We start from the raw sequence: 461,373 nt of genomic DNA on the forward strand, positions 1-461,373 counted from the left end.
TGAGTCCTGACCAGGTAATGCAGAAGCGTTTGGGTATCTTCATTCACCAGAGTCAGAAAGATGTGGTGCCTTTCCAGGGAACCGATCTCCGCGAATTCTGGCAGCGTGCGGAAGACCGTAACGCCAACACGGCCGACCTGTACGACCGCCTGGGCTTACAGAAGTATGCCGCCATGGAAGCATTTGTACGTTATCATTTTATGTAAATAAATCATAATTTTGGGGGACTGTGATAACCATCGCAGTCCCTTTATTTTTTTATATGAATCTGAGCAGAGCCATAGAAATAGCCACCACCGCGCATAAAGACCAGGTGGATAAATACGGACAGCCTTATATAGGGCATGTATTCCGGGTAATGCAAATGGGCCGTACCGAAGATGAAAAGATAGTGGGTGTACTGCATGATGTGGTAGAAGACACCGACTGGACCTTTGAAGCCCTCGAAAAAGAAGGACTGGCCCCTCACCTGCTGGCGGCACTTTACTGTGTGACCAAACTGGATGAAGACGAAGACTACCACCACTTCGTGGACCGTACCCTCCAGAACCGGTTGGCCTGTATGGTTAAACTCAACGACCTGACGGATAACATGGATATCAGGCGTATGACCGATGTAAAGGAAAAAGATATTGCCCGCCTGAACAAATACCTGCACGCTTACCGCCGGATAGCGGCCGCCGTTATCCAGTAGAATATTTTTTCAACGCCTTCCGATTAAACTATTAAATTACAGTAGAAAACAGAATAGCCATCAATGGAAAACGATATCCTCATTGACTTTAGGTTCGCTGCAAAAGAGAAGCCCAGGTTCGGTGAATTATTCTTAATTACAGGAGAAGAGAATCCTAAATTTCCGGCCAGGAACAAAGCATTCGCACAATTGGCCCCATTGGGTTTTGAACAACTCGATGATTTTTTTGGTATCCTTAACAGCGAAGAATCAGGCGACGATGTACTGATATGGCTTTTCCCCATGATCAACGGGGAAGAAGTATTTCATAACAGCGGTCCGTTCGACGCTATCCGGCTATCTTACAGCGCATTACGCAATGCTCCCGCAACTATCACTTTACTGCAGGATTGCTTCAATGCCCTCCAGGCCTTACCTGAGGTAGAAGTTGAATTTGAAGGATCGCCTATTGCCGACTTTAGCCCCGTGCAAAAGAAAGCAGACGAGATTGTGGCTCACTGGCGGGAAAACCATATAGAACCCGGTTCAGAACAAAGTTTACTGATTGACGATGATGATGCAGACGATGACTGGGAAGAGGATGAAGACTGGGAAGAAGACGACGAATGGGAGGAAGAAGCTGGTGATAAAAAATAAATAACCTGATTTACGCCAACGGATCATGAAAAAACAAGCCAACAAAAAAGGTACCACCGCATTATTGCTGGTGGCCTCTTTAATACTGGTATTGCTTATTTCCGGTATTCCCTCTGCCCGTAAGGCTGATAAAAAGAATTGCACGCCAACCACCGGGGTGGTAAAAGAAATCAAAGCGGGTCCTCCTGGCATTATTATTCACCTGAAGCAGAATCCCAGGATCTATTACATCTCCCGTAAAACTAATACCAGCCTATCTTTAAAAACACTGGAAAAAGAACTGACAGGTAAAAACATACAACTTTATACTGCGCAGGACTGGTCGCCGCTGGACCCGTTTTCCACCATGAAACAGGTTCACCGGCTGCAGATAGGCGACACCGTTATATTCACGGAATTCTAGGCCTAATCTTTGTGCAGATGCCATGCGGGTGGAAGCCGGAGTCCTTCCATCCGCATAAAACAGTAACTTTCATATGCATCTCAATAAATATTTATCCTGCCTCTCACTGGCAGTATTACTGGTATCGTGCAACCTGAATAACAAACCAAGTAAATACGATAACGAAGAAAACGCCGAAAAAAACAATAAAAAAACTGCTACCACCACTGCCGCCAAACCAGCACGCAGCAAGGCTCCCATTGTTGGCGAAAGAATCAACGGCGCTGCTACCATACTGAATAATCCCGGCGGAGAACCACTGGTTACCCTCGTGGATTATATCCCGTTACGTTGTGCGCCGGTGAAAAAAGATTGGTACCCTGTAAGCGTAGATTTTGATATTACGAAAGAAGAATACAGCAAACCCATTTTTCACAAAGGCCGCAAAATAAAAGTAAACGGCGTGGATGCAGGCGTACTGCAACGCGATATCAAACTGCCCGTAGCCACCAACGGGGAAAAGATGTGGGCTACCATTGACGGCTATACGCAAAAGAAAAGTATCCGCAGCGGCACTATCATTGAATCTGCTTTAAGCAGTTACCTGAAGCAACATACCGGTCGCAGTACCGCCGATATGGAGCCTTTTATCCACAATTTCAAACTGGAAGAAGAAACCACCCTCAAGCCTTACCTACTGTATTTCAATTATGAAAGCGGTATCGATGATCCCAGCCCCTTGTATCGCCTCGCCCTTGTTTTCCAGGGGAAACAGCTGATAGGCGTGCTGCACTCCCGGCCCATTCAACTGGATGGCGGCACTCCGCGCAGGTTGCAACGTGGCTTTACGGTGAACTACCTCAGTGGCATCGATAAAAGCCTGAAAGAAGATTTCGCCGTGAAGTTCAATAAGTTCATTCTTTCTGTTGATTAATCCCATAACTTTTGGTTATCACCTATCACATATAGACATTTGACTTCCGCGGCAGCGATACGGACCTTTGTATCCAATTACAAACGTTCGTGTATGCAACAAGAGAAGACAATAGCTACCTGGCTGCCGGAGAACACGCAGAAAATTATATTCCTTACCGCAGCAGCCATTACCCTGTTGCCCGTAGTAACCCCACCGGTGGCGCTGTTGCTGGGATTTGCACTGGCGCAAACCAGCGGGAACCCTTTCACTGCGGTAACGCCGCGCATCACGCACTGGTTGTTGCAGCTGTCGATTATAGGAATGGGCTTTGGCATGAATGTACACAGCGCGCTGAAAGCCGGCGGTGAAGGTTTTCTCTTTACGGTTACTGCCATTGCAGGTACCCTGTTAACAGGGGCGGTGCTGGGTAAGCTGTTGGGCATCGATAAAAAAACCGCTCATCTTATTTCCTGTGGCACCGCCATCTGCGGCGGCAGCGCTATTGCCGCCATTGCCCCGGTAATGAAAGCCGGTGAGAAACAGATATCTGTTGCGCTGGGAATCATCTTCCTGCTGAATGCACTCGCTCTTTTTATTTTTCCGGCGGTAGGCCACGGGTTACATTTATCCCAGCAACAGTTTGGCCTGTGGAGCGCCATCGCCATTCATGATACCAGCTCCGTGATAGGCGCCGCCAGCAAATACGGCGAAGAAGCACTGCAGGTAGCCACCACGGTGAAGCTGTCGCGCGCCCTCTGGATTGTTCCCGTAGCATTTATGACCACCCTGCTGTTTAAAACAGGTGCAGGCAACATAAAGATCCCGTGGTTTATTGCGGTGTTCATTGCTGCCATGCTGCTGAATACCTGGGTACCGCTATTCCAGCACGCGGGCCCCTTCCTGGTAAAAAGCGCCAAAACAGGGTTGTCGCTCACCCTTTTCCTGATAGGCACCAATCTCAGCCGCGAGGCGTTGCGGGGAATCGGGCGTAAACCATTGATTCACGGGGTAGTACTATGGGTATTGATCAGTACCGGTACCTTACTGGCCATCTGCTGCCTGGCCTGATACCGGGGAAAACCCCGTGATAACCCAATTATCATTTTTACATATATTTGATCATCGAGCATTTGTGATACTGGCAGCATTTATCATAATAACCAAGATGACTACACGTAATTTATGAGCCGGTCCCCAGCCACAAAATCCGGCACTTATATGGCTGCATTCCGGGCAATAGAAAGTACGAAACCTGAAAAAGAGCGTTTGTTGTATGATCCGTTTGCCAGTGCATTCCTGTCAAAATTCTATCAGATCTTACTGGCAGGTTGCACCATCGCCTTCATCCGGAGAATAGTGACAGCCTGCATCCAGTTCCGCTGGCCTGGCAGCTTCACCGCGGCTGTTGCCAGAACAAGGCTGATTGACGACATGATCCTGCATGCCGTAAGATCGCAGGGCATTAACCAGGTGATCATCCTCAATGCTACTTTTGATACCAGGGCGCACCGCCTCAACGTAGGAGTACCACTGCATTACGTGGAAATGGATCATCCATCGCTCCAGTATACAAAAAAGAAAATACTGTCTGACCTGGTAGGACTACCAACCATTCACGTGGATTATGTGCAGCTGGATTTAAACACGCAGCAGATCTCGGAAGTATTCCCGGAACTCTTCTACGGGGCGCATTACAAAACATTGTTTCTCTGGGAAGGAATCACCACCAAGCAGGAAGCCAAACAAGCGGAAACGATTTTCCATCATGTGAAAAATTTTAGCCCGGGTACACAGATCATCTTTACCTATGTAGAAAAAGCAGTACTGGAAAACCCCTCGGCATTCTATGGATTTGTGCGTATCAACAAGCTGCTGAGCCGCGCCGGTGAGAACTGGGACTTCGGTATCCGCCCGGAAGAATTGTATGCCTTCCTGGAATTACATCACCTGAAGCTGCACTATGATGGCGGCGGCGGGGATTACCGCGCGAAATATTTCGGAGAAAAGAGTAAGCAGATGAAAGGCTATGAATATTTAAGGGTAGTAAGAGCAGAAGTGAAATAGCAGCCGTATCTTCGGTGCATCATTTTAGCGTTCTGCATATGCATATTCACTACTTTCAACATGTGCCTTTTGAAGGATTAAGCTGCATCGCCGACTGGGCCAACCGTCATCAACACCAGGTAACCTATACCCGCTGGTATGAAAACACCGATACCAGCTCCGTTGCGGCAGCCGACTGGCTCATCATCATGGGCGGACCGATGGGCGTATACGAACAGGATCATCATCCGTGGATGACTACAGAAATAGCCCTTATCCGGGATGCTATCCAACAAAATAAAAAAGTATTGGGCATCTGCCTGGGATCACAACTGATTGCTGCGGCGCTTGGTGCTAACGTATACCCGCACACGCAGCCGGAAATCGGCTGGTTCCCGCTGGACCTGAGCTTTCAGGGCCAGGCGGCTCCACTGGAAACAGTACTGCCGCATCACTTTAACACCTTTCATTTTCACGGCGATACCTTTGATGTGCCGGTAGGCGCAACCCGCTTCGCGGCGTCCGCAGCCTGCAGTCACCAGGCATTCATTTACGGCGACCGCGTAATTGGCCTCCAGTTTCATATGGAATTAACGGCAGAAAGTTTGCAGGAAATGATCCTGTACGGCGCCGGCGCCATTGCAGCCGGTGGACCATTTGTGCAAAACGAAGAAAAAATCCGCCAGCATATGAACCTGCTGACACAAAATACTGAAAACATGTACCGCCTGCTGGATTATATGGCAGCGCTGTAAATAAAATATGATTGTATGACTGCTGCGTTTGACGTATTGATTATCGGCGGAGGACCTATTGGTCTTGCCTGCGGACTGGAAGCTAAAAAAGCGGGGCTTAGTTACATCATCCTCGAAAAAGGCTGTGTGGTGAACTCCCTCTACAACTACCCGCTGTACATGACTTTTTTCTCTACCTCCGAGCGGCTGGAAATTGGCAACGTTCCCTTTGTGTCCATCAATCCGAAGCCTACCCGGCCGGAAGCCCTGGAATATTACAGGAGGGTAGCCACTTCACATGAACTGAACATAAAACTGTTTGAAGAAGCGGAGCAGGTAATACCTAACGCCAACGAATATACGGTTATAACCAAAAAGAGTAGATATCATGCACGGCACGTAGTTATTGCTACCGGCTTTTACGACATTCCCAACCTGCTGAACATACCCGGCGAAGATCTTCCCAAAGTAACACACTATTATAAAGATCCCCACTTCTACGCCACACAGGATGTAGTAGTGATAGGCGCTCATAACTCCGCCGTAGATGCCGCCCTGGAAACTTACCGCAAAGGCGCCCGTGTAACCATGGTGATCCGCCAGGAAGACATTGGCTCCCGCGTAAAATACTGGGTACGGCCGGATATTGAAAACCGCATCAAAGAGGGATCTATTAAAGCATGGTTTAATTCTTCACTTACCGCCATCCGGGATAAGGAAGTGGATATCGCAACGCCTGACGGCCCCGTTACCATTGCCAATGATTTTGTGATCGCTATGACTGGCTACCAGCCTAATTTCAGCCTGCTGCAAAAGGCAGGCATTGCGCTGTCTGATGACAATCTCAAACTCCCAACATACAACCCTATCACCATGGAAACCAATATGCCGCGCATCTACCTGGCCGGCGTGGTTTGCGGGGGGATGAATACCCACGTGTGGTTCATCGAAAACTCGCGGGATCATGCGGAGAAGATTATGGCGCATGTGCGTGCGAACGCGTAGAGCGGAGGGCGCCTTCGGCGCTGGTAAATTGTCTTGGAGCAGGATTACGCTGATTATACTGATTGGCTTGATTTTGATTTTGTTTTGATTTTACTTTTTTGATTTTATAAAGGATGAAGGGAGATATAAGCGAATAGGTCCGCATGTATCTCCCTTAGCTATTTTAAAATCTCAAAGAAAAAATCAAAATAAAATCAAAATAAAATCAAAAAGTAAAATCAAAAAGTAAAATCAAACATAATCAAAATCAAGCCAATCAGTATAATCAGCGTAATCCTGCTCCAAGACAATTTATGAGCGCCGAAGGCGCTCCTCCGCATCAAACAATGTTCACCTCGCGCTCCAGTTCCACTCCGAACTTGTCCTTTACGCTGTCCAGTACCTGTTGGGACAGGTGGTAAATATCGGCGCCTTTGGCGTGGCCGTAATTTACGAGTACCAATGCCTGGCGGGCGTGTACGCCTGCATCGCCGTTACGGTATCCTTTCCAGCCGCATTGCTCGATAAGCCAGCCGGCGGCCAGTTTGAAATGGTTGTCCGCTACGGGGTAGGCTACCATGGCAGGAAATTCGGCGTGCAGCTTTTCGTATTCCGCTTTGGTGATGGTTGGGTTTTTAAAGAAGCTGCCTGCATTACCTATTTCTGCGGGGTTGGGCAGTTTGGAAGAACGGATGTTTATCACTGCCTGGCTGATGGCCTGGATAGACAGCTCCTGCACATTCATCCGCTGGAGTTCCTCATTGATAGCGCCATAGCTGGTATTGAAATGTGGCTGCTTGCTTAACCGGTAGGTAACAGATAAAATAGCAAACTGGTTTTTATATTCTTTTTTAAAGATGCTTTCGCGATAACCAAAATGGCAATCGGCATTGTTGAAGGTAACGATGCTGTGATCCTTCAGGTGGAGCGCTTCCAGCTCATGAAATACATCTTTTATTTCCACGCCATAAGCGCCGATATTTTGCATGGGACTGGCGCCTACGTTACCCGGTATCAGGGAAAGGTTTTCCAGGCCGGCGAGATTTTGCGCGATGCAGTGCTGCACAAACCCGTGCCAGTTCTCTCCCGCGCCTGCTTTCACATATACGTAGTCGTTATCTTCCCCGGTAACGGTGATACCTTTGATCTCGTTTTTCAGCAGCCAGCCATTGAAGTCCTGTGTGAACAGGATATTGCTGCCACCACCCAGGATCATCCGGGGCAGGCCGTCGCTCTGCGGTTGTTCTGTGAATGACTTCAGCTCTTCTGCTGAGGAAAAGGACGCGAAATAACGTGCAGTGGCGTTGATACCAAAAGTATTATATGATTTGAGCAGAACATTTTCTGATACCTGCATAATAACTTAAATTTATGGTGAGCAAAGATAGCCGCAAATCATTTAGAAATCATAAATCGAGTTTCATGAATAAAACGGCGATTGTAATAGGTGCAACAGGACTCACAGGCACCCACCTGGTGGCGGCCCTGCTGCATGACCCGGCCTTCAGCAAAGTAAAGGTGCTGGTCCGGCAGCCCTGGGCCCATGACCGGCCGAAACTGGAAAGCATTATTGCAGACTTTGAATCGGATGAGAGCCTGGCGGCAGCGCTGCAGGGAGATGTTCTTTTTTGCTGTATCGGTACCACCATCAAAAAAGCCGGCAGCCAGGAAAATTTCAGGGCGGTGGATTACGGTATTCCTGTAAAATGCGCCAGGATCGCCAAACAGCAAGGCATCACACAATTCCTGCTGATGTCGTCCATTGGCGCCAATCCGCACTCGCGCAACTTTTATCTGCGTACCAAAGGAGCAACCGAAGATGCCATTCAACAGGTGGGTTTCCACAGTGTTAATATCTTCCGTCCTTCGGTACTGATCGGGCAGCGGAAAGAATTCAGGTTAGGCGAATGGATCAGCAGATATCTTATCCAGCTTTTTTATTTTTTATTACAGGGAAGATGGAAAAAATACCGGGGCATTAAAGCGGCAACTGTTGCCAATGCCATGATCATAGCAGCAAAAGAGAATGATGAAGGTGTGAGCATCTTTGAATCAGATGCTATCCAGAGCATGGGCGAGTCATGAAAATCCGGAATTTGAGTCTTATCTTTAACCCGTATGAAAAAATGGGTCCTTCTTCTGGCTGTTGCAGTTATTGCAATACTGCCGCTATCTATGCAGGCGCAGGTAAACAGCTACTTTCCTGAAATATGGAAAGACAATCCACAGCTGCATACCACTCCAGCTACCGATGCTCCTTACACGATCGTGGATTACAGAATGGTCAGGGATTTTAATGTTAGTCCGCGTGATAAAGCACAAGCCACTTCCCACTATAAAACACTCTACAAAAATATAAAAGTCAACACCCAGCGTGCAGCCGACAGCCTCACCCGCCTGGTAATGTCGATGGAGCCCAGCGAAGCTTTGCGTGGCCTGCGCATCCGCGTAATACATCCGGGCGGCAGCGTGACCAGTCTCAACGAGCAGGTACGGATGATTGAAATGGATCGCGAGCGGAAAGCAATAGTAGCCAACAACCTCGTACTGGAAGCCGGCTGTGAAATTGAATATGAGCTGAGCCTGAAAGTGCAGTACGATTATGCAGGCACCGATTACCTGCAATCCGGTATCCCGTGCGACCAGCTTAGCTTTGTACTGATAGCGCCCAAAACTTTGGATTTTGTGGTGAAGCCCAGCGCCGGTTTGCCAGCACTGAAGGACAGTATTACGGATACCAACCACTACTATCAGCTGAATATGCAAAATATGCCGGCCCTGCCCAGCAGCGACCTGTATTTTTACCTGCCACAACTAAAGCGGATTGATTTCGGATTGAAGCAGGCAATAGAAGGAAAAGATACAGTACACATGACGTGGCAGAAGTTTGGGGAAGATAATTATATCCCTTTTGTGGCGGTATCAAAAGCAGAATATAAACAACTGGAAAAAGAATTGCAGAAATGGCCTTTCCTGAAACAACGGATTCCTGTTCCGCAGATGATCTACCTGGTAGAACAATTTATAAAATCCAATTACCGGCTGGTAGAGACTTCTGAAACCGGTGAAACGGTGGATATCATTTCCATCATCCGTAATAAGCAGGCAGAAAAAGCAGGCTTTACCCGTTTGCTGAATGCGGTGTATTATATGCTGAATATTCCCACGCAGATATTATTTACTACTTCACGCGACAGTTTGCTGATGGACAGCCAGCTGGTATACCGGCAGCTGCCAACCAATGTACTACTGTATTTCCCGGGATTGCAACAGGCGCTGGCCCCAACGGAAATGAATACACGCTTTCCGTGTTACCCGTCGTTATGGACCGGCATTCCTGCGCTGCGCTGCCGTGATACGCTGGTGGCGGGGGAGAGCAAGGTGCTGACCGATTTTATTCAAACGCCGGCGCCGCCATACACACTCAGTAACATTACCACCGAGGCCACGCTCCGGTCAGTAACAGATCCTACCTGGGAGGTGAAGCAATCTTTTGGTGGTTATCCCGCATCTAATCTGAAAACAGCTTTTGGCGGTACCGGCAGTACGCCGGATGGCAGGCTGCAGGTATATAATGCCATCCTTCCTTTTGAACCTAGTATCAGGAAACCCACGGAAGTGAAAGCAGAAAACGAAGTGTTTAATAACCGCTCCCTGGATAAACCTGTATTGCTGAACAGTACGTTGCTTACCACATCTTCCGTAGAAAATAAAAACAACAGCATTGTTATCCACGTGGGTCCTTTACTGGGTGGTAATATGCCGGTTGACATCCCGCTTCCGCCGGGCGATCTGCCTGTGCAGATCACATTTCCCTATTACCAGGAAAAACGCGTGATTGTGCCGGTGCCGGCGGGTTATAAAGTAGCGAATAAGGGAGATTTTTCGGCAGAAATAAGTGATAAAGGAGCCGATCCTGCACTGGGTTTTAAAATGCGGTGTGAACAGGACGGCAACCAGCTGCGCATTTTTGTACTGGAGTGGTACAAACAAACTGATTTCTCCGGAAGCAGTAAAGCGGTATTCGGTCAATTGCTGGAAAGGATCCATACACTCCAGCAGCAGGACCTGATACTGGTGAAAGAATAATTTTATACGCCGTCTACATCCGGTATGATCACTACCGAACGGAACTTTTTTTCCGTTTTCAGTTGAATAATAAACTCCTGTAACACCCTTTTGATATGAGTGATCAGCCTGGCTTCACGTGGCAATTTGATCAGCATTTCCTGTAAATAATTATTACGTACCCTTGCTACCAGCGGAGCTGCTGGTCCTACCAGTTGTGCACCGATATGCGGCTGCAGCCAGCTGGCCAGGATCTGTGCTGCCTGTTCAGCTGTTTGCTGGTTTTTATGCCGGATAGTAAGCTTCAGTAAACGGAAAAAGGGCGGGTAACCAAATACCTGCCGTTCAGCGATTTCTGCTTCAAACATGCCTTTATAGTCGTGCGCCATCACATAGTGCAATACCGGGTGCCGGGTGTTGCTGGCCTGGATCAATACTTTTCCCAGCCCGTTTTTACGGCCGGCACGGCCGCTTACCTGTTCCATCATCTGGAAGGCCCTTTCATTCACCCTGAAATCGGGGAAGCCCAGGAGGTTGTCGGCGCTGAGGATGCCTACCAGGTTCACGTTTTCAAAGTCCAGCCCTTTTACCACCATCTGCGTGCCTACGAGTATGTCTATACTGCGATCCTCCAGCAGCTGGATGAGTTTATTGTGGCTGTCTTTGTTCCTCACCGTATCCACGTCCATACGGGCGATGCGGGCTTCCGGGAAGGCCACCTGGAGGTCGTCTTCTATTTTCTCGGTACCAAAGCTTTTGGGTTCAATGGTTTGCGAGCCGCAGGCTGCGCAGGTATGTACGTATGGATACCTGGTGCCGCAATAGTGGCAATGCAGTTTATCCTGGTTTTTATGATAGGTGAGGGAAACATCGCATTGTTTGCAATGCGGGATCCATCCGCAGGTAGTACATAGCAGGAAAGGTGCATAACCACGGCGGTTCTGGAACAGGATCACCTGTTTGCCATCGGCTATAGTTTGTGTGATGGCTGCTTTCAGGGCGGAGGTAAAATGGCCGTCCATTGTTTTTTCCGCCATTTCCTTTTTGATATCCACTATTTCTATCGCCGGCATTTCCACGCCGCCGAAGCGTTCTTTCAGTTCAACAAGCCCATATTTTCCCTGTTGGGCGTTAAAATACGATTCCAGGGAAGGTGTGGCGGAGCCGAGGAGCACTTTGGCCTTAAAGAGGCCGGCATAATAAATAGCGGCATCCCTTGCATGGTAACGGGGAGCCGGGTCCTGTTGTTTATAGGAGGCATCGTGCTCTTCATCGAGGATAATAAGGCCCAGGTCGCGGAAAGGCAGCAACAGGCTGGAACGGGCGCCCAGTATGATTTGCAGCTCCCCTGTTTTCACCTTGTTCCATATTTCCACGCGTTCGTTGTTATTGAACCGGGAGTGATAGATACCAATGCTGGTGCCGAAATGCTTCTGCAGGCGGCGGATGATCTGCGCGGTGAGTCCTATTTCGGGCAACAGGTACAGCACCTGTTTGCCCGCAGCCAGGCATTCTTCCATCATCTTCACGTATACCTGTGTTTTACCACTGGAGGTAACGCCGTGAAGCAGGGTTACCTGTTTATCTTTGAAGTGTGTTTGTACTTCTGCGAAGGCAGCTTCCTGTGCAGGGCTCAGGTCAAAATCGATCTGTGTATCTACCTTACCGGTAGGAATCCGGTCTACCGTGCGTTTTTCTATCCAAAGGATATTTTTATCTACCAGTCCTTTTAACTGGGCGGTGGTGGCGCCGGATTTTTTCAGCAGTTCTTTCTGCAGTACCACGCCCTGTGTTTTGAGCAGGTGGAGATAAGCGAGCAGCAGTTCCATTTGCTTGGGTGCGCGGCCCATATCGTTGAACAATGCGGCCAGTTGTTTTTCTTCCTGGTAGTCCGCATGCAGCTGCACATAATTCTCCTGTTTCTCGCGGTATACTTCTTTCAGCTCTTCATATACCAGCAGTACTTTTTTCTCTATCAGGGATTTGATAACAGAGTAAACTTCTGATTTATCGAGAATCAGCTGTACTTCTTCGATGCGCAGTTCCTTGCGGATGAGGAGGGCTTCCGCGATGAGGTATTCATCATCGTTGAGGGAAGTGAAGTCGTCACCGAAGGCATCGTTGAAGAGCAGGAGTGTTTCGCTGGACAGCTTGAGATGGGCTGGCAGGGCGGCATTCAGCACTTCCCCTTCCGTGCACATATAGTAAGCGGCCACCCATGTCCAGAAGGCTAACTGTGTGGGATACACGATAGGTTCTGCATCCAGCATATCCAGCAGCGGCTTGGTTTTATACAGGGGGGCCTGTTCGTGAATGGCTTTCACGATACCGGCGTACTTCTTTTGTTTCCCTAGCTGAACGGCTACCCGGCTTCCTACCTTGAGGGTGGACATATTTTCGGGAACCGCGTAAGTATAATTTTTTGGTAACGCCAATGGCAATATTACGTCTGCGTACTTCATCCTATTGGCTGCAGGGTTGGATATTTGTGATACTTGCGTAATTCGGTGTCCATTGCATCAAACACCTGTTGTTTGAGGGTGTTGATATCATCGAGTGTCATTCCTGTTACGGGTATTGGTGGCAGGAATACCACGCGGCATTTGCCGGGGGAGATGTGCATAGGTCCTTTATGTGGTAAGCGGTGGCCTGCATCGAGGTAGAGCACCGGTTTGATTGGTTTTTGCAATTCGATGGCCATACGGAATGCACCGTTATGAAAGGGGCGTAATGGCTGATCGGTATCGTTGGTGGTGCCTTCCGGGAACACGAGGATGGAGATGCCTGCTTTGAGGGCGGTCATCATTTCCCGTACGCTGCGGGCCCTGGCGGCTGCGCTGGAACGGTCCACCGGTACTACTGAATTTTTATAGATAAAACCGAAGAAAGGAATTTTAGACATTTCTACTTTTCCCAGCGGGCGGAAAGGGAGGCGCATTACTTTTACGGCGATGGCTGCATCAAGATAAGAGCGGTGGTTTACCACATAGATGCAGGGTTCATTGTCGCGTTCGCATAAATATTTGCGGGTAACCCACATGCCTACCAGCGGGAACCAGGTATGTGCCCAGAAGCGCAGGAAATAAAATATGATGTTACCTCCTTTTTGCCGGCCCAGTAAAGAGGCCAGGAAAATGGGGGGCAGTATCAGGAACATGATGCCCAGGAAAGTAGCGGCGGCGTATATCACATAAATAACACGCAACGGTTTCAGTAAAAAATTCATAAACGCCTCGAAAGGTTTAATATGGCGGAAAACTACGAAGAAAATTACTAATTACACCGAACCGGTGGCCGATTTAATCGCAGTGGCAGACCCAGTCCTTATCCAGGTCGATGCAGGTAATTACTTTGGCGTGCTGTGAATCGCAGGGCGCAAAAACGATCCGCAGGTGCTGGCCTTCACTGGAATAACCTTCCAGGGCATACGTTGGGCAGGGGCGGTCTTCCGGGTTAGACTTTTCCGCGTTGATCTTGCCTTCCGCCAGGATCTCCTCCACTTCTGCGGTTGTCACCTGACGGCAATCCATCCGACAAATGGCATGTTTGGTATATTCAAGATGGGCATGCCTGTTAATTACCTCATTGGCGATAGCGGGACTGCTGGAGTTATTGCGAACCACTACAGGGCGGCTGCCCGGGGAAGGAGCTGCGGGCGCGCTTTTCCACCACTTCTGCTGCCAGCCGGCAAGCAGTAAGATGGACAACAGGAAGACGGGCAGGTATTTTTGCATTGATTTCATAAAACAATAGAACGCCGCGCAAAATAGTCAAAAATTCCTTACCTAACTATGACATAAAAAGTTCCTACCTTTGCCTCCCTTTATGGAACAGGTAAAAACAGTAGCATTTCATACTCTCGGCTGTAAGCTGAATTTTTCAGAAACCTCCTCAATAAGCAGGTTGCTGGAACAGGATGGGTTTGTAAAAACGGATTTTGACGGAACAGCAGATGTGTATGTAATCAACACCTGCTCTGTAACAGATAATGCTGATAAAGAGTGCCGTATGCTGGTGCGCCGCATACAGCGCCGCGCACCCGGCAGCATGGTAGTAATCACCGGCTGCTATGCCCAGCTGAAACCTGAGGAAATTGCTTCTATTGAAGGGGTGGACCTGGTACTCGGCGCCGCTGAAAAGTTCAACATCGCCGAACACCTGAAAACGCTCACCAAAGGCGACAGCGCTAAAATCTGCTCCTGCGATATTGACGAGGTGAATAGTTTTCATGCTTCCTATTCTCTTAACGACCGTACCCGCACCTTCCTGAAAGTACAGGATGGCTGTGATTATACCTGTGCCTTTTGCACCATCCCAATGGCGCGGGGCAAAAGCCGCAGCGACAGTGTTGCCAATGTAGTAAAACATGCACACGACCTGGCCGCTACCGGCGTAAAGGAAATTGTGCTCACGGGTGTAAACCTGGGCGATTTTGGAAAAGGCTTTGAAGGCGGCAAGAAAAGGGAAGAAACCTTTTTTGAACTGGCACAGGAGCTGGATAAAGTGGAAGGTATTTCCCGGTATCGCATTTCTTCTATAGAACCTAACCTGCTCACTAACGAGATCATTGAATTTGTGGCCAACAGCCGCAGGTTTATGCCTCATTTTCATATTCCACTGCAAAGCGGCAGTAATGAGATCCTTGGCCTGATGCGCCGCCGTTACCGCCGTGAGTTGTATGCAGAGAAAGTAGCGCTGATCAAACAATTTATGCCACATTGCGCCATCGGTGTAGATGTGATCGTAGGCTTCCCGTCTGAAAGCGATGCGCATTTCCGTGAAACGTACGACTTTCTGCATGAACTGGATGTATCTTATCTGCACGTATTTACCTACTCAGAACGCGCCAACACTGGTGCACTGGATATTAAACCGGTAGTACCTGTGCATATCCGGAACGAACGCAATAAAATGCTGCGTAACCTCAGCCACAAAAAACAGCAATACTTTAATGAGCAACACCTGCATCAAACCAGGAAGGTGCTGTTTGAATCGCTGGGAAAAGATGGTATGATGGAAGGTTACACCGATAATTACATCAAAGTAACGACTCCTTTCCGCCAGGAATGGCACAATCAGCTGATCGACTGGGATCTGCGCTAACCGGATTTTCTGCGGAGTAAAAATCCGCGGAAATGGTCATGCCACGAAATCAGGTTGCCGATCAGGTAATAATCTTTCAGGTTATTTTTAATACTGCTGCGCATAATGCGTACGACTATACTTTTGCCCACTTCTCCCTTTTCCTGCACCAGCAGCAGCAGTTCCAGTGATATCAACGACAGGATGGCGCTAATGAGGAACAGGAAATTCCATTGATGCAGGGCCAGCAGGTGCAGCACCTTTGATTTGTGTGGCCCCGTGAATGTTGCATCAATCTGTATATGTCTTGACTCAAAAAAGTCGGCCAGGATACCACCAACCAGCGGCGCCAGGGCGGAAAAAACGGCGGTAATGATGTTCCTGGCGGATAAGTATACCACCGCATCCTTTACCGGGGCCAGTTTAAGCCCGATATTGGTTAACGAGAGATTGATACCTGCATTGGCAATACCAGTGAAAATATGGATGAGCACCAGCAGGATTATATTGGCATACATCTCCGAATAAATTCCAACAAAACACCACCCGATTACGCAAAAAATGTATAACGGACCGCTGATGGCCAGAATGGTTTTATTGCTGTACCTGTCTGCAAACACGCCCCACATCCGGAATGTAAATACTCCTGTGAGCTGGCTTACCATCAGCAATATAGTGATAACAGACAGGGACAAATGCATTCCCTGCATCATGAATACCGTAAAAAAAGGTGTGGCAATATTCAGGGCAAACACCCAGGCTGAATTGAAAACGAGCAGCCGGAGAAAATTATTGTCGCGCAACGGGCGCAGCAATAATTTGAAAAAATTTTCCTTGTCCATATACGACTGTGGTTCCGGCGCTCCGGCCAGTATAAAAGCCCCCGCTATGCCGGCAACACCGGCAGCAATAAACATACAGTAATAGGTAGTAAGTTCATATGCGGGGTAATGCCTGCGGATATAATCCACGCCAAAAGCGGCTGCCAGGCTCAGTACTACGTTTAGTCCCTGCGTATAGCTGCTTCGTTTGGCAAAATAGGTGCCCATGATCTGTTCCGGGATAAGGTCTTTTATCCAGGCGTTCCAGCTGGGGCCGGCGATAGAGCCAAAGAAGTAGAAAAAGAAAAGAAAGAAGATGAGGAAATTGATATTGCCTGTTTGCGGGAACATCAGAGGAATAGCGCCTATCAGCAACAGCGGTATCCTGGCCAGCAGGGAACACAGCACTGTTACCATTCTCCGGTTGTTGGTGCGCCGCACCAGCCAAATGGATATTAATTGAAACACGTTGGTGAAAGTGGGTAAGGCAGACAACAATCCTATCTGCAGATTATTGGCGCCCATGAGCAGTGCCATTGCAATCAGGAAGGCGCCGCCGGTGAGTGTGATCATGGCTTCCGCCGCCAGCCCGTCGCCTATGATCAGCCTCATCCCAATTTTCCTTTCGGGTTCAGTAATGTCGGTGCGCGGTCTCAGATTCATACTTTTGTATTTCAGTATAAACAGATACACGTGCACCGGCAATGATTATACCATGCCAACAGCAGGGATGGCTATATTACTTCGGAAAACCGGGATCAGCTTTTACTTCTTCCAGCTGTTGCGTGTGCCGGTTAGTATGCGCCGCATCCAGCAATAGTAACTGGTAAGCATCTACTGGTCCCAGTGCCGGGTGATCCATAATATGATCCCGCAACGCATCTTTTGTGTTGGTGACATATTCAATCAGTTTATCCCGCTGGTCTGTAAAAGCTTTTATAGTTTCTGCATTAGAGGAATAAGTGTGTTTTGGAACACCATATTCGGGCGCCTTTACTTTATGGCTGCGGTCTTCCACATTCTTAATAATCTGTTCGTCGGTGGCTTTAATATCCTTTTTTCTTTCAGGATTGGCAGGTTGTTGTATGAGGTGTTGTTCCCCTTCCATAATTGCTTTTTCAATCAGGGTAATATGCTCCACGCACTCAATCACTGACCAGCGATCGGCGGCGGGCTTATATTCCAGCTGTGCATCAGTAAGTCCCTGCACATCTTTGAGGAGCTGTTCCTTTGTTTGTTGCAGTTGATTGAGCAGAAGGGACCTGTCTTCCCTGGCGCTGGTTACAGGCTGGAATGCGGTAACAGCAGAAAAGACTGCAATAGCAAACAGCAGCGATAGCTTTTTCATCGTGGATTACATTTAGGAGTTAAAAAGAAGATAGGTAAGTTACGAAAAACCAATGATCTCCAGAAATTCCTCGCGGGTAATAAAACCTGCGCCCAGCGAGGCCAGGTGGTCGGTATGCACCTGGCAGTCGATCATTTCCAGTTCGTGTGCATAAGTTTGCACAAAGGTGATAAAAGCTGCTTTGGAGGCGTTGCTCACAGTGGCAAACATCGACTCGCCAAAAAAGAAGGGACCTGTTTTAACACCATAAAGACCGCCCACCAGTTCGTCGTTTTGCCAGCACTCCACCGACATCGCGTAGCCGGCGTGGTGCAGCCGGATGTAGGCTTCCTGCATTTCGGGCGTGATCCAGGTACCGGTTTGCCCCTCCCTGGGAATGCTGCTGCACCGGGCAATTACGCCTGCAAAATCTTCATTGAAGGTAATCCGGAACTGTTTTTTGCGCAGTACCTGTTTCATGCTGGCGGATATCTTTAATTCATCCGGAAATAATACGAAGCGGGGATCAGGGCTCCACCATTGGATAGGCGGTTCATCGTACCACGGAAAGATCCCGGAACGGTAAGCGAGCAGCAATCTTTCTACCGACAGATCACCGCCCACGGCGAGTAGTCCGTCCGGCTCCGAAAGCTGAACAGGGGGGAAAATCAGTTGTTTGTTAAGACGGAAAACGGACATATCAGGAATCAGCTGCCTGCCATTTCTTCAATAGTAACGCTTAGTCCCCGCTCCTGCAGGGCTTCACACAGGGGACGCAGTTTCAGGTATTCTCCCTGTTTTACGGCATACTTTCCATTAAAATGAATGATCAGCGCGCACTGCTCTGCCTGTTCATGCGTGTGACCACATACCTCCATCAGTGAAGCAATGACCCAGTCGAATGTATTCACCTCGTCATTCCAGACTACCAGGCTGAACGGAAACTGTTCATCTTCCGCCACCAGCACATCTACCTCTTCCTCCGGTAATCCTTTTGTACTTGTACGATCGCTCATCTTTAATAAAAGCTTTATGCAAAATTACATGGATTATTCGTTAATTTATCCATATTTAGCAGAGATCTGTTGATTTCAGGATACTTCCGAATTTAAAAAATGGTTATGATGAACGGACTGGTTTTATTGATGAATACAAATTTACCGCTGAAAGATCCGGTGCCTATCTTTTCGCTGGTGTTGTTTATAATATTGCTGGCGCCCATCCTGTTACGTAAACTGCGGATACCGAGTATCATAGGGCTGATTATTGCCGGTATGCTGATCGGCGATCATGGTTTTAAAATTATACAGAAAGACAGTATTGACCTCTTTGCCAAAGCCGGGCTATTGTATATTATGTTTCTCGCGGGGTTGGAGCTGGACATGACAGAATTCCGTAAGAACCGCTACCGCAGCATGGTTTTCGGCGCTTTTACCTTCTTTATTCCCCTTACAATGGGGTTTGTGGTATGCACCTATGTGCTGCAATTTAACTTCATGGCTACCCTGCTGGTATCCAGCATGTTTGCTACTCATACGCTGGTGGCATATCCGCTGGCAAGCCGGCTGGGTATTACAAAAAACGAGGCCGTTACCGTAGCCGTGGGTGGTACCATTATCACCGACACTGCGGTGTTGCTGATACTGGCCGTGATCACCGGTGCGCAGGCCGGTAACCTGAATACTTATTTCTGGGTGCGGCTTGGCATTTCACTGGCCATTTTTGCCGCCATCATCCTCTGGCTGATGCCCATGCTTGGCCGGTGGTTTTTTAAGAAGATTAAAGACGATAAAACTTCACATTTCATTTTTGTGCTGGCGCTGGTATTTGCATCCGCATTCCTGGCCGAGCTGGCCGGCGTAGAAGGTATTATCGGCGCCTTCCTGGCGGGGCTTGCGCTTAACCAGCTGATCCCGCATACTTCCCCGCTGATGAACCGGATTGAGTTTGTGGGCAACGCTATTTTCATCCCGTTTTTCCTCATCAGCGTGGGTATGCTGGTAGATTTGCGGGTATTACTGAAAGGCCCTGAAGCCCTGATCATTGCCGGCGCGCTTACCCTGATGGCGCTTAGCAGCAAATGGCTGGCCGCCCTGTTTACACAACTGGTTTTCAAGTACAGCGCCAACCAGCGCAAAGTGATCTTTGGGCTCAGCAGCGCACACGCCGCGGCTACTATTGCGGTAATACTGATTGGGTACAATATGCATATTGTAGATGAGCATGTGCTGAATGGCACCGTGATACTCATTCTCATTACCTGCCTGGTGGGCTCTTTTGTAACCGAAAATGCCGGCCGCCGGCTGGCCATACAGGAAGCTGAAGGCAAACCGGAAGTGGACGATCAGCCAGAGCGCATACTGGTGCCGGTTTCCAACCCCGACCGTATTGAGGCCCTGCTTGACTTTGCAGTAATGATCAAAGACAGTAACGCCCCTACTCCCATTTACCCGCTGGCGGTAGTTCAGGATAATGAAGAGGCGAAAGAGAAGATCCATCTCACCAACAAGATGCTGGAAAAAGCGGTAATACATGCCGCTGCCACGGAAAGTGACGTGCAGGTGGTAACCCGCATAGACCTCAACGTTTCCGATGGCATTACGCGTGCCACCAAGGAGCTGCTGATCAGCGATGTGATATTGGGCTGGACGGATAAAACAAGTACCACCGACCGCTGGCTGGGCAACATTTTTGGTACCACTCTCGATAACGTGTTACAGCGGGTATGGGAAACCGTGTATGTGTGCAACTTCCATTCACCGCTGAATACCACCAAAAAAATGGTGCTGGTAATGCCGCCCAACGCCGAATACGAGCTGGGCTTCCTGCATTACATGCAGAAAATGTTTATGCTGGCCAAGCAGGCAGGCGCCAGGTTACTGGTTTTTTGTAATGAGAAAACACAAACGATCACCACCGCTTTTGCAGAGCAAACGAAGATGAGCGTGGACCTGGGTTTCCGCCAGTTTGATACCATCGAGGACTTCCTGGTTCTTTCCAGGGAAATTACCCGGGACGACCTGGTAGTGGTGGTTACCGCGCGTAAAAGCACGCTCTCCTATCATGCATATATGGATGGTATTCCTGCTAAATTAGAGCGGCATTTTAAGGACAATAATGTAATCCTGCTGTACCCGGAGCAAAGAGAGTTTGATTCACTGGAAGCGGGCCTTCAATCGGAAGATCTGACGCTGGCGCCTATACAGGAACAAATTGCCAACCTGAATAAACTGGGTAAAGCGGTAAAACGGATATTTAAGAAATAACTATTACAGTCCTTAGTGGCTAAACGCAAAAAGGTCCCGCATTGCTGCAGGACCTTTTTATTTGTGTGTAGTGTGGGAGCTACTGGATTCGAACCAGTGACCCTCTGCTTGTAAGGCAGATGCTCTGAACCAGCTGAGCTAAGCTCCCGTAAAGATCTTTTGGAGGTAGGTGTAGTGTGGGAGCTACTGGATTCGAACCAGTGACCCTCTGCTTGTAAGGCAGATGCTCTGAACCAGCTGAGCTAAGCTCCCTCTTTAAGATCTTTGGAAATATGTCAAATTACTATTGTGTGGGAGCTACTGGATTCGAACCAGTGACCCTCTGCTTGTAAGGCAGATGCTCTGAACCAGCTGAGCTAAGCTCCCTCTTTTGTTTCTTTCCTATCGTCCCTTTCGTTCGATTGGATCGCAAAGGTATAAACTATTTTTATTCTACCAAATATTTTTTAAAAAAACGCGGGGATCGCCTTCGGCGATGCGGAGTTTGTCTTGAGCGCTGATTACGCTGATTATACTGATTAGCTTGATTTTTGTTCATTGGATTTTTTGGATTTTTTTAAATGATTCTTAAAAAATTAAGAGAGATACAAGCGAATCTTATCTGCTTATATCTCTCTTAATCTTTAGAAATCAAAAATGATCAAATCCAAAAAATCAGTATAATCAGCGTAATCCTGCTCCAAGACAATTTACAATCGCCGAAGGCGATCCTACTTCTTCTTTTTCTTCTCCGCCTTCTTCGCGAAGCCGCCTTCAAAGAAGCATTTGATGCCGCGATAAGCGCCGCAGCCGCCTATTTCGCGGATACTCACCCGGTTGCCGGTGAACTGGAAGGCGATACCACAGGAAGATTCCTTGTCTTTGTATTCGCCCCGGTTGCCACCAATATAATGTCCCCGGCCGCTCAGTTCTCCCTTGCAGTTACCGTTATCTTTTGAGAAGGTGATGAAGAACTGGAAGGATTTTGGATCATCACCATCCCTGATGGATACAATGCTCATGTCGCCGGCTGTATAATCGCCGGAAAATTTGTGTTTGCGGGGTAATGTATCAATCGGGTTGAAGATCTGGCCGGCGTTCGTAGGTCCGTTGGAGTTAGTCATGATAAGTGTTACCGATCCATCAGGATTCACCATGTAAAAATCTTCTTTCAATGCGCTCCGGCTGCCCGACAATTTTGTTTCGCTGCTGATCTTCACTACATTTTTACTGTCTATCAGCAGGGAGGTAACCGTACCGTCCGCACTACCTGTGTTGGCTACACGGATCCGGTTGAGATACTTGCCTTTTTTATCCAGGAAGCAGAGATAACCTACCGATTGTGACCTGCCGGCAGCTTTTATAGTCATATAGTTCACAGTGTTGCCGGGAATCCGCTGCAGCGGGAAATATTTCACCGGTTCGTTTTTACCGAAATCACCTTTCGTCAGCGTATCTGTTAAAAACCGCATGGCGGCTGTATCCAGTCGCAGTGAATCCGGTTGTTTCAGTTGGAGCGTATCCGGTGTAAGCCGGTATGGCAGGGTACCAGGTGTAAACAATGCCTGGAAGTCTTCAAATGTCATGGGCTCAGTGCCGCTGCCTGATTTCTTCTTCGATTTGCAGGCTGCTAAAACTCCGATTGCCAGTAATAATAAAAGGAAACGCTTCATTAGAAAAGTTAATTCTGGGCGAAAAGTTAGATATAATTTTTATATGTGCGCGTTAAAAATCAAAAAACATACCGGATAGAGAAATGTTCAGAATTATTATTTAGATTTGTCTAAATAATATTTTAGATAGCATGAATTTATCTATCGCAGAGGAAAACCATATTAAGTCGATATATAAGCTGCAGGAAGGCGACGCTGTTGTAACCACCAACGCGCTGGCTTATGAACTGGAAACCAAGCCTGCATCGGTAACAGACATGGCCAAGAAGCTGAAAGAGAAAAAGCTGATTGAATATGAAAAGTACAAAGGCATCACGCTGTCGGCAGACGGCAGGAAAGCAGCCCTGCAAATTGTGCGGCGACACCGCCTGTGGGAGTGTTTCCTGGTAGATAAGCTCTCCTTCAGCTGGGAAGAAGTGCACGAGCTGGCGGAAGAACTGGAACATGTGCGCAGTGAAAAGCTCACCAACCGGCTCAGCGAATTCCTGGGCAATCCCGTGATAGACCCGCACGGCGACCCGATTCCCGACGCCAATGGCAAACTGGCAAAACCTCGCCCCCAAACTTCGCTGGATCAGGCCAACGCCAAACGGCTGGTGGTAACAGCCGTATCAGATCAATCGACCGCGCTGCTGGCCTTTCTCAACGCCAAAGGGATTAAGCTGGGTACTCAGCTGGAAATAGTGGCGCATTACGAGTACGACAATTCTATTGAAATAAAAGTAAAAGGACAACCGGCCATCACCATCAGTGAACAGGTTGCAAAAAACATTATGGTCAGACCCGTTTAATTATCAGCAATATACTATGAGCATCGAGCATACACATTCATCAGCATCGTTAAGTGAGGTACATCAGAGTGTAGAAACGAGTGGAAAATCCAGGTGGAAAAAGATCTTCGCCTTCTTCGGCCCCGCCTATCTCGTAAGCGTTGGTTATATGGACCCTGGCAACTGGGCCACCGATCTGGCCGGCGGCAGCCAATACGGCTACAAATTATTGTGGGTATTACTCATGAGTAACCTCATGGCCCTGCTGCTGCAAAGCCTGAGTGCCCGGCTGGGCATTGTGCGCGGCCGCGACCTGGCACAGGCTAACCGGGAAACCTATCCGCCGGTAGTGAATTTCATCTTATATGTGCTGGCGGAAATCGCCATAGCAGCTACCGACCTGGCAGAAGTACTGGGGATGGCCATTGGTATTCAACTGCTGACGGGGCTGCCGCTTGTATGGGGCGTAAGCTTAACCGTACTCGACACCTTTCTGCTCCTCATATTGCAACGTTATGGCATCCGCAAAATGGAAGGATTTATTATCAGTCTCGTTGCCATTGTGGGCGCTTCTTTCCTCGTGGAGCTGATCCTCGTGAAGCCGCAAATGCATGAAGTAATACGGGGCTTTATCCCCGGCATCCCCGATAACACCGCGTTGTATATTGCCATCGGTATTATCGGCGCCACCGTAATGCCGCACAACTTGTACCTCCATTCGGCATTGGTACAAACACGGAAAATAAAAAGGGATGATGCGGGTATCAGGCAGGCCATTAAAATGAACTTTATCGACAGCACCATTGCACTGAACCTGGCGTTCCTGGTAAATGCTGCTATCCTGATCCTTGCTGCCGCCGTATTTTTCAAAAGTGGCAGAACAGATGTGGCGGAGATCCAGGATGCACACCGCCTGCTGGATCAGCTGCTGGGAAGCAAACTGGCTCCCATCCTGTTTGCCGTGGCATTGATTGCTGCCGGTCAGAGTTCCACTGTAACCGGCACCCTGGCCGGGCAAATTGTAATGGAAGGCTATCTCCGCCTGCGTATCAACCCCTGGCTGCGGCGATTGATCACCCGGCTGCTGGCCATCATCCCTGCCCTGCTGGTAATCCTTATTGCCGGCGACGAAGAGGTAGGTGCGCTCCTGGTGTTCAGCCAGGTATTGCTCAGCCTGCAACTGGGCTTTGCCATCATCCCCCTTATCCATTTTGTAAGCGATAAAAAAACGATGGGCACGTTTGCCATTAAACCTGTTACCAAAATTTTCAGCTGGCTGGTCACCAGTTTATTGGTGTACCTTAATATGCGGATGGTATTATCAGAAGCCTTTGATTATATGTCCGGTACCGGGAATATTTTTGTAGACGGATTAATTATGGCCGGCTGCCTCGGCTTCGTGGTGTTGCTACTTATCACCATTGTATACCCGCTGCGCCGCCGTTACCGCGAAGATGCTGCGGCAGGCATCCATACCACCCAGGTTACACTGGGAGAAATGGAAAAGCCCACCTATCAGTGTATTGCCATGGCCCTCGATTTTTCGCAACGCGATAAAGATATTGTAACCAACGCTATCGCTCACGGTAACGAACACACGCAATATATCCTCATTCATATCGTGGAAAGCGCTTCCGCCAAATACTTTGGAAAAGAGTCGGACGACCTGGAAACACGCCGCGACCAGGAACAGCTGGACACCTACATTGCGCTGCTGAAAAGCCGCAACATCAGCGCCAGAGGCGTGCTCGGCTTCCGCAGGCGCGCACGTGAAATTGCCCGCATCGTACACGAAGAAAAAGCAGACTTCCTGGTATTGGGCGGCCACGGCCACAGGGGCTTTAAAGACTGGCTGTATGGTGAAACAGCTAACCAGGTAAGACACCAGGTAAGGATCCCGGTACTGGTAGTGCAATAAAATTTAAAAAGTATGCTTCCGTTATTCAAACCCGGTGATACCAAACATTTCAGCCGCACCGTGCGGCAGGAAGACTGTGCCTCTTTTGACAGCGGCCAGGTTCATCCCGTATACGCCACCTTCGCACTGGCGCGGGATGCAGAATGGTGTTGCCGCCTGTTTGTGATGGAAATGAAGGAAGCACAAGAAGAAGGCATTGGCACCCGCCTTACCGTGGAACACCTCTCCCCCGCTTTAGCCGGCAGCCAGGTGGACTTCACCGCAGTGATCACCGGAATACAACACCACGAAATCACCTGCAGCTACGAGGCCGTTTGCAATGGCCGCGTGATTGCTACAGGCATACAGGTGCAGAAAATTCTTCCCAAAGCAAAGCTGGATCGGTTGTTTGCTGGATTGTAGCGAGTTTTGTCTTGGCTCAGGATTACGCTGATTATACTGATTAGCTGGATTTTTACTTTTTTGATTTATAAAGGATTAAGGGAGATATAAGCGGATATATTCGCTTTTATCTCCCTTAAATATTATTAATCCAAAAATCTAAAAAAATCCAAAAGTAAAAATCCAGCTAATCAGTATAATCAACGTAATCCTGAGCCAAGACAAAATTCGCTACAATCCCAGCGCTGCCTTCAGGCGCGGATAACCGGTTTTGCTCACCAATACCCTCGCGCCACTGCGGAGAATGGCCAGGTGGTTTTCTTTCTCGTAGGGATCTATACGGGTTACCTGGTTTACGTTGAGTATGTAAGAGCGGTGTACCCGTGTGAATTGTTGCGGGTCCAGCATTTTTTCGAAGAACGACATGGTTTTATTTTTCAGGAAGCTGCCTTCCTGAGTTACTATTTTTACGTAGTCGTCTGCTGCTTCCAGGTAGTGGATATCCTGTACCGGGATAATTTTAATTTTACCATTGAGCTTTATTACCACGCGGTTGCTTTGCAAAGGGGTGGTGGCGGCGGTTTCCAGCAGGGCTTCTGTGTTGGTGGCGGCGGGTGTTTGAAAATGATCCAGCCATTTTTGTACGGCCTTATCAAAGCGATCACTGGAAAAAGGTTTCAGCAGATAGTCGACCGCATGTACTTCAAAGGCCCTGATGGCATGTTCTTCAAAGGCCGTGGTAAAGATCACTGCGGGCATATTTTCCACGAGTTCCAGCATTTCAAAACCGGTGATCTTTGGCATCTGTATATCCAGGAAGATGATATCCGGCTGATGCTGTTGTATGGCCTTTAGTCCTTCAAACCCATCATTGCATTCCTGCACCACTTCTATTTGCGGGAAGCTTAACAGGTATTCCTTCACCACTTCACGGGCCAATGGTTCATCATCAATTAATACTGCTTTTATCATGCGATTGTGGTACTTTAATAATGGTAGTAAAAATATTGTCAATGGCGGTGGTTTCCAGCAGGTCTTGCCGTGCAAACAGCAGGTACAGCCTGCGTTGTATGGAAGTTAAGCCGAAACCGGTTCCTTTGTTTGGCTGTTGCAGTTCGTTGTCGAACGGATTTTGTATGGCGATATACAACATGTTATCCTGCAACCATGACCTTATGCTGATGGTGATATCACCGGTGGTATCGTATAGTCCGAATTTAATTGCATTTTCTACTACGGGCTGCAGCAGCATTGGTGGCATCATCATTTTATCCGCTTCTTCGTAAGGGATAACGTTGGTGGTTAAACGATGCCCGAAACGCACTTTCTCTATATCCAGGTACAGCTGCAAATAGTTTAGTTCGTCGGCGAGTGTGATCCATTGATCATCCTCGCGCTTCAATGACCCTCTTAAAAAATCGGAGAGCTTCAATACCATCTCGCGGGCCTCTTTTGGCCGCAGCATGATGAGCGCGTTGATGGAGTTGAGGCTGTTAAACAGGAAATGCGGCTGCAGTTGCTGCCGCAGTTTAAAGAGCTCTGCTTCTCTCACTATCTTTTCCGTAGCCTCCTGGCGCTGGCGGTATTCCTGTTGTTCTTCCGCATCGTACCACATCTGGCTTCTGAAGCCGATACCTGCAATCAGCATGCACCCTACGATGGCGTGAACGGGGATGGCGTTGTTCAGCCAATTGAGATACAGCGGATCAGCGGGAAATGCGGATACCAGTATCCAGCGGCTCAGGCATACCCACAAAACAGACAGGGCAAAGCTTACTATGGCTACGTAGCCAAACTTCATGGTGCCGTCTGCCGGGCGGTAGTAAGCCACGTTATGGCTTATTACAATACCGGCGGCCCCCAGGAGTATAACGTGCACTGCACTGTCTGTGGCCGATAGCCAGATGGGAAGGTCGAACCAGTACCACAGCAGCCCGCCATAAAGGAACATCCAGATGGCGAAGGATGCGAGGAAAGCCCACCAGGCGTTACCTTTAATCATTTGTTTTACCAAAGAAGGTGATTTATCAGTTATACGTTAAGCTCAAAGTATTGTTGTCCCTGTAACTGGGCAGATTTCATCTGCAACCAGGCGATGTAGGAATTGGGGTCTCCCGGTTCTTCAATGCGGGAGTACAGTTCCATGCCGTCTGTCAGCTGATCCAGGGTATATACTTCCGGTACGTTGATGAACTTCCATTGTACCAGTTCCTGTTGTTGATTTTTAAAAGCATATTGTTCCTGCATACCAATTTCGCGGGCTTTATCGCAGGCGTCTTTCTTGGTAACAGCGCTGATTAATCTTAATTGTTCATCAAATTGCGGGGTATGATTGCCTTCACCGCAGATGATCTGGTATACAACTTTCGCAACAAACCAATGCATAAAATTAAAATTTAAAAGTTGGAGAAGATAGAATACAGGTTGAGAGATATGGATGTTTTATGATCAGTAACTTTTTATTTCTACACCACCGAATACACAGGATCCTTTCAGGACCAGCAGTTTCTCAATGGATCCGTTAGACATCATGCCGGTGTGACGTTTGTCTTCCACCCCGCCGAGCACAACATCAATATCCACCTGAACTTTCCAGTGGGCCGGTACAATGATTTCACAACCACCGAAAACGGCTGAAACATCCATCACAGCGGTGCCATTGATATCTGCATTCATGAAGTTGATAACGGCGCCTCCAAAGACAGCGCTTACATCGCCTCCTTTAAAGTTTTTAGACATCACCATTTTATTCACACTGCCAAAGATAGCGTTGGCACTCAGCGTATCCTCGCCACTGGCAAATTCCTGGCTGGAGCCGAAGGCGTGTTTTTTGAATGTCCAGTCCGTACCCTGATAACTCTTTTTAAAGATCAGCACCACACCTACCAGGATCAGCACTACCGGCCATATAAACTGGGCGGTGGCGTATGGCAGCTCGAGTATTTCGTTTGCCATGAAAATTCCGCCTACCAGGACCATCACAATCCATCCCCCGAACCTGAATTTATGTTTTGCCCCTACAACGATACCGATAGCGATCAGGATCATTTGCCAGGAGAACAGCCAGTGGGGCAGATTAAGATCCAGGCGTTGCAATAACAGGCAGGCACCAACGATGATGAAAACTGCACCGCCTATAAAGCGGCCTTTTCTTTTTGATGCTTCGATATCCTCGTTTTTCATTTGTTTTACTATTTATGATACAAATGTAGAACGGCGCACTGTTATTGGAAACAGGGTTTAGGCTAATAAAGTACCCTTACCGGTAAAAAGCAGGAAATCGCCGGTGAAAACGGCGGGCTATATTTCTACCGTTACCAGTGCATCGTTTCCGGCCAGTTTTACCAGGATGGCTTTCAACTGCTGTACCATAGGATCGGGGCCACAGATATAGAAATGCTGGTTGAAATCACTGATCTTCTCTTTCAGGTAACTTTCATCGATGGTGTGGTGGTCGTAGCCCGGCACTTCCTGTGCTGTCAGCGTATTAATAAAGCGGTTGCCCAGCATGGCTTCAAATTCATCTTTCAGAATAATATCCGACAGGGTTTTATTAGAGCAGATCAGCTGGTTGCTGCCCAGTTGGCCTTTGTGCTGCAGGTCACGCAGGATGGCGATGAAAGGGGTAACGCCTGCGCCGCCGGCGATAAAGGTGCCTTCTCCTTTATACTGAATGGTCCCCCATACATCGTGCAGGATAAGTTGATCGCCGGCTTTCAGGTGCCCGAGTTCGCGGGTAACGCTGTTATGGTCGTCGTAGCTCTTGATCGTGAATTCCAGGTGATCCCATTCGGTGAGACTGGTAAAGGTAAAGGGGCGTCTTTCTTCTTCCCATCCGGGTTTATTAACGGCTACTTCTGTAGCCTGACCGGGTACAAAGGTATATCCGGCGGGCTTTTCCACGGTGAATTGACGGACGTTGTGTGTTACGGGGGTAACGGCCAGGATTTTTACAATATGGCTTTCCATTGGTTCAGGTTTTCTTTAAGATGAATGTAGGATATTTTTTTTCTCAGTGCAACGCTTGTAGCAACAAAGGCAGCAGGGCTTTGGCCCAGCGGCTGTAGTCCTTTCCGGAAGGGTGCAATCCGTCGCCTGCCAGCAGTTCGGGATCCTGAGCGGCTTCCCTGGTAAAGTGCGTGATATCCAGGTAAGGCACCAGCCACTCTTCCGCAATGGCTTTATTGACCGCGTTATACGCATCAATTTCCCGGTGAATCAGTTCCCGGTCGCCGCCGGTGGCAAATGGCGTTACGCCCCAGTCGGGAATAGACAGCACTACCACATGTGAAGGATTGTTGCCGGCAAAAACGATGGCCTTTTGCAAAAGGGCGGTAAATGCTGTTTCATACTCTTCCTCGGAACGGCCACGGTATTGGTTATTTACACCTATCAACAGTGTTACTATATCGTAGGTTTTACTTATATGTGCTGCGGCAATGCCGGCTTCCAGTTCGTCGGTGGTCCACCCGGTGGTGGCGATGATCTGCGGATCTGATACGTCAAAGCCTTGTTCCCGCAACAAAGCGGCCGCCTGCACAGGAAAACGTTCGGAGGGGGAAACTTGTTCACCTATAGTATAACTATCGCCGAGGGCGAGGTACGTAACAGGAATCATGATGGTATGTAAGATTTTGTTGCTGCGAAAAATGACCAGCAAAATAACATTAATCCTAACATAAGCAAAAAGTTATATGTAGGTGTTAAATTTGGGGAATAAAGGGCAAATGTTCCCCTGCGTAAACGGAAAAGCCTTACCTTTGCCCGCGATTACAACAATTACGTAACGCATAAGAAACCGTTTTATGCCGGCAGAAAAAATATCGATGAACAATGGCCTGTTACAGGTCCCTGCACACCCCATCATTCCATTTATAGAAGGCGACGGAATAGGTCCGGACATCTGGAGAGCCAGTGTACGCGTATTCGACGCAGCTGTAGAAAAGGCTTATGGCGGTGACAGGAAAATTGAATGGAAAGAAGTACTGGCAGGTGAGAAAGCCTTCCAGCAAACAGGTGAATGGCTGCCAAAGGCTACACTGGATGCGCTGAAAGAATACCTGGTATCTATCAAAGGTCCCCTGTCTACTCCCGTTGGTGGTGGTATCCGCTCCCTGAACGTTGCCATGCGCCAGGAGCTCGACCTCTACGCCTGTGTAAGGCCTGTACGCTGGTTCAACAAAGTACCTTCCCCGGTGAAACACCCGGAGAAAGTGGACATGGTGATTTTCCGCGAAAATACGGAAGACATCTATGCCGGCATTGAATATATGACGGGTACGCCGGAAGCAAAGAAACTGCTCGATTTCCTGCAAAATGAAATGGGCGTTAAAAAGATCCGGTTCCCGGAAACCTCTTCCCTGGGTATTAAACCGGTATCTATTGAAGGTACGGAAAGACTGGTACGCGCCGCTATCAGCTATGCGCTGGAGCACAAACGTCCGTCGCTCACCCTGGTGCACAAAGGCAACATCATGAAATTCACCGAAGGTGGTTTCAAAAACTGGGGCTATGCACTGGCAGAAAGAGAATTCGGTGATAAAGTATATACCTGGGAACATTGGGAAAAAACCAAGAAAGACCTGGGCGAAGAAGAAGCCAACAAAGAACTGAAAGTAGCCCTGGCAAAAGGAAAGCTGCTGATCAAGGATGTAATTGCGGATAACTTCCTGCAACAGATCCTGCTGGCGCCACAGGATTATTCTGTAGTAGCCACACTGAACCTGAACGGCGACTACATTTCTGATGCACTGGCAGCTGCGGTAGGCGGTATTGGTATTGCCCCAGGCGCCAACATCAACTACCTGACCGGCTATGCTGTATTTGAAGCCACACACGGTACTGCACCCCGCTTCGCCAACACCAACACCATGAACCCATCCTCCGTGATCCTGAGCGGCGTAATGATGCTGGAATACATGGGCTGGAAAGAAGCGGCTGAAATCATTGTTCACGGCCTCAGCACCGCCATCATGCGCAAACGTGTTACCATCGACTTCTACAACCTGATGGACGATGCCACCCTGGTGAAAACCAGCGAATTTGCGGATGAAGTGATCAAGCAGATGCTGCACTAAGCGCGAATTTTGTCTTTCGCGAATTTTGTCTTTTTCAGGATTACGCTGATTTTACTGATTACCCGGATTTTTACTTTTTGGATTTTAAAAAGGATTTGGGGAGATATCAGCGAGTGGATTTAAAATAATTCCGGGATATAAGCGATAAACTTTTTGGGGAGATGTAAACGGATATATCCGCTTATATCTCCCCAAATCATTTTAAATCTAAAATGATCAAATCCGGGTAATCAGTAAAATCAGCGTAATCCTGAAAAAGACAAAATTCGCGAAATTTTGTTTTTTTCACAGCTATTCGTATTTTTCGTGATTATCCCAATTGGGACTCGCTTGAATAATTGTTGTGAAATGCTTTTAATTTAATTTTAAAAAACCCGAAATGGCAGAAAAAATTAAAGTTGCTAATCCGGTAGTTGAACTGGATGGTGATGAAATGACACGAATCATCTGGAAATTCATCAAGGATAAACTGATACTTCCATACCTGGATGTTGAAATTAAATATTACGACCTTGGCATGGAGCACCGCGATGCTACCAACGACCAGGTTACCATTGATGCCGCCAATGCTATCAGGGAAGTAGGCGTAGGTATCAAATGCGCTACCATTACACCCGATGAAGATCGCGTAAAGGAATTCAACCTGAAGCAGATGTGGAAGTCCCCCAACGGCACCATCCGTAATATCCTGGATGGCACTGTATTCCGTGAACCAATTGTAATGAGCAATGTTCCCCGCCTGGTGCCTAACTGGACTGCCCCGATCTGTATTGGTCGTCATGCTTTCGGTGATCAGTACCGCGCTACCGATTTCGTTACAAAAGGAAAGGGTAAACTTACTATTAAGTTTGAAGGTGAAAATGGCGAAGTGATCGAACACGAAGTATACAACTTCAAAGGCGATGGCGTTGCATTAGCCATGTATAACACCGACGAATCTATCAAAGGCTTTGCCCGTGCATGTTTCAACCAGGCACTGATGAAAAAATGGCCTTTATACCTGAGCACCAAGAACACCATCCTGAAAAAATATGATGGCCGTTTCAAAGATATCTTCGAAGAAATCTATCAACAGGAGTTTAAAGCTGAATTCCAGGCAAACGGCTTAACTTATGAACATCGTTTAATCGATGACATGGTGGCCAGCGCACTGAAATGGCATGGTAACTTTGTATGGGCCTGTAAAAACTACGATGGCGACGTACAATCTGATACCGTTGCACAAGGCTTTGGCTCTCTCGGCCTGATGACTTCTACCCTCATTACCCCCGATGGTAAAACAATGGAAGCAGAAGCCGCACATGGTACTGTAACCCGTCACTACCGCGATCACCAGGCAGGTAAACCTACCTCCACCAATCCCATCGCTTCCATCTTTGCATGGACCCGCGGTCTGGAATTCCGTGGTAAACTGGACAACAACGAGCAACTGATCAAATTCTGCCAGGCACTGGAACAGGTTTGTATTGAAACCGTTGAAAGTGGTAAAATGACCAAAGATCTGGCTGTTTGTATCCACGGTAACAAAGTAGAACATGGTAAACACTACCTGTATACAGAAGAATTCCTGGAAGCACTGGATACTGCGCTGAAAGCAAAACTGGCGTAAATTCATAAAGACAATAAAAAAAGCAGCGGATAAAGTATCCGCTGCTTTTTTATTTAACCAGATGGGTTGCTTACAACTTCATCCTCTTTCTTAATATTTTATCTTCTCCATAAATATCATCGTAAAAAACAAGATTACCATTTTGTCCTTCTGCAGTAAAATACCGCAGGTAAATAGGAATATGTTTAGGCAGATCTACCTGTTTCTTTTCCTCTCTCGCCAGCCATACGCGAACACTGTCTCCAACATGCCGTAAGCTATCCGCCCGCACCAGGTACTGCGCCAGGCTATCCCATTGCTGCACCCGCACACAACCATGACTCATGGCGCGCATGGAATTTTTAAACAGTCCGCGGTTATTGGTATCATGCAGGTATACACTGTACTTATTCCTGAAGTTAAATTTCATGATGCCCAGTGAATTATCTATTCCATCCATCTGGCGTAACACATAAGGAAAATGCCCTTTACCGAGTTTCGACCAGTCGATGGTATAAGGATCAACTGCATTGCCATCTCTATCTATTACTTCCAGGTTCTTAGCCGCAAGATAGCCGACATTCTTTTTAATAGCCGGCAGCATTTCCTTAAATACAATACTGTAAGGTACCCGCCAGTAAGGGAACATCATGAAGTTGGTCATATAGGAATTGAGCAACGGCGTGCGGGTACGGGGTGTACCCACAATTACGCGCGATTCCAGCACCACTTCTCCGCTATCCACTACCTTCAGATTGTAGCCGGGCAAGTTTACCATGATATACCGGGACGGCAATGTATCGGGCAGCTTACGCCATCGGTCGAGGTTTACAGCGGCCTGCATAATCCAGTCGTGCATAGAGCGGTTCATTGCCATCACTGTTCTCTTTCCTGCTACGCCATCGGCATAAATATTAAATTCTTTCTGGAAAGCTTTTACGCCGGTTTTCAGTAAGGCTGAATCCAGCTCCCGGCCCGTGGTATCGAGATGACCGCTTTGTACCAGCCGGTTGATCACCAGTTGCCGGAATCCAAGCGTGTCGGTATAATTGAGCGGTAAGGTATCCCAGTGATAGTTTTCGTATTTGGCTTTGAAAGACTGGATCCCTTCTTTCAGGGCGATATACCCTTCATGCGTAGGCTCCAGTGAATGCAGGATGTTTGCTACATTTTTTTCGTTCAATGCCTGCCGCAATTGTGTGATCAGTTGTTCGTCGGTAAACGCTGAATCCTTTTTAAGGGTGATGCTGTCACGCGGAGCAACGCCGTAGCGGAGATCGGACGCCATTTTCATGAAGGCGTCTGTCATCAGCACATCGACTTTTGCCCACAGGGCGGCATCTTTTTTTGCGGTAGCATCGTTGGTAATCTGTTCCCAGGCAGCTGTTAGCGCGGGCTCATGATATTGCGCAGGCAACAGCCCCACGTCTTCCGCGTGCTGGATCATATACAGCATGGAATCGGCTGCGGGATTGGTAATCCCGTTCTTTGACCATTGGCTGGACGGTTTATCGGCTCCGTAAAAATCCTGTATGGCTGAAGCACGGAAAGACTGCAAACTGTCTTCCAGTTCGCCATCATTATCTTTCAGGGCCGACAATCGTTCGGTGATACTCTCCGTGATCACTTCATCCAATTGTTTGATGTTTGCTACAATCTGTTTTTGTTTGGGGGCGGTATGCTTTTTTTTATTTACACAGGCTAACAACAAGCACATTCCAGATCCGCATAACAAACTGATAATAAAAATTTTGTTCTTCATCTGCAGTAAATCGCTATGGTAAAGATAGGAATTTACAAATACTGTGCTGAAAATTTTTGGAGAACGGGAAATGGAAGCGGTTAGCCTTCTACTACGGCTGCCACTATAGAAAATGAATGTTTTCCGGTTTACAACTATGAATCATGAAGCATGTTACATAAAAAATTGCAGTGAGGAATATGACGTTGAAGGGTTTGCTGGTGTATGAGTATTGGATTCTTCTGCATAAAGTGAGAAAACCAACTTTTACCGGAAATGGTAATCCGGATCAAAGTTTTACACTATAATCTTATATTTTAATCATGAGTAAAGAAAGAAAAGAAATGGTTTTACATGATGAGGTATTAATCAATAAAATCTATTATATCAAGGGACATAAAGTAATGTTGGACCGCGATCTTGCGGAGTTATATGATGTAAAACCAATACGGTTAAGGGAACAGGTAAAACGTAATATAAACAGGTTCCCGGAAAATTTCATGTTCCAGTTGACAGAGGAGGAAGTGGAAAGCATGGTATCGCAAAATGCGATACCATCCAAAAAACACCTTGGTGGCTATCTTCCATATGTTTTTACTGAACATGGTGTGTTAATGCTGGCAAATGTATTACGCAGCGAAAGGGCTATACAGGTGAGCATCCGTATAAACGGCATGATGAAGCAGGAGGATAGTCTCCCACAAAACCCTTTCTGCAACAATCCTTCTTCACAAAAAGCGACCGGGTTGGTATTCTACTAGTATATTTAGCTGACTTTGCTTTATCCTCCCTTTTATTTTGCTTGCATTCGCTACCAGTAAATCATAATGCCCGCTTTAATTTACCTACGCAGACAACACACATACCATTTATTCGCCATCTGAAACGGGACATAGTGTATTGGGAGTGCATGGAGAGTGCATGGGGAGTGCATGGGGAGTGCATGAGGAGTGCATGAAGAGTCCATGGATTCCCCATAACATACGCATGTCTGAAGCATGGCTGAGGCATCTGCGAAATAACAACGCGCCAAAATACAAAAGCCGCAGACACTACATCTGCGGCTTTAAAAATCATTCCCCCTGCTATCTATCTGCAACAATCCTTCTTCACAAAAAGCGACTGAACAAATTTCAATATGCTTATAACAACTTTCTTCATGTCCGGATTTTTTAAAAAGAGAAGCCACGATGTGCAGCAGCTTCTCTTTAAACTAAAACTAAAACAACTAACTTCTATATCTTATCTAATGGTATACGCTCAGGCGCTTTCAATTGTTTGAATTTACTTGGCGTGAGACCCGTTACTTTTTTGAACTGTGCTGAAAGATGGGCCACGCTGCTGTATCCCAGCTTGTAACTAATTTCACTTAAGCTTAATTCATTGTATACCAGCAACTCTTTTACCCGTTCTATTTTCTGCTGAATAATATACTGTTCAATGGTAGTGCCTTCCGTTTCAGAGAAAAGATTACTCAGATAGTGATAGTCCTTCTGCAACTTTCCTGCCAGTAAGGTGGAAAAGTTTTCTTTCATTTCATCCAGCTCTGAATGATGCACCGCCTGTACAATAATACTTTTTATGCCGGCAATCAGCTGCTGTTTTTTATCATCTATCAGTAAAAATCCTTCCTGCTGAAGCGCTTCGGACAACTGCTGCAGCTGTTTCTCTGAAACAGTACCTGCAACGGTTACCTTGCCCAATTGTATATCCTCAACGTCCAGTTGCTGCGCGGCAATGGTGGTAGTAACCACTTTGATGCAGCGCGGACAAACCATATTCTTTATAAACAGATCTGTTGTTGCCATCGGTTACTTTTTGATATTAAAAATGTTATGCTCCACCCTGATTAAAAAAGAGTTGGAGGTATTCCTAGCCATATCTCCGGTTAACTGGGTGCGGTAAGACAAGTCCAGCCTGGTGGTGCTGTTAAAAATAAACTGCACTGCGGGCGCTATGTCCAGATAGGAACCTCTGCCCACCGCGTCTGTATTGGTTTTGCCCAACAGTTCCACGTAAAGGTTTAAATTGGTTTGCTGGAAGCTTTTATACTTCACCGGCAAAACCAGGCACCCTGCAGAGAGACTATAATTTACGGAACTCCGGGAGAAGTCGTCCGGGATTTCATCCTTCACATTGTTCATATAACGGGAGTAGCCCAACGTTGTGGACAACGCCAGTTTATGTAACAGTTGCGTAGCAATAATACCCCCGTTTACACCCGAAGTAGCTCCTTCCAGATCCAGCTCCTTATTGTCGTACGGTCGCATGGCATGTGAGCCGTCGGGCATTTCCGGGTAATATGGATTGTTGATCACGGCGCCTCTTACATAGGCAGCCATGCGGAAATGCGCGTGCTGCTGGTCCAGCGACAGGAAACGGTATTTGGCGTATACACCACCACCTTCGAGTTTTACAGAGTTCTGCATCATATTGGACGCATATCCCAGCACATGCAGCATGAGCTTTTTATTAGCGCCCCACATCACTTCCGGCTCAAAGCGCATTCCATTGTCGCCGGAATGCTTCATGTTGAAAAACTTATTGGTGAGCCTGATCCCCAGTGAGTTGGCGGGCATATTGCTCGCCGGTTCTGTATTTACATACAATTCCTGGGCAGCTGCTATGCCGTTACCAGCCATGACGATCGTGGCTATTATTAAAATTCTTTTCATATACCGGCCAGCTATTAAATGGTGACGTGATAAATTCTTTTGGAAGCAGCAGCGCCATCAGTCTTACAGCAGTCGCCCATCATACCTGTTTTATAACAGGGCATAGTGGTTTCAGTACTGAATTTTTTAAATTGTTTGGAAGAAATAAAGTCTTTGTCAATTACGGTGATGTCCTTATCCCCGGATAATACCTGGTTCTTTACATCCATAAAATGGAGGGTGCTGCCGGCAAATGCTACGTGCGCATCGTTTTGCACGCTTACAGCATCGAAATTGGCAGTCATCACCAGCTTACCTACAGAAAAACCGGCATCTTCCACTTTACCTTTAATAGCATCAATGCTCACCGGTGCACCGGTTTTGAAGGTAAGAATGAAAGTGGTGTTATCGAGGTCGGTATCAATTTTTTCAACAAAAGGAAGTGATTCCAGGGCCTCGTAAGTAGCTTTTGAACACATAGCGCAGGTAAGGCCGGTGGCGTGTACGCTGGCTTTTTTAAATTGCGCGTTTGCGCCGAAAGACATGCCCAGTGCGAGCAATATAATGGATACTATTTTCATGATCTGATGAAATAAAATTGAATAATAAGATGAATAACAGTCAAAGCAATAGCGGTGCTGCCTTACAGCAACCAACACTACATTAAAAACTGCATCAGATCAGGAAAGTACAATTGCGGAGGAAAATAGGCGCAGACGGAATGTCTGGCGGATCGTGGGGGCGGCTCACGAAAAATAGTTCCTGCGCCGGCAAAGCGGAAACAGGTAAAATCGTTACGGGCAGCTGCATATCTGTGGCAGGGCTGAAACCGGCTTGCAGCGCTTTGGCGGCCTGGTGCGATTCAGTAACCTTACAGAACTTAAACTCATCTTTACAGCAATCCATGCCTTTTGAAGGCTTTCCGCATTTTCCGCAGTGGTCAGCCGGAGCTTCCTGCAGATCTACAGAGGCCAGTTTGCCCATGCAATAATGCACGTTTACTGCAAACCCGCTGGTAAGCGTGATATACAGTACTGCAAATAATATGGCGAAAAATTGCTTCATGATGAATTACAAAGATAAGAAAAAAAATGACCGGGATTGCGTCGCCACAATACCGGTCATCATATAGTTATATGTAATAGCTAGTTAATAAACCACCACCTGAGCGCCAACCTGAAGGCGAAGTTATTATACGGGTATAATGGTCCGGCATAATTGTTATCCCCCAGGAAGGTATTCAGGTTTTCTGCGCGCACATATGCGGAGAAAGATTTGATCCGGAAGTTGGCGAATGCTGCAATATCCGGTAAAGCGTTACTGATCTTGGTGGCATTCTGGTAAATAAACTGACCGGTGAGCGGGGAATAATCATCTGCATAATAACCGGTGTTATAGCGCAGTTCAATCCCCGTCATGAGGTTCAGGTTTGTATACAGTCTTTTTTCGAAGGCAAACCGGTTACGGGTCCAGAAGGTGGGCACGTTCAACGGGCCGTTGCCATGCAGCTGCTGGAAGGCGATATCTACATACCAGGCAAACGGCTTGATGTTAAACTTCTTGCTAAACGTTATTTGTAACAGGTTAAACAGCGAGTTATACTGCTCGCTGTGATAATAATCTTTAAAATAGGTGTAATTGGTAAACAGGAAATAATTGGCTGCCAGGCTATAATTCAGCTTTTTGTTTTCGGTGGCAAACTGCAGCTGGGTAATATTTTCCTTCGACAGGCTCGTATTATACCAGGCATCATTTGTACTGTTAAAATATTTGAAGACGTAAGAGGGTTCCTTATTTACGTTGCTGACCGACAGGCGGACATCCCCAAGGAAGTCGTTAATATGTCTCCTTAACATTCCATAAAAACCATAATCCCCGATATTCTGTCCTACTACATAAAACTCACCTCTTGCAGAGAAATCCCATTTCTGGTTGCGCGTTTTATTGCGGTATTCTCCATGCACGGCCAGGTTGGTAAAATTAATATCTGCGTCCAGGAAGGTACCGGTGAGACTTTCGAAACGAGCGCCAATGTTAATAAAGTGTCCCTGGTTACCGAGTACAGGGAACTGGATCAGCGACAGGTCGTTGGAAATCATTTTCCACTGGTGCTTGGATGCTACCGTATCGCCGGGTAAAAAGTTATAGTGACCCGAATAAAAAGCGGTATCAGGGCTGCTATCCAGGAATTCGTAGTTATTACTCTGATAATTGAACGTGTATTGTACACGGAATATCGGATCATACTTATAATAATCGGTGGTATCGTTTACGTGGATACTGTCGCCGCGGCCCCAGTCGTACTGCTGCTGGATCAGGAACCCTGTTTCGCGGTAGTTGGATTTCACCGGTATGCTGCCTCCAAAGAAAGCATATGTTGTTGACGCATCATTACCCAGGTTTACCGGGATGGTTTTGCGTTGTTTGTAAGTGCTGATGTTCATGAAGGAATCGTTCCTGATCCCCCCGTTCTCCCCGCCGTTGATCTTATTAAAGTAAAAGCTCAGGTAGGTATGGGCACGTTTATTCTTGCTCTGGTACCGGGCCGTAAAGCGGTAGATATCGTGATTGGTATTTTGTGAGCGAAAATAGCCGGGGGCGTTTATTTTGCGGTAGTCGAATGCAAAGTTGAAGCGCTCCGTCCGGTTTTGGGTATGGGAAAGCCCGATAATCTGTTCCTGTTTGCTGCCTACCAGGTACTGCAGCTCTGTGTAAGGGCGTGTAGTATAGTAAAAGCGGGCATCCTTATGGGAATTGGAATATACATCGTACGCGTGAAAGCCGGCGTCAAAACCGGGTTTCATGCGTGGTGTATAAATCATGTTATAAGCTGCGCTGCCGGTGTTACCGAGCGTGGTGTACGAGGAAGGTACTTTCAGATAATTGGTCTGAAAATCGGCCACGGAGGAGTCGAGCTTATAATCGGTGGGTTCACCGAGGATACGGTAGGTTAATGTCAGCGTATCCGGCTCGTGTTCATGTTTCCCTGTATCCCGCTGCATTTTGCTGGTGCCGCCGCCACCGCCCATATTGTTGATGCGTCCCGAGTTAAACTGGGCCATTAATTGATTCCCGCACAATAACAGCAGGGCTATGAAAATGAAAATTTGCCTCATCCGAAAGTAACAAAAGCGTTTATAGTTGCCGGATTAATTCACTAAATATCAGCGTAAGCTTAGGTTCTGCTGCTTTTGCAGCTGCCAGTACTTCTTCGTGGGTGATCACATTTTCTTCTTCACGGATACCGATATCGGTGATCACACTCATGGCAAATACTTTCAAACCGGCATGTGCCGCTACAATTACTTCGGGTACGGTACTCATCCCAACGGCATCGCCGCCGATAATGTGCATATATTTGTACTCTGCCCGTGTTTCAAAGGTAGGCCCCTGAACGCCTACATATACGCCGCTATGTAAAGATATATTGTTGGCCGCAGCAATTTTATTCGCTGCATCGATCAGTGTTCTGGCATAGGGTTCACTCATATCCGGGAAACGTGGACCCAGCGTGTCCTCATTTTTGCCCCGCAGCGGGTGTTCCGGCTGCAGGTTGATATGATCCCGGATGATCATCAGATCGCCTACCTGGAAAGATGGGTTCATCCCCCCGGCGGCGTTGGAAATAAATAAAGTATGGATTCCCAAGGCTTTCATGACCCGTACAGGAAAAGTTACCTGCTGCATGGAAAATCCTTCATAAAAGTGAAAACGCCCTGCCATAGCCACTACCGGCTTACCCTGCATGAATCCGAGGATCAATTTGCCGGAATGCCCTTCCACCGTAGATTCGGGGAAATGGGGTATGTCGCTGTATGGAATTTCAATGCTATCCTCAATTTCCCCTGTCAGGTTACCCAGGCCGCTGCCCAGGATAATGCCCGCCACTGGCTTGTTTTGCCAGAATTTGCTGATATACTCCCCCGCTGCCGTGATCTTTGCTGTTAATTCACTCATCTGTTTATACATTAATAAAAGCCGGATTTAAAAAACAAACCCGCGCAAAGTTATTTTTTAATTCACAAATGACTGCAGTTTTATATTTAAATCATAATGACCTATTTTAGCGGCAAATTTTATTCCGATGAACTTACACGAGTACCAGGCTAAAGAACTGTTGAAAAAATATAATGTACCGGTACAGGAAGGTATCCCGGTGGATACCCCTGAAGCGGCTGCGGAAGCATACAAGCAGCTGAAAGTGCAATTTGGTAATGAATTTGCCGTTGTAAAAGCCCAGATTCATGCGGGCGGACGTGGAAAAGGTAAGATCCGTGGTACGGAACAGAGAGGTGTGGCAGTAGGAAAAAATGCAGAAGATATTAAAAATATAGCAGGAAATATCCTGGGAGGCACCCTGGTTACCATTCAAACCGGCGATGCTGGTAAACTGGTAAATAAAGTACTGGTAGCACAGGATGTTTATTATCCGGGCGCTAACCCTGTAAAGGAATTCTACCTGTCCATCCTGCTGGACCGTGCTAAAAGCCAGAACGTTATCATGTATTCCACTGAAGGTGGTATGGATATCGAAGAGGTAGCACACAGCACTCCTGAAAAAATATACAAAGAGTGGGTAAAACCAAATATGACCCTGCAGCCGTTCCAGGCGCGTAACATCGCTTTCAACTTCGGTTTGAGCGGCGAAGCGTTCAAAAACATGGTGAAATTTGTAACCAACCTCTATAACGCATACGTAGGACTGGATTGCAGCATGCTGGAAATTAACCCGCTGTTCAAAACCAGTGATGAGAAGATCATTGCTGTGGATGCCAAAGTAAACCTGGACGACAACTCCCTGATGCGTCATCCGGACCTGGAAGCCCTGCGTGATATTTCTGAAGAAGATCCTACCGAAGTAGAAGCCAGCAAATACAACCTGAACTTCGTGAAACTGGACGGTAACGTAGGCTGTATGGTAAATGGCGCCGGTTTGGCCATGGCTACTATGGATATGATCAAACTGAGCGGCGGTGAACCCGCTAACTTCCTGGACGTAGGCGGTACCGCCAACGCACAAACCGTGGAAGCAGGTTTCCGTATCATCCTGAAAGATCCTAAGGTAAAAGCTATCCTGATCAATATCTTTGGTGGTATTGTTCGTTGCGACAGGGTTGCCCAGGGTGTTATTGATGCTTACAAATCTATCGGCAACATCACCGTGCCTATCATTGTACGTTTACAGGGTACCAATGCTGCTGAAGCAAAAGTACTGATAGAAGAAAGCGGTCTGAAAGTACAGTCAGCCATCCTGCTCAGCGAAGCAGCTGCGCTGGTAAATAAAGCCGTTAGCTGATAATAATTGTCAGAAGATATAAAAAAAGGAGCACAGGTCATCTGTGCTCCTTTTTTATGTTATCTCCCGGAGATCAGCTTCCCAGCTTTTCCAGTTCTTTCCTGTAATTGTCTGCCGGCTGTCCCATAGCAGTAGCTTTGGATACCGCCCAGGTAAAGTATTTCTTTGCCTGCTCCTTATACCCTTCCCTGCACATATACGCCATCATGGAGATGGCTTCCAGGCTGGAGTTTTCTGTAAGAGCCGGCGCCGCCCAACGCACATATAAATCTTTCAGTTCCGGTTGTTTTTCCAGCTCCCCCGCCATATAAAAGCGCATGTAACGCACCCGGTTATCGTTCAGATCCTTATGGGCGATGGCAAACTCCAGAAATGCCTTTGCGTTTTTGCAGGTTTTTAAAAGATAATTTTCTGCGTAGTACATCTCTATTTCGTGCCAGTCGGCCGCACTGTATACCTGCTGCTGTTTTGCCAGGAATGCCTCAAATGCCGTCGTATCCAGTTGTTTGGGCAGGGCAGCCAGGTCCTGCCTGAGCAGGCCGTTTAATATGTTCTTATTCAGCTCCACGCCAAAACGATCCTGGTAAGCAGTCCTGTTTTTTATATAGAACTCCCTGTAGTTAGCTGGCAGGTTGCGGCATACCAGCATTACCTTGAATACGGATTCCTTAAACAGGTCTTTTTGTTTTAACAGGTATTCCTTTACCACGGCGCTATCCGGATACTTCCTGTCCTTTGCAAAAAAGAAGGTTCGATAAAATTCCGGGTCATCGGTTTTCAGGCTGTTGCCAAAACCGCCCAGGTACTCACCCGCTTTATATCTGGCAATATTATTTTCCAGGAATTGCAGGAACTGCGGTGGTTCCTGGTAACCCATACCGGTATTGATCAGCTTTCCTTCCCCGGAAATGATCAGGTAAGTAGGAAATCCGGTCATGAAGTACTTGGCGCAGAGTTCCTTCCCAAACTCCTCTTTAAATACATCATAGCCGGTGCAAATGAAGTGCTCGTTCATGTACTTCTTTACTTCCGGTCGTGGAAATACTTTTACTTCCATGTCTTTACAGGCATGGCATCCTTCAAAATACGTGTCGATGAAAATGGGTTTGTGTTCCTTTTTTGCTTTGGCGGTGAGTTCTTTCCAGCTTCCCTTGATAAACTGGGTGCTGTCCTGCGCAGCCGATGCCAATGGCAACAGGCCTGCCAGCAGCAGTGCTTTGATTGCATTTTTCATTGTACTGTTTTTTTAATGGTTTGGTGGGGCGAAGCTAATAAATAAGTGCGGATTTTGTCTTTCTCAGGATTACACTGATTTTATTGATTTTAAGGATTTGATCATTTTGGATTTTAAATGATTTGGGGAGATATAAGCGGATATTTTCGCTTGTATCTCCCCAAATCATTTATAAAATCCAAAAAAGTAAATCAATAAAATCAGTGTAATCCTGAGAAAGACAACCTTCGCTTACTCGCCTTTCTTGGGCGCGGGCGGCATGGTAGCTTTCGGCTTGTTTTCTTTATTGTCTTTGTGTTCTTCTTTTGGCTTTGCGGGCGCGGGTTCCTGGCTGTCGGCGCCAGGGGTGGCGTAATCGCTGGCATCGCCGGAGCCGTAATCGTCGGCTGAACCGTTGCCTACGTTTTCAGATTCAGCGCCCGGTTTTACATTGGAATCGTAATTCATGTAAATATCGTCTTCGCTCATATTGGGCGGTACCGGGAAATGATCGTTGGAGCTTACTTTCAGGGTTGGATCGGCATACACTTTCTGCATGAAATACGCCCAGATGGGTAAGCCGGTATTGGCGCCCTGACCAATGGCGGTGGTGCTGAAGTGGATAAAGTTGTTTTCGCAACCTACCCATGCGCCGGCCAGTATTTTAGGCGTATAGCCCATGAACCAACCATCGGTGTTATCGTTGGTGGTACCGGTTTTACCGGCTATTTCACCCTGAATGTTAAAGCGGGAACGGACACGGGCGCCGGTACCACCTGGTGCTACCACGCCTTCCATCATTTTCACCATGGTATAAGATTCCCTTTCGCTGATCACCTCGCGTTTCACCGGCGCGAAGGTTTCCAGGATGTTACCATTCCTGTCTTCTATGCGGGTGATGTAAATAGGTTTGGTATTAATACCCCTGGCGGGGAACATGGTGTACCCCTGCAGGAGTTCATACAGCGACAGCTCCACGGCGCCCAGCGCAATGGCTGGATAGGCAGGGATATCGCTGGTAAAGCCTACTTTATTTTTAGCGAAATCAGCAAACGGCTTGGCCCCTATCTGTTTGATTAGGTAGGCGGCCACCAGGTTCAGTGATTTTGCCAGTGCGCCCGCCATCGTAATGCTGCCACCGGTGCTGCCTTCCGAATTATGCGGCGTCCAGCCGTTGATGGTAATCGGTTCGTTTGGCAAAATAGTATTTGGCGACATGCCATTCATAATGGCGAAGCAGTACAGGAAGGGTTTAAATGTAGAACCCACCTGGCGGCGTGTTTTTGCCACGTGATCATTTTTGAAGTAGCGGAAATCCGGTCCGCCTACCCAGGCCTTTACTTCACCACTTTCAGGGTCCATTGCCATAAAGCCTGCCTGTAAAATGGCACGCATATATTTAATGGAATCCAGCGGGGTCATGGTGGTATCTATTTCATTCAGGTCTGGTTCGGTAGAACTTCTCCAGCCAAATACCTTCATGCGTACCGGCGTATTAAATGCCCTGGCAATGGTAGAATCGTCTGCTTCGTCCTCTTTCATGGATTTATACCTGTCAGATTCCTTCATGTACTGATCCAGGAATTTGGGCCATTTCTTCCAAACATTGCCAGTTTTGATATCGTTTTGTGCAGAGAGTGATTTTTGCAGCACCGCAAGGTGCTTGGCCACCGCTTCTTCTGCATACAACTGCATTCTCGGGTTGATGGTCGTATATATTTTGAGCCCGTCGCGGTAGAGGTTATACTCTGATCCATCGGCTTTCTTATGCACTTTGCACCAGCTCTTCAGTTCATCGCGCAGCACTTCCCTGAAATAAGGGGCCAATCCTTTGTTGTGATCAATTTTATTATAGTGCAGTACAATCGGTTTGCTTTTCGCGGATGCGGCCTCCGCTGGCGTAATAAAGCCGGCTTCCTGCATATTGCTGATCACGGTGTTACGGCGCTGGAGGGCGTTTTGCGGATTCCGGCGCGGGTTATACAGGGTGTTGCCTTTAAGCATTCCCACAAGGATAGCAGCTTCTTCGATAGATAAATGGCCGGCATCTTTGCTGAAGAATGTTCTGGCCCCGTTTTCAATACCATATACGTTATCGCCGAAGGCAACGGTGTTCAGGTAGAGGGTAAGGATTTCCTGTTTGGTGAAGTTCCTTTCCAGTTTTACGGCAATGATCCACTCCTGCACTTTCTGAAACGCCCTGCCAATCGGGTTACCGGAGCGTTGTTTTCCCAGGTTATCCGTTTGCAGGTTCAGAGCCAGCTGCTGGGTGATGGTACTGGAACCACGTTTTTTACCGATGAGCAGGTAAAAAGGGATAGCCAGTGTGCCCTTGGGGTCGATACCGGAGTTATCATAAAAACGGGTTTCTTCTGTTGCTATCAGCGCGTTGATCACGTTTTTGGAGATCTCATTATAATCACTGCTGGAACGATCCACCTGGTAGTACTTACCGAGAATGGTACCGTCGTCGGCAATTACCTCTGCGGCCAGTGCTGCCCGCGGATTTTCCAGTTCTTCCATCGACGGCATGCTGCCAATGATCCGGAAGTTAATGAGTAAAACTAAGAGAACAATTAATGCTAAGATACCAAAAGCCACCCGCCACAATATTTTCACCGATTTTTTCATGCGCTTATTTAATTTGTTTTATGGCCAGATTTTGCCCGATTTCTTTATATGAAAGACAATTTATCACTATCTGTTGGCTATATATATAATTTTTTCAATAAAGTTTATATGCAATAAACAAGCCTGTTTATGGCGGCCCGACCGACAAAGCTATTTAAAATTCCAAAAATACTTACTGGGTCACATAATTATCTGTAAAAAACTTACGGTAACCGGCCAGGTCTTTGGTGCTGTTTAATAAGATGAAATTATCCCTGGAAATCACAAAGAAATTGTACTCTGTGGGTCTTATCCGGGGAATGATATTCGCAGCAGCCTCATCTCGGATCTCATCGAAGTAGGCCAGGGCTTTGTCTTCGTTGGGGAAAAGCCGGAAAATCAGCATCACGTCGTTAGGGGTGAGCACAAAACTGCCGACTTCAATTTTATCAGTGGCATGTTTGGCGGCGTTATAACGTGTAAACTGGTTAAGGCCCTCATCCATGAGCTCCTTAGACACGCGCTGGAAGGAAAGCACTACAAAAAACGGGTTGTCGGGCGATATTTTATAGGGCGTTACCGGTTTTGGCGGTGCGATAGGCACTATGGGCGCAGGCAGTGTGCCAGCCATACCGGCGGCTATTTTAGCCGAATCGGCCGGTGTTTTGGCGCCGTTGATCCTGTCGGCCAGTACCGGTTGTGGATTTTGCCAGGGGTATCGCATAGAAACATCTTCATCCAGCAATACGCCGTTGGCGTCTTTCTTCCTTACTTCCAGCTTGGCGAGATAGTCGGAAAGCTCTGCGCGGTGGTTCAGGGCATCCATAAGAGCCTGTGCCTGAGCGCGTACCGGCTCATCCGCGGCGTACTTGGTAAGTACTGCCTGTACTGCTTTACGCGACAACTGCAGAGTATCGGTGGCGTACAGGGTATCTGTTTTCACGATCAGCATTGCTTCCAGCAGATCGAATTTGGACTGGAGGAAGTTAACGCCGAAGGTGCTGTCGGCCTGTTTTTTCATAGCCATCGATTCCGCATAGTTACCGTGGCGGAAGGCTTCATAAGCGGCGTCGTAAGCGGCGCTGATCTCTTTCTTTTTCTGGCTGTCGATATCCCTTAATCCGCCTGAGCGGATGATGTCCGCAAAATTGGTATTACCGTACTGGTTCAGCACCATTGATTTATAGTGATTAGCCTGGGCGGTATGATTGAGTTTGCTATGCCATACATACAGGGAATACAATACCTCCGGTTTCTTTGGATGATCCGGGTAGAGGATCAGCAGGGAGTCGTAGGTTTCTATGCCCAGTGAATAGTTCTCCAGTTTATCGTGATATAATTTGCCGAGATCGAACCAGGCTTCGTGTACTGCTTTTTGTGAGGCGGCCAGTTTTTCCGGTGTCAGCGGCAAGCCTGCGGCAAGGGATGCCGTGCTGATCGTGTCTGCCGGCACGTCGCCCAGGATGACGGACTTTGTTTCCTCTGTAATTTCTATCGGGCCGGCGCTGTTGGTAGCATTTACCACGCCGTTCTGGCTGCGGCGCCAGTTGTCTACCGGCTGCCGGCTGCCCCATCTGCGTTTGAATTCGGAATAGCCGGCTGATTTACTGCCTGCATTATAAAAATACCAGTCGCCTTTTTCTTCTTTTGGTGAATAGGCGGTGCCTGCTCCGGTCATGCTGAAGGAAGACGCACTTTCCTGCGGATTGGCGGCGGCCAGTTTATCTTTCTTTCTCTTTTCGGCGGCTTCACTTTCCATGACGGCCACCATTTTCGATAACACAATGTTCCGGTCGGACGGGGACATGGCGGCTAATTTCTGGAGACTGTCTTCCCGGTGAATGGTTTCCAGCCGCGCCACCACTTCCGTGAGCACTTCTTTGCGGGTTTCCACGGTAGGGGCGTCTGCAAAATCCTTTGTCATTACGCCCGCGGTGCTGTCGTAATATTTTTTTGCATCGGTATAATTGCGCTGGTCGTAGTAAATATCCGCCATGCCTTTGTAGGTGATGGTGCGCTGCATGAGGTTGTCACTGGGTATTTTCAGTGATTGTTTCATATAGTTAAGCGCCGCTTCCGGGTGATCGGGATATTCGAGCACGCCCATGGTATAATAGATCCCGTCGCGGAACCGTTCGAACCGTTGCTTTTTGAGCATGCGGCGGAGGCCTGCTATGCTGCCGGCTATGTTACCGGTGGTTTCCGCGTTGGTTCTGGCAATCTGTAACCGGGCCTGGAAATCCATCATAGGATCGGGTTTCATGCTGATCACGTTGCGGAACTGGTCGAGGGCGGAATCCGGGTGCTGCTGCTGCAGGTAGAGCTGGCCGAGGATGTACGACATCCTGGCTTTGGCCACTTTATCATGACTTTTATCGATGGCCACTTTCAGCGGTTCTATTGTTTCGGGGTACCTTTTCTGGATATAGTGGCTGTAGGCACGTACTTCCGCCAGGTCGCCGTCGAGGCGGTGGGGGAAGTTAGGATCATTGTTCAGGATATTGAGCAGCGCCTGTACTTCATCGTATTCCTGTTGTTCCAGCAGGGTACGGGCCCTCCACAGGAAAGCGTCGTTACGTGCTTTGGTATGTTTGAGGCGGCCGAAGACACCTTTTCTTTTTTCTTTTGTGGCGATGGAGATCTGGTCATTTTCATGCGCTCCCACTACTGTTTTGTATTCCGACTTCGTTTTGGGTGCGAAGGCAATATTGATGTACTGGAATGTTTTATTGGCATTTTCGAGGTCGCCTTCATAAAAGTAGGCGCGTCCCATGAGCAGGAAGCAATCGTCGATCCATTTACCGCGGGGGTCGTGGAGCTGGATGGCCATGTTTGTTTTATCGATCACGGAGTCCAGTTCACCTTTGCTGAAGCCCTGGCTCTGAAGACTGAAGGGATAAAACGGCAGGAGGATATTATAATTATCCTGGCCGTCGCGGTTAGCGGTTTTCACTACCCGGTCGAGTTTAACCCTGGCATGAAAGTAATAGTTGAAGCGGGTAGCCATGTTCTGGAAGAATTGTCTTTTCCAGGTCCATTTCTTTTTCTCCAGCATTACTTCAGAAGGGGGACGGCGGTCCTGCACGCGTTGTTCGCGCGGTTTAAAAAGGGGCTTGACGGCAGGCTTTTGCTGCTGTTGCTGTTTACCGGGGGCCTGGCCCTGGGAATTTGTTTGCGGAGGCTGATTTTGAGGGTTATTTTGTGCCCGGGCAGCCTGCAAAACCAGGCAACATGACAAAATTATTATTCCCGAATATTTTGGTAGCAGTTTGATGATGCAATTCATGGATGCCAGGGTGTATAGGCTAAATATATATAACTTACAGTTTGAAAAAATATTTTAAAGATAGGATAAAATAGTTGATTGAATATGCGTCTGGAAGAAGTGATGCAGACTTTTTCCGGTAGCAGATACATTTTAATCGGCTGGTTTTCAGATAAAAAGACTTCTTTCTGCCGGCAATCCTCAAAACACTGTTTCCTATTTTACAATAATGATTAACTTTAGCCCGCCTTAAAAGAAATAGCATTCTTTAAGAAGTACCGCAAAACATGGCCAAGAAGGGGAATAAAAACAGCAGACGAAACCTGGAAAAACTAAGTCATAAATACCGTCTGGTAATTATGAATGACGATACCTATGAAGAAGTGACCTCGTTCAAACTCTCCCGGATGAGCGTGTACATTGCCTTCAGCACCCTTTTTGTATTACTGGTAGCCATTACAGTAGCTACGGTGGTATTTACGCCGCTGCGTTATTACATCCCAGGTTATGGAGATCTGAAACAACGAAAAGAGTTTATCCATCTGAAAATGAGGGCTGATTCGCTGGAAACGGCTATCAATGCCCGCGACCAGTATCTGAACAATATCAAAAAGGTAATTAACGGCGATTTTACCGGGAAAGTGGACACCACGATGTTAAAAGTGCCTGCCGTAGATAACAGCACCTATTAATATATAAATACAAAAATTTTATATATATTTATTTATATTACACACTAAACTTGAAAAACCTAACTCCCTATGTTTAATAGCAATCAAAAATCGAAAGGTGACAGCAAGTCCATGTTGCCAACATCAACGGTTAATATTATAGGCAATGGCACTTCTATCCAGGGCGACATTGTATGTGAAGGCGATATCAGAATTGACGGACAGGTGAATGGCCTGGTATCTACCAAAGCTAAGATAGTGGTAGGACCTGAGGGTGAAATCACCGGTGACCTGGTATGCCAGAGCGCTGACATCCTGGGCAGGGTAACAGGAATTATCAAGGTAGAAGAATTATTATTTCTGAAAGGGAATGCATTAGTAAAGGGCGATGTATACACCGCTCATTTTGAAATGGAGCCTTCTGCTAAGTTCAATGGCCGTTGCTACATGGACGATCAGCAGCCGGCTGATAACCAGAAACATGGAAAAACCGTCCTCCAGGAAGCCGAATAACCGAAATCTCCTCTTACGATATGCCGGATTAGCCTTCCAGATGATGGCTACACTGGGTTTGGGAGTATTTGCGGGATATAAACTAGACCAATGGATTGGCTGGCGGTTCCCGGTATTCCTGATCATTTTTTCTTTACTTGCTTTAGCCATACTTTTGTGGCAAATTATAAAAGACACCCGACGGCATGAGTGATAGATTTTTTATACGGTTATTCGCAGTTTTTGGAATTCTAAACGGACTTGTTATCATATTCAAACCCAGGTTGCTGGACCTTGGCACACATGTGAATGTGCTGATGGCCGGTAACCTGATCATGGCTATTATCTCCCTGGTGTCTTATATTATGAGCCGCCGGGGACTCGCTTCTTCCAACCACAATGCATTTATCAGGGCCGTTTATGGCTCTACGCTCAGCAAACTTTTTCTTTGCGTCATTGGTATAGCTGCTTACGTGCTTATTTATAAGCCCAATGTGAGTAAGCTCACCATTTTCATGCTGTTGTTCCTGTACCTGGTGTATACTGTATTTGAAACAATCAGCCTTTTCCGGCTGACAAGGCTAAAAAAATAATCTATTTGAAAAAAGAGGCGCCCTTAAATGCACTAGCGTCCTACTTACCGGAAGGAACTTTCGGACAGGTAATGGATTTTCTGAGTACCTATAAGGTACACCTGACGGTTACACGCGAACGGTCGAGTATACTCGGCGACTACCGTCATCCCGATGGGCAGGGCAAAGGACACCGGATCAGTGTAAATGGCTCCCTGAATAAATACGCTTTCCTGCTCACCCTGCTGCATGAAATTGCACATCTCACCACCTTTAATAAATACGCCAACCGCGTGGCGTCGCATGGCAAGGAATGGAAGCAGGAGTTCTCCTTTATTTTGCGCGACTTTGTAGGTAAAAGCCTGTTGCCACCCGATGTGGAAACTGCGGTGCGCCAGAGCATGGCCAATCCCGCTGCCAGCTCCTGCGCAGATGAAAACCTGATGCGGGTATTGAAAAACTACGACCTGCAGAAAGAAAACCATTTCTTCGTGGAACAGGTTCCCTTAAACGGACTGTTTAAAACCAAAGACGGACGCGTATTCCGCAGAGGGGATAAAATAAGAAAACGCTACCGCTGTGAAGAGGTAGCGTCTAATAAATGGTTTCTTTTTAGCCCGGTATACGAAGTAGAACTTATTTCCTAACTCTTCTCCCCTACATAATGCAATACCGGGAAAGCCATGGCACGGTTGATCAGCTGAATTTCCAGCTGCACGATGCCGGCTTCTGCTTTGGCCTGTAACTTAGGCGCATCATCGGTAGGTTTATGATAATCGTCGTGACCACCGGTATGGAAAAACATCACCGGTACCCCGCTTATATAGAAATTATGATGATCAGAAGCGCCTTTCCCCGCTGCATCTGTAAAGTATTTAATGCCCGGTTGCTGTACATCTTTGAACACCGCAGGCCACTCTTCTGCGCTGCCATAGCCACCAATCCCGATGCCCCTTTCCGGGTTGTAGCGGCCAATCATATCCATATTGAGCATGAAATGCACTTTATCCAGCGGCATCAGCGGATGTGCCGTGTAATATTTTGAACCCTGCAACCCCATCTCTTCCCCACCGAAAGCGATAAAGAGGAAGTTAAAGGGCTCGCGGCCCTGGTTCTTTACATAGTGCCGCGCCAGTTCCAGCAGGCCTGCCACGCCGGAAGCATTATCATCTGCACCGTTGTGGATTTCACCGATGGGATACTTTCCATCGAATAAAGCGGCCGTTCCGAGGTGATCATAATGGGCGCCAATGATAATCGTACGTGCGGCGCCGTTATCAAGATACCCGATTACGTTCCTGCTGGGAATATCCTTATGTTCTTTCCGGGTGAATATAAAATCCTGGAAGAAGCTGTTGCCATTTACCGGCTTCAGTCCCAGTTTTTTAAACTGTTTTGCCACGTAGTGGCTGGCTGTTTTCCCGCCCTTTTCTGCGGTGCCCCTGCCTTTCAGTTTGTCTGACGCCAGGTAATTCACTATTCCCTGAATGCGTGCGGCATCAGGAATAGTGTCCTGTGCCTGTGCGGCGGTGATTGTACCGGCGGCGCACATCAATAAAAACCATCTCTTTATCATATCCGTTCAAAAATAGAGAAGGCTTCCTTAACGGGAAGCCTTCTGCGAAAAAATATTATTGAAATGTTCAGATTGTATTAATCCTACTTTTTCTTCTGTATGTCCTGCTGGCGTTTCTGGACTTCTTCCAGTTTCTCCTGCCATTTGGATTTGCTCTTTGGTTTCTTTTTATTTTCCTGGATCTGTGCGTGAATTTTATCATGGTTGATGATAAACTTCTGGATCACAAACTGTAACAGAATACTGATCACGTTAGACAGGAAGTAGTAGAAGGTAAGTGCCGCAGCAAGGCGGTTGAAGATACCCAGCAACATTACCGGCATTACGTAAGGCATGTATTTCATTACCGGGTTGCTCTGGTCGGTCATTCCACGATTGTAGAACGCCAGGATCAAGCTGGTGATGGTCATGAGGATGGTGAACAAGCTCACGTGGTTGCCATAGAACGGTATGTTGAAGCCAAGGTTCAGGATAGAATCATAAGTAGACAAATCCTTTGCCCATAGGAAGCTTTCCTGGCGCAGCTCAATGGAAGACGGGAAGAAGCTGTACATCGCCACCAGGATAGGCAGCTGCAGCAATGCGGGTAAACATCCGCCCAGCGGGTTTACGCCTGCACTCTTGAACAGTTTCATTTGTTCCACACCGAATGCCTGCTGGTCGTCGCCATGTTTTGCTTTCAGCTCATCAATTTCAGGTTTCAGCACTTTCATTTTAGCCTGGGAAACATAGCTCTGGTAGGTAAAAGGAGCTATCAACAGGCGAATGAAGAGGGTGAGCAGGATAATGATGATACCGTAGTTGCTGATAAATCCGCTGAGGAAGTTAAACACCGGGATAATGATAAAGATGTTCACATACTTCACAAAAGCAAAGATACCGGTACCCAGCGGAATGATCTTCTGCAGGCCGATATCAAAAGATTTCAGTGTTTTATAGTGGTTGGGACCATAATAGATCTCAACCGGGAAGGAGAAATCATTGGTGCGGCTATACGGAATCTGTATAGTGCTGAATGTTTGTCCTACGATATTAGGGCTTACCGGCACTTTCGTGTTTACATCCACGTTAGTGAACAGTTCCTTTTTAGCAATCAGGGTGGTATTGAAGAACTGCTGTTTTACGCTCACCCATTTCAGTTTGTTTTCCAGTTTTTCATGACTGGTGCGGCTGAGGGTGAAGTAATCATGTTTATCATTTTCCAGCATATAATGCACCTGGTTGTTCAGGCGCTCATTTTCAAGATCGTGTTCCTGTTTATCTTCCTGGCTGTTCCACTGGAGGCTCAGATAATTCTGGTTGCCTGGCAGTAAGCCTTGCATACCAACCGCGTGAATGGTATAATCCACTACATAGCTGCCTGGTTTCAGGGAATAGATAAATTCCAGGTAAGAAGCAGGGTTATTGGTATTAAGACGGTATGCGATTGTTTTTACGCCACCAGCGCCTTCCTGGGGTTGGCCGGCGGTGAAGAACAGATCCGCGCTGTTCAGCATTTTTGTTAAGCTGGCAGGCACTTCTACTGAAAGGCGGTTAAAAGAGCCTTCCACGAGCATCAGCGGACCACCATCATAAGTTTTGTATTTTTTCAGTTGTACACTTGCCGGTTGGCCACCTTTATTGGAAAAAGTGATCTTTACCACATCGTTTTCCAGTACTGTGTTCTGCATGTTGCCGGTGGCAGCAGCGGCAAATACGCCAAATTCGCCGTTTAACAGCGCCTGGTGGGCTGAATCCAGCTGGCCTCCTGCGGCGGCTGCAGCAAGGCTGACAGTATCTGCTAAAGGTGTTTTAGGCTTGTTAAGCTCTGCGATGGAATCTTGCCTGGCTTTTTCCCTTGCGGCTCCTGCCTGTTGTTTCTGGTTGAAGAATATATATCCTACCAACAAAACGCCCAACAGTAAAAACCCAATGACCGAATTTCTATCCATGAAATGCAATTAAAATTTAGGCAGCAAAGGTAAGCAGGATTTTATGAATTGACCATGCTTTTTAGGTGAAACCCCTGTTAAATGCGGTTAAAATAATAAATAAGTAAAGAAAATGCGTATTATGTTGAGGATCAGAGCGGATTTTGTCTTTCTCGCTGATTACGCTGATTATACTGATTAAGGGATTTGAACACTTTTGATTTTAAAAGATTTGGGGAGATATAAGCGGATATGCTTATGTCTCCCCAAATCTTTTAAAATCACCGGTAAGTATAAGGGAGATAAGAGCGATGTATCCGCTTCTATCTCCCTTAATCCTTTATAAAATCCAAAAAGTAAAAATCCGGTTAATCAGTATAATCAGCGTAATCAGCGGGAAAGACAACCTCCGCGCAGGTTACTTCGCGATGGTTTCTTCCATTTTGGCTTTGCCGTTTTTGGCTTCTGCGTACTGTTTGGCGGCCTTAATAAAAGACACGAAAACAGGCGCCGGGCTTTCCACGGTACTTTTCAGTTCCGGGTGGAATTGTACGCCCACGAAGAACGGATGGGTAGGCAGTTCGATGATTTCAACAAGACCGCTTTCCGGGTTTTTACCGGAAAGAACGAGGCCGGCGTCTTCAAACTGCTGGAGGAAGTCGTTATTAAACTCGTAGCGATGGCGGTGTCTTTCACTGATGTTGGTGCCACCGTATATTTCGGCTGCTTTGCTGCCTGGTGTGAGTTCACAGGCATAAGCGCCCAGACGCATGGTACCGCCTTTAGCTGTCACTTTCTTCTGCTCTTCCATGAGGTTGATCACCGGGTGAGCGGTGTCAGGATTCATTTCCACGGAGTGTGCATCTTTCCAGCCGAGTACGTTACGGGCATATTCCACTACGCTCATCTGCATTCCCAGGCAGATACCAAAGAAAGGCAGCTGATTTTCACGGGCATACTGGATGGCGATGATCTTTCCTTCAATGCCGCGATGACCGAAGCCCGGAGCTACCAGGAGCCCGTCGAGGTTCTTCAGCTTTTCACATACATTTTCAGGTGTAATATGTTCTGAGTGGATATTTTGTACCACTACTTTGCATTCGTTCAGGGAGCCGGCATGTATAAATGACTCCAGGATAGATTTGTAAGCATCCTGTAATTCCACGTATTTACCGATCAAACCGATGGTAACTTTGGATTTAGGATATTTCAGTTTATCCAGGAATTCACGCCATTTAACCAGTTCCGGTTCTTTTTCCACAGGTAATCCCAGTCTTTTCAGTACAGAAACATCGAGTTTCTCGCGCATCATTTCCAGCGGTACTTCATAGATGGTAGGAACGTCGTTTGCTTCGATCACGGCATCTACCTGTACATTACAGAACAGGGCGATTTTCTTTTTCAGATCGCGGTACAATGGTTCTTCTGTACGGCAAACGATAATATCCGGGTGCACGCCATATTCGCTCAGCAGGCGTACAGAGTGTTGCGTAGGTTTGGTTTTCAGCTCTTTAGCTGCACGCAGGTACGGGATCAGTGTAAGATGCACTACCAGGCAATCTTCTTCACCCAGCTCCCATTGCAACTGGCGAACCGCCTCAATGTAAGGGAGTGATTCAATATCACCCACGGTACCACCAAGTTCTGTAATAACGATATCGAATTTGCCATCCTTACCAAGCAGGAGGATACGGCGTTTGATTTCGTCCGTAATGTGAGGGATTACCTGTACGGTTTTACCGAGATAAGCTCCTTCCCTTTCCTTATTAATTACTGTCTGGTAAATACGGCCGGTGGTAACATTATTGGCCTGAGACGTGGGCGTATTCAAAAAACGTTCGTAGTGTCCGAGATCCAGATCGGTTTCTGCGCCATCTTCCGTTACATAACATTCACCATGTTCATAAGGGTTTAATGTACCCGGATCCACATTGATATATGGATCAAATTTCTGAATAGTCACTCTAAAGCCGCGTGCCTGCAATAATTTTGCAAGGGAAGCTGCTATAATTCCTTTACCCAAAGAAGATGTAACACCTCCTGTAACGAAGATATATTTTGCCATAAAACTAAAATTCTGCTAAGAATACTTGACCTATAAACGGGGAAGTGCCGGACTGCGTTTGGTGTAAAACCGATCAAGTAAACTACTTCCGAAGGTCATGCAAAGTTACACAAATTTGCGTCGCTCCCAAGTTTTTTACGGCAGCGCTTTATTTGTTTGTTAATTTTTTGGAGATAATATTCAGCTCTCATCACTTATCTACAGGGCGTTTTAAAGAATTTTCAAGTACCGGAAATTATTTGTTAAAAACCTTTATCTGCCAACGCTGTTCTGTAAATGCGTACGCGACTATAAATATATAAACAGTAAATTTGCGTCCGAAATACATAAAAGATGACTTTAACGCCAAAGAGAGCCCAAGACTCGCTGATACAGATGACCGAACTGGTTTTACCGAATGATACCAATACATTCGGTAACCTCATGGGAGGCCGTTTGATGTACTGGATGGACATTGCCGCGGCACTGGCCTGCATGAAACACTGCAGCGCACCCGTAGTAACCGCTTCTGTAGATAATATATCTTTCGAAAATCCCATTAAACTGGGAAACGTGGTACATATTGAATCTAAAGTAAGCCGGGCCTTCAATACTTCCATGGAAGTACACATGAGAGTTTGGGGAGAAGACCCGGTACAACAGTACCGCTATAAATCCAACGAAGCTTTCATGACCTTTGTAGCCCTGGACCCCAACGGCAACTCCCGGCCGGTACCTGGCATCCTGACCGACACAGAAGAAGAAAAAAAGTTATATGAAGGCGCTTTACGCCGCCGTCAGCTGCGCCTGATCCTGGGAGGCAAAATGAAACCCGAAGATGCGGATGAGCTGAAAGCACTGTTCTTCGAGAAGATATAGCGCGTAGGTTGTCTTACTCAGGATTACACTGATTTTATTGATTTAAAGGATTTGAACACTTTGGATTTTAAATGATTTGGGGAGATATAAGCGTAGGTTGTCTTACTCAGGATTACACTGATTTTATTGATTAAGTTGATTTTATTTTTTTTTAGATTTTTAAAAAGGATTGGGGAGATATAGGCGAAAATATCCGCTTATATCTCCCCAAATCATTTAAAATCCAAAGTATTCAAATCCTTTAAATCAATAAAATCAGTGTAATCCTGAGTAAGACAACCTACGCTTCCCCCTCCCACTCTTTGTAAAACCGCTCCAGGAATGCTTCCATAAATGCGTGTCTTTCTTCGGCCAGTTTTTTACCGGTAGCGGTATTCATCCGGTCTTTCAGCAGCAGTAATTTCTCGTAGAAATGTGTGATGGTAGGAGCGCTGCTGTTTTTATATTCCTCTTTTGTCATTTGCATATTGGGCTTTATGGCAGGATCGTAGAGCGACCTGTTTTTGAAACCGCCGTAATTAAAAGCCCTGGCGATGCCGATGGCGCCGATAGCGTCGAGCCGGTCGGCGTCCTGTACCACGGCTAACTCTGCAGAGAAAAATGTTTTTTCCTGGTTGCCTCCTTTAAAAGAAATGTGACGGATAATATTCTCCACCTGTGTGATGATACCGGCCGGCACTTCCAATGATTGCAGGAAAGCCACTGCTTTTGCCGGGCCTATATTTTCATCGCCGTTATGAAATTTTGAGTCTGCAATATCGTGTAGCAAGGCGCCCAGTTCTACTACCAGCATATCGGCTGTTTCGGTGGCGGCAATATGTTTTGCCTGTTGCCATACCCTGTAAATATGCCACCAGTCGTGGCCCCCTTCTGCTCCTGCTAATTCCGTTTTTACAAAATCCACCGTTGCGGTGATGATCTGACCGTGAGTTATCATAGGTGCAATGATATTAATTTTTGGGAAGACGATGGAGGAAAACAATACGGTTCCTGTGAACGTTATGTAAATATGTTACAGGTTAAACGGATATACGAAGATTATGCAGATACCGATGGCTACCGCATCCTGGTAGACCGCCTCTGGCCGAGGGGTATTTCAAAAGAGCGGGCCCATGTTGATGAATGGGCAAAAGAAATCGCTCCCAGCAACGAACTGCGCGAATGGTTTAACCATGACCCGGCGCGGTTTGCTGAGTTCAAAACAAAATATAAACATGAATTACAGGAGAAAAAAGAGTTGCTGGCCGGTATTAAAAAGAAGGCGCAACATCAGCGGGTAACATTGCTGTACGGGGCTAAAGACGAAACACACAACCAGGCACAGGTGCTGCTGGAGTTGTTGAAAAAATAATTACACACCTTCACTTTCGGGCTTCACCAGTACCTCTGTGATGCTGTTCAGCTTTTTTACTTTGCTGGCAAAATCACCGGTCAGTTTTTCGCGGATCAGCGATAATTTGTTCAATACTTCATCGAGGGTATCCGGGATGGCTTCCTGCAGCACCTGTTTCAGGCGTTTGGCAATGGTGGGTGATTTACCATTGGTAGAAATAGCGATCTTCAGATTTCCCTTTTTTACGATAGAGCCCAGGTAAAAATCACAAAGCTCAGGGGTATCAGCTACATTGATCAGCACTTTGCTGCCTTTGGCTTTTTCCCACACATAATAATTAAAGTCCTTGTTGTTGGTGGCTGCTATTACCAGGTCTTTCCCCAGCAGGTCGCCACATGAAAATGATTTCTGAACAAGGGTAATATTGGGATACTGGTGTGTTAACGCCTCCAGTTCAGGCAAAAAATCCAATGACACTACTGTAATGGTTGCATCTGCGCAATTGTCCAGCATGGCATTGGCTTTTTCCAGTCCGATATTACCACCACCCACAACGAGTACATGCAGGCGGTGTAATTTGAAAAACACCGGGAATAAATGATTTTCTTCCATTATACGGCAATTTTTAGTTCCTCTGACACCTTGTTCTTCAAGGCCTGGAAAGCTTCATGGAAGCTCACCACTTCGCCTATCACCAGAACGGCAGGATTATGCAGATCGTGCGTAGCGGCTATTTCCAGCAGATCGGCCACGTTGCCCACTCCCATTTTCTGGGTTGGCAAAGTACCATTCTGGATGATAGCGGCGGGGGTTTCCCCTTTTCCTGCTGCGCTGTAGATCCCTGCAATTTCTGCGAGTTTGCTCATCCCCATCAGTATGATGACCGTGGTATTGGCCCTGATGGCGTGATCCAGATCGCGGGATAAATTCCCGTTCTGTGTGTTACCGGTGATCACCCAAAACCCTTCACTTACGTTTCGTGCAGTGACCGGAATTTTGTTGACGCCTGGTACAGAGATCGCGCTGGAAATACCGGGAATCACTTCCGCGGTAATTCCAAACTGCTGAGCAAAGGCAATTTCCTCCTGGCCACGGCCGAAAACAAAGGAGTCGCCTCCTTTTAAGCGGACAACGCTGCCATAAGTTAATGCATATTTTACAATCATCCTGTTTATTTCGTCCTGTGAATATACATGCATTCCTGCACGTTTACCCACAAAACGACGGAGGCAGTTAGCCGGCGCATGGTCCAGCAGTTCATTGCTGGACAATGCGTCATAAAGGATTACCCTGGCGTTTTGAATAGCCTTTAACCCTTTAACAGTGATCAATTCCGGATCACCTGGGCCTGCACCTATCAATGTGAGTTTGGGTTGTATCTTTTGCATGAGTGGTCGTGTTTTTGATAAATAAATAATTAAGCCTGCACCAGTTCGCTGGCTCTCTGACGGTATACCTGTGCAGCATTATAAAATGACTGCGCCTGCTGGAAATAAGTTTTTGCAAAACTTTCCGTAGGCTCGTTACCGTTAATCTGCAGCACTACTGTTTTAAAATCAGGCTCAAAGCTGAATTTACCGGTAGCCACAAAATGTTTATCGAAATCGTTCATGATACCGATCTGCGTATTACCGCTGATGGCTTCGCCGAGTAACAGTGCTTTTGCGCCCTGCACAAAGGAAGAATAAGCGTGATAAATTCCATCTGAATAGGCGCCTTTAATAATGGCGGCACTGCTCAGTTCCAGTTTTTCTTCTGCTTCCAGCAGCAGCGTAGCCACCAGGTCGATGATTACACCGGCGCACTCGCCCACACCGATCGCTGTAGCGTAGTCCTGTGCCTGTCCCCAGTCGATAAAGTCGCCCGCGGTGAGGGAACTGAGATCTGCCAATGGTTTCAGCAATTCGTAGAAATACTTTTCACCTTTACGGTCGTAGTACTCGTTGAACAGTTCATTTTCCTGGGCATTGATTTCATAGTCGTGCAGCAGGCTGCGTAATACATCCGGGCCGCGGCGACTTGGTACCTTAATTACTTTATCGGCAACGCGGCCTGCGCCATCGCCTACAATACCGCCACCGAGTAGTACCTGCAGGGCGGGAAGTACTTTACCGGCGCTCTTCATGGAGCTGCCGTGGAAACCGATGCTGGCAATACCGTGCTGACCGCAGGAGTTCATACATCCGCTGATCTTTATTTTGATGTCTTTGTTATAAACGAGATCCGGGAATTCATCGGTGATCACATCTTCCAGTACTTTGGCGATGCCGGTGCTGCTGGAGATGCCGAGGTTGCAGGTATCGGTACCGGGGCATGCCGTGATATCTGCGATGCTGTCGAATCCGGGATCTGCAAAGCCTGCTTCTTCCAGTACGCTGAAAACATACGGGAGATTTGCCGGCAGGATGTATTTCAGTAACAGGCCCTGGTTGGCGGTTACACGTACATCGTCGGCTATTACGGGGCGCAGCGCTTCGATAAGTTTGCGGCTGATCGCTGAACCGATGTTACCCAGTGTTATTTTAACGTAAGCCGCGAAGTATCCTTTTTGTTTTTGCTCAAAGGTGTTGGTAGCTTTCCAGGCTTCGTATTTCTTTGGATCTTTTATGCTGTAAGCCGGTGTTGGCGCTGCGGGAGGCGGTGTTGTTGCCTGCCATGCGTCTGCATCTACCGGTACGCTTTTTACTTTTATGGCTTTGTATTCTTCTTTAATGAGGCGCTCAAATTCTTCCATTCCAATTTTCTGGATGAGGAATTTCATGCGGGCTTTGTTCCTGCTGGTTCTTTCACCGTAGCGGTCGAACACGCGCAGTACGTTTTCGATATATGGAATAAGCTGATCTGTTTCGAGGAACTCGTATACTACTTTAGCGAGAAAGGGTTGTGCGCCCAAACCGCCGCCTACCAATACTTTGAAGCCACGTACTTCTTTACCATCGATGATCTTTACTTTGGGGATCATGCCAAAGTCGTGCATAAATGACCAGGCTGTATCTTTTTCAGAAGAGGAGAAAGAGATCTTTATTTTGCGGCCCATTTCCTGGCTCACCGGGTTACGCAGGAAGTAGCGGAAGGTGGCATCGGCGTATGGCGTAACGTCAAATGGTTCATCCGGATCGATACCGGCGCGGTCTGATGCGGTGACGTTGCGAACGGTGTTACCGCAGGCTTCGCGGATGGTGATGCCATCCTGTTCCAGTTTAGACCATAATTCGGGGGTTCTGTCGAGGCTCACGTAGTGGATCTGTACGTCCTGGCGGGTAGTCAGGTGCAGATTACTGGTGGCATATTCATCTGAAATTTCGGTAATGCGGTGCCATTGTTTCAGGGTCATTTTACCGTATGGCAATTTGATGCGGATCATTTGCACACCGGGCTGACGCTGACCGTAAATACCTCTGGCCAGGCGGAGGCTGCGGAACTTTTCGTCTGACACGGCGCCTTCGCGGAACAGGCGGATCTTCTTCTCCAGGTCTATAATATCTTGTTCAACGATTGGATTTTCTAGTTCTGTTCTGAAGCTTTGCATAAAAAGTATTTTCAGTGGTGGTAAAGCAATTATTTAATTCTGGTTTGGGGGTGTTGGTCGTTTTTTAAATAAAAAAGCCCCCGGATTGTTAGCGGAGGCCTCGTATAATGTTGATTTACAGCAAGATGATCACTGATTTTCCATATTACACGCGCCTCATGGGTGTTGATGAACAACAACTGTTTCTACGACAATTCCTTCTATCATTACCCATATTCCCTATAATTTTAGTAGAGTAATACAAAGATATAAATGCAGGGCATCTTTCCAAAACTTTTTTCAACATTCAATAAGGCTCCAAAAAGGGGGGAAATTAGCAGAGGCCGCAGGTCTGCAGCGGGCAGGCGGCCTAAACGCCGGTCTGGGACGGATTGGCGGAGAACAGCCTGCCTGGTTACCGCAGCAGTGCGATAACCAAAGTTTATGGCGTATAACTTATTGTTATGGGATAAGGAGTACCGGCACCCTGGTACGGGTTAAACCGGAAGTATACCGGAAGCAAAGGTGGACTTGAAGCCCAAATGCAGGCTGGCAAACAGTTGCCGGTGTACTGCGATCTCCCCGCATAACTTCTTATCTTTGCCGCGCATAAATGGAAAACATATGATAGATACGGTAATATTTGATATGGATGGCCTGTTGATCGATTCAGAACCTTTGTGGGGCATCGCCATGCGGGAGGTGTTTGCAACGGTGGGAGTAAACCTTTCGCCGGAGCTGACGCATCTGACCACGGGGCTTCGCACCAAGGAAGTGGTGAGTTACTGGCATAATTACTATAAATGGGAAGGGAAGAGTGCAGAGCAGGTAGTAAATGAAATTATTGACAGCGTAATACAAAAAATTATAGCGGAGGGCCATCCTATGGAGGGGTTATCATATATCCTTCAATATTTCCGGGAGAAAGGGTTCAAAATGGGGCTGGCATCTTCTTCCCCGCTGCGCCTGATTAATGCGGCACTGGAGCATTTGCAGATAAAAGACGCTTTCCAGGCGGTGTATTCTGCTGAGTTTGAGGATTATGGGAAGCCGCATCCGGCTGTGTACCTGGCCTGCGCCAAAGCATTGGGCAGTGATCCGTTGAATTGCATCGCTTTTGAGGATTCTGTAACGGGTATGACTGCTGCCAAGGCGGCGCGGATGACTACCGTGGTGGTACCGGAGGCGCATAACCGGCATGATCCGCGGTATGCGTTGGCTAATATGAAACTGGACAGTTTGCTGGAATTCAATGATGCGAAGCTGTCCTTGCTGATGAAGTAAAGACCGGTAACTATTATAAAAAAAATCCCGCTCCGATGTTACTCGAAGCGGGATTTATTATTTAATGAAACCGGATCTTATTGCGCGCTTTTTTCTTCGCCGCCTTCAGATTGTTTCAGTTTTTCTCTCAGTTCAGCTAAAGCGCCGAGATCACCTAAAGTGGCTTTCTCAACTTTACCCTGGATGTTTTTCACAGCCTTACGGGTTTTATCAGCTTCTTCTCTCTTCTCTTTCACTACAGCCTGTTTTTCTTCCGCCTGTGCTTTTTCCCAAACCCTGGTATGAGAAACCAGGATACGTTTTTCGCTGCGATCGAATTCGATGATCATGAATTCTTTCACATCTTCCACGTTGATTGGTTTTTCATCTTCAGTTCTGAGGTGACGTGCAGGAGCGTAAGCTTCCAGACCGTACTGCAGTTGAACCGTAGCACCTTTATCATCTTTCTTCACAACGGTACCTTCGTGTACGGAGTTGATCGGGAAGATAGTTTCAAAAGTGTTCCATGGATCTTCTTCGATCTGTTTGTGACCGAGGCTCAGTTTACGGTTGTCTTTATCAATACCCAGGATTACTACATCTATTTCGTTACCTACTTTAGTGTATTCAGATGGGTGGTTGAAACGTTTGATCCAGCTCAGGTCAGAGATGTGGATCATTCCACCGATACCAGTTTCCAGTTCAACGAATACGCCATAAGGAGTGATGTTTTTCACGATACCTTTGTGACGGCTTTCAACCGGGAATTTAGTTTCGATAGTAGACCATGGATCTTCTGTCAGTTGCTTGATAGACAGGCTCATTTTGCGTTCTTCCTTGCTCAGGGTAACTACAACGGCTTCGTATTCTTCTCCTAATTTGAAGAATTCTTTAGCGTTGATTGGCGTAGAAGCCCATGAGATTTCAGATACGTGAACCAGACCTTCCACACCTGGCATGATTTCCAGGAATGCACCGTAGTCTTCAATGTTTACAACTTTACCTTTTACTTTAGCACCTTCGGTGATAGTAGCTGGCAAAGTATCCCACGGATGCGGGGTCAATTGTTTGTAGCCGAGGCTTATGCGACGTTTTTCGTCATCGAAGTCAAGCACAACAACGTTGATTTTCTGATCCATCTGCAGTACTTCGCTCGGATGGGAGATACGGCCCCAGCTGATATCTGTGATATACAGCAAGCCGTCCAGACCACCCAGGTCGATGAACGCACCGAAGTCGGTGATATTTTTGATGGTACCTTCCAGCACCTGGCCTTTTTCCAGTTTGCTGATGATATCCACTCTCTGTTGTTCGATATCGCTTTCGATGAGCGCTTTGTGGGAAACAACGGCGTTGCGGATGGTTTCGTTTACTTTCACCACCTTGAATTCCATTGTTTTGCCTACAAACTGGTCGTAATCTGTAACTGGTTTCACATCGATCTGAGAACCCGGCAGGAATGTTTCCATACCATATACATCTACGATCAGGCCGCCTTTGGTTTTGCTGGTAACGGTACCAGTAACCACTTCGCCTGTTTTGTAAACTTCCACGATTTTTTCCCATGCACGTTTCTGGCGAGCCTGTTTACGGCTCAGGTGCAGGTTACCATCGCGGTCTTCTTTTTCTACTACCAGCACTTCCACTTCATCACCGATCTTCAGACCTGGTAAATCACGGAATTCGTTCAGAGAAATCAAACCATCAGATTTGAATCCGATGTTGATCACTACATCTGTGTTGGTTAAACCTACAACAGTACCTGTCAGCAGGCTGTTTTCTTCAAACACCTTGAAAGTGCTGTCGTAAGTAACATCGTACTTTTCTTTTTCCTCTTTGCTGTAAGAAGAAACGTTACGTTTGTCAACGCTCCAGTCAAAATCGTCGTGTGCCGTTTCAACTTTTGCTACAGGTGCCTTTGGTGTCGCTGTTTCAACCACAGCAGCTTCTGCTTGTGGAGCCTGTTGTTCAGCGTTTTGTTCGTTAGAAATGTTGTTTTCGCTCATAAAAAATTAAAATTTTACCCGGAATACCCGGATACCCTGTTTTATGGGACGGCAAAAATACGAAAAAATACCCGTTTATACGTATTTTTATTGAAGAAAATCACCTTCCGCTGCGGTATTGGCTGGTCTTCTCAGATATTTTTTAATTGCATTATTAATAATCTTACTACGACAAAAAATTAAACTGCGTAAACGGCATTTTTTTTGCCGCAGGAAGAACCAGTATCCGGATTAATTGTTGTTAACAGGTGCAGGAGAGATGATATTCATTAGCAGTGAACAGGCTTACTTTTCGTGCTTTCAAAATGTTAATTACTATTATTTAATCCCGGATTTTATTTTAATTTGTGTATATGAACGGGACCTCATTTCAATCGGATATTCGCTACTGGCTCAGGCAGGGAAACACAGTTAACTATTTGCTTTTCTGGAATATCGTCATCTTCCTGGGATTAAATATACTGCGTCTTATTGCGTTTCTGACCAAGCAGCCCACTCCTTTTGAATGGACCTATGACCAGCTGGCCATGAATGTTCCGCTCAGCGCATTTATCCTAAAGCCCTGGGGGCTGATCACTTACATGTTTACACATGTTGGCATCTTCCACGCCCTCTTCAATATGATCAATCTTTACTGGTTTGGTAACCTGTTCCGGGATTTCCTGGGAAATAAGCGGGTACTCCCCCTTTATTTGCTGGGAGGTATTGCGGGCGGTTTATTGTACCTGCTGAGTGCCAGTCTTTTTCCGGGCTTCGTAGGTACCACTATGGTGGGCGCTTCAGCTGCCATCATGTGTATCCTGGTGGCAGCGGCAACCCTGATGCCCAATTTTGAAATTGGCCTGATGTTCCTGGGCAGCGTGAAACTGAAATGGCTGGCGATGGCCCTGGTGATACTGGGATTGATCTCTATCCCGGATGGTAACATCGGCGGCCTGATTTCCCACATGGGCGGTTCCCTGCTGGGCTTCCTCTATATACGCACCCTGCAGGCAGGGACTGACCTCTGCCAGCCCCTGATATGGTTATTTGATTTCAACAACCGCCGCCAGCAACGGCCGACCCGTAAATTCAAACCCAAGAAGTCGCCGCTGAAAGTGGTGAAAAAAGCCGAAGACAGGGACCCTTCCAGGTTAGACCAGCTCTTGGATAAAATCAATGAAAAAGGTTATAATAGCCTCAGCGCCGAAGAAAAAGCATGGCTGGACAAAGTGAGCAAAGAAAACTGATTAACTTTGTCCTTCAATTTTCTGCCATTTAACACATGAAAACATTTAACGTTCCGGTTATATATCGCAGTCCGCTGATCAGCGCCATTAAAAACCAGCGCAAGCAGCAGGACCGCATGAAAAAGGACTTCACGCCTACCGAGCTGGATTTTGGTCCGCTCCGGATTTTACTGGCCCGGCACTTCGGGTTCTGTTATGGTGTGGAAAACGCCATTGAAATTGCCTTCAAAACCGTGGACGAAAACCCGGGCAAACGGATCTTCCTGCTCAGTGAAATGATTCACAACCCGCATGTAAACAACGACCTGCTTGACCGCGGCGTGCAGTTTATTATGGATACCGCCGGCCATCAGCTGGTTCCCTGGGAAAGCCTGCAAACAGATGATATTGTGATCATCCCTGCATTTGGCACTACCCTGGAAACCGAGCGGCAGCTGGCCACCCTGGGCATTGAACCACTGAAATACAATACCACCTGTCCTTTTGTGGAACGCGTATGGAACAAGGCGGAACAGATTGGTAAGAAAAACTATACGGTAATTGTACACGGCAAGCCAAAGCACGAAGAAACCAGGGCTACCTTTTCCCATAGCGCCTCCGGCACGCCTACCGTGGTAGTAAAAGATATTAAGGAAGCGGAGCTGCTGGCAGAGTTTATTACCGGCCGGCGTACTCCGGAGGAATTTAACACCTTGTTCAAAGGACAATATTCACCCGGTTTTAACCCGGCTACCGATCTTCAACGGGTAGGCGTAGTGAACCAAACCACGATGCTGGCTACCGAAACGCAGGCCATTGCCGATTACATCCGGCAGGTGATGATCACTCATTTCGGGCTTACAGAGGCTACCGCCGGCGAAAGGTTTGCCGATACCCGCGATACGCTCTGTTACGCCACCAATGATAACCAGACGGCCGTTACCGGCATGCTGCAGGAACCTGCTGACCTGGCCATTGTAGTGGGAGGCTATAACAGCTCTAATACTTCGCACCTCGTGGAACTGTGTGAAGAAAAGCTGCCTACCTATTTTATCTCATCTCCCGAAAAAATACTATCCGCAAAGGCGATTAACCACTGGGACTTTCACCATAAAGAAGAGATTATTGCTGACAGCTTTTTACCGGAAAAGGAAAAAGTAACCATCCTGCTTACCAGCGGCGCTTCCTGTCCGGATGCCCTTGTGGAAGGCGTGATACGCCGGCTGCTTTCGTTTTACCAGCTGGAGCACAAGGCAGATGAAATGGCTATAATTGATTAAAAGTATCTATCTGTACAAAACTGATTAAAATGTCATAAAAGCAAAAAAGACACCACGTGGTGTCTTTTTTCTTTGGGGCTAATCACGCTAGTAATGCAGAGTATAAAATCTTTATATTGCGTTTATATTGAAATCGTAATTCAAAAGTAGTTTATCTCCAATATGCCTGCAATAGCCATTTATTATATGGTAGGTAATTAATTATAACTGGCATAAAAACGAATAAAATCGGAATACGCACTTCTGCAAATACGCTGTACATCCTCATTTAGAACTGCATCGCCTTTTTCAGGAACTCTGCTTTGCGTCTTCTGGACACTTCTACCTGTGTACCATCGCTCATCAGTGCAAAGCCTCCTTCTCCCTGGATATACGATTGCATTTGCTGCATATTTATCAGGTGGGAATTATGTACCCGGAAGAAATCCACGTCAGACAACAGCTCCTCAAACTCTTTCAGGGGGCGGGATACCATGAGATTTTTCTTATCCGTAAAAAAGATGCGGGTATAGTTACCGGTAGATTCGCAACGGACAATGTTCTGCACGGGCATAAACACCAGGCCGTTGATAGTGGGTAATGCAATTTTCTTGTGTGTTTGCTGTATTGTTTTCATGTTCTGCAAAAACACTTCCATCGGAGAAATGCCCTGGTCCTTTGGCCGGTTCAATTTCTTCTCCCTGCATTTTTCCAGAGCATCCTGTAATTCCTTTACACTAAAGGGTTTCAGCAGGTAGTCGAGCGCATTGAACTTAATTGCTTTTAAAGCATACTGTTCGTAGGCTGTTGTGAAGATGACGTCGAAGTACACCTTTTCAAATAGCTTCAACAGCTCAAAGCCGTTCTGGTACGGCATTTCCACGTCGAGAAATACCAGATCCGGCTGCAGTTCATCAATCATTTCCTTCGCTTCCCTTACACTTTTAGCCCAACCAATCACCTGTACACCGGGACATTTTTTTTGCAGCATCGTTTGTAGTGCATCAATGCAGTGTTGCTCATCATCAACGATGATAGCTTTTATTTCGCTCATACAAGTAGCTTTTGTTAGCTGTTAGCTATCAGCTGTTTTTATGGTTTATCAGTGAGTAAGCTAAAATATAAATTCCGCAGGTAAAATTATAGTCACCTTTGTTCCGGTGGCCTTTCCGGCTTCATCTTCCAGGTCTGTTACCGTTACTTTTGCTTCCTTGTTATTAATCTTACGGATCAGGTCTATCCTGCCTTCCGTTACTTTCATGCCTACAGAATTATGTAGCCGTCCTTTCTTTTCTTTTATTTCCATTGCTTTTTTTCTGCCTATGCCGTTATCGGTGATCGTACATACCAGGCTTCTTTTTTCCAGTACAATTTCAATATCAAGGATTCCTTTTTCATCCGGGTGTTTATGCACGAGTCCATGCCAGATAGCGTTTTCCACATATGGTTGTAATATCATGGGGGGTATCAGTACTTCATCATCATTAATCTCCGCATCGATGAGGAACCGGTATTCAAAGATGCCGTTACAGCGTAATGATTCCAGGTCAAGATACAACCTTAATGATTCCAGTTCTTTATTCAGGGTAACAAAAGTGTGTTGGGTGTTATCGAGGATGAGGCGCATGAGCCGGGAAAACTTGGTCAGATAGTCGGATGCCTCTTCCTGGTTATTGCTCCAGATGTACCGGTGAATGGAGCTGAGGGAGTTAAAGATAAAGTGCGGATTCATCTGGGAGCGGAGCGACCGCAGTTCCAGCTGTAAGGTTCGTTTATTTGCCTTCAGGTTACGGTGACGGATATAGAACAAACCGCCCACGATGGCCATTAACAGGAATGCCGCCAGGAAAAAGGTGACCACCACATTGCGTTTGGTGCGTAGGGCCGCTATCACTTTATCATGTTCCAGGTTACGGATCTGGTTATCTTTCCGGTCTACTTCGTAAATGGTTTGCATCTGGGCGAGGGCCATTGCCGACTTCTCATCCAGGATACTGTCTTTATACAACAGTGATTTATCGGTCGCTTCCAGTGATTTTTTAAAGTCCCCGCTTTCTTTAAAGTCTGCTGCGAGTGCTTTATATGCGTCCATCAGCATGGCTTTGAAGCCCCAGAAGGTGCTGATCTCGATCGATTGCAGCATATTTTTCCTCGCTTCCTCGTGTTTCCCTTGTGCGCCCAGCAGTTTACCGATACTGAGATAGCTTTCCGCCACATGTACCTTATCGTCTACCCGGTCGTTTACTTCCAGTGCTTTTTTCAGGTAGTCCATGGCGGCCGTATAATCTTTCTTTTCCTTATAGGCGGCGCCGAGGGCATTATAACATATTGCCATACCGATGGGGCGGTCCATTTTCTGGTTGATGGCCAGGGAACGTTTATAGTATTGGATGGCCAGGTCCAGTTTATTCTGGCCCTGGTATGCGTAACCGAGATTGCCGAGGTTAATGGCTACGCCCAGTTGGTTATCACTTTTCTCTTCGAGTTCGAGGGCGTGGTTAAAGTGGGTGATGGCATCCGCATATTTTTCTGTAGTGAGCTGTATATTCCCGATACTGTTGGTGGCCACGCAAACATTGCGGATGTCGTTGATCTTTTCGGCCAGTATGAGGGCTTTTACGTGGTAGTCGAATCCCTTCTGCAGTTTATCCTGCCGCCGGCAATCTACCCCGGCATTATTCAGGGAAAATACGATGAGGGAAGTGTCTTTCGCTTCCTCCGCAGCTTTGAGTGCTTTTTCGTGATAATCTTCCGCAACGATATACTGCGACTTATTTCTTTTGGCGGTTCCTAATTCGTTGTATGCCTGCGATACTCCTTTGGGATATTTGAGCTGTAGCGATAAAGTGAGCGCTTCCTGCCAGAAGGGATTTTCTATTTTATGCGATTCAAAAAAGCGGTTGTTTACTCCGCCCTTTTTCAGCAGTAAAGACACTTTCCCGGTATCGGAGGGGAGCCGGCGAACAGAGTCGAGCAGGTTGTATATCCGCAGGGAGTCCTGGGCTATCGCCTCAAAACAGGCCCCCAGCAGGAGCAAGCATAAAAAACATACACCTTTTATAGACATTGGCTGGTCTGTGTGACTACACAATTTAAAAAAGAATTACGAATAACGCATAGCGATCTAAAGATATCCGGTTAAACGGGATAGCGTTACCCTTTCACTGACAATCAAAGTGTTTAAAAAAGCGAAAGGGCGAAAGAATTCGCCCCTTCTTCCTATTAACCGAATACACCTACTGAAAACATGGAACGGCCATGGCGTACCACGCCATCCCACATTACCTTTAAATGCCTGCTGGCAGCGGTTATGCTCACGCAGACCAAATTTTATATTATAGCAACATTATAATCGGTTAATAGCAAAGGGTCCTTGTGGATATAGCTAGGATAAGACCTTTCCGGGAGCACGATATATGATAACGCGTCTTACGCACTTGTTCTTAATGTCTTATACAGTCGACAGCACTACATCAACAGCACGGACTTTTCCATACAAAAATTACCTAAGCAGTATTTTTCAGGGAGGATCAGGTTGGCTATGCAGAAATGGTCAATAAAAGTTGACATCATTTGGGCATGAAAATAAAATTCTACTGGAAATTCGGGAGGATGTGGAAAAATTATCGGGTTGGTGACCAACAGGCCACATAACAAATGTATAAAAGAGTTTTAATAAAAGGAAATAATATTTTATGAGGAGTGCGCCATAATAGCATCTTCCACCCATTGCATCACCAGTTGAAGCTGGTCATCGAGGTTCAAGTAGCTGTTATCCAGGATGATAGCATCTTCTGCTTTGCGCAGCGGGCTTATTTCCCGGTTGGCATCAATATAATCTCTCAGTTCGAGGTTTTGTTTTACTTCTTCGAGGGTGATGTTCTTATTTTTCTCATACAGTTCCTTAAACCGGCGCTGCACGCGGATCGCGATGTCGGCGGTCATGAAGATTTTGAGTTCCGCATGGGGAAATACTACGGTACCGATGTCGCGGCCATCCATCACGATGCCTTTACGGGCGCCCATCTTCTTTTGCTGGGCTACGGCCAGATCACGGACTTCCTTTACAGCGGCTACCTCGCTCACTTTTTCAGCTACGATCATTTCGCGGATCAGGTGTTCCACGTTTTCATTGTTGAGATACATTTCGCTGATGCCGGTGAGTGAGTTAGGAACAAAATCCAGGTGTACATCTTCCAGTGCAGTGGCCACGGCTTCATGCGACGTCCAGTCGATCCGGTTTTGAATAAAGTAAAGGGTAATCGCACGATACATGGCACCACTGTCTATATAGGTATAGTTCAGCTTTTTAGCCAGTTGCTTGGCCAAAGTGCTTTTGCCACATGAAGAGTAGCCATCTATCGTGATGATTATTTTTTTCAAAACTATCTGTTTAAATGAATCGCCTATAGGGAAGAACCCTACAAAATTGGGGCAAATCTCTGAGAAAATCAAAACAAAAGGCTGGAATTTCCGGTAGGGGGAAATTCCGGCCTTTTATTGGGCTACTACTACCTTGCAGGTATAAGCCACTTTCATGGTGTCTTTATGGTAGATCACGAGGAAGTAAACGCCTGACGGCAGATCTGAGATATTCACTTCGGCGTCCCTTCTTACCTCGTACTGGCGCATTACCTGGCTCCAGGTATCGTGCAGCTGCATCAGCATATCGCCGCGGATACCGCGGATAGTGACCTTGAAGTTACCGTTATTCGGATTCGGGAATACCTTGATCTGTACAAATGGAGGCACCGCCCGTATTTCAGAATAGGTGATTTTGCCGTTCCTGCCTATTGCCTTGATGCGGTAATAGGTCCAGTCGTCGTAATCATTCACATCCGGGAAGGTATAGCTCAAAGGTACGCTGCTATTGCCATTGACGGCTTTTGTTGGCAGCACGCCGATTTTCACGAATGCTTCCTGTCTTTCGTAGCGGCGTTCCACTTCAAATGTGGCATTATAAATTTCACGGCTGGTAGTCCAGTTCAGCTGCACCAATAACGGGGCAATCCTGTAGGCTTCAAAGCTGAGGAACATGGCTGGTTTGGCGGAGCCGATCAATGCTGTTTTTGTAAAGTATTCGCTGGCGCCTAATGCGTCGAAATGCCGGAGGTGCATGGTTGACGGTTGTACCATCGTCGTGGTGGTTAGTGTACCAGGCAGCGGCCTGTTGGTGATTACCGGTACGGCGTCCCATACGCCGCCAACGAAGCGGGTAATGAAGCTGCTGTCGCGCGATGTAGCATAGGCCGGCAGTTCGCTGACGTCCATGTGTTGCAGGATCACATATACTTCTCCCCCGCTGTTATCTACCCGGCGGATATTCCAGGATTTGTTCACGAAGCTGTCGGGGTAAGCCCTGCCACCAGCCGCCACGGTAAATACGCTGTCGTATACACGTGCGCCTATCATATCTTTTGCGCCGGTAATGAGCACAGCGGCGGGTGAATAGCTATCATCATCCGTTCCTACGGGGAACACCACTTTTCCACTTGCGTTGGTGATAGCGGCACGGTACAGTAATCCGCCTGCTATTCCTTTCCCGGTAACCACATAGCGGTAGTCGCTGTAGCCGGTAATGGTACCGGGTGTTTTATCGCCTACCTGGAGGTTCCAGCCGTTCAGATAAATGCGTCCGCCCGCAAAATGAAGGTTATTCCTGATCTTCAGATCGCTGAAGTCTTCCAGCAGTAAGCCCGCCGGGTTATTGAGCTGCAGGTTGGGAAAGCTGGCGCCTGTTCCGGCAATAAAGCTGTAAGCGCCAAATATCCTTTGCTGACCGGCGCCGGAAAAGAGGAAGGTGCCGCCGGTACCGGAAGTACCGTCTGCACTTTCATCGGGCAGCGTAGCACCGTTTCCGTTAGTCCATAATTTGCTGAGGAAATAAAAGGTGGCATTGGGATTAGAGCCGAGGACACCGTTGTTTGTCATATCAGCGAAGATACCTACGTTGGTATTGCCGGCGAGCCATACGGTAGCGCCGGCGGGGATGTAAACGCCTTGCTGGGCGGATGTGAAACCCACCAAAAACAAAAGGGATAATATCAGCAATAGTTTCTTCACCAATGTTTTTATTGGATTACAGTAATATCGAAAAGCCTGGTGGTTCCTGACAAAGAGTAGGCAGCAACACCAGTATTGACAAAAACTGCTGTTACGGTGTTATCAGCGGATACCCTTGAAGAAATTAAGCGTAAAGTAAAGGGAAAATCAAACCTCGGATTGATGATAACATTGCCGCCCAGCGCAAGCCTAGCACCCGTTACGGCGAATGTTACGGTGGCAGTTGCTGTTGTGCTGTTAGGAATGCTGGTTGCACCGGTAACACCGTTTACACCAGTACAATTCACATTTGACACCCTGTATACACCGTTTAGCACCGTACCGTCAGCGCCAAGTATGGCCGTACCATTTACATCCAGCAGAGCGCCGGGAGCGCTGGTTCCTATACCCACGTTTCCGCCGTTCTGCAGGAACAAACGGTAATCCTGCACGTTGGTTTCCACAAAGTTCAATCCGTTGCTTAACAGATTCCAGTGCCATTTTGGGGTACCCGCGGCATCTTCAAATGCCAGCACATCATTTCCATTTGCACGTACAATTAACGGGTGCCCGTTAAATTTCACGGCGCCGTTGAACAAGGTTAAAGTAGAGGCGGAAAAATCAACGCCGCCGCTTTCGGCAGCGGTTTGTCCCCTGCTTCCCCTGAAAAGTTCTTTATTGTTATACTTCACCACCATATCAATGGCATTGGTGGTTCCGAGGAATTGCGTGGCAGTGGCTGCGTTACCGCCGGTAAGCCAATTGGTGGTAGCAGGGTTATCTGTTAAAATAACGTCGCCGGTACTGTTTATTGAAAGCACTTTAGAAGTAGCTGCTGCCGGCGTAGCAGTGGCCAGGTTTGTTAAGCGCAACCCGGAAGTATTTGCTGAGAAAGGAGCTGAAGTAGACGGTGGCCCTGCTATTTCCACTTTATTCACGGGAGCGCTGGTGCCTATTCCTAACAACAACTTTGTAGCATCCCAGAATAGCTGTCCGTTATTTTCAGTAATAACATTTCCAGTGCCCACATAGGGAATGGAACCGGGTGTTAACCCTTTCACGGTAAGCGTTGTGCCGATCACACCACTTCCGGATATATTAAAATTTGAAGATGCCTGTGTAGTAGTGGTATTCTGAATAAAAGTAGCTGCACCCGCTTTAGCCATCCACTGCGTTCCATTAAAAGTAAGTACATCGTTATTAACAGGGGTGGTACCAAACAATACATCATAGTCAGCTATTTTATTAGCGTTCCATAATTTGATACCGTTTTTCACCGTCAGCTGTCCGGCTGTGATGGATAAGTTATTATCGATGGTCATGGAAGCAACATCTCCGCTGGCATCCTTTCCTAATATTTTTATGGGTGTACTAACGTCGTTGGTTACACGCAGTAAGTAGGTTTGCAGTCCTTCTGTAAAGTTCTTTAATCCTTTAAACGACTGGGCGCTGTAATTAACAAATCCAGGCGCTGTGAGAGAAGCGTCCGGAATGGTAAGGTTATGAATACCGCCGGCAGAGGCAAAGCCAAAAGTGCCGCCTGGCGTGTACGTGGCTTTAATTTGCTGTGCGGGGGAAAAGTCGTTGTTAATGGATTTGATGGCGGCGCCATCTGCTATCAGTTTTGTCCAGTAGTTATTGGCCCGGACGCGGAAAGTATTATCAGATTCCAGGTAGATGATCATCCCGTTTACCGGGGTAACGATCTGATTGGTATCTGCAATGCGGGTAAGGAGGAGTGCCTGCTTTTTGCTTTCCAGTTCAAGTAAAGCAGATTGTTTTATCAGAGAAGGATTAGTTCCCAGCTTTAATTGTTGTGCCGTCAGCTGTTGATTGCCCAGGCAAAACAGCATTGCAGCACATACTTTTATAAGCCCTTGCAGCTTCATACATCAACATTTAAGGAATGTACCCAAAGGAATAGAACGGCTATGATTTGCACATAGCCGTTCCTATTATTTTCTCAGCTTATTTCTTAATTACGTACCAGTTTGTTCCATTAGACTGGAGTGTGTAGAAGGTCCAGTCGTTGTAGATGGTCAGTTTAGCTCCACCTTCCAGCGTGCCGCCGGCGGAGGTTATCTGTACATCATTATCAATTTTGGTATCGTCCGGTGCGGAGGCAGCGGGTATCTTTTTAACTGTATAGATACGTCCGGTACAGGTGGTAGCATCTGGTAATACCACGCTGCAAACAGCGTTTGCGCTTACGAGGATGGTATTATCTGTTGCAGCTACCGTGTAAGTGCCGCCGGCAGTAACGGTGGTAATAGACATGGATACAGAACCGGTTACCTGCAAGGTAGAGTTGCCGATGTTATTGGTATCGCCGATGTGTACATTTTTCTTTATGGAAACTTCATCGCCAAATTTCTTGGCCCCTGCGAAGCTTTGTGCAGCGTTGCTTACCAGGCCACCGGTGGTAGCGGGTGAGGCTACGGGAATGCTCACGGTCACTTCATCTGCCACCTGGGCTACTGCCAGATCGAGACCGGCGTGACTTGATTTGAAGGTCAGGTCTTTAAATGCGCTGGCGGAAAGTTTTCTTTTCACCACATTGCCTGAAGTACCGTCACGGAGTAATACTACATCCTGCGTGGTTCCGTCTGCGATATTGGTGAGCACCACGTTATTGTCGAGCTGTGTATTTCCTTTTACCTGGAGATCGTTATCCAGGGTAGCTTTACCAGTAACACCGAGGGTGCCGGCCAGTGCAGTGGCGCCGGTTACATTCAGGGTACCGCTCAGGGTGGAATTTCCTCCTACAGAGAGATTGCTGGCAGCGCCAGGTAATGTTAAGTTACCGGTGATAGTAGAGTTGCCGGTGATAGTGGCGCCATTAGCCAATACGGTTAATCCTGTTCCGAACTGACCTTTCTTGAGGATGGTCAGATCTTCATTGCCTGTAACAGATTGCAGGAAGGTTTTTAAACCGTCGAACGACTGCGCGCCCGTAGAAACCGCACCGGGATGGGTGGCATCCGCGGCGTGCAGGATCAGTTTAGGCGCTACCGCCGGGTTGGTGTTGTCGATAGTTAAACCGTCGTTCACCGGTGTGGCATCGAATGCGCCGATGATCATTGCCAGTGTGGCTTTATCAAAGCGCTTGTAGTCGGCCAGGCTCAGTAAACCTGCGGTTACTTCACCGGCGCCGGTTACACCTTTTTGTGTGGCGATAGTGAGTACGTGTGTATCTGTTCCGGTAGTAGTGAAAGCGTAATCATTGGGTGTGGCCGTAGGCGCGGCAGTGGTCAGTTTCTGATCGGCTGCGGTTAAACCGTTGATCTTATTGATCGCTGTGGTAAAGGCTGTTTCCGAGATGGTGCGTTTGTTGATTTTGCCGGTAACGGGATCAATCAGTAGCACATCCACGCCGGCGGTTACCAGGTCCAGCTTTTTCAGGAAGGCATAACCGTTGTCGATCACAAAACCTTCCACATTGTTTCCTTTGAGGGAAAACGGTACGTTGGTGGTGGTTCCGATAAAATCGCCGGTGGTGCCGGGGTTACCCCTGAGGCCCCAGGTGTTGGCTACATCGCCTGTGTTAGCCATTCTTTGCCAGTAGCCGTGATTTCTTACATAGAAGCCTTCTTCACCGGCTTTTTTGAGGTAGATGACCATCCCATCCGGTGGAGTTAAGCCTGTGATGCCCACTGTGTCGGTTAAACGTGGGAGTAATAAGCCTTGTTTGTCTGCGTCCAGATCCAGGATAGCGGATTTTTCTATCGTAGTTGGATTTTTACCGACTTTCAGCTGTGCATTTGCCTTTGAGGCGATCATGCCCACACCGCCAACCAGCATCACCCGTACTACAATGCGTAGAGATTTTCTCATAGATATAGGGATAAATATTAAATGTCAAGCCCATCTCCGGCATTTGGTCTTTGCCGGTATGACAGTAATAAGGATAAATAGATTCAATTATCGTGGTATAAGGGATTCATGTTTCTATATAATCTAAATAATAGTAAAAATATTAAACTGTTATAGTTTGACATAATTTGGATTACATAGATCATATAAAAAACTATGCTGCAAATGTGACATATTAAATCTTTTTAAAAAATGACATGATCATACCATTTTAGTTCCGATAATTATTCACTGACGGGGTAAGGACTCACTATATGTGGGTCGTAAAATATGGTATCGGAAGAAATATATGCTGTTATGGGATGGGGGTGCTTAAAATAATCTAGTGCGGGCAGGGAGGTTAACATGTTCATGTTATAAAAAAAGCAGCCCATCATTTCTGATGGGCTGCTTTGGTTATGTTTTGCGTGTTATTACGCTTCTGATTTCTCTGATTTACTCTTGGAAGAGTTGTTTTTCAGGGTAAAGATCAGCTTTTGATTTTCCTTATCCAGGTCAGCTACGAGGATATCTCCATCATGAATGTTCATGTTGAGGATTTCTTCTGCCAGCGGATCTTCCAGGTATTTCTGGATGGCTCTGTGGAGCGGTCTGGCGCCGAACTGCTGGTCGTAACCTTTATCTGCCAGGAAGCCTTTGGCTTCGTCTGTCAGTTCCAGGCTGAATCCGAGGTTGTTCAGGCGTTTCAGTACACTTTTCATTGTGATATCAATGATGGTGTAGATGTGCTCTTTCGCCAGGGAGTTAAAGATGATCACGTCATCGATCCTGTTCAGGAATTCGGGAGAGAAGGTACGTTTCAGTGCTTTTTCGATCACTGACTTGGTATTCTCTTCTTCATTTACGGCTCTAGCGCTGGTGGTAAAACCTACGCCGGCGCCGAAATCTTTCAGCTGACGGGCTCCGATGTTGGAGGTCATGATGATGAGGGTATTTTTGAAATCCACTTTACGGCCGAGACCATCGGTGAGGATACCATCATCCAGTACCTGCAGCAGGAGGTTATAAATATCCGGATGTGCTTTTTCAATTTCATCCAGGAGGATTACGGAGTAAGGTTTGCGGCGAACTTTTTCAGTCAGCTGACCACCTTCTTCGTATCCAACATATCCCGGAGGGGCGCCAATGAGGCGGCTAACAGAGAATTTCTCCATGTATTCGCTCATGTCGATGCGGATAAGCGCTTCGTCGGAGTCGAACATATAGCGGGCCAGTGATTTGGCGAGCTCTGTTTTACCTACCCCGGTAGGACCGAGGAATATGAAGGTACCTATTGGTTTTTTCGGATCTTTCAGACCTACGCGGTTACGCTGAATGGCTTTGGTAACTTTGCTGATGGCTTCGTCCTGTCCAACCACGGCGCCTTTAAGGTCTTCACCCATGCGGCGGAGTTTTTCAGTTTCGGCCTGTACCATCCTTTTAACGGGGATACCGGTCATCATGCTTACCACTTCTGCGATAGCTTCCTCGTCGATCGGGTAGCGTTTATGCTTCACTTCTTCTTCCCACATTGCTTTTGCGCGTTCCAGGTCTTCACCCAGTTTCTTTTCAGTATCGCGTAAAGCAGCTGCTTCTTCGAAGCGTTGGCTTTTCACTACCTTATTCTTTTCCTGTTTGATATCTTCTATCTGTTTTTCCAGGTCGAGGATATTCTGAGGAACATTGATGTTTTTCAGGTGAACGCGGGCGCCTACTTCATCGAGTACGTCAATTGCCTTGTCGGGCAGGAGGCGGTCGGTCATGTAGCGGTCGCTCAGTTTCACGCAGGCATCAATGGCTGCATCTGTATAGCTTACGTTATGGTATTCTTCATAACGCGGCTTGATGTTATTGAGGATCATGATGGTTTCATCCACGCTTGGTGGTTCAACCATTACTTTCTGGAACCTGCGGTCGAGTGCGCCATCTTTTTCGATGTACATGCGGTACTCATCGAGGGTGGAAGCGCCAATGCATTGGAGTTCGCCCCTTGCGAGTGCCGGTTTAAATATGTTGGAAGCGTCCAGTGAACCGGAAGCGCCACCAGCGCCCACGATTGTATGAATTTCATCGATAAACAGGATTACGTCCCTGTTTTTCTCGAGTTCATTCATGATGGCCTTCATCCTTTCCTCAAACTGGCCGCGGTATTTGGTACCGGCCACCAGTGCGGCGAGGTCGAGGCTTACCACGCGCTTATCGAAAAGCACGCGGGAAACTTTACGCTGCACGATACGCAGCGCCAAACCTTCCACGATGGCGGTTTTACCCACACCGGGTTCACCAATAAGGATCGGATTGTTCTTTTTACGGCGGGAAAGTATCTGGGATACCCTTTCAATTTCCTGCTCGCGGCCAACAATCGGGTCTAAGCTGCCACTCTCGGCCAGCTTGGTAATATCTCTACCAAAGTTATCCAGTACGGGCGTCTTGGATTTGGTATTTGTCTGTTTGGCTTTGCTTGCGTAACTCTTTCTTTCGTCCTCAAACTCTTCTTCGCCCGGATCGTCGAATTCAGATTTAGGGTCCGCAGATTTTACAAAGCCCAGTTCGTTTTTAAAAGTATCGTAGTCCACGTCAAATTGTTGTAAGATTTGTGTACAAACGTTTTCCTTATTCTTGAGTATAGAAAGCATGAGGTGTTCCGTTTCCACCGTAGCGCTTTTCAGTGCTTTGGCTTCCAGTACGGTAACCCGTATAACTTTCTCTGCCTGTCTGGTAAGCGGGAGACTATTGATGTTAGCGATATTCTTTCCTGTCTTATCTTTAACAGCCAGCTCTACTTCCTTGCGTAACTCATACAGATCTACGTTCAAAGCCTGCAGAATCTTTACGGCCGTGCCCTCGCCTTCTCGAATAATACCTAACAGCAGGTGTTCAGTACCTATGAAGTCATTGCCCAGGCGTAAAGCTTCCTCTCTGCTGAACGAAATGATCTCCTTAACTTGCGGTGAAAAATTCTGGTCCATTGTGAGATTATTAAATTATCAAAAACCCTTACGGGGGCTTGCTTATACAATAATAACGAATAATTCTGACTTAAGATTATCACGCTTTATGCGGAAATGAAGTTATTCCTTTTTAAACTTAAACAACTTACACTTTAATAGTATAAGATTATTTTTGTGGTGATGCGGGTACGTTCGTTTAAAAATATCTACGAAGAAAAAGAGGTTTTTGTTTTCAATCTCTTGCGGTTATATTTTATAGGCGGGTCCCTCTGTTCAAAATTTATTTTTACTAAAAGTATAAAACAACGTCCAACGCATGAAATTCAAAATTGATACCAAAGAAAAAATAGTCGTTTTTTGTCCGGAAGAAGCAGCATTGGATGCTAATTTGTCAGACGACTTTGTGGCTACTGCAACAGGATTGCCGGAGCTGGAAGGACGCAATCTCATACTGGATATGACATTGGTACAAAAAATTGATGCAAAGGGCGTTGAAGCCATTTTAACAGTTTATCAGCGTATGTATGACACTAATTTTTCCTGCGCAATCACCGGTCTTAACAACACTTTAACAGCTGAGTTGAAATCTGCGGGAGATGATATGCTCAATCTGGCGCCCACCATGGCAGAGGCAATAGACCTCGTAATGATGGAAGAGCTGGAAAGAGAATTACTGAATGGATTGGAATAAGGATGGATTGCAGCTCTTTTTTACTCCCACGTAAGGGTGATTTAAAAAAAGAGGCAATTGAACGATTAAAGCTATTTACATGTTCGCAGTCACGATATTAGGTAACAATTCTGCTATCCCCACCCTGGACAGGCACCCCACTGCCCAGGTAGTTACCTGCAATGAGCAGCTCCTGCTGGTAGATTGCGGAGAAGGCACACAATTACAGATCGCGCGGTACCGGATCAGGCGCAGTAAGCTGAGATATATTTTCATCAGCCATCTTCACGGCGATCATTACTTCGGGCTGATCGGCCTGTTGAATACGCTCAGCCTTATGGGCCGTACCGACCCGATCAGCGTATATGCGCCACCGGAGCTGGAACAAATTATCCAGCTACAGCTGGATTGCTCTGGCACTGTGCTGAAGTTTGAACTGACCTTTGTGCCGCTTCAACCGGGATACAGCGGTATTATCCTGGAGGATAAGGACCTTACGGTAAGCTGTTTTCCTACCCAGCACCGGATCACCTGTTTTGGTTTTTCTTTTGAGATGCAGAAACGCAAGCGCAAGCTGATCCCCGAACAGGCCAGGGCTTATGAGATTCCGGCTGCTTATTTCAGCAAATTGCAGGATGGCGCCGATTATCAGCGGAAAGACGGCACCGTGGTAAAAAATGACTGGGTAACTTTACCCCCGCCTCCCGGCAAGCGGTATGTGTATTGTGCCGACACCCTGTATGATGTAAACTTGTTGCCGGTGCTGAAGGATGCGGACCTCATGTATCATGAAACCACCTACCTGCACGATTTAGAGCAGCGGGCGGCAGAGCGCTTTCACAGCACTTCTGTGCAGGCGGCCTCCCTCGCAGCTGCAGCGGCGGTAAAACGGCTGCTGATCGGCCATTTTTCTTCCAAATACACCGAATTACAACCTTTCCTGGATGAATCCAGGCCAGTTTTCCTGAATACGGAGATTGCGGAAGAGGGCGTAACCTATATTATCTAGGTTTATAAAATGAAAGCAGCAGCCATCCCTGGTGGATGGCTGCTGCTTTTTTTATTTACATTTTACTGTTAGTAGTTCTTCAGATAGGCTGCTATCTTGCTATACAGTCCGTCGGTAACGGGCAGCACAGGCAGGCGGAAAGTATTTTCCATAATCCCTGCGTAATGCAGGAATGCCTTGATACCGGCAGGATTATTTTCGGAGAACATCAGTTCAAATCCTTCCAGCATTTTGTAATTGAGCGTCCGTGCAGCGGGATAATCGTTTAACAGGGCCGCGTGTACCATGCTGGAAAAATCGGTCGCAAAATAGTTGGCTGCTACCGAAATAACGCCGTCCATGCCGCAGGCCAGCTGACCCAGTGCCAGTGCGTCGTCGCCGCTGATAACGAGGAAATCCTTTGGTTTATCGCGAATAATCTGCATGCACTGCATGATATCGCCGGAAGCTTCCTTCATGGCCACGATGTTTTCCACCTCATGCGCCAGGCGCAGGGTGGTTTCTGCAGTCATATTCCGGCCGGTACGGGCGGGAACATTGTACAGGATCACCGGTTTGGGAGAGGCTTCAGCAATGGTTTTATAGTGCTGGAAGATCCCTTCCTGGGTAGGTTTACTGTAGTAAGGCGCCACGCTGAGAATGGCAGCCGCTTCATCGAGCGGGCATTTCTCCAGCCGTTTTACCACATCCCTTGTGTTATAATCGCCAACGCCAATCACTACAGGCACCCGCTTCGACACCTTTTCGAAAGTGAATTTTATCAAATCCAGCTTTTCATCTGCAGAAAGAGTAGGTGTTTCGCCAGTTGTGCCTAAAGACACAACATAGTTCACGCCGCCATCGATCACGTAGTTGATCAACTTTTCCAAAGCATTCCAATCTATGCTTTCATCTGCTTTAAAGGGTGTTACCAATGCCACCCCGGTGCCTTTTAGTTGTTCCATATTGCGTTTACGGGAAAATAAAAATTTCGAACTTCGAAGGCCGAAATTCGAAATTTTTATTGTTATCTCTAAATATTTTTTATTTCTCTTCGTAGAAACCCATGCGGGAGAACTTATCGATCCTTTGTTCGATGCGGGTATCCGGATCAATTTTCTTTAATTCTGCGAGTGTTTCCTTGATGCGGACCTTCAGCAGGTGGGCCATTTCATCGGGATTTACGTGAGCGCCGCCGAGTGGTTCACGTACGATGCCGTCTACCAGGCCAAACTGGCTCATATAATCCGAGGTCAGCTTCAGCTCTTCTGCCGCTTTTTCCTTGAAATTCCAGCTACGCCAGAGGATTGTGGAGCAGTTTTCGGGAGAAATTACCGTGTACCAGCTGTTTTCAAGCATAAATACGCGGTCGCCGATACCGATGCCGAGTGCACCACCGGAAGCGCCTTCCCCGATTACGATACAGATGACGGGGACGCGGAGTTTTACCATTTCAAAGAGGTTGCGGGCAATGGCTTCTGCCTGGCCTCTTTCTTCCGCTTCCAGGCCGGGATAAGCGCCGGGGGTATCGATGAGGGTAACAATGGGCTTATTGAATCTTTCGGCCAGTTTCATCAGGCGCAGGGCCTTGCGGTACCCTTCGGGGTTGGCCATACCAAAGTTCCTGAGCTGGCGCATTTTGGTGTTTACGCCTTTCTGCTGACCAATAAACATGACAGTTTCGCCATCCAGGTCGGCGAAACCGCCTACCATGGCTTTATCGTCTTTTACATTCCGGTCGCCATGCAGTTCCGTAAAATTGGTGGACATTTTTTCGATGTACGCCAGTGTATAGGGCCTATCCGGATGACGGCTCAGCTGTACGCGCTGGAATGCGGTGAGGTGGTCGTAGATATTCTGGCGGGTATCAGCAATTTTTTGCTCATACTCGCTAACAGTAGCAGAAACATCCACACCTGATTTTTCACCATTTTCCTTCAGCTTCTCCAGCTGATCGTATAAGTCAGCGATAGGTTTCTCGAAATCCAGGAATTGCATAATTTGATTAAATTGGTTAAAGATCGGATGTAAAGATAATGCTGAAAATATTTTTTAAAAAAGATTTGCTTAATTGGGAACTTTGTTGCTATCTTTGCAATCCCAAAACGGAGGAACACAACGGATTGGGACACAAGTTCTTAGGACAAAAAAGGAATGGATCGGTAGTTCAGTTGGTTAGAATGCCGCCCTGTCACGGCGGAGGTCGCGGGTTCGAGTCCCGTCCGGTCCGCAAAATCTCGAAGGAACCCGCGCTAGTCGCGGGTTTTTCTTTTATGGTCGATTAGTTAGTCGATTTCCCTTTAATTTCCTTAAATAAAATACTTCTTATTTATTTCTTAGTGATTCACCCAATGGCATATGTTAATCGAATGCCAGGCAATTTTTTGGGGGAGGGCATTTGACGAGTCAATAATAGTGAGAGAAAGTGATAAAAACGGTGCTGCCATCCGGTACATAGAAAAGTAAAAGCAAAGCTACAAACTACTTAACGTATTCTGTGGCTTTGCTCTTTTGTTCTCCTAACAGATAAAGGTAACCGACGTTTTAAAACATCCAACTATTAGTATCTGGGTTTAAATCCAGGGCGTGGGCCAGATCTGGAGAAACGATTATTTTCTCGTCCTTCAGGTTTTGGCCGAGCCTCATACACTACTATTGTCTGGCCAGCAACTACTGAATTATTTAATTGCTTAATTGCCTGTACTGCATTAGAATCGTCTGGCATTTCAACGAATGCAAAGCCTTTAGAACGGCCACTGTACTTATCATAAGCTACATTAATACTATATACAACTCCAAACGGGTCAAATAAAGACCAAATCTCATCTTCAGTTGTTCTATCACTTATATTACCTACAAAAATATTCACAAATATAATTTTAATTAAATATACATATTACTGAAAAATAGGGACTAAAAAAGAAAAAGAAGCCCAAGCTAAATCAGAAGAAGCCAATGCAACTTTGCTAAAGTTAGAGCAATAAATTGGGTATTACAGGATTACTCTATGGGGATATTACAAATGCGTCAAAAATTAGCTCCCTGCAACTCTAACGCCCGTTAAACTAAAAATGGTTGTTGGTGATTAGCTAACAACCATTTTTAGTTTACAGGTAAAGAATAAAAGAGTGGGGTTTAAATATTTTTACCAACTCTCAATATTCACTTCACGGGTGCCACTATAGAATTTAACAGACAAATTTTCAAGACCGCTTAAAGCTAATATTAAATACCTTATTCTTCTGCGGATCGCTTGATAATTGAAACCATGAGCTGCTCCATCTTTCATAACAATTAGCCTTATTTCTCAATCAATACAACGTCTGCAAATCCTATCCGCATTGTTAAAACACCCATTAAGAAGGAGGCAAATCACGAACATTCTGTTTGGATAGCTAATAATAATTTTTTATTTCTAACACTCTCCTTATTTTCATACAGATATTCTCTTACACTGCACTTTCCTGCTCTTTTTATCAGATCTTTAGGCAGTATATTTTTATAATTCTTAATCGATAATTCCATTGTACATGTCTATATAAAGTCAGAAAAGGCAGGTAACCTATTACTCAATAAACTATAGAAGATCTCCTGATAGAAGTACGTGCAAAAGACAACCGACAATTATTTAATTACGGCTTGTATGTTGAAGTAGTTCTAATAACCGATAATTTAAATATAACTTTTCTTTCCCAACTTGCTCGCTCTTCAGAAATCCGTTTTCTTCTAATACCTTTAAATAACCACCAACTGTTTTTAGATTCCCAAGCCCAGCTAATTCCAATTGAGAACGTTTAGTATATGGTAATTTGAAAAGGACTTCAATGAGATCTTTAGAATATATCCTCGGTAACTTTTCCTGAATTTCAACGCTCATCTGTTCCATTAGCCTTTCAATTTCAATAATCTGATGACGTCCTTTTGAGGATGTCTGCTCAATCATATCCAGCATATATAAAATCCACGAAGCCCAATCTTTCTCTTCCGTTACTCTCCTTAAATTTGCATAATATTCATTTTTATGCCGGATGATATAATCACTTAAATACAATGCAGGTAGGTCTAATAACCCTGTCAGCTGGAGATACAGTAATATGATAATTCTTCCCGTACGGCCATTGCCATCAAAAAATGGATGTATAGCTTCGAACTGGTAATGAATAACAGCCATTTTTATCAACGGATCTATTCCGTCTTCAGCATGGATAAAATCTTCAAGATTCTTTAATTTTTCCCGAATTATAGATTCTCCTTCCGGGGGCGTATAGATGATCTTTTCTGTTGCCGGGTTTTTCAATTGTGTTCCAGGTACATTGCGAATACCCGAATTATTCTCTTTTATAATCTGCATGATGGAAATAAAGAGATTAGTAGTCAGAACGGGCTTTTTCTGAATTTGCTTTATCCCATACCAAAGTGCATCTTTATAATGTATTACTTCTTTAGTAGCAGAGGAACCTCTTCCTTTTTCATTAATTGACGCTCTGAATAACTCATCCTGTGTTGTGATAATATTCTCAATAGCAGAACTTGCCTGAGCTTCCTGCAAATTTATAGTATCAATAAATAAAGTAGGATTAGGGAGATTGGTAATTGCACCTTTTAGCTCTGATAAAGACCGACTAGCTGCGATGGTCTTTTTAAGGATAGTAGTATCCTCTATTACTGCGGTCGGAGGTAACAAAGGCAGATCATTATAAGGAATAGATGAATTATATGGCATATTTTTCCATTTAAAAACGCGAGTAAATTTTGTCCTCAAAAGAAGAACAAGGGCAAATATACGTAATTTTCGCCCTCGTTAAATAAACAGAGGTAATTTTCGCCCTCGTTCATATTTCAAGGGGAAATCATATATTAATGACGGGGATCTCCTCCACCCCGCAAAGCCACTCTTTAAGAGTGGCTTTTTTGTTGAAACCATGTCAGTAATCAGACCTGCCTACCCTACTCTTTTAAAGGTGAGTTGCGGAAATTATTAAGTCTGCAACCTCTTTGGGATGGCTTATATAGACACTATGGCTTGCACCTTCTACTTCAACTATTTTCTTACTATTAGCCCTTTTTGCATACATCCGTTCTAAATCAGGGTTAATAATCCTATCGGATTTTGCTACCATATACCAAACCGGTTTCGTTTTCCAGGCCGGATTTTGAATGATGGCATGGAATACCACGTCAGCAGTAGGCGTTTGCGAATTTGCCATAAACTCTGCTTTTGATTTTTGCAGGTCACCTGAGAAATCAGCGGCAAACATCTTTGGGTTGATGTAGTCCCAGCCGCCATTTCCCTTGATCAGTGATTTATAGGCAGCCGGGAAAATTTTGCCGTTGTCAGCTTCAGATTCACCATGATCCGGTGCATGCGCAGCAATATATACCAGTCCGCTAACGAGGGAATCATTACCCGCCGTTGTTATTACGGCGCCTCCGTAGCTATGCCCTACCAAAATACAAGGCCCGTCCTGCAGGTCAATTACCCGTTTTACCGCAGCTACATCGCCGTCGAAGGTAGTCAGTGTAGGCTGGGCAATGCTGACCTTATAACCTTTTTTGGTGAGGATTTCATAGACCTGTTCCCACCCCGAGCCATCTACAAATGCGCCATGAACAAGCACAATGTTTTGGACCTTTGGGGAAACCTGGGCTTGTAACTTTGCGACGAAAATCGTCATAATACAAATAACCAGCATTTTAAATGTGCGAATGCCACGATTGGAATGTAGGTTCATAGTATACTTTTTTAAAAATTTGTTTATAAAATGACAGAGTGCCGTCAGTTTTCAATTCTGTTGCCGGAAATCCGACGGTGATTTACCGGTTTTGTTTTTAAATATCTTTGTAAAATGAGAGGGGTGTTCAAAGCCCAGTTCAAATGCAATTTCACTGATGTTTTTCTCTGTGCTCCACAGCAGGGATTTCGCTTTGTCCACCAGTTGCAGGTGAATATGTTCCAGGGTGGTTTTACCGGTATACCTGTTCAGCAGATCCGAAAGATAATCAGCAGAGAGGTTCAGCCGGGATGCGAAGTATTTTACATCGGGAAGTCCGTCATCGATCAGCGAATCCTTTGAAAAATAGTCCAGCAGCAAGCTTTCAAACTGCTGAACCAGGTCCTGACTGGGTTTGGAACGTGTGAGGAACTGCCGGTCGTAAAAACGGCTACAGTAGTTGAGCAGCAATTCAAGGTTATTTACGATCAATTCCTGTGAATGTTTGTCTATGTTTTGCGAATACTCCTGCGTCACGTTATCCGCGCAGTTACGCAACGTCTTCTTTTCATCACCTGACACATGCAGCGCTTCATTGGCATCGTACTGAAAAAATGAGTATCCATGGATCTTTTTGCCCAGTGCGGTCCGGTACAGCAAATCAGGGTGGAAGAATAATCCCCAGCCATCATCATAAGAAATGTAACGCTGTGTAGAAACAGCCTGCCCTGGTGCGGTAAATACCAATGTGCCCTGATCAAAATCATAATGGGAACGCCCATAGCCCATTGATCCTTTTAACTGTTTAAGATACACCGCATAAAACCCCAGGCGGAACACGGTTTCCTTTTCCGGAAAGTTATTCCTGCTGACCTGCTGCAACGGAAGGAAGGAAACTAATGGATGCTTCGGTGGAGGGCAGCTGTAGAGCTTATGCAGCTCATGTATGGTATTGATATCGACGAATGATTTTTGCATGCAGTAACAGATTAGGGAGCCAAGTAAATTTACTAAAAAGTGCTGACCATTTTCAAGGCTGCCACCTGTACCGCCAGGCTTCTGTAACGATGATTGTACGTTTCATAATTGTATTTCTTATAATGATTTTTTTATTGTCAGGTGTTAAACAATGAAGCAGAGGTAATTTTCTCCTTCAGGCGATAGCACCTCCACTGACCAGAAGCTGCTGGCCGCTTACAAATCCAGACAGTTCACCAGCGAAAAATTCTGCAACATTTGCAACATCCTCCGGTGTGCCCATCCTTCCCATGGGATAAAATGTTGGTACGATGGCCCTGATAGGCGCTTCTGCGTCAACAACAGTATGGATTCCTGCACCTTCGGTTGCCGTGGGCAGTATGGCGTTTACAGTTATGCCCCTTTTACCTAACTCTTTGGCCAATACCTGCACCAGGTACAAAGCAGCGGTTTTGCTTCCACCATGCAGCGCATAGCCGGCGTTGGGCAGTCCGGTAGTGCTGGAACCGATATAAATAATCCGGCCATTGTCGGCAACATGCCTGGCTGCCGCCTGCATAGTGAAGAATGCGCCCTTTGTATTGGTGTCAAACAGGCTATCAAATTGCTCTTCGCTAAACGCAGTAACCGGCACGCCTACCAATTCCAATCCTGCATTTACCACAACAATGTCAATTTTCCCAAATTCCTGGATGGCAACTTCAAATAGCCGGTTTATTTCAGCGGGCTTTGAAACATCCGCTTTCACTGCAATAGCTTTTACCTGGTAACTTTCAATCTGTTTAACTACTGCATCGGCGGCCACGCTGTTACTTGCATAGTTAACTACGATATGTGCGCCCAGTTGGGCATACCTCAAAGCAATTGCTTTACCGATGCCTCTTGAAGCGCCAGTAACCAGTGCCACTTTATTTTTTAACGGATTCATAAATATGTTTTTGAGTTTGAAAAATTGAGGAACAAACGCAAAGCATGTTCCTCCCGGGAGCTAAATAAACATCCCACCCGATATCTCGATGCGTTGGGCATTTACAAAGCGGCTGTCTTCGGATAGCATTGATGCGACAAACATGCCCACATCGTCCGCATTTCCAAGACGTCCAAGCGCGGTCATGCCGGCAATTTGCTCGCGATGGCTGTCATCACCTTTTCCACCACCAAATTCTGTATCAATTGCCCCTGGTGCAACACTATTTACACGGATCTTCCTTCCGGCATATTCTTTGGCAAAATACCGTGTCAAGCCTTCTATCGCGGACTTAAGAGCACCATATACGGCAACACCAGGAAAGGCGAAGCGGGCAAGCCCGGAGGAAATATTAATAACCTGGCCACCATCAACGATCAATGGAATCAGTTTTTGCGTAAGGAAAAACACGCCTTTAAAATTTACGTCCACAAGTTCGTCGAACTGTTCTTCGGTTGTATCCTTGATGAGGGTTCGCTGGGATATCCCTGCGTTGTTTACAAGATAATCGAAGTTCTCCCGGTTCCATTCCTGCTTTAGCACCTGCGAAATCTGATTGGCAAAGCCATTAAAGGAGCTGGTTTTGGATGTGTCTAATTGCAAGGCAACGGCCTTACCTCCGCTGCTGTTGATGGTATCAGCAACAGCTTTCCCCTGATCGGAGTTGCTGTTGTAAGTGAGGATAACGTCAATACCACGTTGAGCGGCATTTAACGCAATACTTTTTCCTATTCCACGGCTTCCGCCAGTTACAAGGACAATTTTTGATGCTGTTGTTTTCATCTTTTTAAAGTTTTAATTTATATAGCAAAGTTCAACAGCGCGGCGTAAGGCTACTTATACATTTCCGGACAGGTTTTATACATTTCGGAGATGCTGGGAATAATGTAGATATTTCAGTGAAAATCTTTACTAACAATTCAACACAAAACGCCTCCCATCAGCGTGGCTATGCAGACTGGTAATTGTATGAATAAGTCACTGCATTCCCTGCAGGAATGGCAGAACGAAGTAGTGATTGTACGACTTAAATTCCGGCTGTAAGATTTAGAAATGAAGAGAATTAACAAAGCTCCGGAGTACCGGAAGGGTAGGCGCCTCTGACGATTCCAATTAGTTTAGTTGAACACGCTGAATTAAACAGCTGTAAAATAAATGACAGCATCCACGAATCGATTATCGGGTTTTTACCTGATCCTGTTTGATGTAATTTATATCTTCACATTAAGTTCTTTTAAAGAAAAACTCAAAGATTCAGCGCTATAGCAAGCCCTTTTACTGGTGCCGGAAAATCGCCCACTGCCGTTGCGGCGCCTGTTTCCAGGTTAATCATATAGAGCTTTGTTGTGCCACCCTCTGTAAATAACGCGTATGCTTTATTTGAAGCGCCGCTGATGTCAAAACCATTGGCTTCACTCGCTCCTATACCAAGTCGCCCTAGTAAAATAACAGCTCCTCCGTTTGGTGGATCCTGCCTGTAAAGTGAGTTGCTCGCGTAGCCTATGTCGTACAATACAGTGCTTGCCGATCCGGCGGTATTATTGCTATAAGCCACAGCAGATATACCACTGCCAGGAGGATTAATATCAGTGTCTTTAGCGACTAATGTGCCGTTTTCCGGATGTATGCGCAGGTTCTGGCCTGTGTTGCTGACGATTCTTAACCGGTCTACGGATGGATTGAAGTCCACTCCAAAAGCAGTACCACTTAGTACTTCGGCGAAGGGGCTCGCGTTCACCGGAGTAGCCGCTCCGGTGGAAGTATTAATCCGGTAAAGACGGCTGGTGCTTCCTACTGCATACAGCTGGTTGTTGGCAGGGCGGATATCCATGCCAACGATTGTTTCTCCAGGCAGAAGCCCGGTGATTGGCATGGCAGAAGCGGTACCAGGTGAATGCAGGTTAAATGACAGCAGGTTGTTTCCGCTTGTTGCGAAGGCGTTGATAACAGGCTTATCTTCCTTTTTACTTTTTTTGCAGGCAATGTTGGTAGTGAGGCTAAATAATCCTAATGCTACTAAAATATAAAGTTTCATGATAGGATGTTTTATGGGGTTAATATCTACATAAAAGTAATAATTTTTGAATAAACTCTTATTTAGTCCATCAAATTGCCTCATTGCTATGGCGCCGGGGCAAATGCGCCATTCTGGATCCAGGCAAGCCAGGCTCTCTTAAATTCTTCGTGGCTAACAGGTGGCAATGTTCTTCCTTCTCCGGGATTCCATCCGGCCAGTACCAGGCCATCACTGAAAAGTTATCACCTGAAAGGTAAGCAGGTGATTCCCTTTAATACGAACGGGGGTGATGGTATCGGGAGCAGTTTTGACAAAGTGAAAGAACTTTGCCCTGATAGTAAAGTGCCCGAAGGCCTTACGATGACCAGCGGATCTGAACGCGATGGTAAGTTGCTGTTATTGCAGGCAATAAAGCAGTGGAAGCTGAAACTGAAGTGGTAAAATGGTTAAGGAAAATTAATTTCATAAAATGATAGGAGGCTAAAGTCCTTTCAGTCTCAACACATCTGGACACCTCAACTGTTCATTATTTTTATCCAGTCTTTGACTACTTTCTGAAGATTTGCCTTCTGCTTTTTCACCTCCTCCATTGACCGGAATTTGGCATATGCCTTACCTTTAGGTCCGGGTTCGAGAAGACCGGTATTATCATTTAACAACTCTCCTTTGTGAAAAATCACTGCTACAAAATCAGTTATCCTTGGATTTAGTGTTGCCATGGGCTCTTTGTAGTCGAAACTCGGGCCGCCCCATTTTACATCTTCTTCTATCCCCGGACTGACTTCGCGGATTATTTTTACTACCGATGCTATTTCAGCTTTTAAAGGATGGTTAAGCTTACTTAAAAATTCGTCAATTTTGTTTGCTTTGTTCATGATTATTAGTTTTTCGATCTGGTAAAAATGAAATAATGTGCTAAAAACAATACCTGTTATCGATGAGTTGATTAACTGGTACCACAAATATGAGGCGCTTGTTTTTTTTAAACATTTACATTTGTTGAGGAAATGAAAACGTTTTTGTGCATCCTCAACAAATGTTGAGGATGCACAAAAATCAGCGCGTTAAACTATTTTTTAGCCGAAAAGATCCTGCTCACCTGGGTTGGAGTAATTCCCAGATATGAAGCAATGTGGTGTTTTTTGATGCGCTTAGTCAGGTGGGCATATTTTTTAATGAAGTCTTCATACAGATCTTGCGACGCATGTTGCCTGAAACCAATTTCTTCCGGTTCTTTTTCGATTATCCAATGACGTTCCATATAGTGGATGTAAAATGCCGCGATATCCGGATATTTCAGCGTAAGTGCTTTAAATAATCCAAAGTCATATTCCCAAACTATTGAGTTTTCCAATGCCTGGATAGTGGTCACACTTGGGGTTTTGCTCAAAAGAGAAGTTGTTGATGCCGCAAAATAACCTTCAGAAAAGAAACGTTTGATATAAATTTTTCCATTTTCATCTGACCAGTACTGAGAAAATAAACCCCGGGAAACAAAAGAAACATTCCTTGCAATATCCCCCGCTTTCACCAGGAAACTGCCTTTTTTATATTCTTTTCGTTTAAGAATTTGCATCCATGCAAATTCTGCTTCGGGAGTTAGTTTCTGATAACTGTTTATTTTTAGAAAGAATTCTTCCATTGTATTGAAAGTAGATGTCTTGCTTAAAGATAAATTTTCTACTCAGCACTTTTACCTTTTTGGGGTATAAAGTTTAAGTTCTGAAAATCAATGCCTTAAAATAAAACCCATTGAGAAAGCAGTAAGTTTGTTACCCCCAGGTGTGGTTCCGTCCGGTCCGTAAAAATATTTCTTCATTCCGGCTACGTAGTTTGTCGCTCACAAACGTATTAGTTATTTATCAACCAATTTACTATTCTTTCACCCTTCAATTTTAATACATGCGTTGAAGCAGTATTTAGTAAGAAAAGGAAAAGGGGCAATTTTTTTTGACGAAAAATTTGTCCTCAGGGCGATTCCGCCGGGAGCTCACCGTTGTCTTTAAGATCAGCCATAGTCGCCATTATTAAAACCTGATACAATTATTTTATAGCCGCGTTTTTGAAACATGTATCGTGTCCAGCCTCCGGACAACAGGTATATCCAAACAAACAGACCAGGATAAATTTAAAACAAGCCTAATAAATTCCACTATGAACATGAGAGCGATTTACACTTTACTACTAACAATTTTTTATCTGACTGCTTCGCAGGGAGTACATGCGCAAGCGTACACCTGGAACCAGGTCCGGATAGGCGGGTCCGGTTCGTTGCCCTCTTTTGTGGCGCACCCTATGGTACCCGATCTTTATTTCATCACCACTGATGTAGGCACTCCTTACCGATGGAATAAGAACCTGCAGAAATGGGAGCATTTAATGCTGTTCAAAAAAATACCAGTCAACTACTGGAACTGGGAAGTTAACCAGCGTTGCGGCAGCATTGGCGTAGATCCCAGTGATGCCACCGGCAACATTCTTTATGCTACCGTGGAAAACGGCGCCGGTTCGGCGCCGGGCAAAGGGTCGAGCTCAATGGGTACTATCATGAAGAGTACCGACAGGGGCGACTCCTGGACTGACCTGCAGGTTCCTATTGTTGTACACCCTAACAGCACGCAGACTTACGGGGATCGTATACAGGTGGATCCCTCCAATAGCAATACGGTATGGGTTGTTACCGACCAGAATGGCGCCCTGAAAACGGATAATGCCGGCGCCAGCTGGTCGCAGGTAAGCGCCATCACCACGCCTGGTAACTGCTCCTTTATTCTTTTCGACAAAAGCGCCGGCACCGTTTCCATAAACGGCCAGAATGTTAGCAAGCGCATTTACATCGGCCGGCCTACAGGCGTTTGGGCATCAGATGACGGCGGTGTTTCTTTTACGCTGATGACAAACAGCCCCCTGTACCCTCTCCGGGCCGTTATTCACGGCGATGGCACCCTGTACGTATCTGCCGGAACCGAGAATCAAAAAAAAGGCGTCTACAAGTATAAGAGTGGCAGCTGGCAGGACGTGTCTCCTGTAACTTTAGATCCAGATCCGGTTAATAGCGACAGATACTTCTCTAAAGTGGCGGTAAACCCCGCCAATTCAAATGATATTGTTGTAAGCACCCGCGGCAGCTGGCAAAAAGATCCTTATTATATTTCAAGGCAGGGCGGCGCCCCGGGCTCCTATACCCAGGGAAAGATCACCCGCGATAATTCGGAAGCGCCGCATTCGGCAAACGACGGGTTATATTATAATTCACCCGGGCATAATGCTGCTGCTTTTACCTGGGATCCTTTTTACCCGAACCGGATATGGCTGAACGATATGCTGGACGTGCTTTCCACAGATAATATCTTTGACCCGATTTCCAACTGGAAGATCCGCGTAGTGGGCCTGGAAGAAATTGTGGTAACAGGCCCTATGGCAGCTCCTCCGAGCGGCAAGAACCTGTTGCTCACCGCTACTGCAGATGTGGGAGGCGCCCATCACCGTTCCCTTACAGAACCATTGAACCAGGGCGCTGTTTCCGGCACCGCTCTGCATTACGGCATCGGCTCAGCGTTTAACATGCAGGGAGTAACTTTCCAGTATACCGACCCTAATTTTGTTGTCCGCGTAGGCTGCGACGGCCCTGCGGCTAATAAGATTGAAGCATCACGCGCGGGTTACTCCACCGATGGTGGTGATACCTACACCCTTTTTGGGAAATCGCCCGGTTTGCGTGGGCGTGTAGCCGTATCCGCTAATCGGAGAAATATCCTCTGGCTCACCCAAATAGATGTTAATGATGCTCCCGGTAACGTTTACTGGTCGGAAGACCTGGGCACTACCTGGACCAAATCCACCGGTACTTCTTCGGGCATCTTACCCGCTGGTCCGCAGTTCAACCTGTATCCCGGGCAAAACCATCTCGTAGCGGATAAGGTAAACGGCGATTATTTCTATATCTGGGACCGCGGTTCTTTTTATGTAAGCACCAATGGCGGAAAATCATTCCAGAAAACAACTGCCACTGGTCTTACTGCAAACGCCGGCAACAACACCAATGGCTCTTCTTATGCCACTACCTCCAACATTGAAGCAACGCCAGGAAAAACAGGGGATGTATGGATCGCATTTTATGATGACGCCTATCCTCAATACGCCGCCCTTTACCATACCTCAGACACTGGTAAAACATTCAGTAAGGTAGGTGGCGAAAATTTCAAGCCCAAATGGATAGCTGCTGCCATGTCGGACACCACGGCCAATGCGCACCTGGCTTTGTACGCCACCGCCCAGATCCTTCCCATCAATGGCATTACCTACGGCGCCTTCCGCTCAGATGATACCGGCCGTACCTGGACCACCATCTTAGACCGGGTTCCAGGCGTGGTGCAGAATATTACGGCAGACAATAAAGGAAGAATGTTTCTTGCCATCAGCGGGAATGGCATCTTCTTCGGCTCCCCGGTAGCCGGTCCTGTTCAGTCGGTAGAAATAGTCAATCCCGCATCAGACACTATTGTAAGAGGATTCTCCGTGAAACTGGGTGCAAAGCTCACGCCCACCTATCCCACCAATCCTGCCATTACCTGGAGCTCCTCGGATACCGCCATCGCTAAAGTAGATCAGGTCGGGAAGGTGAGCGGCATTAATGCAGGTACCGCCACTATTACCGTTACATCGGTCGATGGAGGGAAAACGGATACAAGACAGATTGTCGTCGTTCCTCCCACTATATCCACCGGTATTACGATAGACAGTGTGACGTATGGTACTATGAATACGCCCAAGCAGCTTATCGCTACTCTTGTGCCCTCAAATACCACTAATAAAACGCTGAACTGGTCCGTAGCAGATAGCACCATTGCAAAAGTGGATGCCAACGGCGTGGTTACCGGCTTAAAGCTGGGCACTACTACCCTCACCATTTCCACAGCGGACGGAGGTGCTACTAAAACCGTACAGCTGGTCGTGAACACCATTGTAACAGCCATCAATGCAGGTACAACGGCCACCACGGGAAGCCCGGCAACGCCACTTCAGAATACGGCAGTCGGTCAATACATACCTGAAGGGCCCACCGGAACCGATAAACTATGGCATGCAGGATATACCTGGAGTGGTCGCAATACCGCAACGATGGACCTGAGCCAGGTAACATCGCCTGCTCCCCGTCCCGTATATGAGTATATGCGCATCGGCAAATATTCGTCGAGCCAGCTGCGTTACTTTTTCCGCGACCTGATTCCCAATGCCAACTATTCGGTGCGCCTGCATTTTGTTGAGCCGAGCGATGGAGACAAAGCTAACCGGGTGTTTAATGTGAAGACCAGCGGCGACAGTCTCATCAACTTCAACATTTACCAGGCGGCAGGCAATAAGCTGAATACCGTGATCACACGCACGCTTCAGGCAAAAGCTGACAACGCTGGTGTAATAACGGTGATGTTCATTCCGAAAACGGGTACCAACGATCCTTACAGTGCTTCTATATCCGCCCTTGAGGTATCTATCATCCCGCTCCAGGGAATCAGCATCAATTCAGACAGCAGTAATCTCTATGTAAGCTATAAAGACACGCTGAAGCTGACCACTACACCGGCAAATGCCACCAACCGGAACCTGGTCTACAAATCTTCCAACGACGCTATCGCTACAGTAGATCTGAACGGTGTGGTAACAGGAAAAGGCGCCGGCACGGTTACTATCACCGCTACCTCTGCGGAAAGTAAATTTACGGCTGCAAAAACCTATACTGTTATCTACATACCTGTTACATCCTTAACGCTGGATAGCACTTCGGCCAACGTATTTGTAGGATCAACTTTACAACTGAACGCCAGCATCAGCCCGGCCAAAGCCAGCAATAAAGGAGTAGTGTGGACATCCTCAGATACCACCGTGGCCAAAGTTAGTACCAATGGCACCATCAGCGGTATCAAACAAGGCGATGCAATCATCACCGCCACCTCGGCAGATAACCCGGCTATTAAAGCACAGGCCAATATTCATGTAGCCAATGTACTGGCCACCGGTCTTACGTTACAACCGGCCACCGCTACTATCGGGGAAAGGGATACACTGCGCGTGAAAGTTAATTTCGTGCCGGCTAATACCTCCATTAAAAAAGTAAGCTGGAGCAGTTCTAATACAAGCTTTGCTACAGTTGACAGTACAGGCCTTATCACCGCCATTAAACAAGGTACCGTTACCATTACCGTCAATACACAAGATGGCTCAGGGGCTTCAGCAGTTTTGCCGGTAACCGTGGTGCCGTTTGATTCCTGTGGAGGAATATCCAATTATGGTTTTGAAAGCGGTGTTATTAACTGGATAGCTTATAAAGAGTCTGTCGCTACAGTGGGCGCCGTGTACGCCGTTAGTGGTAAAGGCCATTCGGGCGACAAAGCCGCCACCCTGGGTTCCACTACAGCAAGCACCGCTTTGAACATAAAAGATTCCATACCTGTGAGAGGCGGCAGCGTCATCGTACTCAGTCAATGGGTTAAAGTAGAAAAAGATGCTACGGGTTATCCCTGGTGGTCAGGATATGGTGTTGGGTTTGTAAATAACCAGGGCGCTGCTACCGGTACCGCTTACCAAAAACAAATAGATAATGTGACCGCATACCGCGAGAACTGGGCTCAGATAAGAGATACCATTAACGTGCCTGATAGTGCCACAGGGCTTACTTATTGGGTTTCCAAGGTAGGATTCGGTACGGTATGGGTGGATGACTATTGTATAGAAGTTTTAAAAACAAATCAATCGGCTGTTTATGGCATAAACGCGGGTACTACGAACACGCCTCCCGGCCCGTATGCAAACACCACCTTTGCGCAATATGTTCCCGAAGGACCTACCGGAACCGATAAACTATGGCATGCAGGTTATACCTGGATACAAAGAGTGAGTTCTCCCGTAGATGTGTCATATGTAACCGATCCCGCTCCTCCGCAGGTATACGAGTATATACGTGTGTTCAAAAGCAATGTTTCCCAGATGCGTTATTACCTGCGTGGCCTCACCCCTAACACGGTGTATGCTATCCGGATGCACTTCGTTGAGGCACAGGACGCAGAGAAAAATAAGCGGATATTCAGCATCAGAGCCTCTAATGGACTGGACAGTCTTACAGACTTTAATATATACCAGGCCGCAGGCAACAGGTTGAATACCGCCGTAATAAAAACCATCAGGGCAACAGCCAACAGCGCAGGTTTGATAACGGTGATGTTTTACCCTAAAACAGGATTGTATGATCCTTACAGTGGTTCAATTGCCGGTATCGAAGTACGGAACTTAACAGCGGCAGATTCACTGCAAAGTGTAAATCAAAATCAAAGCATGGTCGCAGTGACTGGCAATAAATTAAGCAGCGGCGCTAAACTGGATTTTACAACGGATGTATATCCGAATCCTTCCGGTGGCGTGTTTAATGTAAAAATGACTTCTTCCTCGAAAGCGCCGACGCTACTCAGGATTGTTAATAACTCCGGCACCATCATTTATTCTACAAAAATAAATGCCGGCGTGAATTACCAGGTTGGTGAAAACCTGCAACCAGGTATTTATTATATAAATATTAGTCAGGGTACACAAAGCAAAACGATGAAGGTGGTGAAACAATAATTTTGTTTTTCTTTTAAAAAGGAGAACGCCTGTTAACAGGCGTTCTCCTTTTTTTATTCCTTTGCTCACCGGTTCAAGATTAACCGATATTCCATCTGCCGCTTTCTTATAAAAGATAATTGTTTACTGTTTGCTGTACATCGTGATTTCACTCATGTTGATGGAATTGGAATTATTCACCGTATGCAACACTCTTATGCGGATGTAACGTGCCGGCGGGGCCTGTGGGATGAAATTAAATTTCATCGCTTCATTTCCGTCGTCTCCTCTTATGGCAGTGGTTAATAATGTCCATCCTTTACTGCTCATTTCAGCAGCCCATCCGGGATCCGTGCTTTTCAGCGACGTGGCTGCGTTGGAAATATCCGCAATACCCCATACTTCAAATTCGGAAGGATTATTACAACAGTTTCTGCCCGTTTCCTCTATCTGGCCCAGGTTATATAATTTGCCCATGTCGAAAGTGAGGGTACGTGGCAGTGGGTCGTTGGAACCATTGTCGTCGCTATGGAAAATGTTGGGATATCCCTGCGGACCTACGCTGCCATCCCATAATTTGCTGACGCGGGTGTCCGACTGGTAGATGCCCATATCATTTGGCAGGTCGTGTTCCTGGAACAGGCTTTTATCGCAGGCCACCAGTTTGTAAATATCGGGGAAGGTATCGTAGCTGTTGGTATAAAAAGTATCCAGTGCGCTTTTTGAAGGGATGTAGGACGACTGGTAAGTGACCGCCTGACCCGCTTTGTAACCGGGTAAATTAACAGAATCCTGATCGCCGGCAATGGAGGCTACAGCAGCCACACCGGCGGCATTGGTATACCTGATACTGGTGCTGATATTAATAGTATCAGGTATGGAGAAGAACAACGTTACGGAGCCGTCGTCACGAACCTTATAAGGCGTAGTCGCATCAGGGAGACGGTTGTGTAATGAGCTTTTATAAATATTGCCGTATACATGCGCATTATCAATTTCCGTTACAATAGACCGGTTACCGGCGGCATCATAGGAATACAGGAAAAACGTATAGGCGTATTCGTTTAACCCGGTGATAAGGCAACGTACCGTATCTGAAGGATTATGCGAGGTAGCATTGATGGTTACGGAATCCTGCCGGTTGTTCCAGAACAACACATACTTGCTGATGCTGGGATCGGGGCTGGGCTTCCATCCTATAGCCAGGCGGCCGTTGCCGGGAAACAACGTGATCCCTGATACGGTACCAGGGTACTGCACCTCTGTATTGCCGAGGAAGTCGCGGAAGTCAGTTGCCTTCCGTGTACAGGCTATGAAGAAGAATAAACCGCAAAGTGGTAAGAGGAGTTTTGCAGTTATAGGATACTTTCTCATCTCTTTATATTTTTAATAAAATAACTTTAAACAATACCGGTAAAGGGGATCAGGTAAGATACGCTACCTGTTATCGCCCCAAATACTGAGTTCCATGATGTGAAAGAATTCATTGCTATGCGCTGCATTGGTAACACATTCAAACCGCATATACCTTACTTTAGGCAGGTTCAGCGAAAAGTTATATCCAAAGCCGGCATTCCAGAAAGCCAGATCGGCATTGTTATACGCCGGTGATACCAGTCCGGATGGTTGTGCAGGCAAATGATAAACGCCCATATTAATCCATCCGCCGGGCGTTGCCTGTCCCAATGCAGGAAGATTGGTGGTATCCGGTAATATTTCATCCACCGGTTCATCTGCCCGGCCCCACATCACCCAGGTATCCGGATTACCGTATCCCCAGAGATAATTACCATCATCCAGGCCCCTGCCCCAGAGTGTAAACCGGCTCAGTTTAGCTACCTGTCCCATGTCGAATGTTACCCATTTAGGTAATGGCGCCGTGGTAGGATAAGTAGAGTGATAGCCGGGCCGGCCGAGGTTATTATCCCACATGTAACGCAGTTCCCATCCAAAGCTCGATCCATCATCGGAATTGAGCTTGTAAACATTGAACTTCGATTTATCCATGATTGTTTCGTAGATGGGCTTGATAGTGGCATACACCGTGTCGGAGATATTCCCGAATTCATCTGCCAGGTATATTCCAAACTTCCTGGGGATGGTATCATATCCCCTGATGCTGTAGTTGATATTTTCCAGGTTGGTGTAGTTCTGGTTTTTGATCTCCATCTTCTTTGTGGTGGCATCTTCCGTGATAGTCACCACCCCGATATTATCTTTAGCGGTGTTGGTAACACTGATGTTGATGCCGCCAAAATCTGCACGCATAACCACGGTGGGCAGCGCCTGAAGATATGTGGGGGTGCCGGGATGCACCGTTACTTTTACAGGATCAGATTTCACATCCGCACGGGTAACGGTGTACAGCGTTACCGTATAATCCTGGCTTTTTGCAAAACCGCCTACTGCGATGGTATCGGAATAAAAGGAAGACTTGGTTTGCCTGCTTTTGGTATCGTTGATCATGTATTCTGCCTGCACATAGAGTACATTTTTTGAGTCGGGTAAGGTGTAGGTGATATAAGCGCCACCGTTTTTATTGATCACCCTGATATTAGAAACCGGCTGTGGTTTTGTTTTATCATCCGAAATTACATCGTTGTATCCATCATTCTTCTTGCAGGAATACTGGATCATCAGTAATGTAACCACCGGTATCAGCACGCGGAATATTTTATATATAGCATCCATATAAAAAATTAAAAACTGGTTTGAAATGATTTCGTTTACGCATGCCTGTTATCACCAATAAGGTGTTTGTACCAGGTTGGGATTGGTGAGCATGTCGTAGTCCTGGATAGGAAACAGGTAATCCCTTAGCCCGAATACCGGCTGGTATACGTTGGTGAGCTGGTAGAATCCCTGCGTGGTACGTTGTTTCGCGTTCCAACCCTGGAAAGGACCGTTGAGTACTGCCTGCAGTTCTTTCCATCTTCTCAGGTCCCATCCTGCCTGTCCTTCAAAGGCCAGTTCTATTCTTCTTTCCTGGTGGATGATCGCTCTTAATCCTTCTTTAGAACCGTATTTGGTGGGATTACGGGAGAAGTTGGACCATGCCTGCACCACTCCCGGCAAGCCGGCTCTTTCCCTTACCTTGTCGATATAGCTGTATACTTCTGCACCCGGAGCATTGGCTTCGTTCAGGCATTCTGCGTACAACAGCCACAGCGCTGGTAAACGCATGAATGGCCAGGAGTAATTGGTTTGCACGGATGTTTGTCCGAAGGCAGTTTGCCATGGCACCAGTTTCTTTGGCCAATAGCCGGTAGCGTTATAACGGGTAGGTGTATACGCAGCAAATCCATTTACCGCATTTACATAATTGGCGTTGTTATCGTCTGTGTTGGCAGAGCCAAACCAGATGCTGCCGTCGAAGGCTACGTCGGCATAGTACCGGGCTTCGCGGTAAAAGTTACCGCGGGCAGTGGTGTAGCCTTTGCGGATATAATACCGGTGCGCATCATCGCCGGTTTGCACTTTGTAACGGTTGGCATAATCCCAGGTACGGTCTTCGTTGATAGGTACGCCGTTTTGTGTATAAAACAATTCCGACTGCGCCATTGGAACGGAGAAATTGGAATACACGGCAAAACCATTGGAAGCTGCATCAGCAGTTACTCTTGGGGAAGCCATATACTGCCAGCCGAATTGCGGGTTGAGGGTCCATATCTGTTCTGTATTCCACGGATCGGTGAGTGCACCCTGCAAGGTTACCAGTTGTTTGGTAGTGTCGGACATATGCACGATACCTCCGCTGGCCCTGAACTGGTAGATGGCGGCACCCGTAGCTACAGCAGCATCAATAGCTACTTTGCAGGCGGTGGCTGCGCGTTGCCATTTAGTGGCATCATACGCCACCGGGAAAAGGTTTTGCCCTTCTTTTCCTTTGATAGATGCGTAATCAGGATTCCCGTTAAACAACGGGCTTGCCTGTGTAGCCAGCACTTCTGCCTTTACTGCTTTGGCAATTACGGCCGTAATACGGCCTGCTTCTGCACCGGCATTCTGTATTACATCCGGCAGGTTGGGAATGGCCTGATCCAGCAGGCTTACTACATAACCAAAGCAGGAGTCAACGGATTGTTGCTTCAACCTGGTTTCATCTGTAGGCGTATTCACGGGCAAGGCTACATCCGAAATAGGAATGGGGCCATACATCCTGATGAGCCAGTAGTGATAGTACGCTTTCAGGAATTTTGCTTCTGCCACCCACCTGTTGCGCTGGTATTCCGGAAGGTCCAGCGGCTGATCTACGTTATCGAGAAAGGTGTTACACATGCGGATCGACTGCCACAGGTTCAACCCCATATTATAACCATCCCAGTAATTTAATAATGGATTGGGGCTGTTCTGCAAACCGCGCATTACGTTAAATCCGTTGTCGCCGCCTGCACCACCGAGTGTGTTCTTATCCAGCAGGTCAATCGGGAAGATCACTTCGCCGGAGCTGGTAAAACCCGCGTTACGCCTCACATCCGCCAGGCCCTGCATGTTGGAATAACAACCAAACAGGTAAGCCTGTGTTTCATTTGCGTTGGCAAATGAACTGTTCAGCGTAGCGACATTGTCCGGTGTTACATCTAAGTATTTTTTACAGGATACTGATAAGATGACCGGCAATACTACCAACAATGTTCTTTTAAAAAATCTCATTGTTTTATATTTTTTATACTTAGAAATTAAGATTTACACCCAGGTTGAATACTTTCTGGATGGGATATGCGAAGCCGTTGCCAGCCTGCTCCGGATCCCACAGTTTGAATTTGCTGAAGGTGAGCAGGTTCAGGCCACTGAAGTATACCCGGAAGTTGGTTAACCGTAATGGTGCGATCCATCTTTTCGGTAATGAATAACCCATTTCAACAGACTTTAACCTTACGAAACTTCCATCGCGCAACCACCAGGTGCTGCTTTGTTCGTTGTTGGCAATATGCGAGGTGGATAACCGCGGCCAGAGGGCGTACAGGTTCTGGTTTTCCTCGGACCAGTGATTGTCGGCGTATACCTGCAGCAATTGCGCGTTATCTGCAAATGGTGCGGTGGCTTTCGGATCAATAAAGAATGATTCCCTTGCCAGTCCCTGGAAAAATGCGCTCACATCGAAACTCTTATACCCGAAGGAAAAACCAAAGCCATAAATAATCTGTGGCGTGGTAGGCAAACCGATGGGCACCTGGTCGTCCTGGTTAATTACGCCATCCCCGTTAATGTCTCTATACTTGATGTCGCCGCCTTTAGGGAACTCGCTGCCAAAGTTTTGTACAGGAGAATTAGCGGCTTCTTTATCATCTACAAAAAGCCGTTCTGCCACATATCCGAACTGCTGGTTAACGGGGTTGCCGGTGGAAAAGCGGTATGCATATTTATACTCCGGTTCTTCGTAATAGCGGACTTTATTGTCTGTTACCGTGAGATTGCCCATAACAGACAACCACATATCTTTTGAAAAATTCTGTTTGTAATCGAGATGAAGATCGAACCCTTTTGAATCTACTTTACCCAGGTTTGCCTGGAGATTGTTGGAGGCGGAACCTTCAATACCAGCAGTAACGGGGATATATCCACGTTTGATCAGGATATTGTACCGGTTCTCGTTATATACTTCTGCGGTTACATTGAGTTTGTTGGCGATCGTCATTTCCACAGCGAGGTTACCTTTTTTGGAGGTTTCCCAGGTTACGTCCGGATTGGGGTAAGCCTGTATGGTAGTACCTTTGAGTGTGAAGCTATTGTTGGTACCGAAGGTAGCGCCCGGACCATTCGCGTCATCAGGCGTTACGCTGGAGAGATAGAAGAAACGCTGGCTGCCAATATTATCATTTCCTACCAGGCCGTAGCTTCCGCGGATTTTCAGGCGGGAAACAATTTTGGCGATGCCGCCTTCCCAGAAAGATTCATTGGATACCACCCAGGCGCCGCCGATGGTGGGAAAGAAGCCCCAGCGATGTTGCGGTGCAAATCTTTCTGATCCATTGTAACCAAAGTTAAATTCAACAAAATACTTTTTATCGAATGAATAGGTAGCTCTTCCTGAAAAGCCGAGGTTCCTGTAAGGTAGTGATCCTAACAAACTACCGGCGTTACCGTAAAGCGTTTGCTGGCGGGTACCTATCACGGTACCGCTCAGGTTACTTTTTCCAAAGTCGCGGTTATAATCCACTGCGCCCTGTAAATAGATGTAGCTATAGATATTTTTAGCCCCTTCTGAATAACCGAGGAATTCCTGTGCTTGTCCGGGTGAGCTGTTCAGCCAGTTGAGCACATAAGTATTGGCATCGGGGTCATAGCTTCCCACTCCATAATAGAAGGGTTTATAGGAGCGGCTCAGGTCAAAATAGGAATAGCGGTTGGTGCTGAAAATACCTCTGAAGGTAAGTCCTTCTGTGATGAAGTTGAAGTCCTGGTTCAGCTCAAACTGTGCCGACATCCTGGATTCCGAAAAGTTTTTATACCCGTACATCAGGCTGGCATAGGGATTATTCAGCAGGGAGCCATCGTTGCCATAGGCGCTGCCGAATAAGATATGATTGGTGTTCGCATTTGCCGCATCCGGTTCGTAATAGGCAGGGAATGCCACCGGGCTGGTGTGCAGCGCCCTGGAATACAGGTCGGTGGCTAACCCGGAGGCATCGCCGGTGATAGGTCCCGTATAGTCGTTGAAGTTACCCCAGAGGCGTACCACTGCTTCGGTTGTTTTGGTAATCTTTACGTTTACATTGGAGCGCAGCTGGTAGTTTTCGAACTTCATGCCGGAGTTGAAGTTGTTCACGGGATTTACCTGTAAGATACCATTGTCGCGGGCATAGGATCCGGCGATATAATATTTGGTTACATCTGATCCGCCTTGTACGCTGAAGTTGGCGCGCTTGGTGGTCGTTTGATCTTTGAACAATGTTTTCATCCAGTCGACCGCCGGGTATACATACGGATTGCTCCCTGGCGCTTTATCGATAGTAGCTTTGGTAGCGAGTATGGCGTTGGGGGTGAAGTATGGCGTAGCCAATGGGTTCCTGGTAGTTACTGCTTCATTGTATTGATTCATGAAAGTAATCGGGTCTGCCAGTTTCAGGTTTTGCGTGGGTGTTGAAATGGCATCTTCCAGGCGTACGCTTACCCTGGCTTTACCTGGTTTGCCTTCCTTGGTAGTAACGAGGATTACGCCGTTGGCGCCCCTGGCGCCGTACAGGGCTGCAGCGCTGGCATCTTTCAGGATAGAAAAGCTGGCGATGTCATCTACCTGTAAACGGGCCAGGTCGTTGGCGCTCAGTTCCACGTTATCAACGAGGATGAGCGGGCTGGCGCTGTATCCCAGGGTAGTAACCCCGCGGATAAAGAACTGGGAGTTATCTGCTCCCGGCTGACCGCCGCGCTGGAAGGCGATTACGCCGGCCATCTGACCGGCCAGGGCGTTGGTTAAGTTACTGGTGGGGATTTTCAGGTCCTCCGGGTTGACGCTGGTGACCGAGCCAACCACGGCTTCCTTTCTTTGCTTGCGGCCGAAGGCAGTTACCACTACTTCATCTACCGAGGCGATCACACTTTTTAACCGGATGTGATAATCTTTTTGTGTGGCGCTTACCACAAACCGGTGTTCGATAAAGCCTACGAAGGTTACCTGGATGGTGGCACCGACGGGTACGTCGAGGATAAATTTACCATTCCGGTCGGTGGCGGTTCCACTGGAACTTTTGCCGTTTACCGAGATGGTGGCGCCTTCCAGGGATCTGCCGGCGGTGTCGGACACCGATCCGGTAATCGTTACCCGGGCCGGTGTTTGCGCGTGAGCGCTGCCTGCCAGTATCAATAACAGCAGGATCAAAAGGTAGCGGGGAGCGGATAATGCCGTTGGCAAAACGGCAGTAAATCTCTTCTTGTAGCAAGTAAATTTCCTGAACATATTAAGAGCAATTATTGGAAGTATAAAAAACATAACGTGTATAAAATGCATAGCGATGCTTCCGGATATCCTGCAGGACAAACGGCCATCATAGTTATACGTGGCACTCAGTAACTAATGTAAAGGGAGAAAAAAAGTTTATTTCATAACGTTTACTTCATTCATTCCGTCATAACCTGGAAACCTGTAATTCTATCGTAATTAATGATTGATGTTGGTATCTCGCGAAATAGGAATGTGATTCTGTACTATCCTATACTATCCTATAGCAAATATATATTTTTTTCATAACCGCCAAAAGAAATGGGCAATTATTTTTTGCAGTGCCGCAAAAAAGGCACAGGAGGGTTAAACCGCAATCAGGTTAGGATAAAACAATATCATAAGAAGCGTAAAGGATACGTTTAACACGTATCCTCTCGCTTAAAAACTTTATAAATAGATTATAACGATTTCCTCCTGATAAGTACAGTGGGGATTATTTCCCGGATCTTTTCGCGGGTTAAAACAAAGGCAGCAGCCTTTTCAGCCATGAGTTTGAAGTCGGTGGTATAAGTGGTAATGCCGTCGAAAATCAGTTCTTTTACAATATCATCGTTGTGCGAGAGGATGCCAATATCTTTACCGGGCTTGAGTTTCATTTGTTTGCAATCCTTGAGCATGGTCCACAGCTCGGCATTGTTGATAGTGAAATAGACCTTCCCTTTTTCGAGGGTGCCTGGCAGGTATTCCGGTTTTATTTCGCTTTTGATATTAAAATCTTTTACAAACTTCTTAAATGCCTGCAGGATCTCTATGGGGGTATCGGCTACGGGCCGGTGATAATACACCATGCCTCTATATTGCTTGATCACTCCTGCCAGGGCAGAAAAGGCTTTGTAGGACGACTGCTTAAACTCCTGCGCCACATAGGAGTAGTCACCGGGAATAGGCTCATAGCGGTCTATCATCAGGAACTTATCCATCGGCAATGCGCCGAGGATACCGGCGGTTTTATTGTGCGGGATAGGCGCCACCACGTACATGCCATACTTGCCTTTTATACTGTTAACGATACTTTGCAGTACTTCTATATTATTATGATGGAAGAAAATATCGATATGCACATCCTTGCCTAAACCAGCGCGAAAGGTTTTATAGAACATTTCCTGGAAGGCATCGAAGGCAAACAATACCAGGGCAATGCGCAGGTGCTGTTTGATATTCACATTGGCCACGAAAAAACCAACCCGGTTCCTCGGCTCTACAATTCCCCTGCTTACCAGCTCCTTATAGGCTTTCGCAATTGTTTCCCGGGCGAAACCAAACTCATTGATCAGTTCATTCACAGAAGGCAGCATATCCCCCTGTGCCAGTCCTTTATTTTGGATAGCATTTAAAATACCATTCACCAATTGTTCATGCTTGGATAATCCGCTCACTGCCTCCATTTCATAAACCTGTTCAAATACGTGGTTCATACCGGGTTAATTAAATTGTCACTGTTGAATATGTATTTCCGGAAAGCAATGCTGCTGTCCTATCCTATACCAACAAAAATAGCATTCCCTTTTTATATCTCCTGAAGAAAAAATCCGTTAAAAGCCTGGCTTTATATTCCCATCGATTTGTTATATTCGGTCAATTTCAACAAGATGGCAAAAAAACACAGTTTTGGCCCTGAAATTATAGAAGGCCATATCGACGAAAATATGCTTACCGCCAAAGTGAAGCTGGCGGCTATTCCCGAACCTGTTTCCCTGATGATAGACCCGGAAACGGTTAGTACGGAGCCGGACGACTTTACCTCCCTGGTGGAAGCAACAAAGAAACTGGTGGCCTACCTGGATGGTGGGAAGTTTGGAGAAATTGTTGACGCCGTTGCAAAGAAAATCAACGAAAGCGCCTATGGGCAGCAGGATGTACCGCCTTCGGCTGATGAGTTAACCGCCCTAATTAATGATCTCACCTTAATGGGCATTGAAGTATTTCCGGAGGGTTTCATGCTTAATTTCATCGCTGAAAAGATCTTTCCGGGGTCAGAGATCAAAGTACAGCTGGAGGAGGATTTCTCTATTGACGACGTATCCATTTATGACTAAATAAAAAATGCAGATATGCAGTTACCAGGTAACTGCATATCTGCATAACATATCCGGCAATTAGTATCCCGGGTTCTGTTCCAGGTTAGGGTTCAGATCTTTTTCCCCTACCGGGATCGGCCACAGGTAGTCGCGCAGTTTATCAAACGTGCGGGTTTCAATCTTCTTACCATTGTAGTTTTCAATAGGTGCATTCATCACGGTTTCAGCGGTTTTCCAGCGGCGGATATCGTTGTAATACAATCCTTCCCCGGCAAATTCCACGCGTCTTTCATGACGGATTTCTGCGCGCAGCGCGTCTTTGGATAAAGAAGTGGAAATATGCGGCATTTTCACCCTGTCGCGGATCTTGTCGAGCGCAGCGAAGATGGTAGCATCCGGTCCGCTTACTTCGTTTTGTGCTTCTGCGTACATCATCAGGATGTCGGCATATCTCAATACGATAAAGTTGATATCAGACTGGCCGTCTTTCAGATCCGACTTATCTTTTGGCGGTGCAATACTATCATAAAGGCTATACTTCTTCATGCCATAACCCGTAATAGCAAAACGGCTGGCAGGAATAATGGCGCCGCGGTACATATCGGTCGGATAGGTGAAGGTACCGTATAAGCGCGGATCACGGCGGAGATACGGACTATCTGCTTTATATCCTGAAGCCGGATCAGTGATGGGCAATCCATTATTCATGTAATAGGTTTTCGCCAGGTCCAGCAACGGTGCGTTGGTGTTGTATTGCGTACAGATCAGGTCGAATGAGCTGCCCTGCTGCGGGAAAATATACTGCACATCAAAAATAACTTCCTTGTTATTTTCATTGGGCTGCAAAAACAATCCGCGGTAATCGGCAAAGAGTCCATAGCCGGTGCCGGCCAGCCCCATAACGCTATAGGCGGCATCGGCTGCTGCCTTCCATTTCGTCAGGTCGTTGGATGGATTCAGCAACGGGCTGGCTTCATACAACAGCACCCTGGCTTTCAGCGCCATGGCTGCGCCTTTGGTAGCCCTGCCTACATCCGCTCCTGTGTATTTCACTGGCAGAAGCGTAGCAGCCATATCCAGGTCTTTCAACACATTGGCTACCACTTCTGCACGTGGCGTACGCGGTAACTTAGCCTGGGCGGTTCTATCCGGCGGATCGAGGATTAACGGCACTGCACCATAATAATTTTCAAGTATAAAGTAATAAAGCCCTCTCAGAAAATATGCTTCCCCTTTCATCCTCTTCCGGATGTCCGCCTCAATTGCAGTTACTTCATCTACCTTCTTCAAAAAAGTATTGCAACGGCCAATGCCGCTGTAACAATCGGAGTAACGGGCAGTAACGATACCACCGGTACTCGACATCTGGGTACCACGGGCAATGGAATTAAAGCTCATGGCATCCGTTTGGTTGTAGGCGTTGGGAGAAAGGGTTTCTTCCCAAAGCGCGGTGGCATTGTTGGAGGTTTTACCACCAAATATGCCCTGGTTGCGCAATACAGAGTAGCAGCCTACGAGGCCGGCGTTGGCTGCTTCCGGCGTTTGCCAGAATGTTGATTCCGGGTAACGGTCGTGCGGAGAAGTATCGAGCAGGCTTTTGTTGCAACCTGCAGCAAGAAGACCTGTGCAGGAAAGTAAGAGATATATCTTTTTCATACTAGTCATAATTTGGATGTTTAGAAGGTAACGTTGATACCACCATTAAAGGTTTTCAGCATTGGATAAGTATACAATGTTGTTTGATCCAGGATAGATTCCGGATCAAAATCCTTGTAACGGGAGAAGGTGAGCAGGTTTTCGGCGTTGATAAACACACTCACTTTCTGGATCCTTGCTTTCGACAACCATTGCTGTGGCAGTGCGTAACCCAGCTGAATGTTCTTCATTCTCAGGTAAGAGTTATCCCTTAACCAGAAAGTAGAGCGCTGGAAATTATCAATGCTGCCGGTGCTGGTGGTTACAATAGGCAGGCGCGCATCTCTTTTTTCCGGTGTCCAGGCATCCCTTGTCCATTCCCAGGTAGCATTGGCGCCGTTGTTAAAGGGGTAAGCCAGGTTAGCGGTAGGCAGCACTTTTACACCGCCAATTCCCTGAAATGAAGCACTCAGGCTGATGCCTTTATAGCCTACATTGAACCCGAAACCATAAGTGTACTTCGGTACGGATGAAGAGCTGTTCACAATTACACGATCGTCGCCATTGATGATGCCATCTTTATTAACATCCTTAAATTTGATATAGCCGGGTTTTGTATTGGCAGATTGTTTTGCGCTGGCATCTATTTCAGCCTGGCTCTGGAAAATGCCTTCTGCCTGTAAAATATAAAAAGACTCAATGGGCGATCCTGCCTGAGTAATGGTACCTGTACCATAAATAATTTCACCATGCAGGTCCACTACTTCATTTTTATTGTAGGCCACACTTCCATACACATTCAGATCCACTTCGCCAATATGATCACGGTATTGTGCTACTACTTCAAGACCCGTATTATCTACCGTACCTACATTCTGTTTGGCGCCGGCCAGGTTACCTACCTGGGAAGGCATACCTACTTCACGAAGGATACCATTGGTGCGTTTCTTATAAGCATCAACGGTAAGGCCAATACGATTATTCCAGAAATTTACATCAACGCCCACATTGTAAGTATTGGTGATTTCCCATCTGAGTGTAGAATCCGCATCCGCAGTTTTTGCGCCGCCGGAATTTAATATGCCGCCGAAACTATAGTCTTCACCGAGATTTACGGTTGCTTCTGTCGTGTACAATGCAATGGCCTGGCTACCTAATTTACCGGCGGAAGCACGCAGCTTCAGCACGTTGATGAAATCAGAATGAAAGAAGGCTTCTTTATCAATACGCCAGCCGGCAGATACAGAAGGGAAAAACGCCCAGCGGCTGTGTCTTCCCAGGCGGCTGGAACCATCATAACGGAAGGTAGCCTCCAGCAGGTATTTGCCGTCATAGTCGTAGTTCAAACGGCCAAAATAAGATTCCAGCACATCGCGGGTAAGATTTCCGGAGGTAGCGTTCCAGGTAGTGCCCGCGCTTAATGCATCCAGTCGTCCATCCAGGTAACCATACATACTGGTGGCCCATGAGTCGGAATCGAAATTGTCATAACTGGCGCCCAGCATGGCAGAGAGATTGTGTTTCCCTTTGAACTGGTGTTTCCAGTCGAGCGTGTTATAGAAATGGATATTCATATCATTATAATCCGTTTTGGCTGACCGGGGCGCAGTAGCGGGACTGTTCCAGTTGATAGCCGCGCCTGTTTTCGGATTAAAAGTTTGCATACGTGGTGTAAAGCCGCTGAGCAAACCATCATATTTATCCACACCAAACTTGATGTTATAGTTGATATCGAAAGGCAGTTTATATTCTGCGAAAACGGTGGTCAGGAAGCGCTGGATCTGTTTGGTCTGTAAACCATTGTATGCCAGCATACGCGGATTCTCCCAGTTGTTGCGGCCGGCTGTTCTGAGCCAGGAGTTGCCATAGCGGCCATCCGGCAGCGTATCTGTGAGGATAGGCAATGTACGGGCCAGGTAAGTCCAGGTATCTGTATAAAACGGCGTGGTGTAGGTTCTGTAGTAACCATCCATGGTGATCCCGGCGCGCAGGCGTTTGGATACTTCCATGGAAGCATTCAATCCAACGGAATATTTCTTTTCATGGTTACCAGGTCCGAAGAGGATACCGTCCCTGTCGAGGTAACCGAGTGATAAACGGTAATTATATTTTTCGCCGCTGCCGGAAATAGCCAGGTCATGTTTCTGGATCACACCGTTTTTCAGGGCAATATCATACCAATTATTTGCGGGATAGGTGAAAGGATCTGTAGCCATTCCTTTCTGGTACTCCTCTATATCCGCTTCTGCGTATTCAATGGCTTTTCCTTCATTGATGAGCGCCTGATTTTTCAGTTTCATATACGCGATAGGATCGCTGATCACATCCGGCAGGTAGGTTGCTTTTTGCTGACCGTAGTAATAGCTATAGTTAACGCGGGAACTGCCTCTTCCTTTTTTAGTGGTAACGAGGATAACGCCGTTGGAGCCGCGGGAGCCATAAATGGCGGCAGCAGCATCTTTCAGTACTGTAACGGTTTCAATATCGTTTGGATTGAGTTCATCCATGGAGTACTCGATACCGTCTACCAATACCATCGGCTCATTGGCTCTTGCATCGGTGCTGCCAAAAGTATTCAGTCCCCTGATACGGATGGTGCTGCGATCCACACCTGGCTGACTGTTGCTCAGGTTGGCGAATACGCCGGGCACGCCATGCAATGCGTTACTTACGTTGGTAAGTGGCTGGCCTTCCTTATCCACCATATTCACGGTGGTGATGGCGCCGGTGAGCGTGGCTTTTTTCTGTGTGCCGTAACCGACCACCACTACATCGTTTAGTTTCTGGATATCTTCCTGTAACACTACCAGTACATTGGAAGATTTTACTTTCACCTCTTTAGGCAGGTAACCTATGAAGGTAAATTTCAAGGTAGCGTCTTTAGGCGCGGTGAGTTTAAAAGCACCGTTTACATCGGTGGCGGCGCCGCGGCTGGTACCTGCCACCTGTACGTTCACCCCGATCAGCGGCGTGCCATTGGCGGCAGTTACCTTACCGGTAACGGGAATGTCCTGCGCCTGCAGGGATAAGCTGCCGGCGCCGATGATCCCGATACACAGCAACAGGAACGTGGCCGGTTTTAACAGGCGGAATCGTGAAAAGAATTTCATAAGTGTGTTTGTTTTTTTTTGTTAGTATACTGGTAGATAAATAATGGTCAGAGCCCTGCTTCGCGTAATCTGTTTGGGTAATCGGTAATAATACCATCAACGCCCAGTGCTTTCAGCTTTTTCATTTCGTTAACGTCGTCCACTGTCCACGGAACAATCTTAATATGTTTAGCATGGCATTTACTCACCAGTTCCGGTGTTACCAGCTTATAGTTAGGATTATAGAAAAATGGTGTGAAGCCCAGTTGCTCCAGGTGCTGATCGAACCCGTTCTTTTTATCATCTGTCAGAAATCCCAGTGCCATATCAGGATACCTGCGGTGCAGTACCTGCAGCGGGCGCATATCGAAAGACTGCACCAGCAAGCGTTTTCCAAGTGGCTGTAATTGTTTTACCGCCATTAGTTTATCCATATACTCTTCCGGCGCGGGTTGTTCTTTACCATCTGATTTTTCGGAAGATTTTATTTCCAGCAGATAGTAAGGCGCCGGCATATGATGCGCTTTCGTATAGGCTTCCACGGAGTCGATCATTTCAGAGAGCAGTGGTGCGTAAGAACGCATGCGCTGTTGTTCCGGATAGGCCGGGTATGGTTTTTCCCCGATGATAAACGGCCGGATATCGGCATAGTTCATCTGGTAAAAAATATAGTCCGTGCGCTTTTCTGCCGGGATATCTTTTCCATCCGGTGTAGTAGTGTATGATGGCGTAAACGACGCGTCGTGGTACACCATTACCTGGCCGTCTTTCGTGATATGCACATCAAACTCAATGGTATTGGCGCCTTCCGTTAACCCGCGGTACATGGCAGGAATGGTATTCTCCGGCATTAAACCTCTTGTGCCGCGATGTCCTACTTTATAAAAGGAAGGATACCCATTTTTTGCAGCAGTGGTTGTTTTAGTTGTTTTACATGCATTAAAGGTGCATACAGCGGCTACCGCCATGGCGCAGCCTATGAGACTGATATTAAACTTTGTTTTCATTGCGCGTGGTTCTAACGTGTTATTAATTGCGTATATAGGTAAACGTTATCTACTTCAGTAACAGGTACAGTGAAGCGGCGATTACAGCGCCGGCCAGTGGCCCGAAAACAGGTACCCAGGAATAACTCCAGTCGCTGTGTCCTTTTCCTTTTATGGGCAGCAGTGCGTACATGATGCGCGGACCCAGATCCCTGGCAGGGTTGATGGCGTAGCCGGTAGTGCCACCAAGCGACAACCCGATAGACCATACCAGCAACATTACCGGCATGGCGCCGAGCGAACCCAGGCCCACCGGTGTTTTCTCCGGTCCTACTTCTGCGTTGGTGAAATAGAAAATGGTAAACAGCAATACAAAAGTGCCGGTAGCTTCACAGATGAAGTTGCGCCAGGTATTTCGTATAGCCGGCTCCGTGCAAAACACGGCACGCTGCAAACCTTTGTCGGGCGTATTATTAAGATGATCTTTGTAATTGAGCCATACCAGTGAAGTACCCAGCATAGCGCCCAGCATTTGCATGGCAATAAACAAAGGCACATCTGCCCAGTTGAATTTGCCCGCGGCAGCCAGTGCAATGGTAACAGCGGGATTAAGGTGTGCGCCGCTGTAAGGGCCGGCGAACACTACGCCTATATACACCGCCAGCGCCCAACCGGTGGTGATCACGATCCAGCCGCTGTTGTTACCTTTGGTTTGATGCAGTACCACGTTGGCTACCACGCCGTTTCCCAGCAGCAGCAATAAGGCAGTACCTATGAATTCAGCTAAAAAAGGATACATAGTTTATAATTTTATTGGTGAGCCCATGCTTTTGCGGCATTTACTGCGCGGTTCCATCCATTGATCCATTGCTGGCGTTGTTCCTGTTCCAGGTTGGGAGAGAAACATTTGTCCATTTTCCACTGGCTGGCAATTTCTTCCAGGTTCTGCCAGTAGCCTGTGGCCAGTCCGGCGAGATACGCGGCGCCCAGCGCAGTTGTTTCTGTAATACCTGGCCGCACTACTTTCGTTTGCAGGATATCTGCCTGGAACTGCATCAGCAGGTTGTTACCGGTAGCACCGCCATCTACTCTCAATTCCTTTATGCTGATATTGGCATCTGCTTCCATCGCTTTCAGCACTTCCATTGTTTGATAGGCAATGCTTTCCAATGCAGCGCGTGCGATATGCGCGGCGTTGGTACCACGTGTCATGCCTACGAGTGTACCGCGTGCGTGCTGGTCCCAGTGCGGAGCGCCGAGTCCTGCAAAGGCCGGTACCAGGTATACGCCATCGTTTTGTTCCACGCTGGCAGCGAGTACTTCCACTTCAGAGGAGGCCCGGATGATACCGAGACCGTCGCGCAGCCATTGCACAATAGCGCCGGCGATAAAGATGCTGCCTTCCAGTGCGTATTGTACCTGTCCGTTTACTTTCCAGGCCACCGTGGTGAGGAGATTATTTTTACTGATGATGGGTGTGTCGCCGATGTTCATCAGCATAAAACAGCCGGTGCCGTAGGTATTTTTCACCATGCCGGGAGCGGTGCACATTTGCCCGAAGAGCGCCGCGTGCTGATCGCCTGCCACGCCTGCAATCGGGATCTGTACGGCAAAGATGCCGGGAGCGGTTTCGCCACATACTTCACTCGATTGTTTTACTTCCGGCAGCATAGATGCAGGAATATCCAGCATAGCCAGCAGTTCATTGTCCCATGCCTGGGTGTGGATATTAAACAGCATGGTGCGGGAAGCATTGGTGATATCGGTAGCATGCACTGCGCCATGGGTGAGGTTCCAGATCAGCCAGGAGTCTACTGTTCCGAAAGCCAGCTTGCCTTCGTTGGCGCGTTCCCGTGCCCCGGGTACATTGTCCAGGATCCACCTGATTTTTGTGCCGGAGAAGTAAGCGTCAATGACCAATCCTGTTTTTTCGCGTACCAGGGTTTCTTTACCTGCTGCTTTGAGATCGTCGCAGAAACCGGCCGTACGCCTGTCCTGCCATACGATGGCATTGTACACGGGCTTACCGGTTTCGCGATCCCATACCAATGTGGTTTCGCGTTGGTTGGTGATACCGATAGCGGCAATGTTACCACCTTCCAGGCCCACTTTCGCCATTGCTTCGGTGGCTACGCCGATCTGGCTGCTCCATATTTCAGCGGGATCGTGTTCCACCCATCCCGGTTGCGGGAACAGTTGTGTAAATTCTTTCTGCGCCGTGGAAATAATTGCGCCTGCTTTGTCGAAGATAATGGCCCTTGAGCTGGTCGTGCCCTGATCCATTGCCATAATGTATCTGATCATGTTTTTCTTTTTTCCCGTGGATTTTTACGTGGATGTTGATTTCGTTTAGTCTATGCCGTAACCTTCAGTTGTTTATAGGTAGTGCCATTTTTCAGGAGGTAGTGTTGTGCCACCTGTATAAAATCCTTCACTTGTTTTTGTTGCCAGTTCATATCCCTGTTCATTTCTGCGGCCATAATGGCGGCTGTTACGGGCGCCATGTCTATAGCGGCCTGCGCATCCAGGAAGAGTGCGCGCAGGCGCCTCGCCAGCACGTCTTCCACGGTTTGGGCCATTTCATGTTTCACTGCCCATATCACCTGTGCTTTGATGTATGGCAGGCGTGGATGCAGCTGTTCTTTCATATCGGGATGCAGTGAAATAAATGCCTGTATCCTGGCGGCATCGCTGCCATATATATCCAGCGGTGCGGGCGCGGATGGTTGTTGCTGATACCCGTGGATATGCAGTGATTTTGTTTTGCATCCCACCGGTACCAGTCCGCCGGTTTTGATGGCCTGGTCCACCGTATCTTCTGCCATTTTGCGGAAGGTGGTCCATTTACCGCCGGTGATGGTGATCAGTCCGGAGGGCGCTACCAGTATTTTATGGCTGCGGGAAATTTCCTTCGTACTGCCCGTTTCTTTTTGCGGTGCTGCCAGTGGCCGTAATCCGGCAAACACGCTGAGCACATCTTCCCGTGCAGGCGGACGGTCAAGATATTTACCTGCGGTATTTAAAATAAAGCTGATCTCTTCTTCCAGTGCTATGGGTTCCATACTGTGTTCATCGAGCGGTGTGTCGGTTGTTCCCAGCAGTACTTTGTTGTTCCAGGGTACGGCAAACAGTACGCGGCCATCATCCGTTTTCGGGATCATGATAGCGCTTTTACTGTTGAGGAAAGAAGGGTCCAGCACCAGGTGCACGCCCTGGCTCGGCTTTACCATATTGGGCGCCGCCGGGTTATCCAGTTGCAGTACTTCATCTACAAATACGCCGGTGGCGTTGATCACTGTTTTGGCCCGGAGCGTATAGATTTCATTGGTTTCCAGGTCCTGTGTGCGAACGCCGCTTATTTTGCCGGCGCTGTTTTTAACGAGGCCGTTTACCTTGAAATAGTTGAGCAGTACGGCGCCGTTTTCAGCAGCGGTTTGCGCGATATCAACCGCGAGACGGGCATCATCAAACTGACCGTCGTGATAAACGATTCCACCTTTCAGTCCTTCCTTCCGGATGGTAGGGAGCCTGTTGATCACTTCCGATCTGCTGATATGCCGGGAGCGTCCGAGGCTGAGTTTCCCGGACAACAAATCATAGATCTTGAGACCGATGGTATAAAAGGGGCCTTGCCACCAGTTATACTGCGGGATGATGAATTGCTGGTTGTGTGCCAGATGAGGAGCATTGTTAAGCAGCAGTCCTCTTTCGTACAGGGCTTCCCGTACGAGGGCAATATCGCCCTGCGCCAGGTATCTTACCCCGCCGTGTACCAGTTTGGTACTGCGGCTGGAAGTGCCTTTGGCAAAGTCCGCCTGCTCCAGTAATAATGTCCGGTAGTTCCTGGTAGCGGCATCCATTGCTATACCAAGACCCGTAGCTCCGCCACCTATAATGATAAGATCCCAGGGTTGTTCACCGGCTTCCTTTAATTGCCTGATTGATTCAGTTCTTTTCATTTTATTCCCCTATAACTTTTAATTTGTTTCATTTGTTTTCTTTGCAATAGTAATAAAAACAAAAAGAAATAATTTGAAACCAAAGTATAAAATAAAATGAAAAAGGTGAAAAAGTTATTGATGAATGGAAAAGAAATAAAAAGAAAAATATAATATCATATTAATCAAGTAGATAGATATAAATATAATATCACTATATATTCATTTGATTTCATATTTCAAATTTAAAAGATCAGAATGAAGGATATTAACTACTTAATACGTAATCATATTTAACCAAATGAAACAAAATTGCCGGATATTTGTAAGGAGCATCTTTTTTCAGATTATCCCGTGTCAACACACTTTAATACGTTATTTTTATCTGATATGTCTATGATCAATATTGCGGAACGTCATAAGTTTATTCTCGGCAAACTGCACGAGAAGGGATATGTTAATGTACTGGAGCTATGTAAGGAGCTGGATGTATCGGGCGTGACTATACGAAAAGATCTCAAGCTGCTGGAGGATAAGTCGCTGCTATTCCGCTCACACGGAGGCGCTACGGTGCATAATCCATATACCATGGACAAACCGGTGAATGAAAAGGAGAATATACGCCGGGAGGAAAAGCAACTGATAGGGCAGGCTGCCGCTGCACTCATCGTACCGAACGATGCGATCATCATCGCCTCGGGTACCTCTGTGCAGGCATTGGCAAAAAATATTCAACCCAAAGGGCATCTTACCGTTATCACCGGCGCGCTGAACGTAGCGCTGGAATTATTGCGCCGGCCGGAGATTGAAGTGATCCAGCTTGGCGGGCATCTCCGTAACAGCTCTACTTCTGTTACCGGGTCTTATGCAGAAAAAATACTGGAAGATTTCTCCTGTAGTAAACTATTCCTCGGGGTAGATGGTATCGACCTGGAGTTTGGTCTTACTACCACCAATATTATGGAAGCGCACCTGAACCAGAAAATGATGGCCACTGCGCAGAAAACCATTGTACTCGCGGATTCCACCAAATTCGGAAAGCGGGGCTTCGGTCGCATTTGTGCCCTCGAAGAAATAGATGAAGTGATTACCGACAGCGGTATTTCCGAACATATCGTCAGGAAAATGGAAGATATGGGTGTGAAAGTAACGGTAGTGTAAGAGGAAGACCGTTGTCTTCCTCTTTTTTTTATTTAATATTCTGCAAACGTTCCGTCTTTATAACACCATAACCACTGCTCGCCCGGCTCCGCGGACGATATCACGGGATGGTCCGTTTGATGATAATGCTGCGTCATGTGCTTTGACGGTGAATCATCGCAGCAAAGCGTAACACCACAGGTTTGACAGGTACGCAGGTGCAGCCATTTACCATGTTGTTTGATGCATTCTTCGCAAACATGCTCGGCACTAACCTTTACTTCGGTTATTGCTTCAAGGTGTGAACATAAAGCCATAAAAAATATTTTAAACTTCTGCCAGGTACTTATGCACCAGGCTAATACTCATGGAGCCCTCCCCTACGGCGGAGGCCACGCGGCTCATAGCGCCGGACCGTACGTCGCCGGCTGCAAAGATACCAGGACAGCTGGTTTCCAGCAGATACGGTTCGCGGTTGAGCTTCCAGAGCTTACCAAAATAATCAAATGATTTCATTTCCCTGCCGGTTTGCACATAGCCTTTTTCATCTTTGATGATGAGATCTCCCAGCCAATCGGTGTAGGGCCTTGCGCCGATAAAAATATATAACGCATCCGCAGGCACTTCTTTTACTTCCTGTGTTTGCAGGTTTTCTATCTTCAGCTTTTCCAGCCGGTCGGTGCCCGAAGCCTCTACTATTTCACTGTTGTTCAGAATACTGATATTGGGAATATCCCGGATCTGGTCTATCAGGTAGGACGACATAGTTGCATTCAGATTTTCTTTCCGGATAAGAATGAATACCTCCTTTGCGAACTTTGACAGGTACACCGCTGCCTGGCCGGCGGAGTTACCACCTCCCAGGATGTACACGCTCCGGTCGCGGCACGAGGCGGCTTCCGTGGTAGCAGCGCCATAATAGATGCCTGCCCCGGTGAACTTTTCTATGCCAACGGTATCCAGCTTGCGGTAATCCACGCCGGTGGTAATCACAACGGCGCGTGCATTTATTTCCGTACCATTTTCCAGGCAAACAATTTTATAATCTGCTTTGAGCTTGATTTCTTTCACCGACTGCGGCGATAAAAACTCCGTACCAAACCTGGTGGCTTGCGTAATCGCGCGCCGTGTGAGTTCTGCCCCGCTCAATCCCGAAGGAAAGCCCAGGTAGTTTTCAATACGGGAACTGGTACCTGCCTGTCCGCCGGGCGCATGACGTTCTATCAGCAGGGTTTTTAATCCTTCAGAAGCACCGTATACAGAGGCGGCCAATCCTGCCGGACCGGCGCCGATGATCACTACATCATAGATCTCATTTTTTAAGGTAGGATTCAGTCCGATTTTCGCTGCAATATCAATGATCGCAGGAGCCGTCATCACTTCTCCATGCTCCAGTATTACAACAGGTAAAGCGGATGTATCCAGGTTATTCAGCTGCAACAGCAATTTTCCTTCGTCGCTGTTAGCATCAATGGAATGATAGGGAATCAGGTTGCTGGCCAAAAATTCCTTAATGCGGTAGGCATCTGACGAAAAAGGATAACCTACTACTTTAATCCCCTGGAATTCCGGGCGGTAATTGGTTTGCCAGTCGTCGAGCAGATCATTGATAACAGGGTACAGCTTTTCTTCCGGCGGGTCCCAGGGCTTCTGGAGATAGTAATCCAGCCGCAATTCATTGATAGCTTTTATAGCAGCGTTAGTATCTGAATAAGCGGTGAGTAACACACGTTTGGCGGCAGGAAATATTTCCATCGCCTGCTGCAGAAAATCAACACCTTCCATTTCCGGCATCCGCTGATCGGAAATAAAGATGGCCACAGTATCATTCCTGTTTTTCAGTTCCACCAGGCTTTGCAGCGCTTCGTTGGCGGAAAGGGTACTCAAAATGCGGTATGATTTCCGGTAATACGATTTCAGGTCCTGCGTGATGGCGTTCAGCACCTGTCTATCATCATCTATAACAAATATTATGGGCAGACTCATATCTTCTACATTAATTATTCTCTATGGGAAATGAAATGGTAAAAATGGTTTTACCGGGTACAGAAGTTTGTTTCACTGATCCGCGATGACGCTGCACAATTTGTGATACTACATCCAGTCCCAGTCCTGTTCCTTTTCCCAAATCTTTGGTGGTAAAAAAAGGTTCAAATATGCGTGATTGTATTTCTTCGGGGATGCCCGGACCGTTATCGGTAATGGTGATATGCACACACTGGCGGTCCTTTGTGGTGGCTATTTCCAGCCGTCCTTTTTTAGCAGGCTCCATGGCATCCAGCGCATTATCCACGAGGTTGGTCCATACCTGGTTCAGCTCTCCGGGCAGCGCTTTTATTTTTGGCAGTGAGGCATCATAATTTTCTACCAGCTCCACGTTTCCTTTTCTGAACCGGTAATCCAGCATGGCCAGCGTGTTGTGGATACCGCTATGGATATCAATAAATTGTTTATCCGGCTCCTGGTCCATGTAGGTATATCTTTTCACGGCGCTTACCAGGTCGAATATTCTTTTTGAAGAGATCTGCAGGTCGCCTACCATCCGGTTGGCTTCCAGTGCGCCATGTATCCAGCTGAAGATCACATCCAGGTGCGCGGGGTCAAACAGCCGGCTGAAATCTTCCAGCACCGTGGTTTCTACCCCATACTCCGCCAGTATTTCTGCTATTTCTATCCGGGAGATATTTTTGCTGTCCATCCAGTCTTCGATAGCAGTCGTTTTATCAGACAACTCCAGCACCGTAGGTGCTTTCACCGGCTTGTTGCTCCACCATTGCTGGAGGTTATCAACAATAGCAGTGGCCTGCTCCTGTGATAAACACAGCGCTGCCATCTCTTTAAATATGGCGGGAATATGGCTGATATTCTCAAACAGTTTATCCGAGCTTCTGCAAATGGCGGCTACCGGGTTATTCAGTTCATGGGCCAGGCCAGCGGATAATTTTCCCAGCGCCATCATTTTCTCGTTCTGCTGCTGCGAGGAAGTGGTTTCCCGCACGCGGCTCGTCATGATATGCACCAGTGCTTCCGTCAGTTCGTAATGTTGTTCAATATGTGCTTTAATCTTTTCCGACGGGCAAATCAGCAGCCGGGTATCTTTCAGACACAGGCCATTTCCCATGGCATTTTTCACGCGGGAAAAAGGCAGCCAGCCAGTGATATTATCGTCGTTCAGTTCCACTATTTCCCGGTAATGCCCGTTGATGGTGGCGGAGATGCGTATCTTTCCTGAAATCACAATGATGGTGGCCACCACCGGGTCACCGGCTTTAAACATCAGTTCGCCTTCCGGCACCAGCTTTTCCTCCGACTGGGATATCAGCCACTGCAGTTGTTCCAGCGGCACTTCTTTGAGAGCAGGAATACTTTTTAGTTGTATCGCAGTGATAGGTTCCATATAATTAGCGCTAATGGTCAGTTCTCAAATATAAGCTTTCAGCATCCCAAAAGCAAAAGGCCGTCCTTCCGGGCGACCTTGCTTCTTTTAACCAGTAATAAAGATATGCGGCTTTACAATAATTCAACCGTATTTTTCAGCCTGATATCGGCGGAAGAGGCGCCAATCATGAGATCGAATGTACCCGGTTCGGCTACCCATTGCAACTGGCTGTTGAAAAACGACAGCTTCTCCTTGTTAATGGTGAAGTGAATGGTTTTGCTTTCTCCCGGCTGCAGCTTTATCTTCTGAAAATCTTTCAGTTCTTTCACGGGCCGGGTAACGGAAGCTTCCCGGTCTCTCAGGTACAACTGTACTATTTCCTCGCCGGCATAAGCGCCGGTGTTGGTGAGTTTAAACGCTACATCGATGGTCTGACTGCCATTTATTTTATTGGTGCTCAGTGTAAGTCCTTCATATTTAAAAGTGGTGTAACTGAGCCCGTATCCGAATGGAAACAGCGGGTCATTGGGCACATCGAGGTAGTTGGAATGAAATTTTTGGGTGGGGCCTTCCGGTTGCGGCCGGCCGGTATTTTTATAATTGTAGTAGATAGGGATCTGGCCTACGTTCCGGGGGAAGCTCATGGTGAGTTTTCCGGAAGGATTATAATTCCCGAAGAGTACATCCGCGATGGAGTTGCCGGCTTCGTGGCCCTGGAACCATACTTCCAGTAAGGAAGTAGCCTGTTCATTTTCGGTGGTAAGGGTTAATGGCCGTCCGCTCATTACCACTACTACCAGTGGTTTGCCGGTTTGTGCCAGTGCGGTCAGGAGTTTACGCTGACTTTCCGGGATGCCTATATCCGACCTGCTGGCGGCTTCGCCGCTCATTTCAGATGCTTCTCCCACCACGGCCACTACCACATCTGCCTTGGCAGCTGTGGTAATTGCCTCTGTGAGTAACTGCTCCGGTGTGCGGGTATCGATGTCTATTCTTTCGCCAAATACATTTACTTTTTTGGCAAAGCTGGTATCATCGCTGATGTTAGCGCCTTTGGCATAGAGGATATTCACGCTGCTGCCGGCTACCTGTTTCATGCCGTCGAGTACAGGCACTGATAATTGCGCGTCGCCACTTACGGCCCAGGTGCCGAGCATATTGCTTTTGTTATTGGCCAACGGTCCTATCAGCGCGATGGTGCCTGATTTTTTCAGCGGCAATGTTTGCCGGTCATTTTTCAGTAATACGCAGGAACGGGCGCCCAGCTCCCTAGCAGCCTGCCTTTTATCTGCGCTCAGCACTTCTTTGGCAGCGGAAGCGGTATTGCAGTAGCGGTAGGGATCTTCAAACAGGCCGAGTTTATATTTTGCTTCCAGCACCCGGCGGCAGGCATCATTGATGTCGTTCAGTGTTACTTTACGCTCTTTCAGTGATTGCTGTAGGGTGGTCACAAAACCTTCGCCTACCATGTCCATATCCACACCCGCTTTTAATGCCAGCGCCGATACCGTTTGCAGGTTGCCCAGGCCATGGGCCATCATTTCATTGATAGCGGTATAATCCGTTACCACAAAGCCGTTAAAGCCCCATTGTTTGCGGAGCAGGTCTGTCAGCAGCCATTTATTGGCCGTAGCCGGGATGCCATCAATTTCGTTGAAGGAAGTCATGACGCTGCCGGCGCCGGCATCTATGGCTGCTTTATACGGTGGCAGGTAGTATTCATACATTTTGATGCGGCTCATATCAGTGGTATTGTAATCCCTGCCTGCTTCAGCCGCGCCATATAGGGCGAAGTGTTTTACACATGCCATCACACTGTTTTTATCGTCGAGGCGGTTACCCTGGTATCCACGCACCATGGCGGCGGCGATTTTTGAACCCAGGTACGTATCTTCCCCCGAGCCTTCTGCTACGCGGCCCCATCGCGGGTCGCGGGCAATGTCCACCATCGGCGAATACACCCAGCAAAGACCATCGGCGCTGGCTTCTGTTGCCGCCAGCCGCGCGCTGTGTTCAATCAGCGGTAAATCCCAGCTGCAGGATAATCCCAGTGGAATAGGAAAAGTGGTTTTGTAGCCGTGGATTACATCGGATCCAAAAATCAACGGAATTTTAAGCCTGCTTTTAGTAACGGCCAGTTCCTGCGCCTGCCGGATCTTTTCCACACCAATTACACCAAACAAACCGCCTACATTTCCTTTGCTGATCTTTGTCTCCACATCACTGCTTACCACTGAGCCGGTAGCTACGCCACCGCCGGGTGTAAGTAAATTCAACTGCCCGATCTTTTCTTCCAGCGTCATTTTTCCCATCAGCGCACTCACGAAAGTATTCATTTTCGCGTTGGTTGTTTGCGCCTGTACCTGGCCGGCAACCAACAGTATCAGCGCCACCAGCGTACTTTTCAAAAGGGTATGTATATCTTTCATACTGTTTGTTTTATTCTGCTTTTATCACCTTTGTTCTGGTAGATACGCCGTTTTCATTAATGGCTTCTATACAAAAATAATAGGGGCGATCTTTGTCCATGCCTTTGAAGTAGTAATCATTGTTGTTATGCACCATGATGCAGCTATACAATTTATCCGGGGAGGTGCCGGTATAAATATTGTATGCGTATGCATTATTTACGGGCGACCATTTAATCCATGCACTTCGTTTATCCTTCTCCGTGCGAAGCACCAGCAGGTCTTTCACCGTATCGGGCACTGCGCCGTTGCCGTTGCCAAATACCCTTAGCCCACTGAGTGCAAATTTTCCGCCGGGCATATGGATGTTCTCCATTTTGATATAACGCGCCTGCACCGGCTTTGCTAACTCAATATAATCGTGCGGCACATCCTTGCGTTGTTTGCTTTTATCGGCCAACATCTTCCAGTGTTTTCCATCTTCCGAAAACCAAAGTATATACTGGTGATAAATAGCTGTTTGCTTACCCAGGAAAGGAGCATCCTGATCGGCATAGTTTACCTGCACTGCATTTACGCGGCTTACTTTCCCAAGGTCTGTTTGTATCCATTCGCCTTTGTTGCCGGTGGCGGCGCTCCAATAGGTTTTTATGCTTTCATCTACGGCATTATTGGGTACATAGCCACCATATGTGGAAGATACAGCAACTGGTTTGTTATAGTTCAGCAGCATCCAACCGGTAAACCCCGCGTTATCGAAAGCGCTGGTATCAGCGCCCCTTGAAATATAATGCGGATAGTCGCCGAAAGAGGTATTACAAAACATCACGTCTTCTTTATCGAATCCGGCTGGCCAGTAGCCGATACGGCGCTCGAAGCTGTTTTTTACCGCAATTACCATGGTAGATACATGCCACCAAAATCCTTTATTATCCTGGAACGTAGCGCCATGACCCGCACCACGGGCATAACCCCCGGGCTTATACGAAACGGGGTCTGACTGCGGCGTAAAAGGCCCCAGCGGATGATCGCCTACCACTACTCCATCGGCATAGCCGCTGAACTCTGTTCCCGGAGCGCCGTATTGCAGGTAATATTTCCCGTGGTGCTTTGTCATCCACGCGCCTTCAATGAAGGGGTCCAGGAAAGTATTATCCAGGTTTTCGCCAAACCGTTGCCAGCCATAGCGGTCGGGCTCCAGCAGGTACATTTCTTTCCTCGTGCCTTTCGGTTGCAGGGTGCTGCGATTCATTTCCACGCCATACAGTGGATAACGGTTGCTGCTGCCGTTGTACATATACAAACGGCCATCGTCATCTGCAAAGAAAGCAGGATCCCAACCGCCTATCTGCAGCGAGTCGATCGCTTCTTTCCATTCATTTCCTTTGGGATTAGTGCTCATCCAGATGGGGAAGTCGCTGGTATAGGTAGATCCGAATACGAGCAACGTATCGCCCATTACCCATGCTGCGGGCGCACACAGTTCATCGTACACATGATGATACGGCTTCAGGAATTTCCTTTCCACAAAATGCCAGTTGAGCAGGTCCGGGCTCCACCAATATCCCCATTGATTGGTGGAAAACAGGTAGTAGTCGCCTTTGTAATTTACAATTACCGGATCGGCGGTAGCACGGTGTTTCCCCCAGGTGGTGAAGTTGGGAATAGGACAATAGCCGTAGTCGATATTCACCGGGTTACAATAGGTAGTTTGCGCAGTTGTATCCATACTTATGAACAGGATCACCAGTGCATATATCCATCTTTTCATCATCACTATTTTTCCGTTGTTTCAAAATCAAGTTTCTTTAGTCCCTGCTTAATCTCCGGGCAACTCATGAACAACTTCCACAACAACCCGGTGCGGTAGTTTTCTATCATTACGACAATGGGTCCCTGGTCAATGGCCAGGTGCGAGGATGCATACCATTGCTTTGTTTCGTTGAAAGCGTCAGTAAAGCCATACTCCGTCCAGATTTTATCGCCCAGGTCGTAGTAAAAATGTTTCAACGCCTGCATAGAATATTCAGGCGTGTATGGGAACGCCGATAATGCCGCCGTGGGTGTGATCGTACCCAGGTCGTTTTCCGGCGAATGTGCATTATATCCGTCGTAGGTGTCGCTGGCGGTGAGTCCCCAGCAATTGGCGCCATAGCCTTTAAATCCTTTTGGATTACGAACACAGTGTTCGCGGTTGATAAGCGTATGATGCAGGTTTTGTTCCCAGTAATCGGCGTAACGGTCTTTTAAGCCGTGTGGGTTTAAGCCCAGGAAAGAATAGTGCGAGAAAAATAACGGTCCGCCGTAATCAAATCCCAGCGGGAGTTTGATCCCATAAAAGGTACGGTCGTTCCTGAAATAAATATTATTCACCCAGCCCTGGTGATATACTTCCGGGTTGATGGCATAGCTGGGAGATGAAGCGGCCAGTACATATGTGATAAGACATTCGTTCCATCCTTTGATTTCGTGGTTCATGCTCCAGCCGTTGTTGGGGCTCCAGTGCCAGTACAGTACATTGCGTCCGCCCTGCGTATACCAGTTCCATTCTGTTTCATTCCAGGTCCAGTTGATCTTATTTCGTAGCTCCGTTTCCGCTGGATTGTCGTTGCTGAAATACTGGCGGGCGCAAAGGAGTCCCTGGAACAGGAAGGATGTTTCCACCAGGTCGCCGCCATCATCTTTACGGCTGAAGGGAATCGTTTTGCCTGTGTTACCATTCAGCCAGTGTGGAAAAACACCATGGTAGCTGTCTGCCTTCCGGAGGAAGTTCACTATTTTCAGCAGCCGTTGTGCGGCAGCTTCGCGGGTGATCCATTTACGTTCAGCAGCTACAATGATCGCCATTACGCCGAAGCCGGTGCCACCGGTGGTAACCACTTCATCGCCATAGTCAAAGGATTTGTTGCTGCGTTCGCGCGCCATACCTGACACCGGGTGACCAAAATCCCAGAAGTAGCGGAACGTTTGTTTTTGTACCAGTTCCAATAATTGTTCGTCCGACATTTTTTGCCGGTTAACTTTGATCTTCTTTTGTGCCATTGCCGGCTGCAGCAGGAAAAACAAACAGCCAATAAACAGTATATACTTCATTCTTTTTCTTTTTTAGAGATGTGGGCTGGTAAAGCCGAGGTTATGCATACCCGTTTTTATTTCCGGGCAGCTCATGAACAGGTTCCACAATAATCCGCTGCGGTAATTTTCTATCATCACTATTACCGGCCCCTGATCGATGGCCAGGAATGAGTTGGCAAACCAAATGTGCTGAAGGGAGAAAGCGTCTGTAAAGCCGTATTCTTTCCAGATCTTATCGCCCAGTTTGTAATAAAAGAATTTCAGCGCCTGCATGGATTCCTGCGGCGTATACGGGAAAGACGACAACGCAGCAGTAGGAGCAATTACACCCACATCATTGGTGGGTGAACTGGCCGTATAGCCGTTGGGGATATCACTGGCGGTAAGCCCCCAGCAACTGGCGCCGTAGCCATAATTCTTTTCCGGGTTGGCAACGCAATAGGCGTAGTTAATGCGGGTATGATTCACCACCTGTTCTTCATAATCCGCATAAGTATCTTTCAATCCTTTGGGATTGATGCCCAGGAACGAGTAATGCGAGAAAAACAGCGGGCCGCCCATAGCAGGACCCAGCGGCAGTTTGATATTATAGTAAAGATTGTTGTTGCGCATGGCGCCGTTATTTGCCCAGCCGCTGTCGTAAGTAGCTTTTGGTACCGGCGTTTTTGCGGAGGCAGCGAGAATATAGGTAATAAGACATTCGTTCCATCCTTTTACCGGCAGGTTCATGTCCCATTTATACTCGTTGCTCCAGTGCCAGTACAGCGCGTTTGCATTATCTTTCCGGAACCAGTTCCATTCTACTGCATTACAAACAGCATTGATATCATTTCGTAGCTGCGTTTCCGTTACATCGGCATTTTTAAAGTATTGGCGTGCGGTTAAAAGTCCCTGGATGAGATAGGATGTTTCCACCAGGTCGGCGCCATTATCCTTTGTGCTGAAAGGAATAGCTGCGCCGGTGCTGCCGTTGAGCCAATGCGGGAAAGCGCCGTGAAAGCGTGCTGCCTTTGTGCCCAGGAAAGTGGTTATTTTCTGTATGCGTGCCAGTCCTTCGCTGCGGGTAATAAAGCCGCGTTCTATCCCGGTGATGATGGCCATGATACCGAAGCCGGAGCCGCCGGAGGTAACGGTTTCACCGCTGGTGTTTCTTTCGCGTGCGAGGCCGCTAACCGGGTGACCGAAGTCCCAGAAGTATTTGAATGTTTGTTGCTGCACCAGTGTGAGCAGGGCATCATCAGAGATGCGTGGAAACTTATCAGTGGTATCGATAGCGGTTACCAGCGACAATGAAACGGCCGATTGGAGCTTCGCATTTTTTACCGACAATAAACTTGTGCCTACACTAACCGTATAGGCGGTGAGGTTAGACAATGGCGCTACCGGTTTCAGCACAAGGGTACTGTCGCCATGCTCCCACGCTACATTGTAAGGCACGTTGCCACCGCTTTTACTGGTGAAAGAACAGGCGGCGGCCACAGCACTGCGCAATACGGCGTCTGAAAAAGAAATCCTGATGGCGGGTTGTGTACCGGTACCATAATAGGAAAACCCCGCAGACACGCTATCCACGCTCAGGGCCTGAAAGCTGAAGGAGGGCGGCGTAACGGGCGGAGGCGACGTATTGTCGCCCCCGCCCTTACTGCAACCTGCTGTTATTATCAATAATAAACAAGCTATCCATTTCATAAAAAAACTATTTACCCCGCCCTTCCAGTTTAACGAGGGCGCTGACATCCGCTTCTTCCAATGCTTTATTATAGATCCTTACTTCATCGAGACCGCCGGTGAGGTAGCTGGCCCAGTCCTGTGCGGTGGCTTCAGAAGTGAGACTGGGAACGGTCTGGAACTGTGAAGTACCAAATACCATTTTGCCGGGATTGAGGAACTGGATCGGGCCTGCCCCGCTCATCACGTGTGTGGCGATCCTTATTCCATTTACATATACCTTAAAAGAATCCACACCGTTATATGACAGGGCGAGGTTGGTCCACCTGTCCCATACATTCTGCACATCATAGTTGCCAAGCCATGCTTCGCCCTGCGCACTGGCTACGTGCATTTTCAGCACCGCCTTCGTATCGGTACTGCCATTTTCAAAAAAGATATCGATGTTGCCCCAAAAGCTTTTGGTATTGCTGAGGCTCAGCAGTCCTACAATACCTTTGGTATTCTGCGGGTTGTTTACCCATAGCGTGATCGTAAATGCTTTGAGGCCGGTGATAGCAGTTCCCGGTGTGAACAGCGCGTATGCTTTTTCTGCGCCTTTAAGGGCGCGGCCTTTGATGCCTGTTGTGAAAGAGGTACCGTTGTTGTCGCAGTTTGTTTTAGAGACGCTGTCGGTGAGGTTGTCATTAAATCCCCAGTAGGCCACCAGGTTGCCCGGCGCAATTTCAGAGGCACTGGTATAACCACCGATAGACAATGCCGGTTTATAGCTGTCGGCATCAAACTTTTTATAGCAGGACGACGTGAACAGCGTGATGGCTGCCAGCAGTGCGTATGATTGATATCTGAAGTTCATAATAGTTTTATTAGAGATTAGTAACCCGGATTTTGTGTCAGTGTTCCTGCGCTGATATCAATTTCATTCTGCGGAACAGGCCATAGCTCATTTTTCCCGGCCACGAAGCCTTTGGCGCTAAACAGGGCAGCGCCTCTTCCCTGGCGGATCACATCGAAGTAGCGATCGTTTTCCATTGCCAGTTCTACTCTTCTCTCATGCCAGATTGCATTGCGCAATGCTACTTTATCGGTAGTGGTTACATCCGGGAGAATGACGGTATTGCCGCCGCGGGCACGGGCCCTTACTGCGTTCAGCGAGCTGAGTGCCAGGGCGGTATTGCCCTGCTCATTAGCTGCTTCTGCATTCATCAGCAGCACTTCCGCGTAGCGGATTGCACGAAAGTTCTGATCGGCGCCTTCATTGTAGCCGGTTACAAACAAACGGAAAGGCACATACGCTTTCTGGTTGAACATTGGGTTATCGCCGGTAGGTGGAATGAGATCCCCCTGCGGTGTGGTTTCCCCTCTGAAAATGATGGTGGCATCTCTCCGCGGATCACCGGGTTCATACTCGCTTACGAGGCTTTGCGTAGGTACGTTGAAGCCCCATCCGCCGCCTACAACACCTTTTACGCCCTGTATTTGTGAGTACTGGGAGTTAGAGGCGTCTTTACTGTTCAGGATCAGCTGACACTGGATTTCAAAAACGGATTCTTTCGAATTTTCATTGGCGATGCGGAACAGTTGCTCATAGTTGGGATACAGGGTATAACCCAGTCCCATTACCTGGTTGGTATAGTTGAGCACATCCGGCCATTTTTTGAGATATAAAGCCACCTTTGCATGCAGGGCGAGTGCAGCGCCTTTAGTGGCACGTCCTGCATCGGAGGCGGGATATGCCGGCGGCAGCACAGCTGCAGCTTCCGTGAGGTCTTTTTCAATAGCCGCCCATACTTCTGCCTTTGGCGTTCTTGGTAAATTATACTCGCTGGCGTCAACGGGTATTTTCAGACGCAGGGGCACATCGCCAAAGGCGCGTACCAGCCGGAAATACGCATATGCACGTACGAATTTTGCTTCCGCGAGGTAGCGATTTTTCAGGGCATCGTCCATACTGATGGCAGGAATATTATCCAGTACCTGGTTACAGAAATTAATTTCCTGGTATTGCCCTTTCCAGAAATCAAGGATCTGGCCTTCTGTGGCGGTTACTGAAAAATCGTCGTACTTAGTGAGGAAGCTGGCATCGGATGCGTTACTTCCCTTTTCCGCGTCATCGGAACCCAGGCTTTCTATCGCTATCGCGGCAAATCCTAACTGTTTCCATTCCCGGAGGTTAGCATAAATGGCATTTACCGCTTTGGTGGCATCTGCTTCATTTTTCCAGAACTGCTCACTGGGTTGTTGTCCCTGTGGCGGCACATCCAGAAATGATTTTCCGCAACCTGCGATAGCCAGTACTACCGGTAATATAACACCACCGGCTAAACGTTGTATATTAAGTTGAATATTTCGTTTCATAACAAGTCTGCTTTATTATCAGAAAGTAACATTTACACCAAAATTGTAGGTTGCGTAGAGTGGGTATACGTTGTTGTCGATACCGGCTTCCCTGGGCTTACCGCCAATTTCCGGTGTGAATCCCCGGTATTGGAAGAAGTTGAACGCATTCTGTGCGTTTGCAAATACGCGCAGGTTTTTCATTCCCCATTTTTCCGTCATAGTAGCGGGGAAGTTATATCCCAGCTGGATGTTCCTGATCCTGAAGTAGCTGCCGTTTTCCACGAAGAAAGAATTGGGCAGGTAGTTATCGCGGCCGCCGATGAAAGCAGAAGGATAGGTATTGGAAGTACCTTGTCCATGCCAGCGTTTATCATAAAAATCTTTTGTGAAATTTTCATTACCAAAGCGCGCACCGAGGTTTACATTGTAAACATCTACACCTGCAACGCCCTGGAAATCGAGGGCAAGATCAAATTGTTTCCAGGTGAAGGAGGTGTTAATACCATAGCTGAAGCGAGGATTAGGGTTACCCAGCGGCACGCGGTCGTTCGCATCAATAACGCCATCGGGTACGCCTTTAGGTCCGCTTACATCCCTGTATTTAAAGTCCCCTGCTCTTGCTTTCGGTTGTGCGGAGTTCAATGCTTCCGCATCTGTCTGGAAAATTCCATCTACCATATAACCTATAAACTCACCTATGGGCCTGTCGAGCATAGTACGGGTGCTCAGTGCGCCACTGGTGAGCCCGCCGCCGCCGCCATAAATAGGATTTTTACCGGATACCACGCTTAATACTTTGTTTTCATTATAGCCGAGGTTACCTCCAACGGAGTAGGTAAAGTCTTTCTTTATCTGGCTTTTCCAGCTTACTGCAAATTCAAAACCGCGGTTCTGAAGATCGGCCTGGTTAGCGATGATAGTACCTGAATTGGTACCCACAGAACCTGGAATGTTTACATCAAAAATGGCGCGTACTGTTTTCCGGTTATAGTAACCTGCTTCCAGGTACAAGCGGTTATTAAGCATACTGGCTTCCAATCCAACATCCGTACCTACGCCTTTTTCCCAATAGGTAGTAGGCGGCACTACGGAGTTGATGCTCGCGCCGGTGTATACATTACCACCAAAAACTGCAGTGAGATAAGGATCCTGGGCTACTCTCAATACGGAGATATTGGAAGTAACAGAGGCATTGCCTATCTGGCCCCAGCTGCCACGCAGTTTCAGGTTATCGAAGAAGTGCTGTTGCTTCATAAAGCTTTCCTCGCTGATAATCCAGCCCACCCCTAAAGAAGGGAAATAACCCCAACGTTGATCGCCGTAGAACCGGGAGGCGCCGTCGGCACGCAGTGAAGCATTGAGGAGGTACCTGTTTTTAAAGGAATAGTTAATCCTTCCGAAGTAAGAAGATACCGTGTAGATGTCTCCTTCATCTGTTATTTGCCTGCCATCAGTGCTGCCCAGTTTCAGGTACATATCTCCCTCACTGTTATTCGGCACATTTGGTGCGCTGGCAGTGAGCTTATAAGTTTGATAGCGTTGCGCACCCTGGCCCAGCAGTACTCTCAGGTCGTGGTCTTTAAATTTATTCTGATAGGTCAGTGTATTTTCCACGATCCAGTTGCGGGTATCAGTATTTTCACGGGTGAGTTTACTGTTGTTGGCGCGTTGCGCAATGGTAGCCACAAACACGGGCACATAATTGCGCATCAGGTTTTCGCCATATTCGCCGCCGATGCTTGTATGAAAAGTAAAGTGTTTGGCAAACCGCAGGTCGGCATATAAACTACCTGTAACGGTTTGTTTTTTAGTGAACTGGTTGAAAAAGTCGAGGGTTGCCTGTGGGTTGAAGTTCGCGCCTTCACCGAGGTTATAATCGTTCGGATCTCCGTAAGCACCATCGGCGTAATGTACCGGCACCACCGGACCTGCACTGTACAACTGGCGCCAGATAAAGTCGGGAACGTCATTTGATTTATTGGCAGACGCAGTAATAGTATAACCAATCTTCAGGGGTTCAAATACCTGGAAGTCGTTTTGTAACCGGGCAGTGTAGCGGGTAAAGTCGTTTGTATTTACCAAACCTTGCTGGTGCAGATAACCTATGGAGAAATTATAGGTAGATTTTTCTGACCCGCCGCTTACGGACAACTGGTGATTGGTTACCATTGCATTCCGCAGGGTTTGATGGTACCAGTCGGTGCCTCTTCCAAACTGGGAAGGATCATCGAACAACGGGGCTTTATCATTACGTTCCTGCAGTTCATTTACCAGGGTGGCATACTGGCTGGCATCCGCCATTTTCACCTCGTTGGTTACTTTCTGATAGCCCACATAGCCGTTATAATTCACGACTGGTTTTCCGGATTTTCCTTTTTTAGTGGTGACGAGCACCACGCCGTTTGCTGCGCGTATCCCGTAAATAGCTTCGCTGGAAGCATCTTTCAGGATACTCATATTTTCGATATCGGCAGGGTTGAGGAAGTTGATATCATCATACCACACACCGTCTACCACATATAATGGGTTGGCGCTGCCATAGATGGTACCTGTACCACGGATCTTGATTTCCGGTGCTGCGCCGGGTTTACCCATATTGGTAATGGTTACGCCGGGCACTTTTCCCTGGAGGGCGCTTACTGCGTTATTGATAGGCTGTTTATTGATTTCTTCTCCTTTGATCTGGCTGATAGCGCCGGTAACATCTACCTTGCGTTGCACACCATAACCCACTACTACCACCTGTTCCACCATACTCACCGATTCTGCCAGGGTTACGTTGATCACAGAGCGGCTGTTGACCGGTATTTCCTGGCTGGTGAAGCCGATAAAAGACACCAGGAGCGTAGCGTTTTCCGGCACCGTAAGCGTATATGTGCCATCCGGCCCTGTAACGGTTCCGCGGGAGGTTCCCTTGATGCTGATAGTAGCGCCGGGCACCGGTGTATTGCCATCTTTACTGGTTACTTTACCGGTAATTTTGATATCCTGCAACTCCCCTGTGTTAGCCATGATGACCACCAGGTTGTTCTCTATCACTTTATATTTCAGGCCGGTATCGTTGAGTATTTCGCTCATGAGATCAGCCAGACGTGTGTTGGTCACATCCACATCCACTTTCTTCCTGATATCCTTCAATGCGTTGTTATAGAGGAACCGGTATTCGCCTTGTTTCTCAATACTACTGAGTACCTTGGCGATCTCCGTTTCTTTGAGCCGGAGGGTTATCGTTCCCTGCCCCTTCGCATTGGCAGATACCTGGAGCACACCTGCCAGCAGCAGTACGGCGGTCCAATTCATAATTAATAAGACTTTTTTGAAGGCATGGGAAGGTCGCTTCGCAGTTGTTAGCGATTTTTTCATACTTTTAGATCTAGAGGTAATAAAATGGAAGCCAGCTGTTTTTCACGATTGGCGAAGCTTCCTGTTATGCTTCAGGGGGAAATGTTGGCGCATTTCCCTTTTTAGTTACCAGCAGCTCAAGACGAATTAAATCTGTTTCCTTTTTTCATAACGGAAATATTACTGGTTAATAATAATTTCAGTACCGTGGATGGTATAATTAAATGCGGCAGTCATTTGTAATGCCTGCAACGCCTGTTGAATATTTTCCTGTGCAAATACGCCGGTGAACCGCAGCTCTTCTTTCTTTTTATCTGCAAACTGAATAGTTACCCCATACCAGCGTTCCATGCGGGCGGCCAGCGATGCAAATGACTCATCACGGAATACGAGTTTATTTTCCATCCAGGAAGTTTCTACAATGGCATCTTCTTTTTCAGCATAGTAAGTAAGATGTTTTACCGCCATCACCGGATCATTGGTTTTTACCGTGTGTAAAGAGTCATCTGATACCAGGATTTTCTCTGTGGGTTTCAGGATGATCCGTTCACCGGGGCGGCTGGCGAGGGAAGCTTCAATGCTGCCCTGCAGCAGTGTGGCTTCTGTCATTTTATCTCCCGGATAAGCCTTCAGGTTAAACCGGGTACCCAATACTCTCACATCCATGCGGGCAGTATGGATAATAAAAGGATAATCTGCGTTTTTAGCGATATCAAAAAAAGCTTCGCCGCTAAGGTTTACTTCGCGGTTGCTGTTGCCAAAATCTTTGCTGTAGGTAAGTTTACTGCCGGCGTTGAGCCATACATGTGAGCCATCGGGCAATTGTATAGAAGTGCGGGAACCGTTGCGGGTGGATACTTCGCTGATGGCCGGTGCATGTACCGCTTTTCCCGCAGGCCACCACCAGGTGGCTGCTGCAATGAGGATGCCGGCAACTGCAGCGGCAGCCAGGTAACGCAGCCATGGACTTCTTGTCCGGGTTTCCAGCTGGAAAATGGCAGACTGTTGTTCTTCTGCAGATAAACCAATAGCTATCCCCTTCTCCTGCATACGGCCAATAAGACGGGTATGCGCGTCCTCTCCTTCTGCCCTGTCGGCCGGATCAGGCGTGGTTTTCCAGATATCTGTAATGGCTTCCACGGGAAAGTGAAGATCAGGGTAGGCACGCAATAAACCTTCCAGCTCCTGCAGTTCTTCTGCAGATGCTTCTCCGGCCAGTTTTCTGCCAATCAATTCCCATACGCGCTTATTATTCATAACGTTTCGATAGCTACTCTGTATATAGGTACCATTTGAAATCAATATCTACTAAAGGAAACAAAAATATTTTCCGGGCGGGGTATCAGCGGGAGGATTTCTTCAACTGCACATTCAATACCCTGGCTATTTTAGCGAGGGCAACGGCCAGCTGGTTATCAATGGTTTTAACGGATACATTCAGGATTTCTGCTATCTCTTTATATTTCAGGCCATCTTCACGGATCAGCTTAAAAATGATCTTGCAACGGGGCGGCAGTCCTTCGATGGCGGCCTCAATGCGCGAGAGCATCTCTGCCGTCAGCAGCATTTGCTCCGGGTTCTGGTGCGGGCTTGCCAGCTCTACAGATAATTCATCAATGGTAATCGCAGACTGCTTCCTTTGTTTGAGCAGGTATTTCAGCGAGGTGTTTTTTACGCTTACATAAAGGTATACCTGCAGGTTATTCACATTTTCCAGCTGCTGGCGGCGCTCCCACAGGCTGATGAACACATCGGATACTACTTCTTCGGCTGTTTCGGCAGACTTCACAAAAGAGGTGGCAAACTTCAGCAGCGGCTTATAGAAGCGCAGGAACAGTTCCCTATACGCCACTTCGTCGTCGTATGAGCTGATACGACGCTGCCATTCCTTTATTTCGTTTGCGTGGAACATAAAGTGAAAGTGATTAGCTGCTTCTATGGACAAAGTAAAGAAAAAAAACAATGCGGCGCGGGGCAAATGGGGGCATAAAAAGGTTTTTGCGTTTATGCAAGTAGACAATAAGGAACTGATTTTTAAATTTACGAGGGCTGATACCGGGAACTGTTGAAAAAGTTTTACCAGAAAGAAATAGGGTTTTACTATATTTAAGTACTTGTTTTCCTATTTTTTGCTAGCTGATTTTTTTTAGATATGCGTCCCTATAAATTGTCTTCTTTCCTGATACATTTCAAAGAAAGGAAACCAGCTATAGAAAGTTGAATAAGAAAATAATTCCTTTTACTGTTAAATCATCATGAAAGCAATAGGATTTACTATTCTCATTGTTATTTTCTCATCCTCCAGCTGTGCTTCACAGAACTTTATAGCCAATCAAAAAAAACAAAACAAAATTGTGAAGAAAACAAAGCGGGCCGACTCTTCTCCATCACCGATATTGACCTAGGTCAATATCGGTAATTGGCTGAGCTCTGCTTTATTTCAATACCACCAAATCAAAAGGCGCCTTCCGGTCAGAAGACGCCCTCATAAAACTTTTATTCTTTATTCAGACTTTATGTATATCGCCTTCAATCTTCTATCGTGCAATAATCGCAGCAATCACACTGCTTTGTGCGAGTGTATTTTCAACGAAGAACATTGAATGTAAAGGTGTTGTGGACCTAAAATCTGTAACAACAATATCGCAGAAATTTCGCCCTTCGTTAATTGGCACTTTTATGTCTGAGCGAATAAGATCATTAATTCTAAAGTGCTCGATACTCTCTTTGAGCTTAATCCATTTCCCTCTATTGTAGTCATAAACTATAATTTTAGTTTCATTCTCATGATAATAGATTAGATAGTTCATTAGGCTTATCCTTTCTCCACTCTTCTTCACTTCAATAACCGCCCAGTCCTTATCCTTCCAATCAAAATCAGGGCTGATCTGTTCTAAAAAAAGCCACCTTAAAGATTCGTTATTAATACTGCCAGGCTTAATTTTCCAAATATCAGACATTGCATCAAGCTTACTTTGATATAAATTCCTCTCTTGGTCATTATTAGCTGATCTTGTTGTCATATCCAAAGCTGCAAGACTGGTCTTATTCCAATGATAAAATAAGTTATAAATATTTGGCTCTTGCATATTGTTAAAGACCCCTAATATAAATAAGTAAAAATTGAATAAAATAATCATAATAGTGATTTTTTTCTAATCGGACTTAATTTCAGATCAAACTTATACTCCAATGGCTTGAGCTTCGGAGGAATTGGATAAAATGGCTGCATCCTTGGTTTAGCGCCCTGCTCTCCCCGAATCCTTGAGTCCTTTTGCCTGGTTTTTACTTCTTCTCTAGACATAGGTAAATTTATTGGCAAATTAGCATTATCAGGATCAATTATCTTAGGCATTTCCGACGGATCATGTTGTCCATTTTTATTATTCTCGGCATGTATCAACTCATGAGCGAGTCCCACCTGAGGAGGTCTACCCGTTGTTCCATCTTCATTAAGTATTCTCCCTCCATTGTCTTCCGGGTTAAAACGCACTATAGATCCAGACCCTACTTTAGGATCTACAGCACCTTTAGAATCCGTCGGGTCTGTTTCATTTGATTCATCACCTTTCCCTTCAGAAATAGTCGTAATATGTTTGGATGCAATTAGCCCACTAACTAAGGCAGTTCCTTCTGGTTTTGTGCCATCACCAGCATTTGTTTCTTCTACTTTTCCATCTTCCCTCATTACCAAAGTTGCACTTGTCAGCTTTTGTAGGCTAGCTAGCGCCTTGTCCTTAAAATCCTTATCTCCTTTCAAAATGATATCTTCGGGTCCCATTCCATCCGGATCAATAAACCTTATCGGATTATCAAAAGCATAATTATATGGTGAGTGTCGACGCATCTTATCTGCTAAAGGATCTAACACGTGCCATCTTCCTATCTGTATATCATACATCCTTGCTCCATAATCATATAACTCCAACCCGAAGCCATCTCCAAACTCCCTACTCTGCAACTCCATCCCGTTATATTTCATTCGATTTTCCGGATAATTCACTCCTTTCAACGCATTGGAACTAATCCCCGCCATCGTCAACCCAAACGGATAATAATAGCGTCTCCTCCAATACCGGTCTCAAAGAACTCCTACCGCCTAAAAATAACGGATTTTATTTTTTCATATGAAAGAAAAAAATCTGATCGGTCATAAAACGCGGTCACCGTCCGGGGATGGATAATGTGTTACTGCTGCTGGTTTTATATTCTCATGTTGATCATAGATTTATCGTTCAGCCTATATTCTGCTGTCCCCCACATCATCCATCCCCGGACGGAAGCGCGATTGTACAAAAGCTGATCAGGGTACTACTGCTGATGTTCACGCAGCTTATTCTTCCGCCGCCGGGCCAGCGGTATAACGCTGATGGCTATATTCTGTCGCCCTAACAAAACGGTCTTCCGCCCCACACCGCCATTCCCCCCTGGCCGCTGCGGCGGCAGCCAGAGCGCAGGCCCTGAAGCGCAGCGGAAGGGCCTAGCGAGGGCGAGCCGCAGCAGGCCGCGCCTTCGTCCTTTATCTCGCCGGGAGCGCCAGCGGACGGCAAAATCAAAAATGGAAGGCCAGGGGGGATAGCGGGGGGCGGACAAAAATGGACAGCGAAGGGATGGCGGGCATTAAGGCAACCACGATTAAAAACAGCCCTTAGCCAGACCGGGAGCTGGACGAACGGAGGGCGAGGGAGCGCAAAAAGCGTGACAGGCCACAGCGCAGCCCCTGGAGCGCAGCGCAAGGGGCAAGCGTAGGACTGGCGCGCCTTTTTGCCGACTAAGCCCGCAGTGAGACCGCTTTTCCTTCAACATAAAGGCTTTATAATAACGGGTAGGGATATATCATTTTAGATAGAACCCGCACTATTTCAACGGATGGTACCGTTGCAAGGCATTTTGAAGATCATCCATGTTGCTGAGTTTATAACGCTGCGTACTACTCACATACCGGTGACCAGCCATATACTGCACCTGTCGCAGGTTGTATTGTTTTAACCAATTTGTTATTACACTGCTCCTGATCTGCTTTGCATCGATCACTTTAGCATTAAGCTGCCGTAACTGCCGCATCATACCACCCACCTGATTTACGATGTTATTAGCACTCGCTTTGCGTTTCTTATTTTCCTGTAGCAACGGACCGGTTTTAAACTTATTAGCTTTTATATAGGCTTGTAGTTCCAGCACCTGCGTAGCTTCCAGCCTTAGCCACCTTTCATTACTATGACTGCTGCCACTAATAAAAACCTTACCTTCCTTTAGGTAAATATCCGTTACATATAGCCGTTTCAGTTCCTCCACCGTTACTCCCTGATGGATTATCAGACCTAACATAATTTTCTTTGAGGCATCTACCAGTAATTGCAACCTGTAACATTCATATAGATGGATCATTTCATCATGGCTTAACAGGCTATTAGGCAACCGCCGGATAATGCCTTTCATAAACAAGCCTGTAGCGGGGTTATCGGTACGTTTACTTTCCGCCACCAGGTAATTAAAGTAATGTCGCACCGGGCATAAGATAGCATTTATCAGGGCTTTACTTTTATTCATGGATTGCAGATGACGGATAAAATCCAGCAGTTCCGTATAACTGATAACATCAGCTGATAACTGCTCCTGTTGTAACCACTCTGTAAGGTAGGCCAGGTACTTGTTGTAAGTGCTGATGGTAGAGCCACTGTGCCCCTTCTGCTTTAGATAATCAGTGAACATCATAGCATATCATTTACAAGGTGAGTATAAATCTGTGTGCTGTCTAATACCTCATGTCCTAAAAAATCCTGTATCTGTTCAAGGCTCATACCTGATTGTAACAAGTGGGTGGCTATGCTGTGCCGCAGCGTATGTGTGCCTATATTTTTGATTAATCCGGCCTTTTTAGCCAGTCCCTTAATACGTACATATAAACTCTGCTTCGTGAGCCCTCTGCCCTTATTTGCGCCTATAAACAGCATTTGTGAAGATGTTTGCAACAACTGAGGGCGGCCATGTTCTATGTATAACCGCAACTGTTCGTAACTGCCACCAGCCATAGGTACATACCTTTCCTTGTACCCCTTACCTTTACGTACATACAATAACCGACGATCTGTAACAACATCGCCTACCTCAAGACCGGCTCCCTCATTCAGTCGCAGCCCACAACCATAGAACACCGCCAGTATAGCTTGGTCACGCAGACCTAACACACTATCATCTGTAGCCTCATATAGTTGCTGGATTTCCTGCACGGTTAACCATACAGGTTTATTTCTGCTATCCTCCAACCATTCCAGATTAAAGCCTATCCCGCTTTTACTGGTTTCACGCAGGTAACGGCTAAACAGTTGTAAAGCCTGCACGTACTTATTAATATGTCCTGCACTATATCCACGGCCAGTACGGATACCGGTTTGCATTTTCAGGTGATCTATATAGCTGGTGGCATCGGCTGCCATTAGCTGCTGCAGCCCCATCTTACCGCGCTGCTCCTGATAATACAGGAACCCACCTACATAACGCGGCAGGTTATATACGCTACACTCCGCATAATTAACCGTTTCAAGCCACTGCTTAAAGCCTGCACATAGTAATACATGCTCATTACTGTGCAGTACGTACACTGTTTCCATAAACAATAAATTTTAATAATAAGGGAGGGACTAACGGGGTAAAAGAGAAGATAAAAATTACTACTATAGTCTTTTTCACTGTCGTAGTTGTCGCAGTGGACTAAAACCTTTACTGTGGCACCTCTTACTACGACAGTAACTCACTGTCGTAGTACTGTCGCAGTAGACGTAGTAGATTTTAACCCGGAGAGTATTACTTGTAATTGATCATCTATAAGGCGGGTAAGCTCCTTATATTCATTGCCATCTAAGATAACATATTCAAAACCCTGACGGTGTTTATAACCGCTTACTTGACGGATATAACCGTATTGATGTAACTCCCTGATGTAACGCTGTACGGTACGGGGTTGTAACCGGAACTGCTTTCTTACCTGCTGGGGAGTAAAACTATCCTCCCCTTTATTATGAAGATAATCTTTTAGCTGCTCTAAAAAGATTCTTGTAGCCTTTGCCAGTTCATCACCCTTACTAAACATCACCTCCTTTAACAACTCGAACGCTGACGCAATATCATCCGGCGTAGTTTCAATATAGGGCTGCCCGTTACTATCCCGCTTTACTTCCCGCTGATACTGATGATAAAAGGTAATCGTTTCTATAAACGATAATAACAGCGTCATAGTTCTGCGTGGCTTAAAAATTTGCTCCGGTAGCTGGATACAACCTGCATAAGGATTCACCACCCGTACCGGTTGCAGCACCTGCTGTACATTCTTAAAAAGCTGTTTAATAGCCTGTTCCTGGCTGTAGTTAACGGCTCCCGCACTCTGGCGGGTCTGGTATTCCATTATACGGCGGTCCTGTTCCTTACTAGCATCCACATATAACAGCAGGCAACGGTTGGCATTATCTTCGTATAGCTTTTCCCGCGTCGTACAACCACTCACACTTACCGGGCCGTCTACCGTAACAGTAACCGTTTTCAGGTTGCCTTTATTGTCTTTTAGTGTAACCGTTTTAGTGATACGCTTTTTACTTTGCAGCTCCCGCAAGGGATACAGGGAGGTTTCCGCCCCGTCCAGATCCTCGATCAGCAGCAGCTTATGTTTTAACTCGTCCTGCTTAAAGTAGTAAAACGCATTTTCCGTGATTTGGGTAATCTCTATTTTCTCTCCTGCAGGGATCAGGTCTGATACCCGTTCCTGCAGATAGGTTTTACCGCTGCCACTGCTGCCCAAAAACATAATATGCAGCGGGGTATGTTGTTTGCGGCTGCTGTACACCAGGTAAGCAATCATACGGTTTACTTCTTCCCCTACAAGGCCCGACCTGCCTATATCTTCACCAGTGCGTTTTAACAGATCAGGCGCTTTCAGGTAATTAATAGCTGCTTCACGCTGTGCGGGTGACAACTCCGGTTTAGCTGCTGGCTTAGGTTGCATACTTTCCATACGCTGTACCCGGTAACCTTCAAGCCCATTTGTAAGCTGCGCAATAACGGCCGTAACTACCTGCTGGCTCATGTCATAGGACACTGATACCTGGCTGATTAACCCTTGTGTATGGCTATGGTTATAAAGGTCCAGATGATGGCGTAACGGCAATAACTGTTTTTGCTTATGCTCTATTTTCAGCGTCACCCGCAACCGGTCTAAACCGGTTATTTTAATACCACCTAAAACAGTAATAAGCAATACACCACCATCATAAATTAACAACTCCGGATTAACTGTATTTAGTCTGGTATCACCCTCTACCAATACAGGTGTAGTAAGACTTTCAGCAGGTACGGTTTCTGGTACAGTATAAAAAGACACGGGCTGCCTGCCTTCGATCAGTTCTACCAGGACACGGCTATCATCATGGGATTGCAGCACGCTGTTTATATCCTCACCATCCGGAAGGTTTACTGTAGTGATCTTTACACGGGGAAGCAACTGCAATAACGTGTTACTGTGTTTTATAGTAGCTACTTTTCCTGCATCATCACCATCCAGCATAAAGATAATCTCCTGTAAACCGGTGCTGGCAATGATGGCCTGCTGATGTTCCGTAGTAAGACCATTAGTGCCATACAAGGCTAATACTTCATACGCTGTACTGATTTCCGCTTGCTGTAACAGACTGGCAGCATCTATTACACTTTCTGTAAGTATTAACCTTGTGGCAGCGGGTGTAGGGTAACAGGGATATAGGCCAGACCGTCCGGTTAAATAAAAATGCCGCTGATCTTCATTATTATTGATGCTACGACCATATAGGCATACTATCTTATTTTCATGATTACGTAAAGGGAAGATTATGCACTCCTTTGCCCATACGCTGTAACCATGTACTGCATTAGCTTTCAGCAGCCCATACTTTACCATGCTATTAACCAGGTGGTGGTTTTTACTTTCAATATGTAATCCGCCACTGTTATAACCCATATCATGCAGCCCGTAATCTATACTACGACATTGCAGGTACTGGGTGGCTTTTTTACTGGCGGGTAATGCTTTTTTAAAAGAACTGAACACCTTTGCCATTAACGCTTCCCGCTCTAACAGATCCGCTTCATTACTTAATGATGACGGGATTTCAGATACTCGCATTAGAGGTGCTACATTACCTGCACCCAACAAGGACTTAGCTTTCATAATAGCTTCATGTGTGCTACACTTTTCTATCAGCTGTATAAACCTGATTACATCACCGGTACCTGCATTACAGTTACTACTAAAGCAATGATAGGTGTCTGTTTTAGGGTAAAGCTGTAATGAAGGTGTTTTATCAGGATGGAACGGACACAATACCCGATGATGCTTATCAGGCTGTAAACCATAGTGGATAAGCACCTGACCGATAGACAACTGCTGCTTAATGTCCTTGATTTCCATGACCAGGCTTTCTTTTTATTATCAGTGTTTCTTCTCCCACTGTAATCTCCACCTGATCCCCCACATTAAAACCTGCTTTCTCTAACCATAGCCCACTGACATTGAGCCACGCAACATAGCGCCCGCCCGGATTGTAGCAATCTTTTAATTCCTGATATTTGCCATGCAGCTTTACTAGTCGGATTTGTTTTGTTGCCATGTGGAAAAATATTTTATAGTACTAATTGGTAACAAAAGTAATGGATTGGTTTCAATTAACCAATACTTATTTATTTTGACTAGCCTAAATAAGTAACTAAATTTGTTAACCCCCTGCATTTACAGGGTATTTAAAGTACCTTTTTATGACTTTTGGCGAACACATTGCTACGCAACGTAAGCAGCTTAAAATATCCCAGGACGAACTGGCTAAAAGAGTGGGAACATCAGCACCCATTATTGGACGCTATGAGCGTGGTGAGATCAAGCCTTCTATTGAGATGGCTAAAAAAATTGCAGATGAACTGGGTGTGACCGTGGACTACCTGATTGGCGGTTCTACCAGCATGGTACTGGACAAAAAATTACTTAAACGAATAGAAGATATTGAGGCCCTACCGGAAGAGGAGAAAGAAAAAATTTATTACTTCATTGATATGGCTATCACCTATAACAAAACTAAAAAAGCATACTCCCGCTAAACAGCGAAGCCGCAGGCATTGCCTGCGGCTTCGCTGTTTAGCGGATCCAGTTACGACAATAACATAAGTCTTTATGTTTCTGCTGTTTTTATCACATTTACCATAATAAGACCAGGCTTTATCCTTAAACAAAAGAACCAAACATTCTCAACTCCTTCAACTTTAGCTGGACGTTCATTATTAAGCTCAATTTGTAATTCCGATTTCCCTTTCTCACCTAAAAACTTCACCTGAGACAAATCCAAACTTTTACCCCACAAAATCATAGCAGCATTTATATTAGATCCATTAACCTGACTAATATATGTCCCGCCTCTAAATTCCATAATAAATGTATATATATCCATACCCTAATTTATTAATTACTTCCCTTAGCTTTTCTACTATGATTTTCTCCTGTATTGTCCATTTTCTTCTTTTCATGATCTACAGTTCTCTTTAATTTATCCAATGAGGCCTTGTCATCCTTTGTCTTGTTGGGCTTGCTTTTTAATGCCTCGTATTCTTTTTTTGCCGCCTCATATCTATCTTTTGCTGATTCTCTAGCTTTTTGATTAGCATGTTGCCCATTCTTACCTCCACCATGTTTTTCAGGTATTGTTATGGATTCCATTTTCTCCAGTTTATCAGCAACTTCCGGAGATACCTGAGGCTTTGATTTTTCATCAATGACTTTTTCTGGGGCTGGCAATGGAACTGCTGTCTCATCTTTAGCCGCAGGGGTCACTTCTTTCCCCTTAGGCTTAGCTCCATCTTTTCCCACTCCCTCTGATAACAAATTAATAGCTGTATTTACCGTAGCATAGGTTCGATAACTAAAAAGTGCAACTTCAATTGCCTCAATTACTATTGGAACAAGTACAATAGGGTTTCTTCCATCTGGGTCACCATATCTAACCGGATTATTAAATGCAAAATGATATGGTGTTAAATCTTCCTGATTATTCTCAATTTCAGGATCTATTTGTAAGAATCTTCCTATTTGAGCATTGTAGGTACGAGCATTAAAATCATACAAATCCAACCCTGATCCATCACTGAACTCCCCTGATTGCAACTCATTTCCGTTATATTTCTTCCTATTTTCCGCATAATTACTCCCCTTCAACGCATTCGAACTAATCCCCGCCATTGTCAACCCAAACGGATAATAATAGCGTCTCCTCCAATACCGGTCTCAAAGAACTCCTACCGCCTAAAAATAACGGATTTTATTTTTTCATATGAAAGAAAAAAATCTGATCGGTCATAAAACGCGGTCACCGTCCGGGGATGGATAATGTGTTACTGCTGCTGGTTTTATATTCTCATGTTGATCATAGATTTATCGTTCAGCCTATATTCTGCTGTCCCCCACATCATCCATCCCCGGACGGAAGCGCGATTGTACAAAAGCTGATCAGGGTACTACTGCTGATGTTCACGCAGCTTATTCTTCCGCCGCCGGGCCAGCGGTATAACGCTGATGGCTATATTCTGTCGCCCTAACAAAACGGTCTTCCGCCCCACACCGCCATTCCCCCCTGGCCGCTGCGGCGGCAGCCAGAGCGCAGGCCCTGAAGCGCAGCGGAAGGGCCTAGCGAGGGCGAGCCGCAGCAGGCCGCGCCTTCGTCCTTTATCTCGCCGGGAGCGCCAGCGGACGGCAAAATCAAAAATGGAAGGCCAGGGGGGATAGCGGGGGGCGGACAAAAATGGACAGCGAAGGGATGGCGGGCATTAAGGCAACCACGATTAAAAACAGCCCTTAGCCAGACCGGGAGCTGGACGAACGGAGGGCGAGGGAGCGCAAAAAGCGTGACAGGCCACAGCGCAGCCCCTGGAGCGCAGCGCAAGGGGCAAGCGTAGGACTGGCGCGCCTTTTTGCCGACTAAGCCCGCAGTGAGACCGCTTTTCCTTCAACATAAAGGCTTTATAATAACGGGTAGGGATATATCATTTTAGATAGAACCCGCACTATTTCAACGGATGGTACCGTTGCAAGGCATTTTGAAGATCATCCATGTTGCTGAGTTTATAACGCTGCGTACTACTCACATACCGGTGACCAGCCATATACTGCACCTGTCGCAGGTTGTATTGTTTTAACCAATTTGTTATTACACTGCTCCTGATCTGCTTTGCATCGATCACTTTAGCATTAAGCTGCCGTAACTGCCGCATCATACCACCCACCTGATTTACGATGTTATTAGCACTCGCTTTGCGTTTCTTATTTTCCTGTAGCAACGGACCGGTTTTAAACTTATTAGCTTTTATATAGGCTTGTAGTTCCAGCACCTGCGTAGCTTCCAGCCTTAGCCACCTTTCATTACTATGACTGCTGCCACTAATAAAAACCTTACCTTCCTTTAGGTAAATATCCGTTACATATAGCCGTTTCAGTTCCTCCACCGTTACTCCCTGATGGATTATCAGACCTAACATAATTTTCTTTGAGGCATCTACCAGTAATTGCAACCTGTAACATTCATATAGATGGATCATTTCATCATGGCTTAACAGGCTATTAGGCAACCGCCGGATAATGCCTTTCATAAACAAGCCTGTAGCGGGGTTATCGGTACGTTTACTTTCCGCCACCAGGTAATTAAAGTAATGTCGCACCGGGCATAAGATAGCATTTATCAGGGCTTTACTTTTATTCATGGATTGCAGATGACGGATAAAATCCAGCAGTTCCGTATAACTGATAACATCAGCTGATAACTGCTCCTGTTGTAACCACTCTGTAAGGTAGGCCAGGTACTTGTTGTAAGTGCTGATGGTAGAGCCACTGTGCCCCTTCTGCTTTAGATAATCAGTGAACATCATAGCATATCATTTACAAGGTGAGTATAAATCTGTGTGCTGTCTAATACCTCATGTCCTAAAAAATCCTGTATCTGTTCAAGGCTCATACCTGATTGTAACAAGTGGGTGGCTATGCTGTGCCGCAGCGTATGTGTGCCTATATTTTTGATTAATCCGGCCTTTTTAGCCAGTCCCTTAATACGTACATATAAACTCTGCTTCGTGAGCCCTCTGCCCTTATTTGCGCCTATAAACAGCATTTGTGAAGATGTTTGCAACAACTGAGGGCGGCCATGTTCTATGTATAACCGCAACTGTTCGTAACTGCCACCAGCCATAGGTACATACCTTTCCTTGTACCCCTTACCTTTACGTACATACAATAACCGACGATCTGTAACAACATCGCCTACCTCAAGACCGGCTCCCTCATTCAGTCGCAGCCCACAACCATAGAACACCGCCAGTATAGCTTGGTCACGCAGACCTAACACACTATCATCTGTAGCCTCATATAGTTGCTGGATTTCCTGCACGGTTAACCATACAGGTTTATTTCTGCTATCCTCCAACCATTCCAGATTAAAGCCTATCCCGCTTTTACTGGTTTCACGCAGGTAACGGCTAAACAGTTGTAAAGCCTGCACGTACTTATTAATATGTCCTGCACTATATCCACGGCCAGTACGGATACCGGTTTGCATTTTCAGGTGATCTATATAGCTGGTGGCATCGGCTGCCATTAGCTGCTGCAGCCCCATCTTACCGCGCTGCTCCTGATAATACAGGAACCCACCTACATAACGCGGCAGGTTATATACGCTACACTCCGCATAATTAACCGTTTCAAGCCACTGCTTAAAGCCTGCACATAGTAATACATGCTCATTACTGTGCAGTACGTACACTGTTTCCATAAACAATAAATTTTAATAATAAGGGAGGGACTAACGGGGTAAAAGAGAAGATAAAAATTACTACTATAGTCTTTTTCACTGTCGTAGTTGTCGCAGTGGACTAAAACCTTTACTGTGGCACCTCTTACTACGACAGTAACTCACTGTCGTAGTACTGTCGCAGTAGACGTAGTAGATTTTAACCCGGAGAGTATTACTTGTAATTGATCATCTATAAGGCGGGTAAGCTCCTTATATTCATTGCCATCTAAGATAACATATTCAAAACCCTGACGGTGTTTATAACCGCTTACTTGACGGATATAACCGTATTGATGTAACTCCCTGATGTAACGCTGTACGGTACGGGGTTGTAACCGGAACTGCTTTCTTACCTGCTGGGGAGTAAAACTATCCTCCCCTTTATTATGAAGATAATCTTTTAGCTGCTCTAAAAAGATTCTTGTAGCCTTTGCCAGTTCATCACCCTTACTAAACATCACCTCCTTTAACAACTCGAACGCTGACGCAATATCATCCGGCGTAGTTTCAATATAGGGCTGCCCGTTACTATCCCGCTTTACTTCCCGCTGATACTGATGATAAAAGGTAATCGTTTCTATAAACGATAATAACAGCGTCATAGTTCTGCGTGGCTTAAAAATTTGCTCCGGTAGCTGGATACAACCTGCATAAGGATTCACCACCCGTACCGGTTGCAGCACCTGCTGTACATTCTTAAAAAGCTGTTTAATAGCCTGTTCCTGGCTGTAGTTAACGGCTCCCGCACTCTGGCGGGTCTGGTATTCCATTATACGGCGGTCCTGTTCCTTACTAGCATCCACATATAACAGCAGGCAACGGTTGGCATTATCTTCGTATAGCTTTTCCCGCGTCGTACAACCACTCACACTTACCGGGCCGTCTACCGTAACAGTAACCGTTTTCAGGTTGCCTTTATTGTCTTTTAGTGTAACCGTTTTAGTGATACGCTTTTTACTTTGCAGCTCCCGCAAGGGATACAGGGAGGTTTCCGCCCCGTCCAGATCCTCGATCAGCAGCAGCTTATGTTTTAACTCGTCCTGCTTAAAGTAGTAAAACGCATTTTCCGTGATTTGGGTAATCTCTATTTTCTCTCCTGCAGGGATCAGGTCTGATACCCGTTCCTGCAGATAGGTTTTACCGCTGCCACTGCTGCCCAAAAACATAATATGCAGCGGGGTATGTTGTTTGCGGCTGCTGTACACCAGGTAAGCAATCATACGGTTTACTTCTTCCCCTACAAGGCCCGACCTGCCTATATCTTCACCAGTGCGTTTTAACAGATCAGGCGCTTTCAGGTAATTAATAGCTGCTTCACGCTGTGCGGGTGACAACTCCGGTTTAGCTGCTGGCTTAGGTTGCATACTTTCCATACGCTGTACCCGGTAACCTTCAAGCCCATTTGTAAGCTGCGCAATAACGGCCGTAACTACCTGCTGGCTCATGTCATAGGACACTGATACCTGGCTGATTAACCCTTGTGTATGGCTATGGTTATAAAGGTCCAGATGATGGCGTAACGGCAATAACTGTTTTTGCTTATGCTCTATTTTCAGCGTCACCCGCAACCGGTCTAAACCGGTTATTTTAATACCACCTAAAACAGTAATAAGCAATACACCACCATCATAAATTAACAACTCCGGATTAACTGTATTTAGTCTGGTATCACCCTCTACCAATACAGGTGTAGTAAGACTTTCAGCAGGTACGGTTTCTGGTACAGTATAAAAAGACACGGGCTGCCTGCCTTCGATCAGTTCTACCAGGACACGGCTATCATCATGGGATTGCAGCACGCTGTTTATATCCTCACCATCCGGAAGGTTTACTGTAGTGATCTTTACACGGGGAAGCAACTGCAATAACGTGTTACTGTGTTTTATAGTAGCTACTTTTCCTGCATCATCACCATCCAGCATAAAGATAATCTCCTGTAAACCGGTGCTGGCAATGATGGCCTGCTGATGTTCCGTAGTAAGACCATTAGTGCCATACAAGGCTAATACTTCATACGCTGTACTGATTTCCGCTTGCTGTAACAGACTGGCAGCATCTATTACACTTTCTGTAAGTATTAACCTTGTGGCAGCGGGTGTAGGGTAACAGGGATATAGGCCAGACCGTCCGGTTAAATAAAAATGCCGCTGATCTTCATTATTATTGATGCTACGACCATATAGGCATACTATCTTATTTTCATGATTACGTAAAGGGAAGATTATGCACTCCTTTGCCCATACGCTGTAACCATGTACTGCATTAGCTTTCAGCAGCCCATACTTTACCATGCTATTAACCAGGTGGTGGTTTTTACTTTCAATATGTAATCCGCCACTGTTATAACCCATATCATGCAGCCCGTAATCTATACTACGACATTGCAGGTACTGGGTGGCTTTTTTACTGGCGGGTAATGCTTTTTTAAAAGAACTGAACACCTTTGCCATTAACGCTTCCCGCTCTAACAGATCCGCTTCATTACTTAATGATGACGGGATTTCAGATACTCGCATTAGAGGTGCTACATTACCTGCACCCAACAAGGACTTAGCTTTCATAATAGCTTCATGTGTGCTACACTTTTCTATCAGCTGTATAAACCTGATTACATCACCGGTACCTGCATTACAGTTACTACTAAAGCAATGATAGGTGTCTGTTTTAGGGTAAAGCTGTAATGAAGGTGTTTTATCAGGATGGAACGGACACAATACCCGATGATGCTTATCAGGCTGTAAACCATAGTGGATAAGCACCTGACCGATAGACAACTGCTGCTTAATGTCCTTGATTTCCATGACCAGGCTTTCTTTTTATTATCAGTGTTTCTTCTCCCACTGTAATCTCCACCTGATCCCCCACATTAAAACCTGCTTTCTCTAACCATAGCCCACTGACATTGAGCCACGCAACATAGCGCCCGCCCGGATTGTAGCAATCTTTTAATTCCTGATATTTGCCATGCAGCTTTACTAGTCGGATTTGTTTTGTTGCCATGTGGAAAAATATTTTATAGTACTAATTGGTAACAAAAGTAATGGATTGGTTTCAATTAACCAATACTTATTTATTTTGACTAGCCTAAATAAGTAACTAAATTTGTTAACCCCCTGCATTTACAGGGTATTTAAAGTACCTTTTTATGACTTTTGGCGAACACATTGCTACGCAACGTAAGCAGCTTAAAATATCCCAGGACGAACTGGCTAAAAGAGTGGGAACATCAGCACCCATTATTGGACGCTATGAGCGTGGTGAGATCAAGCCTTCTATTGAGATGGCTAAAAAAATTGCAGATGAACTGGGTGTGACCGTGGACTACCTGATTGGCGGTTCTACCAGCATGGTACTGGACAAAAAATTACTTAAACGAATAGAAGATATTGAGGCCCTACCGGAAGAGGAGAAAGAAAAAATTTATTACTTCATTGATATGGCTATCACCTATAACAAAACTAAAAAAGCATACTCCCGCTAAACAGCGAAGCCGCAGGCATTGCCTGCGGCTTCGCTGTTTAGCGGATCCAGTTACGACAATAACATAAGTCTTTATGTTTCTGCTGTTTTTATCACATTTACCATAATAAGACCAGGCTTTATCCTTAAACAAAAGAACCAAACATTCTCAACTCCTTCAACTTTAGCTGGACGTTCATTATTAAGCTCAATTTGTAATTCCGATTTCCCTTTCTCACCTAAAAACTTCACCTGAGACAAATCCAAACTTTTACCCCACAAAATCATAGCAGCATTTATATTAGATCCATTAACCTGACTAATATATGTCCCGCCTCTAAATTCCATAATAAATGTATATATATCCATACCCTAATTTATTAATTACTTCCCTTAGCTTTTCTACTATGATTTTCTCCTGTATTGTCCATTTTCTTCTTTTCATGATCTACAGTTCTCTTTAATTTATCCAATGAGGCCTTGTCATCCTTTGTCTTGTTGGGCTTGCTTTTTAATGCCTCGTATTCTTTTTTTGCCGCCTCATATCTATCTTTTGCTGATTCTCTAGCTTTTTGATTAGCATGTTGCCCATTCTTACCTCCACCATGTTTTTCAGGTATTGTTATGGATTCCATTTTCTCCAGTTTATCAGCAACTTCCGGAGATACCTGAGGCTTTGATTTTTCATCAATGACTTTTTCTGGGGCTGGCAATGGAACTGCTGTCTCATCTTTAGCCGCAGGGGTCACTTCTTTCCCCTTAGGCTTAGCTCCATCTTTTCCCACTCCCTCTGATAACAAATTAATAGCTGTATTTACCGTAGCATAGGTTCGATAACTAAAAAGTGCAACTTCAATTGCCTCAATTACTATTGGAACAAGTACAATAGGGTTTCTTCCATCTGGGTCACCATATCTAACCGGATTATTAAATGCAAAATGATATGGTGTTAAATCTTCCTGATTATTCTCAATTTCAGGATCTATTTGTAAGAATCTTCCTATTTGAGCATTGTAGGTACGAGCATTAAAATCATACAAATCCAACCCTGATCCATCACTGAACTCCCCTGATTGCAACTCATTTCCGTTATATTTCTTCCTATTTTCCGCATAATTACTCCCCTTCAACGCATTCGAACTAATCCCCGCCATTGTCAACCCAAACGGATAATAATGTGTCTCCTCCAGCAGTGGTCCTGAATTAACCGCTAAAATCACATTATCAAAGAACACTTCCTGGCTACCCTCATTGCTGGTATATACGTACAGAAAGCCGGATTTATCGATCACCATCTTATCCTGGCTGAGCGTCTGCAACTCATCCGGCTCTGCCTTCATCTGCTTTACCCCACTATTCGCGTCCACTAATTTAAACTGATCATCGAATAGCACAAAATTAAGATAGGCTTTTGGCCTGTCAGTATTTGGTTGGTCGGCGTCTTTTTCTTTCAGCCGCTGGTAATCATTATTATAAAAATTGCTGTTAATTGGTGTCTGCCGGGCTGTGGCACTTATACCATGTGCACCTGCCTCTCCCGATCCTCCATTAAAGGCCTGAACCAGGTCTGCCAATATGTTTTCCGCATTGGTTGTTCCATCCTCCTTCTCCTTAGGGCCACCGGATTTATAAAACGCTTTGGCGCTGAGCTGAATAGTATCCCCTGCCATGACACGTAACACAATGGAGGGGCCTATTTTCTTGCCAACACCGGTAGCGGTGAGTTTTGCGACAGACGCATTCTTTCCGGCGCTTTCATCTACCGGATAGCCGGCAGGCTTATCGGCGCGTGTATTGTCAACATTGCTGAACAACGCTGTTTCAGTGGCAGCAGCCGGCGCTTCCATTGTGGCAGCATACATAGAAAAGTCCGTTTGCTCCGTTAACACCATGCGGGTATTTCCCAGGTGATCCTTTACAAAATAATCATACTTGAACGCCAGTGGTTGTCCAGCCGCAAAAACAGCACGTACCCGTCCTTCCTCATGACCCAAAAACTGCAAGGTGTCATTCTGATACACAAAACCATCTATATAGTCTGTGGTAGTAACTTTGGCCGGAGTAACTGTATTATCGGTAACGATTTTTTTGAGCTTGCTCCCCATAGCATCATACTGGTATTTAATCAATCCCTTTCCGGTAATAGTAATACTCTCAGGCAGGTTCAGGTGATTATAACTGATGACAGTAATATTTTTATTATTGTCTTTTGTCAGGTTACCGTTCGCATCGTAAGTATAATCTGCAGTTTCATTATTGGTAATTTCTTTAAAATCACCCAACTGGGTCTGGGTGTTATTCTTGCGGTCGGTAACAAATGATAATTTATTACTGCCGGTATTGTAACCATACTTCAGGCTATCCAGGGTGAGTATCGTCACCCCATTCATGCCCATCTGATTCATGAACTGGATATTACCATTAGCATCATACGCAAGTCCGCCTACAGAAAAATTCTTCTGGTCGCTTGTCCAACCGGTGCTGCCAGTGTTTTGCTGGGTAAAATCGGCTTTTGTTAAGCGGTTCACTTTGTCATAGCCATATCCATAAGCCCTGGCTGTTCCATCCCCACGGCTTTTCCATTTAGCACCAGCAATATTACCATTGAACTGGGAATTGGTGAACCCATAATCATAACTCAGGTCCTGCCCAAACCAATTAGCAGTGCTTCCTGCGGTTGAAATGAAATCTTTATTGATGCTCTTAAGCCAGCCACGAATATTGTATTCATAATTCAGCGTTTCCAATTGGGTGCTGATTCCTGTAACACCCAAACGCTTTTTCTTTAGCTGTCCTAACTCATCATATTCATTGGCAACAATGGTCCTTTCCGATGCGACATCATCATTTAGCCGTTTCTTTATATTGAGCAGGCGCCCGCCCGCATCATATGCTATCATGGTCAGTACAGAAGTCTGTGACGCTGTTCCACTGCGCTTATTGCGGTGACGTAGATAACTGCTCAGCAGCATACCATTAAAGTCATACAAATTAGTGATGACATCTAGTCCACCACTTATGTTATCCGATATTGACTGGATTAAACGCCCTTTATCGTTATAGTGATTGGTCGTGGTAAGCCATTGATTAGTGCCCAGTACCTTTACTTTGGTTCCTGTAACCAGTCCTTTTATCATCGAGCTGGCCACCGGCGGCAAAGCTTCTGCATATGGATTATTACCCGCTTGTGGTTTGGTGATATCCCCGCTGACATAGCTTTGCTTACCCGTGAAGCTATAATCTTCATAAAAAGCATAGGTCAATGGGGTTAGCGCGCTTACCGGGATATTTGGTAGCGGGTTGGAAACTGTAACACTGGTATTACCATTGGTAGCAGCCGCATTGATCTCAGCTGTTATTTCTGTTCCGGTTCCGGAATCGAAACCATCTTCCAAGGTAATGCTATTGGTAGCCTGGTACAGTAAACTACCATCATGAGCAGCCAACACCAAATCAGCAGTACCAGGAAAAGTATAAGGGATAGATTGTGTATTACTGATGGCGGTATTCATAGTGGCCTGAAGCCCTTCCCTGGTGCTGGCGTTGTTATACAGTGCCGTCATGGTAGGCCGGTTCAGCACATCGTAGAACGTGACAAGCCAATTTATCCCTTTCATGTTGCCATCCCGGGAAAAGGCCAGCCTGTCCCTCACATCATACACCATCTCAGTGGAATCAGCGCCGGGTACTTTCTTGACTATCATACGGCTGCGACCATCATAACGATAAATAAAACAAAGCTCTGCCGCAATGCCAGTACTAATAGTCCAGTTACTGATGATAGCTTCCACCGCTTTCGGAGGAATCACAAAACGCAGATTACCCAATTCATCATAAACATAATAAGTACATAACCAGCCCACATGCCCGGTACCAGGTGTGGCAGCTAACTGTATTTTTTTTAATACAACCCGCCCCTCCTTGTCCTTGTATTCCACAACCTGGCTGCCGGCCTCATCGGTAGTGATGGTCTTGAATAGTTGCCCTGCAGCGTATATACGGCCAGCACCACTGGTAGGAATAATGCCACCCACAGCAAAATCCCAGATACGTACAGAATCTGACAGCGCATTTATCAGGTACTGATTAGCAAGCGGGTGGTTACCACCTCTCTCCACGGTAGCCGCATCATTCTTGGCCCAACTGTTACCCGGAGCGTATGTTTTCATTACACGATTCAGCGGCGAAGCTTCATAGTCAACACGATTATAATACACACTTTCTCCTATCACACCGGGCGCCAGGGTAGCGTTCTGGTAAAAAGCTTTCTGCGCATTAAAAGGGTCTGTTTTGAATTTACCATCGCTGGTATTCCCGCTCTGCTGCACGTAGGGCAAATATTTAAACTGCTCCCGGCCAAAAGCGTCATATACAACAGGGCTCACCAGGTCTTTGCCAGAAACGCTCATACTCTTTGACACAGTTTGTAACGGACGCCCAAGTCCATCAAAATATTGTGTGGTCTGCCGTACCTCTGTTACAGGTCGACTGGGCGACACTACATATGATGTATCAGTAAGCGGCGCAGCTGGCTCCCAGATACGTACATAATTAATAGTGGTATTGGTATAGGCTCCCGGTACCGTAGCCGGGGCACCAGCTGGCCGGGCTGTGACATCCGGCTTATTCTGCTGTGCATGCAGTGTTACAGCAAAACCCAACAACACTATAATGAGATAAAATTTATGCATAATATTACTCAGTTCAATAGGGATAACAACTAATTTTTCTTCTTCATTTCCTTCTTTAACGTCTCCAATTCGGCGCGCTGCATAATACTCTCTTTCTTCATTTCAATCATATACAAGGTCAGCTCTTCGATCTTCTGCAACAGTTTCTTATTCATCTCTCCCAAATCTAACCCCTCGCTTTCTATCTCTCTGGCCGAAGGTATCTCCGGTAAATGCCTGTTGGTCTGGATAAAACGCTCTACTTCCTGTAATGCAGGTAGCTCATAGTCCGGATGAAACACAAAATCTGCCCAGCTTCCCTGGGTTACCTTCATCCTTTTTGCGCCAATAGTACCTTCCACTGCAAGCTTATAACTACCGGGAGTCGTAGTACCAATTCCAACATTACCGGCGCTATTGATAGTCATCCTGATGGTAGCGGCAGCACTCAATCGTCCTGTTTCAAAATAGAGGTTACTGCTGGCATTTGCTGCTGAAATATGCAAATCGCTGTAACTTTCAATCACGTTCTTCTTACGATATTCAATCACAGGAAATACAGTACTCGCGCTTCCGATATACAATAATGAATTCGTCACACCCTTATTTTCCAACCTGACAAAATTATCTGTAGTACTATCGGGAGTTTCCACGCTTAATCGCGCGCCTGGGGCTATTGTCCCAATCCCAACATAGCCATTGGGCTTAAAGACCATCCAGGGAGATTCATTGGCGGCAGCTGCAGATGTATTTCCCCCTATGTAAGTATAGGTAACGGTGCCATTAAGCCCCAGAACACCAAAAGAGGCGAGTTTTCCGGTACCGTTGTACGATATTCCAAATTCTCTTGCCCAGGTGCCGGTGAAGTTAACATCCACGTTGATTCCATTTGGATAACCAGTAGGATTAGTAAGCTTAATATTTCCTGCATTTACATGCAACAACGCTGATGGTGAAGAAGTACCAATCCCCACATTGCCTGTTGATGGAAATAAATTTTGGGAGGTTGCGGTTAACACACACAGGAACAACATAACAATGTTCAGAAAAAATAATTTCATAGATATATATATTTATTGCAATTACAAACAAAATTCAAACTTGTCTCTCTTGATTCGATACAGCGATATTACAGGCACCTTTAGTGTTTAGAGTTACTTCGTCTAAGTTGATCTACAATACACTATTACTAAACCACGATTGCCCTGGTTCCATTATCGAAATGTCAGTCTCATATTCCTGAACGGGATAAAAAACCATTTAGTTCGATTAGGGCCAGTGGATTACGAAGGGTTGCGTTAACAATACATTGAACATCTTCATGGGTACAGAAAGTTTACTAAAGGGCTAAAAAATTGTTTAATTCGGCGATAAAAATTCAAAATAAAAGTACATACAATTCATCATATTCTCAAACAGCAGTTGAAAAATAAAATATTTCACGATTCAAAGCAGCCAGTATACAAATTTGCAAGCGTATTAGCAAGTTACCAACGCTACACTGAATATTAAATTTATATGAACTTGGATTCTTTGAAAGGAAATAACTATTTTCACACGAATTATAATCCTAACCGTTAACCTATACTAATTATGAAATATAAATACGCGTTAACCAACATTTCCCCCCTGTTCTTTGGGCTAAATAATTAAAAGCCTTCTAAAGCATTCATGTTCTTTTCACAAACCTGAATGTTAGCACAGCAAATTTATCATGAAATAATAATATCATACTTATATATCTATGAAGAAGATTCTCACGAATTTATTTAGTTGTTTACTTTTCCCATTTTTACTGAAAGCACAATCTGAAGCTGTAACTTTACCTAAGTTGATTACTCCATCACCCGAAGCTGCTTCCATCACAAAGTACGGCATATATCCAGTCAGCCTATTCACCGGTCTTCCCTCAATCGGTATTCCCGTCTACAATATCGCAGTCCGGAATTTCACACTGCCCATCTCATTTGATTACCACGCCGCTGGTATAAAAGTAGATGACTACGCAAGCTGGGTAGGAATAGGCTGGAGTTTAAACGCTGGCGGCGCCATCACCAGAACTGTAATGGGAGTTCCGGATGATGACTCCAATGGTTCATTTTACTATCCGATTAAAAGGGAAAATGCCATTACAGGCGATGACTACAACAATCTGATTGATATCACTGATGGGAAGAGGGATAGTGAACCCGATATCTTTTATTATAACGTTGCCGGTCTGTCTGGAAAATTTGTATTTGGCCCCAATAAGGAAATAAGGTCCATACCGCACAATAATCTGAAGATTAACTACAGTGGCGGCATTTTCTCTATAGTTGATCATAATGGCACTACCTACTGGTTTGAGAAAAAAGCCATTAGCAGTTCATATCCTGAATTCGGTGGAATTAAATATTGGCCTGTTACAAGCTGGCTGTTAACCAAAATTATTCTTGATAACAAAGTAGACACCATTTCATTTGATTATGTAGGATATAGTCAGGGACGAAGGCAGACAATTGATTACAGTCTTTCATTGGGAAGAATGCCTAAACTGGTACCCAGGTCTTGTCCAGATGGGACCTCTGGCTGCCAATATGTAAGCTTTAGCTCTTCGTTTATTCCTGTAAGAAATATTAATTATCAAGAGTTTGAAGATTACTATCTCGATAAGATTACCTTCCCGGGCGGAAAGGTCAGGTTCGTTGCTGGAAAAAATGAACGCCTGGATTTCGGGGGACTAGTACTAGATTCCATTATTGTGGAAAACAATACGAAACCAGTAAAGAAAATGGCGTTGACGCACGATTATTTTTATTCAGATGAAGGCTACAATTTCTTTGCCTCCATCCGGGATAAATACCGATTAAAACTAACTGGAATAAACGAAGTGGGTAACAATCAGGATTCGATATTGCGTCATAAAATGGAGTACGAAGAACAATACAAACTACCCCCTAGAATGAATTGTGGCATTGACTGGTGGGGATATAGTAATGGTCATCCTGAAAATCAACAACTAATCTCTCTCGATGAGATGGGAAGACAGTATAGTTATTCAGATATTATAGGTTATACCACAACCTCTGTAATAAATCCGGCCGCCAATCGCGAGCCGGATGAAAATAATATGCGGGCGGGTATATTAAAAAAGATTTATTACCCGACAGGCGGATATACAGATTTCGAGTTTGAAGCCAACCGCATTCTGGCACCTAAAACAGAGAGCGATCCCGGTGGAAGCTATTTTATAGCAGCAAAGAAGGACGATCCTCCTAATGTCACTTACAGAACAGTTGAATTTATATCCTCCGCTACAATTGGCATAAACGATCCATTGCCCGCAGAATTAAGATTGATTATTCCCTTATGGACAAATGCCACGCAACCTTATGTCCTATTTGAGAATTTAACAACCGGCGCGTCTATAAGATATACCACTGTGGCTGGGGAGCAGGTTTCCCGGACAATTAGAGTCGCCTTAACAGCCGGTCAGAAATACAAAATAACAGCGAATATTTATCCTGATCCATCAGACCCCAACGATGATACTGATGACGAAGTTTTAGTGACACTTACCTGGGCTGGCAGAGGGACTCACCAAGTAACAGTAGTGCAAAAAGGGCCCGGTCTGAGAGTAAAAAGTATTAAATCATATACTGCCGAAAATAAATTAGCAAAACAAGAAGATTATAAATATGGAGAAAATGAATCGGGCAATGGCAACGTTAGTTTTATTACCTCTTTATTTCAAAGCCGTACTTATGAACAAAATTATAATTTTTGCTGGACAGCTTCAGGATCTGATCCGAAGATAAATTCCCAACCATATTCCAGGTTGGAAATACTTAGCAAACCAATCTTTTCATACTCCGACATTGGAGGTAGCAGTATATTTTACCCTGTTGTTACTAAATACGAAATAGGCGAAGGAAGCGACAATGGGAAAACGATTTATAGGTATGATTATGAATTAGACGAAAAAATCGATGCTCATTACCCGGACCCTCAGTTACTTGTCAGCGCTGGCTGGAAGAGCGGTAATCTAATATCTGAAAGTACCTATAAGAAAAAAGATGATGGATATCAATTAATATCAGAAACAAAAAACACTTACCAAACATATTTTTTTGATACTACATATGGTCTTAAAGTAAGACAGAAAATAATATACACAGCCGGAAGGAATTGCATTAATGAAGGATTGCCCGGTGGATACAGATTCAACGATGATTTTGGCTATTTTGAATATCCCGTCGTTTCCGGTGTCAAGAAATTACTGACCTCTGTCAGTAAAACTTTTACGGATAACAATGATAGTTTATCCTCGACCATCCTCTATGGCTATCAGAACTTAATACACCTGCTGCCCACCACTATCGAAACGTTAAACAGCAAGGGAGTCGCATTAAAAAGCATTTTCAAATATCCCCAGGATAAAGCGGGCATAATAGGTATGTCTGCTCAGGAATCCGTCGCAGTAGATTCATTGGTAAGCAAAAACATGATAGAGAAATTAGTCGAAAAAGAGGAATACGAAAATAATATATTGGTCCAAAAAGCACATTACGAATATAGTATTTGGGGTAGCGCCAAATACTTAGTTGCATTGAAGAAATTCAAGCTAAAGCTAGGTAGCGCCTCTTCTGAAGATCGTTTTGAAATAATTGATTATGATAAATTTGGAAATATTCTGGAACAATCTAACAGTAATAACATACATGAAGTATATCTTTGGGGTTATAATGACCTTTATCCTGTAGCTAAAGTTTTGAACAGTAGCTACCCAGTCGTAAAATCTCTAATCAATCCCTCTATAACGCAAAATCCGGTTAGTGATATTGTATTACAGGCAGAACTTGACAAGCTACGCAACAGTACCACTTTAAGTAACAGTCTCATTAGTACCTATTCTTATACTCCTTTGTTGGGATTATCAGGTACAAAAGATGAAGCCGGAAGAAACATCTATTATGAGTATGACGGATTCGGAAGATTGAAGTTAATAAAAGATCAAAATGGGAAGATTCTAAAGTTGATTGATTATCAATATCAACAAGCATTAAATAAATAATATTTAATTGCGTGACACTATCTCCAAACTATATTTTAATTAAAATATAGTTTGGAGATAGTGTCAACTTTTACGCATGTTATTTACGACATTTAATATATTAAGTCAATTCAGGGCAGGACTTAGTATTAAATCCATTCTTCTTGTCATCTATCTACTCACTTCTCAAACTCTTTACAGGATTCACAACAGCTGCTTTTACAGACTCATAACTCACCGTTATCCATGCTATCGTTAATGCCGCTAATGAAGCCATCAGGAAAATAGCCCAACCAACATTTACACGATAAGCGAAACCGCCGAGCCACTTATTGGTGGCAAACCAGGCAATGGGTATTGCAATTACAATGGCAATCAGGATAAGCTTTGTAAATCCTGTTGATAACAGATATACCACGTTGAATACGGATGCTCCTAACACTTTTCTTACACCTATTTCCTTGGTGCGTTGCTCCGCCATAAATGCCGATAAGCCATACAAACCCATACAGGAAATAAAAATGGCAATCATGGCAAATACATTAAACAGGCTACCCATTTGTTGCTCCCCTTTGTATAAATTATTAATGTCCTGGTCAACAAAACCGTAAGAGAAGGGGAAAGCAGGATTAAGCTGTTTGCTTATTTTCTCCAATGCCTGAATGGTGGCTGCTGTTTTGCCGGGTTGGGTACGCACTAACACAATTCCTCCATTCCATTTATTGAACGCAAGGATCATTGGCTCAATGGCTGTTTGTGCGGGTTTATAATTAAAATCTTTTACTACGCCTACAATAGTTCCTTTATCGCCCGAAAACGTAAGCGATTTACCAATGGCGGCTGCCGGGGTCATCCCCATAATTTTTGCTGCTTTTTCATTAATCACATAATTGCCTGAGTCAGCAAATTCGGTAGCAGACAAAGCCCTTCCGCTTACCATTTTCATTTGAAGCACATCGAAGAAATTGTCCGTTACCCATGTTTTTGAAAACCAGATGTTCTTATCCTGCAAGGCCATTCCCTCCCATTCTACCCCTGTGGTGCTGCTCGTCAGGTTAGATATCGGGTCGGTGATAGCAGTAAAATTTGCCGTAAGTGGATTTGCTTTGAGCTCCGTATTTAATACCAGTTGCTTGTCTCCCATTTCGCCGGTTATCGACATATAAAGCAGGTTCGATTTATTAAACCCAATATCCCTGTTTTTGATAAAATTTAACTGTTTATATACTACAGCTGTACCGGCGAGTAATGCGATCGAAACAACAAATTGCATAACCACTAACCCATTACGGAAATATAGATTCCCTCCTGTCATTCTCATGCTTCCCTTTAGCACCTCCACTGGCTTAAATCCGGATAGAAACAAAGCAGGATAGCTGCCGGAAACAAGCCCGGTAAACAATGCGATGCCGAGCAGCAATGCAATTAATTTTCCATCCAATAATTGTATAGAAAGTTCCTTTCCTGCCAGGTTATTAAAAGCAGGCAGCAACAGGCATACAATGCCAACAGCCATTAACATGGCCATAAAAGAAATGAATAATGACTCGCCGATGAACTGACCAATCAATTGTCTGCGACCCGCACCTACCGCCTTTCGCAAGCCCACTTCTTTTGCCCGGCGCGCAGATCTTGCGGTGGCCAGGTTCATAAAGTTGATACAAGCTACCGCCAAAATAAACAACGCGACGATAAAAAATATGTTTACATATTGGATATTGCCCTGGCCGGGCAAATTAGACTGGTAATCAGAACGCAGATGAATATCCGTTAAAGCCTGCAGTTTCATATCAGGTTGACTTTCCTTTACGTGCTCTCCAAAAATTTTATTTACCTGCCTGTTAAGGCCGGCCAGGGCGACCGGCGTAGCCTTGAAATTTTCATCGAGTTGTACATAGTCATAGAAATCATAACTAGCCCAGATGTTTCGGCGCAAACGCCAATCCGTCTGTGCAATGGCAGACAGCGGCATGATAAAATCAAATTGCAGATGTGAGTTTGCCGGAATATTTTTGAGCACACCTGTAACTTCTACATTATCTTTATTATCCCTTTTTAAAATTTTCCCAATTGGATCTTCATTGCCAAAATATTTCTTCGCCATATTTTCCGTAATTAAAACAGCATCAGGCCGTATTAATGCAGTTTCGGCATTCCCGCTTATTAAGGGAAATGAAAATACCTGCAACAGGGAAGAATCGGCATAGAAGACGGCTTTTTCTTCAAACTTTTTTGTACCCGTTTCAAAAACAGTAGTAGTGGGCTGACTAAAACGTACAAAGTTTTTTATAGCAGGAATCCTTGCTTTAAGTTCGGGAACCATGGGCCCGGAATTTGTTGCACCACCCGCAGTAAGGCGGTAGATAGTACCCGCGTTTTGATGGAATTTGTCGTAACTCAACTCATGCTGTACCCAAAGCAAAATGAAAATACTGCAAGCCATGCCAATGGCCAACCCTGCAATATTAATTGTAGCGAAGGCCTTATGCCGGACGATGTTTCTGAAAGCAATCTTGAAATAGTTCTTTAACATGGCTGTTTTATTAGGTTTCCAGACTCATTGACAGGGATGCCCAAAGAAATGCCAAATAGTAATTTATTGTTACTTGTTTTTTTATAGATATGGTATTTATTTAAACTGTCCGTTTATGAACTGGGTATGTTCACTTTCAGGAGATGATAATGCAGCTATACTTCTCCCATACTTCTCGGATACTTCTCGGATACTTCTTGGATACTTCTCGGATACTTAGGAGTCGTGTATGTGTCGTATTCCCCATATATTCCCCATATATTCCCCATATAGTCCCCATACACTTCCCATATACTCATAATACACTCACGATACACTCATGATACACTTCCAATACACTCCCAATACACTATGTCTCGTCCTGAAATAGCTATACAGGTGAAGAAATAATCCTGTTTAAAGTTTACAATATAAGTTTTAAATCCTGGAAAAAGTTTACAGTGCGGCGGCATAATCCGGCAAAAAGCGGCAAAAGCGGCGGATTTGTTTTTCTCTGGTTTCACACGTCCATAGCTTTGTATCGTATTCCGGAATATAACATTGCAGGCTCGGATGGGAAACGAATACTGGCACGGGTTTATACCCCTGTACGGAATACAAGCAGGAAAACAACGCTGAAATATCCCCACGCCAGTGAAAACAGGATATGCACCGTGGTTTCAAACCGTTTACCTCTCCATAACAACGGCGAGTAAACAAAGAACTGGAAAAGCAGCCGGCATAACCAGAATACAAATAACCCAAACGCCAGCAGATGCCCCAGGCGCGTATGCAGGATGTCGTGGGTTGCATAAATACACCCTAGTCCCATCAGCAACACCATCAGCGCAATAAAAAAAGTATGCACATACATCATCTGCCTGCTCAAAAGACTGATCGCCGTGAACTCTTTCTTCCAGTTAAAATACCGCGGAAAGAAAATGTGTGTCAGCGATAATAGCACCAGTATATAACCGGTAATTTTAAGATGCAATTCCATTCTTTTGCAATATAAAGGCCGACAAAAAAGGGGTGATCTTCTTTTCTTTTACAACGATCAGGCCTGCGTTGTTGAATGCCCGCTTCCAGGCAGCACGCGAAAAGAAATGCAGGAACCCGATCGTATATGCGATGAAGTTAGGCGCATCCCGTAAATGCTCCAGTACCACTATTCTTCCATCAGCAGCCAGGCAGCGATGCAACTCTTTGAAAAAAATAATCCTTTCCCCCGGATCCCTGATTTCATGCGCGGCCAGCAAAAGAAACACCACATCCACTGATGCAGCTTCCAGCGGAACAGCGGCCGTGCTGATGGTTTTCGTACCAGCATAAGGCGCATATCTTTTCCGGGCACGTTCAATAGATACCTCGGTATGCATCTCCGGATTATAAAAATCAAATACCTGTAAATCAGCTCCCGGGTATTTATGCGCAAGCAGCTGGCTGGTTTCATCAAACCCTGCGTGGATGTTTACTATACGCCCGTGTGGCCGAAACTTTATATCGTCCAGCCACCGTAAGGTATATAAATCTGAACGGTCGTAAATATACCAGGAAACAACTAACGACGATAAGGTAGCGATGGCAGCTCCCCACAACATCAGCCTGGTTAACGGGTATTGCGTGAATAGCAACCCTGCTACCAGTAGTAGCAAAAACAACACATAAAAGTGCCAGTTGAACCGGATAATATTTACGATGCCCTGAAACGGCGTTCTGTTTATCTTTTCCATAGGTCCACTTTTCCTTTTTTCCAGTAATAAGGAATTTGCCGGATGATAAATGCGTTCGCCAGCCGGGCGCCCTGTAAGGCAGGCGTGCTCAAAAAACCGGCTTCGCTATGCAACACCGATACCGGTACAGGCGTCCAGTTTTCCCGCACACCTTCAATAATCAGCACTTCGCCGGAATGTTCGTTACAGGTAAATGTAAAAGGCAACGGACCTGCAAACCGCCGCGCCTCTTTCCAGTCAGCAAAAGGAGATCCTGCTGGTAATGCCGCTTCATCACCCGTATTCACAGTGATATTCAACCCCGATGCCGCCGATCTAACGGTAACAATACCATCTTCTCCCGTAATACTGATATCGGTAGTGGTATAACTGTAATGGGTAAACAGGTTACCGAAAAATTCCATCTTCTTACTGTCTGTTTCTGATTTTAAAATATATAACCCGCGTAACCGCTTTCCTTCACTATTGGTATAACGCACAAACACCCGGTAGCCGGTTAACACAAAATCATTTCCCATAAATGCAGGAAAGCCTTTAGGCCGCAGGTTCCTCGTTTTCACAATGGCAATGGCTATGAAGACCCACTGATCCTGGAATATATCCAGCTCGAGTTGCGGAGGTATTAAGGGTTCCAACACCGATACCGGCAACGCATAGGTAAGCACCAGGGAGCTTTCAAAGAACGCTTCCACGGCAAAGGGATGATTTTTAAGAAAGGCTAACATGGGTGCTATATTCATTCCGGTAAATGATAAATATAAAAGCGGCAGCGATGATAATATTCATTCTCCCAAACAATAACAGGTCGGGTGCTGCTATAAACTCTATGATGTTCATAGCGGCTACCAGCAGCATTTGTAAAATAACACACCAGCGGGATTTTATCCGGGAAAGTATCCATATCGCCATTCCGGCTTCCAGGACACCGATGATACGGGTCAGTACAGGCGCATGGGTTTCGCCAAGTATTCTTGCTACAATTAACTGGTGCCGGGGAACGTAGTTCAGCACTTTACAGTACACGCCATTTATCATCCACACAAGGGCTATTCCGGTGTTAACCACATTTTTTTGCTTACTAAAGGCCATGGGACCAACTTTATCAATACAAGTTAACACAAAAAGCGCCGGTCTCAAAAAAGAGCCGGCGCCTGTCTATAAATAATTCCCCCTTACTTACCCAGGTCCCACGCTTTCAATCCATTCAACTGCACATCGCCGTTTTCTGCAAACACAGCCAGCCCCGTAGCCGCTTTATCCGGGAATATTAAAGTGGTAAGCACTTTCTCCCCGTCGTTTACAAATACCTCTACAGACGATTTATCCAGCAGCACCTGCAACCTGATTTTATTGTTGGCAGATGGAATGCTCATTTGTTGCACGTCTTTTCCATCGCGGATGTAGAGCTCATTCCGTTGTACATTATAGCCTACCACTACATCCTGTGCTATCTTAAAACCAAAATCAGCCGCGGTACCAATGGTAAATTCGGCATCCACCCAATTAGTATTGGTATTAAAACCTTTGCCGCTTAATTGCAGTTCCTTGCTGTTAAGGGTTTGTGCTTTTAGCTGCAGTTTTTTAGCCGCAGGTAATTTCCGGAGATAGGTACTGATCTCAGCAGATGGCTGCTGAAATAAACGTATACCCGCTGCCGTAGTTTTCAATTGCAGATCGCGTGGAATCGACATTTGCCCGCGCCACGGTGAAGTGGGCGTTTCAAATGGCATAAGCCAGCCGATCATCATCTGCCGGTTGTCCGGCAGATGATTGTAAGGAATGGCGGCATAAAAAGTTTTGCCGTAATCTACAAACAACTGGCTTTCCGGCTTGTTGTCATTGGTGAATGTTTTGCCGTCGAAATCGCCGGTAAAATACTGCATGCCGGTAGCGGCATCAGGGTTGCCGGACGACACCATCAGCAACCATTTCTTTTTCGCCCGGTCACCGTCTACATACAGCGGCGTTAAAGACGGGCACTCCCATATTTTACGGGTATCGCCCTGGTTGCCGAACTCACTCAGCAGCTCCCAGTTCTTCAGGTTTTCAGATGCGTAGAACTGTACTTTATGCTCGGCAGGTACCGCCACCGTCATGAGCCATTTATGCTGATCTTCCAGCCAGATCACGCTGGGATCGCGGAAATCTTTTTTCTGTATGTCTATAACGGGATTGCCGCTGTAGTTGGTGTAGGTTAAACCACCATCATTACTATAGGCAATAAACTGTGATTCCTTTTGCTGCTTCGGCTGATCTGCCGTGTAAATAGCTACAATAGGAGCCTTCCCGCTTTTACCAAAGCCGCTGCTGTTATGTTCGTCCAGCACTGCGGAGCCGGAGAAAGCCCAGGTGGTGGTATCTTTCTTTTCTATTTCCGGAATGGCAACAGGCAGGTGTTTCCAGTTAAGCAAATCCCTGCTGGTAGCATGCCCCCAACTCATATGCCCCCACTTGTTTTCAAAGGGATTATGCTGGTAGTACAAATGATACACGCCGTCTATGTAGATCAGTCCATTGGGATCGTTCAGCCAGTTTTTAGGCGCTGTAAAGTGATATACCGGTCTCCATTGCGGAGTAGGTGTGGCATTATCCTGTGCGTGCAGCCATCCGGGTAATAATCCTGCCAGTAATATGGAAAAGAGTTTTTTCTTCATAACAATGATATTTAATTTTTACCAGCCGGTGTTTTGTTTGTATAACCCTTTGCTGTAGTTAATCTGGTTTAACGGTATGGGCAGGTATTCATCCCTGCCTCTTTTGAAGGAAGCATCATTCAGGTGTGACCGGCGTGTTTTTTCCACGGCAAAATAAGCATTGAGATAATCTGCTGCAATACCCCAGCGTACCAGGTCGAAGAAACGGGAACCTTCCATGGCAAATTCCAGCCGCCGTTCCCAGCGTAATGCCTGCCGCGCAAAGTCGGTGGACCAGGTGCAGTTAACGCCCGGCTGATAAGTATTCATCTTGTAACTGGAAGTAAAGGTACCATTTGCCTGTTTTAATAAGCCGGTACTGGCAGCCGCTCTTTGCCGCACCTGGTTGATGAGTGGCAGCGCTTCGGCAGCGCGTCCAAGTTCTATCAATGCTTCTGCTTTAAATAACAGCACATCAGCATAACGGATAATCTCCCAGTTTTTGGAGCTCGACATAAAAGGCGGTACCTTCTGAAAAGTAGCATCGCCGGGCAATACCGCTTCTTTGAGGCTCAGGTAGCTGCCATATACCTCCGGCGCACGGGCCCAGGCACGCTGGTACAGAAAAGCAGGATCATATTTGTAAGGATGCCCCGGGATAGCCACGGTATGATCTAAGCGCGGATCAAAGGTGTGCGTATGAAAATCCGCTTCCGTAACGATGTTCACATTATTGAAAGTTTCAAACATCGGCAGCCCGCTGGCGCTTGTTTGAAAAGCATTCACCAGGTTACTGCTGGGCGAATGAAAACCGCAACAACCATAGGCCTGGTTCATCGGGTAATCCAGTGCATGTCCGTAATCGAGGCGGCCTTTAGGCGTGCCGTCATCCTTTGAATACTGGATAGCGAAAAGGGATTCCGGGCCGTTTTCACCTTTCGACAAAAAGTTGTTCGCATAATCAACGGCCAGCTGGTATTTGCCGGAGGCAATTACTTCATTGCACAGGGTATTTACCTGTTGCAGCAAAGCCGCATCAATACCGGTTACATGGTTATTCTCATCCTGCTTATAGGCTTCATACAATAATGTTTTGGCCAGGTAAGCTTTTGCGGCGAATTTATTGGCCCTTCCTATTTGCGGTTGTATATCGGGGAGATGGGAAGCGGCAAAAGTAAAATCATCTGCGATCTTCGTCCATAGCTCCACGTTGGAATAAGTACGGTTGGAAATGGTATCATAGGTTTCCTTTGGCGCATTTTCATCGATGTAGGGCACATACTTGAATAATGTTTTCAGCAGGAAATAATAATGTCCTCTCAGAAACTTCATCTCTGCCTGCCGCACTGTTTTTTCCGGAAATTCGCTTTCATTCACTTTATTTAACCGTGCCAGTGCATCGTTTGCGCGGCCAATGCATACATACAGGCGAAACCATACCAGGTCGGAAGAACCGTTATCCACCCTGTTCAGGGAAAAGGTTTCATAGAAGTGATAATCGCTGATATCGCCGGCGCCATCACCGCCTTTATATGCATCGCCACTGCGGATATTACCATAGGGCCACATGCTGGAATAAGGAGCGGTATAGTGATCGTTGCCCAGTGAAGCATAGGCGGCGGTCACCATTTTTTCCAGGTTGGCCGGCGAGTTCAGGTCGTCGCCTGAAATAACGCCCTGCGGCGTTTGATCCAGGAATTTGCTGCATGCGCCGAGCAACAGGCAGCTGAATAAAAGAATATATTTTGTGTACTTCATGGTGGCTGTGTTGTGTGTTTAAAAAGACAGGTTTAAACCGATCGTGCCAATCACCGGAATGGGATAGGCGTTATTAGGATTCTCAGGATCGGTGGCAGTAAAACCTTTGTTTTTTAACGTGAGCAAATTGCTGCCCTGCAGATATACCCGTGCTGTTTGTAAACGCTTGCTTAACATATGCTGGAAACTATACCCCAGTTGCAGGTTCCTGAGTTTGAGATAAGAACCTGATTCCAGGAAATAGGTGGATGTCCGGTTTTCGTTGTTACGGTCTACCAGCGTGAGCGCGGGTATGGAAGCATCTGGATGTTGCGGCGTCCATGCGTCCAGCGTACGTGCGCCCCAGTTAGTTCCCGGCCAGATGGAAGAGAAGTCGGTGTATGTTTTGTAAGTGTTATATACCTGGATGCCCTGTATTCCCTGCAGGAAGAAGGTCAGATCAAAGTGTTTATACTCCAGTGTTACATTCAGTCCGTAGGTAAAATCAGGATCTCCTTTGCCGATATAGTCGCGGTCCTTGTCATCGATCACCCCGTCGCTGTTCAGGTCTTTATAACGGATGCGGCCCACGCCCTTCCCGATTTGCGTGGCATAGTCATCTACTTCCTTTTGTGAGCGGAACAATCCATCGGCTACGTACCCGAAGGTGGAATTAATAGAGTGGCCAAGAATAGTTTTATCCTGTCCGTTGCCGGGATAGGAAGTCAGTACTTCCGGCGGCAGCCTGGTGATCTTATTGCGATAGGTGGCTACGTTACCGGTAACGGTGAGCGCCAGTCCGGGTGCAATGTTACCGTTATACGACAGCAATACTTCCAGCCCTTTATTTTGCATGGAGGCGCCATTAACGAACTTGGTACCGCCTTCGCCGATCACCGCGAGGTAAGCCGGGCTGATAAGGATATCGGATGTCTTCTTAATAAAATAATCCACCGAACCGCTAAGGTGATTATCAAACAAACCAAAATCTATCCCGGCATTAGATTCCATGGTGCTTTCCCATTTCAATGCGGGATTGCCCTGCTGGATCAGTGTATATCCCGATGGCAACTGGCCGGAGCCCGCACCACCAAGATCGTACGCACTGCCGCTGTCGAAATCCCAGGTGGGATCTATCCCATAAATAGCGGAGTATAATGTGTAGGTGGCGTTGTTGGCAATTTCCTGGTTGCCCGATCTGCCCCAGCCATAGCGGAGTTTCAGGTCCGACAGGAAAGGCAGGTTTTGTTTGATGAAATTTTCTTCACTTACGCGCCATCCGAGAGATACCGCAGGAAACATCCCGAAACGGTTTTCTTTACCAAAGCGGGAAGAGCCATCGCGGCGCAATGTCACCGAAGCGAGGTATTTATTATCGTAAGAATAGTTTGCTTTACCAAAATAAGACAACAACGTATAGCCGCTGCCGGTACCGCCGTTATCTTTATTGGAAGATCCTGCATTCAGGTAAGCATAGTCAATATTTTCGAGCGCGTATCCCTGCCTGCTGGCGTAGAAATTCTGCGCGATATATTTAATCTGTTCCCCTCCCAGCAGGAAATCGAACCGGTGCTTCTGCAGGGCCACATTGTAAGTGAGCGTGTTTTGCCATACCCAGTTACCATTATAATCCTGTGAGGTTTGGGAGAAGTTGGACGGATCAGAAAGGAACCCGGAAGTATACGACTTACGCAGGGTACGCTGATAGGTACCGTTATAATCTATACCATAGCTGCTTTTGAAATGGAGGTTTGGAATAATTTCCAGGTCGGCATATACATTACCAAATAAGCGGAGGAAATTACTTTTGTTCTGCCGGTTATCCTCAATGAGGCGCACAGGATTCTGCCGGTCGGTCATGCCGGGTGCGGGGCCACCCCAGCCACCGTCGACGGTGTGTACCGGCACTACCGGTTGTTGCACCAGCGCGGCGAAGAGAATATCCGTGGCTGGCACCAGCGCGTCCCTGATATAGGTAGCCGACAGGTTTTCACCGATCTTCAGCCTGCCTTTAAAAAAGGAATAATCCGTATTAAAGCGGGCGGTTATTTTCCGTTGCTGTGTTTCTTTTACAATGCCTTTATTGTTATACATGCCTACTGAAAAATAAGAGTTACCTCTTTCGTTACCATTGGCAATAGACACGTTATAGGTTTGCAACAGGGACGTTTGTGCGATCTGGTCGTACCAGTAAGTATCCGCCGGCTTCATGGTTTTGGCGGCATCAATAAATTCTGGCAGATTAATTTTGTTGAGCACCGGGTTGTTGAAATCGCCATTCCAGTCGTATTGGTAAATCTGGTTGTTGTTGGGATCGGTGCGGTCATTTACCGCAGCCTGCCAATAGGCGCGGCCGCGGCCTTCCGTGTTCAGCGTTTTTAACTTGGTACTGTAATCCTGCAAAGAAGCAGATACATCTGCCGTGATGCGGCTGTAGCCTTTCTTCGCTCTTTTGGTGGTAACAATGATGACGCCGTTTGCAGCGCGGGAGCCATAAATGGTGGCAGCAGAAGCATCTTTTAATACCTGGATGGATTCAATATCATTCTGGTTCAGTTCCTGCAATCCTCTTTTGGTTGGAATACCATCCACTACATACAGCGGATCGTTGTTGCCCAGCGTGCCGATACCGCGGATACGTACCGTGGCATTGCTGTTAGGGTCGCCGTTGGAAGTAATGAATACGCCGGGAACGCGGCCCTGCAGGGCTTTCACCGGGTTGCCGAGCGGAATGTCTTTTATTTCGCTCACATTTACTACTGATACGGCGCCGGTAAGATCGGCTTTTTTCTGTGTCTGGTAACCGGTTACGATCACCTGGTTTAGATCGGTGGCATTATCTTCCATTTCTACGGACATACTGCCTTCCGAAGCTTTCAGCGACATTGGCTTCATGCCGATATAGGAGAAGTTGAGCACTTCCCCCACGGCAGCCGGTAATGTAAATTGCCCGCTGCCGTTGGTAATGGTGTTCCTGTTGCCCGACTGTACGGTTACGCCGGGCAAAGGCGTTCTGTTTTGTTTACTGATAACGGTACCGGTGATGTTTCGTTGCTGTGCAATGGCGAAGAGGCCGAACAGCAACATCGGTAATAAGTAAAACAACTTTTTCATAATGGAATTTGTGAAATGGTGGTGTGGAAATGTAATAACTGGCTAAGTGTGCTGTGGTATTTTCATCAGGCTGTATATCTCGGATGGATCGTATGGCGGACAGCCACCGGGGCGGGATGCCACCAGTGCGCCCAATGCATTGGCATAGGCCAGGCTCCAGGCAGGGGAACGTTGTTGCAGCCGGCATGCGAGAAAGCCGGCAAGGAAAGCGTCGCCGCTGCCAATAGTATCTGCTACTTTCACGGTTTGTCCTTCCTGGTAGTAAAAAGCTTCATCTATATATCCCATGCAACCTTTGCTGCCCAAGGTGACAACTATTACCGGGATGTTAAACCGGGAAGACAATGCCTTTACCTGTTCTTCGTGCGTAGACCATGCGCCATACCAGGCGCTGATCAGCTCCAGTTCAGCAATATTCAGCTTTAGCAGCTGACAGCTGTCCATGAGCCATTCCAGCGTTTCGCGGGAGTACCAGGGAGTGCGCAGGTTAATGTCCAATACTTTTGTGGCGGTTGATTCCAATGCTTTACGGAGCGTATTCCTGGATACCTCATGCCGGGCCATCAAACTGCCAAAAACAATATACTGCAGGTCATCACCCGTTAATAAAGCCTCCAGGGAAGCATTCCAGCCAATATGATCCCAGGCCACCGGGTACAGGATATCATATTGCATATCGTTATGCGCATCCATCCAGGCATTTACTTTACCCGTGGCGTAAGTAGTATTCGTTTGTACGTAAGCGGTAGAGAGCTGCATGTTGTTCATCAGTTGCAGCAGTCTTTTGCCATGATCATCTGCACCTGTAGCCGATACCATGGCAACGGACTGCGACAGTTTCTGTAAATGATACGCTACGTTCATGGGAGCGCCGCCGGGCAGTTCCTGGTTTGGTAATATGTCCCACAATATTTCCCCGAGGCAGGCGATGTTATACTTTGTTGTCATAAAATGTTTGTTTAATGCACGACCATTGTCATTTCAATTTCTTCCAGGGTTTGTCCTTTTGTTTCCGGCATCCAGCGCCATACAAAGAGTAGTTGCAATACCATCATCACACAGAAGAAGGCGAAAATGTGACCACCGCCAATATGGCTGGCGAGCCAGGGAAAGGTAAAAGCAATGACGGCCGCCATGATCCAGTGGGTAAAGCTGCCCAGCGTTTGACCTTTGGCGCGTACCGCGTTTGGAAATATTTCAGAGATAAATACCCAGATCACGGCGCCCTGCGAGAAGGCAAAGAATGCCATATACACCAGCAGGTAGGAAATCACGGCAATACCGCCGGTATGCATATAAAAGGAAATAGCGGTGAGGCCCAGGGTGGCAATAAGCCCAACGGTACCTATCAGCATCAGTTGCCGGCGGCCGATGCGGTCGATAAACCGTATAGCCGTTAACGTAAAAATGAAGTTCACGATGCCCAGTCCGACCGTAGAAAGCAAAGAAGACGCCGTGCCTAAACCGGACATTTCAAAAATGCGGGGAGCATAATAAATGATAGCATTAATACCCGACACCTGGTTGAAGATGGCAAACAATACTGCCAGCACTACCGGCGTGCGGTACTTGCCGGAGAACAGCCGTTCCTTTGGCGCGCCAATGCTCTGGTGCCTCGACTGCCGGATGGTGGTGATATCGTCCTCGTAACCGGCGGGGTTGATGATTTGCAGGGTTTTGATGGCGGCAGCTTCTTTTTTACCGTGCAACAGCAGCCAGCGGGGACTTTCCGGTACCCAGCGGAGCAGTAGCAGGAACATAGCCGCGGGGAATGCCTGGATGCCCAGCATCAGGCGCCAGGAGTTTTCACCTCCATATCCGCCAATGAAATAGTTTGATAAATAAGACACGAGGATACCGAAAACCACGTTAAACTGGAATAAAGCGACCATTCGTCCGCGGTAGGAAGCAGGTGATACCTCTGAAATATATACCGGGGCCGTTACAGAAGAAGCGCCTACACCGAGACCGCCGATAAAACGGCATACCAGGAAAAAGTACCAGTTAGTAGCCATTGCTGTACCCACTGCCGACACCAGGTATACCAACGCTACCAGCAGCAGGGTGGCACGGCGTCCTAGTTTATCCGAAGGCGTGCTGCCTCCCAAGGCGCCAAACACCGTTCCTATTAATGCAATGGATACCGTAAATCCATGTTGTACTTCCGTTAAATGCCAGTATTGCTGAATATGTTGCTCCGCACCGGAGATGACAGCGGTATCAAAACCAAAAAGAAAACCGCCAAGTGCTACCACAAAAGCCCAGAAGAAAACAATCTTGTTGTTCATAACGTAGAAATAAGTTTTGATCGATAAGTCAAACCTACTTCTTTGCTAAAGGCTGCCGTTATTGTATTGCACCGCTTTCTTTCGAAATTATAACAGCGGGCATAAAATCAGTTAATATATTGACATATATATTTTTATACATTAAGATAGATATATTTCAGGCTAACGTCTTTCAATTTTGTATCATTGTTTTTCGAAATAAAACCAAAATTATTCCACTTGCCAGCAGTATTAAAACGATATCTCTGTTTAATAAGTCTTTTCCTGTTGATGTATGTCGCAGGATGCCGCCCGGAAACCGGACCGAAATACCGGATCGGTTTTTCCCAGTGTACCGGCAACGACGACTGGCGCCGGAACATGCTCACGGAAATGAAGCGGGAGCTGTTTTATCATCCGGAGATGCAGTTATTGTACCGGGATGCGGAAAGTGACAGCAAGCGGCAGGTACAGCAGATCGAGGAACTGCTGGCGGGGAAAATAGACATCCTGGTGGTATCCCCTAATGAGGCCGCGCCCCTGGCGCCGGTAATAGCCGCCGCCTATGGAAAGGGCATCCCGGTGATCATCCTGGATCGTAAGGCCGCCACGGACTCCTTCACCGCTTACATCGGGGGCGACAACTACAATATCGGCAAGCTGGCAGCAGAATATATTGCCGCCCGGCTGAATGGCCACGGGCGTATTATAGAGGTGACCGGGCTTCGTGGATCTTCCCCCACCGTGGAAAGGCACCAGGGGTTCCGTGATGCCCTCGCACACTACCCCGGCCTGAAAGTGATAGCCACCCTGGAAGGCAGCTGGGTGGCAGATAAAACGCGGGAAGCCGCCGCACGCAACGATTCCGCCGTGCAGCAGGCGGATGTAATCTTCGCACAAAACGACGTGATGGCGTATAGCATGTACCGTTATTGCCGGGAAAAGGGCCTCAAACAAACCCGGTTTATTGGTGTAGATGCTTCACCTTACCCCGATGCGGGGATAGACCTGGTATCACGCGACATCCTGAGCGCGTCGCTGCTGTACCCCAGTGGCGGCAAAGAAGCCATCAGCATGGCTGCGGATATACTCGCCGGGAAAAAGGTGCCCCGCAATACGCTGCTTCAAACCGTACTGATCGACAGCAGCAACGTAAAGTTGATGCGCCTGCAGATAGATAAGATACAGGCCCAGCACCAGGAAATAGAAAAGCAGCAATCATTGCTGCAGGAGCAGCTTTCGCTGTACCAGGACCAGCAGCACCTGCTGCGGATAGTGGTCACCACGCTGGGCATCGCCTTCCTGCTCGGTATTGTGCTGATCTTCATTTTACGCACCAACCGCCGGATCAATCAGCAACTGAAACAACAGCGCGATGAAATTCTCCAGCAACGGGACCAGCTGGTGGAAATGACCGCCCGCGCGCAGGAGGCCACAGAGGCCAAGTTCACCTTCTTCACAAACCTCTCGCATGAATTCCGTACCCCTTTAACCCTCATACAGGCGCCACTGGAAAACCTGATGGGCAGCAGGCAGCTCTCTTCCTCGCAGAAACAGCAGCTGGAACTGATGCGCAGAAATGTGACCCACCTGATGCGGCTGGTAAACCAACTACTGGAATTCCGCCGGATTGAAAGCGGCAAACTGCAACTGAAAGTATCAGAAAATGAGCTGCCCGCCTTTATGCTGGATATTATGGAAGCATATAAAGGCATTGCGGTTAAAAAGCATATCGATTTCCGGCTTATTAGCCGGCAGCCCGGCATCAAAGCCTGGTTCGACCAACACCTGTTTGACCGGGTATTATATAACCTGCTGTCCAACGCTTTCAAATTTACCAGCGACTACGGCAAAGTGCATATTTACCTGGAACAGCCTGCAGCCGGGCAGGAAGCGGTAATACGTATTGAAGATGATGGCAGCGGCATGGATGAAAACACCCTGGCACATGCCTTTGAACTGTTTTACCAGAGCCGCAACAATGAACATAAAGGAACCGGTATAGGGCTGGCGCTCACCCGCGAAATCATTTCCCTGCATCATGGCAGCATCACCGTAAAAAGCAGTAAAGGCGCCGGCACCACCTTCAGTATTACCCTGCCGGGTACTTCCGCCCCTTTTGCACCAGAGGAAATTCAGCAGGAAGATGAACATATGAATGTGATCAATCACTCGCTGCACAGCTATACGGACGACCTGGACGACACGCCGGCAGAAGAAATACCGCTCACCCTGCAGGCACATCCTCATTCGGTGCTGCTGATTGAAGACCACCCGGACCTGAATCATTTCCTGGCCGATTTTCTCAGCGGTCAATATGAAGTGTTCCACGCCGGCAACGGCGCAGATGGGTTAAAGCTGGCCTTTGAGCATGTACCGGACCTGATCCTTTGCGATATTATGATGCCGGGCATGGATGGGATCCAGGTGCTGGAGACTTTAAAAAAAGATATCCGTACCTCGCACATCCCGGTAATCCTGCTCAGCGCTAACAGCAGCGAGGAACAACGTATAAAAGGCATGCAGCACAATGCAGACGCCTATATCAGTAAACCCTTCCACCTGAAATACCTGGCGGAAAGCATCAGCAGCATGCTCAATAACCGGGCTTTGCTGAAAGATCACTATATCGCCGAGCCTGACACCCGGGTACACAGTACCCAGTCCAGCAAACCGGACCGCAAATTTGTGAATGACTTTACGGCCATCGTGGAGGCAAACCTGGGAAACGACCAGTTTGGGGTGGAAGATATCTGTCAGCAGCTGGCTATTTCAAAAATGCAGCTGTACCGTAAAGTAAAGTTGTTATTAAATTGTAATGTGAACGACTATATCCTGGATGCGCGGGTTAAAAAAGGCAGGTACCTGCTGGCGAATTCAAAGTTATCGGTAGCGGAAATAGCCTATGAGTGCGGATTTTCCTCTCCAGCCTACTTTTCCACAGTGTTTAAGGCGCGTACACAGCAAACGCCCAAAGCATTCCGTGACAAGAAAAGCGAGGGATAGTTAAGGGCATAAAAAAAGGGCTGATCTTGCTGATCAGCCCCCCAGAAAATAAGATATGTAAACTTAGATAACTTTTACGTTAACTGCATTCAGACCTTTTTTACCATTTTCAACTTCATACGTTACGGTGTCATTCTCACGAAGTTCGCCAGTAGTACCGGAAATATGAACGAAAATATCCTGTCCACCATTAGATGGAGTGATGAAACCAAATCCTTTGGATTCATTGAAAAATTTAACTGTACCTTGTTGCATTATATTGTATTTGCTCACAAGGTAGTCTAATATATCCGTATCACCTAAGAGTTTTTTTCCTGATAGTGGTCCGGCTTGCTCTAAAACAAGAGCTGACCGGGTTTTACGCGGTCAGCTTTTTTTAATAAATATAAGTGAACAGCAAATTATTGCTTAATTGCCCACCATAATGGTGTTAATACTTCGTCTCCGCCAGCTCCAAGAAAGCTGACAGCCTGGTTGTATCCGGCAGCATTGGTATTCTTCAGGGAAGAAGGATACTTCAGCCGCTGCGGGAAGAACTTCACATTGCTGGTCATATAATTGGAAGCATTGAGTGTGGGCAATGTACCCAGTGGCTCTTCCACATTTGGATTCTCGAAGAAAGGCAAACCAAGTCTGCGTTTATCATTCCATCCTTCCAGCGGCAGCCAGGGCACCTGTGCTATATATTTCTGGGTAATGATCTTTGTTAAGAGATCGTTTTTAACGGTACCATTCTTATACAGGTTATTCACGGGGTACTTGATTGCCACGGTGCCTGCCGTATTGGTATAACCATTTTTGAAATCCATGGTATGGGTAGCAGGGGGCTCTATGGTATGATCCCAGCTAACAGAAGTACCAGTCATGTTATAGCTGGTAGAGGCCAGGTAAGTACCCAGGAAACCATCCACCTGCCAGTATTCGAAACTCTGGGCGATGCCTTTTTCGTAGGCGGCTTTACCACCCAGTGGCACCGTCCATCCTCTTACCGCAGCTTCTGCCAGCAGGAAATGTGTTTCCCAGGGAGCAAAGAAGATGCGTTTGTTAGCGCTGTTCCTGAACTGCTGACCAAGACGGGGAGCAGCGCCAGGGAAAGCCCTCCACTGGTTCCTGGTTCCTTTTACGCCCCATGCGCCTGCATTGGAACCGTTCCAGGCAAATTTACCGTCCAGTGTTTTCACCACGGCGCCGGTACCGTCCAGCAGGTTACGGGCAGTTGTTTCCCAGGTGGGCCGGTCGTAAGAAGGATATTTACTAAAGTTGGGATTTGTAAAATCTCCTGCTGGGATAAATGCTTTATAAGCACGGGGGTCAACCGTTTGCGGTAACCCATCGAACCAGAAACCTGCAAACGGATCATTCGTCATGGTAGAGAAATGGTCTGTCAGCTGCAAACCGGCCCAGTTGGCTGGTCTGATGTATGATTGCAGGGAAGCATCTACCTGGTCAGCAGTTTTTACACTTCCTAAACCGGTATAGATGTTTTCCAGGGTGGTAGACAGGATCTGGGAATTCCATTCGCGGCTCATTACGCCGCTAAGTGCATCCCATCCTGGTTTTTCCTGTACCTGGAAAATATCGGTCATGTTAGTCATCAAGTCGCCCGCTGCTGCTGCCTCAAATTCTGTTTTAGCTTTACCGGGATCTACTTCAGACAAACGCATGGCCAGGCGTAAACGCATGGAGTTGGCATAACGTTTCCACTTCATGAAATCATATCCAAAAGCGGGATCGGTTTTCTTCAGTTCATCAGATGCGACAATAGTGGTGTTCAGCTTGGAGCTGGCATCCTTCAGTTCATCCAGGGCAAAGTAGTATACATCTTTCACGCTTACGAATTCGGGGTTGGTACCCTGGAATGCGTTGATGGGAATAGGACCGAAGTTATCGGACAATTCACTCAGCAAATAAGCGCGCCAGATACGGGCCACCTGTTTCAGGTTATCTGTATAAGGTTTGGTATCGCCGGCTTGTGTTTTTTCATCAGCAATCTGGATGGCTGTATTAATGCTGTTTAACCAGCCGGAGCTATAGCGATAGTATTCGGAAGACCATCCGTCATCTACTGCGCCGGAAGACAAGCCTCCGCTGAGGTGCTGCCGGCTGGCAGTTTTCCAGTATAATACAAAAGAACGTTCAGCAATATTGGGATCCATCTGTGCGCCGATAATGGAATTATTGATAAAGTATTCCACCTGTACCTGGTTAAGGCTGGCGTCTTTCGGATTTTGATTGATCTCTTCAAATTTATTACAGGCAGACATCACCATCGCGAAAGCAGCCAATGCCCAGCCTGATTTTATGAGTATCTTCTTCATTTCAGTTACAATTAAAAGTTAAAAACTAAGGCTCAGGTTCACCAGGAAAGTACGGGTGGTTGGAGGAGCACCGTTTTCAAAACCAGTGGCATTTGTACCTACCGCAAATACGGATTCCGGATCCAGGCCGCGCATACGGCTGGAAATCATCCATACGTTGTTACAGGATACACCTACTTTAGCAGACTGGATAGGTGTTCTGCCCAGTAATTTTTTTGATAGGTTATAGCTCAGCTGAACATTTCTGAGACGGATATTGGAAGCGTCGTAGATGTTCAGTTCAGACACGCCGAGATTACCTACGTTGGTATTCACTGATTCCCAATATTGCTGTGTAGTGATTGATTTGGTATTGGCAGTATAACCGCCGGCGCCATTTGATACTACCCCGGCAAGTGTCATGTCATCTCTTTTTCCACCGGGTGCAGTGATATCCGCTGTTCCGGCTCTCTGCATCATTGCCTGGGTTACAGAGAACATGTCTCCGCCAAAACGGGCATCAATCAGGAAAGCCAAGGTGAAGTTTTTGTAACCGAAGCTGTTGGTAATACCGAGTAATGCTTTGGATTGCTGGTTACCTAAACGAACATTCTGTTCGCCACGTTGTGGTCTGCCTTCTGCAGTGAGCAGCAGCTGGCCATAGTGTTCACTCTTTTCGTCTGTTACACGCAGGAATTTACTGCCGTAAATTTCACCGTACAATTGACCTGCAACTGCTACGATGGATACATCATCGAAGCCACCCAGCTGGTACCTGTTTACATTATTTGCGGCAGAGATTTCAATGATCTCATTTTTATTTTTAGACAGGTTAGCGGAGATATTCCAGATAAGTCCTTTGGCATTATCCAGAATCTTTGCATCCGCCATGATTTCAAATCCTTTGTTCTGGATATTACCAGCATTGATCTTTCTTCTCTCATAACCGCTGGCAGGGTCCATTGGCAGGTCGATTAGCTGATTAGTAGCATTGGATTTATAGTAACTGAAGTCTATACCAAATCTGTTATCTACAAAGCGAAGTTCAGCACCTACTTCATAAGATTTGATCAGCTCACTACGAACATTTGGATCAAAGAGGGTAGTTTTCCTGGAGGCAATCGGGTTGCCATTTGGATCGCGATCAATGGTATACGTATTCAATATCTGATATGGGGATAAGCCGTTGCCCACCGCTGCATAGGAACCACGGAGTTTGCCATAGCTAAGCCATTTTGGAAGACTCTTGAATTGTTCTGTAAACACATAGGAGAATCCCAACGAGGGGTAAAAGAAAGAACGATTGTCAGGACTAAGTGTAGAAGACCAATCATTACGCATGGTTGCATCCAGGAACAAGTAACCATCCCAGTTTAAACCGGCAGTACCATATACAGAATTAATACGCTGTTCTGTTACATCATCTGTAATACCTGGATTTCCCTGTGAATTTTTGATGCTAAACAAATCTGGCACCAGCAGGGAGGCTGCATTATTGCTCAGCCTGGAGGAGTGTTGCTGCATGAGGTTACCACCTACGCTAACGGAGCCGCCTAAACGGCCAAACAGGTTATCTTTCTTTGCAGTGATCAATGTACTATAGTTCAATTCAGAGAATGTAAACTTACCAACACTGTAACTACCATTGGTAGAGAGTGGACTACCTGAATATGTTTTAGCTTCCGTATTTGTTGTATAAATATCGGCACCTGCTTTTACTTCTGCATTTAACCAATCGGTGAATTGGTACTTAATGCTTCCGTTCATGATAAAGCGGTTACGTTTATCCTGATTCTGGCTATAACGGCTGGCCCAATAAGGGTTTACCTGGTTACCGGTACCATACCAGCGCATGGTGCCTAGCTCATTTAAAGGATTTTTAAACTGAGTGATGTCCATACTAACTGGCATTGTATACAGCAGGGAAGAATAGTTCCTGCTGTTTACTCCACTGGTGGGCCTGTTAGTAGCATCTGTATTTGAATATTGTACTTTGAAATCGGTAGATAACCGTTCTGCCTCTCCGTATTTGGTAGTTGCCCTGGCCATGAGATTTACTCTTGAAAGCTTCGTACCAGGAATCAGGCTGTTATCATTCATGTAGTTAAGAGAGGTGTACACAGACGTTTTATCCAATTGTTGCTGGAAAGAAATGTTTTCGTTGTGATTAACTCCCGTTTTGTAGAAATTGTCGATGTTATTAAAGTAACTAAGCTTTTCCGTTTTGCCGTTCCAGTTAGTTACATCCTGTCCTTTGATTTTTGGTCCCCAACTATTTCCACCAATAGGATCAAACGCATCTACAGAACCCTGGCCGAAACTCTTTTGCATCTCGGGGTTTGTAAACACGCTTTCAAAGCCCACTGTAGATGACACAGCAATACCCATACCGTTGGATTTCTTACCAGTTTTAGTGGTAACAAGGATGGCACCATTACCTGCACGGCTACCGTACAATGCAGCTGCAGCCGGACCTTTCAGCACAGAGATACTGGCAATGTCGTTAGCATTCAGATCTGCAAGACCATTACCCATATCCAGTGATGGATTCCAGAAATCGTTATTGCCATCAGTTACACCGACAAAGTTATCGATAGGAACACCATCTACCACAATCAGTGGCTGATTGCTACCTCCCAGTGAGTTGTTTCCACGCAAATTGATCTTCGAAGAACCTGCGGGACCTGTGCTGGAGCGAATCACTTGTAAACCCGCCACCACGCCGGTGAGCGCGTTGGTAAGGTTGGGTTCATGCGCATCGATCAGTGTGGCGCTTTTCACCTCCTGCATCGCATAGCCTAGGGACTTCTTTTGACGAGTGATGCCTAAGGCAGTTACTACCACTTCGTTTAACCCTTTGGAAGTTTCTTCCATTACCAGGTCAAAATTAATGGAAGTACCTACCGGCACTTCTTTGGTAGTAAATCCTACGCTGGAAACAACCAGTGTTGCCCCGGGGCCTACCTGGAGCTTAAATGCCCCTTTTTCATTGGTTGTTGCGCCATTGGTAGTACCTTTTTCAATGACTGTTGCATAGATTACGGGAGCGCCGGAAGCGTCTTTCAGGGTACCGGATACCCATTTTTTTTCCTGTGCGGAAACGCTTTGATAGCACGTAGCCACTAAACACGTTAGCAGCAGGAAGCCTAGCCACCTTTTCATTAGTGTGAATTTAGATGAAGATGAATAATCAAGGCATAGTTTCTCTGATGGCATGGGAAGCCCGCATGCTGCAGGTAGTTACTGCCTCATTTTTGATTGATACAAGTGAACGTTATTGCTTTGTTTTACTACAGTTGGCCTTTATCGAGGTGTTCCATAACAAGTGCTGCAGCGCCAAGTCTTTCCGCCGCATACCCCAGAGGCGAGATTATTATTTCAATATTTTCAGCGATTTTTGGTATACAATGTTCATTTAACGCATGCTGTACAGGCGCCAGCCATAACTTTCCGGCTAATGTTCCTCTCCCGCTTAAAATGATCAGGTTAGGATTCAACAAGTGAATAAGGATGGCGATGCCGCGTCCGATATGATAACCCGCCTGTGATAATAATTCCACTGCGTAATTATCGCCCTTTACCGCTGCATCCATAATTTTTCTAAACGTGTCGTCGCGGTTGTCCATCGACAAATCTTTCATAACCGTAGTTCTTCCTTCCCTGATACCAGCTACTGCTTTTTCTGCAATCACCGACAATGAGGTTTCTGTTTCCAGGCATCCCATTTTCCCACAGCTGCAGATCTTATTATTGGTAAAAAGCGGGATGTGTGAGAACTCTCCTGCAAATCCGTTTTCTCCCCTGAAAAGATCCCCGTTCAACACCATTCCCAAACCTATACCCCAGCCTATATTAATGACCAGTGCATTTTGCCTGTTCCGGGCTGCTCCAAGCTTCCATTCTGCCAGCGCAATTAAGCTGGAGTCGTTGTCAATGATCACCGGTAAACCGGTAAGTGCTTCGAGGTATCCATTGATACTGCCGTATTGCTTGTCGAAGAAAGAATAATTAATGCCCTTTGTTACATCTACAAAACCCGGCATCCCGATACCAATGCCTGCGAACTTTTCCAACGGGATTCCTGAATGATCGATAAATGCTTTCAGTTCCTGCCCCAGTTGTGCGATGGCGTCCGGATGTGCTGACAGGTCCAGCGACACCAGGCGTTCTTCTCCCACTATCCTGTTCTGCATATCCAGTATACTGATACTGGTTACAAACTGGTCCATCGCTACCGATAAAATGTACATGTAGTCCGGCTTCACAGAGTACATCTGCGGGCGCCTTCCGCCAGTGGAAATGGCATACCCCGATTCCAATACCAAACCGCTTTTCACGAGTTCATTCAAAGATTTGGTGGTATGCGGGAGACTCTTGCCAGTGAGCAGCGTGAGATCGGCACAGGATAATTCCTTGCTAAAGTACAGGTGTTTTAATAACGTTTTTTTAAATATTTCCTGGCGATCAGACACCATTTAGATGATTGTTTGCTTACAGTTTAAATCTACATCAATTTGGTACAAGTGAACAACATTATCAGTAAAATGCTGATTCAAGATAGGCAAACTTCTGTAAATTTTGCAAGAACTTTTATGAAAATTTTAATTAGTTGGCGATAATTATCCAAATTATACGATAAGTTATCTAGTAAATGTTAATTCTGCATTATAAAAAAGCAAAATAGTTCCAGATCATGGCCAAGTTGGCCCCGTGCACCGGTATGATAATTGATCCGGCACCGGTATGCCTTCATCTGTGGTAGCCCGTATGATATATGACGCAGAAACGCGTACGCTCCGGATTATATTCGTGTCGGGGATGATATATGATTACAAGGACGTGCCTGAAGCGGTATACCTGGCAATGAAGTCGTCCGGTTCAAAGGGCATCTATCTCAACAAACACATCAAAGGGCATTATGATTTTGAAAAGGTAAAATAACCATTATGCGGCGCCATGCATGGCCTGCCGCCGGATATCGCTCATCCCCTTCCGGTAAAACCGTTTCATCATTTTATTCAGGTGGCTGCTGTCCGTGAAACCAAGGTCCCAGGCAATTTCCTTAAAGGGCAGGTCGGTGTACAGCGCCTTCGCCTCCGCCAGTTTTAATTTGGAACGGAGCACAAACTCCTGGTAGGTTTCACCGGCGTTACGTTTGAAATATTCGCTGAAATAAGTAGCCGAGATATTGAACCGCTGGCATAAATAAGACAACGTAATTTTTTCTTCGTCGAGCAAATGATATTGAATGTGCAACAGTACATCTGCAAAACGTTTGCCTTCCACCCCTTGTGCACCGGGAAGCTCCATCGCCACATTGCGGGCTATCAGCTCCAGCACGGCTACCATCAGTCCCTGCATAATGCGCCGGGAATGATTATCGGAACGCTGCTGCTCATACATCAGTAACTCCAGTAAACGAACCAGGTGCTGTTTGTCGCTATCCACGGTGATCAGCTCCCCTGCCCTGCGGTTATAATTACCAATGATGAAATTGAGGCGGCAGAACCATTTCCCGAAATCTATCACACAGTCCTGTTCTCCTGAAAAAAAACTGGCGTTGAACTGGATAAACAGGAAAGTAGTGGGCTGATCTATCCGGTAGGTATGGCAGTCGGACGACGGCAACAGGAAAATACTTCCTTTGCTGTAACCGGAACGGGTATGCTCTACCTGCTGTTCCCCGCTGCCTTCGAGGATATACACCAGTTCAAAAAAGTTGTTCCTGCGGTTGCGTTTTTCCCAGCGCTCCAGGGTGGTGATGCTGATGCTAAACGGGTCGTGTACCTTTTCCATACTGCAAATGTAAGTAATAAACTGCCGCTGCATAAGGGGCATCCCATCCTGTTACTGCTGTTTCCTTTTACGGTACGGGCGTACCGGCGGGCGGCTGGTTAGCTTTGCTGTCATAAAAAATGAAGATCATATGAAAGCAATTATTTTAGAAAGACTGGATAAAAACGCCCCCCTCACCCTGTCACACACCGCCATACCGGCTATTGCTGAGGACGAAGTACTCATTGAAAACAAAGCGACAGGCATTAACCCGGTCGACTATAAAACACTGGAGGACTATACCACACCCGACGGACTACGGGCCAGCTGGGCCCCTGCCCTGGATGGTATTTCGCCGCTGATCCTGGGATCGGATATTGCCGGCGTGGTAACGGCAGTGGGCAGCGCCGTTACCAAGTTCAAAACAGGCGACGAAGTATTCGGGATGATCAGGATGCCGGGGCATGGCCGCGTATTCGCGGAGTACGTTGCGGCGCCGGCTATCCATCTTGCTAAAAAACCGGGGAATATATCCTTTACAGAAGCGGCTGCAGCAACACTGGCAGCGGTTACGGCATGGCAAAACCTGCATACGCATTACACGGTAAAAAAAGGCGACCGGGTGCTCATCACCGCACCGGCAGGCGGCGTTGGTCATTATGCCGTGCAAATGGCTAAAGCAGCAGGCGCCTATGTAATAGCCGTAACTACCGCCGCCAATGCTGGTTGGGTACTTCAGTTGGGCGCCGATGAGATCATCGACTATCATCACTTTGATTTTGAACAGGCTGATAGCCTGCAACTGAACCTGGTACTGGATTCTGGCGGAAGATACCCGGCCTCCCTGTATGAAAAACACTTCGCTCCGGGCGCCGCCCTGTTCTACCTGCCGCATGGCCTGCCGGCAGCTACCACCCAATACTACCAGTCGAAAGGATTTGATGTACGCTTCACCGGCGTTACCTCCGACGAAAAAGCGATTGACGCCATCGCCGTATTGCTGCAGTCAGGAAAAATAAAATCTTACATCGATAAAGTGTTTCCGTTCGACCAGATGCGGGCGGCCATAGATGAAATGAAAAAGGGCACTACGAAAGGAAAGATCGTAGTAACCCTTTAACAAACATGGATAACAGCCGGGGTATTTCCGGCTGTTATTAATGCGGTAGTAGCTCCGCCAGTTTTTTATCCAGGTCTTCCCCACGCAGGTTTTTGGCTACTATTTTCCCGGCAGGATCCAGCAGGAAATTTTGCGGTACTGCACGAACGCCGTACAATTTCGCTACTTCATTTTCCCAGTATTTCAGATCAGATACATGCGTCCAGGTAAGTTGATCGGTATGAATGGCTTTCAGCCATGCATCGTGCCCGTTGGCCTGATCCAAGGATACGCCCAGGATGGTGAAGGACTGGTCTTTGTATTTATTATAGGCTGCTACTACGTGCGGATTTTCTGCACGGCAGGGGCCACACCAGCTGGCCCAGAAATCCACCAGCACATATTTGCCGCGGAAATCGGTAAGGTTTACCGGCTTGCCCAATGTATCATTTTGTGTAAACACGGGCGCAGTAGCGCCAATAGCGGTTTGCTTCCAGCCATTGATCAGCGCAGCCACTTCTTTTCCCTTTTTGCTTTCCTTCACCCCGGCAGATAAAGTGTTGAAAACCGTTTCCAGCTCCGCAGGGTTTTCGGGAATGGAGCCGGCACTGCTTTGCAGGGCATCCAGGCTTACCAGGGATGCAGGATTTTCTTTTATAAACGCCTGGTAGATCTTTTTTTCTTCTTCGCGGATAGCCTTACTTTTTCCATCGTAAGTTTTCCGGAATTCCGGTGATTTACGGGCTTCTTCTGTAGCGGCAATATAATCTTCCGTGAGCTGATCTCTTTGTGCAGCCGTTGCTTTCAGCTTTGCCTGCAGGCGCTGCTGATCGTTGTTAAGACGGGAACCTTTTATGGTAGCATTATACACAGAATCTTTACCACTGAGAACAATGGTACCTTTTTCAAGGTATACCGCCAACATATCAGACTTATAAGACATCATATTGGTAGGCGGGGTATGACGCAGTACCAGCGTAGCTTTCACAGGGTCGCCCACTTTGCCTTTAAATTCAAATACGCCCTGCTGCAAGGCGGCTGAATCCCTTACGACAGTGCCGTTGGCCCGGTAAGTGAGAAACAGTTTGGCGGGAGCATCCAATGTTCCTATTTTCCCTTTCAGCACATATGTTCCGTCCTGCGCCAGGAGCGCTGCCGGCAATAACGCCAGCATTGATACTAAGATGTGTTTCATTTGGTTTTTAATTTTATGATTTAAAATGGTCTTCCATCCAGCGGTATATTCCATTGCGGGTTAAACTTCAATATCACGTTGGAGATGGTTAAAATAAAGTCTTTTGAATCCACGGTTCCTTCATGCGTTTCCGTGCCTATCTTATGTTGTATTTTAGGTTTGCACCAGGGCTTGCCGGTTTCGAGGCAAAGTCTTTTCAGGTCCAGGAAACGCTTGAATGAACCTAGCGGCAGTTCTCTTCTTCTTTCATCCAGCACCTGCTGAATCACTTCATCCTGGGACCCTACCGGAAGCGTAGGCGTTCCGGTTTTGTAACGATAGCGGCGCAGGGTATTGAGGTCGCCGATGGCGGCGGCCAGCTGGTTGGTGCGGGCATATCCTTCTGCACGCATCAGCAACAGTTCGGGATATGAGAACCCGGCGGTCATGTTGGTTTTGGAACCGCGATAATACTGGATGCGGTTACCATCATCATACACCACATTATTGTAAGTGGTTTTATACCCCGGCGCTGTTAAAAAGAAATATTTAAACCGGAGGTCATTGGCCTGGTCGTACAACGCAATCACTTCATCGGAAGGATAGCTGGAGGAAGACCTGCCGGCGCCGGCATCGAGATTGCGGTACAGCAGGTTTTCACGGCTGTTGGCAGCGCTCAGGAAATTATCCGGTCCTTTAATGGTACTGTTGATAAGGTTGGTGGGATCCGTCCACGAAAAGCTGTTGTAGTCATAAATCAGTTTATCGGTGCCCCCTTTGCTGGCCGCCGTCCACGCGAGATTGGCATAATACACCACGCTGTCGTACTTCTGGGTAAACAGGTGATAGTATGCCAGCAATGCCTGCGCTGCCACTTTATTCGGGCGGGAAGGCCAGTTGGTTACTTCCGGCACATCCGGTAAAGCGGTGAGCACATCATTCTTCACCTGTGCAAAGGCCTGTTCCTGTGTGGATAAATCCGGTAATGCTGCGCCTATATCAGCACTGGTTACATAAGGAATGGTTTTGGTATCGTTGGGTGAACCAGGCTTATACACCGGACCATATACCAGCGTAGTAATAAAGTACGACCAGGCTCTATCTACCAGCGCCTGTGCCACTACTGTTTTTGCATACTGCTGATTTTCTGCACTGAGGTTGGGAATAGCGCGTATGCCATCTATCACGTTGTTGAAATAAGCCATAGAGCGGTAAGTGCCCCAGTCCCAGAAATAATCCGATGTAGACGGATTTTTATAAGGCTGTCTGAAAACATACGCCCAGTAACGGTCGATGTTAGGATGGTTGTTGGCTTTGTAACTAATATTACCGATACCATCGGAAAGCGACAGGTTATCTGTCAGGTAGCCGAGGTTACACCCGGTGTTGTTATCAATAAACACCCACTGGGCAATATTGCTGTTATCCAGCAGGTGATCAAAGTCTGCCACCTCTGAAGGGATCAGTTTTCCTTTTGGTTTTACATCCAGGAATTTTTTGCAGGAGCTGATACTTCCCGCCATGATAATAACCAGTATGAGTATACGCTGTTTCATGATCGCCGTAGTTAATTGTTAAAGACTGAATGATAACCCTACATAAAATTCCGGCCGCAGCGACAGGGAAGAAAATCCTTGTTCTGTAAATGCGCCGGTACCACCGGACAGGTTCAGTTCTGATGTTTCAGGATCACGGTGATCGCTGTTAGCGGTGATCATGAACAGGTTCCTTGTCTGGAAATAAATCCGGGTACTGGTGAAGCCGATACGTTTCAGCAGGCGCGGGTTAATATCATAGGTTAATGTTACATCCCGGAGTTTCATGTAGCTGGCGCTTTCTATGAGAATGTCTGAATAAGGGAAATAGAACATATCCATATTCCAGCTGCTGAGTTTAGGATAAATAGTGTTGGCTTCATCGCCCGGTTGTTTCCATCTTTCCGATACATGTTTATTCAGGATATTAGATCCGCTGAAGGCATCTCTCCTCAATACATTCCCGAGCTTTGCAATAAACATAAAAGATAAATCGAAATTTTGCACACGGAAAGAGTTGGTTAAGCTGATCGCATATTTCGGGCGCAGGGTACCGCTGTAAATCAGGTCGCCTACAGCCACGTTACCACCGCCGCTTTTTTCTCCTTTGGCAGTATAGAATTGTGACACGCCATTATTATCAAGGCCGGCATACCGGTAGCTATAAAGGGCATCCAGCGGATCGCCCGCTTTTTTGATCGCACCATTGGTGACGCTGGAAGCATACTGGTAATTTACATTATAGGTGACAACCGTATTATTGTTGTAGCTGAAGTTGAGGAAGGTGTTCCAAACGAAATTACGTTTCCGTAATACATCGGCATTTATTGAAATTTCATATCCTTTGTTTCTTACTTCCCCGATATTTTTCACCAGGGAACTGAAGCCACGGGTAGGATCAATAGCATCGGATGCCAGCAGGTCACTGCTGTTACGCAGGTAATAATCGGCGGTCAAATTAATCCGCCTGTTCAGCAGGGAGATATCCACACCAAAGTTGGTGCTTTTTGTTTTTTCCCAACGGAGCGAGTTATTAGGCGGTGAAGAGATACTGTAAGATACATCTCCGGTATAATTGGAATAACTGCCAGGGGTAATGATCAGGAAAGGACCTGAGTTCAGGGAAATATTTCCGTTGATACCATAGGATGCGCGCAGATCCAGGCGATCAATCAATGGTACATGAAAGAATTTTTCCTCCGCCAGTTTGTAGGTGCCCCCGGCAGACCACAACGGTTTGTAGCGGTAGCGCGGATCGGTACCAAAGAAATTGGTTTGATCCAGCCGGATACTTCCACTGAGAATAAAGCGGTTATTATATTCATAGGAACCGTTGGCATACCAGGAAACAAAACGGTTATCCTGGTAGGCGTAACTGCCTATGCTGGCTGTAGGTCTGCTGGTGCCCAGCATATCTGCATTATAGGACCCTGCATTATAATCGGCATAGTTAAAAGTAGAAAACGTACCTGCCTGATCGTTGTATCCAAAGCGGGTTGGCAGGGCATTGTTATCTGCCGTGTTCCGGCTTATTTCATTACCGGCGATAGCGCTTACGCGGTGTTTGGTTGCAATTACCCGGTTAAAGTTCAGCTGTGTGCGGAACATATAGCTCTGGTTAAAATTGCGCGCTTCATTTACCACTGCGCCATCCGGGATATAATGTTTGGAACCGTTGGAGATGGAAGTATTATCATCGTACCATTGCCGCACCCGGTAAGACGTTTTATCGTACAGCGACCTGGTTTGTGCATCGCCGCGGCTCCAGGCACCTCCTGCCTCTATGTTCAGCCCGTCGAAGATCTTTACATTCACGCTGCCGCCCAACCGGATCTGCAATGCTTTTGTGTTGTAGGTTTCCAGACCAAGATCATCCAGCGGATTATAGTACAGTGGTTTCAACCCTGTTAACGCAGCATACCGGTCTTCTTTCTTCTGGTTTTTAGATGGCACATTCAGTGTTTCTCCTGTAGCCGGGTCTACCAGCAGGTTGTACGGTTGTATCAGCGAGGTGTTGGTGAATGCCAGCATATCCTGCCAGCCGCGTACCGGTGAAGCGGAAGTGGCATAGTTCACATTGGAGAACAGGCGGATGTTCACACCTTTGCGGGGCTGCCAGTCGTTTTTCACATCAAAGATGAGGCGGTTGTCTGAATTCCGGACGGTGTTATTCTGATTGGATACATATCTTACTGCGGCGTTGAGCATACTTTTTTCACTGCCGCCGGATAAGGAGATATTGTGTTGCTGTGTAAACTGGTTTCTGAAATAATATTTCTCCATCTGTGCCAGTCCGTCGTTTTTCTTCAGGGCATCCAGCTCCGCGGTCACATCTTTTTCGTTCATCCATCCCTGTGACTTTGCGATCAGCAGGTAGTTAACACGGGAAGTGCTGCCGTAGTTATTATAGGTAGTGAGATAGTCGTTGGGATCCTGGTTATAGAGCTCTATTTCCGCATCCACGTAATCGGCGGACGATGCCCTGTTAAGATTCGACAGATCGGGTTTCAGCGTGATGCCGGTAGATCCTTTATATTCTACCTGCAACGCACCTTTTCTGCCGGTGCGGGTAGCGATTACGATTACGCCGTTGGAGGAGCGGGCGCCGTAAATAGAGGCGGCTACTGCATCCTTGAGCACGGTGATCGATTCTATGTTATCGATATTGAGAGATTCCAGTCCTGCGCTGGAAGGGTACCCGTCGATTACCAGCAGGGGCGCGCTGGCAGCAGTGCCCAGCAAGGTAGACACGCCACGGATTTCCAGGTTACCTTCTTTGGTGAGCACCACCCCGGTGGCTTGTCCTTCAAGGGCTGATTTCACATCCGGTTTCAGTTTAGCGCGGAGGCGATAGGGATCAATGACCGAAAAAGAACCGGTGGCCCTTTCCCGGGAAATGGTCTGGTAGCCGGTGTTCACCACATCGATGCCGGTGAGCCTATTATTGGATGGTTTCAGCGTGATGCTGATAACGCCGTTTTTGCCCACTACAAGTTCCTGTTTTTCGTAGCCCACATAAGAGAACGACAGCACGGCATTTTCGTCTCTCACTGCAACGGTATACTCCCCGTTGTTATTGGTTTGTGTGCCTTTGCCGGTGCCTTTCACCACTACCGAAACGCCGGGCAGCGGAATACCATTTTCATCGGTAATACGCCCGGTAATTACGATCTGTGCCGGGACAGCGGGCAATGCCGGCGTGCGGGGCACGATGCGTGTAACCGTAATGGTTTTGTCTTCGATGGCATACTCCAGGTTCTGCCCCATGAGTGAAACGTGCAGTAGTTCCTGGATAGTGGCGTTCTTCATATCCAGCGTAACGGGGCGGGTACTTTGCAGTGCATCGTAATTATAAAAAACGATGTAGCCCGTTTGCCGGTTGATGGTGGTAAAGACCGTTGATAACGGTGTGTTTCTGACAGACAGTGTTATGCGTTGTGCAGCGCTTTTGGCGCTGACCTGCAGCATGCCTGCCATTAGTAATAAAGCAGATAACCTCATGATCCTCCAAATTTTGGTTGGCAGATTATTTTTTTTCATTGTACCGGCAAATACCGGGTTGTAAGATCTGCATTGGTGGTGATGCTTTCCGGAAGTGTTGATGTGGTGATGATCAGGCCTGCGGACAAGGGAATACGATCCCTCTTCTCTGTTTTGGAACAAAGCAGTTAAAATCATACATTTGATTTCGGTGATAAAAATGAGTTTACACGAATAATTTATTGCCTGTAACCAGTGATGTTTGCCCATCACTGGTTTTTTAATGGCGCTGGTTTTAGTTGATTTTGATTACTTCTGGTACAATAGCTGGTCAGATTTAAGTGTTAAAAAATATGGCATGCTTACGATCGTAATACGGTTATTTTTCTTCCTTCTATTTTAAACAGTACTCCATTTTTTTCTAATATTTTGAGGATGCCCGATAGGGACAGGCTGCGCTGCATACCGCCGCCAAAGCGCATTTCGGGCGGTGTACCTTCGTATACAACTTCTATATCGTACCAGCGTTCCAGCTGCCGCATCACGGTGGTAATGTCTGCCCGGTCGAAGATAAAAAAGCCATTCTTCCAGGCTACGGCTTCCTGCACATCGGTACCTGTTACTGTGATGTTGTTACTGTTGCTGATGCGTGCCTGCTGGCCGGGCAGCAGTTTTTTTATGACGCCATTGCGGCCTACGTTCACAGCGCCTTCCAGCAGGGTTACTGCCAGCGCATTTTCATTCGTATATGCCATCACATTAAAATGGGTGCCCAGTACGGTGATATCGGCGCCGTTGGCCTTTACCAGAAATGGTTTTCCGGGCGCCTTAGCTACTTCAAAATATCCTTCGCCGGTGAGTTCCACGGTTCTGTTGTTACCTGTGAAAGCTGTAGGAAAACGCAGGGAGCTGGCTGCATTGAGCCATACCTGGGTGCCGTCTGGCAGGGTAAGTTGGTATTGTCCGCCACGGGGAGTAGTTAATGTATTATAAGTAACCGCGGCGGTAGCGCCGGTGGCATGGTACAATACCTGCCCGTTTTGTAATTTGATGATGCTGGTGCTGCCTTGTTTGCCGAGCGTATCATTTTTGGCTTCATCCAGCACAATTTGGGAGCCGTCTGCCAGGGTGAGCATGGCTTTATTGCCGCCGGGGGCGATATCATTTTTATAACGCTGTGCGAGTGCAGGAACGGGTTTCATGGTGGCTACCGGCCGGAGCAGGAAATATAAACCGGTGGCTAACAGCAGGCCGGTAACTATGGCGGCAGCCCACCAGAGGCGGTGTATAAACTTCACCGGTTGCACGGTTTCCACAAAAGGAGTGGTAAGGTCTGCGCCGGTAATACTTTGCAGCAAAGCGGTGCGGGCGGCGGTATCGACGGGGGCGGTATCCGCAGGCGCCTGCCACATCAGGTCCGTCAGCGCGGCCATGAGTATTTCCATGTTGCCGTCGTCTTCCAGCAATGTGTACAACTCTTCCTGCTCTTCGACCGTTTCGTTACCGGAAAGTCGCTGTTGCAATAAATATATGACCCTTTGCTCCTGCATGCGTAAAAAGAAAACCGGGATTTAAACGGCTCCCCGGTATTAAGAATAGGCTAACGACCTAAAGGACCTATCTGTTTAAAAATATTTTTACCTGCAAATAAAAATCAGGTAAACAAGCGGGATGGCATGCCCGTTGCGACGCAGGTGCTCCCGTATGGCTTTCAGGGAAAACACCAGGGCATTTTTAACAGAGTTGGGCGACAAATCCAGCTCCGTGGCTATTTCCGGGATCTTCATACCACGATTGCGGCTCATCTGGTAAATGCGCCGGCGTTGCGGCGACAGCAACATCACGGCTTCTTCTATAACAGTATGCAATTCTTTCAGTGTGAGCCGCCGGGTAGCGGTATCGGCGTCATCGGCGGTAACCACTGCCGTTCCGCGCAGGCGGTATTCGTTGGCTTCTTTTTTCAGGTAAGTATAACACTCGTTGGCGGCCACTTTAAACAGCCAGGCTTTCGGATGGTCGATGTCCGCGAGCTTGTCGCGGCTCAGCCATACCCGCAGGAAAGTAGCCTGGATCACCTCTTTGGCGTTCTCGGGTGACTTCATCATTTTCCGGATAAATGGTTCCAGCGTTGTCAGGGAAGTATTGAAGAGGATACCAAACGCCGCTTCATCGCCCTCAGAAATGCGCTGAAACAGTGATTTGTCAATATAGATATTGTCGTGCATTATCGTTGCAGAATACGCTGATGGTTGATAAGGTTGGTGGTATCGCCACTAAAGTAATGAAAATTGAGCGGATCCTCACTGCCTCCTCATTTGAATAAATCAGATCTCATTCAGGAAGTCTGTCATCGACTGCTCCGTCAGCAGGTTCAGTTTCTTCCGGAGGCGGTACCGCTTTATTTCCACGCCCCGCACCGAAATGGCCATCAGCTGCGCAATTTCTTTGGTAGATAATTTCAGCTGCAGGTAAGCACAAACCTTCAGATCGGTATTCGTCAAGGCAGGGAATTTGCTTTTCAGCTTCTTCAGGAAGTTATTGTTGATCTCATCAAAATGAGCGGCGAACTGATCCCAGTTATCATTATTCTTTTCTACATCATTTAACAATAACAGCGCGTTCTTGATTTCCGGGTTGTTACCATTCTTTTTATATACCGATGCCAGGATATCTTTTACTTTCACCAGCGCATCGCCTCTCTCCACCAGGTGCATGGATGCATCTGCCAGCGCATTGTTTTTAAAATGTATTTCATTGGCCAGCTTTTCATTCTGCAGTTTGATGATTTCCTTTTCGTTTTTTTCCAGCTCCAGCTGGTGAATATATTTAAGACGCTGCTGCTCCTCGTCAAAGCGGCGCTGCTGGATGCGCAGGGTCCTTTCCTGCCAGCGGTTCAGGAGATATAGCACAGCGAGGAACAACAACACATAGCCAATATACGCCCAGGTGGTTTTATACCATGCGGGCAGCACTTCAAAACTGTAGGTCACCACTTCTGATTCATGTCCGAGGTTATCGTGTGCTTTTATTTTAAAAAGATATTTACCGTCCGGAAGGTTGGTGTAATCCTTCTCTGTTTTGGGCGACCAGGCGGACCAGCGCTGATCGTATCCTTCCAGCTGGTAGCTGTATTCTATATTACTTTGCAGTCCGTATGCCGGCGAGCTGTATTCAAAATGGAAGGAGTTATATCCTTTTGGTAAAGCCACCATTTCGGTGTCATCCTGTAAATAACCCGCAGCTCCGCGGTGATGGAAATAGCCGCCGAAAATAACACTGTCGGATTTACCAAAAGCCTTTACCTGCCCCAGTAAAACCTTCACCGCCTGTTTGTTGGTGGTATACTTTTCATAGTTCAGGTGAATAGTGCCTTTTTCGGAGCCAATGAAAATATTCTCTTTATTATAGGGATAAATGTTTTCAAATCCCAGTAATATCTTGCCGTTCAGCTCTGGTATCCAGGTAATGGTAAATGGTTTATCGCCGGAAGACTGGTTGAAATTCACCACCCCAATATCTTTGCCGCTGCAGAACCAGATATTGCCGTCGGCATCTTCATTCATATACCGTATTTCCATGTTGCCCAGTATGGGCGTCAGGAAGGCGGAAGGAACAAACCGGTTGGTGGCCGGATCAAATTCATACACCCCTTTACCCGTGCAGAACACCACGCGGTTCTTTATCTTAAAAACATAATTACTCAGCGCTGAAGGCAGCCCCGCACTATCCGTGAGTAGTTGGGAAGAAACGGTTTTGTTATCGGCGGACAGCTGCAGCTTATAAACGCCCCGGTACGGGTGCGACGCCCAGATGGTGTTGTTATTATCTATTTCCAGGAAGCGCAGCGACTCTCCCACTCCTTCCAGTTTTCCTTTATCGGTAAACTGGCCCGCATTGTATTCCAGCAGCTGCACGCCGGTATAACTGCCTACCAGAACGTTTTTTGCAGGATACACTGCCGATACCGGTTTATACAGCCAGGCGCCGGGTTCAGCAAATAGCGGCACGGCACTGTGATCTTTCAGTACAGCGCTGCCGGTGTGTTGTGCCAGCAGGATATGATTGTTCACCTCATCGAGGCGCCACACTTCTGCCTTGCTGTTCCTTACGCGGGTAAAATCACCTTTGGAGAAACTGAGATCGCCCGAGGCAGCCGCCAGCGGCACGTACCATGCGCCGTCCGATGTGGCAATGTACAGTTCATTATTAAAGATACGGGTGGAGTATCCCGACAGCTCATTGCTTTTACTGGGTGTAATATATTTTATGGCGGCATTGTAGGCGATAAAGCTGATACCATTATTGAGCCCGGCCCAGAGGTTATTATGTTTATCAAGGAAGACGCTGATCACGTCATTATTCTGGAGTCCTTCCGTGCGGGAAATCTTTTGCACCACTTCGCCGTTGAAGTTGAGCACCACGCAACCTTCCGTGGAGGTGCCTGCCACAAATTCCATGGCGTTGATCTGTGCGGAGATATTCACATTGCCGGTGGAAAAGGCTGCGTGTTGCTGGATGATGGAGTCGTTGCGCAGAAGGAATTGTCCTTTTGCCTGGGTTATCACCAGGAGCGTATCAGCCCCGATGCCTATAATGCCGGATATGAGGCCGTCTGTAAATTTACGGCCGGTATTAACGGGCTGCCATTCATTATTTTTAAACAGCATCAATCCATTATACTTATCCTGTGCATACAGTTTATGGCCGGCCTGTTTCAGGTACAGCCACTCGCTGGGATATACTTTAATACTGTTATTCCGGTATTCGAAGATGCGGTCGGAGGCCTGGAAGAAAACAGCTTCTTTATAAATTTCTATCCGCCAGATGTCCGCAAACTTATTATGTGAGGCAGGAACAAGGTCCCTCAGGGAGGTATAAACGAGATTACCGTTTGGCCCGGGTGCGAAGTAGCCGAGTTCTCCCTGGCCACCGGCATAGATCCGGTCGACCGTATCAATGGCCAATGCGCGCACAATAGTACGGTTTGGAAGCGGGTATGCTTTCCAGTGACTGCCATCATAGGTAAGCATTCCTTCGTTGTTGGCGAAGTACATGATGCCTTTGCTGTCCTGTTCAATATCCCAGGTTTGGATGCCTGCCTGGAAGTCGCTTTTACTATAATTGATGATCCGGGGTAACCCGATCGTATTCTGACCTGCGGCCATCCGGAAACACCCGATGCATAAAAAAAACAGCCACCATCTTTTCATAAAATATAGGATTACTTCCGGTGATGTAGTAATGATGTAGTTTAAATTTATTAATAATCAATCATTTATCCAATTGTGATGCAGTATAGATGTAGTCGGAAAATTGGCTTCGTTCTGTGGAAGGTGTAATTTTAGCCCAATCAAAACAGTATAAAAATAGTACTTAGTCAACTGAAATCATCCATCCATTTAAAAAAATGCAGAACACCACGATGCTGTAAAAAAGATCACCTGCAGCCATAAAATGAAATAAACATCAACGGGATTTCACGTTTACCGCCAGCACACCGATGCTGGTGAAAGTACCCCGCATGTAAAATCGTCAACAAAAAATTCACGTATGAAAAAACTCTTACAAAGCATTCTTATCCCGCTATTGCTATTATTTGCCTCCACATTGTGGGCGCAAAACAAAACCGTTACCGGTAAGGTAACAGATGAAACCGGGGCGCCTATACCCGGCGCTTCTGTAATCGCTAAACTTTCCAAAACTGCCGTAGCAGCAGATGCCAATGGCGCCTTTTCTATATCCGTAACACCGGAAGAGAAAGTACTGGATATCTCCGCCATCGGATATACCACCTTTCATATAGCGGTAGGAGCTTCCCCGTTAGCAGTACAGCTGGCGCTCTCCAATAAAGAACTGGGAGAAGTAGTGGTAGTGGGTTACGGCACCCAGAAGGTAACCAAAATATCCGGCGCCATCTCCACAGTGAAGGGAGCGGATATCGCCAATCTCCGGCCCGTAAGGGCAGAAGAAGCCCTGCAGGGAAGGGCTTCCGGCGTAAGCGTTATCCAGAGCGGTTCCCCCGGCGCCAAGCCTACTGTGCTGATACGCGGTATCCCCTCTTACAGCGGTTCCGACCCACTGGTGGTAATAGATGGCGTGCCTCAAACGCTGGACGATCTGAATGCCGTGAACGCAGCAGACATTGAATCCATCAACGTGCTGAAAGATGCTGCTACCACCGCTATTTATGGCGTAAAAGGCGGCAACGGCGTGATTATGGTCACCACCCGCAGCGGCAGAAGGAATCAACGGCCCGAAATTACCGTGAACGCCAATTATGGCATACAGGAAGTATTCAAAACCATAGGAGTGCTGAATGCCACTGAATACGCCGGCATCATCAATGAAGGCAGCGTAGCTTCCGGCGGCAACATCATCTTTCCAGACCTTTCCAAAATGGGCGTAGGTACCAACTGGCAGAAAGAGATTTTCCACCAGGCGCCCATGCAAAATTATAATGCCAGCGCAAGAGGCGGCGGGGACAAGATCACCTATTTCATTTCCGGCAGCTACCTCGGACAGGATGGTATTGTTGGCGGCGGCAGTAAATCCAATTTCAACCGGATCAATGGTACTGCCAATATCACCGCCGATGTCACCAATCGCCTCAAATTGATCGTGAACACCAGCTTCGCCAATATTAAAAATAAAGGAATACAGGAAAATTCGTTCAATTCCATTATCGGCAGCGCACTGAACTTTGATCCTACCCTGCCGGTATATAATGAAATACCGAATACACCCGGTAAATATAGCTTCAGTAACCTCCTTACCTCCGAAATTTTCAACCCGCTTACCAAACTGGAAAATACCTACAATACTTCCAGCGGCAACAAACTGTTCGGAAAAGTAGAACTACAGTACGACATCCTGAAGAACCTAAAAGCGACCACCCGCTTTGGCTATACCAATTACGACCAAACCGGCAAGAACTTTACGCCGCTGGTGTTTTATGGTCCGCTGAACGTGGAAAACACCATGGGTGCAGATGGCAATGCCATTCCGCTCAAAAATGAACTGGGCATGCTGGCGGGTTCCACCCACAACAGCGTGAGCGAGTTTAAGAACAGCGCAGCCAGTTTTACGTCAGAGACCTATCTGAACTATAACTTCAATATCAAAAATGATCATCACTTTGATGCGGTAGCCGGTATCTCCTTTTTTAAATCTACTAACAACGGCATGACCGTTACCCGGCAGGACGTACCTTTCAACTCGTGGCAGTTTGCAGATTACAACGCCGCCACCGGTATCAATACCGCCGCTATTCCTTATATTATAGATACGGTGATCAATAATGTACCAGTAAAGATCTATAACTCCAAAGGAGATATTCCCGCCAACCTGAACGGACAAACAGCCAGCAAATACAACGGATTCCGTAAAAATTTATCTTACTTCGGCAGGATCAACTATGATTACAAAGATAAATACCTCGCCTCCGTTACCATGCGCAGGGATGGTTCCTTTGCCTTTGGTACAGATAATAAATTCGCAGACTTCCTTTCCGGTTCACTGGGCTGGGTAGCGTCTTCAGAAAATTTCTTTCACTTTGATTTTGTCAACTATCTGAAAATAAGAGGCAGCTATGGTACTGTGGGAAATGAAAACACCAACCCGGCTTTCCCCAGGATTGTAACAGGCGGTCCTAATTACGACGACGGCAATAACAACGGATATACTTTTGGCAATACTTTCCTGTCGGGATCTACCGTAGGTTCTTATGCCAATACTACGCTGAGCTGGGAAAAACAAACCCAGTTTAATGCTGGCTTTGATGTTACCTTCTTCCATAACAAGTTTAACCTCAGCGCCGATTACTTCCAGAAAAGCGTAAAGGGTTTGCTGTTCAAACCTATTGTATCCCTTTTCCTGGGAACGGCTAAAGTGCCTGATGCCAACATCGGTTCTACCAAAAGTAGTGGTATAGATCTCAACCTCGGTTACACCGATAAAATAGGCCGCGACCTTTCCATTAATACCAACATGACTTTCACCACTTCCAAAAACGAAGTAACCGGCACCAACTCTGATAACTCCTTCATACTGTATGGTGGCAGTTATTTCAATGGTCAGTCGCAAACGGTTACTGCTTTTGAAACCGGCAAAGCGCCCGGCTATTTCTACGGATTCAAAACAGCCGGCTTATTCCAGTCGGCCGACGAAGTAAACAAAGCGCCCAAACAAAGTGGCGCGCAGCCCGGCGATATCCGCTTTGTGGATGTAAACGGCGATGGAGAAATTACGGACAAGGATAAAACAAACATCGGCAATCCCTTCCCGAAATTCACGATGGGCTGGAACCTTTCTCTGGGTTATAAAAACTTCGACCTGAACATTTTCACGTATGCTTCTGTTGGCAACGACATCTACCGGGCATACGAAAGAAATGCTACATACACCAACAAATTCCGCGATATACTCGCCCGCTGGACCGGGCCCGGAAGTACCAATGATGCCCGTCACCCACGCTACTCTTTTACGGACGCCAACAATAATGCGCGGGTATCCGACCGCTACGTGGAAGATGGTTCTTTCGTAAAACTAAAAAACATACAGCTGGGATATACCTTCCCCCGTTCTGTGCTGGACCGTGCAGGATTTAAACAGGTACGTGTGTTTGCCCAGGTTAAAAACGCGTATACGTTTACCCGTTACTCCGGCTTTGATCCTGAAATCGCCGGTGGTATAATGGAATCGGGCATCGACAGAGGCGCCTATCCACAGGCCAGGACCTGGTCTTTAGGTATTGATTTAAAACTGTAATGTTCAAAGTAAAAAGACAACAAATGAAAAACATACTGAAAATAGCAGGCATACTTTATTTCACGATTGCCATGAGCTCCTGCAAAAAGTGGGTCGATTACAAACCGAGCGACAGCTTTAACGTAACAGACCAGGATTACCTGAAAAGTGAAAGCGATTACCGGACCATGGCGGTGAGTACCTACTCTCCTATCCAGTGGCTGAACCAGACGGTACCCATTGGTGATATTGCTTCCGACAACTCCGTAAGCGGCGGTGAAAGCGCCTCCGATGTATTGGGATTACAACAGATGGATGATTATGCCATCACCACCAATAATGATTACTTAACGGAGATATGGTCTGCTTCCTATGAGGGCATTAACCGTGTAAACTACCTGACCCAGTTTAAGGATAAGAACCCCGGCGGCGGCACGGTTGATTTTCCCGGCAAAGAAGCGCTGTATGGAGAAACCTATTTCCTGCGGGCGTATTATTATTTCACGCTGGTGAAATTTTTTGGAGATGTCCCCCTGTTTGCTGATAAAAGATTAACACTGGCCGATTCCAGGACATTGCCCAGGTCTCCCAAAGCAGATGTATATAAACAGATAGAGCTGGATCTGAACAATGCCATTGCTGTATTACCTGCTACGCAGCCACAGGCCGGACGTATTACCAAATACGCCGCACAGGCATTGCTGGGGAAAGTACTGCTCTATCAGAACAAGTTCAACGAAGCCGCGGCCATGCTGGAGAATGTGGTGAATGGTCCGTTTACGCTGGTAGCTGAATTTGGAGATATTTTTCTGCAGTCAGGAGAAAATGGTATTGAGTCTGTTTTTGAAATTCAATATTCCAATCTTTCTCCCTACTACAACTGGGGCGCCGCTACCCGCGGACAGGGCAACTATGCTGTACAGCAGTGTGGAATACGGGGATTAAACGGTGGCAGTCCCTATGCCTCCGGATGGAGTACCAACTTACCTACCCAGAACCTTGCCAACGCCTACGCTGCAGGCGATCAGCGGAAAGACGTTACGGTACTGGATATAGAAGCCTACAAAAATGCACACCCGGATTTTAAAATTACTTACCAGGTAGCACCTTATAAAAATACCGGTTTATACAACCAGAAATATTTACCAAGAAAAGGAGAAACTTCCGGTCAGCTGGAACTAAACTATCTCAATAACTACAGAACTATCCGTTATGCCGATGTATTACTGATGGCCGCAGAAGCCAACAACCGTGCTACCACACCCAATGATGCCAAAGCACAAACTTACCTGAACAAAGTTCGCCGCCGTGCTTTCAGTGATAATGCGCACGATATTACCTTAACCGGCAGCGCCTTAACAGACGCCATCTGGAAAGAACGCCGGCTGGAGCTGGCCATGGAAGGCGACCGCTTCTTTGACCTCGTAAGAACAGGTAAAGCTGCTGCCACCATCACCGGTTTCAAAACAGGTAAAAATGAGTTGTTCCCACTGCCACAAAGGGAAGTGGAAATATCCAACTTACCACAGAATCCAGGGTATTAATCGCTTATCAGTAAAACAAAAAGCATGAAAAGACTTTCATATATACTACTGGCATTTGCGCTAAGCAGTTGCACCAAGTTAACAGACGACGATCTGTCGTTTTTAAATTCCATACAAGCGCCTTCCGATGAATCGCTGTTGTTTAAAATTGCGGATGATAATTCCGGGCAGGTAACCATTACGCCCAACAGCGCAGGAGGTACCAGCTATGATATTTATTTTGGAGATGGGACTACCGCACCCGTAACGGTGTTACCCGGAAAGAACACCACGCATGTATATAAAGAAGGGATATATCCCGTGAAGGTGGTGACCACCGGTTTGAGCGGGTTAAAATCGGATACCACCGCACAGCTGACCGTCACTTTCCGGGCGCCGGAAAATGTAACCGTTACTACTACGGGCAACGCGCATGAACTCACCCTATCTGCCACTGGGCTGTATGCCACCGGTGGTTTCAAAGTATCTTTCGGCGAAGTTCCAAACGAAGAACCGGTGCTGATTGCCGCCGGCGCCAATATAAAACACACTTATGCCAAAGGTGGTGTGTATACCGTTAAAGTGGAAGCATTGAGCGGGGGAAAAGCCACCACCGTTGTTACAAAAGACGTGACGATTTATGATCCGCTCACACTGCCCATGACCTTTGAGCTGCCGACCGTTAACTATGCCTGGGGCGACTTTGGCGGCAGCGCTACTTCTGTGATCGCCAATCCCGTGCGGAGCGGTATTAATACCAGTGCTACCGTTGGTAAAATTGTAAAGACAAAAGCGGAAGTATGGGCCGGCAACTTTATTGTAATGACCGATCCCATTGATTTTACGCAGCACAAAAAGTTCAGGGTAAAAGTATATTCCTGGCGCGCCGGCATGCGGGTATTACTGCAACTGGAAAGAAACGGCGATAACACTTTCCAGGAAAACGTGGAGATGACCACCACTGTAGCAAATGCCTGGGAAGAGCTCACCTTTGATTTCTCCGGAAAAATAAAAGATAACAGCAAACGCCTGCAGAACATCCTCTTTTTCCTGGACAACGGTGTAACGGGAGATGGCAGTAACAACTTCACCCTTTTGTTTGACGATATTACTTTAACTAACTAATCCACGGTTATGAGAATACATATAAAGCTATTAACACCGGTGCTGCTGTTTGTATTGATGGTGATGAACAGTTGTAATAAAGATGATTTCCGGTTCGGCGATATCATCACACCATCCAAACCGGTCTTAAATATTGAGATCACGGGTAAAGACGCCACACATCCAAATGGCGGCGGCGCAGGAACGATAGTGGTAAATGTTGCTGCCGACAATACCATCAACTATAAAGTAGATTTTGGTGATGGCAAACCCGCTAAAACATCTACCAGCTCTGTTTTTCAATACCAATATGATCATACGGGCATCAAAACGCTTACCGTAAGCGTAACCGTTTATGGAAAGGCCGGCAACTTCAGCACCAATGCACAGGAGATCACGGTATTCAGGGCATTTGAGCCGGATCCTGCTTTTGTGACCATGCTTACCAACAACGGCACAAAAAAATGGCGGGTGGATAAAGACAATCCCGGCCACCTCGGTGTATCTGATGCGGCGGTATTTACCCCAGCATGGTGGGCGGCTGGTCCGGATGAAAAAGCGGGCCTGGGTATTTATGACGACGTGTATACCTTCACTGCGAACGGCAATGCATTTACCCATGAAACCAACAATGATATTTTTGGATCTAAAGAGTACCTGAAAGATTTTGATCCGTCGCTTACCGGCGAGGGTGACTTTACCTTAACAGGTCCTAAAGCTGCCGGCTACACGGAAACATTTGGTTACGACGGCAGTGCCACCGCGGAGTATATTACTTTTTCCAGCAAAGGACACCTGGGCATGTATAAAGGCGTACATAAATACCAGGTACTTGAAAGAACGGCTACGCAGATGACCTTGCGTTGCTTACAGAGTCCCGGTGCATGGTATGTTAAAATAATAGCAATTCAATAGCGTATGAAATATATCACAGGAATGATGCTGGCATTACTGATCAGTACTGCCAGCTGCGGAAAAAATGAAAAAGCGCCACCGGCGAAAACCGCGCCCACCAATCTGACACTTCATGTGGTGGTAAATACAGACAACAGCGGGGCAGTAGCTTTTACTGCTGCTGCCAATAACGCGGTTAGTTATGATTATGATTTTGGAAATGGGATCAATAAAACCGTTGCCAATGGTATTACCAACTATACCTATCCCGGCAGCGGCACCTATACCGTAAAAGTAACAGCTAAAAGTGCAGATGGACTTACGCTGAGTAAGTCCGCCGACGTAACGGTTACTATTGCTTCCGGGCTGGTATGGTCAGATGATTTTAACACCGATGGCGCGCCCGATCCTGCCAAATGGGGCTACGACATTGGCACCGGCGATAATGGCTGGGGCAATGCGGAGTCGCAGTACTACACCGACCGGTCGAAGAATGTGAGTATTGCCAATGGTATCCTGAAAATTACCGCCATGAAGGAAAACTATTCCGGCAGTGCTTATACCTCCGCAAGAATACTCACCCGGGATAAGTTTGCCTTTACCTATGGTAAAGTAGAGGTCAGCGCCAAACTGCCTGCGGGCGGCGGCACCTGGCCTGCCATCTGGATGCTGGGCAGTAACATTACTACCGCCGGCTGGCCTGCCTGTGGGGAAATAGATATTATGGAACACAAAGGTAACGAGCCCAATAAAATATATGGTACCGTGCATCATCCCAATCATGCCGGTGCTAACGCCGACGGGGGTACGGTAATGGTGCAGAATGAAACCACCGTGTTTCATAAGTATACCGTGGATTGGTCACCTGCATTACTGAGGTTTTATGTAGATGACCAACTGTTTTATACTTTCCCTAATTCAGGCAATGTGCCGTTTAATCATGATTTCTTTGTGATCCTGAATTTCGCAATGGGAGGGCATTTCGGCGGGGCCATTGATCCGGCGTTCAACAGTGCTTCGCTGGAAATAGATTATGTAAGGGTGTATAAAAATTAAGAGCTACTAAAGAAAAAAGGCGTCCGGCCTTTGCCCTTACCAGTATAAACCAGGTACCGATGCGGGTTCCCGGTTGTCTGGTAAGGGCAAAGGCCGGCGCCTTTTTTATTAACTTATCTGGCGGGAGTATCGCTCCAGTTTTTCTTTTTCTGTTTTGGTTAGACTGTTAATCCCCTTATGATGGATTTTATCGAGAATCGCATCCAGTTCTTTCTGGCGGTTGGCTTTTTCCACATTGTACAGGTCATCGATATCTGCCAGCACATGATGCTGATTATAAAAGTAGTTATCGACCAGGATAATATGCGGCTTGTGAATAATTACATACATGAAGAATACACAGGGTACTGTGAGCGAAATAATAACAGCGATATTTTGTGTAATCGCTGCCGGTTCAATCATTAACCCGATGAGCATGCCCGCCATAGCGCCGCCCAGGTGGGCATCGTGGCCTATGTTATCGCGGCGTGACCTGATACCGTAAATAGAATACAATATGTATACGATGCCATACACCCATCCGGGTACTGGAAACAGTCCGAAGAAGCTCACCATCATACCCGGATACAGGACGATAGAAGCGAAAATGATTCCGCAGATGGCGCCGGAAGCGCCTACTGCACTATAGTCGTTCTCACGCCGGTGAATGTACAGGGATAGCAGGTTTCCGCCAATAAGGCTTCCGAGGTAAATGCAAACGTAAGCGACGGGACCCATATTAGCTTCCAGCATGACGCTGAAAAGCAGGAGGGAAATCATGTTAAAGATCAGGTGTTTCCAGCTGACATGCAGGAATCCGCAGGTGATCAAACGCCGGTATTCCTTGTACAGCAGGATTCTTTCTACTTCAAACTCATACTTATTGAACACGGTGCGGCTTTTAAATCCTCTCCAGGAAATAACCACATTAGTGAGAATGATTAACAGGGTGATGATACCGGTATAACTCATTTTATTTACGGGTCGTTTACAAACACCCCTGCAATATGTGAAATACTTTAAATATATCAAAATCCTTGTAATGGTTCTTTTCAGGAAATATAACCGTTCCCGTTAGGGTCATATGCTCCAAACCGTTTACAGTAAAGGATTATGTCGATGTATATTTCATCCACAGGTTAATAAATTTCTGATTTTATTCAAAAAAATTTGGTTGTTTGAAAATAATGTTGCTACATTTGCACTCCCCAAAGGGGGATATAGATCGGCTGAAAGGCCCGTCTGTATTAAGGATCGGTAGTTCAGTTGGTTAGAATGCCGCCCTGTCACGGCGGAGGTCGCGGGTTCGAGTCCCGTCCGGTCCGCAAAGCCACTCTTAAAGAGTGGCTTTTTTTATTAAAACCCACTAGAATTAGGGTTCAAGCAAGAAAAGCATATTAAGTAATAACAAACATTACCAAAGAGAAAGGGTACCTGTTTTATTTCCGAAATTGGTACCCTCGGTTAACCCTATGTTTTTGTGAGAAGGGTTTAGGAACGAGCGAATTTTTATTCGATCACCTAAAATGTGTGTTATGAAGGTTAATGAAAAACTTTCCATTCTATTAATTCTGGAAAAATCAAAGGCATCTAAAGACGGAAAGATGCCAATTACTATCCGCCTGACTGTAGACTCCAAAAGAGCGGAGCTATCCCTGCGTCAAAAAATACTACCCGATTTATTCATTGCTTTTTACACTGTCGTGTGTTAACAAAAAGGCAACCTTAAAAAAATCGCTGGTTAAGGCCGGCATGAGTCAGCTTTTTCATAACTTTAATCGAGTCGGGCAAAGAGAACCCGCTCCGGATCTGCTAATTGGTCGCCTAACGTTAGCGGCAACCCTAAAATAGCACTAAAAATAAGATGAAACAGGAAAATGTGCAGCCAAACAAATGGGAAATATTCAGCCCCTATTTCAAACAAATAGAGGTTCCAGCTAAATTCATCCTCTTGCAAGAAGGGAAAGTATCAAAAACGATGTACTTTATTGAAAAAGGATGTTTGCGGACTTGGGTTAACAATGACGGCAAAGAAATAACCACTCAATTCTTCTTTGAAGGTGACAGTGTATCTTCCATTGAAAGTTTTAGAACTAACCGGCCAAGTTTATACAGTATTGAAAGTTTGGAGCCCTGTGTCTTACAGACCATTTCACAAAAAGATTTTCAAGATATTATTCAAAACTCACCTGAGCTAAAAGACAATCTGGTTGAACATCTATTTATGCGGCTTATAAAAAGTCAACAGATTTTCTTTTCCTATTTAAAAAATACGCCTCAACAACGCTATGCAGAATTGTTGGAACAGCATCCAGAAATTATAAAACGCATCCCACAGCACTATATAGCTTCTTACTTAGGCATTACTTCTGTATCCCTAAGCAGGATACGTAACAGAAGATAAAAAAACTTTATTAACAATTGTTATCGTCCGGCGGTTAAATCCTTCTCAATTTTACATTGTAAATGAACAATAAAAATGAGAACAGTAATCGTATATAACCATCCTTTCGAAGGAAGCTACTGCAATGCCATACTTAGCGTGGTTACCAATGGGCTTCGAAAAGCCAACCACGAAATTGACCTGATGCACCTTGACCGGGAAGAATTTAACCCCAGAATGTCTGCGGAGGATTTAAAAGGCTTTGTAGCACATCAAGCCGTAGACCCACAGGTAATCGATTACGGTAAAAGATTGGAAAAGGCAGACCATCTGATTTTTATTTTTCCGATCTGGTGGGATATTATGCCGGCTACAACCAAAGGGTTTATAGACAGAGTATTAGCACCAGCCGTTGTGTATGATCATCACCCGCGAGGTTTCGGGCTCGTTCCCCTTTTAAAAAACCTGAAAAGTATTACGCTTATTACCACAATGAACAAACCCAAAATAATGTATTCGCTGCTCATCGGAAATTTGATTCAGAAAGTAATGCTTAGAAGCGTTTTCAAAACGATGGGATATAAGAACCTAAATTGGATTAGTTATAACAGGGTAAAATCGGTTACCCAGGAAAAGAGAGTCAAATGGTTAAATAATTTAGAAAAAAGGTTTACTGATTTTAAATAGACTTTAACAAAAAAAACGAATTCTAAAAAATGAAACCAGACAGAAAATATGTAACACCATTCATCTCCTTGCTATTTATGGTCTTGGCCATTACGGGGATTTTTATGTTATTTCATCTCTTTGACGGATATACTGAAGTTGCACATGAATTAATTGGAATCGGGTTCGTACTTGCCGCAATTTTACATATTGTACTAAATTGGAAAGGCTTAAAAGTCCATTTTATGAAACAAGTATTTATGCCAGCGGCCATTGCTGTAACAGTATTAACTTTAACTTTTGTTTATCTGGAACGAAAGCAACTTCCATTAGACATTGTTATTGTCGACAAAACATTTAAAGCTCCTTTAAAGGAATCATGCAAAATTCTGAACATAGACTATCCAATAGCCATCAGAAAGTTAGAAGAAAAGGGCTATAAAATAAGCGACATAAAAACGCTTGAGGATATTTGGAAAAAAAATGATACAGATCCGCAGGAAGTTATTGAATTACTTATGGACTAAACTTTTTGAAATCAACAGGGCGGCAGCCTGTCAGGATGATACCAATGAGGTAAGTCCAGTTTAAACTTACTTCCAGGGTTACGTTTTAACTGTATTGGGCGCGATTTAATCCGACAAATTAAAAATTTATTATCCTAACTTATTCTTACAATTAATGTATAACGCTTTGTTGAAAAAAGGCAATTAACTCTTTTGCTATTTTTTCCGGGCTGTTGTCATTGTCGGCGGCCGTATGTCCTAAACCATGGAATTCTACACGCTTTGCCTTTGGCAAAGTGGTGCTTAATGTATCAAGTGCAAGTTTAAGGTAACGTTGGCTCCTTGTCCCTCCCATCAGTAGCACTTCAGCTTTAATTTCTTTACAACCGTCTATCAGTCCGGAAGATTCACGGACCAATATGAGATCGTAATGCATCGTTGGAATTAAGGATTTAAAGCACACGTCATCGCCCGATTGTTTCTTAGCATTTGCGTTTATAGCCATATTTAGCAATGGTGCAATTAAGAAGCCGGGCAGGGCTGTAAACAATGAGGAGTCGTCGGTGCCTTTTATGGCAGTGAACATTGCTTTTCCAAGGTTTCCACGGGAGAGGGCTGATTCATAGCGACCGCTCCAGGCCGCAGGGTCGGTTCCTTTAACCGGGATCGGAGGTTCATAGAGGACCACTTTTTTAAGCGCTGGTTCCATGATGGCCGCTTGAAGTACACCTATTGCACCAGAGCTAAGCCCGAATATCTTATCAGTTGCCGTCTTATGGATTAATGCCAGCAAATCCTCGCTTTCTGATCCAATGCCATAGTTCTGGCCAAACGGGCCACTTAAACCGCGACCCCGCCTGTCTGGAATATATACAGTGAATTCAGCTGATAAGAAGCTAGCAAGTTTGATGAAATTTTTAGAAGTCATCATACCGCCATGGACAAGGATAACTCCAGGCCCGGCCCCAATTTGTCTATAACCGACTCTTGTTCCATCCTTTGACACCACATAGTCCGTAGTATAATTCTCTGGGAGGTTCATTGCCTGATCTACGTTTATAGGTAAGAAAAAGTTGTGTTACCCTGGTTCATTTCTGTCCGATTAAATATCAGCAATTACATATAAATATAACGACAATAACCAGCATTTATAACTTTCCCTATAATGGCTGAAACTTCTTTTGCTTTACAATGGTTGGATATCATTTCCAAGAATGGTCAGCATCGCTCTAAAGAACAAAATAATAAGTCGGAATAAGCTAGGTTAAATAAGGGAATTAGGCTTTCTTCCGTTCCTCTGATACCGATTTCTCCATTTCTCTTAGAATTTTATAGACAGAAGAATCGGCAGGTGCCTTTCGATATTCTAGTTTGATCCTTGTTTCTCCAAGTTTATCAATACGAAAAAAGCCTTCAGATGAATAGTCTGAAGGCTTTTTTCGTATTGTGCCAATGAAGCTATTCCGTTTTCAAACTCCGCACCGGGTTGATCATAGCGGCTCTTACTGCGTGGAAACTCACCGTAAGCACGGTGATACCGACAGTGATTATGGCCGCCAGGATGAAAACCAGTGGTCCTATGCTGATGCGATATACATATTTCTCCAGCCAGCTATTAAGAAAATAGAAGGCCAGCGGAGAGGCGATCAAACAACTGATCATCACAAGAATAACAAATTCACGGGATAATAATGCCCATAACTGCATGATAGACGCTCCCAATACTTTCCGTATGCCAATCTCTTTGGTTCGCTGTTCTGCCATATAGGAGGCCAGTCCAAACAAACCAAGACAGGAAATAAAAATTGCCAGCAGGGAGAACAGACCGGTTAATTTACCGATCAACATTTCCAGTTCAAATTTCTTTGCATAAGCTTCATCGGCAAATTTATAGATATAGGGATAAGCGGTATTATACTGTCCAAAGATCCCGGCAATCCTGTCAACCGCTTTTGTTGTACTCACCTTTGGAGACAACCGGTAGGTAATAAATCTTGCTCCATTAGGGTTGTACATAAAGACTGTCGGAGTCGGCGACGAAAAAGGAGATTCCATAATAGCATCCTTGGCCACACCTATGATCTTTAAATTATGACGGCCATTATAAGCAATAACCTGTCCTATCGGGTCTTTCAGCTTCATCCGTTTAATAGCGGCTTCATTCACGATTACATTCAACGAATCGGCGCTTGTGTTTCCGGTAAAGTCCCTGCCCGCAGCCAGATCTATATCCATCGTTTTGAAATAATTATTATCCGCAACAAACACAACTGCGGCGCCCACTTCCTCCACGGGTGTTTTTCCTGGCCAGTTTTCGATACTACTGAAGTTCCTGAGTGCAATGACTGTCTCCGAAGACATGGTTACATCCGTTACCACACCACTCTGCAGCAAATCATTTTTTAAAGCCGGATAATTTTTCTTCAGATCGCTGCTGGCGTCAGTCATCATCAACCGTTGCTGATCATAGCCTACAGGACGTTCCTGTGCATATTTTATCTGCTGATAAATAATGATGGTGCTGATGATGAGAGTTATGGAACAGGAGAATTGTATTAATACCAGCATTTTTCTCGAACGCACCGCTCCACGATCTGCTTTTAATATCTTGACAGGTCTGAAAGAAGAAAGATAAAAAGCAGGGCGGCTACCCGCCAGTAAGCCAGTGAGCAGCAGATAGCTGAACATAATGATCCAGAAGAATACATTCGTATAAGGAATGCGGATAGTTGCCTGTGTTAGTGTATTAAATGAAGGTAATGCAATCTGTACCAACAGCAGCGATACGATAAATGCGGCAAAAGTGATCACAAAAGATTCTGCCAGAAATTGTAAAATCAGTTCATATCGCTGGGAGCCCATGACTTTCCTCACGCCTACTTCCTTTGCTCTTTTTTCAGACCGCGCTGTAGAAAGATTCATAAAATTAATACAGGCAATCAGCAGCACAAGTATCCCGGTGATACTAAATACTCTTACATAGCTGATCATCCCACCCGTAGCAACCCCATTTTTAAACTCCGTATAGAGATGCCAGTCTTTCATTTCCTGCATGATTACTTCCGTATGCGAATGCTTGTATTCTTCAGGATTATATCTGGCTATGATCTTCTTCAGTGCGGGCTCCACCTGCGCATAGGATACTCCTGGCTGTAATGACACATACACATTGGATGTAATCTGGCCCCACATGTTGAGGTATTCTTTTATATCGCTGTTCTGAATAAGATATTCATAAGGGATAACGTAGTTAAATTTCAAAGTAGAATTGTCCGGAATATCTTTTAACACACCAGTCACTTTCAGATTGTTCTGATTATCGATGCGGACAATCTTATTCAGCGGATCTTCATTTCCAAATAATGATTTTGCGGTCGACTCCGTAAGTACGATCGAATAAGGATCATTTAACACCTGCTCTGCGCGGCCTTTTAACAATGGATATTGAAATATTTTCAGGAAATCATTCTCCGCTATTATTCCCGGCAGGTATATCTTCTTCTCGCCCGCCACCAGTCCGTGAGGTTTTATCCAGTCTGTCATGACCGCATGTTTGATACCCGGAACGTCCCTTCTCAACGCTTCTGCCAATGGCATAGGTGAAACAAGGTAAGCATATACCTCTCCATTATTCCCGGTACCTTTTAACCCCGCCTTGTAGATCTGCTGACTATCAGGAAGGAACCTGTCATAAGAATACTGATACCAGATCCACAAACCAATGATCAATGCCACTGCCATCCCCGTGGCAAGACCCAATATATTCAGCAGACTATATAATCTATTGTGGATAAGGTTGCGCCAGGCGAGCTTAAAATAATTTTTAAACATGGAGATAGGTTTGATATCCCGCCACTAATAAAATACCAGTTTATAATATTATAAAAATCAATGAATTAAAATTGCTGGTATTTTTCAACCTGTCCGGTTTTGTACAGTTGATGTCCGGTTTAAAGATCTATAAATCGGTCGCTTTATAATAATTGGTTTTCTTTACCGGGAAAGCACCTTGTGTCAGCATTTGTTTGTAAACATTGCCGGTGGCTACTACCGCTCCCCTGTTTCCCGGGTTACTGGGGTAGGTCATCGTGGAGCTATGTGAATAGCCGATCATATGGCCCATTTCATGTACTACAATAAAACAAACATCAGCAGTCAGGTAGTCATTCAGTATATGATTGGCTACCCCAAAAGTAGCGCCACCACCTAATCCGAAAACATTAACCACCACCCCGCAATTAAATTTAGGAATGTCTATCATTTTTTGAAACGCGGTACTTTTCTGTTCTGTTGTCATCAATACCTGCTCGTTGCTGGTAATTGGTTCGTTTATAAATACACTCCTGGTAGTATCTGCCTGGAAAAGGTAAGCCAGGTTAATAATAAAGCCGGTAAATCTTCTCACATCCTTTGCATCGATATTTTCCTTCCAGTTATTATTGGGGTCATCGGTTGGGTCAAAATCATGGTATTTAATAGTCCATTTCAATTTGGCCAGTGACTTCAGTTTTTTAATCAGGTCTGTTTCACCCGTAAAATCAAATATTACCTTGCTGGTAGCAATACCGGATGTTTTATAGGCAGAAAGGTCTACTTCTTTATTGTCAGTATCAAGGAACTTTGTGGTGGTTCCGGTAAACGGGTAGTTGATTGCCTTTATGCCATGCGCCCTTATTTTACTGATCTTAAAAAGTTTGACGGGCCTGGCCTGGCCTGCTATAGTTAACAGGATAGTGGCGTCCTGTATATCTACCGGCGCGAAGTTGGCCACTTCTATCGTTACGGAATCAATGGCTTTTACTCTTAATACTTTCCCTATTTCATACCGCCGGGATTCAGACGTCATTACCTCCATAGACTCGCCATCTTTGAACATCAGCCCGGAATTATCATCGCTGTCAAACGAATATTCAGCGGTAGCGACAGGGGCAGGTCCACCGTCTTTGGATTTGTCTTTTTTACAGCTAAAAAGTGCGGTAATAAGCACGAATACCAGAAGTTTCTTCATAGATTGATTGATATGGTCAGTGATAATGTTGATAACATAAACTCAATGCTAATTAGGCAAAAAGGAACCAACCAACAACTTCTATCCTGATAAATATCAATGTTTTTTTGACGATAGTGCTAAAAAGCCGGATACAAACATCTTTACAAAACAAAAGGGTATCAATGGTCATTCTTATAACCACTGGTACCCTTCCTCTTTGCATTATCTTACTTGCTCTTTGCCGCCTTTTTATAGTCTGCCAGGGCATCCTGGTATTCCGTAACGGTGTAATCAAGTATAGTTCCTAGCCACTGACCTTTCTCTAAAGCCTCTTTCGCACCAGCTATCGCCTTTTCTTCTGCCGCAACAGCGCCTTTAGGATCACCGGCTTTACCATAGGCTTTGGCCAGCTCGTGATAAATGAGCGGTTTAACGCCACCTTCTGCTTCCAGCGCAGTTTTGAAAAGATTTGCAGCATAGGTATAAGCCTGTTTGGAAAGATCTTCTTTTTCTAAAATAGTGCTGGCCACAAAGGTGCTTATGTGCTGATTTTCTTTTATCCACTGTTTAGCATAATTAAGTGCTGTATCTTCGCTGAAATGGCTGAGTAATGCAGAGAACTTCATATTTTTCAGAGAGATGGCCAGGATGGGATTTTCAGGAATGGCCTTATCGATCATACCAAACGCTTTCTCAAATTCCTTCGCTTTGATAGCTGAGTCAATAGGTTGTAGTACGTTATTGAACTGTTTGGAGACGGCGGCATTTTTTGCAGTTTTCCGTTCAAAATCTTTTGCAAAAGCGGCTATATCAAATTTTCCGGAGATAACCAATCCCATGATAGAGTCGAGAACAACCGGATGACCGATCCAGATAATCTTTCCTTCCTTTAGCAGGAAAGTGGTAGGAATGCCGTTCTGGCCCGATGCCTTCATCCATTTATTACCCATGTACTGATCGTTGTTGTCGGCAATCACATTGTACGCCATTTTATCGCCGATACTGTTTACGAACTTTGTAACAGCCGGAAGAGATGACTCATAGGGTTTGTCGCCCGTTTTTTCCCAGACATTCACACCAACAAACGTCGCTTTGTCTTCATATTTTTTTGCCAGCTCCGATAAATGTGGCATAGCAGCTTTACACGGACCACACCAGGTAGCCCAGAATTCAAATACATAGAGCCGGTCCTTTTGGTATTCAGTCACCGGGGTTCCCTTTATCCATTTGGCGTATTTTAATGGAGGTGCGGCATCGCCGACATGCAGGGTTACATCCTGGGCCCGGGCAATAGTTGCCAGGCAGATACATCCGGCCAATACGATGGCCTGTTTGAAAAATCGCTTACTGTGATGGAAAATATTCATATTAATGATGGGTTTACTTTTTTATTATTGTTTACCGTATCCGGGGTTTTGATCGCCAATCAAAGGATTGGTATTAAATTCATCCAATGGAATGGGAAAGTAGAACTGCTGTGTAGATGTTATGGTTGGTTTAAGCAATTTTACTTCGTCGAAAGGAAGCCGCATTAATGCCCGCCATTCAATGCCATCTTCCCCGGTCAGGTTCCTGGCTACTTCATAATAATTCTGCAGCAGGAGATCCGCCGCAGTATTGGCATTGTCGACGGCCGTAAAGTCGGTCACACCGCCCTTAGCCATCACTGTTTTAATCAGCGTTTTAGCTGTTTGCAGATTTCCTCCGGCAGACCGGATAATAGCTTCCGCCTGCAACAGGTATACTTCTGATAAGCGGATGGCATATGAAGTTTCAGAAAGCTGAGAAGTATTGCTCCCGTATGCGATATATTTCAGGAAATAATAGGTATTGGGAGAATAAGCCTGGTAAGGCGTTTTCGGCCCAATCATCCAGCTCCCCCTGGGATCGTTTTCCAACAGGTCCTTCAGTTGCTGTGTAGCGGTAAAAAGAGAAGACTGCACCGGATAATATGCGCGGCTTTGAATATAGTAAAATGCCTCCTGGTTAGGTTGTGGTTTAACGCCGAGTATTACTTCCTTGCTGGTTAATCCTTTTACATAAAAGAGATCCTTCAGGTTGTTTTCCAGGGTGTACGTGCTGTTTTGAATGATATCATTTCCCAGGGTCGCGGCGGCTATATAGTCGGCCTGCTGTCCGTGACATAGCAGCACTCTCATTTTCAGCGCCATGGCTGCCCATTTGGTAACATAGTAGCTGGGATGATCTGCCGGCGCGTTAGCAATGGCAAAGTCGAGATCTTCCAGGATAAATGAATAAGATTCTGCCACAGAGCTGCGTGCTTTAGGGATATTACTTAGTGTAGAAAACTTATCCCTGATCAGCACACCAAAGCGGCTGTCTGTTTTAAACCATTCCGCAAAATAAATGAGCAGGGTAAAGTGTCCATACGCCCGCATGAAGCGGCTCTCAGCAAGGATCTCATTTTTCCGGGTGTCTGTAAAAGCTTTGTCAGGAACTGCATTCACGCCGTCAATGACAGCGTTTGCAGCGTTGATCAACAGGTAACTTTCCGTCCAGACGGCGGGTATATAACCAGCGCCTACATTGTCATTTTTTTCTTCCGCTAACTTCCCGAATCCATAGGCGAGTAACCCGGAGAGCATTCCGCCAGGAATATGATGTTCCCGCCATAAGGTAATATTGTCGGAGGTCACATTCGCGAACCGGTAGTATACGCCGTTCAGCGCGGTTTGCGCGGTTTTCTGATCGGTGATAGCAGTGCCTTCCACGCGGGCATTGGCCGGCGGTTCACTCAATTGCTTGTTGCAGGAAAGGAATGTTCCACAGCCGGCGAGTAGTATTATATATAATGATAAACGTTTCATTTGTCTGAATTTTTACTTGCTTAAAATCCGATTCGCATCCCGAATGTGTATTGACGCATAGAAGGATAGGCTGCTGCATCCGTATAACCACTGATCAAACTATAGGGATCATTGCTTACTTCGGGGTCTGGCCCGGGATAGCCGGTGATGCAGAACAGATTGCTGCCTGAAACATATACCAGCGCGGTACGCAGATGCAGCTTGTTGAGGAGTTTGTCCGGCAGCTGATAATTAATGGAGATAGATTTCAGTTTGATATAAGAGGCATCATGTACTGTTGCACTGGAACTGCCGGTTCCGTAAGTATTGCTTTCTTTAAGAAGAAGCGAGGGCCTGTCGGCATCAGTATTTCCGGCACTGTAATGAGGAAGCAATATCCGTGTGTTCCGGTTTCCGCGGTCACCAAGACCAAGTGCATTTACATCCGGCAGGTACAGGATATCTCCTCCGCAGGAATAAGTCAGCAGGGCGATTACGCTGAATTGCTTATAGCTGAAAGTATTGGAAACACCACCGTAGAACTTAGGCTGGGCGCTGCCAATTACGTCGCGTTTAAAATATCCCTTGTATACCCCGGTATCTATAAGGCCGTACTTCGGATAACCCAGCGCCAGGTTTTGCAGCAAGCCTAATTTTGCGTAAATACTTTCTGCCTTGTATTCTTCCAGCTCTTTTTCTGTTTTAATAACGCCTTTATACTCGTATCCATAAATCAATCCTATTGGCTCGCCTTCGCGTAATACCGTATTACCAATGGAGAATACGGAGTTATAATAAGGATCGCTGTACCCGGTGCTTTGTGGATTTTGCAGATCCTGGTTGATACGCGTAACGGTAGATCTATTCCCCGAAACATTTGCCGAGACACTCCACCCCCAATCTTTTTTACGGATAATATCTGCACGAAGATCTATCTCCAGTCCTTTATTGGTGATGTCGGCGACATTTACCAATGCGGAGGTAAACCCGGAGCTGGTAGCTACATTATATGCCAGCAGCAGGTCGGTAGTTTTTTTATGGTAATAGCCAATGGCGCCCCGGAGCCTGGAATTGAACAAGGCAAAATCAACGCCGGCGTCTTTTTGAAGGGTTGTTTCCCATTTGATGTGGTCGTTCCCCAATTGCGTAGGAATCAGCGCATTGGTGGATGCGTAGGATCCTGGCGTAAACAGGGTGTAGAACAAATTATTGCCAAGATTCTGAGTACCGGTGTAACCTGCGCTGGCACGGAACTTCAGCTCATTGAGCCAGGTAGCTCCTTTGAGGAAAGGTTCTTCATTTGCTCTCCACGCTACTCCGAATGAAGGAAAATAACTTACGCGGTTGCTTTTAGGAAATTTTGAAGATTCATCAGACCTGGCAGTTACTGTAAACAGGTACCTTTCATTCAGCGCATAGTTTGCCCTTAAATAATAGCTCAGGAGCGAACTTTGTGTTTCACTGGCTTTGGGAGGAAGTGCGAGGGCAGCAGATGACAATCCGTTCAGGAACTGATCATCCGGGAATCCCTGGCCGGAGGCAGAAAATGTTTGTGTATTGGTTTTCTGCCAGGACGTTCCTACCAACAGGTTCAGGCGGTTGTTGTCGTTGAATTGTTTGTCCCAGGTAAGGGTGTTTTCATAGAACACATCCGACTGTTGTGTTTGCGCCTGTGAAGCGATGCCTCCGTCGGAGCTCACCACTCCGGATGGATCAGCAATGTTGAGCGAGGAAGGAATATAATTTAACTGGTGGTAGTTGGTATAATTAACAGATGCGGTGCTTCTGAACTTAAGCGTTTTAAAGATGTCGTATTCCAAAGCAATGGAGCCCAGCAGCAATGCATTTTTCGAGGTGTTGATCCCCTGGAGGAGCGCCATCGGGTTTTGAATACCCGAGCCGGCGGATATAGCGAAAGTAGCGGGATCAAAAACCGCTGGGGTTCCATCTGCGTTAAAAGGCGCAAAGGTAGGCGGGGCAAAAATTGCGGAGGAATAGAGCCCGTTGGTTACATTATTTTTTGTAAAGGCATAATCCAGGTTGGTGATCACCCGCAGTTTCGGGGTGATTTCATTGTCCAGGTTAATTTTACCGGCAATGCGGCTGAAATCAGTGCCGAGCAGTGTGCCGGTTTGTTTGGTATACGAAAGAGAAGTATAATACCTGGAACCGCTTCCGCCACCCCGCACGCTGATATCAGCATTGTGGGTAATGCCGGTACGGGTTACCAGGTCGAGCCAGTTGGTGTTGGCGGTACCGAGGAAATCGGGGTTATTGATAATGGATGTCGCAATGGCGTCTGCAGGTTTACTTTGCGAAGCACGGAGCGCATTCAGGTTTTGGGCGCCTTCCAGCATTACACTTTTGTACTGCGAGGCGTTCAGCAGTTTTTCTGTGATTGCCTTACTCAGGCCGGTATAATAATTAGCCTCGAGTATAGGCTTCTCATTTTTTTTCCCTTTTTTGGTAGTGATGATAACTACCCCGTTTGCCGCCCTGGAACCATAAATAGCGGTAGCAGAGGCATCTTTCAGGATATCGATCGATTCAATGTCATTGATATTCAAACCAGCCAGGGTATTTAAACCGCGGGCAAAGGAAGAACCCACCGCATTTTTTGCATAGCCGACGTCGTCTCCTAAAGTTTCAACCGGGTTCACCAGGTCTGCACCACTCTGTACATAACGGTTTTGTATGGTTACCTGAACGCCATCAATAATATACAACGGATCGTTTCCGCCAATCAGGGAAGTACCTCCGCGGATGCGGATTTTTGCCATACCACCGGGGGAGCCGTCAGCCTGTATCACCTGGACACCAGTGGCCTTCCCTGCCAGGGCCTGATCAATGCTCACAAAGGGCGTATTTTTCACTTCGTTCACATCCACCGAAGCCACCGATCCCGTGAGGTCTTTACGGCGCGTGGCGCCATATCCCACCATTACCATTTCATTCAGGGTCTTTGCCTCGGGACTTAAGCTAATGAAGATATTCCTGGTGGTGCCGTTTACTTTGTAGGTTTGTTTACCATAACCAAGAAAAGAGAATTCGAGGACGGCGTTTTCCTTTACATTCAATTTGAAATAACCGCTTTCATCGGTTTGAGTACCGGCATCCGTTCCCCTTACTATTACTGAAACGCCTTTCATTGGTTTTTTCTCCGCATCTGTAACCCGGCCTTCCACCGCCATTTGCGGGGAAATGTTTTCACCCGGATCCGCTGTACGGGAAGCGTTTTCTCCGGCAACCGGTTTGGCCGACAGTACAATGGTATTGCCTCTGAAGATAAAGTTGAGCGGCTGATCTTTCAATACCAGCTGCATAAAATCACCCAGGGGCATATTATTGGCTGATACCGACACCGCCTTCCCTTTTGCAAGGTCTTCACGGTTTACAAACAGGACATAGCCCGTTTGTTTCTTCACAACAGCAAACACCTGTTTTAGTGAAAGGTTGTTGCCCGAAATGGTTACGGATTGCGAATAGCTGGTAGCTTTTGCCTGAAGAAAGATGGCGATCGATAAATACAGTGTGAGCTTCATCACCAGTAATTTTTTACGGATGGATGGATTCATCTCCCGGTACCCTCTGAAATTTAAAAATGGTGGATTGATTTTGAAGAGGTACGGAAAGCCGTGAACCCAATAAGATTTTTTTTGCATAGATTGCACTTAATTTGGTTGATTTAAATTGCATGACAGCGTTTATTCCGATCAAGTCTCAACCGGAAGTGGGCTCAATCACTTCCGGTTTTATCTTTTTACAGAAATTTTTTATAAGGGCAGAACGATCAGTTTCCTGCCTTCCAGGCGAAAACGGACGCCGGTGGTTTGCAGGTTGGCAAGCACATCTATGAGCGGCATATTTCTTCCCATCTCCCCATAAAAATAGATATCAGGGATTCCTTTTTCATAGACAACTTCAATGTTATACCAACGCGAAAGTTGGCGCATTACCTGTTCGAGGTTCGCGTCCTCGAAATTAAAGAGACCATTTTTCCATGCCATTACCTTATTTACATCGGCGTTAGTGACTTGAATACTGTTCACTGCGGTGGAATCAGTAACAGTGTTCATTACCCGGGCCTGCTGACCAGGCTTTAATATCACGGTGTTTGTATATACTTCGTGTTGTTGGTGATTTGATGCAGAACGTACATTCACGGCTACAGATCCTTCCAGGAGCGTGGTGGCAATATGTTGCTCATCTTCATAGGCATTTACATTGAAATGCGTACCCAGCACCTGCAGCACCGCTTTGTTATTAATACTTACCAGGAAAGGCTTGTCCTGGTTATGGGCTACCTCAAAATAAGCCTCCCCTGTCAGTTCCACTTTCCTGTCGTGCCCTGTAAATGCCGTAGGATAGCGGATAGAGCTGGCCGAATTTAACCAAACCTGCGTACCATCGGGAAGTGTGATCCCAAATTGGCGGCCTTTTGGAGTGGACATCGTGTTATAAGTTGCTTCCTTTCCGGCATTGTTATATTGTAACGTGCCATTGATCACTTTTGCGGTGGCGCTGCCGTGAAGCGGTATTACACCATTTTGGATGGTATCCAGCAACACGTGGGAACCGTCTGCCAGCGTTAAAATAGCACCCGCTTTTCCTGGTTGGATACCGGCGGCATTGATGGCAACCGTAACCGGATCCGTGCTTTTCCTGGCTACCAGGAAATAACTTCCTATGCCCAGTACCAGTATAATGGAAGCAGCAATCCATCTCCACTGATGTAAGAAACGGCTGCGCAATGATACAACCGGCGTATTTTTCTCCTGTCCATCCGGCGAACCCAATATCCTATTCAATATTGGTTGTCCTGTTTCAGACGTATACCGGCCATCTGTTTGCTCCAATTGCTCCCAATAGGCAGCAATCCAATCGTTCAGCTCCTGGTCGTCTGTACCGGCAGCAATTTGCGCTAATACCTGCTGTGTTTCGTCCTCAGTGGTGTTGCCAGCGAGGTAGCGGGAAAATAGCTCTTGGAAACCAGGTTTTGCCATGTGCGTAACGGTGATTTATATAAGGACGATTCAGTATGACAAAAAGTAGGTAGCCGGATAAAAAAATCAGGAAAAAATTTTCAAAATAATGATAACAGCTACTCCCAGCCCGGCTTTTTCTTTTACATAATGGGTGATGGAATGAACGGACAACTGCATATATGATTTTACGGTAGCTACAGAGATGCCCATCATTTTGGCTATTTCGGCCTGCTTCAGGCGGTTTCGCCTGCTCAGCAGGTAAACGCGTTGCTGTTGCGGAGGGAGCCTGGCAACCGCTTCGTCGATCAGCGTATGATAGTCAGGCTCGTCGTCTGCGCTGTTTTCCCTGAGAAACTCGGACTGGTACTGGCTTTCCCGGGCATGCCTTGCGGCCGTTTTGCGTAGCGCGTCAATGGCCAGGTGTTTTGCCATGACCCAGAGAAATGGTTTAAACCGGTCCACATACACCAGCGCCTCCCTTCCCATCCAGACTTTTAAAAAAACATCCTGTACTATTTCTTCCGTTAATATTTCAGAGCGGGTTAAACGGAGAATGAGGGTGGAAAGAAGTGGATACCATTCATTAAAAAGCCTGGCAAAGGCCGTTTCATCCCCTTCCGAAACAGATTGAAGCAGTTCTTTCTCGTTATATGGTTGATTGGTTGACAATATCTGAAACTCTTTCTGCGTAAGTTGCAAACTATAATAAAAATCTGAAAAGACAGGATTTAATATCTGCTTAGTAAAGGTGATCTTCTTATGCCAGCGTTGACGACCAGGTGATTACACTATCATCTCCCCTCCCTCCAAAAAACTTTTAAACATCTGAATGAAAACAGATTATCTTTATAGCACCAACCATCGTATCTATTTTTTATGTCCCAGTATGATATATATACAGATGAGCAATTGATGTCACTGCTTAAATGCAGTGATGAAGCGGCTTTTACTGAAATTTATGATCGCTACTGGAACCAGCTTTACAGATCTGCCTGTCGTAAGAAAGCAGATAAAGAGCAGGCAAAAGAAATTGTACATGATGTATTCCTGGACATCTGGAAACGCCGGGAATCCTTAACCATCAGCCATCTGCCTGCTTACCTTGAACAGGCGGTCCGTTTCAGGCTTATTAATTATATTAATCGCAATAAGATTCCCGCTTTTTTCGATTTATTCGAAACCCTGCTGTTTTCGCCTTACGAAGCCGACCAGCTATTGAAACAGAAGGATTTTATAAAGCTGCTGGAAGGATGGACGGACGTATTGCCGGAAACCCAGCGCCGGATCTTTATACAATATTTCCTGAAAGAGCTGTCGGTAAAGGAAATAGCCGTTGAAATGAACCTTTCGACCAAAACCATACAGAATAATTTAAGTCTTTCCCTCCGTCATCTGCGTACCCGTTTTGGTACTTTATTAACTATCCTGCACTTTTTTATCTGATAAAGAAAAAAAAATAATTTTTTTCCGGGAAGATGTGTCCTTTTTTGTGACTATACTAAAAAGGCGTTTTATGCAACTTTCTGACTGGCACCAGAAATATTTACTATCCATACTTGAAAAGTATCATGCAGGGCAGGCGAGTCCGGCTGAAGTGCGTTTTGTTGAAAGTTATATGGATAGCCTGGATGACTTGGATAACGGGTCAGACAATATGGAGGACGACAGGGAGTTGCAGGAGGAAATAAAAGCAACGCTGTTGAAAAGTATTCATCAGCCCGGAACGAAAAAAGAGATGTCCTTTATAAAACCGAAGGTGGTATCGCACCGGCGACGGCTATGGGTATGGAGCGCCGCAGCCGCTATCGCTGTGCTGCTGGCGGGCGCCGGCATGCATTGGTGGATGCCATATCTGAAGGAAGCTTCCCCGGTGCTGGCCGCAAAAAAGGATATAGCCCCCGGAAGTAACGGAGCCGTGTTACATCTTTCTGACGGCAGTACAATAGTACTGGACAGTGCAGGTAATGGCACCGTGGCCGTACAGGGACAGGTGAAAGTGGTAAAGGAGAACGGGATGATAAAATACCAGGGAGCAGCAAAGGAAGAATTGTATAACGAGATTGTTACCGATAAGGGTAAACAATGGAGAATGGTGTTGCCGGATGGAAGTGGCGTGTGGCTCAATGCAGGGAGCTCTATCCGCTACCCGCTAAGCTTTAACGGCAAAGAGCGACTGGTCGATATTACCGGTGAAGTATATTTTGAAGTAGTGCACAATGAGAAACAGCCCTTTAAAGTGCGCACGGGCAAATACGTGATTGAAGATATTGGTACGGCGTTTAACGTCAATGCCTATGCCGACGAGCCGGTCATGAAAACGACCCTGATAGAGGGCTTAATACGCATCAACGGAACACTGATGAAGCCCGGAGAACAGGCACAGGCCAGCGCGGGGCAAGAGCAGGTAACCGTGAGTGAAGTGGAGAATCCGGCCGATGCTATGGCCTGGATAAACGGACAGCTTTCCCTGGAAAGTAACAACCTGCAAGCGCTGTTAAGGAAAATTGCACGATGGTATAATGTAGATATAAAAGTCGAGGGAACATTGCCGGAAACCGGCTTTATCGGTATGATTGACCGGAATGTATATTTATCTGATGTATTAAAGGCATTAACTGTTTACGGCGTTAACGCGCGCCTGGAGAACCGGACACTAATCGTTTCCGCTAAGTAGAATTTATTTATCAACCAAAAACCAATTTATATGACAACAGGATAGTTGTAAGCCACCGGTATGCCTGAAAATAAAAGCCGGAAGTGATTACGACTCACCTCCGGCGTGATATTCAGGGTACCTTATCAACCAAATCTGCTTAAAGGACCTCGTTTTTAAAGTACCGCCAAACAAACCAAATTTATGAAACTTATTGTTAATGGGAACGCCCCTGTGGGCAGGGGAGCATTATTGTCTCTTTTAATCTGGAAGATCATGCGGCTGACTATATTATTACTCGCCATCGCACTGCATCTGAGCGCTACTACCTACTCTCAGTACATTACTATCAAACAGGAGCATCTGACCATAAAAAATATTCTCAGTGAAATAAAAAATCAGACCGGTTATTCTTTTATCGCTGATAATACTTTGCTGGAGAATAATATGGTGCGTCATCTTCAACTGAAGAACGTTACCATGAAAGAGGCGCTGGATGCCTGCTTTAAGGGACTGCCCTATACCTACCGGATAGAAGATCACCTTATTATTATCAGGCATATGCCGAATAATATGTTTCCATCGATTCCGCTGCAGGTGTTAGTGGCCACTACTATCCGCGGCCGTATTACGGACGAAAACGGGAAAGCCCTGCCCGGTGTGAGCGTGCGTGTGGAAGGGAAAGCGATGGGCACTGTCACCGATGAGAACGGGGAATTTGCGCTGACAGGCGTAGATGAAGACGCGATATTAATGGTGGGCAGCGTAGGTTTTGAAACCAGGAAAATAAAACCGGACGGCAAAAAATTTCTCACCATCGTATTAAAAACAAAAACCAACCAGCTGGATGCAGTGGCGGTGGTATCAACAGGCTATCAAACCATCTCAAAGGAACGCGCCACGGGTTCATTTGACGTGATCAGTAAATCACAGCTCGACAAACCCGCTGTTAATATTGCCCAGCGCCTTATTGGTACCACTGCCGGCATGCAGGCAAAACTGGATGTTGACGGGAACCCTACCTTTGAGATCAGGGGAAAAACCAGCTTATATGCTAATGCCACCCCGCTGGTAGTAGTAGATGGCTTCCCTGTTCAGGGAGATTTCAATTCCATTAACCCTAATGATATAGAAAGCATCACTATCCTGAAAGATGCGGCAGCGGCTTCCATCTGGGGTGCGCGTTCCGCCAACGGGGTAATTGTCGTTACCAGTAAAAAATCTGCCCGCGGCATTCCGCTCCGGGTGGAGTTATCGGCGTTTACCCGTGTGGGCAGTAAAGTAGACCTGGATTATGTAAATCCGCTGGCATCGTCTGCTGAAACTGTGGATTACGAGAAACTCACTTTTAACCGGTGGGGCGCCCAGGTTAACTCCGGCGATCTTGCTTCCAACTATTGGATGCAATGGTCACAGGCAACGGTTGCCCTAAGCGAAAATTATCTCGGCTACCTGTCGGATGCCGATCGCGACGCTGCACTGACGAAACTGAAAACACAGGACAACCGTTCCCAGATCTCCAAGCACCTGCTGGCAAATCCATCGGATCAGCAGTACAACCTTACGCTTTATGGCGGCTCCCAGCGAATGAGCAATGTATTGTCGCTGATGTTCGGGAAAAAGCAGTCGAACTTTAAAGGTACCAGCGGAAACAACTACATGTTTAATTACCGCACCAATGCCAATGTATTTAAATGGCTGGACTTCAATGCCTCCGCCATGGTTCAGTACAACGATGCGCATAACAACGGTGTATCACTGGCCGACATACAGGGATTATCGCCATACGATATGCTGCTTAACACAGATGGCTCCTATACCAATATCAGCCAATACTACTGGCCTATACTCACCCGGTCTGTACCGATGAATAAATTTCCTTATGCCGACTGGACCTATAATCCGATCCAGGAGGTAGCCAACCGCGATATCACTTCCAAACAGTTAAATGCCCGCATACAGGCAGGACTAACGTTCCGGTTAATGAAAGGACTGTCTTTCGATAGCAAGATCCAGTATGAGTTGTTTAACACGTTTGACCGCGGCTTATACAACGACAAAACTTTTTATGTAAGAAACACAGTCAACACGGCTGCCAGCTGGGACCAGTCGACCGGCGCCATTACCCTGAACCTGCCAAAGGGCAGCATACTAACGCAGAGCCGGAGCAAGGGAGAGTCCTATAATTTCCGTAACCAGGTTAACTTCAACCGCGGGTTCGGAAAACAGCATGAAGTAAATGTGATCGCCGGTTCCGAAGTAACCAGTTTCGTTACACAAACTTTTGGCAATCCGACCACCTATGGTTATAATGACCAAACCCTTACCCTGGGCACGTTTCCTAACGGACCGGGAGGCACTTTTGCACCAATTAAAGACTGGATGGGCGACAACCAGTCATTCGCCTACTCCAATACTTTTTCCTATGCAACAGAAAGATACTTTTCTTTTTATGCCAATGGCGCCTATACTTTCAAAAACAAATACACCCTGTCCGGCAGCTACCGTACAGACGCTTCCAACCTGATTACCGATGATCCGCAGTACCGCTATGCTCCTTTCTGGTCTGCCGGTGCGGCGTGGCAATTACAAAAGGAACGCTTTATGGCCGGCATTTCCTGGATCGACTGGCTGAATGTGCGGGTGACCTACGGCTTTAACGGCAACGTGGATAAATCCACCGCCTTCCGTCCATTGATCTCCACCACGGCAATACCGGATCTTTATACCCAGGACTTTAAAGCATCCGTTTCCAGCTATGGCAATCCTACGCTTCGCTGGGAAAAAACAGGTATGTGGAACTTCGGGGTTGACTATACGCTTTTCAACAACCTGCTGCATGGTAAGGTAGATGTTTACAATAAAAGTGGAAGGGATCTGATTGCCATATTGTCCATTCCTGCAGTAAACGGTACCACTTCCCAGAAACTGAACAATGCAGAGATGACTAACCGCGGAATAGAACTCACTATTGGTACCACCGTTCCTATAAAAGGCAATGATATTGTATGGAGAGGAGATGTGAACTTTGCCTATAATAAAAATAAAATCACAAAGTTGTTTGTTGCCAACTATGCTGCCTATTCTCTCTTTTCCGGTGGCAGCGGCGCTTATGTAGAAGGGAAAGATGCCAATACGCTCTGGAGTTTTCAGTATGCCGGGGTGTATGATAAACAACCCTACGTAAAGGGTGCAGGAAAAGATATGTACAATTTTACCGGCTGGACTCCTGGCGATGGCCGGAATTACATGCAGGATATGGGAACATTGGTGGCGCCTTATACACTGGGTTGGATCAACTCGTTCAAAGTGTATGACTTTGATGTATCGTTTATCGTTACCGGTAAATTCGGTCATGTGTTTAACCGGATGTCGTTTAACTATCCCGTGCTCTGGGGATCGAGGGTATTGCCTAACAAGAAGCTGGGTGAAGTAATGAATGGCGATCCTATGAAGATAGTACCGCTGCCCCAGAATGATAATGAACCCAGATTTTATTTCTGGGACCGGTTTTATCCTTACATGAATTACCTGGCGGAAAACGCTTCGCATATCCGCATGCAGGAACTGAATATTACGTATCACCTGAAAAACAGGTTAGCATCCGCGATGCACATTGGCGGGCTGCAGTTATATGCACAGGGTAACGATCTTTTTACCATCCTGGCCAACAGCTCCGGGGAAGATCCGGAATACCCGCTGGGTGGGATGAAGCCGCAGCCCAAATTTACGTTCGGACTTAAATTAACGCTTTAAATCTGCCATCATGTTTATCAATAAAATATACCGCTTGTTGCCGGCTATGGCTATGCTGACTTTCATTACCTCCTGTGATAAATACCTGGATGAGCCGCCATCCAAAACATCGTCGCTGGTAGTTACCACTACTGCCCATCTAAATGCGCTCCTGAATAATTATGTCACCTTTTACAGGGAAGGGAACAGGACTGCTATTTACAGCACCGATGATGCGGATCTTCCACTGGATGTGTATAACGCCCGCCCGTCCACCTTTTCCATGGCACAGGTAGAGTTTACGCTGTGGGATATCAATAACCTGCCGGATGATGGCCGGGAATCATTCTGGAGTGGTGAATTCAGTAAAATCTTTAACGCAAACCTGGCGCTTTCTTACGTGGATAAAGTAACCGGCACAGATGAAGAGAAAGCAGTGATAAAAGCGGATGCACATTTCATCAGAGCTTACAGCTACTGGCTGCTGGCCAATACTTATTGCCTGCCTTACACAGATGCCAATAAACAGGAAGCCGGTTTACCTATAAAACTGAGTACCAGTTTTGAAGAACCCGTGGCCAGACAACCATTGGAGAAAGTATATGAGTTGATTGAATCAGACCTGGCGGAAGCGCTGAAAACGCCTGTATCCTTGTCGGCGAGCGGAACGCCCCGCCATTGGCGGGCCAGCAAAGCAGGGGTAAATGGCTTTGCAGCACGCTATTACTTAAACCGGAACAATTATGCAGAAGCGTTAAAGCACGCCGATGCAGCATTGGCAGAATACAGCCGGCTGGTGGATTATAATACAGAAATGAGATATGGTATCGACGGAAATATAACGATCAATGCGGGTACCCCCAGCGCACAAACCGTGACTATTAAATACCCGTACACGCATAACAACCAGTCCGACATGACCGATATGATAGGCTGGAAGGAATTCCTGTATTTCAGGATGCTGAACCATGAATCGTGGTGGTATATGCCCAGCAAGGCATTACTGGATCTGTACGATCATGATCATGACCTTCGCTATGAATATCATATCGTAGAAAATTATTCTTACGACCGGGGTTTGATCAAACCGGCATATAGCTATCCCGGGTATATTTTCTTTTTTAAAGACAGAATACCTTCGGGACCTACCGTTGCCGAGATGCTGCTGATCAAAGCCGAATGCCTGGCACGGACCGGCAGCATCGGCGAAGCGCTGACCGCCGTGAACACCCTGCGCGCTAAACGCATGAAACCCGGTCCCTGGGTAAATCTAACAGCTGTCGCTAAAGATGCCGCTATAAAAATAATCCTGGAAGAACGCAGGCGTGAAATGCCTTTTACTCAACGCTGGTTTGACATCCGGCGGTTGAATAACAATGACGACCCAACCGATGATGTAATACTGAGCAGAACTTTTTATCCTTACACCAATGCACAGGTGCAAACAGGACAACCTCTCCAGACTTATACACTGCCTAAAAACGGAAGACGTTTTGCAGCACCTCTCCCACAAACTGAGATTATTTCAAGTAATGGTTTAATTGAACAAAACAAATACTAAAAACACTTCTATATGAATTGCAGAAAAATGATGACTACCAGCATAGCCTTACTGCTTTCAGGACTGGCGGCCACGCCTGTTGCGGCGCAACAGGCAACCATGAGTGCAGATAAATTAAAAGCGGTGATAACAAAGTATCCTGATAGCCTGGGGGCGCATCGCCAGTTTATTGAAGTATTCCGCAAAAGCATTCCCAACGCATCTTTCCGCAACGGCGATTCCGTTGTATCGTTACTGAAAGACCAATATGCACAATGGGCAAAACGATTTCCGAAGTCGGCAACGGTGCCTTTCGCTATCGGAGAGGCTTATGCCGATGTGGAAAGCCCGAAGGCCAAACCCTACCTGTTAAAGGCAGTAGAGCTGAATCCCAAACTGGCCGCGGCGTGGAAGGACCTGTCTATTGATGCAGATCGCTGGGGCGATCAGGATGGATCGCGGGAATACATGGGGAAGGCATCGGCAGCTGACCCTTCGGATCCCGGCTATGCTTTTTATTATGCCATGGATTTTGAGCATGTTGACGGGCAAAAGTGGCGCACCATGTTGTATGATCTGGCCAAACGTTTTCCACAAAATGAACGCGGCGCCCAGGGTTTATACTGGCTCGGCGCCCGGAGCCGGGATACAGCGGAAAAAATAAAAGTATATGAGCAGCTCCGCGCCGCATACCCGCCTGCAAAATTCAGCTGGTCGGCCGGAGGAATGGAAGACCTGTTTAGCATCTACCTGAAAACAGATGCCCGGAAAGCCGCTGCATTAGCTGCCGCGTTGAAGGGCCAGGAGGGCTGGGGCACAAAAGATACACTGGCTGGAAAAATTATTGCAACCAATACGTATTTGCAGCAGCAGCAATTCAGAGAAGCAGCCGACCTGCTGGCAGGATTGAAATCGCCGCGTTATGGAAGGCAGCAGACTTTCATTACCCTGCTGAAAGCCAGGGCGGAACATGGTATGGGAAATACAAAGGATGCTTACAATGCACTGGCTGCCATTTATGCAAAGGACCCAACAGATGATGTACGGAGTGAACTGGAAGTGTACGGAAAGGCGCAGGGAAAGGATCCGCAACAGATCGATAAAGACATATGGCAGATAAAAGAGCAGACGATTAAACCCGCTCCTCCTTTTAATCTCGGGTTGTATACTTCATCCGGAACTGCTTCCCTGGAAGATTACAAAGGGAAAGTAGTACTGCTCACCTTCTGGTTTCCTGGCTGTGGACCCTGCCGCGGCGAGTTCCCTCATTTCCAGAATGTGATGGATAAGTTTAAAGGACAGGAAGTAGCTTACATCGGTATCAATGTTTCACCGGACCAGGATGATTATGTGTTGCCGTTCATGAAAGGAACAGGGTATTCCTTTATCCCGCTGCGGGCTACCGACGATTGGGCCGCCAAGGTATACAAAGTACGCGGAGAGCCTACTAATTTTCTCATCGATCAAAAGGGACAGCTGGTGTTTACAGATTTCCGGATAGACGGAAGTAATGAGCGGACACTGGAACTGATGATCCGTTCGGTGTTGGACAGAAAATAATTTTAGGAAGGCCGGGAGATATAAATTTTTCCCGGCCCTTTTTTTGTCCGGAAACCTGATTGTGTTAACAGACTTATTTGAGATACTTCTCAGCCGGCATTACTACTCCGCCTCTTTGATGCTCCACGGCTTTGTAGCTGGAAGGATCTCCCGGATCTCCTCCGGTATATTCAGGAAATTGAGGATAAGGATAAACCGGTCGTTGAAACCTGAATGATGAATCGGCGCCGCAACAACCCAAAGCAGCGGCAATAATTTTAGCCGGAGCCACCCCTTCTTCCACCCACTTCACCAGCGCCAGCAAAATATCGTGTTCACTGTCCTGTTTTACAGCGGTCCGGAGATTTTGTCCGAAATCATTGATGCCTGGTCCGCCACCACAATGTCCCATACCCGGTATCAAAAAATACCTGAAAAAATGCTGCGTTTTTTTCAAACTTCCCTGCAGATGTATAACCCGCTCATAGTAGTTAATTGCATCCGGATAGGGAACAAGGGCATCTGCTGTTCCGGTATACATAATAAGTTTACCACCGGCTTTTTTAAAGTTGCCCAGATCCGGATTGTTGGCGTTAAGCACCGGAGCGAGCATGGAGTCTACCACCGCCTGGTGTTTATCAAAATCAAAGCTGCGGTAATCAAAATCAGCGCCCAGCGCCCAGCGGTAAGGATACAACAGGCTCGCAGCTCCTTTTGCGGTTTGCTGAAGTTCCAGTCCGCCTCCGGAGCTTTCAGTTCCGGGAGGGGGCGCAGCATAGATCTGCTCCCTTGTACGTGGATTCACCGGGCCCTGATATATTTTTTTTAAGGCGGTCAACTGCGCTTCGGTCAGGCGTGGGACTTCCTCCTTTCTTCCGCGTTTAAAAAGCTCACCAGGATCGAATCTGGCAAGTCTCGGATCAGTAAGGAAGCTGTCGGATGGCGCCCCGCCATCCTTACCGGCATATGCGGAAACAATCGTTTTTGTAATATACGCCAGGTCCGCCGGTGAATACCTGTTTCCCGGAGTTTCATTGATGGCATTATAGTTTAACAGGAACCCGGTATGTAAATGCGTGCGGTTATTTGCCGGCGCTCCTGCAATGATGCCGTTATAATCGCCGGGATACCGCTGCGCCTCCATCAATGCCTGCTGCCCACCAGTTGAACAGCCCACAAAGTAGGTATGATGCGGCGCCTTACCATAATATGCTTCTACTATCTGTTTGGAAACAACCGTCATCAAATGAGTAGAACGATAACCGAAATCCGCCCATCGTTCCGGGTGATTAACAGCGGAATCCACGCCAGGTGAGGTACCCATGTCTGTATTAGCCGTTGCAAAGCCCTTTTTTATTCCGTTGGCCAGCCTGTCATAAATAATGGTGCCGCCACCTCCGCCATTGCCCGTCCCTAAAAACCTGCCGTTCCAGCTATTGCGGGGCATCCACAGTTGAATTCTTATATTGGATACAGGTGTTGGTTTAAGTGTTATTGCAACGAGGCAAAATGCCGGCAACCGGGTAAATGTTGTTGTTGAACCAACCGGCTGGTAAGGGTCCTCATTGATGTATTGAATATCCGTGATAGTTAACCCTGGTATTTTTAGTGCAAGTATTTTCTGCCGCAGGCTGTCTGTTGCGGTGACAGGATGCATGGCTTCTGCAGTTAGCAAACCCAATAAGGCCATAAGGAATATACCGGTGTGTATAATGGCTCGTAGCATAGCTTTCATAAAATTGTATAACGTGGTGGGTTGCACTATAAACACTGAAGGATGCCGGAACAATTCACGGCACCAGCGTTATTTACTGCACCCAAAATACAAATTCACGGATATTGCCGGATAATTTTTTTGTTGATGTTATTGCGGGAGTCTCTTCGACGATTCCCTTACAATCAACGTTGTTTTCAACGATTTCAGCACTGGTGAGTAGTCTTCTCCCTTTTTTATAGTGTCCAGCAATATAGCTGCTGCCGACCTGCCGATATCTGCTACCGGCTGCTGAACGGTGGTGAGCGCCGGTTCAATCACTTCTGATATAGGATCGTTACTGAAACCAACAATGCCAAGCTCGGAGGGGATATCTATTTTCCGTTTTTTGGCAACCAGCATCAGTTGAATGGCTACCGGATCGTTCACACAAAAAACAGCATCCGGCCGCTGTTTCAGGTTCAGTAACTTTTCAGCGCAATGGATGGCATCTTTTTTTGAGAGATTGCAATGGACAACCAATTCTTCTTTAAAGGGCAGGTGATATTTTTCCAGTGCATCCCGGTATCCTCTTAGCCGGTTATGCGTTATCAGTAATGCAGGCGGACCGCCTATATGTGCAATATTGCGATAGCCGTTTTTAATAAGATGCTCCACGGCTTTAAGCGCTCCCTCGTAATCATTAACAAGCACCTTGGAGGTATTCATCTCATCGCAGATCCGGTTAAAGAAAACCACGGGAATGCCATGCCGCTCAAATGCCTTAAAATGGTCGAATTTTTTGGTTTCCCTTGTCATGGAAATCAACACGCCATCAACCCGGTTTGCCAGTAGTACATTGGCATTGGCTACCTCTGTTTTATATGATTCCTGCGACTGGCAAATGATAACGTTATAGCCCGCCTCCGCAGCAACCTGTTGTGCGCCCATGATAATGGTAGGAAAAAAATACGTCAGGAACTCAGGTACGATAATACCAATGGTGTTGCTTTTACTTTTTACAAGACTTTGAGCCAGCAGGTTGGGCTGATAATCAAGCTGCCTGGCCATTTCTAATACCGCTGCTTTTGTTTGCGGATTGATATCCCCATGTTCATGCAGTGCCCTGGATACCGTAGACTTGGATATGTTCAGCGCTTTGGCAATGTCAACGATCGTGGTCATGTGCTTTTTAAGCTGCCGCATATCCACAGAATTTTCCCCGGGAAGTGTGAAATAGATATTACAATCCTTACAATAATAGCGCTGTTTCCCTCTTACAATACCAGATTTTGTGATCGTGTGTACTTGACTGCACCGGATACATTTTATCATTAAAACAGAAGAATTTTAAATTGGTCGTACTAAATAAAGTGCTTTTGCCCGTTTGTCTGCCACGCTCCCGTTACTCCGTGACTACCGGTATCGTTTGCGGTATCGTTCCCGGTAGATTCTGTTTTCCCGGAAGCTGGAAATTCTTTCATTGTTTAATATTCTTCTCTAACATTGCTTTACCACTTATGACTAATGTTTTATAAAAGTTAAAGACGCTTACGTTATGAAAAAAACAAGCTCCTTGTTTAAATCACGGGATCTTTTCAGGATCCTGCTGCTTGTACCTTTTTCCCTTTTTGCGCTGCCAACAAATGCCCAATCCGTTTTGCCAACCGTTTCAGGCAAGGTAGCGGATGAGAATGGGCAGGCATTGCCGGGCGCCACTGTTGCGGTAAAAGGTACATCAAAAGGAACGGCCACCAGCAGCACCGGCACGTTTACATTAAAAGAGGTAACCTCCAACGCCACCATTACCGTTTCGTTCCAGGGGTATGTAAATACCGCTATTGCAGTCCGCGGCCAGTCATACCTGACAGTGATCTTAAAACCTGATATTAGTAAACTAAGCGATGTAGTGGTGGTTGGCTATGGCACTCAACGCAAAGCGGCATCTACAGGGTCCATCGCATCCGTTAAAGCGGCGGATATTACGCAAACACCTGTTACGAATGTGGCCCAGGGCCTGGCTGCCCGGGTACCTGGCGTACAAATTACACAAAATAATGCGGCCCCGGGAGGTAATATCAGCGTACGTATACGCGGTACCAATTCCATCAACGGCTCCTCTGAGCCACTCTATATTGTTGACGGTATCCAGATCTCCAACAGCGGCGGCGTAAATGATGTAAGCCCTTTATCCACCATCAATCCAAATGATATTGAATCGGTGGAAATATTAAAAGATGCATCCTCCACTGCGATTTACGGCGCCAGGGGCGCCAACGGCGTAGTGCTCATCAGCACCAAACGCGGGAAGAGCGGCGTTACGCGGGTGCAGCTGGATGTTTACCAGGGCGTACAAAACATTACCAAAGAACTCTCAATGCTCAACGCAACACAGTTTGCTCAACTTGAAAATGACGTTTATAATTCCCCGATATACACCGACCCGTCTTCCCTGGGAAAAGGAACCGACTGGCAGGATGTCGTTTACCGCAAGGCCGGCATACAAAACTACCAGGCATCCGTAAGCGGTGGTTCGGAGAAAACACAGTTCTCTTTATCCGGCAACTTCTTCAATCAGGAAGGTATTATTATTTCTTCGGATTTCAAGCGCTATTCTTTAAGGGCAACGCTGGATCATAATATCAGCAAACGCTTTAAAGTGGGTACAAGCCTGGTTAGCAGCTACACCATCAACAATAACATTCCAACGGGTATAAATAATATTGACGGGGCACTTGTAACCCAAAGTATTATAGGCGCCACCCTTGGCGCACCTCCTACCCTGGTGCCATACCGGGAAGACGGCAGCCTTTATCCTTTTGCAGACCAGTTCAATAGCCGTTACCGGGAAATTGCCAACCCGGTTGGGCTGACGAATATCCTTAACCGCAATACCATTAAACGCACGCTCTCCAATGTATATGCGGAGGCTCAGATCATCGACGGGTTAAGCTACCGGGCCTCCTTCAATGCAGATATTGGCAGCACGCTGAACGATTATTATTCACCCCTTAGTATTCTTGGTAAAGCGGAAGTTAATGCCAATTCAGGTGTTGCTTCCAAAGGAAACATCAATACTACCAACTGGTTGCATGAAAGCATTCTTACCTATAATCGCCTCTTTGGAGATCATTCGCTCAAGTTCACGGGTGTGTATGCGATTCAAAGTAATTTATATAACGACAATATCATCAATGCAAACGGCTTTCCGAATGATGCCACCAGCAATGAAGCCGTTCAGCTGGCGGTAAACAGAACAGTACTCAGCAGCCGTACCAAAGAAGCACTCAATTCGTACATGGGACGTATCAACTATGGCTATGCCAATAAATACTTCCTCGACATCACTGCCCGTTATGACGGCGCCTCCAAGTTCGGAGAAAACCACAAATGGGGTTTCTTCCCGGCCATAGCCGGCGCCTGGCGGATCATTGAAGAACCTTTCCTGAAAAACAGCCATTTGTTCAGCGATCTGAAATTAAGGGCCAGCTACGGCCGTACAGGAAACGCCGGAGCCATTGCACCCTACCAGTCATTGTCACTTGAAAATTCCGGAAGTAATTACCAGTTCAATCATATCTATACAGTAGGTATCAGCCCAACAGGTATTCCCAATGCTGACCTGCGGTGGGAGAAATCAACCCAGGCCAATGCGGGTCTTGACATCGGGCTATTCCAGGACAGGCTGACCATTGTGGTGGATTATTATAATAAGGAAACAAAGGACCTGCTGTTTGTGAAGAACTTACCACTTTCTTCGGGGTATAACGCCATCACCGGCAACTTTGCCAGCATCCGGAACAAAGGTGTGGAAATTGCCGCCGATGCCAGGCTGTTTACCGGGAAATTCAAATGGAACGTCAATGCAAATGTTTCTGTAAACCGCAACCAGCTTTTAAGCCTGGAGGGTGGTACAAATGAATACGTGCTGAGTCCCTACAGTGTGCTCAAGGTAGGGCAGCCCCTTGGCATCTTCAAAACCTATGTATTTAACGGCATTTATCAAACCGGCGAAACCGTGATACCAGGCAGCGGGAGCAGAACAGGCGGTGTAAAAGTAGCGGATCTGGACAAAGACGGGCAAATTACCGGGGCGGATCAAAGGATCACCGGCGATGCAAACCCTTCCTATATTTTCGGATTTTCTTCCAACTTCAGCTATGGCCACTTCGACCTGTCGTTCTTTCTTTCAGGCGTGCAGGGCAACAAGATCTTTAACCTCAGCCGCTATACGTTTGAAAACGGTTTGGGGGGAAGAAATGTGTTGTCGGGCATGGTGGACCGGTGGTCGCCCACAAACCCCGGCAATGAATATGCGAGCGGCTTCCAGGGAGGCAGAATACCGGTATCGGACCGTTTTGTAGAAGATGGCTCCTATATACGCATGAAAAATATCACCCTTGGTTATAAACTTCCTGCTGTAAAATATATCACCAACGCAAGGCTGTATGTTAGCTGCAACAATCTTTTCACCATCACCAACTATAGTGGCTATGATCCCGAAGTAAATTCCTTTGGCGGTTCAAACACACAGATCGGGGTTGACAATCTCGTTTATCCCATGGCAAAGTCTTTCATCGTTGGCTTACAGGTTGGTCTCTAAAAAAATGATACTTATGCAAACAAAGAAGAATATACAATTCCTGCTTGCCGGTTTATTACTGATGCTTGTGCAAACATCCTGCAATAAGCTCACAGAAAGCCCTTACTCTTCCATTTTTACTGATAACTTCTATAAGACGGCATCAGATGCAGAAGCAGCGTTGACAGCAGTTTATGGGCCACTTGGCGGTATATATGGCACCGCCGGCACCGGGGCATCAGACTTCAGCGCAGACCAGATCTATCCCCGGCCCGTAGTAGGCAGGGATACCTACACGCTTTTCAGTTATGATCCAAACTATACTACTCAAAAAAGTTTTAACAGGCAGTTTGAATCTCCTCAGCAAATCTGGCAATCCTGCTATCAGGGTATTGAAAAAGCAAACTGGGTTTTGCTGCGCGTACCCGACACCAATATGGATACGGCAAGAAGATCAGTTATTCTGGGAGAAGCATATTATATGCGCGCCTTTTATTTATGGATGCTTACCAAGAACTTTCGTGATATAGTGGTTAAAACAACACCCAGCACTAATATTGATACTGCTATCATTGGCAAAACCATGCAGGCCGATGTCTTTAAACAGATATACCAGGACCTTGAGCAGGCCGTTGCCAAACTGCCTTCCTATTCTGCCAGTATCCAGAAAGGCAGGCCTTCAAAAGAAGTAGCGCTGGCACTGTACGCAAAAACAGCGTTGTATGCACAGGACTGGCCAACCGCACTGGATAAAGCAAAGCAGGTGCTGAATTCCGGCAAATACAACCTGATGCCAGACGTGTTGGATGTTTATAACGTTACCAAGGAGGACGCCGCCAGGCAGGAAAACATGTGGGCGCTTGAATGTGAAAGCACTTCGCCGGGTATTTCTACACAGATTATCAGCTTGTTTGGCCCTAAGAACAGCGACGGGCCGCAATATGCTGCCTCCACTTTTGGCTCTGCATTTGCCTACCAGTCTTTCTTTAACTCATTTAACCCGGCAGACCGCAGGCGGTTGTTGCTGGACACCAATTATATCAACAGGCAGGGAAAGGTAGTGGCACAGAAAGATATTACACCTATCACGCCACAAGGCGTACTGGTTAAAAAATATATGGACCCTAACTCTATTGGTGGAAATGGGGCCGTTAACATCCCTATTCTGCGCCTCGCAGATGTTTACCTGATTGCTGCAGAAGCATCGGCACAGCAAAACGGTCCGTCCAGTGAGGCATATGGCTATATTAATACCGTCAGGAGCAGGGCCGGCCTTCCTGGTTTAACAACCGGACTGGGCAAGGCGCCGTTTGTTGATTCTGTATTGCAGGAACGCAGCTGGGAACTCTTTGGAGAAGGCGACCGCTGGTATGACCTGACCAGGACCAATACTTTTTTACAGGTAATTCCAAAAGCTGTAAATAATGTATTCCCTGTCCGGACACCACAGGCAAAAAACCGTTACTTTCCCATCCCGCTGGATGAGATCAATGCGAACCCGAAACTCGAACAAAATCCTGATTGGAAATGAGATGGATAATAACCGCTGTTTGTTTTCTTACTTTACAGCCTGCATGGGCACAGCATAAAACGCTATTCCTGGCTGCCGGCCAAAGTAATGCCGTTGGCCAGGGAGACAGCACCGCTTCGGTACACTGCACCGCCGGAACTGCTTTTGAATATCGGTTCTCGGGAGATACCCTGCTTGCTTTAAAAGATCCTGCCGGGCATCGTGAACTACAGTTTGAAAAAGCTAACAGCGGCAGCGCCTGGCCGGCTTTCGCAAAAGCCTACCACGACCTCACAGGAAGCCAGGTGGTGATTGTGCCGGCGGCAAGGGGCGGAAGCTCCTGCCACTATAAAGCGGAATTAAATAATTACGGCACCTGGGATAACAGGGGCAGACTGCCTTTGTTCGACAGCGCCATTGTAAAGGCCAGGGCTGCTGCCCGCAAAACAGGCTTACCGGTTACCGGAATATTATGGAGCCAGGGAGAACGGGATGCCAATGCCATTAATGCACAACAGCTTTCTCCGGATGAATATGAGCAACAGCTGACATGGCTGATCAATCAATTCAAAGCGGCGCTTGGTAACCAGGTCAACTTCTATATGATACAAACCGGCCATTACCTCAACCATCCGGCTAAGGGTTTTGATATCGTACGTAAGGCACAGGAAAATGTTGCCCGAAAAATGAAGCATGTATTCATTGTGTACCCTCAAACAGACAGCTTTAAAGAAAAAGGATGGATGAAAGATGAGATACACTATAATCAAACCGCATTAAATAACATCGGAGCAGCAGTTGCAAAACAGGTTGCACTTAAAGGAAAAAAGTAAACATGAAAGGAATATTATTTTGTTTGTTACTGGTCATTCCATTCTTACTCTTTGGACAACGCCGTACTGATAACAGCTTAAACAGTGAATGGAAGTTTGCCGCGGACCCCATAAAAGTGGGGGAAAAAGAACGCTGGCAGGATACATCATTTGCAACCGGCAGCTTTGATAAAGTAAAAGTGCCGCATTGTTTTTCTACAGATACCCGGTACTTCTTTTACACCGGCACGGCATGGTATTTTAAGCAATTTGAAGCCGCTGCACCGGGCGACAATCACGTGTTCCTGAAATTTGACGCCGTTTTCTATAAAACAAAAATATGGCTGAACGGCACACTGGTGGGTACCCACGAAGGCGGCTATACGCCGTTTGAGTTTGACATCACAGCCTTGCTTAAGAGCAGGAATACGCTGGCAGTACAAGTGGATAATTCCTGGGATACCACCACCATTCCCGGCGCTAAAACCCCTGTTCCCTATTCAGCCGCCAATCACCGCCAGTTTTATCCATGGATCAATTACGGCGGCATTACCAGGCCGGTACATCTTGTTACACGGCCTGCTACATATATCAGCAACAGTAAAATCATTGCCATCCCTGATCTGAATAAGGGAGATGCAACTATCAGGATAAAAGCATTTATCAGGAACAACAGTGCAACCGCCATTACCTCCGCAGTGAATGCCGGTGTTTATCGTAATGGTGCAAAAAGCAGTATCCGTTTTAAGCCGCAGCAGGTAAAGGTGGAACCGGACAGCGTTGTTTCGGTGGAGATGACCGCCACCCTGCCCGCATCGGAAGTGGCTTTATGGAGCCCCGACGCCCCTGCATTGTATAGTGCAGCCATTGTTTCCGGTAAGGATACCGTTGAAACAACATTTGGCATCCGGAAAATAGAAGTGAGTGGCACAAAACTGCTGTTAAATGGTGAACCCATAAAAATGGGCGGGTGTAACAGGCCGCTGGATTATCCCGGCTATGGCTCCATGGATCCCAACGAAGTACTGGAAAAGGACCTGACGATGATCAAAAGCGGTGGTATGGAGCTTTCCCGTATTAGTCACTACCCGGTACCGGAAACCATGCTGGAATGGGCGGACAAACACGGCCTTCTCATTATTGTAGAAGCGGGCAACTGGCAAATGACACCCAAACAAATGAACGATCCCCTGATGCGCAATAAGTTCCGGTCACAGATGAGGGAAATGATGGAGCGCGACTGGAATCATCCCAGCGTCATCGCTTATAGTGTTGGCAACGAATTCCAGTCACAAACGGAAGAAGGCAAAGCCTGGGTACGTGATATGAGCAGTTATGTAAAATCACTGGATGACTCACGCCTTATCACCTTCGCCACTATGCTCCTGGGACGTGAGGATATCAGGAAACCCGAAGATGAAGCATCGCAATACGTTGACTTTGTGAGCGCAAATATTTATGGTAATCATTTAAAAGTGCTGCAGCATATACATGCGCTGTATCCTTCAAAACCTGTTTATGTGAGTGAATTTGGCGTAAGAACAGATGCCGTTGGATCTGAAGAAGAGCGGATTGCCTATCTCAAAAAAGCGATGCAGGATTTCCGGCAATGTGATTATTTAATAGGTGCCTCCGTGTGGACCTTCAATGATTATTTCAGCCGCTTCCCCGGCACCAATGCAAACGGATACCGGCCATGGGGGCTGGTAGCGCCAGACAGGACGCTGCGGGGCATGTACACGGCGTGGCAGGAAGAATTTTCTCCGGCAACCATTGAGCTTGTTAATAAAACCGCGGGGCGGGCAGGCATCCGTATTACTGCAAGAAAAGATTTCCCCTCATACACAATGAAAGGTTACCAGTTAAAATGTAACGGAACCTATATACCTGTAAAAACCCTGCATCCCGGCGAGAGCGTGGTGCTTAATGTTGACTTGGCCGGGGAAACAGCCGATGTTGCGCTGATAAAACCAGGCGGTTTTACCATCATCCAAAAAACCCTTAAATAATGATAAGATCAGAAAGCGCGGATAAACGTACATTCCCACTTGTAAAACTAAAGGCCGATCTGATCGTAACGGGCGGCGGACTGTCCGGTGTTTGTTGTGCTGTTACCGCTGCAAGGCATGGGCTGCAAGTAGTGCTTGTACAGGACAGGAGCGTGCTGGGTGGTAATGCAAGTAGTGAAATCCGTTTATGGATCCTGGGGGCCACCTCTCACATGGGCAACAACAATCGCTGGGCAAGGGAAGGCGGCATTGTAGACGAAATACTGGTGGAAAACCTGTACCGGAACCCGGAAGGTAACCCGGTGATCCTGGATGCGATATTACTCGACAAAGTAACCAGTGAACCCAATATAACATTGTTGCTGAATACTGCTGTTTATCATGTAGAGAAACAGGACAGTACAACTATCTCCTCATTAAAAGCTTATTGTAGTCAGAATCAAACGGAATACAATTTAATGGCGCCGCTGTTCTGCGATGCCTCCGGCGATGGTGTAGTTGGTTTCCTCTCCGGTGCGGCATTCAGGATGGGCGCAGAGCCTAAAGAAGAATTTAATGAACTGTTTGCACCAACAAAAACCTATGGCGAACTACTTGGCCATTCGCTTTATTTTTATTCAAAAGACACCGGCAAACCCGTAAACTTTATTCCTCCCTCCTTTGCCCTCAACGATATTACACAGATACCCAGGTTCCGGAGCTTTAACTCGCAGGAGTACGGCTGTAAACTATGGTGGATCGAATACGGCGGACGTATGGATACCGTACACGACACAGAGAAAATAAAATGGGAGCTCTGGAAAATAGTATATGGCGTATGGAACTACATCAAGAACTCAGGCAATTTTCCGGAAGCAGACACTTTAACCCTCGAATGGGTAGGCATGATCCCCGGCAAGAGAGAGAGCCGCAGATTTGAAGGCGATTATATTTTAAAACAGCAGGATGTTGTAGAACAACGCCTGCATGATGATGCCGTAGCTTTTGGTGGCTGGAGCCTCGACCTCCATCCCTCGGACGGTATTTACACTTCCGGACCTGGTTGCAACCAGTGGCACAGCAAAGGCATTTACCAGATACCTTTCCGCAGTCTTTATTCCAGGAATATCCACAACCTTTTGCTGGCAGGCCGTATTATCAGCGCATCGCACGTGGCATTTGGCTCAAGCCGCGTAATGGCCACCAGCGCATATGTTTCGCAGGCATCGGCCATGGCGGCAGTGCTTTGTACCTCGCTGGGATGCACGCCTGCTTCCCTCTATAATAATGGCAGCATTCCGAAACTGCAGCAATTACTGCTGCGCAGCGGACAATATATTCCGGGTGTGCTGTCAAAAGATGAAGAGGATATTGTACAACAGGCAGCTATTACAGCCAGCAGTGAACTGTTGCTTTCGGGACTGGAAGAAGATAGGGCGCCGCTACCGCTTGATGTTTCCGTAGCGCAAATGATTCCGGTAAACGCAGGAAAACTGCCGGCCTTTCAGCTGCATGCGTACAGCGATGAAACAACTACCCTGCATGCTGAAATAAGAACCTGCTCCCGCACAGGCAGTTATACGCCGGATACTTCCATTGCTGCTTTTGAGTTCGCCATTCAGCCCGGCAGGAATTGTATACAGCTGATATCCGGTGCTACTGTTGAACAAACGCAGTATGTATTTATTATGCTTCACAAAAACCCGCTGGTAAAGATCAGCAGGTCAGATAAAAGAATCACCGGTATCCTGTCTGTTTTTAATACGGTTAATCCCGCTGTCTCCAATTATGGCAAACAGGAGGCGCCTGACGGCATCGGCATAGACAGCTTTGAGTTTTGGTGCGCCCAGCGCAGACCGGCAGGACAAAATATTGCGCTCCGGTTTGACACCCCTTTGCAGTCATTTGGCCCTGCCAATATAGGCAATGGCTTTGCAAGGCCTACCACACAACCCAATGCGTGGGTGGCCGATCCTAATGACACAGATCCTACGCTGACCCTGACCTGGAAAGCGCCCAAGCATATTAAAAAATTGATCCTTTCCTTTGATACAGACTTTGATCACCCGATGGAATCTGTGCTGATGTCGCACCCGGAAAATGTGATGCCGTTTTGCGTCCGCAACTATGCCATCTTTGATGAAAATGGTCGCAAGGTGTATGAAAAAAAGGATAACTACCAGACAAGGAACGAGATTGATTTTCCCGACGCCATTGTCACTTCAAGCCTTACCATCAAAACCACGCATCCTTCGGCCAGCACGCCGGCAGCAATTTTTGAAATACGTTGCTTTGAATAAGGTGTTCTGATGTGCGGATGATTACCTGTGAGAAAAGTTCTTTTCTCACAGGTATTTTTTATATCATTTTCAATTAAAAATCTTCTCCAACTCTTTATATAACTGCTCCCCACGTAAACTCTTAGCAATAATTTTTCCACTGGGGTCAATCAGGAAATTTTCCGGAATTGACTGGATCATATATTTGCTCCCGGCTTCATTCTTCCAGCCCTTCAAATCGGAAACCTGTAACCAGGGTAACTTGTCTGCCTTCACCGCCTTCAACCACGCTGCGCGGTTCTCATCCAATGATACGGATAATATTTCAAGGCCTTTTTTATTAAAAGTGTTATAAGCTTTGAGCACATTAGGATTTTCAGCACGGCAGGGGCCACACCAGGACGCCCAGAAATCCAATAGTACATATTTGCCGGCATAATCGGACAGTTTAACGATCTTGCCATCAACACCGGGTTGATTGAACTCAATGGCCTGCTTACCGGGCCCTATTTGTAACCGCTTTCTTTGATCAGCTATTGCACTGATAATATTTTTTGCCATGAAAGATGATTGAAGTTGTTTATCGAACTGCTTCAATTCATTCTCCAGTCCCGTCAGCCCACTTTCTTCGCGGGGTATGTAGTCACTTAAAAGGTACAGATTAACAAAACTGGCAGGATGTGTACTTGTGTATGCTCTCATATAATCAGTATACTTTTCCATCGCTGTTGCTCCTTCCTTTTCGAGGGCGGCAAGTTTCGCTGTATCATTTTTTTTCATGGCTATTTCATATTGCTTTCTTATTTCAGTTCTTCCTGAAATGTTGTTCGCATTTTCAAATAACCCGGTATATTCATCCTGTACTGCAGATCCTTTTATTTGCGGATCCTTTACTGAATTTTCATCCCAACTGTATTTGCCGGTAACGGAGATATTTGAATTTTCAAGAAACATCGCCAGGATGACAGGGGAATTACGCTCTCCGGGCATACAGAAAATATAGGCCATGGAAGGTTCATCAACATTTCCCGTGAAAACAAAACGGCCATCAGTTAGTTTGGCGGAATCCGTTGTGTAGGCGCCGTTACGCACTATTCCTGAAAGGTAAATATATCCTGCTGTAAAGTTCTTCCCTTTAGCATACCCGGCCTTACTCACCAGGCCTTCAATATTACCGGTTAAGGTATACTGTGCATTCTTCACCTGCTGTCCGGATACGGTCAGAGAAAATAATATTAAACCAAGGAAAAAAAATAGTCTATTGCTGTTCATACTTCTGGTAAATAATAGTAAATAAAAAATTATTGCTTATCTCAGTTAGCTGATCTATAACTGAGATTTATAATCTCACCAAACCCGGTGAACTTCTTAACATAGGTGTGATTGATAATATCTCCCAGGTTATCCAGGTCGAAATAATATACTTCCCCCGCGGTTCCTGTGTTAGTTGCCACCACAATTCTCTTACTGGTAAGGGACAACATTTTCAGGTCTTTTATTTTTACGCCATCGGGAAACGTGTATACCATTTTCGAAGAATTCGCCAGTATATCATAGAGATAAATTTTATTATCTGCGGCATAATAAAGATGCTTTACAACACCGGAAGCAGCAAAAGCAGTAGCTTTCTCTATATCCGGACTATTGCCGATCTGCTGGTTTAATGCCGGGGTTGCCCCGTTAAGCGAGTACAGGTAACGGATACCGGCATCATCCTGCATAATAAAGTAGATTTCATCAGATGAAATGACAGACTGCGTTCCATAGCTCCAGCCAATCATCTTCTTTCCAACATCAGCCATATTGAAACCAGCACCCGGAGTCGCAGATACAGGACTTAACATTCTGCCGCCCAACGGAACAGACATAAATCGCCTGTACTTATTATCATAGAATAAAGTGACAGAAGTGGCGGAGTTTATCACAACCGGGAAAAGGGTATAATCACCTGTTAATCTTTCAGAATAAGGCTTCAACACATCCTGTGGATAAAACACAGGTCCGATGCCGGCATACAGTCCTCCGTCAGCAACAATATACTGATCGTAAGGTATTTTATTCATGGCATACGCGCATGAAGCAGTAAATTGCTTCGGCTCCGGAAAAATATCTGCTGTAGTACCATTCTGAATAAAATCGTCGGCATTAAACCTGTAAACACCCTGGTCGGTAAAAAACATCACCAGCGCAAGATTTGCATAAATACTGGTAATACCGGCACTGACCCCCACGGCCTTTCCAGGGTAAGTGGTCTTGTTCACATCTTCCGCCGGAGAAAAAAACACGGAATCGTTTGCCCGGATAAAAGACAACCGCGCCTTCCCGTCCTGGTTTGCAGCCACCAGCCACCCCTCATAAAATGCTCCGTTTACAGTAAGCGGATACAACATAAAAGAAGATATACCTGTCTTCACACTTGTTACAGTATATATCAGGTCATATGACCCTGGTGACAGTTTAACTGCCACTTTCAGGTCCTTCTTATCAGATAATATCACGGCATCTTCCCCTACCATATAGGCTTTCCACTCATAAGTATAACTATCTCCTGAAGGCATGGACTCTGTCAGTTGTGTTTGAATACTGAGTGTATCCAGTTGTGTTATCACAAATGAAGAATCAGCTGTTTTGATCGAAACCGTATTTAGTTTATCATAGACAAACCGCTGATTATCCTTCTGACAGGAAGCCCAGGCCAGCGCCAATATTGCGAGGAATGCTCTGAATATATAATTACGCATGAATTTAATTTTGAGTTGAACTAAAAGGTGACCTCGTTACCGGATTCATCTATCATTGGCCCATTGACGGCTTCATATTCAGCAAGGGCATTTTGTAATTTAACCGGCAAATTGTAGTAACCATCCACGCCGATTGCATCGTAAGAAAAATCAGAAAGGCCGGTAACCTGCACCATAAACCTGAACTTACGCTCACTGAATGCTCCGAATGCACTCTCCACGTCGTCCCAATAAGAAGGTTTAATGATCTTGTTACTCACGTCAATGATAATTTTTTCGAGGCTGGTTGTTCCTCCGATCTCACGCCCTGTAGCGCCTACCTGGAAATCTTTACCCGGTGCAACCTGGGCAACAAGCCGGAAAGTGGTGGTAGTCATCTCCGGTGAATTCAACAGTACCACAGGATACAGCACCGTTAAAGCGCCGGCCGGCAACGTAATTTCCGGTAGCTCATAGTCTTTACCCTGCCTGGCCGTTGACCCCGCGCCCGCTGTTACGGAAATAACCCGGGGATAGTCAGCTGCCGCACCTACCACACGCATTTTAAGAAAAACGGTATCCCTGTTTTTGGGAACCGGGGAATACGCAAAAGAATAATTGAGGCTGTCTACTTCATACTCATCTACATAAAATGTAATCCCGTCGGGACCTTTATAGGTTGATACATTCTCCTTTTTACAGGCTGCCATCAGAAACAATATGCTGAGAAATAACAGGTACTTCATAAAAACAGGATTTATCAGTTGTAGTTAGGATTAAATTCCAGTTCAGACGCGGGTATAGGAAGCGCATACTTACTAAGCGGAATCTCAGCAGTCATAAACAGCATTTTGGTTACCTTTTTCCGTTTATAGTAAAAGAATAGCTGCCCTTCCGCGTAAAACTCTTTCTGATATTCTTTAGTGATTTCTTTCTCCAGTGTTTGCGGGGTAATGGTACCCGCCTGAAGCTCAGGCAGCGCCCTGTTTCTCCGCACTTCATTCAGATATCCGGCGCCTTCTTCCGGTGTTACAGCCGCTTCTGCCATGATATAGTACATTTCAGATAAACGAATGGCGGGTACATGCTGATCCAATCTGTTTGAATCCAGTGTATTAAACTGATATGTCTGCCAGAATTTAGAAGGAAAGGGGACGCCTCCGTCCTGTTCAATACGGTAAAGAAATCTGAAATCAGTGGCCCCGCCTGCTGCAGTTTCATAAAGTGTATTAAAGTTGGCGGCACTTCTTGTCAGCTTTATGTTGGCGCTTCCGTTAAAGCGGAAATATTGTTGTTCTGCCCAGTTCTTTATATTGCGCACACGGATACAAAATATCTCTTCATCAATATAAAGACGATCCCGGTAACCTGCAGTGGATGAAGCGGCATAAGGGGTTACAAACGGGAATTTACCGGAGGTCACCACCACGGAAGCCGCCTGGAAAGCTCCCTGTTTGTCTCCTGCGTAAATACGGATCCTTGCCTCCAGGGCCTTTACAGCAAAATAATTCATCCTGATACGCCTGTTCTGTGAACCTGTTAAAATGGGATCAGCATCTTTCATCAGATCTGCTGCCTCGCTAAGATCTGCGAGCGCCAGTGTCACTACTTCTGATGTAATGGAAGGTATTTTTGCGTATTGGTCAGCAGTGGTTTTATAGGGGATGGCCTTAATCGCTGCGCCTGCGGTATACTCAGGACCAAACATCCGCAATACTTCAAAGTGAAGGAATGCCCTGAGTGCAAGCGCCTCTCCCCGTATAAGCGCATAGCTGCTGGCAGAGAGAACATCCTTTCTTTTTTCAGTGTTGACAATGATCTTGTTTACACCGGCGATGGCAGCATATGCCGTATCCCAGATATTGTTGGTATATCCAATTACCTCTGCAGATGCAAAGTTCAATGCCCGTGTTTGAACAAATGGGGCGCCGGCTCCGGACACTGCGTAGTTTTGTGCCAGTGCCGATACAAATCCCATTGACAGGTTATCGCCATATAACGCCCGGCTGGCCAGCTGGGAATATACGCCGGTAAGCGCCTGTTGGAAACCAATTTCAGAAGCGAACAGCTGATCTTCCGAAATAACGGATTTAGGCTTTACGTCCAGGAATTTTTTACAGCTGCTGAACCCCCAAGATGCGACCAGGCATATTATTATAGTCAAGCTCTTTTTCATATTCATAATTTTAAAAACCGGCTCTGAGTGAAAGGGAATAAGTACGGGCAAATGGATTGCTGGTACCACGTTCTATCTGAATACTACTTGCACGGAAAAAGTCATTGGTAATGGCTGTCACCTGTAAACTCCGCATACCAATTCTTTTTATAAACGGACTCCTGTAAAAGTTATATCCGAAGGAAGCCGAACTAAGCGTCAGGTTGTTATCGTTTTGAACAAAACGGGAGGTCAGGCGGGTAGGTTGGGTGGAAACACCGATACGGGTATACGGACTTACATCTCCCGGCCCGGACCAGCCGAGATCATATGCCCTCCGGTCCACGTTAAACGAGGGATCCACAGATTCAACACGGTCTATCAGCGTTTGATTATAGAGCTGGCCACCACATTGGTAATTGAAGATCAGGTTGACCTCAAAGCCCTTCAGCATAAAGTTGGTGCCGAAATTACCATTCCATTTAGGCTGACTAATGCCCACCGGTACTTTATCTGCTGCATCCCAGGTGAAAGTTCTTTTTCCGTCTTTTGTAAGATAGACTTCCGAACCGGTTGCCGGGTCTACACCCAGCGAACGAACCGCATAAATGGTATTAATAGATTCTCCTTCTTCAAACTGTACATTCGGAGTGACCTGATCACTATTAGCCACATTGAGTTTGTTATTGGAAGCCTTCAATTTATTGGATAACTCTTTCAGGATATTTTTATTGGTGAATCCATTTACATTCACTGACCATAAAAGTCCTTTAGCGCTCTTCTCCAGGATTTTATACCGTACAGAGAATTCGAGTCCTGTATTCTGTATCTGGCCTAAGTTCTCTGCATAACTGCTAAATCCTGTGGAGGGAGCAAGGGTAATCTGCGTCAGCGAGTTTTTGGTATTCTCACGATACAGGTCCAGCCGGAGATCCAGTTTCTCTCTTAATAATACCGCATCCATACCAACATTCGCCTTATACACATTCTGCCAGCTCAGGAACTCATTGCCCAACCCGATGAGGACCGCTCCCAGTTCTCCGAAATAGCTGGTGTTCACACCAAAGTTATACCGGGATTGGGCGCTGTAAGCCGGAATATTGAGTGAACCGGTAGAACCATAACTGGCCCTCAGTTTAAGCCTGTTCACCAGGCTGCTTTTATTGAAAAATGCTTCATTATGGATATTCCAGCCTATACCGGCCGACCAGAATGTTCCAAATTTCTTTTCCGTTCCATATTGTGATGATCCGTCCCGGCGGGCGGAAACATCAGCCAGGAAGCGGTTGTCATAACTATAGCTTCCACTGTACACCACACCCACTCTCCTGATGGTACTCTCATCACCGGTTGGTCGCCCGTTTGTTTCGTATTGTGCCGCAAACAACAGGTTATCCAGCTTATCAAAAGGAAAGCCCTCTGTCACCACGGAGTAATAGTTGCTGTTACTGTTGGAAACATTAAACCCAAGCATTGAAAACAACTGGTGAGGTCCCCGTGAGATATTGAGGTTAGCGGTGGTCAGACTCTCATAGCTAGAACTATTTTCATTTCTTACGGTATAACTTCCCTTTCTGCTGAGGTCCGTTATCTCTGCAAAACGGGAATCCTGGGCGGAATAAAACTGGTCTCCGGAGGCATTCTGCTTATTAAGACTCAGGCTTGTTTCCAGGTACAGGAATGGTACCGGCGTATAACGCATCTGGAAGTTATTGGAAATACCAAAGTACTGGTTGCTGTTTACAGAATGAAGACTCGCATCATACGCGGGATTCGTTTGCGTGTAATTAGTGTAATTGATCAGCAGATCCTCCAGCATTTGTTTTGGTTTCCCTTTCTCATCATAAGGCGCCCAATAGGGATTCATTGCTACATATTCACTGAAGTCGCCGTAAGGAGATTCGTTTGACTTATTCTGGAAGATGCGGACAGAGTTTTTGAACTGCAGTTTATTGACTACATAATTAAGATCAAACTGCCCGGAATAATTTTTCCGGTCTTGTCCTTTCATTACACCTGATTGCAGATCGGCGGAAAATTGTAATCCATAGCGGATTGATTGGTCTCCCCCCTGCAGATATAGTGAGCTGCGGTTACTGACGCCATCCTGAACCGGGATCCTGAGCCAATCGGTATTCACGCCGCTTTTCATGGCTTTGTACCTTTCATTGCGAAGCACATTCAGCTTGTGCTGAGCCTGCGCACTTGAGGAAGTATAAACGCCGGCGCGCTGTTCAAAATCAAGTTTTTCCGCAGCGTCTAAAAGATGATACACGGACAGGTCGGGGGTCGTAAACCGGAAATCATTGTTGAATGTTACCTGTATCCTGCCTGGTTTTGGTGTAACAGTAGTAACCACCATTACGCCGTTTGCCCCGCGGGACCCGTAAATGGCAGTAGCAGACGCATCTTTCAGCAAGGTGATACTATTGATCAGGTTCATGTCCAGGTCCACGATACGCTGAAGCGTTACTTCAAATCCATCAAGGATAAATAAAGGGGCATTAGGATTGGCAGAAAGCTGACCGGTGAGATTGGGAAATGAGTTCTGCCCGCGCATCTGGATTTCAGGAAGCTGGTTAATGTTGCCACCGGCCACATTATTGGGCACAATCCTGAGAGAAGGATCAAGTGCAGATATAGCTGCGAATACATTATTGGCGCTCACCTTTTTCAGTTCTGCACCGGAAATTGTTTTCGATGCGCCGGTAAAATTATTGCCCGAACGCTGGAAAAGTCCCGTTACCACTACGCCCTCAATGCCTTTGATCAGCCTGGCCAAACGCACATTTACCATACCGGAAGACAGCATGCGAAAATTGCTTTGGGCATTGCCTTCGGTTTGATCTGGTTGCCCGTTGCCGGTAGTAATACGGACAGGATCCGACATAATAGTATTATTGGCCGACAGTCGGAGCCCCATTGGCATATAACCAATAGATGATATGACAATGCTGGCATTGTCCGATATATTATTCAGCAGGAAACGTCCTTGTCCATCGGTGGAAGTAGCAATCGTTGTTTTCCATACCATTACTGTTGCTCCCGGCAGCGGGTTTCCGTCAATATCAGTTACCTGGCCGGAAAGAGAAGCGGCGGGGGCTGTTACCTCCTTCTTTGCCTCTAGCGGTGCCGGACCTTTCATCTGCAATGCGATGGTATTATCATCCAGCTCATAGGTGAACGGCGTTTCTTTAAGCAGCTCGTCCAGGAATTGCTTAAGCGGCATATTCTTCGCAGCAATGGTGATATTGCTGGTTTCCGTCAGCCGCTGAATTTCACGGCTCTTGAAAAAAGCGTAGAAGCCCGTCTGTTGTTCCAGCGCATTGAGTGCTTTTATCAGTGGTACTTTTTTAGCAGAAAAAGTAACCGATTGCGCCAGCCCGGATGCAGACACCTGTAGAAGAGCTCCTGTTAAAAGGAGAATGGTTAGTTTCATTACCAGCAATGTTTGGTTGATAATCTTTTTTTTCCGGACCGCCGCCATATGGCACGCGCCGAAAATGCTTAGCTGATAAGCAGTTTTTTGCATAATTTGCAGGTGTTTGGTTGATAAATTGAGCGGCACGCTCTTTAATAACTAAGCTTTATACCGGAAGTGGCTCCAATCACTTCCGGTTTTCTTTTGGTTGGCCTTTCTTTCTTACATATATACTTTTATCTGAAATTTATTTTCTTTCTGTTATTATCAGCTTACGGCCTTCTGCGAGGCGAAAACTAAGCCCTGTACCATCCATTAACCTGACTAACGTTTTCAGGCTGACCTTCCGGCTTATTTTGCCGCCAAACGGGACCTGCGAAATATGATGATCATAGGTCACCTCTATATCGTACCAGCGCTCCAGCTGTGTAGCTAATTCTTCTATAGTTACATTATTGAAATCAAAAGCACCGTTTTTCCAGGCAATAGCTTTATTGATATCTGCATGATCGGCAACGGTAATATCGCCGGCTATACTGGCTTCCTGCCCTGGTACCAGGATAGCTTCAGCCTTCCCGCTACGGATATTTACCTTACCTGTTACCAGCGTTGCTTTCACCCGTGGCTGATCGCCGTAAGCGTTGATATTAAAAGAAGTACCTAACACCAACACCTGGGTTTTATCATTCACCAATACCCTGAAGGGTTGGGATGAATTTTCCGCGACTTCAAAATAAGCCTCTCCTGTCAGCTGCACCTGGCGTTCTTTTCCCGAAAAGCGAACGGGAAAACGGAGTGAAGACTCTGCATTAATCCAAACCTTTGAACCATCCGGTAAAACAATGGAGAACTGTCTTCCCCGTGGAGTAAGAACAGTATTCAGCTCCTCTGCAACCATCTCTCCGGACGTGGCAGGTGCATAGGCCAGGCCCCCGTTGTTCAGCACTATGTCAACACCCGCCTGCGAAGCCACTGTTCCGTTGCCTGCGGTATCCAGCACTACTTTATTACCGTTTGCCAGTATCAGCACCGCGCCGGGGCGACCAGGGCTAATGTCCTGAACCGCGATCTGGTTTTCATGGACCGGCTTTGTTTTTAACCGGTTAACGGTGTACCAGCCGATAGCCAGCATAGTAAGTACGGCTGCCGCAACAGACAACCATTTCCGCCGTTCCGGCAGGAGCCTTTTCACAGGCGTTTCTGCCTCGATTTGCCGGAGTATTTCTTTCAACACCACCTGTTGCCGCGTTTCATCCCACTGCTGGGCCGTTGATTCGAGTGAGCCCTGGATGGACGCTTTCACGGTTTCATCGTAAACGCCCGTACCTATGGCTTCTGTAAATTCAGACAACTCGCCGGCGGAAATTTCGTTCTTACGGTATTTCTCAAGTAAGGATTGGAAATAAATCTCATCCATAAACGGTTTTTAAAGCGATACAATATAAAGACGACCACCAGGCTAAAAGTGGGTAGTTGAATTGAAAAAAAATGGGTGTTGACTATTATTGCATCAACAACACCAACAAAATCATTAAAATTTCAGGGTCTTCTATATGGGCCATTACATAGTGGCGAACTGCCCGGGTAGCCAATTTCAGATGGGTTCGCACAGTCTGGATGCTGATCTCCATTCTTTCTGCGATTTCGGCATGGGAAATGCCTGATTCTTTTGCCAGTTGAAATATAATACGTTGCTGCGGGGTAAGGGATTCCACCGCTTGCTTCAAAATTCCTGCGTATTCTTTGGCAGCCAGGATCTTGATAGGTGAATCGGGACCATCGTGAAGCAATTCGCCCAGCTGTAGCTGGTGATGTAGCTGGCGTGCACGCGCTTTAAATGTGTCGAAAATAATATTCCGGGCAAGTATGTACAGGTAATGTTCCGGCTTTTTTAATGTTCCCGGCTTTGTGCGGGTTTCCCACATACGCATAAAAACAAGCTGCACGATATCTTCACATAGTGACTGATCTCCTTTGGTAAAAACCATAGCGGTGTTGTATACTGCAGCACTATATTTATCATAAAAAATAGAAAACTGCCTTACATCTTCATCCGGTATCTTTTTATCACTGGCTGTATTGATATTAGAATGCTGATTGCCCAACCTTTCGCGTTTGGTCAAATTTAGAAAAAAACCGCGAATAGTGCTAATGGCTGGCGGATTGCTTTTGCATCACCATCATTGCATCAAACTTCTCTGCAATCACTTTTGGATCAATACCCTCCGCAAACTCACTGACCAGGTAATGCCGTTCATCGTTTGGCGCTAAACGCCACAAATTTGTTCCGTCTTCAAAAATGTGGTTATATCCGCGTTCTTCCAGCCTGAAATAAGGCTGGTGCCCTTTCACCGCCACATAAACCGCAATCAGGTCGGCGCTGTGGTGCCAATTCCTTTTCCAGCTTTCCAGGAACAGTTTGTAGGCATGCGCCATCGGCGTGTGTTTATATTGTTCCCTGAAAAAAATCCTCCCGGTTGGCACACTGTCAGCGAAAGCCCCGCCGCCGGTGAAATATATGCGGGTAGGCCATGCTGCAACCACATGTTGGGTGGCGTGCGGATCGGATTTGAAATTTCCCCAGGGCCTTGGGTCCTGATCTGCCGGATACCTGCCTCCCATGCATACCAGGCGCTTCACTTTCTTCTTTACCAGGTCAATACCCTTCAATTCACTAAACTGATCTGCTTCCGTTTGCAGCAGTTTGGAAAGATTGGTCAGGTCGCCCACCGTCACCACCACCACGCTTGTATCCGGTTGTGACGACAGTATCTTCCGGTACAGCAACGTAGCTTCCGGCATATCTTCTCCTAATTTAACATTGGGGTTAAATTCTTCGCAAAGCCTGCGTGCATATTTGGACTTATGATACACGCCAAATCGCTGCACAGCGCCAATAGGGATATCTGGCCTGCCGTAGTAGGTATTAATCACATCGGCTGCTCCCGGCGACCATGGATTAAGGCTGGATACCATAACCGCCAGTATCTCGGCATCCCCGAGATTGGCGAAACCATGGAGCATAGCCAGGGCGCCCACGTCATCGACGTCGGAGTCCATATCAGTATCAAAAATAATTCTTACGGGCTGCGCGAAGGCGAGATGACAGAGCAGCAGACTAAGGATCAACAATCCGAGAGGCTTTATTTGTTTCATCTATTCAACGTGGTCAATTGGGTGATCGTTTTCAGTTTACGTGGTACTTCCGTAAAACAGACGTTCAACCGGATAGTTAGGACCCATTGACAGCGAAAAAACTAGCTTAAATTTTCAACCTGGTCATGAAGCTGCTGATCCCAGATAAATTCTATATTGAACTTACCATCAGGCTCCAATCTGAAAATGGCCCTGTTCCATTTGTTCGCCCCTCCCTCAGTAGTAATACTGTGTAATTCTTTTATCCAATTCCTGATCTCCCGGGGAATTTTTCTGACAGACAGGTCAACGGCGGTACTACCAGCCTGGTAGTCGCCCGTGTAACCTACCACTCCATTGGCAACAACTTCTATATCCAATTTAGCATTTGTCCAGTTACTTTCGTCGATAGCATTAGCGATGCCTTTTGCTATGCTTAAATAAATTTCATCTGCTGTCATAATTTAATTTTAAGCTGTTCTTAAATAGTCCTGGTAATTTAACTATTTAATTAATTACTTGCTTTAATGGAAAAATTATGCTTGATAACTTATAACAAATCTCTGCTATAATACTACCTGAACTTCTAAATTTTAGTCCGCTATATCGGTAAGCATTTTATTAACAATCATCCACCGGTTATTGATTTTATGAAACGAGAGAAATTCGTCATAATTAAACTCATACATTTTAACGTGAATTTTTGCCATCGCTATAGTATTAACAACATCAATCGAGATGATGGTTCCTTTAAAAGGTTTGCCGGAATCTTTCACACTTTGTCGGTTCTTTACACCATCCAGGTACTGATCAAGGGTTTTGGCGTATGGCTGGCCCTTTACATCTCCGAACAATAGGGTACCGGGATGGTAGATATTTTTCAGGATGCTGATGTCGCCTTCGTAAATTCCTTTGAAATAATATTCTTCCAGCGCCTGGGCAATTGCCAGGGAATCCTGTTGACTGGTTTCCATTTTCATTGAATTTTGTGCTTTTAATACCAGTATGACGCCGGACAAAAAAGCGGTTAAAAAAAGTGTTTTCATGTTATTTCAGATGATGTCCTGCCGCCATTCCGCCGTCTACGTCGATGATGGCGCCTGTAATAAAGTTACTCTTAGCAACGGTATAAACCATTTCAGCAATATCTTCCACTTCTCCAATGCGGTTCAGTAAATGCAGTCCTGCGCTCTGACCGGCATTATCACCGCGCATAGGTGTGCGTATTACACCCGGGGCAATGGTGTTGACCCTGATGTTATCCTTGCCGAATTCGGCAGCCAGCTGCAGGGTGAGTGCGTGTATCGCCCCTTTTGATGCCAATGGCGCAGTAGATGGAGCGCCTCCCAACGCGTGGTTTACCAATGGCGTACCGATGTTGATGATCACGCCGTGGTGCTGCCGGAGCATTTGTGGAATAACCGCCTGGGTAGTGAAAAAAGTACCCTTCAGATTGGTATCAAGAAATTTGTCGAGATAAGCTTCATCCACTTCAAGAAATGGCTTTGTTTCATAAATACCTGCATTGTTTACCAATACGTCTGCCGAACCAAATTCCTCCATAGCTGTTGCCAGTATCTTCTCACCGGTACTTTTATGTTTCACATTACCGGCTACCATAGCCAGGTTTTCGCCCGCGCCTAACTCCTGGTAAACCTCTTCCAGTTTCCCGGCAGTTAAAGAATTAATTACTACATTATCTCCGTTTTTTAAAAAGTGCCGGGCTACCTCTTTGCCAATGCCCGATGAGGCGCCGGTAACTATTACTGTTTGCTTTTTCATGGCCTTATTTTTTTTCAGCGGTTATCCCTTTCTCTCTTAATACAGATACCTGTTCCCCGGCAACACCCCAGTCGTCCAGGTCATATTCCCGGATGACCACAAAGGTCAGTTGCGGATCTTTATTCAGGGTGTCACTGATCAGGTCAGTGACACCTTTAATCAGGATTTGCTTTTGCTCTCTTGTAACGCCTTCACGGGTTACTTCTATTTTAACGTATGGCATGACTTAGGTTTTTATGCTAAAGCCGTTTTCAGGCGGCTTTAGCGGTTACAGTTACGTTTAGTTCAAAATCGTTATAGATTAAGGTATCTCCCAGGTTTTTAAAGAAATTACCTGAGCGGAACTTTATGCCGTACCTGGTACGGTCAATCACCAGCTTGCCGGTAGCAGTTACCTGGTCGCCGTTAATATTAACCGCCACATCAAAACCGACCGGATGCGTAATACCTTTAATGGTCAGATCACCTTCAACATGATTGCCCACCACGGAGGTGATTTCCAATGTTGCCTCCGGATATTTATCGGTAGAGAAAAAATCATCCGAAGCCAGGTGACCAAAGAACTGCGCATTTGTTGCAGGGTCTGTTACATCCAGTATTTTAATGGAGGTGGTGTCGATGACGAACTTACCACCGGCAAGTTTTCCGTCATTCAAAAGAAGTTCGCCTTCTTTAACGGCGATGGTGCCGTTGTGGGCGCCGGTTACTTTTCTGCCAACCCAATCGATGTTGCTTTGGGTGCTTACGATATCAAATTTTTTTGTTTCCATGTTTTTATGTTTTTATGTTACCCCAAAGTACGGTAGCATTTTCAACACGGCTGCGTGATCTACATCACATTTGAAGGGAGGCATTACTTATGTGATCCAGGTCACTTTTCATTTAATCGAACCTTAATTGGGAAATAAAAAAAGCAGGTATTTAAATACCTGCTCCAGAAAAAGATATAGACCAGCTTATAGATTACAGCCTGCTGAGGGTTTCCCTTGATACGCCCAGATATGCGGCAATGAGGTTCTTAGGAACCATGTTATAAAGTTCCGGATATAGTTTTAACAGCTCCTCGTAACGGTATTTCACATTATTGTTCATAAAGGACAACAACCGCTTTTGAGCAGCAACATATCCCCTGTTGGTCCTCCATCTGAAAAAATGCTCTACAGTATGCAGTTCGTTACATAGCTTTTCCCTGTCGCTGCTAGTAAGCGCAAGAACATCCGCATCGGTTATACAATCTACATTGATGGTGGCTTTGGTTTGATTATATAACGCATTGTAGTCAGAAGCCCACCATGTGGGCATGGCAAACTGCAGGATGAACATTTTCAGATCATCATTGATAAAAAAAGATTTTAAGCATCCTGAAATCACGAAGTATTCACAATCTACCGTATCGCCCTCGACAATAATAGCCTGCCCTTTTTTAAAGCTCAGTGGCTTAAAATGTGAAAAGAAATAATCAAACTGCTCATCGGTTAAACTGACAAACTTCCCAATATGAGCTTTCAACGTTTCTTTAGCTTCCATAAGTGATTTTTACTAATGCTTTGACCTTTTCAAAGGTAAGCATTCTTCCAAAAAATATAAATATGGAAGAACATGACCACAGCGCTATTTCTCTAAAATCAATTGATTACTTTGGTTATCAATAGACCAGCGCCGGAATTTGTTAAGAAAAGTTTTGCCGAGCAAAAAGGTATCTGCTTCTTTAGAGGCACCAATAACGAGGTTATTAACGGTGAATTTACCCACCTGAACATTGTTGATCCTGTACACATCACACAAAATCTCCTTCCCGCTGGCAAGGGTATATGTTTGCTGCCCCAGGAAATCATTGCCGGAAACCAGTTTTAATTGAAGCAATTTATTGATCATGGTATCTGACACCAGCATGTCAGTGGCGCCGCAATCCAGCATCCACACATTTACGAGCGGTCCTATTTTTACTTTCAGCTTCGTCATGGCGCTTACGGTAATTACATCAATAGAATCGATTTTCCTGTTACTGGTTACATCCAAGCTATCGGTCGCCCTCCAGGAAGTGGTAGGGGATACTTTTTTATAGGGATACCCACCGCAACGATAGGCAATTTCATTAAATAACATGGAATTGGGATCGTTCATATCTTTAATGGTTTGCGTATTTATTTTCCGCTTTGTCATAATAGATACCGCACAATCACAATATGGATTTATCTTGCTTTCATCCAGTTTCTCCTTTTGATTCCCGCGAATATAGGCGGCCATAGAATCACGATAAGCTAAAATCTGAGCGGGTGAGAAAAAGAGATTGGTCTGGGAAATATCTTTGTAACATTGATCAATGCGAGCCTGAAGCAGGGTATCTTTTTCTATAAGTTTAGCCAGTGAAAAATTAGGATACAAGCGCTCATACTCCTTTATCTTTTTCATAGGAAAATACCCGTCGATCGCGTCTACCTGGCAATTACAGATCTGAACGGCCTCTTTATTTGAGGCATCCGCTTTCATCCCATTTATGCAACGCCAGAACAGCGTACTTTTCGACCAAACAATTTTCCACTCCCGGGAGCGGACATATTGCTCGCCATCCGTAAACTGGGCAGATACACTACCGGCGATAAAAAGTAATATTAAAGTAAGAAAACGCATAAACAGATGCTATCAGTGTGGAAGCAAGTTAATTAAAAGTGTTTAAAGCAAAGAGATTCGCACAGCCCGATGCCGGGAACAAGATAAAAAGCCCCTGCAAATTTTCATTGCAGGGGCTACACCGCTTTGGCAGGCACTTCTATTGCTGCTCCTTTCTTACATTAAAGAAGAGATAGTCTGTTCCCGGGGCATCCGTTATCCCGATACTTCTGCCGATAGTAACTATCTGTCCCCTGTGATAGGTGCCATGATTAACAAAATGTTGTATATACTCATAGCGGGATTGGTTGGCTTCAAACCAGGGACTTACCACTTTTATTTTTTCTACTAAATCATTCCGGGAGAATGATTTTATCTCATTTGCCAGCACTTGCGACCTGTTAATAAGTCCCTGAAAAACTTCGTCCGCGTTGAGGTCTTCTATGCCATAACGATTTATAAAGTCTGTTTGCTGGCAAATAATGGAATACCAATATTCTTCCATTCCCCAAATGTGATTCAAGGTTTTGAGGATGCTGGAAAAACTTGACGGCGACTCCTGGTTCAACTGTTCCGTTGTTTTATTGGACAACCAATCCACAAACTGGTGGTTTACCGACAAATTATAGCCGGCATAATTTGTAACTAAATTTTGCAAATCCATTTTTATTCATTTAATGTTTAAGCAAAATTATGTGGGGGTATTGACAGCCCTATGTCAAGGGTAGGAAGGGGTTAGTAATATTTGTCAAAATATTCCTGCAAGGTCATTTTATGAGGGGTAAACTTTTCAGACAGGGTTTCCAGTCGTTTAATCCTGTCCAGGCGAAAATACCGGAACTCTTTGCGTAAGCGGCACCACGCTACTAATAACCAGTTCTCCTTTGTGTTTAATAATGCAAAAGGCTCAATCAACCTGTTGGTCACTTTGTTGGCTTCATTGGCATATTCAATTCTTGTTACATAAAAATTGGTAAGGGCAAACTGCAGATCAGATAAGTTATTACTGTTCCTTTCCCTGTTAAGGTTCTGGTCAAACTGTGTCCGTTCTGCCAGGAGATTGGCTTTATCTTTTACATGATGTCTTAGTACCGCTTTTATTTTTTCGATGGCTGCTGAATAATCTTTAATGAAAGAAGCATCCTTGTTTTTCAGCACTAACTGTTCTGCAAGAATCAAGGCGTTGGCCTGGTTCTCCGTAAACATAACGGGCGGAATCCGGTACCCTTCCATCAGGGAATAACCTCTTCCTTCTTCTGTCAGGATTGGAACGCCTGCCTGTTCCAGTGCTTTAATATCCCGGTAAATGGTTCTGTTGCTCACCGAAAATTTACCGGCTAATTCTGCTGCCGTCAAAAGCCGCTTTGTTTGCAACTGGGTTAAGATGGCAGTGAGTCGCGACAGCCGCTTTATATCATTATCAATCATTATCGAAATTTCCCGGCATTGAATTTTGTTTATGATTTCCTGTTCAGATCTGTTATCAGCAGAGGGTTATCTTTTTTCAGTTCACTGATCAGCGTAGCCACTTCAGTAGTAGTAGGATTCCGCATCAGTCTTTCCAGTTCAGCATTTGTTATGCCCACCAGTTGCAGGAAAGACACTTCGCCGTGTGGCGTTTCTATTCTTCCCAGTTCGGGGTCGAGCGCCAGCACAAAAGCGGTTATCTCCGTTTGGGTATCGAGCCGTATAGGGCCTTTGGCTGGTATAAAATGATTTTCTTCAAACCATTTCCCACTGTTAAATACATACCGCGCAAGGTTGTTCATTACATGAACGGCCCACAGCGGGTCATCCTTATCTTCCGCAAATGGTTTCAACCGGAAGGTAAATTCAAAGCCCCATTTGCTGAACTCACCACCAGCCTTGTCCTGGTCGTAGTACAGCTCCGACATGCCATAACTGATAATATGCCTGTGGTATTCATGTTTGCTCGAATCGTAAATGCTTGCGCCATCGATGGGGTCAGTGCCTCCGGCCATAAAGTGTATGCCACAGAGCGGTCCGTAATGACGGGGTTCGGTTTTACCGTACACCGTTTCCAGGGCACTGTCTATTGAAAGCCATCCAACGGGATCATCTTCCCTGAACCTTTGTTTGTACTCTTCTGCTCTCATAAGAATAGTAGGTTAATGGCTCTAATATAAGCCAAGTTGTGAAAAAAGCCATGCCCGTATGTTGATTTTATTGTCGCAATTGCCCTGCAAATTGGCATTTTTGCACCCATCAGGATCGCGTGTTTTGATGTAGGTTTACCCTATCAAAATACATATCATATGCAACGCACATCCATTATTTTTATACTCTTATTAATCGTAACACATTTGCAGATGACTGCACAGCAAAAACAAACGGGCCACTATGCAGCGGTGAATGGCTTAAAGATGTATTATGAGATCCATGGCAGCGGGGCGCCGCTGGTACTGCTTCATGGCGGAGGTTCTACCATTAAGTCCAACTATGGTGCCATCCTTCCGGAGCTGGCAAAAACACACCAGGTAATTGCCATAGAACTGCAGGCGCATGGTCATACGGCCGACATCGACCGGCCGCTGAGCTTTGAGCAGGATGCGGATGATGTGGCCGCTCTTCTGGGGCAACTGCACATTGCCAAGGCCAGCTTTATGGGTTTCAGTAATGGAGGCACCACTGCGCTGCAAATTGCCATACGGCATCCGGAGCTGGTAAATAAACTGGTACTGGCCTCTGCCCTTTTCAGGCGCGATGGTACACCTCCCGGTTTCTTTGATGGCTTTAAAAACACTACTCTGGACAATATGCCTCCGCAGCTAAAAGAAGCGTACCTGGAAGCTAACCCTGATCCCAAAGGACTTGAAGCGATGTTTCACCGGGATGTGGCAAGGATGGAAAATTTTAAAGATATCAGCACTGAAGATATAAAAAGTATCCAGGCGCCAGCGCTGGTGATAAATGGTTACGCAGAGCCTATACTGCCGGAACATGCGCTATTATTAGCACGCGTGTTACCGCATGCGCAACTGGCGATTCTGCCGGGCGGTCATGGCGACTATATCGGAGAAATTTGTGCACCAGATAAGCAAAGTAAAATACCGCTGCTGGTTACCACCATGATTACAGCATTTCTTAAAGAATAACAGGGCCGAGAAAGAGTTACTCCGCCATACGTGCCTGCGCTGACGGTGTGAGGTAAGGATAAAACATGGCGGAGAAAATTTTACTGTAATGTTTTATCGCCTGGCTTCCCCTCAGCTTCCCGGTTAATTCATTATTCGACAACCAAAAATCTCCCATAATAAATATCTGCGTTACCAACGACTCCCAGATACTTTCCGGAAAATCGGTCCGGAAAATCCCCGCTGCTTTCAACTGGCCGAAAATAATAAAGAATTCTTTTTCCCGGCGTCGTGTGAGCGCATAATAGTCTTTCCTGATGGCAGGCACGCGCAGGCTTATCTCCACAAAATGTAAAAATATAAAACGGTATTTATATGCCAGCTCCAGCGAACGGACAGAAAAATCCTGGAGCGTATCCAGTGTAACGGGATTAATTAATTCCAGTTCCGAAACCAGGGCATCAAAACCGGCGGCCAACTGCTCATAAAGCGTCTTTATGATTTCATCTGTTTGCCTGAAATGATAATGCAGATTCCCCGGGCTGATGCCCATTTTTGCCGCAATATGCCTGCTGGTAATTGTGTTTACACCCTGGCTGTTGTAAAGTTCCAGCGCCGTTTTGAGAATATTTGTCCGCGTATCCATAATCAAATTTAGAACAATTGATCTAAAAATAATAATATTTAGTACATTTGTTCTAAATACCGATAATATGAATAATGAACCGGATGATCTGCAGGAGGAAGACCAGCCTTTACTGCAAAGATTAAGGAACAGCATTCTTCCTGTTAAATCAACAGATGCCACACCCGTAAAATTGTTGAAAGACAGTGCGTTTTACCTGTTTGCCGTAATGGCGTTACTTGTTACACTGCTGCTCGGAGGCGCTATTATGTTTGTATTGTAAAATGAAACGCTTATTTGATCCATTATTCCTAAGTTACTGCGGACTATGGAGTATCATCCACATCTTCCGGCATATGGGGCACCCGGTTCCGCTGCTCAACGGACACCTCACCGATTTCATGGCGGTACCTGCTATAGCGCATCTTGCGCTTGCTTTTACGCGTAGCTACATTGTCCGCGACGAAAGTTACAGCTATCCAATTTCTTACCTGCTGTTTATCGCACTATATATGTCGGTAGTTTTTGAATGGGTAATGCCACAGTTTTCTGCTGCCTACACCGGAGATATGTGGGATGTAGTAATGTACTTTGGAGGAGGATTATTTTATTATTATGTACATGAAAAACGGATTACATTAAAGGGGAAGATGCCTTCCTGATACTCATCTCAAGCCAATACACCCCGCCACCATCAATGCCACCGTACCTACAGCCGCCACCGTCCGCACCATATTCAACCGGTTCCATCGTTCCTCGAACGCTGCCCGCTGCTCCGCCAGCTGCCCCGCAGAAGTAGCGGTAAGATCCGCTTTGTCCAATGCATTATTGAGCGGAACATTGCCGGCCATCGTCACACCAAAAACGCCAATAAAATAAACGAATGTAGCACCTAATACACACCAGCTTCCAGGCGACACTGAATAACTGAAATATGCCCAGGTGCAAACAGGCAATAAAGCAAGGGAGCCTAAAAAAGAAGCAAAAAATACCGGATTGAGGATAGCCCGGTTGATAGATTGCATGGCCGACAAATAACCGATATCAGATAACCGGCCAAGCCCCGGGTTAACAGAACAGGAATAGGCGTAGAAAAGGCCTCCCATCAATGCAGTGGAAACAGCCGTAATTCCCAATAAAATCTGCAGGAAAGTTAGTCCCATGAACGAAAAATTTAAATGACGTGGACAATATATCTTACATGAAAATATAACATCCCCCTCATATAAACTATAACTGATTTACCAGCTGAGCTCCGTCAAACTCACTGTACCACTCATGTTTAGGTTCTTTATTAAATTGGGGCTACAATACAATGATCTGAGAGACCGTAATCCACGGATTTTCAGGGTCGACAAAAACATATTGTCATCGAGGTCCACCTTCTCCAGTTTTTTCAAAGATGTAAGATCAATGGAAGAAATATTATTATTGTTCAGATTCAGTTTTTTCACCCCCGATCCTTCCGCCACGAATTCTACCAGGCTATTATACTGCAGTTCTACATTTTCCAGGTTCGGCAGGTGACTGAAATTCACTTTAAATAAAGCGTTCCGGTACATCTTCAGGTCGTTCAGCTTATTAAGCCCGGTGAGATCCAGCGCACGGATCTTGTTATCATTGAGGTACATGGTTTCCAGGTTGGTGAGGCCCTTCACGCGTGCATACTCCATGTTGTTATTAGCGCCGTAAATGCTTCTCAGGCTGGCCATCCCTTCCAGGTCCAGTGTTTTGATCTGGTTATCATAAAAACCAAATTCCTTGAGGTTGGTAAAATTTTTAATACCGGTAAGATTGGCAATACCAGCGCCATTTACATACAGCCGGGTCACCTTCTGGGCTTCGGCTGCCTGTATCTCCCCGTCGTTGTTGGTATCAAAGCCCTGGTTGATCAGCGCCGCTTTGAAATTGGCATCCGGAATTTTGACGGTTTGTGCCTGTACTTGCAATGCCATCAAAAGAACAGCAAATAAGAATATCTTTTTCATGGCTCTGTTTAGTTACTGATAACGGTATTCACTACTTCTCCCTCTTTATTTACTTCTACAAATCCGGCTACTTCATCTTCTGCTTGATAATAATAAGAATAGGCATTATAAATAGGTTCAGACCTGACTTCATTGCCGCTGTATACGTTGTAAAAGGTACGGGTACCGGTGCGGAGGATAAGATTCTTCTTCCGCTCATACTCAATCCAGGTAACGAGATAATACTTCCCCGGTTTGAGTTCTGTAAATTCAAAGTTACCCTGGTCATCCAGGTAGCGGCCTTCTATGCGGTAAGTGAAGGCGTCGTTAGTCATGGAGGCTTGTTTCTTTCCTTTGTTGTACTTCTTCTTCAGCTCAAGAAACTCAGTAAAATAAGGGGTTACCGGAAACAGGATGATATTATGGCCTTTTGTGGCAAAATTAACTTTGCCTTTCTTTTTCAGAGAAGCATTACCCCGGATGGTAGCAGTGCCGGGCTCCAGTAACTTGTTGGTAGCCGCCTCATCGAAGGAAGCAGCAGGGAGAATATATTCCACTCCTTTTTGCGCAGATGCCGTGATGGAAGCCGATGCAAAGTATAACATACAACCGATCAGCAGTGATTTCCGGTTCATAACAAGTTCTGTTTTTAATATTCCAGCCACATGATAACCATGGGGGAAATTATACCCCAAAAGACGGAATACCACGGCAATTCAGCAATACCTGCAAACAGTCATTTAAATCTACCTGGATACAGGTATAAAAAAACCGCATGGATCCATGCGGTTATATAGCTTTCCCGAGATGACTAAGCCAGTGTTTCTGTATATTTTTTGAAATTATCCAGGATAGCCTGCCAGCCGCCCTGTTGCATTTCAACGCTATGGGTGTCTTCTGCGTCAAAGGTTTCTGTAACAGCGGTGGTGTCGCCGGCAGTGGAGAAGGTCACCCGTACTGTTCTGCCATCACCCATGGTGTAGGTAATGAGTTCGTGTTCCGTCACTTCGTCGTACACGCCACCGAAATCAAAACCAAAACTGCCGTCTTTAGCTTCCATGCGGGTTTCGAACTTACCACCCGGGCGCAGGTCATTTACAGACTTTGGAGAGTGCCAGTCCTCTGAAGCAGTATTCCACTTAACAATATGTTCGGGTGCATTCCACAACTCCCATACTTTTGCAACAGGTGCATTAATGGTTGCGCTTACCGTGATCTTCGTTGTGTTATTAGCTGTTTGCATGTTTTTAAGATTTAAATGTTAACCGTTATTGTTAATGCAAACATAGCATGAGTATTTTATTCCCGGCATGGCTGAATACGACAAAATAGTGTCGTATTTGCGACAGCCGCCGCAATACCGGTTTACTTCCAGTTTACCACCGTAAATACAATGGAAGAATAGTGGTCCTTTTCATACAGCACACCTATTTTCTTCCGGCCCAGCTGCACAATGTCAGAGTATGCCGCGTAGCCATATCCGGCTTTTTTTGAGCCATCCCCTTTATAGATGACATAGCTTTTCTTCCAGGTGCGCCCGTCGTCGAAACTGATGCGGAGTGTGAGGTTATCCCTTTCCAGTGAATCGGCGGCATTGCAAAAGGCGAGTATCTTTTTGCCTTTAGAAGTACCTATGTCCAGGATGCTGCCCTGGCATACGGCGTCTACCAGCTGCTGGTCAAAATAAGTGGTATCCCAGGTAGCGCCGCCATCACTGCTGACAGACACGATCCGCTCCTTCACATCCTTTGCCTGGTTACGGCTGTTCATCATCAGCTTATCGCCGGAGAGTTGAGCAGCCATTGATTCATTGCTACCGGGCAAATTAATACTGTTGCCTAAATGAAATGTTTTACCATGATCATCGGTGTAGTACCCATGTGCCACATAATGCCGCGCGCCGGGCAATGCTTTACCAGCAGTGTGATTGGCAGCAATAAAAATTCTTCCTTTAAATTTCCCCTCAGAAAACTGCATAACATGGCCAGGCGTATTGGCGTAATAGCGCCAGTCTTCCGCAAAATTAAACGCCGGGTCAATATCAGGTTGCTTAGGACGATGCACCTGCAACGTAATATCCACCGGCGCCGCCCACGTGCGACCGCCATCCGCAGAGGTGATATAATAGCAATGCTTTATTCCTTTGCCTTTAATAATATCTCCCTCCTTATGTGTACCCGTGTTGTAAAAAAGAAAGACCCTGCCCTGCGGATAGGCCGGATCGGTAAGATCAACCACCGGCGCGGGATTGGAGAGTTGCAGGTTATCGGCGCCTGCCACCACCTGCATGGGCGACCAGGTTTTGCCTTTATCCTTACTGCGTTTCATCACCATATCAATATCCCCGAAATCGTCCATCCCGTTTACACGGCCTTCTGCAAAAGCCAGCAAATCGCCACCGGGCAATGCAATAATTGCAGGGATGCGGAATGTTTTATAACCATCTGTTCCGGAAATAAAAACGGGTATTTCTTTTTGTTGCGCATACGCAGTGCCGAGGCATATCAGCAGCAGCACAGTCATTATCTTTTTAATCATTATTATTTATTTATCAGGTCAATATCATTGGTTTTCGGACGCAAAAAACATAGTTGAATAATAATCGCTACCAGTACAATTCCCGCCAGCATGGCAAAGCTTTGCCCGAGATTGCCCGCATCCGTGGAGCGTCCCAGCAGATCGGTGATAAAAGCGCCGGCAAATACGCCGGACATATTCAGTATCCCATAGGCAGTAGCCCGGTACCCCGATGGTACAAACTGGCAGAGGATAGGCATGTTATTGCCATCAAACATACCAAAGCCTACACCAAACAGCACAGCCGCTCCCATTATGTGCGCCAGGCTGTGTCCCAGCCCTATCAGCAGCAATGCAGGGATGGTCAGCGATAAGCCGATGGCGCTGGTGTAAATTCTTCCCTTGTTATTTTGCTGTACCCACTTGTCAGATAATATGCCTCCGAAAATTACCCCGAGGAAAGAAGAAGCCGCGATAGTAATGGTAGATAAAGGGCCTGCGGCCGACATATCTATCTGTAAACTTTCAGAAAATAAAGTCGGCAGCCAGTTTTTGATCCCCCAGCCAGGTAGACTCGGAATAGCAAAATAAAACAAGAGTATCCAGAAAGAAATATTTGTCATCAGTAATCCAAACCCTTTCAGAAAAGGCGGCCGCTCCTTTACCGTATCCGGCGGGCCTTTCACGGCTTCCCTCAAACATACGATCAACACCAGCGAGTACACAATACCAATGATACCAAACGTATGAAAGGTAGCATGCCACGAGAACCTGGCGGCAATAGTAGCGCCAAAACCGCCAAGCGCCTGTCCCATGTAAAGCCCGGTCATATGAATCCCCACAGCCAGCGACCGGGTGGCAGAGGAATGGAAATCTGCTATGAGCGACAGTCCGGCCGGTATATACAACGCCTCGCTAACGCCCATCACCGCGCGTAACCAATACAGCTGCTGAAAAGTAGTAGCATAGCCCATGGCAAATGTTACCCCCGACCACACAAACAGGCTGCCCACAATCAGCCATTTCCGGTTAAGCCTGTCCGCAATAATACCCGACAACGGACTCATAAATCCATAGATCCATAGGAAGATGGCCATCAGGTAGCCAAAATTCGTGGCCGATTGCAAAGCTGCAATATCCACCTGCATGGCGGGTTTCATGGTCGACAACATCTGCCTGTCCATGTAATTCAGCAATGCTACTACCCATAGCAATCCTACTACTACCCAGCGATAACTTCCTTTATTGGACATGATACTCAGATCAGTTGAAAAATAATTTACCCGAAATTATCACCGGCGTGCGCACTCCCGCTTTTATTTCCCCGGAAGGAATCATGATCACCCCGTTCCACAGCAACGCGGTGGTGGTAACAGGTCCTTCCATCGTTAAAGCGTTTGTTGCTTTCCATTGGCCGGTGGTGGTGTTATATAGTAATACTTCTTTTGTGAATCCCGGATGTGTATTCAGCAACGCCTTCTTTTCATTTGTCAGCGCTTCTTTCCTGATGGCATCAGTAGCCGCACTGATGGCGGCATTCAGCGCTTCCATCTTACTGAATACGGCTCCTTTGTCGCCGCTGCAATACAGGATTTCATGATCCCCCACGGCGAGCCCCGTGCCTGCGGATACAGGGTAAGGCAGCGGATTTTTCCGGGTCCATGCTTTTGTATGCAGATCATAGCGGTAAGTGGTATTAAAAATATCGCTGATGCTGTTACTGTTTTTCCGTCTGCCTCCGACCAGGTACACGCCGCCATCCTGTACCGCCATTACAGCATGGGAAACGGCCACCGGTATATCTGCCAGCGTTTGCCAGGCAGCGCCCGGCGTGGATACATCCAGCGAAAAGAATTTAGCGGAGGGACCGTTCACCGATTCGCCACCGGCTATATACAGCGTATGCTGATAACAGGCGCCCGATAAATTGGTGAGCGCCACCGGTAATGATGGCAGCGATGTGAAAGTAATTTCACCGGCAGTGTTACATGTTAGCAACGTTACTTTATCCGTGGGACCGTGATCATTTTCACCACCTGCGTAAATAAGGCCTTCCGGCATGCTCACATTGGCGCTATACGCCAGCGGTTGCGGCAATGATTGCCGGCTTACCACACCCGGCAGCACATTTCCTTTTCCATCTTGCCGGAAAATATAAATGTCCTGTTTATAATTCTTTATACCGCCGTTCCACGGCATGGCCGCCGGGAAATTGGCGCCACCGGCCACGATCATTATATCATTACTAATGCCTGCTACCGGCCCGGCTACGCCGGGTTGCACCGGTTGCCCGGCAGCAGGCGGAAGCACTGCCGCCACAGACCATTGCACATTTCTTACCTGGGCGTTGATATTGTTCACCGTTGTCATCATAAATATCGAATAAAGCAGGTATTTCATGAATGCTGTACTTTCTGAAAAAATGAAATGGCTTCCAGCTCTTTATACAATTTATCGTATTGCGCGGGAGTAAACGTGGTTAAAGGCAGCCGGCATGGCCCCAGGTCCCAGCCCAGCATTTTCATAATCGCCTTCTGCGCCGGTATAGGCGGGTATTTTGCAAAGATCCTGATCGCCTCTACCATGAATAAATGCTGTTGCTGCGCGGCTTTTATATCGCCCTTTTCAAAATACGCTTTTGTTTGCAGATACAGCGGTGCGGCAAAAGTATATGTGCTGCCGATAGCACCTTTGGCGCCTACAGCCAATGCAGGCAGCAACAACTCATCGAATCCGAACAGCACATCGAAGCGACCGTTCTGATAATTAAAACAGGATTGATATTCCTGGATGGTGGAAGAGGTGTATTTGATACCAGCAAGATTGGGGATCCTGTTGCCGGCTATTTCCAGGAACTCCATCATATCCATGCCTACACCGGTGAGCGTAGGAATATGATAATAATAAAAAGGCAGTGCAGGCGCGGCAGCGGCAATATCCGCCATGGCATCGGCGAGCACTTGTACCGAAGTAGGTTTAAAATAAAATGCGGCCACCGAGGAAAAGGCGTCTGCTCCTATGGAGGCCGCATGGGCGGCCAGCTTCCGCGATTCGGCGATGCTGCTGTGACCAACGTGCACAATGATCAGCAACCGCTTAGCGGCTGCTTTTACAAATGCTTCTGCTACCTGCATTCTTTCTTCGGTGGTCATGTTAGGACCTTCGCCATTACTGCCGCAAACAAATATTCCTTTTAAGCCGTCTTTTACCAGCTTATCGGTTAAAGCGGGTACCAGCTCCAGGTTCAGGGAGCTATCCCCGTGAAAGGGAGTAAATGCGGCTGCGATCAGTCCTTCAATATGTTCATGCTTCATGAAATGATACTTTTATATTGGGTTATTCGGGTTTCGAAGTAGCGTAACCAGGCGTTTGGTTAACGAGCAAATCGGTGGTCCATACGTTGGCATCGATCGGCCATAATATTTTATATGCCTGTGTGGCTTTATTCAGCACGCCAAAAGGATGGCCTGCATTGATAAATACCAGCGGTTCATTGCCGTATTTCATCCTGCGCAAATCGTACCAGCGTTTGCCTTCATGTACAAACTCTTTACTGCGTTCTGCGAAGATGGCAAGTTCATTGGCATCTTTAGACGAATTTACGAAAGGAGCCGGATCAATACCAGGGCCGCCGAAGGCACGGTCGCGCACGGCTTTGATATAAGGCGACGGATCGCCCCCTTCTGCATTCACTATTTCTGCCAGCATCAGCAGCCGGTCGGCCTCGCGGTAAACGGGCCAATCGTCGGAGAAATATCTCTTTTGTGTTACGGCATCAAAAGTGCCGAGGAATTTACGTAATACGGTGTTCCGCACTTTCACCACGGGGGTTCCGCTGGTTTTATCTACTTTATAAAAATCGTAAAAGGTAGCCGCTTTGCGTTGATCCAGGTTATCATAAGCCTGGAATAATTTAAAGCTGTAACGGTAACGTTGAATGATCTGTTTTGAATTTACCTGTCCGATGTTCAGCGGATCCGTGAGCTTTGGACCCGAGGCGAGTGAATCGGCGTACCAGTCCTGCGCCATACCGGGCAGGTCGTAAGTAAACAATGATACGCTGGACATTTCAGCTTCGTTTACCATGAAAGAAATCGCAAAAATGATTTCGTTATTTTTTTTGTTGGCATAAGCAAATACGTCGCTGAACTTTGGCAACAAACTGGTACCTGTTACAGCATTGAGCGCAGATTTTGCGGTGGCCAGATCCGCCGTGTTACCATACACCCTGGCTGACCATAAATATATTTCGCCTTTCAGCATTAATGCCGCCGCCGGCGACCATTGTCCTTTGGATTTTGCCGCTGCCATACCAAAATTAGTGACCGCCTTATCCACATCCGACTTCACCGACGCCAGCACTGCTGCTTCCGTAGCCCGTGGCATGCGCAGTAATACGGGATCTGTTACACCGTTAGCCACATCAGGGGTTAGCCGCAGCGGCACACCACCATAAGTACGTAACAGGTGAAAATAGTAATAGGCCCTCATGGCATATGCCTGGCCAAGCAGGTATTTCTTTTTATCATCTCCCAAAAAACTGGCTGCTTCCACTTTTTGTATAAAGAGATTTATTTGTAAGATGGGTCCGTAGAATCCGGCCCAGTTGTTCACACCGGAAACGTTTTCTTCCAACCGTTGCTCAATAAGGGGACTTTCCTGCAACGATAATGAAAAAGCTTCTTCCGTGGTAAAGCCACCACCGCGCATTTCCCCCAACCGGAAGAATTGGAACTGGTCGTTGCGAAACTCATTATGCAAGCCTGTCATAAAGCTGTTGATCTGTGCTTCGTTCTTCCAGAAGTTAACATCTCCGAAAGAATCTTCCGGCGACAACTGCAATGTTTTTTTACAGGAGCTGGCAGCCGTTACTATCAGTGCCAGCAGGAAAATATATGTTGTTTTCATGAGTGCTGATTTGATTGCGTTAGAAGGTGAGGTTAGCGGAGAATACCAGTGAGGTGGGAATCGTATATACACCATCCTGCTGCCCGGTGCGTTCCGGCAGCGCCAGCATTTTATTGCTGATGTATCCAAGGTTTTGCCCGGTGACCATCACCGTTAAGCCCGCAATATTTGCGTTATTAAGCATCTTCTTCGGCACTATGTAGCTCAGCGTTACTTCGCGGAAAGCGAGATAGCTGGAGTTTTTCCAGAACATATCACTGTGGCGGTCATAGTTCTTTTTCAGCTGCTGATCCTGGTTTACGTAGATCGGGTATTTGGCGTTGGGATTTTCCGGTGTCCAGGTATCTTTTACCAGGTCGGTGCCGTTGAATTCTCCCTGCATGCTGCCGAGCGCCCACATTTGTTTTACATCCATCTGCATAAAACCGATGGCGTAATCAAGACGGGCAAACAGCTGTAATCCTTTCCAGCCGGCAGCTACATTGAACCCGCCGGTCCAACGCGGAATGGTGTGACCTAATGATACACGGTCCCTGAAATCGATCGTATCGTTCCTGTCGAGGTCTTTCCATTTCATATCACCTAAACTGGTAGCCCAGAATCCGGTAAGCCCGTTTTTATCTATCAGCTGCTGACTGGCCACCGGGCGGCCGGCGGCATTGTTCAGCTGCACCTGGCCGGCAGCGAGATCTATTTTATTATAGGCCGCTAAATCAGCGGTTGTTCTGATGATGCCATCTGTTACATAGCCGAATACTTCGCCCGGCTCCTGCCCTTCCTGCAAACCGCCGGCCCATATAAGCCTGCCGGTAGATGGATCATAGATCTGCACCCCGTTCTGGCGGTTATTTTCATTTCCGTTGTACGGCAATTTCAACACTACATTTTTATTCCACGCCACATTAGCGCCCACGCTAACATTCCAGTTGCCCGACTGCAATACTTTATAATTCAGGTCTGCTTCAAATCCCCTGTTCCGCATGGATCCGTTGTTGGTGAGAATGCTGCCTACACCGGCGGATCCGGGCAGGTTTACGCTGGCAATTTTATCGGTGGTGATCCGGTTGTAATAAGCGATGCTTCCGTTCAGGCGGTTATTGAATAATCCGTATTCCACGGCGCCTTCAACGGTATTTGTTTTCTCCCACCGCAAGCCGGGATTGGGAATATTACCCAATGAAAATCCGATCACACTTTCATAACGGGTGGTAGCCGGGTAACCACCCTGGAGGGAATATACATCGATAGTGCCGTCGGAGCGTTTTCCCACTTCACCGATGTTACCATTCTTTCCCCAGCTGCCGCGCAATTTCAGGAAGGATAACCACTTGCTGGTGTTCACCATAAAGTTCTCCTTGTGCAGCAACCAGCCCACGGAAGCACCGGGAAACAGGCCATACTGGTTATCGCCTATCAGCCTGGAATAGCCGTCCCTTCTGGCGGTAAACGTAGCGAGGTATTTTCCTTTCCAGTCGTAGTTAATACGCCCAAAGCCAGAGAAGATACGTTCCCGGAGATGATACGAATTTTGCCCGCGGGTGTTGGCGTCGCTGGAGGTTAATCCCAACGTCGGGAAATCATCTGTAGGCGCCAGTTTCCCGCTGGCCGACAAGCCATAATTATAAGCGTCAAAAAATTCACCGCCGATCATGGCGTCGATGTTGTGATCGTCGTGAATAATTTTGTTGTAGTGAAGGGTGGCGTTATAGGTTTGACGCACCGTGCGATCAAAGGCTGCACTGCTGTTGCGGGTGCGGTCCCATCCTGCGTTGGGATCGGTTTTACTCATTACGCCGGTACGGAAATCTTTGTTGAATGATTCGTTAAAGCTTTCGTCGTACATGAGAATAGCGCCCACTCTGAAGTAAAGATCTTTGTACAGGTCAACTTTAAAAGATTGGGCGAGGGTAAATTTATCTGCCTGGTTTTTCCGGGAATATTTGTCCATGTTCACGGCGGGGTTACCATCGCCTGCATTCCTTCCCAGGAGCGGTTCCCCGTTGGTGTTGCTGCCACGCATGGTAGGCGCGGCCATCAGCAAACGCCCCCAGTAATTCACATCGCTGGTTTGTGCCTGATCCCGGGAGTTGGCGCGGGAAAAGGACACATTGCTTTCCGACTTCAGCCAGGTTCTTATTTTGTAATCGCCGTTGAGCGTAAAATTCAATCGCTTGTAAAACGATTTGCGTGCAATACCATCTTCGTTATAATAACCGAGGTTGGCATAGTAGGCGCCTTTTTCGTTACCACCAGTCATACTGATATTATAATCCTGTGTGAGTGATTTTTTATTAAAGGCATTGTCTCCATAACTGAAGCCTTTATAGATAAGGTCTGCATAGGTACCGTTGGGATCATACTGCCCGGCGGCATTGGTGGGGATAGCGTCTTTCATTACTTTCCAGCCATCGTTGGCAGAGAGCAGTTCCCTGTTCTGATCGGTGAGGCGCATGGGGCTGAATAAGGCATTGAGGTTGTAGTTGCCGTCTACAATATTTCCATCGGCATCTTTATAAACGTTGCCGGTACCACGTGGACCGGAAGCATTGATCAGGCTTTGGTTACCGTTTACCTTGTAGGTTTCCACCAGTGCTTTTCTTCCCCAGTATAAATATTCTTCCGGGGTGAGTAAGGTGTAGGGAGAATTTAAATAGTTGAATCCTGTTTTTACTTTCAGGTTAATTTCCGATGTCCCTGACTTTCCTCTTTTGGTGGTGATCATGATGACGCCGTTGCTGGCGCGGGCGCCGTAGATGGCTGTAGCCGATGCGTCTTTCAGTACTTCCATACTGGCAATATCTTCCGGGTTGATATCACTTAAAGAGGGGCGGAATTGTCCGTCGATGATGATGAGTGGACTGCCGGAGCCATCGAAGTTGGTACCACCGCGGAGGATGATGTTGGGGATAGCGCCGGGTTTACCGGAGTTGGTGGATACTCTCACCCCGGCAATGGTGCCGGCCAGCGCCTGTGCGGGGTTGGCGCGGATACCAGATTCGAGGATCCGTTTGTCCAGTCGCGCTACTGATGCGGTCAGGCTGCTCTTCTTTTGTGTACCATATCCCACTACTATTACTTCATCCATTTTAGAGGTAGCGGATACCAGGGAGATGTTTACCGTAGTGCGGTTTCCTGCTGCGATTTCCTGCGGCGTAAACCCGATATAGGAAATGCGTAGCACATCTTCGGGTGCAGCTGCTATGCTGAAGTAGCCTTCCGCGTTGGTGATGGTGGCCGTTTTCTTTCCTTTGATGACAACGCTTACACCGGGCAGTGGCTGCTGATCTTCTGAAGAGATGATCCTGCCGGTGATTTTCTTTGGTTGAGCTACAGCTATTGTACTGATGGCAATGGCAAGGAGTACCCCCATCAGTTTGTTGAGAGCAATTTTCATACGGGAATTTGTTTAGACAATTAACTTGTACTAATATTCTTAAATACTTATGTACTACATATTAAAATTGCCTAAAAAAATCCATACCGCAAAACATTTTTCAAAAAAAGAAAATGCCGGTGTATGGAAAGATGTATGAAAGCGAAGGCCATAGCCACTTTTGGAGCAATGGACTGGCGTAACTTATCGTGCTTACTTTTTCAGCTTTTTGAAATGATGTTCAAGATGTTTCCGCATGCCTTCGCGGAATTCTTCCCGGGAGCCATTCTTCAACAGGTTTACCAAATCGATATGTGATACCTTGCCTACGATCGGCACTTTTTCTTCGTTCACCAGGTGTCCGAAAATAGGAAGCAGCATCGTCTGAAAACGTTGCATGGTGCGGTTACCGGTCATCTGGTAAATTTTACCATGAAATTCTACTTCATGTTTAATCCGGAAATTTTGTTTGGTGGGTGTTGTCTTCTGACTGAGGGCAATTTTCTCCAGTTCTTCAATGTCCTTTTTTGTTTTGCGGATATATAAAATATCAGCCAGGCCCATTTCCAGGGTAAGCCGCAATTCAAAAATATCCTGCAGCGTGGTATCGTCGATGATCAGCGGATCCATCACACGTTCCATGGAGCCCAGGATATCGGGGCTGGACAGTACCATGCCTCTCCGTTTCTTTGTTTCAATCATGCCCAGCATTCTCAAGCGGCTGAGGGCCTCGCGCAATACATTACGGCTCACTCCCAGGGCTTCTGTCAACTCCATTTCTTTTGGCAGGGCATCCCCGGGTTTGAACGATTTTCGTTTGAGATATTCCAGCAGCTTCATTTCCACCTCGTCTGCCATCGTTTTATAACTCACTTTTCCAATATCGATATGTAAATTCTCAATTCCCATAAAACAAGCTGATATTTTGTTTAAATGTACTACAAATTAACAGATCACCAGGATCACATCAATAATATGCGTTTACTCATGCAGCATCACCGGCTGCTCTTGTAATTGACGGCGGGTATATTCAAGCCCGGCTGCATAAATAGCCTCCAGGTGCTTGAAGTCAAACATACCGAATTTACCCAGGTCTGTTGGTTCAATAAAATAGCTGCACAGCAACTTGTTTTTCAGTACCGGCTCACGAATGGCCAGGTGAAGGGTTCTTTCCACATTGGCCAGGAAGCCTTCTGCCGGGTTGTAAGGCGTAAGCGGATTTACATGCACCCCAATGATATCGTGGTATTCGGCCAGGAGTGGTTCTATGGGCAGGTTGCCGGAAAGGCCGCCATCTACATACTGTACACCATTTATCTCCACCGGCGGGAACAGCAGCGGCACAGAGGACGCGGCCAGGATAGCCGGGATCAAGGGACCTTCACTGAAAATACGTTGATTGCCCGTTAAAAAATCAGTGGCGGTGATATACAAAGGCGTATTCAGTTCTTCAAATGTCTGATGCCGGAGTGTTTGCTTTAGTACTTCTGCTACTTTTTTGAGAGACAGAAAACCGGCACGCCAGTTCCGCCAGTGCATCGACAGCCCAAGCTTATGCGCCCGGAATATTTCCCTCACCTCATCGGTGTTGTATCCATCACAAATAAAAGCGGCTGCTATAGAACCCGCGCTGGTAGCCGAAATTGCTTCCGGGTAAATATCCTGTTCGGAAAATGCTTTTAAAACGCCCAGGTGGGCATATCCCCTGGCGCCACCACCGGATAAAACAAACGGGCGTTTCACAGATGGGCGGGTTTGCTGATCATTCATCCGGCTAATATAAAAAAACCTTCCGCATTTTACGGGGTAGTCTGAAACATTATATAAACCGGGCTCTCCCCCACTTCTAAACGCACAGCAGTATCCCCGGTTTTCTCCCACTTCACCTGCTTTGCAGGTTCATCTGCGGTGGTCATAGCGGTAGCGCTCACCGGCAACGACGGCAGATTATCCAGTACCGCATTTACCACATGTGGCTGATAGCCTTTCTGCTGATGGGTTTTGGCGCCGGTAGGCGACCAGGCCACCCATACCAGCATCTTCGGATCATCTCCCTTTATAAATTCAAACACATACAGGGAATCTGTTTCTTTTTTTACAACACGCCGGAAACGGTAGTCTCCCAATGTCTGGTACAGTTGCTTCACCGCCCAGAACGACATCTTCGGAACAAAATTCCGCGTAAGCCCGGAAGCGGCGTGAAAAGAAGCTTCATCTTCATCATTATAGTAATACAGGTAAGCACGCCGTATGTCAAGCGTAGCGAACATCAGAAAAGATCGCACCAGGTACTGCGCCTGCTGCAGATCGCTGGCTCCCTGCCAGTTCAGTTTCAGCGCCCAGTCTTTCCGGTGCTTCATGGCCTCCGGCGTACATGCATCATACCCGAATTCCGTTACCCATACTTCTTTGTCTTTTGCATGCTGATTGCGCCATGTAATGGCATCCTCTATTACTTTGAGATATTGCAGGGAATTATCTTCAGGATAACTTCTGTTCCAGCTGTTTTCATTGCCGGCTGATTGTGCTATGGTAGGATAAGTATGCACATTGATCACATCATAAAGGGGAAGTATTTTTTTATCTATATACAAATCATTCAATCCCTGTGAATATGGATCTGCCTTTACGGCTACTGCCGGTGTAACAATTTTCATAGCCGGATCGCCGGCACGCACCCCGTCGGCCATTTTTGTAAACAGCGTTTTGAAAAGCGCCGGATCAAACCTGGTACCTGGCTCGTTATCAATTTCCAGGGAAGTACATAATTTTTCCGCTCCTGATGGCCCGTAATAAGCCGCCATTGCTTTGCCGTAATCATATGCCCACTGTTCCTTACCGGCCCATAACTGTTTGTAGTTAGGACTTCCCAATCCTACCCCCAGGAATTGCATACAGATATCTGTTTCAAATCCCGCTTCTTTCCAGGGTCCATAAGCATCGCGTTTCCAGTTAATATTATTGATGGTGTTAGGGATGGTGATGGGATCGCCGGGGGCTTTTACATCCCAGCTGATATTATGATAACTGCGCACCAGCCGGCATACCTGCTTATATAAATCCGGTTTGAAAGTAAGATGGCCGTTGACACCCATAAAATCCCTGAATAGCGGCCGGCTGGTAACCGGTATGGAATCGGTGGTGGCGAGGCTCGTTTGTGCAGGACCATGTTCTGCACAGCTTATCATAAGAGCAGTAAAGAAGAGGATGGTGGTAAACAAATACTTCCGTGGCATAATACAATGAGCATAAGGAGTGAAACAAAAACGGCGAATGGTAAGGGTGAAGATATATAAATATCTTTACTCTTACCATCCGCCTGTATCATTGTTCGCTATTCGCGGTTAGTTTCTCCAGCCCGGCACCTGTTTGTACACACCGTTGCTCTGCGCAATTACATCAGGATTCATGGGCCATGCCATATGTTTGGCCGGGTCAAAATTACGTGCCGGCCATACCTGTTTTATTTCGTAAGACGATAATGGATTCACCTTATCGCTGTGGATACGGCCATGTAAAGGCGCATTGATCTTTGCATAATCGCCCCATCTCTTGAGATCCTGCAGGCGGTCTGTCCATTCGCAGGCCAGTTCCACGCGGCGTTCATGCTTGAGATCCTCCATCGTAGGATTTGCAATACCTGCCAGTCCTACGCGGCTGCGCACTTCATTCAGCGGTGCAGCGGCTTCGCCTGCCCTGCCCAGTTTGATCAGCGCTTCTGCTTTAAAGAGCAGTATTTCCGCATAGCGCATCAGTGGTAAATTGAGTGCGGTAGTTGGATAATCCGGGCTCTGATTGATGTTGGTATTGGTGGTAATAACACCATCTTTACCGTAAGAGTAAGGCTCCATATACTTATTCATCTGGAAACCCGACAAGCTGTTGGTAGAATAGTAAGAACGCACCAGGCCAAAGAAAGTGAACTTATCACCAAATTTCAGGATGGTTACTTCCCTTCTTGGGTCATTCGCTTCGTATTCATCATACAGTTCTTCTGTAGGCTGGAAATAGCCCCAGCCATTGAAAATAGCCCAGCCGGTATTTTCCAGTACTACGCCTGGAAATTCTGAACCACCCTGCACACCGGAAGTAACAGACCACATATATTCAGAGCTCCAGTTATTGGCGATACTGAAAACAGCGCGGTAATTCTGCTGGCTGTTTTCTTTTCCTTTGATGAGGGCACGGTGGCCTTCATCCCTGATCTTATCAGCGAGTGCCGGGATCAGCGACCATTTGGAGGCATCGTACTGTGCCCAGTAAGCGTATGCTTTTACCATATAGCCCCATGCAGCAGCTCTGTGCGCGCGTCCCTGGTCGGAGGTGCTATATGTTTCAAAGAGGGGCAGCAGGGAGGCTGCCTTTTCCATATCGCTGACGATTTGTGCATAGTTGTCCGTTACAGAAGGTAGCTGAGGCGGAATACGTTTTCCGAATTCAGGATTTTCCGGTCCGTCGAAAGGAACGCCCTGGTCTTTATGCCCCCAGAGATAAGCCACCCAGAAATGTGCAAATCCGCGCATGAAATACGCTTCGCCCAATGCCTGGTTGCGTGCTGCTTCCGTGGTATTTTTTGAGGTGGGTACATTCTGGATCACCTGGTTGGCGCGGTTGATCATTTTATACAGATCCGCCCATCCGCTTTTCAGGTAACCTTCACGGCCACTTGGAATAAAGTTCTTGATATTTTCACCGTCTGCCTTCGCCCTTCCTACAATCAGGTCGTCGCTGGCATCCTGCACCCAGAAAAGGTCGCGCCCCCAGGTAGATTCATTACGCATGGCCACATACATGTCGTTGGTAGCCTTGCGGAGATCATTGTCACTTTGCCAGAAGTAAGCAGTGGTAGGTGCGCCGTTGGGTTTTGTATCTACCCATTTGTTACAGGCACTTGCACTCAACATCAGCGATCCCGCGAGAAATATATGTTTGAATGTTGTTTTCATAAAAGCGTTTGGTTTGATCAGAATTTAATATTTGCACCCAGGGAAAACACACGTGATACCGGGAACTGGCCACCATCCAGACCGATACCGCCCACTTCAGGGTCCATGCCGGTGTATTTGGTGATGGTGAGCAGGTTATCGCCGCTGAAGTATACGCGAAGCCCCTGGTTCCAGCTCATTTTCTTAAAGGTATAGCCGATCAGCAGGTTCTTTAATCTCAGGTAGTTACCATTTTCAAGATACCAGTCGGAGTTGGTCTGAAAATTTTTATTGGGATCATTTGCAGAGATACGGGGAATGTTGGATCCTTTATTTTCTGGAGACCATGCATCCAGGATTTTATCCCAACGGTTGTACCCCTGTTCGGAGCCGCTTAAGGTGGTCATCTTGAAAGCGTTGAACAGCTTTACGCCGCCTACGCCCTGCATAAACAGGCTCAGGTCAAAATTTTTCCAGGTGAAGCTGGCCGTGAATCCATAAGTGAGTTTTGGGAATGCATTGCCCATGTATACACGGTCGCCATCATTGATGGCGCCATCACCATTCTGATCTACAAATTTCAGGTCACCGGCTTTCGCACTGGGCTGGATCATCTTACCATCTTTCTGGTAGGCTTTTGCTTCGTCGTCTGATTGGAAGATACCGGCGGTTTTTATTAACCAGTAAGAATAAAACGGCTGCCCTACTTTAGAACGGAAAGGCGTGAGCACTCCTCTGAAAGCATCATTGTGTACCATTACAGAGGAGGGATCAGTATCGATATATTCCACATTGTTTTTTAATGTGGCCATATTGGCGCTCAGGCTATATCCCAGCTGTCCTACGTGATCATTCCAGGATACGGCAACTTCCACACCTTTATTGCCGATTTCCCCTTTGTTAATCAGGGGCGCATCCAGTCCAAAGGTATTGGGCCAGGCAGCGGCCTGTTGTTGGATCAGGTCGTAGGTGAGTTTATCAAAGTAATCGGCGGTAATGGACAGGCGTTGTTTCAGCAGGCTGATATCAATACCGATGTCTGTTTGCTGTGAAGTTTCCCAGGAAAGTGAAGGATTGAAGGCTGCTGTCATTGCCAGGGAATTGCTTCGTGGCGCACCATCGCCGATCTGAAAGGTATAATCCGGTGTGAGTTTAGCATAACCATAATAGTGTGCGATAGAGCCCAGGTTACCTATTCGGCCCCAGCTTCCCCTGATCTTGAGCAGATCCATCCATTTTACATTATCCATGAAAGACTCTGAGCTGATTTTCCATGCGGCGGTTACACCCGGAAATCCTTTGGAGCGGTAACCTTCTGCTAACCTGCCGGCTACGTCATTACGGTAACTGGCGGTTACAAAGTACCGGTCTGCCCAGCTATAGGATAATCTTCCTACGTAGGAAACTGTCCGGTCTTTCCATTCATCATCAGCCGGCAGATTCTGATCAAAGATGGTGGCATTGGTAAAAAACTGCGCCCAGTCTGCCTCATTTTCAAATCCTTTTGCAGCAGCGGAGAAATTGCGGTTGGATTCTTCCTGGCCGGTCATAGAGGCCATCACACCGATGTTATGCCGGTTGATGATCTTATTATAGTTAAGGGTATTTTCCCAGATCCAGTTATAACCTTTGTCTGTAGAATAAGTTAACGTATTCTGGTCATTTGGTTTTCCGGGTTCTGTTCTTCTGGGCTCAAAATTTTTCCACAGTGCATTTTGCTGACGGTAAGAAAAACGGGAAAGGTAAGTGAGGCCAGGGATAATATCAGATACTGTTAATTCTGTTACCGACTGCAGATCGTTTCTTTTGTTATAGGGTTTGTTTCTCAACAGGGTAGCTACCGGGTTGATCACATCTCCATAAATCCCGTTATACTGAGAACCCCTCGGACCCACACCGCCAAAGGTGCCATCGCTGTAATACGGCGTAGCAGAACGGGGCATATACAGGGCGGAGAGGATAGCGCCGCTGTAACCGCTGGCAGTTTCTGCGTCCCTGTTATCGTTGTTATTCCAGAAGATATCCTGGCGCAGTTTAACGTTCTTAGTAAACTGATAATTTGCATTAAATCTCAGGGAAATATTTTTATTATAGGTATTGATCAGCGTACCTTCTTCCTTCTCATAACGTGCCTGGAAGAGGGTAGAAAATTTGTCTGTTCCGGCGTTTACGCTGATATTGTGCCGTTGTACGAGACCAGTACGGAAAATTTCGTCCATCCAGTCGGTGCGGTTTACCAGGCCATCCGGGTTTTTAGCAGGATTCCATCCTTCGAGCGGGGGCAATCCGGCATTGGTTTGTGCGAGGTTGGATACCCTGCCCTGTTCTTCCGCGGTGAGCGACTGCAACGTACGCCATGGTTGCTTGGCGCCTACGAAGCCGGTATACTGCACACTGGGCAACCCTTGTGTTGCCTGGCGGGTAGTGATGAGGATAACCCCTGCCGAACCGGAGAAAGCGCCGTAAATAGCTGCGGAAGCCGCATCTTTCAGCACCGTGATCGATTCCACATCTGCAGGGTTGTAAGGGGCGCCGGGTACTCCATCCACCACATACAGCACATTTTCACTGTTGGCCGAACCCACGCCGCGAATGGTTACCTTGTTGGCATTGCTGGTATGACCACCATTACTTACCACGGTGATACCAGGTACTTTACCCTGTATCATATTGGCAACATCCAGTACCGGGCGTTCCTTGATCTGTTTCATGTCTGGCACTACTGCTACGGCAGCGGAGAGGTCACCTTTTTTTGCGGTGCCATAACCAAGTACCACCACTTCATTCAGTGCGTTGTTGCTGGTTTTCAGTGTCAGGTTCACCGTATCTGAGCTACCGGCAGGCATTTCCACGGTTTCATAGCCTACATAACTGAAGCTGAGAATTGCTTTATCGTTTTCCAGGGTGATTTCAAATTTGCCATCGGCATCTGTAACGGTTCTTGTTTTAGTGCCCTTTACCCAAACAGATACGCCGGGAATAGGTTCTTTATCTTCGGTAGTTACGCGGCCGGTAATTTTGCGGGCGACTGCCTGGCTGGTTTGTACTTCCGGATCTTTTTCCGCTTTCCTGAGCAGGATTGCTTTGTCGCTTACGCTGTACTCTATACCTGATTTACTACGGAGCATGTTGAGGGCTTCGTTCAAACTAATATTATCCGGTTTGTAATCCCTGACAATAATTTTGTCGAAGTCCTGTTTTACATAATTAAATGTAAAGCTGCTCTGGTGCCCCAGTGCGCTCAGCACCTGGGAAAGGGAGGCACGGGAAATATCCAGTTTCACTTTTTCGCTCAACCCGGTTTGCCTGGCGTATCCGAAGGTAGCTGGCAACAGGGCACATCCCATTAGCAGGAAACGTTTGATGCGGGATACAGCAGGCCCGCTGCTGCGGGTATGCTGATCAGCGGAAGTAAATGTCATTTTCATGTGTTGAAATTTTCAGGAGCGTTCACGTGTTATTTAATAGATGGTCACCTGTTTGTCGGAAATACGGAATTGTTTACGGCTGATGTAGCATAGATTCCCCAGCATTTTTACGAAGCTGTCTTTTTGGAAGAGCACAGAAACATTTTTTTCGATGCCTTGTGTGTTCTCCCATTTCACCTGATAACCGTTGCGTGTGCACAATCGCATTACGGCATCTTTGAAAGGCAGATCGGTAGCGCTGAATGCGCCTTCTTTCCAGGCGGCCACTTTGCCGGCTTCTGTAGCGGAAATATTCAGTGCTTTATCTTCATTATTATAAGCGGCGGCATAGCCAGGTTTCAGTATGGTACTGTCTTTTCCCGTATGTACTTTTACTTTACCCTGTACCAGTGATACACGGGTTAATCCTTCGCCGGCATAGGCTTCTACGTTGAACTGCGTGCCCAGTACCTGGATCGCGAGATCCCTGGTGTGGATGACGAACGGCTTGTTCCTGTTGCCCTGTACTTCGAAAAAGCCTTCACCGGTGAGTTGTACATTGCGGCTTTGTTTATTGTAGTCCTCCTTCCATTTGAGAGAAGCGGCGGTATTCAGCCAGATGCGGGAGCTATCCGGCAGTACGACCAGTTTAATATCGCCGGTTTCATTGGTGACCTGGAATGATTTGTTATCTGCGAGGCGGACAGGTGGCTGCTGTGAATAACGGAGCCACATAAATCCTGCACCGGCAAATAACAAGATGCTGGCGGCGGCAGCCCATTGGGCAGCACGTTTTTTCCACCAGGCCACCGGGGCAGCCGGCAACATGCTGTGAAAATTAGCCAGGAATTGCTGCCGGTAAAGGTTTGATTCCAGGGCAGACAAATCTGCTTCGCTGTTTAAACCGTCATACCAGTTGTCCAGTAATGCCAGTTCTTCCTGCGTACATTTTCCTGCATGAAACTTTTTCAACAGGGCTTCTGCCCTTGGATATTTTTGTATTGCCATCTGTTAATGAATACCCGCAACACAAAAAATGTTAACTCGATCTAAGGTTAAGGAATTGTAAACAGTAAAAAAGAGGAGATAAGGCTGGCAGACAAAGCCGGATTTGCTTTAATATGTGCCTTTACCTGTTTAAGGGCACGGCTGTATAAAACGCGCGCGGAGCCGGCATCTATACCCAATTGCTGGGCAATTTTCTGATAAGAATAGTGGTGGTTTACGCGAAGGATAAATAGTTGGCGCTGACTGGGAGAAAGGATTTCCAGCGCTTCAGAGATAATGGTTTCTTTTAGTCCGTGCAGTTCGTCGGAGGCTATTGCACCCGGTGACTCCAGGGTGTCGTTTAATAGTATTTCCAGCTTTTTCAGGTGTGCCTGGTAACGGCCATTGGTGCGATAATATTTAAAGATGCGCAGTTTCAGGGCATGGAGCAGGTAAAACTCCAGCGTTTCATCTTTGGGCACTTCCTCCCATTTCACCCATAGTGAAAGCAGCACATCCTGTACAATATCAAATGCGTCGTGCGGATTGGTTTTGGCCACGGCGATACCGAGTAACTTATCCCAGTAGGAAGCTACAGCCGCTTCAAAGTCGGCCTGGCCGGAAACCCCGGATGCATGATGGAAAGATATTTTCTTAAGCGCAGACATAAGTTGAAATATAACAGTCCCTACAAAAGTAATTGTCTAATATTACGTGGATATTAACGTTATGAATCCAGGCTTCTTTTCTTTTGAAAATCGATTTAGCAGATCCTCACAGGAAGAAGTGGTGTTGCTCCTGTGCTGTTCATTATAAAGTTGTTACTGTACTTTGATTGATATTTTAATGTGGACTGATTGGCCTCAATCAAATATAAATTTACTTTTTCAAACGGGAAAGAATATTTATAAAGCGTACATCTTACCTCAAAAAAAGTATCTTTCTGCCTGTTTTAAAAAGTCGCCTATGCTCACCGAAGATGCAGCTATCGCCATACAGGAAGAATTGCGCCGGCAGGTAATCACCACCGATGAATTGCCGGATACCATTAAAATTATTGCCGGCACCGACGTGGAATACGACAAAGATTCCAACCTGATTGCCGGCAGCATTGTATTGCTGGATTACACCACGCTGCAGGTACTGGCCGTGGCTACTCATTGTATGAAAGTCACCTTTCCCTATATCCCCGGATTATTTTCCTTCCGGGAAATGCCTCCCCTGCTGAAAGCCTGGGAAAAACTCCCCCTGCTTCCGGACCTCATCGTTTGTGACGGCCAGGGACTGGCCCATCAGCGCCGTTTTGGAATGGCCTGTCACTTTGGGGTAACGGTTAACAAACCCGTGATCGGCTGTGGTAAAACACGGCTATGTGGTGAATATCATCACCTCGGAGAAGAAAGAGGCAGTGTTGCCCCCTTAACAGAAGCCGGTGAGCATATCGGTAATGCACTGCGGACACAAACCGGCATTAACCCGGTATTTGTTTCCACAGGACATAAAATATCGCTGGCTACTGCCACTGACATCGTACTGAAATTATGTACACAGTACCGCTTACCGGAAACCACCCGGATATCCGATCATTATGGACGACTGGCGCTGCTTGAATACAAAAAAGAAGGGTGATAGAAATATTTGGAGAAATGATTTTATTATTTATATATTTGCAACCCCAAACGGGGAATACAGAATGGCTGAAAGGCTTGCCTGTAGGAAGGATCGGTAGTTCAGTTGGTTAGAATGCCGCCCTGTCACGGCGGAGGTCGCGGGTTCGAGTCCCGTCCGGTCCGCAAAGCCACTCTTAAAGAGTGGCTTTTTTTATTAAAACCCGCTAGAATCAGGGTTTTAGCAAGAAAAGCATATTAAGTAATAAACAAACATTACCAAAGAGAAAGGGTACCTAAAAGGGTACCTATTTTATTTCCGAAACTGGGCCCCCCGGTTAGCCCAATGTTTCACTCTTCCAGCTGACTATCTTGATTTTATTAAGAAATATAATGGGACGAAAGAGCAATCGGAAATAATCAAAATCTGAAATTGTGGGGTATTGAGGAACTTGTTAAATTAAATACGTACTATGAGGTGTATCGCTATGCATCTGATTATTTCATTTTTGGCTCTGATGTAGGAGGAACAGCATACGCTTTCAATAAGCAAAATTCGTCAATAGTATAAGCTGACCGACAGAAAAACTATCACGGAATATGAAAATTGAGCAACACTTATCTAAGAATGAGTTGACTGACAAGCAGTTTTTGGTGATTGCATTTGAAACGGTTAAATATCTTGGCTGGCGTATCAGATTTATCTCAGATGCCGGTGTCATTGCTTATACCAATAATGGCGAGCATTCCTGGAACGGAGAAATCACTGTTAAACTGGACGCATCTGGTGCTATGGTGCAATGTGTTACCATATCAAGTCTGCTAACTGACAACGGACGCAGCGAGGCCGCCGTACGTGCATTTGTTTTCTCATTTGAAAAGATAAAATCAGAGATCAACGAAGATGAAGTGCATGAAAAATATAAAACCTACAAAAAAGATTTTGTTCCCGCTTACGAAGATACTTTAAAGCCCGATGTAAGGCCGAAATTTTCTTACTTAGGTGGGTTGCTGTCTTTTTTTAAACCGGCAACAGGCTACTTTTTTACCCCTATTCTAATTGTACTCAATATTTTAATCTACCTCATCATGGTATGTTCGGGTGTAGCTGTATTCGAGCCTGATGCCGTAAGCATGACCGCATGGGGAGCGAATGCAACTATTTATACGCTCGGGGGTCAATGGTGGAGATTAATTACGAGCTGCTTTATTCACTTCGGCATAATCCACCTGCTGCTAAATATGTATGCCCTTGCTTTTGTAGGATTATTTTTAGAACCGTTTCTGGGAAGGGTAAAATTCGTCACAGCATACCTTCTGGCTGGCATTTTTGCAAGTGTGATCAGCCTTTGGTGGCATGACAATACCGTGAGTGCCGGCGCCTCAGGCGCTATCTTCGGATTATATGGGGTATTCCTTGCACTGTTAAGCACAAATCACATCGAGCGTTCCATGCGCAAAGGTTTGCTCACAAACATCGGCCTTTTTGTGGTTTACAATTTAGTATTCGGCAGTTTTAAAAGTGGAATAGATAACGCAGCACACCTGGGGGGACTGCTTGCAGGCGTGATGATCGGATACGCCTATTACCCCGCTTTGCAAAAACCCGGGAATGTCTTGTTAAAATGGCTTACACAGATATTGTCGATAACTGGTGTCATTCTTGTTTCAGCGGTAATTTACGTTAACCTTGCCAAAAGCGACAAGGTTACCTACCAGAAGCAGATCCAGGAATTTTACCAAATCGATACCAATGCATTAAAAGTGCTAAGAGGGCAGGAAAACAGTACGGGCGAAGAATTATTTCGGGCACTGCAACAAGGAAAATCAGCCTGGAGTCATGGTATTGAATTGATCACCGAATTGGATAAAATGAACCTCTCTAACCGGTTACACCTGCGCAACCAAACGCTCATCAAATATTGCAGACTAAGAATAAAAGCTTGTGAACTAATCGCCCAGGACCCGGAGCAAGGTATAAATAGCTATTCATCAGAAATGCAACAGATTAATATGCAAATAGGGGAAGTTCTTGACGATCTGAAATAAGACTAAGGGTATAAATAGACTAAGGAGCTGCACCGTGGAGTAGGATATGCACTTCCCCATCCAGGGTAACCATATTTAGCTATGCAACCTTTTTATTCAACAGATTTACGAGTTCCATATTACCTACTTTTTCCGCAAAAGATAAAGGGCTTGCACCAGCGTTGTTTTTATGGTTTGGATCCGCATGATGGTTCAAAAAAAGTTCTACAATAGCATGCTTTCTTTTGTCACCCCGAACGTAAAAAACAGCTGGCCATAGCGGTTGGTTACCAAAACTATTTGTTGCGGCAAGATTAGCATGATGATTTAGCAATAAAACTGCTATATCAAGCAAATTGTTTTCGGCTGCATGATGAAGTGTGGTATTCCCTTTATAGTCAGGGATATTTGGATCAGCTCCATTTTCAAGCAATAATTTTACCACATCATAATGATTAAGCGCCACAGCAGTTGCCAATGCTGTAAAACCTACGCTATCTTTTATATTGATATCAACTGAGGATCGGGTCAATAATTCTGCTATCTTTTCTATTTTTCCGCCTATTGCGAGTTTTATAAGATTGTTTTCCATTTAATAAAAATAACTATTTGTTGTTGAAATGTATATTTCAACGAAGATGGTTCTTCCCCCCTTTTGTTGAAATATACATTATTGGCAACCAGCAATACATGCAACCACGTGAAATCATGACTTTGCTTTTCCAGCCTGATTGCCACCAGATTGCCGGTTACCGGCTTTCTCTTTTGGTTAGGAAAAAGAAGGCTGAAGCTTTGATTATTATAGAATAGGTAAATAATAGCTAAATTGCCGACGATCTCTTCTGTTCCATGATGAACATACAGGTATCAGCAACTAATGAATTTAAAGTCTCTTACCGGAACGAATAACACAAATAACAGACATAATCCTATTCAAATGATAAAACAATATCGATTGTTACTTTTAGCAGTTTTGCTGATAGGTTGTAAAAAGGAACCAGCTATAGAACTGGAAGATTTTAACCTGGGCAGCAATTTATCGACATTTGTATCGGCCAAAAACAAGCACAAAACTTATACTAATTATTATCAAATAAAATCTGAAATAATTGGCGCAGACACCGTTTTAGACGGTGAATTTATAGGAAGTGAGCAGCCCATAAGAATTGACTATAAACAGCAAATGTTTTCCCAGAAAGATGTTATTGCAAGATTCGGTGATTTTGAGTTTAATGCGATCAATTTTGCCACAACGGTAACCGGAAAATTGATGGTTTTCAACGCGGTTGCGGGGAAGATTTCTTTGAAAGAAACCCAACGATTTGTGCAGCTATTGAATGACAAATATGGGAAGGCAGTTAAGACCAAGAGCGAGTTTATTAAACCATTTGATATTTATTCCTGGCAATTAAAAGACAGGATCATTAAATATTGTGTGGTAAGTGAGAATGATAGCAATGCTTTGAAAGTTGGTACTGATAAGGACCAGCAGACCATAAAAGAGGGGAAGAACGAAACTTATCTGAAAGCATTTATATATATTATTAAGAAGGAATATGCAGACCAGGTAATTGGTAAAATGAGTAGCGGCGACTTACTGTATTGCGAATAACATAACAATTCGTTATTTTTCCGGGGAAATGGATTCTGTTATATGAAAAAAGTCAAAGTCAGCCGCTCCTCCTATATTCTTTGTAGCATAATTAAACAAAGCAAAACGATAGCCCATGAAATGCGGGAAGGTATAGGCCATTTTTAATTGTGTGCCCAATGGTATCCACGTTTTCCCATCGAGACTATAAAAAAAATCTGCTACATCTTTTCTGTTTGTAAAATTGCATTCCGCCTTAAAGTATACTACCTTTTGGTCCAGAGGGATTTTTTGTGCTTCTACAGGTTGGCCGGTGCTGGCATTGATCATTACGACAGCTTTGTTATTCCCGGTTATTCTGACACCAGCCAATCCATAATTTTTTTGCAAAAGGCCCAAACCCGCAAAATCACCATCTTTCATATTAGAAATGTCAAGCGAAACTGTTCCGGAGCATACCGGGCCAATAGTGCGTTGTGTCAATGAATTTCGTGCCATCACAAAATCGGTGTCAATCCTGCCGGTGGTGAGTCGTAAATACCCTTTCCGATCTGTAACAGACCATAAACTATTATCCGGGTTGTGGTTCCATTGCCAAACCAGTGGTAATGCCCGTTCGCCTTTTTTACGGGTAAATTCGTCCGAAGCAACAATGCCGGGGATCAAACCTTTACCGGCCGGCAGATCGATTGTATCGGGCACTTTGCCGTTGGTGCCCAAAACGGGCCATCCATCCTTCCACTTTACAGGGACCAAATAGGGTATCCGGCCTACAGCGCCATAATCACGGAACAAATAAGAATACCAGGTTCCATTTGGCGCTTCGACCAATCCGCCTTGCGCCACGCCCAGATCCTGTAACCCAATTCGTCCTTCGTACGGGCCGGTGATTTTATCTGCCCGGTGTATTATAACAGTACGTATGCTGCCCTTTGGCCATGTAATATTGAAAAGATAATATTTGCCGTTTATCTTAAACAGCTGAGAACCCTCTGGACCGAGGCCGCCCGAAGGAGGGCTTGCATTCTCAATGATAAGCAGGTCTGTTCCGCCTGGCTTTATGCCCGACAGGTCCTCATTTAATTCAACCAACCTTAATTTCCCGCTTCCACTAATCATATAAACCTTCCCGTCATCATCAAAAAACAAAGAGTTATCACCCAGATCGGGGGCAAATGACCTTGCCTTCCACTGGCCTTTTTCGATATCTTTTGTAGAGTAGATATAAGTTTTTCCCGTGGTTTCTGCAAATGTGCTTACATAATAGGTGCCATTATGAAAACGAATAGAACTTGCCCACGAACCATGCCCATATGCGTTTTTGCCATTTGTGAGATTTAATGCATCAACATTTGCTAAAGTATCATATGCATAATTCACCAGCTTCCAGTTCACCAGGTCGTTCGACTTCATAATCGGTACACCGGGACTCATATGCATCGTTGTGCTGCTCATGTAATAGCTATTGCCTACACGTACTATTGATATGTCCGGTACATCTGCATAAATAATGGGATTAGTTGCTTTTTGTGCGTATAAACACGGTACTGCAAGGGTGATAATGAAGGCCGTCATCCATAACCTGTAAATCTCATTTCTCATATTCAGATTTTTTTTCCTGGTACGCTTACCTGATTTTAGTTAATGTATTTATTTAAAGCACGCCAACTAAATATGGGTCGAAAGTACTTCGATAGTGCTTTGAGTTCGAACATTATCCCCTTAATGATAATTCGAATACTGAAATTTACGAACAAACATCAGATCTATATAATCTGTAATCAAAGGCGCTAACTCATCAACTTTCTCCAGTAATTTTTCCTCCGCTGCAGGATCAATATCATTATCTCCTGATATCTTACTCTTAATTTCTTCTTTAAACAAACCTATATATAATGACCTGATATTTTTATAGCCCGGTAAACTGTCGACAGGATCCTGACAATAGAGATCATATTCAACATAAGCCGGTATTCTCTTGTATTGATGCCCAAAATACGTTCCTCCGTGATGTAATTCCCCGTAAATCTCATTAACATATCTATACAACCTAAGCAATCTTTCTCTTCTCAGATGCTGGTTAACATTCTTCTTTTTCCAAAAATAACCATAAAGGAGATAGAACTCATCCTGCCCTGCTTCACCACCAAAACGGGCATCTTCCGGTGTTGGATGACACCAAAGGTTTGCATAAGCTTCTGCCGGGCTGGTTGGATATTTCTCCATGAACACCGGATTTCGTTTTAAGATATCTTTTAGCTCATTTTCAGTATAGACAAGATTAGCGTCACTATCTATTGTGATTTTAGGGCTACTATCTTCTTTTTTTGCAGTATCAACTTTTGTGCGGTGATCAGGTTTGTTTGCATGACAGGCAACAAGGCAGAACAGTAGAAAAAAAAGAAATCCTTTGTGCATATAAGTAGGGCTAGTTATGGTAAAGTTACCCTTCTCTGAATTAAAAAAGTTCGAAACTTTTCCTTCCACCGCGCAAAGCCACTCTTAATGAGTGGCTTTGCGCGGTGGAGCAGCAGTTCTCAAATACATTGCTATGCTACAACAAGGATAACTTTACCGTTTACGCCGCCAGCCGTTAAGAAATCCTGGGCCTTTGCTGCTTCTTCAAGCTTAAATGTTCTGGAAACAATTGGTTTGAATTTTCCGGCTGCTACCAGGTCCAGGCCATTTTTCAATGTTTGAAACGATAAGTCGGAAGCGATAAAACGCGCTTCCACATGGAACTGTTCTGCCAGCTCCTGTGAAGGCGGCACCACGATACTCAATAGTTTACCACCCTGCTTTAATACCCGGAAAAGCCCGGCCTGGGCTTCGCCGCCAGCCGTATCTGCAACCAGGTCAACGCCTGTAACAATGCTGGTCACATCCTGCAATTTATAATCAATCACTTCGTCGGCGCCGAGGCTCTTAGCTAAGGCCACACCTTCTCCGGATGCAGTAGCAATCACATATGCACCGGCAGCTTTTGCCATTTGCACCATAGCCCCGCCAACTGCACCGCCCCCACCCTGGATTAAAACTTTCTGGCCTTTTGCTAACTTCCCTTCTGTAAAAAGAACAGATTGAGCAGTCCCGATATTAACACCTATCGATGCTGCCTCTTCGAAAGACAGGCTTTGCGGCTTTGGCACAACGAAATTTTCGTTTGCAACCACAAATTGTGCATACCCGTTTTTTAATGGGATAGCGATGACTTCATCACCTGTTTTAAATTTTGATACTTTTTCGCCGGTGGCAACAACTATTCCCGCCACTTCCCCACCTGGTATAAAGGGCATTTTCACCGGACGGATCTGCTTCATAAATCCCATGCGTATTTTCATATCTATCGGGTTTACACTTGCTGCCTTCACCTGGATTAAAACATCATTTTCATTTTGGATAGATGGTGTCGAAACCTCTACCTGTTCAATCACCTCTGAATTACCAAAGGCTTTGTATTGCATTGCTTTCATATTATTTTTATTTTTTAAAATTGTAAATAGCTTTTTTACTGAAGTGAACTGTAAATTGGATAATCAATGTAACCTGTTTCGCCGGGTGTATACAATGTGTTGAAGTCAACATCATTGAGGGGGTCGTTTTTTTCGATACGCCTCACAAAATCAGGATTAGCAAGGAATCCCCGCCCAAAGGCAACAAGGTCTGCTGAGTTGTCCTGCAGCTTTTGCTCGGCTGTCTCCATTGTCAAGCCGTTACAGTATATGATAGTATTATTAAATCCTGTACGGATTGCATGATATGTTTTCTCTGGAATTGCCGGATTGGTTGACAAATGGATATAGGCAATCCCTATCTTATCCAATTCACTGCTCAGATAGGCGTATGTTTGATGCACCTCTTCTGTATCGTAAGGCTGTTGATCGCTTAATTGGGAAAACGGGGAAAAACGAATCCCTATTTTATCCGGACCGATAGCAGCTGCGATGCCCCCGGTAATCTCTACAATGAGGCGGCTCCGGTTTTTAAGGTTACCTCCGTATTGGTCTGTCCTGTTATTTACATTTGGATTTAAGAATTGCTCCAGCAAATAACCATTTGCGCCGTGGAGCTCCACCCCATCAAAACCTGCAAGGATCGCATTTTTGGAAGCGCTTACAAATTCCGCTATCACACGCGTAATCCCCTCCAGGCTAAGAGCTTCCGGAACAGAGTGTTGCTGTAAACCAAGCGAGTCGGTAAAATCTCGCCGGCAGCCCTGATATTCGAAGGACCTACGGGCAGTTGTCCGCCCGGTATATTGGCAACATGCGCAATACGTCCGGTGTGCATGATCTGCAAAAAAATCTTTGATCCGTTTTGATGAACAGCATCCGTAACTTTTTTCCATTCCTTCACCTGTTCATCAGAATAAATACCGGGAATACGTGGATAACCAAGTCCCTGGGGGCTCGGTGCTGTACCCTCGGTTACAATCAATCCGGCGCCTGAACGTTGTGAGTAATACGTTGCCATCAGTTCATTTGGAAGATTGCCAATGGCCCTGCTGCGGGTCATGGGCGCCATTACCAAACGGTTTTTGAGTTTTAGCGGGCCCTTCTCGAAAGGCGTAAATAACTTTTTCATTTTGTATGATGATTTAATTCTGCAAACAAAATTAGAAGTTATGTTATGGGTAAAATAACCCAAAAGGGCGTAAGAATAGTCCAATACGACAAGGGTATATTTAAACTTAAAAAAGTTGTGAAGTAAAGATGGGGACTATCCTTTGTAGGAAAACTTTTTGGGGGTAATACCATATTGCCTTTCAAACAATCTGCTAAAGTGGCTCAGATTGGAGAACCCGAGCTCATAACCCACGTCAGAAACGGAGAGTTTGGCCTGTTTCAATAAAAAGGCTGCTTCTTCCATTCGTGCACGCTGATAGTAATTGTATATAGTAACGCCAAAAGTTTGTTTAAAGAGCTGCTTAAGCTTGGTTTCACTCATTGAAGCGATCGTAGCTAATTCCTTTAAAACCGGCGGAGTACTAAGATCTCGTAATATCTCGCTGCGTATTACCAGGAGTTTCTCGGCGTCGGTACTATTAATATTTTTAAATGTGGTGTTCTCCCTGAGCGACAGCTTACTAAAAAGCAAGTACAGTACTTCCTGTACCTTAATCTGCACATAGAAATTGTTCAGGGAGTTATTCATATCGACAGACACAATATTTTTAAGCAGCAATTGCATTTCAGCATCCAAACTTTCGAAAAAGAGAAAGGAAGCATTTTCTGCGGTAATGGTTTTTATTGTACTGTTAGGGTTTTCGATAGATAGAATGCTGCGCAATCTATCTGCAGCAACACCCACTACTACATACTGAATATTGCTGCCCGCTGGGAAACGGATTTCTGTGCGCAAGTCGTTTGTAGAAAGCTGTATGGCGGAATCATTCTTTTGTGAGAACGGTATGTTTTCCTCGTTATTATATTTAAGTTCAAAATCTTCTTCATTATTGTAAAAGAAAATGGTACGTATGTTATTGTATATGATGGCCGGATTACGTTTAATAACAAAATCTTCTTTTAATTTATACCGGTGGATGGTTAACCTGAAATCATCCCCAAACCCAACTTTACGTACGTAACCTTCTCCCAGTCGCGCTGGGATTTCCAATACATTATCTCTCACAGGCACATTAATCTGTTTTGAAAAAAATGTTATAAAGTCAAAATCTGGCGACGCTGTAAATTCAAAAATCATATAACCAGGTAAGTTATTACTCACTCTAAATTAACGTAAATAACCTGTAAGAAACCGAAAAAAACGACTATTTTGTTGATTCACCTTACATCACGTATGTTCAAGAAAAAGAAGCGTTATGCGGTTCCACTTATGATAACAAAGTTCCTCTTCCTATTTACGAAGACATGCATCATCATTTTGCTGATATTGTGGTACCCCTTGTCCGGAAAATCCCAGGCCAACCCCTTCGGCAATGCGCTTATCCCCGACATGATTGCTGATGCAAGTATCCAGGAAATAAACGGCACATTCTATTGCTATGCAACTACGGATGGTTACGACGATGGCCTCCGCACATCAGGACCACCGGTGGTTTGGAAATCTACAGATTTTGTTCACTGGAGCTTTTCGGGGACTTATTTTCCGTCTGCCACCAGGCAGTTATATTGGGCGCCCAGTAAGGCGATCAGCGCAAACGGGAAATACTATCTTTATCCCACTGTCAACGGATACATGTATGCAGCAGTTGCCGATTCCCCCGACGGCCCATTCCGTTTGGCTACCGGAGCCGATACTTTTATAAAGCCCTACTCACCCAATACACTGTTACAACTAAAAACGCCCAAAGGTCCCACTGGTATTGATGCGGAGATTTTTACAGACGACGACCATAAAGCTTATTTGTTCTGGCAAATGAGGCATGCAGCCCCGCTTAGTGTGGACATGGTCACTGTTGATACCAATACTGTTACCATACCAACACCCCGCAGCGGCTATTCCGAAGGGCCCATTTTTTTCAAACGGAAAGGCATTTACTATTTTCTTTACACGCTTGGCGGAGATGAAAAGTATCAATACGCTTACGTTTCAGGCAAGGCATCTCCGCTGGGACCGTTCGATGCTCCCAAAAACAACGACATCATCGCCACCACAAATCACGAGCGCCAGATCTTTGGTCCGGGGCATGGATGCGTTTTCAACGTTCCGGGTACAGATGATTACTATTTTGCGTATCTCGAATATGGAAGAGGAAGTACCAACCGGCAAACGTATGTCAACAGGTTACGTTTCAATGAAGATGGATCCATTCAGCCGGTCGACCTGACCATGACAGGTGTTGGCGCACTCCATCCGGTGAAAACGGGCGCTCCCAAAAAAGTTATGCAAGCCACCGCATCGAGCACCCGGGCTGATTTGAAAATCAAACCGGCAAAAGATTCCCTGCTTCATCGTGTTGAATATTTCGTGCCCTCCTTTGCTTTTGATGGTTCAAACGGATCTCGTTGGATGGCTTCTCCCGAAGACTCCGCAGCCTGGATCATGGCCGATTTAGGTAAAGTCACGAGCATAAAACGCAGCGAGGTTTACTTTGTCCGGCCAACAGCCGGACACGCTTACGTTTTGGAATATTCCACGGATGCCACACACTGGTCGTCGTGTGGCGGTCACAATGATGTTAAAATACAATCCCCTCATTCCGATGCTGTCAATATCAAAACGCGCTTTTTGAGAATTAAAATTACTACTGGAATAAAAGGTGTCTGGGAATGGAATATTTATTAAAAGATGGGATTATGAATAATGTCAAGCTATTGATAGCCCTCTGGACGTGCCAGCTGCTATGCATAAATGTATTTGGTCAGCAAACCGGGAAATGGGGAGATCGGGGAGATAGAACCTATATTAACCCCGTGCTGCCAGGCGACTTCAGCGACCTGGACGCGATTCGTGTGGGTAACGATTTTTATGCTATCTCATCCACCATGCAGTATTCTCCCGGAATGGTTGTTTTACATTCAAAGGATCTTGTTAATTGGGAAATTATCAGCCATGTTGTACCAGATCTTACAAACATCTCACCCAATCTCAACTGGGATAAGATGAACTGTTATGGCAAAGGCATATGGGCGGGTTCTTTACGATATTACAAAAATAAATTCCGGGTATATTTCGGTACGCCGGATGATGGTTTCTTTATGAGTACGGCAGCAAATCCTGCAGGACCATGGGAGCCGGTTCATCAATTGTGGAAAGTATCTGGTTGGGATGATTGCTGCTCCCTCTGTGATGATGATGGTCAATTGTATTTTGTTGCCACCAACTATGAAACTGATCCCCAAAACAATAAAAAATACAATATCCATGTTTTCAAAATGACACCGGATGGAAAAAAATTGATGATGGAAACTGACAGCATCATCCATCAGTCACACGGAAGCGAAGCAAATAAATTGTACAAGATAAATGGCCTTTATTACCATCTTTTCAGTGAAGTAAAATCAGAAGGCCGGGTTATCATGATGGAGCGCTCGAAGAGCATTTATGGACCATGGGAGATAAAGCAACTAAACCATGTAAATAAAACGCTGGATAAAGAACCTAACCAGGGAGGGCTTATTCAATTAACCAGCGGAGCATGGTATTTCTTTACGCATCATGGTACGGGCGATTGGGAAGGCCGTGCCGCCAGCCTGCTTCCCGTTACCTGGGTAAATGGCTGGCCAATTATTGGAAAGGTGGGGAATGATACCATTGGTTCCATGGTTTGGTCGGGTCGCAAACCGATACATCTTAAGCCACCTTTGCTTACCATACAAACCGACGATAATTTTAATTCTGCTACCCTTCTTCCACAATGGGAATGGAATTACCAGCCGAGATCAGATAAGTGGTCATTAACTGACCGTAAGGGATTCTTGCGATTGTACGCTTTCAAACCCATTACGGCTGACAATAAGAATATCCTGTTACAGGCAGGCAATACCGTTACCCAACGCAGCCTACGCACAACATCCAATGTAGTTACCATTAAGCTGGATATCGATGGAATGCGTAACGGCGAATATGCAGGACTGACACATTTTTCAACACCGGGTACGAGTTGCATTGGAATAAAGCAGGTTAACAACTCGCGGTACCTGACCTATACACATAATGACCAGGACTCTACCGGGTCAACCATTGCCGGGCGTACTATCTGGCTTCGATCTGCCTGGAACTACCGGGGGGAGAACAGGTATTTTTACAGCGTTGATGGAAAATCATTTTCACCTTTCGGAGGTGTATCCCGGTTAGCCTGGGGTAGTTACCGCGGAGACAGGATCGGTATTTTCAACTTCAATACCGAATCGGATAGCGGGTTTGTTGATATAGATTCATTCCGGTACCGGTATTCAAAGTAGATTACCTTTCCTCCTACCGTTTAAAAATATGCTGGGAAAACAGATACAGGTTACGATCCCACTCCGTGTTGTCATGCCCGTTAGTATCCACACTCCAAACATGCGGGACAGATATTTCGTTAAGATACTGATGGGCCTTTTCACTAATCCCGAAAAGGCCGTCTTTATTACCACAGGCCACCCATAGCAGTTTCAACTTTTCCTGGGCAGTTTTAATATCCGGCACAAATTTGACATCTGTATACATACCACCGAACATATTCGTATTGGGCGCCGAAGAAAATCCACCTATATAGGCAAAAGTTCCCAGGTTATACAAACCTATATTTAACGACTGTCCTCCACCCATTGACAAACCTGCTATAGCACGATGTTCACGGTCACTGATAGTGTAATAATGTGAATCGATGTAAGGAATGATATCTTTCAATAAATCCTCTTCAAATGGTTTTCTGTAACCTTCAAAACCATCGGCCCTTCCGGAACGGCTTGCTGTTGCTGTATCTGTCACTGTCAGCTTTGAATCGCAGTTGGGGAAAACCAAAATTACAGGCTGAATTTTATCATCTGCTATCAGGTTATCTACAATGTTATCTGCCTGGCACCATTCCGTCCATTGCCGATAGTCTGATCCCAAACCATGCAACAGATATAGCACCGGATATTTCTTATCTGCCGAATATCCCGGAGGCGTATATACACTCATTTCCCGGCGTTTCCCAAGCGTTTTGGAGTCGTATTGAACAACGGTTAATTTTCCGTGAGGTACATTATTACGCTGCACATTAAATCCGGCCGATGGATCAGGAAACGAGGGGACAGTGTCCGCGTTAAAAGAAACCTTGCCTGTTTGTGCCAGGCAGATATGACTGGCAACAATAAATACAATCAAAACAAATAAATACCTGTTACTCATTTTATTTTTATAATGTTATTTTTATTCGTTCCAAACCAATACGCCTGCTGGTTCCAATACTTTATTCCCGATCAATATTTTGGCTCCGGCTGGCATTTTCATTTCATAATTATCAGAAGAATAATTTACGGCCACATAAAAACCATCGCGCCAATAAACAAATACGCCGGGAGGATAATTCTCGGTGGTAGCGCCCGCGCCGGTATAGATCTCCCGCAGTATATCTGTCTCCAGTTTAGCATCATCTGTATCTACTCCGATATAGGTAACAGAGCCTTTGCCGATTTTATGCTTCACCACCGCTGCTTTTCCTTTATAAAACTGGTTATCGAATACCGCAAGGGCTGCTGCATTTTTATCAGGGGCAAGTAAGTCGGCCCAATTGTTCCAGTTGTAATGGGTTGACCCCATAAGGATATCACCTTTGGCGCTGCCAGAAAGCATATCGGTCGCTTTTACCTGCGCTCCAATCAACCCTGATATGGGAGCCGCCCATTCGCCTTCCCAGAAATGGCCCATGCGATCTTTGGTGGCCGTGCGGCAGGTAATAATCAAATGCCCGCCGTTGGCTGTATATTCCCGCCATTTATATACCAGCGCACTATCCGCCATTTCGTAGGCAGGAACAATCACAAATTTGTATTTCGACAAATCAGTGGTTTCCGGAATTACGTCTACCGGTGCGCCGAATGATTTTGCTATCTCCAGGAATTTAACCGGGTAATTCCAGGTATCCCATTGCCAGGTTTGTTTTTGCCGGTCAATCGTCCAGTAATTTTCCAGGTTCCAAAGGATTGCCGTTGAACGGGCCGCCAGTTTCTGAGGTATTGCAGTATTGGGTTTATATTGTTTTCTCAACTCTTTTATTTCCTTCATGAATTGCATGTACTCCTCGCCACCCTGCGAAGGAGTTACGCCATCTGTTTTTATTACGCCGGCATGATACTGTTCCGCGCTATAATTAATCTGGCGGAAGCGGTAGGAGCAGGCCAGCTTTCCGCCTGCTGCGAAGGTGTGATAGAGCCACATACGTACGGTACCCGGCAAAAGCAGCGGGTTGTAGCTTCCCCAGTTCACAGGTCCCGGTTGAATTTCCATCACACCGGATACACCGCCAACCGATTTATAATATTCAGCAGCAAAAAGAATTACTTTACTATTTCCCAAGCGGAAGCCCTGGTCTCCTATATTATTGGTACCACCATTCGGATAGGCGGTGTAAGTAGCAAAGTCGAGTTTACCTGTACGCCTGGGATCTGCTCCAGTAGAAACGGCTGTATAATTAGTAGTGATATATTGATCTTTTGAGATGTGGTTCCGCAGTATGCCCGCCTGAAAATCGAGAAATTCACCCTGGGCATCTGCGCAGTAACGTTTAAAGTCGAGCAACGCATGAGGATTATTTCCCCACCAACCAACGAGGTTAGTATTTGGAATGATCACCTGGTCAAAATTATTGTACCACTGGCTCCAGAAGGCGGTTCCCCAGGCGCTGTTCAGTGCTTCAATTGTTTTGTATTTTTGTTGCAGCCATTGCCTGAATGCTTCCTGCGAAGACGGGCTGTAATCGGGTTTGGCATCAGGCTCATTATCAAGCTGCCAGCCAATCACGTTTTTATTTGTTCCATACCGTTTAGCCATTTCTGTTACAATGGTGGCTACAAACTTCCTGTAAGCGGGGTTAACGATTGATCCTAATCCACGTGTGCCCTGCTCCCCACGAATGTAATGGCCATCCATCACAAAAGTTTCCGGGTAATTTGCCCTCATCCAGGCAGGTGTAGTTGCGGAAGGGGTACACATCAGCACTTTCAGGTTGTATTTGGTACAGAGGCCAATCACCTTGTCGAGCCACGAAAACTCAAATTTACCCTGTTCGGGTTCCATTTTAAACCAGGCAAATTCCGCCAGGTGCACAAATTCATAGCCCATGCCGGCAATCTTCTTTATATCCCGCTCCCATTGGTTTTCGTTCCAATGCTCGGGATAATAATAGATGCCGGTGGTGATAAGATTTTTTTCAGGAAAGAAGTGGTTCACCTCCTGCGAGGTGGCATTCAATCCCGAAATTAAGATTGTTATAATAACAAGTAGCGAGCGTTTATTCATCTGTTGATCTGTTTTACTAATTTACTGCCGAAATTTTTACCGGTTTTGAAAAATTATATTGGTTTCAACACCGCTGCAAAACCTCCGCGGCGAAGCATCTTAACCTCAACGGTACTGGATCCGTCCACCACCAAATACTGTGTTGTCAGCGCTTTATCGTGTATTCCATCCGTAATGAGTGTCAGCTTGTATTTAATTCCTTCCGGCAGGAAAGTGAAGCTGATCGTTTCCTTCTTCTCCCACTCCTCGCCATTCATGCCACCGATATACCATGCATCGTTTTTGCGGCGGGCAAGCATAATATCTTTACCAGGATAGCCACTAAGCAACCGAATATCATCCCAGGCATTCGGAACTTCCTTTAAAAATGTTCTGGCGGCATCCGGTAATTCATGATAGCCTTCCGGACGATCGGCCAGATGCTGAATCCCGGATTCAAACACAACACTGAGTGCCAGCTCATGCCCATATGAAGTAATATGCGGGTATTGGGAATTGGTGAAGGTAACCGGTGTGTAATCCATAGGACCAACCACGTTGCGGGTAAAAGGCAGCGTGGTATTATGTTCTGGCGCAGCGGGTGTAAAATCCGGGACATTGTTGTACCATTCAGCACCGCGTACTGCCTCGTATGTCATCAGGTTCGGATAGGTTCTTGTCCAGCCCCGTGGCACCAGGCAACCGTGAAAATATACCATCATTTGAAATTGAGCCGCATCTTCCAGGATGTCGAGATAATATTTGATCATGTCCTGCTTCTCGCTTTCAAAGAAGTCGACTTTGATGCCTGCAACGCCCAATTTCCTCAACTTCGTAAATTCTTCCACCCGGCTTTCATGCGTTAACAACTTGTCGCGGGGAGTTGAGGTAACGCCGGTATGAGGGCCACCAGAATTGTACCACATCAATGGCTTCACACCTTTTGAATGAATGTATTGAAGGGCATCTTCCAGGCGTCCGCCATTGCTCATTGCATCCCATTCCCAATCGAGCAACGTATAAGGCCAGTTCATCTCGGCTGCCAGGTCGGCAAATGCACAAACAATTTTATAGTCCTTTGTGCCATGGTTACTTGACCAATAATTCCAGGAGGCGATTCCTGGTTTAATCCAGCCGGTATTTTTTATGACAGACGGCGCAGACACATCGTCCACCAAAGTAGAGGCTACTATATCAGCAAGGGTACCTGTAATCATCACACGCCAGGGCGATTTCCACGGCAACGTGATCGTAGGCTGCGATGCTCCCAGTCCCTGTCCATCCCGCGGATCCGGTAAAGTAAGTTTGTATGTTGCTTCATCAGCGGCATTGCTGAGTTTAGTGCCGCAATAAGTACTGTTTACATCTGCTTCATGCAGCAGGAACCAGCAGGAATTATCCTTTAACTTAAAAAGTGCCGGGTAACACCATTCCTGTTGCTGCACTTTGTTATCGCTCATGGAAGTGTATAACCATTCATTGGCAGTATTCCATTTTTCCATCCAGCGGGTTGTTTCCTTTGGAATGGTGTAAGCAGTCAGTTCATCCTTTACAACAAACGTCCCCTGCTTCTCCGGAAATTCATAACGGAAAGCAATGCCATCGTTATACGCCCTGATAACAATATTCAATTTTGCTTTGGAAGGATTCTCAAAAGAAACCATCACTTCATTGGCAGCATTGGTACAAACGGATTTCTTACCATGCAACGCATTGTATTGCTCCTGGATCAAAATGGGTTTACCTGCTTTGAGGAATTTCAGTTCTTTTGAAAAATCCTGATCACTGCGCGACAGTCCTAAATCAATATGCGGAACAACTTCCGAAACCTTCCCGTTGTTATGGTAAGACGCTTTGATGTACCAGCTCCCAATATCACTATTTTGCACTGAAAACAGTTCAACACTGATTTTCCTATCCGGCGATTGCACCGTTGTCCTTTGTGCAAATAACGACAGTGAGCTAAGAGAAAAAAGGACAACGGAAACAACCGCAAATTTCATATTCAACATTTCTTCGTTTAAATTTTATTTACCGCCGGCAACAATGGCATCAATAGTGCGTTTATCCAGTACTGTGTTATTTCGTCTGTCCAAAGCCCCACCTGTATCCCAGAAAAAAGGTTTAATACCACTGGCAATTGCCTGTTTGGTTACATAAGTCAACCAATAATCCACGGCATCATTGTGGGTGGCCAGATCTTTGGGAACATTACTACTGCTGCCACGTCTGTAAGCGCCGTACTCGCCCATTATAACAGGGATTTGTTTGTCGACGAACTTGGTTTTCATCTTGCCAAAGGCGGTGTTTACGTCACCTTCCTCTCCCCAGGTGGAATTCCGGTCAGGTTCAATGGTAGAATGATGTCCTGCCCCCCAGTAGTAAAACATTTTACCCCAGGATGCATCGCCTTCCAATAAACAGAACTGGAACGGTGTATAATAATGTATTTCCACCATCATGCGATCTTTCACGGCGTCTGTGGGAAGTGTGTTCATCAGGGTATTGGTTTTATCAATATCCGTTGACGGCCCCTGTACCACCAACACCCTGTAGCTGTTGCGTCCACCGGTGGATCGAACGGCATTGATGAAGGTTTGATGATAGCTGGTGAGTATGTCCATCTGCTCCGCAGTTTCAGCAGGAGGCTCATTAGCGCTGGCAAACATCACGTGCTCATCAAAATCACGCATGGTGGTCGCAATTTGCTCCCAGAATGCTTTTTGTTTGGCATTGACAGAATCCTTTTTTGCACTGTTGATATTGGCATCCAGCCAACCACCGTCCCAGTGGATGTTGAGTAAAACATAGATGTCGTTATTAACACAATATTGAACCACCTCTTTTACGCGGTTCAGCCAGGCATCCTGGATCTTGGCAGTAGTTTTGTCTGAATACTGATTCCATGAAACTGGCAGGCGGATGGCAGTAAATCCCTGCTGTTTTACGGCCTGTACATAACTTTCATTGATCAACGGATTTCCCCACGCGGTTTCCCCGCCAATAGCTTCCAGGGTATTGCCAATGTTCCAGCCCAGTTTAAATTTAGCGGCTAACTGCACGGCATTACTTCCCATGCCGGTTGAATTAGCCGGGGCAGGCGAAACATTGTAGCCCGGATAAATGCCGCTGGCTTGCGTTACTTTAACCCTGCGCGTCTGGCTGGTTCCGGCATTCACCTCCAGCACCACCGACCGGGGGGCACCGGTGGTATTGGGTACAGTAGTCAACCGGATAGCAGCCTTGCTGCTACCGGTCGACTGACTTACCTGCAACCAGGAAGAAGCGGGATTATTAATATTCCAATTTACATTACTGGCAATGGTTACATCGGAAGTGCCACCATCCGGCTGAAAAGTAACTTCAGATAAAGAAACCGACAATTCCGGCGTAACCGTGCTCTTTTTACTACAGTATGTAAACATTACCGTGGAAATCATCAATCCGATAAGTCCATACAAATTTCTGGTTTTCATAATCATGATATTTGGTTAAAATTTATTGGTACTATCTTATTTTCACTACCCTGATATTATCTACCGCAGCTTGTAAACCGGAAGCAGAAGGAGAAGCAGAAAAGTTTTTGGTATGAATATTTACAGATCCCTTGGCCGAGCTGCCCAGCAAAGTGGTCAGATCGGCAGCTGCGCTACCTTTGCCTTCATTAGTCCTGAATGTGGATAACGGAATGGTGACTGTATGCCAACCCTTTGTCTTAAAGGGGACAACAGTGCCATCAGCGCCCTGCCACGGCTCATATCGGGCCATATAGTCGAATGAGTTACCTCTTAGTACATAAATAGAGGTGCCTGACCATGCGGCGGGGACATTGATCTCAAACTTAACGGCATATTGATCAATAGGAACGCTTAAACTGTCAACAGGGATCCACTGTACGTCGTTGGTATTGATACTCCGTTGCCAGTTCCACCAGCTACCCTCGCCGGCAGGCAGAACATCATTATTTAACACTGCATAACTGCCCCTGTTGCCGGGAAAATTAACACTGCTGTTATCTGTACCGGTACCCCAGCTGAAAGTATTTACATTATCAAAATTACAGAGCGCGCCGGTTGTGGGATCGTTTACATTAAAGGTGGTGGAAGCGTTACCGGATTTTGTGTTGATCACTACCGGCCCGCCTTGCGAAAGCGTTGGCAGTACAAACCCGATGGCCGTACCATCGTCGGCTGTACTATAATCGGTAATTGGTGTACCGGCAAAAGTCAGCTCACTTATAAAAAATAAATTCAGCCCATAGATATAAACGGAATCACCTGTGTTGGCATTTTCGTTGGAAATGCTGGTAATAGAAGGTGGTGGCGCCACAATGCCGAATGTAAAAGTGGTGGACCCGTGCCGGGTCACATAGCGGATCGTATTCAGACTTTCTGCCGGCACCGATGGGAATGGTATCACAGCTGGTACCAGCACGGCAGCACTGGTATCTGAAAACATGATGCTATTGATATTAGCGGGTACGCCGTTGAAAGAGATCTGCACAGCATCCTGCAGATTATGCCCCACCAGCACCACCCATTGCCCGGTAGTGAGGGAATTGACAAGCGTATCAGCAGGAGAAGCTGCATAATTTCTAACGCTGGTGATAACAGGAGCTGCTTCAGTTACATCTTTCTTGCAAGCAGATTGCATTAGTGCAAAAACAGCAGCAAGTGCAAAAAACGGTAACCTCCAATAGCGCTGGTTGAATATTATTTTATTCACGGTATAATGTTTTTAGTGGTTCTTAATAATATGACACCGGAGGTTCCAGCAATTTCGGGTTGGCGGTTACCTCAGAAGAAGGTATTGGGAATGTGAAACTTTGAATGGTGGCAGGCGTAATAATACCATATGGATCTCCGGGTGTTATAACACCATTCGAAATGGTAAATGGCGCACGCTTTTCTCCATTTAATTTGCTGATGGCCTTGACTGGGTTATAATAAGACAGTCTGACCAGGTCGATCCAATATTGTCCTTCTCCTGCCAGTTCAATTCTTCTCTCATTAATGACGGAGTCCATATCTATTCTGGGAGCAGGAGCCATCCCGGCCCTTGTACGAACCTGGTTAAAGTAGAGCAACGCGTCGCCGTCGGCACTTGAGGCACTGTTACCAAGTATTGATTCAGCGTAAATGAGGTAAACATCCGCCAGTCTTAATAACGCATTATGCTCGGTGGAGGACGTCAGCGTCATCGTTGGCGCACTGTTATCCTTGTTGGTGCCGATAATATGCTTCTTCAACCCGGAGCTACCTGTATATTTAAATCCTCCGCCTGCCGCATTCAACTCAGGGTAATAGTCGCCGTTAATCATAAAAGTGGCTTTACGCCTTACGGAATCCTTTGTTTGATAAAGCTGGTACATATCAATGGTCGGACTAATAGCAAACCAGCCTGCTGAGCCATTGGCAGATATTTCCACACCTCCCGGAGAATATACCTGCAACATATTTCCTTCCACCCAACCTCCTCCCGGCGCCCACTGCAATGCAAACAATGACTCCGGATTGTCGTTAAACTGGGTTTTGAACAGGTCGGCGTAATTTTTTACCAGCGCAAGGCCGCTCTTCTTACACACATTTCCGGCGTATTTCTTTGCACTGTCCAGGTAAGCCTGGTTCCTGGTGCCTCCCTGCTGATTTAACCCGGCTACCGTCAGATAAACCTTGCTTAACATGCCTTGTGCCGACCAGGTAGTTACCCTTCCTGCAGCATCAGCAGCGGGGAGATGGCTGGCTGCAAAAGTGAGGTCATTGATTGCGAATTTATATACGTCTTCCGTTTTTACCCGGTTGATCAACGGAGATACAATCAGTTCGCTGTTATCTTCAATAACGGGTACCGCGCCCCACAACACCGCCAGGTTATAATAGGCAAATCCACGTATAAAACGGGCCTCAGCAATAGCCGCATTTTTGTCCTTATCAGGAATGGAAGCCGGCGCCTTTTGTGTGATGGCATTGATCGTAACATTACAGTGTGCAATGACATTATACATCCCTTTCCAATTGGAAATCATGATGCCGTTTAAGCCGGTAACGGTGAAAGTATTCAACTGCACAGCATCTCCCCAGTAACCAACCGCCATATTTCCACTCAGCACTTCGCCAACAGGCAAATAACAATTGTAGTTCCAGTCAGCCCAGGGCGTACCAGCATATAATGCAGCTGTTGCCAACCTGAGATCACCAGCCGATTGATAAAAATTATCCGCACTTATCTGCGACAGGGGCGGACGATCCAAAAAACTTTTGGAGCATCCTGTTATAGCTATCGTAGCTATCAGGAAGACAATTATTTTATCCAATATTGATCTCATAACTATTTATATTAACAGATGAATATTTTATTTAGTCAGTTTAATGTTCGCACCAATGGTAAACACGCGGGGCTGCGGATAAAAACCGCCATCAACACCAGCGCTCAGCGGGTCCCACGATCCGATCTCCGGGTCCATTCCCTTATAGTTTGTAATGATAAAGGCGTTTGAAACATTGAAATAAACTCTCAGGTATTTGATGCTGGCTTTACTGATCAGCTTTTCGGGGAAGGTATATCCCAGGGAAATATTCTTACATCTCAAAAAACTTCCGTCTTCTACAAACTTGTCAGAATTCCTGTTATTATCATTGGTATTATCATTCCTGATTCCGACAATTCTTGTTTCAGGGTTAGTTACCTGTATATTATTAATATCAGTGGCGCTGCCTTTCGGGTCAATCAGGGTTAATTTCGCATAGTCGTTTAACGCCTTGAAGTAACCAAAGCTGGTACCCGGAAATTCCCCATTTACGCGAAGCTGGTTAAATACCTTATTGCCAACGTTGGCAGCAAAAAATATATTCAAATCCACATTCTTATAGGAGAAAGTATTGTTGAAACCAATCTGGTATTTAGGTATGGGGGAACCGAGGTAGGTTTGATCAGATTCATTTATAACGCCGTCACCATTAAAATCCTTGAATTTCAGATCACCGTACCAGATGCTTCCACCGGCAGCTCCTACCGACAGTGGCACACCATTTTTAGTGGGCAATGCGTGGGTTTCAAAGTCTTTTCTCGTAGCAAACACACCTCCGTCAATAACATAACCGTAAAACTCGCCGATAGATCTGCCCACTGCAGTTTTGCTGTACTGCCTGTTCAGTGAAGCGCCATCCGTATTGAGTTTAAGCACTTCATTGATATTGCGGGAAACTGTCACATCTGTTTTCCAGGTAAAATTTTTGGTTTTAATACTGGTTGAACTGATCCTGAAATCAAAGCCCTTGTTATTAACAGTACCTACATTGACATACGGAGCTTCCATGGCGCCTGGCGAGTAACCAATCGCCGTTCCGGAATACAGCGGTAAAGGGATCTGCAAAACAAGACCATCGGTTTTGCGGTTATAAAAATCAACGGAGAAATTCAATCTCCAGTTAAAAAGTGTTCCTTCCAGCCCGATGTTGGCATATTTTGTTTTTTCCCATTGTACATAAGGGTTTCCCACATTCTGGGTAAGCTGGGCGATGCCCGTTAGCCCGGTAGCCACCGTAGCCAGTGTGGAGGTATAGGCATAATCCCGGATGTTCTGGTTATTTGTTAACCCATACCCCAGGCGCAGTTTCAATTCATTAATATCTTTAACAGACTGCAGAAAATTTTCCTTATTCAATTTCCAGGCAAATGCTCCTGAGTAGGTATTCACCCAGCGGTTTTCAGGGGCAAACTTTGAAGAGCCGTCTGCCCGGAGATTGGCAGTAAACAGGTACTTATCGTTGATGCCAAAATTGATACGGCCAAAGTACGATTCCTGGGCGCTTTGCCCTTTGGAGCCGCTATTAGTGGCGGTGGTTGGATCACCGCTGCTGATTACCTGCACATTATTTGAAGGGAAATTTGTTCTTGCTGCAGAAGAACCTTCATTTGTACCGAGTTGCGCTTCATGACCCAGTAACACATTTACATTGTATTTATCTTTAAACAGATGTGAGTAGGTAAGGAAGTTCCTGATGGTGGTAAACAAATTTTGCGAAAAATTATAAGACCCGCTGTTGGTATTATTTTTTACAAGACCAAATGTATAGGTAGGATTAAACCGGTCTTCCGTCGCCATGGAAAAACTTCCTGTTGCTTCATTCCGGAGGGTGAGATCTTTGGTAAAAGCAATTTCTGCATATAAATTACCATAAAGCTGGTTTCTTTTTGCCTCGTCTTTATTAATGAGGGCGATCGCATACGGGTTCACGGTACTGTTCACCCAGCCATTGGGGTTATAGGCTCCGCCCCAGCTGCCATCCTCATTCTTTACGGCGATGTCCGGCGTTTGGCTTAATGCGGTATTAATTACATTGGAGCTGGTTGAATTTACATTTTCCTTGATATTCACCAGTTGCAGGCTGGTACCGATCTTTAACCAATTGGTTGTTTTATTATCGAGATTCAACCTTAATGAAATCCTCCGGAAATTGGATCCAAGCGCGATACCCTCCTGGTTAAAATAGGAACCCGACAGCAGGTATTGTGTTCTTGTGTCTCCCCCGCTAATGGATAAGGTATGGTTAGACATCGGGGCATTTCTGAAAAGCTCTTTCTGCCAGTTGGTCCCTTCGCCCAGGTATTTTGGATTTACAAATTCAGGCCGGGTGTCAAATCCCCATCCTAACCCTGTATTCCTCTCATTTATAAAGGTTGCATATTCCCTTAAATTCATTACAGGTAACCTTTTAGGTATTTGCTGGTAGCCTGTATACATTTCATAAGAAATGCTTGGCGGAGCGACCTGCCCCCTTTTGGTGGTGATTACTATTACGCCATTTGTTGCCTGTGAACCATAAATCGCTGTTGCAGATGCGTCTTTCAATACATCAATGGTTTCAATTTCAGAAGGATTGATACCTGCCAATGGATTCACACCTGCGCCCAATGTGGCGGTGCCGCCAATAATGATCCCATCTATTACATACATAGGCGAACCTCCTCCAAAAGAAGACAAGCCACGTATCTGTATCGATACAGCTCCGCCTGGTTGACCTGATATTTGCTGAACCACTAGTCCGGGCACCTTACCCTGCAAAGCCTGGTCAAAGGTTACCGGTTGTGTTTTACGGATCTCATCACCGGAAACAGAAGATATGGCGCCGGTAACATCCGGCCGTTTTACTTTGCCGTACCCGATTACCACCACATCCTCCAGTTGTGAAATATTCTCAGCCATTTCTACTTCAAGGGAAGCAGTTTTAGCCACCACTTCTTTTTTCTGGTAACCTATCATTGAAATTACCAATGTACTCCCCGGGGAAGCATCGATCGTAAACTTTCCCGCTCCATCAGTAATAGTGAAGTGGCTGGTGTTTTTTAAGGTAACAGTGGCGCCTGGAATGGGGGAATTACTTTTACTGATGATTCTACCACTTATTTTTATTGTTTGCGCAGAGAGGTTTAGGGTGGAAAGGAATCCCAAAAGAATACCCAATAGCGGTAGTATTCGCAAGCGAATCATTTTGGTTGAATTCATTTTTCTAATTTTAACGTGGGTAGATGATGATCCTCGCAGTTGTTTTCAGCGAGGATGATGTTTCATAAGGCCGGAACATTCGTGACAGGAGCCATGCAATCGATAAGTGCCAGTTCTTTTTCAGCAGCTTTCGTTGTTTCCAATAGTCACTTTCTACTGTAATTGGTGACGACCTCAAGTTGAAAAGCCTGAGGTGAAGGACTAAGTAAAGGGATTGAAAAGGTAGACAGGTGGTCAGGATCTGCAACGTAGGCAGAAGGACTTGCCAATAAGTCTCCATACGAGACATGGGCCGGCAAGTTAAGTGGCAGCAATTGTAGTTTCATATACGTGGATTGAATATTGTAAAGCTATTGTTATGTTCTCTGAATCAAGGGGGTCATTTGATTCAACCAGGAGGCCCAAATGTTACAATTCGTTGAATATCACTAGCAACTGTCAATAAACCAGGGAAAACCGGGGCCACTATGTTGCATTCATCCAACATCCGCATTGTCTCCCTGCCCGGTTCTCCTGATAATTAATTAGAACGGCCCTGGCTCATTACCAACCCGCGTTTTGTTTCAATACGTTATCCGATAAAGTGATTTGTGTATAAGGTATCTGCACCAGCCCCTTTGTTTCGATTACCTTCGATGCTAAAATGGTTTTGGTGGTATTCACGCCGCCATTTTGAACGGTCACCGATTCTGCAATGGCTGAGGCAGCAACATTGATGCCCTGGCGAAGAAGATCCCAGTAACGGATTCCTTCTCCCGCAAATTCAAGTCTTCTTTCATTTATAATATTTGCCTTGCTAACCGGAACCTGGACAAAGCTGGCGCCCAATGCCCTTTTGCGCACCTCATCCAGGTAATTCTGTGCCCCACCGGCGCCTAATTCAGCCGCCATTAACAAAACATCCGCGTAGCGGATAGACACATAATCCTGGTACTGGCTGATCATGAAGCTCGCGCCCCCCATTTTTTCAGCAAGACTTCTTCCTGCCTCATCCGCCATCGGGGTATATTTTTTAATGCAGTAGCCTGTATACTCCCGTTGATCCTTTATGTTCTGAAAATTGAGCCCCTCATCCACTATTGAAATGATAGAGGCGCTTCTCCGGCTGTCACCGGCAGGGAAAGCATTCCAAAGTTTCGGGTTTACAGTGGCTCCACCCCAGCCCATCCCATACGGATAAATGCTCTGAACGCGAATACCGAATAACACCATCCATTGGTTACCATCCACGTTTCCATTCCAATCGCTGGTAAAAGTGTATTTGATGGCAAACACCGTTTCCTTATTATCCTCTCCTACGTAATTGTTAAGAGAGGCAGCGGGCCATAAATTGGCAAATTTATCTACCAACCCAAATCCTCCATTACTGATAACATCCTCCAGGTAAGCAAGCGCCTGCGATTTTGAAACAGTTCCCACCAGGTCGGCTTTATTGTAATAACCGGTATAGCAAAGGAACACACGGCCAAGCAGCGATTCTGCCGCCCATTTGGTTACCCGTCCACGGCTGGAGGGATCCTGGACGCCATAGCCGCCAGCAGGAAGATTGGAAGCTGCAAATACCAGGTCGTCGGCAATAAGTTTATAAACGCTGTCGGGGCTGGCCTGAGGTACATTATCCGTAGTAGGCTTTGTAATCAACGGAATATTGCCCCATAATCTGACCATATCAAAATAACAATAGGCACGTATAAACCTTGTTTCCGCTTCATACGTTCTGCGCAAACTGTCATTGCCTTTCCAATCCACCCCGTCAAGATGCGACAGAAGCATATTGGCGCGATAGATAGCCTTGTAGTACAGGTTCCAGGTATCTCCAAACATATTCTCATCAGAAGGCGAACGGAGTTTATCAAATTCGTCCATCATCTGATAACCAAATCCGTCGGCATTACCGGTGCCTCCAAATGCTTCGTCAGACATGATGGCAGACGCAACAGGAAAAGCAACGCCGCTTGCCCACACACGCTGTAATCCATCATACACGCCTACCAATGCCTTCCAGGCATCGTTCGGTGTTTTATAAAAGTTCTGCTCGGTAGCAGACGTTACATCTTCTGAGTCCAGAAAGTCCTTGTTACAGGCCATCAACGACAACAGCGCAGTAACCAGCATATAAAATTTTAAGTTTTTCATCGCCAATTCGTTTTTAATTTAAAACCGGATGTTTGCTCCAACCATAAATGTTCTGGGCCTGGGATAATATCCTAAGTCCACTCCCGATGAAAAGCCTTCATTATATCCAACTTCGGGATCCATACCATTATATTTGGTAAACAGGAAAGCATTCAGCACGGAAGCATATAATCTTACTTTGCCCAGGTAATTTTTTTTGATCAGGTTTGAGAAATCATAACCGAGGGTAATCGTATTGATACGCAGATAATTTCCTTTATGTATGTACAGATCAGAGAACTGCGCCCAGTTGGCGCCATCTTCTGTGACCCTGGGAATTTTATTGGAAGTTCCCGGGCCATGCCAGCGGTCCAGTATTTCTGAGGTATAGTTACCAAACCCGCCCGGTCCCCTGTACGACTGAACAATTTGATTACCTGTTACGCCGGAGGCCTGTACTAAGAGATCAAACCCTTTGTAATCAAGCGTTATATTAAACCCATAGGTAAAATCAGGATTGGGATCGCCGATATTTGTTTTGTCGTTGGCGTCAATAACACCATCGTTGTTTAAATCAACATACCGGACATCGCCAGGCTTGGCGGTGGGCTGAATGGGATTACCCGTTTTGCCTTTATACGCCGTTACCTCATCGTCCGATTGGAACACGCCTGCGGTTTTAAGTCCCCAGAAATAGCCTACCGGTTCACCGTTTGCCGCCCGGTAAAATTCACCTGCATTGGCATACAGCACATTGGTATTACCATGAAGCACATGATCGTTTGTAGGAATATTCCCTATCCTGTTTTTATTATAGGCGCCGTTTACGCCCACTGAATAATGGAAATTTTTGCCGATGTTGTTTCGATAATTAAGCGCCAGTTCAACGCCGGTATTTTTCACATCACCGCCATTGATCAGCGGCGCATCTGCGCCGGCAGTAGCCAGAATAGGCACGGTAATCAACCAGTCTTTTGTTTTTTTGACATAATAATCAAAGGTTATATCCAGCCGTTGTAACACAGTAGCATCAAACCCGATGTTTGTTTGCTCCGACGTTTCCCATTTTACATCCGGATTGGCAATACGGCTTGGATAAGCTCCCTGTGTACTGGCTCCTTCCACCGGTCCGAATATATAACCCGCATTACTGAAGCTGACAGGAGACACAAACTGATATGCCGCTACATTCTGGTTACCTACCTGTCCCCAGCTGCCACGGAGCTTAAGGAAATTCAACCACTGCACACCCTCCATAAACTCCTCCATAGAAGTCACCCATCCGGCGGACACGGAAGGGAAATATCCCCAGCGATGATCCGGCGCGAATTTAGAGGAACCATCAGCCCTGAAGGTGAGGTTCAGCAGGTATTTCTCACGGAAATTATATTGCAATCGTCCGAAGTAAGACATCAACGCATTCTCAGACGGGCCACCGCCAAGACTCATATATGGCGCACCCTTGTTCACATTCTGCGCAACAGAAAGGTAGGCATGCTGCAGATCGGCAACACGCAGGTCCCAGTTGGAACCATTCATACCAACAGTTTGTGTTTTCAGCGAAGAGCTACCTGCCATTACACCAAAATGGTGATCAGCAGCAACATCAAAATCGTAGCTGAGTAAATTGTCGAACTGAATGGTACGCCCACTACCCATTGACTGGCTCACCTTCGAAGTATCATTAAAGGAATAAATAGAAAGATGATAAACGGGTGTATAACCATGACTTTGATTCGCGTAATAGTTTAAACCCAGGCTGGAACGGAATTTTAAGCCTTTAATGGGTTCCGCCTGTATGTACACATCGCCAAATAAACCCTGGTTACTGTTGCGGTTCCGCGTGGTATAGTCCATCACTGCATAAGGATTGGCCTCTGTATTGTTCCACGCCTGATCAGGTTTTCCCGGGTACCAGCCTTTTTTATCGCTGCTGAAATAACTACCGTCCGTGTCATACGTGGGCAGGAAAGGGCTTGTAGTGAAAGCAGCACGTAATGTATTATTATACTGGCCGTCTATCGCAATTCCATGATTGTTTTGATAATTGAACGTAAGATGTTCTCCCAGCTTAACAATATTCTGGTACAGGTTATGTTCGGAGTTTATTCTGAACGTGTAGCGGTCAAGGTAAGAAATGTCCGATCCTCCTATAATGCCGCCCTGGCTGGTGTATCCCAGTGACAGGGAATAGGTGGAATTGGGACTGCCTCCCTGTACGCCCAATACATAGTTTTGAGTCGGCACATTCTTTTTGAACATCTGGTCCAGCCAATCTGTGCTTACCGGCAAATTGTTAACTACCTCGTTGCTGAAATACGGCGCTTTACCGGAGTTGACAGCAGCTTCGTTTATGATGGTGGCATAATCTTTTGCATTCAACAGTTTAGCCTTGCGGGCAAGCTGCTGGGCGCCATAAAAAACATCCAGGGTAACCTGCGGTTTCTGGTTGACTTTTCCCGTTCTTGTGGTAACCAGGATAACACCGTTGGCCGCCTGTGAACCATAAATAGCAGCAGAGGCAGCATCTTTCAGAATGTCGATAGAGGCTATGTCTGCGGGGTTCAGGTATGAAATGTCGCTGGTTTGAACACCGTCAACAATATATAAAGGAGAAAAGTTACCAACAGTACCCTTACCACGAATAATCACATTCATTCCTGCGCCTGGCTGTCCTGAATAGGAAGTGATTTGTACACCCGGCGCCTGGCCTTGCAAAGCCTGCATGGCATTGGTAGTGTTCTGTTTCTGGATGTCCGCGCCTTTTACCTGGATGTTGGCTCCTGTAACGAGTTTTTTCTTCTGGGTACCATAACCGATTACTACTACATTTTCCAATTGGCTTTCAGCTTCCAGCAATTGAACTTTCAATTCGCGTGAGGTAACTTTTACCTCCTTTTCAACAAATCCAACGGATGTAATTACTATCACATCCCCCGTTGATGCCTCAATAGTAAACCGTCCTGCATCATCGGCAACGGTGGATACACGGGTGCTTTTTACGGTAACTGATGCTGCAGGAACCGGAGCGGACGTACTTTGACTGGTGATCGTTCCACTCACCTTTGACGTTTGGGCAAAGGCGTTCTGGCTAAGGGTTAAGGCCCCAAGCATGCCCCACAGCAGCAATATTCGCAAGTAAATGATTTTGAATGAATTCATAATTGTGGATTTAACTGACTACTTTTTATATCTATTTTTCTTCCATCGTAAACCACTTCCTTGTCGCATTTGGCATCAGGATCCAGGCGCCTGGGTTCTCCGGGCGAAATGATATTAATGCGAAGGGCTCTTTTCTGTAACATGCCTTTGAACGATCCTTTCCGCTCTCCGACAGTAACAGTTCCTGTTGCCTGGGTATATTTTATTGGAATGATGGAAAATGCACCTTCTTCATAATTGTAATTGGTGCCCTCATCTTCATACAGGTTGAAAGATGCGTCCGCACCAGTGTAAATGTTCAACGTAACAGTGTCGGCCTGTTTCTCCGCTGCATATTGTAACTCCGGCCCAAAAGGCAGGATAGATCCGGCTTTTACAAATAAAGGCATCCGTTCATAAGGCGCTTCAGCAGTAATTTTCTGACCACCTGCATACCACTTCCCGGAATAGAGATCATACCATCCTGCGCACTCGGGTAAATACAAGGCACGTTTTGTTTGCCGGTATTCATACACGGGGTTTACCAGCAGTGAAGGGCCAAACATATATTGATCAGCAATGTTCAGCACGGCGGTATCTTTTGCAAAGTCCATTGCAAGTCCGCGCATGATGGTATAGTCATCATGGTACGTCCACCCTGCCAGCGCATAGATATATGGCAGTAAACGGTAACGCAGTTTATCGTAATAAAGGAAACTTTTATAAGCGGGGTGATCTTCAGGAGCTGTGTTGAATACTTCCCGGTAAGGAGATTGCCCATGGGAGCGGAATAAAGGAACAAATGCGCCAAACTGCGACCACCGGGTCATCAGCTCTCTCCACTCTTCCAGGCTCTCTGCATCCGGGCTCTCAAATTTCCTTGGCACCACAAAGCCACCTATATCCATCGTCCAGTAAGGAAGCCCGGACATAGAGAAATTACTCCCTGCAGCTATTTGCGCTTTCATATCATTCCAGGTGGAACCGATATCACCACTCCATATCGCCGCCGCATAATGCTGCGAACCTGCAAAGCCGGATCGTGTCAGCAAAAAGACCCTTTTATCCGGATCCGTTGAGCGTTGTCCTTCATAAATTCCTTTTGCATTCTGCAGCGGATATGCATTCAGGAACTCTGCCGCGCTACCCAAAGCAGTGGGTGTCATTTGCAGCTTTCTTTTTTCCGGGTTTACGTTGGAAACTATATCCGGTTCGCTGGCGTCCATCCACCAGGCGTCAATTCCTTTACTATAAATTTTTTCGTTGATCAGATTCCAGAATCCTTTCCTGGCGGCGTTATTGAAAGCATCGTAAAAAGTAGAAACGTATCCTTTGCCTATCCAATCTTTTTGCTGATCGGCTATGTTTCTTTTATAAAGCCATCCGTTTTTATCAAAGTTGTTATAGGCCGGTATACCGTCATAAAATTTTGGCCATACAGATATCATAATCTGCGTATTGAATTTTTTATGCAACAAATCAATCATGCTGTCGGGAGAAGGGAAACGTTTTTCGTCAAACTCCTGGCTGCCCCATTCCGCTTCTCTCCAATAATTCCAGTCCAGCACAATGTTGTCGATAGGAATTTTTCTTTTACGGAATTCATCAACAGTATTCACTATCTCCTCCTGTGTTTTGTATCTCTCCCTGCTTTGCCAGAAACCTAACGCCCACTTTGGCACAATAGGTGCCTTACCTGTAAGCGTACGATAGCCGGAAATTACCTCGTCCATATTATTGCCATACACGAAATAGTAATCCACCTGTTTGCCGGCTTCGGAACAAAAACCAAAGCTGTTTTGCTGATCACGGCTCAATGGCTCCTGCCATTTTAAAGAAAGGTAGGACTCGCCCCCCTCCGGTAGCCATTCAATTTTCACCGGTACTTTTTCTCCTTTTTTGAAATCCCATGGAATCAATGCAGATGCGGGGTTCCAGGCCTTTCGCCAACGATCCAGCACCAATTTTCCATTCAGCCATACTTTTACCGAACCGCCATAAGTGAAGCGGAACTGATGTAACCCCGACAGGTGACTGGAAAGGCTTCCCTCCCAGGTCACCATACCGGAAGCTGGGGTAAATTCCCGGGGTAGTAGAATTTTTGAATCTCCCAAAAACTCCATATCAATATTTCCCTCTGCTCTTTCAATATTTATCTCCTGAGGTTTATGCATGTTATTGGAATAGGAGGCGGTAAGCCAGCCGGTTTCACCTTTCTTTGAAAAAAGTTGCATGGAAGAAAGCGGGTGAAGCGGCCTGATATCGCCGGCCCTGGTGAGGGAATAATTATCCCAGAGAATGCCATAGTTTTTATTGGAGATCATAAAAGGAATGGCCACTTCGGTATTGTTCTGGAAGAAGGTAACCTGTTGGCCCCGGTAATTCATTATACCGTCCTGGTGTTGTCCGAGTCCATACCATGCGTCCCCGTCGGCCGTCTGGAATGTTTGCGTAATGGCGTAATAACGTTTACCGTCGAATATGGCGGATTGAAAATCCCTGCCAAACGGCTGTTTTTCTGACAGGATTTTTTTACCTGCCAGATCCGTGAAAGTAACGGCGCCGGTTTTCCGGTCTACCGTGACGATTAATTTTTTTGTTTTGAGAGTCAGGTTTTCTTTAGAAGGAATGAAATCCCAGGTGAGCCCTGGTTTTTTATGATAAACAGTAACCAGGCTGGTACCGGCCACTATTTCTTTCCCGGGAGCTGCCATCACCCTGATAATATCGTCCGACACTACTTCAAGTTTAACAGCATACGTTGAACCCGTTAGCAGGGAATCCGTAAAAACGATCACCCCATCAGGAAGAGTAATATAGGCAGGTGGCGCCGCAAATAAGTTATTTAGTAACGCAGAAGCCAGCAGGCTAAACAGCAGTAATCGCAATTTCATATACGTGGATTAGATGCTGTAAAACTATTGCTATGCTGTCAGAAACCGGGGCGTCAAATGATTCAACAAGGGGGCACAAATGTTACAAATGACTGAATATCACTGGTATATTTTTGACAGGCGGTGCGTTAAAGACTTTTGTTTTTAAGATTTGCCACGTATTCGGAAGGGGTAGTTTTGAACTCCTCCTTAAATAACTTACGGAATACTTTCGGATTATTGAACCCGACTTGATAGGCAACTTCAGAAATGGACATCCCGCTTTTGTCCAGCAATTGAACGGCTCTTTTCAAACGGATGGAACGGATAAAATCCAACGGCGACTTACCCGTTAACGAATGTATCTTTCTATATAAAGTAACCCTGCTCATATACATCTCTTTACTGAACTCATCCACAGAAAACTCCGGGTTGTCTATTTGCTTTTCAATAATTTCCAATGCCTGTTGAAGGAATTTTTCATCTACGGGCGTTATGGTCACTTCTCCGGGGTTGACTTCAATCTGCTTCTGAAACCTCTTTTGCAATAATCTCTGCTGCGCCAGCAGATTATTGATGCGGGAAGCCAGGATCTCAAAGGTGAAGGGTTTGGTAATGTAATCGTTTGCGCCTGCTTTCAAACCTTCCAGTTGTTTTTCCTCGCTTCCCATGGCAGTAAGTAAAATAATAGGAATATGAGCAGTGAGTGTTTCGTTTTTAATTTTCCTGGCAAGTTCAACGCCGTCCATTAAAGGCATCATGATATCGCTTACCACCAGATCGGGGTTTAACAACTTTATTTTCTCCCAGCCTTCCTTTCCATTTGTGGCTTCTTCAACATGATATTGCCCTTTCAGGTTATCCTTTAAGTAAAAGCGCAGGTCCTCATTGTCTTCCACTATCATTATCGTCTTCTTCTTATCACCTTTTTTATTTTCCTCCGCCATTATTTGCTCCGTTTCGCCTGAAAATGCGGGATTAGCCAGGGTCCGGGGAGAAGAAACATAAATTTTTCTTGCGGGGAGCAATACCGTAAAACAGGTACCCTGATCCGGTTCGCTTTTTACGGTGACGATACCATTGTGCAATTTTACAAACTCTTTTGTAATGGCCAGGCCGATGCCGGTTCCCTGGTTTACCATACTTTCCGGAACATCCGTCTGAAAAAAGCGTTCAAATATCTTTTCGTGCTGATCGGCCGGAATACCAATACCGGAGTCTTTTACCTCGATAGCAAGTGTGCCATCGGACTCATTATCCGCCGGCTCCTTATAGATCAGGCCAACGCTCACCGTTCCGCTGTCATAAGTATATTTAAAAGCGTTCGACAACAAGTTGAATAAAATCTTTTCAATTTTATCTTTGTCAAAATAAATTTCGAGGCTATCCGTGTCAGATGAGAAAGAGAATTGGATCTTCTTTTTCTCTGCAATATCTGTAAAAGAATAACTGGTTTCCCTGCAAAACCGGACAATATCGCCTATGGAAGGATGCAACTTTACTTCCTGCACCTCCATCTTCCTGAAATCGAGCAGCTGGTTTACCAGGTTTAATAAGCGTTTGGCATTACGCTGTACCAGCCCCAATTGTTTTACCTGCTCTTCATCTGCCGTATTTTTAATGATCTTATCCAATGGTGCAATGATCAGGCTTAACGGCGTGCGGAACTCGTGACTTACATTGGTAAAGAATTTTGTCTTTAACTGCTCCAGCGCATGCGCTCTCTCCGCTTCCCTGCGCTGTTGCTGCACTTCAAAACGCATCCGTATCCGGTCTAATGTAATGCGCCGGATAAGCAGGAACAACGCTGCAGCGATCAACAGATATATAATGTAGGCAACAGGCGTTCTCCAAAACGGGGGTTCAATATTGATCTGCAACGTTTTTACCTCACTCCATAGGCCGGACCTGTTCAAAACTTTTACCTTGAAAACATAGTGACCGGGATTTAGATTTGTATAAGTGGCTCTCCGCTGGTTACCATCTGCATATAACCAGTCTTCATTAAACCCTTCCAGCATATATGCATATTTGTCATATGCGTTATGAGAAAAATCAAGCGCAGCAAAGTCAATGGAGAAAACATTTTCCCTATACTTCAGATCAATATGCTGAAGCTGGGATAAAGAACGTTTGAGCAGCACCCGGTTATTGACCAGCTCGCCGGGTTCAACATCTTTATTTAATATCTGAAAACCGGTGAAAACAATTTTAGGATGATAAACGGGTTTACCAATAGCAGCAGGATTGATAATATTAAAGCCCGAAGGGCCGCCAAAGATCAATTCGCCGGTCTTCGTTTTTAGCGCTGCATTATCATTGAATTCGCGGTTCTGCAGGTTGTTGGTGGCATCATAGGTAACCACAGAAATAACCATATCCTTATTTTCCTGGTGCGGAGTAACGTTACATAACCCGTTAGGTGTGGATATCCAAAGCGCGTGGTGATTATCTTCCAGGATATTCAGGATCATATTATCAGGAAGTCCGTTGGACATGGTGAATGTATGAAACTCCTTTTTTTGTTCATCAAACAAATTCAATCCCTCCCTCGTTCCTACCCAAATCCGGCCTTTACTGTCTTCCAGAAGACAGATAATCCCATTATCACTTAAACCATTTTTTTTATTTGTTACCAGGTAAAAAACACTGGTAGTTTTATTCTTTTCCATAACAGCAATACCGTAAGCTGTACCAACCCATAAATTCCCCTTTCTATCATGCATAATAGCAGAAACATAATCGGAAAGTAAAACTCCCCGCCTGGCGTTATAATGGCTAAACTGGCTTGTTCTTCTGTCGAAACGATCCAGGCCGCCACCCAAAGTGCCGATCCATAAGTTCTGATCCCTGTCTTCAAATATCTCCCAAACCTTGTCATCTGCCAGACTTGAGGAATCATTATCATGATGCCTGAACCGGGTGAACTTCTTCCCATCAAAACGATTGAGGCCACCCAGGTAAGTCCCAATCCAGAGAACATCTTCATGATCGATCCATAGGCTCACAATGACGTTGTTGCTCAGGCTGTTTTCATTTTTTGGATCGTATAAGTATTGTTTGAAAGTATTATTCTTCCTGTCAAAATAAATCAGGCCACCGCCATTGGTACCAATCCAGATGTTACCTGCCTTGTCTTCAACAAAACGGTTTACATCGTCGAATTGCGGACTGTTTTCATTTAGTTCCTGGTGATGGTAATATGGAAACTGAATGATGTTACTATTATAATAATTTATGCCCTGCTTATAAGTTCCCAGCCATATAATCCCCTGGTCATCTTTATACAAGGTGGTGATACTGTTCTGACTGATGCTCTTGGGATCATTGGGGTTGTTCAGCAGATAACTGGTTTTGAACCCGTTCTTTTTGTCGATCAGCGTTACTCCTCCGTGATCGGTTCCTATCCAGATCAAACCATTGCTATCCTGTACAACCTGGCTTACCAGTTCCGCATTCAATCTCGCCGGATAAGAATTCTTATCAAACTGTTTGATAGTATTATCTTCCGGGTGAAAAAGAAAAATTCCGAAGTTGTAACTCCAAAGCCAGATGTCATTATCATGATCTATAAAAAGATGATAGGGGTTATTAGCTTTATTCTTCTTCAGTAAAGCATTGGTAGAAAAAATTATTTTATCCAGCTTTATATCATATTCCTGCAAAAAACCTGATTGGTATACCAACCATAACTTCCCATCCGATGTTTCACTTACGGAAGTAATTTTCCCGGAAGCCGGCGGTGCTTTCTGATTAAATGGTTTTACAATTTTATCGTTTGCTGAATACAGGAACAAACCCTTATCATCATACAGGAACCAGTACCTGTTATTGTTCCCCTTCACTATATTGGTAACACCACCAGATGGCAAACCGATGGAATGCAAATAGTCATCAGCGTTGTCATTAAACTTCTCGGTATCGGGGTTATAAATACAGGGCCCACTCACGGTCGACAACCACATTTTCCTGCCCGGAAGCTCATAAAGTGACACAATATTATTGTCCCTTATTGAAGAGCTGTCATTGTGATCCTTATGAAATATCCTGCAGAAATATCCGTCATAACGATTAAGTCCATATGCAGTGGCAAACCATAAAAAACCATCCCGGTCTTTTAGCACTGCATTTACCTGGTTATGCGACAGACCTGTGTATGTATTGAGCTTCGAAAAATTATAATGCTCACTTTGCGATAAAACAACAAGGGACTGCAGTAGCAAAATAACCCCAAAAAGGTAACGCATTACTGTAGGTTTTAGATAAAAAAGTTTACGCCTCCCAGGCATTCATACACTAGCGGCTGTTGCCGCTTTCCCTGCCATCCCGCTGATCATTAAAGATGCCCGATAACGTTTTTACTTTTGCAAAAAGCAAAAGGTACTTCATTCCTGTGAGACAGACCCGATTTGGCAAAAAACGGCAATAACCACGGTAGTGATTATTGCCGTTTTTTTTCCAGGATCATGACTTACTTTCTTAACAGGCGTATTTCATACACAGGCCCTGCAATTGATCCTTTGTCCGCCAGGAATTTAATCCGCATAGATCCATCCTCTGCATAGTTAATATCCGTAGGCAATTCGTAATCGATGGTATAAAATGTATCGCTCTGCCCTTCCCGGAGATCGACCTTAGCCAGCTGCCGGTCGTTGACCCATATGGAGAACTTATGATTAAATTCTTTCCCGAAATAAGTAACACGTATTTTCTTACCCGTCTTGTTCTTATCTGTTAATTTATAACTGAACCACTCTCTCGCTGACCGCCAATGCCTGTTAAAGCTAACACCGGCAAAGGAACTCTCGTGTAAGATGGCGTGATCCGATTCGGGTTGCTGTTCCCCGGCCGCGATCACATCGATCGTATTGGCGGCGAGGCTTGCTTCCAGCGAATCTTCTTTAGCCAGTTTTGATTGTAAAGCCGCAAAACCGCTGCTGGATTCTTTTCGCCAGTATACGATATAGCGGGCATCCTGTATTTTATAGAACGGCACCAGCTTCAAATCCTTATACTTTGCAGGATAAATTATTTTTCCAGCCGTAAAAGACATGGGCGCATGCTTGTCCTCCTCAATCATAGCTGCGTCATTTGTGGCATCGCTTACAAAAACAGGCATATCGGTCATTTTGTAGAGTTCACCGCCGGCAATGTGCCCCATCCGGCTGTCGTCGGCCTCGCGTGATTTCTGGAAAAGCGTATCAATTACAGCAGCCAGCAGGATAGGCCCGTGCAAAACAGCCTCATAGGCAGATCCGTCAGGAAGCGCTTCTGTGCTGGTTTGCATAGGCGTCTCCACTGTAATAACATCTCCCTTCTTCCATTTCCGTTTTAAATTTATATAAGAGGAAGGCTTACCGTTGACGGCTACGGATGCACCATTGATCTTTACCTTCAGTGCGCCTTCTTTTACCCACGAAGGATACCTGATGTTCAGGTCAAAACTGTTCTTATTAACACCCACTATTTTCAGCGTGGTAATGCCCTGTTCAGGAAACGCAGTTTCCTGCCTGAACAGCAGTCCCTTATCTTTCCACTTGAGTTCAGATGGAATAAACAGGTTAACAAAGAGCTGGTTATCAGAATGGGTGTAAATCATCTTTCCATATTTGGCGTGATTTTCCAACCCGCTGCCAACGCAGCACCACATACTCGTTTCCGGCTGAGAGTAAACCCGGTAATGACCAGGACGCATGGGCGTAAAATAAACAAAGCCTCCCTTCCCGGGACGCTGGGTAGTTAGAATATGGTTGTACAAAGCTTTTTCGTAGTAATCAATATAAGCCACGTCCGGATCTGATAAATATAAATCCTCTGTAAGCTTGAGCATATTGTAGGTATTGCAACTTTCCGGTCCCTCTACGCTGGACATCATGGTGGAGAAATCATTAGAGGGATTAAAATGCTCCCTGACGCTATTCCCTCCTGTTGCTATAGTGCGGTGATGCACGACCGTTTGCCAGAAAAACTCCGCGGCATGGTTATAAGCGGTGTCTCCACTATAATCGGCGATCCGCTTAAACCCGATTATTTTGGGTATTTGCGTATTGGCATGTAAGTTATCCAGCTTATCCTGGTCCCTTTCCAGGGGTTGCAAAATAGCCTGGTGCGAAAAGCTGTAAGCGGCGTCCAGGTATTTTTTATTGCCCGTAATGCCGTATACATCCGCCAGCACTTCATTGACACCGCCATGTTCATTTCCAAGCAGCTCCTGCATCTGCACCCTGCTGAGTTTGGCAGTCATTTCACAAAACCAGTCTGCAAACCGGACCAGCATCTCACCGGCGGTTTTATTGCCTGCATACCAGTAAGCATCCCGGAGGCCCGCAAAAACTTTATGTATATTGTAGAAAGGCACCCATTTCCGCTTATAATCCGCGAAATTTCCTTCCAGTACTTCTTCCCAAAGTTTTCTACTGCCCGGAACGCCGCCCAGGTAACCATTGGCGTTTTTGTCCTGGCAAAGTTTCAACTCACCTATCATATAATCCAGGCGGCCGGACATTCTTTTATCACCCGTGGAGGCATACATCATGGCTAACGCAGAAAGATAATGCCCGCAGATATGACCATCCAGCCCGGAGCTTTCCCAGTTTCCATAACTTCCGGATTTTTCAGGAAGACCAGCTTCCCTGCGAAACGGCGCCAGCAGCTTGTCCGGGTTTAAGGCAAGGATATAATTAATGTCAGTCTGCTCCTGCTCTTTGAAAATACCGGGGAGCAGCCGGACATCATTTAAAGAAAAAAATTCCAGCGCTTTATGGCTTTGCGCATGTATGGACAATGGAATTATGAAAATCAATAACAATATACGTTTCATAAAAAAACACTTAAAATTTCCCGTGGACAGAATTTTAATAAGTGTCAAAATAACAATAATAATTGTTAAAACCAATGCCTGTTTTATATTAAGAGGAAATTAAATCTGTAATCACTCCAGTTCTATAATAGCTTTAATGACCCCATTAGCCGGATCCAGTAAACCTTCAAATTCATTTGTAATGTTTTCAAAAGCTATACGATGCGTGATGTAATTGGCAGGCTGCACCCATCCTTTTTTAATAGAGGCGATGACATGTTCAAAGTCTTCCCGCGTAGCATTACGGCTGCTCATTAATGTGGCTTCCCGCTTGTGGAATTCCGGGTGACTGAAACTGATCTCGCCTTTTTGCAAACCAACAAGCACATATCTGCCGCCATGCGCTATATATTGAAAGCTGTTATTGATCGCCTTCAAACTGCCCGTGGCATCTATTACTACTGCAGGCATATCGCCGTTCGTTATAGCAGCCAGTTGCTCCGATACATCTCCGGTGGATACGTTTATAACATGCTCAACGTTCAGCTTTTCTTTGCAAAATTCCAGTCTTTTTGCATTCATATCCATGGCAATTACCTTCCCGCCCGCAATGCGGGCAAACTCCATGATCCCCAATCCAATAGGGCCGGCGCCAATAACCAATACAAACTCACCTCGCTTTACCTCTGCCCGCCTGATACTATGTGCCCCGATAGCCAGCGGCTCCACCAATGCCAGGTCGTCGTAGCTCAGTCCTTCCCCATGTATTAACGAATAGACAGGCACATTCAGGTATTCCGCCATTCCTCCATCTATATGAACGCCACAAACATTAATTTTAACACAGCAATTCGGTTTTCCTGACCTGCAGGCAACGCAAACCCCACAGTTAAAATAGGGGATAAACGTTACGATCTCCCCATTTGCAAACCCTGCTGCTCCATTGGCTTCTACTAATTCTCCCGAAAGCTCATGTCCTAAAACACGCGGATAATTAAAATAAGGTTGTGTTCCTTCGAACGCATGCAAATCCGTACCGCAAACGCCAATTCTGCGGATCCTGATCTGGGCGTAGCCTTCCCCGGGCAGCGACCGGCTTTCTTCTTTAAGCGTTAATTTCCCGGGCTCATCACAAACTATTATTCGCATATCAGTATTTTAAAGTTGAAATATCTGTTCCATCATCACCCATTTCTCTTCTCCCTTTGCCCAGGGCAAAGGCTGCTGAAACTTCCACATTAACTGCTCCCATTCCTGCACTTTGGGATTGGCAGCATCTGAAGCATTTTTTGCTGTCTCATTATAGAGATCATTGGTTTCCATGATCATCATCAGGCGGTTACCTGTTCTGTAAATCTGCATGTCCACGATCCCTGCATCAAGAATGCTTTTTCTTACTTCCGGCCAACCATTTCCGGCCCTGTGCCAATAATCATATTCTGCTATCAGCTCCGGATCATCCTTTAAATCAAGGGCTAAACAATATCTTTTCATAGTGCTAATTAACTTTACAAATAGCTGGCAGCATAGGACTGGTCAATCAGTCCACACTTTTCCATTTCTTTCCAGAACCCTTCCGGGATGATGGAGTGGGGCAATGCAACATTCTGTGCTACCCTTTCTGCCTGTGTTGTATTCAAAGCGATACTCCTTACGCCGGGTGCATTCATGCCAAAAACTGCGCAGGCGGCTACCGGTTTTATTTTATAATCCTGGCACAACTGGTAAAACTGCTGTCGCCAGTGATATAAATTTTTGTCTTTTTCCGGGTCTGTTAACTGATAATTATAATAAGCAGATCCTGTTAGAAAACCTCCGTTAAAAACAGAAGAATTTATGACTGTGATGCCCTGTTGCTCAAGTTCCAGCATAAAATCCACCAACGCCGCGGGATGACTGTGAATAGTCATGCTATTCGCAATCATTACCCAGTCGAGCTTTACATCCTTAACTATCCGGGCTATTACCCGCCAGTCTTTTGCCCCCACGCCGATAGCCCTCACCCTGCCCGCGGCTTTTAATTCATGTAAAGCACGGTAAGCATCCAATATATCCTGGTAGCGTTGCTTTTGCTCCTGCTCATCCTTTGATGCGGCGAGGTATTCATCGGGATCATGTACAGATACCAGCTGCGCGTTATAGTTACCGAGCAGTTTATTTCCCTGCTCATAGCATTCCAGGATACCATCGTAGCTTATATGCTGAATGGCATCATGTTCCAGGTTTTTCCATATCCCCGGTTCAAAAGTGGGTTCGGCTGTTTTTAATTCCGTGCGCAACCAACCCAGTTTGTTGCTGATCAGCACATCCGAAGGACTGATCTTCAATTGTTCCAGGCTGCGGCCCAGCGCCTCCAGTGCCAGGCCGGCGCCATATTTACCGGCCGAATCAAATACAACCGGCTTTGGAGAGTGTTTGATGCTCTCCTTAACGATAGATAACTTCACTTCATCCGGTAGCGCCACATATAAATTTCCTAACCCGCTGGTACCAAAAATAACTTTGGGCAATATGAGTTCCTGCATATAAAAGCCACTTATTTTCAAAGAATAGTTGAAACAGATAATTGCTCCTGCTTCATTTTTACCAGATGACCTTTAAATCCGAAATAAGCCACCACAGCAAAACAGGCCAATGGCACTGCGTAACCATATTGGATATTACCGGTTACATCGCTTATATAACCGAATATCCTCGGTAACACGGCGCCTCCAACAATAGACATAATGATTAAACTACTTCCGAATTCAGTATCGCCGCGTAATTCCTTTATGCCCAGCGCAAAAATGGTAGGGAACATAATGGACATAAAAAAGCAAATGCCAATAACCGCATAAACAGTGATGATACCGGTTCCCCAGATGGCGATCAAACAAAGCAGCATACTGATAACTGCATACACCGCCAATAACCTTGCGGAACTGTAGTATTGCATTAAATAAGTACCGATAAATCTTCCAATTAAAAATGCCAGTCCGCATAACCCTAAATAATCAGCGGCCTTTACCTCCGATATACCAGCCGCCTTTGGTGCGTACAGAATAAACAAACTAAACACACATACCTGGGCGCCTACATAAAAAAATTGCGCAACAACGCTCCAGGTTAAATGACGGTGTTTAAACGCGTGAAAAATATTCTTACTGGCCACATGACCTTCATTTGTTTGAATAGCCGGCAAACGGGTAAAGGCAAAAATCACGGCGATTAATACCAGTACACTTCCGAGAATAAAATAAGGCATTTTTACGGTGGCCGCCTCGGCGGCAAGGGCCAGCTTCCGGCCTTCTTCCGTCATGGCACTTAACTGCGCCGCTGTGTAGCCTTTGGTTAGTATCACACGCGCACCAATCACGGGCGCGAGTGTAGTAGCCAGGCCATTAAATGACTGTGCGAGATTAAGCCGTTGGGTAGAGGTGGCAGGATCTCCGAGTGAGGAAGCATAAGGATTCGCCGCCGTTTCCAGGATAGTTAATCCGCAGGCGATTATAAACAGCGCTATGAGAAAAAACGCATACTGCTGCGTATTGGCGGCCGGAATAAATAAAAATGAGCCCAATGCAAACACCAGCAGACCGGTGATAATGCCCGCTTTATAGCCATATTTTTTCATGATAAAACCGGCTGGCAGCGCCATCAGGAAATAAGCGATGAACACAGCAGAATCAACGAGCGTAGCCTGAACGGTTGTCAGCGTAAATGATTTCTGCAAATGCGGGATAAGTATCGGATCCAGGTTATGTGCAAAGCCCCATAAAAAAAACAGGCTTGTAATCAATATAAACGGGAAAAGAGTATGGGACTTTGCCATATGAACGTCTTAAATTTTACAGGTAACTGGTTGGGTGAAAAAACATCTATACAATCGCTCCTTCAATTTTTAACACAAATGCCTCTTTGCACGGCGGTTGTTCCGGCAACTGCACCTTCAACCCTTCGGATGTTTGTTCAAAACTCAGTCGGTCATTTCCCAACAGGCTTACCTGGCTTACTTTTCCAACCTGACCATTCGCTAATGTTTTAACCAATGCAGTTTTATCTGCCGGCCATCCCAGCATCACCGCATAAAGCGTTTTGCCTTTCGCCGTAAAGCGAATATCTCCCGGTCCAAATGGTTTGCCCTTTCCTTCGTTAAAGCCCTGTGCGCTCAAAGCTACCACGGATTCCATGGCAGGCCCTTCGCCAAATACTTTCCAGGGACGGGTGCTGTAAATGGCTTCGCTGTTGACCTTCATCCATTCTGCCACCTGTTCCACTACAGCCTGTTCTTCACTATCGATGCTGCCGTCACTACGTACAGGCACGTTCAGCAATAGGTTCCCATTCTTACTTACCACATCGGCAAGCGTATGTATCACCGTTTTGGCGCTTTTATATCCCTTGTTATCATACAAACGGCGATCGTAGTGCCACCCGCCAATACAGGTATCCGTTTGCCAGGGCAGGGGCTCTATCTGGTTACTTTGTCCACGCTCAATATCCCAGATCATGCATTTGCGTTGCTGTTCGTCTAACATTTTACCGAACAACGCAGCCTGCAATTTTCCGTGTTTTTTGATACTGGTGTTATAAAGATGTGCTGCTACTCTTAATCCGGCATCACTCACTGGCCAAAGCGGCAGCGCATTATCATCAAAATAAACGAGTTCAGGACCATACTTATCGATGAGGTCAATAGTCCTGTTTACAAAATTATCGCAGTACGTCTTGTCAGGCACACTTGCTCCATTCCCCCAATACCAGCGGTCGCCCATACTGCCATCATTCAGGCTGTCCTTACTCAACGCATGATTTTGGGCATATAGTTCCTGCGGATCATAACCATTCCACCATTTATTGCTGCCATCGGCTTTAGTCAGTTTGCCATCATAAGGCACACCTGCATAAGGACCGGATTTGTCGGAACGCTGCGCCACCTCATACCAGGTCCACGCGTGAGAGGCATGAACCGTTACGCCAAAGGGCAGCCCCTGTTCTTTCGCTGCTTTTGCCCAGCCTCCGATAAGATCTTTTTTGGGTCCCAGTTTAGTGGAATTCCACTTGTGATATTTGCTGTCGTACAGATCAAAATTATCGTGGTGATTGGCCATGGCCATAAAATATTTGGCGCCGGCTTTTTTGTATAAGGCAACCAATTCTCCCGGGTTCCAGTTCTCCGCCTTCCAGTCGTTTATGACATCCTTAAAACCAAATTTTGAAGGGTGTCCATATTTCTGCAGATGAAATTTATACTGATCGCCACCTTCCTGGTACATACCACGGGCGTACCAATCGCCGCGTTCCGGCTGACATTGCGGCCCCCAGTGAGCCCAGATCCCAAACTTTGCATCCCTGAACCAATCCGGTACCTGGTATTTCCCCAGTGAATCCCAGGTAGGTTGAAATGGACCGGGCGCCATACGTGGAATAGACTGAGATGTTAACAACCGGTGAGCATAAAGATTAGATAGATATAAAGATGACAAACCTGTAGCCAGGCCCTTTATCAGCGTTCTTCTTTTCATGGAATTTATTTTTTATTAGCTCAACACAAGCCTTTAATGGCGAATGATATTGATAAATCAAACTTACTCCGAAATACTTATCAAACATTTGGCTTAATAGGACTTTTCTTTATACAAAACCGACTATTTGCTTATTATTGCGGTGGTGAAACCGAAATATTGGGAAAAACAGGATACCGGAAAAGTGAAAGCAGCTTTCCCCGACAGGCCATTCAACAATTAATTGCACGGTATGATTAAAAGAGCACTAAAACATACATTCACGTTATTGAACGTTGATCACGTAAAGCTCGACTCCAGGTGGAATTACAAAAATGTGATCAGCCCGTATTTCAGGCTATATTATATCGACGGCGGAGAAGGGGAAATCTGGGATGTTTCTGCGAAGATCAAACTTGAGCCCGGTTTTCTGTACATCATACCAAGCTTCACATTATGTAACCTTGTTTGCCCCCACCATCTCAGCCAGTATTTCGTCCAGTTTTTTGAGGAATCATCGGATGGCATTTCTTTGTTTGAGAATAACAGGTCCATTCTTAAAGTAAAAGCAACTGAAATCGATATACTGAATTTTGCGCGTTTGCTGGAAATAAACCCCGGCAGGGGCATTAATCGCTCTGATAATCCAAGGGTGTATGAAAAAAATATTTTCTACAAAGAATACCAGGAATTGAATAACCGGCAAAGCATGTCCACATTCGCGGAAACACACGGTATTCTGCTCCAGCTAGTTTCACGCTTTCTGACACAGGAAATACTTACACACAAAGACGGCGGTCATGTGCCGGTTAAAATTCTAAACGCCATCAGTTATATTCAATTAAACCTGAACCGCGATTTATCGGTCACCTCGCTGGCAAAAAGAGCGAACCTGCATACAGATTATTTTTCACGTCTTTTTCATCAACACACCGGAGAAAGGCCGGTAAGGTACATCCATGAAAAAAGAATTGAAAGGGCACAGTACCTGATTGTAACCACACAAATGACCTTTGCTGACATTGCTACGCAAACAGGTTTTGAGAACGTATTTTATTTCTCTAAAATTTTTAAAAAAATTACGGGAATGTCTCCGGGGAATTACAAAAAACAAATGGATATGATTGGTTTTTAGATATTGGAGAGTAAGGCAATATTCATCTTCTAACGGCAACTATATCTTTCGGATAAAAATCCATGTCCCTGAAACTGCTATCATCAATATTATACAATATAGCCACAGCAGCCGTTTCAAAACTCCAGTATCCTTCAAAACCTCCTTCACCTTTGGCTTTGTGTGCATCATAGTTAATAAAGTCCTTCTTACCCTGATACCAGCTGCTCAAATATTCTTTGATTAGAGCTACCTGTTCTCCGCCCCTGACCTGCGTAGCTTTGTAAAGCAGCTCAAAAGACTTTGGATAAATAAGTTGGTCAGTTGCGACTCTGTCTGTTAGCTTAGTTATTAACAGAGCTTCAATCAAAGCATCCTCTCCGTTGCTGTGAAGATGATTAGCTATTTGCTGAAACAGCCCAACAGGCGCATCAAAGATAATGCCCCAGCTAATAAGGGTAAGCACCCTGTAGTAATCATGTGTCAATAATAAATGCTTTTTCTTATCCCCTGTACTGATATTCCGGTTGTAGGCTACCCATGCTTCTATTAGTTGGGGGTAATCAGCTTTGATATCCTCTATTAGACTTCCGCCAGAGTATTTTAAAGTGATAAGTCTTTTACAATCATAATAGAGATTTTGGGTGATGCTATTTTTCTTCCATTTTCCCGGGAAAGGTGTCACGTTCAGCTTGCCCTGCCGTTCATGAACAGCTTCAATACAATCGTCCATCCATTTTTGCCAATAGGCGCTATCTCTTAACGGTTCTCTATGCATATTTTCATTAACTAGCTTAGTTTTTCCACCTGGTCATGTAACTGCTGATCCCAGATAAACTCCATATTGAATTTACCATCGGACTCCAATCTAAAAATAGCTTTGTTCCATTTGTTGTTTTCACCTTCGGTGGTAATACTGCGGAGTTCAAGAATATCAAATGTCAACTGGAAATCAAATTCGTCGACATCTATTTGCTTTTCCTCATGGGAAGTATTTATGTAAGTCCCGGTATTACTAACCATTCCATCCAGTACTTCCAGGTTTAATACGGCGCTTTGCCAGTCTTCTTTTATTACGCTGGAAATATTCTTTGCCATGGCCAAATAAATCTCATCTACCGTCATAATCCGTTTTTTTTGATAATTACATTTAAACCGTCAAACAGTTCTTGTAATTTAAACATTAAAAGGATTAGTACAAACAATAATCACGGAATAAAAGACCTTAAAAAACACACCTTACCACGCTAAATAATTTTATACCGCAAATTTGGAAAGCTGCTGCCAGATGAAATTGTAAGAAAATGAAAACAAGATTTAACCGTCGATAATAAAAATTGAAAAATCTGGTTTAATTACCCTATTTTATGTATGTGCTGCACCGGCACTTTGTTAACAGGAACAGGCAGGCTACCGATGCCGGGGATACCGTGAGCGTGACAGATCGCAACCAATAAACCCTTGATATTCTGATTTTTATTCTATGACCCAAATTCTATCCACGATGACCCACAAATTGAACCCTTATTTAACCCGCAGAGCGTTGCTCTTTTCTTTATTGATGCTGATGACAACGACTTCCATGGCTCAGATAACCTGGCCTGCGGGTCAGCTGCTGCCTTCGTTTCCGGCAACGGCAAGCAGCCTGGATTTATTTTATAATAACGGCACCTCTCAACGGTCCTGGCGTTGGGAAGGTGAAGGCCCGTCTCTCAGCCATCATACGGGGCGTTTAGAAAGCGATGGCTGGCTTTGCCAGGTAGGAATCGATGCGGCGAATGAGCATATGATTTACGGTCCTTACGACAACAGCGTTACGGCAGGAGCGAATATTGCCGAGTTCAGGATGAAAACGGATAATAATACAGCTAATAACGACTCTATCGTCGATATCGATGTGAGGGATGCTACCACCGGTGCGATCCTTGCGTTTAAGGCTATTACCCGTCAGCAATTCCCTGTAGCATCCAATTACACAAGTTTTAAATTGCCCTTCACCATGCCGGCCGATAGCCACGCTATTGAATTGCGTGTATTCTGGAGAGGAGGCGCTTATATAAAAGTGGACTGGGTAGGTGTACAGCAAGATAATGCTACCGCAGAAACCTATTTATTCACTTCCCTGAAAGGTATCGTCAACCGCACGCAGCCGCGGCTCTTTTCCTATGAAGGCGATGCCTTTGCAGAAGGGCCATACACCTGGATGCAGTCATTGGGTTTAACCTGGACAGAATATACCGACCGGTGGGCGCTTATCACCAGGTACCGTACGGAGATATCCGGCCTGATCGTGTATGATCCGGCGCAGACGGCCACCGTTAACCTGGCCACTATGCTGGCAAAAAATAAAAAGGCGCTCATCGCCTCCCCATCCTTATTATCACGGTTAACGGCTGCCCCTTATAATTTCCCCGTATTGATGGATTTACGTGGCCAGTTTACCAGTAACCTGCAGGTATACCAAACGTTGTATAACACTTACTGGCCCACACTGGATCACCGGCTGTTAATCGGGTTAAGCCCGGAAGTGCATCAGGGTTCCCTGCGGGAATATGCCACTGCCCTGGGCGCCGCAGTAATATGGCTGGACCCGCGGGTGGCAGGTGAAAGTGAATTGCTGAACAATTTCTTAGCCTCCATGCCGGCGGGGGCAAATTTCATGGGCTGGTGGCCTGAAGAAGGCTCCGGTGTAACAAGAGCATCTACCTATGGAATAGCCACCATTGCCAGCGATTATGCTACTAATTTAACGGTGCATAGCGGTATGCCCAGAACCGTTAATGTTAAACCTATACCGCCAAAACCAATCCTGAAAAACAAAATTTATGTGGCGTTTATATTAAGTGACGGCGACAATCTTCAATATGTTGAACACCTGATGCGCAAGCTCTGGAACAATCCTGACCGTGGCTCGGTTCCCATCGGGTGGACGCTTTCTCCGGCGATGCTGGATGCCATGCCGGGAGCGCTAAACTTCTATCATCAAACTGCTACGGATAATGATAATCTTATTTCCGGTCCGTCCGGGTACGGTTATGTATACCCCAATAATTTCCCGGATCAAAATACACTCAATCAATTTGTTGCTAAAACCGAAGATTATAATAAAAGAGCAGGGTTCCGGGTGGTCACTATCTGGAACACCATTACCGGTGGCATTAACCAAAATGTTGGAGAGAGCTTTGCCACCTACGCGCCATCATTACTTGGGTTAACAGCGCAGAATACAGGCGGCCCCCTCAGCATCTACAATCAAACACTGCCCGGGTTGCCCCTTTCGTGCAATTACTGCACCGGGGAACAAGCCATGAAGGATGCTATTGCCGCTGCCTCTGCAGGGTGGAATGGAACATCACCGAGGTTCATGATTATACAGGCGCAACCCTGGCAGGATGTGAAGCCTACGAACTTTAAGAACGTAATGAATTCACTTGATTCAAACCATATCGTGGTGCGGCCGGATCATCTTTTCCAATTGCTCCGCGAAAAAAATGGTCTTCCGGATGTTGATTCCACCGATAGCCTGGTAGCAGGCATGAATCATGTGCGCATCAATATGATGAACACCGCCAAAACTGCAAAACAGCACATTTCCCTGTATCCCAACCCGGTGGGCAACAGGCTTTATATCAGGGGGCTGAACAACAACGCTAACCTTGAGGTGTACGACAACGACGGTCAGCGAATGAAAACGGCATTAGGTATGTCAATTAACATCGCCGAACTAATACCCGGCACGTATTACTTAAAGGTTACATCCACAGAAATAAATCATACCTATAAATTTATTAAACATTAATTCCGGCCCGGCCAGGTTTGAAGGAGCCCGCTCAATGAGCGGGCTTTTCTTTAAAGCAAATCGTTAACTTAGATATTACTACTGACAGGAAATAAGCATGACAGACGACAAGCAAAACATATACGACGTAATCATTATCGGCGGCGGACAAAGCGCTTTATCCGTAGCCTATTATCTTCGCAGAACCACGCTGAAATATATCCTCCTGGATGCCGCCCCTCTTCCGGGAGGCAGCTGGCAGTATACCTGGAAATCACTTGCGTTATTTTCCCCGGCGCAATGGAGCTCACTTCCGGGCGTTTTTATGCCGGGAGGCCAGCATCATTATCCCAGCCGCGCAGAAACCATCAGGTATTTGCAGGAGTATGAGTTGAGGTATAAATTCCCGGTAGTGAGGCCGGTAAAGGTTACATCTGTAGAGAAAGAGGAAGGAACTTTTATTTTAACCACCACTGCCGGTCCATATCACGCAAAAGCAATTGTGAGCGCCACGGGCAGTTATGCCAACCCGTTTATTCCTGCTATTCCCGGAGCCGGCTCTTTTAAAGGTACTATACTTCATTCGGCGCAATACCAGGAACCGGGAAGCTTTTCAGGAAAACGGGTGGCCATTGCAGGCGAAGGCAACTCCGGCGCACAAATCCTGGCGGAGGTTTCCAAAGTAGCATCTACCCTGTGGATCACAAAGCAACCGCCCGAATTTTTACCGGATAATATTGATGGCAAATATCTTTTTGATGCGGCCACTCAACAATATGAAGCCCGGCAGCAAGGCAGGGATTACCAGCCTCCATCACTGGGACATATTGTAATGGTGCCTGCTGTAAAAGAAGCAAGGGAAAGAGGCGTGTACGAACATTTTCTTCCCGCATTTGATCATTTCTATCCCGATGGAATAGCGTGGAACACAGGCCAACAGGAACCCGTAGATGCCGTTATTTTTTGTACCGGGTTCCGGCCGGCGTTAGCGCACCTGGCCCCTTTGGGAATCATTCAACCGGATGAACGGATTAAAACAAACGGAACAAAAGCAACAGATATTACCGGTCTTTGGCTAACCGGCTATGGATCATGGACCGGCTTTGCTTCTGCCACGCTTATTGGTGTAGGCAGAACCGCCAGGCAAACCGTGGAAGAACTGAGCAGCTTCCTGCAGTAATAAACATCCTTCTACTCTCCCTTAAACGACAATCCTTTTTCTTTCAGCGCATTCCGCAACTTCGGCAGGGAACTTTTTCCCATGCCATGAAGCGCCAGTATATCGGCTTCGCTGAATTTAGAAAGCTGCTGTACGGTTCTTATTCCTTTACTCTCCAACGCGCGGCGGGCGGGGGCAGCCAGCGAAGCAAAAAGCTCCCCGGGAGCGCTGGTATGCCTGCTGGTATTTTTCTCCTGGCTTTCTTTCACCCTGAACTTTACTATTTTATTGATCAGGGAAATAGGAAGAGGTTGATCCAATGGAAACTGCACGGCGCCTTTGGAATTCTTATAAACGGAAAGTTCTTTTTCAAATGCTTTAATACCAGAAGGAGCAGGATAAAAACCGATGTGATGTTTATATCCTGCGAAATGGACCAGGTTGCCGTTTAACGCAAAAGTTGGAATACCATAACTTATCTTCTCTTCTGCGGCAGGCGCCATTTTCCTGATAGCCGCCCTTATTTGCTGCAACAGCGCCTGGGTTTCCTCCGGAAAACCGGCGATATACTGATCAATGTCGTTTACTGTTTTCATATCGCTGAATTCTTTCTTAAAATTAGCATAATCCGGGTGTTTGCACAAGGCATTAACGCGACATTATACAGGGGCATTTGCGACTTCAATTTTGCGGAGTGCAGCAGATTTTGTCTTTCCCAGGATTACGCTGATTATATTGATTAACCGGATTTTGTTCTTTGGGATTTTTTTGATTTGGGGAGATTGAAGCGGATGCTGGTTGTAGAACTTCAATATTTTACCCCCGGATAAAAGAAACACAATCCAAAAGAAACACCGATTTTTGATGAAATTATTCGTCATGAAGGCCATCGTTATTACTCAACCAGGGGGACCGGAGGTATTGCAGTTACAGGAATATGCCACACCCTCGCCGGGGCAGGAAGAAGTATTGATTGAGGTGCGTGCTGCCGGACTAAACCGGGCCGACCTGTCGCAACGCGAAGGCAAATACCCGGCGCCTCCCGGCGTGCCACCGGATATTCCCGGCCTGGAAGTGGCCGGCACGGTGGTGAGTTGTGGTACGGGCGTTACCATGTGGTCGCCCGGCGACAAAGTATGCGCACTGCTGGCAGGCGGCGGATATGCTGCCTATGTGACTGTAAAGGAAGGGCAATGCCTGCCGGTTCCGGAAGGTATCAGCTTTGCCGAAGCTGCCAGTTTACCTGAAACTGTTTTCACCGTGTGGAGCAATGTTTTTCAACGCGCTAAATTAATGCCGGGAGAAACGTTGCTGGTTCATGGAGGTTCCAGCGGTATTGGTATTACCGCCATACAACTGGCACATGCATTAAACAGCAAAGTATGGGTAACCGTAGGTACAGAAGAGAAAGGACAAGCCTGCATCAGGCTGGGGGCTACGCAATATATCAATTATAAAAAACAGGATTTTGAGGAGGAACTGGCCACAACGGGCATAGATGTTATACTGGATATGGTGGGAGGAAAATATCTCGGTAAAAATCTTACTATCCTTAACCCGGAAGGACGGCTGGTGTACATCAACTCTATGGGAGGCAACCTGGCGGAAGTAAATATCTCCACGGTCATGCAGAAACGTATTACCATCACCGGTAGTACACTCCGGAGCAGGGAATACAGTTATAAAAAAGCATTGGCGGCTGATATCCGCCAGCATGTGTGGCCATTGATAGCAGCTAAAAAATTCCTGCCGGTGATATACGCTACGTTCCCTTTTAAGGAGGCTGCGGAAGCGCACCGGCTAATGGCCAGCAGTGAACATACCGGTAAAATAGTGCTGGTAAATGAATAAAAACAAAAGGTGTACTATGAGCAGTACACCTTTTGTTTTTATTCATTTTAGTAAGATATCAAAAGCGGTAACCGATCGTCATCCTGAAGTTACGACGGGCCTCTACTATATAATTATAAAACCCGGTAGCAGTAGTAGGTATAGAAGCAGCAGTGAGCAACCGCTGGTTATCGAGCAGGTTATTCACCAGTAATGAAACACTGTACTTTCCTTTAACGTAGCTCAAACCGGCATCTGTACGGAAGTAATTGGGAATAGAGAACACTTTTGTGGCGCTTCCTACGTAGCGATCAGCCATCCACTGAATGCCGCCTGTAACACCGAGGCCATTCAAAACTCCTTTGCCAATACGGTAGTTCAGCCAGGCATTGGTAATATGCGTAGCCGTATTAGGCGTGATATTACCTACTGTTTTCGTTGTGGCTGTAGGTGATTCCTTGGAGATCTTTGAATCGGTGTAAGCATAGTTCAGCGTGGCATTCAATCCAGGTAGTATTTCCCCGGCAATGTCAATTTCCACACCTTTGGTGAGTGTTTCACCAAGTTGTTCCTGTACATCGGCACCGCGACTGTCTTTCATATTCAGGCTTACGAGCGAGTTTTGCCTGGCAATACGGTATACCGTAGCGGATGCTACCCATCTGCCTTCAAACCATTCCTTCTTCACACCAGCTTCTACATCCACTCCCTTAATAGGTTTAAATGCGTTCTGGTTGGAATCAGCCCCAGGCACCGGTACAAACGACTGATCAAACAAACCGTAAATGGTGGTGGATTTATCTACAGAATAGCTCAGGCCAACGCGGGGAGTAAACACATTATCCTTAATAGCAAGCGCCTTGGTTTTGCCAACCGTTTCTGCGTAGGTGAAACGCCCGGCTAACGATAAACGTAACCTGTTGTTAAAAAAGCCCAGTTCATCCTGTATGTAAGCGGAGGTATAGTTTACTGAACTCACATAGTTACTGCCACCTGCTCTTGTTTTTACACTCTGGCTGCGGTCTATAGCAGGCAGGGTACCGATAGGAATGCTGTATACGGGGTTATATACATTGAATTTTTTATCCCCCACCATATCGATATTGGCCAATGTTCTGAAATCTCCCCAAAACTTTTTATTCCCCATATCTACGCCCGCCAGTATCCTGTGCCGCACCGTACCTGTATACTCTTCGCCGGAAATGGAAGCCTGTGCAAAACGGTTCTCACCCGCTTCATCTGCCACACTGAAAGTTCTGCCCATATTCCCTGCACTATCTACTTTGGAAGCCCATATACTGTTTGCCTCCATACCGAAGTTGAAATAAGCTACCTGCGCATGCGCTTCCCACTTATCATTCACCTTATGATCAAAATACAGGTATACGCTGTGATCCTTCAGTTTACCCGGCGTGAGGGATGGATCTCCGTAAAAGAAATCATTCGAGATATCTTCATCCAACAATTTTTTGCCGGAGAAAACATAGTTACCATTCGCCAGGTAAGTTGATCCCTGGTAGGTATATTCCAGCGTAACAGAAGTACGATCGTCTACCAGGTATTTTAATACCGGCGCAAACAGGTAACGGTTGTTAAAGTTGTATTTGGTATAATAATCCTTTTGCTGACCGGCCACATTGAGGCGGTACAGCAGTTTACCATCCTTGCTCAGTTTACCGTCAAAGTCGAGCGCGGCGCGGTAAGTACTGAAACTTCCCATGCTGATGCTGGCTGCACCTTTGGTAATCCCGGTCGGTTTTTTGGTAACCACGTTATAAAAGCCACCCGGCTCACCACCTGCCAGCATAAAGCCTGCCGGTCCTTTTACAAACTCAACACGGTCAATCATAGCGGCATCTTCTGCTGTGGGTCCCCAGCTGGCTTCTATATTCATACCATTACGGAAAGCGGGGATCTTGGAACCGCGCATCCTGATATTCGCATACTGATTATCCCAATGGCCTACACGTGTGGCCCCGCTTACATTACGGGTGATACCATCTACCAGGTCAAATGCCTGCTGATCGGCAATTACATTGGCAGATATTACCTGGATATTCTGTGGCACTTCGAGGATAGGCGTTCTCAGTCGCAGTGATCCGGAAAGACTATCATTCTTATACCGGTTCCTTGCACCGCTCACAATTACTTCTTTCAATTGTTTATCGGAAGCTTCGAGCTGCAGTTTCATCTGCACAATCTGGTCCTGTTCTACTATTACTTCCTGCGACATTGTTTTGTACCCGATCAGCATCACCTGCAAGGTGTACTTTCCGGGCGCCAGTTTTTTGAATACAAATTCGCCCTTTTCATTGGTGAGTGTGCCCCTGTTTTTTTCTTTGATCTGTACAGCTACATAAGCGGCAGGCGTTCCGTCGGAGGTAACTACCAGGCCGCGGATAGCGGATAAGGGCTCCGTATCAGCCATTGCATTCACGGAAAAGCAAACAGTACATAGAAAGCATAAGTACACCGTTATCCGGTTGATAAATAAAAACATATAGGTCGGTTATTTCGGTTTAAAATTCAGGCGCAAAATTAATGGCGATACTCCGGGCGAGGTTATGGATTCGGGAAAAAGGTTTACGCAATACGGAAAAAACGTTTTAGCGCAAGCCACATAAAGTAACAGGAAGCAGTTATAAATACCCGCTATATCTCCCTGAACAGGTATAAATACCTGTTTTCAAAAACACTCATTTACGCTCTTATTCAGGCCGGCAGATCAATGGACATTTGTGGAGAAGAATGTGCAGCTGCAGCACAGAAAAAAACAGGTCTGCCTAGCTTGACAATAAGCGGGGGGTGAAACCGAAAAACCATAACAGAGTAGGACCAAAAAATACACTTATGAATCTTGGATTAACAATGCGCTGGGGATATAGCGCGCTTCAATTCAATGGGACCTCGTATGCTTATTTCCCATCCAACCACCTTAACAACATGAGGTCGTTTACGCTTGAAGCAACGATCTTTTCAACGGCATCAACAGGGACCATTCTTTGCAGTGCATCGCCGACTGCCGGCGCTTATTTCAACTTCGGCCTTTCCAACGGTTTTTTGTATTTGGAGACCATGAATAATACCGGAAAGCCGTTTCAGGTAACGGCTACAAAAAAGCTACCCCTGCTGGAATGGCATCAGGTGGCAGCTACTTTTGACAGCGACAGGAAATTGATCACGCTGTGCCTGGATGGAATAGAAGTAGGCAGTAGCCCCATACAGGGAATTCCTTACCAGGCCATACCACTTCAGACTCATATTGGCGCCGGAAAATACCAATCCCCATCCGGATACCAGAATTTATTCTATGGGCATATAGCACGTATAGCCATCTGGAAATCGGCCCGGGACATTTTTGAGATCGCGGAAGATGCATTTGCGATTGTTCCCCCCGCGGCAACGGGAACTGATCTCGTTTTATGGACAGACTTCACCGAAATGCCCACTGAAGACCGTTCCGGTAATGGCATTGAGATCTCCTACAGTACGCCTCCACCCAACTATGTTTACAGTATCCCTTCGGCAGGGGTAACAGAAAATGGTTATATTGATTGCGGTGTATATCCGGAGTATAATTTCGGCGGCTATCAGCCTTATACTATTGAGGGCTGGTTTAATCCCACCTCCACAGCGGATATGGCCGTATTAGTCGCCTTTGAAAAAGACCTGCATTGGCAATACTATATTCAGTATGATAAAGTCAACAGCCGCCTCATTGCAAAACGGAATTCAGATGGACAAGCCATCTACTCCAAGGAACAGATCACGGAAGGACGTTTCTATCATTTTGCCGTTTCCTATAACGGAGATTCAAAAATGATGAGCCTCTACGTAAACGGGAACCTGCAAACAGCCGAATACTTTCCCGGTGGTGTAGCGAATGTTGCCCAGGGAAGACTGATAATAGGCGGAATCGGCTTTACCGGTTACATTCAAAACGTCCGTTTATGGAAAGATTGCCTGGAGCAGGCAGAACTCCGTCAATGGATACTGAATGATGTGATTACCGATCCAAGACTGGTAGCCAACTTCGATTTCACTACCACTCCACCGATGGATTCAATGGGTCATACCGTTCAACTACTGAACGGTGCTGCCAGCGCGCTGGCAACAACAACCCTTGAACTGGCAGACAGAAAAGCCCAGCTGGGTGTTTCTATGCCTATCAATTCCAGCTACTTTAATAGCGTGGAAGAAGCACCTCTTCCTCCTCCAAAAGTCATAAAACCTGCTGATCAGCGGGAACTATCCTCCGCCGTTCTGAAGGAGAAAACGTTTACAGACCTGGTTAGTTTCTGGAAGGTGGATGGAGAAAAACAACATGCTTTCCGGGAAGAATTTGAAAAAGCATATGCACGGGCAGAAGAAATGCTCTCAGAGAATGAAAATCTCCGGAAAGTTTATACAAGAACAGATGAAAATGGAAGAACAAAGATCATATACCATGACCTTCGTGGCGACGCACTTATTTATGACCGTCCAATAGGAGAAGTAACTGACTGCACTATCTGGTGGATCGTTTTTGTCTACAGCATCTCTGTTAAATTTTTGGGCATATTCCTCCCGCTTCCGGTTTTCTCTCCCTACAACCAGATTCCCGGTAAAATTTTCAATCTCGCTATCGCGAATGCAAAGGTGTTGGCAAAAATTACTGCTGTAGTCGGCACTACGATCACCGTTATGTCCGGGCTGGATATTATAACAGAAATGCATCGTGAAAAGATTTTATGGCCCATTTTAAAATTCATTGTAGTCTCGGCGGGTTGGTTTGCCCTGACTGCTATCCTTGCGAGAGCTTTTACAATGGCTACCGGCCTGGTAGCAGCAGAAATAATGGCGAAGTTTATTGTATGGGCTGCACAGTTGACGAAGCTGTCACTGGAATATGACGGGAACTGCGCTGAGCAAGGACAGGGTTAAAACAAAAGGCTGTATCAATAGTCATTTGATACAGCCTCTTTAATATAGTAACTCTGCTTCCTCAGTATAATACCCGGAAGCTGATGGTGTCTTTAATCTTCTTCAGTTCTTTCAATATTTTTTTATCGTATTCGCTGCTGGTATCGGTGATCACGTAACCGATAGCGGCATTCGTCATCAGGAATTGCGACACAATATTAATGCGGTGATCTGCCAGCACCTGGTTTACCTTTGCCATCACGCCCGGCACATTGCGGTGAACGTGGATAAAGCGATGCGCATTATTTACTTCAGGCAATTGTATATTCGGGAAGTTGCTGCTTTTAAAGGAGTCGCCATTGTTGATAAACCTGGCAATTCTTTTTGCCACAGATTCCGGCTTGCGCATATTATCAAAGATCACGATCCCCATTTCTGTACAAAGCTCCTGCGGGATATGTTTTTTACTATTACCCAGGTAACCGATCACTTTCAATTTGGTCGCCTTTTTCAGCTGTTCTGCGCTGAGCTTTTCTCCTTCTCCCATTAACAGTATACCTGCTGCCGACAGCTGTTTATCGTCTGTTCCGGCATGTTTAATGGTGAAGCCGTCCTTCTTCAGGTATTTTACGGCTGCTTCCGGCACATCGCCTGCTACCTGGCAAAGAATGCGGTTCTTGGGGTAGGAGATGGCCGAGGGCAGGTTGTTCACATACAGGAACTCATCAAGACTCGGCGTGATATGATCCGCTTTTTCGGTGACGGACTTGCGCTCTATATTCTCTGTAAAGGCATAAAACTTCTTGATCATGCCGGACTCTTTCAGCTGAAAATCGGAATAACCATCGCCAATACCGTGAATTTCGCCCTGGAGCTGCAGTTCATGCAGCAATTTTACTTTGCCGCCTTCGTTGGAGAGCGGGTTTGCGGCATCATAGCCAACTATTTTCCCTTCGTCGTTAAACAAAAAGGTATTGGCATAAATATTTTCTTTTTTGATATGGAAAGGCAGTACTACCGGTGTAATAAACTCTTTGAATCCGCCGGAAACGATCAGCACATCCTCTGCATGATGTTTAAAAAAGTTTTTGTTACGGGAGAAAGAAGTGGATACCAGTTTTTTCAAATGCTTCACCAACAGTTTCAGATGGTCTTTATTCGCCTCCAGCAGCTGCACCCGGGCGGCAAGGCTTTCCCTGAAAGAAAGCTTCCCTTCCATGGCGAGGTTGGTCAGATCTTCAATTTTTTTATAGATCTGTTCTCTTTCCGGATGGTCCTGCAGGGATATGCGCGCCAGTTCATCCAATGCTTCCACCTGCGTGAAAGTGCTGTCAAAGTCAATTATATAGTATTTTTTGCCCACGGAACGATCAAATTTGGAGCACAAAAATATAAGTTTAAATAAGATTTAGCAGACAATCTTGTAATTCCGGGGAATTTATGGGGGTTAAAGCCTGGACTATAAAGCGTCCCATTCGGTTTCATTTTCCTCTTCCGGCGCTTTCTTCTCCACCGGTAAGGTGGCCGTTCTCCTTTCTCCTATCTGCTGGCGCCACATGGCATAGTACAATCCCTTATGCTCCACCAGCTCGTCATGCGTGCCGGTTTCAGCGATCTTTCCTTTTTCCAGTACAATGATCCGGTCGGCGTGCATAATGGTCGACAACCGGTGTGCAATGAGCACGGTGATCTGTTCCCTGCGGGCGGAAATACTTCTCACCGTATCAGTAATCGCCTCCTCTGTAATAGAATCCAGTGCGGAAGTAGCCTCATCAAAGATCAGCAGGCGGGGGTGACGGATCAAGGCACGCGCAATGGAAATACGCTGCTTTTCCCCGCCGGATAATTTTACGCCGCCCTCTCCCAGCCTGGTGTAAATGCCTTTACCGGAACGGGCCAGCAGGGCGGTACAGGAGGCCTTCTCCAATGCTTCAATTACTTCTTCATCGGTGGCGTCGGATTTTACAAACAGCAGGTTCTCTTTAATAGTGCCGGCAAACAGCTGTGTGTCCTGCGTTACAAAGCCTATTTGCCTTCTCAGCGCATTATACCGGATATCGCCGGAAGGCACATCATTGAAATATATTTCTCCTGCTACCGGTTTATACAACCCTACCAGCAATTTCACCAGGGTGGATTTGCCGGAACCGGAGGGTCCTACAAATGCAATGGTATCACCGGTTTCCACGGCAAATGAAATATGGTCGATCGCATTGGTGGTAGCCGTTTTATGCCTGAACACCACATCCTCAAAACGCATTTGCTGCAAATCGCCGATTTCCACCGGCTCTTCCGGACGCTCTTCCACCGGGCGTTGCATGAGTTTATGAAACAACTGCAGCGACGCTTCTGCTTCCCGGTACTGGATAATAATATTCCCCAGGTCCTGCAACGGAACAAAAATAGCCGTGGTAATAAACTGCATGGTGATCAGCTCACCCGTGGTGAGTATATTCCTGAAGATCAGCCACAACAGGATAAAGAGGATGCTCTGTTTTAAGATATTAAGCGTAGTGCCTTGTAAAAAAGACAGCGTTCTCACCTGCCGTGTCTTTTCCATTTCCAGGTCGAAGATCTCTTTGGTAAAGGTTTTCAACCGTCTTATTTCCGGGAAGGTTAACCCCAGGCTTTTTACCAGTTCTATATTCCGCAATGATTCTGTAATGGCGCCGGAAAGCTGCAGCGTTTCGCGGTTGATCGCCCGCTGTACGGTTTTCATTTTTTTGCTGAGCAAACCGGTAAGCCCACCCAGGAAAATAATCCCGATCACAAATACAGGTATCAGCGCCCAGTGTTTGGTAATGGCATACCAGATCAGGAATCCCATACCTACCAGGGAAGTAAAGAGGATGTTAATAAAAGCAGTAATAAAACGTTCTGTATCTGTTCTTACCTTTTGCAGTACGGCAAGTGTTTCCCCGCTCCGCTGTTCCTCATATTCCTCAAACGATAGCCGGAGGGTTTGTTTGAGCCCGTCGTTGAATACCTGCATCCCGAATTTCTGCACTACCAGGCGAAGAAAATATTCCTGGAAAGATTTTGCGAGCCGTGCCATCAAAGCCACCACTACGGCAACGCCCAGCCAGAACAATACCCCGTGCACCAGATCCTTCTCCGGCATACTGTTTACCTTACCGGCATAATCGTCGATGATCTTACCGAAAATCAACGGATCCGTCATCACCAGCACCTGGCTGATGCCGGCCAGTAATAAAGATAAAATGACCAGCCATTTGTGTGGCTTCAAATAGTTCCAGAGGACCTTCATATTTTAAAAATACGATAAACGGGTAACATATATCTTCCCGGTACCAAAATGAAAAGAGGCCGGATCATGTGCTGATCCGGCCTCTCTTTTCCATTACGGATTAATTTTTTGCCCTGATGGCCTTTACTTCCGCAGCGGTAACCGCACTGGCTTTGTTGCCGAAATTATTTCTCACATAAGTCAGCACATCCGCTATTTCCTGGTCTTTCAGAAAATTATGCGGCGGCATATTATTGGAATAATACTCGTCATCTATCGGAACAGACGACTGCATGCCCTTTAATATCACCTGCACTAATGCGGGTTTATCTCCCAGCACAAAAGTGGTTTTAATCAGCGGCGGATTTAAATGTGGTACGCCACTGCCATCTACCTGGTGGCAGGTAAGACAATATTGCTCATATACTTTTTTACCGCGGGCCATCGCAGGATTGGCGCCCGGCTTTTTGGTCTGCGCAGATAAAAAAGAAAGCATGGCACCAAATGCAACACCTGTTAAAATGATCCTCTTCATACCATATCATTATTTACCACTGTAGGTAATTTTATAAACCGTTCCTTTTACATCATCTGTTACATACAGGGAACCATCGGGACCCTGTGCCAGTCCGCAGGGGCGGTGCTTTGCCTGGCCTGGCGACTGGATATCCGGTACGCCCGCAAAATCATCTGCAAAAATTTCCCATTTACCGGATGGTTTACCATCTTTAAACGGCACAAATGCTACGAAATAACCCTTCTGTCCTTTCTGACGGTTCCAGGAACCATGAAAAGCCACAAAAGCGCCATTCTTATATTTGGCCGGAAACTGGCTGCCGGTATAAAACAACAAGCCATTAGGCGCCATGTGGGCAGGAAATGCCACTACAGGGTCAATGGCGTTTTCACCACCGGTTTTCTTTCCGTCGCCGCCATATTCGGGCGCCAGCATTTTCTTTTGCTGTTGTCCGTCGTAGTAAATATAGGGCCAGCCGGCATCATCTCCTTTCTTTAAGGCATACATACATTCCGCTGGTAATTCATTACCCTGTTGCAGCGTGTAATATTCCGGGTACATGTCAAACAACCCGTCTCTCCCGTGTTGCATTACAAATAACTGGTTATCCGCTGTATTCCAGTCGAGCCCCACCACATTACGCAGCCCGGTGGCATAGCGGGTACCATCGCCATAGGTCTGGTTTTGTTTATCTGCCCGGAATTGCCAGATGCCTGCTGCCGAATCGCGGATAGGGCATCCTTCTATGCCTTTGGAACCTTTTGCGCGGTCCTGTTCCTGGCAGGAGTTGGAATACGCGCCGATGTTCACATAAATGTTTCCTTCGTTATCCAGCGTTAAAGCTTTTGCTTCATGCTGGTGTCGGTTAATCAATCCTGTTACGATCTTTTCCGGCTGTTCAGGGTTGATCACTTCAAATTTATCATTCAGTGCATAACGGAATACTTCCTCATCGGAGGAGGTATACAGGTAGTTTCCTTTGATTACCATGCCGGTACCGCGGTAAGTGCCAAAGGTTTTTACGTCCTTGCCGTGTATCACTGCAATGGCTTTTCCCGGTTTTGAAGTCTGGATTTTTACATAGACATCCCCCAGTGGTGTTACCGCTATGTGGCGGGCTGCGCCCAGGTTTTCCGCTATTGCCTGCGCCTTGAATCCTGCGGGCAGTTTCAACCCTGCATTGCCGGGATCTGCCACTGTACGGCGAACAGCGCTGCTGTCGCCGTTATTGGCCAGGCATTGAACGGACAACAGCGTCATCACAGACAAACATCCCAGGAGAACTACTCTTGTTTTCATATTTCTTTTATTTACAATGATTGATGAGGGGATATTTAAACTTACCGTGTAAAAATAGTAATGGTTTTTATGGAATTCCTAATTTATGGATGAATGGCATCAGCTCCTGGCTACCAGGGAAATGTAATACTTCATCAGGTAATGATAAATCACCAGCTCATGCAAACGGGCGTTGGCTGTAAACATGCGGTTCAGGAACATGTGCAGGTAATGCGGCACCAGTTCCGTTACTGCCGCCGGCTGTATGACCCGGAGTTCCAGGATTATATCCTTCCACCTGGCCGCCCGTTCCGCCAATATTTCGCGGGCGCCATCCGGTAACGTGTAATCGTTTACGTTATCCGACAGCACATCCGTAATTTGCCTGCTATGCGCACGGTATTTATTATTCAGTTGCCGCAGCAATGAAGCATCTCCGTGATGCTCCGCAAAGTACTGCTGTTGTAAATGCTGCAACAGCTTCATTTTCATCAACGGCGTATAGCCGAAACCGTTTAACAACTCATCTGCTCCTTTTAACGCCAGCAGCCAGCGCTCCTGGCTTTCAGCGCCGCTGATGGTCAGTAACAGTCTTACCGCCGCCTCGCTGTCGTGGAAAAAGAAAGCCTCGCTATGTTCCATCAGCGCTGGTCCGTACCGCTCCAGCTCCCGCACATAAGTATCCAGCTGTATCTTCTGTACAATATCACTGTTAAGATAAGGGAGCAGTAGTGCCTCTACTTCCTGCATCACGGCGGCACTGTGTTCCCGGTGCTGGGGCAAATGAAAGCGGATACGGATATGATGATCCGGGTCCTGGTACCGGACAAAGAACCAGCGATCCGTTACCCCTGAGGATTGCAGTCTGACGGTGAGGGGCAGCAATACTTTCAGCAACAGTTTATCCATCCATTTGGGCCCACAGTATATTTTTATATACATCCATTCGCTGCCCGGGGCAAAGCTGCGCGGCACCCCTGCCGGCGCCTGCGTGGCGGGCAATTCAGCCGATGGCTCCCACGCGGCGTTACGCAGCGGTATTATAATTTCATTGCAGAAAGCACCCTGTCCGTTCGCCGACAAACGGGTAGCCTCGTTAAATAAACATTCATATAATACTACATTTCCTTTCTTCAGTTTATCTATTAACAGCATTCGACCAAAAGCACTTGAGAAATCTATTAACAGGTCGTTGTCTCCTTCGGATAACAGTACATGTTCCGGCAGCCGGCACTGCGCTTTTAACAGCAGCAACGCCTCATCTTCGGAATGGACTTCCATGAGTGATTCAAACGCGGCACGGGTCAGGTACCACCTGGCCGGCGCCAGGATTACCTCATGGTATACCACCCTGGGCAGAAAGGGTTCTTCCTGTAAAATTCCCCAGTTCCACTGTACCGATAGTGCGTTCTGCTGTTGCAGGTCGCACAGGAATTTGTAGGCCGATAAGCCGCGGCTGTAGTTATGGGCGCTGGTGAGCCGGGGCATCACCTCTTTTCCCCACCGTTGCGAACGCAGCACTACCCTGTTGTTACGCACGCTTACCAGCAGATCGCTCACGGGCAACTGATAGTTTTCCGGCAGGCTGCTTTTTCCCAGGAACGGTATTTCATAATCGTACAGGGATGGCCGTAGTAACACGTTGCCGGAACGGCCTTCCGGTAAATGAATAACTTCTGCCAGTATTTTATCTTTCTCCAGTAACTGCTCGCGGCGTGTAAAATCACGTAAGAGGCTTTCCAGTTCCCTGTTTCCGGCAGCAAACCGGCCCAGCAGGGCCAGGGCATTGGGGCCATGGCATGCTTTCAGCAAAAATTTGAAGTCGCCGTTATCCATAGCAGCGGCCGAAGCAGCTGCCAGCGAACCCATGACGCAAAAAAATGGTGGTATTTCCTGTTTATCGGTATCCGCGGCCAGTTCGTCCAGGTCAGCATCCGTGAGGGAAATGGCCATGGCTCCGGTGGCTCCGGCAGCAAGAAAGCGTTTCAGCACAAACTTCGTTTGGGCGTTCCAGTGAATGGTATCGTTCTTTTTACCGGCCGGCATTACCAGGTCATCTATGAGGGGGGTATAGCTCGCGTCTTCACCGGATACCACCCCGTACCCTATTCCGGATTCGCTGTCGAGGGCCATCATCAGGGGTATTTCGCGCTGATCATATTTTTGAAGGAACTGTTCTTTAAAATGCTGAAGGTCGCCGCCATCACCGGAGGCGCCAAATACCAGCAGCCGCTCCAGCCGTTGCAGCAAGGTACTGGTAACGGATGCAGCCAGGCGGACTTCCGGCGACGGAAAAAAAAGATCCACCTGTACCGGCTCTTTCGCGTCGATGCCCGGGAAATTTGAGGCTAATATATTTTTAACCTCCTGGTAGCTGTTTATACCAATGGCAGGTTGCTGTAAAATCTGCCGCACTTGTTGCAATGCAGGCAGGCAGTCCGGTGCCGGATGTAACGCCAGCAATTCACGGATCAGTCCCTCCAGGTTATCAGTACCGGCAATTTCCGGAGATAATCCGGCTACCAGGATCTGGTTCCGGATCAATGTTTCGATAAAGCCCCGGGCCTCGTCGGCCGGGATATCCAGGTTGGTGAGTACGCCGGTGAGCCGGGAAATGCTGGCCCCCCTGGCGGCTGCCGCGAGGATGGCTTCCATATATTCATTTTGCGGGAAGGCACTGAGGAAATAATGCCGCTTCTTATCCCGCAGCTGGTACTCGAAATACCGGAAGGCATCGCCGGAATGATATAAACTGCTGTTGGAAAAATAAAGCAGTTGCGGGCCGATTTCAGGCCGTTGGGCCAGTTCGCTCATCAAGCCGGACAGGTATCCCATGTCCAGCCGTGCTACTGCCTGGCGCTGTGCTATAACAGGGGCTGGTAAGCGGGTAGGCCCGGTACGGATGTAACCGGTGCTGCAACCGGCAAATAAGCCGTAAGGGGTGCAGCGTGTGCTCATTCTCAGCAGGTAACGGTAAAGCGCCAGCGGCAGTTTCAGGGAGGTATCCGCCGATGGCAGCCACTTCAGCATTTCTGCGTAAAGCGTTGGACTGGCCAGGAAAACGGCTTCCTGCAATAACGGTTGGGAATATATTTTCCGGAGGGCAGATACAAAAGAGGGCTGGTCATTGCGGGTGTTACGATGCAGTTGTAACACTTCCTCATATGACAATAGTGGCATTCTCGATAAAAAGAAATCGCAGGCGTTCAACACGGACATACGCGACAATGGCATACTTACTTTAGTGGGAAAGCTATGCTTTCCGGTTCTGTATGCTTGAATAAAGATAAAATGTTTTTAGGATCTCAGGTAACAGCTATTTTGATACCTGGAATAACCCGTTCCATTTCATCTACAAACTTCTTGTAACTGGCAGGTTTACCCAGGTAACCTTGCCTTTCTTCCTGGCAAAGATGCTGGACCTCACGGCTGGAATAAGCGGTAACAAGAATAAAAACGCAGTCCTTTTTAAGGAACTTTGCTATGATATCTCTTGTATTGCCTCTCAGGTTAACATCCAAAAAAACGACGTCTACTTTTCTTTCAGCGATCAGGCTTTCCACGGTGTCCAACTCTGATGCTTTTTTTACGAGTTTTAGATAGGATGTTCTTTGGATATAGCTTTCCAGTATATCTAATGCCAGAGGCTCGTCATCTACTATGGCACATCTGTATTGCATTTCTTACCAAAGGGGTTAATCAATTAGGAATAATAAACAAATTTAAAGTTCTAGCGTAAAAAACCTGTCCCTGTCAAAGTAGTGGGAGTAGTAGGAACACTCGAAAGTATTGATGTTACTCCTTCATAACTGGACGCCCTTATGTTCTCTATTGTCCTTACATCAGCTTTTGAAACAATTTCTTTTTCTAAAATTAACACAGGGCGGCGATTCACAGACAATTTGTTTTTCAACATAAAACATGCATTTAAGATGATCTCTTAAACAAATCACAGGCCGAATCTCGCCCAATGCTTATAAATATCATATTTTATTAGACATAATTGCCTTTTTCTTCGACCAACAGCCCTCATTGTTGATAACTATTCGTCGTCTTCATCATTATAGTTGGCAATGCCAAGCAAGCGCTTGAGGTCCTGCCGCGACGCTTTGGAGATAATTACAGACTGGCCGTTAACAACTTCCACGGTATTACCCATGATGGATTTAATCGCCTGTAATCTTACAATGTAGGATTTATGGATACGCATAAACTGATCGGGCGGCAAAATATCTTCTATAGCTTTCATCCGCATATAGGTAATGATATTTTTTTCCCTGCATACAATTTTAATATAGTCTTTCATCCCTTCCACATAATAAATATCATCGAAGAGGATCTTCGTCAACTTGTTATTATCTTTTACAAACAGGTGATTGGCTGGCTGAACTTTCGACTTAGTAGTTTCCATAGCTGCCGGTTGCCAACGCTGACTGATATGCGCACGCGCTTTATTTACCGCTTTGAGGAACCTGTCAAATGAAATAGGCTTTACCAGGTAATCCACTGCATCCAGCTCAAAACCCGCAATAGCGTGATCTCTTGAGGCGGTAGTAAAAATAACAACAGGTGGATTACTCAGGGAACGGATCATTTCGATGCCATTAATATTGGGCATCTGGATATCGGAAAACAGCAGGTCCACAGGCTGCCGTTGCAATTCATTAATTGCGTCAAAGGCATTTTCGCAAAAGGCTACAGGTTGCAGATAAGGCACCCTTCCAATGTAATTTTCCATCAGATCCCTCGCAAACGGCTCATCGTCCACTACAAGGCAGGTAATTACTTGATCCATATTTTCTAGTTCAACTTTAGTGTCAAGACAACTTTGTAATATTCGGGATTATTTTCAATAAATAAAATGTGTTGATCAGGATATAACAGAATAAGTCTTTTGCGGGTGTTCGTTAACCCAATTCCCCCGGATACCTTTTTGCCTTCCGGGAGTTCCCCTTTGCTGTTCGAAATTTCAAATCTCAGCTGGTTATCCGATACATCCATCGACGCATGAATCCAGCATTTATCTGCTGTAGTGCTATGTGAATATTTAAAAGCATTTTCTACAAAAGGAAACATTAGTAACGGCGCTATCTGGTAGCTACCCATCTTTTCCGTATCGCAATCGAAATGTATACTGGCATTTTTTCCATAACGCACACTTTCCAGTTCTACATAATTTTTCAGGAACTCCGCCTCCAGGTGCAGCGGTACCATTTCTGTATTCGAATCATAGAGCGTATACCGCATCATCTCCGACAGGTGCATGATCAGGTCCGATGCCAGCGCGTCATTTCTGATAGACAATGAATAGATGTTATTCAGTGTATTAAACAGGAAATGCGGGTTCAGCTGGGAACGTAGAAAATCAACCTCCAGGTTCAGGTTATCCCGCTCCAGCCTTAACGTACGGGTGGTGGTGCGGATAATGTCCAGGACCAGTTTCAACGACATGGGCGGCGCTATGGTCATCAATACAGGAAAGAAGATCTTCAGCAAATGGTTAGGTGAAAAAGTATCTTTCCATCCGCTGCCAACCACCCGCCCCAGGAATTCCTTCACCGGAACATCCGTGATCTCCAGAAATGTAACTACATACAAAGAGCATAGGTAATTAATAACAGACCAGAACAGGAAAGGTATTATTAAACATACAATCGTAAGAAAAAAATACCCCTTCAGTAAAACCTTCGGTATCGTAAAATAAAAAACAGAATAAAAAAAGAACATGGCGCCCAACATGTTCCGGATAACAAATACAAGGCTGGCGCTGGCGGAAACAGCAAAAGTACCACTCACTAATAAGGCATAAAACATTGCCATGCATCCCCACATGAGCACATGCGCCCATATTCTTACTCTCCTTCGATAATACTTATCAGACAAAAAAAATGAAATCCATTCCATGAATTTCCGGCTGATGTCAGGCGGCTCTCCATTGGTTTTACTTCTGAAAAAAGCTAGCATTGTATCCCTGAATATAAAAAATTTACAGTAAGCAGCAGCAAGTAAAATAAAAATACTTTACCAATCTTAATTTTCTTTTATCATATAAATATAAAATGATATACAAATAGCCTTTTTAGTCTATAACTTACACATTATGAATGCCTTCCGACAGCAGCTAAAGTACACGATGTTGGATACAACCGCATTTTCATCGCGTTTATAGGTCAATACGTCTAATAAGTTTAACAGGCTGCTATTTAATGCTGACTTTTGATATGCAAGCCTGAATATGTTCGCTGGCTTAAGCTCTTTGCCGTTAAAAATTCTACAGAAACAAGGATGAAACGTGCATAAACTGCACAAAAGATACTTTCATCCATTGTTGTTACCATTGTCACTTAAATAGATTGACATTTAATTTATTAATAATATTACACCAATCTGGTCAGAAAACCTAGCGAATTTTGTCCTTTGTGAACTCCAAAAAAAGATTTTAGCTGAGGGTATGAACATCTACCTGCTAATACTATTCTATTCTATGGAAACACTATGATTTCCCCCTTACAGCTCTAAAAGAGATAGGCATCAGTCTATCTCTTTTTATTATACAGCCACTGCACCCACCGCCACAAAATCAGCAAACACATCATCAGCAGGATCAGGTAGCCTACCGGCTTCCCGTTATACACTCCCTGGCACAACCGGGCTACCCCGGCAACCAGTAAGGCCATCACCATGCCTCTTGCAAAAGGGAAAAAACCGGCATATTTCCGGAACAATAACGTGAGGTAACCAATGGTAATAAACAGGCCATAGAAAACCAGGAATGTTTTCCCTTTAATAGCAAAGGGATTCCACTGCGAGGTAACGTGGTAAACATACAGGAAGGGTAACGAGAAGGCACAGAGGACCAGGATGGAAAAAAAAAGGGGCCGTGGAGTTGTTTCGTTTTTCATGTTATCATTTTTAAAGATCAGGAACCGCAACCACCACATCCACCTCCGCAACTGCTGCCACAGCTACTTCCACAGCTGCTGCCACTACTACAGTTGCTGCCGCCGGCATCATTTTCACTCCCGGCTTCCTTCTTCTTTTTGTCGCTTTTCGCAATAAGAAGACCCATAAACAGCAGTACCATTGTAAATCCAAAGAAAGGGCCGCTGTCGGCCGAACAACCGGTAAAGAAGAAGAAAGAAATGAAGAGAAGGGGTGTTATAAAGCGACGGGGAAACAAGCTAATACGCTTTATCAGGGAGAAGGAAAGAGAGGGGGATTTATTTGACCAGATGGCTTCCGGCGGATCTTCTCCAAAGCATTGCCGGTATAACTGCAGCGTATCTTCCTGCCAGGCGGCGTGTTTTTGCTGTTCTGCCTTCCCCCCGCCGGAAGGGTGATGGTGGATCTTTTTACCCAGCGTTTTCTCACAAAATGCCTCCCAGTAATTCTGCGTGTAAAGTAAATGCTGGTGCCATACTTTATCTACAATTTCAGAAGGGGAAGCGCCCGTTGGAGAAATACAGCAGAGATAAATAAAGCGCTTGTACTCCTGTATAGCCTGCTGTGTAAAGTCTTCACTCCAGCGCTGTTCCCGGGCCAGCTTCTTTGAAAAGGGGAACTTGATATCCGGTTCATCCAAATGGAAGTTACTGATCTGCTCCCAGAGCAATTTACCCGGTGACAAGGCTACAAATTCATTGTTTTTCATCATCATAATTTCATTTTTTATTTGTTAATACCAAGATGAAATTATTTCAGAATACTAAAGTCTTGTGCGTATCTTACATCGACCTATTTTCGTATTATAATCGTCTTATTATGAGTAAGGAAGAACTGCTTAACCTGGAACGATTGATGAATTATATTGCTTATCAGTATCTGAAAAAGGTAAGCTGGGAAGATGTTTCAAAAACAGAATGGAGCCACGTGGTGCATGAGTTCAATACCGTTATTGAGAAGCAACAGCGCTTCAGGAAATTAGCCACGCCCCCTTCCCTTTTCGGCGACAATTATTTCTATGAACACCTGGTGATCCGGAAACTGAAAGCAGCCAAAAACAGTGCGGGTATTGCAGCGCTGAGCAGTCCTAATTTCTCCAAGCTGAATGTAATGGCCGTAGCACTGGGCTTTACCAGCTACATTGATTTCATCAACAATTCGGCAGAAGTATACCCTTTTCATGAACTGAAGATCGGTATCCCCCTGTCGGAAGTGAATCATAAACTACTGGATCACCTGGTAGGTTACTGGTATTGCTATAACCGGAACCTTCCGTTTAAGTCGGGTAAGAAAGCGGCGGAACGCATCTGGAGGTCTTCCCTGGAGATCTATAAGTCGGGCGATGAATACCTGGTGGAGCGCACCGGCAGGGACAATCATATGTATTACGGCAAAATAACCTCTTATGCCAACTACATTTTTATTATCATGAACAGTACTACGTTTATCCGTCAACGTCATTTCATAGGCCGGCTGAAAGATATGGAAGACAATATCAAAAGATCCGGGTATGCCATCAACGAATTAAACTTTGTAAGCACCTGTGTGAGCTTTAATGAAGAACCTATAGCGCTGTATGAGATCTTTCACCGGGTGGCTAAAGTGAAGGACTTCCAGCGAACGTCTGTAGACCTGGCCTTCGACAGCCCCTTGCTGCCAAAGCATATCCTGGTACACCTGAAAGACAGTGAGCAGAACAGGATCATGCAGCATTAGATAACTAGCTGTTGAAAGATAACCGCACCCAGGGGCTTTCCGGCGTTATCAACAGGTATTCCATATTATTATGCAGGATTTCGAAGCTGCCCATTTCCACGCCATTCCACACGCAACGTGCAAACTGGTAGGAAACGGAGAGATGTTTCCAGGAGGTATAGGTCCTTTTAAGCAGGGGCACACAAGCCTGGATATATTCCTGCGCCTCCCCGAAGCTGATGTAACCGGCCGCATAGCCCGACCGGCTCAGGTTAATAATGCGGCCAAAATCCCAGATCAGCATATCCGGCTGGAGGCTTTCAGTTACCAGTTTCCTTTCCCTGAACAGTTCCAGCGCTTTACGGGTGTTGCGGAACCGCTCCATTACCACCGCCTCTTCCAGCTCGTTGGTTGCAATATGTTCCCTTAGAAAAGCTTTACTCTCTTTTATGGATACGGCATTGATCGCCTGCCAGATGATGTCGTATTCTATCCGGTGACCGCTTTCCTGGAGCCAGGCCAGCGTTTCCTGTAGTTCACCGGCATTGCTGATATCCCACCACTCCGACAAATGTTCGCGGGCTGCCTGTTCATTGGCGCCTGTAGTCAGATCGTTCAGGTATTGGCAGTTTACAAAGGCGATATCAGCGCCGCAGGCTATTGCCCATTGCTGCGGGGTATCCAGCTGGCTGTGGGGATTCAGTAATATGGCCAGCGGATGTTCATCTCCATCAGTTACATCTGCATCGTCACCGGAAAATAATTGGTTAAACTGTTTGACGTTATCCTTCAACAGGGCAGGCCAGTCGCTTACCGGGCTGGTAGTTTGCCGTAACTGCTGCTTATACAGGGCAATTTCTTCTTCGCTGAGTCCCATATTGCGCAGTTGCTGCTCCATATAGTGCTGCTGATTCATCAGGATTGGTTAAGGGTTCGGTTAAAATGAGCTAATACCTGGTATTTACGCATAAAACCAGGTTAAAGTTTTTCTTTAGGTATACCGCACAAAGATAGAGAATGTTCTGATACGAGCGCATGATAAAGCAAAAGCAATATCAATAATAGTTAGGGGAGCGATTTAAAAGGGGATTGCCGGCGCCTGGAGGGAAAGTCAAATACACGTATACCCGTTACCGGTAGTGCTTTTGACGCTGTAGCACAAATAAAAAGGGATGTTGCGGTACAACATCCCCATCACTATGACGATCTTCTAATATTAAAAAGTTCTGTCGCGTTTATCCAGTTTTCCTCTCCTGTTTTGCGGTTTGGGTCTTCTTGGAAGCGCTTTTGGCATATCCGGGTTGGCGCTGTTGGCTTCCATCAGTGCTGCTTCTTCAAACGGATGCGACACGGAAGGAATGGTTTGCCGGATAAGTTTATTGATGCTGTGGAGGAATGGTCTTTCTTCTGTATCACAAAAAGAAAGGGCAAAACCTGCCGCACCCGCTCTACCGGTTCTGCCTATACGATGTACGTAAGTTTCAGAAACATTTGGCAGATCGTAGTTGATAACGTGTTCCAGTGAGTCAACATCGATACCTCTTGCAGCAATATCCGTAGCTACCAGCACACGCAGGCGGCCATTTTTAAAGTTGTTCAGGGTATTCTGACGGGAAGCCTGTGATTTATCACCATGCAGGGCATCTGCATCGATGTTACGTTTCTTCAGGTTTTTTGCGATCCTGTCCGCGCCATGCTTGGTTTGGGTAAACACGATGGTGCGTTCGATACGGTGGTCTTTCAGGATAGTTTCCAGCAAGGATTGTTTATCTTTCTTCTTTACAAAATAAACGGATTGTTCAATCCTTTCTGCGGTGGAAGATACCGGTGTAATGGTAACTTTCTCCGGTTTGTAAAGTAAGGAGTTAGCCAGTTGCGCGATGCTTGGCGGCATGGTAGCCGAAAAGAAGAGCGTTTGGCGCTGCTGTGGCAGTTCCCGGATCACCTTTTTAATATCGTTGATAAAGCCCATGTCCAGCATGCGGTCGGCTTCATCCAACACAAATATTTCCAGGTGGTTCAGGTAAATGTAACCCTGGTTCATCAGGTCGAGTAAACGACCCGGTGTGGCAATCAATATATCTGTTCCATTACGCAGGGCAATGGTTTGCCTGTGCTGCGGAACACCACCAAAGATCACATCGTGTTTCAGACCGGTGTGTTTGCCATAGGCGGCAAAACTTTCATCGATCTGCACCGCCAGTTCCCTGGTGGGCGTGAGGATCAGTGTACGGATATGTTTAAAACCTTGTTTTTCCGGCGTACTGTTATGTAATAACTGTAAGATGGGGATAGCAAACGCAGCCGTCTTACCGGTGCCTGTTTGCGCGCAGCCTAAGAGGTCTTTACCTTCCAATACAATGGGAATAGATTGTAATTGTATAGGAGTAGGTGTAGTGTACCCTTCAGTTTTCACTGCTTTTAAAATGGGCTCAATAAGCCCTAATTGCTCAAATAACATGTTGATATATCTGATGTAATAAATATAAAATAACGCTTCTTCATCTTTAGCGTTATCACAATTGAGGAGAGCAGTAAAGAAAAGATTTCCGGACTGGAGAGAATAGATATTTCTGTGCTTTATGCTTTTAACTCAACAGACGGAAGCAAAGATACTGATTTTCTGGTGAAGATGTTGATAAATTAAAAAAAAGCCATATGAAAGGGGTATTTTAAGTGTCAAAACAGTCCATAATTGCCGTTATGAGGGTTTAAATAAAAAAAGCCGCTTTCCGGCGGCTTTTTAGAAATTTACTTTGCCGCTTCCGGTGCAGCATCAGGTTTGGTTTTTGGCTCTTCATTCCCGTGGTGACAGGTGTAGCAGGAAACCGCCATTACCTCGCTGCCCTTAAAGAACTTCTTGTTGATGCGTTTGGTCATCTTCATCATATCCCTGGCAACGCCCTTATGCGGATTAGCGTCGCTGGCGAAATCCAGCTTCTTGGCATCATCTTTCCGCGGCTCATGACAGAAATTACATTTTACGCCCAACGCAGCATTAAAGCCACGCATTACTTTGATCAGGTCGTCGTGACTGATATCTTTTGGCAATACTTTCAGATTGGTAGCCTTCTCCGGCTCCTGGGGCAGTGCGAGTGAACATAGGGTGCCGGCAGCCATAAATGCCGCCACCACTACAAAGCTTTTCCTGATTTTCATTGATCTTGGGTTTAAATAAGTCTTTAAATGCTTCCTTTAGGAAGGAATCTACAAAAAAGAACAATAGGTTGTAGGTGGGTGGGGCCGCTTTTTTCCGCGGATGGAGCGGAGGGTGAGCGGAGGTTATCGGAGCGGAGGTTGTCTTGAGCACTGATTACGCTGATTTTACTGATTTCTCTTTTGTGATTTTTTTTTGATTTGGGGAGATTGGGGTTTGGGTTGGAGAAGGTTGTTTTGATGATTAGCAGATGCTTCGCATCTGCTTAATAGATGCCTGGTACATGCTTAGTATATGCTTAATGTATGCTGATGACCTGGAGGTGATGTGGAGGTGATGTGGAGGTGACGTGGACTTGAAGCTAAGATCTTTTACCACAGGGCCTTACAGGCGAAAAAGTACAGGGTGGTTATACACATCAGTGCCATATAAGTAAAACGGCGTGCTGATACATGAGGGAAATGAATGCCGTATTCAACTATTGTAAAACCATCCTAAATTGACTGAATTTTCCGGAAATTCTATAAAAAGACAAAAATAATTCAATTTTCAGTAACCAATGAAGGCTATTAAATAAAAATCTATCATTGCTCCCATCTTTCAAAATCACAGAAAAATCATAAAAAAAATCACAAAAGAGAAATCAGTAAAATCAGCGTAATCAGTGCCCAAGACAACCTCCGCTCAAGACAACCTTCGCTCGCAAAACAACCCCGCACCCAGATGGATGCGGGGGCTTTTTATAATTATGAGGACTTAGTTATTGTCAACACAAAGCTTGTTGTAGATCAGTTCGTCTGAAGAGATCGGCCAGATGTACTGTGCAACGGTTGGCGCAATTACCGGAACGGTGCTGCTTTTGGCAGGGAATGGAATACCCAGGCGGGTAATTTCCATACTCCTGAAGCCTTCTCCCAGCAGTTCAATATGTTTTTCCTTGGTGATGGCGGCCAGTAATGCTGTTACGTTGGCAAAATCAGCAACGGTATAGGTAATGGTGGCGTCAGACCGGTGTCTTACGGCAGACAATAATGCTACCGCTGTCGGATCCACTGAATTGGTTTGCCGCGCCCTTGCTTCTGCCAGGTTCAGTAACACTTCTGCATACCTGATCACCGGAATATAATCTGTGAAGGGGCTTGGCGTAGGGAATTTAGTCCAGAAATTCTTCCCGAGGGATTGTACAATAAACCTCCTGCGCGCATCGGTAGCTGGCTTCCAGGAAGAATCAGCGATCACGCCATTAGGATGCATGGAGTACTCTCCGTTGCCGGTGAATGGCTTTGCAGCAGGTGTAAAATAGTATCCCAGCTGGGTTTGTGTGCCCGGGAAATCATCCGTAGACCCGGTAAATGGCAATGAAAATATAGATTCCTTTGTAGAATAGGGCGGTGCAAATACCTTCTGTACATCCGCTTCCAGCGCATGCCCTGCAGGCGATACAAACGGTGCACTGGCAGACACCAGTTTTGCCGCTTCTGTAATTACTCTATCATATTGCTCCATATACAGGTATACACGGGTTTTATAAGCGATCGCACTATAGGCGTTGGCGCGCGTAATGGAGGTTAAGGCGCCTGCTGCCGGTTTGGTCAGTAACGCTTCTGCAGAATCGAGATCGCGGATAATCTGCGCATAGGTTTCATTCACCGTACTGCGGGCGCGCGCATAACTGCCAATTTTAGCATGTCCTTCGGTGTGAATAATTAACCCTGGCCTGCTGCCGGCGCCATCCCAATGCGGACGTGCATATAACTGCAGCAAGGAGAAATAGCTTACGCCCCGCACAAACTTGGCTTCCCCGGCGTACAGCTTTGCGATAGAGTCACCTACGATCTGGTTTCCAACCGCATTCATACCGGTAAGGAAAACATTGACGTTGTTAATGGTAATGTAACCCTGCGACCAGATCTCTTTAACCTCCTGCGCTTCGCCTGTAGGCACCATTCGCCAGGTGGCATTCAGCGTTACGTTGTTGGCCTTTTCATTCACAAAATCTTCCCCTCTTACTTCGTTGGCAATGGCATATTTTCCTCCCAGGAACTTGCCGTGCTTCATCACAGAGTACAAGCCATTCGCCTGGCTGGCAATCCGCTCTTTGGTTTCAAAGGCCCTGAAATCAGGAATATCTGTGGAAGGTACCGGGTCCAGTAATCCTTTCTGACAAGCACCCAAACCTATCACGGTAACCGCCAATATATTTAACACATATTTTTTCATCTTCTTTCAATTTAAAAGTTAACATTAAGACCCACTGTCAGCGTTCTTCCATTACCAAGCGTGTTACGGTCAACACCCTGACCGGAAGCATTATTACCATTGGAAGAAACTTCCGGATCGGGGCCGGGGTACTTTGTAATCAACGCAAGGTTTTGTCCACGCACATAAACTTTGGCGCCCTGCAAACGGATAGCACTTGCAACATTATCAGGGAGGCGGTAAGTGAGTGCAGCGGTACTTAATTTTACAAAGTCGCCTTTGAAAACGTTGGCAGCAATCGCAAAAGAAGAACCATTGGAAATATTATCGCCATATACTACGCGCGGCATATCTGTCTGATCACCCGGGTTCTGCCACCTGTTCAGCACATCGGTACTGTTATTCCAGTAGCGTTGATCCCTTAACCCTGCATTACTGCCGTAGTACACATAAAATCCTGTTTGATAGGTAAGCAATACATTCAGCTCAAAAGCTTTGTAGCGGAAAGTATTCTCCAAGCCACCGAGTATTTTCGGATTGGTATTTTTATAAGCCACAGCATCTTTCACACCTACTGTAGGAGCTGTTTTGCCATCTTCATACTTATACTTAACGGCATCCGCATTATTAAAATACACCTTGTCGCCGTTGGCATTGATAAAGATCCTTCTGCCGGTTGCAGGATCCACACCATCCGTACGCACTACATACAACATACTGGCAGGATAGCCTACTTTGTTGATACTGGTTTGTTCCAGGCTGCTGGTAACAAAAGGAATGGCAGTAATATCGCCGGCCAGGGATGTTACTTCATTTTTGTTATGTGCAATATTGAAACCGATGTTCCAGGAGAAGTCGCGCTTATCAATAGCCACTGCGTTTACGCTGAACTCCATTCCTCTGTTGTACATGCTGCCTACGTTGGTAGGAATGGTAGCAATGGTAGCCGTGATGCTGGTGATTGGAATGCCCGCAGATGGCATTTGCGGCACAAACAGGATTAAGCCGTTAATATCATTATAGTAATAAGAGAACTCACCACTGATCCTGTTATTCAGGATACCATAAGTAAATCCTATGTCTGTTTTCTTACTGGTTTCCCAGTTCAGATCGGGGTTACCTGCCTGGTTAAAATAAATAGAAGAACTGCCACCGTAAGGAGCAGGCTTATACAGTGATAATGCATCGTAGTCGCCCAGGCCCGCGAAGTTACCCACTTTACCATGACTGGCCCTGATCTTGAAACTGCTGAATACATTATTAAGACCTGCATTGGTCCAGAAAGCTTCTTTCGTAATTTCCCATCCTGCGGAAAAACCATAGAAAGTACCTTTCTTAAAGTTGGGACCAAAAGCGGAATATTGGTCCTGTCTTACATTGGCGCTTAAATAATATTTCTCATTGTAATTATAATTTAAACGGGAGAAAGCAGATAACAGGTAATTTTCCCTGCGCAGCAAATAACGCGACAGGTCTGTGAGCCAGCCGCCTTCACTATTGTTGAAATAGTTATCCATTTGTTTCTGGCGACGCAAACCATACCGTTCGCGTGCATCCCGTTGTTGCTCAAAACCCGCCAGCAGGCTGAGGTTATGATTGCCGAAAGAACGATCCAGCTGCGCTGTATTTGTCCATACCCAACGTTTGTTTTGTGTATAAATACTGTTAACATCACCGTTAGAAGAAACGCCATCGCCCGACATGTTATTGAGATAAATATCGTTGTTCATCAGGATGTAATCGGCGCCATACTGGGTTTTTAATGTCATCCACTCAAAAGGTTTCACCTGCAGGTAAATATTGCCCTGGATGTGACTGGCTTCTGTATTGGAATGGTCCATATCCAGCAGTACCTGCGGATTGTAGATACCGATAGGCAGGGTATTTTTTCCGCCACTCATACCGGAACCACTGATATTATAACTTCCGTCATTGTTATAGGCGGATACTAACGGGGAAGTGAGGAAAGCAAGACGGGCAAGACCGCCGGAGTTAAAGGCTTCTCCTTCCAGCGAGCCGGAAGATCCCGAGATCAGGCTTTGTTCATTGGAGTAAGACATCCGCGCACCAATTGAAAATGATTTCCCCAATTGCTGGTCAATGCTGAACAGGAGGCTTTTGCGCGCGAAGTCATTCTTTTTCAGAATACCCTGTTGTTTGGTATATCCTGCTGAAAAATAATAGCTGGTACTTTCAGACCCCCCGGAAACATTTACGTTGTGATTCTGCGATATGGTTTTATCGCGGTACACCACATCCATCCATTTGGTATCAATCACTTTACCGTTGGCATCGAGGTTGGCTACATAGCGATCAGCATTACCGGCATTTTTCAGCGCCTCATTTTTCATTTCAAGAAACTGTTCCGTATTCAATACGGTGGGCAGGCGTGTGGGCCTGGTAGTACCTACCCAGCCATCGTAGACTACTTTCGGGCGGCCTGCCTTTCCTTTTTTAGTAGTTACAAACACCACTCCATTGGCAGCGCGGCTGCCGTAAATGGCTGTAGCAGCAGCATCTTTGGCGATATCTATGGAGGCAATATCAGCAGGATTAATGCTTGATAATGGATTCAACGGAGAGTTGGAAATACCTGCGCCTACATCACCGGAAAATGCAGGTACTCCATCGATAACAATTAAGGGATAGGCGCTCATGGAAATAGAATTGGAGCCGCGGATCCGGAACACCGGCGGGTTATTCACGATTCCGTTAGGCACCGTGATCTGCACACCCGCGGCACGACCGCCTAAACCTGCCTCAAAGCTTTGCACCGGTAATTCAGCGATGGCGCTACCTTTAACGGAGACGATGCTGCCGGTTACATCTTTTTTACGTTGTGTACCATATCCTACTACCACCACTTCGGAAATAGCTTTTGAATCGGGCAACAGGATAACGGTGCCTGTGGTATTACCTGTGACAGGCAGCGTTTTTGTTTCGTATCCTACAAAAGATACTTTCAATGAATTGATGTTTTCAGGCACAGCAAGCGAGAACTCGCCTTTTCCGTCGGTAACGGTGCCTGTTTTGCCTCCGGGTAAGCTCACAGAAACACCGGGTAATCCATTACCGGTATCGTCTGTTATCTTTCCTTTCACAGTGCGGGAATGCTGTGCCAGCAGCGAGGTTGCTATCAATAGCATACCTGCCAGCACGAGTAGAAGTTTCCTCATGTCAGTTTAGATTTAATTGTTGATAAAAATTACAATGGTGGTATCGGGATTTTTGGCAATAAACATCCTGCTCCGGCTCATGAACCGGATTGGCATGCATTAACAAAGACCAGGTTATTACTTAGCTAAAAGACTCTACAGTCCCGAGTTTTAAGATTTTAGTTATAATAATTAAGGTTTAGATTCAGAACTTTGGTTGCTACTACAGTACAAATACTCACAATAAGGTTTGTTGCCAGATTTACTGGTTACTTAAAAATAAAAAAGAAATTTAACTTTTCATCGCAGTGATAAATATTACTTTGCGTTCATCTCTTCAAAAACGATTTTCCAACACTCTAACATTTAGCTATCAGCGGCTTATATATTCAATTACCGACCGGAAATTTTTATTCTCCCCATCCGGTTAACGTATAGGCATAACCGGTGTCTTTCGGATGTGCTTTCCAGAGAAGCGTCAGATCAAGATCCGGATATTTTTTTTCTGCGATGGCAGCAAGTTCCAGGTAGCCATCTGCCTGCATCGGCTTAATTTGCCGGTATTGCCAGGCGGCGTTACCGGCTGCGAATGGAAGCATCCACTGGAAAGCCTTACGCAGGCTTTTCTTACCGGGGCTTTCATAATTCCAGAGATCTACATCTATCTTTTCCGCCATCAGTGCCAGTTCAAAAAATGCTTTCAGGTTAAAGTAAGAATAATTCCAGGAAAGGGTGCGCTCGAGTTCCAGCGGCTGCCGGCCATCGGCTTCAAATTGTTGTTCCATCCGTTGCCTGGTTTGTGTGAGCAGCAATTGTTTTGCCAGCGCCTGTTGTCCGGTGAACAATGCCATGGCTACTGCCTGTACATCGTACCAGGTACCATGATTATTTTTTGCTGCCAACTCCTCCTTCCCTATTTTACTGGTACGCATCCAGGTAAGGAACTGGCGGAACCAGTCCTGTATACTTTTGTATTCCACCACCGGAAAGGCGGGCGAATCTTTCAGCAACTGCATTCCATCCATCAATGCAATTACAGCATGTGTATCTATTAAGCCAATACCCCGTCCTTCCGTAATACCAGGAATGGCCTGGCCGTAGTTGAGATTGGGATTCATCCGGGTAGCCGGATCGAGGAACCAGGTATGTAATAATGCCACTGCTTTGGTGGCGTATTGTTCCTTACCGGTATAAAACCAGGCAAGACCGAGCACATTTACATCGTTGCACAAGGCATTGAAATAAGAATCATCTTTAATCGTATATCGTTCCGGATTGGTCACTCCATCGCGACGGATGTATGGCAATCCGTTTGCTTTGGTGGAATCCGGCCACCAGTAGGGGCCTACACTCATGTAATCATGTTTGTCGCCACTCGGGGGGACTTTACTTTTAAAAGTAACCGCATACGGACCGTGTTGCAGCGCACGGTCGGCGCGCGTGAGTAATTCATGCAGCGCCTTTTCAGCTCCGGGCTGATGCGTTGCGATGGCTGCTTTCTGCGCCGTGAGCACGGCAGGGTCGAATAAAAATGTGCAAGGCGCGGCTTGTTGTGCGGCCGTATGTACGGGTAAACAGGTGATCAGTAAAATAAAGAGGGTACGGGTCAGGTGTAGCATAGTTAATACTTCCTTTCTAATTTAATCAATTTTCAACTCTTATTAAAAATCTTCTTCAATCGCAATAACCGGGTTTTTTACCGATATTCACGAGGCTACCTTTGTTTAAAAACATTGAAGCTATGAATCATTATAACACCGTTGCCACGGCAATAGACTATATAAAAGAGCATTTCAAAACGCAGCCCGACTTACAGGAAATTGCCGCGGCCGTACATATGAGCCCATTTCATTTTCAGCGTGTATTTGCAGAATGGGCAGGGGTAACACCTAAAAAGTTCCTGCAGTACCTTACGCTGGATTACGCCAAAACTATATTGAGAGAAGAAAAGGTAACCGTGTTCGATGCTGCCTTTGAAGCGGGGCTTTCGGGCACCGGCCGCCTGCACGACCTGTTTATCAATATAGAAAGTATGACGCCGGGAGAATATAAAAACGGCGGCAAAGCATTACGCATTAATTACAGTTTTGCAGAGAGTCCGTTTGGTGATATCATTGTGGCATCCACGTCCAAGGGCATCTGCCATATGGCTTTTGCAGACGATCAGCAACTCGCCCTGCAGGCGCTGACCGCGCAGTTTCCCCATGCACAGTTTACCCAGATGGTGGACCTTATTCAGCAAAACACCCTGTATATTTTTACGCAGGACTGGAGCCGGCTGTCTGAAATAAAACTGCATTTGCGGGGAACGGACTTTCAACTGAAAGTATGGGAAGCCCTGCTGAAAATCCCGATGGGTAATTTAACTACCTACTCACAGCTGGCAACAACCCTTCAAAACCCAAATGCTTCCCGCGCAGTAGGCTCAGCGGTGGCACAGAATCCGGTGGCCTTCCTGATTCCTTGTCACCGTGTAATTAAAGCCACCGGCGACACCGGGCAATACCATTGGGGAAGCACACGTAAAAGCGCCATCATTGGCTGGGAAGCCGCCAAAAAAGGAAATACTGATGGATGGGAGATATAACCTGCCCGGTATTCCGGCAGCGTCCAAAAAAACAAAGGGCTGCCCGCTTGTGTAGGACAGCCCCGTTTTTGCTTATGAAAAAAAGGACCAGCACTAAATAGTGCCTGCCGGTTAGACGAGGAAAAAAAGTTTATCAGAAAAGTCAAAATATCACCATTGTATAAACGTCGTCAAACATGCCTGCAGGGCATGAGCATTAGTTCTCTCACGAAGATCAGCGTCCGGTTTAGATGTTAATCAAGTTAGTTTATCGTTTGTGATACTTCTTTTTCAGATTTTGGTTGCTATAAACACATCCTCCCGCAGATGCTTAGTAGTGCTTAATAGGTTACCTTAAAAATAAAAAATAATTTTGCATTTTCATATATAAATTTCCTGTTTGTTTAGAGTCTGCATTAAAAAACATATCGATATTTAGTATCAATCCTTTACATATACCAATATCCATGCGTTTTCTGACCTCCCCATAAAAAACAATGAATCCGGAAAGAAACCTGCCGGTAAACCGGTAAGATGGTGTGCCCGGAGATGGCTGATCAATGTGTGCTGGAATGCCCGTATATACTTATCAGTGAGCGCTGGAATCTTACCAGATAATACGCAAATTTTGCCAAACAATCTATTTTTTTTAAGGGTATTATAAGGCGGCGCTCCGATTCTTACACCTAACTTTGCTATACCAAACACCAAAGTACCTACGGGAACGCGAACTTATGAATGTTTACAGTATAGTTAAAGGACCCCAACAGCCAGAGCTGCTTCATCATGAAACGCTGGCCGATATTTTTTCACAATCGGTGCAGGAACATGCCCATCAAACCGCACTGATATTCCAGCAACAAACACTTACTTATCAACAGCTGGATCACTGGAGCGATGCCATCGCCGTATTCCTGCAATCCAAAGGAATAGGCCCCGGCAGTGTGGTTGGGATCTGGTGGCCACGCAGCCTTGAACTGCATGCGGCTATACTGGGCATCATTAAAGCCGGTGCGGCTTATGTTCCCCTCGACCGGGAGATGCCGGCAGAAAGAGTAGAAGGTGTATTGACAGAAGTAAAGGCGGCGGCCTGCTTCAGCCAAGTTCCCCTCCAGCTGGAAGCCTCGGTGTTATCAGTACCACCGGTACCTGGCAGCACTGAAATATTCACCCTTAACGCCGGACCGCAACCCGAAAATTTTGCTTACATATTATACACTTCCGGCAGTACCGGCAAACCCAAAGGCATCCCGATCAATCACCGGCAGATTTGCCACCTTATCAGGGCAGAACAAACCGTTTTAAATATCCGTGCCACCGATAAGGTGTACCAGGGCTTCTCCGTATCTTTTGATATGTGGTGCGAAGAAACCTGGCTGAGTTACTTTGCCGGCGCCACGCTCTGGGTGGCCGATGCCACCACCGCCAAAGCCATTGATGAACTGGGCGATGTATTGCGCCGTGAAAAAATCACCGTACTACATGCCGTTCCCAGCCTGCTCGCTATCATGGACGATAATATCCCCACGCTGCGCCTCATTAATGCCGGCGGCGAAGCCTGTACGCCACAGGTACTATCCAGGTGGGCTGTACCCCCGAGGCACTTTTATAACAGTTACGGGCCTACGGAAACAACGGTAAGCGCCACTTTTGCAGCGTTAAAGCCAGGAGATTATATCACCATCGGACAGCCGCTGCCCAATTACAACATGGCCGTGGTAGACGAAAAACTGGATATCCTCCCGGTAGGCGAACGCGGAGAACTGGTTATTTCAGGACCCGGCGTAGGCGACGGGTATATCGACCGCCCCGAGCTGACCCGCGAAAAATTTGTGGATAAGCCAGCTGCCATGACGGAACTACCCGGCTCACGCCTGTACCGCACCGGTGATGCCGCCATTATTTTACCGGATGGCAGTATCGACTTCCAGGGCCGCCTCGATGATCAGATCAAGCTGCGGGGATACAGGATTGAACTCGGGGAAATTGAAAACCAGCTCCATGCTATTGCCGGCATTGCCGCAGCAGCAGTGGCGGTAAAAAAAGACAGCAACGACCAGGATCAGCTGGTAGGTTATATTGTACAGGAAGATCATGCTCCTTTTGATGAATCCTTCCTCCGTGCAGCACTCGCCAAAGTATTACCACCCTATATGGTGCCCGGCACCATCGTAGCGCTGGAAGATATGCCCCGCCTGCCAAGCGGCAAAATAAACCGTAAAGCACTACCACTGCCTGCGGCCTTTGCACAGATAACCACTCATGAAGCCATTGATCCGGACGCCCCTGTAGCCGACAGGATCAGTGCTATCCTGTCAAAGGTATTTCCGGATAAAATCATCGACCTTCAACAGGACTTTTTTACCGACCTGGGAGGACACTCCTTACTTGCAGCAGCTTTTGTATCACGACTGCGCCGTGAGGCCAATGTGCCTAATGCATCTCTCAAAGATATTTATATACACCGCCCCCTGCAGGAACTGGTAAATGTATGGGCCGCACAGCCACAGTCGGCTCCAAAGCCACCCCGCGTTTTTAATAACGTGCCGTGGTGGCGTCATCTCAGCTGCTGGATAGCACAAACTGTTGCCATACTGGTGATCTTCGGATTATTTGCCATGCAGATATTCCTCCCTTACCTGGGATATTATTACGTGGAACAGGATACCAGCCACCTTGGATATGCGATCCTTACCGCTCTTATCATGTTTTGCCTGTTACCGCCTCTCTTTTCCATGCTTATTATCAGTACCAAATGGCTGGTAATAGGGAAAATGAAAGCAGGAGATTATCCATTATGGGGTACTTATTACTTCCGCTGGTGGCTGGTAAAAACAATCCAGCGCCTTATGCCTTCACAATTCCTCAATGGCACGCCTTTATACCCGGCTTATCTCCGGATGCTGGGCGTGAAAATAGCACCGGATGCGCAACTCGGCGCGGTAACCATTGGCGCAGAAGATCTTGTTACCATTGGCAGCGATGTAAGTATCAGTTCACAGGCCGTCATCAATAATGCATTTGTGGAAGATGGATGGCTGAAACTACGCAGCGTGTATCTTGGCGATCATGCATACGTAGGCAGCAGTGCAGTTATTGGCGGCGACACGGTGATGGAAGCCTGGAGTGAATTACAGGACCTTAGTTTCCTGCCAGCCAACAGTACTGTGAAATCTGGCGAGGTATGGCAGGGTAGCCCGGCTGTACTAAAAGTAACTAAAAATATCAGTGAGCTGCCACAGCCCCTGCCGGTATCAAAAGCTACCCGAAGAAAATACAGCGCTATCTTTTCGCTGTTCCTGCTGGTATTTCCATTTACGGTGCTATTGCCGTTGTTGCCTACCATCATTACCCTCAACCAAATGGATAATGCCGCACCGGATTATAACTTCAATTATATGGTGATCACACCGGCGCTGGCGCTGAGTTATATTATTTTATTTACCGCGCAAACCGTGCTGCTTACCCGTTTACTGCAATGGGGAATTAAGCCGGGCACTTATCCTATTTACAGCGCATTTTATGCCCGTAAATGGTTTGCTGACCAGTTGATGTCGCTATCGCTGATTGTAATACATCCTATTTTTGCCACGGTGTATATTTCTTCGCTGTTCCGCGCACTGGGAGCCAAAATAGGCCGCAATACCGAAGTATCTACCGCCAGCAGCGTTACCCATCCTTTACTCGAAATAGGCGACGGCGCCTTTATTGCAGATGCGGTAACACTCGGCGAATCTGATGTACGCGGACAACAGCTGATACTCGAAAAAACGATCATACATAATACCAGCTTTGTTGGCAACAGTGCCCTGATACCACAGGGTTATGAATTGCCGGAGAATATGCTGATAGGCGTGTTATCCACACCACCCTCCAAAGAACAGCTGGCAGCTAGTACTGCCCGCGACTGGTTCGGCTCCCCGGCTATTGCGCTGCCACGCCGCCAGGAAAGTCATTTCTTTCCCCCGGAACTCACTACCCATCCATCGGCACAACGCAAACTGGCCAGGGCCACGGTTGAATTTATACGTATCCTCATCCCGGAAACAGTGGTGATCTGCTGCAGTATCCTGTTCATTGCCTATGCCCATGACCTTGTAACAGATGAACCCTGGTGGATGATCCTGTTGCAGTTCCCCTTCTATTATCTCTTTTTCCTGGGGCTGCCGGCATTCTTCTTTACCGTGCTGCTCAAATGGATTCTTGTAGGCAAATACAAGGCTTTACAAAGCCCCATGTGGACATCCAATGTATGGCGCAGTGAAGCGATTACTTCTACCTACGAAGCACTCTCTATTCCATTCCTGCTGGAATACCTGAAAGGGACTCCGTGGCTGCCGGTAATACTCCGCCTGCTGGGTGTAAAAACAGGCCACCGCGTATTACTGAATACCGCAGATATTACAGAATTTGACATGGTGGAAATAGGTACTGATAGTGTGTTGAATGAAGACAGCGGCCCGCAGACACACCTGTTTGAAGACAGGGTGATGAAGATAGGACCCATTAAAGTAGGCCGCAGAAGCAGCATTGGCGCAAGGTCCATTATTCTGTACGATAGTGAAATAGGCGATGATGTAAATATTGCGCCGTTGTCGTTATTAATGAAAGGAGAAAAATTACAACCTGGTACCAGCTGGACAGGCAGCCCGGTTAAACCGGAATAACGCTATCAACTATACGAAAATGATTAACATCCAATCCATACAAATAAAAGATCACTATGCTCTCATCAACAACATGATGGAGCAGCTGCATCTTTCGGAAAAAGCATTTTTCCCGAAAACGGCCACCTGGGAAAGCATTGCATCCAACTATATGCAACATGTGATAGAAATGCAGGAAACCTGCGGTGGCACTTGCCTGCTGGCCTATGCAGGTGATAAACCAGCCGGCTTCATCTTTGCATATCCGGAAGAACCGGACGACAGCCGGATTGAAGATTATACGGGTAACACCCTCTATGTATCTGATGGTTATGTAGCAGATGAATTCCGCCGCCAGGGTATTTACAGGATGCTGAATGAAGAACTGGAACGGATATACGTAGCAATAGGTGTTCGCAGGATAGTCAGATATACGCTGGCGAACAACCATCGTATGCAACGGTTCCTGGCATCGGAAAAATATGAGCCGGTACGGCTGGTATATGAGAAGTGGCTGACTTAACAGCCCCTTCTCTAATAGTCGATAGCATGGTCCTTTTTCACAGAAGCTCCGGCATATACTTTCTTTGAGGTCCATGGCTGCGCCGGATCCGACCAGAACGGACTGCCGTAAGGTAAGCCCAACGCCAGGAAACCGGTGCTGCATAAATAAAGGCTGCCGGTAGAGGTATAGGTATCTGCAATCTCCGGCTGATGCCCGCAGAAACCAATCTGCATCCATCCTTTTTTATCAAAAGTACCGGGCACCTCAAATATTCGTTTATTCACTGCCGTTAGTGCACACCTTACCTGTGCGGGCGATATTTCTTCCGGCAGTTTTTCTTCCAGTGCAATTTGCGCAAGTGCCTGGAAAGCTGCGTTGCGGTAAGGCATAGAGCGACCCACTACCGGGAAAGTTCCTTCAGGAGAAATTTGCCTTTCAAGAATAGCGGCATAACGCTGCATTCGTTTTAATGCCAGCTCATAGTTTGCTTTACTCCCCTCTTCTTTTTCAGCCATCACCTTTAGTACGTCTACCAGCATGGGCTGGATCACAAAAGAGTTGTAATAGTCGTAGTGAAAATGCGCGCCGTCGCCATACATACTGTCACCCTTATACCACTCCATCATTTTTTGCACGGCCAGGTCAATTGGTTTGCGGTCCCAGTCGGCGCCGAATTTCAGCAGCATGGCTTCAATGATGGCGGAGAACAATACCCAGTTGTTGGTAAATGCTTTAATGCTGCGTAAACTGATTAATCCATCTATTACCTGCTGTTGTGTTTTGGGAGTGAGCCTGCGCCATACATGCTTTGGTGCGCGTAATAATCCATGCGCGAGGAAAGCGCCGTCTACCAGTGGTTGTGCATCAAATTTGCCTGTAAAATTCATATAGTCAGGGGATGCAGGATCTACTGCCATCGCTATTGCTTTGTGGGTCATTTCCAGCATGGCAATACGCTTGCTTCCCTCCATCGTGTTGTCTGGTCCAAGTTCCAGCCAGGGGGCAATGCCGGCCAGGGTTCTGCCAAATGCTTCGAGGTAGGTTACTTTCTCCACCGGCTTTCCATAGTTCGGCGCCACTTCGGTAGGCATGGTGGCTTTCAGTTTTCCTTTGCTCAGTTGCTCAATAACGGGCTGGCATATACGAATCATCAGATCCACATTATACTCCCTGTCATCGGGTGCAGGCTTTTCAGCCGCCATCGCTTTCAGCAATCCCTTTTCAGAGCCTATAGTACTTGCCACTCCTGCCATAGGAATAGCTTTGATAAAAAAACGTCTGTCCATGCAAATAAATTTACGGCATTATTTTGCCCATTGTTTATACCGGAGTAATGCTTCTACAAAGTAATAATCAGCATAAGTGAGCGGTACATCTACTTCCGATTTATTAGGCAGGTGGCCTACGCTATGCATCAGTATAAAATCATTGTTTTCTCCTTCCTTCGCCAGGTATGCCGGGCTGCAAAGACTGGTCAGCATTTTCTCTGCTGCATTCCAGTAACGTTTACCATCGGCTTTATTGGTGTAACGGCTTAGCTCCAGCAATGCCGATGCGGCTACTGAAGCAGCAGATACATCACGCAGTGCGTTGGGAATATCCGGCGCGTCGTAGTCCCAGTAAGGCACGAGATCGGCCGGCATATGCGGGTTATCCAGGATAAAGTCTGCGATATGACGGGCCTGCTCCAGGTAGGCTTTATCTTTTGTATCGCGGTACATAAGGGTATAGCCATATAGTCCCCATGCTTGTCCGCGTGCCCAGGCAGAACTGTCGGCCAGTCCCTGGTGTGTTTTACGTTCATTTACCGCACCGGTAGCGGGATCGTAATCCACTACGTGGTAAGAGCTGTAGTCCGGGCGGAAATGGTTCTTCATCGTAGTGTTAGCGTGTATGCGGGCGATTTCTGCAAACTTTTTGTCGCCGCTTTCGCGGGTAGCCCAGTTCAGCAGTTCGAGGTTCATCATGTTATCAATGATCACCGGGAACTTCCATGCGCCGTGATCCCATGATTTAATACAACCTACGGTCGGGTTAAAACGGGTGGACAATGACTTTGCGCTGGTGAGCAAAATGGATTTGTAAGCGGTATCTTTTGTGATGCGGAGGGCATTGCCAAAGGGGCAATACATCATAAAGCCCAGGTCATGTGTGTGGGTATTGTACTGTTCTTTTTGTACCAGCGCCATTCTCTTCAGGGCTTCGTTTTTAAAGGCCGGATCTTTGGTATATTCAAAAAGGTACCAGTTGGTACCGGGATAAAAACCGGAGGTCCACCAGCCGGAGTTAGATGTCATCAAACTGCCATCTTTGCTGGTGCTGCGTGGCAGCAAACTATCGGGTACATGCGTCATCATCAGCTTGTACTGCCTGGCGGCGAATTGCAGGGTGGCATCTGCTTTTGCGAGTAGGGCTTTATCTGCTTTACCCGCCTGCGCATACGATTGCATTATAAATGCCGGCAATAACAATACCGTAAAGAACAGGTTCTTCTTCATAATAACGTGATTATAGTATGATCATTTCTTTTTTCCACTGTTCTTTGCTGTACCAGCAGAAGATTCGCGGGCTATCAGTTGAATAGGTATTATTTCCTGTGAATAACGTGATACAGTGGAAGGTGCGGTACTGATCAGTTCCATGAGAGCGGCTACCACACGTTCTCCCATCATGGCCGGGTACTGGTCTACACTGGTAACAGCCGGCGTTACGATTTCTGTACGGGGATCATTGGAATACCCTACTATTTTCAGGTCTTCCGGCACCCTTACATTTATTTTCCGGCAATACTGCATGATGGTAATGGCTGTTGTATCGTTAGATGCAAAAACGCCATCGGGGAATGGAGGTTGCGAGAATATTTTTTCACAGGTTTGCCAGGCGTTATCGCGGGTGAGTTCGTGATAAAATACGCGCGTTTTTTTAAACGGCAGTTTTGATTCCTGTAATGCATTCTTATACCCTGCTACCCTTTCCACATACAGGTTACAGCTGAGCGGCCCGGAAATATGAACAATGTCTTTACAGCCTTTTTCTATCAGGTGGTTAGTGGCGGTATAACCTCCCAGGTAATCATCTCCCTTAATTACTTTTACATTGTAATCCTTCGGTACCCTGTCAAAAAATATCAGCGGAATTTTGTTGTCCTTGAATACATCGAAATGGGAAAAGTCGGTGGTATATAAAGTGGTAGATACCACCAATCCATCTACCCTGGCGGAATACAGCGTATTTACCAGTGCTATTTCCTGTTCGTAGGAATCGTTGGATTGGCAGATGATCAGGTTATATCCATGTTCCTGCAGCTTGTTTTGAATGATGGTGCTGATGGTAGCTGGAAAGAACATAGAGATACGCGGAACAATAAGCCCGATGGTTTTGCTTTTGTTGTTGCGTAACCCGGCGGCTAAGGCGTTGGGACGATAGCCCAGTTTACGGGCCATCTTCTTTACCTTATCTTTCGTACGTGCGCTGATGTTAGGATTATCATTCAGGGCGCGTGAAACAGTGGATACGGAGAGCTTCAGCTCTTCAGCAATATCCACAATTGTTTTTTCGGTACGTTTGCTCATGTATAGAGGCTATTAGCTATAATATGTCCTGTTATCTTCCCATCCAGCCACCATCCACTGTAAGGATTGTACCATGTATGTAATCAGCCGCTTTTGAGGCAAGGAATATTGCTGGTCCGGCAAAATCTTCCGGTTCACCCCATCTGCCGGCCGGAATGCGGTCCAGTATAGCGCTGCTGCGTTGCTGATCTGCCCTGAGGGCTGCCGTATTATCCGTGGCAATATAACCCGGCGCAATGGCATTCACATTTACACCTTTTGAAGCCCATTCATTGGCAAATGCCTTTACCAGTGAGCCTACGGCTCCTTTACTGGCTGCATATCCCGGTACGTTAATACCACCCTGGAAGGTGAGCAAAGACGCTGTAAAGATAACTTTTCCGCTTCCACGGGCAATCATTCCTTTTCCTATTTCGCGGGTCAGGATAAATTGGGCGTTCAGGTTGATGTTAATCACTTCGTCCCAGTACTCGTCCGGGTGCTCTGCGGCGGGTTTACGGAGAATAGTGCCGGCGTTATTGACGAGAATATCTATTACCGGGACGTCCTGTTCCAGTTGTTTAATAAATGTATAGAGGCTGGTCCGGTTGGAAAAGTCGGATTGATAGGCCTTAAAACTACGGCCCAATGCTTTTACTTCTTTTTCCACTTCGCTGCCCTCCAGCTCCAGGGAGGCTGAAACCCCGATAATATCTGCACCTGCGGTAGCCAGTGCCACTGCCATTGCTTTTCCTATGCCACGTTTGCAGCCGGTAACCAGCGCAGTTTTTCCTTTTAACTGAAATAAGTCCATGATGAATAAGTTGGAGTTTTCCGGCAGGCCAGTGGTGGCCTGCCGGAAAAGTTATTGAATCGTTACCTGTAAGGGTTGTTTGATCTTCCGGGCGAATGTTTCGAGATAGGCGAACCACTCTTCGGCAGAAGTGATCCTGCCACCTTTGCTCCATGCTGCCCCGAAATAGTACTCATATGGCTGCTGGCTCCCTGCTGTTCCGGGACTCAGCAAATGTACATGATCCGTTTTCATTCCGGGTACTTCCCGTGCAAAAACACAACCTATGCCCAGCGTGCCATCGTCGCCATGAGCGGGCTCCCAATAACCCATTACGCCTGTTTTCTCATCCAGCAATACGGTGCCGGGCTCTTTGCGTTTTACAATACCTGTTACCACGGGGATGTCATTCCCTTTGAAGCTGTATTGCACCTGCATTTTATTGAGCTGGGAACCTGCATCCAGGGAGATGGTTTTAGTAACGGTAACGGCGGTGTTGCCTGCCTGCCAGGTATCGTAGGTGAGGGAGAAAGTGGTGCGCAACGGACCATTGTCGAGGGTTTTCGACTGCCGGTAGTTTTTTGGGAAATAGATGGTATCCTGTCCGGATGGCGCTGTGTCGCCTGCGCCAAGTGTTAAGCCCACGCTGTAATAGTCCAGCCCCTGCCCGTTATCGTGGTGATAGTTGTCCAGTTTATACCAGGTGTCAATCACCATATCGGTGGTACGCTTGGCCCATACGTCAATACCATAGGCCATTTCTTTTGGTACTTTTTCAAGCGCCTTTCCATACATGCGATAAGCCATGCGGTCGTTTTCCCAGGCGTAATCATCTTTACGCTCCGGCACATAACGCCCGTATGCCTTTGCCTTTACGGGCGCCGGGGCGCCTTCCACTACCCGCGCATACAAACTTGCAGCAGCGGGCAGTGTTACCTGTAACAATATCTTCTTTGGCGATTTACCGCCTTCATAAATCAGTTGATAAGGAATTTCCTGTCCGCTCAATACGTCCACTATCTTAAAACCTTTCAGCGTTTGTTTGGATAATTTTGCACTGAAAGCGGGGTAAGGAATTTCTGTCACTTCTTCTATCCTGTTGATACCAGTGTTATTGGAGATGATTACCTGGGCAGCAGCACTTTTCCGGAGATCATATTTGATCAGTTCCGAGCCTGCTAACAGGAACGCACCTACGCCATATACTTCGGTATCATTGGCGGTTGCTTTTCCGGGTGCAGCGCCTATTTCCTGCACAAATCCCAGCTTACCATCCGGGTGCACGCAGCCGGTAAGCGCTTCCCATCCCTTTTTTATCACCGGTAAAAATTCCTTCTCCGGTAAAAGACCGTTATTCACTCCCCACATCAACGCATATACGTAAAAGCCGGTGCCGCTTGTTTCCTTTGCCGGGTAGCTTTCAGGGTCCAGTAAGCTGGCGTGCCAGGTGCCATCGGCTGTTTGCAGGGCTTTTATGCGGTAAGCCATTTGTTTATACAACTCCTGGAAACGTGCCTTTCCGGCGTAGCCGGCGGGCATATTATCCAGCATACGAACCAGGCCGCCCATTACCCAACCGTTGCCACGGCTCCAGTATACATTGGTCCCGTTCTTTTCTTTTTTGCCGATATAGCTGCCATCGCGGTAATAAAGGCTGTCCTGTTTATTATACAGGTAGTCTGTTGTTTTCCACCATAGCTTATCTGCGGTGGCGAGGTAACGCGGATCACCGGTGGCCGTGCTTAAATAAGCCAGTGCCGGGGGCCCCATGAACAAGGCATCACACCAGGCCCATTCGCGGTGGTGAACACCATCTTTCCATTCGAGCGATTCTGTATGCGGCGCTGCCACAATGCTATCTGCCAGCTTACGGAATTTATCGGTCATCACCGGATCTTTATACACACTATTCAATTGTGAATAGAGCTGACCTACGCAATATTCATCTGCGAAGAAACGATCCGGCCCGGTGTTCCAGTTATTGTCTTTCCCTACCTGTACCAGGCGGTCCACAAAAAAGGGATTGGATGTTACCTGGGCCAGCGACATCATACCAGCGTACATGGCGCCATTAGTCCAGTCGGTAGGCGCGTGGTTCCAGCCATTTTCAGTTATATGGCGCCATTGCCAGGAAGCCACTTTTTCCATTTGCGCCCTTACCGCAGCTGCGGTATAGGCATCCGTGAAAACCGTGGCATGCAGACCGGTAACGGGTTCCGCAGCATGCACCGGTAAGCCGGCATGCAGGAAAGACAAGCCCAGCAAGCTTCCTGCGATAATTTTTTTCATCATCATGATAGCAGCTATTATCAGTTCATTAACGTAGTTCCGTGATCTTGCAATGATCCATATCACTGTAGTCGAGGTTTTCACCGGCCATACCCCATATAAAAGTATAGTTGCTGGTGCCGGCGCCGGAGTGAATGGACCAGGGTGGGGAAATAACCGCCTGTTCATTCTGCATCCAGATATGCCGGCTTTCCTGTGGCTGTCCCATGAAGTGGCATACGGACTGGCCTTCCGGTATTTCAAAGTAAAAATACACTTCCATTCTTCTGTCGTGCGTATGTGCCGGCATGGTGTTCCATACGCTGCCTGGTTGCAGCTCGGTCATGCCCATTTGCAACTGGCAGGTTTCCAGCACGCTGTTCACCAGCAGTTTATTGATGGTGCGGTGATTGGCAGTTTCCAATGTGCCCAGTGTTACCACTTCTGCCTCTTTTTTAGACACTTTACGGGTTGGGTAGCTATGATGTGCAGGTGTGGAATTAAGGTAGAATTTAGCGGGTGTTGCTGCGTTTTTACTGGAGAAGATCACCTGTTGTTTTCCTTTGCCGATGTATAATGCTTCTTTATAGGCCAGTTCAAATTTTTCGCCGTCTACTTCCACTACGCCATCGCCACCTACGTTGATCATGCCCAGTTCTCTTCTTTCCAGGAAATAGGCTGCTTTCAGCAGGTCAATTGTGTCCAGTGTTACCGGTCCTTTTACGGGCATAGCGCCGCCTGTGAGGTAGCGGTCGTAATGGGTGTGGGTCCAGGCAATGTGGTCGGCGTCGAAGATTTTCTCCATTAAAAATGCCTGCCTGAGTTGTGCAGTGTCCATTTGTTTTACTTCAGCCGGACTGCTGGCATATCTTGATTCGAACGTGGTGCTCATATAATCTGCATGTTTTTATTTATTTGAAAAAGCAGCTGATGGTTCTTCTCAGCTTACTGGTAATTTACATCATTATCTTTCCCGATAATTTTCGCTAATCAGGCGGAAACTCTAAAGTAATGCAAACGTTTGCAAAAATCAAGCATTTATTTAAAAAAATGCCTTCACAGATGGCCAGATTCCTTTATTTACGGCGCATCACGAACTCCACCGAGTGTTTGCCGGTTAACGCCTGCTTCCGGGCCTTCAGGCTGATGCGTGTTACATACTCGCCCCACACTGGTGATAAGCGGCCGTCTTTTATTTCCTCTTGTTCCGCAGTTGCTTCAAATAAGGCAGGATCGTAGGTCAGTAACAGGTCAGCTGTGCTGCCTTTCAGTAAAATCCTCCCTGGCGTATGGGTATCGGCATCCAGGCTGGTCATAAAATGCAGCAGGAAGGGCTCCTTCCAATCTTTCAACTGGTATGTTTCTGATAACTGCAGTGAAGTTTTGGCGGGGTTGAATGTAAAGGTGCGCTTCCAGGATTGCACCATAGCTGCCTCGGGATACGCCGCGGCAATGTCCATACTCAGCTTGTTACGGCTGTATTGCACAGCAGTAGCCTGGAACTGCCGGCCATCGCGTTGCTGAACACCGTTGATAGTAGGACAGTTATGCCATTGCGATTGCATAAACCATAGCTTATAGCGGTCGGCACTGAATGTTTGCTTTGTATAAGTGCCTACGCCCACATCAATAATGGCGGGTTTCCCATCCATGTACAGCACAAAATTTCCCACGTCGTTGTGATTATGGCTTTCTGCATTATGTCCGCCCTGTGCGGCAAAGAACAAGCCTTTGGATACGCCGGCTTCTGAGCGAAGGGACAATACCTGCAAATCCGGGAGCCAGTTTTCAGCGGTATAAGGGGCTGCTGCTTTAGCAGATAACAGGGCGTTGCGAAGTTCCACGTTATACACAAAGAAAGCCAGGGAAGGCGTCTTCACCCTATTGGTGTCGGGGCTCTCCAGCCTTGAGAGATAAGCGGCGAAGTTGACCAGCAATGGATCATGAAAGGCTGCTCCGAATAAATACACCGTATGTGCGGGCGGAATGGTGCTGGCAGAAGCATCTGCAAAATTCACAAACCGGCTGCTGTCCACATGCATTTTATAAATGTAGGCGCCAATGCGGTGAATCAGTTCATTGTTGCTCCAGCTCAGCTGGTGTGCAGAAGCACTGTTCAGCAGGTCAATAAATTCAATAAGTTTACCTCCTGCATGTCCCCAATAGGTAGGTCCTTCATCGCAGCCGCCATCCTCCGGATAGCCGTTCACGAAATTATCCGCGCTGCGGATCGTTTTCTCAATTACTTTATTTCGTATATCCGTTTCATTTATGCCCAGTAACGCAGTTTGTAAAACATTGGTATTGATCCAGATATTCCAGTTATTCACGCTGCGGCCGGCCCATCCCATCCACCAGAAATCGGTCCGTTTCAGGTAAGGCTCCACAATGCGGTGCTGTAGTTCATAGGTGATCCGCTTATTTACTACCGGGGAAAATTTATCCAGCTGATCGTGCAGCAGGAACTGTGCCCAGCTCAGTGTGGCGGCAGTTTCCCCTGCAAACAGGTCTACCACCGGCTCTTCAGGGTCCGGCAGGTCGCTGCCTGCTTTCTGTGCCCCGATATGTGCCGGCAATACCCAGGTGCTTTCTTCCAGGATCAGCCATAAACCATTTACGATTTGCGGTATATACTTTCCTTTCCCCTCCACCAGTTCTCCTGCCACTAATGCCGCTAATACCTTCCGGCGTTCAAACTGTGCATTTTCAAAATTTACGCGGTTGCCATTATCACGGTATTGCAGGTATAAAGTAGCCGGCAATGAAGGCCAGCTGAACGATAAATTTTTATCCGCTTCCTTCAGCAATATGGCCCTGCTGGCGGCCGGCAGGGCGGCAATTTGTTCCACGATGGATTTATATCGTTGCTGCCTCCATTGCACAATATTTTTAAATGCAGCATCACTACCTTTCTGCCTGTATTCTTCGTACAAATAATTTCTTGTTTTACCAGCATCCTGGGCACCAACGTTGCCGCCTATACTAATACCTGAAAAGAGCAATACCGTGCATACCAGTTTTTTAACGTGCATTTGACATTTATTTTTAGTAAGATATAAGCAGGACGGAATTATAGGCTAAAGGTGTGGAGAGGCACTGTCATGTATTTGTTACAATACTGTCATTCATTGTTCACCGGGTGCTTACTTTCAAACGGAATCTTGCCGCCTCCGGTAAATAGTGCCCATACCGGCATCTTTAAAAATATTACCTCTTCTCCCATGGAATTTACTGGTTTCATCGCCGGAAACCCGCGCCGGTGAATCAAAAATATCAAAATATACCAGAATTACAAACGTTTGCATGAACATTACCGGATAACTACCTGCTCCTATCCGGCCGGTGAAATCCTACTGATAGCCGATTAACAATTTATAATTCATTCCTGACCTGCTCCCATAAGGTGTTCCAGCGGTATAATCAAATAGTCAAAATCTTATCATGGATTAACATTTTACTATCACCAGCCGGAGCAGTTATTTACTACTTTAGCTCCTATGAACGCTTATTTACAAATTCATCCTGACGATAATGTGCTGGTAGCCTTACAGGATATACCGGTAGGAACCGATATCTCATTTAACGGACATAACATTCAACTGCAACAAAATATTTCTGCTAAACATAAATTCCTGGTAAATGATATCCGTGAAGGGGACCCCATCACGATGTATGGTGTGCTGGTGGGCAAAGCCAGTAAAAGCATCAGGAGGGGGGAAACCATTACCACGGAAAATGTGATCCATGATGCCAACGCATTTCATGAAAAAGACAGCTCCCTGGAATGGCAGGCGCCCGATGTGAGTAAATGGAAAACCCGCACCTTTATGGGCTACCACCGGGCCGATGGCCAGGTAGGCACCCGTAATTACTGGCTGGTAATTCCATTGGTTTTTTGTGAAAACAGGAATGTAAGTGTAATTAAAACTGCCTTCGAAAAGGGTCTTGGTTTTTCTCCTGCCGAAGTATACAACGAACAGGTAACAGACCTGGTTTCGCTTTACAAAAGCGGTGACCTGGAAGCCATTAAAAACTACGAGGCAGGCGCGCTAACGGAAACGAGTAAACGTAACGTAGTTTTCCCGAATATTGACGGTATCAAATTCCTCACCCATGAGGGAGGCTGCGGAGGAACCCGCCAGGACTCAGACGCTTTATGTGCCCTGCTGGCCGGTTATATTCATCACTCCAATGTTGCCGGAGCCACTATTCTTAGCCTGGGATGCCAGCATGCGCAGGTATCTATCCTCCAGGAATCACTGAAAAAGCTCAACCCGGCCTTTAACAAGCCGGTATTGGTATACGAACAGCAGAAAAGTGCTTCCGAATTTGCGATGCTGTCTGCCGCCATCAAAGACACGTTCCTGGCGCTGGTGGAAGCCAATAAGCTGACCCGCAAGCCAAGCCCGCTCTCCAAACTGGTCATCGGACTCGAATGCGGGGGCTCTGACGGATTTTCCGGCATTTCGGCTAACCCGGCTGTAGGTCATACCTCCGACCTCCTGGTAGCGCTGGGCGGCACTTCTATTCTTTCTGAATTCCCCGAACTCTGCGGCGTGGAACAGGAACTGATTAACCGCTGCCAGACAGAAGAAATATCCGATAAATTCATCCGCATTATGCGCCTATATGAAAGCCAGGCCCAGTCAGTAGGTTCCGGCTTTTATATGAACCCTTCTCCGGGAAATATCAAAGATGGCCTCGTTACAGATGCCATCAAATCTGCGGGAGCAGCTAAAAAAGGCGGCACTTCACCGGTTACAGACGTACTGGATTATACTGAATATGTCACCAAACCCGGTCTGAACCTGCTTTGCACCCCCGGTAACGATGTTGAATCCACTTCAGCAGAAGTTGGTTCCGGCGCTAACGTGGTGTTGTTTACCACGGGTCTCGGCACGCCTACCGGCAACCCGATTGCACCGGTAGTAAAACTGGCCACCAATACCAAACTGGCCACCCGCATGAAAGATATCATCGACATCAACACCGGTACTATCATCAGCGGCGAACAAACCATTGCCGGCATGGGAGAAGAAATCCTGGAATACGTTATCCGTACCGCCAGCGGCGAAGTGCATACAAAGGCCGAGCAGCTTAACCAGGACGATTTTATTCCATGGAAACGGGGAGTTTCTTTGTAGCGAAGGTTGTCTTACTCAGGATTACACTGATTAAGCTGATTACTTTGATTTTGTCTTTTTGATTTTATTTTGATTTTTTGAAATTAAGAAAGATATATTAAGAGAATAATTTTTGATACTCATAAGAATAAAAACAAACGTCCGGACATCTGCCCGGACGTTTTCTATTTAAAGGAATTTACAATTCTTTCTTACTCTTATTAAATCTTATAAATCAAAATAAAATCAAAAAGACAAAATCAAAGTAATCAGCTTAATCAGTGTAATCCTGAGTAAGACAAAATCCGCTTAGTTCAGGTTAACCGCCTCCATTTTAGGCGCAAAGAAGTGCATTACGGTCCAGGCTACCAGGTAGGCTAAAGCGCAAATGGTGAATAGGATATTGTAGCCAATACCAATGTTGCCGATTAATTTATAATGATCCAGCATAGCGCCGATCAGCATGGGGAACAGCGTACCGCCAATAGATCCGGCCATACCACCGATACCCACTACAGAACTTACCGCCCGTTTAGGGAACATATCAGATGCAGTGGTGAATATAGTGGCGGACCATGCCTGGTGTGCTGCGGTAGCCAGGCTGATTAATGCAATAGCGAACCATACATTATTGGAATACTGTATAAGCATAATAGGCAATACACAAAGCGCAAAGATCAACATAGACACTTTACGGGCTTTGAAAACCGGCCAACCGGATTTGATCAGGTGGGAAGATAACCATCCGCCCCCGATGCTGCCAAAGCTGGTAATGGAATAGATGATGATTACCGGCAGACCCAGCGTTTCTTTCATATTTACATGGAAAATAGATTCCAGGTAACCTGGTAACCAGAACAGGAAAAACCACCATACGGGGTCTGTCAGTAGTTTTCCAAATATGAAAGCCCATGTTTGCCTGATACCCAGGAGTTTACTCCATTTAATGGGTTTGGGTTTCAGTTCTTCCACTTCCTGGTCGGAATGGATATGATCAAATTCTGCTTTGGATAATTTCTTGTGACGGGCAGGAATTTCATAATAGATCCACCAGAATATCAACCAGATAAAACCGATGGCGCCGGTCCATACAAAAGCATTTCTCCAGCCATGATTGCTGGCCAGCCAGTATACCATAGCCGGTCCTATAACAGCCGCAATATTGGAACCTGAGTTAAAAATGCCTGTAGCCAGTGCCCGCTCCTTTTTTGGAAACCATTCCGCGGTGGCTTTAATAGCCGCAGGGAAGTTACCCGCTTCACTCACACCCAGGATAGACCTTACCACACCAAACCCCAGCGTGGAACGCACCAGTCCATGTGCCATCGCCGACAGGCTCCATACCACAATAGATACCGCGTATCCCAGTTTGGAACCTATCTTATCTACCAATGCGCCAAAGAAAAGCAAGCCAATCGCGTAGGAAGCGGAAAATGCCATTACCAGGTTGCTGTACGCCGTTTCCGACCAGTTAAACTCGGCTGATAAATCAGTTTTAAGCAATCCTAATATCTGTCTGTCTATATAGTTAATGGTTGTAGCAACAAATAAAAGTGCACATACCCGCCAGCGATACTTACCTAAAGTTGTGGAATTCATTACGGTTTATTTGGAATTTATAAAGTGCATAAGTTACTTCTTAGCCCTGAGAAATGCAAACGTTTGCACTATTTTATCTTTCAGCGCGCCCCAGTCCTTACTTTCAATCAGGGACTTAGACAGCAAATTAGACCCCATTCCCACGCATACCACGCCGGCATCAAACCAGGCATCCATACTAATACGAGTAGGTTCTACACCGCCTGTAGGCATAAACTTCAGTTGCGGGAACAGCGGCTTAATGGAATTTACATAGCCCGGTCCGAGTACATTACCCGGAAACAGCTTCACCAGCCGGGCGCCATTCTTTTCGGCAACAGCAATTTCGGTAGGCGTCATACAGCCGGGAATCCAGGTAATGCTTTCAGCACTGCAATATGTGGCCGTTTCCGGATCGGTTACGGGACAAACAATAAAGTCGGCGCCCATACCGGTATATACTGCGGCATCTGATGCGTTTTTAATAGTTCCGATACCCAGGTACAAATCCGGCATGGCAGCCAGTTTCCTGTCGCGCAGGGTAGCGAAGTTCTTTCGTGCATTTTCTCCCCTGCTGGTAAATTCAAATACCCGTAAGCCGCCATCATAACAGGCTTGCAGTACTTCCAGGCAAACATTTTCATCATCATGATAAAAAACCGGAATAATCCCGCTTTGCTCAAATGCTGCTATAATTGTATCAGGACTTGGTGCCATATGCTATATCAGTTTTATTATTTCTTTCTCTGAGGTAGTATTAAAATCTCCCATCACAAAAAATTTGGAATACGCGGCAGCGGCGGCAAAGGAAATGATCTGCTGATCGTCCAGTCCCTGCAGCTGTGCATGTATTAACCCGGCCATGAAGCAGTCTCCGCTACCTACGCGATCCACCACGTCGTTGGTATCGTATTCACGGGAAATACTCATCTGTCCTTCGTTATAGTAAAAAGCGTAGTACAAATTATGAGTAGGAGCATTGCTGAAACGGAAAGTGAACGCCACCCGCTTGCAACGCTTATACGTAGCAGTGATTTCTGCTGCTACCTTTTCTGCCTGTTGCAGGTAGGTGTCCTTGCTATTGGCTTCCAGCGCAGCTGTATCCAGTGCGGTATCCAGCATGTTATTGGCTGCCCAGATGTTGCCCATGATTACATCACAGTACTGCACCAGCTCCGGCATCACATCCACCGGCTTTTTCCCATACTGCCATAGCTTGCTGCGGTAGTTAAGATCCGTGGAAATGATCAACCCCTTCCGGGTAGCCGCTTCCAATACTTCCTTGCAAACTGCTGCTGCATCGGGGTTTAAGGCGGGCGTAATAGCGCTCCAGTGAAACCATTCGGCATCACCAAGCAAACTGTCCCAATCAACCGTGCCGGGGGCTATCTGGCTGAAAGATGACCATGCCCTGTCGTACACCACTTCTGCATGTTTAAGGTCGCTGCCCTGTGCCAGGTAATAAATACCAATGCGCGCGCCGCCCCACAATACCCTGTCGGTATGGATACCGCGGTTACTCAGTTGCTCCAGCACGTCTTTCGACAAGCCGTTTTCAGGCACTTTGCTGATATAGGCCACTTCTGTGCCCCAGTTGGCCAATGCAGCGGCAACGTTGGCTTCCGCACCGCCTACGTAAATGGCGGCAGTATTTTGTGCCAGCTGCGGCGACAAGCGTAATAATATTTCTCCGAATGTGATAACTTTTACCGGCTTCATTAGAATCCAAAATATGCTTTTGCGTTATAGTAACATATATCCTGTACCATTTTCCCTAACCAGGCAATATCATTTGGCAGCTCTCCCTGCTCCACATCGTTGCCGATCAGGTTACACAAAATACGGCGAAAATATTCATGGCGGGAATAAGACAGAAAACTTCTGGAATCGGTTAGCATTCCTACAAACCGGCTCAGCAGGCCCATGTTGCTTAATACGTTCATCTGCTTTTCCATACCGTCTTTCTGATCCAGGAACCACCACCCGGAACCATACTGGATTTTACCGGCAACGGTGCCATCCTGGAAGTTGCCTGCCATGGTAGCAAAAACTTCGTTGTAAGAAGGGTTGAGGTTATACACTACTGTCTTTGTTAACTTATCTTTCTTATCCAGTGCATCTAAAAATGCGCTCATGGCTTCCGCAACGCGCCAGTCGCCGATAGAATCCACACCGGCATCTGCCCCTACCCGTTGCAGCAGGCGGGAATTATTATTACGGATAGCGCCTACGTGAAACTGTTGTGTCCATTCCCGTTCGTGGTTCCACTCGCAAACAGCCAGCAGGATCGCCGTTTTAAACTGTGCATTCTCGTAAGGCGTTGCTGCGCGATGGTCTCGGGTATTATTGAAAATAGTGTCCAGTTCCTTTCCGGTAGCCGGTGAAAAATAAAAGGTGCTGATGCCATGATCACTCAGGCGGCAGCCGGCTTCATGAAAATAGGTATGCCGGCTATGTAATGCTTCTATGAGATCATCGAACCTGGTGATTTCTTTATTGGCAACTGCTGCCAGCTCGTTAATAAAACGGTTGAACACCCCGGGATTGTCCACTGCCATGGCCCTGTCGGGGCGGAAGGTAGGCAGCACCCGTGTGCCGAAAGGCTTATTGGCAATAGCACGGTGGTGTTCCAGCGAATCTACCGGGTCGTCGGTTGTGCACAGCGTGTCTACTTTATAATGTTGCAGGAGTGTTTGTGTGGATAACCGGGGTAATTGTGCATTACAGTCGTGGTATATCTTCTCCGCCGTTTTTTCATTAAGCAGGTCCGTTACACCAAAAGGATTTTTTAATTCCATGTGCGACCAATGATACAACGGATTCCGCATGGTATACGGCGTAGTAGCTGCCCAATGGCGGAATTTCGTATAGTCGTCGGCGGGGCCGGTAATAAACTCTTCCGGTACGCCGTTGGCACGCATGGCCCGCCATTTATAATGGTCTCCTTTCAGCCAGATGGCATACAGGTTGGCAAATGTTTTATTCCCTGCTATTTCGTCCGGTGGCAGGTGGTTATGATAATCTATCACCGGCATGGACGCGGCGTAATCAAAATATAATCGTTTAGCCGTTTCCGTTTTTAATAAAAAATCTTCAGACAGAAATTCCTTCATAACATGATTAATTTTTGAGCAGCTGCGATTGGATAAATGCTTTCACGCCGCTGCTTTTCAGCATTTTTAAGATCCCGGCCACCTGTTCAGCAAAACCGGGAATGGCCGACAGATCTGTTTCCCATAAACGTTTATCACTGCAGATCCCGGTTACCATATCGCTTATATTGGTGTGATCACGCCACCAGGCTGCAAAAACCGGGGCGTTATCGTCGGTAATAACATATTCTTCCCCGTTCCTGCTGCCGTAATATTTACCGGCTTCTTCCCTCACCGGCTGCAGGAACAGCAGCATGGCGGCGAAGCCCAGGCACAGATGAGGCGGGAGCGCGTTGTATTTTTCGTAGTAACGTACCAGTGTGCGCACGTTGCGCGCATTCATCTTGGAACTTTCCTGAAAAGTGATGCTGATGAGCTTATGCGCAATAAACGGATTGGCAAAACGATCGAGCACTTCCGGTGCAAACGCGGCCGCCGTAGGACAAGCCTCTTCAATGGTAGGCAGTATTTCCCGGAGCACGACTTCTTTGAAGAAATGACTCATATAATCGTCCTGCATGCACTCGTATACGGTGTTGAGGCCCGACAGGAAAGCCAATGGCACTGCCGCGGTATGACTACCGTTCAGTAACCGGAGCTTCTGTTCACGGAACGGGGTGATGCTGGGCTCAATCAACATTCTTTCATCTGCCTTATAAAAAGATAATACAGAACGGGTACGTTCATTCCCTTCTATGGCCCACAACAGATAGGGTTCTACTTCTATCCATAATTTATCGGTGTACCCGGCCTTTTGTTCAATTTCCGCCAGGTTACGGGGTTTACCGGGAACGATCCTGTCGACCAGGGAATTGCAGAATTGATTATCCTGCTGGATCCACGTGATAAATGCCGGCGGCAGTTCATTATAGGCGGCCAATTGCAATACAATATCTTTTAAAAGGCGGCCATTGTCTACCACCAGTTCCGTGGGTACAATGACGAAGCCGGTATTGGCGCTACCTTTAAAAAAGGTAAACCGCTCCCACAGCACCGCCAGCAATTTGCCCGGGAAGGAGGCTGGTACGCCGTCTGCTATTTTTTCCGGAACATATTGGATTCCTACTTCTGTGGTATTGGAGATAATTGTTTGTAAAGCGGGCTGATGAACCGCAGCTAATATTTCCTGCCATTCTGCATTCGATTGCAAAACCCGGCTAATAGCGGCGTTGATCAGTAACTGATCTACCAGTTCTCCCTGGGAAACACCTTTGATATGGGTGGTAAACAGGCTATCCTGACTGGAAAAATCAATGGTATCGCCATCGGTCGATTTCACTACCACAATCCTTCCTTCGTAAATTCCCTGGCGGTTGGCTTTATCTACAAGGTAGTCTACTAAACCGCGTAAAAGCACGCCGGTACCGAATTGAAGGATCTTTTCCGGGAAGGTGAATGTTTTTTCATGAACGCCGGAATCCTGGTTTTTTAATATAAGCTCTTTGTTTAATATAGGTAGCATTGCGACTAATTTATGCTAAAAGGTGGCTAAAACTAATAAATATATAATTCACAACTAACAATTTATAGTGTTTCGGAAAATAATCGCCAAAACTTGTTAAAATTATACCGGGGATATAATCAGAATCAATCCCGCCATTGTCAGGATCAATAAAGCACAGATGGCCGTTGGCTTAAATTTAAGTAATTTTGTTGCTCTAAACTTTTATAAATGAGCAAGCATGGTAAAGTGCTGGTAGCCATGAGTGGTGGTATTGACAGCACTGTTACAGCGCTGATGCTGCATGAACAGGGGTATGACGTGGTGGGCATCACCATGAAAACCTGGGATTATGCATCTGCGGGTTCCAGTAAAAAGGAAACCGGCTGCTGTAACCTGGATTCTTTTAACGACGCCCGCGCGGCAGCGGTGCATCATGGCTTCCCGCACTTTGTGCTGGACATCCGTGATGAATTTGGTGATTTTGTAGTGAATAATTTTGTCGAGGAATATATCGCAGGACGTACGCCTAACCCGTGCGTACTGTGCAATACCCATATAAAATGGCGCGCACTGATGAAACGGGCAGACGCAATGGATTGTGAGTTTATTGCGACTGGTCACTATGGCCAGATCCGTCAGCACGACAATGGCCGCTATGTAATCAGCAAAGGCCTGGATGAAACCAAGGACCAGAGCTATGTGCTGTGGGGCATTCAACAGGATGTACTGGCCCGCACAATTCTTCCTTTAGGCAAATACCGTAAAACACAAATACGCCAGATGGCTTTTGATTTCGGTTATCCCGAACTGGCTAAAAAAGCAGAAAGCTATGAGATATGCTTTGTGCCGGATAACGACTACCGCGGTTTTCTGAAAAGAAAAGTAGAGGGATTGGAAGAAAGAGTAAACGGCGGCAATTTTGTGCTGGCAGACGGCACGATCGTAGGCCATCACAAGGGTTACCCCTTCTATACCGTTGGGCAGCGTAAAGGGCTTGATATCGCCCTCGGTCGTCCTGTTTTTGTAACGGAGATCATCCCGGAAACCAACACCGTGGTGTTAGGTAATGAAGATGAATTACAGAGAAGCGAAATGTTTGTAAGCGGCATTAACATGGGGAAATACGATACCATTCCAGATGGCATGGAAGCGGTTACCAAGATCCGCTATAAAGATAAAGGCGCGCTGAGTAACCTGTACAATGAAAACGGACAGGTAAAAGTAAGCTTCTACGAAAGCGTGAAAGGCATTGCCCCGGGCCAATCGGCTGTTTTTTATGAAGGCGACGATGTAGTTGGCGGAGGAATTATCCAGCGGACGATGCCGGTTTTGTAAAAATTAATTTCATAAAAAAGGGTGGGAAGACAAATCTTCCCACCCTTTTTTTATCTTCAAAAACTAAGACAATCTTACTGCATACATGGTATCCGCGCCCTTGTCGTATCCGGCAATTACGCCTCCTTCCTGCTTCCGCAGATCACTGATCTCTTCTATATATTTCACCACTTCTTCATTCTCCTGTTTAAAAACAGAGCAGGTGATATAGATCAGCGAGCCTCCTTTTTTTACAAATGGCGCTACATTATGGGCTATCTTTTTCTGTAACTGCTGGTACTTCCCGATCTCGTCTTTTTTAAAGAAGGAGATGCTTTCCGGGGTACGGCCCCAGGTACCGGAGCCGCTGCAGGGCGCATCCAGGATGATGCCATCAAACTGCTGACTTCCCATAGAAGCAGGAAAGTTTTCTGCTGTAAGATCTGCCACACGTGCTTCAAAATGCTTGACCCCTGCTATCGCAAAACGTTGCTGCAGATTTTCCAGGATAGATCTTCTCACATCAGATACCAGTAATTGTACACCGGGCTGCTGGTCTTTCAGCAAGATGGATTTACCACCGCTGGCAGCACAGCAATCCCACCAACGCTGCTGCTTCTGCGGATGGAATAATTCACCGGTTTGTTGACTGGAAGCGTCCTGCACCTCGTACCAGCTTTTTTCCGGTACCACTACTTCTATTTTAGTGCCGTTGGGCAATGCCAGGGTGGTATTATTGGGAAACAGTTCATACGGAATGGCGGCCTTATCCAATAATGACAATACTTTATCAAGCTTATTATTGCGCACGCGGATAAATAACCGCGGCTGCTTTAAGACAGTATAGGCGTATGCGTTAGCATCTATTCCGTCCGACAGGTCGGGCAGAAACGGAAAAAGTGTATCAGGAGTTAAAGGAACAGGCAGCAGCGCTGCTTTATCAGTCAGCGGCGATGTGATCTGCTGGTTCCAGGCAGGGCGGATCGCTGCCAGGAAATCATTCGGTGTGGTTTCGCAAAGAAACGCGCCGGTAATGATCCGTTCGCTTACAGAAAGGCTTTTACCCCAGCTTCCGAGGCGGAAGTAATGATATACCAGCTGTGAAATCCAGCGCCGGTCGCGGCCTCCCATGTAGGGATGTTCCTTGAAAAAAGATTTCAGGAAATGGTGTAATGGCAGGCTGCCCTGGTAGGCGCCGATAATTTTTTCTGCAGATGCTAAATAATTTTCCCAACGGGTCATACGCGAAGATAAGGGCTAATATTGACGCGGTGGTGATCGCACAAAAAAATCCGGCCTGATAACAGACCGGATTTTATTTTATTTTCTCAGCTGAAACTAGAGTTTCAGCAATGCTTTCAGCGGATCTTTACCGAACAGCAATTGTTCAGGATTTTCCAGCATTTCTTTTACTCTTACAAGGAAGCTCACTGATTCGCGGCCATCGATAATACGGTGGTCGTAGCTCAGCGCCAGGTACATCATCGGGCGGATCACCACCTGGCCGTTGATGGCCATGGGGCGGTCCTGGATTTTGTGCATACCCAGGATAGCGGATTGCGGGATATTGATGATAGGTGTGCTCATCAGGGAACCGAAAACACCACCGTTGGTGATGGTGAAAGTACCACCGGTCATTTCAGGCATGGTCAGTTTGTTGTCGCGGGCTTTGGTAGCCAGTTCCACTACTGCTTTTTCAATACCTGCCATATCCAGGCTTTCTGCATTGCGGATCACCGGTACTACCAGTCCTTTCGGAGCCGATACCGCGATAGAGATATCGCAGTAGTCGTGGTACACCAGTTCTTCTCCGTCGATATAAGCATTTACAGAAGGGAATTCCTGTAAAGCGAAGCAGCATGCTTTGGTAAAGAAGCTCATAAAGCCGAGGTTTACCTCATGCTGCTTTTTGAATACTTCTTTATACTTAGCACGCAGCGCCATAATTTCTGTCATATCTACCTCGTTGAAGGTAGTTAGCATGGCCGTTGTATTTTTCGCTTCCACCAGGCGGCGGGAAACGGTTTTACGCAGGTTGCTCATTTTTTCGCGGCGTTCGGCACGGGTAAACATTTCCTGACCTATTGCCACGCCTGGATTTTGCAGGGCGGCATATACGTCGTCTTTCATGATTTTGCCATGAGCGCCGGAGCCTTTGATGCTGGAAGGATCTACATGTTTATCGGCAATCACTGCGGCAGCTACCGGGGATGCTTTCACATCATTCGGGATGCTGGTAACAGGCGCCTGTTGCGGTTGTGGAGCAGCTTTGGCGGGTTGTGCGGCGGGAGCGGCTGCCGGTGCGGCTTTGCCTGCCGGTCTGCCAACACTGGTATCAATTTTACAGGCAACGTCGCCTATTTTTAACGTATCGCCTTCTTTGGCTACGGTAATCAGTGCGCCGGCTTCTTCTGCATTCAGTTCGAAGGTGGCTTTTTCTGATTCCAGTTCACATACCACTTCATCACGCTCTACATAATCACCATTATTCTTCAGCCACTTTACCAGTGTTACTTCACTGATAGATTCTCCTACTGTAGGCACTTTCATTTCAATCGTCCCTTTATTTGCTGCAGGTGCTGCCGGTGCGGCTTCTGCCGGAGCAGGTGCAGGAGCTGCTGCTGCTGGTGCAGCGGGTTCAGCTGCCGGTGCGGCGTCGGTTGCTGGTGCAGCGGCGTCTGTATCGATGCTACAGGCTACATCACCAATCTTCAAAGTAGCTCCTTCCTGAGCTGCGGCGGCAATTTTGAGAACGCCCGCCTTTTCTGCATTCAGTTCGAAGGTGGCTTTCTCAGATTCCATTTCACACAATACCTCGTCCTGCTGAACATAATCTCCGTCTTTTTTCAACCACTTTGCAATTGTTACCTCGCTAATAGATTCTCCTACCGTAGGGACTTTGATTTCGATAACCATATTTAATCAGTTGATGGTGATACCAGGTTTTGCATTTAGCGGTTAGCCCTTAGCTGAACGTAAAACCCCGTTATTCTGTTTATACTTTGAATTTCTTTAGATGTTAAAAGCCGTGTCAATGATCTGTTGCTGCTCACGGGCATGAACTTTCGCATAACCGGTTGCTGTGGAAGCGCTCGGATTGCGGCTGATAACACCATAATTGATCTGTTTCAGGTTCATTTGCAGGAATGCTGCAGCGCCCATGTTCAGTGGTTCTTCCTGTACCCAGAAGAAGGTAGCTCCTTTATACTTCTGCGCAATAGCTTCCAGTTGTTTAACCGGCAGTGGATACAGTTGTTCCAGGCGAACAATCGCTACATCTTTGCGATCGTCTTTCGCCTGTTTGTCACTCAGATCAAAATACATTTTACCAGAGCACAGTAATACCTTTTTCACCACAGCGGCGTCGTCGATAAACGGATCATCCAGAACTTCCTTAAAGCCACCCTGTGTAAATTCCTGTATGGCAGAGTAAGCGCCCACATGACGCAGATTCGCTTTTGGAGAGAAGTTGATGAGTGGTTTGCGGAACTGCCAGGTTAACTGGCGGCGTAACGCATGGAAGAAGTTGGCAGCAGTAGTAATATTGGTGATCACCATATTTTCTTCTGCGCATTGTTGTAAGAAGCGTTCCGGGCGGGCATTGGAGTGATCCGGTCCGCCGCCTTCATAACCATGAGGCAGCAGCATTACCAGGCCATTCTGCGTAGTCCATTTCTGTTCTGCACTGCTGATGTACTGATCAATCACTGTTTGGGCACCGTTTACAAAGTCGCCATACTGTGCTTCCCATAATACCAGGTTATTAGGATTAGCCATGGCATAGCCATATTCAAAGCCTAATACACCATATTCGCTCAATAACGAGTTATAAATTCTGAATTTACCCTGGTTTTCCTGGAAATGACTGAGACGGCTATACGTTTCATTGGTATTTTCATCAAACAACACCGCATGACGGTGGGAGAATGTACCACGTTTTACGTCTTCCCCGCTCATTCTTACGTCTTTTCCTTCGATCAGGAGGCTGGCATATGCCAGCAGTTCACCGGTTGCCCAGTCCACCTTGCCTTCTTCCTGGTAGAGTTTTATTTTGTCCTGCAGCAGTTTGCTCACTTTACGCAGTGGCACAAAGCTTTCAGGCCATTTCATGAGGCCGTCGAACAGCCGTTTAAAATCTTCTTCTTTAATAGCGGTTACCGGGGAAGCCTCGAAATCCTGCGGAGTGGCTTTGCGCAGGGCCTGCCACCACTGCTCCGGTTTCTGGCTTACATAAGGCAGCGGATGTTGTTTTACATCATCCAGGCGGGCCTGTAAATCGTCCCAGAAGCCTTTTTCCATTTCTTTGGCCAGCGCCTGTGCTTCAGACTCTCCGTTATTCAGGAGGAACTGGGTATATACTTCACGCGGATTTGCGTGTTTTTCAATCAGGGCGTAGAGGCTCGGCTGTGTAAACTTAGGCTCATCGCCTTCGTTGTGACCATGTTTGCGGTAGCAAACCATGTCGATGAACACATCTTCGTTAAATTCCTGGCGGTAGCGGGCAGCGAGCTGGGATACTTTCACCACTGCTTCTGCATCGTCGCCGTTTACATGGAATACCGGGGCCTGTACAATAGATGCAACGCTGGTACAGTAGTCTGACGAGCGGGCATCATCAAAATCGGTGGTAAAGCCGATCTGGTTATTGATTACAAAGTGAATGGAACCACCTACGTAGTATCCTTTCAGTTTGCTCATTTGTTCCACTTCATACACAATCCCCTGGCCGGCAACGGCAGCGTCGCCATGAATGAGGATAGGGAGTATTTTGTCGTAATCGCTGTTGTAGATCACGTCTGCTTTACTGCGTGCAAACCCCACAACGATCGGGTCCACCACTTCCAGGTGGGAAGGGTTGGGCATCAGTTGCAGGTTAACGGGTTTGCCGCCGGGAGTGGTTACCTGTGAGCGGAAGCCGAGGTGATATTTCACGTCGCCGCTACCCATGGTCATATCCGGTACGGCGAGGCCTTCAAATTCATTGAAGATCTGTTCGTAGGTTTTACCCAGGATATTGGCCAGTACGTTTAAACGGCCACGGTGGGCCATTCCTATCACGGATTCCTGTACGCCATATTCTGCGGCTACGTTAATGATCGCATCCAGCGCCGGAATGGTGGATTCTCCTCCTTCCAGGCCAAAACGCTTCTGTCCGATATATTTTGTGTGAAGAAACTTTTCAAAAATAACGCCCTGGTTGAGCTTCTGCAGGATGCGTTTGCGCTGTTCCAGCGACAATGGTTGCAGCATGATTGACTCAAACTCCTTCTCCATCCACTTCGCTTTATCGCGGTCGTTGATGTAAGTGTATTGAAGTCCTACGGAACCGGCGTAGATCTGCTGCAGGTAGGCAACGATCTTCTCCAGGGTGGTTTTACCCACGCCAATGGTGGTTCCGGCGTAAAATTCTGTTTTAAGATCAGCGTCCCCTAATCCGAAACTGGCGAGGTCCAGGTTGGCCTTGCGGTCTTTTCTTTCACGGATGGGGTTGGTTTTAGCAATTAAATGGCCTTTTTTGCGATACGCCTGTATCAGGCGGTACACGCCCAGTTCTTTCGCCAGCTGGTCGTCGTTCACAGGCAACGAAGTGCTGCCCCCTGCTACCGGCGCTGTTGTTGCCGCCTTGCCGTTTACGTTGGATACTGCAAAATCAAATCCTTCGAAAAATTTAACCCAATCCGGGTCTACAGAGTTGGGATCTTTGCGGAAATCCTGGTATAACGATTCAATGTAAGCAGGATGTGAGTTAGTGACGAATGAGAAGTCCTTCATTTACAACGAGTTTTGCTGATCTTCAGTTCAAATACTTTTCTGTTGATCCCAATATATTAATATATGGGATTGCAAATATCGCTCGTTTTTCGATACGCTGGTTGGAAAAAATGAGAAAAAATCAACTGATTATCTGTGATAAAAGGTGCTTATATTTGTAGCTCACCGGAAAAACTAGATTTAGTTTGTTTTGTAAAGGGAATATAGTTACCTTTGCCGTCCGAAACTTGAAATTTGAAAAATGGCAAACCATAAAGCAACAAAGAAAGACGTACGTCAAAGCAGAAAGCGTAATGAGCGTAACCGTTACTATGGTAAAACTACCCGTAACGCCATCCGTGACCTGAAAGCAGTTACCGATAAAGCAACAGCGGAGAAAGATTTAACTGAGGTAGCTTCTATGCTTGATAAGCTGGCTAAACGTAACGTTATTCACAAGAACAAAGCTGCAAATCTGAAAAGCAAGCTGGCTAAGAGAGTATTAGCTCTGGCTTAATTGCTTCAGTAACAATATTTATAGCTCTTCCTCGAAAAGGAAGGGCTTTTTGTTTTTCCATTTTATCAAGACGATGAAAAAGATACTCCTGCTGCTGACCGCCCTGTTCCCCCTGCTCTCCACTGCGCAGGATTTCACCACGCGATACGAAAAAACCAATGGCCGCGAAACCGCCACTTATACCGAAGTGATCCGGTTTTACGAACAGCTCGCCAAACGTTTCCCGCAAATCCATATTCAAACCGTTGGCGCCACCGATGCCGGATTCCCCCTGCACCTGGTTACCTACTCCCCCGGCCGGAATTTCGACTTTAAAAGCCTTCACCGGCAAAATAAACGGGTTATCCTCATCAATAACGGTATCCATCCCGGGGAACCAGATGGCATAGACGCCAGTATGATGCTCCTCCGCGACCTTGCACAGGGGAAAATCCATCTCCCGGAAAATATTATACCCGCTGTAATCCCGGTGTATAACATCGGCGGAATGCTGAACCGCTCCCCCTGGTACCGGGTAGACCAGAACGGACCCGATGCCTTCGGGTCCCGCGGCAATGCCCAGAACCTGGACCTTAACCGTGACTTCATCAAAGCCGATTCCAAAAACGCCCTCGCCTTCCAGCAAATCTATCACCTCACTGATCCGGATGTATTTGTGGATAATCATGTGAGCAACGGCGCCGACTATCAGCATATCATGACCCTGCTCACTACCCAGCACAATAAACTCGGCGGACCAATGGGCGAATTCATGAACAAAACATTTGAACCCGGATTATACGCCCTTATGAAAAATAAAGGCTACGACCTCGTTCCTTATGTAAATCACTTTGGTGAAACGCCCGACAGCGGCTGGGTAGAATTTGCCGACGCTCCCCGCTACTCCACCGGCTATACTACCCTCTTCCATACCTTTGGTTTTGTACCGGAAACACATATGCTGAAACCCTATCCATTACGCGTAAAGGCAACTTACGCCCTGATGGAATGCTTTATTAGTTTTACTGCGACCCACAGCGAAGAGATTAAACACCTGCGCGAACAGGCAAAGCAAACTACCCTTACACAAAAAACATTTCCACTCGCCTGGGAGTTTGATATGAACAAATACAGCCTGATCACTTTCCGTGGCTTTGCTTCCGGGCACAAACCCAGTGATATTTCCGGCCTACCCAGGTTGTATTACGACCGCTCGAAACCCTACACCAGGCAGGTGAAATTTTATAACTACGCCAACGAAGAAAACTTTGTGGAAAAACCGCAGGCCTATATTATTCCGCAAGGTTGGTGGGCGGTAATTAACCTGCTTAAAAATAACCAGGTAAAAATGCAGCCACTGCAACATGATACCACCATCCTCGTAGAAGTATACCATATTGCCGACTTCCAGAGCTACACTAAACCGTTTGAAAAGCATTATCTGCACACCAATATTAAAGTAACCAGCAGCAAAGATTCCATCAGGTTCCGTAAAGGAGATTACTATATTCCCATGAACCAGAACGCCAACCGTTTCCTGATAGAAACACTGGAACCCACCGGTGGCGATTCGTTTTTTGCCTGGAACTTCTTTGATGCTGTTCTCGGACAAAAAGAAGGATATTCTCCCTACGTTTTTGAAGATACCGGCGCGGAATATTTAAAACAACATCCGGAGCTGCAGGAATTGTTAGCTAAGAAAAAAGCTACCGATACCGCATTTGCAAACAGTGCCAGTGCACAACTGAATTTTGTATTTAAAAATTCACCTTATGCAGAGCCGGAATATATGCGTTACCCGGTGTATAGAGTAAGATAGAATATTTTTGCAGATAGAAGCGGAGATGTAAGCAGGGCTTATGTCTCCGCTTTTTTTATGCATGCTGTTCATGATAATGAACGGATCATTTCACCCCTGAATAAAATGAACGGGTTTTTATTGGAACATACTTTAAATTCGTGCCCGTTTAAATGTTTGTTATATACTTCAGCGAAAATGAAGTGGGCATAATCCTTCCATTATAAAAATCATATCGACATGAATTTTGCAATTACTTATGTGGATTAAACATAGGAGCCATTGCTTCGTTTGTCAAACACTTTTTCAATCATCTTTCAGATAAAATTACCCGTATTCTTTAAACAAAAAACCATAAACATGTCTTACAAGGAATTCGTACAGGATTTAAAACAAAACATTGTCCGGAGCAGATACATTGCTGCAAGACTCGCAAACCAGGAGCAATTAAAACTCTATTTCAAAATTGGACAAATGCTTTCCGAGAAAATAAATGCGGAGAACTGGGGAGCAAAAGTAATCGGGCAACTCTCTGCAGATCTACAGCAGGCGCTACCCGGTTTAAAAGGTTTTTCCACAAGGAACCTTAACAACATGAGGCAGTTTTACGAGACTTATAAGACTTTTCTAATTATGCAGTCAGTGACTGCACAATTAGAAAAATCCTTCTATAGTATTAGCTTTACACATCATATCCTTATAATAAACAGATGCAGTAATCCTGAAGTGCAACGTTTTTATATTGATCAGGCCGCGGAACAATTCTGGTCAGTAAGAGAATTAGAACATCAAATCAACGCCAACCTTTTCAAACACCAGGGTAATATGCCCCACAACTTCAATAAAACACTGCCGGAAAATATCAAATCCAAGGCGCTGGAAGTATTTAAAGACGAATACCTCATCGACTTTATTAATATTAATGAAGATGATGATGAAGGCATCCTTGAAAACGAAATAGTGAACAACATCAGGAAGTTTATTATGAGTATGGGAAAAGGATATTCCTTTATTGGCAATCAATATAAACTGGAAGTAAACAACAATGAATTCTTTGTAGATCTGCTCTTCTATAACCGGCACCTGCAATGCCTTGTGGCGATTGAACTTAAACGTAAAAAGTTTAAACCTGAGTATGCAGGCCAGTTGAACTTTTATCTGAATGTACTGGATGACAAAGTAAAGCTGCCACATGAAAATCCCAGCATCGGTATTGTACTCTGCAAACAGAAAGACAATATGGTGGTAGATTATGCTATCAAATCTATCGATAAAGCGATGAGTGTAGGTACCTATACACATTATCAGGCCAATAGTATACCTGAAAACATGAAAGAATTTTTACCTGATGCTGAAGCACTGGGCAAAATGCTATAAAAATGATAATGAACAACTCATTTTAATAATTCCCAAAGTCACTGTATCAGTTCCCGTTTACACGTTTGTTATCATTCTCCATTTACAACAAAATGGCTAACATAAAACCATTATCAAAATGAAATTTAACCATCTGCTTAACAGCATTGAAACCACACATGTACATTTCCAGGAAGTTGCTGCCAAAGCTATTAATCGCTCCCTTACTATCCGTAACTGGATGATTGGATGCTATATTGTAGAGTATGAACAAAAAGGTGTGGACAGGGCCAGATATGGCGCGCAATTATTGGAACAGATTTCAAAAGAACTTCCTGTGCTAAAATTATCTGCAACTAATCTGAGGCTATGCAGACAGTTCTATCAGTATTATCCTCAGATAGGTCAGGTTGTTTCAGACGAATTAAAAAATAATCCCATTCAAATTCGTCAGTCAGTGACTGACAAATTTGAAAAAATCAACATGCGAATTCATCAGTCAGTGACTGATGAATTACAAATAACTGAAAATCAACAATATACAATTCGTCAGACAGTGTCTGACGAATTGGGAACTTCAAACAATCCAATTAGCCCTTCGGCAATAACCCCGATAGAAATTGGCAGCGTTTCAGGAAAGAAAATTGTAAATAACCTGTCGTTTACACACATTGCCAGTTTGCTCACCATTGAAGATGATTTCAAACGGACTTTTTATGAAGTAGAATGCATCAAAGGCAACTGGAGCGTACGCGAATTAAAAAGACAAATCAACAGCCTCTATTTCGAACGCATGGGCCTTGCAAAAGATCCGCACAAACTTTCCCGGCTGATACAGCAATCAACAGAAAGTCCGGTGACACCCGCAGATCTCATCAAAAATGTATACTCCTTTGAATTTCTCGATCTCCCGCAAAAAGCAATAGAAAAGGAAAGTACGGTAGAACAAAAACTACTGGATCATTTACAGGAATTTTTACTGGAGATGGGACACGGCTTCTGCCTAGAAGGCCGGCAGAAAAGGATACTGATAGGACAGGAATATTATTTTGTAGACGTTGTATTTTATCACCGTATCCTCAAATGTCATGTGCTGATTGAATTAAAAGTTGGTGATTTCACTTATGCGGACGCCGGACAGCTCACAACATACCTGAATTATTTCAAAGCAAAAATGACTGCGCCTGGTGATAATCCTCCAATAGGTATTCTGCTGGTCACCAATAAAGATGAGGCACTCGCTGAATATGCCATTCCTTCCGGAATGGATCAGCAGATGTTTATTTCTACCTACGCCGTACAACTGCCGACGAAAGAGCAGCTACAACAATTCCTGGCGGGCGAATTAAGAAGATGTGAAAGTTAAACCCTTTCCAGTTTCAGCATGATATGCTGTTCCCCGTAAAAATGATTGTAAAAAAGAAGAGAATGCACAGGCGCAGACAACTGCTCCGTACCGCGAAACCAGGCCACGGGTATTTGCTGCGCTTGGATAATCTGCGCGGCCAACCATAATCCGAACGCCCCGGCGGTGTCATATTCACCGCAAAGATGCTTGAACGGCAACTGTGGTATGCCAGGAAAACACTGATCCAGTTCCTGGTAAAAATGTTCGTAGTTACTGTCGCCATTACGGCCAGTAATGATCAGGTCAGGAGGAGTGGTAAAGGCTTTCAGTGCGGCAGACAATTTCTCCCCGGTTGGTTTGTACAGCATCCTGAAGTCGGCAATAGACGCGTAACTCTGCGGTGTAGGCGTGCCCGTTAGTGTGAAGAAAGTAGCGCCTTCTCCGGCAATGCTGCCGGGGGAGAGATGACGGTACAATTCCCGGTTGTCGGTGGGCTGGTCTTTCCAGAAACCGATCCGGCTTTTGATATAAAAATGTTCTTTTGTAATTTCTTCGAATGCGCCGGTAAGCGTATGCGTGGCGCCTTCCTGCAACAGCATCATACTGTCCAGCAGAGCATTTTCAAACGAAAAACCGCGGTGTACAAAAGTGTTGTTGTAAGCAGTGCACTTTTGCTGCAATGCAATTAATCCATTCACAGAATTGTAAGTAGATTGAATAAAAGGAGTGGGATTCAGGGCTGTTTCCTTGTATTCGGCAATCTCTTTGATAAACTTTTCCGTGTCTTGTAAACTGCCTTTGCCGGTACCGGTAACAATAGGGCCTGGTGTGGTGATACCACTTTCCTGGATGCATTTAAGTGCAGCGGTCAGTCCCATTTTAAGCACCCTTGTCATACGACGCAGGCTGTTGCCGGGAATGAATGGCTTATAATCGGGTTCAATACAGGCAAGCAGATTACTATCTGTATGTGCCAGCTGTGCCGAAAAAATATCCCCTTCAAAAGTTGGCTGCGGGGAGATGGCCGCCATTGCTTGTATGTAACACTTACCCTTCATATTTGCTGATCACCAGGGAAGCATTGTTGCCCCCAAAGCCGAATGAGTTTGAAATAACATGATTTACCGGGTATCCTTCCATCAGGGTGGTAACCGGACTAATATTCAATTCCTCCATTCTTTCAGAGAAATTGAGATTGGGAAATATTATCCCATGTTGAATGGCCAGTATGGAATAGATGGCTTCTATTGCGCCTGCTGCAGCCAGTGTATGTCCTGTAAAAGGCTTGGTAGAACTGAACAGGGGCACTTTATCGCCGAATAAACGTTCCAGTGCCTTTCCTTCGGAAACATCGTTATTCAGTGTGGCAGTGCCGTGTACATTGATATAAGATACTTCTTCCAGTGAGCACCCGCTCATAGCGAGGGCCATTTTCATGGCCTCATAGGCGCCGTCGCCATCCGGTGAAGGAGACGTGGGGTGGAATGCCTCGTTAGTATTACAGTATCCGCTTAGCTCTGCCAGGATGCGACTGTTGTTGGCCCTGGCAAAAGATTCACTTTCAAGTACAAGGTAAGCCGCGCCTTCGCCCAGGTTCAAGCCGGTGCGTTGCTGGTCAAAGGGACGGCAAAACTGCTTATCCACATTTTTCAGGGAATTGAAGCCATTCAGTGTAAAACGGGTAAGCGCTTCAGTGCCGCCGCATACCATCCGTGGTAACATCCCCAGCTTAATCATGCGTGCACCAAACATCAGCGCGTTGGCAGAAGAGGAACAGGCTGTGCTGATGGTAGCAATATGTTCACTGAACCCTACGGTGTCGGCTATACGCTGCGTGCAATCCGCACAATCCAGCGTATCTATATATTGTAAAAAGGAACCTGTTTTTTCAGGATTGATAATGTCAAAATATAACTTCTCGGTATCGCACATACCTCCCACGGTACTGGCGTTAATAAAGCCTGTAGGGGCCGATTGAACATCCGTAATGCCGGCATCCTGCAAAGCTTCCCACATAGCTGCCAGTCCGAGTAAAGTGGTACGTGTATACCCTTCCTTTACCGGTACACCGGCCAATGCAAACAAGGCATCGCTGGCATGTTTTACTTCTGCAACAGGCAGCACATTTTTGTAGATGGTATCAATGTAGTTGCTGTAACCCAGTCCACTTTGCTGTAACCGCAGATGGTGCAAATTTCCGGCTACATTATCACCAATGGCGGTGATCATTCCTATCCCTGTTATAAACACTCTTTCCGCCATGTAGCCAGTTTACTTATGCTGGTTGTTTTGATTGGATAAACTCCGCCATAGACTGAACAGACTGCAGGATCTTGCGGCCTTCGCGCGGGTCTTCTACTTTGATATGATACTGTCTTTCCAGCAATACCATCAGTTCAAGCGAATCGATGCTATCCAGACCCAGGCCATCTCCAAATAACGGTGCATTGTCATCAATGTCTTCCGGTTTGGTATCCTGAAGGTTGAGCGCCTCAATGATTTGTTCTTTCAGTTTCTTTTTTAATTCTTCCATAATGTTGTAGGTTTATCACCTGTTGTTCACAACAGGCGAATGCCCTTGTGGGGAGTAAAAATACAGTTTTACTATTGTTTTGAAAACATTTATCAGTTCATTCTTCTTTTTTCCACCCATCCGGCTATGGCCAGCATAGCGAGTCCGGTGAGTATTAATCTCAATACATTTTTCCACACAAACCTGACATCTCCGTTGCGAAGGTAAATATCGTTAATAGCATCGAGTCCCCAGCTTAAAGGCGACAAATGCCCCAGCAGCTGCATCCTGGCAGGCATCACCTCCAGCGGAATCCATATGCCGCCAATGGCCGACAGTATCACGATAGAGATTGCCCCGAAGTTCAGCGCCTGGTTAGGTGTTTTAAATACCGTGCCAATCAGGATGCCATAAGCGGTTGCGGCCAGCCCTATTCCACCGGCTACCAGCAGGGTAGCCCCCGGATGCTGTCCCATTACCAGTTGTGGTAAATCCAGCAGTGGCAGCACATAAATGCCGACCAGCATCATCAGGTAAAACTGCAATACACAAACCCCTACAAAAAACAGCATCTTACCAGCCAGTATAGCCAGGTAAGACCCCGGTATCAGCTTCATCCGCAGCAGGCTGCCATCCTCCCTTTCACGGATCATATTGCCTGCAATGGGTATCACAATAAAGAACATCGCAAAAATGCTCCAGGCAGGTACGTTATGCTGAACAGAATTAGAAATTACATCCAGTTGTTTTGCCGTACCCGTGCTTTGCTCCTTCAACCCTACCGCCTGCAAACGGATGGCCAGCGTATCAGCAGGAGCAACCGTGCTGTCTTTACTCTTCAGCTGTTGTTTAATACGGCTTAGCAGCAAATCTGTTTCCACCTGTGTGAGGAAATTATCTACTGATTGATGAATAGCGCCTTTAAATGCTTTCTTCGCGGCGGGGTCGAAATAGATTGTTACGTTTAATGAATCAACGGTTTTCTTAACCGGCAGGGATACCGACATGCCCATTCGATGGGTGATATCATTTACAATGCGGTTGGCATTGCTCACAATAGCGGCTGTAGCGCCTGCGGGTATGATAATGCTGATCTTGTATTTCCCTTCGTTCACCAGTTGTTTGGCACGTTCGGCTGTTACAGGCTGGCCATCAAGAGAATCGATTATATTGAATTGCCCGCCGGAAGCCAGTCCTTCTTTTACAGACCGGCCCAAACGGCCGTGGTCATTATCTACTGTTAAGATATCGAACCTGATATCCTGGTAATCTTTGAAGGGCGCGTCCTGGATCAGCGCCATTACTGTAATCAATACCACAGGCATTACAAACAGAAGGATGATCCCTGTTTTATCACGTAACAGCAATTGCCACTCTTTCCTGATGGTTGCCAGTAGTCTTAACATCGCTTTTGGCCCTTCGCTTTTAGCTTTAAAAAATTAATCCCGGAGTGCATTTCCGGTGAAATGCAGGAATACGTCTTCCAGGTTATTACAGTCAGGATGCTGATGGATCAGGGTTTGCGGGTTACCCTGTACGATCATTTTTCCTGCATCCATGATCACTACTTCTTCGCATAACGATTGCGCCTCTTCCAGCAAATGGGATGTATACAGTATACTGGCTCCCTGGCTGTTGTAATCGCGCAGGAACTGTAATATCATACTGCGCGACTGCACATCCACGCCGGCAGTAGGTTCATCCAGCACCAGCAGTTTGGGGTTGTGGAGGATGGCTGCAATAATGTTGGCCCGCCGCTTCATACCGCCGGAATATTTGTGAATTTCTTTGTGTGCGCTTTTCTCCAGGCCGAACAGCTCCAGGTAATGCATAATTTTTTGTTGCAGTGGCTTTCCTTTGAAACCGTAGAGATTACCAAAATAAGTGAGATTTTCTACGGCAGATAGTTGTGGATACAAGGCTATCTGCTGCGGTACGATCCCGATAATATGTTTGATTTCCTCCCGGTGGGCGGCCTGCTGTTTTAAGTCGTGTATGATTACTTCTCCGCTGTCGCCTCTCACAATACCGCATAATATTGAAATCGTGGTGGTTTTACCTGCCCCGTTGGGGCCGAGTAAACCGGCAATCTTCCCCTTCCCGAACTGAAACGTAAGTCCTTTCAGTGTGGGCTCTGCACTACCCTTGTAGGTTTTATATAGATCTTTTACAGATATGCCGGACATAATTCAATTGGATATTTAATTACCACTTCACCTGTGCCAGCTTGCGGAAGAATGCGTCTTCCGATGCCGCGCACTCCAGTAACATCTGGCTCAGCTCTTTATAGGAAACATTATCCGCCGATCTGCTTTTGCATACGCGGCCGGCGGCAAATGCAAAATTACGCCATAAGTCGCCGGTTTTTGTCAGTTCCCCTGCAAGTCTGCTCAATTCATCTTTCTTCAGTAAAACTGCTGCTTCCTGTAAAAAAGCGGCGTACAGGAAACGGAAACCTGCGCCACCGGTGCCGATCTCTTCCTGCATGCGGATAATATTTCCAAGATACAGGGTAGCTTTCCTGTCGCCGGGATTTTCAGCATAGTTGGCGACCCTTTTGGCAAGGAAGCGGATTCCTTTTACGCCGAACATGGGAATAGGCACTTTCAGCATAAAGTGGCAGGCCTGTTCTATGCCGGCTTTGATCGGTTTCTCAAATGAGGCAGAAGGCGGTACGTGTACCGGGTAATACATTTTTCCTTTAGGGGCCGGAAACCCTTTGGCAAAGCGGGCCTGCGCCAGGCTTTCGGGGTCAATGGTGGTGGCGGTATCCATTACGGGATCGCTTACCAGGTATTGTCCGTCCTGTTTGCCGTAAACAACCAGGTTATGTGCGTTAAAGTGAAACCGGTAAGAAGCTGGAAAGTAGGGCAGGTAATAAACACTGGATTGTAATCCAACGGGAATACCCGCTTCAATTACTTTATCCAGGGCCTGCATTCCTTTTTCCGGTGTAGAAAATTTTTCGGATTCCATCCGTACGCCCAGCCGTTTGCACACCCGTTGAAAAATGGCGCCTGGCCATATCCGGTAAGTGGTGCCTGGCACGCCGTTCACCTTTACAAAAGGCAGGTGGCCGAAAAAGATGCCTGCACCAATGCCAAAAGCCATTGGTTCACTGATCTGCAAACCATAATGTCCCAGCAGGTTTGATATTACTCCACTTTCACAATGGGCGGTCTGGTGGTGTTGGAAAAAAGAATTAGTCATAATATTTTTTGTGGCAGCATGACGAATAACGGATTTGTGGGAAGATCATCGGATATCATCTACCCACAAATCCGTTACTATTGGTATGCTTTATCTGATGTGCAGCAGATCTGTTAAACTCACTTTGAAGGCATCTGCATAACGCTGCAGCAGTTTAGGACTGAGCTTTTTGAATACGCCGGGTTTCATGTGTCTTTTTACCTGCCACTGGAATTTACCGACATAGCTGGCCAATAATGGCAGGTCCATCAGGTTTTTTTCCATGTAATAGGCAACAGGACTGATTTCGCCGGCTTCTACCCTGGCGCGCGCCGCTTTTACTCTTTCGTTTACTTCTTCCCAGGCCTGGTCCAGAGCAATGTTTTCCGGCTCCCAGCCTGCGCTCTGCACCTGTACATAATTGCCGGAATTATCCACCGCATACATAATCTGCTTGAATGTACCTTCATGCAGGTTATCACTATCCTGTGGTACTTCCTCTTTTTTCATGATAGCAGTTTTAGAAGTGATTGCTTATACCACGGTGATATGTGCATAAGCATATGAAAAACGTGCACTTTCCGGAACCATCATTACTACTTTCTGACCTTTCTTAAAACGGCCGCTGTTCATCAGTTCTTCCAGCATCAGGTAAGGTGATGCGGTGCCTACGTTTCCTACCTCGGCCAGGTTGGTGAACCATTTTTCCAGAGGAATAGGAACGCCTAACCGGGTAATTTCCTCGTCTATCTTTAACCTGAAAAATTCAGACGACAGGTGAGGCAGGAAGAAATCTATTTCATCGAGATTAATCTGGTGGCGCTCTACCAGCTCTTTCCACATTTGTGCTCCGGAAGGAACAATATTTTTACCGAGTAAACGGGTATCTTGTTTAAAGGAGAACACGCTATGCTGCGCCCATTCTTCCGGGGTCATATCAATCCATCCGGTGGTGCTGCCATCCGGTTGCTTGATAGCGCCGGCATACATACATGTTTCCAGCTCATTGGCGTAGGAGAGTATTTCTACCCAGTCTACCCGCAGGGATAAGCCGTCTTCATTGGGTTTATCCTGGAAAAGGGCTGCACTGGCGCCGTCTGATAACATCCAGCGGAGAAAGTCCTTTTCAAAAGCGATGATCGGATTTTCGTCGAGGCTTTTCAGATTTTCTGCTTCCGGCTGGAATTTCTGCGCCAGCATCCAGGCGGAAAACTTTTCAGAACCGGTACTTACGGCATTGGAAGTATTACCGCAGCGGATGGACATCCAGGCGTATTTAAAAGCCTGCATTCCTGCCGCACAAGCACCTGTGGCCGCAATCAGCTCTACCGGCTGGCATTTCAAAATACCATGCACCATCGCAGCATGATTAGGCAACAGCTGATCAGGAGAAGTGGTACCGCAGGCCAGTAACTGTAATTTGCTGATGGGAAACTGCTCATCAAATAATTGTGACACGGCAGTTGCGGTCATCTCTGCATTGGAATGCGTGGATTTCCCTTCTTTGTCCAAAGAGTAGTAACGGGTTTTGATTTTGTTGTTACCCAATATCTTCAAACGCGCACGGGAAGCCTTTCCATCTACCATGCCGAGAATGCTCTCCATTTCCTCATTTTCTACAGGCTTGTTAGGTAAAAATTTAGACAGCCTGGTAATATAAACTTCCTTCATTTGAATTTATTCGTCTTTTAAGGCTACATGTAAAACCTGGTCAAAGCTGCCCTGCCTTGCCAGCCAGCTCACAGTGAAAAACATATTTTAATTTAATATACGTTGTATACAGACGTAAATATAGAATTCTAATTGGAATTACAAGTATCACGCCACTGCCTGAAGGTCGCTTTATACACGCTTTATGTACGGCTTTGATACGCCTTTAAGGTGGACTTGATCCTGTTATCTCAGGGAAATACCCTTATAATAATCTACTTCGCGGCGCAGCTTAGCCTTTTTCAGATTTAACTGTATAAGAGAAGTAATCAGGGATATTGGTGTTAAAACAAAAATACCTACCAGCAGTAATCCCCGGTACATAGATACGCGTCCCTGACGGGAAGGAGCTCCCGGACCGCCTTTAGCGCTGATGAACTTTGCCCAGAAGCGGAAGGCCTTCATTCCTTTATTTTCCAGTACTACCAGGTTGGGAATCAGTTCTACCGCATCCAGCGACAGCAATTGTGCATGCAGGGTGTCCCATTGATTCCTTTGCAGCGCCTCGGCTATCGGTGCCGCAAACCGGCCGGAAGTAATGATCTCGTTTTCCTGTACTCCTGCCTGGGGCAGAAAGCGCGTGGCTTCCTTTTTTCCTTTAAACGCCCAGCGAAGGATGGTAATTACAGAAATGAGGTTAGGTGATTTATCCACCAGTACAATATTGCCCACAAGGGTGCTGCCTGCCTGCTGCAGGTAATTTTTCACCTTTTCCTGTGCATTCAGCCACATATTCCGGCTGCCCAGCAGGGTAACCACCTTTTTGCCTTTCAGCAACTGTTTGGCAGCATCACTTTGCAGGAAAGCGGCGGTTGGTTGTGAAGGAGAAAGAAACCAGGGCTGATAAGCCAGTATCACCAGGTCGAATTGCGCATTCACGTCCACTTTCAATGGTTCAATACCACGGGGGGTGGATTGAACGGTTTCCGGCATGGTATCATAAAATTGCTGTTTCCCCCATGGGAAAGGGAAAGGCGTTACAGGCACCAGTTGCTCAAAAGTAATATCGGCTTTGCCTTCCAGCGGAGCCAGCACATGATCAATAATCCTCTTCAATTGCCCTGTCTGTGTATAATATACCACCAGGATCTTCGGTCTTTCGTTCATAAAAGGAATAGGAGTTCAACAATTCAAAACGTAAATCAAACAGTTCAAATAGTAAAATCTACAATTCAAGCCGTAAACATACAAAAAAACGGCAATGATTCATGTGATTTAATGATAATTTGACGCGAATTGTTGATGGGGTGAGGGATTTATTAAGGGGGTAATGTCTTGTGCCCCAGCCAGGTACAGCATCAGCGGGATAATTAAAGCGAATGCTGTACCTGGACTCAAGGACTTGATATTGTTTTCTTCAAAACATCTCTATAAACTCTCTAACGCCGCCAAATATGATATTGAGAATGTTAAAGATTTGTAAATGTTGAAGCTTATTTTTTACTAATACTGCCAGAACCCGCTACAGAAGAGGAAATTTGCGGGGTACCCTTGTAATTTACGTTTCCGGAGCCGGCAATTTTTGCATCCAGCTTTACGCTGGCATATACATCTGCATCACCGCTACCCGCAATATTTACACTTACATTTTCTGATAGCAGCTCATCTGCCTCAAAATTACCGCTGCCTGCAATAGACAAATTCACATCCTTTGTTTCGCCTTTCAGGAACATATCACCGGAACCGGCAATGGAGGCTTTTACTGCCGGGGCGTTGATTTCGCCTTTGAGGTTACCGGAGCCGGACAGGTTGAACTTCACATCAGATCGGGAAGTAAACTTACCATCCAGTTTCAGGTCGCCGGAGCCAGCCAGGCTGGCCTCATTGATTTCCGGGGTGGTGAGGAATACGTTCAGATCTTTATGGGTGCTGATGGAAACGCCGCGTTTCAATCTTACAATGAGGCGGCCGTCTTCTTCTACCAGCTCCACCAGTGGGGCGATATTATCTTCTGCCTCAATAACAGCCGCTTTAGCAGCGCCCTGTGTGAGGTATACATTCATGCTTCCTTCTACTTTGATCCTTTGAAAGGGGACTACCTGCCGTTCTTCCTTGATAACATGGCCGTTACCTTTTACACGATTTTGTCCGATTACATCACAGGAATAAAAGAGTACAGAAACAGAAGAGGCCACTATGGCCTGACATAGGAGCGATTTTGCTGATATCATGGGTTTAAATTATAATAGAAAGATACGCCAGATTTCCGAATTTCGAATTTCCAAATCCGAAATTCGTGGAAGGACTTTATCTTTGCACCACCATGACAGAAAAGATACTTATCCTCGATTTCGGTTCCCAGTATACACAGCTGATTGCACGCAGCATCCGTGAACTGAATGTTTATTGCGAAATTAAACCTTGCCTTCAGCCCATTGCCTGGGACGAAACTATTAAAGGTGTTATATTATCAGGCAGTCCTTTTTCGGTGAATGATGAGCATGCGCCTATCATTGATATTGCCGCGATTGCTGCAAAAGTACCCGTACTCGGTATTTGCTACGGCGCCCAAATGATGGCCAAAGTTTTTGGCGGTGAAGTGGCTAAAAGCAATCTCCGTGAATATGGACGCGCCTTTATGGAGCACAACGACAAAGAGGAAAAGTTATTATATGATATCTCTGCAAAAAGCCAGGTATGGATGAGCCATGCAGATAGCATTAAACGTATTCCTGAAGCTTTCGAAATTATTGCCACTACAGAAAATATCCCGGTAGCAGCTTTCAAAAATACTACGCTGGCCGCCAACCCGATGTTTGGTTTACAATTCCACCCGGAAGTAACCCATTCCCTGGAAGGTAAGCTGATCCTCCGCAACTTCCTGTTACACATCTGTAACTGCAGCCAGGACTGGACACCGGCGGCTTTTGTACATGAAACCGTAGAAAAGATCAAGGCGCAGGTAGGCGATAAAAGAGTGGTAATGGCTCTCAGCGGCGGTGTGGACTCTACCGTTGCCGCTGAACTGATTCATAAAGCCATCGGCAAAAACCTGTTCTGCATCTTTGTGGATAATGGTTTGCTGAGAAAAGACGAATTTGAAACCGTACTGGAATCTTATAAACACATGGGACTGAACGTAAAAGGGATCAATGCAAAAGATCTTTTTTACGGAAAACTGGCAGGCGTTTCCGATCCGGAACAAAAACGAAAGATCATCGGTGGCCTGTTCATCGATGTTTTCCAGCAGGAAGCCACTCACCTTACTGATATCTCTTTCCTGGGCCAGGGTACCATTTACCCCGATGTAATTGAATCCGTTTCCGTAAACGGTCCTTCCGTTACTATCAAGTCGCACCACAACGTAGGCGGGCTGCCGGAAAAGATGAATATGCAGTTGGTAGAACCGCTGCGCTTCCTCTTTAAAGATGAAGTACGCCGCGTGGGTCGTGAAATTGGCATCAGCGAAATATTCCTGGGCCGCCATCCTTTCCCGGGTCCTGGCCTGGCCATCCGTATCCTCGGCGCCATTACCCCCGAAAAGGTACACATGCTGCAGGAAGCGGATAATGTATATGTAGAAGGACTGAAAGAAGCCGGCTTATACGACAAAGTATGGCAGGCGGGCACCATCCTGCTGCCGGTTCAAAGCGTTGGCGTAATGGGCGACGAACGTACCTACGAATTCACAGTAGCTTTACGTGCAGTAACTTCTGTAGACGGAATGACCGCCGATTGGGCGCATTTGCCTTATGAATTCCTCGCTAAAATGTCTAACGACATCATTAACAAGGTAAAAGGCATTAACCGCGTAGTATACGATATCAGCTCCAAGCCACCTGCTACCATTGAGTGGGAATAAAAAAAGGAAGCAATAAAATACTGAGCTATAGTTACGGAGTTGTGGATAGACAGATAATTTCTTCTATCCATAACTCCGTAATGCTTTATTTCACATTCCCCGGAATGATTTTTGTAAATTAGCGCCAATTATGAACCACTTAGTTTCAATTAAGCACCTGTTATCCGGATTGGCTTTATTGGTTTTGATCAGCTCCTGCTCATCTACCAGGAAAAGTGCCAGTAAGGTAGACGGGCCACCACCATCTCTGAGTAAACCTACACCGGCCAAAAAACCGGAGGATAATAAGAAAGACGCTGCAAAAGCGCCTTTTAATGTGCCCGCATTTGGGAAAGAAGTTAAAAAAGCTTCCTATAACATTGCCTTCTTCGCACCATTATACCTCGATTCCGTTTTTGCCAACAGCAGTGAAATTCCCGGCCGCACCATGCCACGGTATGTATTGCCTGGTCTCGAATTTTATGAAGGCGCGCAACTGGCACTGGATACGCTGCAACAACAGGGATATAACCTGAAAGTGACCGTATATGACAGCAAAGCAAGGCAAAGTGTATCTTCCCTGATCCGCAGCAAAGCGCTCGATGAAACGGACCTGATCCTGGGTGCTGTGAGCAACCCGGAGCTGAAAGAACTGAGCGACTTTGCCAAAAACAAAGAGATCAACTTTGTTTCCGGTACCTTCCCCAACGATGGCGGTATCAGCAACAACCCGTTTTTATACATCTCCAACAGCACGCTGAAAACACATTGCGACGCGCTCCAGAATTATATCCAGGACGCATTTGCCACTAAAAACATTGTGTTGTTCCGAAGGAACACGGCCTTTGAAACAAGGCTGGCAGCAGATTTCAAGGCATCCTATGATAAAATGGAAAGTACCAAAAAATCAAGGATCCGGGAAGTAGTATGGAATGAGGCCACCACACCAGAAGAAATTTCCAAATACCTGCTGGCAGACCGTACCAATGCTGTCATCGTAACTGCCCTGGATGAAGCCGGCGCCAAAAGCCTGCTGCGTAAGCTGAGCATTTCTGCCACTACCTATCCGCTGCAGATCTTTGGTATGCCCACCTGGGACGTGATTAAGCTGAAAGAACCCGAGTTTAAAGGCTTACAGGTATTTTATTCATCTCCCTATTATAACGACAAAACAGATTACTACAGCCGGTATGTTTCCGATTATTTCCGCAGGGTATACAAAGCACGCCCGTCTGACATGGCTTTCAAAGGCTTTGACCTGACCTACTACTTTGTAAAACTGCTGTATACCAATGGCGTTTATTTCAACAATATGGTGAGTACTTCCCCCAAAGTGATCACCAACTATAACTTCCTTCCGGTGTATCTGAAAGAAGGAGAGGAAACGCCTTCTTACTTTGAAAATAAAAATATCTACATCATCCAGAAGGGCGACAGCGTAGACATTAAAATGAATAAATAGTTGCTTTGCAACACCACTTACTTCGTGCCACGGCGGTTGTCGTGGCACGATTTTTTTTACGTACATTCCCTATATGAATGTGCTGCAATTTACCGACAACGGCATCTACTGCCCTGCAGGCGATTTCTACATTGATCCCTGGAAACCCGTCAAACGAGCGGTGATCACGCATGCACATTCCGATCACGCCAGGTGGGGAAATCAATACTACTTATGTGAAAATGCCAGTGTTCCCTTATTGCGGTTAAGGCTTGGCAACGACATCCAGGTACAGGGCGTCGACTATGGAGAAACCATTTTTTTTAACGGGGTAAAAGTATCCCTGCATCCCGCAGGCCACATCATTGGCTCCGCACAGATACGGGTGGAACAGGATGGAGAAGTATGGGTAGCCAGCGGGGATTACAAACTGGAAAATGACGGACTGTCGGCCCCCTTCGAACCTATCCGCTGCCATACATTTATTACCGAATCTACCTTCGGATTACCCATTTACCGTTGGGCGCCGCAGCAACAGATTTTTGATGGCATCACCCAATGGATATACGAAAACCAGCAGGCCGGCAAAGCCAGTGTACTACTGGCTTACAGCCTGGGGAAAGCACAACGGCTGTTATATCACCTGAAAGATAAAGTGGATCATTTCCTGGCGCATGGCGCCATCGCCATTCCCCATGAGGTGCTGTTGCAGGAAGGCTGGGCGCTACCTCCCGTAGAAAGGATAACGCCCGAAACACCTAAAACTGCGTTTAAGAATGCGGTAATTATTGCCCCGCCTTCGGCGGAAGATAATGTCTGGATGCGCAGGTTTCAGCCATACTCACTGGGTATTTGCAGTGGCTGGATGCAGGTGCGTGGTAATATGCGCCGCAGGAATGCGGATGCAGGATTTGTATTGTCGGATCATGCGGATTGGGCCGGCTTGCTGGAGGCGGTAACCGCTACCGGAGCAGAACAGGTATATGCCACTCATGGCTTCAGCAGCGTATTTGCCCGTTATCTTACAGAAAAAGGTATTGCCGCCAAAGAAGTAACTACTTCGTATGGCGATGAGGAAATTATTAATAATCCTGAATCGTAAACCGTGCAACAATTTGCTGAACTGGTACAATTATTAAGCAACAGCACCAAAACCAATGAGAAGTTGGGGGCGCTGAGCCAATACTTTGCCACAGCGCCGGATAAAGATAAAACCTGGGTGCTGGCATTGTTTTCAGGTCGCCGGCCCAAACGAACGGTCAACAGCACACAACTGAAAACCTGGTGCATGCAGGCCACGGGGTTGTCCGACTGGCTTTTTGAAGAATGCTATCATACGGTGGGAGATCTCGGAGAAACCATCGCGTTGCTGCTGCCACCACGCACCACTCCTATAGCGGCGCCCCTGCATTACTGGCTGGAGCAGCTGCAGCAACTGGAGAAAGCAACCGAAGAAACGAAACAGGCTTTTATTTTGCAGGCATGGGATGCATTGGACAGCGGGGAAAGGTTTGTATTCAACAAGCTGATCACCGGTGGATTTCGTATAGGCGTGTCGCAGAAAATGATGGTGAATGCACTCGCTAAAACGTACCAGATTGAACCTGCTACGCTTTCACATATGATCAGCGGCAACTGGGATCCGCATAATGTTACGATCGAAGAACTGCTGCATCAACATACTACCGGCGCAGACGCTTCCCGGCCATATCCATTTTATCTCGCTTACGCACTGGAAGGATTACCGGAATCACTGGGGCCGGAAACAGACTGGCAGGCGGAATGGAAGTGGGACGGCATCCGCGGGCAGATCATCAAGCGGGAAGGACAACTGTTTGTATGGTCGCGGGGAGAAGAACTGATCACTGAAAAGTTCCCGGAGTTTACGCCATTAACTGCCGCTCTACCGGATGGTACTGTACTGGATGGAGAAATACTCACCTTTGCCAATGGCCTCCCACTACCCTTTCAAACACTGCAAACCAGGATAGGCCGTAAAAATGTAACCCGCAAACAACTCCAGGAAGCACCGGTTATATTCCTGTGTTACGATCTGTTGGAATGGGAAGGAACCGATATCCGGGAAAAAACGCTGGCAGAACGCCGTGCCCTCCTGGAAGCGCTGGTGCAGAATATGCAGATGCCGGTATTGCAGTTATCGCCCGAAATTATTTTTGACAGCTGGGATCAGTTAACGCAACTGCGGCTCCAATCACGCGATAAAGGCAGTGAAGGACTGATGCTCAAGAAAAAGATAGCCGCTTACCAGGTAGGCCGCAAACGCGGCGACTGGTGGAAGTGGAAAATAGATCCACTGGTAATAGATGCCGTGATGATATATGCACAGAAAGGTCATGGCCGCCGTTCAAATTTATATACTGATTACACTTTTGCAGTAAAAGATGGCGATCAACTGGTAGCCTTTACCAAAGCCTATTCCGGCCTGACAGACAAAGAAATTGCGGAAGTGGATAACTGGATCAAGCGCCACTCTATTGAAAAATTCGGACCGGTAAGAACGGTGCAGCCGCAGCTGGTATTTGAAATTGCCTTTGAAGGCATTGCCGCCTCTAACCGCCATAAATCCGGTGTAGCCCTGCGCTTTCCACGTATCAACCGGTGGAGAAAAGATAAGCCGGTAGCAGAAATAAATACGCTCGAAGACCTGAAAGAACTATTGCGGGTGAACGGCCATAACGCCAGCAGCTGATTGATTGCGCCGGTAAAATACCAGCAGCTGTATAATCGCCGCCAGTGCAATCATCGCCAGCATGGTTAATCCTGCGCCATAGCTGCTCCAACCCTTTATTGCAGCCAGCTGCATCATCAATCCGACCAAAGATAAACCCAGGCCGCCGCCCAACGCATTTGCCGTACCATTAATGCCAGAAGCAAGTCCCTGCTGTGGTTCGGGCACCGACTGCACCGCCAGGATAGTTACGCACGGGAAAGTAATAGCCATACCAAATGAATTGATACAGCCTACCGCGCAAAAAATAAACAGCAACCTATAATCCGTGAAGTAGCTCCCGATAAAAAAGAGTATGCCGCATGCCATAAAAGCATTTCCCAGCATGCCTGTTTTTACCACGCCCAGCCTGCTAAACAAACGGGGTAATATAAATTTTGAAATGACACCTGATAAAATACTAAAGGGGAATAACAGCAGGCCGGCCTGTGAAGAGGTGAAGTGCAGATCCTGTTGCAGGTAGATGGTGAGCATAAAAATATAGCTTAGAAAGATACTACCCAGCATTACTGCTCCTATATTCCCGGTGATCACCCCCTGTAACCTGAACAATTTAAAGTCTACTAACGGAGACGGATGTACGCGTTCACGGCGTATAAAAAACATACCGGCTGCGAGGAACAGTAATAACCACAGGCAGTATTCTGTATAGTGGTGAGTGATATTGCCAAGATCGTGGATCAGCCATGCTGCCAGCATCATCAGTCCGGTAATCAATAATGCACTGAGTAAGTTATGTGCTGGTTTTGCCGCGGTCTTTTCATCGGCGGGAATATATGCCATCGCCAGTATCACTGCCAGTCCTATTACCGGTACATTAATAAAAAATACCCATTGCCACCCGAGATAATTGCTGATTAATCCGCCGATAGCAAGCCCCGTGGCAAATCCAATGCCCGCTGTAGCGCCAAAAATTCCGAATGCGCGGTTTCTTGCTACCGGTTCTTTAAAAGTATTGGTAATAATAGCCATTGCCGCCGGAATGGCTAACGCCACACCCGCGCCTTGCAGTGCCCTGCATACCAGCAGCCAGGTGAAGTTTTGGGAAAAACCTGCTGCCAGGGAAGCCAGCACAAAACAGCAGGCGCCTGTTACAAATACTTTCTTTCTTCCTATAGTATCTGCCAGCCGGCCGCCAAGCAATACGAGTCCCCCATAAAATAAAACATACACGGTTTGTACCCATTGAATGGCAGCTGCATCAAAATGAAAAAATGATTCCATCTGCGGAATCGCCATGTTGAGCACAGATACATCCAATGCTTCAAAGAAGATAGCCATGCAGGCAACTGTTAATATGATTCGTTCCTTTTTCACGGTACAAACGTATTAAAACATCTCAAAAGGAATTTAAATCCTAAAAATTTAGAACAAACGGCTATAATCACGCAATAAATTAGATATTTGTTCCAAACACATATGCACATGGCAAGCAAAAAAGAAAATAATACGGAGGACATACAATTGAACCTGGATGAGAAAGACCTGGGCATCCTGAAGTTATTACAGCAGGATGCAAAAATGACTATCCGGGATATTGCCCGTCAGCTGAACCTCAGCACTACTCCGGTGTACGAGCGGATCCGGAAAATGGAACAGGCAGGCGTTATCAAACAATATGCAGCCATCGTAGATCCCAGGAAGATTAATAAGAGCCTCACTGTGTTATGTTATATCACCCTGAAAGAACACAATAAAAAGTGCGGTAAGAAATTCATCCAGGAAATACTCGGTTTCACGGAAGTAACGGAGTGCCTGAATATTTCAGGGGAGTTTGACTTCATGATCAAAGTACAGGTAAAAGACATGGATGAGTACCGTGAATTTTACGTGAATAAACTGGGTGAGTTAGACAATCTGAGTCATACACAAAGCATATTTGTGATTTCCGTGATTAAAGCAACGCACCAGGTAGTGTTTTAACACCAGCAAACGGGTTAGGGATCAGCAGTACACGATAAAATTGATACACAAAAAAATATATACTGTAACCTTATAACTTATTTACCCGTTTTAAACCTATGAAATACCTTTACCTATCCCTGTTAATGTTTGTAACTGCTGCTGTCACTGCCCAAAAGAAATCTTTTCAATCTGCTGCCGGAATAGGCGGTATTGGTGGCTATCATTACGGCGCCCTGGCTTTTAGTTTTGAGCCCCGATTTAATTTTTATGAATTTTCTGAGAAGGAGAGTTTATCAGTTGGCGCCTGCTTTGCGATGGGCCCTTCCATTGGTTCTGACCGGCGTACTGATCGCGATAAGATTTCCGGCGGCCCTATACAGCCAGGATGGATGGTGAATATTCCCGTTACCGTTCATTATACTTTTGGCAATGCTGCCACTCCCCGTAGCTATAAATATATTGGGTACTCTGTTGGGGCAGGCTACGCAGCGCACAATGGCCGCCGCTATGTGGATCCGGGTCCCGGCATCGATACGGTGGAAGTGCATGCGCATGGCCTGGTGCTGGATGGCAGCATCAATTTCCCTATGGGTAATTCCTCATGGAGCCTGCAGTCTTCCTATATGTTTAACTTCAGTAATAACAATCCTGACATCAAAGGTATATTCAGCATGTCGTTGCTCTATAATATCGGCATCCGTATACATCAGTACAGGGAGAAACGGCACTACGACCACCCCAGGGAATACTATCACGAACTGGACCGGGAAATGAGAAAGAAAAAGATGGAGAGCCGGCGAAAAATTATGGCGCCACGGGGTTCATCAAATCAAAACCCGCGTGAAAGTCGAGATAGCCTGCTGCAGATTCCCCCGGATCAAAAACAACTACCATAGAACATACCGGCTTCCTGCTGCGGGAGTTGGTTGTTTCAAAAGCAATGCCCTGTTTCTTATCCTCATACACCACAATTTTTCTTGCCTTATTAGCAGATTCATAGGCCTGTGCTTTTTGAACACCCGGATATGCTTTTTTGATGGCTGCAATGCTGCTTCCTGGTCCCACGCCTTTACGGGTTCTGAACTTCGGTGAATTTACGCGGATCTGTTTTACGTACTGCGTATCCTGTGTGCGCATCGCGGTAAATACGGCCAGCATATGCGACGAATCGATACTGTCGTCTTTTCTGCGGCTGTACCATATCCGCCAGGCTTTCATCATAGCGGCATCGCCGCCATCCGGTTTCCCCAATACTGCCAGGCTCTGTGCCGGTGCTTCGAGTTTTATTTGTCCGATTGATTTTCCGGGTGTGATGAGCCAGGCGCTTTTCTGGGCGAATGCTGCGGAGGTAGCGGATAAGATGGATAAGAAAATGATAAGGAGGCGCATAGTTTTCGTTTGGGAAATGAGTTCAAAAATGTTGCCATTAATAGTAACGTTTTTTTTGGGGAAAGGTTAAAAATGGGAAAGAAGCATGGGACTTTGAAACACACATCGGTGTATTAGATGTGAATGCTAAAAGTTATCAGTAAAATGACCAAAACCAATTCCGAAGTAACATTATCTGATGAATCTATTATGACCAAAATATTGCTCATAAGAAATAAAAGAATAATGATCGATAAAGATCTTGCCGAGTTATACTGTGTCCCCACAAAACGATTGAATGAACAAGTAAAACGTAATATAAAGCGCTTTCCTGATGACTTTATGTTCCAACTAACGGAAAGTGAAAAGGAAGAGGTGGTCGCAAAATGCGACCACCTCAAAAACCTGAAATTTTCATCTAATCTGCCTTATGCGTTTACTGAACATGGTGCAGTGATGCTGGCAAGCATTTTGAACAGTGACAGAGCTATAGCGGTGAATATCCAAATAGTGCGCATCTTTACCCGGATGCGGGAAATGATATTAACAAACAAGGACATATTGTTAAAACTGGAACAGATGGAAAAGCGGGTATCTGGCCATGACGAGCAGATAGCGTTGGTCTTTGAATATTTAAAGCAATTGTTAGATTCCCCACAAGAACCGCGAGTGCAAATTGGTTTTGCACGCCATAAATAAGAGCAAAGTATTTTTCTGAAAATCTTGAATAGATAGGCGGCCCATCTGTTGTCAATTCGGGACTCACCGCGCCCCGAATTGATAATTGAGACTGCCTCAACAAATTGCAATATTGTAACCCAATAATCACATCTCCTGGTATCCAATACGGACAAAAAGGAAATGCCGTACCTTTACCCCCATGTTACTCAAATTTCCCAAAGATCAGAACGGGCAGCAGATCCTCAAAGCAGGCAATACCCACTTCGCCATGTTAAAGCAAAGGAGTAAGGCTGATAAACGCACCATATTCCTGACGGAAAACGTGATGATATTTGTATTGGCGGGGCATAAACTACTGCATTTCGACCAGCATACCGTAAAGGTGGAAGCGGGTTCCGTATTGCTGATGAAACGTGGGTTTTACGTAATGTCCGACTATGTGAGGGAAGAAATACAATTTCAAAGTTTGCTGTTATATTTTTCAGATGAACAACTGCGCAGGTTCCTCCATAAATACAATTATCTTACGCCTGTAAAAGCTGCTGTCACCAATCATCTTACCTTGCCCATCACCCCGCTGCTGGAAGTTTTCGGGGAACATTATACCGCCTACTTTGCACAAACACCGTCTACGCTGGCGGCGCTGTTATCGGTAAAACTATACGAGGCATTCCTTCTATTACTGGCCACGCCGCAACATGCTTCCGTGCTGGCGTTTATGCAACAGATTGTATATGCACAGCCGCAGGACATTGCCTTTATTGTAAAACAACATCTGTTTCAACCTATTACCCTGGCAGAAATGGCCAGGTTGTCCGGCCGCAGTCTGGCTTCCTTCAAGCGGGATTTCCAGCAGCAATACCAGTCGTCGCCCCGGCGGTGGATCAATGAGCAGCGACTGTCCTATGCACACATGCTCCTGGAAACCACTACACAGCAGGTAGCTGAAATAGCTATTGCCTGTGGCTTTGAAAGCACGTCCCACTTCATTCGCATCTTCAAACAAACTTATAGTATCACGCCCAATCATGTAAGAGCCAAAAAAGCTATCATCTGAGCTTTTTCCGTTACCGGCGATGCGTATTCGGGGATAATTTTGCATTTATAAAAAGAAGAATATGCAAACATTATCTGAAAAGAATAAGGCAGTGGTAAAACGCTTCAATGAAGAATTCCTGGTGAAAGGCAACCTGCAGGCTTTTGAAGAAATAGTAGCACCGGACTTTATTAACCATACTGCACCTGCCGGCAGCAACGACCGTATTGCCACCCGCGATTTTATCTTACAGTTACTACACCCTGCGATGCCGGATCTTCAGCTGGAAATTTTTGATATGATAGCGGAAGATGACAAAGTAGTAACCCGCAAAGCATTTACAGGCACCTTCACCGCACCTTTTATGGGACAGGCGCCCACCGGCAAAAAAGCCACCCTGCGTATTATTGATATCATACAGCTGAAAGACGGGCAATACATTGCCCACTGGTCTATCCGTGAAATGATCACCACATAAATTATTTGCTGAAATATGCTTATTTTAAGCGTATGAACCGCAAACACTTTTTGTCTGCTCTTATTACCACCGGCGCGGGCCTGCCGGCACTGCAAACACTCGCCGGCATTGGGTTATCTGCTCCTTCAGATAAGAAGGAACCGCTTGTTCCTCCTTATCTGAAACCCGGTGATATCATCGGCATTACCTGCCCCGCAGGATATATCAGCAGGGAGGAGATCCAGCCCGCAATCCGGATTATGGAAAGCTGGGGTTTTAATATTCGTATAGGCAAAACCGTGGGCGACCGGGACTATAGTTTCGGCGGTACCGATGCGGAACGACTCGCGGATTTACAAGCCATGCTGAATGATGATGATATTAAGGCCATTATGTGCGGCCGGGGTGGTTATGGTACCGCACGGATTGTGGACAAACTCGACTTCTCCCGCTTTCAGCGGAAACCCAAATGGGTGATTGGTTTCAGCGACGCTACCGTATTGCATTGCCATATTAGCCGGCACTTTGGTATCGCTTCCCTGCATTCAAAAATGTGTAACAGCTTCCCGGACGATTTCGGAAAATCAGAAGCCGTTATCCAGGATACCATCATGTCTATCTACCAGGCGCTTACCGGCAAAAAAATGCAATACAGCGCCTTACCGGATACCCGCAACAGGAAAGGAAAGGCGAGAGGGGTGCTCACCGGCGGTAACCTGTCTATTATTCAAAGTATGTCAGGCACCAATTCGGAAATTGACACCAACGGAAAGATCCTGTTCCTGGAAGAGGTGGGCGAATACCCGTATAGCCTTGACCGCATGTTAGGCACCCTGCAGCGCTCACATAAACTCGATAATCTCGCAGGCCTTATCATTGGCGGATTTAACAGGATTAAGCCGGATGATCCCGGTGAAGAATTTGGCAGAACCGTGTATGATATGGTACTGGAAAAAGTGAAAGATTTTAACTTCCCCGTGTGTTTTAATTTCCCCGTAGGACATCAGAAAAATAACTATGCCCTTAAATGCGGCATGATGCATTCCCTCTATGTTGGCGACGACACGGTTACTTTAAAGGAATAATTACTTTACAAGAAATGTAATGATAAACAATACGGCCAGTACATACATGACCGGGCTGATGCTTTTGTATTGCCCGGTTAATACTTTCAGCAATACGTAAGACAACATACCAAACACAATGCCTTCTGCTATGCTATAGCTGTATGGCATCATTACAATAGCCAGGAATGCAGGAATTGCTTCTGTTACATCATTGAAATTAATTTTGGTGACCGCTCCCATCATCAACATCCCTACAATGATCAAAGCCGGTGCAGTGGCAGCTTGTGGAATCATAGCAAAAACAGGTGCAAAGAAAAGGGAGAGCAGGAACATAACAGCTACTGTAAGCGCCGTTAAACCGGTTTTACCACCGGCGGCAATTCCGCTGGCACTTTCTACATAAGCGGTTACTACGCTGGTCCCTAATAAGCCTGCCGCCGTAGTACCCACCGCATCTGCCATCAAAGCCTGCTTGGCGCGGGGAAGCCGGCCCTGCTCATCCAGCAGGCCTGCCTTATTACAAAGACCAATCAACGTTCCCACCGTATCAAACAAGTTTACCATTAACAAGGTGAACAGGATCATCACCATATCCAGGGTGAATATTTTATCGAATTGCAGCTTGAAGGCGATTGGCGCCAGCGAAGGCGGCAGACTTACCAGGTGACCATTGGCCGGCAAATGCGTGATGCCAAGCGGAATACCCACTACCGTGGCGGCCAGGATACCAATCAGCAACGCGGCATTCACATTCCGGTACATCAGCACCGCGCTGACGATGAGTCCTATCAGCGCTACCAGGGGCCCGATGCTGGTCACATCGCCCATTTTCAGAATCACACCATCCAGCTTTCCACCTCCGACATGATGCATCCCCGTTTCAATAATACCTGCGTTGGCCATGCCTATCAGCGCAATCAATAACCCGATACCCACTGAAATAGCATGCTTCAGGTTTTCCGGTATGCTGTTGATGATCGCCTCCCGGATCCTGAACATCGACAAAAAAATAAAAATAATGCCTTCCAGGAAAACCGCTGTAAGCGCAAACTGCCAGCTGTAGCCCATAGAAGACACAATGGTGTAGGCGAAAAATGCGTTCAGTCCCATCCCCGGCGCCACGCCAATAGGCAGCCTGGCATATAATGCCATCACCAATGTGCCAATGGCAGCGGCCAGGGCAGTGGCGGTAATCAACGCATTAAAATCCATTCCTGTACGCGACAGGATACTGGGATTAACGGCCAGGATATACGCCATGGTGGAAAAGGTGGTTAACCCTGCCAATACTTCTTTCTTAACAGTAGTGTGATGTTCGGAGAGCCGGAAAAATTTTGCGAGCATGATGCAAAAATAAGCGTTTCACGATTTATCATTTTATCCTAATTTCATTCCTATGCAACAACGTTCGGGTGGATGGAAAGTGATTAATAATTGGTTGGGCGAAAAAGAACTGAAGCCCTTCAAATTCCAGGAGGATGCCTGGAAGGCTTACCTGCAGGGCAAATCAGGAATCGTAAATGCACCTACGGGTTTCGGGAAAACCTTCTCCCTGTTCCTGGGCGCCGTTATCGCCTGGATAGATGCGCACCCGAAAGATTATACCCACAAAACAAAAAACGGGTTACAGCTATTATGGATAACGCCGTTGCGCGCGTTGGCCAAAGACCTGGGCCGGGCCATGGAAAGCGCCCTGCAGGAACTCAATGTTCCCTGGCAGGTAGGCATCCGCAGTGGCGACACACCCGTTGCCACGCGGGCGGCACAAAAAAAGCAAATGCCGGAAGTACTTATTATTACACCGGAAAGCCTGCACCTGCTGCTGGCGCAGAAAGAATACCCTTCCGTATTTAAATACCTGCACACCGTGGTGGTAGACGAATGGCATGAGCTGATAGGCAGTAAACGCGGCGTAATGGTGGAATTGGGTCTCAGCCGGCTGAGGGGACTGCGACAGCATCAGCTAAAAGTCTGGGGGATTTCCGCTACCATCGGCAACCTCGAGGAAGCGCTGGAAGTGTTGCTGGGCCCCTATCATAGCGATGGCCTTATTATCCGCGCCAAACTGAAAAAGAATATTGCCCTGAAAAGCGTGATCCCCCACGAAATAGAAAATTATCCGTGGGCAGGGCATCTCGGCATCAAAATGCTGCCACAGTCGTTACCCATTATCAACGACAGTCAAACCACCCTGATATTTACCAATACCCGGTCGCAGTCGGAGCTGTGGTACCAGGCGCTTCTCCGCGAAGATCCCATGCTGGCAGGCGCACTGGCTTTGCACCATGGCTCTATAGATATGGAACTGCGTATATGGGTGGAAGAAGCCCTGCACAACGGTATCCTGAAAGCGGTGGTATGTACGGCCAGCCTGGACCTCGGGGTGGACTTCCGGCCGGTAGACAGCGTAATACAGGTGGGCAGCCCGAAAGGGGTGGCCCGATTCCTGCAAAGAGCCGGCCGTAGCGGGCATCAGCCGGGAGCCATCAGTAAAATTTTCTTCCTGCCTACCCATGCCCTGGAACTGGTAGAAGCGGCAGCGCTGAAAGCCGCTATGGAACAGGATCTTATAGAAAGCCGGATGCCGGTGCTACTCGCTTATGATGTATTACTCCAATACCTCATGACGCTGGCGGTATCCGACGGCTTTCATGCCAATGAAATATGGGAAGAAGTAAGACATACCTTTTGCTATCAGCATATTACCGAAGATGACTGGCAGTGGCTCCTCTCCTTCCTCACCACCGGCGGCGAGGCGCTGGGCAGTTATGATGAATTCAAAAAAGTAGAGCGGGAAGGCAACTTCTACATCTGCCGCAGCCGGATGATGGCCATGCGTCACCGTTTACATATAGGCACCATTGTAAGCGACGCGATGCTCAAAGTGAAGTTCATGAGCGGAGGCTACATCGGTGTCATCGAAGAGGGTTTCATTTCCCGCCTGTCGCCCGGCGATTCCTTTACCCTGGCTGGCCGCAACCTGGAATTTGTCCTGATCAAAGATATGACGGTACTGGTCCGCAAATCAAATTCAAAAAGATCGATTGTGCCCAGCTACCAGGGCGGCCGTATTCCACTTTCTTCCAACCTGGGACGGATGCTGCGCGAAAAATTTAATGAGGCGCTTTCGCGTAATACAAAAGATCCGGAGCTGATTGCCTTACAACCACTGTTCAACCTCCAGGAAGAACTGTCGCATATTCCAAAAGCCAATGAACTGTTGATTGAACAGATAGCCACCAAAGATGGTTACCACCTTTTCGTGTATCCTTTCGAAGGGCGGTTGGTGCATGAAGTAATGGCGGCGCTGCTGGCTTACCGGATCAGCCGTATTCAGCCCATTACTTTTTCTATCGCCATGAATGACTATGGTTTTGAGTTGTTGTCTGATCAGCCTATTCCGCTGACAGCCGAAAACGCCAAACAGCTTTTTTCTACCGAAAACCTGCTGATGGAGCTGCAAACCAGTGTAAACTCTACTGAGATGGCCCGGCGAAAATTCCGCGACATTGCGGTGATAGCCGGTTTGATATTCCAGGGGTATCCCGGTAAACACAAGGCTAACCGTCACCTGCAATCGTCGGCTTCGTTGTTGTTTAACGTGTTCAAAGACTACGATCCGCAAAACCTGCTGCTAAAGCAGGCTTTCAACGAAGCGTTCTTTTACCAGATGGAAGAGGCCCGTTTGAGGGAAACGCTGGAACGCATTGCCGTTAGCAGGATCGTGATCACCACACCACAAAAGCTCACGCCTTTCTGCTTCCCGATTAAAGTAGACAGTTTACGTGACACCATGACCAGCGAAAAGCTGGAAGACCGGATCAAAAAATTGATCACGGTGAACGGTTAAGAAATCTCTAATTTGCACCTCATTAAAAAACAGTTGATCCAGTGGTTGCGGAAATATTTCACTTTCAGGAACAGCATTGGCATTTATCACCTCAGCGGGCAATTTTCTGGGAAGAAGAAAAAGCGCTGATCCTTTCAGATCTGCATCTGGGGAAGGCGGCTCATTTCCGGAAGGCAGGGATTGCCGTGCCGGCGGGTATTGTACAGGAAGACCTGTTCCGGCTACAGCAACTGATTACCCATTACCTGCCAGACAGGATTATCATAGTGGGAGATATGTTTCATAGCCGGGAGAACAATGAAGTGCAGTATTTTAAATTATGGCGGCAGCAGTTTTCCAGGATCTCCTTCGACCTGGTGAAAGGTAATCATGATATTATGGCTGATGCGGTGTATGAGCAGCTGCAGATCAATGTACACCCTGCACTTACTTTGCGTAATATTCATTTTATCCATGAGCCTTGTGAAGACAACAATGGCTTCGCCTATACTTTTTCCGGACACCTGCACCCGGCTTTCGTGATGCATGGAGCCGGCAGGCAACGGCTGCGTTTACCATGCTTTTATTTTGGCCGGCATTGCGGCATTTTACCCGCTTTTGGCCACTTTACCGGCTCAGCGAACCTTGACCCCGAGGAAAGGGATCCTGTGTTTGTAATAGCCGGAAAATCGATTATACGCGCCCAATGAAGATTGCCAGTCACGATATATATACGCATCCTTTGCCGGCAGATCATCGTTTCCCGATGCTCAAGTATGAACTGATACCAGCACAGCTGCTGCGGGAAGGCATTATCACCCCCTGGCAGTTATTCGCTCCCGAACCGGTTACAGAAGAAACTATTCTTTTAACACATACTGTTGAGTACTGGCATAAGCTGAGAGACCAAACGCTGGACCCCCGGGAACAGCGGAAAATAGGCTTCCCCCAATCGCCTGCGCTTACCCTGCGCGAGATGGTGATTACACAGGGCACCATCGATATTTCGCTGCATGCGCTCGATCATGGTATTGGTTTTAATGTAGCTGGCGGCACCCACCACGCGTTTGCGGATCATGGGGAAGGTTTCTGCCTGCTCAACGATTTTGCTGTAGCTGCCAATTACCTGCTGCACCGGCAACGTATCAAACAGGCACTGGTGATAGACCTCGACGTGCACCAGGGCAACGGCACCGCCGCACTGTTTGCTGGTAACCCTCATGTATATACGTTTAGTATGCATGGCGCACACAATTATCCATTTCATAAAGAAACATCCGACTGGGATATTCCCCTGGCAGACGGTATGGATAACGGCACTTACCTGCAGCTGCTGGAAGAAGCCCTGCCAGTGCTGATTAACCGGGTTAAACCGGATCTTGTTTTTTATCTTTCGGGGGTAGATATCCTGGAAACGGATAAATTCGGGAAGCTGAAGGTTACGCAGCAGGGCTGCCTGGAGCGGGATGAAATGGTTTTCCATTCACTGAAAAAACATCACATCCCCTGTGCAGTGGCGATGGGAGGAGGTTATTCCACCCACATCCGCGATATCGTAAATGCGCACTGTAATACTTTTAAGGCAGGCATCCGTATTTACGGTTAAATAATTTTCCCGTCTTTCATTACCAGCTGGCGGTCGCTCATGGGCGCCAGTTCTTCATTATGCGTAACAATGATAAAGGTTTGCTTCAGTTTATCGCGCAGTTCCATGAACAGGTGATGCAGTTCCCGCGCGTTACGGGAGTCGAGGTTACCGGTAGGTTCGTCTGCCATTACCACGTCGGGATCATTGATGAGGGCGCGCGCTACAGCCACTCTTTGTTGTTCTCCGCCGGAGAGGGCGTTGGGTTTGTGCTCAAGCCGGTCTTTCAATCCGAGCGTTTCCAGGAGGAACACCGCTTTTTCCTTTACCTGGCTTTTGCGGGTGCCGGCGATATAACCGGGGATACACACATTTTCGAGGGCAGTGAATTCCGGCAGCAGGTGATGGAACTGGAAAATAAAGCCAATATGACGGTTCCTGAAATCGGCCAGGGCGTTTCCCTTTAAACCGGTCAGATTGACATCATTAAGCCAGATACTGCCAGCAGTAGGCGTATCAAGGGTTCCAAGAATGTGCAGCAAGGTACTCTTACCAGCTCCGGAGGAACCTACGATGGTTACAATCTCTCCCTTACTGACAGTAATGTCTACCCCTTTTAATATGGGTAAATTGGAATAATTTTTGGTAACATTGCGAGCGGTTAGCATAACCCAAAGAAAAGTAATTAACCGATAAAATAGTAAAAGTTGTTTATTTCAAATTAAATAATACTTTTGCGGAAAATTAAAAAGTAAAAATTTTAATAAGATGTACTGGACATTAGAATTAGCTTCATACCTGGAGGACGCTCCATGGCCAGCTACTAAAGACGAACTTATCGACTACGCCATTCGTTCCGGTGCACCGATCGAAGTAATCGAGAACCTTCAGGAGCTGGAGGATGAAGGGGAAATTTATGAGGGGATTGAAGATATTTGGTCTGATTATCCGTCGCAGGATGACTTCTTCTTTAATGAGGATGAATATTAGCCAGTATCGCTGACCGCACTCCCGTTCAACTATGACAAATAATTACTAAGCCGCTCCTGATAAGGAAGCGGCTTTTATTTTTGGTATTCAGAGATCCGGCGATGTGGCAGAAATGATTGTTTCTGCTGCATCGCCGGGCTCAATAAATAACTGGTTTATTTTTCCATCTGGTCGATCACCGGTTTGGAAACGCCGGTGAAGGAGAAACCTCCGTCGTGGAACAGGTTCTGCATGGTCACCATTTTGGTGAGGTCAGAGAACATGGCTACAGCGTAGTTAGCGCATTCGTCTGCAGTGGCATTACCCAGCGGGCTCATTTTCTCTGCATAGGACATAAAGCCATCGAAACCTTTCACACCGCCACCTGCGGTTGTTTTAACCGGTGACTGGGAGATGGTGTTCACACGTACTTTTTTGTGGGTACCGTAATGGTAACCGAAGCTGCGTGCAATTGATTCCAGCAGGGCTTTTGCGTCGGCCATTTCACCATAATCGGGGAATACACGCTGAGACGCGATATAAGACAATGCGATAACAGATGCCCATTCGTTCAGTGCATCCAGCTTGTAGGCTGTTTGCAGCACGCGGTGCAAAGACATCGCAGAGATATCAAATGTTTTGTGATTAAAATCGTAATCCAGGTCGGTATAGCTTCTGCCTTTACGGATGTTCATACCCATTGCTACGGAGTGGAGAACGAAGTCGATCTTACCACCAAAGTGCTCCATGGATTTGTTGAACAGGTTGGCCAGATCATCCATATTGGTAACATCAGCCGGAATAACAGGTGCCTTACAGGTTTCCGCCAGTTTGTTGATCTCACCCATACGCAGGGCAATAGGGGCATTGGTAAGCACAATTTCAGCGCCTTCTTCCACGCAACGCAGTGCAGTTCTCCAGGCAATAGACTTGTCGTCCAGTGCGCCAAAGATGATACCTTTCTTCCCTTTTAATAAGTTATGAGCCATTTGGTCAAAAATTAATTTCGGCAAAAATAGTCGTTATAGTTGAAAAAAAAAGCTGTTAGCTGTCAGCGACCAGCATTTAGACGGTTAGTCTTTAACTAAATGCAGCCTGCTAAAGGCTAACAGCTATTATGAGATAGCAGTTTATTAATGTACGGCCAGCATTTCGCGGGCGTTCTCCAGCGCAGCGGCAGTAGGCCGTTCTCCACTCAGCATCTGGGCAATTTTATTCACCCGCTCGTCCTGCGACAATAAACGTACGCTGGTAGTTACTTTATCCGCTTTAGCGTCTTTATATACAAAGTAATGTGCATCTGCTTTCCCGGCTATCTGTGGCTGATGGGTAATACAGATGATCTGGTGTGATTTGGCCAGATCTTTCAGAATAACACCCACCTGGCGGGCAGCTTCTCCTGAAATACCGGTATCAATTTCATCAAAGATCAGGGTAGGCAGCGCTACCGACTGGGCTACCAGCGACTTGATGCATAACATGATGCGGCTCAATTCCCCACCGGAGGCCACTTTGCCCACTGGTGCAAACTGGTTGCTCTTATTAGCGTCAAACAGGAATTCGATGGTATCCTGTCCGTATGAATTGAGTTCTCCGGGTATGATGTCTACTTTCAGGCGGGCGTTAGGCATGCCTACCTGCGCCAGTAAAGTGTTTACATGTTTTTCAAAAGGACCGGCCTGCTCCTGGCGATGCCCGGTGATGACTGCGGCCGCTTGCTGCAGGCTTTCTTTCAGCCGGGTTTGTTCCTGCTCCAGTGATGCCAGCTGTTCGTCCAGGTTCAGTACATCCTCTACTTTCTGTGTCAGCACTTCTTTTATGGCCAGCAGTTCGGCAGTGGTATGCACCCCATGTTTCTTGAACAAACGGTAACCCAGCGCCATTCTTTCATTCACCAGTTCTATCCGTTGCGCATCATATTGTACATGGTCGTTGATGCTTTCCACCTCACCGGCAATATCCTGCAGTTCGAGATAAGTGGACAATAGCCGTTCAGATACCGCGGGCATCTCTTTATGGAAGGCAGATAAGGCCTGCAGCGATGACTGCAGCTGTTTCAGCTGTTGAAGAATGGGTTGTTCATCTTCCTTCAGCTGGAAATAAACCCGGTTCAGGGTGTTCTTTATTTCTTCTGCGTGACTCAATGTTTGCAGTTCTGCTTCCAGTTCTTCTATTTCGTTGGTGTTGAAGCCTGCTTCCGCCAGTTCATCAAGCAGGAAGCGGTTATAGTCCAGCTCTTTGTTGGCATTGTCGCGGTTATCCAGCAGCTGTTTGTATTTCTTCTGTACCTGTGTGTACTGAACAAATCCCTGGTGGTACTGTTGCAGTTCCGTTGGTTTGTTTACCAGGGCATCGATCACTTCGCGCTGGAAATCGGCGTTACCGAGCGCCAGTGTATCAAATTGTTGATGGAGGTCTACCAGGTATCCGCTGAGTTCTGCCAGCTGGGAGATGTTCACCGGCGTATCATTTACAAACGCCCTTGATTTACCGGCAGCACTCACTTCTCTTCTTATGATCAGCTGATCTTCCAGATCCAGCTCATGTTGCTGGAAGAAGGCCGCCACCTGTGATTTCTTTACTTTAAAGAACCCTTCTATGATGCATTTGCCGGTTTTATCGAACAATACTCCCGGGTCTGCTCTTTCTCCGAGTATCAGGGAAAGGGCTCCGAGGAGGATAGATTTACCTGCACCGGTTTCTCCGGTGATCACATTCAGGTTCCCTGAGAAGTCTACTTCCAGGTGATCGATAATTGCGTAGTTCTTGATGGTTAGTCGCTGTAACATAAGTAAGGAAATTCCTTTATGATGTTGAAAGCTCAGGTTCCGTTTACCCGCTGCATGCCTGCTTTGGCGCGCTGGTCAAGGGAATTCTTATAATCGTGGCCTTTCATGTTCAGACAACGCTGATAACATTCTATGGCTTTGGCTTTTTCGTTTCTCTTTTCATAAATGTAACCCATTTGGAGGGAAGCCCGTGCAGCATAATATTCCGGCCTGTTGGTGCCCACTTTCACGGTTACCTCGTACATGGCAATGGCCTGATCATCCTGCCCGCTTTCATCATATATGCGGCCCAAACGGTAGGCATATTCCAGCTTATCTTCCATCGCAGGGAATTCAGCCGCTTTTTTGGTAAGCAGCAATGCCAGCGCTTTATTGAAATATCCGCCATCGCTCAGTAAACGTACGCGCAACAGGAATGGGTTGGGCCATTTACCGGTTTTGGCTTCTTTCAGTGCCTGTTTGTCGGCGTCCGTTTCCAGTCCTCCTTTTGTGAGGATCAGGGCGCGGTATTTATCTGCCGCAGCCTGGTTTCCTTCCAGGTAATAATACCAGCTGAGTCGCTGCAAACACTCCTTCACATAAAACTTGCCTTTAAAATTACTGACAAACCGCTCCAGGTAAATATGTGCATCCGGATCCAGCCGTGTTAATTTCAGTAATCCCATTACATAATTGTAATACTGCATGTCCGCATACTCCGCTGTATCATTCCGTTCCTGCAACACTTTTATGCCGGTAGCTGCCCTTTGGTTGTTTAAAGAAAGGTTCGCCACCATTAAAGCAAACAGGTAGTTATTTTTAGTATCCAGTTGTTTTTTTTGTAAGAATTCCCACGTTTCTTCCGGTTTATTCACAATAAACAACATCAGGTAGCAATAATAGTAGTAAGATTCTTCCCGGAACATTCTGGCTTCGGGCGCATTGCTCTCAATGAACTTATTCACATTTGCCATCCCTTCTTTCATACTGCCCTTAAGGCCAAGGATATTGGTGATCCACTTATAGCCTTCCGGAATAGTGCCGAATACGGTTTGCATGGCGCCCAGCAGCAGGTTGTTGGGAACAAAGCCCGGAAACCGTTGCTGATTTTCTTTCAGCATGATATATGCTTTCCGGATCTCCCAGGTCGCATCCCATTTTTCATCAAACTTTATTTTGATCAGGGCCCACTGGAATTTGATGGCCGCCTGTGTGTACAGGTAATAAGGCGAGTCCGGGGAACCTTCTGCCATTTTATTCAGCCGGAAGGAACGCAGGCTCCTTTTCTTTGAATACTCTGCAGGGTCTTCATTAAAGAAGAGTGGGAAAAAATCTGCATAGTTATCCAGGAAATAGGGCGCCAGATTATCCGGATGCTCTTTTTTTTCTGCTTCCAGCAAAGCCTTACCGGTGTTTAACCTCAGCTGCATAATGGCATCATATGCCTGCTCGCAGCGGGTGTTAAAATCAAATACTTTCTGCCTGGCGCTCACGTTAAATCCTACACTCAACAATAACAACAAAGAAAAAATAATACGCATACGGGGAAAAATTCCAAAATTAAAGGCCAAATCTCTCATAACATCCTCCAAATCCCAAATAACACTTCACATTTTTTAAAGTTGCATTGTTTTAGCTAAATCCCTGCCACAAAATAAAAGAACTACTACGCAAGGTACCTGCGCAACGGCAATATACACAAAGCTAATATAATTAGTAAAACAAAACTAAATAAATTAGTATATTTTTTTATGCACATACACCAATAGAAAAAGGACATCCGGAGATGTCCTTTTAAATACTTATTGCTGAGGGACTATATTTTAGATAGTCACAGTCGCTTCGAGATCGTTATCCACCAGGATACGTCCGCAGTGCTCACAAACGATGATCTTTTTGTGCTGACGGATTTCTGCCTGACGCTGAGGAGGGATCGCATTAAAGCAACCACCGCAGGAATCACGCTCTACAGTTACTACAGCCAAACCGTTGCGGTAGTTCTTACGGATTTTTTCGTAAGCCTGCAATAAGCGGGGATCTACCTTGGTTTTAGCATCTTCACTTTCTTTGCGGAATGCTCTCTCTTCTTTATCTGTTTCGCCGATGATCTTTTCCAGTTCGCCTTTCTTGTGCTTCAGGTTCGCTTCCTTATCTGCCACCGCTTTCTTGGCTACTTCCAGTACGCGGCTTTTTTCCTTGATCTCTTCGTTAGCGTCCTTGATATGCTTTTCAGCCAGCTTGATTTCCAGCGCCTGCATCTCCATTTCTTTGGTGATGGCTTCAAACTCACGGTTATTCTTCACATTATCCTGCTGCTTCTCGTACTTCTTGATCAGCGCTTCCGCTTCTTTGATGGCGTTTTTCTTGCTGGCAACAAAGTCTTGTATACCTTTCATTTCATTCTCAATGTGAGACTGACGTGTGTTCAGGCCTTCGATCTCGTCTTCCAGGTCTTTTACCTCCATCGGCAACTCCCCTTTCAACACCTGGATCCCATCCAGCTTGGAATCGATCTTTTGCAATCTGAGTACAGACGCTAATTTTTCTTCAACGGAGTATTCTTTTACGGTTGCCATGTATTATAAATAATTTACCGGGTTTGTTTTAATCGTAGATTTAAGAGGCGCAAAATTACGGAATTTTTCGGTCAATATATGATAAAATAATTCCACTGTGAACTGCTCACTCTCAAAATGTCCGATATCTGCTATAATTAATTGATTGTCAGCGTCAAAAAATTCATGATACTTGAAATCAGCCGAAATATAGGCATCTGCCCCGGCCGATATTGCCTGTTTCAACAGGAAACTGCCCGCTCCACCACACAACGCCACTTTTTTTACGGGACGCCCTCTCAAAGGAGTATATTTCACACAACCAGTCCGGAACTGCTCCTTTACAAACTGTAAAAATTCCAGCTCTTCCATTGCCTCCGGCAAAGTACCTATCAATCCCGAACCCACCTGCTGATAAGCATTTTCCAGGCTTACTATGTCATAAGCCACCTCTTCGTAGGGATGGCTGCTCAACAGCGCCTGTAAAATTTTTCCTTCCAAATATACCGGAAAAATTACTTCCAACTTTATTTCGGCCTCAAAATGTCGTTTTCCGGGCGTACCTACGTAAGGATCAGTGCCTTCCGCCCCTTTAAACGTGCCTTCCCCCGCGCCGTTGAAGCTGCATTCACTGTAATTGCCAATATGGCCGGCGCCCGCTTCAAACAAGGCAGCCCTTACCGTTTCCACATCTGCCGAAGGCACAAATGTGAATAACTTTTTTAATAATCCCCGCTTAGGCTGCAATACCCGCGTTTGCTCCAGCCCCAGTTTAGCCGCCATCTGCGCACATACCCCGTTCCGTACATTATCCAGGTTGGTATGCGCTGCATACACGGCAATATCATGTTTAATGGCTTTAATAGCCACCCGTTCTACATAATTATTCCCATTAATCTTCTTCAATCCCCCGAAAACAATGGGATGGTGGGCAATCACCAGGTTACATCCGGTTGCAATGGCTTCGTCAATAACAGCTTCAGTGGCGTCCAGGGTAAGCAGGGCGTTGGTCACCTCCACATCTGCCCGCCCGAAAATAAGCCCGGCATTGTCGTAGCTCTCCTGGTACTGCAAAGGCGCGAACTGTTCGATGGCCTGTATGATCTCTTTTATCTTCATATCTGCAAAAATTAATGGTTCATTCCCGGCATCTGCTAAATTTGCAAAAAAATATCTTTTATGCCCGGAAGCAAATCTACAGCAGAACAGTATGCGGATTACAAAATAAAAATGCAAAAAATTGCGGACGTAAGAAATGCCCTGGCGGTACTTGGATGGGACCAGGAAACCTATCTTCCGGAAAAAGGCGCGGGATTCCGCGGTCAGCAGATCACCACCCTCAGCTCCATAGCTCACGAATTATTCACCGCCCCGGAACTGGAAGCCATCCTCCAGGCCCTGAAAGGGAATACCACACTGAATCCTGTAGAACAGAAAAATATCATTCTTTCCACAGAAGACTTTGAAAAGAATAAAAAATACCCGGCAGCCTTTGTGGCAGAAATGTCGAGAGTGACCAACGAAAGCTATCACGCCTGGATAAAAGCCCGCAAAGCCAACGACTATTCCATTTTCGCCCCGGCGCTCGCCCGGATGGTTGAACTGAAAAAACAGGAAACGGATATCCTCGGCTATGAAGGACATCCCTACAACGCCCTCCTGAATGAATATGAAAAAGGCGCCCATACCGGTATGCTGGATACCATTTTCAATGAAGTGAAAACCGCCCTTTCACCACTGCTCAGCCAAATAGAACAACAACCCGCTATCAATAAGGATTTCCTTCATCTGCATTATAACCGCGATGTACAATGGAAATTTGGCCTCGCCCTGCTGGAAGGTATGGGATACGACCTGAAAGCAGGCCGGCAGGACGTTTCAGAACATCCTTTCACCACCAGCTTCAGTCCACTTGATGTAAGGGTAACCACCCGCATCGATGAAAATGATTTTGGTAACATGACCTGGAGCTGTATCCACGAAGGTGGCCATGCCCTTTACGAGCAGGGGCTCCCTACAGAACAATACGGCCTTCCCTGCGGAGAAGCCACCAGCCTTGGCATACATGAATCCCAGTCGCGCCTCTGGGAAAACAACGTGGGCCGTAGCCTTCTTTTCTGGCAATATCACTATCCCAGCCTGCAGCAACTCTTCCCCGAAAACCTCGGAAACGTGTCGCTGGATGCGTTCTATAAAGCCATTAATAAAGTGCAGCCTTCCCTCATCCGCACGGAAGCAGATGAGCTCACCTATCATTTCCACATCATGATCCGGTATGAAATTGAAAAAGGACTGATCGATGGCAGCATTGATGTAAAAGATCTGAAACACACCTGGAATGAATACTACCGTCAATACCTGCACGTAACGGTACCCGACGATGTTCATGGCGTATTGCAGGACATCCATTGGTCGCACGGCAGCTTCGGCTACTTCCCTACCTATTCACTCGGCAGTTTTTATGCCGCCCAGCTTTTTGCTGCTGCACAAAAACAAGTACCTGGTTTGGACGCACGTATTGCCGGCGGTGATTACCAGCCGTTACTGGAATGGCTGCGCACCAACGTTCACCCGTTTGGAAGATTTTATACCTCAAATGAATTGTGCGAGAAAGTAACCGGGAAACAACTGGTATTTGGCGAGTTCCTGGAATACGCGAAAGCGAAATATGCCGGGATATACGGTTTCTAAAATAAAAGTCCGGAACGATCTGTGAAAGATGGTTCCGGACTTTCCTGTTACTTGTAGTATACTTCGATTACAACCCCGCCAGCTTCTCCAGCTCTGCCAGCTCCATCACACCCTGCTTCCGCGCTATTTCTTTACCATCCTTATAAAAAATAAAAGTAGGCAGCTTAGTTGCATCAACAGATTTCATTACGTCCTGGTCGTTACCGCCATCTACCAATACCCTCTTTACCTGCGGATGTTTTTGGAAGAATTTTTCCAGCACCGGCTCCATCTGCTTACAGGGAGGACACCACGCAGCTCCAACATCGGTAAGTACCATTCCTTTTGCATGAACGGCGTTGTTATAATCCGCTATAGTAAGCTGCGGCTTCTTTTCAGCGACGCCCTCCAATTGTTTGCCTGCCCGCTTCCACGCATTGATGCCGCCATCCAGCTCCACTACCTCCGTAAAACCATGCTCTCTCATCCATTTGGCGGCGGCGGTGCTGCGGCCGCCGCTCAGGCAATAAATATAAACGGTCTTTTTCTTGTCCAGGTACTGCACCCGGTCCATGAATTCTTCTTTCTTTGTATAATCGGCCTGTAAGGCATGCGGCAAATGCCCGGTACTGAATTCCCCGGCGGTACGCACATCAAACACCTGTGCATCCGGCTGTTGAATATCCTTTTCAAATTCCGCGGCATCCACTTCCTGCCGCTCCTGTGCCATTACGGTAATGCCTGTGAGCATCAATAAGATGGCTAAGAAAACTCGTCCCATATCTTCTTTATTTTCGGCATAAAATTAATAAACAACTCTGCACCTTGCCTGGCCGGATGAGAATTATAACAGGGCTGTAACGTTTTTATATCAAATAAGTGAGAAAACAACTTGGTGTATTCCGCTGCTGTACCACCGAAGGGCGGCCCGTCCTGCGTAAAATGACGGTTAAATAACACCCCTGCCAGGTGCCCGCCAGGTTTGATCAGCGAATACATGTGGTCCACGTAATCCATCCGGAGGAAAGGAGGCAACGCGCAGAAAAATGTTTGTTCCAATACCAGGTCGTAACTGCCTTTATGCGCAAAAAAATCTTCTTCCAGCACTTTCACACGGGTACGGGCAAACGTTTTTTTCAGTTGTTCCACCAATGCCGGTGCAATATCCAGCACCGTTACATCGCTGAAAGCCTGGCCTGCCAGGTAAGCAGCCTCGTAACTGTTGCCTCCACCGGGAATGAGTATACGAATATCCCGGTCCACCAGCTGATCAATATACTCTTTCAGGGGTGGCGACACCGCTCCCATATCCCAGCCCGTATCTCCTTTCAGATAGCGGTCATTCCAATACTGACTATCCATATCCGGCATTGCTTTTTATGCTAAGTTACGGCCATTCAGCCACATACATAAATGCATCGCTTTTCCAAACATTATTACTATTTTTATGCTTTGAATATACCTGTGAAAAGGCCTTAACGCCAACCTATGCCATGAAAAGCCTACACAATTATTTGTGGATTGTCACAAAACATATTTTGCTTTGTCTGCTGCCGGTGATGGCCCTGGCCGTTGCTGCCCGTGCGCAGTCAGTTGCCATCAATGCAGATAAATTAGCAGGCTGTCCTCCTTTCCTGGTGAACTTTACCGCCACATTAGATGCAGGCTACCAACAGATAGAATGGGATTTCGGACTTGGCGCCAATGTGACCAACGACCTCACCCCCTCCAAAACATTCCAGGACCCCGGCATTTACCATGTTAAACTAACGGCTACCTACGGCGCCAATACCATCGTCAAACAACTTGACATCCAGGTATATAACAAACCCCTTGTCAACTTCACTATCCCCAACACCACCGGATGCGCGCCCTTCATGGCTACTTTCAGGGACCAGTCTGCCCCGGGAGACGGCAGCATTGCAGATATTACCTGGGATTTCGGCGACGGCGGAGGCGCCACAGGCGCAAATGTTACACACACCTATACGCAGGCAGGCACTTATAATGTACTCAGCGCTGTAACTAACAGCTACGGATGTACGGCATTTAAAGGACCCGAACCAGTGAAAATACAAAGTGCGCCTACGCCGGCTTTCTCGGCCGACAAAACACAAAGCTGCACCACGCCATTCATGGTAAATTTCTTTAACAATACGGTGAATAACTCGCCCGATCCGGTGACCTATACCTGGGATTACGGCGATGGCACTACCGGCACCGCCAACCAGCATACCTATACCAGGGAAGGCCGTTTCACCGTAAAGCTCACCGCCACTACCTCCGGTGGATGCTCCACTCCTCTTACTAAAACAGCGTATATCGTCATTGAAAAAGTGAAACCAGCGTTTACTTTTTCAGCACCCTGTGCTGATCAACCGGTTAACTTCACCAATACCACACAACCTGTTCCGGACCAGGTGACCTGGGCATTCCCGGATGGCACTACTCAAACCACTGCAAACGCGGTAAAACAATTTGCCACGCCGGGCGACTATGTCGTGAAAATGCAGGCTACCCTCGGTACCTGCATGGAAGAGATCCAGCAAACGATTCACGTAAATCCCTCTCCACAAATTAACCCGGTAGCTACGCCACTCAGCGCATGCAATACGCCTTTTACCACGCAGTTCAACGCGCAATCCGCCAACGCTACTGCATGGAACTGGAACTTTGGAGACGGCACTACTGCTACGCTCGAAAACCCTTCACATACCTATACCCGCGAAGGATCATTCACGGTAAGTCTCACCGCCACCAATGCTTCGGGCTGCAATAAAACAGTCACCAATCCTGGTTACATCAACATTGCCAAACCCAACCTGAGTATTTATCGCAGCGCAACGAAAGGATGTATCCCTTTGCCGGCAGACTTCTACGTAGAACTGGATGTTACCGATCCTATTGTCAGTTATCAATGGAACTTCGGCGACGGCAGCACTTCTACCGATGCAAGGCCCCATCATATTTTCACCACACAGGGAACTTTCACGGTTACCATTACCGTAACCACAGCAGGCGGATGTACTGCCAGCGGCACTACCATTGTTATGGCAGGAACAAGACCAGTAGTGGATTTTGTTGCCACCCCCCTGAAATCATGCGCTAAAGACCCGGTACAGTTCACCAACCTGTCTGTTCCCCGTGGTACTTCCTGGATCTGGACATTTGTACAGGATAACAGCACCAGTACGGAAGAAAACCCCAACCACACCTTCAACGAAATCGGCAGTCATGATATCATTCTCACAGTAAACAATAATGGCTGTATTGAGCAGTTAATAAAACGGAATTATATCCAGATCATTCCACCTATTGCACGGTTTGAAACTGCACCGGATTGCTTGGATCCCTATCACCGTAAATTCACGGACAATTCCACCTTTGGGCCTATTCCCACCGCAGTAAAATCCTGGCTTTGGGAATTTGGCGAAAACGGCGCTACTTCCACCGATCAGCATCCGGATTTCCGGTACCAGACAACAGGTCTGAAACAGGTACGGCTCACCATCGACAATGGTATCTGTACTTCTACCACTACGCAATCGGTGAACATCATTGATGAAAAGCCCGTTATTACTGCTGATAAGCCCAGGATATGCAAAGGAGAAAACATCCACATTTCATTAGGACCGCTGAATAATGCCAATATCAACGAATATAACTGGGATTGGGGCGACGGCAGCGCCATTCAAAATATACCGGCTTACAATTTTAATCCTGCCAATGGTATCACACATACCTATAACAAAACAGGCACCTTTACCATTAAGCTTACCATTACAGATAAAAACAGCTGTATCCGCGAAGCCCCACCCTTTAGCATTGATGTAAACGGGGCTACACCTGATTTTGATTATACCGGCAAGAGATGTAAAGATGAGATTTTCAGCTTCACGGATAAGTCTACCGTAAACAGCGGCAACAGCATACTCAACTGGGAATGGGATTTCGGGGATCAGAGCAGCAAAGAGAATTATACTACACAACCCATTGACATAAAACATACCTATACTAACGCGAACGATTACACGGTATCATTAACCGTCACCGATCAGTTTAGTTGTGTAGTGAAAATCCAGAAAGTGATTCGTTTCGACCGGGTGAAGGCCGACTTTATGGTACCATCCAATATCGCTTGCCTGGATAAGTCGTTTACATTTATGGATCAGTCGCAGGGTACTATCCAAAACTACGCATGGGATTTCGGCGACAATACCACCGGCACGGGAAACAGACCTGTAAAGGTTTACAGCGCCCCTGGCCAATATAACGTAACACTCAAAGTAACCACCCCCGCGGGTTGTACGGATGAAATCACCAAAACAAATGCCATCAGGGTTCCTGATCCGAAAGCATCTTTCACGATACCGGATAACCTGGACCTGTGCCCGCCGGTGAAAGTATTATTTACCAATACGTCTACTGATTTTGTAAACTCCAGCTGGAATTTTGGTGATAACGGCACTTCCGCCAAAAATGATCCCGATGTGCATATATACGCACGGGCACGCACCTACGACGTAGTGCTCACTGTATATTCAGAAGGAGGTTGCTCCAGCACTGCCACGCTTCCTATTACCATCAAAGGACCGGACGGCACCATGAAAACCACGCCTACACAGGGTTGTGTGCCGCTGGCAATCAGTATCAGCGCTACCTCTGTTAAAACCGACAGCTATATGTGGGACTTCGATGATGGTACCGTACTTACTTCTACCACACCGGTATCCCCGGCACACACCTATACCAAGGCAGGCATATATTATCCGCGTGTATCTTTACTGGACAATCAGGGTTGCGTGGTAAAAGCGGCAGGCAACGATAAGATTATTGTAGATCAAACAATAGCTGATTTTGCTACCAATGATTTCCAGGTATGTGGCGGTGGTGAAGTAACTTTTACCAACAAGAGTAAAACGTTAACCAAAGATTCACTTGCACTTGATTTCACCAATGCCTGGGACTTTGGCGCACCGGGTAATCCCGGCAACAGCGCTGCCACCGTGAACGGCTTGTTTAATTATCCGCAGCCTGGAACTACTCATGTTAAACTGGTAGTAACCAGCGCCTATGGTTGTATAGATGAGAAGATCCTGCCGGTGGTAATTCCGCCGCAACCGGTGGCCGTCATTGCTCCTGTTTTACCGCTTTGTGTGTCTGGCAAGGTACAGCTGTCCGGCAGCGACAGCAAAAATATACCAGGCACCAAGTGGCACTGGCAGATAGGAACCGGGCAAACATACGACGTACCTGTTCCGCCGGAAATACTTTTAAACAGCACCGGCACCATACCGGTGGTATTAACGATCACCAACAGTGATGGTTCCTGTCCTTCAGAAACTACTATTCAGATGATCGTACATCCTTCACCGGTATTAAATCCTTCTCCGGTTTCGGCCACTATCTGCCGTGGTGCGGCATTACAGTTACAGGCGAATACCACCGCCAATGTAGCAGTAAACTGGACTGATTACAACATCTCCGACGTAACCAGCGTATCGCCGCAGGCAATGCCGGATATCGATACCTTCTACCGGGTTACCGCCACTAACGAATACGGTTGTACGAATACTGGTGAAATAGCCGTTACCGTTACGCAGCCGTTCAAAATTTACGCGCAGGATGCCGAAATATGTGCGGGAGAAAGCGTAAAAATGAATGCAGGCGGTGCCTTACGCTACCAGTGGATTCCCGCCAGGGGCTTGAACCACGCGGATATTGCCGATCCCGTTGCCAGTCCGGATGGCAATATCACTTACCAGGTAGTGGGTTATAACAACAGCACCTGCTTCACAGATACTGCGTTAGCAAGAGTTTACGTACGTGCGGTACCGGTAGTGAATGCCGGTCCGGATATGGTGATAGCTACCGGCTCTGTTATTCCATTGCCGGTAACAGGCAGCGGCGATATTATTAAAACTGAATGGACGCCGGTAACTGGTTTGAGCTGTTACGACTGCCTGACGCCTACGGCCACGCCCACAGACGATATTACTTACCATGTAAAGGTAACCAACCAGTTTGGCTGTGTAAGTACCGACGATGTAGCTATCAAGCTGGTGTGCGATGAAGGTAATGTATTCATCCCCAATACATTTTCTCCCAATGGCGATGGACAGAATGATGTTTTCTATGTGCGGGGCCGCGGTATGCAGTCCATCCGCATTTTCAGGATCTTCAACCGCTGGGGACAACTGGTATTTGAACGTACCGGAGTGAATACCAATGATCCATCCTCGGGATGGGATGGCCGTTACAAAGGCGCCATCCTGAACCCGGATGTATTTGTATACTATGTGGAAGTAGTGTGTGACAAAGGTGCTGTAAACCTGTTGAAAGGGAATATTACCCTTATCAGGTAAAGACGAATTTTTGATACGGATGTTGTTGATTTGCAGCCACTCTGCTGTATTCCATCTTTTCTTTATCAAAATTTCCGAAAATCAAAAAGTTTATATATGTAATTTTTATTAATTTGTGTAGACATTTAGTCAATGGAAAACCTGTGTACCCTATGAAATACCGACAGGCAAAGTGTTTTTGGACATTGCTGCTCCTTATATCCCTTTTGCAGGCAAACTGCTTACTGGCACAGAAGGCGGACTTTACCTATACCGCTTCGCCGGGCAACCTGTGTACACCCGTAACACTTACATTGAGAAATACCAGCACCGGCACTCCGCTTACCTATAACTGGGATTTCGGGGATGGCAGAACTTCACATGAGGAGCATCCACAGGTCACCTATACCAGTGGCGGACCCGTAAAAATCACCCTCGAGGCAGTATATAAAGTAAGCGGCGGAACAACCACCAGTACTTATTGGCGTAGCCTGGTAGTAGGTGCTACCCCACAGGTAATTTTTTCGGCAGATGTAACAAAAAGCTGCAAAGTATTCACCGCTAATTTCACGGATGCCACCACAGGCGCGGCCAGTCGTACGTGGGATTTCGGCGACGGTACTGCACCGGTTACCACCAGTAATGCTTACATACCACATCAATACACCCGCGCAGGAAAATTTGATGTAACTCTTACCGTTACTAACACCAACGGCTGTACGGCCACCTTAAAGAAAGATGCCTATATCGATATCTCCCTGCCCGAGATTACAATGGCTACGCCACTATCAGGCTGTGTGCCTTATACTGCTGCGTTCACGGCTACTTCTGCCAACGATATCAATGATCCGGTGGTATCCTGGGCCTGGAATTTCGGGGATGGCAACACCCAATCCACTACCAACGGAAATGTAAATCATATCTATACGCAAACCGGAACTTATAACGTAGGCGTTACCGTTACTACCCAGGGGCAATGCGTGGTAACTACAACGTTCGATAAGTTTGTGCATACCGGCAATCCCCCGTCCAATGTAAGCTTCACTGTATCTCCGGCCAGTACCTGCACCGGCGATCCGGTACGACTGCTCGCCAATGCCAGCTTTGCGGACACCTACAGCTGGGATTTCGGAGATGGAAAAACGGAATCAGGCAGCAGTAACGATATCCGCCATTCGTTTAATACCAACGGTATTCTTACTGTGCAAATGAAAGCGGGCAGTAATGGCTGCTTCACAGCTGCGCCACCAGCTACTGTAAACGTAACCGGTCCGGTGTCACAATTCAGCGTGGTTCGCGATTGTGCCGATAAAAGTAAATTCATCTTTACCAACAACTCCATTGGTACCAGCGCTAACTCTACCTACCAGTGGGATTTTGGAGATAATTCTCCCCTGGTAAACACCATGGACGCAGTACATAATTATACAACGCCCGGCAATTATACCGTTCGTCTTACTATCGGGGAAATAGGCAATAACTGCAACCATAGCAGCTTCCAGACAATCTACTATTTTCGGGCCGATTTTACGGCCGGCGTCAACTCCATCTGCCGCGGAAGCAAGGCTACCTATGGTGTGCTGAATGTACCATTGGGACTGGTTTCCAGCTACACCTGGCAATTTGGCGATGGCACCACTTTTACCACCACTGACCAAACCTATATAAAAACATGGGCCGCTGCGGGTACATTCGATAACCAGCTGACCATTCGTTATAATGATCCCGCTTATTGCGACGACATTGTGTATAAACCGGATGATATTGACATCCTCGCACCGCAGGCCGACTTTACCACCGGCCCGGTTACCTGTGCAGGCCAGGCGGTAAGCTTTATCAATAACACCATTACTTCTCCCAATATCCCGATTGCCAACTGGTACTGGGATCTGGGCAATGGCCTTAGTTCCACCGCTCAAACACCGCCAGCGACTAAGTACAGCGCTTCCGGCGGACAGGCGGTGAAACTAGTGGTGACAGATGCCCGCAATTGCAGGGACTCTGTCAGCAAAACCATCAACATTCATCCCACCCCGGTGTTGAAAGCATCGGCACAACAACCAAAGATTTGCGAGGGCAACAGTGTTAACCTGAATGCCTTATCAGACGGTACGGTGCAATGGCTCACCACCAACCAGCTCAGTTGTGTTTTCTGTACAGATCCGGTGGCATCGCCACTTACAAATACCCGTTACCGCGTGCAGGCTTCTAACGTATACGGATGTACGGTATTTGATTCCACTGATGTAGTAGTAGTGCCGAAAGTAAATCTTACTGTAAGCAATGATACCATTGCCTGCTACGGCACTTCGGTACAACTGAAAGCCGCCGGCGCTACCATCTATAACTGGACGCCCGTTACCGGTCTGACCAACAACACTATCGCTAACCCGGTTACCACACCCATAACAGACATCACTTACCAGGTAACCGGCACCAACGACGCCATTTGCCCCATGAGTGCGCCGCTTGCTGTGAAAGTATCCGTAAAACCGGTACCACAGGTAGATGCCGGCAAGGACCAGACAGTGATGGTGGGAGATATTGTGCGGCTGATGGCCAGCGGAAGCCCTGACATTGTGAAGTGGAAATGGAGCCCGGATGATTACCTCGATAACACCAGTTCTCCTTATGTAACGGCTGCCGTACGTAAGCCTATCACTTACAGCATTACCGGTACTAACCAGTTCGGCTGTACGAAAAGCGATATCATGAACGTGGACCTCGTTTGCAATACCGACGTGGTATTTATTCCAAATACTTTCAGTCCCAATGGCGACGGGCAAAATGATATATTCTATCCACGCGGAAAGGGCATCAGCCTGATAAAGTCTTTCCGGATTTTCAACCGCTGGGGACAGGAAGTACATCATCGCGAAAGAATCAACATTGATGATATCAGCACCGGGTGGAACGGCTCCTTTAACGGCAAGCCGCAGCCTTCTGATGTGTATATCTACTTTATTGAGGCTTACTGTGATACCAACGAATTTTTCCAGATGAAAGGCAACGTAACATTACTCAGATAAATATTTTTAACCTGGCTAACATGAAAACCATATACCGCGTATTACTGGCGATAGTTTGCAGCACGCATGCAGCACCGTTGTATGCCCAGGATATACATCTGTCGCAGTTCTATGAAACGCCTATCCTCCGCAATCCTGCTCTGATAGGCATTTTCAACGGCGATGTGCGCGTGCAGGCTGTATATCGTAACCAGTGGAACAGCGTTACCATTCCTTACCAGACCGGTACCGTGAGTGGCGAAATAAAGTTCCCTGTGGGTCGCAGCAACGACTATGTGACTACCGGTTTGCAGGTTACCTACGACCGTGCAGGCACTTCCAAACTGCAGTCCACGCAGATCTTCCCGGCTATCAACTATCATAAATCGCTCAATGAAGATAAGAGTAGTTTCCTCTCTGTAGGATTCATGGGTGGCTTTGTGCAGCGGCAGTTCGATCCCACCAACATGACCTTTAACAACCAGTATACCAACGGCCGGTTTGATCCTGCTACCGCTACCGGGGAAGAAGGCAAACTGGCGCTGAAAGGCTACAGTTACCTCGATGCTGGAGTGGGCCTGAGTTACAACAGCGTGATCGGAGAAGATGTGAATTACTTTATCGGGGCCGGGTACTTCCATTTTAACCGAGCCAAAATATCCTTCTATAACGATCAGAATATTGAGTTGCAGCCGAAACTTACGTTTAACGCGGGTATCACAATCCCGGTAGATGAGCGGGTAAAAGTAATTGCACATTACAACCAGTTGCACCAGGGCACTTATACAGAATATATTGGCGGTGCTTTAATCGGTTATGGTTTAATGGACCAGGGACTGGAATCGACCCGGGCCATTTATGGCGGCATCTTCCTGCGGTGGAATGATGCTATTATCCCAACCATCAAAATTGACATGGATAAATACGAGATCGGAATGAGTTATGACACCAATATTTCCAAACTGAGAACAGCCAGCCAGACATTTGGCGGCTTCGAAATTTCATTGGTTTTCAAGGGGTTTCTTAACAGCCGGAATTCAACGCTGGAAAGCGTAAACTGTCCCAGATTTTAATCTATTATAAATCAATTAATTATGAAAATAAATTACCAAGCGTTAAAAATTACATAAAATATGCGGAAATGCTAACAAAATGGCCTGTGGTTTGTTATTTTTATGTAGAAACATAGGCGCTCGAATGAGCCGAATTTGTCAAACAAAAATTAGGAAATATTTGAAAAAAACTTTATTTTTATAATACTATGTGGAAAACCTCTACCCTGATTCTCATAATGGTTTTCAGCCTTTTTACCAGCATAGGTAAGGCTCAAAGCGAAAAATCCCAACCTGCCACGGAGGGGGGTAGCAAAATCGTGAAGCTATATCCCAATCCCGCTACTACCGTCATAACATTTGAAGTTCAACAACATAATAACGATCGCTTATACGATCTTATTGTATATAATTTCCTCGGAAAAAAAATAGATCAGTTAAAAGGCATCAGTTCCAAGACAACGGTGAGCCTGGATAATTATTATAACGGTTTGTATATTTTCCAGTTAAGAGACCAGCGGGGCAACCTGGTGGAATCCGGGAAATTCAATGTGGTCAAATAGCTTAGATATATCTGGCATCAAAATAAAAAAGGAAAAGTCACGATTTACATCGTGACTTTTCCTTTTTTATATCTTCTGTTATCAGGAAACTTCTACAATCAGGAATTTCAGGTAAGTAGTGTTCTCAATATTCCGCAGGATGGGATGATCCTGGGCTTGGGTCTGGAAAGTAACCTGCCGCAGTCTTTTCTTCGCATCTTTTGCGGCCGCATCTATGGTTTGCAGGAACAGATCCGGCGATACCAGGTTGGTGCAGGAAGCTGTTACCAGGAAGCCTCCGGGTTTCAGCAGTTTCATTCCACGAAGATTAATTTCCTTATAACCGGTTACTGCCTTCGAAATATTTTCGCGGCTTTTGGTAAAGGCCGGCGGATCCAGTATTACCACGTCGAACTTCTTCTCCTCCTTTGTCCATTGCTTCAGCTGATCAAACGCATTCACCGCCTGGAACCGGCAGATATCCTGCAGGTTATTCAGCTCGGCGTTTTTGCGGGCAGTAGCAACCGCTGTTTCGGAAATATCAAGTCCAAGTACGCTTTTAGCGCCATAAAAGCCGGCATGACAGGAGAAAGTACCGGTATAGCAAAAGGCTTCCATTACATCGGCGCCTTTTACAATATGCTTGATTTCGCGGCGGTTGTCTTGCTGATCCAGGAAATAGCCCGTTTTCTGACCGTTTACGATATCCACATGAAACCGCAAACCATTTTCATTGATGATCAGGTTGGTGTCGAAAGGCTCGCTGAGAAAGCCTTTCTGCTGGGTCATGCCTTCCAGTTCCCTTACAGGCACGTCATTTCTTTCGTAAATTCCTTTGGGTGAAAAAATGCGGTTGATAGCATCTACGATGGCATCTTTCCATTTCTCCATACCCAACGCGAGGGTTTGTATCACGAAATAATCGTTGAATTTATCGATTACCAGTGCCGGCAGGTCATCTGCTTCCCCATATACGAGGCGGCAGTTTTCCACATAGCCCAGTTTTTGGCGGTATTCCCAGCACTTGAGGAGACGGCGGTAAAAGAATTCAGGGTTGATTTCTTCGTTCTTATCACGGGTAAGAAGTCTTACAAGAATCTGGGATTGAGGGTTGATATAACCACGACCCAGGAAAAAACCTTTATGCGTATATACATCTACGATATCACCGGCATTTACATCTCCTTTTATTTCGGCCACTTCATTGCCAAAAATCCAGGGATGCCCTTGTAATACCCTGTTCTGTATCTGTTTCTTTAAAAAAACTTTAGTCATTTATTGTATTTCGAGGGGCAAAGGTAGCTATTTAGCGGTTAGCCTTGGGGATTTCACTTTCAATTCTGCCTTTTTGTCGGCAAAACCGCTGTTGGCAAAGAAATTGACTGGATACCTGCGCAGACAATTATTACTTATTATGACAGAAAACGAAAAAGACATGCAGACAAACGGTCAGGCTAACACTGGTAGCGAAAACGAAGGCATGCCAGAAGAAAATATAAGCAATAGTTCAAATACGAATAATGAATCAGGTGAAGTGAGTGAGCTGGAGAAGAAAGAAAAGGAAGTAAGTGAAATCCGTGATAAGTACCTCCGGTTACAGGCAGAATTTGACAATTACCGTAAGCGTACTGCTAAAGAGCGTATAGAACTGATGCAAACAGCCAGCAAGGAGGTTATCATATCTTTGCTGGATGTGCTGGATGATACCGACAGGGCTGAAAAGCAGTTGGAAAACACAACAGATGTTGCGGTCGTTAAAGACGGCGTAATGCTGGTTTTCAATAAACTGAGAAACACTCTGCAAGCGAAAGGACTAAAGCCAATGGAGAGTATACATACCCCATTTGATCCGGATCTGCAGGAGGCTATTACCGAAATCCCTGCTCCCACACCGGAGCTGGTTGGTAAAGTAGTAGATGTGCTGCAACCTGGTTATTACCTGAGTGACAAATTGATCCGTCATGCTAAGGTAATTGTGGGCAAATAAAATGACGATGTGGCATAATCTCTAAGGATGCCCTATGCTAAAAGCTGACGTAAAACAATATTTTTTACCGGACAAGAGCTGGTGCCTGCACCAGCATTAAGTGATTATTATAATGTCTACCAAGAGAGATTATTACGAAATACTGGCTGTTGCCAAATCTGCTTCACAGGATGAAATTAAAAAAGCCTACCGCAAGGTGGCGATGCAGTTTCACCCTGACCGCAACCCCAATAACAAAGAGGCAGAAGAAAAATTCAAAGAAGCAGCTGAAGCTTATGAAGTATTAAGCGATCCTGATAAAAGGGCGCAATACGACCGCTTTGGCCATGCCGGCATGAATGGCAACCGTGGTGGCGGCGGATATGGCGGTGGTGGAATGAACATGGACGACATCTTCTCCAACTTCGGTGACATTTTTGGTAACGATGACATTTTCGGTAGCTTCTTTGGCGGCGGTGGCGCCCGTGGTGGCGGTGGAAACCGCCGTGGACGCGGTACCCGCGGCTCCAATCTCCGGGTTAAGATCCGTCTTACCTATGAAGAAATCGCCAAAGGCGCCAACAAAAAGATTAAAGTAAAAAAATATGTACCCTGCCAGCATTGCGGTGGCCTGGGTGCAAAAGATAAAAACGCATTCCAGTCATGTAATACCTGCGGCGGTTCCGGCCAGGTAAGAAAAGTTACCCAAACTTTCCTCGGACAAATGCAAACCGTTACCACCTGCCCCACCTGTCATGGCGAAGGCCAGATCATTACCAGCAAATGCGGCCACTGTAAAGGTGAAGGCCGTATGTACGGTGAGGAAATGGTGAGCATCGACATCCCGGCAGGCGTTCAGGAAGGCATGCAGCTGAGCATGAGTGGTAAAGGTAACGCCGGCGAAAGAGGCGGCGCACCCGGCGATCTGCTGATCCTCATCGAAGAAGAACCACATCCAGAGCTGCAACGCGACGGACTCAATGTAGCCTTCGATCTGCACATCTCCTTCCCCGATGCAGTGTATGGCACTTCCCTGGAAGTACCAACCATCGACGGAAAAGCCAAAATTAAAATCCCTCCCGGCACACAGAGCGGTAAAATATTCCGCCTGAAAGGCAAAGGATTCCCTTCCGTAAATTCTTATGAAAAAGGCGATCAGCTGATTCATGTGAACGTATGGACACCACAACACGTGACCGCGGAAGAGAAAGAAATGCTCGACAAATTACAATCGTCCGATAACTTCAAACCAAATCCCGAAAAATCTGATAAAGGATTCTTCGAAAAGGTAAGAGATATTTTCAGCTGATAATGCAGCGGGTTTTGTCTTGGCTCAGGATTACGCTGATTTTACTGATTAGCTGGATTTTTACTTTTTGGATTTTTTGATTTTCTTAAGATATAATTAAGGGAGATAAAAGCGAATATCCGCTTCTATCTCCCTTAATCCTTTATAAAATCAAAAGTAAGAATCCAGCTAATCAGTAAAATCAGCGTAATCCTGAGCCAAGACAAAATTCGCGCGGTAAACACTACACCATGGAACAAAAACTGCAGATGTTCGAAAACCGGCTGACGAAAGTTTTCCGGCATACCTCCAAACTGGCCAGACGACAAAACATCACCTGCTACCGGGTGTATGATGATGATATTCCTGAATTTCCCTTCAGTATAGAAATGTATGAAGACCATGTTTACATCGCAGAATACCACCGCAAACACGGCATGGAAGAAGATGCACATGAAGAATGGCTCGATACCTGCCTGGAACTGATTAGCAAAGTACTGGAAGTAGCACCCAATAAAATATGGGTTAAACAACGGCAACGCAAAGAAAACAGGAAAAGCCAGTACGAAAAACTCAGCCTGGAAAGCCATATCATGACGGCTTACGAAGCTGGACTGCAATTTAAAGTGAACCTTTCCGATTATCTCGATACCGGCCTGTTCCTCGACCATCGCATTACCCGCAGCATGGTAAGGGAA

At 46.3% G+C, this 461,373-nt stretch carries 342 protein-coding genes, 6 tRNA genes and 3 pseudogenes (2 of these 351 cut by a window edge); 110 read left to right on the forward strand and 241 right to left on the reverse strand.

The window, feature by feature from the left end; translation table 11 throughout:
* The 9 genes and pseudogenes from nagB to ACLHR0_RS02060 all read left to right on the forward strand — a co-directional run.
* A pseudogene (gene nagB, locus ACLHR0_RS02020) lies at nucleotides 1-206 on the forward strand (glucosamine-6-phosphate deaminase); its annotated part reaches 1,726 nt to the left of the window's first position; the annotation flags it as partial.
* Nucleotides 207-262: 56 nt separating this feature from the next.
* Nucleotides 263-694 (forward strand): phosphohydrolase, encoded by a 432-nt coding sequence (locus tag ACLHR0_RS02025; RefSeq protein ID WP_436484397.1) that lies wholly within the window; start codon nucleotides 263-265, stop codon nucleotides 692-694.
* Between the two features lie 63 nt (nucleotides 695-757).
* Nucleotides 758-1,330: a hypothetical protein gene (locus tag ACLHR0_RS02030; RefSeq protein ID WP_436484398.1), complete on the forward strand. Its 573-nt coding sequence runs from the start codon at nucleotides 758-760 to the stop codon at nucleotides 1,328-1,330.
* Nucleotides 1,331-1,355: 25 nt separating this feature from the next.
* A complete protein-coding gene (locus tag ACLHR0_RS02035) occupies nucleotides 1,356-1,733 on the forward strand; it encodes a hypothetical protein (protein ID WP_436484399.1) in 378 nt (125 codons plus the stop codon).
* A gap of 73 nt (nucleotides 1,734-1,806) precedes the next feature.
* Nucleotides 1,807-2,646: a hypothetical protein gene (locus tag ACLHR0_RS02040; RefSeq protein ID WP_436484400.1), complete on the forward strand. Its 840-nt coding sequence runs from the start codon at nucleotides 1,807-1,809 to the stop codon at nucleotides 2,644-2,646.
* Between the two features lie 93 nt (nucleotides 2,647-2,739).
* Nucleotides 2,740-3,696 (forward strand): YeiH family protein, encoded by a 957-nt coding sequence (locus ACLHR0_RS02045; RefSeq protein ID WP_436484401.1) that lies wholly within the window; start codon nucleotides 2,740-2,742, stop codon nucleotides 3,694-3,696.
* A gap of 150 nt (nucleotides 3,697-3,846) precedes the next feature.
* Nucleotides 3,847-4,692 carry a class I SAM-dependent methyltransferase gene (locus tag ACLHR0_RS02050; protein WP_436484402.1) on the forward strand — a complete coding sequence of 282 codons (846 nt, stop codon included), beginning with the start codon at nucleotides 3,847-3,849 and terminating at the stop codon, nucleotides 4,690-4,692.
* A gap of 38 nt (nucleotides 4,693-4,730) precedes the next feature.
* The gene (locus tag ACLHR0_RS02055; protein ID WP_436484403.1) at nucleotides 4,731-5,426 is read left to right on the forward strand and encodes a type 1 glutamine amidotransferase; all 696 of its coding nucleotides are present in this window, start codon (nucleotides 4,731-4,733) and stop codon (nucleotides 5,424-5,426) included.
* Nucleotides 5,427-5,441: 15 nt separating this feature from the next.
* Nucleotides 5,442-6,410 (forward strand): YpdA family putative bacillithiol disulfide reductase, encoded by a 969-nt coding sequence (locus ACLHR0_RS02060; RefSeq protein ID WP_429045385.1) that lies wholly within the window; start codon nucleotides 5,442-5,444, stop codon nucleotides 6,408-6,410.
* Between the two features lie 319 nt (nucleotides 6,411-6,729).
* Here ACLHR0_RS02060 and murB read toward each other — a convergent pair whose 3' ends face one another.
* Nucleotides 6,730-7,746, reverse strand: coding sequence for a UDP-N-acetylmuramate dehydrogenase (gene murB, locus ACLHR0_RS02065; protein WP_436484404.1), 1,017 nt, complete (start codon nucleotides 7,744-7,746; stop codon nucleotides 6,730-6,732).
* A gap of 65 nt (nucleotides 7,747-7,811) precedes the next feature.
* Between murB and ACLHR0_RS02070 the strand changes: the two genes are divergently transcribed.
* Entirely contained in the window at nucleotides 7,812-8,474 is a 663-nt protein-coding gene (locus ACLHR0_RS02070; protein ID WP_436484405.1) for an oxidoreductase, read from the forward strand.
* Between the two features lie 33 nt (nucleotides 8,475-8,507).
* Nucleotides 8,508-10,478: a hypothetical protein gene (locus tag ACLHR0_RS02075; protein WP_436484406.1), complete on the forward strand. Its 1,971-nt coding sequence runs from the start codon at nucleotides 8,508-8,510 to the stop codon at nucleotides 10,476-10,478.
* A 2-nt stretch (nucleotides 10,479-10,480) separates the two neighbouring features.
* Here the strand turns inward: ACLHR0_RS02075 and priA are convergent, their stop codons facing one another.
* From priA to ACLHR0_RS02090, 3 genes are all read right to left on the reverse strand, one after another.
* The gene (gene priA / locus ACLHR0_RS02080) at nucleotides 10,481-12,919 is read right to left on the reverse strand and encodes a replication restart helicase PriA (protein ID WP_436484407.1); all 2,439 of its coding nucleotides are present in this window, start codon (nucleotides 12,917-12,919) and stop codon (nucleotides 10,481-10,483) included.
* Complete coding sequence (locus ACLHR0_RS02085) at nucleotides 12,916-13,683, reverse strand: lysophospholipid acyltransferase family protein (protein WP_079469018.1); 768 nt, start codon at nucleotides 13,681-13,683, stop codon at nucleotides 12,916-12,918. Before ACLHR0_RS02085 ends, priA begins: the two co-directional genes overlap by 4 nt.
* A gap of 73 nt (nucleotides 13,684-13,756) precedes the next feature.
* The gene (locus tag ACLHR0_RS02090; RefSeq protein ID WP_429045375.1) at nucleotides 13,757-14,200 is read right to left on the reverse strand and encodes a DUF4258 domain-containing protein; all 444 of its coding nucleotides are present in this window, start codon (nucleotides 14,198-14,200) and stop codon (nucleotides 13,757-13,759) included.
* A 70-nt stretch (nucleotides 14,201-14,270) separates the two neighbouring features.
* Here ACLHR0_RS02090 and mtaB point away from each other — a divergent pair, with 70 nt between their 5' ends.
* Nucleotides 14,271-15,560 (forward strand): tRNA (N(6)-L-threonylcarbamoyladenosine(37)-C(2))-methylthiotransferase MtaB, encoded by a 1,290-nt coding sequence (mtaB, locus tag ACLHR0_RS02095; protein ID WP_436484408.1) that lies wholly within the window; start codon nucleotides 14,271-14,273, stop codon nucleotides 15,558-15,560.
* Here the strand turns inward: mtaB and ACLHR0_RS02100 are convergent.
* From ACLHR0_RS02100 to ACLHR0_RS02115, 4 genes are all read right to left on the reverse strand, one after another.
* On the reverse strand, nucleotides 15,557-17,023 hold the full coding sequence (locus ACLHR0_RS02100; RefSeq protein WP_429045371.1) for an MFS transporter: 1,467 nt from the start codon (nucleotides 17,021-17,023) through the stop codon (nucleotides 15,557-15,559). The genes mtaB and ACLHR0_RS02100 overlap by 4 nt on opposite strands.
* 76 nt (nucleotides 17,024-17,099) lie before the next feature.
* Entirely contained in the window at nucleotides 17,100-17,708 is a 609-nt protein-coding gene (locus ACLHR0_RS02105; protein WP_429045369.1) for a DinB family protein, read from the reverse strand.
* A 39-nt stretch (nucleotides 17,709-17,747) separates the two neighbouring features.
* On the reverse strand, nucleotides 17,748-18,386 hold the full coding sequence (gene aat / locus ACLHR0_RS02110; protein ID WP_436484409.1) for a leucyl/phenylalanyl-tRNA--protein transferase: 639 nt from the start codon (nucleotides 18,384-18,386) through the stop codon (nucleotides 17,748-17,750).
* An 8-nt stretch (nucleotides 18,387-18,394) separates the two neighbouring features.
* Nucleotides 18,395-18,703, reverse strand: a complete 309-nt coding sequence (locus tag ACLHR0_RS02115; RefSeq protein WP_079469023.1) for an ATP-dependent Clp protease adaptor ClpS — start codon at nucleotides 18,701-18,703, stop codon at nucleotides 18,395-18,397.
* Between the two features lie 105 nt (nucleotides 18,704-18,808).
* On the opposite strand from ACLHR0_RS02115, the gene ACLHR0_RS02120 reads away from it, so the two are divergent.
* Nucleotides 18,809-20,953: a cation:proton antiporter gene (locus tag ACLHR0_RS02120; protein ID WP_429045366.1), complete on the forward strand. Its 2,145-nt coding sequence runs from the start codon at nucleotides 18,809-18,811 to the stop codon at nucleotides 20,951-20,953.
* 73 nt (nucleotides 20,954-21,026) lie between these two features.
* Here ACLHR0_RS02120 and ACLHR0_RS02125 read toward each other — a convergent pair.
* From ACLHR0_RS02125 to ACLHR0_RS02140, 4 genes are all read right to left on the reverse strand, one after another.
* A tRNA-Val gene (locus ACLHR0_RS02125) sits at nucleotides 21,027-21,101 on the reverse strand.
* 29 nt (nucleotides 21,102-21,130) lie between these two features.
* Nucleotides 21,131-21,205: transfer RNA gene (locus ACLHR0_RS02130), tRNA-Val, on the reverse strand.
* Nucleotides 21,206-21,244: 39 nt separating this feature from the next.
* Nucleotides 21,245-21,319: transfer RNA gene (locus tag ACLHR0_RS02135), tRNA-Val, on the reverse strand.
* A 344-nt stretch (nucleotides 21,320-21,663) separates the two neighbouring features.
* Complete coding sequence (locus tag ACLHR0_RS02140; protein ID WP_436484410.1) at nucleotides 21,664-22,605, reverse strand: hypothetical protein; 942 nt, start codon at nucleotides 22,603-22,605, stop codon at nucleotides 21,664-21,666.
* A 131-nt stretch (nucleotides 22,606-22,736) separates the two neighbouring features.
* Here ACLHR0_RS02140 and ACLHR0_RS02145 point away from each other — a divergent pair, with 131 nt between their 5' ends.
* The 3 genes from ACLHR0_RS02145 to ACLHR0_RS02155 are packed head-to-tail and all read left to right on the forward strand — an operon-like array spanning nucleotide 22,737 to nucleotide 25,695.
* Nucleotides 22,737-23,396, forward strand: a complete 660-nt coding sequence (locus ACLHR0_RS02145) for a metal-dependent transcriptional regulator (protein WP_370909687.1) — start codon at nucleotides 22,737-22,739, stop codon at nucleotides 23,394-23,396.
* 16 nt (nucleotides 23,397-23,412) lie between these two features.
* The gene (locus ACLHR0_RS02150; protein ID WP_436484411.1) at nucleotides 23,413-25,293 is read left to right on the forward strand and encodes an Nramp family divalent metal transporter; all 1,881 of its coding nucleotides are present in this window, start codon (nucleotides 23,413-23,415) and stop codon (nucleotides 25,291-25,293) included.
* A gap of 12 nt (nucleotides 25,294-25,305) precedes the next feature.
* Nucleotides 25,306-25,695, forward strand: a complete 390-nt coding sequence (locus ACLHR0_RS02155) for a thioesterase family protein (protein WP_436484412.1) — start codon at nucleotides 25,306-25,308, stop codon at nucleotides 25,693-25,695.
* 210 nt (nucleotides 25,696-25,905) lie between these two features.
* Here the strand turns inward: ACLHR0_RS02155 and ACLHR0_RS02160 are convergent, their stop codons facing one another.
* The 6 genes from ACLHR0_RS02160 to ACLHR0_RS02185 all read right to left on the reverse strand — a co-directional run bounded on the left by ACLHR0_RS02160 (nucleotide 25,906) and on the right by ACLHR0_RS02185 (nucleotide 30,292).
* A complete protein-coding gene (locus tag ACLHR0_RS02160) occupies nucleotides 25,906-26,646 on the reverse strand; it encodes a LytR/AlgR family response regulator transcription factor (protein WP_370909684.1) in 741 nt (246 codons plus the stop codon).
* Nucleotides 26,624-27,676: a sensor histidine kinase gene (locus ACLHR0_RS02165; protein ID WP_429045357.1), complete on the reverse strand. Its 1,053-nt coding sequence runs from the start codon at nucleotides 27,674-27,676 to the stop codon at nucleotides 26,624-26,626. The genes ACLHR0_RS02160 and ACLHR0_RS02165 overlap by 23 nt, the downstream gene beginning before the upstream one ends.
* A 29-nt stretch (nucleotides 27,677-27,705) precedes the next feature.
* Entirely contained in the window at nucleotides 27,706-28,059 is a 354-nt protein-coding gene (locus ACLHR0_RS02170) for a DUF4288 domain-containing protein (RefSeq protein ID WP_079469030.1), read from the reverse strand.
* Between the two features lie 63 nt (nucleotides 28,060-28,122).
* Entirely contained in the window at nucleotides 28,123-28,857 is a 735-nt protein-coding gene (locus tag ACLHR0_RS02175) for a LiaF transmembrane domain-containing protein (protein WP_436484413.1), read from the reverse strand.
* A gap of 117 nt (nucleotides 28,858-28,974) precedes the next feature.
* The gene (locus ACLHR0_RS02180) at nucleotides 28,975-29,643 is read right to left on the reverse strand and encodes an FAD-binding oxidoreductase (RefSeq protein WP_436484414.1); all 669 of its coding nucleotides are present in this window, start codon (nucleotides 29,641-29,643) and stop codon (nucleotides 28,975-28,977) included.
* A 43-nt stretch (nucleotides 29,644-29,686) separates the two neighbouring features.
* The gene (locus tag ACLHR0_RS02185) at nucleotides 29,687-30,292 is read right to left on the reverse strand and encodes an SGNH/GDSL hydrolase family protein (RefSeq protein ID WP_436484415.1); all 606 of its coding nucleotides are present in this window, start codon (nucleotides 30,290-30,292) and stop codon (nucleotides 29,687-29,689) included.
* 187 nt (nucleotides 30,293-30,479) lie between these two features.
* On the opposite strand from ACLHR0_RS02185, the gene icd reads away from it, so the two are divergent.
* Together icd and ACLHR0_RS02195 are read left to right on the forward strand one after the other, a co-directional pair.
* On the forward strand, nucleotides 30,480-31,751 hold the full coding sequence (icd, locus tag ACLHR0_RS02190) for an NADP-dependent isocitrate dehydrogenase (RefSeq protein ID WP_370909679.1): 1,272 nt from the start codon (nucleotides 30,480-30,482) through the stop codon (nucleotides 31,749-31,751).
* A gap of 379 nt (nucleotides 31,752-32,130) precedes the next feature.
* Nucleotides 32,131-33,360 (forward strand): NADP-dependent isocitrate dehydrogenase, encoded by a 1,230-nt coding sequence (locus ACLHR0_RS02195; protein ID WP_370909678.1) that lies wholly within the window; start codon nucleotides 32,131-32,133, stop codon nucleotides 33,358-33,360.
* Between the two features lie 70 nt (nucleotides 33,361-33,430).
* Here ACLHR0_RS02195 and ACLHR0_RS02200 read toward each other — a convergent pair whose 3' ends face one another.
* Nucleotides 33,431-35,056, reverse strand: coding sequence for a L,D-transpeptidase family protein (locus ACLHR0_RS02200; RefSeq protein WP_436484416.1), 1,626 nt, complete (start codon nucleotides 35,054-35,056; stop codon nucleotides 33,431-33,433).
* Nucleotides 35,057-35,403: 347 nt separating this feature from the next.
* Between ACLHR0_RS02200 and ACLHR0_RS02205 the strand changes: the two genes are divergently transcribed.
* Nucleotides 35,404-35,841, forward strand: coding sequence for an ORF6N domain-containing protein (locus tag ACLHR0_RS02205; RefSeq protein WP_436484417.1), 438 nt, complete (start codon nucleotides 35,404-35,406; stop codon nucleotides 35,839-35,841).
* A gap of 474 nt (nucleotides 35,842-36,315) precedes the next feature.
* Here ACLHR0_RS02205 and ACLHR0_RS02210 read toward each other — a convergent pair whose 3' ends face one another.
* The 6 genes from ACLHR0_RS02210 to ACLHR0_RS02235 form a co-directional block, all read right to left on the reverse strand.
* Nucleotides 36,316-36,888, reverse strand: coding sequence for a helix-turn-helix domain-containing protein (locus tag ACLHR0_RS02210; RefSeq protein ID WP_436484418.1), 573 nt, complete (start codon nucleotides 36,886-36,888; stop codon nucleotides 36,316-36,318).
* 3 nt (nucleotides 36,889-36,891) lie between these two features.
* Nucleotides 36,892-37,755 (reverse strand): hypothetical protein, encoded by an 864-nt coding sequence (locus tag ACLHR0_RS02215; protein WP_436484419.1) that lies wholly within the window; start codon nucleotides 37,753-37,755, stop codon nucleotides 36,892-36,894.
* A gap of 14 nt (nucleotides 37,756-37,769) precedes the next feature.
* Complete coding sequence (locus tag ACLHR0_RS02220; RefSeq protein WP_436484420.1) at nucleotides 37,770-38,315, reverse strand: heavy-metal-associated domain-containing protein; 546 nt, start codon at nucleotides 38,313-38,315, stop codon at nucleotides 37,770-37,772.
* A 94-nt stretch (nucleotides 38,316-38,409) separates the two neighbouring features.
* Nucleotides 38,410-38,799, reverse strand: a complete 390-nt coding sequence (locus ACLHR0_RS02225; protein WP_436484421.1) for an HYC_CC_PP family protein — start codon at nucleotides 38,797-38,799, stop codon at nucleotides 38,410-38,412.
* 80 nt (nucleotides 38,800-38,879) lie between these two features.
* Nucleotides 38,880-40,796, reverse strand: coding sequence for a putative porin (locus ACLHR0_RS02230; RefSeq protein WP_436484422.1), 1,917 nt, complete (start codon nucleotides 40,794-40,796; stop codon nucleotides 38,880-38,882).
* A gap of 73 nt (nucleotides 40,797-40,869) precedes the next feature.
* Entirely contained in the window at nucleotides 40,870-41,691 is an 822-nt protein-coding gene (locus tag ACLHR0_RS02235; RefSeq protein WP_429045338.1) for a purine-nucleoside phosphorylase, read from the reverse strand.
* Nucleotides 41,692-41,818: 127 nt separating this feature from the next.
* Between ACLHR0_RS02235 and sucC the strand changes: the two genes are divergently transcribed.
* Complete coding sequence (gene sucC, locus ACLHR0_RS02240; protein WP_079469042.1) at nucleotides 41,819-43,030, forward strand: ADP-forming succinate--CoA ligase subunit beta; 1,212 nt, start codon at nucleotides 41,819-41,821, stop codon at nucleotides 43,028-43,030.
* 73 nt (nucleotides 43,031-43,103) lie between these two features.
* On the opposite strand, the gene ACLHR0_RS02245 is transcribed toward sucC, so the two are convergent.
* From ACLHR0_RS02245 to ACLHR0_RS02255, 3 genes are all read right to left on the reverse strand, one after another.
* Nucleotides 43,104-44,264, reverse strand: coding sequence for a thioredoxin family protein (locus ACLHR0_RS02245; protein WP_436484423.1), 1,161 nt, complete (start codon nucleotides 44,262-44,264; stop codon nucleotides 43,104-43,106).
* A gap of 231 nt (nucleotides 44,265-44,495) precedes the next feature.
* Entirely contained in the window at nucleotides 44,496-46,874 is a 2,379-nt protein-coding gene (locus ACLHR0_RS02250) for a penicillin-binding protein 1A (protein WP_429045334.1), read from the reverse strand.
* Nucleotides 46,875-47,046: 172 nt separating this feature from the next.
* The gene (locus ACLHR0_RS02255) at nucleotides 47,047-49,938 is read right to left on the reverse strand and encodes a tetratricopeptide repeat protein (RefSeq protein WP_436484424.1); all 2,892 of its coding nucleotides are present in this window, start codon (nucleotides 49,936-49,938) and stop codon (nucleotides 47,047-47,049) included.
* Between the two features lie 467 nt (nucleotides 49,939-50,405).
* On the opposite strand from ACLHR0_RS02255, the gene ACLHR0_RS02260 reads away from it, so the two are divergent.
* The 5 genes from ACLHR0_RS02260 to ACLHR0_RS02280 all read left to right on the forward strand — a co-directional run bounded on the left by ACLHR0_RS02260 (nucleotide 50,406) and on the right by ACLHR0_RS02280 (nucleotide 52,500).
* Complete coding sequence (locus tag ACLHR0_RS02260) at nucleotides 50,406-50,810, forward strand: hypothetical protein (protein ID WP_370909667.1); 405 nt, start codon at nucleotides 50,406-50,408, stop codon at nucleotides 50,808-50,810.
* A gap of 69 nt (nucleotides 50,811-50,879) precedes the next feature.
* Nucleotides 50,880-51,302, forward strand: coding sequence for a bactofilin family protein (locus ACLHR0_RS02265; RefSeq protein ID WP_370909666.1), 423 nt, complete (start codon nucleotides 50,880-50,882; stop codon nucleotides 51,300-51,302).
* Complete coding sequence (locus ACLHR0_RS02270; RefSeq protein WP_436484425.1) at nucleotides 51,271-51,495, forward strand: AtpZ/AtpI family protein; 225 nt, start codon at nucleotides 51,271-51,273, stop codon at nucleotides 51,493-51,495. The genes ACLHR0_RS02265 and ACLHR0_RS02270 overlap by 32 nt, the downstream gene beginning before the upstream one ends.
* Nucleotides 51,488-51,874, forward strand: coding sequence for a hypothetical protein (locus ACLHR0_RS02275; RefSeq protein WP_079469049.1), 387 nt, complete (start codon nucleotides 51,488-51,490; stop codon nucleotides 51,872-51,874). The genes ACLHR0_RS02270 and ACLHR0_RS02275 overlap by 8 nt, the downstream gene beginning before the upstream one ends.
* 5 nt (nucleotides 51,875-51,879) lie before the next feature.
* Entirely contained in the window at nucleotides 51,880-52,500 is a 621-nt protein-coding gene (locus tag ACLHR0_RS02280; protein WP_429045326.1) for a SprT-like domain-containing protein, read from the forward strand.
* Here the strand turns inward: ACLHR0_RS02280 and ACLHR0_RS02285 are convergent.
* The 3 genes from ACLHR0_RS02285 to ACLHR0_RS02295 form a co-directional block, all read right to left on the reverse strand.
* On the reverse strand, nucleotides 52,497-53,429 hold the full coding sequence (locus ACLHR0_RS02285; protein ID WP_436484426.1) for a M20/M25/M40 family metallo-hydrolase: 933 nt from the start codon (nucleotides 53,427-53,429) through the stop codon (nucleotides 52,497-52,499). The genes ACLHR0_RS02280 and ACLHR0_RS02285 overlap by 4 nt on opposite strands.
* A gap of 83 nt (nucleotides 53,430-53,512) precedes the next feature.
* A complete protein-coding gene (gene yidC / locus ACLHR0_RS02290; protein WP_429045323.1) occupies nucleotides 53,513-55,360 on the reverse strand; it encodes a membrane protein insertase YidC in 1,848 nt (615 codons plus the stop codon).
* Nucleotides 55,361-55,757: 397 nt separating this feature from the next.
* A complete protein-coding gene (locus ACLHR0_RS02295; RefSeq protein ID WP_429045322.1) occupies nucleotides 55,758-57,404 on the reverse strand; it encodes a CTP synthase in 1,647 nt (548 codons plus the stop codon).
* A 333-nt stretch (nucleotides 57,405-57,737) separates the two neighbouring features.
* Here ACLHR0_RS02295 and ACLHR0_RS02300 point away from each other — a divergent pair, with 333 nt between their 5' ends.
* Nucleotides 57,738-58,262 (forward strand): acyl-CoA thioesterase, encoded by a 525-nt coding sequence (locus ACLHR0_RS02300; protein WP_370909659.1) that lies wholly within the window; start codon nucleotides 57,738-57,740, stop codon nucleotides 58,260-58,262.
* Between the two features lie 280 nt (nucleotides 58,263-58,542).
* On the opposite strand, the gene ACLHR0_RS02305 is transcribed toward ACLHR0_RS02300, so the two are convergent.
* Nucleotides 58,543-59,199 (reverse strand): HD domain-containing protein, encoded by a 657-nt coding sequence (locus ACLHR0_RS02305; RefSeq protein WP_436484427.1) that lies wholly within the window; start codon nucleotides 59,197-59,199, stop codon nucleotides 58,543-58,545.
* 72 nt (nucleotides 59,200-59,271) lie between these two features.
* Between ACLHR0_RS02305 and ACLHR0_RS02310 the strand changes: the two genes are divergently transcribed.
* On the forward strand, nucleotides 59,272-59,613 hold the full coding sequence (locus ACLHR0_RS02310) for a DUF488 domain-containing protein (protein ID WP_429045319.1): 342 nt from the start codon (nucleotides 59,272-59,274) through the stop codon (nucleotides 59,611-59,613).
* Here ACLHR0_RS02310 and ACLHR0_RS02315 read toward each other — a convergent pair whose 3' ends face one another.
* The 3 genes from ACLHR0_RS02315 to ACLHR0_RS02325 are packed head-to-tail and all read right to left on the reverse strand — an operon-like array spanning nucleotide 59,614 to nucleotide 63,124.
* Complete coding sequence (locus ACLHR0_RS02315; protein WP_436484428.1) at nucleotides 59,614-60,207, reverse strand: precorrin-2 dehydrogenase/sirohydrochlorin ferrochelatase family protein; 594 nt, start codon at nucleotides 60,205-60,207, stop codon at nucleotides 59,614-59,616.
* The gene (gene cobA, locus ACLHR0_RS02320) at nucleotides 60,207-60,983 is read right to left on the reverse strand and encodes a uroporphyrinogen-III C-methyltransferase (protein WP_370909655.1); all 777 of its coding nucleotides are present in this window, start codon (nucleotides 60,981-60,983) and stop codon (nucleotides 60,207-60,209) included. The genes ACLHR0_RS02315 and cobA overlap by 1 nt, the downstream gene beginning before the upstream one ends.
* A 29-nt stretch (nucleotides 60,984-61,012) precedes the next feature.
* Nucleotides 61,013-63,124 carry a nitrite reductase gene (locus tag ACLHR0_RS02325; RefSeq protein WP_436484429.1) on the reverse strand — a complete coding sequence of 704 codons (2,112 nt, stop codon included), beginning with the start codon at nucleotides 63,122-63,124 and terminating at the stop codon, nucleotides 61,013-61,015.
* A 603-nt stretch (nucleotides 63,125-63,727) separates the two neighbouring features.
* On the opposite strand from ACLHR0_RS02325, the gene hxpB reads away from it, so the two are divergent.
* Nucleotides 63,728-64,387 carry a hexitol phosphatase HxpB gene (hxpB, locus tag ACLHR0_RS02330; protein WP_436484430.1) on the forward strand — a complete coding sequence of 220 codons (660 nt, stop codon included), beginning with the start codon at nucleotides 63,728-63,730 and terminating at the stop codon, nucleotides 64,385-64,387.
* 77 nt (nucleotides 64,388-64,464) lie between these two features.
* On the opposite strand, the gene rpsA is transcribed toward hxpB, so the two are convergent.
* Complete coding sequence (gene rpsA, locus ACLHR0_RS02335; protein WP_370909652.1) at nucleotides 64,465-66,372, reverse strand: 30S ribosomal protein S1; 1,908 nt, start codon at nucleotides 66,370-66,372, stop codon at nucleotides 64,465-64,467.
* Between the two features lie 353 nt (nucleotides 66,373-66,725).
* Here rpsA and ACLHR0_RS02340 point away from each other — a divergent pair, with 353 nt between their 5' ends.
* Nucleotides 66,726-67,601 (forward strand): rhomboid family intramembrane serine protease, encoded by an 876-nt coding sequence (locus tag ACLHR0_RS02340; RefSeq protein WP_370909651.1) that lies wholly within the window; start codon nucleotides 66,726-66,728, stop codon nucleotides 67,599-67,601.
* A gap of 35 nt (nucleotides 67,602-67,636) precedes the next feature.
* On the forward strand, nucleotides 67,637-68,860 hold the full coding sequence (locus ACLHR0_RS02345) for a 4-hydroxy-3-methylbut-2-enyl diphosphate reductase (RefSeq protein WP_436484431.1): 1,224 nt from the start codon (nucleotides 67,637-67,639) through the stop codon (nucleotides 68,858-68,860).
* 268 nt (nucleotides 68,861-69,128) lie between these two features.
* On the opposite strand, the gene ACLHR0_RS02350 is transcribed toward ACLHR0_RS02345, so the two are convergent.
* The 7 genes from ACLHR0_RS02350 to ACLHR0_RS02380 all read right to left on the reverse strand — a co-directional run bounded on the left by ACLHR0_RS02350 (nucleotide 69,129) and on the right by ACLHR0_RS02380 (nucleotide 81,702).
* Complete coding sequence (locus tag ACLHR0_RS02350; RefSeq protein ID WP_370909649.1) at nucleotides 69,129-69,893, reverse strand: LytR/AlgR family response regulator transcription factor; 765 nt, start codon at nucleotides 69,891-69,893, stop codon at nucleotides 69,129-69,131.
* Nucleotides 69,894-69,953: 60 nt separating this feature from the next.
* Nucleotides 69,954-71,906, reverse strand: coding sequence for a tetratricopeptide repeat-containing sensor histidine kinase (locus ACLHR0_RS02355; RefSeq protein ID WP_429045310.1), 1,953 nt, complete (start codon nucleotides 71,904-71,906; stop codon nucleotides 69,954-69,956).
* 626 nt (nucleotides 71,907-72,532) lie between these two features.
* Nucleotides 72,533-73,222, reverse strand: a complete 690-nt coding sequence (gene cmk, locus ACLHR0_RS02360) for a (d)CMP kinase (protein WP_429045308.1) — start codon at nucleotides 73,220-73,222, stop codon at nucleotides 72,533-72,535.
* 114 nt (nucleotides 73,223-73,336) lie between these two features.
* The gene (locus ACLHR0_RS02365) at nucleotides 73,337-74,902 is read right to left on the reverse strand and encodes a T9SS type A sorting domain-containing protein (protein ID WP_436484434.1); all 1,566 of its coding nucleotides are present in this window, start codon (nucleotides 74,900-74,902) and stop codon (nucleotides 73,337-73,339) included.
* Between the two features lie 8 nt (nucleotides 74,903-74,910).
* Nucleotides 74,911-76,770 (reverse strand): hypothetical protein, encoded by a 1,860-nt coding sequence (locus tag ACLHR0_RS02370; RefSeq protein WP_436484435.1) that lies wholly within the window; start codon nucleotides 76,768-76,770, stop codon nucleotides 74,911-74,913.
* Between the two features lie 79 nt (nucleotides 76,771-76,849).
* Complete coding sequence (locus tag ACLHR0_RS02375) at nucleotides 76,850-78,715, reverse strand: hypothetical protein (protein ID WP_436484437.1); 1,866 nt, start codon at nucleotides 78,713-78,715, stop codon at nucleotides 76,850-76,852.
* A 452-nt stretch (nucleotides 78,716-79,167) separates the two neighbouring features.
* Nucleotides 79,168-81,702 (reverse strand): ATP-dependent Clp protease ATP-binding subunit, encoded by a 2,535-nt coding sequence (locus tag ACLHR0_RS02380; protein WP_370909643.1) that lies wholly within the window; start codon nucleotides 81,700-81,702, stop codon nucleotides 79,168-79,170.
* A gap of 298 nt (nucleotides 81,703-82,000) precedes the next feature.
* Here ACLHR0_RS02380 and ACLHR0_RS02385 point away from each other — a divergent pair, with 298 nt between their 5' ends.
* Both ACLHR0_RS02385 and ACLHR0_RS02390 read left to right on the forward strand, forming a co-directional pair.
* Entirely contained in the window at nucleotides 82,001-82,375 is a 375-nt protein-coding gene (locus tag ACLHR0_RS02385; protein ID WP_370909642.1) for an STAS domain-containing protein, read from the forward strand.
* A 79-nt stretch (nucleotides 82,376-82,454) separates the two neighbouring features.
* Nucleotides 82,455-83,363 carry a ribonuclease Z gene (locus tag ACLHR0_RS02390; RefSeq protein ID WP_429045299.1) on the forward strand — a complete coding sequence of 303 codons (909 nt, stop codon included), beginning with the start codon at nucleotides 82,455-82,457 and terminating at the stop codon, nucleotides 83,361-83,363.
* Between the two features lie 68 nt (nucleotides 83,364-83,431).
* Here the strand turns inward: ACLHR0_RS02390 and dapA are convergent, their stop codons facing one another.
* The gene (gene dapA, locus ACLHR0_RS02395; RefSeq protein WP_370909640.1) at nucleotides 83,432-84,307 is read right to left on the reverse strand and encodes a 4-hydroxy-tetrahydrodipicolinate synthase; all 876 of its coding nucleotides are present in this window, start codon (nucleotides 84,305-84,307) and stop codon (nucleotides 83,432-83,434) included.
* Nucleotides 84,308-84,386: 79 nt separating this feature from the next.
* Nucleotides 84,387-85,340, reverse strand: a complete 954-nt coding sequence (locus ACLHR0_RS02400) for an acetyl-CoA carboxylase carboxyltransferase subunit alpha (RefSeq protein WP_079469072.1) — start codon at nucleotides 85,338-85,340, stop codon at nucleotides 84,387-84,389.
* A 158-nt stretch (nucleotides 85,341-85,498) separates the two neighbouring features.
* Between ACLHR0_RS02400 and ACLHR0_RS02405 the strand changes: the two genes are divergently transcribed.
* Nucleotides 85,499-85,572, forward strand: a tRNA-Asp gene (locus ACLHR0_RS02405).
* Between the two features lie 330 nt (nucleotides 85,573-85,902).
* On the opposite strand, the gene ACLHR0_RS02410 is transcribed toward ACLHR0_RS02405, so the two are convergent.
* The 7 genes from ACLHR0_RS02410 to ACLHR0_RS02440 all read right to left on the reverse strand — a co-directional run bounded on the left by ACLHR0_RS02410 (nucleotide 85,903) and on the right by ACLHR0_RS02440 (nucleotide 93,033).
* Entirely contained in the window at nucleotides 85,903-86,211 is a 309-nt protein-coding gene (locus ACLHR0_RS02410) for an RNA recognition motif domain-containing protein (RefSeq protein WP_370909565.1), read from the reverse strand.
* A 759-nt stretch (nucleotides 86,212-86,970) separates the two neighbouring features.
* Nucleotides 86,971-88,065, reverse strand: coding sequence for a Fic family protein (locus ACLHR0_RS02415; RefSeq protein ID WP_436484441.1), 1,095 nt, complete (start codon nucleotides 88,063-88,065; stop codon nucleotides 86,971-86,973).
* A gap of 232 nt (nucleotides 88,066-88,297) precedes the next feature.
* Nucleotides 88,298-89,074, reverse strand: a complete 777-nt coding sequence (locus tag ACLHR0_RS02420) for an alpha/beta fold hydrolase (RefSeq protein ID WP_436484443.1) — start codon at nucleotides 89,072-89,074, stop codon at nucleotides 88,298-88,300.
* Between the two features lie 51 nt (nucleotides 89,075-89,125).
* Nucleotides 89,126-90,031: a helix-turn-helix domain-containing protein gene (locus ACLHR0_RS02425; protein WP_429045295.1), complete on the reverse strand. Its 906-nt coding sequence runs from the start codon at nucleotides 90,029-90,031 to the stop codon at nucleotides 89,126-89,128.
* A 175-nt stretch (nucleotides 90,032-90,206) separates the two neighbouring features.
* The gene (locus ACLHR0_RS02430) at nucleotides 90,207-90,959 is read right to left on the reverse strand and encodes an SDR family oxidoreductase (RefSeq protein ID WP_429045293.1); all 753 of its coding nucleotides are present in this window, start codon (nucleotides 90,957-90,959) and stop codon (nucleotides 90,207-90,209) included.
* A gap of 60 nt (nucleotides 90,960-91,019) precedes the next feature.
* Nucleotides 91,020-91,781, reverse strand: a complete 762-nt coding sequence (locus ACLHR0_RS02435) for an SDR family NAD(P)-dependent oxidoreductase (protein WP_429061368.1) — start codon at nucleotides 91,779-91,781, stop codon at nucleotides 91,020-91,022.
* 463 nt (nucleotides 91,782-92,244) lie between these two features.
* Nucleotides 92,245-93,033 carry a DUF4394 domain-containing protein gene (locus ACLHR0_RS02440; protein ID WP_436484446.1) on the reverse strand — a complete coding sequence of 263 codons (789 nt, stop codon included), beginning with the start codon at nucleotides 93,031-93,033 and terminating at the stop codon, nucleotides 92,245-92,247.
* Nucleotides 93,034-93,108: 75 nt separating this feature from the next.
* Between ACLHR0_RS02440 and ACLHR0_RS02445 the strand changes: the two genes are divergently transcribed.
* Complete coding sequence (locus ACLHR0_RS02445; protein ID WP_436484448.1) at nucleotides 93,109-93,456, forward strand: flavodoxin; 348 nt, start codon at nucleotides 93,109-93,111, stop codon at nucleotides 93,454-93,456.
* A 74-nt stretch (nucleotides 93,457-93,530) separates the two neighbouring features.
* Here ACLHR0_RS02445 and ACLHR0_RS02450 read toward each other — a convergent pair whose 3' ends face one another.
* Nucleotides 93,531-93,890, reverse strand: a complete 360-nt coding sequence (locus tag ACLHR0_RS02450; protein ID WP_436484450.1) for a DUF1801 domain-containing protein — start codon at nucleotides 93,888-93,890, stop codon at nucleotides 93,531-93,533.
* 194 nt (nucleotides 93,891-94,084) lie between these two features.
* Nucleotides 94,085-94,657, reverse strand: a complete 573-nt coding sequence (locus ACLHR0_RS02455; protein WP_436484451.1) for a Crp/Fnr family transcriptional regulator — start codon at nucleotides 94,655-94,657, stop codon at nucleotides 94,085-94,087.
* A 518-nt stretch (nucleotides 94,658-95,175) separates the two neighbouring features.
* Between ACLHR0_RS02455 and ACLHR0_RS02460 the strand changes: the two genes are divergently transcribed.
* The gene (locus ACLHR0_RS02460) at nucleotides 95,176-100,629 is read left to right on the forward strand and encodes an Ig-like domain-containing protein (protein WP_436484453.1); all 5,454 of its coding nucleotides are present in this window, start codon (nucleotides 95,176-95,178) and stop codon (nucleotides 100,627-100,629) included.
* 123 nt (nucleotides 100,630-100,752) lie between these two features.
* On the opposite strand, the gene ACLHR0_RS02465 is transcribed toward ACLHR0_RS02460, so the two are convergent.
* The 5 genes from ACLHR0_RS02465 to ACLHR0_RS02485 all read right to left on the reverse strand — a co-directional run bounded on the left by ACLHR0_RS02465 (nucleotide 100,753) and on the right by ACLHR0_RS02485 (nucleotide 109,965).
* Entirely contained in the window at nucleotides 100,753-101,982 is a 1,230-nt protein-coding gene (locus tag ACLHR0_RS02465; RefSeq protein ID WP_436484455.1) for a DUF4998 domain-containing protein, read from the reverse strand.
* A 63-nt stretch (nucleotides 101,983-102,045) separates the two neighbouring features.
* Entirely contained in the window at nucleotides 102,046-103,299 is a 1,254-nt protein-coding gene (locus ACLHR0_RS02470) for a DUF4959 domain-containing protein (protein WP_370909625.1), read from the reverse strand.
* Between the two features lie 51 nt (nucleotides 103,300-103,350).
* Complete coding sequence (locus tag ACLHR0_RS02475) at nucleotides 103,351-105,261, reverse strand: RagB/SusD family nutrient uptake outer membrane protein (RefSeq protein WP_436484458.1); 1,911 nt, start codon at nucleotides 105,259-105,261, stop codon at nucleotides 103,351-103,353.
* 19 nt (nucleotides 105,262-105,280) lie between these two features.
* A complete protein-coding gene (locus ACLHR0_RS02480) occupies nucleotides 105,281-108,505 on the reverse strand; it encodes a SusC/RagA family TonB-linked outer membrane protein (protein ID WP_436484460.1) in 3,225 nt (1,074 codons plus the stop codon).
* A gap of 443 nt (nucleotides 108,506-108,948) precedes the next feature.
* Nucleotides 108,949-109,965, reverse strand: coding sequence for a GntR family transcriptional regulator (locus ACLHR0_RS02485; protein ID WP_436484463.1), 1,017 nt, complete (start codon nucleotides 109,963-109,965; stop codon nucleotides 108,949-108,951).
* Between the two features lie 174 nt (nucleotides 109,966-110,139).
* On the opposite strand from ACLHR0_RS02485, the gene ACLHR0_RS02490 reads away from it, so the two are divergent.
* Entirely contained in the window at nucleotides 110,140-110,586 is a 447-nt protein-coding gene (locus ACLHR0_RS02490) for a hypothetical protein (RefSeq protein ID WP_436484464.1), read from the forward strand.
* A 60-nt stretch (nucleotides 110,587-110,646) separates the two neighbouring features.
* On the opposite strand, the gene ACLHR0_RS02495 is transcribed toward ACLHR0_RS02490, so the two are convergent.
* Genes ACLHR0_RS02495 through ACLHR0_RS02520 form a run of 6 tightly spaced genes read right to left on the reverse strand, consistent with a single transcriptional unit; the run spans nucleotide 110,647 to nucleotide 120,237 of the window.
* Entirely contained in the window at nucleotides 110,647-112,224 is a 1,578-nt protein-coding gene (locus ACLHR0_RS02495; protein WP_429045270.1) for a RagB/SusD family nutrient uptake outer membrane protein, read from the reverse strand.
* A gap of 20 nt (nucleotides 112,225-112,244) precedes the next feature.
* A complete protein-coding gene (locus tag ACLHR0_RS02500) occupies nucleotides 112,245-115,313 on the reverse strand; it encodes a SusC/RagA family TonB-linked outer membrane protein (RefSeq protein WP_436484466.1) in 3,069 nt (1,022 codons plus the stop codon).
* A gap of 47 nt (nucleotides 115,314-115,360) precedes the next feature.
* Nucleotides 115,361-116,299: a glycerophosphodiester phosphodiesterase family protein gene (locus ACLHR0_RS02505; protein WP_429061378.1), complete on the reverse strand. Its 939-nt coding sequence runs from the start codon at nucleotides 116,297-116,299 to the stop codon at nucleotides 115,361-115,363.
* Nucleotides 116,300-116,348: 49 nt separating this feature from the next.
* Nucleotides 116,349-117,077, reverse strand: coding sequence for an MIP/aquaporin family protein (locus tag ACLHR0_RS02510; protein WP_429045262.1), 729 nt, complete (start codon nucleotides 117,075-117,077; stop codon nucleotides 116,349-116,351).
* A gap of 11 nt (nucleotides 117,078-117,088) precedes the next feature.
* On the reverse strand, nucleotides 117,089-118,582 hold the full coding sequence (glpK, locus tag ACLHR0_RS02515; RefSeq protein WP_436484468.1) for a glycerol kinase GlpK: 1,494 nt from the start codon (nucleotides 118,580-118,582) through the stop codon (nucleotides 117,089-117,091).
* Nucleotides 118,583-118,632: 50 nt separating this feature from the next.
* Nucleotides 118,633-120,237, reverse strand: coding sequence for a glycerol-3-phosphate dehydrogenase/oxidase (locus ACLHR0_RS02520; RefSeq protein WP_436484470.1), 1,605 nt, complete (start codon nucleotides 120,235-120,237; stop codon nucleotides 118,633-118,635).
* A gap of 369 nt (nucleotides 120,238-120,606) precedes the next feature.
* Between ACLHR0_RS02520 and ACLHR0_RS02525 the strand changes: the two genes are divergently transcribed.
* Nucleotides 120,607-121,377 (forward strand): DeoR/GlpR family DNA-binding transcription regulator, encoded by a 771-nt coding sequence (locus ACLHR0_RS02525; protein WP_429045256.1) that lies wholly within the window; start codon nucleotides 120,607-120,609, stop codon nucleotides 121,375-121,377.
* A 32-nt stretch (nucleotides 121,378-121,409) separates the two neighbouring features.
* Here ACLHR0_RS02525 and ACLHR0_RS02530 read toward each other — a convergent pair whose 3' ends face one another.
* The 18 genes from ACLHR0_RS02530 to ACLHR0_RS02615 all read right to left on the reverse strand — a co-directional run bounded on the left by ACLHR0_RS02530 (nucleotide 121,410) and on the right by ACLHR0_RS02615 (nucleotide 147,200).
* Entirely contained in the window at nucleotides 121,410-121,673 is a 264-nt protein-coding gene (locus tag ACLHR0_RS02530; protein WP_429045255.1) for a UBP-type zinc finger domain-containing protein, read from the reverse strand.
* A gap of 10 nt (nucleotides 121,674-121,683) precedes the next feature.
* Nucleotides 121,684-123,342, reverse strand: a complete 1,659-nt coding sequence (locus ACLHR0_RS02535; protein WP_436484473.1) for an FAD-dependent oxidoreductase — start codon at nucleotides 123,340-123,342, stop codon at nucleotides 121,684-121,686.
* Between the two features lie 10 nt (nucleotides 123,343-123,352).
* On the reverse strand, nucleotides 123,353-124,753 hold the full coding sequence (locus tag ACLHR0_RS02540) for an ATP-binding protein (RefSeq protein ID WP_436484475.1): 1,401 nt from the start codon (nucleotides 124,751-124,753) through the stop codon (nucleotides 123,353-123,355).
* A gap of 113 nt (nucleotides 124,754-124,866) precedes the next feature.
* Nucleotides 124,867-127,164: a beta-glucosidase BglX gene (gene bglX / locus ACLHR0_RS02545; protein ID WP_436484477.1), complete on the reverse strand. Its 2,298-nt coding sequence runs from the start codon at nucleotides 127,162-127,164 to the stop codon at nucleotides 124,867-124,869.
* A 10-nt stretch (nucleotides 127,165-127,174) separates the two neighbouring features.
* Nucleotides 127,175-128,914 (reverse strand): family 43 glycosylhydrolase, encoded by a 1,740-nt coding sequence (locus tag ACLHR0_RS02550; RefSeq protein WP_436484479.1) that lies wholly within the window; start codon nucleotides 128,912-128,914, stop codon nucleotides 127,175-127,177.
* Nucleotides 128,915-128,919: 5 nt separating this feature from the next.
* A complete protein-coding gene (locus ACLHR0_RS02555; RefSeq protein WP_436484481.1) occupies nucleotides 128,920-130,236 on the reverse strand; it encodes a glucoamylase family protein in 1,317 nt (438 codons plus the stop codon).
* A 12-nt stretch (nucleotides 130,237-130,248) separates the two neighbouring features.
* A complete protein-coding gene (locus ACLHR0_RS02560) occupies nucleotides 130,249-131,907 on the reverse strand; it encodes a glucoamylase family protein (RefSeq protein ID WP_436484483.1) in 1,659 nt (552 codons plus the stop codon).
* 7 nt (nucleotides 131,908-131,914) lie between these two features.
* Nucleotides 131,915-132,742 (reverse strand): LamG-like jellyroll fold domain-containing protein, encoded by an 828-nt coding sequence (locus ACLHR0_RS02565; protein WP_436484485.1) that lies wholly within the window; start codon nucleotides 132,740-132,742, stop codon nucleotides 131,915-131,917.
* Nucleotides 132,743-132,759: 17 nt separating this feature from the next.
* Entirely contained in the window at nucleotides 132,760-134,244 is a 1,485-nt protein-coding gene (locus ACLHR0_RS02570) for a RagB/SusD family nutrient uptake outer membrane protein (protein ID WP_436484487.1), read from the reverse strand.
* 18 nt (nucleotides 134,245-134,262) lie between these two features.
* A complete protein-coding gene (locus ACLHR0_RS02575; RefSeq protein WP_436484489.1) occupies nucleotides 134,263-137,526 on the reverse strand; it encodes a TonB-dependent receptor in 3,264 nt (1,087 codons plus the stop codon).
* 222 nt (nucleotides 137,527-137,748) lie between these two features.
* Nucleotides 137,749-138,825 (reverse strand): FecR family protein, encoded by a 1,077-nt coding sequence (locus ACLHR0_RS02580; protein ID WP_429045237.1) that lies wholly within the window; start codon nucleotides 138,823-138,825, stop codon nucleotides 137,749-137,751.
* Nucleotides 138,826-138,910: 85 nt separating this feature from the next.
* A complete protein-coding gene (locus tag ACLHR0_RS02585) occupies nucleotides 138,911-139,480 on the reverse strand; it encodes an RNA polymerase sigma-70 factor (RefSeq protein WP_436484491.1) in 570 nt (189 codons plus the stop codon).
* A gap of 625 nt (nucleotides 139,481-140,105) precedes the next feature.
* Nucleotides 140,106-140,708: a hypothetical protein gene (locus tag ACLHR0_RS02590; RefSeq protein ID WP_436484493.1), complete on the reverse strand. Its 603-nt coding sequence runs from the start codon at nucleotides 140,706-140,708 to the stop codon at nucleotides 140,106-140,108.
* A complete protein-coding gene (locus ACLHR0_RS02595; protein ID WP_436484495.1) occupies nucleotides 140,705-141,604 on the reverse strand; it encodes an RHS repeat-associated core domain-containing protein in 900 nt (299 codons plus the stop codon). The genes ACLHR0_RS02590 and ACLHR0_RS02595 overlap by 4 nt, the downstream gene beginning before the upstream one ends.
* 821 nt (nucleotides 141,605-142,425) lie before the next feature.
* Entirely contained in the window at nucleotides 142,426-143,283 is an 858-nt protein-coding gene (locus ACLHR0_RS02600) for a tyrosine-type recombinase/integrase (protein WP_142688501.1), read from the reverse strand.
* Entirely contained in the window at nucleotides 143,280-144,179 is a 900-nt protein-coding gene (locus ACLHR0_RS02605) for a tyrosine-type recombinase/integrase (RefSeq protein ID WP_436484498.1), read from the reverse strand. The genes ACLHR0_RS02600 and ACLHR0_RS02605 overlap by 4 nt, the downstream gene beginning before the upstream one ends.
* Nucleotides 144,180-144,319: 140 nt before the next feature.
* Nucleotides 144,320-147,001, reverse strand: a complete 2,682-nt coding sequence (locus ACLHR0_RS02610; RefSeq protein ID WP_436484500.1) for a CHC2 zinc finger domain-containing protein — start codon at nucleotides 146,999-147,001, stop codon at nucleotides 144,320-144,322.
* Nucleotides 146,982-147,200, reverse strand: a complete 219-nt coding sequence (locus ACLHR0_RS02615) for a SymE family type I addiction module toxin (RefSeq protein WP_436484502.1) — start codon at nucleotides 147,198-147,200, stop codon at nucleotides 146,982-146,984. The genes ACLHR0_RS02610 and ACLHR0_RS02615 overlap by 20 nt, the downstream gene beginning before the upstream one ends.
* Nucleotides 147,201-147,345: 145 nt before the next feature.
* Here ACLHR0_RS02615 and ACLHR0_RS02620 point away from each other — a divergent pair, with 145 nt between their 5' ends.
* On the forward strand, nucleotides 147,346-147,681 hold the full coding sequence (locus ACLHR0_RS02620) for a helix-turn-helix domain-containing protein (protein WP_142688496.1): 336 nt from the start codon (nucleotides 147,346-147,348) through the stop codon (nucleotides 147,679-147,681).
* Nucleotides 147,682-147,752: 71 nt separating this feature from the next.
* Here the strand turns inward: ACLHR0_RS02620 and ACLHR0_RS02625 are convergent, their stop codons facing one another.
* From ACLHR0_RS02625 to ACLHR0_RS02650, 6 genes and pseudogenes are all read right to left on the reverse strand, one after another.
* Nucleotides 147,753-148,028, reverse strand: a complete 276-nt coding sequence (locus tag ACLHR0_RS02625) for a hypothetical protein (protein ID WP_142688651.1) — start codon at nucleotides 148,026-148,028, stop codon at nucleotides 147,753-147,755.
* An 11-nt stretch (nucleotides 148,029-148,039) separates the two neighbouring features.
* Nucleotides 148,040-148,822 (reverse strand): annotated as a pseudogene (locus ACLHR0_RS02630) (RHS repeat domain-containing protein); the annotation flags it as partial.
* A gap of 812 nt (nucleotides 148,823-149,634) precedes the next feature.
* The gene (locus ACLHR0_RS02635; protein WP_142688501.1) at nucleotides 149,635-150,492 is read right to left on the reverse strand and encodes a tyrosine-type recombinase/integrase; all 858 of its coding nucleotides are present in this window, start codon (nucleotides 150,490-150,492) and stop codon (nucleotides 149,635-149,637) included.
* A complete protein-coding gene (locus tag ACLHR0_RS02640; RefSeq protein ID WP_436484498.1) occupies nucleotides 150,489-151,388 on the reverse strand; it encodes a tyrosine-type recombinase/integrase in 900 nt (299 codons plus the stop codon). Before ACLHR0_RS02640 ends, ACLHR0_RS02635 begins: the two co-directional genes overlap by 4 nt.
* A gap of 140 nt (nucleotides 151,389-151,528) precedes the next feature.
* Nucleotides 151,529-154,210, reverse strand: coding sequence for a CHC2 zinc finger domain-containing protein (locus ACLHR0_RS02645; protein WP_436484500.1), 2,682 nt, complete (start codon nucleotides 154,208-154,210; stop codon nucleotides 151,529-151,531).
* Nucleotides 154,191-154,409, reverse strand: a complete 219-nt coding sequence (locus ACLHR0_RS02650; protein WP_436484502.1) for a SymE family type I addiction module toxin — start codon at nucleotides 154,407-154,409, stop codon at nucleotides 154,191-154,193. Before ACLHR0_RS02650 ends, ACLHR0_RS02645 begins: the two co-directional genes overlap by 20 nt.
* A gap of 145 nt (nucleotides 154,410-154,554) precedes the next feature.
* Here ACLHR0_RS02650 and ACLHR0_RS02655 point away from each other — a divergent pair, with 145 nt between their 5' ends.
* Nucleotides 154,555-154,890 carry a helix-turn-helix domain-containing protein gene (locus tag ACLHR0_RS02655; protein ID WP_142688496.1) on the forward strand — a complete coding sequence of 112 codons (336 nt, stop codon included), beginning with the start codon at nucleotides 154,555-154,557 and terminating at the stop codon, nucleotides 154,888-154,890.
* A gap of 71 nt (nucleotides 154,891-154,961) precedes the next feature.
* Here the strand turns inward: ACLHR0_RS02655 and ACLHR0_RS02660 are convergent, their stop codons facing one another.
* From ACLHR0_RS02660 to ACLHR0_RS02670, 3 genes are read right to left on the reverse strand one after another with little or no spacing between them, the layout of a single operon-like run.
* Entirely contained in the window at nucleotides 154,962-155,237 is a 276-nt protein-coding gene (locus ACLHR0_RS02660; protein WP_142688651.1) for a hypothetical protein, read from the reverse strand.
* A gap of 11 nt (nucleotides 155,238-155,248) precedes the next feature.
* A complete protein-coding gene (locus ACLHR0_RS02665) occupies nucleotides 155,249-159,559 on the reverse strand; it encodes a DUF6443 domain-containing protein (RefSeq protein WP_436484505.1) in 4,311 nt (1,436 codons plus the stop codon).
* A gap of 29 nt (nucleotides 159,560-159,588) precedes the next feature.
* Nucleotides 159,589-160,599 (reverse strand): hypothetical protein, encoded by a 1,011-nt coding sequence (locus tag ACLHR0_RS02670; protein ID WP_436484507.1) that lies wholly within the window; start codon nucleotides 160,597-160,599, stop codon nucleotides 159,589-159,591.
* Between the two features lie 683 nt (nucleotides 160,600-161,282).
* On the opposite strand from ACLHR0_RS02670, the gene ACLHR0_RS02675 reads away from it, so the two are divergent.
* The gene (locus ACLHR0_RS02675; protein ID WP_436484509.1) at nucleotides 161,283-164,591 is read left to right on the forward strand and encodes a hypothetical protein; all 3,309 of its coding nucleotides are present in this window, start codon (nucleotides 161,283-161,285) and stop codon (nucleotides 164,589-164,591) included.
* A 154-nt stretch (nucleotides 164,592-164,745) separates the two neighbouring features.
* Here the strand turns inward: ACLHR0_RS02675 and ACLHR0_RS02680 are convergent, their stop codons facing one another.
* From ACLHR0_RS02680 to ACLHR0_RS02725, 10 genes are all read right to left on the reverse strand, one after another.
* Nucleotides 164,746-167,103, reverse strand: a complete 2,358-nt coding sequence (locus ACLHR0_RS02680) for an ABC transporter permease (protein ID WP_436484511.1) — start codon at nucleotides 167,101-167,103, stop codon at nucleotides 164,746-164,748.
* Nucleotides 167,104-167,680: 577 nt separating this feature from the next.
* The gene (locus ACLHR0_RS02685) at nucleotides 167,681-168,082 is read right to left on the reverse strand and encodes a hypothetical protein (RefSeq protein WP_370909598.1); all 402 of its coding nucleotides are present in this window, start codon (nucleotides 168,080-168,082) and stop codon (nucleotides 167,681-167,683) included.
* Nucleotides 168,066-168,815, reverse strand: a complete 750-nt coding sequence (locus tag ACLHR0_RS02690) for a class I SAM-dependent methyltransferase (protein ID WP_436484513.1) — start codon at nucleotides 168,813-168,815, stop codon at nucleotides 168,066-168,068. Before ACLHR0_RS02690 ends, ACLHR0_RS02685 begins: the two co-directional genes overlap by 17 nt.
* On the reverse strand, nucleotides 168,803-169,540 hold the full coding sequence (locus ACLHR0_RS02695) for a DUF2071 domain-containing protein (RefSeq protein WP_436484515.1): 738 nt from the start codon (nucleotides 169,538-169,540) through the stop codon (nucleotides 168,803-168,805). The genes ACLHR0_RS02690 and ACLHR0_RS02695 overlap by 13 nt, the downstream gene beginning before the upstream one ends.
* Nucleotides 169,524-169,904: a DoxX-like family protein gene (locus ACLHR0_RS02700; RefSeq protein ID WP_436484517.1), complete on the reverse strand. Its 381-nt coding sequence runs from the start codon at nucleotides 169,902-169,904 to the stop codon at nucleotides 169,524-169,526. Before ACLHR0_RS02700 ends, ACLHR0_RS02695 begins: the two co-directional genes overlap by 17 nt.
* Before the next feature lie 83 nt (nucleotides 169,905-169,987).
* Entirely contained in the window at nucleotides 169,988-171,469 is a 1,482-nt protein-coding gene (locus tag ACLHR0_RS02705) for a glycoside hydrolase family 32 protein (protein WP_436484519.1), read from the reverse strand.
* Nucleotides 171,470-171,487: 18 nt separating this feature from the next.
* A complete protein-coding gene (locus ACLHR0_RS02710; RefSeq protein WP_436484521.1) occupies nucleotides 171,488-173,206 on the reverse strand; it encodes a RagB/SusD family nutrient uptake outer membrane protein in 1,719 nt (572 codons plus the stop codon).
* An 18-nt stretch (nucleotides 173,207-173,224) separates the two neighbouring features.
* On the reverse strand, nucleotides 173,225-176,299 hold the full coding sequence (locus ACLHR0_RS02715; RefSeq protein ID WP_436484523.1) for a SusC/RagA family TonB-linked outer membrane protein: 3,075 nt from the start codon (nucleotides 176,297-176,299) through the stop codon (nucleotides 173,225-173,227).
* Between the two features lie 42 nt (nucleotides 176,300-176,341).
* Nucleotides 176,342-177,247, reverse strand: a complete 906-nt coding sequence (locus tag ACLHR0_RS02720; protein ID WP_436484525.1) for a carbohydrate kinase family protein — start codon at nucleotides 177,245-177,247, stop codon at nucleotides 176,342-176,344.
* An 11-nt stretch (nucleotides 177,248-177,258) separates the two neighbouring features.
* Nucleotides 177,259-178,587 carry a sugar porter family MFS transporter gene (locus ACLHR0_RS02725; protein WP_436484528.1) on the reverse strand — a complete coding sequence of 443 codons (1,329 nt, stop codon included), beginning with the start codon at nucleotides 178,585-178,587 and terminating at the stop codon, nucleotides 177,259-177,261.
* 219 nt (nucleotides 178,588-178,806) lie between these two features.
* On the opposite strand from ACLHR0_RS02725, the gene ACLHR0_RS02730 reads away from it, so the two are divergent.
* On the forward strand, nucleotides 178,807-181,572 hold the full coding sequence (locus ACLHR0_RS02730; RefSeq protein WP_436484530.1) for a hybrid sensor histidine kinase/response regulator transcription factor: 2,766 nt from the start codon (nucleotides 178,807-178,809) through the stop codon (nucleotides 181,570-181,572).
* Nucleotides 181,573-181,635: 63 nt separating this feature from the next.
* On the opposite strand, the gene ACLHR0_RS02735 is transcribed toward ACLHR0_RS02730, so the two are convergent.
* The 4 genes from ACLHR0_RS02735 to ACLHR0_RS02750 form a co-directional block, all read right to left on the reverse strand.
* The gene (locus ACLHR0_RS02735) at nucleotides 181,636-181,827 is read right to left on the reverse strand and encodes a cold-shock protein (protein WP_079469125.1); all 192 of its coding nucleotides are present in this window, start codon (nucleotides 181,825-181,827) and stop codon (nucleotides 181,636-181,638) included.
* A gap of 146 nt (nucleotides 181,828-181,973) precedes the next feature.
* Nucleotides 181,974-183,890 carry a SusD/RagB family nutrient-binding outer membrane lipoprotein gene (locus ACLHR0_RS02740; protein ID WP_436484532.1) on the reverse strand — a complete coding sequence of 639 codons (1,917 nt, stop codon included), beginning with the start codon at nucleotides 183,888-183,890 and terminating at the stop codon, nucleotides 181,974-181,976.
* Nucleotides 183,891-183,908: 18 nt separating this feature from the next.
* Nucleotides 183,909-187,031, reverse strand: a complete 3,123-nt coding sequence (locus ACLHR0_RS02745) for a SusC/RagA family TonB-linked outer membrane protein (RefSeq protein WP_436484534.1) — start codon at nucleotides 187,029-187,031, stop codon at nucleotides 183,909-183,911.
* Between the two features lie 128 nt (nucleotides 187,032-187,159).
* Nucleotides 187,160-188,344, reverse strand: coding sequence for an ROK family protein (locus ACLHR0_RS02750; protein WP_436484535.1), 1,185 nt, complete (start codon nucleotides 188,342-188,344; stop codon nucleotides 187,160-187,162).
* A 268-nt stretch (nucleotides 188,345-188,612) separates the two neighbouring features.
* On the opposite strand from ACLHR0_RS02750, the gene ACLHR0_RS02755 reads away from it, so the two are divergent.
* A complete protein-coding gene (locus ACLHR0_RS02755; RefSeq protein ID WP_429045209.1) occupies nucleotides 188,613-188,810 on the forward strand; it encodes a KTSC domain-containing protein in 198 nt (65 codons plus the stop codon).
* A 3-nt stretch (nucleotides 188,811-188,813) separates the two neighbouring features.
* Here the strand turns inward: ACLHR0_RS02755 and ACLHR0_RS02760 are convergent, their stop codons facing one another.
* Nucleotides 188,814-189,665 carry an AraC family transcriptional regulator gene (locus ACLHR0_RS02760; protein ID WP_436484536.1) on the reverse strand — a complete coding sequence of 284 codons (852 nt, stop codon included), beginning with the start codon at nucleotides 189,663-189,665 and terminating at the stop codon, nucleotides 188,814-188,816.
* 130 nt (nucleotides 189,666-189,795) lie between these two features.
* Here ACLHR0_RS02760 and ACLHR0_RS02765 point away from each other — a divergent pair, with 130 nt between their 5' ends.
* Nucleotides 189,796-190,764 (forward strand): NADP-dependent oxidoreductase, encoded by a 969-nt coding sequence (locus ACLHR0_RS02765; RefSeq protein ID WP_436484538.1) that lies wholly within the window; start codon nucleotides 189,796-189,798, stop codon nucleotides 190,762-190,764.
* A 37-nt stretch (nucleotides 190,765-190,801) separates the two neighbouring features.
* Here ACLHR0_RS02765 and ACLHR0_RS02770 read toward each other — a convergent pair whose 3' ends face one another.
* The 6 genes from ACLHR0_RS02770 to ACLHR0_RS02795 all read right to left on the reverse strand — a co-directional run bounded on the left by ACLHR0_RS02770 (nucleotide 190,802) and on the right by ACLHR0_RS02795 (nucleotide 202,142).
* Entirely contained in the window at nucleotides 190,802-191,938 is a 1,137-nt protein-coding gene (locus ACLHR0_RS02770; RefSeq protein WP_429061425.1) for a redoxin domain-containing protein, read from the reverse strand.
* Between the two features lie 20 nt (nucleotides 191,939-191,958).
* Complete coding sequence (locus ACLHR0_RS02775) at nucleotides 191,959-193,473, reverse strand: RagB/SusD family nutrient uptake outer membrane protein (RefSeq protein ID WP_429045202.1); 1,515 nt, start codon at nucleotides 193,471-193,473, stop codon at nucleotides 191,959-191,961.
* Nucleotides 193,474-193,491: 18 nt separating this feature from the next.
* Nucleotides 193,492-196,953, reverse strand: coding sequence for a SusC/RagA family TonB-linked outer membrane protein (locus ACLHR0_RS02780; RefSeq protein ID WP_436484541.1), 3,462 nt, complete (start codon nucleotides 196,951-196,953; stop codon nucleotides 193,492-193,494).
* 341 nt (nucleotides 196,954-197,294) lie between these two features.
* Complete coding sequence (locus ACLHR0_RS02785) at nucleotides 197,295-198,482, reverse strand: FecR family protein (protein ID WP_436484543.1); 1,188 nt, start codon at nucleotides 198,480-198,482, stop codon at nucleotides 197,295-197,297.
* A gap of 87 nt (nucleotides 198,483-198,569) precedes the next feature.
* Nucleotides 198,570-199,157: an RNA polymerase sigma factor gene (locus ACLHR0_RS02790; RefSeq protein WP_436484545.1), complete on the reverse strand. Its 588-nt coding sequence runs from the start codon at nucleotides 199,155-199,157 to the stop codon at nucleotides 198,570-198,572.
* Between the two features lie 99 nt (nucleotides 199,158-199,256).
* On the reverse strand, nucleotides 199,257-202,142 hold the full coding sequence (locus tag ACLHR0_RS02795) for a ligand-binding sensor domain-containing protein (RefSeq protein WP_436484547.1): 2,886 nt from the start codon (nucleotides 202,140-202,142) through the stop codon (nucleotides 199,257-199,259).
* 340 nt (nucleotides 202,143-202,482) lie between these two features.
* On the opposite strand from ACLHR0_RS02795, the gene ACLHR0_RS02800 reads away from it, so the two are divergent.
* From ACLHR0_RS02800 to ACLHR0_RS02820, 5 genes are read left to right on the forward strand one after another with little or no spacing between them, the layout of a single operon-like run.
* A complete protein-coding gene (locus ACLHR0_RS02800) occupies nucleotides 202,483-205,698 on the forward strand; it encodes a SusC/RagA family TonB-linked outer membrane protein (RefSeq protein WP_436484549.1) in 3,216 nt (1,071 codons plus the stop codon).
* A gap of 23 nt (nucleotides 205,699-205,721) precedes the next feature.
* On the forward strand, nucleotides 205,722-207,221 hold the full coding sequence (locus ACLHR0_RS02805; protein WP_436484551.1) for a RagB/SusD family nutrient uptake outer membrane protein: 1,500 nt from the start codon (nucleotides 205,722-205,724) through the stop codon (nucleotides 207,219-207,221).
* A gap of 24 nt (nucleotides 207,222-207,245) precedes the next feature.
* A complete protein-coding gene (locus ACLHR0_RS02810) occupies nucleotides 207,246-208,325 on the forward strand; it encodes a hypothetical protein (protein ID WP_436484553.1) in 1,080 nt (359 codons plus the stop codon).
* Between the two features lie 9 nt (nucleotides 208,326-208,334).
* Nucleotides 208,335-209,219, forward strand: a complete 885-nt coding sequence (locus ACLHR0_RS02815) for a hypothetical protein (protein ID WP_436484555.1) — start codon at nucleotides 208,335-208,337, stop codon at nucleotides 209,217-209,219.
* 3 nt (nucleotides 209,220-209,222) lie between these two features.
* Complete coding sequence (locus ACLHR0_RS02820) at nucleotides 209,223-210,254, forward strand: family 16 glycosylhydrolase (RefSeq protein WP_436484557.1); 1,032 nt, start codon at nucleotides 209,223-209,225, stop codon at nucleotides 210,252-210,254.
* Between the two features lie 108 nt (nucleotides 210,255-210,362).
* Here the strand turns inward: ACLHR0_RS02820 and ACLHR0_RS02825 are convergent, their stop codons facing one another.
* A complete protein-coding gene (locus ACLHR0_RS02825; RefSeq protein WP_436484559.1) occupies nucleotides 210,363-211,205 on the reverse strand; it encodes a rhomboid family intramembrane serine protease in 843 nt (280 codons plus the stop codon).
* A 279-nt stretch (nucleotides 211,206-211,484) separates the two neighbouring features.
* Between ACLHR0_RS02825 and ACLHR0_RS02830 the strand changes: the two genes are divergently transcribed.
* The 5 genes from ACLHR0_RS02830 to ACLHR0_RS02850 all read left to right on the forward strand — a co-directional run bounded on the left by ACLHR0_RS02830 (nucleotide 211,485) and on the right by ACLHR0_RS02850 (nucleotide 213,809).
* A tRNA-Asp gene (locus tag ACLHR0_RS02830) sits at nucleotides 211,485-211,558 on the forward strand.
* A gap of 210 nt (nucleotides 211,559-211,768) precedes the next feature.
* Complete coding sequence (locus ACLHR0_RS02835) at nucleotides 211,769-211,945, forward strand: Arm DNA-binding domain-containing protein (protein WP_436484561.1); 177 nt, start codon at nucleotides 211,769-211,771, stop codon at nucleotides 211,943-211,945.
* Between the two features lie 152 nt (nucleotides 211,946-212,097).
* Nucleotides 212,098-212,637, forward strand: coding sequence for a Crp/Fnr family transcriptional regulator (locus tag ACLHR0_RS02840; RefSeq protein WP_436484563.1), 540 nt, complete (start codon nucleotides 212,098-212,100; stop codon nucleotides 212,635-212,637).
* Between the two features lie 75 nt (nucleotides 212,638-212,712).
* Nucleotides 212,713-213,303 (forward strand): NAD(P)H-dependent oxidoreductase, encoded by a 591-nt coding sequence (locus ACLHR0_RS02845; RefSeq protein WP_429045177.1) that lies wholly within the window; start codon nucleotides 212,713-212,715, stop codon nucleotides 213,301-213,303.
* 29 nt (nucleotides 213,304-213,332) lie between these two features.
* Nucleotides 213,333-213,809: a DUF4405 domain-containing protein gene (locus tag ACLHR0_RS02850; protein WP_436484565.1), complete on the forward strand. Its 477-nt coding sequence runs from the start codon at nucleotides 213,333-213,335 to the stop codon at nucleotides 213,807-213,809.
* 151 nt (nucleotides 213,810-213,960) lie between these two features.
* Here ACLHR0_RS02850 and ACLHR0_RS02855 read toward each other — a convergent pair whose 3' ends face one another.
* The 8 genes from ACLHR0_RS02855 to ACLHR0_RS02890 all read right to left on the reverse strand — a co-directional run bounded on the left by ACLHR0_RS02855 (nucleotide 213,961) and on the right by ACLHR0_RS02890 (nucleotide 227,239).
* Nucleotides 213,961-214,830 (reverse strand): alpha/beta fold hydrolase, encoded by an 870-nt coding sequence (locus ACLHR0_RS02855; protein ID WP_436484567.1) that lies wholly within the window; start codon nucleotides 214,828-214,830, stop codon nucleotides 213,961-213,963.
* 416 nt (nucleotides 214,831-215,246) lie between these two features.
* Complete coding sequence (locus ACLHR0_RS02860; protein WP_436484569.1) at nucleotides 215,247-217,619, reverse strand: ABC transporter permease; 2,373 nt, start codon at nucleotides 217,617-217,619, stop codon at nucleotides 215,247-215,249.
* A 127-nt stretch (nucleotides 217,620-217,746) separates the two neighbouring features.
* On the reverse strand, nucleotides 217,747-218,796 hold the full coding sequence (locus ACLHR0_RS02865) for a hypothetical protein (protein ID WP_436484571.1): 1,050 nt from the start codon (nucleotides 218,794-218,796) through the stop codon (nucleotides 217,747-217,749).
* Nucleotides 218,797-219,005: 209 nt separating this feature from the next.
* Nucleotides 219,006-220,145, reverse strand: coding sequence for a thioredoxin domain-containing protein (locus ACLHR0_RS02870; protein ID WP_436484573.1), 1,140 nt, complete (start codon nucleotides 220,143-220,145; stop codon nucleotides 219,006-219,008).
* Nucleotides 220,146-220,169: 24 nt separating this feature from the next.
* The gene (locus ACLHR0_RS02875) at nucleotides 220,170-221,606 is read right to left on the reverse strand and encodes a RagB/SusD family nutrient uptake outer membrane protein (protein WP_436484575.1); all 1,437 of its coding nucleotides are present in this window, start codon (nucleotides 221,604-221,606) and stop codon (nucleotides 220,170-220,172) included.
* 20 nt (nucleotides 221,607-221,626) lie between these two features.
* Nucleotides 221,627-225,127, reverse strand: coding sequence for a TonB-dependent receptor (locus ACLHR0_RS02880; protein ID WP_436484577.1), 3,501 nt, complete (start codon nucleotides 225,125-225,127; stop codon nucleotides 221,627-221,629).
* Between the two features lie 231 nt (nucleotides 225,128-225,358).
* Nucleotides 225,359-226,588 carry a FecR family protein gene (locus tag ACLHR0_RS02885; protein ID WP_436484579.1) on the reverse strand — a complete coding sequence of 410 codons (1,230 nt, stop codon included), beginning with the start codon at nucleotides 226,586-226,588 and terminating at the stop codon, nucleotides 225,359-225,361.
* A gap of 66 nt (nucleotides 226,589-226,654) precedes the next feature.
* Nucleotides 226,655-227,239 carry an RNA polymerase sigma factor gene (locus ACLHR0_RS02890; RefSeq protein ID WP_436484581.1) on the reverse strand — a complete coding sequence of 195 codons (585 nt, stop codon included), beginning with the start codon at nucleotides 227,237-227,239 and terminating at the stop codon, nucleotides 226,655-226,657.
* Nucleotides 227,240-227,446: 207 nt separating this feature from the next.
* On the opposite strand from ACLHR0_RS02890, the gene ACLHR0_RS02895 reads away from it, so the two are divergent.
* From ACLHR0_RS02895 to ACLHR0_RS02915, 5 genes are all read left to right on the forward strand, one after another.
* Entirely contained in the window at nucleotides 227,447-228,013 is a 567-nt protein-coding gene (locus ACLHR0_RS02895) for an RNA polymerase sigma factor (RefSeq protein WP_436484583.1), read from the forward strand.
* Between the two features lie 70 nt (nucleotides 228,014-228,083).
* Nucleotides 228,084-229,244 (forward strand): FecR family protein, encoded by a 1,161-nt coding sequence (locus ACLHR0_RS02900; protein ID WP_436484585.1) that lies wholly within the window; start codon nucleotides 228,084-228,086, stop codon nucleotides 229,242-229,244.
* Nucleotides 229,245-229,427: 183 nt separating this feature from the next.
* Nucleotides 229,428-232,979 (forward strand): SusC/RagA family TonB-linked outer membrane protein, encoded by a 3,552-nt coding sequence (locus ACLHR0_RS02905; RefSeq protein WP_436484587.1) that lies wholly within the window; start codon nucleotides 229,428-229,430, stop codon nucleotides 232,977-232,979.
* 10 nt (nucleotides 232,980-232,989) lie between these two features.
* Nucleotides 232,990-234,519, forward strand: coding sequence for a RagB/SusD family nutrient uptake outer membrane protein (locus ACLHR0_RS02910; RefSeq protein ID WP_436484589.1), 1,530 nt, complete (start codon nucleotides 232,990-232,992; stop codon nucleotides 234,517-234,519).
* 12 nt (nucleotides 234,520-234,531) lie between these two features.
* The gene (locus tag ACLHR0_RS02915; protein ID WP_436484591.1) at nucleotides 234,532-236,058 is read left to right on the forward strand and encodes a redoxin domain-containing protein; all 1,527 of its coding nucleotides are present in this window, start codon (nucleotides 234,532-234,534) and stop codon (nucleotides 236,056-236,058) included.
* 73 nt (nucleotides 236,059-236,131) lie between these two features.
* Here the strand turns inward: ACLHR0_RS02915 and ACLHR0_RS02920 are convergent, their stop codons facing one another.
* On the reverse strand, nucleotides 236,132-237,763 hold the full coding sequence (locus tag ACLHR0_RS02920; RefSeq protein WP_436484593.1) for a tannase/feruloyl esterase family alpha/beta hydrolase: 1,632 nt from the start codon (nucleotides 237,761-237,763) through the stop codon (nucleotides 236,132-236,134).
* 138 nt (nucleotides 237,764-237,901) lie between these two features.
* Complete coding sequence (locus ACLHR0_RS02925; RefSeq protein ID WP_429045161.1) at nucleotides 237,902-238,936, reverse strand: LacI family DNA-binding transcriptional regulator; 1,035 nt, start codon at nucleotides 238,934-238,936, stop codon at nucleotides 237,902-237,904.
* Between the two features lie 352 nt (nucleotides 238,937-239,288).
* On the opposite strand from ACLHR0_RS02925, the gene ACLHR0_RS02930 reads away from it, so the two are divergent.
* From ACLHR0_RS02930 to ACLHR0_RS02950, 5 genes are read left to right on the forward strand one after another with little or no spacing between them, the layout of a single operon-like run.
* A complete protein-coding gene (locus ACLHR0_RS02930) occupies nucleotides 239,289-242,333 on the forward strand; it encodes a SusC/RagA family TonB-linked outer membrane protein (RefSeq protein WP_436484596.1) in 3,045 nt (1,014 codons plus the stop codon).
* A gap of 13 nt (nucleotides 242,334-242,346) precedes the next feature.
* Nucleotides 242,347-243,843 carry a RagB/SusD family nutrient uptake outer membrane protein gene (locus tag ACLHR0_RS02935; RefSeq protein ID WP_429045158.1) on the forward strand — a complete coding sequence of 499 codons (1,497 nt, stop codon included), beginning with the start codon at nucleotides 242,347-242,349 and terminating at the stop codon, nucleotides 243,841-243,843.
* On the forward strand, nucleotides 243,840-244,655 hold the full coding sequence (locus ACLHR0_RS02940; protein ID WP_429045156.1) for a sialate O-acetylesterase: 816 nt from the start codon (nucleotides 243,840-243,842) through the stop codon (nucleotides 244,653-244,655). The genes ACLHR0_RS02935 and ACLHR0_RS02940 overlap by 4 nt, the downstream gene beginning before the upstream one ends.
* Before the next feature lie 2 nt (nucleotides 244,656-244,657).
* Nucleotides 244,658-246,643 (forward strand): glycoside hydrolase family 2 protein, encoded by a 1,986-nt coding sequence (locus ACLHR0_RS02945; RefSeq protein WP_436484599.1) that lies wholly within the window; start codon nucleotides 244,658-244,660, stop codon nucleotides 246,641-246,643.
* On the forward strand, nucleotides 246,643-248,922 hold the full coding sequence (locus ACLHR0_RS02950) for an FAD-dependent oxidoreductase (RefSeq protein ID WP_436484601.1): 2,280 nt from the start codon (nucleotides 246,643-246,645) through the stop codon (nucleotides 248,920-248,922). Before ACLHR0_RS02945 ends, ACLHR0_RS02950 begins: the two co-directional genes overlap by 1 nt.
* Before the next feature lie 69 nt (nucleotides 248,923-248,991).
* Here ACLHR0_RS02950 and ACLHR0_RS02955 read toward each other — a convergent pair whose 3' ends face one another.
* The 18 genes from ACLHR0_RS02955 to ACLHR0_RS03040 all read right to left on the reverse strand — a co-directional run bounded on the left by ACLHR0_RS02955 (nucleotide 248,992) and on the right by ACLHR0_RS03040 (nucleotide 266,841).
* Nucleotides 248,992-250,173: a redoxin domain-containing protein gene (locus ACLHR0_RS02955; protein WP_436484603.1), complete on the reverse strand. Its 1,182-nt coding sequence runs from the start codon at nucleotides 250,171-250,173 to the stop codon at nucleotides 248,992-248,994.
* A gap of 41 nt (nucleotides 250,174-250,214) precedes the next feature.
* Nucleotides 250,215-251,642 carry a PKD-like family lipoprotein gene (locus ACLHR0_RS02960; protein ID WP_436484605.1) on the reverse strand — a complete coding sequence of 476 codons (1,428 nt, stop codon included), beginning with the start codon at nucleotides 251,640-251,642 and terminating at the stop codon, nucleotides 250,215-250,217.
* 20 nt (nucleotides 251,643-251,662) lie between these two features.
* The gene (locus tag ACLHR0_RS02965) at nucleotides 251,663-252,367 is read right to left on the reverse strand and encodes a DUF4843 domain-containing protein (RefSeq protein WP_429061467.1); all 705 of its coding nucleotides are present in this window, start codon (nucleotides 252,365-252,367) and stop codon (nucleotides 251,663-251,665) included.
* A gap of 14 nt (nucleotides 252,368-252,381) precedes the next feature.
* Complete coding sequence (locus tag ACLHR0_RS02970) at nucleotides 252,382-253,797, reverse strand: RagB/SusD family nutrient uptake outer membrane protein (RefSeq protein ID WP_436484607.1); 1,416 nt, start codon at nucleotides 253,795-253,797, stop codon at nucleotides 252,382-252,384.
* Between the two features lie 10 nt (nucleotides 253,798-253,807).
* A complete protein-coding gene (locus ACLHR0_RS02975) occupies nucleotides 253,808-257,308 on the reverse strand; it encodes a SusC/RagA family TonB-linked outer membrane protein (protein WP_436484609.1) in 3,501 nt (1,166 codons plus the stop codon).
* 136 nt (nucleotides 257,309-257,444) lie between these two features.
* Nucleotides 257,445-258,614: a FecR family protein gene (locus tag ACLHR0_RS02980; RefSeq protein ID WP_436484611.1), complete on the reverse strand. Its 1,170-nt coding sequence runs from the start codon at nucleotides 258,612-258,614 to the stop codon at nucleotides 257,445-257,447.
* An 85-nt stretch (nucleotides 258,615-258,699) separates the two neighbouring features.
* Nucleotides 258,700-259,320: an RNA polymerase sigma factor gene (locus tag ACLHR0_RS02985; RefSeq protein ID WP_370909531.1), complete on the reverse strand. Its 621-nt coding sequence runs from the start codon at nucleotides 259,318-259,320 to the stop codon at nucleotides 258,700-258,702.
* A gap of 25 nt (nucleotides 259,321-259,345) precedes the next feature.
* Nucleotides 259,346-260,329 (reverse strand): nucleoside hydrolase, encoded by a 984-nt coding sequence (locus tag ACLHR0_RS02990; RefSeq protein ID WP_436484613.1) that lies wholly within the window; start codon nucleotides 260,327-260,329, stop codon nucleotides 259,346-259,348.
* A gap of 125 nt (nucleotides 260,330-260,454) precedes the next feature.
* Nucleotides 260,455-260,793: a hypothetical protein gene (locus ACLHR0_RS02995; RefSeq protein WP_436484615.1), complete on the reverse strand. Its 339-nt coding sequence runs from the start codon at nucleotides 260,791-260,793 to the stop codon at nucleotides 260,455-260,457.
* 132 nt (nucleotides 260,794-260,925) lie between these two features.
* Nucleotides 260,926-261,378, reverse strand: coding sequence for a nuclear transport factor 2 family protein (locus ACLHR0_RS03000; protein ID WP_436484617.1), 453 nt, complete (start codon nucleotides 261,376-261,378; stop codon nucleotides 260,926-260,928).
* 1 nt (nucleotide 261,379) lies between these two features.
* On the reverse strand, nucleotides 261,380-262,114 hold the full coding sequence (locus ACLHR0_RS03005; RefSeq protein WP_436484619.1) for an SDR family NAD(P)-dependent oxidoreductase: 735 nt from the start codon (nucleotides 262,112-262,114) through the stop codon (nucleotides 261,380-261,382).
* Nucleotides 262,115-262,118: 4 nt separating this feature from the next.
* A complete protein-coding gene (locus ACLHR0_RS03010) occupies nucleotides 262,119-262,337 on the reverse strand; it encodes a tautomerase family protein (protein ID WP_436484621.1) in 219 nt (72 codons plus the stop codon).
* A gap of 28 nt (nucleotides 262,338-262,365) precedes the next feature.
* The gene (locus ACLHR0_RS03015; RefSeq protein ID WP_436484623.1) at nucleotides 262,366-262,884 is read right to left on the reverse strand and encodes a YceI family protein; all 519 of its coding nucleotides are present in this window, start codon (nucleotides 262,882-262,884) and stop codon (nucleotides 262,366-262,368) included.
* 193 nt (nucleotides 262,885-263,077) lie between these two features.
* Complete coding sequence (locus ACLHR0_RS03020) at nucleotides 263,078-263,641, reverse strand: Crp/Fnr family transcriptional regulator (protein ID WP_436484626.1); 564 nt, start codon at nucleotides 263,639-263,641, stop codon at nucleotides 263,078-263,080.
* Nucleotides 263,642-263,725: 84 nt separating this feature from the next.
* Complete coding sequence (locus ACLHR0_RS03025) at nucleotides 263,726-264,745, reverse strand: retroviral-like aspartic protease family protein (protein ID WP_436484628.1); 1,020 nt, start codon at nucleotides 264,743-264,745, stop codon at nucleotides 263,726-263,728.
* 139 nt (nucleotides 264,746-264,884) lie between these two features.
* Entirely contained in the window at nucleotides 264,885-265,388 is a 504-nt protein-coding gene (locus ACLHR0_RS03030) for a DinB family protein (protein WP_436484630.1), read from the reverse strand.
* Between the two features lie 71 nt (nucleotides 265,389-265,459).
* On the reverse strand, nucleotides 265,460-266,152 hold the full coding sequence (locus ACLHR0_RS03035) for a helix-turn-helix transcriptional regulator (protein WP_436484632.1): 693 nt from the start codon (nucleotides 266,150-266,152) through the stop codon (nucleotides 265,460-265,462).
* Nucleotides 266,153-266,181: 29 nt separating this feature from the next.
* Nucleotides 266,182-266,841, reverse strand: a complete 660-nt coding sequence (locus ACLHR0_RS03040; RefSeq protein WP_436484634.1) for a suppressor of fused domain protein — start codon at nucleotides 266,839-266,841, stop codon at nucleotides 266,182-266,184.
* 213 nt (nucleotides 266,842-267,054) lie between these two features.
* Between ACLHR0_RS03040 and ACLHR0_RS03045 the strand changes: the two genes are divergently transcribed.
* Complete coding sequence (locus tag ACLHR0_RS03045) at nucleotides 267,055-267,840, forward strand: alpha/beta fold hydrolase (RefSeq protein WP_436484636.1); 786 nt, start codon at nucleotides 267,055-267,057, stop codon at nucleotides 267,838-267,840.
* A 16-nt stretch (nucleotides 267,841-267,856) separates the two neighbouring features.
* Here ACLHR0_RS03045 and ACLHR0_RS03050 read toward each other — a convergent pair whose 3' ends face one another.
* Nucleotides 267,857-268,465, reverse strand: a complete 609-nt coding sequence (locus ACLHR0_RS03050) for a TetR/AcrR family transcriptional regulator (protein WP_436484638.1) — start codon at nucleotides 268,463-268,465, stop codon at nucleotides 267,857-267,859.
* Between the two features lie 67 nt (nucleotides 268,466-268,532).
* Between ACLHR0_RS03050 and ACLHR0_RS03055 the strand changes: the two genes are divergently transcribed.
* Together ACLHR0_RS03055 and ACLHR0_RS03060 are read left to right on the forward strand one after the other, a co-directional pair.
* Nucleotides 268,533-268,727, forward strand: a complete 195-nt coding sequence (locus tag ACLHR0_RS03055) for a hypothetical protein (protein ID WP_436484640.1) — start codon at nucleotides 268,533-268,535, stop codon at nucleotides 268,725-268,727.
* A gap of 1 nt (nucleotide 268,728) precedes the next feature.
* Nucleotides 268,729-269,106: a hypothetical protein gene (locus ACLHR0_RS03060; RefSeq protein WP_436484642.1), complete on the forward strand. Its 378-nt coding sequence runs from the start codon at nucleotides 268,729-268,731 to the stop codon at nucleotides 269,104-269,106.
* Nucleotides 269,107-269,109: 3 nt separating this feature from the next.
* Here the strand turns inward: ACLHR0_RS03060 and ACLHR0_RS03065 are convergent, their stop codons facing one another.
* The 17 genes from ACLHR0_RS03065 to ACLHR0_RS03145 all read right to left on the reverse strand — a co-directional run bounded on the left by ACLHR0_RS03065 (nucleotide 269,110) and on the right by ACLHR0_RS03145 (nucleotide 291,196).
* Nucleotides 269,110-269,607 carry a DUF1772 domain-containing protein gene (locus ACLHR0_RS03065; RefSeq protein WP_436484644.1) on the reverse strand — a complete coding sequence of 166 codons (498 nt, stop codon included), beginning with the start codon at nucleotides 269,605-269,607 and terminating at the stop codon, nucleotides 269,110-269,112.
* Nucleotides 269,608-269,685: 78 nt separating this feature from the next.
* Nucleotides 269,686-270,432 carry a hypothetical protein gene (locus ACLHR0_RS03070; RefSeq protein WP_436484646.1) on the reverse strand — a complete coding sequence of 249 codons (747 nt, stop codon included), beginning with the start codon at nucleotides 270,430-270,432 and terminating at the stop codon, nucleotides 269,686-269,688.
* A gap of 8 nt (nucleotides 270,433-270,440) precedes the next feature.
* Nucleotides 270,441-271,046, reverse strand: coding sequence for a hypothetical protein (locus ACLHR0_RS03075; RefSeq protein WP_436484648.1), 606 nt, complete (start codon nucleotides 271,044-271,046; stop codon nucleotides 270,441-270,443).
* A gap of 176 nt (nucleotides 271,047-271,222) precedes the next feature.
* Entirely contained in the window at nucleotides 271,223-271,654 is a 432-nt protein-coding gene (locus ACLHR0_RS03080) for an SRPBCC family protein (RefSeq protein WP_429045109.1), read from the reverse strand.
* Between the two features lie 122 nt (nucleotides 271,655-271,776).
* Nucleotides 271,777-272,949, reverse strand: a complete 1,173-nt coding sequence (locus ACLHR0_RS03085; RefSeq protein ID WP_436484650.1) for a sialidase family protein — start codon at nucleotides 272,947-272,949, stop codon at nucleotides 271,777-271,779.
* 2 nt (nucleotides 272,950-272,951) lie between these two features.
* Nucleotides 272,952-274,181: an MFS transporter gene (locus ACLHR0_RS03090; RefSeq protein WP_436484652.1), complete on the reverse strand. Its 1,230-nt coding sequence runs from the start codon at nucleotides 274,179-274,181 to the stop codon at nucleotides 272,952-272,954.
* A gap of 10 nt (nucleotides 274,182-274,191) precedes the next feature.
* On the reverse strand, nucleotides 274,192-275,328 hold the full coding sequence (locus ACLHR0_RS03095; protein WP_436484654.1) for a kelch repeat-containing protein: 1,137 nt from the start codon (nucleotides 275,326-275,328) through the stop codon (nucleotides 274,192-274,194).
* Nucleotides 275,325-276,242 (reverse strand): dihydrodipicolinate synthase family protein, encoded by a 918-nt coding sequence (locus ACLHR0_RS03100; protein WP_436484656.1) that lies wholly within the window; start codon nucleotides 276,240-276,242, stop codon nucleotides 275,325-275,327. The genes ACLHR0_RS03095 and ACLHR0_RS03100 overlap by 4 nt, the downstream gene beginning before the upstream one ends.
* Before the next feature lie 22 nt (nucleotides 276,243-276,264).
* Complete coding sequence (locus tag ACLHR0_RS03105) at nucleotides 276,265-277,836, reverse strand: RagB/SusD family nutrient uptake outer membrane protein (protein WP_436484658.1); 1,572 nt, start codon at nucleotides 277,834-277,836, stop codon at nucleotides 276,265-276,267.
* Between the two features lie 19 nt (nucleotides 277,837-277,855).
* A complete protein-coding gene (locus tag ACLHR0_RS03110) occupies nucleotides 277,856-281,230 on the reverse strand; it encodes a SusC/RagA family TonB-linked outer membrane protein (RefSeq protein ID WP_436484660.1) in 3,375 nt (1,124 codons plus the stop codon).
* Nucleotides 281,231-281,422: 192 nt separating this feature from the next.
* Entirely contained in the window at nucleotides 281,423-282,118 is a 696-nt protein-coding gene (locus tag ACLHR0_RS03115) for a FadR/GntR family transcriptional regulator (RefSeq protein ID WP_429045096.1), read from the reverse strand.
* A 72-nt stretch (nucleotides 282,119-282,190) separates the two neighbouring features.
* On the reverse strand, nucleotides 282,191-282,979 hold the full coding sequence (locus ACLHR0_RS03120; RefSeq protein ID WP_436484663.1) for a patatin-like phospholipase family protein: 789 nt from the start codon (nucleotides 282,977-282,979) through the stop codon (nucleotides 282,191-282,193).
* Between the two features lie 29 nt (nucleotides 282,980-283,008).
* A complete protein-coding gene (locus tag ACLHR0_RS03125) occupies nucleotides 283,009-284,445 on the reverse strand; it encodes a hypothetical protein (protein ID WP_436484665.1) in 1,437 nt (478 codons plus the stop codon).
* A gap of 108 nt (nucleotides 284,446-284,553) precedes the next feature.
* Nucleotides 284,554-286,155, reverse strand: coding sequence for a RagB/SusD family nutrient uptake outer membrane protein (locus ACLHR0_RS03130; RefSeq protein WP_370909496.1), 1,602 nt, complete (start codon nucleotides 286,153-286,155; stop codon nucleotides 284,554-284,556).
* Between the two features lie 17 nt (nucleotides 286,156-286,172).
* On the reverse strand, nucleotides 286,173-289,562 hold the full coding sequence (locus tag ACLHR0_RS03135; protein ID WP_436484668.1) for a SusC/RagA family TonB-linked outer membrane protein: 3,390 nt from the start codon (nucleotides 289,560-289,562) through the stop codon (nucleotides 286,173-286,175).
* Between the two features lie 33 nt (nucleotides 289,563-289,595).
* Nucleotides 289,596-290,549 (reverse strand): FecR family protein, encoded by a 954-nt coding sequence (locus tag ACLHR0_RS03140; RefSeq protein ID WP_436484670.1) that lies wholly within the window; start codon nucleotides 290,547-290,549, stop codon nucleotides 289,596-289,598.
* A gap of 47 nt (nucleotides 290,550-290,596) precedes the next feature.
* Nucleotides 290,597-291,196, reverse strand: coding sequence for an RNA polymerase sigma factor (locus ACLHR0_RS03145; protein WP_429045087.1), 600 nt, complete (start codon nucleotides 291,194-291,196; stop codon nucleotides 290,597-290,599).
* 298 nt (nucleotides 291,197-291,494) lie between these two features.
* On the opposite strand from ACLHR0_RS03145, the gene nfi reads away from it, so the two are divergent.
* From nfi to ACLHR0_RS03160, 3 genes are all read left to right on the forward strand, one after another.
* Entirely contained in the window at nucleotides 291,495-292,157 is a 663-nt protein-coding gene (gene nfi, locus ACLHR0_RS03150) for a deoxyribonuclease V (RefSeq protein ID WP_436484672.1), read from the forward strand.
* A 90-nt stretch (nucleotides 292,158-292,247) separates the two neighbouring features.
* Nucleotides 292,248-292,321 (forward strand) — tRNA-Asp (locus tag ACLHR0_RS03155).
* Between the two features lie 414 nt (nucleotides 292,322-292,735).
* The gene (locus ACLHR0_RS03160) at nucleotides 292,736-294,184 is read left to right on the forward strand and encodes a rhomboid family intramembrane serine protease (RefSeq protein WP_436484673.1); all 1,449 of its coding nucleotides are present in this window, start codon (nucleotides 292,736-292,738) and stop codon (nucleotides 294,182-294,184) included.
* Nucleotides 294,185-294,263: 79 nt separating this feature from the next.
* Here ACLHR0_RS03160 and ACLHR0_RS03165 read toward each other — a convergent pair whose 3' ends face one another.
* Nucleotides 294,264-294,755 carry an ankyrin repeat domain-containing protein gene (locus tag ACLHR0_RS03165; RefSeq protein ID WP_436484675.1) on the reverse strand — a complete coding sequence of 164 codons (492 nt, stop codon included), beginning with the start codon at nucleotides 294,753-294,755 and terminating at the stop codon, nucleotides 294,264-294,266.
* A gap of 345 nt (nucleotides 294,756-295,100) precedes the next feature.
* Here ACLHR0_RS03165 and ACLHR0_RS03170 point away from each other — a divergent pair, with 345 nt between their 5' ends.
* Nucleotides 295,101-295,775 carry a hypothetical protein gene (locus tag ACLHR0_RS03170; RefSeq protein ID WP_429045077.1) on the forward strand — a complete coding sequence of 225 codons (675 nt, stop codon included), beginning with the start codon at nucleotides 295,101-295,103 and terminating at the stop codon, nucleotides 295,773-295,775.
* 12 nt (nucleotides 295,776-295,787) lie between these two features.
* Here the strand turns inward: ACLHR0_RS03170 and ACLHR0_RS03175 are convergent, their stop codons facing one another.
* From ACLHR0_RS03175 to ACLHR0_RS03200, 6 genes are all read right to left on the reverse strand, one after another.
* Nucleotides 295,788-297,356: a glycoside hydrolase family 43 protein gene (locus tag ACLHR0_RS03175; RefSeq protein ID WP_436484677.1), complete on the reverse strand. Its 1,569-nt coding sequence runs from the start codon at nucleotides 297,354-297,356 to the stop codon at nucleotides 295,788-295,790.
* A 120-nt stretch (nucleotides 297,357-297,476) separates the two neighbouring features.
* Complete coding sequence (locus ACLHR0_RS03180; RefSeq protein ID WP_436484679.1) at nucleotides 297,477-298,172, reverse strand: hypothetical protein; 696 nt, start codon at nucleotides 298,170-298,172, stop codon at nucleotides 297,477-297,479.
* 131 nt (nucleotides 298,173-298,303) lie between these two features.
* Entirely contained in the window at nucleotides 298,304-299,227 is a 924-nt protein-coding gene (locus tag ACLHR0_RS03185) for an NADP-dependent oxidoreductase (RefSeq protein WP_436484681.1), read from the reverse strand.
* 35 nt (nucleotides 299,228-299,262) lie between these two features.
* On the reverse strand, nucleotides 299,263-299,886 hold the full coding sequence (locus ACLHR0_RS03190; RefSeq protein WP_436484683.1) for a hypothetical protein: 624 nt from the start codon (nucleotides 299,884-299,886) through the stop codon (nucleotides 299,263-299,265).
* Nucleotides 299,883-300,338: a hypothetical protein gene (locus ACLHR0_RS03195; RefSeq protein WP_436484685.1), complete on the reverse strand. Its 456-nt coding sequence runs from the start codon at nucleotides 300,336-300,338 to the stop codon at nucleotides 299,883-299,885. The genes ACLHR0_RS03190 and ACLHR0_RS03195 overlap by 4 nt, the downstream gene beginning before the upstream one ends.
* Before the next feature lie 135 nt (nucleotides 300,339-300,473).
* The gene (locus tag ACLHR0_RS03200; RefSeq protein ID WP_436484687.1) at nucleotides 300,474-301,457 is read right to left on the reverse strand and encodes a helix-turn-helix domain-containing protein; all 984 of its coding nucleotides are present in this window, start codon (nucleotides 301,455-301,457) and stop codon (nucleotides 300,474-300,476) included.
* Between the two features lie 201 nt (nucleotides 301,458-301,658).
* Between ACLHR0_RS03200 and ACLHR0_RS03205 the strand changes: the two genes are divergently transcribed.
* Together ACLHR0_RS03205 and ACLHR0_RS03210 are read left to right on the forward strand one after the other, a co-directional pair.
* Nucleotides 301,659-303,002 carry a family 43 glycosylhydrolase gene (locus ACLHR0_RS03205; protein WP_436484689.1) on the forward strand — a complete coding sequence of 448 codons (1,344 nt, stop codon included), beginning with the start codon at nucleotides 301,659-301,661 and terminating at the stop codon, nucleotides 303,000-303,002.
* 11 nt (nucleotides 303,003-303,013) lie between these two features.
* Entirely contained in the window at nucleotides 303,014-304,621 is a 1,608-nt protein-coding gene (locus tag ACLHR0_RS03210) for a glycoside hydrolase family 43 protein (RefSeq protein ID WP_436484691.1), read from the forward strand.
* Between the two features lie 13 nt (nucleotides 304,622-304,634).
* Here ACLHR0_RS03210 and ACLHR0_RS03215 read toward each other — a convergent pair whose 3' ends face one another.
* From ACLHR0_RS03215 to ACLHR0_RS03295, 17 genes are all read right to left on the reverse strand, one after another.
* Entirely contained in the window at nucleotides 304,635-305,537 is a 903-nt protein-coding gene (locus ACLHR0_RS03215; protein ID WP_436484693.1) for an alpha/beta hydrolase, read from the reverse strand.
* A 21-nt stretch (nucleotides 305,538-305,558) separates the two neighbouring features.
* Complete coding sequence (locus ACLHR0_RS03220; RefSeq protein ID WP_436484695.1) at nucleotides 305,559-307,646, reverse strand: beta-galactosidase; 2,088 nt, start codon at nucleotides 307,644-307,646, stop codon at nucleotides 305,559-305,561.
* A gap of 53 nt (nucleotides 307,647-307,699) precedes the next feature.
* On the reverse strand, nucleotides 307,700-309,637 hold the full coding sequence (locus ACLHR0_RS03225; protein ID WP_436484697.1) for a glycoside hydrolase family 97 catalytic domain-containing protein: 1,938 nt from the start codon (nucleotides 309,635-309,637) through the stop codon (nucleotides 307,700-307,702).
* A 15-nt stretch (nucleotides 309,638-309,652) separates the two neighbouring features.
* Nucleotides 309,653-311,101, reverse strand: coding sequence for a cellulase family glycosylhydrolase (locus ACLHR0_RS03230; protein ID WP_436484699.1), 1,449 nt, complete (start codon nucleotides 311,099-311,101; stop codon nucleotides 309,653-309,655).
* A gap of 31 nt (nucleotides 311,102-311,132) precedes the next feature.
* A complete protein-coding gene (locus ACLHR0_RS03235; RefSeq protein WP_436484701.1) occupies nucleotides 311,133-312,350 on the reverse strand; it encodes a glycan-binding surface protein in 1,218 nt (405 codons plus the stop codon).
* 22 nt (nucleotides 312,351-312,372) lie between these two features.
* On the reverse strand, nucleotides 312,373-313,950 hold the full coding sequence (locus tag ACLHR0_RS03240; RefSeq protein WP_436484703.1) for a RagB/SusD family nutrient uptake outer membrane protein: 1,578 nt from the start codon (nucleotides 313,948-313,950) through the stop codon (nucleotides 312,373-312,375).
* 27 nt (nucleotides 313,951-313,977) lie between these two features.
* On the reverse strand, nucleotides 313,978-317,106 hold the full coding sequence (locus ACLHR0_RS03245) for a SusC/RagA family TonB-linked outer membrane protein (protein ID WP_436484705.1): 3,129 nt from the start codon (nucleotides 317,104-317,106) through the stop codon (nucleotides 313,978-313,980).
* Between the two features lie 567 nt (nucleotides 317,107-317,673).
* The gene (locus ACLHR0_RS03250) at nucleotides 317,674-319,266 is read right to left on the reverse strand and encodes a RagB/SusD family nutrient uptake outer membrane protein (protein ID WP_436484707.1); all 1,593 of its coding nucleotides are present in this window, start codon (nucleotides 319,264-319,266) and stop codon (nucleotides 317,674-317,676) included.
* 18 nt (nucleotides 319,267-319,284) lie between these two features.
* Entirely contained in the window at nucleotides 319,285-322,407 is a 3,123-nt protein-coding gene (locus tag ACLHR0_RS03255; protein WP_436484708.1) for a SusC/RagA family TonB-linked outer membrane protein, read from the reverse strand.
* Nucleotides 322,404-325,280 carry a TIM-barrel domain-containing protein gene (locus tag ACLHR0_RS03260; protein ID WP_436484710.1) on the reverse strand — a complete coding sequence of 959 codons (2,877 nt, stop codon included), beginning with the start codon at nucleotides 325,278-325,280 and terminating at the stop codon, nucleotides 322,404-322,406. The genes ACLHR0_RS03255 and ACLHR0_RS03260 overlap by 4 nt, the downstream gene beginning before the upstream one ends.
* Before the next feature lie 128 nt (nucleotides 325,281-325,408).
* Nucleotides 325,409-329,506: a two-component regulator propeller domain-containing protein gene (locus ACLHR0_RS03265; RefSeq protein WP_436484712.1), complete on the reverse strand. Its 4,098-nt coding sequence runs from the start codon at nucleotides 329,504-329,506 to the stop codon at nucleotides 325,409-325,411.
* A gap of 224 nt (nucleotides 329,507-329,730) precedes the next feature.
* The gene (locus tag ACLHR0_RS03270; protein WP_436484714.1) at nucleotides 329,731-332,079 is read right to left on the reverse strand and encodes a beta-L-arabinofuranosidase domain-containing protein; all 2,349 of its coding nucleotides are present in this window, start codon (nucleotides 332,077-332,079) and stop codon (nucleotides 329,731-329,733) included.
* Nucleotides 332,080-332,190: 111 nt separating this feature from the next.
* Entirely contained in the window at nucleotides 332,191-333,207 is a 1,017-nt protein-coding gene (locus tag ACLHR0_RS03275) for a zinc-binding alcohol dehydrogenase family protein (RefSeq protein ID WP_436484716.1), read from the reverse strand.
* Between the two features lie 9 nt (nucleotides 333,208-333,216).
* Entirely contained in the window at nucleotides 333,217-333,552 is a 336-nt protein-coding gene (locus ACLHR0_RS03280) for an L-rhamnose mutarotase (protein ID WP_370909472.1), read from the reverse strand.
* 14 nt (nucleotides 333,553-333,566) lie between these two features.
* Nucleotides 333,567-334,583, reverse strand: a complete 1,017-nt coding sequence (locus ACLHR0_RS03285) for an aldo/keto reductase (protein ID WP_436484719.1) — start codon at nucleotides 334,581-334,583, stop codon at nucleotides 333,567-333,569.
* 17 nt (nucleotides 334,584-334,600) lie between these two features.
* The gene (gene fucP / locus ACLHR0_RS03290; RefSeq protein ID WP_429061547.1) at nucleotides 334,601-335,869 is read right to left on the reverse strand and encodes an L-fucose:H+ symporter permease; all 1,269 of its coding nucleotides are present in this window, start codon (nucleotides 335,867-335,869) and stop codon (nucleotides 334,601-334,603) included.
* A 46-nt stretch (nucleotides 335,870-335,915) separates the two neighbouring features.
* Nucleotides 335,916-337,562 (reverse strand): alpha-L-fucosidase, encoded by a 1,647-nt coding sequence (locus tag ACLHR0_RS03295; RefSeq protein WP_436484721.1) that lies wholly within the window; start codon nucleotides 337,560-337,562, stop codon nucleotides 335,916-335,918.
* 232 nt (nucleotides 337,563-337,794) lie between these two features.
* On the opposite strand from ACLHR0_RS03295, the gene ACLHR0_RS03300 reads away from it, so the two are divergent.
* Complete coding sequence (locus tag ACLHR0_RS03300; RefSeq protein ID WP_436484723.1) at nucleotides 337,795-338,676, forward strand: helix-turn-helix domain-containing protein; 882 nt, start codon at nucleotides 337,795-337,797, stop codon at nucleotides 338,674-338,676.
* 22 nt (nucleotides 338,677-338,698) lie between these two features.
* On the opposite strand, the gene ACLHR0_RS03305 is transcribed toward ACLHR0_RS03300, so the two are convergent.
* Both ACLHR0_RS03305 and ACLHR0_RS03310 read right to left on the reverse strand, forming a co-directional pair.
* A complete protein-coding gene (locus ACLHR0_RS03305; protein ID WP_436484725.1) occupies nucleotides 338,699-339,433 on the reverse strand; it encodes a PoNe immunity protein domain-containing protein in 735 nt (244 codons plus the stop codon).
* A gap of 11 nt (nucleotides 339,434-339,444) precedes the next feature.
* The gene (locus ACLHR0_RS03310) at nucleotides 339,445-339,780 is read right to left on the reverse strand and encodes an immunity protein YezG family protein (protein WP_436484727.1); all 336 of its coding nucleotides are present in this window, start codon (nucleotides 339,778-339,780) and stop codon (nucleotides 339,445-339,447) included.
* Between the two features lie 457 nt (nucleotides 339,781-340,237).
* Here ACLHR0_RS03310 and ACLHR0_RS03315 point away from each other — a divergent pair, with 457 nt between their 5' ends.
* Together ACLHR0_RS03315 and ACLHR0_RS03320 are read left to right on the forward strand one after the other, a co-directional pair.
* Nucleotides 340,238-342,454, forward strand: a complete 2,217-nt coding sequence (locus tag ACLHR0_RS03315; RefSeq protein ID WP_436484729.1) for a T9SS type A sorting domain-containing protein — start codon at nucleotides 340,238-340,240, stop codon at nucleotides 342,452-342,454.
* 97 nt (nucleotides 342,455-342,551) lie between these two features.
* The gene (locus tag ACLHR0_RS03320) at nucleotides 342,552-343,613 is read left to right on the forward strand and encodes an ArsO family NAD(P)H-dependent flavin-containing monooxygenase (RefSeq protein ID WP_436484730.1); all 1,062 of its coding nucleotides are present in this window, start codon (nucleotides 342,552-342,554) and stop codon (nucleotides 343,611-343,613) included.
* An 11-nt stretch (nucleotides 343,614-343,624) separates the two neighbouring features.
* On the opposite strand, the gene ACLHR0_RS03325 is transcribed toward ACLHR0_RS03320, so the two are convergent.
* On the reverse strand, nucleotides 343,625-344,188 hold the full coding sequence (locus tag ACLHR0_RS03325) for a DUF1801 domain-containing protein (protein WP_436484732.1): 564 nt from the start codon (nucleotides 344,186-344,188) through the stop codon (nucleotides 343,625-343,627).
* Between the two features lie 268 nt (nucleotides 344,189-344,456).
* Here ACLHR0_RS03325 and ACLHR0_RS03330 point away from each other — a divergent pair, with 268 nt between their 5' ends.
* Complete coding sequence (locus tag ACLHR0_RS03330; RefSeq protein WP_436484734.1) at nucleotides 344,457-345,443, forward strand: NAD(P)H-quinone oxidoreductase; 987 nt, start codon at nucleotides 344,457-344,459, stop codon at nucleotides 345,441-345,443.
* A 58-nt stretch (nucleotides 345,444-345,501) separates the two neighbouring features.
* Here ACLHR0_RS03330 and ACLHR0_RS03335 read toward each other — a convergent pair whose 3' ends face one another.
* Nucleotides 345,502-347,850, reverse strand: coding sequence for a TonB-dependent siderophore receptor (locus tag ACLHR0_RS03335; protein ID WP_436484736.1), 2,349 nt, complete (start codon nucleotides 347,848-347,850; stop codon nucleotides 345,502-345,504).
* A 422-nt stretch (nucleotides 347,851-348,272) separates the two neighbouring features.
* On the opposite strand from ACLHR0_RS03335, the gene ACLHR0_RS03340 reads away from it, so the two are divergent.
* Nucleotides 348,273-350,345 (forward strand): LamG domain-containing protein, encoded by a 2,073-nt coding sequence (locus tag ACLHR0_RS03340; protein ID WP_436484738.1) that lies wholly within the window; start codon nucleotides 348,273-348,275, stop codon nucleotides 350,343-350,345.
* Between the two features lie 61 nt (nucleotides 350,346-350,406).
* Here ACLHR0_RS03340 and ACLHR0_RS03345 read toward each other — a convergent pair whose 3' ends face one another.
* The 10 genes from ACLHR0_RS03345 to ACLHR0_RS03390 all read right to left on the reverse strand — a co-directional run bounded on the left by ACLHR0_RS03345 (nucleotide 350,407) and on the right by ACLHR0_RS03390 (nucleotide 363,023).
* The gene (locus ACLHR0_RS03345) at nucleotides 350,407-351,687 is read right to left on the reverse strand and encodes an HAD-IB family phosphatase (protein ID WP_370909461.1); all 1,281 of its coding nucleotides are present in this window, start codon (nucleotides 351,685-351,687) and stop codon (nucleotides 350,407-350,409) included.
* A gap of 96 nt (nucleotides 351,688-351,783) precedes the next feature.
* Nucleotides 351,784-353,592, reverse strand: a complete 1,809-nt coding sequence (locus ACLHR0_RS03350; RefSeq protein ID WP_429045009.1) for an ABC transporter ATP-binding protein — start codon at nucleotides 353,590-353,592, stop codon at nucleotides 351,784-351,786.
* Nucleotides 353,593-353,692: 100 nt separating this feature from the next.
* Nucleotides 353,693-354,106, reverse strand: a complete 414-nt coding sequence (locus ACLHR0_RS03355) for a c-type cytochrome (protein WP_429061560.1) — start codon at nucleotides 354,104-354,106, stop codon at nucleotides 353,693-353,695.
* A 9-nt stretch (nucleotides 354,107-354,115) separates the two neighbouring features.
* Nucleotides 354,116-355,387 carry a PQQ-dependent sugar dehydrogenase gene (locus ACLHR0_RS03360; protein WP_429061561.1) on the reverse strand — a complete coding sequence of 424 codons (1,272 nt, stop codon included), beginning with the start codon at nucleotides 355,385-355,387 and terminating at the stop codon, nucleotides 354,116-354,118.
* A 99-nt stretch (nucleotides 355,388-355,486) separates the two neighbouring features.
* Nucleotides 355,487-358,585, reverse strand: coding sequence for a lantibiotic dehydratase (locus tag ACLHR0_RS03365; RefSeq protein WP_436485022.1), 3,099 nt, complete (start codon nucleotides 358,583-358,585; stop codon nucleotides 355,487-355,489).
* 86 nt (nucleotides 358,586-358,671) lie between these two features.
* Nucleotides 358,672-359,046 carry a response regulator gene (locus ACLHR0_RS03370; RefSeq protein ID WP_370909456.1) on the reverse strand — a complete coding sequence of 125 codons (375 nt, stop codon included), beginning with the start codon at nucleotides 359,044-359,046 and terminating at the stop codon, nucleotides 358,672-358,674.
* A 362-nt stretch (nucleotides 359,047-359,408) separates the two neighbouring features.
* Nucleotides 359,409-360,161, reverse strand: coding sequence for a LytR/AlgR family response regulator transcription factor (locus tag ACLHR0_RS03375; RefSeq protein ID WP_436484742.1), 753 nt, complete (start codon nucleotides 360,159-360,161; stop codon nucleotides 359,409-359,411).
* Nucleotides 360,162-360,166: 5 nt separating this feature from the next.
* Nucleotides 360,167-361,186, reverse strand: a complete 1,020-nt coding sequence (locus ACLHR0_RS03380) for a sensor histidine kinase (RefSeq protein WP_436484744.1) — start codon at nucleotides 361,184-361,186, stop codon at nucleotides 360,167-360,169.
* A 716-nt stretch (nucleotides 361,187-361,902) separates the two neighbouring features.
* Nucleotides 361,903-362,268, reverse strand: coding sequence for a hypothetical protein (locus ACLHR0_RS03385; protein WP_436484746.1), 366 nt, complete (start codon nucleotides 362,266-362,268; stop codon nucleotides 361,903-361,905).
* Between the two features lie 17 nt (nucleotides 362,269-362,285).
* The gene (locus tag ACLHR0_RS03390) at nucleotides 362,286-363,023 is read right to left on the reverse strand and encodes a glycine-rich domain-containing protein (protein WP_436484748.1); all 738 of its coding nucleotides are present in this window, start codon (nucleotides 363,021-363,023) and stop codon (nucleotides 362,286-362,288) included.
* 104 nt (nucleotides 363,024-363,127) lie between these two features.
* On the opposite strand from ACLHR0_RS03390, the gene ACLHR0_RS03395 reads away from it, so the two are divergent.
* Entirely contained in the window at nucleotides 363,128-364,024 is an 897-nt protein-coding gene (locus ACLHR0_RS03395) for a hypothetical protein (RefSeq protein ID WP_370909451.1), read from the forward strand.
* Nucleotides 364,025-364,028: 4 nt separating this feature from the next.
* On the opposite strand, the gene ACLHR0_RS03400 is transcribed toward ACLHR0_RS03395, so the two are convergent.
* From ACLHR0_RS03400 to ACLHR0_RS03425, 6 genes are all read right to left on the reverse strand, one after another.
* Entirely contained in the window at nucleotides 364,029-364,919 is an 891-nt protein-coding gene (locus ACLHR0_RS03400) for a DUF1266 domain-containing protein (protein WP_436484750.1), read from the reverse strand.
* A gap of 300 nt (nucleotides 364,920-365,219) precedes the next feature.
* Nucleotides 365,220-366,464: a DEAD/DEAH box helicase gene (locus ACLHR0_RS03405; RefSeq protein ID WP_429044994.1), complete on the reverse strand. Its 1,245-nt coding sequence runs from the start codon at nucleotides 366,462-366,464 to the stop codon at nucleotides 365,220-365,222.
* A 290-nt stretch (nucleotides 366,465-366,754) separates the two neighbouring features.
* Nucleotides 366,755-367,162, reverse strand: a complete 408-nt coding sequence (locus ACLHR0_RS03410) for a c-type cytochrome (RefSeq protein ID WP_370909448.1) — start codon at nucleotides 367,160-367,162, stop codon at nucleotides 366,755-366,757.
* A 754-nt stretch (nucleotides 367,163-367,916) separates the two neighbouring features.
* Nucleotides 367,917-369,380: a RagB/SusD family nutrient uptake outer membrane protein gene (locus ACLHR0_RS03415; protein ID WP_436484753.1), complete on the reverse strand. Its 1,464-nt coding sequence runs from the start codon at nucleotides 369,378-369,380 to the stop codon at nucleotides 367,917-367,919.
* Between the two features lie 11 nt (nucleotides 369,381-369,391).
* A complete protein-coding gene (locus ACLHR0_RS03420; RefSeq protein WP_436484754.1) occupies nucleotides 369,392-372,535 on the reverse strand; it encodes a SusC/RagA family TonB-linked outer membrane protein in 3,144 nt (1,047 codons plus the stop codon).
* Nucleotides 372,536-372,924: 389 nt separating this feature from the next.
* A complete protein-coding gene (locus tag ACLHR0_RS03425) occupies nucleotides 372,925-374,133 on the reverse strand; it encodes an alginate lyase family protein (RefSeq protein WP_436484756.1) in 1,209 nt (402 codons plus the stop codon).
* A 122-nt stretch (nucleotides 374,134-374,255) separates the two neighbouring features.
* Between ACLHR0_RS03425 and ACLHR0_RS03430 the strand changes: the two genes are divergently transcribed.
* The 3 genes from ACLHR0_RS03430 (at nucleotide 374,256) to ACLHR0_RS03440 (ending at nucleotide 380,249) form a co-directional block, all read left to right on the forward strand.
* A complete protein-coding gene (locus ACLHR0_RS03430; protein ID WP_429044985.1) occupies nucleotides 374,256-375,101 on the forward strand; it encodes a bifunctional helix-turn-helix domain-containing protein/methylated-DNA--[protein]-cysteine S-methyltransferase in 846 nt (281 codons plus the stop codon).
* A 713-nt stretch (nucleotides 375,102-375,814) separates the two neighbouring features.
* Nucleotides 375,815-379,747 (forward strand): Pls/PosA family non-ribosomal peptide synthetase, encoded by a 3,933-nt coding sequence (locus tag ACLHR0_RS03435; RefSeq protein WP_436484758.1) that lies wholly within the window; start codon nucleotides 375,815-375,817, stop codon nucleotides 379,745-379,747.
* Between the two features lie 19 nt (nucleotides 379,748-379,766).
* Nucleotides 379,767-380,249 carry a GNAT family N-acetyltransferase gene (locus ACLHR0_RS03440; RefSeq protein ID WP_436484760.1) on the forward strand — a complete coding sequence of 161 codons (483 nt, stop codon included), beginning with the start codon at nucleotides 379,767-379,769 and terminating at the stop codon, nucleotides 380,247-380,249.
* An 11-nt stretch (nucleotides 380,250-380,260) separates the two neighbouring features.
* Here the strand turns inward: ACLHR0_RS03440 and ACLHR0_RS03445 are convergent, their stop codons facing one another.
* The 7 genes from ACLHR0_RS03445 to ACLHR0_RS03475 all read right to left on the reverse strand — a co-directional run bounded on the left by ACLHR0_RS03445 (nucleotide 380,261) and on the right by ACLHR0_RS03475 (nucleotide 389,875).
* Nucleotides 380,261-381,517 carry a DUF2264 domain-containing protein gene (locus tag ACLHR0_RS03445; protein WP_436484762.1) on the reverse strand — a complete coding sequence of 419 codons (1,257 nt, stop codon included), beginning with the start codon at nucleotides 381,515-381,517 and terminating at the stop codon, nucleotides 380,261-380,263.
* A gap of 18 nt (nucleotides 381,518-381,535) precedes the next feature.
* Nucleotides 381,536-382,729, reverse strand: a complete 1,194-nt coding sequence (locus ACLHR0_RS03450) for a glucuronyl hydrolase (protein ID WP_436484764.1) — start codon at nucleotides 382,727-382,729, stop codon at nucleotides 381,536-381,538.
* Nucleotides 382,730-382,750: 21 nt separating this feature from the next.
* Complete coding sequence (locus tag ACLHR0_RS03455) at nucleotides 382,751-383,803, reverse strand: LacI family DNA-binding transcriptional regulator (protein WP_436484766.1); 1,053 nt, start codon at nucleotides 383,801-383,803, stop codon at nucleotides 382,751-382,753.
* A 31-nt stretch (nucleotides 383,804-383,834) separates the two neighbouring features.
* Nucleotides 383,835-384,596: an SDR family oxidoreductase gene (locus ACLHR0_RS03460; RefSeq protein ID WP_436484768.1), complete on the reverse strand. Its 762-nt coding sequence runs from the start codon at nucleotides 384,594-384,596 to the stop codon at nucleotides 383,835-383,837.
* Nucleotides 384,597-384,647: 51 nt separating this feature from the next.
* Nucleotides 384,648-386,870: a DUF4861 family protein gene (locus ACLHR0_RS03465; protein ID WP_436484769.1), complete on the reverse strand. Its 2,223-nt coding sequence runs from the start codon at nucleotides 386,868-386,870 to the stop codon at nucleotides 384,648-384,650.
* Nucleotides 386,871-386,892: 22 nt separating this feature from the next.
* On the reverse strand, nucleotides 386,893-387,735 hold the full coding sequence (gene kduI / locus ACLHR0_RS03470) for a 5-dehydro-4-deoxy-D-glucuronate isomerase (protein WP_436484771.1): 843 nt from the start codon (nucleotides 387,733-387,735) through the stop codon (nucleotides 386,893-386,895).
* Between the two features lie 184 nt (nucleotides 387,736-387,919).
* Entirely contained in the window at nucleotides 387,920-389,875 is a 1,956-nt protein-coding gene (locus ACLHR0_RS03475) for a heparinase II/III domain-containing protein (RefSeq protein WP_436484774.1), read from the reverse strand.
* A 465-nt stretch (nucleotides 389,876-390,340) separates the two neighbouring features.
* On the opposite strand from ACLHR0_RS03475, the gene ACLHR0_RS03480 reads away from it, so the two are divergent.
* Nucleotides 390,341-391,987, forward strand: a complete 1,647-nt coding sequence (locus tag ACLHR0_RS03480) for a UxaA family hydrolase (RefSeq protein WP_429061580.1) — start codon at nucleotides 390,341-390,343, stop codon at nucleotides 391,985-391,987.
* Between the two features lie 288 nt (nucleotides 391,988-392,275).
* Here the strand turns inward: ACLHR0_RS03480 and ACLHR0_RS03485 are convergent, their stop codons facing one another.
* From ACLHR0_RS03485 to ACLHR0_RS03505, 5 genes are read right to left on the reverse strand one after another with little or no spacing between them, the layout of a single operon-like run.
* A complete protein-coding gene (locus ACLHR0_RS03485) occupies nucleotides 392,276-393,565 on the reverse strand; it encodes an MFS transporter (protein ID WP_429044966.1) in 1,290 nt (429 codons plus the stop codon).
* Nucleotides 393,566-393,598: 33 nt separating this feature from the next.
* The gene (locus tag ACLHR0_RS03490; RefSeq protein ID WP_429044964.1) at nucleotides 393,599-394,261 is read right to left on the reverse strand and encodes a bifunctional 4-hydroxy-2-oxoglutarate aldolase/2-dehydro-3-deoxy-phosphogluconate aldolase; all 663 of its coding nucleotides are present in this window, start codon (nucleotides 394,259-394,261) and stop codon (nucleotides 393,599-393,601) included.
* A gap of 3 nt (nucleotides 394,262-394,264) precedes the next feature.
* Nucleotides 394,265-395,263 carry a PfkB family carbohydrate kinase gene (locus ACLHR0_RS03495; protein WP_429061584.1) on the reverse strand — a complete coding sequence of 333 codons (999 nt, stop codon included), beginning with the start codon at nucleotides 395,261-395,263 and terminating at the stop codon, nucleotides 394,265-394,267.
* Nucleotides 395,263-396,657, reverse strand: coding sequence for a glucuronate isomerase (gene uxaC, locus ACLHR0_RS03500; RefSeq protein ID WP_436484777.1), 1,395 nt, complete (start codon nucleotides 396,655-396,657; stop codon nucleotides 395,263-395,265). The genes ACLHR0_RS03495 and uxaC overlap by 1 nt, the downstream gene beginning before the upstream one ends.
* 7 nt (nucleotides 396,658-396,664) lie before the next feature.
* Complete coding sequence (locus tag ACLHR0_RS03505) at nucleotides 396,665-398,158, reverse strand: tagaturonate reductase (protein WP_436484779.1); 1,494 nt, start codon at nucleotides 398,156-398,158, stop codon at nucleotides 396,665-396,667.
* A 210-nt stretch (nucleotides 398,159-398,368) separates the two neighbouring features.
* Here ACLHR0_RS03505 and mnmA point away from each other — a divergent pair, with 210 nt between their 5' ends.
* A complete protein-coding gene (gene mnmA / locus ACLHR0_RS03510) occupies nucleotides 398,369-399,475 on the forward strand; it encodes a tRNA 2-thiouridine(34) synthase MnmA (RefSeq protein WP_370909427.1) in 1,107 nt (368 codons plus the stop codon).
* Between the two features lie 63 nt (nucleotides 399,476-399,538).
* On the opposite strand, the gene ACLHR0_RS03515 is transcribed toward mnmA, so the two are convergent.
* From ACLHR0_RS03515 to ACLHR0_RS03525, 3 genes are all read right to left on the reverse strand, one after another.
* The gene (locus ACLHR0_RS03515) at nucleotides 399,539-400,696 is read right to left on the reverse strand and encodes an Fmu (Sun) domain-containing protein (protein ID WP_436484781.1); all 1,158 of its coding nucleotides are present in this window, start codon (nucleotides 400,694-400,696) and stop codon (nucleotides 399,539-399,541) included.
* Nucleotides 400,697-400,792: 96 nt separating this feature from the next.
* A complete protein-coding gene (odhB, locus tag ACLHR0_RS03520; RefSeq protein WP_436484783.1) occupies nucleotides 400,793-402,370 on the reverse strand; it encodes a 2-oxoglutarate dehydrogenase complex dihydrolipoyllysine-residue succinyltransferase in 1,578 nt (525 codons plus the stop codon).
* 96 nt (nucleotides 402,371-402,466) lie between these two features.
* Nucleotides 402,467-405,226 (reverse strand): 2-oxoglutarate dehydrogenase E1 component, encoded by a 2,760-nt coding sequence (locus tag ACLHR0_RS03525; protein WP_436484785.1) that lies wholly within the window; start codon nucleotides 405,224-405,226, stop codon nucleotides 402,467-402,469.
* Between the two features lie 241 nt (nucleotides 405,227-405,467).
* Between ACLHR0_RS03525 and rpsT the strand changes: the two genes are divergently transcribed.
* From rpsT to ACLHR0_RS03550, 5 genes and pseudogenes are all read left to right on the forward strand, one after another.
* Nucleotides 405,468-405,722 (forward strand): 30S ribosomal protein S20, encoded by a 255-nt coding sequence (gene rpsT, locus ACLHR0_RS03530; RefSeq protein WP_079469282.1) that lies wholly within the window; start codon nucleotides 405,468-405,470, stop codon nucleotides 405,720-405,722.
* Between the two features lie 73 nt (nucleotides 405,723-405,795).
* Nucleotides 405,796-407,520: a M14 family metallopeptidase gene (locus ACLHR0_RS03535; RefSeq protein ID WP_436484787.1), complete on the forward strand. Its 1,725-nt coding sequence runs from the start codon at nucleotides 405,796-405,798 to the stop codon at nucleotides 407,518-407,520.
* Between the two features lie 339 nt (nucleotides 407,521-407,859).
* A pseudogene (locus ACLHR0_RS03540) lies at nucleotides 407,860-408,300 on the forward strand (DUF1016 N-terminal domain-containing protein); the annotation flags it as partial.
* A gap of 24 nt (nucleotides 408,301-408,324) precedes the next feature.
* Nucleotides 408,325-408,876: a PDDEXK nuclease domain-containing protein gene (locus ACLHR0_RS03545; RefSeq protein WP_436485024.1), complete on the forward strand. Its 552-nt coding sequence runs from the start codon at nucleotides 408,325-408,327 to the stop codon at nucleotides 408,874-408,876.
* A gap of 118 nt (nucleotides 408,877-408,994) precedes the next feature.
* Nucleotides 408,995-410,221 carry a PDDEXK nuclease domain-containing protein gene (locus ACLHR0_RS03550; protein WP_436484789.1) on the forward strand — a complete coding sequence of 409 codons (1,227 nt, stop codon included), beginning with the start codon at nucleotides 408,995-408,997 and terminating at the stop codon, nucleotides 410,219-410,221.
* On the opposite strand, the gene ACLHR0_RS03555 is transcribed toward ACLHR0_RS03550, so the two are convergent.
* The 10 genes from ACLHR0_RS03555 to ACLHR0_RS03600 form a co-directional block, all read right to left on the reverse strand.
* Nucleotides 410,218-411,261: a beta-ketoacyl synthase chain length factor gene (locus ACLHR0_RS03555; protein WP_436484791.1), complete on the reverse strand. Its 1,044-nt coding sequence runs from the start codon at nucleotides 411,259-411,261 to the stop codon at nucleotides 410,218-410,220. The genes ACLHR0_RS03550 and ACLHR0_RS03555 overlap by 4 nt on opposite strands.
* Nucleotides 411,251-412,465, reverse strand: a complete 1,215-nt coding sequence (locus ACLHR0_RS03560) for a beta-ketoacyl-[acyl-carrier-protein] synthase family protein (protein ID WP_436484793.1) — start codon at nucleotides 412,463-412,465, stop codon at nucleotides 411,251-411,253. Before ACLHR0_RS03560 ends, ACLHR0_RS03555 begins: the two co-directional genes overlap by 11 nt.
* Before the next feature lie 13 nt (nucleotides 412,466-412,478).
* Entirely contained in the window at nucleotides 412,479-412,736 is a 258-nt protein-coding gene (locus ACLHR0_RS03565; protein ID WP_370909418.1) for a phosphopantetheine-binding protein, read from the reverse strand.
* 92 nt (nucleotides 412,737-412,828) lie between these two features.
* Nucleotides 412,829-414,121 (reverse strand): ABC transporter permease, encoded by a 1,293-nt coding sequence (locus ACLHR0_RS03570; RefSeq protein WP_436484796.1) that lies wholly within the window; start codon nucleotides 414,119-414,121, stop codon nucleotides 412,829-412,831.
* Nucleotides 414,122-414,154: 33 nt separating this feature from the next.
* A complete protein-coding gene (locus tag ACLHR0_RS03575; RefSeq protein WP_168771237.1) occupies nucleotides 414,155-414,901 on the reverse strand; it encodes an ABC transporter ATP-binding protein in 747 nt (248 codons plus the stop codon).
* Nucleotides 414,902-414,920: 19 nt separating this feature from the next.
* A complete protein-coding gene (locus ACLHR0_RS03580) occupies nucleotides 414,921-415,925 on the reverse strand; it encodes a BtrH N-terminal domain-containing protein (protein WP_436484798.1) in 1,005 nt (334 codons plus the stop codon).
* A 90-nt stretch (nucleotides 415,926-416,015) separates the two neighbouring features.
* Entirely contained in the window at nucleotides 416,016-416,414 is a 399-nt protein-coding gene (locus tag ACLHR0_RS03585; RefSeq protein ID WP_429044933.1) for a hypothetical protein, read from the reverse strand.
* A gap of 24 nt (nucleotides 416,415-416,438) precedes the next feature.
* A complete protein-coding gene (locus tag ACLHR0_RS03590) occupies nucleotides 416,439-417,575 on the reverse strand; it encodes a beta-ketoacyl-ACP synthase III (RefSeq protein ID WP_429044932.1) in 1,137 nt (378 codons plus the stop codon).
* 225 nt (nucleotides 417,576-417,800) lie between these two features.
* Nucleotides 417,801-418,721 (reverse strand): hypothetical protein, encoded by a 921-nt coding sequence (locus tag ACLHR0_RS03595; RefSeq protein WP_429044930.1) that lies wholly within the window; start codon nucleotides 418,719-418,721, stop codon nucleotides 417,801-417,803.
* Between the two features lie 326 nt (nucleotides 418,722-419,047).
* Nucleotides 419,048-419,785, reverse strand: coding sequence for a head GIN domain-containing protein (locus ACLHR0_RS03600; RefSeq protein WP_436484801.1), 738 nt, complete (start codon nucleotides 419,783-419,785; stop codon nucleotides 419,048-419,050).
* Nucleotides 419,786-419,850: 65 nt separating this feature from the next.
* Here ACLHR0_RS03600 and guaA point away from each other — a divergent pair, with 65 nt between their 5' ends.
* The 4 genes from guaA (at nucleotide 419,851) to ACLHR0_RS03620 (ending at nucleotide 425,546) form a co-directional block, all read left to right on the forward strand.
* A complete protein-coding gene (guaA, locus tag ACLHR0_RS03605; protein ID WP_429044926.1) occupies nucleotides 419,851-421,416 on the forward strand; it encodes a glutamine-hydrolyzing GMP synthase in 1,566 nt (521 codons plus the stop codon).
* Between the two features lie 130 nt (nucleotides 421,417-421,546).
* A complete protein-coding gene (locus tag ACLHR0_RS03610; protein ID WP_429044924.1) occupies nucleotides 421,547-422,857 on the forward strand; it encodes an ABC transporter substrate-binding protein in 1,311 nt (436 codons plus the stop codon).
* Between the two features lie 73 nt (nucleotides 422,858-422,930).
* Nucleotides 422,931-423,938 carry a ligase-associated DNA damage response exonuclease gene (locus ACLHR0_RS03615; RefSeq protein WP_436484804.1) on the forward strand — a complete coding sequence of 336 codons (1,008 nt, stop codon included), beginning with the start codon at nucleotides 422,931-422,933 and terminating at the stop codon, nucleotides 423,936-423,938.
* A gap of 3 nt (nucleotides 423,939-423,941) precedes the next feature.
* Nucleotides 423,942-425,546, forward strand: coding sequence for an ATP-dependent DNA ligase (locus tag ACLHR0_RS03620; RefSeq protein WP_436484805.1), 1,605 nt, complete (start codon nucleotides 423,942-423,944; stop codon nucleotides 425,544-425,546).
* Here ACLHR0_RS03620 and ACLHR0_RS03625 read toward each other — a convergent pair.
* The gene (locus ACLHR0_RS03625; protein WP_436484807.1) at nucleotides 425,511-426,902 is read right to left on the reverse strand and encodes an MFS transporter; all 1,392 of its coding nucleotides are present in this window, start codon (nucleotides 426,900-426,902) and stop codon (nucleotides 425,511-425,513) included. The genes ACLHR0_RS03620 and ACLHR0_RS03625 overlap by 36 nt on opposite strands.
* A gap of 108 nt (nucleotides 426,903-427,010) precedes the next feature.
* On the opposite strand from ACLHR0_RS03625, the gene ACLHR0_RS03630 reads away from it, so the two are divergent.
* Both ACLHR0_RS03630 and ACLHR0_RS03635 read left to right on the forward strand, forming a co-directional pair.
* Nucleotides 427,011-427,508 carry an Lrp/AsnC family transcriptional regulator gene (locus tag ACLHR0_RS03630; protein ID WP_370909406.1) on the forward strand — a complete coding sequence of 166 codons (498 nt, stop codon included), beginning with the start codon at nucleotides 427,011-427,013 and terminating at the stop codon, nucleotides 427,506-427,508.
* 98 nt (nucleotides 427,509-427,606) lie between these two features.
* Nucleotides 427,607-428,386, forward strand: a complete 780-nt coding sequence (locus ACLHR0_RS03635; protein ID WP_436484810.1) for a hypothetical protein — start codon at nucleotides 427,607-427,609, stop codon at nucleotides 428,384-428,386.
* Here ACLHR0_RS03635 and ACLHR0_RS03640 read toward each other — a convergent pair.
* Nucleotides 428,295-428,879 carry a hypothetical protein gene (locus ACLHR0_RS03640; protein WP_436484811.1) on the reverse strand — a complete coding sequence of 195 codons (585 nt, stop codon included), beginning with the start codon at nucleotides 428,877-428,879 and terminating at the stop codon, nucleotides 428,295-428,297. The genes ACLHR0_RS03635 and ACLHR0_RS03640 overlap by 92 nt on opposite strands.
* Before the next feature lie 144 nt (nucleotides 428,880-429,023).
* On the opposite strand from ACLHR0_RS03640, the gene ACLHR0_RS03645 reads away from it, so the two are divergent.
* From ACLHR0_RS03645 to ACLHR0_RS03660, 4 genes are all read left to right on the forward strand, one after another.
* Entirely contained in the window at nucleotides 429,024-429,557 is a 534-nt protein-coding gene (locus ACLHR0_RS03645) for an ORF6N domain-containing protein (protein WP_436484813.1), read from the forward strand.
* A 181-nt stretch (nucleotides 429,558-429,738) separates the two neighbouring features.
* The gene (locus tag ACLHR0_RS03650) at nucleotides 429,739-430,596 is read left to right on the forward strand and encodes a helix-turn-helix domain-containing protein (RefSeq protein WP_436484815.1); all 858 of its coding nucleotides are present in this window, start codon (nucleotides 429,739-429,741) and stop codon (nucleotides 430,594-430,596) included.
* 61 nt (nucleotides 430,597-430,657) lie between these two features.
* Entirely contained in the window at nucleotides 430,658-431,053 is a 396-nt protein-coding gene (locus tag ACLHR0_RS03655; protein ID WP_436484817.1) for an ester cyclase, read from the forward strand.
* A gap of 32 nt (nucleotides 431,054-431,085) precedes the next feature.
* Nucleotides 431,086-432,117, forward strand: a complete 1,032-nt coding sequence (locus tag ACLHR0_RS03660; RefSeq protein WP_436484819.1) for a S66 peptidase family protein — start codon at nucleotides 431,086-431,088, stop codon at nucleotides 432,115-432,117.
* Here ACLHR0_RS03660 and ACLHR0_RS03665 read toward each other — a convergent pair whose 3' ends face one another.
* Nucleotides 432,118-433,443: an NCS2 family permease gene (locus ACLHR0_RS03665; RefSeq protein WP_429044908.1), complete on the reverse strand. Its 1,326-nt coding sequence runs from the start codon at nucleotides 433,441-433,443 to the stop codon at nucleotides 432,118-432,120.
* Nucleotides 433,444-433,495: 52 nt separating this feature from the next.
* Between ACLHR0_RS03665 and ACLHR0_RS03670 the strand changes: the two genes are divergently transcribed.
* Genes ACLHR0_RS03670 through ACLHR0_RS03680 form a run of 3 tightly spaced genes read left to right on the forward strand, consistent with a single transcriptional unit; the run spans nucleotide 433,496 to nucleotide 437,534 of the window.
* A complete protein-coding gene (locus ACLHR0_RS03670; RefSeq protein ID WP_436484821.1) occupies nucleotides 433,496-435,949 on the forward strand; it encodes a ligase-associated DNA damage response DEXH box helicase in 2,454 nt (817 codons plus the stop codon).
* 41 nt (nucleotides 435,950-435,990) lie between these two features.
* Nucleotides 435,991-436,638, forward strand: coding sequence for a ligase-associated DNA damage response endonuclease PdeM (gene pdeM, locus ACLHR0_RS03675; RefSeq protein ID WP_370909397.1), 648 nt, complete (start codon nucleotides 435,991-435,993; stop codon nucleotides 436,636-436,638).
* Nucleotides 436,635-437,534 carry a histone deacetylase family protein gene (locus ACLHR0_RS03680; protein WP_436484824.1) on the forward strand — a complete coding sequence of 300 codons (900 nt, stop codon included), beginning with the start codon at nucleotides 436,635-436,637 and terminating at the stop codon, nucleotides 437,532-437,534. The genes pdeM and ACLHR0_RS03680 overlap by 4 nt, the downstream gene beginning before the upstream one ends.
* Here the strand turns inward: ACLHR0_RS03680 and ACLHR0_RS03685 are convergent.
* On the reverse strand, nucleotides 437,531-438,181 hold the full coding sequence (locus ACLHR0_RS03685; RefSeq protein WP_370909395.1) for an ABC transporter ATP-binding protein: 651 nt from the start codon (nucleotides 438,179-438,181) through the stop codon (nucleotides 437,531-437,533). The genes ACLHR0_RS03680 and ACLHR0_RS03685 overlap by 4 nt on opposite strands.
* A 100-nt stretch (nucleotides 438,182-438,281) precedes the next feature.
* Between ACLHR0_RS03685 and ACLHR0_RS03690 the strand changes: the two genes are divergently transcribed.
* A complete protein-coding gene (locus tag ACLHR0_RS03690; RefSeq protein WP_012794455.1) occupies nucleotides 438,282-438,503 on the forward strand; it encodes a DUF2795 domain-containing protein in 222 nt (73 codons plus the stop codon).
* Between the two features lie 155 nt (nucleotides 438,504-438,658).
* On the opposite strand, the gene ACLHR0_RS03695 is transcribed toward ACLHR0_RS03690, so the two are convergent.
* The 5 genes from ACLHR0_RS03695 to ACLHR0_RS03715 form a co-directional block, all read right to left on the reverse strand.
* Nucleotides 438,659-439,471, reverse strand: coding sequence for an enoyl-ACP reductase FabI (locus tag ACLHR0_RS03695; RefSeq protein WP_079469311.1), 813 nt, complete (start codon nucleotides 439,469-439,471; stop codon nucleotides 438,659-438,661).
* Between the two features lie 144 nt (nucleotides 439,472-439,615).
* Nucleotides 439,616-441,271 carry a DNA repair protein RecN gene (recN, locus tag ACLHR0_RS03700; protein WP_436484829.1) on the reverse strand — a complete coding sequence of 552 codons (1,656 nt, stop codon included), beginning with the start codon at nucleotides 441,269-441,271 and terminating at the stop codon, nucleotides 439,616-439,618.
* 32 nt (nucleotides 441,272-441,303) lie between these two features.
* On the reverse strand, nucleotides 441,304-442,791 hold the full coding sequence (locus ACLHR0_RS03705) for a tetratricopeptide repeat protein (protein ID WP_436484831.1): 1,488 nt from the start codon (nucleotides 442,789-442,791) through the stop codon (nucleotides 441,304-441,306).
* Between the two features lie 282 nt (nucleotides 442,792-443,073).
* On the reverse strand, nucleotides 443,074-443,826 hold the full coding sequence (locus tag ACLHR0_RS03710) for a zinc ribbon domain-containing protein (RefSeq protein ID WP_370909391.1): 753 nt from the start codon (nucleotides 443,824-443,826) through the stop codon (nucleotides 443,074-443,076).
* 3 nt (nucleotides 443,827-443,829) lie between these two features.
* A complete protein-coding gene (locus ACLHR0_RS03715) occupies nucleotides 443,830-444,924 on the reverse strand; it encodes a Nif3-like dinuclear metal center hexameric protein (protein WP_436484833.1) in 1,095 nt (364 codons plus the stop codon).
* 60 nt (nucleotides 444,925-444,984) lie between these two features.
* Here ACLHR0_RS03715 and ACLHR0_RS03720 point away from each other — a divergent pair, with 60 nt between their 5' ends.
* Nucleotides 444,985-446,496: a carboxypeptidase M32 gene (locus tag ACLHR0_RS03720; RefSeq protein WP_436484836.1), complete on the forward strand. Its 1,512-nt coding sequence runs from the start codon at nucleotides 444,985-444,987 to the stop codon at nucleotides 446,494-446,496.
* Nucleotides 446,497-446,563: 67 nt separating this feature from the next.
* Here the strand turns inward: ACLHR0_RS03720 and ACLHR0_RS03725 are convergent, their stop codons facing one another.
* Both ACLHR0_RS03725 and ACLHR0_RS03730 read right to left on the reverse strand, forming a co-directional pair.
* Nucleotides 446,564-447,256, reverse strand: coding sequence for a rhodanese-like domain-containing protein (locus tag ACLHR0_RS03725; RefSeq protein WP_436484838.1), 693 nt, complete (start codon nucleotides 447,254-447,256; stop codon nucleotides 446,564-446,566).
* On the reverse strand, nucleotides 447,238-447,837 hold the full coding sequence (locus tag ACLHR0_RS03730) for a methyltransferase (RefSeq protein WP_429044891.1): 600 nt from the start codon (nucleotides 447,835-447,837) through the stop codon (nucleotides 447,238-447,240). The genes ACLHR0_RS03725 and ACLHR0_RS03730 overlap by 19 nt, the downstream gene beginning before the upstream one ends.
* A gap of 131 nt (nucleotides 447,838-447,968) precedes the next feature.
* On the opposite strand from ACLHR0_RS03730, the gene ACLHR0_RS03735 reads away from it, so the two are divergent.
* The 4 genes from ACLHR0_RS03735 to ACLHR0_RS03750 all read left to right on the forward strand — a co-directional run bounded on the left by ACLHR0_RS03735 (nucleotide 447,969) and on the right by ACLHR0_RS03750 (nucleotide 457,442).
* Nucleotides 447,969-452,840 (forward strand): PKD domain-containing protein, encoded by a 4,872-nt coding sequence (locus ACLHR0_RS03735; RefSeq protein ID WP_436484840.1) that lies wholly within the window; start codon nucleotides 447,969-447,971, stop codon nucleotides 452,838-452,840.
* A 152-nt stretch (nucleotides 452,841-452,992) separates the two neighbouring features.
* A complete protein-coding gene (locus ACLHR0_RS03740; RefSeq protein WP_436484842.1) occupies nucleotides 452,993-455,848 on the forward strand; it encodes a PKD domain-containing protein in 2,856 nt (951 codons plus the stop codon).
* Between the two features lie 20 nt (nucleotides 455,849-455,868).
* Complete coding sequence (locus ACLHR0_RS03745) at nucleotides 455,869-456,900, forward strand: PorP/SprF family type IX secretion system membrane protein (protein WP_436484844.1); 1,032 nt, start codon at nucleotides 455,869-455,871, stop codon at nucleotides 456,898-456,900.
* Between the two features lie 299 nt (nucleotides 456,901-457,199).
* Nucleotides 457,200-457,442, forward strand: coding sequence for a T9SS type A sorting domain-containing protein (locus tag ACLHR0_RS03750; RefSeq protein ID WP_159454263.1), 243 nt, complete (start codon nucleotides 457,200-457,202; stop codon nucleotides 457,440-457,442).
* An 81-nt stretch (nucleotides 457,443-457,523) separates the two neighbouring features.
* On the opposite strand, the gene ACLHR0_RS03755 is transcribed toward ACLHR0_RS03750, so the two are convergent.
* Nucleotides 457,524-458,696 carry a class I SAM-dependent rRNA methyltransferase gene (locus tag ACLHR0_RS03755; RefSeq protein WP_429044886.1) on the reverse strand — a complete coding sequence of 391 codons (1,173 nt, stop codon included), beginning with the start codon at nucleotides 458,694-458,696 and terminating at the stop codon, nucleotides 457,524-457,526.
* A 139-nt stretch (nucleotides 458,697-458,835) separates the two neighbouring features.
* On the opposite strand from ACLHR0_RS03755, the gene ACLHR0_RS03760 reads away from it, so the two are divergent.
* From ACLHR0_RS03760 to ACLHR0_RS03770, 3 genes are all read left to right on the forward strand, one after another.
* Complete coding sequence (locus tag ACLHR0_RS03760) at nucleotides 458,836-459,408, forward strand: nucleotide exchange factor GrpE (RefSeq protein ID WP_429044885.1); 573 nt, start codon at nucleotides 458,836-458,838, stop codon at nucleotides 459,406-459,408.
* 112 nt (nucleotides 459,409-459,520) lie between these two features.
* Entirely contained in the window at nucleotides 459,521-460,696 is a 1,176-nt protein-coding gene (dnaJ, locus tag ACLHR0_RS03765) for a molecular chaperone DnaJ (RefSeq protein ID WP_370909380.1), read from the forward strand.
* Nucleotides 460,697-460,926: 230 nt separating this feature from the next.
* Nucleotides 460,927-461,373, forward strand: partial view of a class I SAM-dependent methyltransferase gene (locus tag ACLHR0_RS03770; RefSeq protein ID WP_429044883.1) — the 5' end (the start) only. The gene runs 495 nt beyond the window's last position; the window shows 447 of its 942 coding nt (coding positions 1-447); it begins with the start codon at nucleotides 460,927-460,929; the stop codon falls past the right edge of the window.

This window comes from Chitinophaga sp. ARDCPP14 (genome assembly GCF_051362515.1).
GTDB lineage: Bacteria > Bacteroidota > Bacteroidia > Chitinophagales > Chitinophagaceae > Chitinophaga.

Bases quoted from the DNA above. Each gene is read 5' to 3' on its own strand.
- ACLHR0_RS02025 (WP_436484397.1), top strand. From the start codon at position 263: ATGAATCTGAGCAGAGCCATAGAAATAGCCACCACCGCGCATAAAGAC.
- ACLHR0_RS02030 (WP_436484398.1), top strand. From the start codon at position 758: ATGGAAAACGATATCCTCATTGACTTTAGGTTCGCTGCAAAAGAGAAG.
- ACLHR0_RS02035 (WP_436484399.1), top strand. From the start codon at position 1,356: ATGAAAAAACAAGCCAACAAAAAAGGTACCACCGCATTATTGCTGGTG.
- ACLHR0_RS02040 (WP_436484400.1), top strand. From the start codon at position 1,807: ATGCATCTCAATAAATATTTATCCTGCCTCTCACTGGCAGTATTACTG.
- ACLHR0_RS02045 (WP_436484401.1), top strand. From the start codon at position 2,740: ATGCAACAAGAGAAGACAATAGCTACCTGGCTGCCGGAGAACACGCAG.
- ACLHR0_RS02050 (WP_436484402.1), top strand. From the start codon at position 3,847: ATGGCTGCATTCCGGGCAATAGAAAGTACGAAACCTGAAAAAGAGCGT.
- ACLHR0_RS02055 (WP_436484403.1), top strand. From the start codon at position 4,731: ATGCATATTCACTACTTTCAACATGTGCCTTTTGAAGGATTAAGCTGC.
- ACLHR0_RS02060 (WP_429045385.1), top strand. From the start codon at position 5,442: ATGACTGCTGCGTTTGACGTATTGATTATCGGCGGAGGACCTATTGGT.
- murB (WP_436484404.1), bottom strand. From the start codon at position 7,746: ATGCAGGTATCAGAAAATGTTCTGCTCAAATCATATAATACTTTTGGT.
- ACLHR0_RS02070 (WP_436484405.1), top strand. From the start codon at position 7,812: ATGAATAAAACGGCGATTGTAATAGGTGCAACAGGACTCACAGGCACC.
- ACLHR0_RS02075 (WP_436484406.1), top strand. From the start codon at position 8,508: ATGAAAAAATGGGTCCTTCTTCTGGCTGTTGCAGTTATTGCAATACTG.
- priA (WP_436484407.1), bottom strand. From the start codon at position 12,919: ATGAAGTACGCAGACGTAATATTGCCATTGGCGTTACCAAAAAATTAT.
- ACLHR0_RS02085 (WP_079469018.1), bottom strand. From the start codon at position 13,683: ATGAATTTTTTACTGAAACCGTTGCGTGTTATTTATGTGATATACGCC.
- ACLHR0_RS02090 (WP_429045375.1), bottom strand. From the start codon at position 14,200: ATGAAATCAATGCAAAAATACCTGCCCGTCTTCCTGTTGTCCATCTTA.
- ACLHR0_RS02100 (WP_429045371.1), bottom strand. From the start codon at position 17,023: ATGAATCTGAGACCGCGCACCGACATTACTGAACCCGAAAGGAAAATT.
- ACLHR0_RS02105 (WP_429045369.1), bottom strand. From the start codon at position 17,708: ATGAAAAAGCTATCGCTGCTGTTTGCTATTGCAGTCTTTTCTGCTGTT.
- aat (WP_436484409.1), bottom strand. From the start codon at position 18,386: ATGTCCGTTTTCCGTCTTAACAAACAACTGATTTTCCCCCCTGTTCAG.
- ACLHR0_RS02115 (WP_079469023.1), bottom strand. From the start codon at position 18,703: ATGAGCGATCGTACAAGTACAAAAGGATTACCGGAGGAAGAGGTAGAT.
- ACLHR0_RS02120 (WP_429045366.1), top strand. From the start codon at position 18,809: ATGATGAACGGACTGGTTTTATTGATGAATACAAATTTACCGCTGAAA.
- ACLHR0_RS02140 (WP_436484410.1), bottom strand. From the start codon at position 22,605: ATGAAGCGTTTCCTTTTATTATTACTGGCAATCGGAGTTTTAGCAGCC.
- ACLHR0_RS02145 (WP_370909687.1), top strand. From the start codon at position 22,737: ATGAATTTATCTATCGCAGAGGAAAACCATATTAAGTCGATATATAAG.
- ACLHR0_RS02150 (WP_436484411.1), top strand. From the start codon at position 23,413: ATGAGCATCGAGCATACACATTCATCAGCATCGTTAAGTGAGGTACAT.
- ACLHR0_RS02155 (WP_436484412.1), top strand. From the start codon at position 25,306: ATGCTTCCGTTATTCAAACCCGGTGATACCAAACATTTCAGCCGCACC.
- ACLHR0_RS02160 (WP_370909684.1), bottom strand. From the start codon at position 26,646: ATGATAAAAGCAGTATTAATTGATGATGAACCATTGGCCCGTGAAGTG.
- ACLHR0_RS02165 (WP_429045357.1), bottom strand. From the start codon at position 27,676: ATGATTAAAGGTAACGCCTGGTGGGCTTTCCTCGCATCCTTCGCCATC.
- ACLHR0_RS02170 (WP_079469030.1), bottom strand. From the start codon at position 28,059: ATGCATTGGTTTGTTGCGAAAGTTGTATACCAGATCATCTGCGGTGAA.
- ACLHR0_RS02175 (WP_436484413.1), bottom strand. From the start codon at position 28,857: ATGAAAAACGAGGATATCGAAGCATCAAAAAGAAAAGGCCGCTTTATA.
- ACLHR0_RS02180 (WP_436484414.1), bottom strand. From the start codon at position 29,643: ATGGAAAGCCATATTGTAAAAATCCTGGCCGTTACCCCCGTAACACAC.
- ACLHR0_RS02185 (WP_436484415.1), bottom strand. From the start codon at position 30,292: ATGATTCCTGTTACGTACCTCGCCCTCGGCGATAGTTATACTATAGGT.
- icd (WP_370909679.1), top strand. From the start codon at position 30,480: ATGCCGGCAGAAAAAATATCGATGAACAATGGCCTGTTACAGGTCCCT.
- ACLHR0_RS02195 (WP_370909678.1), top strand. From the start codon at position 32,131: ATGGCAGAAAAAATTAAAGTTGCTAATCCGGTAGTTGAACTGGATGGT.
- ACLHR0_RS02200 (WP_436484416.1), bottom strand. From the start codon at position 35,056: ATGTGCTTGTTGTTAGCCTGTGTAAATAAAAAAAAGCATACCGCCCCC.
- ACLHR0_RS02205 (WP_436484417.1), top strand. From the start codon at position 35,404: ATGAGTAAAGAAAGAAAAGAAATGGTTTTACATGATGAGGTATTAATC.
- ACLHR0_RS02210 (WP_436484418.1), bottom strand. From the start codon at position 36,888: ATGGCAACAACAGATCTGTTTATAAAGAATATGGTTTGTCCGCGCTGC.
- ACLHR0_RS02215 (WP_436484419.1), bottom strand. From the start codon at position 37,755: ATGAAAAGAATTTTAATAATAGCCACGATCGTCATGGCTGGTAACGGC.
- ACLHR0_RS02220 (WP_436484420.1), bottom strand. From the start codon at position 38,315: ATGAAAATAGTATCCATTATATTGCTCGCACTGGGCATGTCTTTCGGC.
- ACLHR0_RS02225 (WP_436484421.1), bottom strand. From the start codon at position 38,799: ATGAAGCAATTTTTCGCCATATTATTTGCAGTACTGTATATCACGCTT.
- ACLHR0_RS02230 (WP_436484422.1), bottom strand. From the start codon at position 40,796: ATGGCCCAGTTTAACTCGGGACGCATCAACAATATGGGCGGTGGCGGC.
- ACLHR0_RS02235 (WP_429045338.1), bottom strand. From the start codon at position 41,691: ATGAGTGAATTAACAGCAAAGATCACGGCAGCGGGGGAGTATATCAGC.
- sucC (WP_079469042.1), top strand. From the start codon at position 41,819: ATGAACTTACACGAGTACCAGGCTAAAGAACTGTTGAAAAAATATAAT.
- ACLHR0_RS02245 (WP_436484423.1), bottom strand. From the start codon at position 44,264: ATGAAAAATGCAATCAAAGCACTGCTGCTGGCAGGCCTGTTGCCATTG.
- ACLHR0_RS02250 (WP_429045334.1), bottom strand. From the start codon at position 46,874: ATGAAAAAATCGGTGAAAATATTGTGGCGGGTGGCTTTTGGTATCTTA.
- ACLHR0_RS02260 (WP_370909667.1), top strand. From the start codon at position 50,406: ATGGCCAAGAAGGGGAATAAAAACAGCAGACGAAACCTGGAAAAACTA.
- ACLHR0_RS02265 (WP_370909666.1), top strand. From the start codon at position 50,880: ATGTTTAATAGCAATCAAAAATCGAAAGGTGACAGCAAGTCCATGTTG.
- ACLHR0_RS02270 (WP_436484425.1), top strand. From the start codon at position 51,271: ATGGAAAAACCGTCCTCCAGGAAGCCGAATAACCGAAATCTCCTCTTA.
- ACLHR0_RS02275 (WP_079469049.1), top strand. From the start codon at position 51,488: ATGAGTGATAGATTTTTTATACGGTTATTCGCAGTTTTTGGAATTCTA.
- ACLHR0_RS02285 (WP_436484426.1), bottom strand. From the start codon at position 53,429: ATGATAAAGAGATGGTTTTTATTGATGTGCGCCGCCGGTACAATCACC.
- yidC (WP_429045323.1), bottom strand. From the start codon at position 55,360: ATGGATAGAAATTCGGTCATTGGGTTTTTACTGTTGGGCGTTTTGTTG.
- ACLHR0_RS02295 (WP_429045322.1), bottom strand. From the start codon at position 57,404: ATGGCAAAATATATCTTCGTTACAGGAGGTGTTACATCTTCTTTGGGT.
- ACLHR0_RS02300 (WP_370909659.1), top strand. From the start codon at position 57,738: ATGACTTTAACGCCAAAGAGAGCCCAAGACTCGCTGATACAGATGACC.
- ACLHR0_RS02305 (WP_436484427.1), bottom strand. From the start codon at position 59,199: ATGATAACTCACGGTCAGATCATCACCGCAACGGTGGATTTTGTAAAA.
- ACLHR0_RS02310 (WP_429045319.1), top strand. From the start codon at position 59,272: ATGTTACAGGTTAAACGGATATACGAAGATTATGCAGATACCGATGGC.
- ACLHR0_RS02315 (WP_436484428.1), bottom strand. From the start codon at position 60,207: ATGGAAGAAAATCATTTATTCCCGGTGTTTTTCAAATTACACCGCCTG.
- cobA (WP_370909655.1), bottom strand. From the start codon at position 60,983: ATGCAAAAGATACAACCCAAACTCACATTGATAGGTGCAGGCCCAGGT.
- ACLHR0_RS02325 (WP_436484429.1), bottom strand. From the start codon at position 63,124: ATGCAAAGCTTCAGAACAGAACTAGAAAATCCAATCGTTGAACAAGAT.
- hxpB (WP_436484430.1), top strand. From the start codon at position 63,728: ATGATAGATACGGTAATATTTGATATGGATGGCCTGTTGATCGATTCA.
- rpsA (WP_370909652.1), bottom strand. From the start codon at position 66,372: ATGAGCGAAAACAACATTTCTAACGAACAAAACGCTGAACAACAGGCT.
- ACLHR0_RS02340 (WP_370909651.1), top strand. From the start codon at position 66,726: ATGAACGGGACCTCATTTCAATCGGATATTCGCTACTGGCTCAGGCAG.
- ACLHR0_RS02345 (WP_436484431.1), top strand. From the start codon at position 67,637: ATGAAAACATTTAACGTTCCGGTTATATATCGCAGTCCGCTGATCAGC.
- ACLHR0_RS02350 (WP_370909649.1), bottom strand. From the start codon at position 69,893: ATGAGCGAAATAAAAGCTATCATCGTTGATGATGAGCAACACTGCATT.
- ACLHR0_RS02355 (WP_429045310.1), bottom strand. From the start codon at position 71,906: ATGTCTATAAAAGGTGTATGTTTTTTATGCTTGCTCCTGCTGGGGGCC.
- ACLHR0_RS02370 (WP_436484435.1), bottom strand. From the start codon at position 76,770: ATGAAGCTGCAAGGGCTTATAAAAGTATGTGCTGCAATGCTGTTTTGC.
- ACLHR0_RS02375 (WP_436484437.1), bottom strand. From the start codon at position 78,715: ATGAGAAAATCTCTACGCATTGTAGTACGGGTGATGCTGGTTGGCGGT.
- ACLHR0_RS02380 (WP_370909643.1), bottom strand. From the start codon at position 81,702: ATGGACCAGAATTTTTCACCGCAAGTTAAGGAGATCATTTCGTTCAGC.
- ACLHR0_RS02385 (WP_370909642.1), top strand. From the start codon at position 82,001: ATGAAATTCAAAATTGATACCAAAGAAAAAATAGTCGTTTTTTGTCCG.
- ACLHR0_RS02390 (WP_429045299.1), top strand. From the start codon at position 82,455: ATGTTCGCAGTCACGATATTAGGTAACAATTCTGCTATCCCCACCCTG.
- dapA (WP_370909640.1), bottom strand. From the start codon at position 84,307: ATGGAACAACTAAAAGGCACCGGGGTGGCATTGGTAACACCCTTTAAA.
- ACLHR0_RS02400 (WP_079469072.1), bottom strand. From the start codon at position 85,340: ATGCAATTCCTGGATTTCGAGAAACCTATCGCTGACTTATACGATCAG.
- ACLHR0_RS02415 (WP_436484441.1), bottom strand. From the start codon at position 88,065: ATGCCATATAATTCATCTATTCCTTATAATGATCTGCCTTTGTTACCT.
- ACLHR0_RS02420 (WP_436484443.1), bottom strand. From the start codon at position 89,074: ATGAACCTACATTCCAATCGTGGCATTCGCACATTTAAAATGCTGGTT.
- ACLHR0_RS02425 (WP_429045295.1), bottom strand. From the start codon at position 90,031: ATGCAAAAATCATTCGTCGATATCAATACCATACATGAGCTGCATAAG.
- ACLHR0_RS02430 (WP_429045293.1), bottom strand. From the start codon at position 90,959: ATGAATCCGTTAAAAAATAAAGTGGCACTGGTTACTGGCGCTTCAAGA.
- ACLHR0_RS02435 (WP_429061368.1), bottom strand. From the start codon at position 91,781: ATGAAAACAACAGCATCAAAAATTGTCCTTGTAACTGGCGGAAGCCGT.
- ACLHR0_RS02440 (WP_436484446.1), bottom strand. From the start codon at position 93,033: ATGAAACTTTATATTTTAGTAGCATTAGGATTATTTAGCCTCACTACC.
- ACLHR0_RS02450 (WP_436484450.1), bottom strand. From the start codon at position 93,890: ATGAACAAAGCAAACAAAATTGACGAATTTTTAAGTAAGCTTAACCAT.
- ACLHR0_RS02455 (WP_436484451.1), bottom strand. From the start codon at position 94,657: ATGGAAGAATTCTTTCTAAAAATAAACAGTTATCAGAAACTAACTCCC.
- ACLHR0_RS02460 (WP_436484453.1), top strand. From the start codon at position 95,176: ATGAGAGCGATTTACACTTTACTACTAACAATTTTTTATCTGACTGCT.
- ACLHR0_RS02465 (WP_436484455.1), bottom strand. From the start codon at position 101,982: ATGAGAAAGTATCCTATAACTGCAAAACTCCTCTTACCACTTTGCGGT.
- ACLHR0_RS02470 (WP_370909625.1), bottom strand. From the start codon at position 103,299: ATGGATGCTATATATAAAATATTCCGCGTGCTGATACCGGTGGTTACA.
- ACLHR0_RS02475 (WP_436484458.1), bottom strand. From the start codon at position 105,261: ATGAGATTTTTTAAAAGAACATTGTTGGTAGTATTGCCGGTCATCTTA.
- ACLHR0_RS02480 (WP_436484460.1), bottom strand. From the start codon at position 108,505: ATGTTCAGGAAATTTACTTGCTACAAGAAGAGATTTACTGCCGTTTTG.
- ACLHR0_RS02485 (WP_436484463.1), bottom strand. From the start codon at position 109,965: ATGAACCACGTATTTGAACAGGTTTATGAAATGGAGGCAGTGAGCGGA.
- ACLHR0_RS02490 (WP_436484464.1), top strand. From the start codon at position 110,140: ATGGCAAAAAAACACAGTTTTGGCCCTGAAATTATAGAAGGCCATATC.
- ACLHR0_RS02495 (WP_429045270.1), bottom strand. From the start codon at position 112,224: ATGAAAAAGATATATCTCTTACTTTCCTGCACAGGTCTTCTTGCTGCA.
- ACLHR0_RS02500 (WP_436484466.1), bottom strand. From the start codon at position 115,313: ATGAAATTCTTTTCACGATTCCGCCTGTTAAAACCGGCCACGTTCCTG.
- ACLHR0_RS02505 (WP_429061378.1), bottom strand. From the start codon at position 116,299: ATGAAAACAAAGTTTAATATCAGTCTCATAGGCTGCGCCATGGCGGTA.
- ACLHR0_RS02510 (WP_429045262.1), bottom strand. From the start codon at position 117,077: ATGTATCCTTTTTTAGCTGAATTCATAGGTACTGCCTTATTGCTGCTG.
- glpK (WP_436484468.1), bottom strand. From the start codon at position 118,582: ATGATCAGATACATTATGGCAATGGATCAGGGCACGACCAGCTCAAGG.
- ACLHR0_RS02520 (WP_436484470.1), bottom strand. From the start codon at position 120,237: ATGAAAAGAACTGAATCAATCAGGCAATTAAAGGAAGCCGGTGAACAA.
- ACLHR0_RS02525 (WP_429045256.1), top strand. From the start codon at position 120,607: ATGTCTATGATCAATATTGCGGAACGTCATAAGTTTATTCTCGGCAAA.
- ACLHR0_RS02530 (WP_429045255.1), bottom strand. From the start codon at position 121,673: ATGGCTTTATGTTCACACCTTGAAGCAATAACCGAAGTAAAGGTTAGT.
- ACLHR0_RS02535 (WP_436484473.1), bottom strand. From the start codon at position 123,342: ATGAGTCTGCCCATAATATTTGTTATAGATGATGATAGACAGGTGCTG.
- ACLHR0_RS02540 (WP_436484475.1), bottom strand. From the start codon at position 124,753: ATGGAACCTATCACTGCGATACAACTAAAAAGTATTCCTGCTCTCAAA.
- bglX (WP_436484477.1), bottom strand. From the start codon at position 127,164: ATGAAAGATATACATACCCTTTTGAAAAGTACGCTGGTGGCGCTGATA.
- ACLHR0_RS02550 (WP_436484479.1), bottom strand. From the start codon at position 128,914: ATGAAAAGATGGATATATGCACTGGTGATCCTGTTCATAAGTATGGAT.
- ACLHR0_RS02555 (WP_436484481.1), bottom strand. From the start codon at position 130,236: ATGAAGTATATACTGTTTATTGGCTGTTTGTTTTTCCTGCTGCAGCCG.
- ACLHR0_RS02560 (WP_436484483.1), bottom strand. From the start codon at position 131,907: ATGAAATGGATAGCTTGTTTATTATTGATAATAACAGCAGGTTGCAGT.
- ACLHR0_RS02565 (WP_436484485.1), bottom strand. From the start codon at position 132,742: ATGAACTTCAGATATCAATCATACGCACTGCTGGCAGCCATCACGCTG.
- ACLHR0_RS02570 (WP_436484487.1), bottom strand. From the start codon at position 134,244: ATGAAACGAAATATTCAACTTAATATACAACGTTTAGCCGGTGGTGTT.
- ACLHR0_RS02575 (WP_436484489.1), bottom strand. From the start codon at position 137,526: ATGAATTGGACCGCCGTACTGCTGCTGGCAGGTGTGCTCCAGGTATCT.
- ACLHR0_RS02580 (WP_429045237.1), bottom strand. From the start codon at position 138,825: ATGAATAATAAGCGCGTATGGGAATTGATTGGCAGAAAACTGGCCGGA.
- ACLHR0_RS02585 (WP_436484491.1), bottom strand. From the start codon at position 139,480: ATGTTCCACGCAAACGAAATAAAGGAATGGCAGCGTCGTATCAGCTCA.
- ACLHR0_RS02590 (WP_436484493.1), bottom strand. From the start codon at position 140,708: ATGATTATTTTATTCAATTTTTACTTATTTATATTAGGGGTCTTTAAC.
- ACLHR0_RS02595 (WP_436484495.1), bottom strand. From the start codon at position 141,604: ATGGCGGGGATTAGTTCCAATGCGTTGAAAGGAGTGAATTATCCGGAA.
- ACLHR0_RS02600 (WP_142688501.1), bottom strand. From the start codon at position 143,283: ATGATGTTCACTGATTATCTAAAGCAGAAGGGGCACAGTGGCTCTACC.
- ACLHR0_RS02605 (WP_436484498.1), bottom strand. From the start codon at position 144,179: ATGGAAACAGTGTACGTACTGCACAGTAATGAGCATGTATTACTATGT.
- ACLHR0_RS02610 (WP_436484500.1), bottom strand. From the start codon at position 147,001: ATGGAAATCAAGGACATTAAGCAGCAGTTGTCTATCGGTCAGGTGCTT.
- ACLHR0_RS02615 (WP_436484502.1), bottom strand. From the start codon at position 147,200: ATGGCAACAAAACAAATCCGACTAGTAAAGCTGCATGGCAAATATCAG.
- ACLHR0_RS02620 (WP_142688496.1), top strand. From the start codon at position 147,346: ATGACTTTTGGCGAACACATTGCTACGCAACGTAAGCAGCTTAAAATA.
- ACLHR0_RS02625 (WP_142688651.1), bottom strand. From the start codon at position 148,028: ATGGATATATATACATTTATTATGGAATTTAGAGGCGGGACATATATT.
- ACLHR0_RS02635 (WP_142688501.1), bottom strand. From the start codon at position 150,492: ATGATGTTCACTGATTATCTAAAGCAGAAGGGGCACAGTGGCTCTACC.
- ACLHR0_RS02640 (WP_436484498.1), bottom strand. From the start codon at position 151,388: ATGGAAACAGTGTACGTACTGCACAGTAATGAGCATGTATTACTATGT.
- ACLHR0_RS02645 (WP_436484500.1), bottom strand. From the start codon at position 154,210: ATGGAAATCAAGGACATTAAGCAGCAGTTGTCTATCGGTCAGGTGCTT.
- ACLHR0_RS02650 (WP_436484502.1), bottom strand. From the start codon at position 154,409: ATGGCAACAAAACAAATCCGACTAGTAAAGCTGCATGGCAAATATCAG.
- ACLHR0_RS02655 (WP_142688496.1), top strand. From the start codon at position 154,555: ATGACTTTTGGCGAACACATTGCTACGCAACGTAAGCAGCTTAAAATA.
- ACLHR0_RS02660 (WP_142688651.1), bottom strand. From the start codon at position 155,237: ATGGATATATATACATTTATTATGGAATTTAGAGGCGGGACATATATT.
- ACLHR0_RS02665 (WP_436484505.1), bottom strand. From the start codon at position 159,559: ATGCATAAATTTTATCTCATTATAGTGTTGTTGGGTTTTGCTGTAACA.
- ACLHR0_RS02670 (WP_436484507.1), bottom strand. From the start codon at position 160,599: ATGAAATTATTTTTTCTGAACATTGTTATGTTGTTCCTGTGTGTGTTA.
- ACLHR0_RS02675 (WP_436484509.1), top strand. From the start codon at position 161,283: ATGAAGAAGATTCTCACGAATTTATTTAGTTGTTTACTTTTCCCATTT.
- ACLHR0_RS02680 (WP_436484511.1), bottom strand. From the start codon at position 167,103: ATGTTAAAGAACTATTTCAAGATTGCTTTCAGAAACATCGTCCGGCAT.
- ACLHR0_RS02685 (WP_370909598.1), bottom strand. From the start codon at position 168,082: ATGGAATTGCATCTTAAAATTACCGGTTATATACTGGTGCTATTATCG.
- ACLHR0_RS02690 (WP_436484513.1), bottom strand. From the start codon at position 168,815: ATGGAAAAGATAAACAGAACGCCGTTTCAGGGCATCGTAAATATTATC.
- ACLHR0_RS02695 (WP_436484515.1), bottom strand. From the start codon at position 169,540: ATGTTAGCCTTTCTTAAAAATCATCCCTTTGCCGTGGAAGCGTTCTTT.
- ACLHR0_RS02700 (WP_436484517.1), bottom strand. From the start codon at position 169,904: ATGGCCTTTAGTAAGCAAAAAAATGTGGTTAACACCGGAATAGCCCTT.
- ACLHR0_RS02705 (WP_436484519.1), bottom strand. From the start codon at position 171,469: ATGAAGAAAAAACTCTTTTCCATATTACTGGCAGGATTATTACCCGGA.
- ACLHR0_RS02710 (WP_436484521.1), bottom strand. From the start codon at position 173,206: ATGAAGTACACAAAATATATTCTTTTATTCAGCTGCCTGTTGCTCGGC.
- ACLHR0_RS02715 (WP_436484523.1), bottom strand. From the start codon at position 176,299: ATGAAAAAGTTGTTTTACTTATTACCGATGTTGCTGTTCGGCCTCTTC.
- ACLHR0_RS02720 (WP_436484525.1), bottom strand. From the start codon at position 177,247: ATGACAACAAAGTATAACATCGCCTGCCTCGGGGAAATATTGTGGGAC.
- ACLHR0_RS02725 (WP_436484528.1), bottom strand. From the start codon at position 178,587: ATGAACAACAAGATTGTTTTCTTCTGGGCTTTTGTGGTAGCACTTGGC.
- ACLHR0_RS02735 (WP_079469125.1), bottom strand. From the start codon at position 181,827: ATGCAACAAGGTACAGTTAAATTTTTCAATGAATCCAAAGGATTTGGT.
- ACLHR0_RS02740 (WP_436484532.1), bottom strand. From the start codon at position 183,890: ATGAAGAAGATACTCATAAAATCAGGCTGGGCATTGGCTGCTTTCGCG.
- ACLHR0_RS02745 (WP_436484534.1), bottom strand. From the start codon at position 187,031: ATGAAAAGGTGGCTAGGCTTCCTGCTGCTAACGTGTTTAGTGGCTACG.
- ACLHR0_RS02750 (WP_436484535.1), bottom strand. From the start codon at position 188,344: ATGGTGTCTGATCGCCAGGAAATATTTAAAAAAACGTTATTAAAACAC.
- ACLHR0_RS02755 (WP_429045209.1), top strand. From the start codon at position 188,613: ATGCCTTCATCTGTGGTAGCCCGTATGATATATGACGCAGAAACGCGT.
- ACLHR0_RS02760 (WP_436484536.1), bottom strand. From the start codon at position 189,665: ATGGAAAAGGTACACGACCCGTTTAGCATCAGCATCACCACCCTGGAG.
- ACLHR0_RS02765 (WP_436484538.1), top strand. From the start codon at position 189,796: ATGAAAGCAATTATTTTAGAAAGACTGGATAAAAACGCCCCCCTCACC.
- ACLHR0_RS02770 (WP_429061425.1), bottom strand. From the start codon at position 191,938: ATGAAACACATCTTAGTATCAATGCTGGCGTTATTGCCGGCAGCGCTC.
- ACLHR0_RS02775 (WP_429045202.1), bottom strand. From the start codon at position 193,473: ATGAAACAGCGTATACTCATACTGGTTATTATCATGGCGGGAAGTATC.
- ACLHR0_RS02780 (WP_436484541.1), bottom strand. From the start codon at position 196,953: ATGAGGTTATCTGCTTTATTACTAATGGCAGGCATGCTGCAGGTCAGC.
- ACLHR0_RS02785 (WP_436484543.1), bottom strand. From the start codon at position 198,482: ATGCAGGAGCAAAGGGTCATATATTTATTGCAACAGCGACTTTCCGGT.
- ACLHR0_RS02790 (WP_436484545.1), bottom strand. From the start codon at position 199,157: ATGCACGACAATATCTATATTGACAAATCACTGTTTCAGCGCATTTCT.
- ACLHR0_RS02795 (WP_436484547.1), bottom strand. From the start codon at position 202,142: ATGAAAAGATGGTGGCTGTTTTTTTTATGCATCGGGTGTTTCCGGATG.
- ACLHR0_RS02800 (WP_436484549.1), top strand. From the start codon at position 202,483: ATGAAAAAACTCTTACAAAGCATTCTTATCCCGCTATTGCTATTATTT.
- ACLHR0_RS02805 (WP_436484551.1), top strand. From the start codon at position 205,722: ATGAAAAACATACTGAAAATAGCAGGCATACTTTATTTCACGATTGCC.
- ACLHR0_RS02810 (WP_436484553.1), top strand. From the start codon at position 207,246: ATGAAAAGACTTTCATATATACTACTGGCATTTGCGCTAAGCAGTTGC.
- ACLHR0_RS02815 (WP_436484555.1), top strand. From the start codon at position 208,335: ATGAGAATACATATAAAGCTATTAACACCGGTGCTGCTGTTTGTATTG.
- ACLHR0_RS02820 (WP_436484557.1), top strand. From the start codon at position 209,223: ATGAAATATATCACAGGAATGATGCTGGCATTACTGATCAGTACTGCC.
- ACLHR0_RS02825 (WP_436484559.1), bottom strand. From the start codon at position 211,205: ATGAGTTATACCGGTATCATCACCCTGTTAATCATTCTCACTAATGTG.
- ACLHR0_RS02835 (WP_436484561.1), top strand. From the start codon at position 211,769: ATGAAGGTTAATGAAAAACTTTCCATTCTATTAATTCTGGAAAAATCA.
- ACLHR0_RS02840 (WP_436484563.1), top strand. From the start codon at position 212,098: ATGAAACAGGAAAATGTGCAGCCAAACAAATGGGAAATATTCAGCCCC.
- ACLHR0_RS02845 (WP_429045177.1), top strand. From the start codon at position 212,713: ATGAGAACAGTAATCGTATATAACCATCCTTTCGAAGGAAGCTACTGC.
- ACLHR0_RS02850 (WP_436484565.1), top strand. From the start codon at position 213,333: ATGAAACCAGACAGAAAATATGTAACACCATTCATCTCCTTGCTATTT.
- ACLHR0_RS02855 (WP_436484567.1), bottom strand. From the start codon at position 214,830: ATGAACCTCCCAGAGAATTATACTACGGACTATGTGGTGTCAAAGGAT.
- ACLHR0_RS02860 (WP_436484569.1), bottom strand. From the start codon at position 217,619: ATGTTTAAAAATTATTTTAAGCTCGCCTGGCGCAACCTTATCCACAAT.
- ACLHR0_RS02865 (WP_436484571.1), bottom strand. From the start codon at position 218,796: ATGAAGAAACTTCTGGTATTCGTGCTTATTACCGCACTTTTTAGCTGT.
- ACLHR0_RS02870 (WP_436484573.1), bottom strand. From the start codon at position 220,145: ATGAATATTTTCCATCACAGTAAGCGATTTTTCAAACAGGCCATCGTA.
- ACLHR0_RS02875 (WP_436484575.1), bottom strand. From the start codon at position 221,606: ATGAAACGTTTATCATTATATATAATACTACTCGCCGGCTGTGGAACA.
- ACLHR0_RS02880 (WP_436484577.1), bottom strand. From the start codon at position 225,127: ATGAAGCTCACACTGTATTTATCGATCGCCATCTTTCTTCAGGCAAAA.
- ACLHR0_RS02885 (WP_436484579.1), bottom strand. From the start codon at position 226,588: ATGGCAAAACCTGGTTTCCAAGAGCTATTTTCCCGCTACCTCGCTGGC.
- ACLHR0_RS02895 (WP_436484583.1), top strand. From the start codon at position 227,447: ATGTCCCAGTATGATATATATACAGATGAGCAATTGATGTCACTGCTT.
- ACLHR0_RS02900 (WP_436484585.1), top strand. From the start codon at position 228,084: ATGCAACTTTCTGACTGGCACCAGAAATATTTACTATCCATACTTGAA.
- ACLHR0_RS02905 (WP_436484587.1), top strand. From the start codon at position 229,428: ATGAAACTTATTGTTAATGGGAACGCCCCTGTGGGCAGGGGAGCATTA.
- ACLHR0_RS02910 (WP_436484589.1), top strand. From the start codon at position 232,990: ATGTTTATCAATAAAATATACCGCTTGTTGCCGGCTATGGCTATGCTG.
- ACLHR0_RS02915 (WP_436484591.1), top strand. From the start codon at position 234,532: ATGAATTGCAGAAAAATGATGACTACCAGCATAGCCTTACTGCTTTCA.
- ACLHR0_RS02920 (WP_436484593.1), bottom strand. From the start codon at position 237,763: ATGCTACGAGCCATTATACACACCGGTATATTCCTTATGGCCTTATTG.
- ACLHR0_RS02925 (WP_429045161.1), bottom strand. From the start codon at position 238,936: ATGCGGCAGCTTAAAAAGCACATGACCACGATCGTTGACATTGCCAAA.
- ACLHR0_RS02930 (WP_436484596.1), top strand. From the start codon at position 239,289: ATGAAAAAAACAAGCTCCTTGTTTAAATCACGGGATCTTTTCAGGATC.
- ACLHR0_RS02935 (WP_429045158.1), top strand. From the start codon at position 242,347: ATGCAAACAAAGAAGAATATACAATTCCTGCTTGCCGGTTTATTACTG.
- ACLHR0_RS02940 (WP_429045156.1), top strand. From the start codon at position 243,840: ATGAGATGGATAATAACCGCTGTTTGTTTTCTTACTTTACAGCCTGCA.
- ACLHR0_RS02945 (WP_436484599.1), top strand. From the start codon at position 244,658: ATGAAAGGAATATTATTTTGTTTGTTACTGGTCATTCCATTCTTACTC.
- ACLHR0_RS02950 (WP_436484601.1), top strand. From the start codon at position 246,643: ATGATAAGATCAGAAAGCGCGGATAAACGTACATTCCCACTTGTAAAA.
- ACLHR0_RS02955 (WP_436484603.1), bottom strand. From the start codon at position 250,173: ATGAACAGCAATAGACTATTTTTTTTCCTTGGTTTAATATTATTTTCT.
- ACLHR0_RS02960 (WP_436484605.1), bottom strand. From the start codon at position 251,642: ATGCGTAATTATATATTCAGAGCATTCCTCGCAATATTGGCGCTGGCC.
- ACLHR0_RS02965 (WP_429061467.1), bottom strand. From the start codon at position 252,367: ATGAAGTACCTGTTATTTCTCAGCATATTGTTTCTGATGGCAGCCTGT.
- ACLHR0_RS02970 (WP_436484607.1), bottom strand. From the start codon at position 253,797: ATGAAAAAGAGCTTGACTATAATAATATGCCTGGTCGCATCTTGGGGG.
- ACLHR0_RS02975 (WP_436484609.1), bottom strand. From the start codon at position 257,308: ATGCAAAAAACTGCTTATCAGCTAAGCATTTTCGGCGCGTGCCATATG.
- ACLHR0_RS02980 (WP_436484611.1), bottom strand. From the start codon at position 258,614: ATGGATGAGATTTATTTCCAATCCTTACTTGAGAAATACCGTAAGAAC.
- ACLHR0_RS02995 (WP_436484615.1), bottom strand. From the start codon at position 260,793: ATGACAGCAGATGAAATTTATTTAAGCATAGCAAAAGGCATCGCTAAT.
- ACLHR0_RS03000 (WP_436484617.1), bottom strand. From the start codon at position 261,378: ATGAAAACACTTTTTTTAACCGCTTTTTTGTCCGGCGTCATACTGGTA.
- ACLHR0_RS03005 (WP_436484619.1), bottom strand. From the start codon at position 262,114: ATGAAAAAGCAAACAGTAATAGTTACCGGCGCCTCATCGGGCATTGGC.
- ACLHR0_RS03010 (WP_436484621.1), bottom strand. From the start codon at position 262,337: ATGCCATACGTTAAAATAGAAGTAACCCGTGAAGGCGTTACAAGAGAG.
- ACLHR0_RS03015 (WP_436484623.1), bottom strand. From the start codon at position 262,884: ATGGAAACAAAAAAATTTGATATCGTAAGCACCCAAAGCAACATCGAT.
- ACLHR0_RS03020 (WP_436484626.1), bottom strand. From the start codon at position 263,641: ATGGAAGCTAAAGAAACGTTGAAAGCTCATATTGGGAAGTTTGTCAGT.
- ACLHR0_RS03025 (WP_436484628.1), bottom strand. From the start codon at position 264,745: ATGCGTTTTCTTACTTTAATATTACTTTTTATCGCCGGTAGTGTATCT.
- ACLHR0_RS03030 (WP_436484630.1), bottom strand. From the start codon at position 265,388: ATGGATTTGCAAAATTTAGTTACAAATTATGCCGGCTATAATTTGTCG.
- ACLHR0_RS03035 (WP_436484632.1), bottom strand. From the start codon at position 266,152: ATGATTGATAATGATATAAAGCGGCTGTCGCGACTCACTGCCATCTTA.
- ACLHR0_RS03040 (WP_436484634.1), bottom strand. From the start codon at position 266,841: ATGAGAGCAGAAGAGTACAAACAAAGGTTCAGGGAAGATGATCCCGTT.
- ACLHR0_RS03045 (WP_436484636.1), top strand. From the start codon at position 267,055: ATGACTGCACAGCAAAAACAAACGGGCCACTATGCAGCGGTGAATGGC.
- ACLHR0_RS03050 (WP_436484638.1), bottom strand. From the start codon at position 268,465: ATGGATACGCGGACAAATATTCTCAAAACGGCGCTGGAACTTTACAAC.
- ACLHR0_RS03055 (WP_436484640.1), top strand. From the start codon at position 268,533: ATGAATAATGAACCGGATGATCTGCAGGAGGAAGACCAGCCTTTACTG.
- ACLHR0_RS03060 (WP_436484642.1), top strand. From the start codon at position 268,729: ATGAAACGCTTATTTGATCCATTATTCCTAAGTTACTGCGGACTATGG.
- ACLHR0_RS03065 (WP_436484644.1), bottom strand. From the start codon at position 269,607: ATGGGACTAACTTTCCTGCAGATTTTATTGGGAATTACGGCTGTTTCC.
- ACLHR0_RS03070 (WP_436484646.1), bottom strand. From the start codon at position 270,432: ATGAAAAAGATATTCTTATTTGCTGTTCTTTTGATGGCATTGCAAGTA.
- ACLHR0_RS03075 (WP_436484648.1), bottom strand. From the start codon at position 271,046: ATGAACCGGAAATCACTGCTGATCGGTTGTATGTTATACTTTGCATCG.
- ACLHR0_RS03080 (WP_429045109.1), bottom strand. From the start codon at position 271,654: ATGCAAACAGCTAATAACACAACGAAGATCACGGTAAGCGCAACCATT.
- ACLHR0_RS03085 (WP_436484650.1), bottom strand. From the start codon at position 272,949: ATGATTAAAAAGATAATGACTGTGCTGCTGCTGATATGCCTCGGCACT.
- ACLHR0_RS03090 (WP_436484652.1), bottom strand. From the start codon at position 274,181: ATGTCCAATAAAGGAAGTTATCGCTGGGTAGTAGTAGGATTGCTATGG.
- ACLHR0_RS03095 (WP_436484654.1), bottom strand. From the start codon at position 275,328: ATGAAATACCTGCTTTATTCGATATTTATGATGACAACGGTGAACAAT.
- ACLHR0_RS03100 (WP_436484656.1), bottom strand. From the start codon at position 276,242: ATGAAGCATGAACATATTGAAGGACTGATCGCAGCCGCATTTACTCCC.
- ACLHR0_RS03105 (WP_436484658.1), bottom strand. From the start codon at position 277,836: ATGAAAACAACATATATTTTCCTGCTGGCACTGATAGTAACGGCTGCC.
- ACLHR0_RS03110 (WP_436484660.1), bottom strand. From the start codon at position 281,230: ATGAAAATTGCTCTCAACAAACTGATGGGGGTACTCCTTGCCATTGCC.
- ACLHR0_RS03115 (WP_429045096.1), bottom strand. From the start codon at position 282,118: ATGGGAATTGAGAATTTACATATCGATATTGGAAAAGTGAGTTATAAA.
- ACLHR0_RS03120 (WP_436484663.1), bottom strand. From the start codon at position 282,979: ATGAATGATCAGCAAACCCGCCCATCTGTGAAACGCCCGTTTGTTTTA.
- ACLHR0_RS03125 (WP_436484665.1), bottom strand. From the start codon at position 284,445: ATGCCACGGAAGTATTTGTTTACCACCATCCTCTTCTTTACTGCTCTT.
- ACLHR0_RS03130 (WP_370909496.1), bottom strand. From the start codon at position 286,155: ATGAAAACAACATTCAAACATATATTTCTCGCGGGATCGCTGATGTTG.
- ACLHR0_RS03135 (WP_436484668.1), bottom strand. From the start codon at position 289,562: ATGAAAATGACATTTACTTCCGCTGATCAGCATACCCGCAGCAGCGGG.
- ACLHR0_RS03140 (WP_436484670.1), bottom strand. From the start codon at position 290,549: ATGGCAATACAAAAATATCCAAGGGCAGAAGCCCTGTTGAAAAAGTTT.
- ACLHR0_RS03145 (WP_429045087.1), bottom strand. From the start codon at position 291,196: ATGTCTGCGCTTAAGAAAATATCTTTCCATCATGCATCCGGGGTTTCC.
- nfi (WP_436484672.1), top strand. From the start codon at position 291,495: ATGCTCACCGAAGATGCAGCTATCGCCATACAGGAAGAATTGCGCCGG.
- ACLHR0_RS03160 (WP_436484673.1), top strand. From the start codon at position 292,736: ATGAAAATTGAGCAACACTTATCTAAGAATGAGTTGACTGACAAGCAG.
- ACLHR0_RS03165 (WP_436484675.1), bottom strand. From the start codon at position 294,755: ATGGAAAACAATCTTATAAAACTCGCAATAGGCGGAAAAATAGAAAAG.
- ACLHR0_RS03170 (WP_429045077.1), top strand. From the start codon at position 295,101: ATGATAAAACAATATCGATTGTTACTTTTAGCAGTTTTGCTGATAGGT.
- ACLHR0_RS03175 (WP_436484677.1), bottom strand. From the start codon at position 297,356: ATGAGAAATGAGATTTACAGGTTATGGATGACGGCCTTCATTATCACC.
- ACLHR0_RS03180 (WP_436484679.1), bottom strand. From the start codon at position 298,172: ATGCACAAAGGATTTCTTTTTTTTCTACTGTTCTGCCTTGTTGCCTGT.
- ACLHR0_RS03185 (WP_436484681.1), bottom strand. From the start codon at position 299,227: ATGAAAGCAATGCAATACAAAGCCTTTGGTAATTCAGAGGTGATTGAA.
- ACLHR0_RS03195 (WP_436484685.1), bottom strand. From the start codon at position 300,338: ATGAAAAAGTTATTTACGCCTTTCGAGAAGGGCCCGCTAAAACTCAAA.
- ACLHR0_RS03200 (WP_436484687.1), bottom strand. From the start codon at position 301,457: ATGATTTTTGAATTTACAGCGTCGCCAGATTTTGACTTTATAACATTT.
- ACLHR0_RS03210 (WP_436484691.1), top strand. From the start codon at position 303,014: ATGAATAATGTCAAGCTATTGATAGCCCTCTGGACGTGCCAGCTGCTA.
- ACLHR0_RS03215 (WP_436484693.1), bottom strand. From the start codon at position 305,537: ATGAGTAACAGGTATTTATTTGTTTTGATTGTATTTATTGTTGCCAGT.
- ACLHR0_RS03220 (WP_436484695.1), bottom strand. From the start codon at position 307,646: ATGAATAAACGCTCGCTACTTGTTATTATAACAATCTTAATTTCGGGA.
- ACLHR0_RS03225 (WP_436484697.1), bottom strand. From the start codon at position 309,637: ATGTTGAATATGAAATTTGCGGTTGTTTCCGTTGTCCTTTTTTCTCTT.
- ACLHR0_RS03230 (WP_436484699.1), bottom strand. From the start codon at position 311,101: ATGAAAACCAGAAATTTGTATGGACTTATCGGATTGATGATTTCCACG.
- ACLHR0_RS03240 (WP_436484703.1), bottom strand. From the start codon at position 313,950: ATGAGATCAATATTGGATAAAATAATTGTCTTCCTGATAGCTACGATA.
- ACLHR0_RS03250 (WP_436484707.1), bottom strand. From the start codon at position 319,266: ATGAAAAACTTAAAATTTTATATGCTGGTTACTGCGCTGTTGTCGTTG.
- ACLHR0_RS03255 (WP_436484708.1), bottom strand. From the start codon at position 322,407: ATGAATTCATTCAAAATCATTTACTTGCGAATATTGCTGCTGTGGGGC.
- ACLHR0_RS03260 (WP_436484710.1), bottom strand. From the start codon at position 325,280: ATGAAATTGCGATTACTGCTGTTTAGCCTGCTGGCTTCTGCGTTACTA.
- ACLHR0_RS03265 (WP_436484712.1), bottom strand. From the start codon at position 329,506: ATGCGTTACCTTTTTGGGGTTATTTTGCTACTGCAGTCCCTTGTTGTT.
- ACLHR0_RS03270 (WP_436484714.1), bottom strand. From the start codon at position 332,079: ATGAAACGTATATTGTTATTGATTTTCATAATTCCATTGTCCATACAT.
- ACLHR0_RS03275 (WP_436484716.1), bottom strand. From the start codon at position 333,207: ATGCGAATAATAGTTTGTGATGAGCCCGGGAAATTAACGCTTAAAGAA.
- ACLHR0_RS03280 (WP_370909472.1), bottom strand. From the start codon at position 333,552: ATGAAAAGATATTGTTTAGCCCTTGATTTAAAGGATGATCCGGAGCTG.
- ACLHR0_RS03285 (WP_436484719.1), bottom strand. From the start codon at position 334,583: ATGCAGGAACTCATATTGCCCAAAGTTATTTTTGGTACCAGCGGGTTA.
- fucP (WP_429061547.1), bottom strand. From the start codon at position 335,869: ATGGCAAAGTCCCATACTCTTTTCCCGTTTATATTGATTACAAGCCTG.
- ACLHR0_RS03295 (WP_436484721.1), bottom strand. From the start codon at position 337,562: ATGAAAAGAAGAACGCTGATAAAGGGCCTGGCTACAGGTTTGTCATCT.
- ACLHR0_RS03300 (WP_436484723.1), top strand. From the start codon at position 337,795: ATGATTAAAAGAGCACTAAAACATACATTCACGTTATTGAACGTTGAT.
- ACLHR0_RS03305 (WP_436484725.1), bottom strand. From the start codon at position 339,433: ATGCATAGAGAACCGTTAAGAGATAGCGCCTATTGGCAAAAATGGATG.
- ACLHR0_RS03310 (WP_436484727.1), bottom strand. From the start codon at position 339,780: ATGACGGTAGATGAGATTTATTTGGCCATGGCAAAGAATATTTCCAGC.
- ACLHR0_RS03315 (WP_436484729.1), top strand. From the start codon at position 340,238: ATGGCTCAGATAACCTGGCCTGCGGGTCAGCTGCTGCCTTCGTTTCCG.
- ACLHR0_RS03320 (WP_436484730.1), top strand. From the start codon at position 342,552: ATGACAGACGACAAGCAAAACATATACGACGTAATCATTATCGGCGGC.
- ACLHR0_RS03325 (WP_436484732.1), bottom strand. From the start codon at position 344,188: ATGAAAACAGTAAACGACATTGATCAGTATATCGCCGGTTTTCCGGAG.
- ACLHR0_RS03330 (WP_436484734.1), top strand. From the start codon at position 344,457: ATGAAATTATTCGTCATGAAGGCCATCGTTATTACTCAACCAGGGGGA.
- ACLHR0_RS03335 (WP_436484736.1), bottom strand. From the start codon at position 347,850: ATGGCTGATACGGAGCCCTTATCCGCTATCCGCGGCCTGGTAGTTACC.
- ACLHR0_RS03340 (WP_436484738.1), top strand. From the start codon at position 348,273: ATGAATCTTGGATTAACAATGCGCTGGGGATATAGCGCGCTTCAATTC.
- ACLHR0_RS03350 (WP_429045009.1), bottom strand. From the start codon at position 353,592: ATGAAGGTCCTCTGGAACTATTTGAAGCCACACAAATGGCTGGTCATT.
- ACLHR0_RS03355 (WP_429061560.1), bottom strand. From the start codon at position 354,106: ATGAAGAGGATCATTTTAACAGGTGTTGCATTTGGTGCCATGCTTTCT.
- ACLHR0_RS03360 (WP_429061561.1), bottom strand. From the start codon at position 355,387: ATGAAAACAAGAGTAGTTCTCCTGGGATGTTTGTCTGTGATGACGCTG.
- ACLHR0_RS03365 (WP_436485022.1), bottom strand. From the start codon at position 358,585: ATGTCCGTGTTGAACGCCTGCGATTTCTTTTTATCGAGAATGCCACTA.
- ACLHR0_RS03370 (WP_370909456.1), bottom strand. From the start codon at position 359,046: ATGCAATACAGATGTGCCATAGTAGATGACGAGCCTCTGGCATTAGAT.
- ACLHR0_RS03375 (WP_436484742.1), bottom strand. From the start codon at position 360,161: ATGGATCAAGTAATTACCTGCCTTGTAGTGGACGATGAGCCGTTTGCG.
- ACLHR0_RS03380 (WP_436484744.1), bottom strand. From the start codon at position 361,186: ATGGCAATGTTTTATGCCTTATTAGTGAGTGGTACTTTTGCTGTTTCC.
- ACLHR0_RS03385 (WP_436484746.1), bottom strand. From the start codon at position 362,268: ATGAAAAACGAAACAACTCCACGGCCCCTTTTTTTTTCCATCCTGGTC.
- ACLHR0_RS03390 (WP_436484748.1), bottom strand. From the start codon at position 363,023: ATGATGATGAAAAACAATGAATTTGTAGCCTTGTCACCGGGTAAATTG.
- ACLHR0_RS03395 (WP_370909451.1), top strand. From the start codon at position 363,128: ATGAGTAAGGAAGAACTGCTTAACCTGGAACGATTGATGAATTATATT.
- ACLHR0_RS03400 (WP_436484750.1), bottom strand. From the start codon at position 364,919: ATGAATCAGCAGCACTATATGGAGCAGCAACTGCGCAATATGGGACTC.
- ACLHR0_RS03405 (WP_429044994.1), bottom strand. From the start codon at position 366,464: ATGTTATTTGAGCAATTAGGGCTTATTGAGCCCATTTTAAAAGCAGTG.
- ACLHR0_RS03410 (WP_370909448.1), bottom strand. From the start codon at position 367,162: ATGAAAATCAGGAAAAGCTTTGTAGTGGTGGCGGCATTTATGGCTGCC.
- ACLHR0_RS03415 (WP_436484753.1), bottom strand. From the start codon at position 369,380: ATGAAAAAATATGTGTTAAATATATTGGCGGTTACCGTGATAGGTTTG.
- ACLHR0_RS03420 (WP_436484754.1), bottom strand. From the start codon at position 372,535: ATGAGGAAACTTCTACTCGTGCTGGCAGGTATGCTATTGATAGCAACC.
- ACLHR0_RS03425 (WP_436484756.1), bottom strand. From the start codon at position 374,133: ATGCTACACCTGACCCGTACCCTCTTTATTTTACTGATCACCTGTTTA.
- ACLHR0_RS03430 (WP_429044985.1), top strand. From the start codon at position 374,256: ATGAATCATTATAACACCGTTGCCACGGCAATAGACTATATAAAAGAG.
- ACLHR0_RS03435 (WP_436484758.1), top strand. From the start codon at position 375,815: ATGAATGTTTACAGTATAGTTAAAGGACCCCAACAGCCAGAGCTGCTT.
- ACLHR0_RS03440 (WP_436484760.1), top strand. From the start codon at position 379,767: ATGATTAACATCCAATCCATACAAATAAAAGATCACTATGCTCTCATC.
- ACLHR0_RS03445 (WP_436484762.1), bottom strand. From the start codon at position 381,517: ATGGACAGACGTTTTTTTATCAAAGCTATTCCTATGGCAGGAGTGGCA.
- ACLHR0_RS03450 (WP_436484764.1), bottom strand. From the start codon at position 382,729: ATGAAGAAGAACCTGTTCTTTACGGTATTGTTATTGCCGGCATTTATA.
- ACLHR0_RS03455 (WP_436484766.1), bottom strand. From the start codon at position 383,803: ATGAGCAAACGTACCGAAAAAACAATTGTGGATATTGCTGAAGAGCTG.
- ACLHR0_RS03460 (WP_436484768.1), bottom strand. From the start codon at position 384,596: ATGGACTTATTTCAGTTAAAAGGAAAAACTGCGCTGGTTACCGGCTGC.
- ACLHR0_RS03465 (WP_436484769.1), bottom strand. From the start codon at position 386,870: ATGATGATGAAAAAAATTATCGCAGGAAGCTTGCTGGGCTTGTCTTTC.
- kduI (WP_436484771.1), bottom strand. From the start codon at position 387,735: ATGAGCACCACGTTCGAATCAAGATATGCCAGCAGTCCGGCTGAAGTA.
- ACLHR0_RS03475 (WP_436484774.1), bottom strand. From the start codon at position 389,875: ATGCACGTTAAAAAACTGGTATGCACGGTATTGCTCTTTTCAGGTATT.
- ACLHR0_RS03480 (WP_429061580.1), top strand. From the start codon at position 390,341: ATGAACGCTTATTTACAAATTCATCCTGACGATAATGTGCTGGTAGCC.
- ACLHR0_RS03485 (WP_429044966.1), bottom strand. From the start codon at position 393,565: ATGAATTCCACAACTTTAGGTAAGTATCGCTGGCGGGTATGTGCACTT.
- ACLHR0_RS03490 (WP_429044964.1), bottom strand. From the start codon at position 394,261: ATGGCACCAAGTCCTGATACAATTATAGCAGCATTTGAGCAAAGCGGG.
- ACLHR0_RS03495 (WP_429061584.1), bottom strand. From the start codon at position 395,263: ATGAAGCCGGTAAAAGTTATCACATTCGGAGAAATATTATTACGCTTG.
- uxaC (WP_436484777.1), bottom strand. From the start codon at position 396,657: ATGAAGGAATTTCTGTCTGAAGATTTTTTATTAAAAACGGAAACGGCT.
- ACLHR0_RS03505 (WP_436484779.1), bottom strand. From the start codon at position 398,158: ATGCTACCTATATTAAACAAAGAGCTTATATTAAAAAACCAGGATTCC.
- mnmA (WP_370909427.1), top strand. From the start codon at position 398,369: ATGAGCAAGCATGGTAAAGTGCTGGTAGCCATGAGTGGTGGTATTGAC.
- ACLHR0_RS03515 (WP_436484781.1), bottom strand. From the start codon at position 400,696: ATGACCCGTTGGGAAAATTATTTAGCATCTGCAGAAAAAATTATCGGC.
- odhB (WP_436484783.1), bottom strand. From the start codon at position 402,370: ATGGTTATCGAAATCAAAGTCCCTACGGTAGGAGAATCTATTAGCGAG.
- ACLHR0_RS03525 (WP_436484785.1), bottom strand. From the start codon at position 405,226: ATGAAGGACTTCTCATTCGTCACTAACTCACATCCTGCTTACATTGAA.
- rpsT (WP_079469282.1), top strand. From the start codon at position 405,468: ATGGCAAACCATAAAGCAACAAAGAAAGACGTACGTCAAAGCAGAAAG.
- ACLHR0_RS03535 (WP_436484787.1), top strand. From the start codon at position 405,796: ATGAAAAAGATACTCCTGCTGCTGACCGCCCTGTTCCCCCTGCTCTCC.
- ACLHR0_RS03545 (WP_436485024.1), top strand. From the start codon at position 408,325: ATGCCCCACAACTTCAATAAAACACTGCCGGAAAATATCAAATCCAAG.
- ACLHR0_RS03550 (WP_436484789.1), top strand. From the start codon at position 408,995: ATGAAATTTAACCATCTGCTTAACAGCATTGAAACCACACATGTACAT.
- ACLHR0_RS03555 (WP_436484791.1), bottom strand. From the start codon at position 411,261: ATGAAGGGTAAGTGTTACATACAAGCAATGGCGGCCATCTCCCCGCAG.
- ACLHR0_RS03560 (WP_436484793.1), bottom strand. From the start codon at position 412,465: ATGGCGGAAAGAGTGTTTATAACAGGGATAGGAATGATCACCGCCATT.
- ACLHR0_RS03565 (WP_370909418.1), bottom strand. From the start codon at position 412,736: ATGGAAGAATTAAAAAAGAAACTGAAAGAACAAATCATTGAGGCGCTC.
- ACLHR0_RS03570 (WP_436484796.1), bottom strand. From the start codon at position 414,121: ATGTTAAGACTACTGGCAACCATCAGGAAAGAGTGGCAATTGCTGTTA.
- ACLHR0_RS03575 (WP_168771237.1), bottom strand. From the start codon at position 414,901: ATGTCCGGCATATCTGTAAAAGATCTATATAAAACCTACAAGGGTAGT.
- ACLHR0_RS03580 (WP_436484798.1), bottom strand. From the start codon at position 415,925: ATGACTAATTCTTTTTTCCAACACCACCAGACCGCCCATTGTGAAAGT.
- ACLHR0_RS03585 (WP_429044933.1), bottom strand. From the start codon at position 416,414: ATGAAAAAAGAGGAAGTACCACAGGATAGTGATAACCTGCATGAAGGT.
- ACLHR0_RS03590 (WP_429044932.1), bottom strand. From the start codon at position 417,575: ATGAAGGAAGTTTATATTACCAGGCTGTCTAAATTTTTACCTAACAAG.
- ACLHR0_RS03595 (WP_429044930.1), bottom strand. From the start codon at position 418,721: ATGAACGAAAGACCGAAGATCCTGGTGGTATATTATACACAGACAGGG.
- ACLHR0_RS03600 (WP_436484801.1), bottom strand. From the start codon at position 419,785: ATGATATCAGCAAAATCGCTCCTATGTCAGGCCATAGTGGCCTCTTCT.
- ACLHR0_RS03610 (WP_429044924.1), top strand. From the start codon at position 421,547: ATGAACCACTTAGTTTCAATTAAGCACCTGTTATCCGGATTGGCTTTA.
- ACLHR0_RS03615 (WP_436484804.1), top strand. From the start codon at position 422,931: ATGAATGTGCTGCAATTTACCGACAACGGCATCTACTGCCCTGCAGGC.
- ACLHR0_RS03630 (WP_370909406.1), top strand. From the start codon at position 427,011: ATGGCAAGCAAAAAAGAAAATAATACGGAGGACATACAATTGAACCTG.
- ACLHR0_RS03635 (WP_436484810.1), top strand. From the start codon at position 427,607: ATGAAATACCTTTACCTATCCCTGTTAATGTTTGTAACTGCTGCTGTC.
- ACLHR0_RS03640 (WP_436484811.1), bottom strand. From the start codon at position 428,879: ATGCGCCTCCTTATCATTTTCTTATCCATCTTATCCGCTACCTCCGCA.
- ACLHR0_RS03645 (WP_436484813.1), top strand. From the start codon at position 429,024: ATGACCAAAACCAATTCCGAAGTAACATTATCTGATGAATCTATTATG.
- ACLHR0_RS03650 (WP_436484815.1), top strand. From the start codon at position 429,739: ATGTTACTCAAATTTCCCAAAGATCAGAACGGGCAGCAGATCCTCAAA.
- ACLHR0_RS03655 (WP_436484817.1), top strand. From the start codon at position 430,658: ATGCAAACATTATCTGAAAAGAATAAGGCAGTGGTAAAACGCTTCAAT.
- ACLHR0_RS03660 (WP_436484819.1), top strand. From the start codon at position 431,086: ATGAACCGCAAACACTTTTTGTCTGCTCTTATTACCACCGGCGCGGGC.
- ACLHR0_RS03665 (WP_429044908.1), bottom strand. From the start codon at position 433,443: ATGCTCGCAAAATTTTTCCGGCTCTCCGAACATCACACTACTGTTAAG.
- ACLHR0_RS03670 (WP_436484821.1), top strand. From the start codon at position 433,496: ATGCAACAACGTTCGGGTGGATGGAAAGTGATTAATAATTGGTTGGGC.
- ACLHR0_RS03680 (WP_436484824.1), top strand. From the start codon at position 436,635: ATGAAGATTGCCAGTCACGATATATATACGCATCCTTTGCCGGCAGAT.
- ACLHR0_RS03685 (WP_370909395.1), bottom strand. From the start codon at position 438,181: ATGCTAACCGCTCGCAATGTTACCAAAAATTATTCCAATTTACCCATA.
- ACLHR0_RS03690 (WP_012794455.1), top strand. From the start codon at position 438,282: ATGTACTGGACATTAGAATTAGCTTCATACCTGGAGGACGCTCCATGG.
- ACLHR0_RS03695 (WP_079469311.1), bottom strand. From the start codon at position 439,471: ATGGCTCATAACTTATTAAAAGGGAAGAAAGGTATCATCTTTGGCGCA.
- recN (WP_436484829.1), bottom strand. From the start codon at position 441,271: ATGTTACAGCGACTAACCATCAAGAACTACGCAATTATCGATCACCTG.
- ACLHR0_RS03705 (WP_436484831.1), bottom strand. From the start codon at position 442,791: ATGCGTATTATTTTTTCTTTGTTGTTATTGTTGAGTGTAGGATTTAAC.
- ACLHR0_RS03710 (WP_370909391.1), bottom strand. From the start codon at position 443,826: ATGGCAACCGTAAAAGAATACTCCGTTGAAGAAAAATTAGCGTCTGTA.
- ACLHR0_RS03715 (WP_436484833.1), bottom strand. From the start codon at position 444,924: ATGAAGATAAAAGAGATCATACAGGCCATCGAACAGTTCGCGCCTTTG.
- ACLHR0_RS03720 (WP_436484836.1), top strand. From the start codon at position 444,985: ATGCCCGGAAGCAAATCTACAGCAGAACAGTATGCGGATTACAAAATA.
- ACLHR0_RS03725 (WP_436484838.1), bottom strand. From the start codon at position 447,256: ATGGGACGAGTTTTCTTAGCCATCTTATTGATGCTCACAGGCATTACC.
- ACLHR0_RS03730 (WP_429044891.1), bottom strand. From the start codon at position 447,837: ATGGATAGTCAGTATTGGAATGACCGCTATCTGAAAGGAGATACGGGC.
- ACLHR0_RS03735 (WP_436484840.1), top strand. From the start codon at position 447,969: ATGAAAAGCCTACACAATTATTTGTGGATTGTCACAAAACATATTTTG.
- ACLHR0_RS03740 (WP_436484842.1), top strand. From the start codon at position 452,993: ATGAAATACCGACAGGCAAAGTGTTTTTGGACATTGCTGCTCCTTATA.
- ACLHR0_RS03745 (WP_436484844.1), top strand. From the start codon at position 455,869: ATGAAAACCATATACCGCGTATTACTGGCGATAGTTTGCAGCACGCAT.
- ACLHR0_RS03755 (WP_429044886.1), bottom strand. From the start codon at position 458,696: ATGACTAAAGTTTTTTTAAAGAAACAGATACAGAACAGGGTATTACAA.
- ACLHR0_RS03760 (WP_429044885.1), top strand. From the start codon at position 458,836: ATGACAGAAAACGAAAAAGACATGCAGACAAACGGTCAGGCTAACACT.
- dnaJ (WP_370909380.1), top strand. From the start codon at position 459,521: ATGTCTACCAAGAGAGATTATTACGAAATACTGGCTGTTGCCAAATCT.